We start from the raw sequence: 450772 nt of genomic DNA on the forward strand, positions 1-450772 counted from the left end.
AACCGCCAGTTGACCAGCGCCCACGGCACGCCGCCCTGGCCGAAGGCCCATCTGGCGACGAGGGAGCCGACGATGGTGGCAAACAGCGCAACCGTCGCCCAGAACAGCGCGTCGGCGGCGTTGGTCAGCACGATGCTGGCGGCGCGCAGCGGCAGGATCATCATCAGAAGCGCGCTGAAGAAATAGACGGCGGCTAGCGGAATGAAGGAGCCGGCATCGGCGATGCCGTCGAGGCGTTTCACGCCGAAAGCGCCGTAGGGATAGCCGTGCCTGGCGACCGCCAGCGAAAGCGCCATGAGCAGAGCGGTGAGCACCGCGACCAACGCGAAAGTGGTAAGGGCCTTGCTCATGCCGTTCCTGCTCCTGCTCTCCGGGCCATGACCGGGGACGAATCAAACAGGGACGATCTTAATCGAATGCGCTCGTAAAATTACCCGCAAGCTTCAAGGCAGCGGTAGGTGCCAGCCAGAGCCTCAGGGCTTCTGCGTCGCCGTGACCAGCTCGGCCTTGCGCCGCGCCGTCTCCAGCCCGACCGCGATGAAGCGGCGGGCATGGCGGGCGAGCTCCATATTGTCTGTCCACAGATTGCGCCAGATGGCCGTCTTCTTCGACAGGTTCTCGTCGACGATCTCCGAGGAGAAGGATTCGAAACTGAGGTCGTCGCTATAGCCAATGGCGGTCAGCGCATCGAAGATCGCGGTGAAGTCGATGCTGCCGGTGCCGAGGAAGCCGCGATGGCTCTCGCCGATATGAACATAGCCGATTTTGCCGGCGGCGCTGCGGATGGCCAGTCCGGCATCGGCCTCCTCGATGTTCATGTGGAAGGAATCGAGGTGCAGGAAGATGTTGTCGGAACCGCTGTCCTCAATGAAGGCCAGCCCCTGCGCGGCGGTGTTGAGCAGATTGCTCTCGAAGCGATTGACGATTTCGATGTTGAGCGTGACGCCGGCGGCCTTGGCCGTCTCCGCCACTTTGGCCAGCGTTGCGGCGCTGCGGTTCCACTGGTCGCGCGTCGGCGCCTCGGTCTGCAGGCCGTGGCTGGTCGAGAGTATGCCGCCGACCTTCTGGCCGCCGAGATCGCGGGTGAGCGCGATGGTGCGGTTGAGGATGTCGACGCCGCGCGCGGCGCTAGCCTTGTCGGCACTCGATATATCGCCGTCGGCCGGCAGGCCGATGCTGATCGCGACGCCAAGGCTGAGATCGGCGATGCGCCGGGCAAGCCGACTGATATCGACATTGGCCGGATCGAGATAGGAGAACTCGATCAGGTCGAAGCCGGCTTCCTTCGTGTTGGCGAGCGTGCGCTCGAGGTCCGCCTGCGCCGAGCTCGCCGACCAGACGAAAGAATGGATTCCAATGCGCGCCATGATCGTCTCCATCTGCTCAAATCTTGCGAGCCGCAGTTTGGCTTCTGTCGCTCTCGGCGCCGATTGCGAGATCTCGCCAGCGATCACGATAGCCGGCTAACCCGGCAAAGTGCGCGGCATCAACGGGCTCCGGCGTTTCGGCGGCCATGCCTCGACCGGCGCTCTCGAAGGCGAGAGCGGCGGCGCCCGTGGCGCTGCCTTCCAGCGTGGCGCCCTGCAGGAAGGGCTGGCCGGGCCGTAGCTGCGCCAGCAGGCTGGCGAGCAGGCCGCCCGCGTTCAGCCCGCCATCGACGATGACGGTGTCTTTGGAATGGATCAGGTCGAGCGACAGATCGACCATCAGCGCCACATAGAGCAGCGCCACCGCAGCGCGTTCTTCTCTGTCGGGCGCGCCGCCGATCACTTCGCCGACGCGATCAGGCATCGGACCGCCCGGCGCGAAGCTGGGCAGGGCCATTATGCCGGCGTCGATCACCCGCTGTATCGAAGCCGGCGATATGGCGCCTTGCCAGCCGGCGCTGATCACCGCGAATTCGCGCCCACCCATGAAGCGGATGGTCGGCACCGGACCGCCGTCGACATCGACATTGACCAGCATGTCGCGGTCACGGTCGAGCACGTCCAGCGGACAATCGGGGTTGAGCACGACCACCCAGGTGCCGGTCGAGACCACGGTGAGCGATCCAAGCTGCTGCCGGCGATAGGCATGGAGCGCGGCATTCGAGTCATGGACGCCGTTGTGGATGGCGACCGGCCTGCCGGCCTTGCCGAAATGCTGCTCGCCGATGACAGCGCCGGCGCGTGCGAAAGCAGGCATGCGGCCGAGCCAGCTCTCGGCGTCGACCAGCGAGGAGAAGTCGCGCCGGCGCGGCGCCCACAGATGCGAATGGCAGCCGAGATAGGACACTTCCGAGACGGCGCGGCCGCCGAAACGCCAGCTCCAATATTGCGGATAGCCGAGGATCGATGTCGCCGAGGCGAAGGCGCCCGGCTCGACCTCGTTCAGCCACAGCATGTGGCGGCCATAGTTGAAGCCGAGCGGCAAGCGCGGCGAGAAGGTCTCGGAGAAATCCGGGATGCGGCGATCGATGCGCGCCGCGACCTCGGCAGGCGGCTCCTGCTCGTAGTCGAGGATCGGGTGCGTGAGCGCCGTATCATCGACCAAGGCGAAGGTGCAGCCATGGCCGGACACCATCAGCCCTTCGATGCCGTGACTGTCGACCGCTTCGTTAACGGCAGCGAGCGCCCAGTCATGCAGTGCCGCATCGTCGAGCACGCTGAAGCCGTCCCTGTGTGTCCAGATCGGCCTCGTGCGGCGCCCGTCGAGAATGCGCCCGTCTTCCCCGAAGACGAACAGCTTCGAATTGGTCTTGCCGAAATCAAGCACCGCCACTTTCACTGGACGGCCCCCGAGGCGGAGGCGATCCGCACCATGACGCCTGCATCTTCCAGCATACGCGCATCGGCGTCGGACAGGCCGTCATCGGTTACCAGCGTGCCGATGCGCGACAGCGGCAGCGCGACATTGCGGGCATGGATCGACAGCTTGCGGCTGTCGGCCAGCACCACGATCTGGTCGGCGCACAGGCTCAAATCGACGATCGAGCGGACCAACAGCGGATGCGATTCCAGCACGCCTTCCTGGCTGAGCCCCTGGGCGCCGACGAAGAACTTCGCGGCGTAGAAAGGTGCGGCCTGGGCGAGCGAGTGGATGATGCCGGGCTCGCGGTGAAGATCGCCGCCGGCGATGGTCAGGCTGCAGTTGCCATGGTCGCTGAGATAGGCAGCGAGCGGCATGGAATTGGTGAACAGGCGGATGTTGCGGTCGGCGAGCCTGACGCCGAGATGAAAGCAGGTCGAGCCGCCATGGACGATGACCGCGTCGCCGTCGCGCACCATGGTCGCGGCAAGGGCGGCGATCCGCCGCTTGGCCTCGACGGCGAGGTCGCGGTTCTCGTCATAGGGCCTGGCATAGGCGATGCCGGCCTGGGCTACACCGTCGAGCGCCGAGATGCCACCATAGACCTTGCGCGCCTCGCCAGCCCCGTCGATCTTGTCGATATCGCGCCGGACCGTCGCCGCCGAAACGCCAAGCCGCTCCTGCAGCTCGCGCACCGAGGCGAACGGGCGATCCCGCAAGATCTCGACGATCTGACGCTGGCGGCCGGAGTCGCTCAACTTTTCCTCCCGATGTCGCTTGGCGTAACTTACTCAAGCCCGATGGGAGAGCAAAGTCATTTCTGACGAAAGAAGATCATGATTGACGTAGATCGCTCGTATCTGCGATACCGACGTCGGCTCCCTTGCAGGAATTTCGAGCGGAAAGCACGACGCGGCCGGCAGTTGCGAAGGACAGCGACATGGCGCCATTGGCCATAGGCATCGACATCGGCACTTCCGGCGCGCGCGCCGTCGCCATGCGCCCGGATTTTTCCATCGCCGCGCGCGCCGCCGTTCCACTCGACCGCTTTGGCGCCAACAGCCGCGACCCTGTCGTCTGGTGGGCGGCGGTCGAGGCAACGCTGAAGGAATTGCTCTCCGCCATCGATCGCGCGGCGGTGCGTTCGATCGCCGTCGACGGCACGTCGGGCACCGTGCTGCCAGTCGACGCGGTCGGACGGCCGCTGGCCGAGCCGCTGATGTACAACGACAAGGTTCCGGTCGACACCATACTCGCCGTGATCGCCCGCGAGGCGCCGGAAGCAAGCGCCGCGCACGGCGCGACCTCGGGCCTCGCCAAGGCACTCTCTTTCCAGCGCCTGCCCGGCGTCGCCTGGATGCTGCACCAGGCAGACTGGATTGCCGGACAATTCTCGGGCCGCTTCGATGTCAGCGACGAGAACAACAGCCTGAAGACCGGCTACGATGTCGAGGCCGGCCGCTGGCCGGACTGGATCGACGCCACCGGCATGCGCATGGAGCTGCTGCCCGAAATCGTCAGACCGGGCAGCGTGACCGGCAGGCTCACCGCCGACGCAGCCGAGCGGTTTGGCCTTGCGCGCGACATCGCGGTGGTCGCCGGGACGACGGATGGCTGCGCCTCATTCCTGGCCACCGGCGCGACAGTCGCCGGCGAGGGCGTGACGGCGCTCGGATCGTCGCTGACCATCAAGATCCTGTCCGACCGGCCGATCTCGGCGCCGCGCTACGGTATCTACAGCCACCGGCTCGGCGACGCCTGGCTGGCCGGCGGCGCGTCGAATTCCGGCGGCAAGGTGCTCGCCCGTCATTTTTCGGTGGCGCGCATCATCGAGCTGAGTGCCGCGATCGATCCGGCGACCGAGACCGGCCTCGACTACTATCCGCTCGGCACGGCCGGAGAACGCTTTCCGATTGCCGATCCAACGCTGCCGCCGCGGCTGACGCCCCGGCCGGCTTCCGACGCCGATTACCTGAAGGCGATGCTGGAAGGCATCGCCTCTATCGAAGCACTGGGCTATCGGCGGCTTGCCGAGCTCGGATCGCCGAAGCTGACATCGGTGCGCAGTGTCGGCGGCGGCGCCGCCAACGCCGCCTGGACCGCGATCCGGCAGCGTAAGCTCGGCGTCGATTTCGTGCCGGCGCTGTCTGACGAGGCAGCCGCCGGCACGGCGCGGCTGGCGCTCAGGGGCGCAAACGAGGCGGGGCTGCTGTGAACGCGAAATTGGCCAGACATCTCGATGGGATTGAAGCGCTTGCCGAGCGCTACGACGTTTTCCTGCTCGACCAGTTCGGCGTGTTGCATGACGGGCAGCAGCCTTATGCCGGCGCGGTGGAAGCCCTGTCGGCGCTGAAGCGCGCCGGCAAGACAGTGGTGCTCATTTCGAACTCTGGCAAGCGGGCGGAGCCGAACGAGCGCCGCCTGAAGAAGCTCGGCTTCGAAGAGGCTAGCTGGGATCACTTCGTCTCCTCCGGCGAGGTGGCGTGGCGCGCCTTCCGCGACATGGCGGCCTCGGGCGCGCTGAGGGGCGGAACGAAATGCCTGCTGATCAGCCGCGACGGCGACCGCTCGGCGATCGATGGCCTGCCGCTGGCCCTGACCGATAACAGCGACGATGCGGAGCTGGTGCTGATTTCAGCCAGCGAAGGCGACCGCTACGATCTCGACCACTATCGCGCTCTACTCGGTCCGGCTGCGGCGCGGCAGGTGCCGTGCTTCTGCACCAATCCGGACAGGATCATGCTGACGGCGGTCGGACCGCGCTTCGGCGCCGGCGAACTCGCCGATCTCTACGAAAGCCTCGGCGGCAGCGTCACCCGCATCGGCAAGCCCTATCCGGCGATCTACGAGGCGGCGCTGGCGCTGGCCGGCAATCCGGATCGCGGCAGCGTGGTCTGTGTCGGCGACAGCATCGAGCACGACATCGCCGGCGGCGCCGGCGCAGGCGTCGCAACAGCGCTGGTGCGGTCGGGGATATTGGCCAATTTCACTGACCTCAGCGCGCTTTTCGACCGCCAAGGCGCGTACCCCGACTATACGCTGGACGCGTTCCACTGGCGCTGATCGGCCGGCTCACCCGATCCGGTTTCCATCTTTTGGATCGAACAGATGCAGCGCCGCCGGATCGGCCGACAGCCGCACAATGTCGCCCGGCCTAACGTTGCTGCGCCCCATGACGAAGACGCAGACCTGCTGGTTGGCGAGCCTGACATAGAACTGCGTCGACAGGCCAAGCGGCTCGACCACCTCGACCTCCGCCTTGAGCGCGCCATCGTCGACCAGCCTGATGTGTTCCGGGCGCAGCCCGATGGTGAGCGCATCGCTATCCTCCAGAGGCAGCCCGTCCGGCAGCCTGAGCTTCTGGCCGTCGGCGAGCACGGCATCGAGCTTGCCGGCCTTGGCGACCTTCGCCGGCAAGAAATTCATGCCGGGCGAGCCGATGAAGCCGGCAACGAAGGTGTTGACCGGCCGGTCGTACAGCTCCAGCGGGTGGCCGACCTGCTGCACATAGCCGTCATGCATGACGACGATGCGGTCTGCCATGGTCATCGCCTCGACCTGGTCGTGCGTGACATAGACCGAGGTGGTCTTGAGCTGCTGGTGCAGCGCCTTGATCTCGGCGCGCATGTGGACGCGCAATTTGGCGTCGAGGTTCGACAGCGGCTCGTCGAACAGGAAGACCTTCGGGTCGCGCACGATGGCGCGGCCCATGGCGACGCGCTGGCGCTGGCCGCCAGAGAGCTGGCGCGGCAGGCGGCCGAGGAAACTGTCGAGGCCGAGGCGCTTGGCGGCCGCGCCCACCCTGCCGTCGATCGTCGCCTTTTCGGCCTTCTTCAACAACAGGCTGAAGCCCATGTTCGACGAGACATCCATATGCGGGTAGAGCGCGTAGGACTGGAACACCATGGCGATGTCGCGGTCCTTTGGCGCGACATCGTTGACCAGCCGCTCGCCAATGCGGATCTCGCCACCAGAGACTTCCTCCAGCCCGGCGATCATGCGCAGCAAGGTCGACTTGCCGCAGCCGGACGGGCCGACCAACACGACGAATTCGCCATCGGCGATCTCGAGATCGACGCCGTGCAGGATGCGTAGCGAGCCATAGTCCTTCTCGACATGTTGCAGCGTGACGGAAGCCATTGATTACCCTTTGACCGCGCCGGCGGTGAGGCCGGTGACGAGATAGCGTTGCAGGAAGGCGAAGAAGATGCAGACCGGGATCAGCGCCAGCACCGAGGCCGCCATCATCTGCCCCCAGTCGACGGCGAACTTGCCGATGAAGGTGAGCAGGCCGACGGCGAAGGTCTTCTGGTCGTCGCTGGAGATCAGCATCAGCGCGAACAGCAATTCGCTCCAGGCGGCGGTGAAGACGAAACCGAGGGTGGCGCCCATGCCGGGCAACGTCAGCGGCACGATCACCCTGCGCATCGCCTGAGCGCGCGTGCAGCCGTCGATCATCGCCGCTTCTTCCAGATCCTTCGGGATGCCGTCGAAGAAGGACTGCATGAGGAAGGTGGCGAAGGCAGTGTTGAAGGCGGTGTAGATGATGATCAGCCCGGTCAGGCTGTTGGTCAGGCCTAGATCGCCCATGATGCGGTAGATCGGCGGGATGACCATGACCAGCGGGAAGGTCTGGGTTAGCAGCAGGAGAATGGCCAGTGTCGCCTTACCGCGAAAGGTGAAGCGCGACATGGCGTAGCCGGCGAGCGTGGCGATCACCGTCACCAAAGCCGCCGTCGATACCGAGACGATGACGCTGTTGAGGAAATAACGCGGGAAGTCGGAGGCTTCGAGCACGGTGACGAAGTTCTGGAATGTCGTTTGCGACGGCCAGAGGGTGATGCCTTCGGAGTATAGCAGGCGTTCCGGCGTCACCGAGATCTTCAGCGTCCAGAAGATCGGAAACAGCGCGAAGACCATGTAGGCGGCGATGGCGCCGTAAAGACCGATGCCGCCGGCGATGCGCGAGGAGGTGGAGCGACCGGCGATCATCAGACGTGCCTCACCAAGGTACGGCGGACGGCGATCAGCCCCACCGCATAGGCGATCAGCAACACTAGGAGCAGCACGGCGACCGCCGAGGCATAGCCCTTGTCCAGCGACTTGAATGCGCTGACATAAATGTAGACCGGCACCGTGCTGGTCGAGCCCGCCGGCCCCCTTCGGTCATGACGAAGATCAGGTCGGCGAAAGTGGCGATCCAGATGGTGCGCAGCATGACGGTGATCACAATGGTCGGCGCCAGGAACGGCAACGTGACCTTGGTAAAACGTTGCCAGGGCGAGGCGCCATCTATGGCGGCGGCCTCATGCAGTTCCGACGGGATCGACTTCAGCGCGGCCAGCAGCGTGATGGCGAAAAAGGGAATGCCGAACCAGATGTTGGCGATGATCGGCCCCCACATGGCGGTGGCGGGATCGGACAGTATGTTGGTCGGCTCGGCCTTCAGCCCGAGTGCGAACAACCAGTGCGGCAACGGCCCGATGATCGGGTTGAACAGCCAGGCCCAGGTGAGGCCGGAGAGGAAGGACGGCACCGCCCAGGGCAGGAACACCACCGCCTGCACCACCTTGCGGCCGACGAACGGCTTGTCGAGCAGAAGCGCCAGGCCGAGCCCGAGGAAGAACTGGAAGAACAGGCTGGCGACGGTCCACCACAGCGTGTTGATCAGCGCCTGGCCAAGGACGGCGTCCGAGAGCATAGTTTGATACTGGCCGAGCCCGACATATTCCGACTTGAAGGCCGAGAATTTGCGGAACGAATAGCTGATGCCGATGATCAGCGGCACCAGAAGCACAACGACAAGCAGGACGATAGCCGGCGAAAGATAGAGCCAGGGCTCGATCGCGGTCTTGTTCAGCCCTCTCTTGCGCGGCCGGGCGGCGGATCGGATTTCGGACACTGCGTAGGTCATACGTTTTGGCTCTACGGTGGTGAATGGGTGCCGGCGGGCAAAACAGCGTCCTTCTCCCCGTTCACGGGGAGAAGATGCCGGCAGGCAGATGAGGGGCGGCGCGAACCTTTCGGGAGTGGGCGCTGCCCCTCATCCGGCCCTTCGGGTCACCTTCTCCCCGTGAAACGGGGAGAAGGAAAAAGCCTGCGCCTACTTCTTATTTTTAGCCAGCCAGTCCTGCTGCTCCTTGGTCAGGAACGCGGCCCACGCGTCGGCCGCCTCCTTGGCCGTCTTCTGGCCGAGCAGCACTTCCTGGAAGTTCTTGATCGCCACCTGGTCGACGAAGTTGCCGAGGTTTTCCAGATGCGTCGGCGGCGTCACCATTTCATATTTGGAGCTGTCGCTGAGCTCGGTGAACCAGCCCTTGAACTGCTCGGTCTTGAAATGGGCATCCTGGTCGGCGCCATTGTGGATCGGGACGACGCCGACTTCCTTGGCCCATTCCAGATTGTCCTTGGGCGAGAGCAGCGTCGCCATCAGCTTCCAGGCATCGTCTTTATGCTGCGAATTGGCGAACATTGCCCAGCCGGCATAGCCCAGCGTCGGATAGGACTTGCCGCTCGGTCCGACCGGCAGCGGCGCCACGGCGAAATCGTCGGCACTCATCTTGTCAGCGATGCCGAGCAGCGCGTCCGGATCCTGATTGAGCATGGCGCATGTGCCGGAATAGAAGCCGGTGACGGTCTCGTTGAAACCCCAGCTCACGGCGTCCTTCGGCGCCAGGCCGTTCTTGTACATGTCGGCCAGCATCTGCAGGCCCTTGACCGAGCCTTCGTCGTTGATGGTCGAGGTGCCGTCCTCGTTGAAGTAGCCGCCCTTGCCGGCGGCGATGTTCATGAACATGTGCATGCCGTTGAAGGCGCCCGGGCCGCCGCGCAGGCAGTAGCCATATTTGCCGGGGATGGCCGAGATCTTCTTGGAGTCCTCGACGAACTCGTCGAGCGTCGCCGGCGGGCCGTCGAGGCCGGCCTGCTTGAACAGCTTTTTGTTCCAGAACAGCGCGTTCACATAGTAGCCGTAGGGGATCATGAACTGCGTGTTGTTGACGGTCGAGCCGAACTGTTTGGCGCGGTCGCCGAGCGTCTTGGCGTCGTCCCACTTGGCCATGTAGGGACCGAGGTCCTCGAGCTGGCCGTTGTTGGCATAGAGGCCCATCCAGCGTTCCGGCATCTCGACAACGTCGGGCGTGTCGCCGGCCTGCACCATGGTCAGGAACTTCTCGAAGGCCTGGCCCCAGGGCAGCGAGACGAGCTCGACCTTGACGCCTGGATTGGCCGCCTCGAATTCGGCGATCTGCTTCTTCAGGAATTCGGTGCGCGGCGGGCTGGTGATGACCTCGACCATCTTGATCGTGCTGTCGGCCAGGGCGCCGCTGGCGGAAATCGCCAGGCCGGCGACGGCGGCAAGCATCAGCGTCAGTCTCTTCATGTTCAGGACTCCCATTTTGAACGCTCGGTTATTTTCTTGCTTTGTCGAAGGCCTGGGCGATGTCGGCCCAGAGATCCTCGACGCTTTCCAATCCGACATTGAAGCGGATGGTTCGGGGGCTGACGCCGAAGCGCGCCATCGAATTCAGGCCCGGCGTCTGCTCGAGCGAGGCCTTGGCCGGCACAACCAGGCTTTCATGACCGCCCCAGCTGACGCCGATGCGGAAGAATTTCAGCGCATCGACGAAAGCGGGAATGTCGACATCCTCCGTCACCTCGAAGGAGAACAGCCCGGCATAGCCGGCAAGCGTCTTCTTGCCGGGATGGTTGGAATAGGCGGGATGATTAACCCGCTCGACCTTGCCATGCGCCTTTAGCCGCTCGGCGAGGATGAGCCCGCTCTTCATGTGGTGCGGCAGCCTGAGCGGCAGCGTGCGCAGGCCGCGCAGGAGCAGCCAGCCTTCGAAGGGTGACAGTTTGCCGCCGAGCGAGGAATAGGTCTGCTCGTTGATGTGCCTGATATGCGCGGCGGAGCCCGCCACCACGCCGGCAACAGTGTCGCTGTGGCCGCCGAGATATTTCGAGGCTGAATGCAGCACAAGATCGACGCCGTGCGCGATCGGCTTCTGGAACACGGGCGTCGCCCAGGAATTGTCGATGGTGGTGACGATGCCTTGCTCCTTCGCGAGCCGCGTCAGATGGGCGATGTCCTGCAGCTCGAACATCATCGAGGTCGGGCTTTCCAGGTAAAGCAACTTGGCGCCCGGCAGCGCCGCCGCCACCGCATCCGGGTCGGAGCCGTCGACATAGTCGACCTTGATTTGCAAGCGTGGGAACAGCCGCTCGAACAGCCGGTAGGCATCGCCATAGCAGTTGCGCACGGCGACGATGCGCTCGCCGGCGCCGACGAAGGCGAGCACCGTGGCGCTGATCGCGGCCATGCCGCTGGAGAAGCCGCGCGCGGCTTCGGCACCTTCGAGGGCGGCGACGCGCGCTTCGAACTCCATCACCGTCGGATTGTCGCCGCGCGAATAGATCGGCTGGCGGCGCCGGCCAGCAAAGGTGTCGGCCATCTCGGCATAATTGGCGAAGGTGAACAGCGAGGTCTGGTAGATAGGCGGCACCACCGCGCCGCCGGGGAACGGATCGTCATGGGCCAGAAGCGTAGCCGCCTCGGCCAGATAGTCGCTGTTGGAAAGGCCCGGGTCGAAACCGGTGGGGTGCTCATTCATTTGCGGTCCGAAAGCTTGAGGTTGGCGGCGCCGCGCTTCAGATCGTCCTCGACGGTGGCGATGAGCTTCAGCGCCTCGGCCCGAGCTCCTTCCGGGTCGTGCGCGGCAATGCGTTCGTAGATAGTCCGGTGATAGGGGAAGCTGGCGTGGCCGAAATCGCGCACGCCGAGCGGGTGTTCCCAGAAGCGGTGGAACAGCTCGTGCATGGCGGCAATGATCTGCTCGAACAGCGGATTGCCGGAAGCGCGGTAGATCGCCTGATGAAACTCCCAGTCCTCGTCCGATGACATGCCGGCGCGGGTCTGGAAAGCCTCCTCCATAAGGTCGAGCTTGCGTTCGATCTCGGCGAGCTCGGCCTTGCCGGCGCGGACGGCGCAAAGGGCGGCGGCCTCGGCCTCCAGCGCGCGGCGGATTTCCAGCGTGCGCATCAGGCCGGCGAAATCATTGCCGCCGGCCAGCGTCAGCGGCATGTGCAGCATATCGGGAGAGACGGCCGCCTTGAGATAGGTGCCTGAGCCCTGCCGCCGCTCGACGAGGCCGAGCCCCTCCCAGCGCGTCAGCGCCTCACGCACGGTGTTGCGGCTGACCTTGAGCCGCTCGGCCAGGATGCGCTCGGTCGGCAACTTCTCACCGGGACCCAGGGATTCCTGCCTGACGAAACCGGCCAAGGCCTTCAGCACCGCGTCGTCGCGGGCCGTCGTCTGGATGGGAGGCAAAAGATCGGTCAAGCCAGAGCCTAAAGTGGTTCAATGGTCCAACCAATTCTGCACAGAGCGAAAGGCGAGTCAACAGCCCGAAACGAGACAGGGCCGAACGGCGCGCAGATGCGATATACGTTCAGAACGATCCTGGCCGGATATTCCCCGGCCCAATCGGTGGAACTCAACCCCGCGGTTCCCATGAAAGAAATCCGTGGCGCCCAACTTCATCATCTGCCTCGAGGACAGACGGCACTTCAAATTGCTGAAGCGGCATATCGCCGTGCATTACGGCCTCTCGCCCGATCAATATCGGGCGAAGTGGAACCCTGCCTTCCAACCATCCGATGGTGGCACCGAACTATTCCGCAAACCGTTCGAGGCTCGCCAAGTCCATGGGGCTGGGACGCAAGCCTAACGGCTCGGCGCAGTAGGTCGCCCTCGCGAGAAGCGTTCGACGCTCGAGGCGGGATCGCCGTGCCGAATCGGCGGTCCGGTCATGGACCGATCCTTGATTGGTCGGCCTCGCGCGAACGCTCCTCAGCCGGCCTCGACCATCGTTTGCGACTGCAGGGCGACGTGGCCGACCTCGGTAAGCGCGTAGATCCCGCGCTCCGTTCTGGCAAACCAGCCATAGTAATTGTGCAGCAATATGTTGGCCGCGCGCAGCGAAACGGCTTTCAGGTCACGCGGTCGCTTCGGGCCGTCGGCCATGGCGGCGGCGCAGGCCAGCGCCTCCTGCCGGTAGGCGGTCATAATCGGCGCGCGCGTGCTGCCTCCGGCCGTGGGGTCGCCGCGCCGGCGCCGATGCTCCTCCATCAGGCGCGAACGCCGCCGGGGATCACGCCTCGGGGGCACGGCGGCGGGACTGAGCAGCAACTCGACCTCACCCTTACTGCCAACCCCCAGCAGCCCGAAGCCGAGGCGGCGGCACAGCGCGCGGAAGCGGCGGTCGTGCTCGCGCCCCTTGCCGCGCGCCGACATGAGCGCGGCGAGCCAGACCTCGTCGCAGGCTGCCGCGCGGTCGACGGCCTGGAGCACGAGTTCCAGATTGAACTGCAGTTTCAGTTCGCAGATGACCACCACGGGCGGCTCGCCATCGCGCAGCCCGACCACGTCGCAGCCGCCGACTTCGCCCTTGACGGTAAAGTCCAGGCTCTCGAGAAACCGCTTCACCGGGACGTATAGGGACGTTTCCTGCATGCGAGAGGCATAGCCGATTCGGACCGGGCGCGGACAGCGCCGCCAAAGGGCGCGTCTCGACAGGCGGATTGGCAGCTGCAAAACCGGTCCGCGATGCTTGAGGCCCCTTCGACAGGCCGTCCAGCGCAGAGAGATTTGCTGAATTACTGCCTGGCGAACGCGCCCGTGTAGGTTTGGCCGGCAAGCGTATAGGTGGCGGCCAGCGTCCCGTCGGGCTGCATGATGAAGGTGGCGTCCGCGCCGTTCGGCAGGCGCGCAAGCTTCAATGTGTTGCCTGAAATCTTCCCGGCGCCATCGGCGACGCCCGGCTTGTTGTCGGCCAGAACTCCCCACGCATAGGTGACCGTCACCTGCCCGCGAGGAGCAATCGTGAGCACGGCCAGCTTGCCTTCATACATCCCGTCCAGCCGTCCGGCCCATATGCCGGAGAATGCGGCATATTTTGCCGGAACGCCCTTGTCGGGGGGCGTCGCCACCACGGATGGGTCCAGGACTGCCGAATCCTGAGCAGGAGGAACCGCGGCCAGGGCAGGTTGTGCAGGAGGTGGCGGTGGCGGCGATGCTTCAGGCGCCGATTGGCACGCGGCGAGCGTGAGCGACGCGAATCCAAGCATCAGGAAAAGACTGTTTGGTGGAGCCAATCGGAATCGAACCGACGACCTCTTGAATGCCATTCAAGCGCTCTCCCAACTGAGCTATGGCCCCACTCCCGGCAGTCAGCCGGCGCCGTTTCCGGCGAAGAGATCCGGCGCGGTTTTGAGGTCCGCGCCGTCAAGTGCAGGCGGCTTCTAACCCCGCCTTCGGTCAAGATCAAGCCTTCAACGACCGCTTTTTCGTCACAGGCCAACAAAGGCCGGCAAATGATCGCAGCGGGGCCCGATCAGACCTCGTCGTCGTCGTCGCCGACGCCGATCATGTCAGCAACGTCGTCGTCCTCTTCCTCTTCATCGGCAAGGAAGGTGTCGTCCTCATCGTCGCCGAGGTCCACATCGTCCTCGTCGTCTCCGAGATCGGGAAGATCGTCGCCGCCCTTGGCCTCGTCATCAGCCTCTTCGAGCGAGACGACCTCGGCGCCCTCTTCGTCCTCGGCGTCCACTTCCTTGTCGGCGACATCCTCGTCCTCCTCGAGAGCGGTGATCTTGCCTTCGTCGAAATAGGAGCGCGGATAGCTCTTGCCGGTGTAGGGCGAGACGATCGGGTCCTTGTTCAGGTCATAGAATTTCCGACCCGTTTCCGGGTCTATGCGTTTGGTGCCAAGTTCAGCTTTTGCCACAGCAAGCCTCGTAGATAGAAGAGTGGTCCCCTTAACGGCAGTTTACGGCGCTGTCAAAGCCAAAAGCCGGCTTCAGGCAGGCGTTGCAAAAGCCCGCAATCGAAGGCTTCTCGCAAGGGGATGACCATTTCCGTCCGCCGTGATACGAGACCGCCGCAACAAAAGAAAAGTGCCGGCGCGCCGGCGTTCCATCAAGGGAAAACCATGTCTCACGCTGCCGCTCCGAAACCGGCCACGGCCCGCAAATCTCCAGCCCTTTCCGGCGCCGCGCGGGTGCCGGGCGACAAGTCGATCTCGCACCGGTCCTTCATGTTCGGCGGTCTGGCCTCCGGCGAGACCCGCATCACCGGCCTGCTCGAAGGCGAGGACGTGATGCGCACGGGCGCCGCGATGAAGGCGATGGGCGCGCATATCGAGAAGCGCGGCGCCGAGTGGGTGATCCGCGGCACCGGCAACGGGGCGCTGCTCGAACCGGAAGGTCCGCTCGACTTCGGCAATGCCGGCACTGGCTCGCGGCTGACCATGGGTTTGGTCGGCACCTATGACATGGAAACGACCTTCATCGGCGATGCATCGCTATCCGGCCGGCCGATGGGCCGCGTGCTGGAGCCGCTGCGGCAGATGGGCGTGCAGGTGCTGAAGGCGACGCCTGGCGACCGCATGCCAATCACGCTGCGCGGCCCCAAGCACGCCGCCCCCATCACCTACCGGGTGCCGATGGCCTCGGCGCAGGTGAAGTCTGCGGTGCTGCTTGCGGGCTTGAACACGCCGGGCATCACCACGGTGATCGAGCCGGTGATGACGCGCGACCATACCGAAAAGATGCTGAAGGGCTTTGGCGCCAATCTGACGGTCGAAACCGACGAGCGCGGCGTACGCCACATCTTCATCGAGGGCCAGGGCAAGCTCAGCGGGCAGACGATCGCCGTTCCGGGCGATCCGTCCTCGGCCGGCTTCCCGCTGGTCGCGGCGCTCATCGTGCCGGGCTCGGACATCGTGATCGAGAACGTGCTGATGAACCCGACCCGCACCGGCCTGCTTTTGACGCTGCAGGAGATGGGCGGCCGGATCGACATCCTCAACCCGCGCAACGCCGGCGGCGAGGACGTCGCCGACCTGCGCGTGCGCTCATCCGAATTGAAGGGTGTCGTCGTCCCGCCGGAGCGGGCACCCTCGATGATCGACGAGTATCCGGTGCTGGCGGTTGCCGCGAGCTTCGCCGAGGGCGAGACGCTGATGCAGGGGCTGGAGGAATTGCGGGTCAAGGAATCCGACCGCCTGTCTGCCGTGGCCAACGGGCTGAGGCTCAACGGCGTCGACTGCACGGAGGGCGAAGCAACGCTTGCGGTACGCGGCAGGCCCGGCGGCAAGGGGCTGGGCAGACACCCCAACGGGCCGGACACGACGGTAAAGACGCATCTCGACCACCGCATCGCCATGAGTTTTCTGGTGATGGGCCTGGCGACCGAGAAGCCGGTGACCATCGACGACGCCAACATGATCGCGACGAGCTTTCCGGAATTCATGGGACTGATGAAGGGGCTGGGCGCGGAGATCGGGTGATGTTGCGGGACTGGCCGCTCTTGGCAGGCTGCATTGGAGCTGCGCTGGTCCCGTATCTGATCGAACGCCTCGCTTTCAAAGAGCGGTTTGGCATTTTCGCTCTTCTTTTCTGGCTTCTGGTTCTTCAGTTCCTGGCCATCTATTTGTCGGTCGGTCCTGCCAGGTTTCTCGAAGACAATGGATGGGTCTTTCTTGCGGGACTTCTCAAAGGGATCGGGGCCATGGCCTTCATGACAATCGGCGTCATACCGCTCATTGCACTGCCACTGTCGATCTCGATCGCCCTGGCGGTGCTGGCGTTCCGCCTGTTCAGGCAAGTCAGATGACCGACACCTTCACCATTGCCATCGACGGGCCTGCAGGCGCCGGCAAGGGCACGCTTGCGCGCCGGCTCGCCGACCACTACCGGCTGAACCTGCTCGACACCGGCCTCACCTATCGCGCGGTTGCCCACAAACTGCTTCAGCTTGGCCTGCCGCTCGACAACGTCTCGGCGGCCGAAACCGCGGCGCGGCAGGTGGACCTTTCGAAACTCGACCGCGCCGTGCTGTCGGCGCATGCGGTGGGCGAGGCGGCCTCGAAGGTTGCGGTCATTCCCACGGTGCGGCGCATCCTCGTCGAAAAGCAGCGCGACTTCGCCAAAACGCCGCCGGGCGCGGTGCTTGACGGGCGCGATATCGGCACCGTCGTGTGTCCCGACGCCGACATCAAGCTCTACGTGACGGCGAGCGCCGAGGTGCGGGCCAGGCGCCGGCTGGCGGAGATCGAGAGCATCGGCGGCAGCGCCGATTTCGCCACCATCCTGGCCGACATCGAGCGCCGCGACGAGCGCGACATGGGCCGGGCCGACTCGCCGCTCAAGCCGGCTGCCGACGCGCACTTGCTTGATACGTCTGAAATGGCTATAGAGGCCGCGTTTCTGGCGGCTATGGCGATCATCGACGACGTCCTGGCCAAGAGAAGCAGAGCCTGAGCCAGGTTTTTCCTCGTGTTTCCGTTGCCGGAGGCGAAGAAAATACCCATATCGGGCACAAACCAGCCTGCCAGCATTCTTCATGCGCCGGACTTGCCGCCAAATGCGGCCAAGGGCTTTTAGCCCGGAACGCCGGCAGGCTCACGCAACGCTAACCAACGGCGCCCACTCCGCGAAAGACGCGGAGTATTCCAGGAGAAACAATGTCAGCTGCTAATCCGTCTCGCGACGATTTCGCGAGCATGCTCGAAGAATCATTCACCGCCGGCCATTCCGGCGAGGGCCAGGTTGTCCGGGGCACGATCACCGCGATCGAAAAGGACATGGCCATCATCGATGTCGGCCTCAAGGTCGAAGGCCGCGTGCCGCTGAAGGAGTTCGGCGCCAAGGGCAAGGACTCCTCCCTCAAGGTCGGCGACACCGTCGAAGTCTATGTCGAGCGCATCGAGAACGCGCTTGGCGAAGCCATGCTGTCGCGCGAGAAGGCTCGCCGCGAGGAGAGCTGGGTGCGCCTCGAGGAGAAGTTCACCAAGGGTGAGCGCGTCGAAGGCGTCATCTTCAACCAGGTCAAGGGCGGCTTCACCGTCGACCTCGACGGCGCCGTGGCGTTCCTGCCGCGCAGCCAGGTCGATATCCGCCCGATCCGCGACGTCTCGCCGCTGATGCACAACCCGCAGCCCTTCGAGATCCTCAAGATGGATCGCCGCCGCGGCAACATCGTGGTGTCGCGCCGCACCGTGCTCGAGGAGAGCCGCGCCGAACAGCGTTCGGAAATCGTGCAGAACCTCGAAGAGGGCCAGGTGGTCGAGGGCGTGGTCAAGAACATCACCGACTACGGTGCGTTCGTCGACCTCGGCGGCATCGACGGCCTGCTGCATGTCACCGACATGGCATGGCGCCGCGTCAACCATCCGACCGAGATCCTCAACATCGGCCAGACGGTCAAGGTGCAGATCATCCGCATCAACCAGGAAACCCACCGCATCTCACTCGGCATGAAGCAGCTCGAGAGCGATCCGTGGTCGGAGATCGGCACCAAGTTCCCGATCGGCAAGAAGATCAAGGGCACCGTCACCAACATCACCGACTACGGCGCGTTCGTCGAGCTGGAGCCGGGCATCGAGGGCCTCATCCACGTTTCGGAAATGTCGTGGACGAAGAAGAACGTGCACCCCGGCAAGATCCTGTCGACGACCCAGGAAGTCGACGTGGTGGTGCTCGAGGTCGATCCGGCCAAGCGCCGCATCTCGCTCGGCCTCAAGCAGACGCTGGAGAACCCGTGGGAAGCCTTCGCGCGCACCCATCCGGTCGGCAGCCAGGTCGAGGGCGAGGTCAAGAACAAGACCGAGTTCGGCCTGTTCATCGGCCTGGAAGGCGACGTCGACGGCATGGTCCACCTCTCCGACCTCGACTGGACCCGTCCGGGCGAGCAGGTGATCGAGGAGTACAATCGCGGCGACGTGGTCAAGGCGCAGGTGCTCGACGTCGACATCGAGAAGGAGCGCATCTCGCTCGGCATCAAGCAGCTGGCGCGTGACACGGTCGGTGAAGCGGCGACTTCGGGCGAACTGCGCAAGAACGCCGTCGTCACCTGCGAGGTCATCGGCGTCAAGGACGGCGGGCTGGAAGTGCGGCTGGTCGACAGCGGCATCGAGACCTTCATCAAGCGCTCCGACCTTTCCCGCGACCGCGACGAGCAGCGCCCCGAGCGCTTCACCGTCGGCCAGAAGGTCGACGCCCGTGTCATCGCTTTCGACAAGAAGACCCGCAAGCTGCAGGTCTCGATCAAGGCGCTGGAAATCGCCGAGGAGAAGGAAGCGGTCGCCCAGTACGGCTCGACCGACTCCGGCGCCTCGCTGGGCGACATCCTGGGCGCGGCGCTGAAGAAGCAGGGCAACTAGAGCATTCCAGGAAAACCGCGCGGCGGTTTTCCGTCCGGAATTGCTTGAGCCTCTTCGCCCAACCTCAAAGAAAACCCCGCCGGAGCGATCCGGCGGGGTTTTTCTTTGGCGGGATGTCCAGAACGGTCCATCGTTTCATGGAAACGCCGACCCGCTCCGGCTTTGTTTTGGGCTATTGCGAACGGAAGACCGTTTCACACTTTTCCTGGAATTGCTCCGGAAAATCAGGCCCGACCGTAGAGCGGCACCAGCGTGCCGCTCATCGCCAGATTGGCGGGCGAGGCGAGATAGGCGATAGCCTCGGCGGCGGCTTCGAGGCTCACCCATTTGGTGAAGTCGGCGTCCGGCATGTCGGTCCGGTTGGCCGGCGTGTCGAGCGTCGAAGGCGCCACCGCGTTGACCAGTATGCCCTTGTGCTTCAGCTCCTCGGCCATCGCCACCGTCATCGCCGCGACCGCCGCCTTGCTGGCGGCATAAGCGACCATGCCAGAACCGCGCCTTGGATCGAGCCCGGCGCGCGCCGTGACGTTGACGATGCGCCCCGCCGTGCCCGAAGTCAGCATCGAGCGGATCGCGGCACGGCAACAGAGAAACGTCGTGCGGGCGTTGGTGTCCATCATCTCGGCGAAGGAGGCCGATTCGATCTTCTCCACCGGCGCCATGGCAAAGCCGCCGGCGAGGTGGATCGACCCCCAGAGGTCGGGAAGCTGGTGGTAGAAGGCCTCGACCTTGGCGGAATCCGACAGGTCGACATTGTGCGCCAGCCTGACGCGGTCATGGGCGGCAAAGGGAAAGTGCGGAGGCGCCGCGGCATGGGCATTGGGGACATGGCAGATCGCGCCCTGATCCAAGAGCTTGCCGACAACCGCGCCACCCAGCGCCCCCGTGCCGCCGGTCACCACGATATGCCTGCCGTCCAGTGTTTCCGTCATATTCGACTGCTCCAGTCCATTTCACGCTTGCGCCACGCCGGCGCCGAACCTCGCGCCTTTCGCGCCGTCACTCAACTGAAATTTCGTTGACGCTAATTCACCGTTTCAGTTCGCCGGCCAACCGTCGAGGATCGCATCCCAGAGCAGGCGATCGCCCGTCGCCGGACGCTCGGCCTTGTGCGTCAGCTTGTGCAGCCAGAAACGATCATGGACCGCGCGATGCGCTGCCTCGTCGAGCGGCTCGAAAAGCAGCCATTGCAGCTCGTGCGGCCGGTCGGCGCCGACCTGCGGCCTGGCTAGGAACTCGCGCCGAAGCCGCCGATGCAAGAGAAGCGCTGCCTCGAAATGGTAGGGGAACATGAAGTAGTCATGAAGCCCGTCATGGGCCTTCCAGTAGTCGGCGAGGCCGCAAAGAACGGTCTCGACCAGCGGGTGGCCCTTGCGGGCATGAATGAACCAGGTTTCCACGAGCCGGGGATGGCGACCGGTCTCGCGCAGAATGTAGAAATCCTCGCCTTCGATCTCCGGCGGCACGGGCTGCCGCAGCAGGATCGTGGCATCGAGCCATGTCCCGCCGTGCCGGGCCAGCAGGTCCAGCCGGACGAAGTTGGAAAAATGCTGGCTGCTCATCAGCCCGCGCCGGCGCTTGTCCCAGACATGGCCGGGAAGGTCGGTATGATCCTCGACGGTCCTGTCGTCGAGGACGATGAGTTCGCGTTCGCCCCTGTGGCGGGCCACTGAGCGCAGGCACGCCCTGACCACCGGCGGCGCCGCGTCGGCGCCTTGCGCCCAATATTGCCAGATCGGACCAAGGTCGCCAGGCGTGCTGGCGGAGCACCACCGCGAATGATCGACGGCGATGTGCCGCACCCGATGCAGCCTCTTGCGGGACCAGGTCATGCACAGCTTGGCGGCGCGTTTGCGCAGCGGCCAGGGCAAGATCGGCGAGGACGCCGCCCGGCGCAGCGGCGCAAGATAAGGGAACCTGAGCGGATCACGGAACGGCGCTGCTTCGCTGAAGAACGAGCCCGCCGCGCCATCGTCTGTTGCCACGGTGCTCAATCCACCGTGATTTCGATGACCCGCGGCTTGCCCGCCGCCCGGGCGCGCTTCAGCACATCCGCCAGGCCGTCGGCGCAGGCAAGCCGCTCGGCAGCGATGCCATAGGCCTCGGCCAGCTTGCAGAAATCCGGCGGCGCCGGCGAGACGCCGACCGGCTCGACGCCGACATCGAGCATCGAGGTCTCGATTTCGCGATAGCCGCGATTGTTCCAGACGACGAAGATGACCGGGGCATCGGCATCGAGCGCGGCACCCAGCTCCGGCAGAGTGAACTGGAAGCCGCCATCGCCGGTCAGGCAGACGACCGGCGCCTCCGGCACGGCAAGGGCCGCGCCGATCGCCGCGGGCGGACCGTAGCCCAGCGCGCCGAAGCCGGTCGCGGCGTTGAACCAGCCGCCGGGTCGATCGTGGTCGTAGTAGAGGTTGGCGGCATAGACCGGCTGCGTCGAGTCGCCGACGATGATGGCGCCGGGCAGCGCATCGCGGATCGCCTCCACGGCGCGCATCTGCGCCACATAGTCCGGCCTCAGCTCGGCGAACGCGGCCTCTCGTGCCGCGGCCGCCCAGGCATTGCCGTCTTGCGCGGCGACGGGATCTGAGCCGAGCTCCGCCAGCAGGGCACCAAGCGCCTCAGCGCAATCGGCCCGGATACCGACCGTCACCGGACGGCGCGCGAGCTGGTCGGCGCCGATGTCGATGCGGATCAGATTGGCGGGCAGGACAAAGCCGCCATCGCCATAGCCGTCATAGTCGGTCGCGCCGAATTCGGTGCCGGCGGCGATGACAAGATCGGCCTCCGCCATCAGCGCGCGCACCGCCTTCAGGCTGGGGCTGGCCGGCACGCAGAGCGGATGGCCATGCAGCAGGCCGCGCGCGTTGGTCGTTTCGACGACCGGCGCGCCGAGCCTCTCGGCCAGAAGCCGCAAGGGCGCCTCGGCCCATTTTGCGCCGCCGCCGGCCAGGATCAGCGGGCGGCTCGCGGTCTTGCAAAGACTTGCTGCCTGCGCGATTGCGGCAGCGTCGGGAGCCGGCGGCGCCGCATTGCTCAATGAGGCGACAATGCCGTCGGCCGGCTTGACCATGACATCGGTCGGGATCTCGACATGGACCGGGCCGGGACGCGACGACGCGAGCAGCGCGAAGGCACGGGCCAGCACGCCGGGCAGCTCCTTGGCCTCGGTAATGCGCTCAGAAGACAGCGCCACCTTCTCCATCATGCCGCGCTGGTCGGGCAGTTCGTGCAGGAAGCCGAAGCCCTTGCCAAGCGTGTCGGTAGCATTGACGCCCGAGATAACCAGCATCGGAACCGAATCGGCGCGCGCCTGACCCATGGCGGTGATGGTGTTGGTGAGCCCCGGACCGGTGATGACGAAGGCGACGCCAGGCCTGCCGCTGGCGCGGGCATAGCCGTCGGCCATGAAGCCGGCGCCCTGCTCATGGCGCGGCGTGATATGGCGGATGCTCGAACGCGCCAGGCCGCGATAGAGCTCGACCGTGTGGACGCCGGGGATGCCGAAAACGGTGTCGACGCCATGCGCCTCGAGCAGGGTGATGAGGGCCTCGCCGATGGTGGTCATCGTTCTCCTCTTTCTGGCGCAAGGCCGAGTTCGGCCTCGACAGCCTTGATGCCAATCGCTGCCAATTCGCCGGGCTCGAACATATCGCCCGCCAGACAGCCTTCGATCCAGAGCCCGTCGATGATCGCGTTGATCGCGATGGCATGGTGGCGCAGTTGGCTTGCGTCCGGTTTGCGCTGTTCTGCAGCGAGCACCTCGGCCACAACCGCTTCCACCTCGTTGCGAAAGCCAAGATAGCCTTCGCGGTGGGCATGGGCCAAGGTCGGATCCGCATTGGCGCGGCCGATGAAGGTTGCCCAAAGCGAAAACACCCGCGCGTCGACGATCGGCGTGTTGAGGTTGGCGGTGACGAAAGCCGCAAGACGTTGGCGCGGAGAGGCATCTTCCATGACCAATGCTGCTTTGGCCTGCTCGGTCATGCGGCCGACCAGCGCCGCATATGCCTCCTGCAGCAATTCTTCCTTGCCGGGGAAATAATGCCGGATCAGCCCGGCGGTGACGCCGGCACGCAAGGCGATGGCGCGCAAGGTGGCACCTTGCAGACCATGTTCCGCCACGCTATCCAGAGTCGCTTCGATCAGATCCTGCCGCCGCCGGTCCTCGCCCTCGCGACGGAACTTGCGGCGGGATGGCGCATTCATCGGCGCAGGATCGGCCGCGTCAGGCATGTCGGCCCACCTTCGCAGGCGATGCAAAGCGCATCCGCCTCGAAGATTTCAACCGTGCAGCCGGCGGCTTCCATCGCGGCTTTGGTCTTGGGAAAGCCTGCAACGGCGATGACTTTGAGCGGGCTGGTCGGCAGTACGTTTAGGCTGAGGCCGTTGGAAGCGGCGAACTCTCCGGCGTCGCCTTCGACCAGCCGGATGCCTCGCGCCTTCAGCATCTGATAGAACGGGGCCGGCAAGAGCGGGGAATAGACCAGTGCGAGGTCGTCGGCCAGCGGGCTGATCACCGACATCAGATGCAGGCACGCCTCTTCGCCCTGCCACAGCGGCAGGTCAAAACCGTAGACGGAAATGCCCAGCGGCGTCAGCAGGTTTGAAACCTGCTGGATGCCTTCCTGATTGGAGCGGACACCGCGCCCGATCGCCAGCGTGCGGCCATCAACCCATACACAGTCACCGCCTTCGACCTGGCCAGGAGCCTCGACGCGGCCCAGGATCGGAATGCCCAGTCTTCTGTAGGTCTCTTCATGCAGCGAGGGCTCGCTGGCGCGCAATGGCTTGCCCATGTACAGGATCAGCGCGCCGCGGTCGGTCATCAGCGATGGGTCGTGCGTGAACACCGAATCCGACAGGCCGTCGTCCGTGTCCTCTATCCATTCGATTTCGGCGCCGGAAGCCGCCACCAGTTCAGCAAGGGCCACGTGCTGCGAGGCTGCTTTCGCCGGGTTGAAGCCGGGGCCATAGTGCCAGGCAGCCCTGTCGGCGTCGCGCATGGCGTTGGCTGCCGACCGCATCAGCACGCGCCGTAGCGGCGCCGCCATGGACTGTGATCCGAAAGCGCTCATCAATGCCCTTTTAAGATGAAAAAAGCCGAGAAAATTTCATGGAGGGCTATTTATACACTTGCGCAACAAGGCCGCAAGTGCCGTAATGAGCGGGATTGACGGGCTCGCGCTGTCGGGTCCATGCTGAAGTCTGGAGCGGGACAGTGCAGCGTATGTTGATTAGCCGGATGGACGTTCGACGACCTGCCATCGCCCCTGCAGAGGCCACATGGTGAGCGCGGTGGAAGCTGCCGCAGTGCGATCCGGCGAGGCGCAGAGCGGCGCCGCCGAAGCCATTCATGTCGAGAACCTGCACAAGAAATTCGGCGAACTGCACGTGCTGAAGGGTGTGTCGCTGTCGGCGCGCGACGGCGAGGTGATCGCCATCATCGGCGGATCGGGCTCCGGCAAGTCGACGCTCTTGCGCTGCATCAACTGCCTGGAAAACCCGACCAGCGGCATCATCCGCGTCAACGGCGAGGAGATCAAGCTGAAGGCCGACAGCCACGGCCACACGGTTCCCGCCGACCGCAAGCAGATCGAGCGCATCCGCTCCAGGCTGGGCATGGTGTTCCAGAACTTCAACCTGTGGAGCCACATGACGCTGATCGAGAACGTCATCGAGGTTCCGGTGCATGTGCTGGGCGTCAGGCGCGAGGAGGCGGTCGCCCAGGCCGAGAAGCTGCTGGCGCGTGTGGGCCTCGCCGAGAAGCGCGACGTCTATCCGGCCTATCTGTCCGGCGGCCAGCAGCAGCGCGCGGCGATCGCCCGGGCGCTGGCGATCAATCCGCGCGTCATGCTGTTCGACGAGCCGACCTCGGCGCTCGATCCGGAACTGGTCGGCGAGGTGCTGAAGGTGATCGGCGACCTGGCGCGCGAGGGACGGACAATGGTTCTGGTCACGCATGAAATGAAGTTTGCCCGCGAGGTCGCGACGCATGTCGTATACCTCTGCAACGGGCTGGTCGAGGAGGAAGGACCGCCGGAACAGCTGTTCGGCGCGCCCAAATCCGAAAGGCTCAAGCAATTCCTCCGCAACGTCGGCTAGGGGCCGGTGTCAAGCGGAGCGAAAAACCGGGAACAACAACAAACTGGGAGTTCTGAAATGAAGACTGTTCTCAAGACCTTCGCCGCGGCGCTGCTGTTCGGCGTTGCCGCGATGGGTGCGGCCAAGGCGGATCAGGTCAAGATCGGCGTCGCCGCCGAGCCTTATCCGCCGTTCGCCTCGCCGGATGCTTCCGGCAAGTGGGTCGGCTGGGAGGTCGACTTCATCGACGCCGTCTGCGCCGAGGAGAAGCTCGACTGCGTCATCACGCCCGTCGCCTGGGACGGCATCATTCCAGCGCTGACCACCAAGAAGATCGACCTCATCGTCGCCTCGATGTCGATCACCGAGGAACGCAAGAAGACGATCGACTTCTCCGACAAGTACTACAACACGCCGACCGCGATCATCGGCCCGAAGGACCAGAAATTCGGGGCCACGCCGGACGATCTCAAGGGCAAGGTGGTCGGCGTACAGGTGTCGACGGTGCATGCCGTCTACGCCAAGAAGCACTTCACCGGAGCGGCCGAGGTCAAGGAATACCAGACCCAGGACGAAGCCAACCAGGATCTCGCCGCCGGCCGCGTCGATGCGGTGCAGGCCGACTCCATCGCGCTGGGCGAATTCCTCAAGACGGATCAGGGCAAGGCCTGCTGCGACCTGAAGGGCATGGTGGCTCAGGATGACGAAGTGCTCGGGCCGGGCGTTGGCGCCGGCGTGCGCAAGGAAGACACCGACCTGAAAGACAAGATCAACGCCGGCATCAAGGCGATCCGCGCCAACGGCAAGTATGACGAGATCTCGAAAAAGTACTTCGATTTCGACATCTACGGCGGCACCCCGCAGTCGAACTGACGCATCCCGCATGAGCGAATGACCTCACGGCCCGCCTGCCGGGCCGTGAGGTTCCGCCGAACCTGCCATGATGCTTAGCGCCGGCGTGGACCGCCAGCGGTCATGGCTCCAGCAATCCGGGGGCGAAGCTGATCGACGCATTTCTTCCGGCCTCGGCGGCCGGCATCATGGAGCTGCTCTCGCCCACACCGCCGGGCTGGGGCGGAACCCTGCTGGTCGGCTTGCTGCATTCGATCGAGATCGCCCTCGGCGCCACATGCCTCGGGCTTCTGATCGGCACCGGCGGGGCCTATGGCAAGCTCTATGGCGGTCCGGTGGTGCGCGACCTGCTGGCGGTCTACACCACCGTGGTGCGCGCCGTGCCGGAGCTGGTGCTGATCCTGCTGCTCTATTACGCCGGGACCGACCTGATCAACCAGCTGCTGACCGCGATGGGCTACCAGCACGTCGACATCAGCGGGCTGGCGGCCGGCATTTTCGTGCTCGGCTTCGTGCAGGGAGCCTATTCGACCGAGGTCATCCGCGGCGCCATCCTATCCATCCCGCAGGGGCAGATCGAAGCTGCCCGCGCCTATGGCATGCCGCCAAGCCTGCTGCTCAGACGCATCACCTTGCCGGCGATGCTGCCTTTCGCCATTCCCGGCCTTGCCAATCTCTGGCTGATCGCCACCAAGGACACCGCGCTGCTGGCCGTCGTCGGCTTCTTCGAACTGACCCTTGCCACGCGGCAGGCCGCCGGCGTCACCAAGGCCTATCTGACTTTCTACGTCGCGGCGGGCGCGCTCTACCTTTTGCTGTCGCTGTTCTCCAACCTGATCATCGGCCGCGTCGAGGTGTGGTCGCGGCGCGGCATGCCTTCGGTCAAGGAGGCGCGCTGATGGCCAACGAAGCCGTCGTCGTCAACGCCGTCGCGCGCGCCTCGCTGTGGCTGCAGCCGCATCGCATTGTGCTGATCCTGATCGCGCTGGGGCTGGTCCTCGGCGCCGCCTTCTTCATGCGCTGGGACTGGCTGCCGCAATATTGGGAAATGGGTCTCATGGGCATCTGGCGGGCGCTGTGGATCCTGGCCGTCACCTGCTCGCTGGGCTTCCTGCTCGCGGTGCCGCTCGGGCTGGCGCAGGCCGGTGGCCCGTTCTGGTTCGCCATGCCGGCCAAGGTCTTCTGCACCATCATCCGGGGGACGCCGCTGCTCCTGCAGCTCTGGCTGCTCTATTACGGCTTGGGTTCGCTGTTTCCGCAATATCCATGGATCCGCGACTCCTGGATGTGGCCATATCTCAGGCAGGCCTGGCCCTATGGCGTGCTGGCGCTGACCCTGTCCTTCGCCGGCTACGAGGGCGAGGTGATGCGCGGCGCCTTCGCCGGCGTGCCGAAGGGGCAACTGGAAGCGGCACGCGCTTTCGGCATGAGCCGCTGGAAGATCTTCCGCCGCATCTGGCTGCCGCAGGCCTTCTACCGGGCGCTACCGACGCTGACCGGCGAAACGGTGCTGCAGCTGAAGTCGACGCCGCTGGTGGCAACGATCAGCGTCATCGACATCTTCGCCGTATCGTCAAAGGTACGGCAGGACACCTACCTCACCTACGAACCCTTGCTGCTGCTGGCGTTGATCTATATGGCCATCACCGGCATCCTCGTCTTCGCCTTCAGCCGAATCGAGGCGCGGATCCCGGTCAAGATCGGTTAGAAGTGAGTAGCGAATAGCGAGTAGCGAATAGGACACGAGGCGGCCAACAGCCCACCATTCCCATTCGCTATTCCCTACTCGCTACTCGCTGCTCACTAGGAACCCATCACCATGCAACTCAGTCTCGATCAGGCAACAGGGCTGTGCCGGATGGCGGCGCTTGGCGCCGGCGCCAACGAGGAAAACGCACAGTCGCTCGCCGCTTCCATCGTCGCGGCCGAGGCGGAAGGGCTCACCAGCGTCGGGCTGACGCATTTCATCGACTATCTGGAGGCGATCGAAGCCGGCCGCATCGACGGCAATGCCGATCCGGTCATCACCAGGCCGGCGCTCGCCGTCTATCTGTCCGACGCGCGCGGCGGCCTCGCCCATACCGGCTTCGACCGCACGATCGAGGATCTCGCCAAGGCGGCAAAACTCTTTGGCGTCGCCATCTTCTCGCAGAGGAACGCCTATACTTGCGGCGCGCTCGGCTATTTCACCGGGCGGCTGGCGGCGCAGGGGCTGGTGTCCTTCGCCGCCACCAACGGGCCGGCGGTGCTGGCCGGCTCCGGCTCGGTCAAGCCGGTCTACTGCACCAATCCGATGTCGTTTGCCGCGCCCGCCGCCGACGGGTCGCCGCTGGTCATCGACCAGTCGTCCAGCGCCACCGCCTTCGTCAACATCCGCAGGGCGGCCGAGGACGGCAGGAAAATTCCCGAGGGCTGGGCGCTGGACGCCAGCGGCAATCCGACCACCGACCCGGCGGCTGCCATGAAAGGCGCCATGCTCGCCTTTGGCGGCCAGCGCGGCGCCAACATCGCGCTGATGGTCGAGGTGCTGGCGGCGGGCCTTTCCGGTGCCAACTGGTCGCTTGACGCGCCCTGGTTCACCGGCGGCCCGGACAGCCCGGGAACCGGGCTTTTCGTGCTCGCCGTCGAGCCCAAGCTGCTCGACCCCGATTTCGGGCAGCGCATGCGTGACCAGCTCGACCGCCTGCGCCGCCGCTATGGCGTGCATGTGCCGGGACGTGCTCGGGCCGAGGCGGCGGAGAAGGCCGTGGCGCGCGGCATCACCGCGCCCAAGGCGGTGATCCAGCGCATCTCCGAATTCGCCGAGCGCTATTCCTCCCGCTGACTTCGCGGCCCGAGCCCCGCGGTCTACCTGAGCCCGGCATTTAGGCGCGGCTTTTCGCACCCGACTGAACCTTTTTGCTCGTCGCGGCGACCCATCTCCAGCATCTCACACCGCGAGCCGCAGGGGTGGCTTTGTCGCGGCTTGCGGTTGGCGGCGCCGTGCCGGGCGTTCAGGGCTGGGGCGGGCGTGCTTGTTCACGCCGAACTTGATGCCGTCTCAGGTCAGGCCGTCTCGTCAGACCCTGTTTCGGTGCGCGCGACGCCCGGAAAACCCCGCTTCGGCGGGGTTTTCTGCGTTTCACGCCTGACGCGATAAAACATTCTTCTTTTGGTCAACTTTTGTTTATTTGACTGCATTCCCGCAATCGGGCGTTTGCGGGATCGTCGCAACAAAGGAGACCTTGATGTCCGCGAGTACCGATATGTCGAGCAAGAGACTTTTCATCCCGGCCCTCGGTGGCTTCTACGCGGCCTTGAACAACACGGCTGAAACCGTCCTGCGCGCAGTAGCGGGCATCTTCCTCGCCATCCACGGCTCGCAGAAGATTACGGACCCGTTCGGCGCCACCGAGATGGTCGAAGGGCTCGGCTTCTATCCGGGCGCCTTCTGGTCGCCGCTGCTTGCCTGCACCGAATTCTTCGGCGGCATCCTGATCGCCATCGGCCTGTTGACCCGTCCGGCCGCGTTTGCCGGCCTCATCGTGCTCCTGGTCACGGTGTGGTTCCACTGGATGAGCATGGGTCAGGGTTTCTCCGGCGCGGAAAAGTCACTCATCTGGGCGGCGATCCTGCTCTTCTTCGTCATCCGCGGCGGCAACAGCCAATCGGTCGACGCCCGGATCGGCAGGGCGTTCTGACGAGGGCAGAAACAAGCCTCGTGATTGGTTCCGCATGCCCTTTGCCTTTGGCGCGAAACCGACTATGAAACGGCTTCAGCCAAGAGCCAGTGCCACTTGGAAAGCGCGCCGGAGCCAGCCATGACCGAAATCCTGCAGATCCCAAAGCTCGTCGTCGTCTTCGGCGGCTCCGGCTTTGTCGGCCGTCATGTCGTGCGGGCGCTGGCCAAGCGCGGCTACCGCATCCGGGTCGCCTGCCGCCGCCCCGATCTTGCCGGCCATCTGCAGCCGCTCGGCAATGTCGGCCAGATCCAGCCGGTACAGGCCAATGTGCGCGTGCGCTGGTCGATCGACCGCGCCGTGCAGGAAGCCGACCATGTCGTCAACCTGGTCGCCATACTGCATGAGAGCGGGCGGCAGAAGTTCGGCGCCGTGCACGACTTCGGCGCCCGCGCCGTGGCCGAGGCTGCGCGCTCGGTCGGCGCCGGCCTCACCCACATCTCGGCGCTGGGCGCCGATCTCAATTCGCAGTCGGTCTACGCGCGCACCAAGGCGCTCGGCGAGAAGGCCGTGCTGGAGACGATCAGCGACGCCGTGATCTTCCGGCCCTCGATCAATTTCGGCCCGGACGACGGCTTCTTCAACCGCTTCGCCAACATGGCGCGCCTTTCGCCGGTGCTGCCACTGCTCGGCGGCGGCCAGACCAAGTTCCAGCCGGTCTATGTCGGCGACGTCGCCGAAGCCATCGCGCGCTCGGTCGACGGCAAGGTCGAAGGCGGCCGCATCTACGAGCTCGGCGGGCCGCAGGTGCTCACCTTCAAGGAATGCATGGAAGAACTGCTCACCGTGATCGACCGCAAGCGGATCCTGGTGCCGGTGCCGTGGTGGGTGGCGAACCTGCAAGCCTCGATCCTCGGCCTGCTGCCCAACCCGCTGCTGACCAAGGACCAGGTGCTGCAGCTGCGCGCGCACAACATTGTGTCCGACCAGGCCGCCCGGGAAAGCCGGACGCTTGCCGGCCTTGGCCTGCAGCCGCAGTCGATCGGAACCATATTGCCGAGCTATCTCTGGCGCTTCCGCGCCGCCGGCCAGTTCCAGCGCAAACCCGCGGCCTGACCGCGAAACCAGCCAAGCGGCTATGAACCGCGTACGGTGACCTGCATCGGCAGGCCGCCTTGCGGCTGCGTCGTCAGCTTCTGCACCGGCCATGGGTGGGTTTCGGGCGTGCTGTCGAAGCGGAAGCGCGACAACAGGATGGCAAGCGCGATGATCGCCTCCTGCATGGCGAAGCTGGCGCCGATGCAGACGCGCGGGCCGGCGCCGAAGGGTAGATACTGGAAGCGGTCGATGCGGTCGCGGTTTCCCGGATGGAAGCGTTCCGGCATGAAGGCATCCGGCCTGTCCCACAGCTTGCGGTGGCGGTGGACGACCCAGGGCATCACCAGTACGGCGGCATATTTCGGTATATGCAGGTCGTTCCAGGTTTCCGGCTCGATCGGCTCGCGGTTGATCGACGGCGCCGGCGGATAGAGCCTGAGCGCCTCCTCGAAGGCAGCGCGGGTGAGCGGCATGGCGTCCAGCCATTTTGTTGGATCGGGCTCCCGCGACAGCACGTCGTCGATCTCGCGCTCAATCTTGTCGCGCTCCCATGGCGCCTCGGCCAGGCAATAGAGCGTCCAGCCGAGCGCGCGGGCCGTCGTCTCGTGGCCGGCGCCGATGAAGGTGATGATGTTGTCCTCGACTTCCGAGCGCGTCAACCCGTCCGGCCCTTCGGCCTTGAGCAGAAGTGTGAGGAAGTCCTGCGGCACATGATCGGGGTCCCGCTTCAATCGCTCCTCGCGCATCTTCACCGTGCCGGCGACGATGTCGCGGAAATAGGCCATGGTCTTGCGGCCGCGGATGCGGGTGAGCCGCGGCAGCCATAGCGGAGCGCGCAGGAGGTCGAGCGGATCGACCCGGCCCATGGTCTCGAACAGGCGGTCGATCTCCTTGGCGAAGCCGCCGGGTTCGCCGGCGATCTCGCCGGAAAACAGCGTCTCGGCAAGGATGTCGAAGGTGAGCAGCGTCATGTCGTGCGCGATGTCGGTGGTGCCGCCCGCCTCGTAGCGGGCGACGAACTCCAGCGTGCGCTTCAGCATCGGCTGGGCGAAACCGAAGATGTGGCGCGGCGTGAACACCGGCGCCATCGCCTTGCGCGAGCGCTTCCACACCTCGCCTTCGGCGGTGAGCAGGCCGTCGCGCAGGATCGGGCGCAGGATCATCTGGCGCACCGTCGCCATCTTGTAATTCCTGGCATTGTCGACCAGCACATGGCGGATGAGGCCGGGATCGTTGGCGATGACCAGCGGCCCGCCGATGCCGTTCACCGAGATCCATGGCTGGTTGTAGGTCGGCTCGCCCCACAGTTCGAGCGGATTGCGATAGACGATGCGCATCATCTCCAGCGTCGACGGCGGCGAGGTACGCGGCTTCGGCGCCGGCGGCACGAAGGGGGCGGGCTGGGTGTCCATGGCTTGCTCCGCTTGTCCCTTCGAATGTAGTGGTTGCCTGGGCCGGCGTCCATGCAGCCGAAGGGCCGGACCCTGACCGCCCTCCCTTCGGCAATGTCCGCTCCCGGGAATCTGACGGTCCGCTCGCCGCGGCTTCTTGCCGCCTGCCGCCGCATGCCTTAGGGGCAGTCACCGACAGATACCCAGCGCAGGAGCCCCGCCTTGAAACACCGGCTGAACATCATCATCGGCAGCACGCGACCCGGCCGCGCCGGCCCGATCTTCGCTGAATGGCTGGACGGCTTCGCGCGCGAGCACGGGAAATTCGAACCCGTGCTGACCGACATCGCTGCGTTCGAGCTGCCGATGCTGGACGAGCCGCATCATCCGAGACTCGCCAGATACGAGAAGGAGCACACGAAGGCATGGTCGAAGGCGATCGACGCCGCCGACGCTTTCGTCTTCGTAGCGCCGGAGTACAATTATTTCGTGGCTCCCGCGATCGTCAACGCGATCGACTATCTGCTCAAGGAGTGGCGCTACAAGCCGGCCGCCATCTTCAGCTATGGCGGCGTCTCCGGTGGCCTGCGCGCGGCGCAAGCGGTCAAGCCGCTTCTGACCGCGGTCGGAGTGATGCCGATCCCGGAGGGTGTGGCGCTGGCGGCCTACAAGACGCTGCTCGACAAGAACAGCGCTTTCCAGCCCGGCGAGCCGGTCCTCAACGGCGCCAGGACCATGTTGGACGAATTGTTCCGCTGGAGCGAGGCGCTGAGGCCGCTGCGAGCCGGCTAGGCCGGTCGGTATACGCTCCGGGCTTGTTCGCGCCATAAAGAGATGAAATGCTCCCGCAAATGACCGGGCCGGGGCGGTTTGGACTTTGCGTCTTCTTCTTGCGCTATTGCTGATCCTTTGGACAAGCGCCGCCGCCCTGGCGGAGCGGCGCGTGGCGCTGGTCATTGCCGACAACGACTACCGACTGATCCGGCCGCTTGCGAACCCCGTCAATGACGGCGAGGCGATGGAAGCGTCGCTGAAGAAGCTCGGCTTCGAGGTCGTGCTCGAGACCAACCGGGACCTGCGCCGCACGCGCCGCGCGCTCGACGATTTCCGTGAGGACGCCAAGGGCGCCGACGTGGCGCTGGTCTATTTCTCCGGCCATGGCGTCGAGATTTCCGGCGATAACCGGCTGCTGCCCGTCGATGCCGACGCCTCCTCGCTCGCCGCGCTGGACAAGACCAGCCTGCCGCTGGAAGAGGTGCGCGAAGCGGTCGCCGCCACGGCCAAGGTCGGCCTGATCGTGCTCGACGCCTGCCGCAGCGATCCCTTCGCCGGCGCGAGCGGCGAGGGCCGCGGCGCGACGTCGCTGGCCAAGGATGCCGCCGACAAGATCAGGCCGGGTCTCGGCCGCGTCGGGCGGGCGGAGAACATCCTGTTCGCCTTTGCCGCGGCGCCCGGCGAGACGGCCGCTGACGGATCCGGCCAGAACTCGCCCTTCACCGCGGCGCTGACCAAGTACCTCGGCACCGACGGACTCGAAATCCGCTCGGTGCTGACGCTGGTGCAGCAGGAGGTCTACGATCTCAGTCGCGGCAAACAGCTCCCCTATGTCGAAAGCGGCCTGCCGCAGTTGTTCTTCGCCGCCACGACCAAGGAACAGCTGCCGGAACGTGAGCGGCTGCTGCTGGCCATGGCCGACGTGACGCCGGAAATGCGCGGCGAGGTCGAGCAGATCGCCAGCGACGCCGACATGCCGCTGGCGCCGCTCTACGGCGCGCTGATCAGCACCGACACCAGCCATCTTTCGGGCGAGAGCCTGAACGCCAGGCTGCGCGAGGCGGCGGATGCCTTCGTCAAGGTGCGCGGCGAGATGAAGACGCTGGCCTCGGACGACCCGCAGGTGACGGCGCTGCGCCGGCAGGCCGAGGAGCAGCTCTCGCTCGGCGCCTTCGACGCGGCGCGTGAAAAACTCGCGGCGGCGGCCGAGATCGACAGCACCTCGCGCAAGGCGCTAAAAGCCAATTTCGTCAGCCGCACACTGTCGGAAGCCGCAACACGCTATCTGTCGGCGGGCGCGGCGCGCGCCGACCTCGACTACGCCGCGGCGATCAGGGACTACGAGGAGGTGCTGTCGCTCTATGGCGAGGCCGGGCAGTCGGCGCTCAAGCTCGACGATGCCGACCGCCAGATCCGCACGCTGGACGAGCTCGGCAAGCTCTACATCACGGTCGGCAACACCGCCGCCGCCGGCCGCGCCTACGAGGCGCTGCTGGCCAATCTCGAGCAGCGCGTGCGGCAGGAGACCGACCCCAGCGTGCGGCGCGACCTCGCCGTCAGCCACACCAAGCTCGGCAATATCAGGATGACGCAAGGCGACCTGCCGGCGGCCCTGGACAATTACCAGACGGCGCGGACGATGCTTTCCGAGCTGACCGCGGCCGATCCCGGCCGGCTGGAATGGTTCGGCGACCTTGCCATGAACGACGACAAGATCGGCAATGTGCTGATGACGCAAGGCAACCTGGCCGGCGCCGCGCAGGCCTACCAGGAAAGCCTGTCGATCAAGAAGGAGCTCGCCGGCCATGGGCCAGAGCGCGACGACCTGCAGCGCGAGCTGACCATTTCCTATGACGAGATCGCCGGCCTTGCCCGTGCCGCCGGCCGGCTGGACGATGCGCAGGCCGCCTATGAGGAAAGCCTGAGGATCCGGCTGGCGCTGGCCGCGAAGCAGCCCGACAATGCCGAGCGGCAGCGCGACGTCTCGGTCAGCCATGACACGATCGGCGATCTCAAGCGCGAGCGCGACGATCCCGCCGGCGCGCTCGCTGCCTACCGGGACAGCCTGGACATCGTCGAAAGGCTGGCAAGCCGCGACCCGGACAACACCGAGCTGCAGCGCGATCTGTCGGTCGGCAACACCAAGGTCGGCAACGCGCTGAACGACCAGGAGAACTGGCCGGCCGCCCTTTCGGCCTACCGACAAGCGTTGTCTCAGGCCCAGGCGCTGGCCGACAGCGATCCGGACAACACGGACTGGCAGCGTGACCTCTCGGTCAGCCTGGAGAAAGTCGCGGGCGTGCTCGCCATCCAGGGCGATCGCAAGGGCGCGCTCAAGCTCTATCTCGACAGTTTCACCATCGTCGACAGGCTGGCCAGGCTCGATCCGGCCAATTCCGACTGGCAGCGCGACCTGTCGATAACACTGTCCGAGATCGGCATGCTGAAGGCCAAGCAGCGCGACATCAAGGGCGCGCGGAAGGCCTTCGAGGACAGCCTGGACATCCGCCAGGAGCTTGCCCAGTCCGACCCCGAAAACGCCACCTGGCAGCGCGACCTGGTGGTCGCGATGATCGATTATTCTCAGGTCGCGAGGAACCCGAGGGCCGTGCTTTCCGAGGCGCTCGAGCGGACGCTGGAGCTCGACCGCAGCGGCCGGCTGGCGCCGCGATACAAGTTCATGATCAAGTTTCTTCAGGATCGGCTGGCCAGGACAAAATAGCCTGCGGCGCGGCCGCTTCCGGACAGCCGGCTTTCCCGCCTGGAAATGCCGGCAAACCTTGGAAAAACCGGCATTTGCGCCTATATCTAGGACATCAAAACGGCGCGATTCGGAGCCAGTTTCCAGCGCTGGACCAGCAGCCATCAATCAGACAGGTTTTCATGAGCGATCAGACTGAAAGCGCCAATGGCGCGGAAGCCGAGTACGGCGCCGATTCCATCAAGGTTTTGAAGGGGTTGGATGCCGTGCGCAAGCGGCCGGGCATGTATATTGGCGACACCGACGACGGCTCGGGCCTGCATCACATGGTCTATGAGGTGGTCGACAACGCCATCGACGAGGCGCTGGCCGGCCATGCCGACCTGGTCTCGGTGACGCTCAACCCTGACGGTTCGGTCACGGTCATCGACAATGGCCGCGGCATTCCGACCGACATCCACCCCAGCGAAGGCGTCTCGGCGGCCGAAGTGATCATGACGCAGCTGCATGCCGGCGGCAAATTCGATCAGAACTCCTACAAGGTGTCGGGCGGCCTGCACGGCGTCGGCGTCTCGGTGGTCAACGCGCTCTCGGCTTGGCTCAAGCTCAAGATCCGCCGCAATGGCGAGATCTTCGAAATGGGCTTCACGCACGGCAATGCCGACGCGCCGCTCAAGGTCACCGGCGGCTACGAGCAGGACAAGCGCCCCGGCACCTATGAGGGCCGCAGTGGCAGCGAGATCACCTTCTTCCCGTCGGCCGAGACCTTCACCATGGTCGAGTTCGACTATGGAACGTTGGAGCACCGGCTGCGCGAACTCGCCTTCCTCAATTCCGGTGTACGCATCGTGCTGACCGACGCCCGCCATGCCGACCTGGTCCGTCACGAGTTGCACTATGACGGGGGCCTGGAAGAGTTCGTCAAATATCTCGACCGGGTCAAGAAGCCGCTGATTCAGACGCCGATCGCGATCCGGGCCGAGCGCGACGGCATCACCGTCGAGGTGGCGATGTGGTGGAACGACAGCTACCACGAGAATGTGCTGGCCTTCACCAACAACATCCCGCAGCGCGACGGCGGTACGCATCTGGCCGGCTTCCGCGCCGCGCTGACCCGGCAGATCACCGGCTATGGCGATGCTTCCGGCCAGACCAAGAAGGAAAAGGTGTCACTGACCGGCGACGACTGCCGCGAGGGTCTGACGGCAGTGCTGTCGGTCAAGGTCCCGGATCCGAAATTCTCCTCGCAGACCAAGGACAAGCTGGTCTCCTCCGAGGTCCGCCCGGTGGTGGAAAGCCTCGTCAACGAGGCGCTCGGCACCTGGCTGGAAGAGCATCCGACCGAAGGCAGAGTGGTGGTCGAGAAGGTGATCCAGGCGGCGGCGGCCCGCGAGGCGGCGCGCAAGGCGCGCGACATCACCCGCAAGAGCACGCTCGGCGTCACCTCGCTGCCCGGCAAGCTCGCCGACTGCCAGGAGCGCGATCCGGCGAAGTCCGAAATCTTCATCGTCGAGGGAGACTCAGCCGGCGGCTCGGCCAAGGGCGGCCGTTCGCGCCAGAACCAGGCCATCCTGCCGCTGCGCGGCAAGATCCTCAACGTCGAGCGCGCTCGTTTCGACCGCATGCTGAGCTCCGACATGATCGGCACCCTGATCACCGCGCTCGGCACCTCCATCGGCAAGGACGAGTTCAACGCAGACAAGCTGCGCTACCACAAGATCATCCTGATGACCGACGCCGACGTCGACGGCGCGCACATCCGCACGCTGCTGCTCACCTTCTTCTTCCGTCAGATGCCGGAGCTGATCGAGCGCGGCCATCTCTACATCGCCCAGCCGCCGCTCTACAAAGTGACGCGGGGAAAAAGCTCGCAATACCTCAAGGACGAAAGCGCCTATGAGGAATATCTGATCGATTCCGGGCTGGAGGAAGCGTCGCTGACGTTGGGCTCCGGCGAGGTGCGGACCGGCCAGGACCTGCACAGCGCCATCGACGACGCGCTGGCTGTGCGCCAGCTGATCAACGGGTTGCACACGCGCTACAACCGCAGCGTCGTCGAACAGGCGGCGATCGCCGGCGCTCTCAACGCCGATGTCCTTGCCGATCTCGGCCGCGCCAACGCCATGGCCGAGCGCGTCGCCAAGCGCCTCGACCTGATCGCCGAGGATACCGAGCGTGGCTGGACCGGCCGCCTGTCGACCTCCAATGACGGCGTCGGCGGCTATGTGTTCGAGCGCACGGTGCGCGGCGTGAAGGAGTTCGTGCAGCTCGACGCCGGGCTGATCAATTCGGCCGATGCGCGCCAGCTCGACCGCTATGCCTCGCGCCTGGCCGAAATCTACAGCGAGCCGCCCGTGCTGCGCCGCAAGGAGGTCTCCGAGACCATTGCGGGACCGCTGGCGCTGCTCAACGCGGTGTTCGCGACCGGCCGCAAGGGCCTGACCATGCAGCGCTACAAGGGCCTTGGCGAGATGAACGCCGAGCAGCTTTGGGAAACCACGCTGGACCCGAACGTGCGCTCGCTACTGCAAGTCAAGGTCACCGACGCCACCGACGCCGACTCGCTGTTCTCGCGGCTGATGGGCGATGAGGTGGAGCCGCGGCGTGAGTTCATCCAGGACAATGCGCTGTCGGTCGCCAATCTGGACATCTGAAGCCGGCTTATGACAGCGCCTCGGTGGAGCAAGTTGCTCGCCGAGGTGCCGAGCAACTAACGGGTCGACTTCTCGATCGCGCTCAAAGCGGATAGCCCGGCCGGTTTGCCAGCCCTATCCTGCATCGACGCCGAACATCTCCCTGGCCTGCTCGGCCGTATAGTAGCCGAGCCTGACATCCTCGGCGACCAGCTTCGGGTCACGCTCGCCCGGATCGCCATAGCCGCCGCCGCCCGGGGTGCCGACGCGCACGCGGTCGCCGGCCTTGAGGGAAATGTCCTGCTCCTTGGACAGATGCGGCGGCACATGCGCCTCGCCGCCGCGGAACACCGTCACCGTATTGGGCGCGCCATCCTTGCCGCCGAGCGCGCCTTGCGGGCCGAAGCGGCCATGGTCCATGACGAAGGAGGCGCGGGCATCGCCGCGCAGGATCTCGACCTCGTAGGCCAGACCGAAGCCGCCGCGCTGCTTGCCGGCGCCGCCCGAACCTTCGCGCAGCGCATAGTGGCGGTAAAGCACCGGAAAAGCCTGCTCCATGATCTCGACCGGCGGCGACTTGGAGATGCCGATGGTCGAGCAGCCATTGGTCAGGCCATCATGGCCGGCATTACCGCCATAGCCGCCGCCGGAGATCTGGTACATGACATAGTCGCGGCCGCGCGCCGGATCGTTGCCGCCGAGCGCGAAATTGCCGCTGGAGCCGGCCGGGGCGGCCGTCACCTTGTCCGGCAGCGCCTGGACCATGGCCGCAAAGACGGCCTCTGCGATGCGCTGCGAGACCTCCGCCGCGCAGCCCGAGACCGGACGCGGATAGCGGGCGTCGAGGAAGGTCCCTTCCGGCCGCTTGACGTCAAGCGGCTCGAAGGCGCCGGCGCTGATCGGCACATCCGGGAAGATATGCCGCATGGCGAGATAGACCGACGACAGCGTCGTCGCCAGCACACTGTTCATCGGCCCGGCGCAGGGTTTCGAGGAGCCGGCGAAGTCGAAGGTGAGCGTGTCGCCCTTTTTCTCGACGGCGAGCGCAATCGTCAGCGGCTCGTTCACCACGCCGTCGGAATCGACGAAGGCCTTGGAGCGGTAGACGCCGTCCGGAATGGCGGCGATGTTGGCGCGCATCTGGTCGGCGGCGCGGCGGCGCAGCTCGGCGATCGCCTCGATAACCGTTTCATTACCGTAACGATCCAGGATTCCGTTGAGCCTGTCCTGTCCGATCAGCAGTGCCGCGGCCTGGGCGCGGATGTCGCCGATGCGCTGGTCGGCGACGCGGATGTTGGAGCAGATGATGGCGTAAATCTCCGGATCGAGCACGCCCTTCTTGAACAGTTTCACAGGCGGCAGCCGCAACCCCTCCTGCTCGACGGCGGTGGCCGAAGCGGAAAAGCCGCCCGGCACCGAACCGCCAATGTCCGGCCAGTGGCCGGTGTTGGAGAGCCAGCAAAAGATCTTTTCGCCGCGGTAGACCGGCATGACGAAGCGCACATCCATCAGATGGGTGCCGCCGAGATAGGGATCGTTGACGATGTAGATGTCGCCCGGCTCGGGCGCCAGGCAGCGGCCATCGGCGATCATCTCGATCACGGTTTTCGTCGAATACTGCATGACGCCGACGAACACCGGCAGGCCCTGGCTGCCCTGCGCGATCAGCGAACCGTCAACCGCCGAATAGATGCCGTCGGAGCGGTCATTGGCCTCGGCGATGACGGGCGAGAACGCCGCGCGGGAAAACGTCAGATCCATCTCGTCGCAAACCTGCTGCAGTGCCGCCTGCAGGACCGAAAGCGTGATGGTGTCGAGCGTGCTCATCTCAGGCCTCGCCGATGTCGATGATGATGTTGCCGTCGGCATCCGCGCGTGCCGTGTCGCCGGGCTCGAGCACGGTGGTGGCGTCCATCTGTTCGAGGATCGCCGGTCCTTCGATGACGGCATCGAGCGGCAGTTTTTCGCGGGCATAGACAGGCGTGTCGTGCCAGGTGCCGTGATACCAGACCGGCCTGGTCTCGCGCCGGGCTTCCTCTAGCGTCGCCGCGCGCCCAGCCGGGTCGATCAGCCGCGAGAGATCGATCGCCGGGCGCACACCGGTGACCGAGGTGTTGAGGTTGACGAGGTTGGCGCGGATCTCCGGCAACTCGACCTTGAAGCGGGCGAAATAGGCCTTTTCGAACAGAAGCTGCAGCGTCGCGCGGGTCACGGTAGACAATGGCAGCGGCACGTTGATGATGTGCGTCTGGCCGACGAACTGCATGTCGGCGGAGTGTGTGACGCCGATCATGTCCGGCTTCACCGCTTCCTTGGCAATCAGCTCCTCGCCTTCGCTCCGGTGCCGTTCCAACACCTCGTGAAGCAAGGCTTCATCGAGCAGCGCCACCGGCTGGTTGATCGTGTTGACGAAGTCATGCCGGAGATCGGCGACGACGCAGCCGAGCGCGTTGGTGATGCCTGGCCGCGCCGGGACCAGCACCTTTGGCAGCCCAAGCTCACGGGCGAGTGCCGTCGCGTGCAGAGGCCCGGCGCCGCCGAAGGCGAATAGCGCGAAATCGCGCGGGTCGTGGCCGCGCGCCACCGAGACCATGCGGATGGCGCCGGCCATCTTGATGTTGCCGAGCCTCAGGATTGCGCCTGCCGCCTCGACGCCCGAGAGGCCGGTGCGCTTGCCGATCCTGTCTTCGAATATGCCGGTGACGCGCTCGACGGTGACCGGATTGTCGACGGCGAGCAGTTTCTTCGGCGCCAGCCGCCCCAGCACAAGATTGGCGTCGGTGATGGTCGGCTCGGTGCCGCCGCGCCCGTAGCAGATCGGGCCCGGATTGGCGCCGGCGCTTTCCGGGCCGATCTGGATCAGGCCGGCCGCGTCGACACGCGCGATCGAGCCGCCGCCGGCGCCGACCGTATGCACCGCCACCATCGGCACATGGATCGGCATCGCATATTCTATCTCGATCTCGTTCGACACCGCGGGCTCGGCATTGCGAATCAGCGCCACGTCGGTCGAGGTGCCTCCCATGTCGTAGGTGACGAGGTTCTCGAAGCCGGCGCGCTTGCCCGTATAGGCGGCCGCGATGACGCCCGAGGCCGGGCCGGACATCACCGTCTTTGCCGATTCCCGGGTGACGAAGCGGGCCGAGATCATGCCGCCATTGCCGTTCATGATCAGGAAGTCGCGGGCATAGCCCTTCGCGGCGAGTTCCTTGCGAAGCCGCTCGACATAGCGCTCCAGGATCGGCTGCACCGAGGCGTTGACCGAAGCGGTCACGCCACGCTCGAATTCGCGCGCTTCCGACAGCAGCGCATGGCCGGTTGTGATGTAGCCGTTCGGCCAGATCCCCCTTGCGATCTCGGCCGCGCGCTGCTCATGCGCAGGATTGGCGTAGGAGTGCAGGAAGTGGATGACGAGTGACTCGCAGCCGGCGTCCAGCAGCCTCTGCACCGCATCACGCATGCCTGCCTCGTCGAGCGGGACGCGAACCGCCCCTGATGCCTCGACGCGCTCCGCGACTTCGAGCCTGAGATCGCGCGGAATGACCGGCACAAATGTCCCCGTCATGCCGTAGGGCTGCGGCCTCGTGCGCCGGCCAAGCTCGATGACGTCGCGAAAGCCGAGCGTGGTGATCATGCCGGTCCTGGCCAGCCGGCGTTCTAGCACCGCGTTGGTGGTGGTGGTCGTGCCATGCACGATGAGGTCGATGCCGTCGACAGCAAAGCCTGTCGCGCCGAGCGCCGAAACGACGCCGAAAGCCTGGTTCTCGACTGTAGTCGGGGTCTTGGCGATATGCACCTTGCCGGCATCCTTGCCGTCGATCAGGATGAGATCGGTGAAGGTGCCGCCGACATCGATGCCGGCGACGACGCTGCCCAGGGAATCCCGCGGTTGCGCCGAAAAATTCTCTTTCATTGTCGAAACCCGAAATGCGCGGACTACGGATATGCCTCGGTTTGGAAAGGCGTTTTACGCTACCATCTTGACGCAAATATCATTTGTATACTAATAAATTCCGGACACAAGAGCTTACCGCTTGGCAGTGTGCGAGGAGCACGCCGGAACCTGACCGTTCGGGCGCGCAGGAGAAGGTTTGGCGCCAGCGCCATAAGCCTGGGCCAGAAGGTTGGGTTTGATGAACACGACACCCGCGTTGAACGCCGCCGGCGCCAAGCCGCTGCAGTTCCCGATTCCGGCCAATGTCTATGCCGAAACCGTCGTATCGGTGAAGCATTACACCGACCGTCTGTTCTCGTTCCGCATCACCCGGCCGCAGTCGCTGCGCTTTCGCTCCGGCGAGTTCGTCATGATCGGCCTGCCCAATGCCGAGAAGCCGATCTTCCGCGCCTATTCGGTCGCCAGCCCGTCCTGGGACGACGAGCTGGAATTCTTCTCGATCAAGGTGCCGGATGGTCCGCTGACCTCCGAGTTGCAAAAGATCCAGGTCGGCGACACCGTCATCATGCGCCAGAAGTCAACCGGCACGCTGGTGCTCGACGCGCTGACGCCCGCCAAGCGCGTGTTCATGATCTCGACCGGCACCGGCATCGCGCCCTTTGCCAGCCTGCTGCGCGATCCCGACACCTATGAGAAGTTCGACCAGGTCATCCTGACCCATACCTGCCGCGACAATGCCGAGCTCACCTATGGCCAGGAACTGGTGGCGGCACTCGAGAGCGATCCGCTGATCGGCGAGCTGACCGGCGGCCGCGTCACCCTCTACAATTCCACCACGCGCGAAGAGTCGGCGCGCATGGGCCGCATCACCGCGCTGATCGGCTCGGGCAAGTTCTACACCGACCTCGGCATCGACAAGCTCAATCCCGAGACCGACCGCATCATGATCTGCGGCTCGATGCACATGCTGAAGGACGTCAAGGAACTGGCCGAAAGCCTCGGCTTCCAGGAAGGTTCGCTCAGCCATCCCGCCAGCTTCGTCGTCGAGCGCGCCTTCGTCGGCTGAGCCGTAGCCGGGAGGCTTCAGCTCCCGCTCAAATCCGTTTTGACCATGCGGTCAAAAATCAGCTGATTTCGCGGCCTTTTTCCGCTATGAGCCTTTTGAGGACTCGTGGAGCACTGCTTCACGGGCTATCTTCGTGCGTGTCGCCCAAAGCTGTCGAGTGGTCTTGGGGAACGACGCGCACGAAGCATTAAGCGCAAGCCGCTGAATGGAAGGGCAGGAGATGAGCAGCACAATCCGCGACGCCGACCTCGGCGCGTCCAAGGTCACCTCGCTGCCGGCGCGCGCCGCCGCCAACACGCCCGTGCCGCAAGGCCATATTGCGCGCAATCCCGGCATGCGGCTCGATCTCGGCTTCCTGGAATCGGTGCGCAGCGTCAACCGTTCGGCGCTGGAGCGCCGCGTCGCGACGCTGACCAAGCGACGCTCGATCAAGGCCGACAACCAGGCGGCCTGGCTGCTGCGCGCCGTCGCCTGCATGGACCTGACGACGCTGAACTCCAATGACACCGACGAGCGGGTGCGCCGGCTCTGCGCCAAGGCGATCAACCCGTTCCGCCGCGATATCGTCGAGGGGCTGGGCATAGAAGGCGAAACCATCCGGCCGGCCGCGGTCTGCGTCTACCATCCCTTCGTCGCCACGGCCGTCGATGCGGTGCGCGGCACCGGCATCCATGTCGCTGCCGTGTCCACCGCCTTTCCGCACGGCCTGGCGCCATTGTCGACGCGCCTGCAGGAGATCGAGGCCTCGGTCCGCGACGGCGCCGACGAGATCGACGTCGTCATCCCGCGCGGCCTGGTCTATGGCGCAAAATGGCAGGAGCTGTTCAACGAGATCGTCGCCATGCGCGAGGCCTGCGGCGACGCGCATCTCAAGGTCATCCTTGGCACCGGCGACCTCGCCACGCTGCGCAACGTCATGCTGGCCTCGATGGTGGCGATGATGGCGGGCGCCGACTTCATCAAGACCTCGACCGGCAAGGAGAGCGTCAACGCCACGCTTCCCGTCGGCCTCGCCATGGTGCGCGCCATCCGCGCCTATTTCGAGGAGACCGGCTACCTCATCGGCTTCAAGCCGGCCGGCGGCATTTCCACCGCCAAGGTCTCGCTCGACTGGCTGGTGCTGATGAAGGAAGAGCTTGGGCGACCGTGGCTGGAGCCGGAGCTGTTCCGCTTCGGTGCGTCCAGCCTACTCACCGACATCGAGCGTCAGCTCGAGCATCATTTGACCGGGCACTATTCGGCCAACCATCGCCACGCGATGGCCTAGCCCGCGAAGTCGCCCGCCAAGAACCAAAAACCTTCTGCGGTAGGAGCGCCCCATGAACATTCTCGAACGCTATCACGCCATGGAGTACGGCCCGGCGCCGGAGGCGCGCAACGAGGCGGATGCCTGGCTCGCTGGCCGCGACTTCTCCAAGGCGCTGTTCATCGGCGGCGAGTGGAAGGCAGCCGCCGGCGGCAAGACCTTCGAGACCAGCGAGCCGTCCTCCGGCAAGCTGCTCGCCAAGCTTTCGGATGCCGGCGCCGCCGACATCGATGCGGCGGTCGCGGCCGCCACGAAGGCGCTGCCGAAATGGAGCGCCAGCTCAGGCTATCAACGCGCCAAGGTGCTCTACGCCATCGGCCGCGCCATGCAGCGCCACCAGCGCCTGTTCGCGGTGCTGGAATCAATCGACAACGGCAAGCCGATCCGCGAGAGCCGCGACATCGACGTGCCGCTGGCCATCCGCCATTTCATCCACCATGCCGGCTGGGCGCAGGCGCTGGACAGGGATTTTCCCGATCACAAGGGTGTTGGCGTCGTCGGCCAGATCATTCCCTGGAATTTCCCGCTGCTGATGCTGGCCTGGAAGATCGCCCCGGCGCTCGCCGCCGGCTGCACGGTGGTGTTGAAGCCGGCAGAATTCACGCCGCTGACCGCTGTCCTGTTCGCGGAGATCTGCGAGCGTGCTGGAGTTCCCAAGGGCGTCGTCAACATCGTCCAGGGCGGGCCGGAAGCGGGTGCGGCGATCGTCAACCATCCCGGCATCCAGAAGATCGCCTTCACCGGCTCCTCCGAGGTCGGCAAGATCATCCGCAAGGCGACCGCCGGATCGGGCAAGAAACTGTCGCTGGAGCTCGGCGGCAAGTCGGCCTTCCTCGTGTTCGAGGACGCCGATCTCGACAGCGCCGTCGAGGGCCTGGTCGACGGCATCTGGTTCAACCAGGGTCAGGTCTGTTGCGCCGGCTCGCGCCTGCTGGTGCAGGAAGGCGTCGCCGATGCCTTCATCGCCAAGGTCAAGGTGAGGATGAGCCGGCTGCGTCTCGGCAGCCCACTCGACAAGAACACCGATATCGGGCCGCTGGTCGACCGCAGCCAGCTCGACCGGGTCAAGGGGCTGGTCGCCGAAGGAGCAAAACAGGGAGCCGTCTGCTGGCAGCCGGACGCGGCCTTGCCGTCTTCCGGCTACTACCACCTGCCGACGCTCGCCACCGGTGTTTCGCCGGCTAATATACTTGCCCAGGAAGAAGTCTTCGGCCCGGTGCTGGCAGTCATGAGCTTCCGCAACACCGAGGAAGCGATCGATCTCGCCAACAACACACGCTATGGGCTTGCCGCTTCGGTCTGGAGCGAGAACATCAACCTTGCGCTGCATGTCGCGCCACAGCTGAAGGCCGGCGTCGTCTGGGTCAACGGCACCAACATGTTCGACGCCGCCTGTGGCTTCGGCGGCTACCGCGAAAGCGGTTTTGGCCGCGAGGGCGGACGCGAGGGCATGTATGAATATCTGGCGGCGAAGCTGCCGCTCGGCCCGGTCATCAAGGCAGCGGCTGCCGCTTCAGCTCAGCCTGTTGAACAGGCCGATGGCACCGTCATCGACCGCACGGCAAAGCTGTTCATCGGCGGCAAGCAGGTCCGGCCGGACGGCAACTATTCGCTCGCCATCGCAACCTCCAAGGGCAGGCTTGCCGGCGAAGTGGGTCTCGGCAACCGCAAGGACATCCGCGATGCGGTTTCCGCTGCCCGCGCATGCAAGGCGTGGCCGGAGGCGACCGCATTCAATCGCAGCCAGGTGCTTTACTATCTGGCTGAAAACCTGTCCGGCCGCGCCGACGAGTTCGCCGCCCGTCTGGTCCAGCTGACCGGCGTGACGGCGAAGGCCGCGCGCGAGGAGGTCGAGCAGTCGATCGAACGATTGTTCCTCTATGCCGGCCTGACCGACAAGTTCGAGGGCCGCGTGCACCAGCCGCCGGCGCGCGCCGTCACGCTTGCCCTGCACGAGCCGGTCGGCGTCGTCGGCGTCGTGGCGCCCGACAATCAGCCGCTGCTCGGCTTCATCTCGCTGGTGGCGCCGGCGCTCGCCATGGGCAACACCGTGGTGGCCGTGCCTTCCGAGCGGCATCCGCTGCTCGCCACCGATCTCTATCAGGTAATCGAGTATTCCGACATTCCGGCTGGCGCCATCAACATCGTCACCGGCCGCAGCGCCGAGCTCGCCGGCGTGCTGGCCAAGCATGACGATGTCGACGGGCTCTGGGTATTCGCCGATGCCGAGACCTGCGCCAAGGCGGAGGCCGACTCCATCGGCAACCTCAAGCGCGTCTGGAGCGGCAATGGCCGCGGCCTCGACTGGGCATCGGACGACGCCGCCGGCGAGGCGTTCCTGCGCCGTGCCATCGAGGTAAAGAACGTCTGGGTGCCCTACGGCGATTGACACCTGACCGGTGCGGCGTTTGTCGCAGCCTTCGGGCTTGACGGGTTCGGAAATGTTCTTTACCGAGAAAAAACAATTGGCCTCCAGCAGACAGCGGCTCAGGCGGAACCATAGTGTCCGCCTGGCACATTGCGTCCCGCCTGGCTGCCGCTAAAACGCTCGCGAGAACCTGGAGAGAAAGAATGGCGGATCTGGCAGGCAAGGTGGTTGTTGTCACCGCGGCGGCGCAAGGCATCGGCCGGGCGAGCGCACTGGCTTTCGCCAAGGCCGGCGCCATGGTCCATGCCACCGACATCAACGAGGCGCTGCTCGCCGAACTCGCCAGGACGTCAGGCATCAAGACCCGCAAACTGGACGTGCTCGACGACGCGGCGGTCAACGCCGCGATCGCCGAGATCGGCCCGGTCGACGTGCTGTTCAACTGCGCCGGCTTCGTCCATGCGGGCTCGATCCTCGAGATGAAGGACGCCGACCTCGACTTCGCCTTCAACCTCAATGTGCGCGCGATGATCCGCACCATCCGCGCCGTGCTGCCGGGCATGCTGGAGCGCGGCGACGGATCGATCATCAACATGTCTTCGGTCGCCGGCGCCGGCAAGGGCGTGCCCAACCGTTTCGCCTATGGTGTCACCAAGGCCGCCGTCATCGGCCTGACTAAGGCGATCGCTGCCGACTATGTCGCCAAGGGCATTCGCTGCAATGCCATCTGCCCGGGCACGGTCGAGAGCCCATCGCTGCAGGACCGCATGCATGCGCAGGGGGATTACGAAGCGGCCCGCGCCGCCTTCATCGCCCGCCAGCCGATGGGACGCCTCGGCACGCCCGAGGAAATCGCCGATCTCGCCGTCTATCTGGCCGGCGCCACCTATACGTCAGGGCAGGCCTACAATATCGACGGCGGCTGGTCGATCTGACCTCGGTCCGGAACGGTCCGGATCGGTCCGGATCGAGAAGTCTGAAAATCCCGCGCGCCGGCTGCCAGAAGCGGCGTCCGTGCTTGCCCGGGACCGGCGCGATGGGTACGGTCCGCCCGGTTTCCGCAAGGGAGCCGTCGCCTCGGCGGAGAGTTTGCAAACGGCCACGGGCCGCAAGTAGGAGAAAAATCCAGATGAAACTGCTGCGCTATGGCGAGGTGGGGAGCGAACGTCCCGGCCTGCTCGATGCGGATGGGACGATCCGCGACCTCTCGGCCCATGTCGCCGACATTGGCGGCACGGCGCTTCATCCGGAATCGCTGGATAAGCTGTCGAAGCTCGATGCGAAATCGCTGCCGGCGGTTTCCGGCAAGCCGCGCATAGGCGCCTGCGTTGCCGGCACCGGCAAGTTCATCTGCATCGGCCTCAACTATTCCGATCATGCCGCCGAGACCGGCGCCACAGTGCCGCCGGAGCCGATCATCTTCATGAAGGCGAGCTCGGCGATTGTCGGGCCAGACGACGATGTGCTGATCCCGCGCGGCTCAGTCAAGACCGACTGGGAGGTCGAGCTCGGCGTCGTCATCGGCAAGACCGCGAAATATGTCTCGGAAGCCGAGGCTCTGGATTATGTTGCCGGCTACTGCGTCTCGCACGACGTGTCAGAGCGCGCCTTCCAGGCCGAGCGCCAGGGCCAGTGGACCAAGGGCAAGAGCTGCGACACGTTCGGCCCGATCGGCCCCTGGCTGGTCACCAAGGACGAGGTGGCCGACCCGCAGAACATCAAGATGTGGCTAACCGTCAACGGCAAGACGATGCAGAACGGCTCGACCAAGACCATGGTCTACGGCGTCGCCTATCTGGTCTCCTATCTCAGCCAGTTCATGTCGCTGCATCCGGGCGACATCATCTCCACCGGCACGCCGCCCGGCGTCGGGCTCGGCATGAAGCCGCCGGTGTTTTTGAAGGCCGGCGACGTGGTCGAACTCGGCATTGAGGGCATGGGCCAGCAGAAGCAGACGTTCAAGGCGGACGCGTAAGGCGCGACCTTGCCTTCTCCCCTTGCGGGAGAAGGTGGCCGCAAAGCGGCCGGATGAGGGGTGTGACGGATCTCGGCGCTGCCAAGCGCCCGGGATGCCTTCAATCCTAGAGGGCGCACTCCGCTGGAACACCCCTCATCCGTCTCGGCGCTACGCGCCGATCCACCTTCTCCCACAAGGGGAGAAGGCGAGGTCGCGCCTACTTCAACACTCTCCCATCCGCTCCAAACCGATACGTCTTCGCCGGATCCGGCGTCGCATAGAGCGTCGAGCCCGGCTCGGCGTTGTAGACCCCGAAGATGCGCACGGTGAGCAGCCCGGCCTTCTCGCAGTCGAGATAGAGGTTGGTGTCGGCGCCGAGATGCTCGGCGTGCACCACCGTGCCCTTCCAGGCGCCTGATGTCGTGTCGACGGTCAGGTGCTCGGGCCGTACGCCGACGGTCTTCGCCGTCTCGCCGAGCCTGGCGCCGTCGATGAAGTTCATCTTCGGCGAACCGATGAAGCCGGCGACGAATTCATTCGCCGGCGAATTGTAGAGCTCCATCGGGCCGCCGATCTGCTCGATGCGGCCGGCGTTGAGCACTACGATCTTGTCGGCCAGCGTCATCGCCTCGACCTGGTCGTGGGTGACGTAGATCATCGTCGCCTTCAGACGGCGATGCAGCTGCGCGATCTCCAGCCTGGTGTTGACGCGAAGCGCTGCATCGAGGTTCGACAACGGCTCGTCGAAGAGGAACAGCTTAGGCTCGCGCACCACGGCGCGGCCGATGGCGACGCGCTGGCGCTGGCCGCCCGAAAGTTCGGCCGGACGCCGCTCAAGATAGGGCTCCAGAGACAGCATCGAGGACGCGACGCCGATGCGGCGGTCGATCTCGGCCGCCGGGGTGCCGGCCTGCTTGAGGCCGAGGCTCATATTGTTCTTCACCGTCAGATGCGGATAGAGCGCATAGGTCTGGAACACCATGGCGATGCCGCGCTTGGCGGGCGGCGTGACGGAGACGTCCTGGCCGTCGATCACAACCCGGCCCGAGGTCGAATCCTCAAGCCCAGCAATGACCCTCAGCAGCGTCGACTTTCCGCAGCCGGAAGGGCCGACGAAGACGACGAACTCACCGTCATTGACCTCTAGGTCGATGCCTTTCAGCACCTCGACCGGCCCGAAAGCCTTTTTCACTTTCTCGATGTTCAGCGAACCCACGGCGGACCTCCAAATTTATGCGTGGGCGCCAAGGCACCCCCTCTGTCCTGCCGGACATCTCCCCCTCAAGGGGGGAGATTGGCAGCTTCGTCCAAGGCATCCGCCTTGCAACGTTGGTGATTGGCGAAAGTAGATGCGATAGTCGATCTCCCCCCTTGAGGGGGAGATGGCCGGCAGGCCAAAGGGGGGCGCCGTAGAGTGCAACCTCTGACGATAGTTCCCTTGTCACAACCGCACCACCTTACCGCTGCGCACGCTTTCGTCGGCGGCGAGGCAGACGGCGAGCGACTTGACCGCGTCGTCCATATGCCGGGTGAGGTCGATGTCCTCGCGGATGGCCTTGAGCAGGAAGGCCTGCTCGAGGTCGCAGAGCTCCTGATGGCCGGGCTCGCCTTCCATGGACAGCAACTCGTCCTGTTTCGCGAATCTGCCGTCCGCCCCGGTCGCCGCGCTGTGCAAGCGGATGGTCGAGGTCTTGGTGTGGGTGTCGATGTCGTCGGATTTGATGCCTTCCTTCATGACGATCGACACGCAGCCCTTGGGCGAGATGACGTCCTTCACGAAGAAGGCGGTCTCCGAGATCATCGGACCCCAGCCGGCCTCATACCAGCCGACCGAGCCGTCCTCGAACAGCACCTGCAGGTGGCCGTAATTGTACATCGAAGGCGCGACCTCCTCGGTCAGCCTGACCCCCATGCCGCGCACCTCGACCGGATTGGCATCGGTGATCTGCAGCATGACGTCGAGATAGTGCACCCCGCAGTCGACGATCGGCGACGTCGTCTGCATCAGCTGCTTGTGCGTGCCCCAGGTGTGGCCTGACGATTGCTGGTTGAGGTTCATGCGGAACACGTAAGGACCGCCGAGCTTGCGCGCCTCGGCGATCAGCCTGACCCAGGACGGATGGTGGCGCAGGATGTAGCCGATCACCAGCTTCCTGCCGTTGGCCTTGGCGGCGGCGACGACGCGTTTGGCGTCGGCCACCGTGGTTGCCAGCGGCTTTTCGACAAAGACATGGCAGCCGGCCTCGAACGCCCGCACCGCATAGTCGGCATGACTGTCGGAATAGGTGGCGATCGCGGCAACATCAGGCTTCTCCTCACGCAACGCGTTCTCGAAGGAACGCCTGATGCCGTAGCCCGAGAGCCCTTCCGGCAGCGGCACGTCGGAGCGGTTGACGAGCGCGGCGATCTCGAAGCCCGGATTGGTGTGATAGGCCAGCGCATGGCTGCGGCCCATATTGCCGAGCCCTGCGACGACAACGCGAAGAGGTTTTTGCGAACTCACTTCACGGCTCCCGAGGTGATGCCGCGGATCAGCTGCCGCGAGAAGATGACGTAGAGGATCAGCACCGGCAGGATCGCCAACGACAGCGCCGCCAGGATCGCGTTCCAGTTGGTGACGAACTGGCCGAGGAAGAGCTGGGCGCCGAGCGTCACCGTCTTGGTCTCCTCCGACGGCGCGAGGATCAGCGGGAACCACAGGTCGTTCCAGATCGGGATCATGGTGAAGACGGCAACCGTCGCCATGGACGGGCGCACCAGCGGCAGCACCAGCCGGAAGAAGATCGTGTATTCCGACAGACCGTCGATGCGCCCCGCATTCTTCAGATCGTCGGACACCTGCTTCATGAACTCCGACAGAATGAAGATGGCGAGCGGCAGGCCTTGCGCGGTGTAGACCAGGATCAGCGCTGTCAGCGTGTTGACCAACCCGCTTGCCACCATCAGTTGCAGGATGGCGACCGTGCCAAGGCGGATCGGGATCATGATGCCGAGCGCCAGGTAGAGCCCCATCATCGTGTTGCCGCGGAAGCGGTATTCCGACAGCGCGAAGCCGGCCATGGCGCCGAACAGCAGCACGAAGAACAGCGAGGCGACGGTGACGACGAGGCTGTTCTGGAAATAGTGGATGAAGTCACCCTGGCCGATCACCGTGGTATAGCCGATCAGGTCGAAGGTCTTCGGCGTCGGCGGCGTCAGCGGCGCGCCGAAGATCGCGGCGCGCGACTTGAACGAATTGACGATGACCAGGATGACCGGAAACAGCGCGATCGCCGTATAGGTCAACAGGACGGCGTGGGCGCCGATGGTGCGGGGAAGCGAATGGGTTGCAGTGCTCATGGCGCGCCTCAGAACTGATACCGACGCAGGCGCGTCTGGATGAGGAACAGGTAGACGCAGACGCCGCCGAGGATGATCAGGAACATCATCGTGGCGATCGCGGCGCCCATGTTGGGGTCGCCGACCTGCAGCTGGAAGCCGAAGAAGGCGCGGTAGAGGAAGGTGCCGAGGATGTCGGTCGAATAGTTCGGCCCGGCGAGCGCCCCTTGCGCGGTGTAGATCAGGTCGAACGCATTGAAATTGCCGACGAAGGTGAGGATCGAGATGATGCCGATCGAGGGCAGGATCAGCGGCAGCTTGATCTTCCAGAACTGCGCCATGCCGGTGACGCCATCGCATTCGGCGGCCTCGATCACCTCGTCCGGGATCGACAGCAGCGCGGCATAGATCAGCATCATCGGGATGCCGACGAACTGCCAGACCGAGACAAGACTGAGCGCGGTCAACGCATATTGCTCCTTGCCCAGCCAAGGCGTGAACAGGCTCTTCAGGCCGACGAAATCGAGCAAATGCGGCGCCACGCCCCACAGCGGCGACAGGATCAGCTTCCAGGCGAAGCCGACAATGACGAAGGACAGGATGGTCGGCACGAAGATCGCCGTGCGGTAGAAGGCGGCGAACCGCAGCCTTGGGCTGGAGAGCAGTGCGGCCAGCAGCACGCCGATCGGGTTCTGCACCAGCATGTGGATGATGAAGAACCAGACATTGTTCCTCAGCGCATTCCAGAAGCCCACTGACCAGTTAGGGTCGCCGAACAGCGTGCGGAAATTGGCGAGTCCGACGAAGACCTGGGACTGCTCGATGTTGCGGAACAGCGACAGCTGCAGCGTGCCGGCAAGCGGCAGGATCATGATCGCCGTGTAGACGAGCACGGCCGGCGCCAGGAAGACGGCGATGTGCCAGCGGATCGGTCTTTTCGGTCGTGTTTCTGCGGCCATGAGTTCGGTCCCCGCCGTTCAACGTCTTGGCGAAATGGTTGACGGCAGCGCTGCCCCTCACCCTTACCCTCTCCCCGTGAAGGAGAGGGGGGCGCCGGCGGTGCGGCAAGTCCCTTCTCCCCGTCACTATACGGGGAGAAGGTGCCGGCAGGCGGATGAGGGGCGGCGCCGTCGTTTGCGGTCGATGCTATTGAAAACCGCAGGGCCATTCACTCGGAACGACCCTGCTTGCTGCCCGAGGCTTTACTTCGCCGGCTTGTACCAGCTGTCGAGGCCGTCCTGCAGCTTCTTGGCGGCCGCTTCCGGCGTGTCGGTGCCGTTGATGACATTGGCCGATCCAACCCAGGTCTCGTTCTCGAGGTTCGGCGTGCCGCGCCCCAAAATCTGGTAGGTCGAGCGGATCGTGGACTTGCACTTGCCGCGCCAGGAGACGAATTCCTGCGCCAGCGGGTCTTCCATCTTCACCGGCGTGCTGTTCAGGCTGAAGAAGCCCGGAAGCGCGTTGGCGTAAATGGTGGCGAAGTCCGGCGAGGCGACCCAGGACAGGAACTTCTTGGCCGCATCGGCGTTCTTCGACGCTGCGTTCAGACCCATGCCGATATCGGTGTGGTCGGAGATGTAGCAGGTGTCGCCGGCCTTCTGCACCGGCGGCGGGAAGGCCCCCATCTTGAACTGCGCCTGGGTGTTGAACAGCGCGATTTCCCACGAGCCGGCCGGGTAGATGGCGGCGCGGCCGAGCGTGAACAGGTTCTGGCTGTCCGGATAGGTCTGGGCCTCGAATCCATCGCCGAGATAGGGCTTCCACTTGGCCAGTTCCTTGTAGGGCTCGACCCAGTCGGCGTCGGTCAGCTTCTGCTCGCCCTTGATCAGTGCCTGGCGGCCTTCCTCGCCCTTCCAGTAGTTCGGGCCGATGTTCTGGTAGCCCATGGTCGCGGCTTCCCAGAGGTCCTTGGTGCCCATCGCCATCGGGATGTAGGTGCCGTCGGCCTTTATCTTGTCGAGCGCGGCGTAGAACTCCTCATTGGTGGTCGGCACCTTGATGCCGAGCTTGTCGAAGGCGTCCTTGTTGTAGATGAAGCCGTGGATGACCGAAGCCATCGGCACGCAGAACGTCGCCTTGCCGTCGTCGGTCTGCCAGGCAGACTTGGCCACGGGAGAGAAATTCTCCATGCCCGGCAGCGCCGACAGATCGGCGAGATTGCCCTTCTGGTAGAGCACCAGCGACTTGTCGAACGGGCGGCAGGTGATCAGGTCGCCCGCCGAGCCAGCGGTGAGCTTGGCGCCGAGCGCGGCGTCATATTCGGTCGGCGCCGACGGCGCGAACACCACCTTGATGCCCGGGTTCTTGGCTTCGAAGGCCGGGATCAGCTTGTCCTTCCAGATGGTCAGGTCGTCGCCGCGCCAGCTTTCGATGTTGAGCGTAACGTCATCGGCATAGGCCACCCCGGCGGAGCCGAGGATGCTTGTGCCGAGCAGAAGGGCCGTCAGTAGTTTGGTCGTCATTTTCAGTCTCCCTGTTGACCTTTTTCAGGTTCGGTTTTGATGAGAACAGAGGCTAGCGCCCCTTGCTCCCCTCGATCGCGGAAAGGGCCGGCCGGAGCTTGCGGCCGGTCCCTTCCAGTATCTTCTCGGCCGCATCGGCGTTGGCAGCACCCGCGGCGAGCAGAATGGCGGTCTTAACAACGCCGCCGCTCTTTTCGAGCAGGCGCGCAGCATCGTCCCTGCCGCACCCGCCGATGGCGGCGACGATGCGGGCCGCGCGGTCGCGCAGCTTGATGTTGTCGGCGGTGAGGTTGACCATGTAGCCGTCATGGACATGGCCGAGATGAATGGCGGCCAAGGTCGATAGCATGTTGAGGGCGATCTTCTGGGCGGTGCCGGCGCCCATGCGCGTCGAGCCGGCAATCAGTTCGGGCGGCGTCTCGAGCACGATCGCGACATCGGCCAACCGGAACAACGGCACGTCCCTGTTGTTGGCGATGGCAATGGTCGCGGCGCCCCGGCTCCGCGCGTCCTCGAGTGCGGCGACCGCATAGGGCGTCGAGCCGCTGGCGGAGATGGCGATCAGGCAGTCGCCCTCGCCGATTCCGGCGGCGGCGACCGCGGCCGAGGCCTCATCGGTGTCGTCCTCGGGTCCGCCGGCGAGCGTATGGAAGGCCTCGTCGCCGCCGGCGATCAGGATGGCGATGCGGTCGCGCCCGATACCGAAGGTGCCGGGAAGCTCCAGCGCGTCGGCAACCGCCATCAGGCCCGAACTGCCGGCCGCCGCATAGGCGAGCCTGCCGCCGTCCTTCAGGCGCTCCGCGACGATTTCGGCTGCAGCGGCTATGGCGGGAATGGCGCCGCGCACGGCCTTCGCGGCCTCGATCTGTGCATCGGCAAGAAAGGAAAGGATGGCGTCCGGAGCCTGGATATCCAGCCCCTCGGCATTCTGGTGATGCGCTTCGGTGCGCTTCTCGGCCATCCGATGTCCTCCAACTGACAAAACAATACCAAAAAAATACCACTTGTCCACATCGATTAACGAAATTCGTTGCCTCAAAATCGTCTTGCCGGCAAAATATCGTGGTTTTTCAATAAAATACGCCTTAATCTTTTTGAAAGCGAAATTAACTCTTGGCTATTGGTATTTTATTGGTATTATCCGTCCGGAGGAGAAATCGCGTGAATTTCGTACTTGGCATCGATGGCGGCGGCACCAGCTGCAGGGCGGCCCTTGCGACCGCTGACGGCGTCGTGCTTGGCCGCGCCAAAAGCGGCGCCGCCAACATCCGCACCGACCTCACCGGCGCCAGGACCAACATCGTCGAGGCGGCAAGGCAGGCCTTCGTCGCCGCCGGCAAGGATCCGGAACTCATCCCGCAAACGCCCGCCATTCTCGGCCTCGCCGGCGCCAATGTCGGCACTTACAGGCAGCAACTCGAAGCGATCCTGCCGTTCAGCGCCAGCCGCGTCGAGACCGACGCCGAGATCGCGCTGGAGGGTGCGGTCGGGCCCAGCGACGGCGCCATGGCCATCCTCGGCACCGGCACCGCCTATATGGCGCGCAAGGCGGGCAAGTCACGCGCCATCGGCGGCTGGGGTTTTCAAGTCGGCGACCAGGGCAGCGGCGCCCGCATCGGCCGCGACCTGCTGGAGCAGTCGCTGCTCGCCTATGACGGCATCCGTCCTGCCTCGCCCCTCACCGAGGCGATGCTCGCCGTCTTCCGCAACAACCCGGAGGACGTCGTCGAGTTCACCACCAATGCCAAGCCCGGCGACTTCGGCGGTTTCGCGCCAAAGGTGTTCGACCATGCCGCCAAGGGCGATCTTGTCGCCAACTGGATCCTCGACAAGGCGGTTGCCGATGTCGAAGCCTCGCTCGGGGCGCTCGACCTTGCCGACGACACACCGCTCTGCCTGCTCGGTGGGCTGGCGCCGCTCTACGCGCCGCGGCTTTCGGCGCGTTACCAGACGCTGCTGAAGCCGGCGCTCGACGATGCGCTGGGCGGCGCCGTTCAGATGGCGGTGCGCATCTTTGCCTCTGGTTCGGGGGCCGCCCGATGAGCGCCGCCGACCAGATCTTCGCCATGCTGAAGGAATCGTCACAAAGCGGCGCGCCGCTCTACCTGCAGCTGAGGAAGAGCATCGAGGAAGCGGTCAATCGCGGCCTGATCGGGCCAGGCGACGCGCTGCCGTCGGAGCGCGACATCGCCAGCAAGGCCGATATCTCGCGCGTCACCGTGCGCAAGGCGGTGCAAGACCTGGTCAAGGGCGGCATTCTAGTCCAGCGCCACGGCTCCGGCACCTTCGTGGCGCCGCGCATGGAGCGCGTCGAGCAGTCGTTGTCGAGGCTCACCTCCTTCACCGAGGACATGGCGCGCCGCGGTATGGTGGTGCGCTCGGCCTGGCTCGACCGTGGCCTTTATGCGCCCTCGCCTGACGAGATGATGGTCCTCGGCCTGTCGTCGAACGAGCTGGTAGCGCGGGTGGCGCGCCTGCGCATCGCCAACGACACGCCGCTGGCGATCGAGCGCGCCGCGCTCTCGGCCAGCGTGCTGCCCGATCCCGAGGCGATCGGCACTTCGCTCTATGCCGCACTGGAAATGACCGGCAACCGGCCAGTGCGGGCGGTGCAGCGCATTTCCGCCGCGAATCTCGGCGATGGCGATGCGCGGCTGCTGGAAGTGCCGCCCGGGATTGCCGGCCTGCATATCGAACGTATTTCCTATCTTGCGAGCGGCAAGGTGATCGAATTCACCCGCTCGATTTACAGGGGCGACGCTTACGATTTCGTCGCCGAACTCCGGCTGACCGGGCCGGGAGAGGAGAGCCGGCCATGAGCGCGACCATCACCCATATGCGGCGCGAGATCGAAGAGATCCCGGAAGCAACCGCCCGCCTGCTCGACGGTTCGGCGGCGGTGCTGACCGAGGCCGGGCGCGGTATCCGCGAGCGCGATCCGAGTTTCGTCGTCACCGTCGCGCGCGGCTCATCCGACCATGCCGCCACCTTCATGAAATACGCCGTCGAGCTGACCGCCGGCCTTGCCGTCGCCTCGGTCGGCCCGTCCATCGCCTCGATCTATGGCGCCAGGCTGAGGCTCGCCGGCTCCGCCTGCCTGGCGATCTCGCAATCGGGCAAGAGTCCCGACATCGTCGCCATGGCGGAGACGGCCAGGGCCGGCGGCGCGCTCACCGTCGCCATCACCAACACCGCCGATTCGCCGCTGGCGCGCGCCTCGGACTTTGCCATCGACATCCTCGCCGGACCGGAGCGCAGCGTCGCCGCGACCAAGACCTTCGTCAATTCGGCCGTCGCTGGCCTGGCGCTGATGGCGCATTGCACCGGCGACGAGGCGCTGCTTGCGGCATTGGCGCACCTGCCCGAGCATTTCGAGAAGGCAATCGCCTGCGACTGGATGGCGCTGGCCGGCCCACTGGAGACGCCGCGGTCGCTGTTCATCCTCGGTCGCGGCCCGTCGGCGGCGATGGCCAACGAGGCGGCGCTGAAATTCAAGGAGACCTGCGGCATGCATGCCGAAGCCTACAGCGCGGCCGAGGTCATGCACGGACCGCTGGCGCTGGTCGGGCCGGGCTTTCCGGTGCTGGCGCTCGCCGCCCGCGACGCTTCCGAACCGTCGGTCGCCGAGGCGGCCGACAATCTGGCCGGCAAGGGCGCGGCCGTCTTCGTGACATCCGGCAAGGCGACCAAGGCACGGGCCCTGCCCTATGTGGCGACCGGCCATCCGCTGACCGATCCGCTGGCGTTGATCGTGTCGTTCTATGGCTTCGTCGAGGCCTTTGCCCGCCATCGCGGCCTCGACCCCGATACGCCGCGCAATTTGCGCAAGGTGACGGAAACCGTATGAGCGACCGTTTCGCCCTCACTGGCGCCCGCATCTTCGACGGCGCCGACTGGCACGACAATGCCGCCCTCGTGGTGAGCGGCGGCCTGGTCGAGGCCATCCTCCCCGCCGGCGCCATTCCGGCCGGTGTCGATCGCATCGAGACCGACGGCCTGCTGGCGCCGGGCTTCGTCGACCTGCAGGTCAATGGCGGCGGCGGCGTCATGCTCAACGACCATCCCGACGTCACCTCGATCGAGACCATTTGCCGGGCGCACGCCCCGTTCGGCACCACGGCGCTTTTGCCGACGCTGATCACCGATACGCCAGCGATCACGGCGGCTGCCGTCGCGGCCGGCGCCGCGGCGGCGCGGCAGAAGGTGCCGGGCTTCCTCGGCCTGCATCTCGAGGGCCCGCATCTGTCGGTCGCCCGCAAGGGCGCGCATGACCCGGCGCTGATCCGGCCGATGACGGACGTGGACCAGGCGGCGCTGATCGCGGCGCGGAAAGACCTGCCCGTGCTGCTGACCACGATCGCGCCCGAATCGGTCGAGCCGGCGCGCGTCACGGCCCTGGCAATGGCCGGCCTCATCGTCAGCCTCGGCCATTCCGACACCACCTATGTCACGGCGAGCGCTTTCGCGGCCGCCGGCGCAACGGTGGTGACCCATCTCTTCAACGCCATGAGCCAGATCGGCAACCGCGAGCCAGGACTGGCCGGTGCCGCCATCGCCACAGGCGGCCTGTCGGCCGGCATCATTGCCGACGGCATCCATGTCGATCCCGCCACCATGGCGATCGCGCTGCGCGCCAAGAAGGGGCCGGGGAAAATCGTGCTGGTCACCGACGCCATGGCGACGATCGGCACCGACATGACATCGTTCACGCTGAACGGCCGCACCATCTACCGCAAGGACGGCAGCCTCAGACTGGCCGACGGCACGCTGGCCGGGGCCGATCTCGACATGATCTCGGCCGTGCGCTTCATGCACCGCGGCGTCGGGCTTGAGCTTGGCGAGGCACTGCGCATGGCTTCGCTCTATCCGGCCGAGGCGATCGGCCAGGCGCACCGGCTTGGCCGCTTCGCCAACGGCACCGCCGCCGACATCGTGGCACTATCGGAGGATCTGGACGTGAAGAGCGTCTGGATCGGCGGGAAGAAGTTGTTCGGGGCGTAGGCCATCGATCCCACCGTCAATTGGGAAACCAACGTTCGCAATTGGCCGGAACCCTTCGCGCATCGTCATCCTCGGGCTTGACCCGAGGATCCATGCCGTGACCTGTGACGTAAAGTGTAACGGTGCAGAATTCTGTAAACGTTGCAACGCCTTGGCGTCTCGGCATGGATCCTAGGGTCTACGCCGCGTCGCTTCGCACCTTGCTTCGCCCTAGGATGACGAAGCTATTAGCCGGCTCGAACCGCTGCGTAGAGATCCTTGTAGGTCTCGCGCAAAACGTTCTTCTGCACCTTGCCCATGGTGTTGCGGGGCAACTCGTCGACGAAGATCACCTGCTTCGGATGTTTGTATCGGGCGAGCCGGCCCGCAATGGCGTCAAGGACGTCGGCCGCGCCGATGGCCGAGCCCGGCTTGCGCACCACGACCGCGGTGACACCCTCGCCGAAGTCCGGATGAGCGACGCCGATCACCGCGCTTTCGCTAACGCCGGCAAGCGCATCGATCTCGCCTTCGATCTCCTTGGGGTAGATGTTGTAGCCGCCGGAAATGATCAGGTCCTTGCCGCGCCCGACGATATGCACATAGCCGTCCCGGTCGATGAGGCCGAGATCGCCGGTGATGAAGAAGCCGTCGGGACGGAATTCGGCCGTGGTCTTTTCCGGCATCCGCCAGTAGCCGGCAAAGACGTTCGGGCCCTTCACCTCGATTATGCCGACCTTGCCCTGAGCAAGCGACCCGCTGCCGTCTGGATCGGCGATGCGCAGCGAAACACCCGGCAAAGGAAAGCCGACCGTGCCGGCGCGCCGCTCGCCATCATAGGGGTTGGACGTGTTCATATTGGTCTCGGTCATGCCGTAGCGCTCGAGGATGGCGTGGCCGGTGCGCTCGCGCCAGGCGGCATGCGTCTCGGCCAGCAACGGCGCAGACCCGGAAATGAACAGGCGGATGTTCTTGGCCGCCTGGGCGTCCAGGCCCTCCTGCTGCAGAAGCCTGACATAAAAGGTCGGCACGCCCATCAATGCCGTGGCGCGCGGCAGCAGCGCGATGATGCGGGCCGGGTCGAATTTTGCTTCGAACAGCATCGAGGCGCCGGCCATCAGGATGACGTTGGTGGCCACGAAGAGGCCATGCGTGTGGAAGATCGGCAGCGCATGGATTAGGACGTCATCGGACGTGAAGCGCCAGTACTCGACCAGCACATGTGCGTTCGACGCAAGGTTCTCGTGGCTGAGCATGGCGCCCTTCGAGCGGCCGGTCGTGCCCGATGTGTAGAGGATCGCGGCAAGGTCGTCCGGTCCGCGCGCCACGTCGTTGAAATCCGCCTGATATCCGGAAGCGCTTTCCGGCAGCGAACCGTCGCCGTGCTGGCCAAGCGTCGCCAGCGCCGCGCCGGACGCTTGCGCCAGCGGGGCGATATCGGCCGCCCTTGCCGGGTCGCAGACCACCAGCCGTGGTTCGGCATCGCCAAAGAAATAGCGGAGTTCCGGCGGCGTGTAGGCGGTGTTGAGCGGCAGGAAGACGGCGCCGGCGCGCAGGCAAGCGAGGTAGAGCAGCACCGCTTCCGGGCTCTTCTCGACCTGCACGGCGACGCGGTCGCCCGGCGCCACGCCGGATTGCACCAGCGCATGCGCCAGCTGCGCCGATCGCGCCAGCATGTCGCCATAGGTGAGAGATCGCCCATCATCCGTCCGCATAAGCAGCCGCTGCGGCGCCGTGACGCGGGCGCGAAAAGCGTCGAACAGGTGATTGCTCATTGTTGCTCCCGCGAATGGCGCGGCGAATCCTGAATTCGCATCGTTTCGGTCAGAGCGAATATCAGATTTGAGGCTGAACGAGCAGCTATTTGCGCCCGCGGTGCGCCTTGGCGGCACTCACCTTCGGATCATCGTCCCGGCTGAAGCGCGCCATGCACCTGGCCGCCGTCAGCCGGTAATGGTTGAGCAGGGCCTCGACCGCGCCATCGGCGTCGCCATCGAGCGTGCGTTCGGCGATCTGGCGGTGCTCGGCAAGATCGTCGCGCTCGTCTCCCAGGCCGTGCTGCGACATCAGCCGGTAGCGGGAAGCCTGGTCGGAAAGTTGGTCGCAGAAACCGACCAGCCAGTGTGACCGGCAGCCCGCAATCAGCGCGCGATGGAAGGCCCGATGCAGCTTCTCCCAGTCGGGATTGTTCGACGAGGGATCCTCCGGCATGCGGCGCTGGGCGCGCGCCAGGCGGTGCAGGGCCAGCACCAGCTGCTCCTCCCACTCGCCGGTGCGGTGTTCGATCGATTCGCGCAGCGCGCGCTCCTCAAGCCAGCAGCGGGTGCGCGTCAGTTCCTCCAGCTCCTCGGCGCTGACCGGCATGAGGAAGAAGCCGCGCTGGTCGTGGCGGCCAAGCAGACCTTCGGAGGCGAGACGGTTGAGAGCCTCGCGCACGGGCGAAGCGCCGGCACCATATCGCGAAACCACCCATTCGACCCGAAGCTTGCTTTCGGTCTCCAGCACACCGCGCAGGAGATCGTCCCGAAGCTGATGATAGACCGTGCTGGCGAGGGTGCTCTTGGGTCCGGCACCTTCATCGCCCGGATCGGCGGTTCCGTATGTCAATATGGCTCCTGTTGCCTGCCTTGGCCTGTTGTTGGTTCTTGTTGCGAAGCAGTCTCAATCCCATACACGTACTATACCGTGCCACACTTCGCAGCCTCAAGCGGAAGATGATGGTATTCGACTTAAAGAGGATAGAGCGCACTGGCCCGCCGAAGTAACGGTCGGCTAAAGAATCTTGAGTTTCCTGCATCGCTTGGGGCGCTGAACAGCGAAGCTACTCATTTCGGCCATCAGTCAGACTGGGTATCCCGCCGCGATACGGTCAACGGCCAGGATCAGGCGGCGGTTCGGTCCGCCGCGGTCCTGATCGCCTCGATATTGGCCCGATAGGCTTCGACGCTGCCGCCCTTGAAGATGGCGGCGCCCGCCACCAGCACGTCGGCGCCCGCCGCCGTGACCAGCGGCGCCGTCTCCGGCGACACGCCGCCGTCGATCTCGATCTGGATCGGACGGTTGCCGATCAGCGCCTTCACCCGCTTCACCTTGTCGACCATGGCCGGAATGAACGCCTGACCGCCGAAGCCCGGGTTGACGGTCATGATCAGGATCAGGTCGAGCAGGTCGAGTACATATTCGACAGCGCTTTCGGGTGTCGCCGGGTTAAGCGACACGCCGGCCTTCTTGCCGAGGTTCCTGATCGTCTGCAGCGAGCGGTCGAGATGCGGTCCGGCCTCGGCATGCACGGTCATGCCGTCGCAGCCGGCCTCGGCGAAGGCGGCCAGATATGGATCGGCCGGCGCGATCATCAGGTGGCAATCGAAGAAGGCCTTGCTGCGGTTGCGGATCGCCTTTACCACCGGCGGGCCGAAGGTGATGTTGGGGACGAAATGGCCGTCCATGACGTCGAGATGGATCCAGTCGGCGCCGGCTGCCGCGACGGCCTCGACCTCGTCGCCGAGCTTCGAGAAATCCGACGCCAGCACCGATGGCGCGATCAGGGTTTTCTTGGCCATGTCCGCTTCCCGTTCTTCAAGTCCGCTCCGCCCTAGCGCATCGGCCGGAAAATCGGAACCGTTTTTCGAAAGGGACAATGCCTGATTATGTGTTGGAGCGCAGCCAGCGCCCAAAAAGGAGCTACGTCGCTCCCGATCGGGATGACGTTTCGTCATCCCGCAAAGGAGAGAGGCGTCGCCGCCTCTCTCCTGGTTTGCAGCAGGATTCAGTTCACCTGAAGTCGTGACCTGGCCTGTCCCGGCAGGAACGACGGGCCTCTGCCTTGCTTCAACTTCTGCAGCCCAAGCGTCTTCGAAGCCGGCCTGGGCACGCAATGTCCGCGCACCGTCATTTCGGTCGGCCGGCAGCCCGTGGTGATGATTGCGTCCCTCACACATGCCTTGCCGACCAGATGGTAGCCGCGTTTGCAGTCGATGATGATGGAAGGCTTGCGCACGCATTCGCCATTGATGCGCTGTTCGTCACGCCGGCATTTCCCGGCGATCACGGCATTCTTCACGCATTTCAGGCCGACCTGATGATAGCCGGGCAGGCAGTGGATGCTGACGCCGATGCACCTGCCGTCGACCAGCTTCTCGGTGCTCTTGCATGCGGCCACCAGCGGCCTGTCGACACATTTGCCGCGCAGCAAGCTTTGGCTGGGCAGGCATTTGCGGCCGGGATCCACAACGACCGGCGGCAGCCTGGGCTTGCCGAAGTCGGGGCGCGTGCTTGAGACAAGATCGTCGACCTTGGGCTCGACAGTGCGTTTTATGCAGGTGAAATCCTCCGCATCCGCGTCGATGGTGGCAATGGATCCATTCGGCTTGATCTCCTGCAAGGTGCACTGGATCGAGCGGGTCCTGCTTATGCTGAGATCGTGCGCGGCGCTGGCCTTGAACACACCGCCTTCGTTGAAGGCGACCGCGGTCCCGGTGAAGAAGGCGCCGTTCGAGCAACCGATCCGGTAGTGCAACGCGCCGGGAGCATCGCGGCTCGCTTCGAACGCGACCTGACCTTTGCGCGGGCAAAGTTTCCTCGATCCGGCGCTGTCGGAAACGGTCACTTCGCCTTGCCAGTCGGCCTTTGCCGGCGGGTTGTCGGGATCGGCCTGAGGTCCATCGGTGAAGCCGCCGCCGCCCGCGCCAGTGCAATGGACGGTGATGTCTTTCCAGCCGTCGAAGGGCTCGAACGGGCCGTTGCCGACTATTTCGGTCTTGTACTGGAAGTACGCGGTCGCTCCGACATTCTCCCATTTCTCATAAGTGGCGAAATAGCCGTTCTTGCCCGCGTCGAAGGACGCCCAGACCTGCTTGAATTCCGATGTGATCGGCCCATTGTCCTTCTGCCGCCAGATGCGCATCGATACCGGCCCGGCCTTGTTGGCCTGCGCGCGGCTGGTCACCTTGAGCGCCGGGCACACTGTGCCGGGTGTCGAGCCGGGCTGGTTCGAGCGGTAGGTGGTCAGGAACAGTTTGACGTTCTTTGTCTCGAATTCGCCGAAATCGACGGCGATGTCCTGAGCCGCCGGTTTGACGACGGGATCGCAAACGACCTGGACGTCGAACGAACCGTGTTCGGCATAATGCGATTCGTAGATCGGATAGGGCCAGCTGCCGCCGGTCGTCTCGGTGGCAGCATTGTGCATGTCGAGCGCCTTGTCGGTCAGCGCCGAAAAGGTTGCGTGGAAGGTGTGCGTGAACGAATAGGACTTCGTCGGCCCATCGGGCTGGAGGTGCTGGTTGCACTTGGCGATAATCTGATCGCCATAGGGCACCGACGCGATGTCCGCATTCGAAGACAGCGCCATGATCGAGGGATCGAAGGAGAAGTTCGCCTGGTGATCATAGTCGCGGCTGACCGGCGATGCGCTCCAGATCGGCGGAAACGCCCCGCACTGGCTGGGGCCGCATACGCCGAGCGATACACCGACCTGCTGCACGTAGCCTGGCCAGCGTGTGTCGATCTTCATGTGGCCCCAGAACTGGACCGTGCCGCTTTTCAGCCTGTCCCATTTCTGTTTGTCGCTCGAAACGACATGGAGCGTGGTGTTGACGCTCTGCGTGTCGAACGACATCGACTTGATGTTGGCCTGCGCGGCGGAAGCGGAGGTGCTGACTAGTCCGGCTGCGAACAGGGCAACAGTCGCAACCGTATTGCGAAAGGCATGGCTGACTGAAGACATCTCTCTCTCCTGATGTGTTCCTTCAGCGATTGGTCGCCGCTCGCGGCATCAAGGTTCACGCGGGCGATCCCGCCAACGAAAAACCCGCCGGATTGCTCCGGCGGGGTTCTGGTTTTCCTATCGCTAGATCACGGCTTGGAGTTCTGGATGTTCGCACCCGCCGGATCCTGCTGCACCTGCGGCGTACGTCTCGGCACCAGCTGCTGCAGGATGTTCGGATTGAGCAGCAGGTTCGGGTTGACCTCCACGCCCGGCTTGCGGATCGGGACGCAGTTTGGATATTTTCCGGTCGTCCCGGTCGGGCAGCGCCGCAGGATGATGATCGGCTGGCACTGGCCGTTGATCAGCTGCGAACCCGGAGCGCATTCCTGCCGGACCCTACGGCAGGCACCGTCACGGACCTCGGTGCCACGCGGGCAGACACATTCGCCACGCTTGTTGTGGACCTGGCCGCGAATGGTGCACTGCTCCAGTTCAGGCTTCTTCTGCCGGCAGGCGCCGTCGCGGATTTCCGTACCCCTCGGGCAGACACAGTTGCCGTTGGCGTCGTGGATCTGGCCGCGGATCGTGCACTGCTCCGGCTTTGGCCGGATCGGCCGGCAGGCGCCGTTGCGCACCTCGGTCCCCTTCGGGCAGACGCAATCGCCATCGGCGTTGCGGACCTGGCCGGGGATCCGGCACTGCTCCGGTTTCGGCCGGATCGGCCGGCAGGCACCATTGCGCACCTCGGTCCCCTTCGGGCAGACGCAATCGCCGTCCGCGTCGTGGACCTGGCCGCGAATGGTGCACTGCTCGGGCTGCTGCTTGTCCCGCACGCAGGCATTCGCGATCCTGTCGAGATGCGTGCCCTTGGGGCAGTAGCAGCTGTCGCCATCCGCCGACGGCACCGAGCCGGGTATAGTGCAGCCCTGCGTCATCTTCACGCAGGCGCCGTTCTCGAGCTCGGTTCCGCGCGGACAGACACAGCGCCCGTCCTCGGTGCGGATCTGGCCCTTGAGCAGGACGCAAGGCTTTGGCTTTGGCTTCGGCTCGATGATGACGCCGTCGCCCGTGCACTGGCCGTTGCGGTAGGTGGTGCCTTCCGGGCAGACGCAGCGGCCGGCATCGTTCATGACGAAGCCCGCCGAGCACTGCTTCTTCACCTCGTTCCTGATGGTGAAGGGATGGCACGCATAAGCCTTGCCGCGATTGCCCTGGATGTTGGCCTGATCGCCGGAAAGCACGTCGCCGCCGCCCTGCACCCGCGTATCCGGAGACAGGACGCCAACGCAGTTCTGACCGTTGACCGTGCCCTGCAGATTGGCCAGGCGGCCGTCATCGGGGATGACCACGGTGACATTGTGCACGTGGCTTTCCCCGGCGCCGAGCGTCAGGTTGGTTATGCAGGACAAAGGCAGCGTCGTCGGTTCCGGCGAGCAGCCGAAGGGCGGCTCGATCGACGTGATCTCGACGCCTTCCAGCCTGCCCAGTCCTTCCACGCCGATCGCATCGCCGATCCGGACCGGACCGGAGAAGGCGCTCGGCCCATCGTTCGTGATGGTGATTTCGAACGAGCAGGGCTGGCCGGGCCGGCATTCGCTGTCGCCGGTCTTCTCGACGCGGATGGTCGGAGCCCCGCCGCCCTTGGCGCAAGCCTGGCCGATCGGATAGACGATGTCGTCTCCCGGCGCCGGCCCGTAGGAGCCGCGCGCGCAGTTCTCGAACTCGCCATTGGCCGAGACGGTCACGTCGAAGTGCCTGGAGGTTCCGGGCGTCATCACGGCGCCGGGAATCTGGCAAGACAGCGTGTTGGCCGGAACCGGTCCGCAGGCCCATTCAGCGCCGTCGGGAGTGACGGTCTGGATCTGGACCGGTGCGCCACCGGCCACCAGCGTGGCGGCATCGTTGACCCGCACCGGACCGGTGGGGGCCGCCGTGCCGGCATTGCTGACGGTGATGCGGCAGGAAACCACCGCGGCACCGGCCAGCGAGCCGTTGCACACCTTGGTGATGCGCAGGCCGGGCTTGCCGCCATTGGGATGGCGGAAGCGTTCCTTGGCGCAGGCCTTGTTGTTGGTGAGGTCGACCTCACCGGGTATGGCCTTCACCGCCGCGCAGTTCTCAACGCTGTCCGACTGGTAGTTTGCCGGCATCACCGCCTTGACGACGATCGACGTCGAGGCGCCAGGCATCAGCACGATGCCGGGATTGTCGCAACGGAACTGGCCGGGGCCGTTCGGTCCACAGCTCCAGGGCGGAGACGGGCCGAAGGTCGAGGAGGCAGGCGCGCCGCCGGGATAGCTGTCGATGACCGTCAGCGGTCCGTTATAGGGGACGCTGCCGTTGTTGATGAGGTCGATGACGAAGTAGCAGATGCCGTCAGCCGTGCAGACCGGGATGCGGGCACGCTTCTTCAGGATCAGGTCGACCTTCTTCTCGACCGGCGGCCGGCACTCAGGGTCGCGATCGCCACGCCGGCAGATCGGGATCGAGGCGCAGCCGCGATCGTTCTGCTGGCTGCCGAACAGCGGCTTGCCGCTGGCCTGGTAGTCGTAGATGGCGCAGTTGCGCAGCACGCGTCCCTGCCAGCCCGGCGCCGGCTTGAAGCCGAGCTTGAGGTCGACAAAGGCGCCCGGGTTGAGCGTGGTCACCGGATGGGTGCAGGTCATCGGCGTGACGCCGGGCACGCAGACCCAGGGCGGGTTCGGGCCGGAATCCAGCACCGAGCCGGCTGGCAACGTCACCTCGTCGAGCACGATCTTGCCGTGATAGGGCGCGCCGCCGACATTGCTGACCCTGATGGTGAAGTCGCAGCCGCCGGCCATCGTGCAACGCGTGACATCGGCGCGCTTCTCGACCTTGAGGTCCGGCTCCTTGTCGGGCGGGCATCTGAGGTCGCGCGGGATGACGATGTCGATAGTCTGCGTGCAGCACAGGCCCCAGCCCTCCTCCGGACCGGCATAGGTCTCGATGCCGGTGACAATAAGGTGGATGACATCACCGGGCGATGCGCCGACGATCTTCCAGTTGAGCACGCCGCCGCCCGCCGGCACCAGTTGCGTGTCGGGGATGATGGTGATGCCGGGCGTGGTCGTCGAGACCTGCACCCACTTGCCACCCATCTCCTGGCCGACAGGCATGTGGTAGATGAAGGCGCCGCCGCCGGGCACGCAATCGACCGTGCCGCGCTCCACCTTGAAGCATTCCTTGCCGGGAGGTGGTGGTGGCGGATTACATTTGGTCAAGTCGATGCGGATCGAGGTCTTCTCGCCAGTGAGGAAATCGCCGTCATCCGGCTTGCCCGGATCCTGCGACGGGATGATGGTCCCCGGGCCGCCTCCCATCGACACCTTGATCGTGCCCTGGTTGTCGACCATGGCCGGCGCGGGGAACGCCGCGTGGTCGATCTTGGCCACGATCTGGAAGGTGATGGTGCGTTCGTTCGCGGCGCCCATGCCGTCGAGATCGCTGGCGGAAATCCGGAAATCGGAAACCGTCGCGGTGTCGTTCGGGTCCGCCGAGGTGCTGATCACCGCACCGGGCAGTGCACCGCCCGCCGCATCGGTGCCATCGCCGGACACATGCGCGCTGACGATCTGCAGGCCATGCGGAGGCTGGTCCTTGAAGTCGAGCCTGGTGTTCTTTAGCGCATTGGCAAGCACGGGATTGGCAAAGGCTTGCGCATTGCCGCGCAGGCCGAACGTCAAGGTGTAGAAGACGTAGTCGCAGCTTCTCTGGCCGCCCTTCTTGGTGAAGAACGGCACGATGCGCCCCGGCTCGGGATTGACGACACGGGGATTGTCGAGCTCAAGCCTGGGTTCCGGGCCTGCGGCCTCGACGATCTTGGCCGGGATGGGGTCCTCGGCGAAGGCCGGCAATGCCGGCAGCATGGCGACCGCGATACCGGCCGCCATCAGCCAGCGCGCGCCGCGCCTGGCATATGACAGGGTTTCATGATCGTCTCCATGACGGTGGGTTTGCTGCTGCTGGGAGCAAGCGGGGAAAGCGCGGAAATGGTCATCTTTCCCTCCCTCACGGTTCGCAGCTGACGGCTGGGGTTCTGAGCGGCAGGGTCATTTTGCAGCAAGGGTAGTAGCCGCCCTTGTCGCGGTCTGACTGCCTGTAGAAGCAGAGCCCGACATCGACCGTGTCGCCCGGATAATGGCCGGTGATGCCGATCGTGTATGGCGTGCCCGGCGCATGCGACATGGGTGAGGTCACCCCGACGCCTGGCGTCTTGGACAGAGCCTTGATCGAATCGCCGCCGAAGCCGGCATGGTCATGGAGATAGAGATCGGCCTCGAGGCCCGAGGGCGTGCAGAAGTACTGGACATCCTCGACATCGAGACAGGGAGGCAGATTGCCGGGCGGTGGGAAGTCCGGCGGATAGAATGGCGGCAGGTAACCGCCTGGAATTTCCTCATAGTAGCCGGCACGGCCCTCGCAGGGACGCCAGACCCTGACGTCGCCGACATGGCCTTCCACTTCCGGGTCCTCGAAATAGCTGTCGAAGTCGACGAACCAGGAGCCGAAGGGCGGCAGGTTGGCCGGCTTGACCAGCGGGGTCGGCGTGAACTGGACGCCATGCACGGCAAAAGGCCCGCCAGCGGCGAGCTGCTCGGCAAGCGCCGGATTGTCACGCAACTTGTCGCCGGTGTTGACCAGCGTGTCGGTGCAGACACTGGTGTCGAGATTGCCCTCGGCGTCATAGCCATATTGCAGATCGACGCCACCGGCCGACTGGCGGTTGCCTTGCGGGAAGCCGATCGCATATTCCTGCGGCACTTCCACCCAGACCGATTCCGTCGCCGGATCGTCGGGATTCTCGCGCCAGTAGCGGATGACCTCGCCCTTGCCGGAATCGGCGAAGCGGCTGTAATCGTAGCGGTTTTCGACCGGGCCGCGCTGGGCCAGATACATGAAGCCCGTGTTGTCGAAAGCGATGCCGGTGACGGCGTAGTCCTTGTCGGCCTCGACCGTCAGCTCCCAGCGCGGATCGCCGGCGAAGCGGCCGTCGCGGGCAATGCCCACCGACCAGACCTCCGCCTTTTCGCCGACCGTATAGTAGACCCGGCCGCCGTGATAGGCGACCGCCCAGACACGGCGCTCGTCCTGGGTGTAGCCCCATGTGTCGGGGTCTTCGCTGTCGAAGGCGCCGCCCTGGATGTCCATGACGGCGCCGTCGTCGGCGACCGGGTCGAGCCCGTGCGCCGGGCGTCCGGCGACGCCATGGTCGAACGTGTCGATCAGCGTGCCGTTGGCGTCGATGCGATGGATCAGGCCAGTGTCGAGATCGGAGGCGAAGAACTGGCGATGGATGGGGTCGAAGGAAAGGTTGCCGATGCCGGGCCCGCTGTTGGTGTCGATATCGGCGAATTTCGAAACGGCGCCGGTAATGCCGTCGATCTTCCAGATCGTGCCCGGCCCGCCGCCATTCTCGGTGCCGAACTGGCCCTCCATGAAGGCAGAACCGGCAGCGCCGCGGCGCTCTCGCTCGGGCCGTCCGTCATTGTCGGCGTCGGGCGTGACGATCTCGATGCCGTGCAGTGAGGTCGCTGCGGTATAGAGGTTCGGGATGCCCGACGGCACGCCATCACGCACGCCGTCGTCATAGGTAAGGCCGAAGACCTCGCCGATCTGGCCGGCCGTCACCTCGAAGGGCGGCGGCGTGTAGACGAGCTGGCCCGAGGCCGGGCCGCCGAGATGCGAGACGTCGAAGACGCGCAAGGAGGCGCGGCTGATGTCGATGAAGGTTTCGTCGACCGGATCGACGCCGGGCGGAAGGCCCCCTCTTCGGAATCGGAAGAGTCGAAATTGGGGATGACAGTGCCGGGGAAGCCGGTCACCGCCATCGAGCCAGGATAGATGATCTGGGTTTCCTGCGCGCCGGCGGGACTGCCGAGCCACAGGCTGGCGCTGAGCGCAAGAGCAAGAAGTCCGCCGGTTGCCTTTGCCGCGCGGCGCAAACGGCCGGCACGAGCGTGCGCAAGAGCGCCTTGGTCGCAGGACATAGAACTCCCCCCGAAGTCTATGGAAGAACCATCCGGCATTACCGCGCGAATCAGGGCAAGGCGCGGCGTTCCGGCACGTTCTTCCCTGATCGAATTGTCTGCTTTCCTCATGTTCACGATACGCCGGCTCTTACGCAGGGTCAACGGAATCAGCGGAAAGCCCGGCGCATCGACCCCGTCCCGAAGACGGTGGTCGCGCCGAGCTTCTGTTGTTCCCGGAGACCATGGAGCCTCTGGGTTTCTGGTCATTGGGTTTTCCTTTCCCGGGCCGCACCATGCGGCGCCTGAGCGTCAGTCGTGGGCTGACGCGGAAAGGTTCATGGGGGAAAGGCGGCGAACTGGGACAACCCGTCGCCGGAGTGCGTCACCAGATCCAGTCGCCCTTGCCGAGCGCCGTTGCGGCCTCGACGATGCGGGTGAAGCTGGCGCGCGCCCGGCCTACCGTGCGCCGGGCCCTCAGGTAGCCATGCACAAGTCCCGGTTCCTCGAACCAGTATGCATGTCCGCCGGCCGCGACGACGCGGTCGCGATAGGCCTCGCCGTCGGAAGACAGCGGGTCGCATTCGGCGGTGATCAGCACGGTCGGTGGCAGGTAGGCGAAATTGGCGTCGGCGAGCGGCGACAAGGTGATGTCGCCGGTGCGATCCTCGCCGCCGGTGCGGATGTCCATGTAGAAATCGAGGTCGCGCACCGTCAGCATCGGCGCCTCGGCATGCGCGAAATAGGACCCCGTCGAACGGTCGCCGCCGAGGCCCGGATAGACCAGGACCTGGCCGACCGGCTTTTTGACATGGCCGCGCGTAGCGTGGCTGACGGCGGCGCAAAGGTTGCCGCCCGCGCTGTCGCCGCAGAGCAGGACGGGACGGTCGTAAGTGGCGGCCGCCCATTCGAAGGCGGCCATGACATCGTCGAAGGCGGCCGGATGCAGATGCTCAGGCGCCAGCCGGTAGTCGACCGAAACCACCTCGAAGCCGGTGCGGGCGCAGAGCTCGGCGCAGACATCGTCATGGCTGTCCAGCCCGCCGAGGATGAAGCCGCCGCCATGGACGTAGAGCACCATCGCCGCCGTGAGCGGTTTTGCGTTGCGATAGAGGCGGATCGGGATGTCTTGCGCGGGCGCCGGGATGGCCGTGGTCTCGACCGTCACGCCTTGCGGATAGCCGGCAAAGAATTCCCGGCACATGCGGTCATAGATCGCGCGCTGCTGGGCAACCGTGTAGTCGATCGCATACGGCGGGTAGTAGGCGTTGGTCTTCTCGATGAAGGCCCAGGTCTCGGCGTCGATGAGGGTTTTGTAGTTGGTCATGGTTGCTGCATCGATTGGAGAGGTCGAGCCCAGGCACCCCCCTCTGGCCTGCCGGCCATCTCCCCCTCAAGGGGGGAGATCGGCAGTTTTGGCCATGCCGCCTTTTCTGCAGCGTCTGAGACTGGTGAAAGCCTTCGCGACATCCGATCTCCCCCTTGAGGGGGAGATGCCCGGCAGGGCAGAGGGGGATGGGAAGGAACGCCATCGGCTGCGAGACTATCTGCCCTTCCACACCGGATCGCGCTTCTCGGCAAACGCCCGGAACCCTTCCATATTGTCCTCCGACCCGTAGAGCAAATCGACGGTCGCCAATTGCCGGCGCGTGACCTTGTTCATCGCGTCCTGGAAGGTCAGCGCCTCGGCCACGCGCGCGGTCTCCTTGATCGCGGCGAAGACCAGCGGCGGGCCGCTGGCGAGCAGCCGGGCGATCTCCCATACGCGGTCCTCGAGCTTCTCCTTGGGCAGCACCTCGTTGACCAGGCCCCAGCGATGCGCCTCGGCGACATCCATCCAGCGGCCGGTGAGCAGGAGGTCCATGGCGACATGGTAGGGAATGCGCTTCGGCAGCTTGATCGTCGCGGCATCGGCAAGCGTGCCGGCGCGGATCTCGGGCAGCGCGAAGGAGGAATGGTCGGCGGCGTAGATGAGATCGCAGGACAGCGCCAGCTCGAAGCCGCCGCCGACCGCCATGCCGTTGACGCAGGCGATGACCGGCTTGTTGAGGTCGCGCAATTCCTGCAGGCCGGCGAAGCCGCCGACGCCGTAATCGCCGTCGACCGCGTCACCGCCGGCCGCCGCCTTGAGGTCCCAACCGGCGCAGAAGAACCTGTCGCCGGCGGTCTTGACGATGGCGACGCGCAGCTCGGGATCGTCGCGGAACGCCTTGAACGTCTCGCCCATCAGCCGCGACGTCTTCAGGTCGATGGCGTTGGCCTTCGGCCGGTCGAGCGTGACCTCGAGGATAGTGCCCTCGCGGCGGGTGGTGATGACGTCAGCCATTCTTCTTTTCTCCAAGCACCAGCAGCGCGTCGGCGATCCAGGCGCCCTTGCCTTCGGCGCAGACGATCAGCGGATTGATGTCGAGCTCCTCGATCTCGCCGGCATTCTGCTGCACGAAGCCGGCAATGCCGGCGATCGCGTCGATAGCGGCGGCGACATCAGCCTTTGGCCGGCCGCGATAGCCTTCGAGCAGCGGGTAGAGCTTCAGTCCACGCAGCGCCGCCTCGATGTCGTCGCGCGTCGCCGGCAGCATCAGGGTGACGCTGTCGCGCAGGAGCTCGACCAGCACGCCGCCGGTGCCGAGCGTCATCACCGCGCCGAACATCGGGTCGCGGGTGAAGCCGACGATCAGCTCGGCGACGCCGTCGCGCACCATGCGCTCGGCATAGAGGCCGGTGCCGAGCGGCAGGAGGTCATGCGCGGCGGTGCTCACGGATTCGGCATCCTTGAGGTTGAGGATCACCGCGCCGACTTCCGACTTGTGGGTGACGCCCAGCGCCTTCAGCGCCACCGGGAAGCCTAGCGCCATCGACGAAATCACCGCCTCAACCGCATTGGCGGCGCGCTCGCCCTTCGGCACCGGTAGCCCGGCCTTGATCAGCCGCGCCTTGGCCTCGGCCTCGTCGGGCGTGACATGGCCGGCGTCGGCCGCGCCCGCGGCGCTGGTGTCGACCGGCTGCGCCTCGGGCTCGCGCCAGGCCCAGCCGATGAAGGCGGCCGCCTGAGCGGCATCCATGGCTTCCGAGATGCCGAACAGCGGCACCATGCCGCGCGCCATCAGTCCGGCGGTATATTCCTCCGGCAGGTTTTCCGGCAGCGAGGACACGATCGCGCCTTGCGCGCTGTTGGTCTTCAGCGCCGCCTCGAAAGCGCGCAGCGTCGCCCACCAGTCGGTGTCGGAGCAGCGGTCGGGACGCGGGAAGTCGAGCACCAGCATGTTGAGGTCGAAGCCGCCCGACACCATCGCGGTGAAGGTGGCCGTCATAGCCGGCTCGTTGTTCCAGATGAAGGTGTGGTAGTCGAGCGGATTGGCGACCGCGACCAGCGGCCCCAGCGTCGACTTGACATGGGCGCGATGCTTGTCGGTCAGAGGCGGGAAATGCACCCAGCGCCCCTCCGCGCTATCGGCCATCACCGAGGCCTCGCCGCCCGAGCAGCTCATCGACGACAGCTTGTAGCCGGGCAGCGGCCCGGTGATGTGCAGGAGCTTGAGCGCCTCGATGAAGGCTGGAATGGAATCGACGCGGGCGATGCCGAGCCGCCTCAGGAAGGCGCCGGAAGCGGCGTCCGAGCCGGCCAGCGAGGCGGTGTGCGACACCGTCGCCTGCCGCGCCTGTTCGGAGCGGCCGACCTTCATGGCGATGATCGGCTTCCTCAGCTCGCGCGCCCTGGCCGCAAGCCGCTCGAAGCCGGCGACCGAATCGAAGGCCTCGATGTGCAGGCCGAGCGAGGTGACGCGCTCATCCTCGATCAGGCCGAGGGCCATTTCCGAGAGGCCGGTCTGCGCCTGATTGCCGGCGGTCATCAGGAAGGCGATCGGCAGGCCGCGCTTCTGCATCGTCATGTTGATGGCGATGTTGGACGACTGGGTGATGATGGCGACGCCCTTGCCGCTGTCGGGCAGCCTGATGCCGCCATGCTGGTCGGGCCACAGAAGCGCGCCATCGGCATAGTTGATGAGACCATAGCAGTTCGGACCGATGATCGGCATCTGGCCGGCGGCGGCGACGAGCTCGGCCTGCAGCCGTTCGCCGTTCTCGTCATAGGCTTCGGTCTCGAGGAAGCCGGCGGCGAAGCAGACGGCGCCGCCGGCGCCGCGCTCTGCCAGAGCCTTGACCACCTCGATGGAAAGATGCCGGTTGACGCCGACGAAAGCGGCATCGGGCGCGCCGGGCAATTCGGCGACGGAGCGGTAGGCCTTGCGGCCGGCAACCTCGTCCTTGGTCGGGTGCACCGGCCAGATTTCGCCGGCAAAGCCCATCTTGATCGATTGCGCGACGACGGCGGCGGCCTGCGCGCCGCCAAACACGGCGATCGATTTCGGGCGCAGGAGACGTTCGAGTTTATGCATGGCCATCTTTTCGTTTGAACATGATCTTCTCCAAAAGCCGGATCCCGGCTTTGGGCATCATGCTCTAAGCCCCGAACGGACGCAGCAGCGCCCGCGAAATAATATGTCGCTGAATCTCCGAAGTGCCTTCCCAGATGCGCTCGACGCGGGCGTCGCGCCAGATGCGCTCCAGCGGCAGATCGTCCATCAGCCCCATGCCGCCATGGATTTGGATCGCCTCGTCGGCGACGAAAGCCAGCATCTCTGTAGCCTTCAGCTTGGCCATGGCCATGTCCTGGTCGGTGACGGTGCCCTGATCGTACTTCCAGCCGGCTTCGAACACCATCAGGTCGGCGGCTTTCAACTCCGTCGCCATGTCGGCGAGCTTGAACGACACGCCCTGGAACTTGCCGATCTGCTGGCCGAACTGCTGGCGCTGGGCGGCGTACTCGATGGCGTGGCCAAGCGCACGCTCGGCGCGGCCGAGGCAGGTGGCGCCGACCTGCAGGCGAGTGGCGCCGAGCCAGGAATTGGCAACCTCGAAACCCTTGTGCACCTCGCCCAGGACCTGGCTCGCCGGCAGCCGGCAATCATCGAATTCGAGGATGGCGTTGGTGTAGCCGCGATGCGAGACGTTGCGGTAGCCGTCGCGCACGGCAAAGCCCCTGGTGCCCTTGTCGACGAAGAAGGCGGTGATCTTCTTGCGTTTGCCGCGCGGCGAATCCTCTTCGCCTGAAGCCATGAAACAAATCGCAAAGTCGGCGATGTCGGCATGGCTGATGAAGTGTTTGGTGCCGTTCAGCACCCAGTCGTCGCCATCCTGCACGGCGGTGGCCTTCATGCCGCGCAGGTCGGAGCCGGCGCCGGGCTCGGTCATTGCCAGGCAGTCCCACTTCTCGCCGCGGATGCAGGGGAAGAGATATTTCTCGCGCTGCTCCGGCGTGCCGGCGAGCAGGATGTTGGAAGGACGCGCTACGCAGGTCCAGTGCAGCGCGTAGTTGGCGCGGCCGAGCTCCTTCTCGTAGAGCAGCCAACTCACCGTATCGAGGCCGGCGCCGCCGACATCGGCCGGCATGTTGGCGGCGTAGAGCCCGGCCTCGATCGCCTTGGCCTTCAGCTCGTCGATCAGCTCGCGGCGCAGCACGCCGGTGCGCTCCACCTCGCGCTCATGCGGATAAAGCTCGTTCTCGACGAAGGCGCGCGTCGTCTCGACGATGAGCTTTTGTTCCTCGGAAAGACCGAAATCCATCGCCTCAGCCCTTCTTCTTGCTCTTCTTCGACTTTTCGGCCTTTGCCGGCTTCACGGCCTTCTTCACCGGCTTGGCAGCCTTGGCCTTCTCGGCCGCCTTGGAGACCGGCTTCTTCGCCGCCAGCTTGGCGAGCTGCCTGGTATAGTCCTTGTGCAGCGCGCCGGCGCCCCAGCCCTTGCCCTTGTTCTGCTTCGACAGCGCCTCCATGATCGCGACCAGATTGTCGTCGCGGATCTTTTCCAGCTCGCGGATCGACAGGCCGTGCGCCTGCTCGTCCGACTGGGTGGCGATGAGATCGACCAACTCATCGTTGAACTCCGGCACGTCCATCAACTTGGTCCACGGCCATTTCAGGCAAGGGCCGAACTGCGCCATGAAGTGGCGCATGCCGGCCTCACCGCCGGCGACGCGGTAGACCTGGAACATGCCCATCTGCGCCCAGCGCAGGCCGAAGGAATAGCGCATGATGTCGTCGAGTTCCTCGACGGTGCAGATGCCATCCTTGACCAGCCACAGCGCCTCGCGCCAGGCGGCTTCGAGCAGGCGGTCGCCGACGAAGGCCTCGATCTCCTTGCGCACCACCACCGGCTTCATGCCGATCGAGGCGTAAAGTTCCTTGGCGACCTCGATCGCCTCCGGGAAGGTCTGCTCGCCGCCGACGATCTCGACCAGCGGCAGGAGATAGACCGGGTTGAACGGATGGCCGACGACCAGCCGCTCCGGGTGCTTCTTCATCGCCACCTGCATGTCGGTCGGCTTGATGCCGGAGGTCGACGAGCCGACGATGGCATTGGCCGGCGCATGGGCGTCGATCTCGGCCAGCACCCTGTGCTTGAGGTCGAGCCGCTCGGGTACGCTTTCCTGGATGAAATCGGCGTCGGCGACCGCCTCGGCGATGGTCTTGGCGAAGGTCAGCTTGCCTTCCTTGGGCAGGCCGCCGGGCAGCATCTGCTTATAGGCGCGGCGGGCGCCCTTCATCACCTCGCCGACCTTGCGCGACGCCTCGGGATCGGGATCGAAAATCGAAACATCGATGCCGTTCAAGAGCAGCCGCGCCACCCAGCCGGCGCCGATGACGCCGCCGCCGATGGCGGCTGCCTTGTTGATGATGCTCATGCGGAAGCTCCGGTTCTGGTCTTGGCTGTTTCGGGATCGGTAAGCGGCACACGCTCACCGGCGCGGATCACGGCCGGGTCGTAGGCCTTGCGGGCGAAGACTTCGAGCACGAAGGGCCGGAAGAACTCGATCGGCAGCGTGTCGTAATCGGGGTCGAAGCTCGACTGGTCCCAGCGCTCGCAGAACCGGTCGCAGTCGTCGAAATAGGGATGGCCGGCGAAGCGGTCACGGGCGTGGCGGTTGCCGCCAAGATGATGCGCGTAATAGAGGCGCTGGAAATCGCCGTGCTTCTCCACCACCCAGGTGCACTGTTCGCGCACGAAGGGCTTCAGGATCGCGGCCGCGTATTCGTCGTGATTGTAGGGCGCGTAGATATCGCCGATGTCGTGCAGCAACGCGCAGGCGATCCAGTCAGTGTCGGCGCCATCGCGCCAGGCCCGCGTCGCCGCCTGCAGCGAATGGCCGAGCCGGGTGATCTTGTAGCCGGAGAGGCCCTCGTCAAGCTGCACCAGCGCGTCGAGCAGCCGCTCGCCGGTTTTCGCAGCGTAGTCGACCTCATGGGCGGTCAGGAATTCGTAGTCTTCCCTGTCGCCATCCTTCATCGCGGTGAATTTGACGGTCGCCATGGTCAGCCCCCGCCTTATGCTGCGATCGGCGCCCGCTTGGTGAGGTTGAGCTTCTTGCGCACTTCCTCCGGCCCGAGGATCCTGGCGCCGAGATTGGTGACGATGCTGGCGGCACGATCGACGAGCTGCGCGTTGGTCGCCAGCACGCCCTTGTCCAGCCAAAGATTGTCCTCAAGACCGACGCGGACATTGCCCCCGGCGAGCACCGCGGCCGCCGCATAGGCCATCTGGTTGCGGCCGATCGAGAAGGCCGACCAGTTCCAGGTCGACGGCACGTTGTTGACCATGGCCATGAAGGTATTGAGGTCATCCGGCGCGCCCCACGGCACACCCATGCACAGCTGCACCAGCGCGTCCGGCTTCAGCACCTGCTCCTCGACCAGCTGCTTGGCGAACCACAGATGGCCGGTGTCGAAGGCCTCGATCTCGGGCTTGACGCCAAGCGCCGTCATCATGCCGCCCATGGCGCGCAGCATGCCGGGCGTGTTGGTCATCACATAGTCTGCCTCGGCGAAGTTCATCGTGCCGCAATCCAGCGTGCAGATCTCCGGCAGGCACTGGCGCACATGTTCCATGCGGTTGGTGGCGCCGCCCATGTCGGTGCCCTTCTCTTTCAGCGGCAGCGGCGCCTCCGGCGAGCCGAACACCATGTCGCCGCCCATGCCGGCGGTGAGGTTGAGCACCACGTCGACATTGGCCTCGCGGATGCGCTCGGTCACCTCGCGATAGAGATGGATGTCGCGCCTGGGCTTGCCGGTCTCGGGATCGCGGACATGGCAGTGGACGATCGCCGCACCCGCCTTGGCGGCGTCGATCGCCGAATCGGCGATCTGCTTGGGGGAGCGCGGCACATGCGGACTGCGGTCCTGCGAGCCGCCGGACCCGGTCACGGCACAGGTAATGAAGACCTCACGGTTCATTGCGAGCGGCATTGGACTTCCTCCCAATCAAGACAGACCCAACAATGACCGACTTGCCGGAAACTGTTTTGCGCTTTACGAAGCTGACATGACTAAAAGCGAAAAGCCGACGATCTTTCGCGCCGAACACGAAACGCTCAAGGTGACGCTCCTGGTGTTCTCCGGCTCGTCGATCATGTGCGTGGCCTCGGCCGTCGACCCGCTGCGCGCCGCCAACCGCATCTCGGGCGACACGCTGTTCGACTTCAAGCTGGTCTCGGTGACGGGTGAGGCGCCGGTTACGACATGTGGCCTGCCGGTGGCGGTCAGCGGCCGCTTCGATGCCGCCGAGCCGACCGATGTGTTGGTCGTCGTCGCCGGCTTCGGCACGCAGAATTATGCCACGGCGGCGCTGCTTGCGGGGTTGCGCAGGGCGGCACGTGCGGCCCGCGCCTGCGGCGGCGTCGAGGCCGGCACCTGGCTGGTGGCGCGGGCCGGTCTGCTCGAAGGGCGAAGCGCCACCACGCATTGGGAGGACATGGAGGATTTTTCCGCCGCCTTCCCGGGCGTCGACGTGCGTCCGGACCGCTATGTCATCGACGGGCCTGTCTTCACGTCCGGCGGCGCCTCGCCGACCTTCGATCTGATGCTGCATCTGGTGCGGACCAGGCTCGGCATGGCCGTGGCGCTCGATGTGGCGAGCGTGTTCATCTACGACCAGGCGCGCGCCGCGACCGATGCGCAGCCGCTGGTCTCGCTCGGGCGGCTCGACGGCTACGACCCAAGGCTGGCGCAGGCGATCCGGCTGATGGAATCGCATGTCGACCAGCCGCTGACCATCGACGCCGTGGCCAAGCGCGCCGGCGTGACGGCGCGGACGCTGGAAAGCATCTTCCGCAAGTCGATCGGCGAGACGCCCGGCGCCTATTATCTGCGGCTGCGCCTCAGCGCCGCCCGGCGCCTGGTGGTCGACACGCGGATCGCCATGGCCGACATTGCCGGGCGGACGGGATTCTCCTCCGCGGCGGCATTTTCCAGGGCATTTTCGAGGGCTTTCGGCGAAGCGCCGGTGAGGCTCCGCCGGGGATAGGCTACGCGGCGGTCTGCCGGGTGCTGGCGCTGTCGATCTCGGAGCGCATCTGCCTTGCAATATGGGTCTCGAAGCGGCTGGCGACCGCGCGATCCCATTCGGTCGCGCCGCGTGAACCGGCCTTGCCGTGCGGCAATGCCATCAGCCGGTCGATGATCGAGCCAGCCTCGCCAGATGAGAGCAGGGCGTCGATTTCGCGTTCGTGCTGCATATCGTTTCGCCTCCTTCTTCCTGATTCCCGCCACGAGCCGACACTATAGGAAATCCGTGACGGCTGTTTGAAGGCAAGAGAGAGGCTATTGAGGGGCGGCGCGGGGCAAAACCTTGTCGTCGGTTTCAGCCCCGCGCAAAGCCGTTTTATCTTAGCGGCTGCTTGAGTTAGGGCCGGCGCCCTGCCTCACACATAGCGGTTGACGATGTTTTCCAGCAGCTCCTGGCGGCCGGAGCGCGGCTGCGGCTCGATCTTCTTCTTGACCACCCGCTCGGCGATCTCCTCCAGCGTGCGCTTGCCCGACAGCATCGCCTTGCCTTCGGCGGTGTTCCAGCCGGCATAGCGCTCGGCCAGCGGGGCCGACAGCGCCTTGTCCTCGATCATCCTGGCCGCCGCCTTGAGGCCGCGCGCGCAGGCATCCATGCCGCCGATATGGCCGATCAGCAGGTCCTGCGGGTCGAGCGACTGGCGCCGCAGCTTGGCATCGAAGTTGGTGCCGCCGGTCTTGAAGCCGCCGCCCTGCAGGACCTGGTAGTAGGCGAGCGCCATTTCCGGCACGTTGTTGGGGAACTGGTCGGTGTCCCAGCCCGACTGGTAGTCGTTGCGGTTCATGTCGATCGAACCGAAGACGCCGAGGGCATTGGCGAGCGCCAATTCATGCTCGAAGGAATGGCCGGCGAGGATGGCGTGGCCCTGCTCGATGTTGAGCTTCACTTCCTTCTCCAGCCCAAAGCGCTTGAGGAAGCCGTAGACGGTGGCGACGTCGTAATCGTACTGGTGCTTCGTCGGCTCCTGGGGCTTCGGCTCGATCAGGATGGTGCCCTTGAACCCGATCTTGTGCTTGTAGTCGACGACCAGGCTGAGGAAGCGCCCGGCCTGCTCCTGCTCGCGGCCAAGGTCGGTGTTGAGCAGCGTCTCGTAGCCCTCGCGGCCGCCCCACAGCACGTAGTTCTCGCCCTTCAGGCGCTTGGTGACGTCGATGCAGCTCTTCACCGTCGCCGCCGCATAGGCGAAGACATCCGGATCGGGATTGGTGGCCGCGCCGGACATGAAGCGGCGGTGCGAGAACAGGTTCGCCGTGCCCCACAGCAGCTTGACGCCGGTCTTCTTCATCTTGGCGGCAAAATAGTCGGCGATCTCGTCGAGGCGCGCGGCGCTCTCGGAAAAGTCCTTGCCCTCGGGCCGGACGTCGGCGTCGTGGAAGCAGAAATAGGGCGCGCCGAGCAGCGAGAACATCTCGAAGGCGACGTCGGCCTTGAGCTTCGCCAGCTCCATCGTGTCGATGCCGCCGGGCTTGGCGAACCAGGGACGATCGAAGGTCTGGCCGCCGAACGGGTCGCCGCCGGGCCAGGCGAAGGAATGCCAGTAGGCGACGGCAAAGCGCAGATGGTCTTCCAGCCGCTTGCCGGCGACCAACTCGTCCGGGTTGTAGAACCGGTAGGCGAGCGGATTGGTCGAATCCGGTCCCTCGTACTTGATCGTCTGGATGTCGCCGAAAAATCCGCTGCTCATGATCGTCCTTCCTCTCGCAGGTTCCTGTCCGCCATTACCTCAGGCGTAATTGGTTTCATGCCGGCGCTGGTCGAAAAGGGTCATGTCGAAACGATCCAACGAAGGATGAAGACCATGACCGACCTCAACACGATCGCCCGGAACTACATCACCGCCTGGAACGAGAGCGATGCGGGCCGCCGCAAGGCTCTGCTCGAAGCGGCCTTCACCAGCGACGTCAGCTACCGCGATCCGATCATGCAGGGCGACGGCCACGCAGGCATCGCCGCGCTGATCGACGGCGTGCAGCAACGCTTCGCCGGGTTCCGCTTCTCGCTGAAGGGCCAGCCGGACGGGTTTGCCGATCAGATCCGCTTCTCGTGGAATCTCGGCCCGGAGGGCACCGAGTCGGTCATCGAAGGCACCGACATCGCCGTCATCGAGAACGGCCGCCTGAAGAGCGTCACCGGGTTTTTGGACAAGGTGCCGGCGCAGTGAGGCTTTGCTGTTGAGGTGGGCGCCAAGCACCCCCCTCTGGCCTGCCGGCCATCTCCCCCTCAAGGGGGGAGATTGGCTGGCTTTTCCGCCTTCGCCAATCACTGACCTTGCAAGACTGGCATAGCCGTCGACGCTGCTGATCTCCCCCCTTGAGGGGGAGATGCCCGGCAGGGCAGAGGGGGGTGCCTCGCGCCCGCTCACGCGGTTGCCGCCCTGATCGCCGGATAAAGCGCCCTGTAGCGCTGGTAGGCGTCGGCGAAGGCCCCGCCAAGCCCGGCGTCCGGATCGATCGTGGCGTCGGTCGCCGGCGCGGTGCACACGGCAAGCGGATCGGCGCCGGTCGCGGCGATCAGGCCGAGCCGGGCCGCGCCGAACGCGGCGCCGAAATCGCCATCGGCCGGGATGTCCACCGGCACCTGCAAGGCCGTGGCAATCGCCTTCAGCCAGTAGCGCGAGCGCGACCCGCCGCCGATCGCCGTGACCCGGGTCAGCGTCGTGCCGGCCGTCTTCAGCGCTTCGAGACTGTCGCGGAAGGCAAAGGCGACGCCTTCGAGCACGGCCTGCGTCAGCACGGCGCGGCCGGTTTCATGCGCCAGGCCGGTGAACGAGCCACGAATGGCGGAATCATTGTACGGCGTGCGCTCGCCTGAGAGATAGGGCAGGAAGGACACACCGGTCGGCGCCTTGAGCGTATCGCCGAGCTCGGCGGTCAATTCGCCGGCGCTTTTGCCGGTGATCTCCGACAGCCAGTTGAGCGAATCGGTGGCCGACAGGATAACGCCCATCTGGTGCCAGGTGTCGGGCAGCGCGTGGCAGAAGGTGTGCACCGCGCTTGCCGGATTGGGCAGGTAGGCGGCGTTGGCGGCGAACAGCACGCCGGAGGTGCCGAGCGACACAAAGGGGTGGCCGGCGCCGACCGTGCCCATGCCGCAGGCCGAGGCCGCATTGTCGCCGGCGCCGCCGGCGATCGGAATGCCTGCTGCAACGCCCCATTTGGCGGCAAGCTCGGCGCGCAAGGCGCCGGCCTTCGCCGTGCCCTCGACCAGCGACGGCATGTGCTTCTCGTCGAGTGAGGTGGCTGCCAGCAGATCAGCGGACCAGCGCCGCCTGCCGACGTCGAGCCAGGAGGTGCCGGCGGAGTCGGACATTTCCGAAATGTGCTCGCCCGTCAGCCAGAGCCGCAGGAAATCCTTGGGCAGCAGCACCTTCGCCACGTCGGCGAAGATCTTGGGCTCGTTGTTCTTCACCCAAGCGAGCTTCGGCGCGGTGAAGCCCGGAAAGACGATGTTGCCGGTGAGCTTGCGGAAGCGCGGATCGGCGTCGAGCGCGGCGGCCTCGACATGGCTGCGCGTGTCGTTCCACAGGATGCAGGGGCGCAGCACCTGGTCGCCGGCGTCGAGCAGGGTTGCGCCATGCATCTGGCCGGACAGGCCGATGCCCTTGACGGCCGCGAGTTCCTTCGGATGTGCGGCCTTGAGTTCGGCAATCGCTTTTTCGCAGGCCGCGATCCAGTGCGCGGGATCCTGCTCGGACCATCCCGGATGCGGCCGCGAGACATCGAGCGAGCCGTGACCGGAGCCGATGGCGGTCTGCCCGGCATCGATCAAAAGCGCCTTGACGCCCGACGTGCCCAGATCGAGGCCGAGATACATGATGTCCTCCCAATGCCTTTAATTTTTTCGGATCTCGAAAAAATCTGGCTTGGCCAGTTCTTATGCCAAGATCCGCTTCGGGTCAATTCTCGGACAAATCGGCGGCGCGCCGCGAAAACAGCGCCGACAGCGGACTGTCCGGCCGCGCAAAGGCGCGCTCGCCCGTCAGCGCCCGCGCCAGCGGTCCATCGCCGGCGCGCAGGGCAGCCTCGATCAGCGTCAGGTCGATGACGTCGCGCTGCGCATGGCTGCCGCCGAAGCGGTTCGCGATCGAGCGTATGGGCCGGATCAGGCGCGCCGCCTCGGTGTAGTCAGCTTCGCCGAACGCCTTGATCGCCAGCGTCAGCGGATGGCCGACATCCCGGGTAAAAGCGGCGTTGTCGTCGCTGGCATGCATCGCCTCGCGCTGCGCCTCCAGCAAGGTCCTGGCCGGCGCCTCCAGCCCAGCGCCGACGAAAGCCATCATCGCATGGGCATCGTTGAAGGCATAGTTGCCGGCAGCAGCCTTGGGCGCCCAATTGGCGGCGAGAGCGGTCCAGCGATCGCCGACATCGACGCCGCCGAGATGCAGCCGCCACAGGATCGCCGAAGCATCCACCATGTTGAGCGCCAGTGTCGAGCGCGTGCCGTAGATCGGCCCGTCATAGAGCGCCAGGACTTCCTCGGTCTCGCCGAGATCGTAGTGGAACAGCGCAAGGTGCCACCAATTGTGCACTTTGAGGAAGCTGTCTTTCGTCCATGCGTCCGGGTTGGCGCGCATCCAGGCGATGCCGTCCTTTTGCCGGCTCTGCATTTCCATAACATGCGCGACCGCGTGCTGCGCCCAGCCGTCGCGCGGCTCGATCTCAATCGCCGTCCGGCCGAAGCCCTCAGCGCGAGCATAGTCGCCCATCTCCTCCAGCCCGAAGGCCTGCATGCCGAGAATGGCGTGGTAGCCCGGCATGCCCCTCTGCCAGGACGGCAGCGCGCGACCGATACGATCGCGCAGCATGCGCGCATTGCCGGTGAAGAAGTCGATCTGATGCCCGGTCTGCAGGGCCACCGCATCGAGCGGAAAATCGATGGCGATGTCCTCGAGCAGGCGCGAGGCGTCGTGCCAACGGCCCGCGGCGAGATGGCCGAGCGCCGCGATATGCGCCTGCTCGCGCGCCGTCGCCGCAAGCGGCAGCGCCGCTTCGTGACAGGCCCTGGCCACGGCCGTCGCCTCAGGCTCAGTGGCAAGCGCAAAGAGATAGCCCTTGAACACATGGGCCATGACGAAGCCGGGATCTTCGGCGATGGCGCGGTCGATGGTAGCGACCGGATCGCCGATAAAGCATTGCAGCTCGCGGACAGCCCTCTCATAGGGCGAAAATCCCGCCTCCGTCGCGCCGGAAAATGTCAGGCCGAATGCGTTCTTCAGCGCCATTGAGTGCCCTGCTACCGTCCTGATCGAACTGGACGTGATCCTAAAACATCGACACTCGGCTCGCCAACCGGCGAGGGGCGGCTTGCACCGTTTGGCTGGACCTGACTCAATTGCCCGAGCGCATCGCCATGGTGGCGATGCCGGCGCCGACCAGCAGCGTGCCGCCGGTGCGGTTGAAGATGCGAATCGCCTTCGGGTTGCGCACGACGTTGCGCGCCCGGGCCGCGATCAGTGCGTAGCCGAAGGCATTGGCGAAGGCGAGCGCCAGGAAGGTCGTCTCGAAGATCAGCATCTGCGGCCAGAAATCGGCGTGCCGGTCGAGGAACTGAGGCAGGAAGGCGACGAAGAAGGTGATGCTCTTCGGGTTGAGCGCGGTGACCAGCCAGGCATGCGCCATCATCTTGGCGGCGGACACCGCGTCGGTGCGCGGCTCGGCTTTCAGCGCCCCGCCGGCGCGGAACAGTTTGACGCCGAGATAGATCAGATAGCAGGCGCCGATCACCTTCAGCACGGTGAACACGGTGGCCGATGCCGCCAGCAGTGCGCCGATGCCGAGCATCGACAGCGTCATGGCGGTGAAGTCGCCGAGCGCGACGCCGACCGCCATCGGCAGCGCGGTGCGCCAGCCCTGGCCGAGCGCATAGGAGACGACCAGAAGGATCGTCGGACCCGGGATGACGAGAAGGATGGTGGAGGCGGCGGCGAAGGCGGCCCAGTTCTCGAAGGACATTTCCTCACTCCTTGAGCACAAAGAAAAGGATAAATCCTCGGGTCGGCCGGAATGTAAAGAGGCATCTTCGAAATGTTTGGGCGGCTGGTTCGGCCCTGCCGGCGGCGGCGACGGCCCTTAGGACCAAAGTCGGGTCCTTCACGCTTTTTCAACCATGATCGATGAAAATGCCTGCTATCCGGCCGGACCGTGCTTCCCGCCGACAGTGTAGGGTTTGGTGCATGCGCGAGTTGCCGCAAAGTTTGACGCCGCCTTCGAACGGCGATGCTATCGAAACCGGAATACAGCTTTCCCGCCGCAGCATGATCTCGGGCTTCGGCGCCGCGGCGCTGCTCGGCATCGCCGGCTGCAGCACCACCGAGACGCTCGACCTGCCGCAATTGCAGATCGACGACACCACCACCGGCTCGGTGCATCCCCTGCGCCCAGCGATCAGCGTCGACAAGAACATCACAGGCCCCGACGTCATGTATGCGTCGCTGACCGATGGGGGTTTCGAGGTGCCGGCGGTGCCCTACCTGAAGGTCAAGCCGGAGTTCCGCCGCCAGATCGTCGTCGACAAGACCGGCGAGGCGCCCGGCACCATCGTGGTGCACCTGCAGGAGCGCATGCTTTATCTGGTGCAACCCGGCGGCGACGCCATCCGCTACGGTGTCGGCATCGGCAAGGACGGCTTCCGCTGGTCGGGCCGCGCCAACATCCAGTACGGCAAGGAATGGCCGGTCTGGACGCCGCCGCCGGAAATGATCCAGCGCAAGCCGGAACTGGTGAAATGGCAGGGCGGCCAGCCCGGCGGCCTCACCAACCCGCTTGGCGCGCGGGCGCTCTACATCTTCCAGAACGGCAAGGACACCGGCTACCGCATCCACGGCTCGCCGGAATGGTGGAGCATCGGCCAGGCGATGTCGTCGGGCTGCGTTCGGCTGATCAACCAGGACATCATTGATCTTTACAGCCGCGTGTCGAAGAAGAACCCGGTGGTCGTGGTCTGATCCTCGGCCGCTGCCGGCGGCCGCTTTGGCGACTTGTCCAAGTGCGGTCTTTTCTCCCGTTGCGTCATCCAGCAAGACAGGCGAAGGTGCCCTGAAACCATCGCCCCGGGAGAGATCAAGCATGGCCGGAACTTTCGTCATCGCGCAGGGCGGCGGCCCGACCGCCGTCATCAATCAGACGGTCGTCGGCGCCGCGCTGGAGATCCGCAAGCGCCATCCCGGCGCCCGGGTGCTGGGCTCGATCCACGGCGTGCGCGGCATCCGCGATGGCAACTATGCCGACCTCTCGGCCATCCCTGAGGAGCAGCTCAGGCTGATCGCGGCGACGCCGAGCGCGGCGCTCGGCTCGACCCGCGACAAGCCCGACGCCGCCTATTGCGAGGTGATCCTCAACGGGCTGAAGAAGATCGGCGCCGACGCCTTCATCTATATCGGCGGCAACGACACGTCGGGCACGCAGCAGATCCTGACCGACGCAGCCGGCGGCACAATCGCCTTCGTGCACGCGCCGAAGACTATCGACAACGACCTCGAGGAGAACGACCACACGCCGGGCTTCATCTCGGCGGCCGAGTTCGTCGCCGGCGCCTTCCTCTCGGTCGACCTCGATTTCCGCGCCCTGCCCGGCATCTATGTCGGCATCGTCATGGGCCGGCACGCCGGCTTCCTGACCGCGGCCGCCGCCGCCTGGCTGCTCGATCCGGACAGCGGCCCGCATCTGGTTTACGTGCCGGAGCGCGCCTTCTCGGCGAAACGCTTCATCGACGACGTGCGGGCCACGCTCGACCGCCACAAGCGCTGCATCGTCGCCGTGTCGGAGGGCGTCAGCACAGCCGACGGCAAGGCGCTGGTCGAGAGCCTGGTGCCGCCAGAGAAGCTCGAACGCGACCAGCACGGCAACGTCAAGCTGTCGGGCAGCGACCTGACGGCGGCGTTGGAACGGGCGCTGGCCGAAGGCCTGCCGGGCAAGCGGGCGCGGGTCGATGCGCTGGGCTACATGCCGCGCGGCTACATCGGCGCGATCAATGCCGTCGACGCCAAAGAGGCCTTCGACGCCGGCGCCTTCGCAGTCGAGGTCGCCGGGCAGGGCGGCGGCTCGGTGGCGCTGCAGCATGACGGTTCCAAAACCGTGCTGAAGAAGGTGCCGCTGAAGAATGTCGCAGGCAAGACGCGCCACATGCCCGACGATTTCATGCAGCCCGACGCCAACAAGCTCTCGGATGCCGGCATGGCCTACCTCAAGCGGCTGGTGCCGGAGAAATACAAGGTCGGGAAGCCCTTCGTCTGATGGGCGACCTGGTAGTCGGCGACTGGTTCGGCAAGGCCATCGTCGACGCCAGGACATCGATGCTGACCGAGCCGTTCGTGCACGATTTCGTGCGCGCCAACATCTGGCATTTCAAAGGCCGGGACGCCGACCTTCTGGTCGACACCGGCATGGGCATCCTGCCGCTGGCGCCCGAGATCGACACGCCAGCAGGCAAGCCGCTGATCGTCGTCGCCACGCATATCCATCTCGACCATGTCGGCTCGCTGCATGAGTTCCCGCTGCGGGCCGGGCCGAAGATGAGCGCCGCGCAGTTCGAGAGAAGCCGTCGGCCGGGCAGGCCCTGCGCGTCCCGTCGCTCGGCCTTGGCCTCACCGACATCACGCCCGATGTCCGCGAGGAGTTGAACCTGGCCGACAATCAGCGCGGCGCCTTGGTCGAGCGCGTCAATCCGGACAAGGCGGCTTCGGCGGCCGGCCTCGAGCCGGGCGATGTCATCGTCGCCGTCGACCGGACCCCGGTGAAGAGCGCCAGGCAGGCGAACCAGGCGATCGCCGAGGCAGGCAAGTCCGGCCGCAAGTCGGTGCTGCTGCTCGTCGACCGCGGCGACGCGCAGATCTTCGTCGCCGTGCCTTTCGCCGCAGGCTGAGGCCTGGCGCCGGCGACAGGCCAGACACAAGGCCCGCCGCCGGCATTTTTTCTGTTGCCCGCCGGGCCATCTTCGAGAACATTGCGCTGGGCCGGCAAACGGCCCCACGCAAAGGGATGTGCTGATGGTCACCCGTGGTTTCGTTTCCGGACGGCGTCCCCCACGGACCATGACACGCGCATCCCGCCGGGCCAGTATCTCGAGCAGGGCTTCCCGGTGCTGTCGGCCGGGCCGACGCCGCATGTGCGCACCGAGGACTGGTCGTTCACCCTCAAGCACGGCCCTCGCCCGATCAAGAAATGGAACTGGGCCGAGTTCAGCGCGCTGCCGCTGACCAGGATGACGCGCGACATCCATTGCGTGACCGCCTGGACCAAGTTCGACACCGCCTGGCAAGGCGTGCTGGTCGACGACATCCTCGCCGATGCCGGCATCGCGCCGCCGACCGCCTACACGCTGGCGCTCTCGTTCGACGGCTACACCACCAATGTGCCGGCCAAGGATCTGCTCGACGGCAAGGCGATGGTGGCGCTGCTCTACGAGGGCAAGCCGATCACGCCGGACCATGGCGGACCGGCGCGGCTTCTTGTGCCGCATCTCTATTTCTGGAAGTCGGCGAAATGGCTGAACGGGCTGCAGTTCACCGAGCGCGACGAGCCGGGCTTCTGGGAATTGCGCGGCTACCATATCTATGGCGACCCGTGGCGCGAACAGCGCTATTCGGGCGATCCATGAGCGAGGCCTCGGCCGCGCAATCGCCCTGGCAGACGGCGAGGATCGTGCGCATCGAGAAACGCACGCCGCGTGTCACGAGCTTCTTCTTCAAGCTGTCGCGGCCTTTCCTCCACCTGGCCGGACAGCATGTCGACGTCAGGCTGACGGCGCCGGACGGCTATCAGGCGCGCCGCTCCTACTCCATTGCCTCGGCGCCGGAGAGCGCCGGCACGGTCGAGCTGGCGATCGAGAGGCTCGAGGATGGCGAGGTGTCGCCCTTCTTCCACGAGGTTGCGGCGGTCGGCGACGAGATCGAATTGCGCGGGCCGCTCGGCGGCCATTTCATCTGGTCGGCCGGTGATGGCGGGCCGATCCTGCTGGTGGGCGGCGGCTCAGGCGTGGTGCCGCTGATGGCGATGGTGCGTCACCGCAGCGTGCGGAAATCGGCCGCGCCGGTCGCTCTGGTGTTTTCGGCGCGGGTCTGGGACGAGGTGATCTTCCGCGACGAGTTGATCGGCCTCGACGACCGGCGCGACGGCTTCGACTTGGTGCTGACGCTGACGCGCGAGCCGGCCCAGCGAGCCTCGGACTATTCCAGGCGCATCGACGCCGCGATGATGGTGCAGGCCATGGAGCGGCTGCCCAAGCCACCGATTCTCGCCTTCGTCTGCGGCTCGAATGCCTTCGTCTCGGCCGCCGCCCAGGCGCTCATCGATGCCGACGTGCCGGCTGGCTTGATCCGCACGGAACGCTACGGCGTTTGAGCAGGCCGCGAGGAGGTCGTTGTCAGGAAACCGGCGAGAACTTTGCCGAGACGAGCTGGAAGGGCAGCGCGCCATAGGTGGCGACGGCGGTCTCGTCGTCCCAGGTGCGGAACTGGCGGGATGGCCGCGCCTCGATCACCAGCGTGCGCCCCGCCGTCGGGTCGAGCGCCACCTTGCCGCGAAAGCGCAGCACCCGTTCCCCGCCGGCGCGGCTGATCGCCAGGGCGCGCAAACGGGCGACATGCCGGCCATCGCCGTTGATCTCCATCTCGATGCGGCGGCGCACCGGCGGCACGGCGATCCGGACCGTCACCTCCAGCATGATCTCGCCGCCCGGGTCGGGACAGTCGATTGCCTGCGACATCACGAAAGGCGATGATTGCCTCTTCGCCCTACCGGCCACCCGCCTGCCGCGCCAGACGACGTCCGGTTCGTCCTGGCGCAACCGGCCGCTCTTGCGCTTCAGCCGCAACTGCTTGGCAAAGCCGCGCGACAGCCAGGTAAGCCCGCCGAAATCGGTGCGCGGCTTGGCCTGCAGCACTGAGGACAGCCGCGACAGGCCGGAGCGGTCGGCCATGCCGATCGTGCTGGCGAGCACCGTTTCAGGCACCGGAATGCCGATCTCGAGCGCGAGATAGGAGAGCGCCACCGCAGCGGCGACGGCGAGGCCGCGCCTGGCGATCACGTCGAGGAACACATCCCAGTCGGCGTCGCCGCCGCGGATGGCCACCGCGCAATCGACGAGCCAGTCGCTGTGGGTGTGGGCATCGAGCCCACCATGCGCGATGGCGAGCGCGATGCGGTCGGCGGGCGACGGCACGAAGACGCCGACACCGCTGAATTCCGCCGCGATCGCCCGCCGCCAGATCGCCAGGTCATCCTCGGCGCTTTGCTGCGATCCGTCATAGGCGAGCTGGTGCAGGTCGATGTCGCCGAAATTGCCCTTGAAGAAATTCATCGAGCGCAGCGATGCCAGCCGTGTCCTAAGATAGGACGGGCTGACGCCACTGGCGATCTGCCAGTCGCGATCGCGCAGCACGTCGAAGGCAACCCGCATGTGCTGAGGGCGCACCAATATGTCGATGTCGTGCGCCACGCGGCCACGCTGCGCGGAGGCATTCACGGCGATGCGGCTGGCGCCCTTGATCAGCATGACCGGCGCGCCCGCCTCCACCATTGCCTTCAGCGCCGGCTCGGCTTCGCGCATGGCCAGGCGCGACTTGGTCCACAGCATCTTCTGCAGCCCGACAAGACGCGGATAGGCGGGATGGGCGGCGAGCTTGCGGCCGAAGCGGTCGGAAATCGCGGCGAGCAGCCGGTGCTCCCGGAAGGAGACGAGGTCGATATCGTTTTCGTCCAGCCAGCGCGCCGCGTGCGGGCTGGCCGCGTCCTCGTCGGGCAGGAGCGCGGCCTTGAGCAACTGGTCGAGCTTGCCGGTCGGCCAGGACCAGCCATAGTCGGGAAAGCGACGGCCGATGGAACGTATCCTGGCCATCAGCCGGAGCCCGGTCTGTTCTGCGCGCGGCGCAGCATGGCGGCGCGGACCACCTCCAGATAGCCGCGGTCGCGCGCGTCGCGCCCATAGGACAGGCTGCCGGGCCTGATGCGCCTGAGCGCCAGCACCTCGTCCAGCATGTCGAGCACGAAGCCCGCCTCGCGCGCCCTGGCGATCCAGTCGATCATCTCGCCGCGGCCACCCGGCGGATCGACGATCGGCCCGACCGCCTCGGCTACCTCGCGGCGGATCACCATCGTCGTGCGAAACCAGCCGGGCGTCGTGCCCGCCTCCGGCAGATCGGGCCGGTCCTGGCGGAAATTGCGGGCATGGGCGAAAACGCCCGCCGTTCGCGGAGATCGTTCAAGATGCGCGAGCTGCAATTCGATCTTGGTCGGCAGCCACAGGTCATCAGCGTCGAGCGTCGCGATAAACGGCGTCGACAGCGCCGCCATGCCCCTGGTCGTCGCGTTGCCGGGGCCGGCGTTGTCCTGGCGCAGCAGCCTGACGGGGATGTCCGCAATGGCGATCGCCGCCTCGAGATCATCGGTCGAACCGTCGTCGACGACCACGACGGCGTCGGCGGCGATCGTCTGTGCGGCCACCGAGCGCAGCGTATCGGCAATGGTGGCGGCCGCGTTGAAGGCCGGAATGACGACGCCGTAGCCAGCCATCACATGAACCGCCAATCCGCGAGATCCTTGACCTCAAAGATCTTGTCGATCGCACACAGCGACGGGTCGGCCCGGCGCCGCTTCATCGATTTGTGGAGCGCGCGCATGAACTCGCGACGGGGAATATCAGGCTCCCTGGTCATGTTGCCGGGATGGCGCCTGTAATAGAGCCCCACCGTATCGGGCATGACATAGTTCGGGCCGCTCTCGAAAGTGCGCAGCAGGTAGTCGGTGTCTTCGGCCTGGCTGAAATCGGTGTCGAAGTCACCGATCCGATCGACAAGCCGGCGCGTGAATATCCCGGCCGACAGATGGATTCCGCGCACGGTCACGCAGTGGCTGTCGGCCGCCGGCTCCAGCGTCTCGTCGTCCAGATTGTCGGCCAGGGTCATCAGCGAATAGGTCAGATCGAGACCGGGATCGGTTTCGAAAAGCGCCAAATCGTCCTTGAAGCGGCCGGCCGGCGAGATGTCGTCCGAATCGAGGAAGGAGACAAAGCCGGTCTGTGGCAGGAGCTGCCGGAGGCCGGCGTTGCGCGCCTTGGTGACGCCCATATTGGGCTGCTGGAAAAGGCGGATGCAGGATGCTTCGCTCATCATCGAGCGCACCACCTCAACCGAGCCGTCGATCGAGCCGTCGTCGATGACGATGATGTCGAGATCGGCACCGTCGCGCTGCCTGAGCAGCGAGCGCAGCGCAGCGCCGACATACTTCTCGCGGTTATGGACTGGCATAATCACGCTCAGCTTCATGCGGAGCCTCGCGCGAGAAACCCGGAAACCGTGGCAGCGATTTCCTCCGGGCGCGTCCCCAGCGCCAGACGGTAGCATGGCAAAAGGCGGGTAAGATCGCTGAAAAAGCGAAAGCCGCCTTCGCGCTCGCCAGGCATCTGAGCGATGCCGGACGGCGCCAACGCAATCATGGCGTCCTTGCGCGACAAGGGCATGACCGAGCTTGTCCCACCACCGCCGATATGTGGCACCACCAGCGCTGCGATGTCCAGACTTGCCGGCAGCGGCCGGGGCGCGACGTCATCGATGCGGAACGGATGCTTGCCCTGCCAGTTCAGCGGACCATAGGATTTCAGCCGCTGCCTGAGGCCAAGCCGTTCGAAACCCTCGGGATCCTGCTTGAGGGTGGAAAACAGCGGATACGCCCTTACCCCTCATCCGTCCTGTCGATAAGCACATAGTCGTCGCCGACGCTGTCCAGGCCGTTGAGCAGGCCGGCGACGACGGTTCCCGATTTTCCTGCTCCACCGGCGCCGGCAAGCAGGATGCCCTTGCCGCCGATGCCCAGCGTGCCGGCATGCGCAAGCCGCATGCCGCGCGCCGCATAGTCCCAATGCAGAAAGGCGCGCAGCGGCGCGCCCGGCTCCCAGGGCGGAAAGCCGTCGGCGGAGCGCATCAATTGCGCGCCGACACGGCGCTTGGGATCGTATACCTGCCAAAAGTCGAGGTCGTGGAAGTAGCAGCCGCGCAGCCCGGCGTCGGCAAGCCGGGAGGCAAAGGCGTGCGGGGCGAACTGCGCCTCGCCCCATTTCGCCGGAGCGGCGATGTTACCGATGCCTGGATGGGCGATGAGGATGCGGCATACGCCCGACGCTTGCCGATCACCGCCGGCCGGAACAAGGCCGCGGTCGATGGCATCCGCGAAGGGGCCGGGCGTGAGATGGACAGCCATGTCCAACCGGGGCAAACGGACATCCCGCGTGACGGAATAGCTGGCGGCCGCACTCTCGGCCATGGCCAAAACCTGGCGCGCATAGTCCGGCAAGCTTCCGAGGGTGACCTGCGACATGGCCTGTTCCCGCGCACCGTCGCCAATGCGATCGGCCGCTCCCGGATGTCTCACGACGCGTGCTTGACCGCGGGCCAGCCCAAGGGTTCCTCGACCTCATGGATCGGATCGACCATGATGAGATCGGCAAGATCGTCGTGGACGTCAACCTTCAGGGGTTCGCGGGACGCGGCAAGCTCGGCCGGCAGCCCGCTCGGCAGCGGCTGCGCCGACGCATCCGGGGCTGGCGCCAGCAGGCCGAAATCGATGAGCTGCGCGATGAAGCTTTCGAGTTCGACCAATCCTATCGTCGCCGTTCCCGCGGCCAGTCCGACCAGCACCGGGGCCGGCACGCCCAACGACAGCGCTTGCCAGATACGGCTGCCCGTATCGGAGAAACCGAAATACCTTCCGCTCGCGAGATCAAGCACGACGGCTTCGCCGTCGAAGGATTCAAAAACGATATCCTTGCTCGCAACAGCGTAGACATCCGCTGCCCGCATTGTTCTTGCCCCACTTCATAGCTCAAGCAACCGCGGTACCGCGGTGCTCCCCCGAGGAACGCCTGTAAACACTCGGTTCCAGCTTGGCAAGACGATGAACACAGCGAGACGCCTGCCACTTTTGGGGTTCTATAGGGTGGATCAGGCCTCGATTTCCAGCGCCGTCATCGGCCTCGAGCAGCAGGCGAGAATGAAGCCGTCGGCGATCTCGTGATCGAGGATGCCGCCATTGTGACTCATCTCGACCTCGCCGGACACCTTCTTCACCTTGCAGGTGCCGCACAGGCCGAATTCGCAGGCGGCCGGGATCCTGACGCCAGAGGCGCGCGCCGTCTGCAGCACGGTTTGCCCGGCGATGCATTCGGCATCGACATCGGAAAGTGAAAAGCGAACCGGCGTCGCGGCCTCGACGGGCATCTCGATGCCGCCGTCGGTCGGCAGCGCGAACGGCGCCGGCACTTCCTCCACCACCGGCGCGGCAAAGCTTTCCTGGTGGTATTTGGCCATGTCGAAGCCGGCGGCCTCCAGCATCTGCCGGACGGCGCGCATGAACGGGTCGGGGCCGCAGCAGAAGATTTCCCGCTCGCGGTAGTCAGGTGCCAGAAGCGGAAGCCTTATGGCGTCGATCCGCCCCATGTGACCGAACCAGCCCTCGCGGATGGAGCGTTCCTCGATCATGAAGCCGAGCGACAGGCCGGGCATGCGACTGCCCAGCAATTCAAGCTCCTTGCGGAAGATGATCTCTTCCGCCCTGCGCGCGCAGTTGACGAAACCGACATCGGTCCAGGGCGCGCAGTCGTTCAGCCAGCGCAGCATCGACATCATCGGCGTGACGCCGGAGCCGGCAGAGATGAACAGGTACTTGGCCGCCGGATGGCTGTGCAGCGAGAAATCGCCGGCCGGGCCATAGGCCTTCACATGGGCGCCGGGCTTGAGATTGTCGAACATCCAGCGCGTGCCGATGCTGCCGGCCTGCGCCTTCACCGTCACCGCGATCGAGAACGGCCGCGACGGCGACGAGGACATCGTGTAGGTGCGCATCAGCGGTCCGTCGGCGACCGGCAGTTCCAGCGTCACGAACTGGCCGGGCTTGTAGCGGAACCAGGTCTGGTTGTCGGAGCGGAAGGTGAAGGTCTTGACGTCCGGCGCCTCGTCGCTGACGCCGATCACCTCCAGCACCTGCAGCCGGTCGTTCCAGGGCGCCATCTCGTCGAGATGGCGATAGAGGCCGAGATCGGTCATCGCGTTCATCCCTTGGTCCTTTTCATTCTGCACATGTCGTGATGCCAAAACCGCTCAACACTTTTGGGCGCCATGTGCTAGGCAACACTGCGCAGCGTCGGCTGGCCGCCTTCGGCAAGGCGCGGGCCCATGAAGGAGGCGTACCATTCGACGAACTGGATGACGCCGCCCTCATGCTGCTCCGAATAGGGGCCGGGTTCATAGGCCGGCGACAGGATGCCGAAAGCATTTTCCTCGACGATGCGGCGATCCTGGTCGTTGGTCTCGGTCCAGACATGGGTGAGTTCGGCAAGATCGTAGTCGACGCCTTCCACCGCATCCTTGTGGACCAGCCATTTCGTCGTCACCGCGGTTTCGGTGGCGCTGATCGGCAGCACCCGGAAGGTGACGGCATGGTCGATCAGGATATGGTTCCAGGTCGTCGGATAGTGGTAATGCATCAGCGTGCCGATGCGGTCCGCCGAGACGCTCGTGGATAGGTTCTTCCTCACCGCGCGCTTGCCGCTCATCGTGTAGCTGACGGCATCGCGCAAGAGCGGGGCGCGGGTGGCGCGATACTGACCGGCGGGGTCTATGCGGAACTTGCTCGGCAGGCCCGCCGCCTCGCATTTCGCCCAATGCGCCTGCATCTCGGGATCGCTTTCGGCACCATGCACGCCGGTCACCGTCGGCGCCTCGGGAAAGGTCTTGCAGAGTTCGGGATGATTGCCGGCGCAGTGGTAGCACTCGCGGTTGTTTTCCCAGACCAGCTTCCAGTTGCCCTTCTCGACGATGGTCGATTCGAAAGCGACCTTCGCCTCAGTCAATCGATGCGGCAGGAGATAGGGTTCGATCATGGCGCGCATCGGCGCAAAATCGGCGGGCTCCTTCGCCAGGCAGATGAAGATGTAGCCGCCGACGCTCTCGCAGGCGACCGGCTTCAGGCCGAACTGGCTCTTGTCGAAGCCATCCGCCATCTGGCGGGCGAACAGCAGCCTGCCGTCGAGTTCGTAGGTCCATTGATGATAAGGGCAGACGAGCTTCGCCGCGGTGCCCTTCTCGGCGTTGCAGACGCGGCTGCCGCGATGGCGGCAGGAATTATGGAAGGCGTTGATCCTGCCTTGCTGGTCGCGGACCAGGACCACCGGATAATCGCCGATCTGCGCGGTGATGTAGCTGCCCGGCTTCGGCAGTTCGCAATCGTGCCCGATGAACAGCCAGTCGCGATACCAGATTAGTTCCATGTCGAGCTTGAAGTAATCCGGGTCGGTGTAGAAAGGCTGTTCGAGCGAAAAGCCCTGCCTGCGGTTATGCAGGTGCCTCAGCATGTCGTTGCGCGCATCCATGTCCTGTCCCTCGCGTCGGTCGCATCAAGGACTGAACTGGTGGTGATGGAGAGGAACGGCGGCCACCGGCAGGGCCAGGCGCGCGCCATCCGCCTCTTGACCGCCCACCGCGATCAGTCGAGCCTAGAAATCTCGGGCTGGTTTCCGGGCTCTGGAGTGCCCTTGCGGGCGGGCGCGACACCTTCCCAGGCCAGATGGCCCAGTGGTCTCCCGTCGCGACTTGAACTCCACCACCGTTGCGGGGGCAGCGCCGGAATTTGACCGGCTTCCCAATTCTCCGTCCCGTCGTCACGGGTCGGCACCTGAGATGGCCTGATCTAATCACTAAGGCCGGCGGACCGTCGGTACGAAAACGACATCGCATCCGTGCGGGCGCGACACGCGTTTCGGGTTCGCGGCACGCTGGCGCCGAATTGCCGTCCTCGGGGGCGATCCGAATCGCGCGCTGGAAACGCCTTCATATCGACCGCTGACCGGGTCTGAATTGGTTAACAGTATAGAAAAGTGACCATTAGGAGATTCTAAAATCGAACCGAACGGTTCGTTTCTGTTGACAATGCGTGCAGGACCGTGTGAACGCAGATCTTCCAAATCGTCAACTGGGTCGATGGGCCATTCGGATAACATATTGATATTGCTTTACAATACAATACGTGTGGGAGGCCGTTGCACAATTTCAAGGTGCAGAGTCATGGTCCAGGCGAAACAACTTCGTGATTGGAAACCGGGAAGGGGCTCTCCCACATCGGGGCTGTCCGAACGACGCGCTTTCCTCCCAAGACACGCCGCTAGACGGACGGAAAAATATACTGGAGTACTAAAAATGAAAAAGATTGTTCTTACTGCCGCCGCCCTTCTGGCCATTTCCGGCAGCGCCTTTGCTGGTGGCAGCGACCACTACGGTTCGAACGGTGCCAATCAGCCCGCCGCTGCCGTCGACAGCTCGTACACGGCTTCGGTCAAGAAGTCGGAACCGGCCGCTCAGACGCCGGCACAGGGCTCGGACCGCAACCTGTTCGGCAACAACTAACACACGATCCCTGACCGCGGTGGGCGATGCCCGCCGCTCGGGATCCTCAGAAATTCAGGAACACTAAGATGAAGAAAATCATCCTTGCCACCGCAGCCCTCCTGGCCATCTCGGGCGGCGCTTTCGCAGCCGGCAGCGACCACTTCGGTTCCGACGGTGCCAACCAGCCGGCCACCGCGGTCGACAGCTCGTACACGGCTTCGATCAAGCAGTCGCAGCCGGCCGCCGAGAAGCCCGCCGACCAGGGCAGCGACCGCAACCTCTTCGGCAACAACTAGGCCGATCCGGACCACGCTCCAACGGAAGATGGACGCGGCGGACAGTCTCGCCGCTCCGATGCAGATTCAGGAGTACCAGAAATGAAGAAGATTGCTCTTACCGCCGCCGCTCTTTTGATCGCCGCCGGCAGCGCCTATGCCCGCAATGACAATGTTGGCGGGACTGACATTAATCAGCGGCCGGCCGCCGCCGGCGTCGACACCACCCAGACGTCTTCGACGCGCGACACCAGCTCGCCGGTCTACAAGCTGCTAAACTCGTCGGGCGACGTTGAGAAGTCCGCCCCTCAGGGCAGCGATCGCAACCTGTTCGGCCGCTAACAGCCGGACAGAGCCGCCCATTCCGGTTCTACCGGCTGGCTGAGTACCAGAGCGGCGGGCAGTGCCCGCCGCTCTTGTTTTGTCCAACGTGAAGTTCAGGCCGCCTTCGCTGCCGCCATGTGCAGCGTGAAGGAGTGGCCGTCCGCATCGAAGATGTGCAGATCGCCGGCATCGGCGTTGAGCCGCAGCACAGCACCTCGCTTGACCTCGACATTGCCCGGCAGTTTCGTCACCAGCGGCAGGTCGGCGCGGCCGATGTCGACATAGACGAGCTGGACCTCGCCAAGCTGCTCGACATAGTCCACCGTTCCCTCGAACAGATACTCCGTGCCGGTAGCGATCGCCAGGTCTTCCGGCCGCACGCCGAAACTTACCGCCGCGCCATTCGCCGAGGCAGGGGTCGCGATCGGAACCGTCGCCTTGCGGCCGCCGACATGGCTGATGATGCTCGGATCGCCGGCCTTTTCGATCTTCGCCGGCAGAATGTTCATGGCCGGCGAGCCGATGAATTGGGCGACGAACAGATTGCCGGGCCGCTTATAGAGCTCCATCGGCGTGCCGACCTGCTCGATGCGGCCTTCCTTCAGCACCACGATCCGATCGGCCAGCGTCATCGCCTCGACCTGATCGTGGGTAACGTAGATCATCGTGGTGTTCGGCATTGATTCCTTCAGCTTGGCGATCTCGATGCGGGTGGCGACGCGAAGTGCCGCGTCGAGATTGGACAGCGGCTCGTCGAACAGGAACACTTTCGGATTGCGCACGATGGCGCGGCCAATGGCAACGCGCTGGCGCTGGCCACCCGACATCGCCTTGGGCAGCCGGTCGAGATATTTGGTCAACTGCAGGATCTCGGCCGCCTGCCGCACCCGCTTGTCGATCTCGGCCTTGCTTTCCTTGCCGATCTTCATCGAGAAGGCCATGTTGTCGTAGACGGTCATGTGCGGATAGAGCGCGTAGGACTGGAACACCATGGCGATGCCGCGTTTCGACGGCGGCACGTCGTTGACGACCTCGCCAGCGATCTTGAGCTCGCCCGAGGTGATCTCCTCCAGCCCGGCGATGGACCTCAGCAAGGTCGACTTGCCGCAACCGGACGGGCCGACGAAGACGATGAACTCGCCCGACTTAATGTCGAGGTCGATGCCATGCAGGATGTTGAGATTGCCGTATGATTTCTTCACTTGCCTCAGCGTGACATCGGCCATGATTTCCTCCCAATGACGTCCGTTTCAAAAACTCAGTCGATGCGGCCGAACCAGGCGCCGTAGCCGCCAAGGCGGATGGAGCCGGCGCCAGCTTGGCTCGAAAAACCGTGCCCCGGCAAGGGCTGAAGCGAGCCGCCGCCGAGATCGACCTCGGCCGGCTTGCTGCCCAGGTTGAAGACGCAGACGACGCGCTCATTGCCCTCGCGGCGGGTGAAGGCGACGGTGTCGCCCGCGCTTTCGATGAAGTCGATATCGCCCTTGGCCAGCGCCGGATGCTGGCGGCGGAAGGCGAGGAAGCGCCGGTAGTGCTCGAGCAGCGAGCTTGGGTCGCCCTGCTGCACGCTCACAGCCTGCGAAAGATGCTTGCCGGGCACCGGCAGCCAGGGCTTGGCCGCCGAGAAGCCGCCATTCTTGGCGGCGGCATCCCACACCATCGGCGTGCGGCAGCCATCGCGGCCCTTGAATTCGGGCCAGAAGCGGATGCCGTAGGGATCCTGCAGGTCCTCGAACATGAGTTCCGCCTCGCCGAGGCCGAGTTCCTCGCCCTGATAGAGGCAGACCGAGCCGCGCAGCGACATCAGCAGCGCCGAGATAACCTTGAGATAGGCGGTCGGATCGGCCTCGCTGGCGGCCCAGCGCGAGGCCGGCCGCATCACGTCGTGATTTGAGAAAGCCCAGCACGACCAGCCGTCGCTGGCGACCTTGCCGAAGGCCTCCAGCACCGCGCGCACCTTGGCGGCGCTGATCTTCTCGGGTGCGAGGAAGTCGAAGGAATAGCACATGTGGACGCGCTTGCCGCCGGCGGTGTAGGCGGCCACCACTTCCAGGCCGCGCTGCGAATCGCCGACTTCGCCGACCGCTGCCTGCGCCGGATATTCGTCGAGCAGGGCGCGGAAGCGTTCGAGGAAGCCGAGGTTCTCCGGCCGGCTCTTGTCGTAGATATGGTCCTGGTAGTTGTAGGGGTTGACGGCCGGAGCCGTCTGGTCGTTGCGCTCCTCGGGCGGCAGCGGCGGATTGTTCTCCAGCCCCTGGCTGTGGAAATAGAAATTGATGGTGTCGAGGCGGAAGCCGTCGACACCGCGCTCCAGCCAGAAACGGGTGACGTCGAGCAGCGCGTCCTGGACCTCCGCGTTGTGGAAGTTGAGGTCGGGCTGCTCGGCGAGGAAATTGTGCAGGTAGTATTGCTGGCGGCTGGTGTCCCATTGCCAGGCCGAGCCGCCGAAGATCGACAGCCAGTTATTGGGCGGCGTGCCGTCCGGCCTGGCGTCGGCCCACACATACCAGTCGGCCTTCGGATTGCTGCGGCTCGAACGGCTTTCCTTGAACCAGGGATGGATGTCGGCGGTATGTGACAGCACCTCGTCGATCATCACCTTGAGGCCAAGCCGATGCGCCTCCGCCACCAGCGTATCGAAATCGGCGAGCGTGCCGAACATCGGGTCGACGTCGCAATAGTCCGATACGTCGTAACCGAAGTCCTTCATCGGCGACTTGAAGAAGGGCGATATCCAGATGGCATCGACGCCGAGCGAGGCGATGTAGGGCAAGCGCCGGACAATGCCCTTCAGGTCACCGATGCCGTCGCCATTTGAGTCCTGGTAGCTGCGCGGATAGATCTGGTAGATCACCGCGCCCCGCCACCAGTCGCGATCGACGGCGGGGTCGGGCCTCGACGTCGCCTTCAAAGCCGATTGCATTGTCTCAACCTCCTTTCACCGAGCCGGCAAGCAGCCCGCGTACGAAATAGCGCTGCAGCGAGAAGAACACGATCAGCGGCACGATGATGGTCACGAATGCCGATGTCGTGAGGATCTCCCAGTCACCGCCGCGCGAGCCGAGCAGCGCGTTCAGCTTGGCGGTCAGCACGATCTGGTCGGCCTCTGTACCGAGGAAAACCATCGCCACCAAGAGATCGTTCCACACCCACAGGAACTGGAAGATGGCGAAGGAGGCGAGCACGGGGAACGACAGCGGCAGCACGATCTTGACGAAGATCTCGAAATCGCTGGCGCCGTCGATGCGCGCCGATTCCATGATCTCGCGCGGCAGCCCGGCAATGTAGCTCCTGAGCAGATAGATGGCGAAGGGCAGGCCGAAGCCGGTATGCGCCAGCCAGATGCCAAGATAGGTCTTGGACGGCACGCCGAAGAACGAGCCGACGCCGTTGTAGAGCTTGAGCAGCGGTATCAACGACATCTGCAGCGGCACGACGAGCAGGCCGATGATGACCGCGATCAAAAGCGCTCGGCCGGGAAAGCGCATCCAGGCCAGCGCGTAGGCCGCGAAGGCCGCGATCAGGATCGGGATGACGGTGGCCGGAATGGTCACCGTCAGCGAGTTCATGAAGGAGCGGCCGATGCCTTCCGAGAACAGCACCGTCTTGTAGTTGTCCGTGGTGAACTTCGGCGGCGCCGACGACGCGAAATAGACGCGCTGGCCGCGGTCGCCCTCGAAGGCCTTGGGCGAGGCAAGCACGAAGCTGCCGTCGGCATTGACCTGCAGGGTCACGCCGTCGCCGAGATCGGCGGTCGAGCCGGCCGGATATTGCGTCGGCGCGGCCGACTTGACGCCGAAGGCGCTGATATCGCGCTTGGCGCCGTCGCCGAAGATGTTGCCCTCGATGACGAACTTGCCGTCCTTCTCGACCTGCGCCGAGGCGGCGGGCAGCCGCCCGGCTTCGGTCTGGCTGGAGCTGGCGAACGAGTTCCACCAGCCGGAAGCGATGATCTGGTCCTTGTCGCGCAGCGAGGAGACGAGGATGCCTAGCGTCGGCACGGTCCAGATGGCGACGAAGATCAGCACCGCGATGTGGACGCCGAAACGGCTGGCAAAGGACTTTCCGGTCGATGCGGCCATTTCAGTGTCCTCCCGTCTCTTTGTTGGCCTGGCGGATGTTCCAGACCATGATCGGGATGACCGCGATCATGATTATGATGGCTATCGTTGCGCCGCGGCCGAAATCGCCGCCACCGCGGAACATCCAGTCGAACATCAGATTGGCCAGCACCTGGCTGTTCCATTGACCGTTGGTCATGGTCAGCACGATGTCGAAGACCTTCAGCACCAGGATGGTGATAGTGGTCCAGACCACGGCGATGGTGCCCCATATCTGCGGCACCATGATCTTCCAGAAGATCTGGAACGGGTTGGCGCCGTCGATCACCGCGGCCTCGATCGTCTCCTCGGGAATGCCGCGCAGCGCCGACGACAGGATCACCATGGCAAAGCCGGTCTGGATCCAGATCAGGATGACCATCAGGAAGAAATTGTTCCAGAACGGCAGCGATATCCAGACCTGCGGCTGCCCGCCGAAAAACTGGATGATGGCGTTGAGCAGGCCGATCTGGACCTGGCCTTCGCCGCGATACTCATAAATGAATTTCCAGATCACGCTGGCGCCGACGAAGGAAATCGCCAGCGGCAGGAAGATCAGGCTCTTGGCGATGGTGCCCCACCAGATTTTGTCGGTCAGCACGGCGATGATCAGACCGAGGAAAGTGCAGGCCGCCGGCACTACGGCCAGCCAGACGATGTTGTTGAGGATCGAGTTGCGGAACTCGCGGTCGCCGAACGCCCATTCGTAGTTGGCGAGGCCGACGAAGCTCGCGCCGCCGCGATCGAGGAACGACAGTCTGAGCGTCTCGACGACGGGGTAGATCAGATAGATGGTCAGGATGATCATCGCTGGACCGACGAACAGCCAGGGACGGATCAACCCCTGCCGGCGCAGGTTGTCGACGGCGGCAGTGCCGCTGACGCCGCGCGAGGGAAAGATGGTGTCGAGCGCCTTGTTGGCGCCCCAGAAATAGGCGACGCAGCCGCCGACTCCGACGATGATGACGAATATGGCCGAGAAAATCTGAGCCGCCATGGGTCCCTCTCCCCTGCGCAAGATCCGCCAGGACTGAAATGATCGTGGCGATCGTGCGCTGTTCTCGTTGTTGGGGCGCGAACGGGACATGAAAGCGGAATATCCGCCCTCCCCGGCGCGCCGCATGCCGGAATGTCTACGCTTTCACGACAGGGCTTTCACGACTGGTACCTGGTTCACCCCGATCCGACCGGGATGAGATACTGTGATGGGCCAGCTGGATCCGGGCGCGAAAGGCCCGGATCCGCTTGGGAGGAGGAAGCAAGAGCTTCCGGCTAGGCGAACGACCGGCTACTTGATCGCGTCCCAGCTCTTCTGGATGTCGGTGGCGACATCCTGGGCGGACTTGCCGCCGACGAGGTCGATCATGCCGGTCCAGAAGGAGCCGGCGCCGATCTTGCCCGGCATCAGATCGGAACCGTCGAAGCGGAAGGTCGAGGCGTTGGCGAGGATCTCGCCCTGCTTCTTCAGCGCGTCGCTGGCATAGGCGTCCTTGTTGACCCCCTTGAACGGCGTCACGAAACCGCCCTGGGCCATCCAGATCTCGTGCGCCAGCGGCATCTTCAGGAATTCGATGAAGGCGCGAGCCGCCTTCGAATCCTTGGTGATCATGGCCAGCGTGCCGGCGCCGAGCACCGGGGTGCCGAGCTCGGGCTTCGAGGCATAGGGCGGGAAGTAGAAGAAGTCGGCATCCTGGCCGAGCTTCGTGCCCTCGGGGAAGAAGGTCGGGATGAACGAGGCCTGATGGTGCAGGTAGCACTTCGGCGGCACCGCGAAGAGGCCCTTCGGGCTGTCGCGGAAGTCGGTCGCCGCTACCGCCTTGGCGCCGCCGTCGACCATCTTGTCGTCGGTCGCGATCTTGCCGAAGATGTCAATGGCGTTGACCACCGCCGGATCGTTGAACGGGATCTCGTTCTTTACCCACTTGTCGTAGACATCGGGGGTCTGCGTGCGCAGCATGATGTCCTCGACCCAGTCGGTCGCCGGCCAGCCGGTGGCGCCGCCGGAGCCGAGACCGATGCACCACGGCTTGCCGCCGTCGGCGATGATCTTCTTCTCAAGCTCGGCGAGTTCTTCCTGCGTCTTCGGGACCTTGTAGCCGGCTTCCTCGAAATTGTCCGGCGAATACCAGACCAGCGACTTCACATCGGCCTTGTAGGGGAAGGCGAAGAAGCCCGGCTTGCCGTCCTTGTCCTTGAAGGTGCCGAGATCGACCCAGGACTGGCCGGCGCCGTAATTGTCCTTGACCCATTTGGCGGTGTCGTCGCCAAGCGGCGTCAAAAGGCCCTTGGAAGCCAGGTCCTGGATCAGGCCCGGCTGCGGCAGCACGGCGATGTTGGGCGGGCTGCCGGCCTGGGTGTCGATGACGATCTGCTGTTCGTAATTCTCCGACGAGGAGTACTTGATCTCGACGCCGGTGGCTTCCTGGAAATATTCGAGAACGGTGCGCACAAGGCCTTCGTCCTCGCCGCGCCATGGCCCGAAGATGGTCAGCGTCTCGCCCTTGAGGTCGACCTTCTTGAGGTCCTCGTAGTTCTGCCAGTTGAAGCGCGGGTCCTCGCCCGGCTTGAACTTCAGTTCGGCTTGCGCCGGCAGGCTCAAGGCCAGCGTCGCGAACGCGGCGCCCAGCAGAAGCATTTTCTTCATCGATATTCCTCCCAGTGGTCACAAACAATCGGACGGAATTTCCATTCCGCCAATCGAACGGAACCTCCATTCCGTCCGCCGACGCCGCAGGACTGTGACTCAGTCAGAAAGGAACCGCAACCTTTCGAAGAGTCTTCCAAAGCGCTTTGGTCGTTTTGATCTCGCCATTGAATCAACCGGAAGTCAAGAGGGGGCAGAAAGCTAATCGATTTAATTTCTGCAAATAGGTGCGCAGAAAGTGCACTGCAGCACGTTTTTTTGGCGCTGCAGCAGTAAATTTTGCTTCAAACCCATCTGAACGATGCTTATGGTCGGCGCGTTCGACGTCACCAGCGTTGGTTGTCGTTTTGACTCAAATTTAAAGCGCTTTGAGGCTTGGAGGCCTCCGGTGAATCTTAAACAGCTCGCTCACATGCTGGCGCTGTCGCAGACCACGGTGAGCCGGGCACTGAACGGCTATCCCGAGGTCAACGAGGAAACGCGGCGGCGGGTGATGGACGCGGCCAAGCGACATGGCTACCGCCCCAATCCGAGCGCGCGCCGACTGGCGACCGGCAAGACCGGGATGATCGGCTATGTGCTGCCGACCGGCGCCGCCGTCGACATCGATCCGCACTTCGTCGAGTTCCTGTCCGGCCTCGGCGACTATGCCCGCTCGCACGAGCTCGACCTGGTGCTGTCGCCGGCGGACGCCGACGACCAGGAGACCACCTACCGGCGCATCGTCGCCAACCGGCAGGTCGACGCGGTCTACATCTCCTCGCCGCGGCCGGCCGATCGGCGGGTGGCGCTGCTCAACACGCTCGGCATCCCCTTCATCGTCCATGGCCGCAGCGAGGGCTTCGACTTCGACTATGCCTTCCTCGACATCGACAACGAGGGCGCCTTCCACGAGGCGGCGCGGCTGCTGGTCCAGCTCGGCCACAGGCGGCTGGCGCTGATCAACGGCGACGACCGTGAGACCTTCGCCATCCATCGCGAGCGCGGCATGCGCCGGGCACTCACCACGACTGGCCTCGTGCTTGGCGAGCGCCATATCTGTTCGCTCACCATGACCGAGGAGAACGGCTACCGCGCCGCCAGGCGCCTGCTCGAACAGAGCGAGCCGCCGACGGCGATCGCCTGCTCCAGCCTGATCATGTCGCTCGGCGTGGTGCGCGCGGTGCGCGATCTCGGCCTGACCATTCCGGGCGACCTGTCCTTGATCGCGCATGACGATGTCTTTCCGTGGCTGAAGCCGGAGAATTTCCCCGTGCCGCTGTCGACGACGCGCTCGTCGATCCGGCTCGCCGGCGCCCGCGTCGCAGAGCGCCTGGCGGCGCGCATATCAGGACTCGAGGAGGGCGCCCGCGGCGAGGTCTGGCCGGTCGATCTGGTGGTGCGGGGGTCGGTGGCGGGCGCGCCGGGTTAGGATCAAAACTCAATCGCTCGCAGCGACGGAGTCCGAACTGCCGCTATGCGCCTGATATCGGTCAACGAGCCGAACTTCGTTGGGGCGCAGCAGCGGGCATGACCGGCGCCAACCACCTCGGCCACAATCATATTGATATCAAACGGCAAGAACCGAAACAGCGGCCGCAACTCGCCGCATCGCTGCGCGAACTTCCAGCCGGATGATGTCGCCTTACGGCTGCGCGCGCCCGTCCGCGCGAGCGTTCGCCTCAGCAAGCCTCGCCAGCGCCTGCTCGACCTTCTCTCCCGCGGCGTCCGTCAGTTCGATATGATGCACGACCTGATGCGTCAGCAGCGCGAGCCTAGCAGCACGATATGTGGCGCTATGCTTGGCAGTCTCGATGTCAAAGGTCGCTATCATCGGGCTGCCGCCCTCAGTGGGTGGTTGGTCCGATCGATCTTCATCAGGCGCGCTCTTGCATCAAGGACACGCCGTCGCGCCGACGTGATCCGGCAGCAAAGCGCCAAGTTGATACCGACGCCGCACTCTTCGTTGAGCATCTCCTCAGCACGCTCAAGGGCGAGTTCCGCCCGGTTCACGCGTTGCCTCGCGATTGCAAGTTCCAAGTTCTGAAAGTCAAACATTCCACATCCTTGGTTGCGGTCCCTTCGATGGCTAAACAGCCGCTGATCGCATTCGTTCCGACGATGCGACAATAGGGCCGGCGCTCCTGCGCCGAAGGCATTTGGCGAAAGAAGGCCTGGACTGGTCGGTCGGGTCAAACTCCTGAGGGGCGCCGACAAGCTTCGCCACGTGCCGCTCGAGGAACTTCGTAAGGAGACGCTTCGGCCTTTACATTGACGGGCTCAATAGCAGCTATCTGCCGCCGCAAGTGTTTCGGCGCGATGAGGTTCGTCCAGTACGCCAATCCGTCGAACCGACGCATAGAACCGTGCATAGTTGCCCGAACACAAGTCGAACAGGCGGAGAAATGCGGTCACCCGATCACTGTAAACGGAAGTCGCGGCGAGCTTTGCGTTGTTGATTGGGGAGGCGAACCAGGCATCGTATCCCCGGTATCGACCCCAGCGCCTGTCGCGCATGTGTCGGTAGCGCGTCCGCAGCCGTTCAATCGCGGCCATCTTTGCGGCCCGCTTCTGCTCCGAGGTGCCGGAGTTGCCATAGATTTGTCCTAGCTCGTCCCGGGTTTGGGAGACAAGCGTAAGAAATTCAGCTTTGCGCCTCTCAGCGGCTTCGTAACGGCGCAATTGCGCAGTAGCGCCAGCGGCGCGCAGCCATTTTTTTACCCCGGTTGTTTCGACGGCGACAGCGAACGCCTCGTTGAATGCGGAATCGCCGTGCACGTAGACGCGCTGGTGGGCCAGTTCATGGAAAACCAGCGCAGCAAGATATGTCTCATCCTGGCTGAGCATCGTGCTTAACAGCGGGTCACTTGACCAGCCAAGCGTGGAATAGGCAGTGATGCCGGTCACAAAGACGTCCATGCCCTGTCCTTGAAGTTCGACGGCGGTTTCAGTCGCAGACTTCTTGGAGAAATATCCTCGATAGGGGACGCAGCCGAAAACGGGAAAACACCATGTTCGTGGCGTCAGCGAGAATTCCGGCGCGGCAAAGACGGCATAGGTCACCGAGTCCCGACCGATGTCGACATAGCTGCGGTAGCTGCTGTTATCGGGCAGCGCCAGTTCATCAGTTGCAAACTGTCGTATGGCGCTCGCCGATACCATTCGGGCGCGCAATGCCTTCGGCGTCGAAGGGTCCTCGATCAGTTTTCCGACATCCCTGCGCGCCGTCATGATCTGCAGATGACCCTGCACGGATTGCGCGTAGTAGGAAACACTGATGCAACCGGTCAAGCCGGACACCACGATCATAACGGCAACCAATCGATAGAATGTGCGCATCACGATTTGCCCATTCCGATAGGGCAATTGTCGCGATTGGCCCGTGGTGGCCGAAGCTGAAGCATCGTGGGACTCTCACAATACGACCCCGCAGTGCAGCGGCGCGAGGGAACTGAAATCTGATCATAGTGCCCTCTCGGGCCCGCCGAGACTGTCATGGACGGAGGCCAGCCATTCGCGGCTATCGAGCTATCGCGGACCCCAGAAACGGTCAGTTTGCTTCCAGTCCCATCTCGGTCATTCTGTAACTGCTGTCGAATGACCGTTAATGACTTCCACTGCCACCAATCCAGGCCATTGGCGACAAGTTTGTTGATTGGGCACCCGATCCATCTCGACTGAAGCTCATTCCTTCTTCACAGCTTCCGCCGCCTTGGTGTCCAGCAGGCCGTAGCCGAAGTCATTGTCCCTGCCCTTCGGGCCGAGATCCCTTGCGGTATCGGCCAGCGCCTTCTCGATTTCGTCGGCCGAACGGTCGGGCGCGACATGGATCAGGTTGGCGATGGCCCCGCTGACGATCGCGGCGGCAAAGGACGTGCCGGTGACGACGTCGGAGCCGGCGCCGCTCGGCGCCACCATCTCGACGCCGGGGGCCGAGATGAAGACATAGGCGCCGCGATTGGCCTGCGGCATCAACCCGTCCTTGGCATCGGTGGCGGTCACGGCGATGACACCGACAAAGGCCGCCGGGTAACCATAGGGAGCTTTCGGCCCGTTGTTGCCGGCGGCGGCGACCAGCACGATGCCCAGCGAGCGAGCGTTGCGGCAAGCAATGCCGAGCAGGTCATTCTTCGGGCCGACGAAGCTCATGTTGATGATGCGCACGTCCTGCTCCGCCGCCCAGTCGAGCGCCGAAAGGATGACGTCCATGGTCGACTTGCCACCCTCGAAGGCACGGGCATGGTAGATCTTTGCCCCCGGCGCCATGCCTTTGAGCGCGCCGACGCCGGCGATCAGGCCATCGATCGAGGTGCCATGGTCGCGCTTTTCGACCGGCACGTTGGGCATGGCGTCGAACTGGTCGGCGATGACGCCCGACAGCGCCGGGTTGGTGTCGTCGATTCCGGTGTCGATGACGGCGACGCGCACATTCTCGCCGCTCGCCGCCTTGGCGTCGAGCGCGATGCGATCGAAGGCATAGTTGACGATACCGGCCGCCTGCTGCAGCGAATAGACATGGTTGGGCTCACGCCGTCTTGTGCGGCCGTCGGCGGCAAGCTGCGCCAGCACGACGCCGACCGGACGGCCGTCGGGAATGCCGAAGCGCGCCAGCGTGGTGCCGAGCAGGCGCGACTGGCGCTCGGAGCGCACTTCGAGGCCGAAGGAAGCAGCGATCTGCTGTACGGTAGCGGCATCGCCGTCGACCGTCACCAGCACCTCGTCGGGCACGAAATCACCGACGATGGCGCGCTGCGGCTCGGTGGCGATGAGGTCGGTCGGCGAAATGATCGGGCCGCCAAGTGCCGGCGCCTGCACGGGCGGCGCGGGCGGAGCCGGCGGCGGCAGAGTACTGGCCGGATCGCGGCGCGGGTCGGGCGTCGGCAGCGGCGCCGCACCGCCGGGAGGATTGGGAAACAGGTCGACGATCAGCGCCGGCAGAAAGACGGCGGCGCCGCCGACAGACCCGGTGCCGGACGTCCCGCCATCCTTGGCGCAGTCGGCGCCGGCGGCGTTTGTCCGGTCGGCACAATCGGTTTGCGCCGGCGGCTGGTCCTTGCCCTGCGCAAAAACGGGCGCGGCGGCGATTGTCGTCGCCGCCAGCAGAAATCCAGCGAATGCGATGACTGCTCTAGCCGCCATCAACCGGTTTCCTTCCCTCAATCACAGCATCCGCGAAGGGCTGGGCGGCAATAAGGCCAAGCAGCTTGTCGTAGTCGGCGCTCGTCTTGGCCGGCAAGGCAATATGGAAGACGCCAGCGGCGGTCGGCCCGCCTGATATCTTCAGCCCATTCTGATCAAGGAAGGCGGCGATGTCGGACATCTTCGCCTCCGGCTTGAACTTGACGAGAGCGAACGGCAGCTTCGCCAGCTCGTCCCCGGTGCCGGCGACCTCGAAATCATTGCCCTTGCCACCGGGCTGCTCGAAGGATTGCACCACCACCAGCGCCAGCAACGCCGCTGCGGCCGCCCAGGCGACAGTGGCCGGCACAGCCAAGAAGCGATTGAGGGCCTGCGTGAGCCATGACGGGCTGGCCGGCGCACGCGCCGGACCGGCCTCGGCGTCGAGCGTCCGGGCAAATCGGCTCAGCGCGTCGGCCGGCGGGCGGATCGCCTCGTTGGCGGCAGCGGTGCCGGAGAATTCGGCCTCGGCCTCGCCGAGCGCGGCAAGCGCCGCCGGGTCGCTCGCAAGCCATTCCTCGACGGCTTCGAGCTCGGCGCCTTCCAGCGAGCCGTTCAGGTAGAACGGCAGCAGCGTTTCCATCTCGTCGCGGCGCGACATCTTTTCAGCGGCGCTCATGGCCACCCCCTGTCGTAACCGGCGGCCTTGAGGGCCTCACCGAGTTTCTTGCGGGCGTAGAACATTCTGGTCTTGACCGTGGCGACGGGAATGCCGAGCACCTCGCCAATCTCGGTCACCGACTGTCCGTGATAATAGGCAAGGTCGATCACCGTGCGATGTTCTTCCGGCAAGGCGTCGATGAAGCGCCGCAGGGCGGCGCCCTTGTCTTCCTTCATGGTGACGACTTCCGGCGTGTCGGCGCTGTCGGGGACCTGGGCCGCGTCATCGTCGTCGATCCAGTCCTCCTTCTTCTTGCGCAGCGAGGACAGCGCCTTGAAGCGGGCGATGCCGAGCAGCCATGTCGAGACTTCCGAGCGTCCTTCGAAGCTGGGCGCCTGGCGCCACAGCTCGAGGAACACCTCGTTCGCGATATCGTCGGCCATCATTTCCGATCCCGTCTGGCGCACCACGAAACGGTAGACCCGCGCGTGGTGACGCATGAACAGGAGCCGCACGGCAGCCCGGTCGCCCTTCGCGACCCGGTCGACAAGCGCCCGATCGGTCTCCATCGCCGCTGTCATGGCCGGTCGAGCCGCCTGGCTCCTCGTAGCTCTGTCGCCGATCGGTCCAAAAAGGTTCATCCTTCCGCCAAGGAATTTTCGGGAGGCTAACCGAAGAGCGCGAGCGTTGCCAGAGTATCTGTCCAGCCGATAGATGGGTAACAGTTTGAACCGGATACATAGGTAACAGTTCTCCCCCTATTTGTCCGCTGCAGCGCCAAGCGGATTGGTTAGCGCGGCGCTGCAGCGGACAAGCGTCATACGCCTTGTGTCGATGATGCCGAGCTGGTGTGCATGGAAGGAAAGAGCCCATTGACCATCCTCGGTTTGGGCGGCCGCGACAGCTTCACCAACCAGTGCCTGCGAGACATAGACGAAGCCGCCGTTCCACCTGATCTCGCCATTGTGGCGTACATGACGGACCGCGGCCTCGGCCGGATAATCAGGCTCGGGCGGCATCGTCGGCATGGCGCGCCGGGAGGATCTGTAATGCTGGGCTGGAGTGTCCATGCCTAGCGCCTCATGGGGACGTTCTTCATTGTAGCTGCGCCGGAAGGCCTCGAAGGCGTGGCCCTGGGCCGCCCTGTCGGCCTCCGGTGCCTCGGCCAGCGGCAACAGGGTCAGATGAAAGCGCTCGTGGCGCCCGTTCTGCTGGGGTTTGCCGGGCGCGATCCGCTCCAGGGCGATGCCGAGTTTGATGAAGCGCACCGCAAGCGGTGTCAGCCCGGTGACACCGGCCGACGCGAAGGGCGGGCCATTGTCGCTTCGGAACCGGTCCGGCAGGCCATGCTCCTCAAACAGCCGCTCGAATACCGGCCAGGCCTCGGCATCCGCCGTCGAGCCGGTCGCTTCGAGCGCCAGCAAGTAGCGGCTCGACGCATCCATCACCGTCAACGGTTCGCAACGCCACCCGTCACGGGTCCGGAACCAGCCCTTGTGATCGCCGGTCCACACCGCGTTCGGCCCTTGCGGCTCCGGCCAAGGTCCATTGCCGCAGGCCCGCAGCCGGGTCCGCTTGCGGGCGCTGACAAGCCCATGCCGTGCAAGGATAGCGCCTGCCGTCGAGGCCGACGGCCAGATCAAGTCGGGAGCCGCGCGCTTGAGCCGCGCCACGATCTTCTTGGGCCCCCACAGCGGATGCGTCTCCTTCGCCGCCACGATCCGCTCGACAAGATCAAGGGCTGTCGCACGGCCATGATTGAGCGGCGCTCGCGGCCGATCGTGCAAACCTTCCGGGCCAAACTCCCGGTAGCGACCCAGCCATTTATAGCCGATCTTGCGCGAAATTCCGTAGGCCGCACAAAGCTCGCTCATCGTCTCTTCGCCAGAAAGGCAATCCACTACAAAACGAAGCCGCTCGTCCATGATGCCAGTCTCTCGCCAAACCATCGCCGGGTCCTCCGGCGAGGGAGAAAACTGTCACCTATGCAATCGGTCCATTCTGTTACCTATCTATCGGGTTCGGACACCCTTACCCTCTCCCCGTATAGTGACGGGGAGAGGAGGCGCCAACGCCGCGTTTCACTCCAAAAACGCCTTCGCCCTCATCGTCGCCGGAACTGGCACGCCGAGGCGCTTCAGCACCGTCGGCGCCAGCTGCAACTGGTCCAGCAGCGTGTCTGGCTCGGGACCCTTGCCCGGACCGAAATAGTACAGGGCGAAATCCTGCATCTCGTCGTCGTGGCCGCCATGATGGCCGCGGTCGGTCTGGCCATGGTCGGCGGTGACGATCACTTCGTAGCCGGCTTGCCGCCAGACCGGCAGGAAGGCGGCGAGCATCGCGTCCATCGCATAGACGGCATGGTCCATCTCGTGGCAGTCATGGCCGAAGCGATGGCCCATCGAATCCAGCGTGCAGGTGTGCAAGATGCCGTAATCGATGCCGTGGCGCCTGGTCAGCATGGTCAGCGTCGCGAACAGGTCGACATCGCTCGGCGTCATCTGGTTCCTGGCGTTGTAGCCGGTCATGGTGTGGAAGCGGCCATGCGTGATCGACCCGCCCGGCTCGTCGAATTCCATGTCCTCGATGAGGTCGAACGGACAGGAGCGGAAGAATTCCGACCAATAGGAATGGGTGACGGCACCCGTCTTGCCGCTGGCCTTGCTGACCTCGGAGAAGATGTCCGGCTGCTGGACCCTGAACCGGTTCTCGTTGGAGAGGATGCCATGCACCTGCGGCGCAACCCCGGTGTGGATCGAGGCATAGCAGCAGGCCGAGGTCGACGGCAGCACCGAGCGCATCTTCCAGACCCGCGCCTCGCCCGACTGAACCCAGCCCTCGAGATTGCCCATCAGCCGGCGCCAGTTCCGGTAGGGCACGCCGTCAAGGATGATGAGCAGAAGCTTCGTCGCGAGCGCCACGGGTGGCTCCATGCGGTCTTGCGGGAGACGGCGTCTGGGGCGTCCCAGACGCGCGAGGAGCGTCCTAGTTGCCCGCGCTCGCCATGCGCCGGCCCTTGATCGCCTTCTCCAGCCAGCCGATCTCCATTTCGGGGACGGAGGATAGCAAAAGATCGGTGTAGGCGTCGAAGGGCGGCGACAGCACCTTGCTTTTGGCGCCGTAGCGCACCACCTCGCCGCGATACATCACCGCGATCGAATCGGCGATCGACTTCACCGTGGCGAGGTCGTGGGTGATGAACAGATAGGCGACGCCCTCTTCCTTCTGCAGTCCGAGCAGAAGCTCGAGGATACCATGGGCCACCAGCGGGTCGAGCGCCGACGTCACCTCGTCGCAGATGATCAGCTTCGGCTTGGCGGCGAGCGAGCGGGCGATGCAGACGCGCTGCTTCTGGCCGCCGGAGAGCTCCGCCGGGTAGCGGTCGACGAAGCCCTTGCCCATCTCGATCTTGTCGAGCAGCTCGGCGACGCGCCGGTCGCGCTCGCTGCCGCGTATGCCGAAATAGAATTCGAGCGGCCGGCCGATGATGGTGCCGACGGTCTGGCGCGGATTCATCGCCACGTCGGCCATCTGATAGATCATCTGCAGCTGGCGCAGGTCCTCTTTCGGCCGATCGGCGAGCTTGTTGCCGAGCGTGCGGCCATCGAAGACGACGCCGCCCTGCTCGGGCGGCAACAGACCGGTGATGGCGCGCGCCAGCGTCGACTTGCCCGAGCCGGATTCGCCGACGACGGCCAGCGTCTGGCCGGGAAAAATGTCGACCGAAACGTTCTTCAACACCTTGATATGGCTGCGGCCATAGGCGGCGGTCACGTTCTTCACCGACAGCACCGGCGTCGTGCCGGGCTGTTGCTCCTGGTGCGCGATCTCGTGCACCGACACCAGCGCGTTGGTGTATTCCTGGCGCGGTTCCTTGATGATCTGGCGGGTGCCGCCCCATTCGACCAGCCGGCCGTGGCGCAACACCATGATCTCGTCCGACACCTGGGCGACGACGGCAAGGTCGTGGGTGATGTAGAGTGCCGCGACATGCGTGTCGCGGATGGCGTCCTTGATCGCCGCCAGCACGTCGATCTGCGTCGTCACGTCGAGCGCGGTGGTCGGCTCGTCGAAGACGATCAGGTCCGGCTCGGAGCACAGCGCCATCGCCGTCATGACGCGCTGCAGCTGGCCACCGGAGACCTGGTGGGGAAAGCGTTCGCCAATGGTTTCCGGGTTGGGCAGGCTGAGCTTCTTGAACAGCGCGACGGCGCGCTTCTCTGCCTCGGCCCGCGTTGCCGTGCCGTGCAGAAGGGCGGCTTCGACTACCTGGTCCATCAGCCGGTGCGCCGGATTGAAGGCGGCGGCAGCCGACTGCGCGACGTAGCAGACCTCGCGGCCGCGCAACCTGCGGAAGCCTTCCTTGCCGCCCTTCAGGATATCACGACCGTTGAGGATGACCTCGCCGCCGGTGATGCGCACGCCGCCGCGGCCATAGCCCATCGACGACAGGCCGATGGTCGACTTGCCGGCGCCGGACTCGCCGATCAGGCCGAGCACCTTGCCTTTCTCCAGCGTCAGCGATACGTCGTGCACCAGGGTAATGGTCTTAGGCTGCTCGCCGGGCGGATAGACGGTCGCTTCGATGCGCAGGTTGCGGATGTCGAGCAGCAGGCCAGACTTTGCTTTGGTGTCAGCCATCAGCCGCGCCCTCCCTTCAGGCTTGCCGTGCGGTTGAGCACCCAGTCGGCGACAAGGTTGACCGAGATGGCAAGCGCCGCGATCGCCGCTGCCGGGATCAGCGCCGCCGCGATGCCGAAGACGATGCCGTCCTTGTTTTCCTTCACCATGCCGCCCCAGTCGGCATCCGGCGGCTGGACGCCGAGACCGAGGAAGGAGAGCGTCGACAGGAACAGCACCGCATAGATGAAACGCAGGCCGAGTTCCGAGACCAGCGGCGACAGCGCATTGGGCAGGATCTCGCGAAAGATGATCCAGCCGCTGCCTTCGCCGCGTAATTTGGCGGCCTCGACATAGTCCATGACGTTGATGTCGACGGCGACGGCGCGCGACAGGCGATAGACGCGGGTGGAGTCGAGAACCCCCATCACCAGGATCAGCGTCACCAGGTTGGTGGGCAGCACCGAAAGCACGACAAGGCCCATGATCAGCGTCGGGATCGACATCAGCAGGTCGACGAGGCGCGACAGCAGCGTGTCGTACCAGCCGCCGAACACCGCCGCCGAGAAGCCAAGTATGGCGCCGAGCGAGAAGGACAGCGCTGTCGCCAGCACGGCTATGAAGAGGGTGATGCGGGCGCCGTAGATCATGCGCGAGAGAAGATCGCGGCCGAGATTGTCGGTGCCCAGCCAATGCGCCGACGACATCGGTTCCCAGACGTCGCCGACGATCTCGGCATTGCCATGCGGCGCGATCCAGGGCGCGAGGATCGCCGCCAGCACGAACAACGCCGTCAGCACCAGGCCGATCAGCGAGGGGATGGGAATGCGTCTCAGGGTCTGCATGCCCGCCCCCTCACTTCGGATGTCTGAGCCGCGGATTGGCGACAATCGCCGCAATGTCCGCGATAATGTTGAGGCTGATGTAGACGGCGGCGAAGATGAGGCCGACCGCCTGTACGACAGGCACGTCGCGCTTGGTGACATGGTCGACCAGGTACTGACCCATGCCGGGATAGACGAAGATCACCTCGACCACCACGACGCCGACAACTAGGTAGGCGAGGTTAAGCATGACGACGTTGATGATCGGCGCGATGGCGTTCGGGAAGGCATGCTTGCGGATGACGGCGAAAGCCGACAGACCCTTCAGCTCGGCCGTCTCGACATAGGCCGACTGCATGACGTTGAGGATCGCCGCACGCGTCATGCGCATCATGTGGGCCAGCACCACCAGCGTCAGCGCCGCGGCCGGCAACGCAATCGCCTGCATGCGCTCGCCGAAGGACATGCCCTCATAGACGGTGGAAATGGCCGGGAACCATTGGTGCTGCACGGCGAAGTAAAAGACGAGCAGATAGCCGATGAAGAACTCCGGGAACGAGGTCGAGGCGAGCGCCACGCCGGAGATCAGCTTGTCGACCCAACCATTGCGATAGCGCACCGCGATCAGGCCGAGGATGATCGCCAGCGGCACGGCGACGATCGCCGCCCAGAAGGCAAGGAACAGCGTGTTCCACAGCCGGTCCTTGATCGACGTCGCGATGTCCTGCCCGCTCGACATGGCGGTGCCGAGATCGCCGGTGAGCACGCCGCCCAGCCAGTGGAAGTAGCGGAGATAGGCAGGCTGGTTCAGCCCGAGCTGCTCGCGCAGATTGGCGAGCGACTCCGGCGTCGCCGATTGTCCGAGAATGGCTTGCGCGACGTCGCCGGGCAGGATCTGGGTGCCGGCGAAGATCAGGACCGAAACGGCCAACAAAAGGAGGATGCCCAGCGCAACGCGCTGGGCCACCAGTTTCACGATGGGTGAGGACATCTCCGCAAGGCCAGGCTCAAGCTTCGAGCCAGCATTTCGCCAAAGCGTAACCGTTCATCAGTTCCTGATGCGGATCGTCGACCCAGCCGCCGACCTTAGCACCCGTGGCGTCGATGAACTGATTGAACATCGGCAGGATCAGGCCGCCTTCGTCGCGCACCATGACGGCCATGTCATGGTACATCGCCTTGCGCTTGGCTTCGTCGAGCTCGGCGCGCGCGGCCAGCACCATCTTGTCGAAGTCCGGACGCTTGAAGCGCGTGTCGTTCCAGTCGGCCGTCGACAGATAGGCGGTCGAGTACATCTGGTCCTGGGTCGAGCGTCCGCCCCAGTAGGAGGCGCAGAAGGGCTGCTTGTTCCAGACCTCGTTCCAGTAGCCGTCGCCCGGCTCGCGCTTGATCTCGAGCTTGATGCCGGCCTTGGCCGCGCTCTGCTGGTAGAGCTGCGCTGCATCGACGGCGCCGGGGAAAGCCACATCGGAGGTCCTGAGCAGGACCGAACCATCGTGGCCGGACTTCTTGTAGTGGAACTTGGCCTTGTCCGGATCGTACTTGCGCTGCTCGATCTCGGTGAACAGCGGGTAGGACGCGTTGATCGGGAAGTCGTTGCCGAGCGAGCCGTAGCCGCGCAGCACCTTGTTCAGCATCTCCTCGCGGTCGATCGCCAGCTTCAGCGCCATCCTGAGGTCGTTGTTGTCGAACGGCGCCGTGTTGCAATGCATGATGAACACGTAGTGGCCGGGGCCCGCATGGTTGCGGATGGTGACGCCGGGCACGCGCTTGATCAGGTCGACGATCTTCGGCTCGACGCGGTTGATCATGTTGACCTGGCCACCCTGCAGGGCCGCGGTGCGCGCCGTCGCGTCGTTGATGACGACCACTTCGATCTGGTCGGCATGACCCATCTTGTCGCCCTGCCAGTAATTGGCGAAGCGCTCGCCGACATGGCGCACGCCGGGCTCGTTGGTCACGATCTTGTACGGGCCGGCGCCGATGCCGGCATCGGGCTTGTCCTTGCCGCCGTTCGGCTGGACGATGAGGTGATAGTCGCTGAGCAGGTAGGGAAGGTCGGCATTGGCCTCCTTCAGCGTCAGCACCACTTCCTTGCCGCTGGCCTTGATGCTCTCAATGCCCTTCATGTAGCCGAGCGCGCCGGACTTCGACTTCTCGTCCGAATGGCGCTCGAGCGTGGCGGCGACGTCCTCGGCGGTCACGGTCTTGCCGTTGTGGAATTCGACGCCGTCGCGGATCTTCAGCGTCCAGACCTTGGCATCGTCGGACGAGCCGATCTCCTCGGCGATGCGGTTCTCGAGCTTGCCCTCGGGCGACAGCTCGACGATCATTTCGCCCCAGCACTTGCCGAAGGCGAACGGCACCTGCGTCATCATCAGCGCCGGATCGAGGCTGTTGGTGGATTCACCGCCGACGAGGCCGGCCTTCAGCGTGCCACCTTTGACCGGGCCGGCAGCGCGCGCGGCGCTCGACAGCAGCGAGTTGGCGAAGGGCGCGGTGATGCCGAGCGCGGCGGCGCGGCCGAGAAAGTCGCGACGGCTGAGCTTGCCGGCGGCGACACGACGGCTGAGGTAGTCCAGTTCGTTAGACATGATTTAGTTCCTCACTCTGTGGTTCGACCTGATGGTCGTTTTCTTGTTTCTTGTGAGGGGAATAATGACCGCAACGGAAAGCTGTAAGCAAGACCGAATGCGACATGCCGTGGCGTAAATGGCGCGTCGCAATTGGATCAATCCTGCCAGCCCTCAGACGAGAGCGCGCGGAACGTTCTGTTCGAAGTCGCGTTCGAAGACGAGGTTTTCGCCCTCATAGGCCTCGATTCTGGCGCTGAGCACGAAGTTTTGGGCGTCAGAGCGCATCTCGGTGAAGGTTTCGGTGCGAACCGACCATCCATTTCGCGACAAGGTCTGCGTCCAATGGGTTTTTCCCGAGGCTGACGACGGATCGTCGGGATGGATCGCCCATGTCTCGCGAGCGATGCTGCCATGGGCCAGGTCGTGCTCGAGATCGCGCACCGCGCCGAAATCATCGACGATGGAAAGCGTGACGACCCCGGTCTTCTCGTCGCGGTCGACATGACGCTCGGAATTGGCGGCACGGATCATTTTAGTCGCCCAGGGTGAGGCTGCCTCCGGAGAAGGGAAGCTTACCTCGTCGCCTATTGCCACCGGGCGTCTCGGCAGCTTCAGCGTCGCCTTCGAAAGGTCGAGCCGGACCGGCTCCGGCGACGGCCAGATCATCGGCCAGTAGGCGTTCGAAACGGCAACCCGCAACCGGTGTCCCGCCGGCACCCGGTAGGCGCACTGGTCGAGCACGACACGGGCCGAGACACTCTCGCCCGGCACAATCGCCTCAGGGAATTCATGCGACTTGCGGTGCGTCAGGTTGAGCACGCCGTAGGAGATCAGTTCCGAGGCGCCATCGGGATGGACGTCACAGAGCCTGACAGCGATGTTGGCCTGGGGCCGGTCCGAGGCGACCCTGACCAGGAGCTCCGGCGCGCCGACAATGTCGATCGCCCGATCAAGCACCGGCCGGTCGAAACACACCGACAGCGCATCGTCGGGGCGCTGGTCGCCCGGCAGTTCCGGCCCGAAGGTGAAGGGGAAATATTCGCCGCCGGCAAGGCCGCAGCTTTGCGGCGTGGCGACGATGGCAGGCTTGGCGCCTTCCGCAATCAGTTCGATCGCTTCTACCTTGACGTTGGACGACGGCCATTCCTGCTCCGCCACCCAGCGGCCTGGCCGCTCAGGGTGCCAGCGCGACGGGCGCACGCTGTCCATCACATAGGCGCGATAGGCTGGGTCGGTGTCGACGCCGGTCTCGGCGCCCTTCAGCCAGCGGTCCCACCAGCGCAGTGCCTCCTGCAGGAAACCGATGGCTGGGTTGGGCGCGGCGTAATGCGGGTATTTGTGGATCCAGGGGCCGACGATACCCTTGACCGGCGCCCTTATGTTAGCGACGAGGTGCGAGATGGTGTTGCGGTAGCCGTCATGCCAGCCGCCGATCGACAGCACGGCAGCTTTGACTGCGGAAAAATCCTCGCAGATAGAGCCGCGCTTCCAGTAGGCGTCGCGGTGCTGGTGGCTGAGCCACAGCGGCGCCAGAAACGGTTGGTTCTCCAATCGGGTCTGCCAAAGGGCACGCCACCGGTTGTTGCCGACGAAATGCGGGTCCGGCGGCCGCGACGAATAGGACAGCATCGTCGAGGCCCAGCCGAAATTTTCGATCAGCAGGCAGCCGCCCTTGTAATGGATGTCGTCGGCATAGCGGTCGACGGTCGAGCAAAGGCTGATCACCGCCTTCAGCGCCGGCGGCTGCTTGGCCGCCACCTGCAGGCAGTTGAAGCCGCCCCAGGAAATGCCCATCATGCCGACATTGCCGTTGCACCACGGCTGCGACGCGGCCCAGGCAATGACGTCGCAAGCGTCCTGCAATTCCTGCTCGGAATATTCGTCGTCCATCAGCCCTTCGGAATCGCCGTTGCCGCGCATGTCGACACGGATCGAGGCATAGCCGTGGCCGGCGAAATAAGGATGCGTCAGTTGATCGCGAAAGATCGTGCCGTCGCGCTTGCGGTAGGGCAGGTGCTCGAGAATGGCCGGCACTGGATCGTTGCCCGCATCCTCAGGCATCCATATCCGCGCCGACAGCCGGCAGCCGTCCGGCATGACGATGCCCATTACCGGAAATTCGACGACTTTGCGGGGGAACTCGGTGACGATTTTCATGGGCGAGCACATGATGGAGCCGGCGCCGCCGCGTCATGGGCCAGCCGGCGAAATCGGCTGGTCAATCCGCGTCAGTTCAACGGAATGTCGTTGTCTGCCTTGCTTTCCTGATAGGCGCCGGACAGCTCGTCGTAGCGTGCGGAAATCTTGCCGATGCGCGCTTCCAGCCGCTGGCGCTCGGCCTCCGGCAGCGCCCGCGCCAGCCGGCGGATGGAAAAGCTCTTCCAATAGGCGTTCTCGGCATTGTAGCCGCCGGGATCGAGGGTGAAGACCTCCTTCAGTATCTTGAGGTCGTGCGGAATGGCGAAGCTGTCGCGCGAATCTTCGTGGCTGAAGAGGTAGTAGAAATTGTCGAAGCCGGTCCAGGTGATGGCCGACAGGCAGAGCGAGCAGGGTTCGTGCGTGGCGAGAAAGATCGCGTCGCTGGTGTCGACGCGCTCGGCCTTCGGCATTTCGTAAAACCGCTTCAGGCAATGCACTTCGCCGTGCCAAAGCGGGTTTTCGATCTCGTTGTTGGTCTCGGCCAGCACCAGCGAGCGGTCATCCTTCCTCAGGATCGCGGCGCCGAACAGCTTGTTGCCATGCGCAACGCCCTCGGCCGTCTTCGGCACGATGTCGTGCTCGATGACGTCAAGCAGGCGGTCGATCAGTGAAATGTCGGTCATGACGGGTAATCTCGGGCGTTCAGGGAAGGTGGATCTCGTAAGAGTGCGAGAAATGGCACTCCTCGAGGTTGGAGCCGTCGCCGCCGCGGTCGACGATCAGGAAGTCCTGCGCCTCGCCGATCGGCGTCAGCACGCCGTGCCAGAGGTTGCGGCGGTAGTTGATGCCCTGGCCGGGCATGGTGATGAAGGCGTGCGGCTCGCCTGGGCCATCCTTGCCGTCATGACAGACGACGACCAGGAATGGCCTTGGAGACAGCGGAATGAACGCCTGGCTGCCGAAGGGATGGCGCTCGACCATGGTCAGCTTGAGCGGCATCTCATAGGGCGTGCCGCGCACCATGGAGATCAGCACGCGCGCATTGGGCCCAGTCGCCTCCGCGGTGGCGAGATCATGGTAGCGCTCGGCCTTGCCGCCGTTGATCGGGTAGTGATTGGCGCCGCCCATGTCGATGACGTCGCCGAACGGGGCGAAGTTTTCGCGCGTCAGCGGCCGGGCAACGATGCGGGTCACCGCGCCCGCCCCGCTATGCCGGCGCCGCCGAGCTTGGCGTGCCGATTGACGTCCTTGTAGAGCAAATAGCGGAAATTGCCCGGGCCGCCGGCATAGCAGGCCTGCGGGCAAAACGCGCGCAGCCACATGAAGTCGCCGGCCTCGACCTCCACCCAGTCCTGGTTGAGGCGGTAGACCGCTTTGCCTTCGAGCACATAGAGCCCATGCTCCATCACATGCGTCTCGGCGAAGGGGATGACCGCGCCCGGCTCCAGGGTGACGATGGTGACATGCATGTCATGGCGCAGGTCGGCGGGGTCGACGAAGCGCGTCGTCGCCCAGCGGCCTTCCGTGCCGGGCATCGGGCTCGGCGCGATGTCCTGCTCGTTGGCGAAGAAGGCCGGCGGCGTGTCGAGGCCATCCACCGCCTCATAGGCCTTGCGCACCCAGTGGAAGCGGACGGCGGCAGCGCTTTCGTTGCGCACCGTCCAGCCACTGGCCGGCGGCAGGAAGGCAAAGCCGCCTGGGCGAAGCGCATGCTTCTCGCCGGCAAGCGAAACACTGAGCTCGCCCTCGACGACGAACAGCACGCCCTCGGCGCCGGCATCCGGCTCCGGCCGCTCGCTGCCGCCACCGGGCTCGACCTCGACGATGTATTGCGAGAAGGTCTCGGCGAAGCCCGACAGCGGCCGCGCGATGATCCAGACCCTGGTCTTGTCCCAGAACGGCAGCGCGCTGGTGACGATGTCCTGCATCACGCCCTTGGGGATGACGGCGTAGGCCTCGGTGAAGACGGCGCGACCGGTGAGCAGTTCGCTCTGGCCGGGATGGCCGCCATGCGGTGCGTAGTAGGTGCGCTCGGGCGTCTTGATCATGTCCATAGTCCTGATCCTCAGAGCAAATCCAGTGTGTGACGGTCTTTCGTCCGGAGTTGCGTAAAACCAAACACTTAGAGCGGCAGCATGTCTTTCAGCCGAAGCAGCGCGATGCGCTCGACCTGTTTGCAGGCGGTTTCGAACTCGGTGGCGCGGCTGTTGCCGATGCGCCGCTCGAACTCCGCCAGGATATGGTCCTTGCTCTTGCCCTTGACCGCGATGATGAAGGGGAAGCCGAAAGTGGTGACGTAGGCGGCGTTGAGCTTGGAGAACAGCTCGCGTTCCTTGTCGGTCAGCGCGTCGAGCCCGGCGGAGGCCTGCTCCCTGGCCGATTCCGCCGTCAGCCGCCTGGCCTTCGCCAGCTTGCCGGCAAGGTCGGGATGGGCGTTGAGCACGGACAGCCGCTCAGCCTCGGTTGCGGCGCGGAAGACGCGGCAGAGCGCATTGTGCACGCCGCTGGCGCTGTCATGCGCCGGGCCGAGTTCCAGCTCATAGGCGCGCTCGGCGACCCATGGCGAATGCTCGAACACGCTGCCGAAGGCATGGACGAAGGCCTCGAACTCCATCCTCGACGGACGCAGCGCCGGCGCCTGGTAAGGATGCGTCTCGCGCCAGTGGCTGGCGATGTCGATGCGCCGCGCCAGCCAGACCCGGTCGTGCGATTTCACATAATCAACGAAGCGCTTGAGCGCCGCGACGCGACCCGGCCGGCCGACCAGCCGGCAATGCAGTCCGATGTTCATCATACGCGGCCGGCCGGCCTTGCCCTCGGCATAGAGCGTGTCGAAACTGTCCTTCAGATAAGCGAAGAACTGGTCGCCGGAGTTGAAGCCTTGAGGCGTGGCGAAGCGCATGTCATTGGCGTCGAGCGTGTAGGGGATGACGAGCTGCGGTTTGTCCACCCCGCCGCGATCGAACCAGTAGGGCAACTCGTCGTCATAGGTATCGGAGACGTAGTCGAAGCCGCCCTCCTCGGCGACCAGCCGCACCGTATTGATCGAGGTGCGGCCGGTGTACCAGCCGGTCGGCCGAGCGCCGGTCACCTCGTAATGCAGCCGGATCGCCTCTTCGAGGTCTCGCTTCTCGTCCTCGGGCGAATGATCGCGGTAGTCGATCCATTTCAGCCCGTGCGAGGCGATCTCCCAGCCGGCCTGCTGCATGGCCGCCACCTGGTCGGGCGAGCGCGCCAGCGCCGTGGCGACGCCGTAGCAGGTCACCGGCACTAGAGCTTCAGTGAACAGGCGGTGGAGCCTCCAGAAGCCGGCGCGGGCGCCATATTCGTAGATCGATTCCATATTCCAGTGGCGCTGGCCGAGCCAGGGGGCAGCGCCGACGATCTCCGACAGGAAGGCTTCCGAAGCCTTGTCGCCGTGCAGCACGCAGTTCTCGCCGCCTTCCTCGTAATTGACGACGAACTGCACCGCGACATGCGCGCCGCCAGGCCATTTCGGGTCCGGCGGATTGGCCCCGTAACCGCGCATGTCCCGTTCGTAACGCATCGTCACTCCTGCCCGACTGTTGAGATGAAGATATCGAAAGGAGTGCTCGTGCATTCCCCCGAAAATTTTTGAAAGTGCTTTTTGTCGTGCTCCGCTCGACCGGGACTTATGCATCGCCTTTAATTGGCGCACAATTGACCAGAAGACGTTCGACTGTACCGGCCAATCGGTCGTACTGGAAATGGGAGACGGCAGTGGCAGAAACGTCGAAAGCCGATGGCGGGCGCCTGACGACCCATGTGCTGGATACTGCCACCGGCAGGCCGGCCAAGGGCCTGTCGATCGAGCTTTTCCGTATCGAGCGCCAGGCGCGCACGCATCTGAAGACGGTGGTCACCAATGATGACGGCCGCTGCGATGCGCCGCTGCTTGTCGGCGCGGACTTCCGCACCGGCGAATACGAGCTGGTGTTCGCCGCCGGCGACTATCTGCGCGGGCAAGGGACGAGCCTGCCCGAGCCGGCCTTCCTCGACATCGTGCCGATCCGCTTCGGCATGGCGGAAGAACGCCACTACCATGTGCCGCTGCTGATCTCGCCCTATGGCTATTCGACCTATCGGGGGAGCTGAGACATGGCCAAGGTCAAGACCCGAAACGAAATCCGCTTCATTCTCAATGGCGAGGATGTCGCGCTGGTCGATGTCGCGCCCGATGCGACACTGCTCGACTGGCTGCGGCTCAATCGGACGCTGCGCGGCACCAAGGAAGGCTGCGCCGAGGGCGACTGTGGCGCCTGCACGGTGCTGGTCGGAAGGCTTTCGGCCGGCAAGCTGATCTATGAAGGCGTCAACGCCTGCATCCGCTTCCTCGGCTCGCTCGACGGCACGCACGTCGTGACCGTGGAGCATTTGCGCGGCGACGGCGAAAAATTGCATCCGGTGCAGCAGGCGATGGTCGACTTCCACGGCTCGCAATGCGGCTTCTGCACGCCAGGCTTCGTCATGTCGCTCTACGCGCTGTGGATGCGCTCGCCCGACCCGTCGGACGCGGCGATCGAGAAGGCGCTGCAGGGCAATCTCTGCCGCTGCACCGGCTATGAGGCGATCATGCGCGCGGCGCGTGCCATCTCCAGCTACGGCAAGGCGGCGAAGGACCCGCTGGCGGCGGAGCGCAAGGCGATCACGGCAAGGCTCGCGGCGATGAAGGACGGCGCGCGCGTCGAGATCGGCTCGGGCAAGGCGCGGCTGATCGTGCCGGCCAATGCGGACGATCTGGCCAAGCTGCTCGACAAGGAGCCGAGTGCGACACTGGTCGCCGGCTCCACCGATGTCGGCCTCTGGGTGACCAAGCATATGCGCGAGATCGCGCCGGCGGTCTTCATCGGCAATCTCGACGGGCTGTGCGCGATATCCGAGGACAAGGGCGTGATCTCGATCGGCGCCGGCGTTACCTACTCGGACGCCTTCGCGATGCTGTCGAAGCGGATACCGGCGCTCGGTCCGCTGTTCGACCGTATCGGCGGCGAGCAGGTGCGCAACATGGGCACGATCGGCGGCAACATCGCCAATGGCTCGCCGATCGGCGACACGCCGCCGCCGCTGATCGCGCTCGGCGCGCGGCTGACGCTGCGGCGCGGCAACAAGCGGCGCACCATCCCGCTCGAGACCTTCTTCATCGCCTACGGCAAGCAGGACCGGCGGCCGGGCGAATTCGTCGAGGCCGTGCATGTGCCGGTGCCGGCCAAGGCGACAAAGTTTGCCGTCTACAAGATCACCAAGCGCCGCGACGAGGACATCACCGCCGCCCTCGGCGCGTTCCATCTCGCCCTGACCAAGGACGGCACCGTCACCGACATCCGCATCGCCTATGGCGGCATGGCGGCGACGCCGAAGCGGGCTTTTGCCGTCGAGAAGGCGCTGCTCGGCAAGGCCTGGACGGAGGAAACCGTGGAGACCGCGATGGCCGAATACGCCAGCGATTTCACGCCGCTGACCGACATGCGGGCAAGCGCCGAATATCGGGCGCTGGCGGCGAAGAACCTTCTGCTGCGCTTCTTTGTCGAGACCACCGGCACCAGGGCGCCGCTCCAGGTCTCACGCTACGAGGCCGCCTGATGACCAAGCACGTCCCCAACCTGAAGGCGCAGAAGATCAAGGGCGGCGTCGCCAGCGATCAGCGCCACGATTCGGCGCACAAGCATGTCAGCGGCACGGCGGTCTATATCGACGACATGCCGGAGCCGGCCGGCACCCTGCATGGCTGCCTCGGCCTTTCGGCGGCAACGCATGCCACCATCACCAGGATGGACCTTTCGGCGGTGCGCGCGGCGCCCGGCGTCGTCGACGTGCTGACGGCAAAGGATGTGCCCGGCGAGAACGACATCTCGCCGACCGGCCGCCATGACGAACCGGTGCTGGCGGACGGCAAGGTCGAGTTCTACGGCCAGCCGATCTTCTGCGTCATCGCCGAGACGCGCGAACAGGCGCGCCGCGCCACCCGGCTGGCCAAGGTCGAATACAAGCAATTGCCCTTCGTCACCGACATCGGCGAGCTAAACCCAAGGAAGGACAAGCTCGTCACGCCACCGCTGACGCTAAGGCGCGGCGACGCGGCGGCGGCGATCAAGGCGGCGCCGCGCAAGCTCAACGGAAAGATGCGCGTCGGCGGCCAGGAGCATCGGAAGGCCACATCGCCATGGCCATCCCCGGCGAAGACGAGGACGTCAGCATCTATTCCTCGACCCAGCATCCGAGCGAAGTCCAGCATATGGTGAGCCACGCGCTGGGGGTGCCGAGCAACGCCATCACGGTGGAAATCCGCCGCATGGGCGGCGGCTTCGGCGGCAAGGAAACACAGGGCAACCAGTTTGCCGCGCTCGCCGCAATCGCAGCGAAACGGCACCACCGGGCGGTGAAAATCAGGCCCGACCGCGACGACGACATGATCGCCACCGGCAAGCGCCACGACTTCCTCATCGACTACGAGGTCGGCTTCGACGATGATGGCAACATACTCGGCGTCGACTTCATGTTCGCGGCGCGCTGCGGCTTCTCCTCGGACCTGTCGGGCCCGGTGACCGACCGCGCGCTGTTCCACTGCGACAACACCTATTTCTGGCCGGCGGTGCATGCGCAGTCGGCGCCGCTTTACACCAACACGGTGTCGAACACCGCTTTCCGCGGTTTCGGCGGGCCGCAAGGCATGGTCGGCGCTGAGCGCGTCATCGACGAGGTCGCCTTTGCCCTCGGCAAGGATCCGCTCGAGATCCGCAAGAAGAATTTCTACGGCACCAGTGACCGCAACATCACGCCTTACCACCAGACGGTCGAGGACAACATCATCCACCGCATCATCGCCGAGCTGGAGGCGAGCTCGAACTATGAGCGGCGCCGGCGCGAGATCAGCGCCTTCAACGCCAACAGCCGCTTCATCAAACGCGGCCTAGCGCTGACGCCGGTCAAGTTCGGCATCTCGTTTACCGCCACACACTACAATCAGGCGGGCGCGCTGGTGCATGTCTACACCGACGGCTCGGTGCATCTGAACCATGGCGGCACCGAGATGGGGCAAGGGCTCTACCTCAAGGTGGCGCAAGTGGTGGCGGAAGAGTTCCAGATCGACCTCGACCAGGTGAAGATCACCGCCACCACCACGGGCAAGGTGCCGAACACGTCGGCGACCGCGGCGTCGTCCGGCTCCGACCTCAACGGCATGGCGGCGCAGAACGGCGCCCGCCAGATCAAGGACCGGCTGACCAACTTCGCCGCCGAAAAATACCAGGTGCCGCGCGACCAGGTGCTGTTCCTGCCCAACCGCGTGCGCATCGGCAATCAGGAGATCGCCTTCGCCGACCTCGTCAAGCAGGCCTATATGGCGCGCATCCAGCTCTCGGCTGCGGGCTTCTACAAGACGCCGAAGATTCACTGGAACCGCGACAAGGGTGAAGGCCGGCCATTCTATTACTTCGCCTATGGCGCCTCGTGCTCGGAGGTGTCGGTCGACACGCTGACCGGCGAATATGTGGTCGAGCGCACCGACATCCTGCACGAGACCGGCCGCTCGCTGAACCGCGCCATCGACCTCGGCCAGATCGAGGGCGGCTTCATCCAGGGCATCGGCTGGCTGACCACCGAGGAACTTTGGTGGGACGAAAAAGGGCGGCTGCGCACCCATGCGCCGTCGACCTACAAGATCCCGCTGGCGTCGGACCGGCCGAAGATCTTCAACGTCACGCTGGCCGACTGGCCGGAGGCGTACGAGCCGACCGTGCATCGCTCCAAGGCGGTCGGCGAACCGCCCTTCCCGCTCGGCATGTCGGTGCTGCACGCGCTGTCGGACGCGGTGGCGAGCGTCGCCGACCACAGGATCTGCCCGCGCCTCGACGCGCCGGCGACGCCAGAGCGGGTGCTGATGGCGATCGAACGGCTGAAAGCCGCAAGACCGGCTTGAACTGGGCCAAAGGTGCAATTCGGGGCGAAAAACTCTATATTTCCGTATCGGGAATGCAGACGATGAACTCGACAGTGCAAAGCCTGAAGGATTTTCTCGGCCAAGCCGGCCGGGCCGCGCTGGTCGAGGTCGCGGCAACCAAGGGCTCGACGCCGCGCGAGACCGGCGCCTTCATGCTGGTCTCGGCCTCGGCGATTTACGGCACGATCGGCGGCGGCCAGCTCGAATATATGGCGATCGACAAGGCGCGGCAGCTGCTGGGCGGGCGGACGCCATCGCGATCTGCCACCGATGAGGCTCGGATCGAGGTGGACGAAGTCTGCGCCACGCTCGACGTTCCGCTCGGGCCCGAGATCGGCCAGTGCTGCGGCGGGCGCGTCGAGGTGCTGATCCGCCCGGTCGATGGGGCACTCGAACAAGAGCTGATCGCCAAAGCCGAGGTCGAGGAGGCGCACCTACCATATGTCTATGTCTTCGGCGGCGGTCATGTCGGCCAGGCGCTGGCGTCGGCGTTGGCGCTGCTGCCCATCCATGCCGTCGTCGTCGAGACGCGCGCCGAAGCGCTCGAAGGGATGCCGGAAACGGTCGAGACGAGGCTGACGCCGATGCCTGAGGCCATCGTGCGCGAGGCACATGCCGGAGCCGCCTTTGCGATCCTCACCCACGACCATGCGCTCGATTTCCTGATCGTCGCCGAGGCGCTGAAGCGCGGCGACGCCGCCTATGTCGGCATGATCGGCTCCAGGACCAAGAAGGCGACGTTCAAGAGCTGGTTCCTGAAGTCGACCGATGGCAGCGAGGCGGAATTCAACCGCCTGGTCTCGCCGATCGGCGGCAATGCGGTGAAGGACAAGCGGCCGCCGGTGATCGCGGCACTTGCCGCCGCTGAGATCATGACGGCGCTGGTCTCGCATGCCACTGAGGCGACTGCCTCAAGCACGTCCGAGAAGGCGATGGCCGACTGAGGTCAGTCGCCAGGCGCCGGCGGCGACGCTGCTGGGATATGACCTCCGCTCACAGCTGCTCGTCGCTTTCTTCATTTCCCAAATCGTTCCGGAAAGTGTTTTCTGCGCGCCTCACAGGCACGAGGCGGACCCCTGATGGACGTATTGAGAATTGCGGCGTTTTCGGATGGCGACACCGGCGGCAACCCGGCCGGTGTGGTGATCGGCGATGCTTTACCAAATGCCATCGAAATGCAGCGCGTCGCGGCCGAGGTCGGCTTTTCGGAAACAGCCTTTGCGGCGCCGGAAGGCGATGGCTGGCGGGTCCGCTATTTCTCTCCGGAAAGCGAAGTGCCGTTCTGCGGCCATGCCACGATTGCGCTTGGTGCTGCGCTGGTGCGGCAGTTCGGCGACGGGATTTTTGCGCTGACCCTCAATCAGGCGAAAATCACCGTCGAGGGGTTTCGTGACGGCGCCAACATCGTCGCGGCGTTGCAGTCTCCCCCGACGCGCAGCAGATCGGCCCCGCCAGAGCTTGTCACCGAAACGCTGGCGCTGTTCGGCTACAGGACAGAGGATCTCGATCTGGCCATTCCGCCGGCTTTGATCCATGGCGGCGCCGATCATCTGGTGCTGGCGCTGAAGTCACGCGAGGCGCTGGCTGCAATGGCCTATAACCTGAAGCGCGGGCAGGCGCTGATGCGGCGCGAAGGGCTGGTGACGATCCTGCTCGCCTTTGCCGAGACACCCAGACTCTTCCACACGCGCAACCCGTTCGCGTCGGGCGGCGTCTACGAGGATCCCGCGACAGGAGCTTCGTCCGCCGCCTTCGCCGGCTATCTGCGCAACCTCGGCTGGCCGCATGGCGGCGCGATCGACATCGTGCAGGGCGAGGACATGGGCATGCGCTCAAGGCTGCATGCCGACATTCCGTCTCAGCCAGGCAGCTCGATCAGGGTATCCGGGACGGCTCGCCTGATGGACGCCGGCTAAGCAGCTGATGCCGGCCCTTTCAGGCCGAGGTGCTCGCGCAAGGTGCGGCCTTCGTATTCCGTACGGAACAGGCCGCGCCGCTGCAGCTCCGGCACGACCAGGGCGCAGAAGGCGTCGAGCTCGCCGGGGAACCAGGACGGCATGACGTTGAAGCCGTCGGCGGCGCCGCCTTCGAAGCGCGCCTGCAATTCGTCGGCGATCTGCGCCGGCGTGCCGACGATCCGCCAATGACCGCGGGCGCCGGCGAAATGGCGGGCAAGCTGGCGGATGGAAAGGCCGTCGCGGCGCGACTGCTCGACGACCAGCGCCTGCCGGCTCTTCATGCCCTCACTCTCCGGCAGTTCCGGCAGCGGCCCGTCGATCGGATAGCGCCAGAGGTCGGAAATGCTGAGATAGCTGGAGAGCAGCGCCACGCCGACCTCGTCCGGGATCAGCTCCTGCAATTCCTCATGCTTTGCCCGGGCTTCCGGCTCGGTCGCCGCGACGACCGGCGCGACGCCGGGCATGATCTTGACGTCGCCCGACGTGCGCCCATAGGCAGCGAGCCGGCCCTTGACGTCGTCATAGAAGGCCTTCGCCTCCTCAAACGTCTGGGCCGCGCTGAACACGACATCGGCGGTCCTGGCAGCGAGGTCCTTGCCGTCCTCCGAGGCTCCGGCCTGCACCATGACCGGCGCGCCCTGCGGCGAACGCGGCAGGTCGAGCGCGTCCCTGACGGAAAAGCTCTGGCCGTCATGATTGAGGCCGCCACTGCCGGCGCCACGCCACAGACCTGCGACCACAGCGGCGAATTCCCGGGCGCGTTCATAGCGGTCGGCATGCGAACGCAGGCCCATCGAGCCGAAATTGGCGGCTTCGATATTGCTTGCCGAAGTGACCAGGTTCCAGCCGGCGCGGCCGCCGCTCAGCTGGTCGAGCGAGGCAAAGGTGCGCGCCAGCCCGTAGGGCTCGTTGTAGCTGGTCGAAGCTGTCGAGACGAGGCCGATGCGCCCGGTCTGCACGGCGATCGCCGAAAGCAGGCTGATCGGCTCGAAACCGATCGAGCGCGAGGTCTGGCTGGCGATGCCGACATTGGCCTCGCGCAGGCCGGCGGCATCCTCGCAGAAGATCATGTCGAGCTTCGCCGCTTCGGCCGTGCGGGCGAGTTGTATGTAGTGGCCGATGTCGATGCCCGCGGTGACATGCGCCTTTGGATGGCGCCAGGCGGCGATGTGGTGGCCTGTCGCCCACAGGAACAGGCCGAGCTTCATCTGCCGCGGGCTCATGGTTTGCCTCCCGCCTCGAGTCCGAGATGCTGGCGCAACGTCGCTTCGGCACGTGCGGATTGAGCCAGGCCGCGACGCTGCAACTCCGGCAGCACGCGATCGGCAAAGGCCTCAAGTGAAGGAAGATCAGCCGGCAAAGCAAAATTGAGGCCGTCGCAGCCGTTCGAGTCGAACCCCGCTTCGAGCCTTTCGGCGGCCACGGTCACAAACACCTTAAGTGTTTCCGGCTTGCGCCCAGCAGCAAGCGCCCGTCGTTTCAGGTCGTCGCCGGCCACACCCGCCGACGGTTGCTCGTCCAGCAGGACGACGTGGGCGACGCGGGTGGCGAAGTCGAGGTCGGCCTCGGACAGGCCGGACATGACCAGCACCGGCGTGCCCTGCGGCGAGCGCGCCACGTTGAGCGGCCCGCGCACCGAAAAGAACTCGCCCTTGTGGTCAAGCAGGTGCATCTTCTGCGGATCGTGGAAGCGGCCGCCGGACTTGTCGAACAGCAGCGCATCGGCGTCCCAGCCCCTCCACAGGCCTTGCACGATGCCGATGAATTCTTCGGCGCGGCGGCGGAAATCACCTTCGGAAAACCCTTCCGGCCGGCTGAAATTGGCGGCCTGGCGCGGATCCTGGACCATCGTCGCGTTCCAGCCGATACGGCCGTGGCTGATGATGTCGAGGGAAGCAAAGCGACGCGCCAGATTGTAGGGCTGGTGCGCGAGCGTCGAGGCCCCGGCGACGAGCCCGATCCTTTCGGTCAGCGTCGCGAGCGCCGCCAGCAGCGTCGTTGCCTCGAACGGGCTGGTTGATCGAGCGCCGTTGGCTGCGGTATCGGAAACGACGACCATGTCGACCCCTGCCGCCTCCGCTTTCCGCACGAAGCCGGCTATGCGGCGGAAGTCCAGGCCGGCCTGTCCGTCGGTGGCAGCAATGTCGAGCGAAATGGCGAGATGCATGACGCGAACCTAAGTCCGCCTTCGCGCAAGGCAAGTCCGTCGGGTCGGCCAGCGGGCCGTCACTTGCCGGCCAGCCCCTACTTGCCGGCAAGAATATCCTTGATCAGCCGCTGGCAGCGCTCGGCCATGAAATCGAGCAGCAGCCGCACTTTCGGGTCCTGCAGCTTCTTGTGCGGGTAGACGGCGGCGAACTGCACCGGCGTCGGCGGTGTCTTGGCCAGGATCACCTTCAGCCGTTGGTCGCGGATGAAAGGCTCGACCTCGAAGCGCGGCTTGTTGATGATGCCACGACCCGACAGCGCCCAGCCGGTCAGCACATCGCCGTCATCGGTGTCGTACGGCCCGTGCACCTCGAATTTCTGCGGGCCGGCCGGCGTCTGCAGCGTCCACACATATTCGCGCGCGCCGGCATAGCGCAGCATCAGGCAATCGTGCTTCTTGCCGATCAATTCCTGCGGCTCGGCCGGCTCGCCGCGCGCCTCCAGATATTTCGGCGCCGCCACCAGCACCCGCTCGCATTCCATGATGCCGCGCATCCTGAGGCTGGAATCCTCGATGATGCCCAGCCGGAAGGCGACGTCGATGCCTTCCTTCATGATGTCGACATTGTGATCCGAAAGCCTGAGCCGCACCTCGATATCAGGGTATTTGTCGTGGAAGTCCGGAATGCCGGAGGCCACCAGCCGCCGCCCGAGGCCGAGCGGCGCCGTCACCTTGATCGTGCCGCGCGGCTGGCCGGACAATGCCGAGACGGCGGCCTCCGCCTCGGTGATCGCCTCCAGCACCTGCTTGGCGCCGGTGTAGAACACCGTGCCGTGCTCGGTCGGCATCAACTGCCTGGTCGTACGATTGAACAGGCGAACGCCGAGGTGCTTCTCCAGCTCCTTGATGCGGTTGGAAGCGACAGCCGGCGAGATGCGCATGTCGCGCCCCGCCGCCGACAGATTGCCGAGCTCGACGACACGGACGAAGACGGCGATGTTGTCGAGATAGGCCATGCGTGGCTCTCATGCGGCTGCGCCAAGGTCTGGAAACCCGCCGCTTCGGCTCGGCCTGACCTGAATCTCACACCTTATACAACCCTAGTATTTTTTATTTTTTTTTGAAAGTCATCGCGCACCTCGCCTCTTTTCGTTTTGGCGCCAGACCGTAAAGTCGTGCCATCGGCAGGGACGACTTCCCAAGGGCAACACGATGCTGGATTTCGCGATTTTCTGGGACTGGCTGAGCTTCGCCGTCCGCTGGCTGCATGTCATCACCGGCATCGCCTGGATCGGCTCGTCCTTCTATTTCGTCGCGCTCGACCTCGGGCTGCGCCAGCGCCCCGGCCTGCCAGTCGGCGCCTTCGGCGAGGAATGGCAGGTGCATGGCGGCGGCTTCTACCACATCCAGAAATATCTGGTGGCGCCGGCCGAGATGCCGGAGCACCTGACCTGGTTCAAATGGGAGTCCTATGCCACCTGGCTGTCGGGCTTCGCCATGCTGTGCGTGGTCTACTATGCCGGCGCCGACCTGTTCCTGATCGATCCCAATGTGCTGCCGATGTCGGTGCCGGTCGGCATCCTGCTGTCGCTGGCGACGATCGGTGTCGGCTGGGTGGTCTACGACCTGCTTTGCCGCTCGGCGCTGGGCAAGAGCGACACAGGGCTGATGCTGGTGCTTTATGGCGTGCTGGTGTTCATCGCCTGGGGATTGACGCATCTCTTCACCGGCCGCGCCGCCTTCCTGCATCTCGGTGCCATCACCGCCACGATCATGTCGGCCAACGTCTTCATGGTCATCATCCCCAACCAGAAGATCGTCGTCGCCGACCTGATCGCCGGCCGCAAGCCGGACCCGAAATACGGCAAGATCGCCAAACAGCGCTCGCTGCACAACAACTACCTGACGCTGCCGGTGCTGTTCCTGATGCTGTCGAACCACTATCCGCTGGCGTTCGGCACCGAGTTCAACTGGGTGATCGCCTCACTGGTGTTCATCATCGGCGTGCTTATCCGACACTATTTCAACACCGTCCATGCCCGCAAGGGCAACCCGACCTGGACGTGGCTCGGCGCCGCCGTGCTGTTCGTCATCATCATCTGGCTGTCGACCGTGCCGAAGGTCCTGACCGGCGAGCCCAAGGCTTCCGCCGCGGCCGAGACCTTTATCGCCTCGGCGCATTTCCAGGCCGTGCGCGACACGGTGCTTGGCCGCTGCTCGATGTGCCATGCCGAGGAGCCGGTCTATGAGGGCATTTACCATGCCCCGAAGGGCGTGATGCTCGACACCGACGCGCGCATCGCCGAGCATGCGCGCGAGATCTACCTGCAGGCCGGACGCAGCCACGCCATGCCGCCAGCCAATGTCACCCAGATCAGCGACAAGGAGCGGGCGCTGCTGGTCGCCTGGTTCGAAGGCCAGGGAAAGTAGCATGACCTCCACCCTTCTGCGCGGCCGCACGCTGACCTTCCTGCGCTGGCCGGAAACGATCGACGACCATTCCGCCTGGCGCTACGAGGAGGATGGCGGCCTGCTGATCAGCGACGGCCGGATCGTCGCCTCAGGCGCCTATGCCGATATCGAGAAGCAGGCCGGCGACGGGGCAAGACGGATCGACCATCGCCCGCATCTCATCCTGCCGGGCTTCATCGACGCGCATGTGCATTTCCCGCAGATGCAGATCATCGCCTCCTACGGCGCCGAGTTGCTCGACTGGCTAAACAAATACACCTTTCCCGAGGAGACGAAATTCCGCGACGCCCAGCACGGCCGCCGCATCGCGAGACTGTTCCTCGACGAGATGGTGCGGCATGGCACGACGACGGTCGCCGCCTATTGCTCGGTGCACAAGGCGTCGGCCGAGGCCTTCTTCGCCGAGTCGCATGACCGCAACATGCTCAACATCGCCGGCAAGGTGATGATGGACCGCAACGCGCCGGACGGCCTGCTCGACACGTCGCAATCGGGCTATGACGACAGCAAGGCGCTGATTGCGGAATGGCACGGCAAGGGCCGCCAGCTCTATGCCATCACCCCTCGCTTCGCCATCACCTCCACGCCCGAGCAGATGGAGATGGCCGGTACGCTCTGCCGCGAGCATCCCGATCTCCACATGCAGACGCATCTCTCGGAAAACCATGCCGAGATCGCCTTCACGCAGGAGCTCTATCCCTGGTCGCGCGACTATACCGACGTCTATGAGCGGTACGGGCTCTTGGGGCAAAAGAGCCTGTTCGGCCACTGCATCCATCTCTCCGAACGCGAGGCGGATGCGCTGTCGAGCACCGGCTCGGTGGCGGTGTTCTGCCCGACCTCGAACCTGTTCCTCGGCTCCGGCCTGTTCGACTATCAGCGCTACCGCAGGCGTGACAGGGCCCTCAGAATCGCGGCCGCCACCGACGTCGGCGGCGGCACCAACTACTCGATGCTGCGCACCATGGACGAGGGCTACAAGGTGATCGCGCTGAACGGGGAGAAGCTCAACCCGTTCCAGTCCTTCTGGCAATTGACGCGCGGCAATGCCGAGGCGCTGTCGGTCGCCGACAAGGTCGGCACACTCGAGGCTGGCACCGATGCCGACATCGTCGTGCTCGACGCGCGCGTCACGCCGGCGATGCGGCTGAGGATGGAAACGGTCGGCACGCTGGCCGAGGAACTGTTTCTCCTGCAGACGCTGGGCGACGACCGCGCCGTGCGCGAGGTCTATGTCGCTGGCCGGCCGGCCAAGAGCACTATCGCGATCTAGCATTCCGGCTTGACCCCACGGCAAGCATCGGCCAAAGCGTGCGGCGACATTGACAGGGGAACGACATGGCCGTTGCCGACGACATCGCTCTGATCAAGAAACAGGAGGCCACGCTGGTCTTCCCCGGCTTCGACGAGGCCGTCGCCTTCGAGGTCGGCGCGGCGATCCGCAAGCGCGCGCTGGCCGAGAACCTGCCGATCATCGTCGACATCAGGACCTTCGACCGGCCGCTGTTCTACGCCGCGATGCCGGGTTCGAACGCCTCCAATCCCGACTGGGCCCGGCGCAAGATCAATGTGGTGAAGCGGTTCCTGAAAAGCACCTACCGCATGGTGCTGGAGCAGCAGCGCCCCGACCGCACCTTCAAGGTCGGCGAGGGGCTGAATGTCGCCGACTATGTGCTGGCCGGCGGCGGCTTTCCGGTCACCGTCAAAGGCGTGGGCGTGATCGGAGTGATTGCCGTTTCGGGCCTGCCGGAGCGTGAGGATCACGGCATGGTGGTCGACGCGCTGTGCGCGCATCTGGGCGCCGACCGCAAACAATTGGCCCTGGCGCCGGAAGCACAATGACAGACCCAAAATCCTTCCTGACGTCGATCTTCAACGCCGCGGTCGCCGCCGCCGATCCGGAAAAGACGATCCGCGACCATCTGCCGGCAAGGCCGAAGGGCCGCACCATCGTCATCGGCGCCGGCAAGGGCTCGGCGCAGATGGCAGCGGCCTTCGAAAAGGTTTGGGACGGCCCGATCGAGGGACTGGTCGTCACTCGCTACGGCTATGGCGCGAAGTGCGAGCGCATCGAGATCATCGAGGCGGCGCATCCGGTGCCGGATGCGGCCGGTCTCGAGGCCTCGCGCCGGCTGCTGGAGAAGGTGCGCGGGCTGACGCCGGACGATCTTGTCGTGGCGCTGATCTCCGGCGGCGGCTCGGCGCTGCTGCCCTCGCCCGCTCCGGGCCTGGCCCTGGCCGACGAGATCGCCGTCAACGAGGCGCTGCTTGCCTCCGGCGCGCCGATCGCGGCGATGAACACGATCCGCAAGCATGTCTCCACCATCAAGGGCGGCCGGCTGGCGGCGGCGGCGCATCCGGCCAAAGTGGTGTCGCTGGTCGTCTCCGACATCCCCGGCGACAATCCCGCCCTCGTCGCCTCAGGCCCGACGGTCCCCGACACCGGCAGCCGCGAGGATGCGCTGGCGTCGATATCAGCCTGTGGCATGAAGCTGCCGGCAGCAGTCATGGCGCACATCAATTCGCCGACCGCCGATGCGCCGCGTCCGGACGATCCGGTCTTCGCCGGCAACGAAGTGCATCTGATCGCGTCGGCCGGCGTTTCGCTGGAAGCCGCCGCCGCCGAGGCGAAGCGGCAGGGAATTGAAGCCGTCATCCTGTCCGATTCCATCGAGGGCGAGGCGCGCGAGGTCGGCGGCGTCCACGCCGCCATCGCGCGCGAGGTAGCGACGCGCGACCGCCCGTTCGCCAAGCCGGTGCTGATCCTGTCGGGCGGCGAGACGACGGTGACGCTACGGGCAAAAGGCAAGGGCGGCCGCAATTCGGAATTCCTGCTCGCCTTTGCGATTGCCATTGGCGGCCTGGACGGCATTCACGCGCTGGCGGCGGACACCGACGGCATCGACGGCTCGGAGGACAATGCTGGCGCCTTCGCCGACGGCTCGACGGTGGCGCGCATGCGCGCCGCCGGCATCGACGCCAAGGCGATGCTCGCCGGCAACAATGCCTGGACGGCCTTCAATGCGATCGGCGATCTTTTTGTGCCGGGGCCGACGGGCACGAACGTCAATGATTTAAGGGCGATTCTCGTCCGTTAACGCGCGCCGCATTGCCCTTGCGCAAGCGTCGGCGCTGCCCCTCATCCGCCTGCCGGCACCTTCTCCCCGTATAGTGACGGGGAGAAGGCAGCTGGCTACGAAGGGGCAATGAGGGGCGGCGCGAACCTGTCGATTTCAACCAAAGTTGAATGAGGGCATCCGAAGAGGCGCACCGAAGCATAATTGATCAAACCGCCATCAGCCGTTTCACCTCTCTCATATCCTTGAGGAATCGTTCCCGCTCGGCTTCCTTGTCTTCCTGCTCCCGGATGCGCAGGATGAAGGATGGGTGGATGGTAATGAAGACGCGCAGGCCGTCTTCGCGCTCGATCACCTCGCCGCGCATCTTCGTCACCGGCACCGCCTTGCCGAGCAGCGCCTGCGCCGCGGTCGCGCCGAGCGCCACCACCAGATTTGGCTGGATGAGATCGAGTTCCCTGTCCAGCCACCAACGGCAGGCCTGGATCTCACCGGCATTCGGCTTGGAGTGGATGCGGCGCTTGCCGCGCGGCTCGAACTTGAAATGCTTCACCGCATTGGTGACGTAGGTTTTGCGCCGCTCGATCTCGGCATCGTTCAGCGTGGCGTCGAGGATCCTTCCTGCCGGGCCGACGAATGGTTTGCCGGCCACATCCTCCTGGTCGCCCGGCTGTTCGCCGACGAAGACCACCTCGGCATTCTCAGGTCCCTCGCCGAACACCGTCTGGGTGGCGTCGCGCCACAGCGGGCAGCGGCGACAGGGCTTCGCCGCAGCGCGCAGTTCGGCTATCGAAGCATCCTCGCCAAGGACCGGTTTGGCATCGTCCAACCCGCGCCTGACTGGTGCCTTCGCCTGGTTCGTGGCGGCCATCCCATGCCTCATCCATTCCAGGGTGAAATGGACGGGGCGGGCGATGGTTCCGCTCACACCTCGTGCAGATACAGGTGGTAGTCCAGCTCGCTGACAGTGCGGGCGACGCGCAGATATTCGGCCTGCTTGATCGCGACGAATGTCCGGTGCAGATCGGGGCCGAGCGCCTCTTTCAGGAAATCGGACGCCCGCGCCGCCTCGATCGCGGCGCGCCAGTCCACCGGCATGATGGTGCGCGTTACGGCCGCTTCGTAGCCGTTGCCGGTGGTTTCCGGACCGGGGTCGAGCCCTTCCTCGATGCCTTTCACAATCCCGGCGAGCACGGTCGCGGCCACGAGATAAGGGTTTGCGTCGACACCCGACGGACGGTGCTCGATGCGGCGGTTCCTGGCGTCGCCAGCCGGCACGCGCAGCGCCACCGAACGGTTGTTGACGCCCCAGGTCGGCGCCACCGGCGCGTAGGATTGCGAAACGAAGCGCCGCCATGAATTGGCATGCGGCGCAAACACCAGCATGGATTCCGCCATGGTCTGGATCAGGCCGCCGAGACCCTGCAGCAGCGGCGGCGACCAGCTCTCGCCACCGGCTTCGGCAAACACATTTTTTCCGGCATCATCTTGCAGCGAAACATGGAAATGCATGCCAGAGCCAGCGTATTTCTCGATCGGCTTGGCCATGAAGCAGGCGGTGACACCGTGGCGGCGCGCCTGCGCCCTGACCAGCCGCTTCAGCATGACGAGGTCGTCAGCTGCCCGCATCACATCCTTGCGGTAGTTGAGCGTCAGCTCGTACTGGCCGGGCGCATATTCGGAAATCACCGTCTCGGCCGGGATGCCTTGTGCGCTGGCGGCGGCATAGATGTCGGAAAACAGCGGCTCCATGCCGTGCAGATGGTCAACCGAATAGACCTCGGTCTTGGCCGAGCGGCGCCCGTCGAGCACGGCATGCGCCGGCTGCACCTTGCCGTCGGCATCGCGCTCATTGGCAAGAAGAAAAAATTCGAGCTCGAAGGCGCCGGCCGGACGCAGCCCCTTGGCCGCCAGGCGCTCGACCTGCCGCTTGAGCGCCAGGCGGGGATCGGACGACATCGGCTGGCCGTCGAGATGGTGCATCGCCATCAGCACCTGGCCGCGCGGCGGGTTGGTGCCATACAGCGGCACCAGCGTGCCGGGGATTGGCCATGCCCTCAGATCGCCATCACCGGTGTCCCAGACCAGGCCGGTCTCGTGCACGTCCTCGCCGGTGATGTCGAGGCCGAGAATCGAGATCGGCAGGTGCCGGCCGGCCTCGAAAATGCCCATCAGCTCGTGCCGGCGCACGATCTTGCCACGGCCGATGCCGTTGGCGTCGGTGAGCACGATGTCGAAGGCCTCGATTTCGGGGTGGGCATCGAGAAAGGCTTTCGCCTCGCGGGGCGTCGAGCCCGAAGGTGAGGTCATGATCGAACTCTGCTTTGGCCTGGCCGCCAATCTTCCGCTGCTTGTCTCATGCCGCAAGCCTTGCCGCAACCGTCGCGAAAGCGGTGATCAGCCTGTTGACCTGAGCCGCCGTCGTGGCCGGCGAGATCAGCATCATATTGTGGAAGGGCGCGATCAGAACGCCCCGGTTGGCCAGCGCGACGTGGATGGCGGCCTCCAGCTCCGGCGCGTGCGCCGCCTCCGCCTCGCCGCCGTTGCGCAGCGGGCCCGGGGCACAGATGAACTCGACCCGGGCGCCGACGCGGGCGACATGCCAGGGCAGACGGTAGCGGTCGATGACGGCCGTCAGCCCGGCATCCAGCCGCCGCGCCAGCCGGTCCATGCGGGCATAGGCTTCCTCGGTCATCACCTCCTCGAGCGCCGCGCGCATGGTGGCGAACTGCAGCGGATTGGCCGACAGCGTCGTGCCCATGCCGGAATAGCCAGGCGCCTTCACCCTGTTGTAGGCGGCGTAGCGGCTGGCGACCTCGTCGCTCAGGCCCCAGACGCTCGCCGGCACGCCGCCGGCCAGCGGCTTGCCAAGCACGAAGAGGTCGGGCTCCAGCCCGTGCTTCCTCGTGTAGCCGCCGGGGCCGGTGGAGATGGTGTGCGTCTCATCGATCAGGAGCAGCGTGCCGGCGGCACGGGTGAGGCGCCGCAGCGCGTCGTGGAAGCCCGGTTCCGGCAGCACCATGCAGGAGTTGGTCAGCACCGGCTCGGTGATGACGCAGGCGACATCCCTGTCCGCAAGCGCCGCTTCGAGCGCGGCGATGTCGTTGAATTCGACGATCTTCGTTGCCCGGGTGAGATCGCGGAATTCGCCGGCGAGCCCCGGCCGGTTCACCGGTTTGCCGTCGATCAGCCGCACCATCGTCTCGTCGACCGAGCCGTGGTAGCAGCCGTTGAAGACCAGGATCTTCTCCCGGTTGGTGACGGCGCGGGCAACGCGTAGCGCGAAACGGTTGGCGTCGGTCGCGGTGGTGGCAATCTGCCAGAAGGGCAGGCCGAAGCGCTGCTGGAGCAGCGGGCCGATGGCCAACGCATCCTCGCTGGGCAGCATATAGGTCAGGCCGCGCCCGGACTGCCGGCGGATGGCGCGGGCGACCGGCGGCGGCGAATGGCCGAACATCGAACCGGTGTCGCCGAGGCAGAAATCGTCCAGCCGGTTGCCGTCGATGTCGGTGATGGTGGCGTTCTTGGCGCTGTCGACCAGGATCGGGAACGGCGTCGGCCAATCGTTCATCCAGTGCATCGGCACGCCGCCGAAAAAGCCGGGCAGGCCATTGCCGGCCTTGGCCAGCGATTTCGGCCGCGCCTTGCGGAAAACCTCCGCCTCCGTCTCGCGCAGCACGGCAATGCGCTCGCGGCTGATGCCGCCGATCGACGTCTTTGAATGGCTGGTTGAATGCATGAAGTCCCTCTCGCGCGCACTGTAGACAATCGCCGTCTCAAACCGCAATTGGCCGCCGGCTTGCCCTGCATTGGTTCAGCGGCAGCCGGCTGGCGCTTGACCTCGAGGCAAAGCCCGGCATCAATACGGGCCTGGCTTGTGGTTTTGGGGGAGAAAAAATGCGTGCGATGATTTGCACTGCGACATTGCTTCTGTCGGCTGGCGGGGCTCTTGCGAGCGGCGGCATCTGGTGCTCCGCCGAGGATGCTGCGGCGATATTCCAGGTCGAAGCCGGCGTCACCAGGGGCATGGGAGGGCCGACGTTCAATTTTCGCGGTGATCTCGAAATTCTCGGCAGACCTGCCGGCGACAGCCTGCGCAAGACCGTCTTCGAGGATTCGAACCTGACGCAATACTGGCTCGACGGCGAGGAATTGCGGCTGAACATCTATCACGAGCACGAAGTCGCTGAACGTATCAACTCGGTCGAACTGACGATCCTGACCAAGACCAGCGACGAGGGCGTCTATGACGGGCGCTATACGCTCGCCATCTACGACGCCGCGGCGGATACGGACCAGGACGGCAAGCCGGTTGAAGTCAAAGGCAAAGTATCCTGCGGGGCAGAATAGTCGAGCCTACGCCGTGATGTCGATGACGCCGCAGTCGCCGGCGGCGCTGCCGAAGACGATACGGCGCTCTTCCCCGTCCCACATCATCGCGGTGATGGCGCCCTTGCCGGGGCGGCGCAGCAGCACTTCCTTGGCGTCGGCGAAGCGCACCGCCATCACCATGCCGTCGTCATAGCCGATCGCCACCACATCCTGGCTCGGATGGCAGGCGACCGTGGTGACCATGGCGTTGCCGCGCGTGCCGAGCTCCAGCGGCGCCTTGCCCATCGGGCCGTCCTTGCCGGTAAACGGCCAGACGATCGCCGCCGGCGCGCCCGAGCTCGCCAGCCATTTGCCCTTGGGCGCCCATGACAGGCTTTTGACCTTTGCCGGATAGCCGCTCATGCGCATGTGCTTGCCATCGGCGAGCTTCCAGCCATGCAGCGCGTTCTCCTGCATCGTGGTGACGAGGAAGGCGCCGTCCGGCGAGAAGGCGATGCCGGTATGGGCGCCGGCCCATTCGAGCTCGACCGGCTTGCCCTCGGCGGCGGGGAAATGCAGCGTCGCGCCATTGTAGCGGGCGACACCGAAACGCATGCCCTTGGGCGAGAAGGCCAGCCCCTCGACCGAGCGCGGATGGGCGAACTCCTTGGTCTTGCCGTCGGCGAAGCGCACGAAGGCGGTCTTGCCGGATGCATAGGCGATCGCGCCCTGCGGCCCGGCGGTGACGCTGGTGATCCATTTTTTGCCGGCGCTCGCCAGTTCCTGGACGTTGCCGCCCGCGGTGATCGAAAAGACCTTGCCATCCTCGCCGCCGGTGATCAGCCGATCGTTGGCCGCGTCATGGAAGGCGGCAAGCAGCCCATCATTGGCCTGCGCGGTCTTTTGCCCGTTGTCGAAGCGGTGGATTGTGCCATCGGCGAGCGCGAAATGCGGCACATCGCCGAGGAAGACGGCGGCGACGCAATGGCCTTCGAGATCAAGCGGGGCGACTGTGGGCATGGCTATCTTTGTCTGGTGAAAGTGCAGAAGGCGGCTTACTCGACGTTTGTACGTCCGGCAACCATGAGGGGGATAATCGCCAGCGATGGCGCCGCCCCTCATTGTCCTGCCGGACATTTCTCCCCGTATAGTGACGGGGAGAAAGAGGGTTGTCGCGGATGATTTCGCCAATCTTCAGCGCTACAGAATAGGCGTCGACATTGCGGCCAGCCTTCTTCTCCCCGTCACTATACGGGGAGAAGGTGCCGGCAGGCGGATGAGGGGCGGCGCCAACGGTTGGAAATTGTCGCTACAGAATGCTTGGCAGTGCTTTGATGACCCTAAGCAGCCTGTCCTCCTCCCGAACGTTCAAGCCGCCTGGCAGGCCTCGAAGCTCTTGCGCAGCCGCTCGGCGTCGAGTTCGCGGCCGATGAAGACCAGCCGGCTCTCATGCTTCTCGCCATCCTTCCAGGCGCGTTGGTGGTCGCCCTCGATGATCATGTGCACCCCCTGGATGACATAGCGCTCATCGTCGCCCTTGAGCGCGATGATGCCCTTCAGTCGCAGGATGTTCGGACCTTCCATCTGGGTGATCTTCTCGATCCACGGGAAGAACTTCTTCGGGTCCATCTCGCCGCCGCGCAGCGACACCGACTGCACCGTCACGTCATGGATGTCGGAAGCATGCGCGTGGTCGTGATGGTGATCGTGGTCATGGTGATCATGGTCGTGATCGTGGTGGTCGTGATCGTGGTCGTGCGCTTCGAGGAAATGTGGGTCGTTCTCCAGCGCGCGGGCAAGGTCGAAGGCGCCGCGATCGAGCACCTCGGCCAGCGCCACCCCGGCACGCTGGGTGCGATGGATCCGGGCCGCCGGGTTGATGGCGCGGATCGTCGCTTCGACCTTGGCGAGTTCGTCCGGCGTGACGAGGTCGGTCTTGTTGAGCACGACGACGTCGGCGAAGGCGATCTGGTCCTCGGCCTCCTTGGAATCCTTCAACCTGAGCGGCAGGTGCTTGGCGTCTACCAGCGCCACCACCGCGTCGAGCTTGGTCTTGGAACGCACGTCGTCGTCCATGAAGAAGGTCTGCGCAACTGGCACGGGGTCGGCCAAGCCGGTAGTCTCGACGACGATGGCGTCGAAGCGGCCGGGACGGCGCATCAGGCCTTCGACGACGCGGATCAGGTCGCCGCGTACCGTGCAGCAGACGCAGCCATTGTTCATCTCGTAGATTTCCTCGTCGGATTCCACGATCAGGTCGTTGTCGATGCCGATCTCGCCGAACTCGTTGACGATGACGGCATAGCGCTTGCCGTGGTTCTCCGACAGGATGCGGTTGAGCAGCGTCGTCTTGCCGGCGCCGAGATAGCCGGTCAGCACGGTTACGGGAATCTGCGTCTGCGCTTGGCTCATGTCTTGCCTCAAAAGTCTTCTCGCCTCGGAATTCCGGGCTTCGAAAAGGGGAGTGTCGGCTCCATATAGGATGTGTGCCACGCTTTTGCACGCGGCAAACCGATGGGCCAGCCAGGCAGGCCAGAAAGGCGCCAGATGTCCGACAAGCGAGCTTCCTTGCCAATCTCCCGGCGCCGGGCGCTCGGCCTGATTGCCGTCACCGCCGGCGGCGGCAGCTTTGTGCCGTCCACCGCGCCTGCCGCGCAGGTTTCGCCCTATGCCGGGCTTGCCCTTTTCGATGCCGGCGCCGGCGTCTGCGCCATCACGCCAGAGGCGACCGAGGGGCCGTTCTATTTCGACCCGAAGCTCGAACGCGCCGACATCACCGAGGGAAAGAGCGGTGTCGGTCTGACTGTCACGCTGCAGGTGGTCGATGCCGCCTGCCGCCCGCTTGCAGGGGGGCGCGTCGACATCTGGCATTGCGACGCGCAAGGCCACTATTCCGGCTATCCGGGCCAGGGCGATGGCGAGGATGTCGACACGTCGGGCCAGATCTTCCTGCGCGGCTGGCAGAAGACGGACGAAAGCGGCATCGTGTCCTTCGCCACCATCTATCCCGGCTGGTATCGCGGCCGAACCACCCATATCCACTTCAAAGTCTTCCCGGACGATCGCTCGGTGATGACCGGCCAGTTGTTCTTCCCCGACGCGCTCAGCGACCAGATCTTTTCGACCGTTTCGCCCTATGCCGAGCGCGCCGGCAAGCGCGACACATCGAACGCGCAGGACGGCATCGCGAGACGCTCGGGACCGCTGTCGCAGGCCGCCTTGCGCGAGGCGGCGGACTCCTACCAGGCGCTCCTGGTCGTCGCGGTGAAGTCCGTCTGAGGCTGGTTTGCACGCCTCGACGCGCCCGCCGGAAAGCCTTCCTCCAGGGGAAAAGTCGTTTGTCATCTAACTGAAATAAACATCTGGCATCACCACGGCGGACGTCGCAATGCTTGCCGGCAAAGCTGTTCTGCAAGCCGGATTCTTTTCGATCGTCGATTGCCAACCGGCAGGCAGCCTCTATGCTGTCGCCACCGGTTCGGCCGAAGAGGGATGACCATGGCCAAGGCGGACAAGACAGCGACAATGAGCCGGCTGCATTCGGCGGCGCGACTGGCGCGAACGGCGCTCGCCGCCCGGCTTTTGGCGCATGGTTTCTATGCCGGCCAGGACCAGATCATGCTGGCGCTCGACCGCGAGGACGGCCAGACGCCGGGCAACCTCGCCGGCCGTCTCGGCGTGCGCCCGCCGACCATCACCAAGACCATCAATCGGCTGCAGGCGCAAGGTTTTCTCGAAAAGCGCGCCTCCAACGCCGATGCCCGACAGGCGCATATCTTCCTCACCGATACCGGCCGCGAGACCATCCGCGCCATCGAGAAGTCGGTGAAGAAGACCGAAAAGCAGGCGCTGAAGGGCCTCGACAAGAAGGACCAGAAGGCGCTGTTCAAGCTGCTCGCCCGGGTCGAGGCCAACCTTTCCAACGAAGATCTGGTGCTCATCGACGACGACGCCGAACTCGATGATTAACGAGCGACGCGTCAGCGTCGTCTCGCAGCGACGCGTAGGCGCGACGCGAAGCGTCGTCGCGGTGCAGTGCGCCAGCGTTGCCCTTCAAGTAGCGCCCTAGCATCGGCGGCTTAGCGGAAAGGGCCACGACGCTGCGCGTCGCGCTTACGGAACAATGCCAACGTGGGTGGGTTGAGCGACGACGCTGCGCGTCGCGCTTACGGAACAATGCCAACGTGGATGTGTGGAGCGACGACGCTGCGTGTCCCGCTTCGCACCAGCATCGACCAACGCCCGGGCGTAAGCCCGAACGCCTTCTTGAAATGACGGTTGAAATGGCTCTGGTCGCTGAAGCCGGCGGCAACGGCGATTTCGGCCAGCGGCTCGCCAGCCTCGATCATCCGTCGTGCCCGCTGCAGCCGGCGCATTACAAGGAAGCGGTGCGGGCTGGTGGCGTAAGTGGCGCGGAAATGGCGCGAGAGCGCGTAGCGGTCGAGGCCGGTAACGGCTTCCAGCTCACCTGACCGCACCGGCCGCCCGGCATTCTCTTCGAGATAGTCGCGCGCAAGCGCTGCTGCGCGCCATGCAGTCATTCCCATCGGCTTCGCCGGCTGTCCGGCATGTCGGCCCAGATTCCGCGCCAGCTGCGCGATGAAATCGGCGACGAACAGCTCGTCCAACTCTTCCTGCAGCGGCGCCAGCGCCGACAGCAGCGTGCCGCGCAGCGCCGGGTCGCTCACCACGGCGTCCGCGACGAAAGGCAGCGGCTCACCATCCAGGCAGTCAATGAGCAGCGACGGTTCCAGATAGAGGATGCGATAACGCAGTCCTTCCTCCGTGCCGGCGCCGCCATCGTGCAGTTCGTCGGGATGCAGCACGATCACCTGGCCGGGCAGGCTGTGCCGCAGCGCGCCGCGATAGTGGAAGCGCTGGACGCCATCGAGCGTCACGCCAATGGCGTAGGTGTCGTGGCGGTGCAGTTCGAAGGCGTTGCCGTGGAAGCGCGCCTCGATGCGTTCGATGCCAGTGCCGCCCGGCGCCGACACGATACGGTCCCCGGGAGCGACCTCGCCCGAGCACGAACGTTCAAGACCCTGCACAGGCTCTGCGGCTAGATCGTGCGCCATAGCTTCAACCAGGCCTGTCATAGGCCGCCTCCCGGAGACTTGAATCTTGGTGTTCGATACGAAATTTGCAATCGTGCTCAGGGACGATCTCGCCGTCTGGCAGAAGCTCAATGTCACCGCGTTTCTCACCAGCGGCATCGTCGCTCAGTTTCCGGAGATCATCGGCGAGCCCTACCGCGACCGTGCCGGCAACATCTACAACCCGCTGTCGATCCAGCCGGTCATCGTGCTGTCGGCGGACGGGCCGACGCTGAACGCGATTCATCGCCGGGCGCTGGAGCGCGGGGTGACGGCATCGGCCTATGTCGAGGAGATGTTCTCGACCGGGCACGACGCCGCCAACCGCGCCGCCTTCGCCGAATTCGCGCCCGAAGACGCCAGGGTCGTCGGCATCGCGCTCCGTGCCGAGAAGAAGCTCGTCGACAAGATCACCAAGGGCGCCCGCATGCAGTCATGATTCAGGCCGGCAGCGCTGGTCCACGGCAGCGCCTCGACTGAGCCTGTCCGGGACGCTTGTTGGGCCAGTCGCTTTTGGCTTGCCGGCCAGCGGCGATTGCCGCAAAAGGGTGGCGTCTACCTTTCCCCGGCCCGACTTTGAGCATTCCCAAAAATCAAGACGACAGCGCAACGCCGCCAGCGGCGATGCTTTTGATGCTGTGCGTGTACGTCTGCTTCACCTTTCTCGACACCAGCAGCAAATATCTGGTGCTGGCCGGCGTCTCGGCGCTGATCGTCGCCTGGGCTCGCTTCATCGTTCATGTGCTGCTTGTCGGCGTCTTCCTGCGCGGCTGGCGCGCGCCGTCGCGTTTTCGCGCCAGGAACCTGCCCGCGCACATCCTGCGCGGCGCCTTCCTGTTCGGCTCGACCATGTGCAACATCTTCGCGCTGCGAACCTTGCAACTGGCCGAGACGACATCGATCTACTTCTTCGGGCCGATGGTGATCACCGCGCTTGCCGGTCCGCTGCTTGGCGAATGGGCGGGCTGGCGGCGCTGGCTGGCGATCCTGACCGGCTTCGTCGGCGTGCTGATCATCACGCGGCCCGGCGTCGGCGTGTTCGGCATCGGCCATCTCTTCGCGCTCGGCTCGATGCTGTCGAACAGCTTCTATGTCATCATGACCCGCCGCATGTCGGCGAGCGAGACTTCCGAAAGTCTGATCCTGTTTTCGGCGCTGGCGCCGGCGGTGCTGCTCCTGCCCACGCTGCCGTTGTCGCATGCCTTGCCGCATGACGCGTGGCACTGGTTCATCCTCCTGATGCTCGGCGTGTTCGGCGCCACCGGCCATTGGCTGCTGGTGCAGGCTTATCGCCTGGCGACCACCACGGCGCTCGCCCCCTACCCCTATTCGCAGATGGTGTGGATGATCATCTCCGGCTGGGTCATCTTCAACCAGTTCCCTGACCGCTGGACGCTGCTGGGCGCAGCCATCATCGTCGCCAGCGGCCTTTACATCATCCATCGCGAACACCGGCTTCGCCTGCGCAACAGCGCCACGCTGGACGCAGAGGCCGAAGCCCTGGCAAAAAAACTTTGATTTGCCCCGGATCGATGGCATAAGAGCCGCCTTTAAACAGTTTAAATCGGTTCGAGGAGCGAAGGGGCTGGCACAGAAGATCAAGCTTTCGACGATCGCAGATGCGCTCGGTGTGTCCACGGCCACGGTGTCGCTGGCGCTGCGCGACAGTCCGCTGGTGGCGGGCAGCACACGCGACCGCATCAAGGAACATGCCCGCGCCATCGGCTATATCTACAATCGCCGCGCCGCCAGCCTGCGCACCTCGCGCTCCGGCATTGTCGGCGTCGTCGTGCACGACATCATGAACCCGTTCTTCGCCGAGATCCTGCGCTCGATCGAGAGCGAACTCGACCGCAGCCGGCAGACCTTCATCCTGTCCAACCACTACGACCAGCTCGAAAAGCAGCGCACCTTCATCGACACGCTGCTGCAGCTCGGCGCCGACGGCGTCATCATGTCGCCGGCCATCGGCACGCCAGCCGAGGACATCGTCATGGCCGAGGACAACGGCCTGCCGGCGGTGCTGATCGCGCGCAGCGTCGCCGGGGCCGACGTGCCGGTCTTCCGCGGCGACGACGCCTACGGCACGGCGCTGGCCACCAATCACCTGATCTCGCTCGGCCACAAGCGCATCGCCATGATCGGCGGCACCGATCAGACGTCGACCGGCCGCGACCGCTACCAGGGTTATCTCAACGCCATGGAGGCGGCGGGGCTGGAGGTCAAGCCGTCCTGGCGCATCGCCGGCCCGCGCACCAAACAGGCCGGGTTCGAGGCCGCCGGACAGTTTTTGGCGCTGAAGGACAAGCCGACCGCGGCCTGCTGCTGGAATGACCTCGTCGCCATCGGGCTGATGAACGGCATCGCGCGCGCCGGCCTGGTGCCGGGCGTCGACATCTCGGTCACCGGCTATGACGATCTGGAGGAGGCGGCAATCGCGACACCGGCATTGACCACGGTCTGGAATGGCCAGCGCGAGGTCGGCCGGCGTGCCGCCAGCGCGCTGCTCGACAAGCTCAATGGGCAGACGGTGCGGCCGTCGCAGGAACTGATCAAGCCGGAACTGCATGTGCGCCAGTCGACCGGCAAGCCGGTGGAGCGTGGATGACGAAGGCTGAACAGTTGCAGACCGTCGCCGTTCTGGTGCCGGGGCATTTCAACGACCACGCGGTTGAGCGCATCGACCGCACCTTCAAACGGGTCAGGATCGAACGCGCCGATGCGGCGCTGGTCACCGACGAAATGCGCCGTACGGTGCGCGCCATTGCTTCCTTCGCCGGCATCGATGCGGCGATGATGGATGCATTGCCCAACCTCGAACTCATCGCCTCTTTCGGCGTCGGCTATGATTCTGTCGATGCCGGCCATGCGGCGACGAAAAACATCATGGTCACAAACACGCCGGACGTGCTGACCGAGGAGGTCGCAGACACCACGATCGGCCTTTTGATCAACACCGTGCGCGAGCTGTATGCCGCCGAGAAATGGCTGCGCGACGGCAACTGGGTGAAGAAAGGCAGCTACCCGCTGAGCCGGCTGACCTTGCGCGGCCGAAGTGTCGGCATTTTCGGCATGGGCCGTATTGGGCAGGCCATTGCCCGGCGTCTGGAGGCCTTTGGATTGTCGGTCGCCTATCACAACCGGCGCCGCGTCGAAGGTCTTTCCTACCAGTACCATCCGACGCTGAAGGGCCTTGCCGACGCGGTCGATACGCTGATTTGCGTGGTACCGGGCGGCGCTTCCACGGAGAAGGCGATCAACGCCGAGATCCTGTCGGCGCTCGGCCCAAACGGCGTCTTCGTCAACATCGGCCGGGGTAGCACGGTGGACGAGACGGCGCTTGCCGCAGCGCTCGCCAGCGGCACGATCGCCGCCGCCGGCCTCGATGTCTTTGCCGACGAGCCGAACGTGCCCAAGGCGTTGCTGGTAGCGCCCAACACTTCACTGCTGCCGCATGTCGGCTCGGCCTCGCACCACACGCGCCGCGCCATGGCCGATCTCTGTGTCGACAATCTCGTATCCTGGTTCAGCGAGCGCCGGCCGCTGACGCCGGTGCCGGAGACGGCGCAGGTCAGGCCGCGCGGCTGACCCGCCCCGCCACACTTGTTAACGCCCGATTAACCCTTTTGAAATCATTCTGCATACTTCGTTATGCATAGGCAAAAGCCGCGGCGCGGTTCGGGCCTTGTACATGAAGGCAGGTTTGAAGCGCGCCGGCGCGCCTCAAATGCACGGAGAGATCGGGTGAAGCTTATTCCTGCGTTGATGGCGGCGGCCGCGGTGGCCGGTGGCGTCCAGCTCTTTCACGGCGGCAGCGGCGAAAGCATCGCCAGTGAAACAGCCTCCTCCAGCAGCTACCGGCTGACCGCCAATGGCGACGAGGCGGCCTGCGCTGTCCGGCGCGGCGCCAATATGTCGGACGGCCTGTCGCTGCTGACCGTCGCCCCGAACTGCCGCAAGCTGCTGCCCGGCATCGAGCGGGCGAAATTCTGGCGCGAAGAGGCTGACGGCACGGTCGCCTTCAGCGCGAACGGCATCGATCCGATCGTCACTTTCAGCGTGGCCGATGGCGACGGCTACGAGTCCTACGCCCCGGTCACGCCGCTTCTGGCGCTGAGCCACGATTGAGGTTCGGCGGGCCTACTCCGCCGCCGCGCGGACCCCGGCTTTCGCCGCCGCATGCAGGCGCACCGCGTCGCCGAAAGCGCGGAAGATCCTGGCCGAGTTGTCGTCCGACTTGACCCAATATTCGGGATGCCACTGAACGCCGACCGCAAACGCGCGGGCATCCTTCACCGAAACCGCTTCGATCGTGCCGTCGGTGGCCAAGGCCTCGACCTGCAGCCTCGAGCCCAGCCGATCGATCCCCTGGCGGTGCAGCGAGTTGACCTTGATCTCGCCGGCGCCAAACACGCCGGCGAGGCAGCTGCCGGGCTTGATCGAAATCGTCTGATGGATGGCAAAGCGCTCGTTCTGATCGTCGCTCACCGCGGCGCGGTGGTCGAGCGACCCCTCACGCTCCTGGATCTCGGTGCCCAGCGTGCCGCCCAACGCGACATTCAGCTCCTGGATGCCGCGGCAGATGGCAAGCAGCGGCACGCCGCGCTCGATCGCCTTGCGGATCAGCGGCAGCGTAGTGGAATCGCGCGCCGGATCATACGGACCGTTCCGCTCGCTGGCGTCACCACCGTAGAGCGAGGGATGTACATTGGACTTCGAGCCGGTGACCATGACGCCGTCGACCGACGAGAGCAGCTCGTCGAAGTCGAGCCGGTCGCCGAAGGACGGCACCAGCAGCGGGAACACGCCGGCGCCGGCAAGCGCGGCTTCAAGATATTGCTGCGGGGCGGCATGCCAGGTGTAGTTGTCGAACTGGCGGACGTCGGTCGAGATGGCGACGAGCGGCTGCTGCATTTTGGATCCGGTTTCCGTTGAGGGCTAAGGAGCTATTCTGCCTACAAAATAGGCGATCCCAAGGCGCTTTTCCATGACAAGTTTTGGCAGGTCGCATAGGCCAGGCGGCAGGCCGTTAGACTATAGTTGCAGGTCGTGCGCCGAGAGCGCGCATTTCCCGCCAATGCCGCCGTTAAGCGCGGCCGCCGCGCTGGACTCGACCTGTTGCCCGTGTATTGTTTCGTCCGGGCCGAGCCGGGATATCGAGGATGTTCCCGAATGCCGGCCTGTTGATCCAAAAGGGAGGAACTGCATGGATCGTCGTTCATTCATCCGCAAGGCCGGCGTAACCGGCGTTGGCGCCGCGGCGGCGGCCGCGACGCTTGCCGCTCCGGCAATCGCCCAGTCCAACCCGAAGGTGACGTGGCGGCTTGCGTCGTCCTTCCCGAAGTCGCTCGACACGATCTATGGCGGCGCCGAGGTGTTCTCAAAGATGCTGTCGGAAGCGACCGACGGCAATTTCCAGGTGCAGGTCTTCGCCGCCGGCGAGCTGGTGCCCGGCCTGCAGGCGGCTGACGCCACCGCCGCCGGCACCGTCGAGGCCTGCCACACGGTGGCATACTACTACTGGGGCAAGGACCCGACCTGGGCGCTGGGCGCGGCGGTGCCGTTCTCGCTCAACGCGCGCGGCATCAATGCCTGGCACTATCACGGCGGCGGCATCGACCTGTTCAACGAATTCCTCGCCACGCAAGGGCTTTTCGGCCTGCCGGGCGGCAATACCGGCGTGCAGATGGGCGGCTGGTTCCGCAAGCAGATCAACACGGTCGCCGACCTCTCCGGCCTGAAGATGCGCATCGGCGGCTTTGCCGGCAAGGTCGTGGCCAAGCTCGGCGTGGTGCCGCAGCAGATCGCCGGCGGCGATATCTATCCGGCGCTGGAGAAAGGCACCATCGACGCCGCCGAATGGGTCGGTCCGTATGACGACGAGAAGCTCGGCTTCTACAAGGTCGCGCCCTATTACTACTATCCCGGCTGGTGGGAAGGCGGCCCGACCGTCCACCTGATGTTCAATAAGGCCAAGTACGAAGAGCTGCCGGCAGCCTACAAATCGCTGGTGCGGACCGCCGCGCAGGCAACCGACGCCAACATGCTGCAGAAATACGACTATCTCAATCCGGCGGCGGTGAAGCGGCTGGTGGCCAGCGGCGCCAAGTTGCAACCGTTCAGCCAGGAGATCATGGCGGCCTGCTTCGAGAAGGCCAACGAGGTCTATGCCGAGATGGAAGCCTCGAACGCGCCGTTCAAGAAGATCTGGGAGTCGATCAAGGGTTTCCGCAAGGAGCACTATCTCTGGGCCCAGGTGGCCGAGTACAATTACGATACCTTCATGATGGTCCAGCAGCGCCAGGGCAAGCTGTAGGAAGTGATTGGCCCCTTCTCCCCGTCACTTATACGGGGAGAAGGTCCCGGCAGGGGGATGAGGCAGCGCCGGCTTCGGCGAATGAATCGCCTCGGGCTTAAGTGGCAGGCTGAAGACCCAATCTCGTGCCTTGTCTATCTGGGCATTGGCGCCGCCCCTCACCTTGCCTGCCGGCAACCTCTCCCCGTATAGGGACGGGGGCGCTGCGATCGACGGTTTCGCCAATTGCCAACGTTGCAAGCTGAAGGGCTGCGCTTCAGCCTCGGCCTGGCACCACCAGCACCTTGACCTCGCCGGGCGCGGGCGGGTTGGCGATCACCGCGGGCGCCTCTTCGAGCGTCACCTGTCTCGAGATCAGCCTGTCGACCTCGATCGCGCCGGTGGCGATGAGCTCGGCGGCGCGGCCATGAGTGTAGGGATTGAGGAAAGAGCCCAGGACCTTCAATTCCCGAAACAGCAAGTCGAAGGGCTCGAACGCCACCTGCATGCCTTGCGGCACCACGCCGACGATGACGACGGTGCCGCCGGCCTTCGCCAGCCGCATCGACTGTTCGACCGTATCGCGCACGCCGGCGCATTCGAACACCACGTCGACGCCGCCCGGCACCAGCCCGTCCGGTCCGGCAATTGCATCGATTACGTCGCCGGCGCCTGGATCGACTGAGGCCGTCGCGCCGAGCTCCTCGGCGAGCGCGCGGCGCGAGGCCTGGCGTGTCGACAGCACGACGGTCTTCGCCCCGGCAAGCCTTGCCAATTGCACGGTGAGCAGGCCGATGACGCCGCCACCCAGCACGACGACCGAGCCGCCCGGCTTGATCGCGGCGAGGTCGACGCCATGCAGGCAGCACGCCAACGGCTCGCAGAATGCGCCATGCGTCGGCTTGAGGCTCGGCGGCAGCCGGAAGGCCTGCTTCTGCGGCATCACGACATAGTCGGCGAAGCCGCCGTCGCGATGGATGCCGATGGCATTGAGATTGCGGCAAAGGTTGACCCGCCCGGCATGGCAATATGGGCATCGGCCGCAGGCGATGTTGGGGTCGCCGGTGACGCGGTCGCCGACGGAGAAGCCGGTCACCGACGACCCGATCGCCTCGATGATGCCCGAAAACTCATGCCCGGGCGTCACCGGCGGCTTGCAAGGAAACTCGCCATGGAAGAGATGGCGATCGGTGCCGCAGACGCCGCAGGCCTCGATCCGCACCAGCAGATCGTCCGCACCGGCCGACGGCTTGTCGACCTCGCGCAGCGCGATGCTGCCGACGGCCTCGAGGCGAACCGCTTTCACAACTGTCGAGCCTCCCACATCAATTGAAGTTCGGCGGCTGCGACAGGTCAGGCGACGGCGCCGCCGGCTTGGCGGGCAGCGGGTCGCCGAAGCTCGGTGGCTGGGACAGGTCGGTGGCCGGCGCCGCCGGTGCCGCGCCGCCATTGGCCGGCGCCCCGGCGCCATCCGCCGGCGGCGTGCCGAGCGGCGACAGACCCGGCAGTTCCGGCACCTTGAGCTCGATGGTGCCGGGATCGACCACGGCGCCCTTGTAGTGCATCACCATTTGCGGGAAAGCGATGGTGAGCCCGATCATGATCACCTGGATGCCGACAAAGGGCACCGCGCCCCAATAGATCTGGCCGGTGGTGACCGGCGCGATCTGCTTGCCGGTGATGCGGTCGAGATAGGGCACGCGGGCGGCGACCGAGCGCAGGTAGAACAGCGCGAAGCCGAAGGGCGGATGCATGAAGGAAGTCTGCATGTTGACGCCGAGCAGCACGCCGAACCAGATCAGGTCGATGCCGAGCTTGTCGGCGGCGGGCGCGAGCAGCGGCACGATGATGAAGGCGAGCTCGAAGAAATCAAGGAAGAAGGCCAGCACGAAGACCAGCGCGTTGACGCCGATCAGGAAGCCGACCTCGCCGCCGGGCAGCGAGATCAAGAGATGCTCGACCCATTTTTGACCGTTGACGCCGTAGAAGGTCAGCGAGAAGACGCGCGCGCCGATCAGGATGAACAGCACGAAGGAGGACAGCCTGGTCGTCGAGGCCAGCGCCTGCTTGATGACGTCCAGCGACAGCCGCCCCTTTGCCGCCGCCATGATCAATGCGCCGACGGAGCCCATGGCACCGCCTTCGGTCGGGGTGGCGATGCCGAGGAAGATGGTGCCGAGCACCAGGAAGATCAGCGCCAACGGCGGGATCAGCACGATGATCACCTGCTGCGCCAGCCGGGACATCATGTTGATGTTCAGGCCCTTGTCGGCAATCGCCACGATATAGATCAGGATCACGCCGACGCAGGCGCCGAGAATGTCGGCATTGTCGCCATGTGCCGGCGCCAGATAGCGGTAGGCCGCGTAGGACAAAGCGACCGCAACCGCCAGCGCCACGATCAGCGACACCACGCCATGACCGAGCGTGCGGGCTTCGAGCGGCAGGGCCGGCATGGATTTCGGCCGGACGATCGACATGATCAGGATGTAAAGCATGTAGATGCCGGTAAGCACGAGGCCCGGGATCAGCGCGCCGGCATACATGTCGCCGACCGAGCGTCCCAACTGGTCGGCGAGCACGATCAGCACCAGCGACGGCGGGATGATCTGCGCCAGCGTGCCGGAAGCGGCGATGACGCCGGAGGCGACGCGACGGTCGTAGCCATAGCGCAGCATGATCGGCAGGGAGATCAGGCCCATGGCAATGACGGAAGCCGCCACGACACCGGTGGTGGCGGCAAGCAGCGCGCCGACGAAGATGACGGCATAGGCAAGGCCGCCGCGGATCGGCCCGAACAATTGGCCGATCGTATCGAGCAGGTCTTCCGCCATGCCGGATCGTTCCAGCACGATACCCATGAAGGTGAAAAACGGTATTGCCAGCAGCGTGTCGTTCGACATCACCCGGTTGCCGTAGAAGTTTTCCGGCAGTGCATACAGAAGTGGCCAGTCGAGTGTTATCGCCCCGCCCGAATGAGACGACAGCAATACGCCGATGCCGAAAAACAGCAGCCCGTTGGCGGCGAGCGAGAAGGCGACGGGGTAACCGATCAAAAGGAAGATGATCAGCGAGGCGAACATGATCGGCGCCATGTTCTGGGCGATGAACTCGATCATGGGCGCACCTCGCCGGCGAGCGCCTTGGCTTCTTCGGCGAGTGCTTTTGCCTCCAGCTCGGCCTGCTCATGCGCCGATATGAAGGGATTGGGATCGTCCATGTCGCCGCGCATGATGGCGATCTTCTTGATGATCTCGGAGATGCCCTGCAGCGCCAGCAGGAAGAAGCCGGCGAGCAGGATGGCCTTGGCCGGCCAGACGATCAGGCCGCCGGCATTGGTCGACATTTCGCCGCTGCGGAAGGACAGCGACACATAGGGCACGAAATAGATCACCATCAGGGTGACGAACGGCATCAGGAACAGCGTGTGGCCGAGCAGGTCGATCCAGTGCTGCACGCGGCGCGAGAACATGCCGTAGACGATGTCGATGCGGATATGGTCGTTCTGCTTCAGCGTGTAGGCGGCGGCCAGCATGAAGGCGGCGCCGAACAGGTACCATTGCAGTTCCAGCCAAGCATTGGAGGAGATATCGAACACCTTGCGGACGACGGCGTTGCCGGCGCTGACCAGGATCGCCAGCAGGATCAGCCACGACACCCATCTGCCGATGAACTCATTCACACGGTCGATCGTTCTGGATAGAGCGAGCAGCCCTGCCATGCATTCCTCCCTCCAAGCATCGGCTCGAAAATCGGTGTCGATTTTCGGAAAGCAAGATGCGTAATTCAAAATGTCGGAGGCGCGCCGGCTCCCCTAATTTTCCGTCGCGCCGCAGTGGCCCAACGGTATGCCGTGCGTGGCACGGCGGGTCAACATGGCAGAGACGCGGTCAACACGGTTGTGAGGCGGGGACGCCGATAATCCGCCGGCAAACGGGGAACAATGCAACCAAAGTCTGATAGGGTCAGGCGATCTTCTGCTGATCTCGGCCGGCACCGATCAGCACCAGCATGGCGACGAGGAACAGATACATCCAGGCATCGCGCCATTCGAGCGGGAAATAGCCGGCCCACAGCGATTCGGCCATGCCGAAGGCGGCGGCGCCAAGGGCGGCGCGCGGCGGCGAGAGGTAGCCGCCGACCGCCGTCACAAACAGGACCTTCAAGCCGTAGACCAGCCCGGTCCCGAAGCTGATGTTGCCGTAGTAGATGCCGGCAAGCACACCGGCGAGCGCGGCGCAGAAGCCGCCGAACAGCACTGCGTGGCGAAACACCGCGCGCACGTCGACGCCGCACATCGCCGCCGCCTTGGGGTCGTCGGAGACGGCGCGCCAGCGCCGGCCGAAGCTCGAGCGGGCAAAGGCCCAGGCAGCAAGGATGATGGCCGCCAGCACGGCGGCGCAGTCGAGCAATTGGATCAGCGTCAGCGTCGCCTTGAAGCCGTCGTGCTCGGCGAAGATCACCGGCACGGCCAGCATCGGCGGCAGCCAGAGATCGTGGGTGTCGGCGGCGATGCGGCTGGCCTCTGACAGGAACAGCAATATGCCCAGCGTCGTCACCACTATGGCGTTGGGCGAACGGTCGGCCAGCGGTTCGAAGACGCTGCGCGACAGGACATGGCTGATCAGCGCCGCGTAGAGGAAGGCCGCCAGCACGCCGAGCGCGACGGCGGCGTAGAGCGTCAGCCACAGCGCCTGATAGCCGAAGGCGGCGGTCAGGATCATGGCGTGGCCGCAAAAGGCGAACACGGCGCCATAGGCCAGGTTGGTGCGATGCAGGATGCCATTGGTCAGCACATAGCCGAAGGCGAGAAGCGCATAGAGCGCGCCCGAATGCAGCCCATTCAGAATCTGCTGGAAGAAATAGAGCATGCACAAACCTCGGAGCATGTCGCCCAAAAGTGCTTGGCGGTTTTGGGGCGACGACATGCTCGAAACAGAGGCCGCGGCAACTCGCGACCTGTGCGGAAGGTTGCATTCGGAATCTAACTTGTCAAACGCGATTTATCGGTTAGATTTCTGGCATGACGGTATCCTGGACCCCGCACCGCTTCACCGGCGGCATTCTGGCGCTCGACACCGCGAACACCGTCGTGCTGCGCAACGACCCGGAAAAGACCTTCGACCGTTTCGACAATCCGGCGGAGATCGCGCGCTTCGCCGAGGCGGCGAGCTGTTTCCGCGCCAGCGAGCTTGGCGGCCGAAGGCTGGAGGCGCCGGCACCGGCGGCGATCGCGCCGGTGGTGCTGTCGATCCGCGAGACGACCGACCGCCTGTTCCGCAACGCCGTGGCCAAGGGCACTATCGCCACCGGCGACCTGCCCGGTTTCCTGGCAGCCTGCGCCGACGGCCTGGCGGAGGGCCGTACCGAAATCGGCGGGCCGGGCCGGCCGTTCGGCGATCCGGCGACGCCGATCGCCTTCGAGGCGGCGCTGGCCGTCTCGGCGCTGTCGCTGCTGCGCGGCGATACGGTGGCGAGGCTCAGGATCTGTCCCAACTGCAGCTGGCTGTTCGTCGACCGCAGCCGCAATTCCAGCCGCCTCTGGTGCGACATGGCAGTGTGCGGCAACCGGCAGAAGGCAAACCGCTATTACCGCCGCCGCACGGCGGCCAGGGAGGCTACCAATGTTTAGGAAAAATTCGCGCTCGATGGTTCTCGGCGCCGCGCTGCTGGCGGTGGCGGCGCTCGGCGCCTGCCGTGATTCCGGCAAGGAGCAGCTGTTCGCCATTTCCGGCAAGCTGTTCGAGTTCAATTACCGGCTGGGCATCGCCACCTATGTCGTCACCCTCAATCCGCTCCGGCCGATGGGAGAAGGCCAGGTCGCGGTGGTCAGCTTCCAGAACCCGGCCGGGGGCGATCCGATCATCGTCAACCAGAAGATCTGGCCAAAGCTGCCGCATATAACGCTGACCAGCCCGCCACTCACCTGCGTGGTCAAGGACAAGCCCTACTCAATCTCGATCCGCATCGAGGACGCCAATGGCACGCTGCTGCAAAGCTTCGAGACGACGCTGACCTCGTCGATGGATCAGTCGGTGCTGCCCGACCGCCCGTTGGTGGTCGGCCCGGTCTACGAGCTCAACAAGGACATGGTCGGTCATGTCGACGGCAAGCTGCCGGGCGAGCCGAAGCCCGACTGCTCGAAGGCTACCTGACGTTCAGGTCGCTGGAATTTTCGTGCCCGGCCTGAACCGCCCTAAGTGCCGTCGCATGCGTCAACGGCCGCCGATTGGACCGTTTGTTGCGCGTCGTCTGGCACCTGCGATTTCGTTTGACCTCTCCGGCAAGGGGAGAAAGAGTGCGGCGTCCCACTCCGACGTAGGCTGCGCGATTCCGTGCGCCTCCGCGAAGGAAATGCCTGATGACGCTGCATGACGTCGCGCTCGACGACAAGTTCGACCTTGGCAAGGAGCGCATCTTCCTTTCCGGCGCGCAGGCCGTCATCCGCATGCTCCTTATGCAGCGCGAGCGCGACCGCAGCGCGGGCCTGAACACCGCCGGCTTCGTCTCCGGCTATCGCGGATCGCCGCTCGGCGGCCTCGACATGCAGCTGTGGAGAGCCAAGAAGCAGCTGGCGCAGTCCGACATCGTCTTCCAGCCCGGCCTCAACGAAGAGCTGGCCGCCACAGCCTGCTGGGGCACCCAGCAGGCCGAATTGCTCGGCGAAGGCACGCATGACGGCGTCTTTTCGGTCTGGTACGGCAAGGGGCCGGGGGTCGATCGCTCCGGCGACGTGTTCCGCCACGCCAATCTCGCCGGCTCGTCGAAGCATGGCGGCGTGCTTGCCCTGATGGGCGACGACCATATGGCCGAATCGTCGACCAACGCGCATGCTACCGAATTCCTGTTCGTCGACACGATGGTGCCGATCCTCAACCCGGCCGGCGTGCAGGAGATCATCGACTACGGGCTCTACGGCTTTGCCATGTCGCGCTTCGCCGGCACCTGGGCGGCGATCAAATGCGTCAAGGACAACATCGAATCGACCGCTTCCGTCGATGCCTCGCTCGAGCGGCTCAAGATCGTCGTGCCGCCCTTCGACATGCCGCCCGGCGGCCTCAATATCCGCCACGAGATCGACATGCTCGGCCAGGAGGAGCGGCTGCACGAGTACAAGCGCAACGCCGCATCCGCCTTCATCCACGCCAACGGGCTGAACCGCATCGTCTATTCGGGCGGACGCAACCCGAAGCTCGGCGTCATCACCATCGGCAAGAGCTACCTCGACGTGCGCCAGGCGCTGGAGGATATCGGCATCGACGAGGCGGCCGCCAACCGCATCGGCATCCGCCTGTTCAAGGTCGGCTGCCCGTGGCCGCTCGACCTGCAGCATGTCGCCGACTTCGCCCGCGGCCTCGACACCATCGTCGTCGTCGAGGAGAAGCGCTCGCTGATCGAGGTGCAGTTGCGCGAAAGCCTCTACGGCACCGCCAGCCAGCCGGTCATCGTCGGCAAAAAGGACGAGCGCGGCGACTGGCTGTTCCCGGCCAAGGGCGCGCTCGACCCGAACGAGATCGCGATCGCGCTCGGCGAGCGGATCCTGCGCACCATCGGTCCGTCGGAGGAGATCGCGGCGCGGGTGGCGAAATTGCGCCAGTTCCAGGCCATGCTCGCCGACACCGTCGATATCGGCTCGCGTACGCCCTTCTTCTGCTCGGGCTGCCCGCACAATTCCTCGACCAAGGTACCGGACGGATCGCTGGCGGCGGCCGGCATCGGCTGCCATTTCATGGCGCTATGGATGGACCGCAACACGGTCGGCTTCACCGCCATGGGCGGCGAGGGCGCACAATGGGTCGGCCAGGCGCCGTTCTCGAAACGCGGCCACATCTTCCAGAATCTCGGCGACGGCACCTACAATCACTCCGGCGCGCTGGCGATCCGCTTCGCGCTGTCGAGCGATGCCAACATCACCTACAAGATCCTCTACAACGACGCCGTCGCCATGACCGGCGGCCAGCCGCATGAAGGCGGATTGACCGTCGACATGATCGCCAGGCAGGTGCGGGCCGAAGGCGTCGAGCGCATCGCGATCGTCACCGACGAGCCGGACAAATACGCCGGCAAGGCCGACTTCCCGGCTGGCGCCACCATCCATCACCGCGACGACCTCGACCTCGTCCAGCGCGAATTGCGCGGGGTCAAGGGCATCTCCGTGCTCATCTACGACCAGACCTGCGCCGCCGAGAAGCGCCGCCGGCGCAAGCGCGGCACCTTCCCCGACCCCGACAAACGCGTCTTCATCAACGAGCTGGTTTGCGAGGGGTGCGGCGATTGCGGCGTGCAATCCAACTGCGTGTCGATCCAGCCGGTCGAGACCGAATTCGGCCGCAAGCGGCGCATCGACCAGTCGAGCTGCAACAAGGATTTTTCCTGCGTCAACGGCTTCTGCCCGTCCTTCGTTACCGTGCACGGCGCCAAGATCAGGAAGGCCGAAGGCATCGCCGGCAGGACCGACCCGCTCGACGGCGTGCCCGCACCGGCCGAGTTTTCGCTCGGCGCGCAAGGCTGGGCCGGGATCATCGACGGCGTCGGCGGCACTGGCGTCGTCACCATCGGCGCGGTGCTCGGCATGGCGGCGCATCTCGAAGGCAAGGGCTGCGGCATGATCGACATGGCCGGCCTTGCCCAGAAGGGCGGCTCGGTGTTCACCCATGTGCGTATCGCGCCCACGCCGGACGAAATCCACGCCATCCGCGTTTCGGCCGGCAAAGCCGACCTGGTGCTCGGCTGCGACCTCGTCGTATCCGGCGCGCAGAAGGTGCTGGCCGCAGTGCGCGAGAAGCACACCATCTTCCTTGCCAACACCGCCGAGATCATGCCCGGCGAATTCACCCGTTCGGCCGATTTCTCGCTGCCCGTCGAGCGGCTGAAAAAGGCGATCCGCACTGCTGCCGGCGACGGCAGGGCGCATTTCTTCGATGCCACCCGGACCGCCACCCAATTGTTCGGCAATTCGCTCGGCGCCAACATGTTCATGCTCGGCTTCGCCTTCCAGCATGGCGGGCTGCCGCTGTCGGCCGAGGCGGTCGAGAAGGCTATTGAGCTGAATGGCGAGGCGGTTGCTATGAACGTCGCCGCGTTTCGCTGGGGCCGTCGCGCCGCGCATCAGCCGGATTTCGTGCGCGGCCTCGTCGGCCAGCCGGGCAAGGCGGCCATCGCGCCCGCCGAGACGCTGGACGAGATCATCGCCCGTCGCGTCATTTTCCTGACCGGCTACCAGAACGCAGCCTACGGCAAGCGCTATGCCGAGAGGCTCGCCACGCTGCGCTCTGCGGAGGCCAAGGCGGTGCCGGGCTCGACGGTGGTGACCGAAGCTGCCGCCCGCAACCTGTTCAAGCTGATGGCGATCAAGGACGAATACGAGGTGGCGCGCCTCTATACCGATGGTTCCTTCGCGGCCGAGCTGTCCAAGCAGTTCCAGAGCTACGAGAAATTGGAATTCCATCTGGCGCCGCCGATCCTCGGCCGGCGCGGCAATGACGGCAAACCGAAAAAGTCGAGCTTCGGGCCGTGGATGCTGAAAGGGTTGCGCTTGCTCTCGGCGCTGAAAGGCCTGCGCGGCACGGCTTTCGACCTCTTCAGCCTTACCGCCGAGCGGCGCAGGGAGCGGCAGCTTCTGGCGCAATACGAAGCCGATCTGGAGTTGATCGCGTCAGCACTTTCGCCTGGCGGGATCGAGGCGGCCGCAGCGCTTGCCTCGGTGCCGACACTGATCCGCGGCTACGGCCATGTCCGGCAGGCCAGCGCCGAAAAGGCCGCCGGCGAGCGTTCGAGACTGGTAGAACGCCTTGTGAAAGCGACGGAAAGGCCCGAACTCCAGGCCGCCGAATGACCCGAGAAGCGCCCGAAAATCAGGCGTTTCAGCCCAGGCTAAAGGTTTTTTAATGGGACTATGGCAAGGCTGGGGCTCAATGGGCGCCAGTAATGGGCAGAACAAAAACCGATAACATCCCCGTGGATGTTTATATCCAGTTTGTGCGCTCGTTGTTCGACAACGCGCACATGCTGGTCATCGGCGCGAGCTGCCACGCCATCGTCAGCCTCATGGTCTACTGGCGCAACGGCCAGTCGGTTTTTCTCATCCTTGCCGCGGCGCTGCTTGGTATCGGCGTTTGGCGTTACTTCAGCCTGCGGCGCTTCCATCGCTCGGGCGGCGAGATCCGCGACGCCGCGGATGCGACGCGGTGGGAGCGCGAATATATACTGAAAGGCAGCCTGCAGGGGCTGCTGCTGGGGCTGTTTTGCTTCATTTCCATCTACGTCTACTCGGATTCCTATGCCGAGATCGGAGCGCTTGCCATAACGCTCGGCTCGCTGGTGACAGTCGTTGGCCGGAACTACGGCTCGCCGCGCATGGTCATGATCTTCGCGGTGACCTTCGTCGGACCGATCGCCGCAGCCCTCATCCTCAGGGTCGACATCCCCTATGTCGTGCTCGGGCTGCTAATCATCCCCTTCATGTTCATCATCAAGGGCAGCGCCGACCACGTCCGCAACGTGCTGTTCTCGGCCGTCGTCGGACACAAGCAGGCGCGGCAGCTGGCGCAGCGCTTCAACCGGGCCCTCAACACCATGTCGCATGGCCTGGTCATGCTTGGCCCCGACGGCAAGGTGGTGGTTGGCAACGCCGAAGCCGCCCATCTGATGTCGCTCAAATCGCCGGACCAACTGCTCGGGCGCTCGATCCATTCGCTGCTCATGCGCGGCGTTGCCGGCGGCATGCTGGCGCCGAAGGACTGCCGCTATGTCGAGGCACAGCTGACGCGCGCGCTGCGCGAGGGTCGCGACCGCAAGGTTCTGGTGTCGTTCTCCAATGGCCAGCACTTCGAATTCTCGGCGCGCGAGGGCAGCCAGGACCTTGGCGTCATCACCTTCGAGGACGTCACCGCCCGTGTCGAGGCGGAGGAGAAGATCCGCTTCATGGCGCGCTACGACAACCTTACTGGCCTGCCTAACCGCGCCTATTTCCACGAGCTGGTCGGGGAACTGATGGCCTCCGGCGACCGGGATCGCCTGTGCGGCCTGGCGGTGGTCGACCTCGACGATTTCAAGAGCGTCAACGACACGCTCGGCCATCCCGTCGGCGACGGCCTGATCTATGCCGTCGCGGAACGTCTGGCGGCCATTGCCGGGCAAGGCATCACCGTAAGCCGTTTCGGCGGTGACGAATTCATGATCTTCTTCGACCGCATAGAGGACGAAAGCCACCTGAGCGGCCTACTCGACCTGATCTTCGCCGACCTGCAGGGCGAGGTCGACGTCGCCGGTCACGGGCTGCGCATCCAGGCCAGCGCCGGCGCGGTGCTGTCCAAGGTCGAGGACACCGACGTCGACGCCATGATCGTCAAGGCCGACCTGGCGCTCTACAAGGCCAAGGAGCTCGGCAAGAACAACTGGCGGCTGTTCGAAGCATCGATGGACGCCGCCTTCCGTAACCGCCAGCTGATGAAGGCGGACCTGCGCAGCGCCGTGGAAAGCAAGGGGTTGCGCGTGGTCTATCAGCCGATCGTATCGATGAGCACTATGCGCATCGCCAGCTGCGAGGCCCTGTGCCGCTGGGACCATCCCGATCTCGGGCCGATTTCGCCCAGCATCTTCATCCCGCTGGCCGAGGAGATGGGCATCATCTCCGAGATCAGCACCTTCGTGCTGCAAGCGGCCTGCGCCGAATGCGCCAAATGGCCGGACCAGACCAGCGTCTCGGTCAACCTCTCCGCCAAGGATTTCCGTAACCACGACGTCATCCAGAAGGTCCGCGATGCGCTGGCCGCATCCGGGCTCGCGGCCGGCCGCCTCGAGATCGAGGTCACCGAGACCGCGCTGCTCGACGACAAGTCGCTGACGCGCCAGTACATCGAGGAGCTGAAGCAGCTCGGCGTACGCATCGCGCTCGACGATTTCGGCACCGGCTATTCCAGCCTGAGCTATCTCCACAAGCTGCCGCTCGACAAGATCAAGATCGACCGTTCGTTCCTGATGGACGTCACCCAGAACCCGCGTTCGCTCGACCTCTTGAAGGGGGTCGTCGACCTGACCCGGATCCTCGGCCTTACTGTCACGGTCGAAGGCGTGGAGACCTTCGAGCAGCTCAAGATCCTGCTGCACTCGGTGAAGCCTGACCTGGTCCAGGGCTTCCTCTTCGGCGCCGCGCTGAGCGCGTCGGGCATTGAGACCATGTCCAACGTGACCTGGCCTTTCGCCGCCGAATTGCGGCCCGCCGCGAAGCTCGCCGCCACCTGAATATCCGTCAAAAAACCCCGTTTGCCCGCCCTTGGGGTTTAACCATTTGTTAACGTTAATTTAGAGTAAACGAAAAAGCTCGGAATTTCGCTTCTGGTTCCTTCACCTGTTCGCTATTGTCCTTTTGCGGTGGCACGAGGGCAAAAAAAGTGGAAGCTCAGTTAGTGGGTACGCCCCTGGCGGCGTCTAAAGCCAGGGGTCAGCATCGTCCCTCGGTGTTTTCAGATCACATCATGGAAGTTCTGGATCACATCGAATATCGCCTTTGCGACGGTGCCGAAGACCTTGAGGCGATCTATCGGCTTCGGTACAATTCCTACCTTCATGCAGGCATGGTGAAGTCCGATGCTTCCCGCATGGTGAAGGACAGGTTCGACGATCTTCCGAATTCCTATCGCTTTGGCGTGTTCTTCGATGGCGCACTCGTCAGCACCATCAGAATTCACTACGCCAACGCGAAGTATCCTGTCTCACCCAGCACCGACGTGTTCGGCGATGTGCTGGCCCGGCGCCTGGCGGCCGGCGAAACCTTCGTCGATCCGAGCCGGTTCGCCGCCGATCTCGAGTGGTCGAGCAGCCTGCGCGTGCTGCCCTATGTGACGCTGAGGCTTGCGGTCGTTGCCTGCAGCCATTTCAAGCCGACCTTTTGCCTGACGGCCATCAAGGAAGAGCATTCCGCCTTCTATCATCGCATCTTCCGATCCGAGCAGGCGGTGCCTCCGCGGAACTATCCGGGACTTACCGTCCCCGTGCATCTGTTCCAGTCGAAGTGCTCCGACAACATGCAGGCGACGCTGGACCGCTTCCCGTTCTTCAATTCCACGACGTTCGAACAGCGCATGCTTTTCCAGCGCCCCAAGCGGGGCGAGTTGGCGCCGCTGACCATCCTGCCCACCGCCAAATACTTCGAAGCGGCCTGAGCTTCGCAGCTTCTTCTCGGCTGTTGCCGTACCGAAGCCCGCGACATTTTGTTGGACGACATGCGTCGGCCGGAGCCTTCCGGGCGCGCCCGCGTTGTAAGGAGCGACAGGCACCGCCTGCAGATTGTATCGCCTGGAGCGGCGATCACCACTTTTGGAAAGGACCCCGACATGACCATTTCCGCGCTTACGCTGACCCCGTTGATCTCGCTGATCGCCGGCGTGCTGATCCTGGTCATGCCCAGGCTGCTGAACTACATCGTCGCGCTCTATCTGATCATCGCCGGCCTGCTCGGATTGTTCCCGCATCTCGCCGGCTGACGGGCCTGCCAAGCCGCCGCCTTCAACTTTCCTTTGAGGCTGTTGTGCCGGGCGATGCGGCAATAGCGCCATTGCTCTGCGTCCAGCTTTTCGCTATGTGCCTCCAAGATGTCTTCGAAGGGGTATTCCTATGGCTGATCACACGCCGACCGGTCCTGTCGAACTGGGCGCGAAGATGGACTATGCCGAGCATGACCGCACCTATGCGGGCTTCCTGGCGCTGGCCAAATACGGTTCGCTCTTTTGCCTCGCCGTGATGATTTCGATGGCTTTCGGCTTCTTCGTGGGCGGCTTCTTCTCGGCGGTCATCCTCTGGGCCGTGATCCTGGCCGCCGGCTTCTTCATTCTCCGGTAGACTTTCCAAACCCTTTGCCTCGGACGTCGCCGGAGGCCCCGGCCGGCGTCCCGCGCAGACAGGTTCCAGCCGAAAGGATCATGCGGTGGGGCAGACGGTTTTCATCCCTCGTGAGCTTGACGCCAACGAGCAGCGCGTTGCTGCCTCGCCGGACACGGTGAAGCGACTGGCCGGCCTCGGCTTCGAGGTGGTGGTCGAAAAAGGCGCGGGCACCGGCTCGCGCATCCCCGACGAGGAATTCGCCAAGGCGGGCGCCGCGATCGGCAAGGCCGCCGATGCCTCGAAGGCCGATGTCGTGCTCAAGGTGCGCCGACCGACCGACACCGAGCTCAAGGGCTACAAGCAGGGCGCCGCCGTCATCGCCATCATGGATCCCTACGGCAACGACGCGGCCGTCGCCGCCATGGCCAAGGCCGGCATCACCGCTTTCTCGATGGAGTTCATGCCGCGCATCACCCGCGCGCAGGTGATGGATGTGCTGTCCTCGCAGGCCAATCTCGCCGGCTACCAGGCGGTGATCGATGCGGCTGCCGAATATGACCGGGCGCTGCCGATGATGATGACGGCGGCCGGCACCGTGCCGGCGGCCAAGGCCTTCATCATGGGCGTCGGCGTCGCCGGCCTGCAGGCCATCGCCACCGCGCGCCGGCTTGGCGCCGTGGTCACCGCCACCGACGTGCGTCCGGCGGTGAAGGAGCAGGTGCAGTCGCTCGGCGCGAAATTCCTGGCCGTCGAGGACGAGGAGTTCAAGGCGGCCGAGACGGCGGGCGGCTATGCCAAGGAAATGTCGAAGGAATACCAGGCCAAGCAGGCGGCACTGACCGCCGAGCACATCGCCAAGCAGGATATCGTCATCACCACGGCGCTGATTCCCGGACGTCCGGCGCCGAAGCTGGTGTCGGCGGCGATGGTCGCCGCAATGAAGCCGGGCTCGGTGATCGTCGACCTTGCGGTCGAGCGCGGCGGCAATGTCGAGGGCGCGGAAGCCGGCAAGGTCGTGACCACGGCCAATGGCGTCAAGATTGTCGGCCATCTCAACGTGCCGGGCCGGGTCGCTGCGTCGGCCTCCCTGCTCTATGCCAAAAACCTGTTCGCATTCCTCGAGACGCTGGTCGACAAGGAGAGCAAGACGCTTGCCATCAAGCGCGACGACGAACTGGTCAAGGCGACCATGCTGACCGATGCTGGCCAAGTGGTGCACCCCAACTTCGCCAAGGCCGACCAGCAGCCGCGCGTTGAACCGGCGGCAATCCCGGCGACGACCATGGCCGCCGACGCCGCGCCGAAAGCCGCGCCCAAAAAGGCGGCTGACAAGAAAAGCACAAGCAAGCCCGCTGCCAAGTCGAAGGGGATCGCGTGATGGACGCCTTGCAGAAAGCCCTCGACCAGCTCGATCAGGCAACCGCCGCGGTCAGGCTCGCGGTGCACGATCTGGCCACCGCCCCAGCCGCCGAGGCAGCGGGCGACGCCGCTCATGCGCTCTCCGGCGGCGCCATCGACCCCTTCGTCTTCCGCTTCGCCATCTTCGTGCTGGCGATCTTCGTCGGCTACTACGTCGTCTGGTCGGTCACGCCGGCCCTGCACACGCCGCTGATGGCCGTCACCAACGCCATCTCGTCGGTGATCGTCGTCGGTGCGCTGCTTGCCGTCGGCATCTCGGCCTCTGGCCTTGCCACCGGCTTTGGCTTCGTCGCGCTGATGCTGGTTTCCGTCAACATCTTCGGCGGCTTCCTCGTCACCCAGCGCATGCTGGCCATGTACAAGAAGAAGGACAAGTGACGTGAACGCCAACTTCGCTTCGTTCCTTTATCTTGTCTCGGGCATCCTGTTCATCCTGGCGCTGCGCGGCCTGTCGCACCCGACCACCAGCCGCCAGGGCAACCTCTACGGCATGATCGGCATGGGCATCGCCATCGCCACGACGCTGGCGCTGGCGGTGCCGTCGGCCGGCGGCTTCGGCCTGATCGTGCTGGGGCTCGCCATCGGCGGTGGCGTCGGTGCGGTCACCGCGCGCCGCATCGCCATGACCTCGATGCCGCAGCTGGTCGCCGCCTTCCACTCGCTTGTCGGCCTCGCCGCCGTGATGGTGGCGTCCGCCGCCATCTACGCGCCGGAAAGCTTCGGCATCGGCACGGTCGCCGACATCCATGCCCAGGCGCTGATTGAGATGAGCCTCGGCGTCGCCATCGGCGCCATCACCTTCACCGGCTCGGTCATCGCCTTCCTGAAGCTCGACGGCCGCATGTCGGGCAAGCCGATCATGATCGGCGGCCGCCATCTCATCAACATCGCGCTCGGCATCGCCCTGGTCGTGCTGATCGTGCTGCTCGTCACCACCGAGTCCAAGCTGGTCTTCTGGCTGATCGTCGCCGCCTCGCTGGTGCTCGGCGTGCTCTTGATCATCCCGATCGGCGGCGCCGACATGCCGGTGGTGGTGTCGATGCTGAACTCCTATTCGGGCTGGGCTGCGGCGGCGCTCGGCTTCACGCTTGGCAACCTGGCGCTGATCATCACCGGCGCGCTGGTCGGCTCGTCGGGCGCGATCCTGTCCTACATCATGTGCAAGGGCATGAACCGCTCGTTCATCTCGGTCATCCTCGGCGGCTTCGGCGGCGAGACGGCGGCGGCGGCCGACGACGGCATCGAGCGCACCGTCAAGCAGGGTTCAGCCGACGATGCCGCCTATCTGATGATGAACGCGCAGAAGGTCATCATCGTGCCCGGTTACGGCATGGCGGTCGCGCAGGCGCAGCACGCGCTGCGCGAAATGGCCGACAAGCTCAAAGCCAATGGGGTCGAGGTCAAATACGCCATCCATCCGGTGGCAGGCCGCATGCCCGGCCACATGAACGTGCTGCTCGCCGAAGCCAACGTGCCCTATGACGAGGTGTTCGAGCTCGAGGATATCAACTCCGAATTCGCGCAGGCCGACGTCGCCTATGTCATCGGCGCCAACGACGTCACCAACCCGTCCGCGCGCGACGACAAGGCCTCCCCATCTACGGCATGCCGATCCTCGACGTCGACAAGGCCCGCACCTGCCTGTTCGTCAAGCGCTCGCTCGGCTCCGGCTATGCCGGCATCGACAACACGCTGTTCTACAAGGACGGCACCATGATGCTGCTCGGCGACGCCAAGAAGATGACCGAGGAAATCGTCAAGGCGTTTGATCATTGATCCGGACGGATCTCAGGACCCAGAAAAAAGCCCGGCTTCGCGCCGGGCTTTTTCGTATCCAGGAACCGCCGCTGCCGGTTAGGCCAGCTTGGCCAGCAGGCGCATGAAGGTCGCGGCTTCCCTGGTCGACAGCGGCGCCAGCGTCTCCTCGGTGATGGTACGTGCATGCGGGAACAGCCGCTCGACCGCCTCGCGGCCCTCCGCCGTCAGGTTGACAAGCAAGCGGCGCTTGTCGACATCGTGCTTCGAGACATCCACCAGCCCGCGCGCCTTCAGCCGGTCGATGACGCCTTTCACCGTCGCCGCGTCCATGGCGATAAAGGTGCCGAGCTGGTTCTGCGAGGTCTCGCCGATGTCGTAGAGCTTGGCGAGCGCAGCGAATTGCGGCGGCGTCAGGTCGGCGATATGCGCGGCGAAGATCGCGACATGGCGCTGATGCGCCTTGCGCAGGATGAAGCCGACCTGGTCTTGCAGGTGATAGCCGTTTTCGTCGGGTTCTTCGGCCTCGACCAGTCGCAGCAGATTGTCCTCGGTGCTCATCTCAGCCCGTCCCACGCCTTGATGTCCTTGGCCGCCAGGCCGCCCATGCGGTCGTGCACGCGCGGGCCACAGGTCATGGCAAGGCAGAACAGGATCTCGTCGGGACGCGGCCCGTCGCTGATGCCGACTTCCATGGCGTCGAAATGGCTGCGCACATAGGCGGCGTTGATGTGGCCGAGCGGCACGTCGAGCCGCGAACCAAAGGCGCCGACCTTCTTGGCCGACGGCACGATCGCCTTGGCGTCGCCGAGCCGCTCGCGCATGGCGTAGCCGCCCGGCACGTGCCAGAGCGCGCCGTGCTCCAGCTCACCGGCGGAGCCGACGATGGCGCCCTTGCCGTAGCCGTCGATCTGCCTCACGTCACCGCCGAGCGCCGCAATCAGCCGATCTGCCAGCATCAAGCCGAGCGGCTTCAGGTCGTCCATTGCGCCCTGCAGCTCTTCGACGTAGCGGCCGGCAAAGGGGTTCTTCACCACGGCGAGAGCGGCGGCGCGACGGCGTGGCGCTGCCGCCACCGGACCGCCATCATGAAAAATCTCTTCGGTCAGGACCGCGATCTTGCGGATCGGGAATTCAGGCATGGGCAGTTTCCTTCGCTTTGTGCTTGTTGGGCGCGGCAAGCGCCACCGAACCACTGATGCGGGTCTCGCCGGCAAGGAACAGCGCCGAGGCCGATATCAGGCCGCGCCGGCGAAAATCTTCTGCGACGGCAAGCCCGTTGTCCAGCGCCCGCGCCACTTCGCCCGGCGAAAGCGTCCCGACGCCCTGCGTCACCAGCCGGTCGCCGAGATCGCTGTCAGGCACAATATCGCGAGCATGCACGCGCTCGATCGCACGGTGACCGGGCAGGTCGACGGCATTGGCGATGAGGGTCGCCGCGGCATCGGCTTCGGCGCCGGTGCGCGCCAGTACGGTGACAGCGTCGGCAATTCCCAGCGAAAACGAGCGGCCGCGCCAGCCGCTGGTCGCGACACCGCGTACGCCATCTTCGGCATGAATGGCGATGCGGTCGGCAAGGCCATGCCCGGTGCCGGCTATGGCCAGGGTCATCGACTGCCCCGAGCCGAGATGGAGGGCGCTGTCGCCGCCATTGTTGACATAGGCGCGATCGAGCCTTCGCCCGGCAAGCAGTGCACCAAGCATTTCGTCGGCTACCGAGCCGGCGACGGCCGCCATCGGCGTGATGAACATTTGCGCCAGCGGCGCCACCGCCGCCTCCATGCGGCGCGCGGTCGGCCCGGCAAAGGCGCGAGGGCGCAAGGCGGCCGGGCGGCGCAGCTCCGGAAGCTCCTCAACCAGTTCCGCCAGGATGGTCTGGAACCGCGCGACGGCCTGACTGTAAGCAGCGCGGCATTCGCCCTCCTCGCCAAAGGTCTCGACGACAAGGTCGATCGGCCCATGGTTGAGGTGAAGCCGCCTGCCGTCGGCGAGCCAATGCGCCTGCGGGCCGGTCATCATCCGGCCCCGTTCGCAGCGGCACGCCGCAGCTGCGCCAGCGGCGGCCATGGGTTGTTGACGGCGGCGCCGGCGCCACGGCGCGGATTGAGGTACTCGCCGCCCCTGGCGAGGATGTCCTCGACGCTGCGGATCTCTGCCTCGTAGCCGCCCAGCCTGACATAGTCGTCGCGGCGCAAGGTGAATTCGATCGGCGCCACCAGCGCCGGCGTCGGCACATAGCCGAAGGCACCTTCAGGCACGCGGGTGACGTCGACCATCAGCGTGATGCCGCCGCCCGGCCAGACATAGACCGGCGCGCCGCCCACTGTAACGTAGGTCCTCAGGCCCTGCACCGAGCGGGTGAGGTTGACCGGGTTCTCGGTGACGCCGGCGCGCAGCGAGCCGCCGGCGCCGCCGATGAACAGGACGGTGCAGAGTGCCGGCTCGCAATTGTCCTCGATCAGGCCGACAGATTTCTGCAGCCGCTCGGGGAACGGCTTTTCGACCGGCTTCAACTGATCGTCGAGCTCGTAGTAGGCGAACTGCTCGCCTGTGGTCGAGACCATCAGCAGCGACAGGCCCGGCCGCGCGCCCTTCTTGGCATTCCATTCACCGAGAATCGACAGCGGATCGGAGATGGTGGTGCCGCCCCAGCCGAGGCCTGGCTCCGACACCTTGAAATAGCGACCGGGCGTCGAGCGACGGCCGATGATCTTGATCCCGGTATCCTGCCAGCCCAGCACCTTGCCGGCCTGATGCTCCGAGACGACGCCGGTGATGTGGTCGTCGACTACCACCACCTCGTCGACAAGGCCGCGCCATTGCGTGGCGAACATGCCGATGGTGGCCGAGCCGCAGCCGACGCGCATGCGGTGCTCGACCTTGCCGTCGATGACCGGCGGTTTGCCGGCTTCAACGATGACCGTCGCGCCGCCATCGATGGTGAGTTCCACCGGCTTGCGGTTGCACAGGTTGAGCAGCGCATCGCAGGTGGCGCGGCCTTCGGTCTTGGAGCCGCCGGTCAGATGATGGACGCCGCCGAGCGACAGCATCTGCGAGCCGTATTCGCCGGTCGTGACGTGGCCGATCGCCTCGCCTTCCGACCGCACTGTTGCCGTCTCGTCGCCGATATGGCGATCGGTGTCGATCTTCACCTTGACCCCGCAGTAGGAGAAGATGCCCTCGGTGACGACGGTGACGAGATCGACGCCGTCGACCTCCTGGCTGACGATGAAGGGCGCCGGCTTGTAGTCCGGATAGGTGGTGCCGGCGCCGATGGCGCTGACGAAGCGCCGGCCGGTGTTGACCAGCTCGCCGTTCCAGGCTTCGCCTTCGGCGACGAACGGCACGACAGCGCCGCCGGTCTCGGCTGCGTGGTCGAGGATGGTCAGCGGATCCATGCGCACGATACGGCCGCCGACATTGCCGTAGCGGTCGCAGGCGCCGGTGCGGCCGTCGGCGATGTAGCACATGACCGGACAGGCATCGCAGCGGATCTTCTCCGCCACCTGCTTCTCGCCGGGATCGTGGGTTTCGAAACGTTCGGCAAGCTCGCTCATCGGCGCGCCTCCTTGTCGCGGATCGCCGCAAGGATGCGGCTCGGCGTCGCCGGCACCTTGGTGACGAGCACGCCGGTGGCGTGGCGGACGGCGTTGAGGATCGCCGGCGCGGTCGGGATCAGCACGTGTTCGCCCAGCCCCTTGGCGCCGAAGGGTCCTTCCGGGTCCGGAACCTCGACCAGTATGTGCTCGACCGGCGGCACGTCGCCGATGGTCGGGATGAGGTAGTCGTGCAGGTTCTCGGTGCGGCCGGGGATGTATTCCTCCATCAGCGCCATGCCGATGCCCTGCGCGATGCCGCCCTCGATCTGGCCCTCGACCAGCACCGGATTGATCGCCTTGCCGACGTCGTGCGCGGCGGTGATCCTGATCAGCCTTACGGTGCCCAGCTTGAGATCGACCTCCAGCTCGGCGATCTGCGCGCCATAGCCATAGACGGCATAAGGCTTGCCCTGCCCCTTGGCGTCAAGGGGCAGCGTCGGCGGGTCGTAGGTCTCTTCCGCAACGAACACCAATCCGTCGGCATTGGCTTTCAGCTCAGACAGGTCGACACGCCGTGTGGCGTCGCCTTCGCGGATGAAGATGCTGAAGCCGTCGAGCGCGATGGTCGCCCGGTCAGAGACATTGGCAAAGCGCAGGATTTTCTCACGCAATGCCCTGCCTGCCTTTTCGGCCGCCTTGCCGGTCACAAAAGTCTGGCGCGAGGCGGACGTCTTACCGGCGTCGGGCGTGATCGCGGTATCGGCGCACTTCAGGCGAAATTTTTGCAATGGCAGGCCGAGCGCATCGGCGCAGATCTGGCTGATGACGGTGTTCGATCCCTGGCCGATGTCGACGGCACCCTGATGCAGCACGACCTCGCCCGCGGCCGCGATGCCGACCTTGATGGTCGAGGGATTGGGCAGCGAGGTGTTGCCGCAGCCATACCAGCAGGAGGCGACGCCGACGCCCCGCTTTCTGTCCTCGCTGGCGGCGTTGAACGCCTCGGCCTCGGCGAGCGCGCGGGCCCAATGCGGGCGAAGCGCTTCCAGGCATTCGCCGATGCCGACGCCCGACTCGAGGCGCTGCCCGGTGACCGTTTCGGAGCCGTTACGAAGACAGTTTTTCAAGCGAAAATCAAGCCGATCCAGCCCAAGCTTGCCGGCAAGTTCGTCGTAGAGCGTCTCCTGCATGATCGTCGCCTGCGGCACGCCGAAGCCGCGGAAGGCGCCGGAGATCGGGCCGTTGGTGTGGATGGCCCGGCCTTCGGCGCGGTAGTTCGGCGTCAGGTAGGGGCCGGAGGCATGCACCGGCACGCGATTGGCGACGGTCGGACCCCAACTGGCATAGGCGCCGGTGTTGAAATCGCCGGAAAAGACCATGCCGGTGACGCGGCCACCGGCATCGGCGCCGATCGTCGCCTGCATCTCGGCGGGATGGCGCTTGGTGGTCGAAATCATCGATTCATTGCGGGTGTATGCAAGGGCCGCCGGGCGGCCCGTCCTCATCGCCACCAGGCCGATCAGCGGCTGCAGCGAGACGTCGAGTTTCGAGCCGAAGCCGCCGCCGGTGGCGGTCGGCACGATGCGCACCTTGTCGACGGCAAGACCGAGCACCTTTGCCGTGTCGTCGCGGTCCATATAGGGCGCCTGCGTGCAGGCGACGACGACCAGCGTGTCGCCGTCCATGTAGGCATAGCCGGCTTCCGGCTCGATATAGGCATGCTCGACATAGGAGGTTTCGATGGCGCCGGACACGGTGACGGCGGCGCCGGCAAGCGCTGCGTCAGGATCGCCGCGTTCGACGAAGCCTGAGGTGAGCAGGTTCGCCGGACGGTGCCGGTGCAGCAGCGCCGCGCTATCGGCCTTCGCGTCCGAGGGCTGCAGGACATGCGGCAGCTCGGTCCATGAAACCGGAAAATCCGTCAGATCGAGATCGAGGATCGCTTCGCGCTCGCCCGCCACCAGCGCAACCGCCTCGCCGCGAAAGCGCGCTTCGCCTTCCGCGAGCGCCGGCTGGTCGGCAAAGGGACCGATGACACCGAAGCAGTTGTGGCCCGGAATGTCGGCGGCGGTGAAAACGCCGGCGATGCCCGCATGGGCGCCCGCCCAGGCTTCGAGATCGCCGAATGCGCAGCGGGCATGGTAGTGGGGCGAGCGGACCACCAGCACGGCAAGCGCGTCGGCCGGGAAAGAGTCGCCGCCAAACTTCTCGTCGCCGGTAACCTTCGGCACTCCGTCGAGGCGGATCGGCGAGGCGCCGACGGCGCGGCCAACCTCTGGCATGCGAGGATCAAGGCTGTCGACGCGCCGCGATGCGTCCATGACGGCGGCGATGATCTTCCGGTAACCGGTGCAGCGGCACAGCACACCGCCCAGTGCGTCTTGCGTCTCGGCCTCGCTCGGCTGGGGATTGCGCTCGAGAAGCGCTGTCGCCGCCACCAGCAGGCCCGGCGTGCAGATGCCGCATTGCGCCGCGCCGTGATCGAGGAAGGAAGCCTGCAACGCCGACAGCCTGCCATTGGCAAGGCCTTCGACAGTGGTGACGGTCGCGCCCGACACGGAGGCGGCCGGCACCAGGCAGGCGCAGACCGGGTCACCGTCGACCAGCACGGTGCAGGCGCCGCAGTCGCCGGCGTCGCAGCCGACCTTGGTGCCGGTCAGCCGCAATTCGTCGCGCAGCACTTGGGAAAGGCGACGTACCGGAGGTACGGAGACGCTGACCGCAGCGCCATTGACCTCGAAGGCGATATCGCTGTGTTCCATGCTCATGCCGGACTGGACTTCGCTCATCTGAGGCTGAACCTGGCTCATGCAGCCACCTGGTCGCCAGCAGTGTGGCCGATAGCGGCAAGCACGGCGCGGGCGACGAGCTCGCGCGCCGCATCCTGTCGGTATTGGGCGCTGCCGCGCACGTCGGCGATCGGCGACAGTTCATCGATCGGCGCGGCGAGCACGACCCGACAGAGGGCTTCGTTGGCCGGCAGGCCGAGCAACGCCGCCTCGACGCCCGTGAGCCGCCTGGCGACCGCCGAGCAGGCGCCGACGGCGATGGCCGCTTCAGCGACGGCGCCATCGTCGACGACAAGGCGCGCCGCCGCCATGGCGATGGAGATGACCAGATAGCGTCGGGCGCCGAGCTTCACGAAGGCAGATGTGCCGCCAGCCGCCGGTTTCGGGACGCGAATGGCGGTGACCATCTCGCCCGATGCCAGGGCGGTGCGGCGATTGCCGAGAACGAACTCGCCGAGCGGCAGACGGCGCAACGCCTTCGCCGAGCGCAGTTCGACCTCGGCGTCGAGCACCAGAAGCGCCGGCACGCCGTCGGCGGCGGGCGAGGCGTTGCAGAGATTGCCGGCGATCGAGGCGACATTCTGGATCTGCACGGAACCGACGTCGCGCGCCGCCGCCTTCAACGCGTCGAAGGCGCCCGGCAATTGATGGCGGACCAGATCGGTCCAGGTTGTGCGCGCGCCGATCAGCCAGTGCGTTTCGCTCTCCACGATACCGCGCAGGGCCGTCAGGCCGTTGATGTCGAGAATGTTTTCGCGAAACGGCTTGTTGCCTTGCGCCGGATAGAAATCGGTGCCGCCCGCCAGGATGCGCCAGCGATCCTCGCCAAGCAAGGCGAGCGCCTCGTCGACCGTGGTGGGTTTCGCGTAACGGATCACGCTTTGCCTTCCAGAAAAGGGGCCTTTGCGAGGGACCTGCCGGCGTCCCGCTGGCAAAAATTCATTCGTATGCAAATGATATCAAGTCGGCAGGAATTGTCAAAGCCGGAGTTTCCGGCCTCCGCATCGGCGAGTGGTTCCACGCGATTGTTACGCCGCTGGAGGTTGACGTCGCCGGCCATCTGGTCAAGTTTCTGCGTCCGGTCGCGACAGCGGCATTTTACTTGAGCCCACGCTGAGGAGGAGGCCTATGGCCGACGAAGCGCTTGTTGTCATCGACCTGCAAAACGACTTCTGCCCCGGTGGCGCGCTGGCGGTGGCCGGCGGCGACGAGATCGTGCCACTGGTCAACGACCTGATCCGGCGAACCGAGCACGTCGTACTGACGCAGGACTGGCACCCTGCCGGCCATTCGAGCTTTGCCTCCAGCCATCCCGGCAAACAGGCTTTCGAGACGATCGACATGGCTTATGGGCCGCAGACGCTCTGGCCGGATCACTGCATACAGGGCAGTCTCGGCTCTGATTTCCATTCGGGTCTTGCCTGGACCAAAGCTGAGCTGGTGATCCGCAAGGGTTTCCGCCCGGCGATCGACAGCTATTCGGCCTTCTTCGAGAACGACCACACGACCCAGACCGGCCTGGCCGGCTATCTGCGCGAACGCGGCATCGACACCGTGACGCTGGTCGGGCTGGCGACCGACTTCTGCGTCGCCTTTTCGGCGCTGGACGCCGTCAAGCAGGGCTTCAAGACAACGGTGCGGCTAGACGCCTGCCGCGGCATCGACCTCAACGGCTCGGTCGAGGCGATGCTGAAGCGGATGCGCGAGGCCGGCGTGGTGCTCGAAGACCATTTGTCGGACTGACCAGACGGTGAGGCGTCGGGGGGCTTCATACAATTGGCGTGGACACTGGCAGCAGGCCTACCAGCCCTGGCTGTCCTTCTGTTTCCGCAATTCGCCTTCGCAGCGGCGGACCACGAACTGCCCGGCGCGGCGATGTCGCTCTGGTGGGTGCTGCCATTTGCCGGCCTGCTGTTGTCGATCGCCACCGGACCGCTGCTCTTTCACCACGTCTGGGAGCATCACTACGGCAAGATCACCGCGGGCTGGGCAATGCTCGTGGTGGTGCCGCTGGCGATCGCCTTCGGCATCCCTTCGGCCATACAAGCGGTGCTGCACACGCTGCTCACCGAATACATGTCCTTCATCATCCTGTTGTTCGCGCTCTACACGATTTCCGGCGGCATCCTGCTTGCCGGCAACATCCACGGCACGCCGCTGGTCAATGCCGGGCTTCTGCTTGCCGGCGCGCTGCTTGCCTCGGTGATCGGAACGACCGGCGCCTCGATGATCCTGATCCGGCCGATCCTGCGCGCCAATGACAACCGGCCGTTCAACGCGCATGTCGTGATCTTCTTCATCTTCCTGGTCTCCAACATCGGCGGCTCGCTGACGCCGCTCGGCGACCCGCCGCTGTTCGTCGGCTTCCTGCGCGGTGTCGATTTCTTCTGGACGACCGCCAATCTCTGGCGCGAGACGCTATTCACCGGCGGACTAGTGCTCCTGGTCTTTCTGGGCATCGACACCATGCTGCACCGGCGCGAGGGCGGCATGCCGAAGATCATGGACCCGACGCCGGACAAGGAGGTCCGCCTGCGCGGCCTGCCCAACATTCCGCTGCTGGCCGGGGTGATCGGCGCGATCCTGATGTCGGCGACCTGGAAGCCGGGCGCCGGTCTTTCCATCCTCGGCGTCGGCCTCGAACTGCAGAACCTCGTGCGCGACGCCATCATCCTGGCGCTGGCGTTCGCCTCGCTCGCCGTCTCGCGCAAGAGCCATCGCGAGGCGAACGGCTTCACCTGGGGACCGATCGCCGAGGTGGCGAAATTGTTTGCCGGCATCTTCATCGCAATCGTGCCGGTGATCGCCATCCTGAGGGCCGGCCCCGGCGGCGCGCTGGCGCCGCTGGTCGCGCTGGTGACATCGCCTTCCGGCCAGCCGAACAACTTGGCCTATTTCTGGCTGACCGGGGCGCTGTCGTCCTTCCTCGACAATGCGCCGACCTATCTGGTTTTCTTCGAGCTTGCCGGCGGCGACCCGCAGCGCCTGATGGGCGAATTCGCATCCACCCTCGCCGCGATCTCGGCCGGCGCGGTGTTCATGGGCGCCAACACCTATATCGGCAATGCGCCGAACTTCATGGTCTTTGCGATCGCCAGGCATCGCGGCGTGAAGATGCCGGGGTTCTTCGGCTACATGGCGTGGTCGGGTCTGGTGCTGATCCCCGCTTTCCTGATCGCCGGCTTCCTGTTTTTCGGCTGAGCCGAAAAGCCAACCGGCGCTTCTGCGTATGCGGGGCCAGCGGTTTCTGCTATTGTCGGGGAGGGTGCGGGGTTACGTCGGGGGCGACATTGACCATCGAGAAGCTGCCCTATCTGTCAGCCGAATTCCTGGATGGCCTGGCGATTTCGACGTCCGATGTGGTCGACGAAATCGAGCGGCAGATCATCGGTCAGCGGCGGGGCGAAGTATGGTGTGCGCCCAAGGCGGTGGTGCTGCCAGGCGACGACCGCTACATCATGGCGACTCTCGGAGTAGCTACCGAACCTCGGGTACTGGCGACCAAGTCGCTGGTGGTCAATCCCCGTAATTCCGAGCGGGGACTTGCAACGCTTAACTCGCTGATCACCCTTCTCGACGCTGAGACCGGACTGCCGCTAGCTGTGGTCGACGGCAATTGGGTGACCGCGAAGCGCACGGCTGGTCTAAGCGCCGTGGCGGCCCGGCGTCTGGCGCGGGCCGACCCGGCATGCGTCGCGTTCATCGGATGCGGGGTTCAGGCGCGCGGTCATCTCGAAGTTCTGGCCGACCTTTTCCGTTGCAGGAGATTCGAGCCTTTGCCCGGAGCAAAGGCAGTCGTGAAGCACTCTGCCGGATCGCTGAAACACGTGGTCTCAGAGCAGTCCCGAGCGATACTGCCAAGGCGGCGGTCGAACCCGCCGACATCGTGGTGACGACAGTCACGTTGATACCCGAGCCCGTTCCATTTTTGGATGCCCGATGGCTGAAGGCAGGAGTCTTCGCGACGATGACCGACCTGGCCCTGCCTTGGCTACCCGAAACCATGGCCATCTTCGATCGCATCGTCATAGACGATTTGGTGCAAGAGGCGCAGATGAGCAAACCCATGGTGAGACCCGAACTCGTCGCCGGCGACTTGACCGGTTTGGTCAGCGGCGACGTGCCGGGTCGTCAAAGCGCGAGTGAGCGAACGGCGTTCGCGTTCCGCGGCATGGCGGTCGGCGATCTCGCTATTGCCGGCCTGGCATTTGTGCGCGCGAAAGCGATCGGTGCGCTGGACGATTAGAGGCTTCAACCGACGCCGACATACCGCCTGACCGCCGACGGATCCGCGCGCAATTGCTCGACATCAACCGTCTCGCGGTTGCGGCCGTTCTCGATAAAGCAGACGCGGTCGGCGACCGACAGAACCGCATCGACGCGCTGCTCGACAAGAATGGTGGAGACGCCGCGCTCGCGCAGCTTGGCCACCGTCTCGCGGATCTTGGCGATCATCGACGGCATCAGACCTTCGGTCGGCTCGTCAAGCAGCAGCACCTGCGGTTCGAGGCAGAGCGCACGCGCCATGGCCAGCATCTGCTGCTCGCCGCCGGACAGCGTGCCGGAGCGCTGCCTGAGACGCTGGCGCAGCAATGGAAAAAGGTCGAGGACATTTTCCCGCACGGCCTTGCCCTTGCCGCGCGTCATCAGGCCGATTTCGATGTTTTCCGTCACCGTCATCTCGGCGAACAATCGCCTGCCCTGCGGCACATAGGCGACGCCGGCCTTCGGCACGTCGTGCGCCGCCAGGCCGGTGAGCTCCGTGCCGTCGAGTCTGATCGAGCCGGCCGCCGCCGGAACCAGGCCCATGATCGCCTTCAGCGTGGTCGTCTTGCCGGCGCCGTTGCGGCCGAACAGGCAAAGCACCTCGCCCTTGTTGAGAACAAGGTCGAGCCCGTAGAGGACCTGGACCTCGCCGTAGAAGCAGTCGAGCCCGGAGATGGCCAGCGCCTTGGAGCCTGCCTCAGTCATGGCCGGCCCCGAGATAGGCGTCCTGCACCTGGCGATTCCCGCGCACCTGTTCCGGCGTGCCTTCGGCGAGGATACGACCGGCGTTGAAGACGGTGATGCGGTCGGCGAGCTGCATGACGACCGGCATGTTGTGCTCGATCAGGAGCACGGTGGCGCTTTTGGCGATCTCGCGCACGAGCTCGATGAAATTGTCGATCTCGCTGTCGGCCAACCCTTGCGTCGGTTCGTCGAGGATCAAGAGGCGCGGCTTCAGCGCCAGACCCATCGCCACTTCGAGCAGCCGCTGGTGGCCATAGGATAGCTGGCCCGCCGGCATATGGGCGCGACCGGCAAGGCCGGTGCGCTCGAGCGCGGCCATCACGCCGGCCCTGACCGCGCCCTTGGAACGTCCGTCGGTCAGCGTACGCTGCACCGGCAAAGCGACATTGTCGTAGGCGGAGAGATTGGCGAAGACGCTGGTAATCTGGAAGGTGTAGGCGACGCCGAGGCGAACCCGTCTGTGGGCCGGCAGGCTGGTGATATCGGCGCCATCAAAGACGATCATCCCGGATGAAGGAGGGATGCGGCCGCTGACCAGGCTGACGAAGGTAGTCTTGCCGGCGCCGTTGGGACCGATGACGGCGCGGATCTCGCCCGGCATCAGCGCGAAGTCGACATTGTCGACGGCGCGCAGGCCACCGAAATTGCGGGACAGGCCCTTGGTTGTCAGAAGCGGCATCATGGCAGCCACCCGAGCCAGCGCTGGCGGATGCTGCCCATGATCCCCTTCGGGAAGAACAGCACCAGCAGGATGAGCGCGACGCCGACGATCAGCAGATAGGCCGAGGTGAAGCCGCTGGTGATGTCGGTGACATAGTACATGAACAGCGTGCCGATGAGGGGGCCAAGCGCGGTGGCGGCGCCGCCGAGCAGCACCCAGAGCAGCGGCAGGATGGAATACTGCACCGAGGCGAAGCTGGAGCCGACATAGCCGAACAGAAGCGCATAGGCGGCGCCCGAGGCCGCGCAGATGGTGCCGGAGACGACGACGGCGGCGAGCTTGTTGGAGAAGGTGTCGTAGCCGAGCATTTTCGTCCGTTCCTCGTTCTCGCGGACGGCGACCAGCACGCGGCCATAGCGGGAGCGGATGACGGCAAGCGTCGCCAGCAGGACGATGGAGAACAGGGCCAGCGCGCTCATGTAGCGCACGGTCGGGTTGGTGAGGTCGAGCGTCGTGCCGCCGAGGGTCAGCACCCGCGCCGCTTGCTGCACGACCAGGCCCTGGTCGCCGCCGGTCCAGACGGCGAAATAGAGGATGAGCAGCGAAAACACCTGCGCGAACATCATGGTGACGATCATGAACGCCACACCCGAAGTGCGCAGCGCCAGCACGCCGATCGCCAGGGCCAGCAGCGCGCCGCAGGCGATGCCGGCGAGGAAGGCGGCCGGCACGCTCCAGCCGAGATGATAGACGCTTAAGCCCGCGCCGTAGAGGCCGGCGGCGAAGAACATGGCATGGCCGAGGCTGAGCAGGCCGACATAGCCGAACAGCAGATTGTAGCCCATGGCGAAGACCGCCAGCACCATGATGCGGGCAATGAGGCCGTGGTGATAGTCCGGCAGGGCGAAGCTCAGCGCGAAGAGCAGGGCGATGACGCCGAGATGCAGCGCATAGGCCCTTGCCGGCGAAGCTTCCGTCATCGCGACGCCGTCCCGAACAGGCCTTGCGGCCGGAACACCAGCACCATGGCAACGACAAGCGTGGCGATGATCTTGGCCAGCGTCGGCGAGAAGAACATCGAGATGATGCCATCCGACAGGCCGATCAGCACGGCGGCGACGAGGGTGCCGCGCAGCGAGCCGAGGCCGCCGATGATGACGACGATGAAGGAGAGCAGCAGCGGATCCTGCCCCATCAGATAATGCGCCTGGCTGATCGGCACGATCAGCACCGCGGCTATTGCCGCCAGCATGGCGCCGAACGCGAAGACGCCGCCATAGACCCGGTCGACCGGAATGCCGAAGGCCTGCGCGGTCTCGCTGTCATACTGGGTGGCGCGCATCAAGAGCCCAACCTTGGTCCGTGTCAGCACCAGCCAGGTCGCGACGAGCAGCAGCGCGGAGGCCGCGACCACCGACAGCTTGTAGCCGGAGTAGCCGAACCAAGGCAGCAGGATGCGGTAGCTGAAGGGTGGCTCGACCGGGAGCGCCTCGGGGCCGTAGAAGCTCAGCGCCAATTGCTGGATGATGTAGAGCATGCCGATGGTGGCGACGATGGTGGCTTCCGGATTGTAATTGAGCCGGCGCAGCACCAGCCGCTCCGCGAGCAACGCAACCGCGCCGACGATGAGCGGTGCAATTGCCAGCGCGGCGACGAAGCCGAGTGCCGGATGGCCCGAGATCGCAGTCGAGATCGCCCAGGCCAGCACCGCGCCGAGCATGAAGAACTCGCCATGGGCGACGTTGACGACGCGCATCACGCCGAACACCAGCGACAGGCCAAGCGCTGTCAACGCCAGCACGGCGGAGGTGACGAGGCCTTCGAGGGCGGCGAGGAGGAGATGGGGTCCGAAGTGCATTGTTTATTTGCCAGCGGATGCGCCAGGCACCCCCTCTGCCCTGCCGGGCATCTCCCCCTCAAGCGGGGAGATTGGCAGGACCTGCGACGGCGCTTTTCTACCATCGTTGGTAATTGGCGAAACCCGCCGTGAAATCCGATCTCCCCGCTTGAGGGGAAGATGGCCGGCAGGACAGAGGGGGGTGGCTTGGCGCTCACGCTGCTGGAGCTAAGTTCACAGCGCCTGCGTCGTGTAATCCCCTTCCGGCTCGTAGAGGCCGTCCTCGATCTTGGTCTTGTGGACGACCTTGAGCTTGCCACTCTCGACCTTGGAGATGTTCTGGATGCCGAAGCACTGGTGGATCTTGCCATTGAAGGTCTTTGGCCCCTGCGGATGCTCCGGCCCTTCGGCGAATTCCTTCAGCGCCTCGGTCGCCTCGACCAGCTTGGCGCGATCCTCAGGCCCTTTGTAGCCGGCATCCTCCATCGCCTTCTTGACGACATAGAGCGTTTCCCAGCAGCCGAACATGTGCGAGGCGGTAGAGACGTCCTTGGGATCGCCGACGGCGGCGCCATTGTCGTCGATGCCGACAGCGGCGCGATAGGCCTTCTGGGCGGCGGAATCGTCGGCTTGCGCATAGCGCGGCGAACCTTCCCAGAAATGGCTACCGTCGAGGAATTCGAGGCCGGGGCTGTTGATGTCGGTGGCCTCGAGCGAATCCATGAAGCCGAACAGTTGTGGCCGCGACGAGCCGTAGAACTCGCCGAGCTCCTTGACGAAGGTGAGCACGGCCGGGCCGACCATGACATGGTAGATCACCTCGGTCTCGGCCGGAATCTGCGGGAAGTACTTGGTGAATGACGACTCCGTCGGCGGAATGGCGATCTGGGCGATGACGTCGGCGCCCTGTGCCTTCAGCGCCGGCGGCAGATAGTCGCGATGGTCGTAGCCGAAGGCGAAGTCGGGGAAGATCTGCGTCACCTTCTTGCCGGCATTGGCGGCGATCCACGGCGCCATCGACTGGATCTGGCTCTTCACATCGGTGATGCCGGGCTGGAAGACATAGCGGTTGAGCTTGGTCGAGGCGACGTGGTGGCCTTCGCTGACGACGAAATAGGGGATCTTGTTTTCGCCGGCGGCCGGCGCCGAACCGATCACGACATGCGAGAACAGGGTGCCGAAGACGATGTCGGTCTTGTGCTGGGTGGCGAACTTGCCGACCACTTCGGCGCCGCGGGCGGGATCGGTGCCGTCATCCTCGATGACCAGCTCGACCTGGCGGCCATTGATGCCGCCGGCATCGTTGATCGCCTTGACCGCGGCGGCGCTCGTCTTCTCGTACCAGCGGCCATAGGCGGCGCCGATGCCAGTGCGGTGCGACTGGAAGCCGATCTTGATCGGCGCCGAGCTCTGCGCCTGGCTGTAGCGGACGAAGCCCGGCGCGACGGCGAGGCCGGCGCCGGCGGCGAGGCCCTTCAGCGCAGTGCGGCGCGAAAGAGTGGTCTTGGAAAGATCGAAAAACCCATTCTTGTCAGACACGGCAGTTCCCCTGTTTTTTGAGTTTTGACCAATGGCTGTAACGAGGCAAAAATTGCATGTGTACAAACTAAATCACCAAAGCCTCGACCTGGCAAGCGAACTTCCCGGTCGGCACGGAGGCCGCCTTTTTTACCCGGCGGTCGGCGTGGCAAGCAGCCAAAGGCCAAAGACCGTGTAGGCAATCATCAGCACGGTAAGCGGTAGCTGGCTGAGCGCCGCGCGCGCCGCGACCGGATGCAGCCGCCAGGCCAGGCCATGGGCGACAAGGACGGCCAGCACATGGCCAAGGACGATGACGCCGGCCTCGAGATTCCAGAGCCACCAGGCCGAGTCGGCGCCGGCGATCACGCCGGCCTCGACCTCCATGCCGGCGGTACCGAACAGATTCCAGCCGAGCGCGAACGGATCGGACATAGCAGCCAGCGCATACTGGCCGTCGACCAGCAGCGCCGTCAGGTAGTGGGCGAAATGGTAGGCGAGCGCGATCGGCACGATCGACCAGACCAGCAGGCCGGCAGCTTGGCGCAGCGAATGGCCGCTGCCGGCAAGGCGCTGGCCGATATGGACGGCAAGCACGAACACCGCTGCCAGCAGGACGAAGGTCAAGACAAGGCCAGAGCTGCCGATGCCGATCAGCGCGGTGCGACCGGGAAACTCCAGCGGATTGACGCCGAACAGGCCGAGCCAGAAGAAGGTTTTCGACAGTCCGTCGAAGGAGACCGACGACAGCGCCAGCAGCAGGAAGGCCATGCCGCTTGTCGGCAGCGACTCGGCGGAGAGCAGCTTCGCGCCTGGCCAGCAGAGACTGAGCCTGCGCTTGCCGTCGCGCTCCACAACAGCAAAGCGCGCGACCATGCTGAAGAACACGCTCAGGAACTCGCCGCGCCGGCTCCAGTCGCGATGGCCGAAGACAAGCATCAGCACGAAGCTCAGCAGCCAGTAGAGGCCGGCGGCGTATGCCAGCCGGGCCGGGTCGTCGGGCGCCGGGTCGATCAGCTCGAACCAGGCGAAGGCGAAGAACAGCGCGACGGCCGGCCAGCTGCCGAGCCATGCGGGCAGGCGCTCTTCTTCGCCGTCGCGGCCAATCAGGCGGCTGACGACGCGCCACGGCCCGTACCAGGGGTCGAGCCACGACCAGAGGTCGCCGAGGAGCCCATGCAGCAGGGCCAGGCCGACCCAGAGCAGCGTCCATATGACGAGCGGCAGCGGGTTGGACAATGGATCGCGGCTGCCGAACAGGCCGGCGGCAAGGAGGATTGCGAAGCCGGCAAAAGATATCAGGCTGACGATCGCGCGCGTGCCGTCGCCAAAGGCAAAGAGCGGCAGGCGGCGGCGCCAGAAGCGGTCGAGGGCATCGGGCGGCAGCAGCGCCAGGACGAGAAAGCTGGCGGCAACGGCAAGCGCGCCGCCGGCGACATAGTAGCCGGTGGGGAGGAGAAGGACATGGCCACGGTCGGAGGCGTGGGCGAAGGCGGAAGTGGGGAGGAACGGTGTGAAGGCGGCTGCGAGAGCCAATCGCGAAGGTTGGCGCCCTACGGGGGGCGCGAAGGAACTCGGCCTATCCAACTCTGCCGTCTCGCATGGCGGTACGGGAAGCACCCGCCACCCTCACACCTTGACCAGTTGCCTCACCCGGTCCTTCTCGCCGAATATCCTCAGATACCGCTTGATCTCCTTCTCATCCCGGTGGCCTTGGCGGATTGTCGGAGCTGACCGCAGTCGTCGCTGACCTTGCAGACCAGCGATATGGCGTCGAGCCGGTTGGTCTCGGTCGGCGCGCAGCCCTCGAAATCGTTGGTGAGGTTGGTGCCCCAGCCGAAGGACATGCGCACCTTGCCGCGGAAGTGGCGGTAGGTCTCCTCGATCGTCTCGACCTCGAGCCCGTCGGAGAAGATCAACAGCTTCTGCCTGGGGTCCTTGCCCTTCTCGCGCCACCAGGACAGGATCTTCTCGCCACCCTCGATCGGCGGCGCGCTGTCGGGACGGAACCCGGTCCAGTCGGCGATCCAGTCCGGCGCATCGCGCAGGAAGGCAGCCGTGCCGAAGGTGTCGGGCAGCACGATCAGCAAATTGCCGCCATAATAGCGCTGCCAGTCCTGCAGCACCTTGTAGGGCGACTGCTTGAGCTCGCCTTCAGAATTGGCAAGGGCGGCAAACACCATCGGCAGTTCATGCGCGTTGGTGCCGAGCGCTTCCAGGTCGTTGTCCATCGCGAGCAGCACGTTGGAGGTGCCGGTGAAGGCCTCGCCGATGCCTTCCTTGAGCGCCTCGACGCACCAGCGCTGCCACAGGAAGGAGTGGCGGCGACGGGTACCGAAATCGGAAATGCGGATGCCCGGCAGTGCCTTCAGCCGCTCGGTCTTGGCCCACATCTTGGCCTTGGCGCGGGCATAGAGCACGTCGAGCGCGAAGGGGCCGAAGGCGCGCATGGCCGCGCGGGAACGGAGCTCATTGATGATAGCCAGCGCCGGGATCTCCCACAGCGTCGTGTACATCCAGGGGCCAGCGAAGGAGAGCTGGTACTGGCCGTCGCGCTTGGACAGCTCGTATTCGGGCAACTGGAAATCCTCCAGCCAGGCGAGGAACTCCGGCTCAAAGATCTGCTTGCGGCCATAGAAGGTGTTGCCGCCCAGCCAGATCATCTCCTTCTTGGAGAAGCGCAGGGTGCGGGCATGGTCGAGCTGGTCGCGCAACTCCTGCTCGTCGATCTCGTCGGCGAGGCGAACCGAGGTGGTGCGGTTGATCAGCGAGAAGGTGGCGTCGACCTTGGGGTACATGCCCCAGATCATCTGAAGCATCAGCAGCTTGTAGAAATCGGTATCGAGCAGGCTGCGGACGATCGGGTCCAGCTTCCAGGTATGGTTGTAGACGCGCCGCGCAATATCGGTCTTTGCCATGTCGTCCTACCGCCTTCGCTGCTCACTCTAGCGTTTGTCTGCGCAATCCCGGACGGAAAAGCGCTACGCACTTTCCAGGGATTGCCTTAGCCAAAGCCTCTTAGCATTGAATTTTCGGGAACGCCTCCCGCTTTGCGGGCTGGCCCGACAAAAAGGAAGCCGTCACGGTCCAGCCGTCAGGCCCCCGTCCTGGCGCCGATCACCCTCAGTGCCGGGCGTTTCCTGCGGCTGCCGATGCGCCCCGCGACCGGCGCGTCGGCGCGGCTGTCAGCCTGTTCCTTCTCGGCAAACAGCCAGTCGATGAACAGCTGGACGATCGGCGCCGACTTCATCTCGTTTCGGCACACGACGTAGAAATCGTCGACCGCCGGCACCGACAGGCTGAACGGCGCAACCAGCAGGCCCCTGGCCAGCAGCCCGCTTGCGGTCACCGTATCGCCGAGCGCCACGCCATGGCCGTGAACGGCGGCCTCGATCGCCACGCGCGCGTCACCGAGATGGTGGCGGCGGCCGCGCTCCAGATCGAGCGCATCCGCGGCGGCCAGCCAGGTGTGCCATTCACGGCCGTCGTCGCCATGCAGGAAGACATGATCGGCGAGATCGCGCACGGTGCGGATCGGGCGGTTGTTGATCAGCGTCGGGCTGACCACCGGGAACAGTTCGAGGCCGGACCACTTGCGCATCCAGCAGTCGCTCCAGCTGCCGTCGCCATAGTGCACGCAGACATCGATGTGCGGGGCGCGGATGTCCCTGGCGTCGTTGGAGGGAAGCAAGGTGAGCTGGATGTCCGGATATTGCGCGGTGAACGAGCCCAGCCGCGGCGCCATCCACAGCAGCAGCAGCGCCGGAACGCAGGATATGGAGAGCTTGCCGGCACTGGCAGGCCTCGTCATGCGCTGGGTGGCGGCGGCAATGCCGTCGAAGGCAGTCGATACCGCCGGCAAAAGCTCGGCGCCGTGCGGCGTCAACCTCACCCGCTGGCCAGCGCGCTCCAGCAGCTTGACGCCAAGCGACTGCTCGAGCGCCTTGATCTGGTGGCTGACGGCGCCGTGTGTGACATTCAGCTCCGCCGCCGCCTTGGTCAGCGAGGCGTGGCGCGCCGTCGCCTCGAAGGCGCGCAGCGGATTCAAGGGGGGCAGACGCTTGGCCATGGTGCACCTGTGCACTGTGAGATTTTCTCACAAGAAACACCCTAACAATATCAATTGATTTTTCAATGGAGCTGCCGGAGACTTTGTGCCGGAGCATCTTCAAGACGTGAAAATCTGCAGGCAGCCAGGGCGGGACCGCGGTCCGGCTGAATGGCGGTCAGCATCATAGGCGTTGCCGAAGCTTTCATTGCCAGCCAGACGGAGGAGACCGACATGGGTTACGATCGCGGCAAGCTCGAAGCGTTGCGTCGCAAGTATGGCGAGGGCCATGGCGGCGAGATGTTCGATCCGAAGTTCCGCAAGGTCGCCGACAAGATCTTCTCCAAGTCAGGCACGAGACTGGCGCCCTATTCCGGCATCCCGACCTTCCTTGCCGCGCCCTACCGCCAGGTGACCGCCGACAATCCGGATTTCGGCGACCTGCAGGTGGCGATGATCGGCGTGCCGATGGACCTCGGCGTCACCAACCGGCCGGGCTCGCGCTTCGGGCCGCGGGCGCTGCGCGCCATCGAACGCATCGGCCCCTACAACCATGTGCTGGAATGCGCGCCGACGCACGAACTTCGCGTCGCCGACATCGGCGACGTGCCGTTCCAGAGCCGCTACCGGCTGGAGACCAGCCATGAGGACATCGAGCGCCGCGCCAACCAGATCGTCGATGCCGGCGTCATCCCGCTGTCGGTCGGCGGCGATCACTCGATCAGCCATCCGATCCTGAAGGCGGTCGGCAAGAAGGCGCCGGTCGGCATGATCCATATCGACGCCCACTGCGATACCAGTGGCCTGTTCGACCTGACTAAATTCCACCACGGCGGACCGTTCCGCAACGCGGTGCTGGACGGCGTGCTCGATCCGTCGCGCACCATCCAGATCGGCATTCGCGGCGCGGCCGAATATCTGTGGGAGTTCTCCTATGAGTCCGGCATGACCGTCGTGCACGCCGAGGAGGTGACCGGCCTCGGCATTCCCGCCATCATCGAGAAGGCGCGCAAGGTCGTTGGCGACGGGCCGACCTACGTCTCCTTCGACGTCGACAGCGTCGATCCGGCCTTCGCGCCGGGCACCGGCACGCCGGAAGTCGGCGGGCTGACGACGCGCGAGGTGCTCGAACTGCTGCGCGGCCTCAAGGGCCTCAACATCGTCGGCGGCGACGTCGTCGAGGTGGCGCCGCAGTACGACGCGACCACCAACACCGCCCATGTCGGCGCCCAGGTCCTGTTCGAGATCCTGAGCCTGATGGTGTTCAGCCCGGCCATCAAGAAAGGCTGAGGCGACGCCAAGCCAATACGGCCGCCGCGCTGGAGCCGGCGGCCGGACTCAACAACAAGCTTCCAGCAGGGGAACTAAAATGACACTTCGCAACACGCTGAAATCCGCCACCACGGCAATGTTGATGCTCGGCGCCGCCGGCCTGTCCTCCCAGGCCGCCAGGGCCGATGCCATCGACGACATCACCAAGGCCGGCACCGTCAATGTCGGCATCTTCTCCGACTTTCCGCCCTTCTCCTCGGCCAGCGCCGACATGAGCATCAAGGGCTACGACATCGACGTGGCGCAGGCGATCGCCGACTCCCTGAAGGTGAAGCTGAACCTGGTCAGCGTCACCGGCCAGAACCGCATTCCCTATCTCACCGACAAACGCGTCGACTTCCTGATGAGCGTCGGCTACTCGAAAGAACGCGCCGAGGTGATCGATTTCGCCGCCGCCTACGCGCCCTACTATATCGCCGTCATCGGCCCGGCCGCGCTGTCGGTCAAAGGCAAGGAAGACCTTGCCGACAAGTCGATCGCCGTCAATCGCGGCACGCTGGAGGACACCTCGCTGACCGAAGCGGCGCCGGCTTCCGCCGACATCCGCCGCTTCGACAACTACAACTCCGTCATCCAGGCCTTCATCTCCGGCCAGACCCAGCTGATGGTTGTGGGCAACGATGTCGGCGCCCAGGTGCTGGCCAAGCAGGATGCGTTGCAGCCGGAGCAGAAGTTCCAGCTGCTGACCTCGCCCTCGCATATCGGCCTCAACAAGAACGAGGACCGACTGAAGAAGGCGATCAACGACGCGGTCGCCAAGATGCTGGCCGAAGGCAAGCTGGACGAGAGCTCGAAGGCCTGGCTGAAGACGCCGCTCAACCCCGACAACCTCAAGGACTGATCGCGAGCCCATCCCGATCGAATCGGGATGGGCTCAATCTTTGTTTGAGCATGATCTTTCTGAACCGAGGGTTCGGGATCATGCTTTGGAGCAACAGGGCGTTTTGCCATGGGCTACAGCCTCGACTTCGGCTGGCTTACGGGTGCGGCGGGCGCGATCGCGCGCGGCGCGGCGACGACGATCCTGCTGATCGCCGTCACCACGCTGGCGGGAACGTTCCTCAGCATCCTGGGGGCCGCCGGCAAAAGAAGCGGCCCAAAGCCGCTGCGGCTGGCGATCGCGACCTATGTCGAGGTAATGCGCAACACGCCGTTCCTGGTGCAGCTGTTCTTCATCTTCTTCGGCCTGCCCAGCCTCGGCATTAGACTCGATCCGATCCTGGCCGCCATGCTGGCGATGACGCTCAACATGGCGGCCTATACGATCGAGATCGTCGGCGCCGGACTGGACGCGGTGCCGCGCGGGCAGACGGAAGCCGCACTGGCGCTTGGGCTCAGGCCGCGCCTGGTGTTCGTCAAGATCGTGCTGCCGCAGGCGCTGAAGGTGATCTACCCGGCGCTGACCAGCCAGATCGTCATCATGATGCTGGAGTCGGCCGTCGTGTCGCAGATCGCGGTGCGGGAACTGACTTACGAGGCCGACATGCTGCAGGCGCGCACCTTCCGCGCCTTCGAGACCTATTTCGTGGTGACGCTGGTCTATCTCGGCCTGTCGATGGGGCTGCGCCGGTTGCTGGTCGGCGGCGGACGCCGCGTCCTGGGGGCCGGCGTGTCATGATCGAGTTCACTTTCTGGGACATATTGCGCAACCTGCTGCTCGCCGCGCGCTGGACGGTGCTGTTGTCGCTCGCCGCCTTCGTCGGCGGCGCGCTGGTCGGCCTGGCCGTACTGTTCTTGCGCATCGCCAAGACCAAATGGACCCGGCGGATTGCCTCCGGCTACATCGCGCTGTTCCAGGGAACGCCGCTCTTGATGCAACTCTTCCTGATGTTCTTTGGTCTGCCGATGCTCGGGCTGCGCATCGAGCCATGGACGGCGGCGGCGCTCGGCCTCACCTTCTTCGCCAGCGCCTATCTGGCCGAGATCTGGCGAAGCGGCGTCGACGCGCTGCCGCGCGGCCAGTGGGACGCCGGCGCCAGCCTCGGGCTGCACTACCTGCAGGAACTCAGGCTGATCATCCTGCCGCAGGCGTTCTCGATCACCCGCGCGCCGACCGTCGGCTTCCTGGTGCAGCTGATCAAGTCGACGGCGCTGACCTCGATCATCGGCTTCGAGGAACTGGTCAGGACCTCCAACGCCATCAACAACGCGACCTTCGAACCGTTCACCGTCTACGGACTGGTGGCGCTGATCTTCTTCGTCATGTGCTTTCCACTGACGCAATACGCGCGCGCGCTCGAGCAACGAGCGGCGGCACACTGATCCGCCTGACGGCGGAGAAACGCAACCAAGGGAACCCGCCGGACAACCGGCACAACAGAGGAGAATTGAAATGAACAGACTGATCGCAACACCCATCACCCGGCGCGGCGTGCTTGGCGCCGGCTTCGCCGCCGCCGGCGTGCTCGCCATGCCCGCGGTGCTGCGGGCGCAGGACAAGTCGCTGAAGGTCGGCGTCTATGGCGGCTACTTCAAGAAATCGTTCGACGAGCATGTCTTCCCGGAATTCACCAAGGCAACCGGCATCGCGGTGGAATCGGTCGCCGAACCGACCGGCGAGGCCTGGCTGGTGCAGCTCGAACAGGCGGCCAAGGCCGGGCAGGCGCCGGCCGACCTTTCGATGATGTCGCAGACCTCGACGCTGAAGGGCCAGTCGACCGAATTGTGGACGCCGCTCGACACCTCGAAGGTCAAGCATTACGACCAGCTGCTGCCCCGCTTCATCAACAAATATCCGGACGGCCGCGTCGCCGGCATCGGTGCCGTCGCCTGGTGGATCACGCTGGTCACCAACACCGACGTCTACAAGGACGCGCCGACGTCGTGGGCGGCACTCTGGGACAAGGCCAACGAGGACAAACTCGGCCTGCTGGCGCTCGCCTCCAACTCGTTCCTGCTCGAAGTGACGGCCAAGACCTTCATGGGCGGCACCAACGCGCTCGACACCGAGGACGGGCTGAACAAGGCGTTCGAGAAACTGGCCGAGGTCAAGCCGAACGTGCGCCTCTGGTATCGCGACGAGGCGCAGTTCGAGCAAGCGCTGAAGTCGGGCGAGATCCCGATGGGCCAGTACTACCACGACGTCACCGGGCTTGCGGCCGCCGACGGCTTCCATGTCCGTTCGACCTTCCCGAAGGAAGGCGGCATCCAGGATTCCGGCAACTGGGTGCTGTCGCGCGCCTCGACCAAGGTCGAGGAGGCGCACGCCTTCATCGACTTCATGAGCCAGCCTTCGATGCAGGGCGTCATGTCGCGCAAGGTCGGCACCACGCCGACGCTGAAGAAGGAGGTGCTCGACCTCAAGCCGGAAGAGTTCGCCGCTGTGTCGTCGGACATCGAGCCGATCATCCCGCGCTACGACCTCTATACGTCGAAGGCCGACTGGATCAACCAGAAGTGGACCGAGTTGATCGTCGGCTGAGCACTGGCATGAAACCGGCCGCCGGACATCTGCCCGGCGGCCCTTGCGGTGCAATATCCTGAGAGAGGGGTGAGCATGTCCGGATTGAACATCAACGCCATCACCAAGAAATTCGGCAATTTCGCCGCCGTCGACAATGTGCAGCTCAACGTGCCGCATGGCACTTTCGTGTGCCTGCTCGGCCCGTCGGGCTGCGGCAAGACCACGCTGCTGCGCATGATCGCCGGGCTGGAGGAACCGACCAGCGGCGCCATCGTGCTCGACGGCGAGGACATCACGCCGCTGCCGACGCACAAGCGCAATCTCGGCATGGTGTTCCAGTCGCTGGCGCTGTTTCCGCATCTGTCGGTCGGCGACAACATCTCTTATGCGCTGCGCATCCGTGGCGCCTCCAGGGAAGAGCAGAAGAAGCGGGTCGACGAGTTGCTGACGCTGATCCATCTGGCGGGCTTCGCAGACCGGCCCGTTGCCAAGCTTTCGGGCGGCCAGCGCCAGCGCGTGGCGATTGCCCGCGCGCTCGCCCTGTCGCCGAAACTGTTCCTGCTCGACGAGCCGCTGTCGGCGCTAGACGCCAAATTACGCGAGGCGATGCAGGTGGAACTGCGCCAGCTGCAGCAGCGGCTCGGTATCACCACCATCGTCGTCACCCACGACCAGCGCGAGGCGATGACCATGGCCGATCTGGTCGTCGTCATGGGCCACGGCAAGATATTGCAGGCGGCGCCGCCAATCGAGATCTACCGCAAGCCGGCCGACGCCTTCGTCGCCGACTTCATCGGCATCACCAACCTGTTGCCGGTCGAGGTCGACAGCGCCGGGCGCACCACCATCCTCGGCACCGCCATTCCGGGCCTCGCCATGCCGGCGGGGTTGCGCAAAGCTTCTGTGTCGATCCGTCCCGAGGACGTGCATCTTGGCGACCCTGGCGGTGCCGGCCTCACCGGCGAGGTGAGCTTCGTGCGCGACCTCGGCGGCACAATCGAGACCTTCATCGAGGTGGGCGGAACCAGCATCGTCGCGGTGACGACGCCGCGCGAGCGGCACGACGCGCCGGTTGGCGCCAAGGTCGGCGTCGTGCTGCCGCCGGAAAGCTGCGTGGTGCTCGGCTCATGAGACGCGAAGCTCCCAAGTCGGTAGCCGACTACACGCCGCTCTTCTTTCCGGGCCTGATGCTCATCATCTTCTTTGTCGTGCCATTCTCGACGATGATCGCGGTGAGCTTCTTCAAGCGCAATCCGTCCGGCTTCTACACACCGGATTTCGTCATCGACAATTACGCGCGCTTCCTGTCGGTCTTCTTCGGCGGCGTGCTCGGCTTTTCGCTGATGCTGGCGGTGCTGGTCGCCGTCTGCTGCGTGGCGATTGGCTTCCCTTTCACCTACCTCCTAACCAGGCGGCCGCGCCGCGTGCAGACGCTGTGGCTGGTCGGCCTGCTGTCGGTGCTGTCGCTGTCGGAAGTCATCATCGGCTTTGCCTGGTCGACGCTGTTCTCGCACACGGCGGGCATCACCAACCTGTTCGTGGCGATCGGGCTGATGGACAAGCCGGTGGCGCTGCTGCCGACTTTCGGCGCGGTGCTGACCGGCATGGTCTACCAGGCGCTGCCCTACACGATCCTGGTGCTCTATCCAGCGCTCGTCCGGCTCGACCCGACCCTGCTGGAGGCGGCGCGCACGCTCGGCGCCTCGCCGGTCAAGGCCTTCTTCAACGTCGTCGCGCCGGCGCTCCGCAACACCATCGTGGCGACGCTGATCATGGTCTTCGTCTTCGCGCTCGGCTCCTATCTGTTGCCGCAGATCCTCGGGCGGCCGCAACACTGGACGCTTTCGGTGCTGATCACCGACCAGGCGATCTACCAGTCCAACATGCCCTTCGCGGCGGCGATGGCGGTGTTCCTGGTACTGATCTCGCTGGCGCTTGTCGGCATGACACTGCTCGTCGGACGCAGGGAGAACGCGCTATGACCGCAACCTGGCTTCGCCGTCTCTACTTCACCGTCATCGCGCTGTTCCTGGCGGCGCCCCTCATCGTCGTTGCCGGTGTCTCGGTCAATTCGCGCCAGGAGCTGACCTTCCCGCCGGTCGGCTTCTCGGCTGCCTGGTACGCGCAGATCTTCACCGATCCGGAATGGCGGCTGGCGCTGATCCATTCGGTGACGCTCGCCGTCTGCTCGGCGGCGATCGCGGTGGCCATCGCGCTGCCGCTTGCCTGGTTCCTGTGGCGGCGCATCGCGCCATGGGCGAACATCTTCCAGGTGTTGGGGCTGGCGCCCTTCATCCTGCCGCCGGTCATCACGGCGCTCGGCTTCTTGAGCTTCTGGGCGACGGTCGGGCTTTTCGGCCAGTTCTTCACCGCCATCATCAGCCACGCGATCTTCTTCGTGACGCTGCCGCTGGTGACGCTGTCACTGGGCTTCGCCTCGATCGACCGCTCGCTGGTCGAGGCGGCGGCGACGATGGGCGCCGACGACCGCAAGGTGCTGAAGACGGTGGTGCTGCCGCTGATCCTGCCCTATCTCGTCTCCGGCTACGCCTTCGCCTTCGTGCTGTCGCTCAACGAGTATATCGTTGCCTACATGACGATCGGCTTCACCACCGAGACATTGCCGATCAAGATCTTCAACGCGCTGCGCTACGGCTACACGCCGACGATGGCCGCGGTGTCCGTGTTCTTCGTCGCGGTGGCGTCGCTGGTGTTCGGCTCGATCGCCAGGTTCGGCGACATCCGCAGGCTGCTCGGCGCCATGTCTTCCGACGGCAACTGAATACCCGTGAAACGCAACGGCCATCGATCCCGGTGGCCGTTCCTCAATGCCCGTAGGACAGCGCCGGCGTGATGCGGTCGCGCCGCAGCCAGCGCGCCAGCAGAAGTGCGGCCACCACCGCCAGTCCAGACGACAGGCCGATCCAGATGCCGACGCCGTTGAAGCCGAAATCGAAGGCGAGCAGCACGCCAAGCGGCAGGCCGACGCCCCAATATCCGATCGCGGCATAGATCATCGGCACCTTGGTGTCGTGCAGGCCGCGCAGCATGCCGGCCGTCACCGCCTGCGCGCCGTCGAAGATCTGGAATAGCGCGGCGAAGACCAGGAAGGAGACGGCAAGCGCGATCACCCTGGCATTGGCCGGATCGGTCAGATCGATGAAGGCGCTGATCAGGAGGTGCGGCCACAGGATCATCACCAGCCCCATCAGCGCCATGAAGGAAACGCCGATGACAAAGGCCGTCCAGCCGGCGCGGGAAACGCCTTCCGGATTGCCGGCGCCATGAGCCAGGCCGACGCGCACCGTGACGGCCTGGTTGAGGCCGAGCGGCACCATGAAGGAGATCGAGGCGATCTGGATCGCGATGGCGTGCGCGGCCAGTGAGTCCGCATCGATCAGACCCATCAGCAGGGCCGCGGCGTTGAAGATCGTCACCTCGAAAGCGAGGATGCCGGCGATCGGCAGGCCGAGCCTGAGCAGACCCTTGAAGCGCGGCCAGTCGGAGCGCCAGAAGCGGCCGAACAGGTGGTAGCGGCGGAATTTCTGCTCGAGCATCACCACCGCCGCCAAACCGGCGAACATCAGCGTGCTGGACAGCGACGTGGCGAGGCCAGAGCCGGAAATGCCCATCGCCGCGACGCCGAGATTGCCGAACATGAACACCCAGTTGAAGAAGGCGTTGCAGGCGACGGCGACGAAGACGATGACCAGCGCCCAGCCCGGCCGCTCCAGCGCCGAGATGAAGGAACGCAGCACGATATAGCCGTAGAAGGGCAGCACCGCCCATTCCAGCCAGCGCAGATAGATGCCGGCCTGATGCGCCAGCCTGGGCTCCTGGCCCATGGCCAGAAGCACGCTCTCGCCGTGCCAGAGGAAGACCCAGATCGGGATCGAGATCAGGATCGCCAGCCACAGGCCCTGGCGCACGGTGCGGCGCAGGTCGCGCACCGAATGGCGGCGGCGACCGAGCTCGGTCGCCATCATCGGCGAGGTCGCCAGCATCAGGCCGAGACCGAAGATCAGCGGCATGAAATAGAGGTTGGCGCCGAGCGCGCCGGCTGCCAGCGTGTCCGGCCCCAGCCGGCCCATCATCATGACGTCGGTCGCGGTCATGGCGGTTTGGCCGAGATTGGTCAGCACCATCGGCCAGGCAAGCGCCAGCGTCGCCCTGATTTCCTGACGCCAAAGATTTTCCGGCGCGCGAGCGCCGGCTTCGATCGCAGACATTTTCCGCTCTTCAGACCACGGCGCGTCGGGACAGAGCCCGGAAGCCGCACACAAACGGCGCAATATGGCGCCGTTTGCGTCGTCTATTGAACGAAATGCGACATGAAGGCAAGGGAGGACGGGCGGCGAACCATTGAGCCAGCGGCGCCGGCGCCTCGTTCACTTGCCGCACGGAGCCTGCTACGGGTTTCCGGGACGGGAGGAATGGATGACGTTCAGACAAAGGAAAAATACCGCCGCGATCCCGCGCACCGTGCCCTCCTTCGAGCATATCGTCACCGAAGCGAGCGACAGTTTCCTATGGCGTCTGGACGACTATCCGTGGGAACGCAATGTCTGGAACTTCCATCCGGAATACGAAATCCATTTGCTCAGGAAATCGTCGGGCGTGGCGCTGGTGGGCGATCATATCGGCGAGTTCGGGCCGGGTTACCTGGCGATCGTCGGCGGTGGCCTGCCGCATGACTGGGTGACCGCCGTGCAGCCCGGCGAGCTGATCGAAGGGCGCGATATCGTGCTGCAGTTCGATCCGCAGCGGCTGCGCGGCTCGGCGGGCCTGCTGCCGGAGCTGCGCGAGTTGGAGCCGTTCCTGGAGCGGTCGCTGCGCGGCATGGTCTTCCACGGACAGACGGCAATCGACGGCGCCGCGCTGCTGGAACGGATGGGCACGGTGCACGGGCTGCCACGGCTCTGCCTGTTCCTCGAGCTGGTCGACCTCTTGGCCAGCACCGATGAATACGAGCTGTTGTCGTCGCCCGATTTCTCGCCGCTGCTCGACGCCCAATCGCTCGACATCATCCAGCGCACGCTGACCTATCTGTTCCAGCACTTCGCCGAGGACCTGAAGCTGCCGGATGTGGCGGAGCTGGCCGGGATGAGCGAAAGCACATTCTCGCGCTTCTTCCAGAAGAACACAGGCAACAGCTTCAGCGACCACCTGGCCAAGCTCAGGCTCTGGCAAGCCTGCAAGCTGCTTTCCGACACCGAGATCCCGATCACCGATATCTGCTTCCAGGTCGGCTACATGAACATCTCCAACTTTAACCGCGCCTTCCTGCGCAAGCACAAGATGACGCCGTCATCCTACCGCAAGCTGTCGCGGCATCGGCTGGCGATGCGGGCCTGATCCGGTCGAGAACCGACTCCCAAAACAGCACTGATACTCGTGTGCCAAGTCTGTCCCGCCTTGGTGGTTTTTTGCGCCGCACAATGCATAAAAGTACAGGTTTGCTGCAACGGGGCTTCTAGCGTGCCCCTTTGCAACTCCTCATTTTGGCGACGGGTGGCAAGTTGCTCGGGCGACGGTGAGGGTCGCTTAGCCCGAGGACAGCCGCTTCCCGCGACGATTCCTGGAGGAGAAAAACCAATGAAATCAACTCGGCTCGCTGCCAGCCTGGGCGCAGCTTTCGTGCTTACCGCATCCGCTTCAACGATGGCGCTGGCACAGGCGCCGGTCTGCTCGGCGCCGGTCAAGGTGCTGGCGCAGCCGCGCGACGGACTGACGCTGCTGGAGGACTCCAAGGACGAGTTCAAGAAGCTCTCCGGCGCCGGCTTCCAGATCGACTACCTCAACGAGAACGACCGCCGGGCAAAGTCGCGCGCCGATGCGTCCACCGTCGGCAACTACAACGTCTACTATGTCGACGAAGCCAATGTCGCGCTGTTCGCGTCGTCCGGCTGGATCGCGCCGCTCGCCGATTATTATCCGGCCGAATACGACTTCGCCGACTTCGATCCGGGCCGGCAGAAGGTCGCCACCTATGACGGCAAGGTCTGGTTCGCGCCGCTGACCGGCGGCGGCGACCTGATGGTCTATCGCAAGGACATTCTGGAGGCCGCCGGCATCCAGCCGCCGAAGACACTGGACGATCTGCTCGCCGACGTGCCGAAGCTGACCAATGCCGACAAAGGCATGTACGGCATCGCGCTGCGCGGCGCGCGCGGCTCGGGCGCCAATGTCTGGCGCTGGATGCCCTACTTCAAGGCCTATGGCGGCAAGTGGTTCGACGGCGACAAGCCGGCTTTCAATTCGGACGCCGCGGTCAAGGCGACCGAGACCTACCTCAAGCTGTTCAAGGATTCGGCGCCCGGCACGCAGACCGGCAGCTGGGATGAATCGACCGGCGCCTTCCTCTCCGGCCAGGTCGCTATCCTCGTCGAATCGACGCCGCTGTCGGGCATGGCGGTCGATCCGAAAACCTCGCAGGTGGTCGGCAAGGTCGGCTTCCTGCCGCCGCCCGCGCCACTGCCTGGCGGCGGCTACGGCCATGGCCTCGCCATCGCGACGAAGGCCAATCCGGACGACGCCTCGAAGAAGTGCGCCGGCTTGTTCGTCGCCTGGGCGACATCGAAGGAGAACGAGAAGCGCCGGCTCGACGCGCACCAGTTCGGCGAGCTCAACCGCACCAGCATCCTGTCCAGCAAGGAATTCGCCGACATCTACGGCGCCGATCTCGGCCAGGCGCTGGCCGAAACCGGCAAGGTGACGGCGGTGAACTTCTGGCAGGATCCGCGCTGGCCGGATCTCGGCGACCGCTGGGGCATCATCCTCGAAGAGCTGGTCACCGGCACGCGAACCGACATCAAGGGCAGCCTCAACGAGCTCGAGGCCTACGCCAACGAGCTGGTGAAGAAGAAGTAGTCCTCCCGTCCGCGGCGCGCGGTCCACGGCATTCGCCGAAATGCCGGACCTGCGCGCCGCGGGTTCTTCAGACCCGCCAACACCCGAAAGGCCCGCGAGGATAGGCCATGCGCCGACGCTCTTCCCTGCCCGTCACATTTCTTGTCCCGACGCTCGCCATCCTGCTGGTGCTGTCGATGGTGCCGACGCTCTACGCCATCGTCATCGCCCTGCAGAACCGCGAGCTGAGTTCGCCGGGCTATTCCTGGGTGTGGTTCTCGAATTTCGCCGAGCTTTTCCTCGACCGCCGCTTCCTCAACGCCGTCTGGGTCTCGGTCAAATGGGAGATCGTCACCGTCGTGGCGACCATGGTGGTTGCGATCGGGCTCGGCGTGCTGATGTTCGAAGTGGCGTCGCCGCGGCTGCGCAACATCTATTGCCTGCTGTTCATCATCCCGGTGCTTTTGCCGCGTGTCTCGGCGGCCTTCGTGTGGAAGTTCGCCTACCATCCGCTCTATGGCATCGCCACCTATCCCTACCGGCTGGTCACCGGCGGACTGATCTTCGATCCGCTCTCCAAGGCCTCGACCGCGCTGTTCGCAGTCGCCTCGGTCGATGTCTGGCAATGGGGGCTGTTCTTCGCCGTCATCATACTGAAGTTGCTTGAAACCTTGCCGCCGCAGCCGATCGAGGCGGCGCGGCTCGACCATGCCAAGCGCTGGCAGATCCACACCTATGTGACGCTGCCGATGCTCAAGGCGCCGCTGATCAGCCTGATGTTCGTCAAGATGATCGAGTCGCTGCGCTCCTTCGACCTGATCTATGTGATGACGCGCGGCGGGCCGGGCGTCGCGACCGAGACGCTCGATATGTATGCCTTCTCGCAAGGCTTCATCGAGTCCGGCAAAGTCTCCTACGCCTCGGCGATGGCCGTGCTGATGATGATCGCCACGGTCATCACCTTCACGCTGCTGTGGAAGCGGGTGCAGGCATGAAGCAATATCGGATAAGACCGGGCCGCCTGATCGCCAAGGCCATCCTGGCGCTGGCCGGATTCCTCGCCGTGTTTCCGCTCGTCTGGACGGCGCTCAATGCGCTGAAGAACAATGTCGACATCATCACGCGGGTGCCGCGCCTGGTGTTCACGCCGACGCTTGCCAACATCGCCTACATTCTCGGCCGCGACAGCGTCTTGACCGGGCTCTACAACTCGGTCGTGGCCTGCGGTGCGGCGGTGCTGATCGGCATCGTGCTCGCCCTGCCGGCGGCCTATGCGGTGGCGCGCTATCCCAACCGCTTCGCCGGCGACATCCAGTTCTTCGTCTTGTCGCTGCGCTTCCTGCCGCCGGTGGCGGTGGCGATTCCGCTGATGGTGATCTGGCTGCAGGTCGGGTTCTACGACACGCTGCCGGCATTGATCGTCACCTATTCGCAGCTCACCATCTCGGTGATCATGTGGCTCGCCATTCCGGCCTTCCAAAGCGTGCCGAAGGAGATCGAAGAAGCGGCCTTCGTCGACGGCTACGGCGCCTATTCGGTGTTCTGGCGCATCGCGCTGCCGGTCGCCGCGCGCTCGCTCGCCGGCGCCATCGCGTTCAGCTTCGTGCTGGTCTGGAACGAGTTCCTGATCGCGCTGATGCTGTCCAGCTCCAACGCCAAGACGCTGCCGATCGTCGCTTCGGAACTGTCGCAGCAAGGCATGAACGTGCCGTGGGGCATCCTCAACGCCTCGGTCGTGTTGCTGTCGCTGCCGCCGCTGCTGTTCCTCGGCGTGCTCAGCGGCTTCCTGAATTCCGTTTTCCGGCAAAAGAAGACTTGATGCGAGGATTACCCGATGCAGGCACTGGTACTTGAGAAAAAGGGCGAACTGTCGCTGCGCGAGATCGCGCTGCCGCTCGACGTCGGACCGGACGACGTCAGGATCGCCATTCACACCGTCGGCGTCTGCGGCAGCGACGTGCATTACTACACGCACGGCGCCATCGGCAGCTACATCGTGCGCCAGCCCATGGTGCTCGGCCATGAGGCGTCAGGCACGATCGTCGAGGTCGGCGCCAACGTCGCGAGCCTGAAGGTCGGCGACCGCGTCTGCATGGAGCCCGGCGTGCCGAACCTGTCGTCGCGCGCGACGAAGCTCGGCATCTACAATGTCGATCCGGACGTGCGTTTCTGGGCGACGCCGCCGGTGCATGGCGTGCTTGCGCCTTTCGCAGTGCATCCGGCGGCCTTCACCTACAGGCTGCCGGACAATGTCTCCTTCGCCGAAGGCGCCATGGTCGAGCCCTTCGCCATCGGCATGCAGGCAGCGGCGCGGGCGCGCATCGTGCCCGGCGATGTCGCCGTTGTCGTCGGCTGCGGTCCGATCGGCATCATGATCGCGCTTGCCGCATTGGCCGGCGGTTGCTCGAAGGTGCTGATCTCCGATTTCTCGGCGCCCAAGCTGAAGATCGCCGCGCAGTATCAAGGCATCATGCCGGTCAATATCGGCGAGCAGTCGCTGGTCGACGCCGTCGCGGCCGCGACCGGCGGTTGGGGCGCCGACATCGTATTCGAAGCCAGCGGCAACCCGAAGGCCTTCGCCAATTTGTTCGACATCGTGCGGCCAGGCGGCGCGGTGGTGCTGGTCGGACTGCCGGTGGAACCGGTCAGCCTCGACGTGCCGGCGGCGATCTCGAAGGAGGCGCGCATCGAGACGGTGTTCCGCTACGCCAACATCTTCGACCGCGCCCTGCAGTTGATCGCTTCCGGCAAGGTCGACCTCAAGCCGCTGATCACCGGCACCTATGATTTCTTAGACAGCATCAAGGCGTTCGAGCGGGCGGCGGCAGGCAAACCGCAGGACGTCAAGCTGCAGATCCTGCTTACCGGCGAGAAGGGCTGATCATGTCCGCAATCGTCTGCTCCCATGTCGACAAGGCCTATGGCGCAACCACCGTCATCCGCGACCTCAACCTCAGCATTGAGGAGCATGAATTCGTCGTGTTCCTGGGGCCGTCCGGCTGCGGCAAGTCCACGCTGCTCAGGATGCTCGCCGGGCTGGAGGACATCACTGGCGGCGAGGTGTCGATCGGCGGCAAGGTGGTCAACGACCTCGAGCCCGGCGACCGCGGCATCGCCATGGTGTTCCAGAACTACGCGCTCTATCCGCACATGACGATCTTCGACAACATCGCCTTCGGGCTCAGGCGACAGAAAGTGGCGGCGGCCGAGATCAGGAAACGGGTCGAGGCGGTTGCCAGCACGCTTGGGCTGGAACCCTATCTCGGCCGCAAGCCGACCGAGCTCTCCGGCGGCCAGCAGCAGCGCGTGGCAATCGCACGCGCGATGATCAAGACGCCCAAGGTGTTCCTGTTCGACGAGCCCCTGTCCAACCTCGATGCCAAGCTGCGCAATCACATGCGCATCGAGATCGCAAGGCTGCACCAGTCGTTGAAGACGACGACGGTCTACGTCACCCACGACCAGCTCGAGGCGATGACGCTGGCCGACCGCATCGTGCTGCTCAAGGACGGCGTCATCGAGCAGGTCGGCTCGCCAGCCGAGATCTATCGCCGGCCGGACAATCTGTTCGTGGCCGGCTTCATCGGCACGCCGAACATGAATTTCGTCGAGGTGGCGATCGGCCGGGCCGGAAATGGCTGGACGCTGACCGGCGCCGGAACGGTACTTTCAATAGACGGCTCGGGTTTCCATCTCCAGCACGGTGATCGCGCCATGCTCGGCATCCGGCCTCCCGACCTGAAGACGGCCGGCGCCGATGGCCGGAGCCTCTTGCAGGGCACCGCCGATCTCATCGAATTCCATGGTAACGACGCGCTGGTGACGTTCGGCTCTGGCGGCAGGGAGATCAGCGCGCTGGTGCCGGCCCGCGAATGCCCGGCCTTGCGCACGCCGGTCCGCTACACATTCGACGAGGAAAGCATCCACCTCTTCGACGCGACTTCGGGCGCATCGCTACGCAAGCCGGAACGAAACGGCAGCCTGCTCAGCTGATCGCGTCGAGCGCCTGCCGCTGCCGGTGCATCTCCAGGAAGATGCGGTAGTCGCGGTCGAATCGGGCGCCGGCCGCCGGATTGGCGGCGCGCTTCCTGCCGCCCTGCTGCATGGCGACGCAGGCCGCGTTGAGATCCGGGTAGAGCCCGGCGGCGGTGGCAGCCACCATGCCGGTGCCGAGCAAGACCGCCTCGTCGGCCAGCGGCTCGATGACCGTGCAGCCGGTCGCGTCGGCGTAGAGCTCCATCAGCAGCGGGTTCTTGGTGTGGCCACCGGTAACGTGCAGAGTGTCGATCAGGTAGCCGTTCTCGTTCAGCGCCTCCAGCACGTGACGCACGCCGAGCGCGATGCCGACGGCGGTGCGCCAGTAGAGCTTGCACAGGCTGTCGAAGGAAGAGTCGAGCGTCAGCCCGCTGACGACACCGACGGCGTGCGGGTCGGCCAGCGGCGAGCGGTTGCCATGGAAATCCGGCAGCACGTGCAGTCTCGCCGCCAATGCCTCGCCCTCGGCGGCGCGCAGTTCGGCGACTCGGCTGGCGATCTTCGCATGCATCGCTGTATTCGGCTCGCCACCGGCGCCATGCCAGCGGATGATGTGGTCGAGCAACGCGCCGGTCGCCGACTGGCCGCCTTCCGACAGCCAGAGCGTCGGCAGCGCCGCGCCATAATATGGCCCCCACACGCCGGCGAAGGGCTGCGGGTCGGGCGACATCGCCATGACGCAGGAAGAGGTGCCGGCGATCAGCGCCAGATGCCGGCTGATGTTCTTTTCGTCGCCGGCAAAGCCACCGAGGACGCCGAGCGCGCCGGCATAGGCGTCGATGACGCCGGCGCCGACCCGGCATTTTTCGGTCAGGCCCAGCTCTGCCGCCGCTTGCGCCGTCAACGGGCCGATATCGGCGCCAACCGGACTGGCCTTTTCCGGCAAATTGCCGTGCTCGAACAGGTCGCCGAGGCCAACGGCCTCGAAGAAGTCGCGCCGCCAGCTTGTCTTCTCATGCGCCAGATAGGTCCACTTGGCGGTCAGCGTGCATTGCGAGCGAGCCAGCGAGCCGGTCGCCTTCCAGGTCAGGAAATCAGTGAGGTCGAACAGATAGCCGGCTTCGTTCCATGTTCCGGGCAAATGGCGCTTCAGCCACATGAGCTTGGGCGTCGCCATTTCCGGCGACATGACGCCGCCGATATAATCGAGGACGGCGTGGCCGCTCGCCGTGCATTCGTCGGCTTCGGCGATGGCGCGATGGTCGAGCCAGACGATGGTGTCCCAGCGCTTTTCGCCGGTGACCGAAACACTGAGTTGTTCGCTATCCCTGCCTCGCACCACGAGCGAGCAGGTGGCGTCGAAGGAAATGCCGACGACATCATCGGCCGCGACCCCGGCCTTGGCGACGGCGGCGCGCACGGCCTTGCAGACGGCCGACCAGATATCGCGCGAATCATGCTCGGCGTGATCGGCCTTGGGCTGATGCATGGCGATCGGATGATCGGCGCGCCCGAGCAGGGTGCCACGGGAGTCGAGAATGCCCGCGCGGGCGCTCCCGGTGCCGACATCGACCGCGCAAACGAAACTGTTGGTCAAGATGCTTTTACTCTCGCTCCCAGGCCTGCAATCAGATCGGGCAATTGCAGCATGTCAGCGAATATAAAGTCCGGTTCACTCGACGCAAGCCGCGCTTTCAAGGCGGGGTTGTCGGCATGCGAGCCGCCGGTGAAGGCAAAGACCCGCATCCCCGCCGCGCGGGCCGCGGCGACGCCGGCCGGACTGTCCTCGATGACCAGGCATTTGCGCGGTTTTGCCCGCATGCTGGCGGCGGCATGGAGGAAAAGGTCCGGCGCCGGCTTGCCGCGCTTGACCATGGCGGCGCTGAACAAATGCGGCTCCATCAGCCCGAGCAGCCCGGTGACCTCGAGCGCGTAGCGGATGCGCTCCAGCGTGCCGGAGGACGCGACACAAAAAGGCAGGCCAAGTTTCGGTAGCACCTCCTTGATGCCGGGGATCGGCTTCAATTCCTCACGGAACTTGCGCATCAGGTCGACGCGCATCGTGGTGAGGTGCTGGTCGCTGATCTCGAGCCCAAACTCGCTGCCGAGGATCTCGCGCACGCTCTTCATGCTCTTGCCGAGGAAGTGCTCGTAGGCGGCATCCTCCGAGACCATGCCGCCGGCGAGCGCGATCATGCCGAGCAGTGCCGAGACCGACAGCGCCTCGCTGTCGACCAGCACGCCGTCACAGTCGAAGATGACCAGTTCAGGCGTCATCCTGGCTGCTTCCGGCGGCTTCAGAGCTGGCCGGCGAGATAGCGCGTCAGCGTCTCGCGCGCGCCGTTTGCCCACAAGACGTCGAGCGCATGGGCAAAGGCCTCGGCGAAGGCGGCGGAACGGCCGACATCGCCATAGATGTCCTCCATGGCAAGCCAGGCGCCGGGGGCGTCTTTCGCCGCCCTGGCGGTCGCCCGCAGGCGGTCCCAGCTCGGATCGTTCGGTTCGATGACGGCGCCGCTGTCGGTGGTGCCGAAGCAGTAGCGGCACCACAGCGCGGACTCCAGCGCGAGGCCGGCGACGCCCTTGCCCGCCGTCAGCCGGTCGGCGATGGTCGGAATGATGAATTTCGGCTGCCGGTTGGAGCCGTCGAGGCAGAGCCGGCGGATGGTGTCGCCGATCTTTGGATTGGAGAAGCGGCGCTCGATGAGCTGGTAGTAATCCTCCAGCACCGTATCCGGCACCGGCGGCACGGTCGGGATGATCTCGTCGCGTTCCAGCTTGGCGAGGAAACCGCGAACCAGGGGCTCCTGCATCGCCTCATGCACGAAATGGATGTCCATCAGCCCGGCCGGATAGGCGATCGTGGCATGGCCGCCATTGAGGATGCGGATCTTCATCAATTCGTAGGGCGCGACGTCCTTGACGAACTGCACGCCGACCTTTTCCAGCGGCGGCCGTCCGGCGGTGAAATGATCCTCCAGCACCCATTGCCGGAACGGCTCGCAGAACACCGGCCAGTTGTCCTCCAGCCCGAAATCGCTGGCGAGGATGCCGCGCTCGCGGTCGGTGGTGGCCGGCGTGATGCGGTCGACCATGCCATTTGGAAAGGCGACGTTGTCCTTCACCCAGGTGGCGAGAGCCTCGTCGATCAGCCGCGCCAGGCCGATGACGCCGTCGGAGGTGACGTGGCCGTTATGGGGGATGTTGTCGCAGGACATGACGGTGAACGGCACGATGCCGTCGGCGCGACGGCGCACCAGCCCGGCAAGGATGAGGCCGAACACGGTCTTCGGCGTGGCACCTGCTTGCGCGTCGGCGACGATGTCGGGGTGGGTCGGATTGAACTCGCCGGAAGCCGGATCGATGAAATAGCCGCCTTCGGTGATGGTCAGCGAGACGATCCGGATCGCCGGGTCGGCGAGCTGTTCGATGATCGCGGCGGCTTCGCCCGGCATCAGGAAATCGATCATGCCGCCGGTGACGCGGGCGCTCATATGGCCGGAGTCCTGCTCGACCACCGTGGTTAGCCAGTCCTGCTCCTCGAGCTTGGCGCGGCCGATCTTCTCGCCCGCGAAGACGCCGGCGCCGATCAGCGCCCAATCATGGCCAAGGCCCGCGTTGAACAGGTCGTCGAGATAGACGGCCTGGTGCGAGCGATGAAAGTTGCCGACGCCGAAATGTACGATGCCGGCCTTAAGCCCGGCGCGGTCATAGTTCGGACCGGAGACGTTCGGGGGAGCTTGGCAAGGTTTGAGGAAGAGAGTTTAACGGTCATCTGCTTTACCCTTTGGCCGATACATGGCCTGACAATTCCCCCGATCCCTCGAGAGAAGGAGCGGCGGTGAGGGGCGGCATCTGCCTGCCAGCATTCTGCTGCCCCTCGCCTGCCCCGGCGGCGGCCTCTCCCCGGAGGCAGGGAGAGGCGCCTTCCCCCTCAACTCATCCCCGTCAACTCATCCATTGGCCGCCATCGACATTGTAGGTCTGGGCGACGATGTATTCGGCCTCTTCGCTGGCCAGGAACACGGCCATGCCGGCGAGGTCTTCCGGCCTGCCCATGCGCCCATATGGCACGCCCTCACCAACCAGCCGCTTCTTCTCGCCCTTCGGCCGGTTCTCGTATCTGGCGAACAGCGCATCGACCTGGTCCCACATGTCGCTGTCGACGACGCCGGGAGCGATGCCGTTGACGTTGATGCGGTGCTTGATCAGGTCGAGCCCGGCCGACTGGGTGAGCGAGATGACGGCGGCCTTGGTGGCGCAGTAGACCGCGACCAGCGGCTCGCCACGGCGGCCGGCCTGGCTTGCCATGTTGATGATCCGGCCGCCCTTGCCCCCGGCGATCATCGAACGGGCAGCCGCCTGCAGCATGAACAGCGTGCCGGCGACGTTGACCGAAAACAGCTTGTCGTAGCTCGCCCTGGTTATCTCGACGATCGGCGCGAGGTCGAAGATGGCGGCGTTGTTGATCAATATGTCGAGGCCGCCGGTCCTGGTCTCCACCGCTTTCACCGCCGCCTCGATGGAGGCCTGATCGGTGACGTCGAGCTTGACGGCGTAGGCCTTGTCGCCGATAGCGGCCGCCGTCCTTTCGGCGGCCGCCAGATCGATGTCGGCAACCGCCACTGTCGCACCCTCGCGCGCGTAGGCTTCGGCGAACGCCTTGCCGATGCCGCGCGCCGACCCGGTGATCAGCGCCGATTTGCCTTTGAGCCTCACCGGGCCATCGCCTTGCCGTCGGGCCCGAAGCGATGCAGCTTGGTCTGGTCCGGCGTCAGATAGATGGTGTCGCCATGATGGACGCCGAGCTCGCCGTCGGCGCGCACCGTCAAGGTGCCGACGCCGTCGGCCTGGACATGCAGGAAGGTGTCGGAGCCGAGATGCTCGGCGACGCCGACGGTCGCCTTCCAGTCGCCCGCCGTGGTCGAGATGTTCATGTGCTCGGGCCGGATGCCGATGGTCTTGGCGCTGTATTTCGCCGCCGGCGCGCCTTCGATCAGGTTCATCTTCGGCGAACCGATGAAGCCGGCGACGAACAGGTTCTTCGGCGTCTTGTAGAGCTCCATCGGCGAGCCGACCTGCTCGACATTGCCGGCGTTGAGCACGACGATCTTGTCGGCCATGGTCATGGCCTCGACCTGGTCGTGGGTGACGTAGATCATCGTCGTCTTGAGCTGATGATGCAGTTCGCTGATCTCCAGGCGCATGGTGCCGCGAAGTGCGGCGTCGAGGTTGGACAGCGGCTCGTCGAACAGGAACGCCGAAGGCTGGCGCACGATGGCGCGGCCAATGGCGACGCGCTGGCGCTGGCCGCCGGAGAGCTGGCCCGGACGACGCTCGAGGTAGTTGGTGAGGTTGAGCACCCGCGCGGCGTCCTTGACCTTCCTGTCGATGGTCGCCTGGTCCTCGCCCGCCATCTTCAGCGGGAAGGCGATGTTCTTGGCGACCGTCATGTGCGGATAGAGCGCATAGGACTGGAACACCATGGCCAGCTTGCGCTTGGCCGGCGCCTCGCCGGTGACGTCGCGGCCGTCGATGTTTATGGTGCCGCCGCTGGTGTCCTCCAGCCCGGCGATCAGCCTGAGCAGCGTGGACTTGCCGCAGCCCGACGGACCGACGAACACGACGAACTCGCCATCCTCGATGACCAGGTCGATGTTCGGAATGATCGTCGTCGACCCAAAGGATTTGGAGACGTTCTTGAGCGTGATGTTTCCCATGGTTTCCTCCCCGAGGGATTATTGTCCGTCGTCCGCCGCTTGCGGCGCCCTACTACTTCACCGCGCCGAATGTCAGGCCGCGCACCAGCTGCTTCTGGCTGAACCAGCCCATGATCAGGATCGGCGCGATCGCCAGCGTCGAGGCCGCCGACAGTTTGGCCCAGAACAGGCCTTGCGGGCTGGAGAAGGAGCTGATGAAGGCGGTCAGCGGCGCGGCCTCGGTGGTGGTCAGCCGGATCGTCCAGAAGGCTTCGTTCCAGGCCAGGATGATGTTCAAGAGCATGGTCGAGGCAATGCCCGGCACCGCCATCGGGGTGAGCACATAGACGATCTCGTTCCATAGCGAGGCGCCGTCCATGCGCGCCGCCTCCAGGATCTCGCCCGGGATTTCGCGGAAATAGGTGTAGAGCATCCAGACCACGATCGGCAGGTTGATCAGCATCAGCATGACCATCAGACCGACGCGGCTGTCGAGCAAGCCGGTGTCGCGGAAGATCAGGTAGATCGGGAACAGCACCGCGACCGCCGGCATCATCTTGGTGGACAGCATCCACATCAGGATGTCCTTGGTGCGCTTGGTCGGCGAGAAGGCCATCGACCAGGCCGCCGGGATGGCGATGATGAGCGCCAGGATGGTCGAGCCAACCGACAGGATCACCGAATTCAGGAAGAACTTGAAATAGCCGCTCTGCGCCTGGACCTCGGAATAGCTCTCGAACGTCCCCGAAGGGATCAGGGCGAAGCCCTGGATCGCCTCCTGCTCCGATTTGAACGAAGTGATGATCGTGTAAAGGATCGGGAAGAAGATCAGCAGGGCGACGATCCAGGCCGCCACCGTGGCGATCGTCTTGTGCTGGGTGGTGACTGCGCGTGCCATCTTATCCTCCCTTACTTATCGAGGTTCTTGCCGACTGCGCGCATGGCGAAGAAGGCGACGATATTGGCGAGAATGACGGCGATCACGCCACCGGCGGATGCCTGGCCGATTTTGAATTCGAGCAGCGCCTTCTGATAGACGAGGAAGGGCAGGTTGGTGGAGGCGTAGCCGGGGCCGCCATTGGTTGTGACCAGGATCTCGGCGTAGACCGAGAGCAGGAAGATCGTCTGGATCAGGATGACGACGGTGATGGCGCGCGACATGTGCGGCAGCGTCAGATAGATGAAGCGGCTAAGGAAGCCGGCGCCGTCCATCTCGGCCGCCTCCTTCTGCTCGCCGTCGAGCGACTGCAGCGAGGTCAACAGGATCAGCGTGGCGAAGGGCAGCCACTGCCAGGCGACGATGATGATAACGGCGGTCAGCGGATGCTGGCCGAACCAGTCGATCGGCTGGCCGCCGAAGAAGCGCGCAATATCGGCGAAGACGCCGTATTGCGGGTGCATGATCATGTTCTTCCAGACCAGCGCCGCTACCGGCGGCATGACGAAGAACGGCGAGATGACGAGGATGCGGACGATGCCTTGTCCCCACATCGGCTGGTCGATGAGCATCGCCAGGAGGATGCCGCCGACCACCGTGATCACCAGCACGCTGACGACGATGGTCAGCGTGTTGAGAATGGCCGCAAAGAATGCCGGGTTGGAGTAGAACAGCTTGTAGTTGGAGAACCAGACAAAACCGTCGCGGATCGGGTTCAGCGGATTGTATTGCAGGAACGAGAACCAGAGCGTGAAGGCCAGCGGCACGATCATCCAGACGAACAGTAGGATCACCGATGGCGCCATCATGAAGCGGGCAAGCGAACGGGTCTGCTGAGTAGCCATGACGGTCACCCTCCAAATGTCAGCCGGATTTTAGAGTTGCGTCACAATTTTCTTGATTGTGAAGGTGGCCGCCCGAACTGGGTTTCGGGCGGCCAATGCCGGTCATGATGCGCTACCGGCGTTCGGCACCGGGAGGAGCCTTACTTGATGTAGCCGCCCTCGGTCATCGCCGCGGTGGCTGCGTCCTGGGCCTGCTTCAGCGCGTCGTCGACGCTCGACTGGCCGGCGAGGGCCGCCGAGAACAGCTGGCCGACGGTGGTGCCGAGACCCTGGAACTCAGGAATGGCGACGAACTGCACGCCGACATAGGGCACCGGCTTGACCGTCGGATGCGTCGGGTCGGCCGCGTTGATGGAGTCCAGCGTCATCTTGGCGAAGGGCGCCGCCTTCTGGTACTCGGCGTTGTTGTAGAGCGAGGTGCGCGTTCCCGGCGGAACGTTGGCCCAGCCTTCCTTCGCCGCGACCAGATCGAGATAGCCCTTCGAGGTTGCCCAGGAGACGAACTTCTCGGCCGCTTCCGCCTTCTGCGTGCCGGCGGGAATTGCCAGCGACCATGCCCACAGCCAGTTGCCGCGCTTGCCCAGGCCATTGTCGGGCGCCAGCGCATAGCCGACCTTGTCGGCGACGGTGGAGTTCTTCGGGTCTGAGACGAAGGAGGCGGCGACGGTGGCGTCGATCCACATGCCGCACTTGCCCTGCTGGAACAGCGCCAGGTTCTCGTTGAAGCCGTTGGACGAGGCGCCCTCAGGACCGTCGGCCTTCATCAGGTCGACATAGAACTGCAGCGTGTTCTTCCATTCGGGCTGGTCGAACTGCGGCTTCCAGTTCTCGTCGAACCAGCGGGCGCCGAAGGAGTTCGACATGGCGGTCAGGAAGGCCATGTTCTCGCCCCAGCCGGCCTTGCCGCGCAGGCAGACGCCGTTCACGCCGTTGGCGCGGTCGGTCATCTTGTCGGCGGCCTGCTTGATGAAGTCCCAGGTCGGCGCATCGGGCATGGTCAGCCCGGCCTTCTCCATCAGGTCCTTGCGGTACATGACGAAGGAGCTCTCGCCGTAGAAGGGCGCGGCATAGAGCTTGCCGTCGACCGATAGGCCGCCAGCGATAGCCGGGATGATGTCCTTTACGTCATAGTCGTCGCCGAGCTTGTCGAGCGGCAGCAGCCAGCTCTGCTTGGCCCAGATCGGAACCTCATAGGTGCCGATGGTCATGACGTCGTACTGGCCGCCCTTGGTGGCGATGTCGGTGGTGACGCGCTCGCGCAGCACGTTTTCTTCGAGCGTGACCCAGTTCAACTGGATGTCGGGGTTCTTCTTGGTGAAGTCGTCGGTCAGCTTCTGCATGCGGACCATATCGCCATTGTTGACGGTGGCGATGGTGATGGATTCGGCATGCGCGGCGAACGCAAGGGCGCTAGCCGACAACAGGCCCAAAGTGAGCGTGCGAAGTTTCATCAAATTCCTCCCATAAACCAAAGTGAGCATTTGCCTTGGCTGTGAGCAATTACTCACTTAGCGTGAATTATGTCAAGCCGGATTCGATGCTGCAGCGCAGCACAAATGACCCATGCACCGCTGCGCGAAAGCTCACAGGCGGATGCGTTGAGAGGAGCCGGCAGAGTTTACCAGCGACGGTTTTTGGAGATCAGCCTATTGGCAGGCGATCTCGGCCAGGATCCAGTCGCGGAAGGCGCGGATTTTCGGCACGTTGCGGCGCGCCGACGGATAGACCAGCCAATAGGCATGGCCATCGTCGCCGACCAGATCGAAAGGCTGGATCAGCCGCCCGTCGGCAAGTTCGTTCTTGAACAGGGCCCTGGTGACGATCGCCACGCCCTGGCCGGCCATCGCGGCATTGGCCTCATAGGCTTGCGCGCCCATGCTGGTGCCGGGGCGATTGGCGAGCTCTTCGGCCGGGAGACCGGCGAGTGCGAACCACTCCTGCCACCAGATGTCGCCCGGATCGAGGATCGGGAGCTTGAGCAGGTCGGCCGGCTCCTTGACACCGCCGATACTTGCCGCAAGCTTGGGGCTGAGCACCGGGGTGAAATCGGCCCTGAACAGCATATGCGTTTCCACGCCCGGCCATTTGCCGCCGCCGGAACGGATGGCGATGTCGATATCTTCTCGGGCGAAATCGACGACACGGTTCGAGGTGTCGACACGCACGGCGAGCGAGGGATGCGCGACTTGGAAGGAGCCCAGATGCTGGGCCAGCCAATTCGAAGCGAAGGTGAGCAGGGTGGAGACGCAAAGCACGCCGTCGGCCCCCGCACGCGCGGCCGAATAGGCGCCGCTCAGCAGCGCAAAAGCCTCGCTGACGGCCGGCGCCAGGCGCTGACCGGGTTCGGTCAGTTCGATCTGCTTCGGCAGGCGGAGGAACAGCGGCGCGCCGATACGCTCTTCGAGCAGCTTGATCTGATAGCTGGCGGCCGCCTGCGTCATGCCAAGCTCTTCGGCGGCCTTGGTGAAGGAGAGGTGCCTGGCTACGGCCTCGAACACGCGGATCGCTTGCAGCGGCGGGAGCTGGGCAAACTGTCGGGCGGTGAGATCGGGCATAAGGCCTCTTTATGGGTCATGATCGACGTTTGATTGGAAGCATCTGCCAATCATCCCGATATTTGGGGTCGACGATCAACACAGTTCAAGCATAGCAAGGCTGACGATCATGACCACGATCCAGGAAAGACTTGTTTCTACCCCTGCGAATGGCTGGTTTTCCGTGCTGGCAAGGGAATTTTCGCGGTTGGCGCGCCGCAGGCGCAGCTATGTCGACGTCAGGGAATTGTCGCCCCATCTGCAGCGTGACATGGGTTTTCTTGATGGCAACGATCCCTGCGGACGCCACAAATAGACATCGCGATTTTATCGCCAATCAACTGGCCAGCAGCGCGGACGCCGTCCGCTCGTCGGTGATGAGGCCGTTGACCAGACGCCGGTTCACGGCGGCAAGGATGCCGGGCAATTTGCGCTCACCCATGGCGAGCGCGATGACCAGCGACCTTTCGCGCGACGGCAGCGCCGCTGAGGACACGCGGTCATTGGTTATGCCCTCGATCATGCGGCCCTCGCGGTCGAACACCCAGCCGACGATCTCGGCGATGCCGCCCGCTTTCTGCAGCGACTTCAACTCGCCCTCGGAAATGAAGCCGTCCTCATAGAGCGGGGCCTTGGGGCCGAGATCGCCGATGCCGACGAAAGTGACGTCGGCTTCCGCCGCCAGCGCCAGCGTCGGCTGGATCATCGGCTGGCTGAGCAGCATGTCCCGCTCTTCCGGCGAGGAGGCGATGACCGGCAGCGGCATCGGGAAGGAGCGTGCCTTGACTCGATCGGCCATGGTAAAGATGACGTTGTAGAAGGCGGCCGAGCCATCCGGCGAGATGTTGCCAGTTAGCGACACCACCTTGTGCTGCGGGCATTCCATCGGCGGCAGCTGCTCGATCGCCGCCTTCAGCGTGCGCCCGGTGCCGATCGCCATGACCAGGGGTTCCGGGGAACGCAGCCGCCGCTCGATTTCCGCCGCCGCCGCCTCGGCGACGCCGATCGTCGTCGAGGACGAGGTGGGATCGCTCGGCACCACTTCGACCAGATCGAGCGCGAAGCGCGATTTGAGCCGCGCCGCGAGGTCGAGGCAATTGGCGATCGGGTGGTCGACACGCACCTTGATCAGCCCTTCCGAGACCGCCAGCGACACCAGCCGCTGCGCCGTCTGGCGGGAAATGCCAAGCGTCAAGGCGATCTGGTCCTGCGTGTTGCCGGCAACATAATACAGCCAGCCGGCGCGCGCCGCGTCGTCCAACCGGTTGCTGCCGCTGTCCTGCCGCGAATTCACTTCTGCCTCCCAAACCCGCCCAACAGGGCGCGGGTACCACTAGCTTACAGGGAATGTGCCAACGCGCAATTGCCTATCGACAGGGCAATTGCCTGCACTCCCGATGCGACCTGGAATGGGGACGGCGGCAAAGGAAGGCCTGCTTGACGGTTTATCTCGGCACGCAAACCGATTATGGGGATCGGCAAAGGAGCCTTGCATGACGCCGAAAGCGGTTTTCTGGGATATGGACGGGACGCTGGTCGACAGCGAGCCGTTGCACGAGGCGGCCCTGGTGGCGGCGCTGCGCAGCGTCGGCATCGCGCCGCCGATCAATCTGCACGAGCGTGTGCTGGGCGTCGCCGCCTGGCCGGTCTACGAAATGCTGCGCGACGAATTCGGGCTCGACCTGCCCTTCGACGACTGGATCGTGCGCAAATACGATCACTATCTGCCGCTGGCCGAGACGCTGAAGCCGCGTCCGGGCGCGATCGAGATCTTCAACGAATTGCGCGAACGCGGCGTGCAGCAGGCGGTTGTCTCCAATTCCGACCGGCTGATCGTCGATGCCAATCTGCGTGCCGTCGGCCTGATCTACCCCGGCATGAAGACGATCAGCCGCAACGACGTGCGCGAAGGCAAGCCGTATCCCGAGCCGTTCCTGCGCGCCGCTCATCTGGCCGAGGTCGATCCGGCGCAATCCGTCGCGGTCGACGACAGCCTGACCGGCGCCATGGCCGGCCTTGCGGCGGGCATGCGGACGATGTTCTGGCCGGAAGCGCCGATGGCTGGGCCGCCGGGGGCCGTGGTGATCAACAGCGCTGATGAATTGCGGACGCAATTAGGGCTCTAAGCGAACTCGCAAACATCGGCACCGCCCTTCATCCGCCTGCCGGCGCTTGTCCCCGTGAACGGGGAGAAGGGAGAATGGCGGCTCAGTTCCGGTAGACCGGTTCCTGCTCGTCGAGGATCGCCTTCAGCTCGGCGAGATGGCGTTCGGCCTGGCCGGGATAGTCGTTGGCTTCAGCCGCGGTCTTCTCGGCGATGGCGTCAGACAGGGTGCGCAGCGGACGGCCGGTCCACAGCGCCTTGATGTAGGTCTCGGCGGCGCGCTCGAAATAGAACATGCGGTTGAAGGTGTCGGCGACAGTGTCGCCGATGACCAGCACGCCGTGATTGCCCATGACCATGACCTTCACCTTGGGATCGGTCAGAAGCTGCGAGCAGCGCTCGCCCTCCTCCTCGAAGGCCAGCCCGCCATAGTTGGCGTCGACGACATGGCGGTTGAAGAAGGTGGCCGAGTTCTGGTCGATCGGCGGCAGGGTCGAGTCGGCCAGCGAGGCGAGCACGGTGGCGTGAATCGAGTGCACATGCATGACGCAGCGCGCGTGCGGCACGTTGCGATGGATGGCGCCGTGCAGGCCCCAGGCCGTCGGATCGGGCGCATTGGGGCCGGAAAGCGTATCGGGATCGTTGGCGTCGATCAGCAGCAGGTCGCTCGCCTTGATGCGCGAGAAATGCACCTGGTTGGGGTTCATCAGGAATTTGGTGCCGTCCTCGTTGACGGCCAGCGAGAAATGGTTGGCCACCGCCTCATGCATGTTGAGCCGCGCCGTCCAGCGGAAGGCGCAGGCGAGGTCGACGCGCTCCTCATAGAAGGGCAGATTGCTCAGCGGTTCCTTCTGCAGGCGGGCGATGCTCATCGAAAATCCTCCGGTTTTGGTGACAATGCCGCGCCCAATGGCGGCCAGCAACGGGAAAGTGCTGGCGCAAACACCGTTCAGGCGGCCGGGCGCGCCGATTGCAACCCGCCATGCTCGACGATGAAGTCGATCACCTCCCGCAAGCCCTTGCCGCGCGACAGGTCGGTGAAGCCGAACGGCCGCTTGCCGCGCATACGGGCGGCGTCGCTTTCCATCACGTCGAGGTTGACGTTCACATAGGGCGCCAGATCGCTCTTGTTGATGATCAGGAAATCGGAGCGGGTGATGGCCGGCCCGCCCTTTCTCGGGATCTCCTCGCCCTGGCAGACCGAGATGACATAGAGGGTGAGATCAGCAAGGTCCGGTGAAAAGGTGGCCGCGAGATTGTCGCCGCCGGACTCGATGAAGATGATGTCGAGGTCCGGAAATTTGCGGTTCAGTTCGGCGATCGCCTGCAGATTGATCGAGGCGTCCTCGCGGATAGCGGTGTGTGGGCACCCCCCCGTCTCGACGCCGACGATGCGCTCCTCCGGCAGCGCCTGCAGCCGGGCCAGCATCATGGCGTCTTCCCTGGTGTAGATGTCGTTGGTGACGACGGCGATGGAGAAGTCGTCGCGCAGCGCCTTGCAGAGCTTTTCGGTGAGCGTCGTCTTGCCGGAACCGACGGGACCGCCGATGCCGATGCGAAGGGGACCGTTGGCCTGGGTCATGCGGAAAACTCCGTGATGGCGAGGATTGCGAAGCCTGCCCCGATCAGCAGGCAGAGCGGCGAATAGTAGCTGACGTCGAGCCGCGCGAAAGGCTGTTCGGGCGCCAGCCGGCGCCACCATGGCGTGAAGCCGGCAATGCCGCGCCCGAGGAAAACCAGCGCGATGAGCAACGAGGTGGCGGCGAGGCCCGCCTTGGGAAAGGGCGAGGCAAAGACGCCCTCAAGCGCCAGCGGCCAAAGCGTCGCCAGGCCAAGACAGGCGGCAACGGCAAAGCTGGCGCCAGGCGACGGCATCTCGTCGACGCCGCGGAAGCCGACGACGGCACGGGCGCAGGATTTGGCATCCGTGCCCGGCCAGATGCCGCCAATGCCCCAATAGACATGCAGCGCGGTGATGATGAGCAGGACAAGGGAAAGCGCGAAGGCGAGCACGATCATGAGCGGAACAACCGGGAATATTGGGTTTCGTGACGCATCGCCATGACGTCGGAAACGAAGGCGCAGCCACCGAGATCGTCGAGCGTGGAGGCGGCGGCGCGGGCGGCGGTGGTAAGCGCAAGCGGCTCAAAGCCGGCTAACAATGCGGTGGCATCGACCTGGCCGACGACGCCGAGCCGGATCGCCGCCTGAACGAGGTTCGAGAAGAAGGTTTGCAGGAAGGCAGAGAGCGCGTCCGGCAGGCCAATGCCATTGCCGCCGGCGACGGCGCCGACCGCGACGCAGTAGGGGCAATCGGCCGGCAGGCGCCCCAGCACCGGGCTTGGCCAGGCCGAGGCAGCCTTGAGGAAGGCAGCGCCCTGCAGCATGGTCTCGGCATGGCGCTCGCGCGAACCTGCCAAGGCCTCGGCGAGAGCGGCGATCTCGCCGAGGTCGCCACTGTCGCGGGCGCACCGCCAGCTTTCGGCAAACAGCACGGCGTCGTTCCAGCCCGAACCCATCTCGACCAGCGTGTCCAGCCAGGCGGCAAGGCTTTGCCTGTCGGCGACCAGACCGTCCTGCACGGCGCGCTCGAGGCCATGGCTATAGGAGAAGCTGCCGACCGGAAAGGCCGGCGACAGCCACGCCATCAGCCGCAGCGGGGCGATGCCGGGCTCAGTCATGGTGGTGATGGTCGTCGTCATCATACGAATGGGAATGACTGTGCGCGTGGCTGTGAGTATGCTCGCCCTGCGCATGGGCATGCGCTTCGGCATGGCTGTGCGCGTGGCCATGATCATGGCCGCCATGGCCGGAATAGGCGCCGCGCACCGGCTTGAACGGCTCGGAGACCTCGCGCACCGTTGCGCCCAATCCCTCCAGCATCGCCTTGATGACATGGTCGCGCAGGATGAGGATGCGCTCCGCCTCGATCGCGGCGGCGAGGTGACGGTTGCCGATATGCCAGGCGAGTTCGGTGAGATGCACGGAGTCGCGGGCGCGGATGTCGTAGACGTCCTCGGGTGCCGCGACGATTTCGAGCTGGCGGCCGTCCTCCAGCACCAGCCGGTCGCCATTGTCGAGCGCCACCGGCTCCGGCAGGTCGACCAGCACCTTGTCACCGCTCTCCGTCTCGATGGCGCGGCGGCGCAGATGCCGCTCGTCATGGGCAAGCACGGCCCTGGCGTAGGGCGCGATCGCTCCGGCCTTGTCCGCTGCGAGAACGGAGATCGCGCGCGGGAATTTGGTGAAGTCGGTGTTGATGTTCAGTTTCATCTCATGGCTCCGCCATTAGCTTGCGCCCGCGCGCGGGGGGGACGCGACAGCACGCGCTCGAAATAGGCGTCGACGCGCTCGGACTCGATCGGAAACCGGCCGGCGCGAGCCCAGCCACCCATGTCGCCGAGCAGCACATCGACCGCGGAAAATCGGTCGCCGAGCGCGAAAGGCTTGTCGCCAAGCCGCCGGTCGAGCGCCTTGACCTCCGCAGCGAAATCGTGGGCGGCGGCGGGGCCGACATCGACGCGGACTTCCTTCGGCAGAATGAAGCGGTGGCGCAGCTTATTCCACAGCGGCGCCTCGAATTCCGACTGGGCGAAATGCATCCAGGAATCCATCTCGGCGCGGCCGGCGAGACCCGGATTGGCGCCCATGCCTTTGTCGGCATGCTTTTCGGCAAGATAGACGCAGATCGCCGCGGAATCGGTGACCTTCAGATCGCCGTCGATCAGGATCGGCACCTTGCCGGAGGGGTTGAGCGCGTAAGCTTCGGGCGAGCGCAGCTTGACCTCGACGAATTCATAGGGCTGCCCGAGCTCCTCGAGCATCCACAGGACGCGGCTGACCCGGGACCCGCGCGATCCGACGGCCTTGTACATGGCTCTAAACCTGCCTTTCCAACGAAGCGTAGCTCATCCAGTCCATCCGCCCAATGGCGCTCAGACGATGGTGTCGAAGAGCCGCAGGATGAACGATACCTGATAGATCAGCGTGACGGCGACGAAGGCGATGTGGAAGCGGCGGTCGCGCACCATGATGGCCGCGATGCAGAGCCCGACGAAGACCGGTGTGCGGATCAGATATTCGTGGCCGTAGCGGGCGAAATGCTCCTCCCCCTTGAGCAGCGTGTCGATCACGTCGAGCAGATAGGTGGTGCCCAGCAGGCCGAAGAACCAGGCGCGGCGCGAATAGAAATAGTCCTCGTAGCTGGTGTAATCGAGCATCGAATCCGGAAACAGCAGCGCGCAGAGCAGGAACAGCGTGACGGCATAGAAGATGATGAAAAGATATTTGCCGAAGGTCTAGGTCTCCAGCGCGTAGAGGCCGAACTCCCACCACCAGAAATGCACCAGCAGCAATAGCATGGAGCCGACCCAGGCCAGATGCACCGGATAGAGCCGGTACTGCCCGGGATGCTGGACGAGGCGGGCGACTCCCGACAGAAGCCGGGTCACGCCAAGGCCGATCACCATGCCCATGACGATGCGGATATGCGGGAAGACGTCGTGCGGAGAGGCTATTTCGGTGGGCATGCCTGATCACGTTGCCACTTGTCGTGAGCCGCATATTGCGGCGTACCTTTAAGAGCCGCCAACGGACTTTGTTGCTAGCAGTAGCCGGAGTGAGAAAAGGTCATCTCAGCGATCTTGCCCTTTTCATCCACGCAATAGTTGGCAGCCATGATGTTAATGCAACCCTCGACGCGTCGAAGCCACATGGTGCGCACCTCGCATTGACCTCCAGCTTTGGATTGTCGCAGAACCGGTGGATTGCTCGCTAGCCTAAAAGCCGAACTGCCGGCAAACCATGTTTCGAAGGCTGCCGCGTTTGAACCTGTCGGAAACTTGCGCTCTGCTTCCAATTTCAAAGTCGCATATTCGGCGCGGAAGGCCCACCGGCTCTTTCAGATATCCGCAACCGCCCAGACAGCCGAGGACAACAAAGGCTAGCACGAGGGATTTGCGGGTTTGGCGATTGCCAAGAAGCGCTGATCTTTTCAAAACAGGAAATACCGCTGCGCCATCGGCAGCACGGTCGCCGGCTCGCAGGTCAGCAACTCGCCGTCGGCGCGCACCTCGTAGGTTTCCGGATCGACCTCGACGTGAGGCGTGGCGTCGTTGAGCACCATGGAGTGCTTGCCGATGCCGCCGCGCGTGTTCTCGACCGCGACCATCGCCTTGTCGACGCCGAGCCTGCCTTGCAGGCCGGCATCGAGCGCGGCCTTCGAGACGAAGGTCACCGAGGAGTTGGTGAGCGCCTTGCCGTAGGCGCCGAACATCGGCCGGTAGTGCATCGGCTGCGGTGTCGGGATCGAGGCGTTGGGGTCGCCCATCGGGGCGGCGGCGATCGAGCCGCCGACCAGCACCATCTCCGGCTTGACGCCGAAGAAGGCCGGGTTCCACAGCACCAGATCGGCGCGTTTTCCGACCGCCACCGAGCCGATCTCCTTCGACAGGCCATGCGCGATGGCCGGATTGACGGTGTATTTGGCGATGTAGCGGCGGACGCGGAAATTGTCGTTGTCGCCGGTCTCCTCAGGCAGCGCGCCGCGCTGGCGCTTCATCTTGTCTGCCGTCTGCCAGCAGCGGATCGCCACCTCGCCGACGCGGCCCATGGCCTGGCTGTCGGAGGAGATGATCGAGAAGGCGCCGGTGTCGTGCAGGATGTCTTCGGCCGCGATGGTTTCCTTGCGGATGCGGCTTTCGGCGAAGGCGATGTCCTCGGGGATCGATGGCGACAAATGATGGCAGACCATCAGCATGTCGAGATGCTCGGCCAGCGTGTTCACCGTGTAAGGCCTTGTCGGATTGGTCGAGGACGGGATGACGTTGGGCAGGCCGCAGACCTTGATGATGTCGGGCGCATGGCCGCCGCCGGCGCCCTCGGTGTGGAAGGCGTGAATGGTGCGGCCCTTGATCGCCGCGACGGTGTTCTCGACGAAGCCGGACTCGTTCAGCGTGTCGGTGTGGATCATCACCTGCACGTCATAGGCGTCGGCGACCGACAGGCAGCAGTCGATCGCGGCCGGCGTCGTGCCCCAGTCCTCGTGCAGCTTCAGCGAACAGGCGCCGGCAAGCACCATCTCTTCCAGCCCTGCCGGCAGCGAGGCATTTCCCTTGCCGGACAGGCCGATGTTCATCGGGAAGGCGTCGAAGGACTGGATCATCCGCGCCATGTGCCACGGGCCCGGCGTGCAGGTGGTGGCCAAGGTGCCATGCGCCGGACCGGTGCCGCCGCCGAGCATGGTGGTGATGCCGCTCATCAGCGCTTCCTCGATCTGCTGCGGGCAGATGAAGTGGATATGCGCGTCGAAGCCGCCGGCGGTGAGGATCTTGCCCTCGCCGGCGATGATTTCGGTGCCGGGGCCGATGATGATGGTGACGCCGTCCTGCATGTCCGGATTGCCGGCCTTGCCGATCGCCGCGATGCGGCCGTCCCTGAGGCCGATGTCGGCCTTGAAGATGCCGGCGGAGGCGTCGATCACCAAGGCGTTGGTGATGACGGTGTCGACGGCGCCTTGCGCGCGCGCCACCTGGCTCTGGCCCATGCCATCGCGGATCACCTTGCCGCCGCCGAATTTCACCTCCTCGCCGTGGAGGGTGAAATCCTTCTCGACCTCGATGATCAGCTCGGTGTCGGCAAGCCGCACCTTGTCGCCGACTGTCGGGCCGTACATCTGCGCATAGGCGGCGCGGGTAATTCTAGCCATCAGCACTTGCTCCCGAAAAGCGGCCCGATCGAAGGCGGGCTCCACATTGGCGCCACCCTATGGTCACGCAATGACCCGCTGGGCGACACCTTGTGTTCCCATTTGGCGGTTGAGGTGGGCGAGTCACCCCGAAACGACCGTTTGCCAAATCGATGGAAGGAAAATCCATGCGCAAAACGACACTTCTGGCGGCCGCCGCTGCCGCGATGCTGGCGAGTGCCGCCAGCGCCCAGCAGCAGCCTGCACCGCAGCCCGCGCCGACCGCTCCCACGGCGCCCAGCGCGCAGCCGGCCGTGCCGACGATCCAGAGCGTCAATATCGTCGACATCACCGAACTGCCCAAGGACACCCAGACGCAGGTCAACCAGGTGATCGCCGAGCGCGGTGAAGCCGGCCTGCAGAAACTGCGCAGCTCGATCGACGCGACGCCCAAGGTGAAGTCGGCGCTGGAAGCCAAGGGGCTCACCTCGGCGCAAGTGATCGCGGCCAGCATGAACACCGATGGTGCGCTGACCCTTATCACCAAGAAGGCGAGCTGACGCCGTGTCGTGGCGGGCCGGCACCTGGCCCGCCCATGGCATTAGAGAGGGAACCTTCGCCGGGCGGGAGTCGTTTCGTTCTTTTCGCGCTGCACCGCGTCCCGAAACGATCCCCCTCAGGAGCGAGCGATGGCGATCAACCCCTGTCCCGCTACAAGGCTGCAAAGTGCTGCCGCCATGGCGCTGCTGCTGGCAACGGCGCCCGTTGCCGGACTGAAGGCGCAAGGGCTCGAAAACAAGGAGACGGTCGACCGGATCGTCGGCTCCGAGGTCAAGCAAGAAGAGACCAAGACCACCGACGAGGCCGGCAAAGTCGCCACCGCGATCGACCGGACGCGCGAGAACATCGGCGCGGTGCGAAAGACCTCCAAGCTCGACAAGGTCGATATCGTGTTCCTCACCGACGCCGCGCGCAGCGAAGGCGGTCCGCCGCCGGTGATCGAGAGCAAGATCGAGCAGCATCGGGACGACATCGCGGAGCTGCGCAAGGAGATCGAAGCCAACGCGCTGCTGTTCAACGCCATCGATTCGCGGCGCGTGCAGGCAGAGGACGTCGTCGCCGTCGCCTTCGACGATCCGGGTAAGGTCGTCATTTATGCGGCGGCCAAGCCGCCGGGCTGAGCCGGAAGCGCGGAATGGACCGACAGCTCCAGGCGCCATCGACCTCACAGCTTGCCCATCACCTTCTGCTGAAAACCGTAGACCTCGCGCTTGCCGCCGAGCGGCACCAGCGTGACGTCGCGCTCCTGCCCCGGCTCGAAGCGGATCGCCGTGCCGGCGGCAATGTCGAGGCGCATGCCCCTGGCGGCCTCGCGGTCGAATTTCAGCCCTTCATTGGTTTCGAAGAAATGATAGTGGCTTCCGACCTGGATCGGCCGGTCGCCGCTGTTGGCGACTTTCAGCGTCAGCGTCGGCAGGCCCTTGTTGAGCTCGATATCGCCTTTGGCGGTGATGACTTCGCCGGGGATCATCGCCAACCCCACAGGACGCCGAATACGAGGCCGACGGCAACCGCCGCGCAAGCCGCGCCGGCGGCGCGGGCAAGGCTACGAAAGCGTGACCCGAGGCCGAGCGCGGGGGCGATGCCGGTGGCATGAAGCAGCGCGGTGGCGACGGCAAAACCTGCGATGTATTCCAGCCCGCCCGCGTTTTCGGGCACTTCAGTGCCATGGGCGTGGCCATGGAACAGCGCGAACAGGCCGATGATGGCGACACCGGCCGAGACAGGCAGGTCAACCGCAAGTGCCACCAGCAGGCCAAGCGCCACGACCGAGGCAAGAATGCCCGGCTCGACGAAGGGTACGGGCACCTGCATCATGCCGAGCGCGCCGCCCATCAGCATGACGCCGATGAAGGCCAGTGGCCACGCCCATATCGCCTTGCCGCCCTTGAGCGCCGCCCAGAGACCGACCGCGATCATCACCGTCATGTGGTCGAGGCCGGACAGCGGATGCATGAAGCCGGCGGCGAAGGACGAGGTCGTGCCGACTCCGACATGGGCATAGGCGGGCATCGCCGCCGCCAGCAGCATGACGGCAGTCAGCGTGGTGCGTTTCGTCGAAGCTGAGATCATCGATATATGCCTTCTCTTATGCCTTCTCTGGGGACGGTCAGGCGGCCACGCGGGGGCCGCAGCCCTCGGCCTTGAGCACGCGTTTGGTGGAAGCCGGGTATTTCTTCAGCATGGCCGCCGGCCGGATCGGCCGCGCCGTAAAATTGCCGCCGCAGTTCGGGCAGACGCCGCCGAGCACGTTTCCGGCGCAATCGGCGCAGAATGTGCATTCGAAGGTGCAGATCAATGCGTCCGTCGCCTCCGGCGGCAGGTCCCTGTCGCAGCATTCGCAGTTGGGGCGCAGCTCCAGCATCTTTTCCTCCTCAGCGTATCGGCTCGTGCACGGTCACCAGCTTGGTGCCGTCGGGAAACGTCGCCTCCACCTGCACGTCGTGGATCATCTCGGCGATGCCGTCCATCACCTGCGCGCGGGTGACGACATGGGCGCCGGCCTCCATCAGCTCGGCGACCGGGCGGCCGTCGCGGGCGCCTTCGACGACGAAGTCGGTGATTAAAGCGATCGCCTCCGGGTGGTTGAGCTTGACGCCGCGCTCCAGCCGCTTGCGCGCCACGATCGCCGCCATGGCGATGAGCAGCTTGTCCTTTTCCCTCGGCGTCAGGTTCATGCGTCTTCCCGGATTGGCGTATTCAGCTTCAGAGTGACCATAATTTGGGCAGGCCCGCCCGTCCGTTGAGCAATTCGACAAGCGGAACCAGCCGCTTGCGGAGCCGGTAGCCGTCCTCGGCGAACAGCCTCGCAAGAAGCTTGCCAGATTGGTTGACGGTCCAGACGCTGGCGCCGCCGGCATCGCCGATGATGGCGCGCGCCGGATCGAGGAAAGCCTCCGCCTGCGGCGAGACCATCAGCAGCGTCGCGACCGCGGCGGCGCCGCCGGCGACGGCGGGCCGGCCGAGCGCGGCTGCGATATCGGGTCCGATGCGGAAATCCTCGGCGTGAATGAGGGCGTCGTCCTGGCGGACACGCCAGCGGTCGTGGAAATTTCCCTGTGTCGTCCTTTCGCCCATGGCCAGGCGACCGAAGACGGTGGCCTCCAGCAGCAGCGCCTCGGCGTCGGCGGCAAGCTCTACGTCGAGGCTGCGGGCGAAAGCCGCCCGGTCGAAGACGATGGTTTCCTGCGGCAGCCAGGCGAGGCGGCCCGCTTCGCCAACATCGAGCTTCACCCGGATTTCGGCGCGGTCGGATGCGGCGCGATAGACCTTCTCGCAGGCCTGGGTGGTGATCGAGGCCGAAGCGCCGGCGCCGACTTGCACCTCCCAGGCGAGGCGGTCGCCGCCGGTCAGGCCGCCGGCGGTGTTGATCAGCACCGCCTCGAGCGGGTCGGCGGCGGTGGCCGGCATACGGATCTTGGCCGATCCATCCTGATAGAGGCGCTCAAGACGCGTACGGCCGCCCTTGTTGCCGCAGAAAAGCCTGGCTCGCCCCGCAACACGTTGCGCAGCCGGTGCTGAAGTCGAAACAGGGTTCATCATGTTCATGCCGCCAACGTTAAGCACTCCGGCGGCTTTGTCGATATATAGCTTGTTGCTTGACAGCGTTTCGGTTTCTATAGAGGGAGCCACCTTGGAATGGTCATGCAACGCCAGGCGGGGCATGAAGCGACGTCGACGAAGCGAATCCGGGGATAAAGGGGCGCTGGACAGTTGGCGTCGGGAAACGACAAAGTGGGGAAGAGACCGAATGGCTGATCAGCTGGCGACGGAAATCATCGCGAAGATCAAGGCTCATGCCGAGCCGGGCGGCGAAGAGATCACCACCAACACCGAACTGACCGCGCTGGGCATCCATTCACTGGAATTGACCGAGATCATCTTCGATCTCGAGGAACAGTACGGCATCGAGATCGAGATGAACACGGTCGATGCCTGGAGCAATCTGAAGAATGTCGGCGACATGGTCGAGGCGGTTCGCGCGCTGATCGCGAAAAAAGCCTGACCGCATGCTGAAACGCGTCGTCATCACCGGCATCGGCGGGCTTTGCGGCCTTGGCACCAATGCCGCCGCCATGTGGAGCGAAATGCGCGCCGGCCGCTCGGCCATCGGTCCGATCGATAATCCGCTGCTGCACGACCTGAAGGTCAAGATCGGCTGCGAGATCAAGGAACTGCCGGAGCACGGCATCGACCGCAAGCAGCTCGTGTCGATGGACCGTTTCAGCCTCCTGGCGGTGATCGCGGCGCGGGAAGCCATGCAGCAATCGGGATTGGCCACGCATGCGGACAACACCTACCGGATGGGTGCGGTCGTCGGCGTCGGCGTCTGCGGCTTTGAGGCGATCGAGGAGAACTATCGCGCCATCCTGATCGAAAAGAAGAACCGCGCCGGCATCTTCACCGTGCCGAAAGTGATGCCGGGCGCAGCCGCCGGCCAGGTCAGCATGAATCTCGGCCTGCGCGGACCGGTCTTCGGCGCCACCTCGGCCTGCTCCTCGGCCAACCACGCAATCGCTGCGGCCGTCGACCAGATCCGGCTCGGCCGCGCCGACGTCATGGTCGCCGGCGGCACTGAAGGACCACTGGTGTGGGGCGTGCTGAAGGGCTGGGAAGCGCTGCGCGTGCTGTCGCCCGAGACCTGCCGGCCGTTCTCGGCCGACCGCCAGGGACTGGTGCTTGGCGAAGGCGCCGGCATGGCGGTGCTGGAAAGCTATGACCACGCGATGGCGCGCGGCGCCACCATCCTTGCCGAAATCGCCGGCGCCGGCCTCTCCGCCGACGCCTCCGACATCGTCGCGCCGACCATCGAGGGACCGGAAGCGGCGATGCGCTTCTGCCTTGTCGACGCCGGCCTCAATCCGGAGGATGTCGACTATCTCAACGCGCACGGCACCGGCACCAAGGCCAACGACCAGATCGAGACGGCGGCGATCAAGCGCGTCTTCGGCGAGCATGTGCGCACGCTCTCGGTCTCCTCGACCAAGTCGATGCATGCGCATTGCCTCGGCGCCTCCGGCGGGCTGGAAATGATCGCCTGCGTGATGGCGATCCGCGACGGCATCGTGCCGCCGACCGCGAATTTCCGCGAGGCCGACCCGGATTGCGATCTCGACGTGACGCCGAATGTCGCGCGCGAACGCAAGGTGCGCACAGCGCTCAGCAACAGTTTCGCCTTTGGCGGCACCAATGCGGTGCTGGCGTTCAAGGCGGTCTGATAGCGTCGATCCCTGCCGGCTCATTTTTCGTTGACGGTCCGCCCCGCGCAACCGTGGCCGGCATATTGATCGAGGCGGACCCCGCGCCTAATTTTTGGCGACCCGCCACGACCCCGCCGTTCAGCGTGCATTCCCGTCCAGGAGCCTTCGATGACCGACCTGTCCGCCTTTCCGATCGCCAAGCGCTGGCCGGCCAAGTACCCCGAGCGCATCCAGCTCTATTCATGGCCGACGCCCAATGGCGTGAAAGTATCGATCGCGCTGGAGGAGATCGGCCTGCCCTACGAGCCGCATCCGGTGAATATTGGCAAGAACGAGAGCTGGACGCCGGAATTCCTGTCGCTCAACCCCAACGGCAAGATACCGGCGATGATCGATCCGAACGGCCCGGGCGGAGAGCCGATTGGCCTGTTCGAATCCGGCGCCATCCTGCTCTATCTCGCCGACAAGACCGGCAAGCTGATTCCCGCCGATCCCATCCGTCGCTACGAGACGATCCAGTGGGTGTTCTTCCAGATGGCGGCAATCGGGCCGATGTTCGGTCAGGTCGGCTTCTTCAACAAATTCGCTGGACGCGAGATCGCCGACAAGAGGCCGCTGGAGCGCTATCGCGACGAATCGCGGCGGCTGATCGGCGTGCTCGAAACCAGGCTCAAGGGCCGCAGCTGGATCATGGACGACGACTACACCATCGCCGACATCTCGATGCTCGGCTGGGTACGCAATTTGATCGGCTTCTACGAGGCGCGCGAGCTCGTCGGCTTCGACGATTTTCCGATCGTTGCGGCATGGCTGGAGCGCGGATTGGGGCGCCCGGCGGTGCAAAAGGGACTCACCATCCCGGCAAGGGGCTGATCCAGCTCGCCTGGAAGCGATCTCTCCGCCTACTTCGCCTTGGCTTTCGCGCCACCCTTGCCAATCACCGAAGCCGCGAGCCGCGCTGTGGCGGCCACCGCGCCGGTTGCAATGCTTGCCACGGTGCGGATCGGGCCCGACTTGGCGGCCGCCGGCTTGTGCGACTTCGGCGCCTTCACGGCGGCCTTGTGCACCGCGCCCGGCACCACCTTCTTGGGCGCCGCCTTGCCGAAGGCTGGCTTGGCATCCTTCGAGCGCTCGGCGATTGCCGGGCCGGCGCCGGTTTTCGCTTGGGTGGCCTTGCGCGGAGCTGCCTTGCCCTTGACGGGTTTTCTTGTGCTGGTAGCCATCGGACGAGTCCTTCAAACGACACAATCAGGATGTCGGCATAACGACCGGAAAGTCTTAAGGTTCCGCTCGGAAATTGCTGCAAATTGAACGAGTTCGCCTTAGCCCGGTTCGCCGATGACGAGATCGGCGACCCGCCGCCGGGCCAGCACGCGATCGATGTTGGGCATGTCGTTGGAGGCGATCCAGGCGCGGGCGTCCTCGTCGGAGCGACCATGGCCGCGCCAGCGCTCCATCAGGCGGCGCTCGAGCTCGCCCCGCGGCACGTCGACGAAGATGGTGAAATCGAACAGAGGCGCCAGACGGGACCAAGGCTCCTCGTCGAGCAGCAGATAATTGCCCTCGACCAGGATGAACTTGGTGTCGGCGCCAATGATTTCGGCCGCGGCGCGCGACAGTTCCATGCTGCGGTCGAACACCGGAATGGCAATGTCCGGCTCGCCCGAACGGATGCGCTTCAGCAGCGTCTCGAAGCCGCCGAAATCGAAGGTTTCCGGGGCGCCCTTGCGCCAGCGCAGGCCACGGCGGTTGAGCACGATATCGTCAAAGTGGAAGCCATCCATCGGCACGACTTCGGAAGCGCCTTCCGGCAGCAGGTCATGCAGCCTGCCGGACAGGGTCGACTTGCCGGCGCCCGGAGGTCCGGCGATGGCGACGATGAAGCGCTTGGCCTTGCCGGCGCGCTTGAAGATGGCGGCTGTGATATGGGCGATCTCGGACATCGGCGCCTTTCCGGTAGCGATTTTCGGCCACATCTTGGCGGCAGTCGGCGGAAATTTCAAACCCGCGCGGGATGCCCGGCGCTCAGGCCGGAACCGAGCGGCCAAGGCGCAGGAAATCCCCGTCGAAGGCGATCTCCCGAACCGTGCCGTCGGCACCGGCGATGCGCATGTGATCGCGCGCGGTCTCAAAGTCGCGCGGCGGCTCGCCGTCAGAGAAAGGCACGGCGCCGATGACGTGGCGGAAGGAAACGCTGCGGCCTTCGGCAAGCGCAAAGGCGGTGGCGACGCCTTCGCGCTTCAGCCAGTTGTCGCCGAGCGAGGCGGCATGGCCGACCGCGGCGCGGCCGTCCTCGATGCCGAGCACGCCGAGATGGCGGCCACTCCACGGCGCATAGTCGCGGCCGCCATTGCTGAACCACAGCATGGTGATGGGCAGTTCGGCCGCGTTTTTCAGCACCAGAACAAGATCCTGCTCGGCATGGCGCGCCAAAGCCGTCCAGCCCGGCCCGCCATGATCGGCCTCGACCAGCGTCAGGAAATCCTCGCGCCTGTCCTCCATGCGGTAGTCGGTGAGATCGGCGGTGCCGCCAGCGGCGGTGGGAAAATGCCGGAGATCGGCGGAGCGTGCAGGATAGGCGAGCAAGAAACGGCCGCGCGCCGGGTCGGGCTCCAGCGGGTCGGCCGGACTCGCCGCGTAGCGTTTCGGCGAGAAGGCGAGAGACCCGCCACCGCGCATCACCGTCATTGGATGGTGGGCGACGGAAATGGCGCCGGCGCCGCCGAAAAAGACATGCTCCTGATAGAGGAAGGGGTGGTTGTCACGCAGCGTCAGCACCTTGTCGACGCTGGCACCCATGACCTTGCGGCGCAGCCGGAAGCTGGCGCGCCAGCCATCGCTGATGGCGCTATCTTCAACCAGGTCCCAGGCGCTGTTGGCCGGCCAGCCATGCAGCGGCGCCTCCTCGACATCGGCGCGCGAAAACGGCGCGCAGAGGAAATCGCCAGAGAGCCGTACCGTGCCTTCCGGCAGGTCTTGCGGCAGGCTCTCGCGCGGCGCGCCGACCCAGGGCGCGCGATGCAGAGGCTGCAGGCGGCGGCCGTCGGCCTCGACCGTCATGTCGGCGATGTGGCCGACCGCAAGGTCGAGCGTGACCGAAATGCCCTTTGCCTTGATCGTGACCGTATCCATGCCTGTCACCCTCGCGAATCTTTGGCGCCAGCAAAGCCCGCGTGGTGTGCGAAGTGCAAGCGCTGCGAAAGGCATTTTGCATCAGAATGGAAGTCGGCGCCGCCCCTCATTGCCCTGCCGGGCATTTCTCCCCGTATAGTGACGGGGAGAAATGGGCTGGCCGCAGCGCCGGTGCCCTCCTGCAGCGTTGCTGATTGGCGAAACCGGCGATGAGAGCGCCCCTCTCCCCGTCACTATACCGGGAGAGAATGCCGGCAGGCAGGTGAGGGGCGGCGCCAACGTTAGAAAGGGTGCGGTAGGTTGAGACGCTACAAACGGGCCGCCCCTACTGCCTTTTATACTCCCTGACCGGCGACTTGGTGCCATCCGTATAGGTCACCTGCACCGACATCGACTTCACGCTGTCGGCGACCTTGAAATAGGGCTGGTAGTCGTAGGGGATGGCGTAGGGGTCCTTCTTGTCGCAGGGCGGCATCTTGATTTCCTTGTCGGGGGCGGCGCCGTCCAGGCCGTAATGCACCTCCTTGATGGCGCAGCGGTAGGACAGCATTTGCGTGAAATAGACCAGGCCGTTGTTGCCGCCGGCGTCGAAGGCGATCCACGAGGTCCAGAACTGGTCGAGGATCTGCTTGTCGCCTTGCTGCAGCGCCGAGTCCGGATCGAATCTTATGGCGAACGGGCCGGTCTCGCGGCCCCTGATGTCGAGATATTTGATGCCGATCGTGGTGGCCGTGGTGCTGTCCGGCAATTCGAAGCTCGAATTGGGCATCGGCTTGCCCGTCCGCTGGTCGTTCATCGCCATCAGCCCGGTGTCGGTGAACGGGCCGGTCTCGCCGAGGCGCCAGGAAATGCCGGTCGCCGCCTCGGGCAGCGAAATGGTGATCGTCCAGCCGGCATTGGAGCGCATCGGCGTCAATGTCGGGGCGAAGCGCTGCGGATCGAGCACGTCGCCGACGGCGGCCAGCCGGCTGCGGCTGCGCTCCAGCCAGTCGGCGAGCTCCCTCTGGTCGACGAAATATTTGAGCAGCCCGCCATCCTTCTCGTAGGAGACGAACTTGGTCAGCGCCTCGGCCTCGCTGCGCTTGTCGGACAGCGACTGGCTACCGAGGCGATCCTCGGAAAACTCCTGCGCCAGGAGGAAATAGGCAGGCGCATAGTCGGGATGGGCCGCTATGAAGGTGTTCAGCTTGTCGAGACGCTGGGCATCGTCGAACTGCTCGAGATGGACGAGCTTGATCGCCGACGCCTTGGCCTTGTCGGCCAACTGGCCGAACACCTCGCGGGCGCCGGCCTTACCGTCCTGGACCCGAAGCAAGGTGGCGAAGCGCGTATAAGGGTCGATGGCGTCGACATCGAAGTTGGCGAAGGCGAGATAGGACCGCCTGGCGTTGAGCATGTCGCCCGACAATTCGTAGACGCGGGCATTGTGATAGTACTCATCGGGACGCTTGGGGTCGGCGATCGCGCCGCCCTGCGCGGCGAGCGCGGCAAAGCCCTTGGCGATGGTGTCGATGGAAGCGGCAATCTGCTCGGTCGTCGCCTGCAGCTTCTCGGCCTGCGCGGCCGCCTGCTGCTGGCCGGCGGCCAGCGTGTCGGTGGTCTGCTTGACCGCCTCGACCGCCTTCTGGGTTTCGGCGCCCTGCTCGGTCTGCTGTTTCTGTGCCGAGGCGATCTCCTCGGCCTTCTGCGCGACGGTGTCGGTCGATTGCTTGACCGCCTCGACCGCCTTCTGGGTTTCGGCGCCCTGCTCGGTCTGCTGTTTTTCGGCGGCGGCTATCTCCTGCGTCTTCTGCGCCACCGTGTCGGTCGATTTCTTGACCTCCTCGACCGTCTTTTGCGTCTCGGTGACCGTCCTTTCGATCCTGGCGACCTTTTCGGAGACGATGCCCAGCGACTGCTGCAGCTCGGCCACCGCCGGCACCAGAGTGGCGATGATGCCGTTCTGCGAATTCGTTTCCTGCTGCACGGTGTAGACGCCGCCGGCGATCGCCGCCGCACTTGTGGCGAAGATCAGCGCCGGCATGGCCTTGGTCGCCAGCACAAGCCTCAGCACGATGGCGATGGCGATGATCGCGGCCGCAACGGAAGCGACGAGCGCGATATAGGCGGCGAACGGCCCGAGCGGGTTGAGCACGTCCGACACCGCGCCGCTGACGAAAGCGACGCTGCCGGCCCATTTGCCGGTGCGGCTGAGCGATGCCCGGATAAGAGATGGTGCGGCGGCGCCGATGTCACCTGTCATGTCGATCCCCCAAACCAAATCCGCGCGCATGGTAGCAGCGCGGCCCCGCCGGGAAAACAGGACAGCAAGCGGGCGTTTTCGGGGCGGTGGGGTGTGGGAGGTGTCTACCGACGAAGTGATAGCTACGAGCGGCAAGGTATAGCGCCGCTCGCGCAGGAATCGCCAATTTGCCGATGTTGGCGCCGCCCCTCATTGCCCTGCCGGGCATTTCTCCCCGTATAGTGACGGGGAGAAAGGGGCTGGCCGCAGCATTGGCGCCCTTCTTGCAACGTTGGTGATTGGCGAAACCGGCGATGACAGCGCCCCTCGCCCCGTCACTATACGGGGAGAGGGTGCCGGCAGGCAGGTGAGGGGCAGCGCCGGCTTTGGTGTCGTTCCGAGCCCGTCGCCACCCTTAAGCTGTTGAGACAGCTTTGAGACCCCCGTTAACCAGTTGGACGCAGCAATCGGCTTAGGCTAGGGTCCGGCCCTCTCAGCAACAGCCGGATTCGACTTGCGCCTGTCCGACCCTTTCCCGCTCCTCCAGAAGATCTTGATGGCGTTCGCGCTGCTGGCGATGGTCGCCGGCTGCACCACCGTCGCGCCGCCCGACAGTGTATTGGGGGTGCCGGCGCAGCCGCAGCGCTATGCGGCGATCGTCGTCGATGCGCGCAGCGGCAAGCAGCTGTTCGAGGTCAATTCGACGGCGCAGCGCTATCCGGCCTCGCTGACCAAGATGATGACGCTCTATCTGCTGTTCGAGGCGCTGGAGAGCGGCCGGGTGAGCAAGGAGACGCAGATCCCGGTTTCGGACAATGCCTCCCGGCAGCCGCCGACCAAGCTGCGCTTCAGGCGCGGCGAGACGATCGACGTCGATTCCGCCATCCGGGCCATCGTGGTCAAATCGGCCAATGACGTGGCGGTGGCGGTCGGCGAATATCTCGGCGGCTCGCAGGACCAGTTCGCCGCCATGATGACCACCAAGGCGCGAAGCCTCGGCATGACGAGCACCTCCTTCCGCAACGCTTCGGGCTTGCCCGACGGCAGCCAGATGACGACGGCGCGCGACATGGCGGTGCTGGGCATGGCGCTACGCAACCGCTTCCCGCAGCATTTCCACTATTTCTCCGAGAGCGACTTCATGTTCCGCGGCCGGCTGGTGCGCGGCCACAACGACATGCTCGGCCGGGTGCGCGGCGTCGACGGCATCAAGACCGGCTACATCAGGGCCTCCGGCTACAACATCGTCACTTCCTACAATGCCGACGGCCGCCAGCTGATCGTGGTGGTGATGGGCGCCGAAAGCGCGCGCCAGCGCAACGACCATGTCGAGGCACTGATCCAGCGCAGCCTTTCGCCGATGGCGGCGGATGCCAAGACAAGGCTGATGTATGCCGGGCAGCAGCCGACGGGGTCGGCGCTTCCCGGTTTGCCAGAACCGTAAAAGCTTCGAAACGCCGGCCCGAGGCACCCCCCTCTGGCCTGCCGGCCATCTCCCCCTCAAGGGGGAGATTGGATGTCGCGTCGGGTTTCGCCAACCTCCAACGTCAATGAGGGGCGCGGCGCCAAGGCTGCCGATCTCCCCCTTGAGGGGGAGATGTCCGGCAGGACAGAGGGGGGGCGCGAAGGATCACCACCGATCTCAACCTTGCGCCGCCGCATTCCGCGACCAAGTCACAGCCCGCACCACCCCCATCACAACAACTTGTTCGGTCACACCAGTTACACAGTCGCGATGGATATGCCGCGCCGGCTTGGCGTATCGTATCGCAGAAGCCGAAACAGGAGCACTGACCATGGCCGGCGACCCGAAGGCGCAGAAGACGGAAGACGACGAAACCCACTCGGCCGGCGAATATCTCGAGGCCTCCACCTTGCCGGAAGACCTGCACGAAGCGGCCGACGAGATCCTCGAAGCGCCGGAGGTGCCGGATTCCGAGCCCGCCCCGGCCGGACCTGCCGCATCGCGGGTAAAACCGAAGAAAAAACCGTCGGCGATCAGCGGCCGGAAATTCCGCAAGCGCGACCTGGTGCGCATCGACGATTTGCGGCCGAGCCTTTCCGACCGCATCCGCGCCGACCATCCCGACCTGCCGCGCGGCGCCCGCATCAGCCGCGAGGAGCTCGCCCGCTACCGCATGCGCTACATGGAAGAACTGCTGCAGCAGGAGCACGGCGAATTCTCCGAGCTCGACCGCCAGGTGGTCGAATCGATCGCCAGGCAGGACACGATCTCGGAAAACTCGGAAGAGGAGTTCGAGGAGCACCGCTCGTTCGCCGACCGCGTCTCCGACTCGATGGCCGAGTTCGGCGGCAGCTGGTGGTTCCTGATCTCGTTCGCCAGCGTGCTCTTGATCTGGATCGGCATCAACCTGTTCGAGGGCATGGCGGGCGCCTTCGACCCCTACCCGTTCATCCTGCTCAACCTGATGCTGTCCTGCATCGCCGCTATCCAGGCGCCGGTGATCATGATGAGCCAGAAGCGGCAGGAAGCGAAGGACCGGCTGCGCTCCTTCAACGACTACCGGGTGAACCTGAAGGCCGAGCTGGAAGTGCGGCACCTGCACGAAAAGCTCGACTACCTGATCTCGCGCCAATGGCAGCGGCTGGCGGAAATGCAGCAGATGCAGCTCGATGCCATGCACGAGCTGACAGGGGCGAAGAAGGTGAAGCGGACGGCGGGCGGGGTGCGGCGGCGGGCGGCGAGGAGCGAGGCGGCGGGGTGAGGCGTCGGAGCAGCAAGGTTGCTAACGACGCAGATACGGCGCAGCCTTGACCGCCACATACGCCCTCGGGAAGCCTAACCGCTCCTGTGGCGTCAAATGCCTTGCCACCCCAATTGGCCGTTGAAGCCTTCGCGTGCTTCCGCTAAGAAGCCGTGGCTGGCTGGTTCACCGGCTGGTTCGTTTTACCGGGAAGCACCCGTAGCTCAGCTGGATAGAGCGCTGCCCTCCGAAGGCAGAGGTCACAGGTTCGAATCCTGTCGGGTGCGCCAATTTCAAGTAAGTATCCATAGCTTTCGCACCGATCGCGCGAGAACGCCGCGTCAGAGATAGGTGGAGGCCAGGCCACCGTCGACCGGCAGGTTGACGCCATTGATCCAGCGCGCCGCGTCCGAGCACAGGAAGACGACGGCCGGGGCGATCTCGTCTGCAAAGGCAGGGCGCTTCATTCTGCCACTGTCAACCTCGACCCGATCCTGACCAAGCATGGTGATGAAGTCGCCGAGGATTGGCGTAAAGACCGGGCCGGGCGCAACAGAATTCATGCGGATGTCACGCGAGAGGAAGAGCTGCTGCGCCCGCATGAACGTCCAGACGATCAGGGCTTCCTTGAAATATTGATAGCAGGTGTCATGCGAAACCGGATTCGCAGCCAACCAATCATGACCAGACTGGAAGGTCCCGGTCGTTGCCAGGTCCTTGTGCCGGGCGAGGCGTTCCGGCCATGCGGCGCCCAAAATCGAGGCGAAGTTGACGATTGCCGCGCCCGGCGAAAGCCTGCCGACCACAGTCTCGGTCAGGTGACGCAGGCCGAGATAGTTGACGCGGGCGACCGTATCCTTGTCGGCGGTGCCCGGCACGCCTGCCGCGTTGACCAGCCCATCGAATTGCGCGGGCAAGAACGAAACGGCCTCGTCGATCGTATCCGGCTTCGAGAGATCGGCCTTCACGAAGCCATCCAGGGTAACCGTGGGATCATTGCGGTCGATGCCGATTACCCTGGCGCCATGGAAGCGGGCGAGACGGGCGACCTCGGCTCCGATCCCCGAAGACGCGCCCGTAATGACCAGAAGCTTGTTGGAGAGATTCATGGTTCGATCTTTCGTGGATTGGTCAAAATGGATAGAGCGTTGCTTGTTCCTTGACGGAAATCCACATCCACTGCGTGAATTCCTCCCAGATCGCCGGGCCTGAGACGCGGCTGCCATTGCCCGAGCGCCGCCGGCCGCCGAAAGGTGCGTGCGGCCCGGCGTTGACGGTCTGATCGTTGATGTGCAGATGGCCGACCTCCAGTCTTTCGCCAACCGACCGGGCGCGGTCGACGGAGGCCGAAATGACGCCGGCGGCGAGGCCATATTCGGAGCTGTTGACGAGAGAGATCGCTGCCTCTTCGTCGCGGAACGGGGCAATGCAGGCGACGGGCCCGAAGATCTCTTCCTCGAACGCACGCATCCCCCGCTCGATGCCGAACAGAACCGTTGCCGGATAGAAGCGGCCGCTTGCCTTGCCTCCGGCGAGCAGCTTTGCGCCCTTGGCGACGGCATCGTCGACGATGCCCTGGATTCTGTCGACCTGGGCATCGGAAATGATGGGGCCAAGCGCCACCTGGTCGGTCGAGGGATCGCCGGCAACCAGGTGTCCGGCCCTGGCGGCAAGGCGCGAAGCAATCGCATCGGCATGCTTCTCGTCGACAAGGATGAGACCGGTCGACATGCAGATCTGGCCCTGATGCAGGAAGCAGCCCCAGGCGGCATTCGACGCCGCGATGTCCGGATCGGCATCATCGAGGATGATCAGGGCGTTCTTGCCGCCGAGCTCAAGCTGAACCTTCTTCAGATGCTTGCCGGCCAGTTCGCCGACCCGGCTCCCGGCGGCCGCCGACCCCGTGAACGAGACCATTGCGATGTTCGCATCCGTGCAGAGGGCCTCGCCGGCGTCAATTCCGCCGGGGACGACATGGAGGACACCTGCGGGCAGGCCCGCTTCCTCGAACAGGCGTGCAATGATGATGCCACCGGAAATCGGCGTGCGCGGGTCCGGTTTGTGGACGACGGCGTTGCCTGTCGCCAAAGCGGCGGCAATCGCGCGGACAGAGAGGACAAGCGGAAAATTGAACGGCGAGATAATTCCGACCACGCCGTGCGGCACCCGCCGCGCATGGTTCTGGCGTCCAGCATCCATGGTGGGAAGGGCGATGCCATTCGGCTCGACAGCGGCAGCCGCGGCGTGGCGGATGAAGGCTGCCCCGTGATCGATCTCGATTTGCGCCTTCGCCCGGATGGAGCCGGATTCGCGCATTATCCAGCCGACCAGCTCTTCGCCATTGGCTTCCAGGATATCGGCCGCCTTGTTCAATATGGCCGCGCGCTCGGAGGGACGTTTCGCCGCCCAGGCCGGCTGCGCCAGATAAGCCCCAACCGCGGCTTGCCCGATGTCTGCCGCGCCGCCGACGCCCACCGAGGCCACCAACATGGCGGTCGCGGGATTGCGCACCTCGGCGACGCCGGCAGCCGTCTCACGCCAGCCACCCAGAAATGCCTTGCCGGTCCAGCGCGCCTCGTCGATGAAGCTCCTGCTTTGGATGTTCACTCGTTGATCCTCCCTTGCAAACATTCGCAATTGCTCTGCTGCGCGCGCGGGGCATCTGGTCCTGCCGCTGCCAGCGCCCGCAGCACGTGAATCTTGCCGGAGGCTGTTCGCGGCAACGCCTCAAGCGCACAGAATGTCTTTGGTACTTTGTAGGCTCAAGCGCTTGGTGCAGTGGCTAACGAGCGCGGTGGCATCGAGGATGCAGCCTGGCCCCATCACCAAGACGGGGCCGACTTCACCCATTACACCGCGACCTCGGCACTGTGTGGCTCCTCCCTTGCCATCATTCGCTATGTCAAATAGCATTATTGCTATGCCGCATAGCATAGTATTGCTATCTGTCATAGTCTTTTTTGAGATTCCGGAAAGCCAAGCGGCGCAGAGCGGCGCGCTCGACAGATTGGTTGGTTGCGATCTGCGCCGGGCATCATCGTTGCAGTCTCCGACCGCATTGCCGTGCCGAGGCGCGGGGTGTCCGGCGAGCGCAAGATCTCCGAGACCAACCATGACGAGGTCGTCAAGCTGATGGTCGGCGTTGGAGGAATTACAGGAAAAGTACGCGGCGGTTTTCCGTCCGGAATTGCATCAAAACAAGTACTTAGCGCGAAAACGCCTCTAGCGAACAACGCCCCGGCAGGCCCAGGCGACATTGGCGAACGAGCGCGGGCCGTCGGGCCGGCCGGCCTGATAGGCATCGCGGACGGCGGCTTCGATGCGCGTCCGCTCTGCGGCGTCGACCGTGGACATGTATTTGCCGAGCGGCCCCTCGCCGGCGCCGATCGGCGCCCAGTAGTCGTCGAAATCCGCATAGTCCATGCGGATCATCAGCTCGGTCTCGGTGACGTCGGCAAGACCCTGCTCGACAAAGGTCCGCTTCATCTCGCCCGGCTGCATCATCGGCTGGAAGCAATAGCGGCTGCGCATCTGGCGGCCGCTTTCGCTGAGCGCGGCAACCGTGTCGATCATCATGCGCATGCCGGGCATGCCGCCGAGATGGTCCCACACCACCGCCGCGATCACGCCGCCGGGCCGCGTCACGCGGCGCATCTCGGCCACCGCCTTGCCGGTTTCCGGCACGAAGTGGAGCACGAGCAGGGCAAGGGCGCGGTCGAATGCGTCGTCCGCGAACGGCAAGGCGGTAGCGTCCGCTTGGCTGAAGGTGATGCGCGAATCGGTGTTGCGTGCCTTGGCCGCCTCGATGAAGACGGGCGAGAAGTCGATGGCCTGGATTTCGGCGAGGCCGGCGGATTTCGCCAGCTCGAAGGTCAGGCTGCCGGTGCCGCAGCCGACGTCGAGGATCTTCTCGCCGCCGGCCAGGCCGGCGAAGTCGATGAATTTGGGCGCCAGCCTGCGGCTCCAGCGTCCCATCAGCTGCTCGTAGCCGGATGCCTGGTGCACGGTGAAGCTCGACGTCATCTCGCTCTCCCTTCGCTGGCCTCAGGCTAGTCCTCGACGGGATCGATGCCAAGTGGTGGTAAGACGACCTCGTCGTTCGAGCGGCCGGACGACTCAGACTTTCGAGAACAATGCCTGCACTGTCTCGATCGGCATCAGCATCACTCGCTCGCCCAGCGGAGACAGAATGAAGCCGTGCCGCTGATAGAAGCCGACGGCGTCATCGTCTATCGCATGCGCCACCACGGCGCGAACCCCGGCGATCTCCGACACGGCCAAGCAGCGACGCAGCGCATCGGCAAGCAGGTCCCCGCCAAGCCCAAGTCCCTGGAATGCCTGATCGACCGCCAGGCGGCCGATCAGCAGCAGCGGGACCTGCTCGGGCATACCCCGCCTCAGCTTCGCGCTTGGCAGCGCGATCCGTTCTTCCATCGCCGTCGAGATCGCATAGTAGCCGATGACGCGATTATTCATGTTCGCGTCACAGATCACATAGGTCCGGGCGGACAGGCCCTCGCCGGCAAGAGCGCGATTGCGCAACCAGTCATCGAGCGTGGGATGCCTGCCGTTACGAAACGGGGACACATCGTGGCCGACGGTCAGCCGTTCCGGAGGGCTGACCCGCAACCCCGGCCCTCCACCAGCAGGCATCAGCGCTCCCAGGCGGGCTTGCGCGTCATGCGCGCGCGAAGTTCCTCGTTCGGTTTGTCGGGGGCGTCGAGCAGATCGAGCAATTTCTGATGCGCGTCGGCATCGAGAAAGAAGGCGCGCTGGTCGAGAATGGTTTCTTCAGCCTGCCTGCGGGCGCTGTCCAGCATGAATTCCGACAGTTTCTGCCCGCGCAAACCCGCGGCGCGGCTGAGAATGGCCTTCGTCCCCGCCGAAGCGCGGATCTGAATCACATCATCCTTTCGCGCCGCATCGCGATCGCGGCCGGCATGATTGGACTGCGGCATCGAAATCCTCCTGCATCAGGATCAGATATCTAGCAATTGTCATGACAATGTCAATACAGGCTCGCAGGATCTCACCCCGTAGCGTCCCGGACCCCGAGCCTGCCCACGCTCTCCCGCTCCACCAGCGGGCATTCCAGCTTGGTGATGGGATAGCGGCCGCGGCCCGGCGTGGGCGGCGCTTCCAACTGCTCGATCGCCCATTGGCCCATCGCCATATGCGGCAGGATCGATGTCGTCAGCGGCGGGAACAGATGGCGGGCGATCTCCTCGTCGTCATAGCCGACGACGGAAATATCCTCGGGGATATGCAGGCCGGCCTCCTTCAGCGCCTCGTAGCAGCCGATCGCGGTGCGGTCGTTCTGGCAGAAGATGGCGGTCGGGCGCTCCTTCAGGGCGAGCAATTTGACGGTCGCGGCATAGCCGGCGCTGGCCGACCAGTCGCCCTCGACCACCAGCTCCGGATCGAAAGGAATGTCGGCGGTGGCGAGCGCGCGGCGATAGCCTTTCAGCCTATCTTGAGCCGCTTGCATCCAGGGCTCGCCGGTGATGGTGGCGATACGGCGGTGGCCGTGGCCGATGAGATGCCTTGTCGCGCTCTGGCCGCCGGCGATCTCGGAGGGCACTACCGCCGGGAAGGCATAGTCGGCGGTGTAGCAGTTGAGCAGGATGACCGGGATGTCGAGGCTATAGAGGAACTCGGGCGCCGCGATCTCGCGGGTGAAGATGGTCATGTAGATCAGCGCCGAGATGCCGCGCCTGGTCAGCGCCTGGATGGCGCGCGGCTCCATGACGGCGTCGCCCATGGTCTGCGCGACAAGCAGCACGTTGCCGGCATTCCAAGAGGCCTGGCGCGCGCCCTCGATGGCGACCACCGCCTCGGGGCTGGTGGCGAGCTGGTCGACGGCGAAGCCGATGACGCCGTCCAGCCCCTCGAAGGGCGTCACCGGCGGCCGCAGGGCGGAAAACACCGGCGGCGAGTAACCCAGCGACCGCGCCGCTTCGATCACCCGGTCGCGGGTCTGCTGCGAGAGCCGTATGCCGGGCGAATTGTTGAGTACGAACGACACCGTCGCCTGCGAGCAGCCGGCGGCCCTGGCGATGTCGGTCATGGTGACGCGGCCTTTGGGCCTGGCGGCGCGTCGCCTGGACGCCTCCGGGGGATCGCGCAATTCCGTCGGTTCGCTCATGGTCGTTTTCCCAACCCCGGCCGGTTGTTAAGCAAAGGCCGGCAGCAACGGCAAGATGGCTTTCGTGGAAGCTCATTTATCGAAATGCAGCTGATTATAACTATTATCACACGCGACGCGTTCCGCGCCAGCCGCGCCGCACGCCGACGAAACGACCGGACAAGGTCAGCAAAGCTGACGATTTTCCTTAGAATTTCCGCGCGATGGCCCGCTTTGCCGCTGGCGCTCTTATTCCTCCCTTGCGCTCTGCTTTGGCTGCCAGATCTCCCGCCCGGGCGGGATCGGCCATCCTCGATAACTAATACTATTTACTAATAGCCGTAAGCGTTCTACTGTCAACTCGTCGTTACCGGACCCGGGCTTCCGGCTGGTGGCGTAAAGGCGTGCGATGCGGTGCGCCATCGGGCCGGCAAGCCGCCGGAAGAGGGTCGCCGCACACTCACGAAAATGTCAGACAAATCGGACTATTTACGAACTGCGAATGAGTGTCTAGTGTCTCGGTCGCGGCTGGATTGGCGCCATTCTCAGGTTGCCGGATCTGGGGCCAAACCCTTGAGGAGAGGGGCGCCCGCGCCGCAAGCGACACATTCTGTCTGTGTTTCAAAAGGGAGGTTGAACATGAAATCTGTGATCCGAACTGCGTCCATCGCCGCCGCGGCCCTGGCGCTCGGCCTGTCGGCAAGCGCGATCGCGCGCGCCGACGACAAGCCGACGCTGGCCTTCGTCGTCAACGGCGCATCCGACTTCTGGAAGGCGGCGGAAGCCGGCGTGAAGAAGGCGCAAGGCGAGCTTCCGGACTACAATCTGGAGCTGAAATATCCGGAGCAGTCGTCCGTCGCCATCCAGCAGCGGCTGATGGACGACCTGGTGACCGCCGGCGTCAAGGGCATCATGGTCTCCGCCGTCGACCCCAAGACCTCGACCGACGGGCTGAACAAGATCGCGTCCCAGACGGCACTGTTCACCACCGATTCGGACGCCCCGCAGACCAAGCGCGTCGCCTATATCGGCTCGTCCAACGTCGATGCCGGCAAGCAGGCCGCCGAGATCGCCAAGAAGGCGATGCCGGACGGCGGCAAGTGCCTGGGCTTCGTCGGCCTGCTCGGCGCCGACAATGCCAAAGAACGCATCGAAGGCATGAAGGACGGGCTCAAGGGCAGCAAGATCGAGCTGGTCGACGTTCGCGGCGACGACATCGATCAGGCGCGCGCCAAGAAGAATGTCGAGGACGCGCTGGTCGCCAGCCCCGACATCACCTGCATGGTCGGCTTCTACTCCTACAACACGCCGCGTATCTATGAAGCCCTGCGCGACGCCGGCAAGCTCGGCCAGATCACCGTCGTCGGCTTCGACGACGATCCGATCACGCTGGGCGGCGTCAAGGAAGGCACCGTTGCCGCCACCGTGGTGCAGCAGCCGTTCGAGTGGGCCTATCAGGGCATGAAGCTGATGGCCGCCTATCTCAAGGGCGACAAGTCGGGCATCCCGGAGGGCGGCCTGATCATCGTGCCGACAAAGATCATCGGCAAGGACGATGTCGACGCCTACGCCGCGAACCTCAAGGCGATGGCCGGCAAGTAGGACGACGCACGTTTCGCCGGCTCAGGGATCTGCCTTGAGTCGGCGATCATATTGACGGGCCCGCGAAGGCCCGTCAGTCTGAGGCCAAACGCCCACCGGCTGCTGTCAGGCGTGATGAATTATTCCGACGTATCCATCGCTCAATCCACGATTGCTCCGTTCCTGAGCCTGGACGGCGTGCGCAAAACCTATCCCGGCGTGGTGGCGCTGGACGGCTTCTCAATGGAGGTGCGGCCGGGCGAGGTGATCGGCCTGGTCGGCGAGAACGGCGCCGGCAAATCGACGCTGATGAAGATCCTCGGCGGCGTGACGCGGCCGGACAGCGGAACCATCATCGTCGACGGCGTCGCGCATGAGGGACTCACGGTCGAAGCCAGCATCGGTTCGGGCATCGCCTTTGTGCACCAGGAACTCAATCTGTTCGAGAATCTCGACGTCGCCGCCAATATCTTCTTCGGCCGCGAGCCGCTGCGGGCCGGGCCGCTGAAGCTGGTCGACCGCGGCAGGCTGCGCGACATGGTGGCGCCGCTGCTCAAGCGCGTCGGCGCCAATTTCTCAGCCGACGCGCCGGTCGCCTCGCTGTCGCTTGCCCAGCAGCAGATGGTCGAGATCGCCAAGGCGCTGTCGATCAAGGCGCGGCTGGTGATCCTCGACGAGCCGACCTCCAGCCTGCCGATCGCCGAGACCGACAAGCTGCTCGACGTCATCAAGGCGCTGAAGGTGGAAGGCATCAGCGTCATCTTCATCTCGCACCGGCTGCACGAGGTCGAGCGGGTCGCCGACCGCGTCGTCGTGCTGCGCGACGGCATGCTGGCCGGCACGCTGGCGAAAAGCCAGATCGACCACGACCAGATGGTCAAGCTGATGATCGGCCGCATGCTGAAGGAACGCGAGCGGGTTTCGGATTCCGCGCATGCGCCGGGCGGCGTCGCGCTCTCGGTCCGGGCTGTGCGCACCAGCGCCTATCCGGAGCGTCCCGTCGACCTCGAGGTCCGCCATGGCGAAATCCTCGGACTAGCCGGTCTGGTCGGCTCTGGCCGCACCGAGCTGGCGCGCGTGCTGTTCGGCATCGACGAATGCTTTGGCGGCAGCGTTACGCTCGACGGCAAGACGCTGAAGCTCGGCTCGGCCGCCGAGGCTGTCGCGAGCGGCATCTTCCTGGTGCCGGAGGATCGCAAGCTGACCGGTATCCTGCTCGACCTATCGATTGCCCAGAACATCTCGCTGCCCAACCTGCCGGCGCATGCGAAGCGCTCGCTGGTCTCGACGAGCGCGGAAGTTGCCACCGCGGAGAAGCAGAAGAGCAATCTCGGCATCAAGGCGCCGTCGGTCGCGACCCGCACCGGCACGCTGTCGGGCGGCAACCAGCAGAAGGTGGTGCTGGCCAAATGGCTGGCGATGAACCCCAAGGTGATGATCCTCGACGAGCCGACGCGCGGCATCGACATCGGCGCCAAGGCCGAGATCTACGGGCTGATGCGGGCGCTTGCCGATGCCGGCGTCGCGGTGCTGATGATCTCAAGCGACATGGAAGAGGTGATCGGGGTGTCGGACCGCATCGCGGTCATGCATGAGGGGCGGATATCCGGCATTCTCGACAAGGATCATTTCAGCCAGGAGAACGTGCTTCTGCTGGCTGTGGGCAAGACGCCGAAATAGTTTTGTTTGCCACAGGGTCCGGCCGCAAAACCGTGGACCCTGCCGTCAAGGGGAGGACAACGATGAGCAAGAAGGATCTCGGCCTGCTGGTCCTTATCTTGGTGGTCGGCGCCGTCGTGACGGCCATCAATCCGCGCTTCCTGTTGCCGATCAACCTCGCCAACACCTCCAACCTGATCGGGCTGTTCGGCATCCTTTCGATCGGCCAGGCCTTCGTCATCATCACAGGCGGCATCGAACTGTCGGTCGGCTCGCTTGTCGCGCTGCTCGGCACGCTGTTCATCGACTTCATCGCCGTGCGCGAGCTGGACTGGCCGCTGGCCTTCGTGCTGATCATCGCGCTCGGCGCCATCATCGGCCTGGTGCATGGCTGGCTGATCACGCGGCTGAAGCTGCAGCCCTTCGTGGTGACGCTGTGCGGCTTGCTCATCTACCGCGGCGTGGCGCGCTTCTACACCGCCGACGGCACGGCGGGCTTCGCCTTCGGCCAGAATTTCCCGGACCTCGAATTCCTCACCGCCGGACGCAGCTGGGGCGTGCCGAACAGCTTCATCGCGCTGATCATCATCGCCATCGTCATGTGGGTGGTGCTGCACCGCTCGGTATTCGGGCGCTATCTCTACGCCATCGGCAAGAACGAGGAAGCGGCGAAATATTCGGGCATTCGCACGGGCCGCATCGTCATGGCGGCCTACGTCATCTGCGGCGTGCTGACGGCGCTGTCGGCGATCTACTTCGCCATGTACACGCGCTCGATCTCGCCGGCGAGCCACGGCCAGTTCTACGAGCTCTATGCCATTGCCGCGGCCGTACTCGGCGGCTTCTCGCTGCGCGGCGGCGAAGGCTCGCTGATCGGCGTCATCCTCGGCACGGTGCTGCTGCAGGAGCTGCAGAACCTCGTCAACCTGCTTGGCATCCCGTCCTCGCTGAACTTCGCGGTGATGGGCGGGGTGATCCTGATCGGCGTGCTCGTCGACCAGCAATGGGGCGTGTTCCGGGCGCGGCGGCAGATGATCGACGCCACGCGCAGGAACGTCGCCGGCGCGCCGGCGGAGTAGCTTCCCTCGTTCGAGCTCGGCAGGCAGCGGGCAGTTTCAACTTCGCGGGCTGCCACCCTTTTTCGGACGTTGGCGCTGCCCCTGGCCTGCCTGCCGGCATCCTCTTCCCGTATAGTGACGGGGAGAGGGGCGCTCTCTTCGATGATTTCGCCAATTTCGAATGTTGCTAGATAGGCGCCGAGGCTGCGGTCGGTGTCCAGCCGATAGATGGGTAACAGTTTGAACCGGATACATAGGTAACAGTTCTCCCCCTGTTTGTCCGCTGCAGCGCCAAGCGGATTGGTTAGCGCGGCGCTGCAGCGGACAAGCGTCATACGCCTTGTGTCGATGATGCCGAGCTGGTGTGCATGGAAGGAAAGAGCCCATTGACCATCCTCGGTTTGGGCGGCCGCGACAGCTTCACCAACCAGTGCCTGCGAGACATAGACGAAGCCGCCGTTCCACCTGATCTCGCCATTGTGGCGTACATGACGGACCGCGGCCTCGGCCGGATAATCAGGCTCGGGCGGCATCGTCGGCATGGCGCGCCGGGAGGATCTGTAATGCTGGGCTGGAGTGTCCATGCCTAGCGCCTCATGGGGACGTTCTTCATTGTAGCTGCGCCGGAAGGCCTCGAAGGCGTGGCCCTGGGCCGCCCTGTCGGCCTCCGGTGCCTCGGCCAGCGGCAACAGGGTCAGATGAAAGCGCTCGTGGCGCCCGTTCTGCTGGGGTTTGCCGGGCGCGATCCGCTCCAGGGCGATGCCGAGTTTGATGAAGCGCACCGCAAGCGGTGTCAGCCCGGTGACACCGGCCGACGCGAAGGGCGGGCCATTGTCGCTTCGGAACCGGTCCGGCAGGCCATGCTCCTCAAACAGCCGCTCGAATACCGGCCAGGCCTCGGCATCCGCCGTCGAGCCGGTCGCTTCGAGCGCCAGCAAGTAGCGGCTCGACGCATCCATCACCGTCAACGGTTCGCAACGCCACCCGTCACGGGTCCGGAACCAGCCCTTGTGATCGCCGGTCCACACCGCGTTCGGCCCTTGCGGCTCCGGCCAAGGTCCATTGCCGCAGGCCCGCAGCCGGGTCCGCTTGCGGGCGCTGACAAGCCCATGCCGTGCAAGGATAGCGCCTGCCGTCGAGGCCGACGGCCAGATCAAGTCGGGAGCCGCGCGCTTGAGCCGCGCCACGATCTTCTTGGGCCCCCACAGCGGATGCGTCTCCTTCGCCGCCACGATCCGCTCGACAAGATCAAGGGCTGTCGCACGGCCATGATTGAGCGGCGCTCGCGGCCGATCGTGCAAACCTTCCGGGCCAAACTCCCGGTAGCGACCCAGCCATTTATAGCCGATCTTGCGCGAAATTCCGTAGGCCGCACAAAGCTCGCTCATCGTCTCTTCGCCAGAAAGGCAATCCACTACAAAACGAAGCCGCTCGTCCATGATGCCAGTCTCTCGCCAAACCATCGCCGGGTCCTCCGGCGAGGGAGAAAACTGTCACCTATGCAATCGGTCCATTCTGTTACCTATCTATCGGGTTCGGACACCGCCACCTTCTCCCCGTCACTATACGGGGAGAAATGCCCGGCAGGGCAATGAAGGGCGGCGCCGACATCAACAAGTCTCGGCTCAACCTCCCACATGCAAGCCGGCATCACCTGAATCAATTCACCTCAGATCATGCTGGACAGATCCGAAAACGCCATCGCCTTGCGCAGCACCTCGGCGAAGCGCTCGCCGGCGATGTCCTTGGCGCCGCTGTTGTCGATCGAGGTGACGTCCGGTCCGGAGAGCGCGATGCTGGCGCTGCGCGCCAGGCGCGCCAGCACCTCGCCGCGCGATTCACGGCCGCGCGCCGCCAGCCGCTCGGCGAGGATTTCCGGCGCCGCGGTGATCTCGACCACCGCCAGATTGGCGTAACGCTCGCGCAGCGCCGGAATAACAGACCGCGAGACGTTGGCGACCGCGACATGGCCGTTGGCGACCGCCCAGTCGACATCGGCGGGCAGGCCGTAGCGCAGGCCGTGGGCATCCCAACACAGGGCGAAAGCGCCGTCGGCTTCAGCCTCGGCGAAGGCGGCGTCGGCCAGCGTGTCGTGGTCCTCGCTCGCCGCATCGCTCGGACGGGTGATGACACGGCGCACGAATTCCAGCCGGGTCTCTTCGGCGAAGCGGGCCTTCGCATAGCCTATCACCGTGTCCTTGCCGGCGCCGCTCGGACCGACCACGGCGACGAAGACGCCGTTGCGGATCGGGAACCTCTCGGCCGACAGTTCGCGTTCGAGCAAGGCCGAGACCATCATGCTACCCGGCGCCCCTGCCGCCAGACGGTGCGCACGACCGGCACATGATCGTCGACGCGCACGCGCACCAGATCGGCGCGCCGGCCCGGCTCGATGACGCCGCGATCGTCGAGCCCGACCGCCTCCGCCGGGTTCCTCGAGACCATGGCAACCGCCTGCGGCAGCGAGATTCCCTCGACCACGTCGCCGAGGAAGAAGGCCGACTGGATCAGGCTGAAGGGGATGTAGTCGGACGACAATATGTCGAGCAGGCCATCGCCGGCCAGCGTACGGGCCGAGACGTTGCCGGAATGCGAGGCGCCGCGCATGACGTTGGGCGCCCCCATCAGCACGCCGAGGCCGGCCGCCTTCGAGGCCCGGGCCGCCTCCTCCGTAGTCGGGAACTCGGCGACGCGCACGCCTTGCTCGATCGCTTCCTCGACGTGGCCGGCGGTGGCGTCGTCATGGCTGGCGAGCACGATGCCGCGCTCGTGGCAGGCGGCGGAGAGGAAGACGCGGTTCGGACCGGAATTCATGGCCGATTCCGCCATGCGCTTTTCGCAGAACTTCCGGAAGTCGCGATCGGAGAGCTTCAGCTTGCGCTGGTAGTAATAGGCATAGGTTTCGAGATTGACGAACTGGCGCTGTCCTGGCGCATGGTCCATCAGCGACGCCAGCTTCACCCGCTCGTCGGTCTCGAAATTGGCGAAGGCCTTCAGGCAGTCCGGCGCCGACACCTCGCAGCGCAGATGGATGAAGTGGTCGGCCCTGAGCCGCTCCTGCTCGACGCTGTCCTCGATGGCGTCGGCAAGCTTGCGAATGTCGGCGGATGTGACGTCGGCGTCCTCGTCCATGCCGACACGCAAGGCATCGAGCACGGTGGTGATGCCGGCGGTCGCCACTTGCGCGTCATGAGCAAGCACGGCGGCGATCGGATTCCAGCGCACCTTCGGGCGCGGCGCGTAATGGCCTTCGAGGTGGTCGGTGTGCAGCTCGACCAGGCCGGGAATGATGTAGTCGCCGCCCATGTCCTCGCCGGCGCGGGCAGCACCCGGATCGATGGCGGCGATCAGGCCGTCGCGCAGCACCAGCGAGCCCTCGACGATCTCGTCGGCAAGCACGATGCGGGCATTGGTGAGAACGGTCTCGGCGGTCATTTCAGGCAGTCCTTGGTAATCAGGCAGTTTGGTCTCAAGCAGTTTTTGCCTCAGGCAGTTTTCCGGGCCGAGCGGCGTCCCAGCGCGTGGTGGGACAGCACCATGAACGGGGCGCCCGGTTCGGTTTCGACGAACAGCGTCAGCGCATCGACCAACACCGGCCGCAGCAGCACTTCCGTGAACAGGCTGTCGATTGCTGCGCGCAGACGAGGGCTTTCCTGTGACGCGACGCGGCCGGACAGCGTCATATGAAAGCGGAAGGTCTCGAAGACGTAAGGGTAGCCCCATTGGCACAGGTTGCGGAACTCGTCCGGCTTCAGCGAATCGGGGCTGCGGCGCTCGATCTCGGCCTCGGTCAGCGGCGCGCGGAAGCGGTCGAAGGCGAGCACGACATCGCCGGCGAAGCGGTTGAGCGCCGGCACTGGCGCTTCCGGCACCAGCGCGAAGAAGCCGTCGATCTGGCCGACGACCAGGCGCGGGATGATGACCGGCTGGGTCCCTTCGACAAAGCTGTCGAGCGCGGCGCGCAGAGAAGCCTCAGTCTCGTTCCCGGCCAGCCGGAATGGCGCCTTCAGCGTGGCATGGAAACCGTAACGGCGCGCCGAAGCGGTGTGGAAGGCAACTTCGGCCGCCGACAGCTCACCCACGGCCTCGACCGGCCGAGTGGCGGCGCCGAACGGGTCGCGTCCCAGCCAATTGGCGGCGATCCGCGCCAGCGGCTCGTCCTGGCTTGGGGTGAAATAGATGGCGTAGCGCATAAGAAGTCCTCGTCAGACCCGTTGCCATAGGTGATTTCCATGACGGATTGACGAAGCTTACGATGGTTTTCGATTGCAAATCGGCCAGGTAGGTCCTTAGCCGACGATTTTTCCGTGCTGGACCAATGGCTTCAACCGACCGCGAACCGGAAGCGATTCCGCTTGGCTGCAAAATGCTCAGTCAGGCCTTCATCAGCCATTCGTGCTCGGGCGCGTTGTGAAACTTCCAGGTGCGCTTCGGCCCGGCCATGACATTGAGATAGTAGAGATCGTAGCCATGGCAGGCGGCGCATGGGTGGTAGCCCTTCGGCACCAGCACCACATCGCCGTCCTCGATCGCCATCGCCTCGTCCAGCTCGCGCTCGCCATTCCTGCCGGCGTCGGTATAGACGCGCTGGAAGGCAAAGCCCTGCGGCGGGTTGAGGCGATGGTAGTAGGTTTCCTCGAGATAGGACTCCGCGGGGAGATTGTCCTGGTCATGCTTGTGCGGCGGATAGCTGGAGGTGTGACCGCCCGGCGTGATGACCTCGACCACCAGCAGCGAGTCGGCCGGCTTGCCTTCGGGCAGGATGTTGGTGACGTAGCGCGTGTTGGTGCCCTTGCCGCGCACTTCCTGGCCGAGATCCCGCGGAGCGATGACGCGGGCCGGCAGGCCGCCGCCCAGTCCGGGCGCCGAGCAGACGGCGAGTTCCAGCTCGGTGTCGGCGGTCACCGACCAGTTGGATCCCTCCGGCACATAGACCGACCAGGGCTTGCCCTCGAAGGGCGACATGCGCTCGCCGAGCAGGCCGAGATCCTTGCCGGCGGCGGACGCCTTGCCCTTGCCGGAGACGAAGACCAGGCAGACCTCGCGGTCGGCCGTTTCACCCGAAGCCGCCTCGCCGGACTTGAGCCGATGAAGGTCAAAGCCGACATAGGTCCAGCCGGCGCTTTGCGGCGTGACGTGGGCGACGCGGCCGTGGCCCTTGTCGGCCTTGACGAGCAGTTTGGACATTTTTGTCTCCTCAATCATTCCTTCGGTTCGGCCGGAGGCTTGGCCTCTTCAGCCGGCTTGTAGAGATAGAAGAACTGCCAGACGGCATAGCCGGCGAAGCCGAGCGCGATGACGCCCCAGAAAGGCGTGCCGGAAGCGAACTCGATCACCGACCAGGCCAGGCAGACAGCCACCACGGCGATGCGCCGCCACAGCGGCCGGAAGAACGGGTGCTCATAGTCTTTCATCGCGCCAATCCCCGGATTTAGCCAAAGCGCATCAGATAGACCGAGCGCCCTGACTAATCCACCGTTCAGGCCGGAAAACCCTGCGTCTCGACCGTGTAACCGGCGGCCGTCATCACCCGCATCAGTTCCTTGTAGCCGACCTGCGCCATCCTGAGCGGTGGATTTGCCTTCGGGTCCTGCTCGGCCTCGACCACGAACCAGCCTTCATAGCCATGGTCGGCAAACCGCTGCACGATGGCGCCGAAATCCAACGAACCGTCGCCCGGAACGGTGAAGGCGCCGAGCGCCACGGCATCGAGGAAGGACTGTTTCGTGCGGTCGAGCTTGTCGATCACGCCCATGCGCACATCCTTCACATGGACGTGGTTGATGCGCTTGTGGTGGTTGTCGATGGCGCGCAGCACGTCGCCGCCGGCAAAGGCGAGATGACCGGCGTCGAGCAGCAGCGGAATGCCCTCGCCGGAATGGCGCATGAAGGCATCGAGCTCCGGCTCGGTCTCGACGACCGCCGCCATGTGATGGTGGTAGGAAAGCGGCATGCCCTGCTCGGCGCACCATTCGCCGAATTCGGTCAGGCGCCTGCCATAGGCCTTCATCTCGTCACCGGAGAGTTTCGGCTTGGTGGAAAGCGGCTTCGAACGGTCGCCCTGGATGGAGCGGCCGACCTCGCCATAAACGATGCAGGGCGCGTTGACGGCCTTGAACAGGTCGATCATCGGCTGGATGCGGTCCTTGTTCCTGGCCATCTCCTCATCAACCAGCGTGCCGGAGAACCAGCCGCCGCACAGCGTGACGTCCGCCTCTTTCAGGATCGGCAGCATCACCTTCGGATCGTTGGGGAAGCGGCGGCCCATCTCCATGCCGGTGAAGCCGGCCGAGCGCGACTGGCGCAGACACTCCTCCAGCGACACGTCATCGCTCAGTTCCACGAGATCGTCGTTCCACCACGCGATGGGGGACATGCCCAGTTTGGCTTTCAAGTCGTCACTCCAATGTCGGTTCGTTGCGAGGCAGACGCGGCTCAGCCCTGACGGCTGCCCACGGCTTCCTCATATTTCTTGCGCGCCGCATTCACCTGTGGCCGCGACGAGACCTCCGGCACGGCGACATCCCACCAGTGGCCGCCGGCTTCGGTCGACACCAGCGGATCGGTGTCGATGACCAGCACGGTGGTCTTGTCATTGCCCTTGGCCCTGGCGAGCGCCGTCTCCAGTTCGGCAATCGACGCCACCTTCTCGGCCGTCGCGCCGAGGCTTGCCGCATGGGCGGCGAAGTCGACATCGGGCATCACCTCGTGGCGGGCGTCCTTCAGGAGATTGTTGAAGTTGGCGCCGCCGGTCGCCATCTGCAGCCGGTTGATGCAGCCATAACCGCGGTTGTCGAGCAGCACGATGGTGAGCTTGAGGCCGAGCATCACCGAGGTCGCTATCTCGGAATTGAGCATCAGGTAGGAGCCGTCGCCGACCATGACGACGACCTCCTGGTCGGGCTTCGCCATCTTGACGCCGATCCCGCCGGCTATCTCGTAGCCCATGGTCGAGAAGCCGTATTCGGCATGGTAGGAACCGGGCGCGCCGGCCTGCCAGAGCTTGTGCAACTCGCCGGGCAGACCGCCTGCCGCATGCAGCAAGGTGACGCCTGAGCCCATGGCGCGCTGCACGGCGCCGATCACTTGCGCGTCGGACGGATAGGCGGCATTGGTCGAGGCCGTCACCTTGGCGGCGGCAGCCTGCCACTCCGTCTTGCCCTTCAGGGCATTGTCGGTCCAGGCGGCCGGCGCCTTCCAGCCCTTGAGCGCAGCGGACAGTTCCGCCAGCCCTTCGGCCGCGTCGGCGACCAGCGGCAGCGCCCAGTGCTTGCCGGCATCGAAGACCTGCGTGTTCAGCCCAATGATAGTGCGGCCGGCATTCTTGAACAGCGCCCAGGAGCCGGTGGTGAAATCCTGCAGCCTGGTGCCGACGGCGAGCACGACATCGGCCTCTTCCGCCAGCCGGTTGGCGGCGGAGGTGCCGGTGACGCCGACCGCGGCCATGTTGAGCGGATGATCATCAGACAGCGAGGATTTGCCGCCTTGCGTCTCGCAGACCGGGATGCCGGCGCCCTGCACCAGCTTGGCCAGTTCGCCCGAGGCCTGCGAATAGAGGACGCCGCCGCCGGCAATCACCAACGGCTTCTTCGCGCTCTTCAGCGCCGCGACGGCGGCGGCCAGTTCGTTGCGGTCCGGACGAACCCGGCGCGGCGTCCAGAGGCGCTCGGCAAACAGGCTTTCGGGATAATCGTAGGCCTCGGCCTGCACGTCCTGGCAAAGTGAGAGCGTCACCGGGCCGCATTCGGCCGGGTCAGTCAGCACCTGCATGGCGCGGTTGAGCGCCGGGATGATCTGCTCCGGTCGCGTGATGCGGTCGAAATAGCGCGACACGGCGCGGAAGCAGTCGTTGACGCTCGCCGTGCCGTCGGAAAAATCCTCGGCCTGCTGCAGCACCGGATCGGGCAAGCGGTTGGCGAAGACATCACCCGGCAAAAACAGGACAGGCAACCGGTTTACGTGTGCCAGGGCTGCCGCCGTCACCATGTTCAGCGCACCGGGACCGATCGAGCTGGTCGCGGCCATGAAGCGGCGGCGGAAATTGGCCTTGGCATAGGCGATCGCCGCATGCGCCATCGCCTGCTCGTTGTGGGCACGGAAGGTCGGCAATCCGTCGCGCACCTGGTAGAGCGCCTCGCCGATCCCGGCGACGTTGCCATGACCGAAGATCGCCCAGACGCCGCCGAAGATCGGTACTTTCTGGCCGTCGATCTCGGTCATCTGGCGCGACAGGAAGCGGGTCACGGCCTGCGCCATCGTCAGGCGAACGGTCTTCGTCATTTGTCGTTTCCTCCGGCTTTCGTTAGCGCCGTTTTCTCATGCTGCCTTGCGGCCGCGCGCGGCAAGCCACGCCTCGGTCAACTGTTCGAAGCGAGCAGCCATGTCGGCCACCGCCTCCTCATCCGACATCTTGCCGGCCAGCCATTGTTCGGCGGCGTTGATGAAGATGGTGCGACCGACGGCAAAGCCCTTGACGATCGGTGCCTTGGCGGTAGCGGCAAACGCCGCGACCAGCTCGTCCTGCGGCGCCTCCAGCCCGAGCAGCACGACACCGCGGCACCATGGATCGTTCTTGACGATCACCGCCTCGATCTTGGCCCAGGCGCTTGCGGATGCCTGCGGCTCGAGCTTCCACCAGTCGGGCTTGATGCCCAGCGCGTAGAGTTCCTCCAGCGCGCGCGGAATGGTGGTGTCGTCGAGCTTGCCGTGCTTGCCGGCGATGATCTCGACGAGAAGCTCCCTGCCCACTTTCCGCGCGGCCTCGAACAGGCTGCGCAGCTTCTGCTGCTGCTCTAGCTTCAGCGCCTCGGGGTCGTCCGGGTGGTAGAAGCACAGGCATTTGATGCAGTGCTCGACCGGCCAGTCGATTAGCTGCGAGCCGATGTCTTGCGAGAATTCGAAGCGCAGCGGTCGCGAGCCCGGCAGCTCGACCGGACGGCCAAGCCAGGCGAAGGGATGGCGGGCGAATTCGAACATGGCGTCGCGGCCGTATTTCTCGTCGAGCAGCATGCCGTAACCGGCGCGGCCGGCGGCGACCCTGGCCGCCGCCTTGACGGTCAGCACCTTGAAATCCTCGATGCGCGCGACATCGGCACCGGCCTTGGCGGCGACGTCCTCGAGCTGGATTCGATGGTCACAGGCGAGCGCCATCAGCGAGGGAACATCGCGCCGGCGCGTCGTCGCCCAATGGATGTGGTTGATGGCCTCGTCCTTGCGCAGCGCCAGATGCTTGCTGCCGTGCTTGAGGAAGTACTGCAATTCCTCGAAGGTCGGATATTCCGGCGCGCAGAGCAGGCGCGACACCGCGAAGGCGCCGCAGGCATTGGCCCAGGTCGCAGCCGTGGCAAAACTTTCACCGCCGAGCCAGCCGCGCAGGAAGCCCGACATGAAGGCATCGCCAGCGCCGAGCACGTTGTAGACCTCGATCGGGAAGCCCTTGCCGACGACGCCGTCCTCGAGGTCGTCGCTGATCGGCCCGTCATAGACGATGCAGCCCATGGCGCCGCGCTTGAGCACGATGGTGGCCGAGGACAAGGAGCGGATGGTCTTCAGCGCGCTCAGGCAATCGTCGGCGCCCGAGGCGATCATGATCTCCTCCTCGGTGCCGACGATCAGGTCGCAATCCGGCAGCACCGTCTTCAGCTGGGCCGAGACGCGGTCCGACTTGACGTAACGCTCGAAGCCCTCGGCATGGCCGGCGAGGCCCCAGAGGTTGGGACGGTAGTCGATGTCGAAGACCACCTTGCCGCCCTTGGCCTTCATGATGCGGATCGCCTTGCGCTGCGCGGCATCGCTGTTAGGCCGCGAGAAATGCGTGCCGGTGACGACGATCGCGCGGGCAGAGGCAATAAACGCCTCGTCGATATCCTCCTCAGCCAGCGCCATGTCGGCGCAGTCGGAGCGGTAGAAGATCATCGGCGAGACGCCTTCGTCCTCGACCGAGAGCAGCACCAGCGCGGTCAGCCGCTCCTTGTCGGTCTTCAGCCCATCGACCGAGACGCCTTCACGCTTGAGCTGCTCGCGGATGAAGCGGCCCATCTGCTCGTCGCCGACGCGGGTGAGCAGCGCCGAGCGCAGGCCGAGCCTGGCGGTGCCGACGGAGATGTTGGCCGGGCAGCCGCCGACCGATTTGGCGAAGGAGGTGATGTCCTCCAGCCGTGAGCCGATCTGCTGGCCATAGAGATCGACCGAGGCGCGACCGATGGTGATGACGTCGAGCGCTTTCGCTTCCACGGCTTCGCCCATTCGAACCTCCCATCGGCCTTATTGTCTTGAGCAACCCCGTTTTGGGGTACACGCGCGAGCGGCAGCGTGACGCCTGAATTATGAAATAATAATTCCAATCTGTAGTCAAGATGGAATGAGCATTCCCTAGCCGAAAAAGACTGCAGGCCAAGCCGTTCAGCCCTTGCGCTTGCGGCCCGTGTCGCGCCGCTTCTCGCCGACTGCGACGGTCAGCGCCATGGCCAGCGCCATGGTCGCCGACAGCGAGCGGAAGCCGGCGAAATCGGCCTCGGCGACCTCGAACCAGACCTCGGCGAACTGGGCCAGCGGCGAGAACGACGAGTCGGTGATGGCGACGATCGGCACGCCCTGTTCGGAAATGGAACGCGTCTCTTCGATGGTCGCCGGCGCGTAAGGAGAAAAGCTGATGGCGATGACGGCGTCCCTCGGCGTGGCAAAGCCGATCATCTCCGCGTTCAGCCCGGCGGCCGACTCGATCAGCTGGTTGCGGATCTTGAGCTTGCCCAGCGCATAGGCGATGTAGGAGGCGACCGGGTAGGAGCGGCGCTTGGCCAGCACATAAATGGTCTCGGCCTTGGCCAGCAGCGCGATGGCCTCCTCGAAATGCGGTTCGTTCAGCGTGCGCGAAATGTCACTCAGCGAGGTACTGGCGGCGGCGACGAAACCGTCGAAGATCGCCCGGTGGCCGGCGCCTTCCTCGGCCTTGGCGCGCAAGGCGGCCAGCCGCTCGTCATAGGAGGAATTGCGTTCGCGCAGGCGCTCGCGGAACACAAGCTGCAGGCTGGTGAAGCCGTCGAAGCCAAGCTGCTGGGCGAAGCGGATCAGCGTCGAGGGCTGGACGCCGGCGGAGGCGGCGATGCTGGCAGCGGTGCCGAAGGCGATGTCGTCGGGATTGTCGAGCGCATAGGCGGCGATCTGCGCGATGCGCTTGGGCAGGCTCTGGCGCCGCTCCAGGATCGTCGCGCGCAGCGTCTCGAAATCGCGGGGAACCCGTTCGTCCATTGTCGCTCCGCCCACGGCCATACCGATAGTTCCCTCTCCTGCCTCATCATAGCGACTTCACGCAAGAACGCCATAAAAAATGATTTGGACATTCCATTCCAAGCGGAAATGGATTAATTCATCCACGCGAAATTCTTCCCCAGAACGGTTCCTGGAAACGCAGAACCGTTCTAGCTGTTTGTTGACGCAATTCCGGACGGAAAGCCGTTTCTTACTTTTCCTGGAATTGCTCTGGCGCGGAGACATCCAAATGGTCGGAGTGGGCCTCATCGGCACGGGTTTCATGGGCAAGTGCCATGCCATCGCCTGGAGCTCTGTCGCCACCGTGTTTCCCGACGTGGCCAAGCCGAAGCTGGTGCATCTCGGCGAGGTCAATGACGAGCTTGCCAAACGCAAGGCCGGTGAATTCGGCTTCGCGAAAGGCTCCGGCGACTGGCGCGCCGTGGTCGACGACCCGGAGGTCGAGATCGTCTCGCTGACCACGCCCAACCAGTACCATCCGGAAATGGCCATCGCCATCCTCGAAGCCGGCAAGCATCTCTGGTGCGAGAAGCCGATGGCGCCAGGCTTCACGGAAGCCGAGGCGATGGCAGAGGCGGCCGGGAAATCCGGCAAGGTGGCGGCGCTCGGCTACAATTACATCCAGAACCCTGCCATCCGCCATATCGGCGCGCTGCTCGAGGAGAAGATTATCGGCGAGATCAACCATCTACGCATCGAGATGGACGAGGACTTCATGGCCGACCCCGAGGCGGCGTTCTTCTGGAAGCACGAGGCGGCGTCGGGCTACGGCGCGCTCGACGATTTCGCCGTGCATCCGCTGTCGCTGATCAAGGTGCTGTTCGGCCGCGTTGGCCGCGTCATGTGCGACATGGCCAAGCCTTATGCCGACCGCAAGGTCGCATCCGGGGGGCGCCGCGCGGTCGAGACCTACGACATCGCCAGCGTGCTGATGCATCTCGAGAACGGCATAGCCGGCACGCTGCTGGTCAACCGCTCGGCCTGGGGCCGCAAGGGCCGCATCGCCATCCAGATCTTCGGCTCGAAGGGCTCGATCCTCTACGACCAGGAGAGGTTCAATGAGTTCCAGCTCTACCTGACGGCCGACAGGCCGACCGAGCAGGGCTACCGCACGATCCTGGTGGCGCCGCACCACAAACCTTACGACGCCTTCGTGCCGGCGCCGGGCCACGGCCTCGGCTTCAATGACCTCAAGATCATCGAGTGCCGCGAGCTCCTGCTGCGGCTTGCCGGCAAGCCGGCGAGGATCATCGACTTCGACGAGGGGCTGGAGATCGAGCGCACCGTGCATGCGATGGCGCGCTCGTTCCAGGAACAGCGCTGGGTGGACGTGCGGTAATTTCACGTCGTTCGCCGACGCGAAGAAAGGTTGCTGGCTTTCCCGCGAACCTTCGTAAACGTTTGCGATTGGACGCAGCTTTCCGACTTCGTCATCCTTGGGCGTAGCGACGCGAAGCGGAGTGAAGACCCAAGGATCCATGCCGTTACCTCGGCCGAAGGATGCAGCGGCGCAGAATTCTGCACCGTCGCAACGCTTCAACGTCACGGCATGGATCCCATGGTCTGCGCCGCGTCGCTTCGCTCCTTGCTCCGCCATAGGATGACGACCTGATGGGCGTTTCGGCCAATCTCCGAAGGTTCCGAGATACCAAGGTAAGCACAACGCGACAGGTCGGAATTTCCGCGGTACGTATCTTGAGATCCCTCTCAGGCGCTCGCAGCCGATTCGTTGATCTCCCAGCCGTCCACCCAGACCTGCCGCAGCCGGTCGCCTTCGCCCTTGAACCATAGGCCCGCCAGCCGGCAGTCCTCGATGCGGTCGCTGCGGAAGTTGCGGATGGCCTGGCGCAACTCGCACCAGGCGACGATGTTGGCGGTCTCGGCGTAGTAGATGAGCGCGACAGGCCGGATGATGCGCTTCGTGTTGCGGCCCGCTTCATCGCGATATGAAAGGTCGAGCTTCTCCTCGTCGCGAATGGCACGGCGCACCAAGGCAAGATCGACCGCCGAAGCCGAAGGCGCTGCAAAACCCCAGGCGTGCAGAGCATTGGCGTCGAGCGCATGGCGCAAGGGCGGCGGCACCGCGCCGGCGATCTTGGCGCTTACGCGCTTGGCGGCCTGCTTGAGCTCGTCGTCGCCGGTGCGCTCGAGCAGGGCCAGCGACAGCACGATCGCCTCCATCTCCTCGATCGAGAACATCAGTGGCGGCAGGTCGAAGCCTGGACGCAGGACGTAGCCAATGCCGCGCCCGCCCTCGATCGGAACGCGCATCGCCTGAAGTGCCGCGATATCGCGATAGATCGAGCGCACTGTCACTTCCAGCTGTTCGGCAATCATGGCCGCCGTCACCGGCTGCCTAGCCAGCCGCAGGATCTGGATGATCTCGAACAGGCGCGAGGCCTTGCGCATTTCCTTACCAGCTCCGAACGCAACTGACACATCCCCGTCAGTTGCGATGAACTATAGGGCCGCTTACCGGCTTGAAAATCAATAGATTCATTGGCGCCTTGCGGGGCGCGGCGACAGGCAACTGACATGGGCTATGCGGAAAATCTCTGGCTCTTCTTCATCCTGCTGTTCGGGATCATCGCCGTGCCTGGCATGGACATGCTGTTCGTGCTGGCCAATGCGCTGACCGGCGGCAGCAACAGAGGCCTTGCCGCGACCGGCGGCATCATGCTGGGCGGCATTGTGCACACGCTGAACGGCGCGATCGGCGTCGGCCTGCTCATGCATTTCGTACCGATCCTGTTCACGCCGCTGCTGGTCGCCGGCGCCGCCTACATGGCCTATATCGGCATCACGCTGATGCGCAGCTCCATCACCATCGGCCAGGACGGGCCTTCCGGCAGCCGTTCCGCCTGGAAGGCGTTTCGCCAGGGGCTGATGACCTGCCTGATCAATCCGAAGGCCTACCTCTTCATCCTCGCCGTCTATCCGCAGTTCCTGAAGCCGGATTACGGCCCGATCTGGATGCAGGCGACCGTCATGGGGCTGATGACGATCGCCACGCAGGCCGCCATCTATGGCGGGCTCGCGGTTACCGCCGGCCGCAGCCGTGAGCTACTGGTCGCCAACCCGCAGGCGACCGTCCTTGCCGGTCGGGCGGCGGGGCTGCTGCTGTTCGCGGTCTCGGTGTTCACCGCCTGGGAGGGATTGAGGGCGGCGTGAGCCTCAAGGGCCCACGCCGAGTTCCTTCCAGCATCCCGCATCCGTCTCGGCGCTGCGCGTCCGATCCACCTTCTCCCAGAGGGGAGTAGGAAGTCAGGCCGCGCCCTGCCGGGTCGCCAGCATTTCGCGTTTCACGGACCGGCGCCATTCGACCGCGCCGGCAAGCCCGTGCAGCACCGTCTCGGTGGTCGCCCAGTCGATGCAGCCATCGGTGATGCTCTGGCCGTAGGTGAGCGGCTTGCCCGGCACCACGTCCTGGCGGCCGGCGACGAGGTTGCTCTCGATCATGACGCCGATGATGCGCTCGTCGCCGGTCGCCACCTGGCCGGCCACGTCGGCCGCCACCTTGGGCTGGTTCTCCGGCCTCTTGCTGCTGTTGGCGTGGCTGACATCGATCATCAGACGCGGCGCGACCCCGATGCGTCCGAGTTCCGCAGCGGACGCGGCGACGCTCGCCGCGTCGTAGTTGGGCTGGATCCCGCCGCGCAGGATGACGTGGCAGTCCTCGTTGCCGGTGGTCGCCGCGATCGCGCTCCGCCCGCCCTTGGTCACCGCCATGAAATGATGCGGCTGCGCGGCCGATTTCACCGCCTCGGCGGCGATCCGAAGATTACCGTCGGTGCCGTTCTTGAAGCCGACCGGGCAGGAGAGGCCCGACGCCAGCTCGCGATGGATCTGGCTTTCGGTTGTGCGCGCGCCGATGGCGCCCCAGGCGACGAGGTCGGCGATGTATTGCGGCGTGGTCATATCGAGGAACTCGGTCGCCGCCGGCAGGCCGAGATTGTTGACGGCGGCGAGCACGTTGCGCGCCATACGCAACCCCTTGTCGATGTTGAAGCTGCCGTCGAGGTCGGGATCGTTGATCAGACCCTTCCAACCGACCGTGGTGCGCGGCTTCTCGAAATAGACGCGCATGACGATCTCGAGCCGGTCGGCAAGGGCTTCGCGCAGCGCCGCCAGACGGCTGGCGTAGTCCATCGCGGCGACCGGATCGTGGATCGAACAGGGGCCGACGATGACCAAAAGCCGGTCGTCGGCACCCGTCAGGATCGAATGGATGGCGTTGCGCGACGCGGTAACGGTGCGCGTCGCCGTCAGCGTGCGCGGTATCTCGCGCATCACCTCTTCCGGCGTGCTCAGTTCCTTGAGGTCGGTGACCCGAAGGTCGTCTGTGGTGGTCAACACGGCTTTCTGCTCCTGGTTAGGAGACCTGCCGGCTGAAACAAAAAAGCCGCCAGGTCTGGCGGCTTGTCGGACTGTTTTGCTGCAATCTTCAGATCGAGCGCAATCCTCCCGCCGCCAGCGAGCTACCGTAGCTAAAGTACCAAAACGAGGCCGTCAGGTGGATCATGCGGCTCATATAGTCGAAGCCGAAGCGTTTGTCACGTGTCGTGTTGTAGCGGGCCAATTGGCGAAACCATTGATGACGGCGCCCCTCTCCCCGTCACTATACGGAGAGAGGATGCCGGAAGGCAGGTGAGGGGCGGCGCCTACGGCAGAAAGACAAGGCCAGGCGGAGATATCGGCCTTCAACCTGAGTTTGGACCCATAGCTGTCAAAGTCGGCGCTGCCCCTCATTGCCCTGCCGGGCATTTCTCCCCGTATAGTGACGAAAGGGCTGGCCGCAGCGCCGGCCCTTACTCGCCGATCACGCCGGCGACGTTCTGGTCATAGTCGACCAGCGAGCCGGTCATGACGCCGGCCTGCGGGCTCAGCATATAGGTGATCAGCCGGGCAAGCTGCGCGGGCTTGACCAATTGGCCCATCGGCTGCGCGGCCTCGGCCTTTTCCAGCCAGTCGTCCGGCGCGTCGTGCCACTTCTTCTGCACGATCGCCTCGCCCTCTGTGTCCATCCAGCCGGGCAGCACGGCGTTGCAGCGGATGCGGTTCCTCCGATAGGAGCTGGCGACATTCTTGGTCAGCGTCATCAGCGCGCCCTTGCTGGTCGAATAGGGCGTCAGGAAGGACTGTCCGGCATGCGCCGACATCGACAGCACGTTGACGATCGAGCCCGGCGCCTTACGCGCCAGAAGATGCGCGACCAGGCCCTGCATCAGGAAGAAGGGGCCGCGTACATTGGTGTCGAAAATCTGGTCGAAGACGTCCTCTGTCGTTTCGATAAGCGAGCCGCGCGCCGAGGTGGCGGCGGCGTTGACCAGCGCGTTCAGCGTGCCGAAATGCGCGATCGCCGTGTCGACAGCGCGCTTGCAGTCGGCGACCCTGGCGACGTCGGCGCTGATGAAGATGGCGTCGACGCCGCCCTTCTTCAGCGCCGCGACGGCCTTGTCGCCCTTCTCCTGCGAGCGGCCGACCAGCGCCAGCGCGCGGCAGCCCTCGTCGGCCAGCGCCTCGGCGACGGCGAAGCCGATACCTTGCGCGCCGCCGGTGACGATGGCGCGCGTTTCCGAATTGCGACCGGCCAAACCGCTCATCGCTGTTCTCCTGTGTTCGAATTCAAAAAGCTCAGTCGACGCGAACAGTCTTGCCGGTCTTCGCCGACTTCAGCGCGGCGTCCGCAAGCTTCAGCGCCACAAGGCCGTCCGTTCCGCTTGGCGCCGCCTTCTTGCCCTTGGTTGCCGCGCCGATGAAGGCGGCGATCTCGTTGGCGTAGGCGTCGAGGTAGCGGGTCATGAAGAAGTCGTGCAGCGGCGGGCGGGTGTAGCCCTTGTCGTTGGCGAGCTCGATCGACACCGGCCGCTGGTTCTCGGCGGCGACCATGCCCTTCGAGCCGTGCACCTCGATGCGCTGGTCGTAGCCATAGGTGGCGCGACGCGAGTTGGAGATGACGGCCTGCTTGCCCGACGCGGTTTCCAGGATGACGCTGACCGAGTCGAAATCGCCGGCCTCGCCGATCTTCTTGTCGACCAGCACCGAGGCATGGGCGCTGACCGCCACCGGCTCCTCGCCGAGCAGGAAGCGCGCCATGTCGAAATCGTGGATGGTCATATCGCGGAAGATGCCGCCCGAGCGGGCGATGTACTCGAGCGGCGGCGCGCCCGGATCGCGCGAGGTGATGGTGACCATCTCGACCGCGCCAATGGCGCCGTCATCGATCGCCTTGCGCACGGCGGCGAAATGCGGGTCGAAGCGGCGGTTGAAGCCTACCATCAGCGTGGCGCCGGCCTTCTCGACCACGGCCAGGCATTTTTCCACGCGCTTGAAGTCGAGGTCGATCGGCTTCTCGCAGAAGATCGCCTTGCCGGCCTTGGCAAAGCGCTCGATGAGGTCGGCATGGGTGTCGGTGGGCGTGCAGATGATGACGGCGTCGATGTCCTTGGCCTTCTCGATGGCCTCGATGCTGCGCACTTCGGCGCCATAGGCCGAGGCCAGATCGCTCGCCGCCTTCTCGAAAGCATCGGCAACGGCAACCAGTTTTGCGTCGGGATTGGAGCCGACGGCGCGGGCATGGACCTTGCCGATGCGGCCGGCGCCGAGAAGAGCGAAGCGGATAGTCATGAATTGTCCTTTGAGGTGGTTCTAAAACATGTCCGCGCCTCTAGGCGCGGACGATCTGGTTGGTCCCGTCGTGACGCCCGTCAGGCCGCCTGGAGCTCCGCCTGCCCGGTCTTGGCGCCGGTGATGTAGGCGACGATGTCGTTGCCGTCGGTGTCCTGCTTGCGCAAATTGGCGACGATCTTGCCGCGCCGGAAGACGACGATGCGGTCGACCAGGTCGAACACCTGGCGCATGTTGTGGCTGATCAGGATCAGCGGTTCGCCATTCTCCTTCAGCGTGCGGATGATGTTTTCGACCTGCGCCGTCTCCTGCACGCCAAGGGCCGCCGTCGGCTCGTCCATGATGATCAGCTTGGAGGCGAAGGTCGCTGTGCGGGCGATCGCCACGCACTGGCGCTGGCCGCCCGACATGTGGCGGATGGTGCTCGAGAGGTTCGGGATCTTCACCGCGGTGCGGACCAATGCCGCCTCGGTCGCCTTGCGCATGAATTTGCGGTCGAGGATCGAGAAGGGGCCGAGATTGAACAACACCTTCTCGCGGCCGAGGAAGAGGTTGGACGGCACGTCGAGATCGTCGGCGAGCGCGAGGTTCTGGAACACGGTCTCGATGCCGGCCTCGCGCGCCTCGATCGGCCCGGCGAAGTTCACTTCCTTGCCGTCGAACCAGACCTTGCCGTCGGTTCGCTGCTCGACGCCGGTGATCTGGCGCACGAAGGTCGACTTGCCGGCGCCGTTGTCGCCCATGATGGCGACATGCTCGCCCTTGCGCAGTTCGAAGTTCGCGCCTTCGAGAGCATGCACGCCGCCATAGCGCTTGGTCAGGTTTTCGGTCTTGAGGACGATGTCCGACATGGTCAAGCTCCTATCGCGCGGCGACGCTGGCGCCATTGATCGAGAACCACCGCGCCGACGATGATCACGCCCTTGACCATCTCCTGGTAGTAGGCGTCGAGGCGCAGGAAGGTAAAGCCGGAAATGATGACGCCGAAGATCAGCGAGCCGATGACGGTGCCGATGATCGAGCCGCGGCCGCCCGACAGCGAGACGCCGCCGATGACCGCCATGGCGATCGCATCGAGCTCGTACATCACGCCCATGCCGGCCTGGGCGGTGAGGTTCTTGGAGGACAGCACCACCGCGGCAACGGAAGCGAGAATGCCGGCGATGACATAGACCAGCACCTTGTGGTTGGCGATCTTGATGCCGGACATGCGTGCGGCGTCCTCATTGGAGCCGATGGCGTAACAGTGCTTGCCGTATCTGGTGTAGCTCAAGATGAGCTGGAACAGGATCGCCAGCGAAATGAAGATGATAACCGGCATCAGGCCCTTGCCGATGGCGGCGAAACTGTCGGTCGGAAACGAGATCGGTTGACCCTTCGACCACCATTTGGCGATGCCGCGCGCGGTGACCATCATGCCGAGCGTGGCGATGAAGGGCGGGATGCGCGTATAGGCGATCAGCGCACCGTTGATCAGGCCGGCGATAAGACCGCAAGAGATGGCGACGAGCAGCGGGACGATCACGGGCAGGTCGGTCCAGCCCTGCGCCAGGAACATCGCCTTGGGGTTCGGGTTGCCATTGACCGTCGCTACCTGGGCAAAGCTCATGGCGATCATCGCCGTCGCGCCGACGATCGAGCCCGAGGACAGGTCGATGCCGCCGCTGATGATCACCTGCGTCACGCCGATAGCGATGATGCCGACGATCGAAACCTGCAGGATGATGATCTGCAGGCGGGCCTCGTTGAAGATCCGGCCAACGTCGCTGCGGGTGTTGAACAGGAAGCTGTCACCAAGAAAGATCCGGCCGATCAACTCGAAGACGACAACGAGAATTACCAGCGCCAGGAAAACGTTGAACTCGGCCGGCCATGCGCGTTTCTTCGCATCGTAGGTCAGCCCGCCGACGCCATGAGATGTCTGTGCCACGTGTTTTCCTCCGTCGGCCGCGTTCGCCCTCCCGCCGGTTCGGGCGGTGAGGGAAAATGGGGAGCGGCGCCGTTGTTATGATTTGATGCGCCGCTCCGTTTAGCCTAGCGCAGCCTCAGTTCTTCTTCAGGAACTTGTCGATGTTGGCCGGCGTGACGAGTTGGAACGGGATATAGACCTTGTGTTCCACCTTCTCGCCCTTGGCGAGCTTCAGCGCGGCGTCCAGCGCGCCGGCGCCCTGGCCAGCGGCGTCCTGGAACACCGTCACGTCGAGATCGCCCGCCTGCATTGCGGCAAGCGCGTCCTGGGTGGCGTCGACGCCGCCGACGACCACCGACTTCATGTCGATGTTGGCGGCCTTCATCGCCTGAATGGCGCCGATGGCGCTTTCGTCGTTGTTGGCGATGACGCCATCGAAGGGCTTGCCGGCCGACAACCAGTTGGTCATCAGGTTCTGGGCCTCGTCACGCTTCCAGTTCGAGGTCTGCTTGTCGATGATCTTGATGAAGCTGCAGTCCGGCGTAGCAATGACTTCCTCGATGTCCTTGGTGCGCTGCACCGCGGCCTGGTTGGAAAGCTCGCCCATGATCACGTAGACATTGGCTTCCTTCTTGCCCGCTTCCTTGAACAGGCGGCAGGCTTCCTGGGTTTCCAACGTGCCGGATTCAGCCTCGTTCGAGGCGACGAAGGCTTGGTTGTCCGGCAGCGTATCGACGTTGACCGGCTCGCGGTTGACATAGACCAGCGGGATCTTGGCCGCGGCAGCCGCGTCCGACATCGCCTGGGTGGCCGAGGTATCGACCGGGTTGACGATGATGGCGTCGACGCCCGAGGCGGCGAAGTTCTTGATCTGGTCAAGCTGCTTGGCGACGTCGTTCTGCGCGTCTTCGACCTGCAGTTCGACACCGCTCATGCCCTTGGCCTGCGCGATCATGCCGTTGCGCAGAACGGTCAGGAAGTTGTCGTCGAAAAGCGCCATCGAAACGCCGATCTTGGCGGCGAAGGCGGACGAACTCATAAGCGCCGACAGTGCGACGCCCAAAAGCAGTTTCTTCATTGTATTTCTCCTCCACATTGGTGTCCGGCTGCACCGATCTTTTGCCCGGAATCCCCGATCTCCCGAGGAATCTCTCCCGCTTTCTATTCCGGTTCCGGAGGGCGCCCTTTGCATGATGGAACGCCAAGTCCTCTGTTTGAAACAGATGTTCCGGAACGAAAGAACCAAAATACCCAGTTCGTGAAATATTTATTCCATTTCAGGCGGCGGCGTCAAGGGCGAATCGGAAGCCCGGCGCCGGATTTTCGGACTGGCCTGATAGATTCTATCATTTCGCCTGGCCGGCGCGCCGGCACGTGGATGCCGTGCGGCTAGATGTTTTCCGGCAGATAGATGTCGAATGGCAGGAAGGTCTGGCCAGGCGCGTTGGCGGCGCCGGCCTCGATGGCATGGGCCATCAGATCGACAAGCTCGCGGCAGAGCGCGGCGAGTGGCGTGGAGATCACCATGGTGAGGATGTTGTCGGCGAGTGCCGCGCGCGATTCTGCGTTGATCTCGTTGCAGACGACGACCGGCATATGCGCGGGCCGCGCTGCTCGCAGCGCCGAGACCGCGCCTTCCATGCCACCGCCGGCGACATAGCAGCCGGCGAGGTCCGGATGCCGGGCAAGGAGATCGATCATCGCATCGTGGGTCACCTGGTTCGCTTCCAGGTTGACCAGAGTCTCCATTACGATGAATTCCGGGGCATGCTCGCGGAAGAAGGAGCGGAAGCCGATCTCGCGCAGTTCATGGCCATGGAAGCGGTGGCTGCCGACGAAGAGGGCGACCTTGCCCGGCTTCCTGGCCGCCTTGGCGATCATCCAGGCCGCGGTGCGACCGACCTTGCGGTTGTCGAGGCCGACATAGCCCTCGCGGATGCCGGCGGCGAAGTCGGACAGCAAGGAGAACACCGGTACATTCCTGGCCTTCAGGGCCTCCACCGTCGCCGTCAGCGTCGGGTGGTCCGGACCGACGACGGCCACGGCCCTCGATTTCGCGGCCAGCCTGCGTGTCTGGGCGGCGATCTCGTCGGCGGCCAGCGACGCGGCGAAATCGATCGTCGCGACGCCGCGAAAGCGCTGCGATTGCGAGACTGCAAGTTCCAGCTCCCGCGCGAAATCGCCGTAGAAAATATCATTGCCTCGCAACAGCAGAAAGCCCAGGCGGTATTCCGGCAATTCCTGGCGCATGCGCTGCCTGATCAGTCCCGCGGCGTGATAGCCGATCTCGGTCGCAGCCTCATAGACGCGGCGCGCCGTTTCCTCCTTTACCGGCAGGCGGTTGTTCAAGACGCGATCAACGGTGGCAACGCTGACACCGGAGACGCGTGCCAGATCGGTAATGGTCGGCCGCTTTGCCATGAGCACTCCCTCGCTTGCCGACTCAGTTTACCTCGTCCTGATATGAAATGATAGAAACTATCTTTCTGATATTGAGACTATCATGGCTTGGAGCTATTTTGCATTTCGACGCCGACCGTGCACCCGCCCCACCGCTTTACGCGAGGGCCGAGCCGCAAGGTGCTGATGGAGGAAGCGATGACGGCAATGATGGACGCGGCGCCATCCCGGCGCGACTACAGCCTGGTTGGCCGCGACGCCAGGCTGGCGGTGGAGAATGGTCTCTCGGCGGCCGAGTGGTACCACACCGACATCCCGCGCAAGCAGATGAAGGAATTGATGCAGCGCTCGGACCAGCCGGCGATCCGCGACACCGTCATCTGGCTCGGCGCCTTGGTCCTCAGCGCCGCCGGCGGCGCCTGGTTCTGGGGCACGTGGTGGTGCGTGCCGTTCTTCTTCGTCTACGGCACGCTTTACGGCTCCTCGACCGATTCACGCTGGCACGAATGCGGCCACGGCACCGCCTTTCGCACGCAGTGGATGAACGACGCCATCTACCAAATCGCCTGCTTCATGATCATGCGCAACCCGGTGACCTGGCGCTGGAGCCACACGCGCCACCACACCGACACCATCATCGTCGGCCGCGATCCGGAAATCGCCGTGATGCGGCCGCCGGACCTGATCCGCACGGCACTGGCCTTCGTCGGCGTCCTCGACGCCTGGCGCGCGATGAGCGACATGCTGCGCAACGCGGCCGGCAACATCAGCGCGGCGGAAAAGACCTTCATTCCCGAGCAGGAGCAGCCGAAGGCGATCCGCATCGCCCGCATCTGGGCGGCGATCTATGCCGCCACGATCGCGTCGGCGTTCTATTTCGACTCGTTCCTGCCGCTGATGCTGGTCGGGCTGCCCAGGCTCTACGGCGCCTGGCATCACGTCATGACCGGCCTGTTGCAGCATGGCGGCCTTGCCGACAACGTCATCGACCACCGCCTCAACAGCCGCACCGTCTACATGAATCCGATCAGCAGGTTCATCTACTGGAACATGAACTACCATGTGGAGCACCACATGTTTCCGATGGTGCCCTACCACGCGCTGCCCAGGCTGCACGAGTTGATCAAGCATGACCTGCCGGCGCCGACGCCGTCGATCCTGGCCGGCTACCGCGAGATGATCCCGGCCTTCCTGCGCCAGCTTCGCTACGAGGATTACTTCATCAAGCGGGAGCTGCCGCCGACGGCCCGCCCCTATCGCGAGGATCTGCACAGCGATCATCCCACGGCTGCAGCGGCCGAATGATCGGCCGAGGCGCGCCGAACAATCCAATTCGCCGGAGGACGACATGAGTGACTGGGTCGAGGCCTGTGCGGCCGGAGACATCGACGAGGAAGACGTTATGCGGTTCGATCATGGCGGCCGTACCTTCGCCATCTATCGCAGCCCGGATGACGAGTATTTCGCGACAGATGGGCTGTGCACGCATGAGAAAGTGCATCTGGCGGGCGGACTGGTGATGGACGACATCATCGAGTGCCCGAAGCACAATGGCCGCTTCAACTACAAGACCGGCGACGCCAGGGGCGCCCCGGTCTGCGTCAACCTCAAGACCTATCCGGTCAAGGTCGACGCCGGCAAAGTCCTCATTCAGATCGGGTGATCGCGATGTCCGGGGGAATGGTCATCATCGGCGCCGGCGAATGCGGCGGGCGCGCCGCGCTCGCCTTGCGCGATCTCGGCTTCGAGGGCGCGGTGACGCTGATCGGCGACGAGCCGCATCTGCCCTATGAACGGCCGCCGCTGTCGAAGGAGGCGATGACCGGCGAAGTGCCGGCGATCAAGGCGATCACCAGCGAGGAGCTTCTGGCCGAACGCTCGATCCGGCACATCCGTTCGGTCCGCGCCGTGGCGATCGACCGCGCCGCGCATGCGGTTCGACTGTCGGACGGTTCTTCGCTTCCCTACGACAAGCTGTTGCTGGCGACCGGCTCGCTACCGCGCAAGCTGCCGATGCCGGGGCTGGGCGAACGCTGTGTCTATCTTCGGACCTTCAACGACGCTCTGGCCATCCGCGCGCATCTCAATCCAAAAAGCCGCATCGCCATCGTCGGTGGCGGCTTCATCGGGCTGGAGCTTGCCGCTTCGTCGCGCAAGCTCGGCGCCACGGTCACCGTCATCGAAGCGCAGCCGCGCATCCTGATGCGCGGCGTGCCGGCCGAGATCGCCGCGGCAATCCACGCGGCGCATGAGGCGGAAGGCGTGATCATCCTCGCCGGCCAGGGCATAGAAGCAATCGCCGATGACGGCAAAGAGGTGCGCATCACGCTTACCGGCGGACGACAAATCGCCGCCGACCTCGCGGTGATCGGCATCGGCGCCGTGCCGGTGACCGGGCTTGCCGCGGAAGCAGGGCTTACGATCGACAACGGCATCGCCGTCGATGCCGAGCTGCGCACCGCCGACCCGGACATCTTCGCCGCCGGCGACTGCTGCTCGTTCCCGCTTGCCGTCTATGGCGGCCGCCGCGTGCGGCTGGAAGCCTGGCGCAACGCCCAGGAGCAGGGCGCGCTGGCGGCGAAAAACATGCTCGGCGCCGGCGAGGCGCATGCGTCGGTGCCGTGGTTTTGGTCGGATCAGTATGGGCTGACCCTGCAGATCGCCGGGCTTTCCGACGAGGGCAAGAGCATGGTGCGCCGCGACCTCGACGACGGCGCCTTCATCCTGTTCCACCTGGCGGACGACGGACGGCTGGTGGCGGCGAGCGGCATCGGTCCGGGCAATGCGGTGGCGCGCGATATCCGCCTGGCGGAAATGCTGATCGCCAAGCGCGCGGCGCCGGCGCCGGCGGCGCTCGGCTCGCAAACGGTCAAGCTCAAATCGCTGCTGGCGGCGTGAGGCTTCGGAAGGTGCCGGCATCTCGTGCGGCATGAGGGGGATCAAGAAATGGCACGCAACAGACCGACGGTCGCCGACCTGCAAGCGCTGAAGGGCAAGCGTCAGTTGTCCAAGCTGCGCGTCTTCTCGCTGGAAGAAGCGGAAGCCGCCGAAAGCGCTGGCATCGACATCATCTCGGTCACCTATGACCTGATCTTCGACCCGCGTTTCCGCGACGCCGCGCCGACCTGCTTCGCCATTCCCGGCGACGAACAGGCCAAGATGGGCGCCACCACCGACGATATCCTGCGCACAGCGGTGAAGCTGCGCGCGGCGAGCGCCGATGCGATGTACTGCTCGGCCAGTTTGCAGACGATCCGCCGGCTGCGCGACGAGCACATCCCGGTCTGCGGCCATGTCGGCCTGGTCCCGGCGCATGCGACCTGGACCGGCGGCTTCAAGGCGGTCGGCAAGACCGCCGAGAGCGCCGCTTTCGTCTGGAAGCAGGTCAAGGACCTCGAGGCGGCCGGCGCCTTCGCCGCCGAAATCGAGGTGGTGCCGGCCGAGGTCGCCAGCGCGATCTCGCGGCGCACGCCGCTGATCATGATCTCGATGGGTGCCGGCGCCGGCTGCGATGCCCAGTATCTGTTCTCGGAAGACGTGCTCGGCACCAATCGCGGCCGCTATCCGCGCCACGCCAAGCGCTACCGCGATCTCGCGGCGGAGTTCGACCGCATTCAGAGCGAGCGCATCGCCGCGTTCCGCGAATATGCCGCCGACATCCAGTCGGGCGCCTATCCGGAACCGCGCCACATGGTCGAGGCGGACGCGCTGGAATTGCGCAAGTTCGAGGCGTTCCTCGACGCGGAAGGCTAAACAGCCCGAACCCGAGGCGGCTAGAACAGCGCCTTCAGTTCGTCCAGCTTGTCGTTGACCAGCCAGCCGTAATAATTTTCCTCGGGCAGCTTTTCCGGCTCGCCGGCGGCGCGACGCTTGTCGTTCTCGGCCTTCAAAGCAGAGGCGCGCTGCTCGGGATTGCCGACATTGTAGAGCGTCGCCGTGAGGCCGGGATTGTCGGAGATGTCGAAGCCGGCAATGTTCTTATAGGCATCGATCGACGTCCTGATCGTCGCCGCGACATAGGCCAGCGTCAGGTCCGGATCCATGATGGTCTTGTAGACCGTGTTCGGATCGCCGACGTCGAGCTTCGGCAGTCCGGAAACCTTGTGCACGAGATCGCTCATCTGCAGCGCGGTCAGCGGATTGAGCTGGCCGAGGCCGAAGGTCTGGCCGGCATAATAGGGCTGGAAAAAGGTGGCGCCGAAACGGTCGTTGGGGAAGCTCGTCCCCCCGATGCTCTTGCCGCGGAACGAATGGTTCCAGACCTGCTCGCGGCATTCCCACAGATCGTAGCTGTCGGTCATGCCGGCGCATTTCTTGAATTCGGGGCGCTGGACGAAATCGCTGATGTCCTCGCCGTCATAGGCGAAGGAGAGCTTGCTCGACAGATAGGAGATCGCCTTGACGTAATAGGTCTGCAGCCGGTCGTAGGCGTCGACATTGTAGGTATGCTCGCCGACGATGGCGCCGACGATGTGCATCGGGTCGATGCCATAGGCGCCAGCCTCCTTCCTGATCTTGGCGCGCAGATCGGCGTCGCTCTTCAGCAGCGCGTAGACCTTGCGGTATTTGGCCTGGAAGGTCGTGTTGGTGGCTTGCGTCCGCCGGCTGGAGGCGCCCGGTATGTCGGGCTGGACGGCGTTGCGGTTTCCCGGCGGCACCAGGGTCTGCGCGTTGGCCACGGCCACAGCCGCCGCCATAGCCAGGCCGAGAAGGAGAAGAAGCCGTCTTTTCATACGCCGCCGCCCGTCAAGGCGCCCTGCCGGAACGATCCGGCAAGGCGCCTTAAGTGTTTTCTTCCATGCGTGCCCCAAACCGCTCGACAGTTTGGGCATGCCCGAGTCGCCGGGCAAACTAGGTAAAGCAGGTGGGAGAGTCGAGAGAAGCCCGCCTCCCGCCAAGGCGAAAGCCGGCCAGATGCTTCCATTTGGCCACACCCCGCCCGCCGTGCCGGACAAGCCTTGCCGGCCCGCCCGAAGCCAGAACCCTGCCCGGCATCGGGTTCCTTGCTGATGCATATCGTTGTCCCAAAACCGCTGCGCACTTTTGGGCGACATGCATTTACAGGATGAATCTGGACAAATCCGTGTTCCTCGAGAGGTCGCCGACATGCTTTTGCACATAGGCGGAGTCGATGGTGACGGTCGTACCGTTGCGGTCCGGCGCGTCGTAAGAGATCTCGTCCAGCACCCGCTCCATCACCGTCTGCAGGCGTCTTGCGCCGATATTCTCGACGCTGGCGTTGAGATCGACGGCAATGCCGGCCAGCGAATCGATGGCGTCGTCGGTGAAGGCCAGTTCGACCCCTTCCGTCTTCATCAGCGCGACGTACTGCTTGATCAGGCTCGCCTCGGTCTCGGTGAGGATGCGGACGAAGTCCTCCTTCTCCAGCGCGCGCAGCTCGACGCGGATCGGCAGGCGGCCCTGCAGTTCCGGCAACAGATCGGACGGCTTCGACACATGGAAGGCGCCCGACGCGATGAACAGGATATGGTCGGTCTTCACCGGGCCGTACTTCGTCGCCACCGTCGTGCCTTCGACCAGCGGCAGCAGGTCGCGCTGCACGCCTTCGCGCGAAGGCCCGCCCGAAATGTCGCTCCTGGCCGCGATCTTGTCGATCTCATCGAGGAAGACGATGCCGTCATTTTCAGTGGCGTCGAGAGCGCGGCGGATCACCTCGTCCTGGTCGAGTAGTTTGTCGGACTCGTCATTGACCAGCAGCGCGTAGGAATCGCGCACCGTGGTCTTGCGGCTCTTGGTCTTGCGGCCGCCCATCGCCTTCGACAGCATGTCGTTGATGTTGAGCACGCCGATATTGCCGCCCGGCATTCCTGGGATCTCGAAGCCCGGCATGCCGCCGGTGCCGGTGTCGGCGACTTCGATCTCGATCTCCTTGTCGTCGAGCTCGCCGTCGCGCAGCTTCTTGCGGAAGGAGTCGCGCGTCGACGGGCTCGCCGTCTTGCCGACCAGGGCCTCCAGCACGCGTTCTTCGGCATTGATCTGGGCGCGCGCCGCGACGTCCTCGCGCATCTTCTCGCGCGCCAGGCCGATGGCAACCTCGACCAGGTCGCGCACGATCTGCTCAACATCGCGGCCGACATAGCCGACCTCGGTGAACTTGGTCGCCTCGACCTTGACGAATGGCGCGCCGGCGAGGCGGGCCAGGCGCCGCGAGATCTCGGTCTTGCCGACGCCGGTCGGGCCAATCATCAGGATGTTCTTCGGCATCACCTCCTCGCGCATCTGGCCTTGCAGCTGCTGGCGGCGCCAGCGGTTGCGGAGCGCAATGGCCACGGCGCGCTTGGCGTCCTTCTGGCCGATGATGAAGCGGTCGAGTTCCGAAACGATTTCGCGGGGAGAGAAGGTGCTCATGTCACTAAATTCCACTTTGCCACTGCTTGATGGACTCGAACGGATGCAGCAGCATGATCACGTTGAGCGTCAGATTGTCCCGGATGATGTAGCCCGTACCGAGCTCGAAGATGAGGGCCAGGGCAACGACCACCCATATAGGAAGCTTTCGCGCCATCACAAATCCCAGCACCATGGCCAACGTGTCCGATACCGAGTTGATGATGCTGTCGCCGTAATAGTCGAGCGAAATCGTGCCGGCGCGGTAACGCTCGATGATGAAGGGGCTGTTCTCCAGAAGCTCCCAGCCACCCTCGATGAGGACGGCGAAGGCGAGCCTCAGCCCGATCGGCGAACGCGGAAAGAGGAACCGCGCCAGCGCATAGAACAGGAAGCCATGGATGATGTGCGATGGCGTGTACCAGTCCGAGATGTGCTGGGAGTTCTCCGAGCTTTGCACCACCCCGTGCCACAGCTTGACATAGCCGCAGGTGCAGATCGGCGGATGGCCCATGCCGTAAAGCGCGCCGGCCTGGAAGATCAGCAAAGCCAGCATGAGCAGAAGCCCCATGCGCCAGCTGTCCTCATAGGCCGAAAGCGTCTTGTCCTCGCCGGATGCGTTCATCTGGTTCAGTCCCCCTCTTCCGTGTCGCCTTGCGCCGCGTCGACGGCCATCAGCACGACATCCCCGTATTGCGACTGCCTGCGGCCGATCGGCCTGAAACCCGCCTTCTCATAGGCGCGGATGGCGCGCGCGTTCCGCGGATGCGGATCGATGATGACGCGCGGCGCCCCTTCCTCGAAAAGCTGCTCGACGAACTGCCGCACGATCGCCGTGCCGTGGCCGACGCCGACCAGCTGCGCCAGGCCGATCGACAGGTCGATACCCAGCGTGCCGAACGGCTGGTCGGCATAGGGATGATCGTCCTCCAGATGCGGATCGTAGCTCTGCAGGTAGGCGATCGGCCGGCCGTCGAGTTCGACGATCAGCGGCTCGACCGAAACCGAGTCGATGTGCTCGCGGATTTCGGCGATCTCTTGTTCCGGATCGTCCCACCATTCGGCGACATGCGGCTCGGCCAGCCAGCCGGCGATCATCGGCAGGTCTTTTTCGGTCACCGGCCGAAAATCGTAAACGTGCTCTTGTTGGACCATGATCTTATCCGAAAACCGGGTCCCACTTTTCGGGATCATGGTCGATTGCCTCAGGCGGCATCGAGCGTTTCGACAACGAAGTTGCTGTTGGTATAGACGCAGATGTCGGCCGCGATCTGCATCGCCTTGCGGGCGATCTCCTCGGCGTCCTTGTCGGTGTCCATCAGCGCGCGGGCGGCAGCCAGCGCGTAGTTGCCGCCGGAGCCGATGGCCATGACGCCATGTTCGGGCTCGAGCACGTCGCCGGTGCCGGTCAGCGCCAGCGAAACCGACTTGTCGGCGACCAGCATCATGGCTTCCAGCCGGCGCAGGTAGCGGTCGGTGCGCCAGTCCTTGGCGAGCTCGACGCAGGCGCGCGTCAGTTGGTCGGGATATTGCTCGAGCTTGGCTTCGAGCCGCTCCAGAAGGGTGAAGGCATCGGCGGTGGCGCCGGCGAAACCGGCAATGACTTTGCCGCCCGTGCCGATGCGGCGCACCTTCCTGGCATTGCCCTTCATGATGGTCTGGCCAAGGCTGACCTGGCCGTCGCCGGCGATCACAACCTTGCTGCCCTTGCGCACTGTCACGATCGTCGTGGCATGCATGGTCAGTTCATTCGACATTTTCTGCTCCGATTCGCGCCATCCCAATAAGGCGATTGGCGCGGTACGAGGGACTTTGATCGGCCATATGTATGCATGGGGTGGGCGATTGCAAACGACATGCCGGCCCGCCCGATACCCCATGGGAATGGCAACTGGCAATCGCCGGATCATGCTGCTAGAAGGCTCTCGATTTCAAGCATATGGGCGTTTGCGGCCTGTGCGCTCCCGCACGCCATGAACCTCCTGGACAAGGATAGATCATGCCGACGCGTTCCGCCGAAGCCAGCCGCAAGACCAAGGAAACCGACATCTCGGTGTCGGTCCATGTCGACGGCACCGGCAAGTCCGACATTGCGACGGGCGTCGGCTTCTTCGACCACATGCTCGACCAGCTGTCACGTCATTCGCTGATCGACATGACGGTGAAGGCAAAGGGCGACCTGCACATCGACGACCACCACACGGTCGAGGATACCGGCATAGCGCTCGGCCAGGCGCTGGCCAAGGCGCTCGGCGAGCGGCGCGGCATCATGCGCTATGCCTCGATCGACCTCGCCATGGACGAGACACTGACCAGAGCGGCGATCGACGTCTCGGGCCGCCCGTTCCTGGTCTGGAACGTAACCTTTTCGTCGCCCAAGATCGGCACGTTCGACACCGAGCTGGTGCGCGAATTCTTCCAGGCGCTGGCGCAGAACGCGGGCGTCACGCTGCACGTGACCAATCACTACGGCGCCAACAACCATCACATCGCCGAGACCTGCTTCAAGGCGGTGGCGCGGGCGCTTCGTTCCGCGCTCGAGCGCGACCCGCGCCAGCCGGACGCCGTACCTTCCACCAAAGGTTCTTTGAAGGGGTAGGCGATGGCCATCTATGTCGTGATGGAGCCGCCGGCGGGCCGCGCAAAGGCCGATGAGACGACCTTCGTGCGCGACGGCTTCACCTGGCTCGGGTTCCTATTCTCACCGCTGTGGCTCGCCTGGCACCGGCTGTGGATCGAGGCGGCGCTGACCTTCGTCGTCATGGCCATCCTGTCGATGCTCGGCGAGAAGCTGGGACTTGCCTGGGCGGGCTCGGCCCTGTCGCTGCTGGTCTCGCTCTATATCGGCCTCGAAGGACAGGGGCTGCGCATCGCGGCGCTACGCCGCCGCGGCTGGCACGAATGGGGCGTCGTCGAAGCCGACAGGCTGGACGGCGCCGAGACGCGTCATGCTTTGGAGGCCGACGTGCCGCCAGACGAGCAGCCGCCCGCCCCGCGCATCGTGCCCGACGCCAATCTGGCACGGCCGACGCAGACCGGCATGGCTCTGGGGCTGACCCATACGCCGGGAAGGCCCTGACATGCGGGTCGCGATCATTGACTACGGGTCGGGCAATCTGCGCTCGGCCACCAAGGCTTTCGAGCGCGCGGCGCGCGAGGCGGGCATTGCCGCGACAATCGAGCTCACCGCCGACGCTGAACGGGTCCGCACCGCCGACCGCATCGTGCTGCCCGGCGTCGGCGCCTATGCCGACTGCGCGGCCGGCCTCAAGGCTGTCGCCGGCATGTGGGAAACGGTGGAGGACGTGGCTGTTCGCAAGGGACGGCCGTTCCTCGGCATCTGCGTCGGCATGCAGCTGATGTCGGAACGCGGGCTTGAAAAGACCGTCGCCACGGGCTTCGGCTGGATCGCTGGCGACGTCAAGGAGATCACGCCCGCCGATCCGGCGCTGAAAATCCCGCAGATCGGCTGGAACACGATCGAGCTTCGACGCGATCACCCGGTATTTTCTGGCATCGCGACCGGAGCCGACGGGTTGCACGCCTATTTCGTCCATTCCTATCATCTCGAGGCCAGGAAGCCGGACGAGGTGCTGGCCGTCGCCGACTATGGCGGGCCGGTGACGGCCGCTGTTGCGCGCGACAATCTCGTCGGCACGCAGTTCCATCCCGAAAAAAGCCAGGCGCTGGGCCTGGCGCTGATCGCCAATTTCCTGCGCTGGAGACCCTAGATGAACAAGAAGGGCTACTGGATCGCGCTGATCGACGTCCACGACCCCGATGTCTACAAGCAGTACATCGAGGCCAATGCCAGGGCCTTCGCCAAGTATGGCGCGAAGTTCCCCGTCCGGGCCGGGCGCTACACCAACCCGGAAGGGCCGACGGGCAATCGCCACGTCGTGGTCGAGTTCGAGTCGTACGAAACAGCGGTTGCCTGCTACGAATCGCCTGAATACCAGGAGGCCTCGAAATTCAGGCTCGCCGCCTCGACCGGCCATTTCGTGATCGTCGAAGGGGCCTGACCATGATCCTGTTTCCCGCCATCGATCTCAAGGACGGCAAATGCGTGCGCCTGAAGCATGGCGACATGGCGACGGCGACGATCTACAACGATGACCCCGCAGCCCAAGCCAGGGCCTTCGAGGAGCAGGGCTTCGAGTGGCTGCACGTCGTCGACCTCAACGGCGCCTTCAAGGGCCAGAGCGTCAACAGCGCGGCGGTCGGCGCCATCCTCAAGGCGACGAAGAATCCGGTGCAGCTCGGCGGCGGCATCCGCACACTGGAGCAGATCGAGGATTGGCTCGACCGGGGGCTGGCGCGCGTCATCCTCGGCACGGTGGCGGTGCGTGACCCAGACCTCGTCAAGCAGGCCTGCAAGGCCTTCCCGGGCAAGATCGCCGTCGGCATCGACGCCAAGGACGGCAAGGTCGCGGTCGAGGGCTGGGCCGAAGCGTCCAGCCTCGGCGTCGTCGAGCTGGCCAAGAAATTCGAAGGCGCGGGCGTGGCCGCCATCATCTACACCGACATCGACCGCGACGGCGTGCTGACCGGCATCAACTGGGACGCCACCATCGACCTTGCCGAAGCGGTGTCCATCCCGGTGATCGCCTCGGGCGGCCTGGCCTCGATCGCTGATATCGTGCGCATGACCATGCCGGACGCGCAGCGGCTCGAAGGGGCGATCTCCGGCCGGGCGCTCTATGACGGCCGCATCGACCCGGCGGAGGCGCTGGCGGTCCTGCGCGGCGAGGAGATGGAGGCAAGGCCGTGAAGGTGTCGATCATCCTGGCGTCCTATGACAGCGGCCACTATCACGGCGGCTGCGGCCAGGGTCCGGATGCGCTGATGGCCGGCGGCCTTGCCGAGGCGCTCAAGCTTGCCGGCCACGACATCGACGTCCACGACATCGGCAGGGTCAGCGACGACGAGCAAGCGCGCGAGATCGCGACCGGCTTCGCCGTCTGCAACGCCGTGTCGGGCGAGGTTCGCATCGCGCTCGACAACGAGCGGTTTCCCATCGTGCTCGCCGGCAACTGCCTGACCAGCGCCGGCGCCGTGGCCGGCGAAGGCGCCGACGCCATCATCTGGGCCGACCAGCATGGCGACATCAACACGCCGGACACTTCCACATCCGGATTCCTCGACGGCATGGCGCTAGCGACGGTGCTTGGCCTTTGCTGGCGGCCGATGACGGCGCAGATTCCCGGCTTCAAGCCGATCGACCCGGCCCGCTCGGTGCTCGTCAATGCACGCGACCTCGACACGGCGGAAAGGGAGGAACTGGAAAAACTGCCGGTCATCCGCTCCGAATGCCCGGACTGGACGGGGGCGGCGGAGAGGCTGAAGAAGGCCGGCGCCGAACGGATCCATATGCATATCGACCTCGACGTTCACGACCCGGAAGAATTGCAGGCCAACCGCTTCGCCACGCCCGGCGGTCCTGGACCCGAGCAGGTGCGGCAGGCGATGTGCGGCATGGCCGGCGCACTGCCAATCGCCGGCCTCACCATCTCGGCCTATGATCCGGCCTTCGATGCCAAGGGCGAGGTGCCGCCGCTGGTCGGCGAATTGCTGGTCGAGCTGCTCGCGACGATGGAGAGAAGCTGATGCTGAAGGCCCGCGTCATTCCTTGCCTCGACGTCAAGAACGGCCGTGTCGTCAAGGGCGTCAACTTCGTCGACCTCGTCGATGCCGGCGATCCGGTCGAGGCGGCCAAGGCCTATGACGCGGCCGGCGCCGACGAGCTCTGCTTCCTCGACATCACCGCCTCGTCCGACAACCGCGAGACGATCTTCGACGTCGTCGCCCGCACCGCCGAGCAATGTTTCATGCCGCTCACCGTCGGCGGCGGCGTGCGCCAGGTGGCCGACATAAGAAAGCTGCTTCTGGCCGGCGCCGACAAGGTGTCGATCAACACGGCGGCGGTGAAAGACCCGGATTTCGTCGCCGAAGCGGCCGACAAGTTCGGCAACCAGTGCATCGTCGTGGCCATCGACGCCAAGAAGGTCTCGGGCGCCGGCGAGGCCGACCGCTGGGAGATCTTCACCCATGGCGGCCGCGAGAAGACCGGCATCGACGCCGTCGAGTTCGCGCGCAAGATGGTCGATCGCGGCGCCGGGGAGATCCTGCTGACATCGATGGACCGCGACGGCACCAAGGCAGGCTACGACATCGCGCTGACGCGCGCCATCGCCGATGCCGTGCGCGCGCCGGTCATCGCCTCGGGTGGCGTCGGCACGCTCGACCACATGGTGGAAGGCATTCGTGACGGCCATGCGGGTGCCGTGCTTGCCGCCTCGATCTTCCACTTCGGCACTTACACCATCGCCGAAGCGAAGGCGCATATGGCCAGGGCCGGGCTGCCGATGCGGCTGGACTCGCCGGTTCAACGGGCTTAAACGGCGAAAATGACTGAGTTTTCGCTGTCCGATCTGGAAAGAACCATCCGGGAACGCGCCCATTCCGGCGATCCGGACTCGTGGACGGCGAAACTGTTTGCCAAGGGCATCGACAAGGCGGCGCAGAAGCTTGGCGAGGAAGCCGTCGAGACGGTGATCGCAGCCATCCGCGGCGACAGGCAGGGCCTCGTTTCGGAAAGCGCCGATCTTATATATCATTGGCTGGTCGTTCTCGGCATCGCCGGCGTGCCGCTGGGCGAGGTGCTGAAGGAGCTAGAGGGCCGCACCGGCCGCTCGGGCGTTGCCGAAAAGGCGTCGCGGCCCAAGGGCTGACCGCGAGGGAGGGCAGGAAACTCGATGGATCAGCTTGCTCCTACCGAGAAATACTCCCCCTATCGTTTCTTCTCTGCCGAGCAATGGTCGCAGTTCCGCGCCGACACCCCGCTGACGCTGACCGAGGACGAGATCGACCGCTTGCGGTCGCTGAACGACCCGGTCGATCTCGAAGAGGTCAAGCGCATCTACCTCTCGCTTTCCCGCTTGCTCTCGGCGCATGTCGAGGCAAGTCAGCTCTTGTTCCGGCAGCGCCAGGCCTTCTTCAACGCGCAGGACGTGGTCAAGACGCCGTTCATCATCGGCATCGCCGGCTCGGTCGCGGTCGGCAAATCGACCACGGCGCGCGTCTTGAAGGAATTGCTGGCGCGCTGGCCATCGAGCCCGAAGGTCGATCTCATCACCACCGACGGTTTCCTTCTGCCCAACGAGATCCTGCGCCGCGACAATCTGATGGAGCGCAAGGGCTTTCCAGACAGCTACGATGTCGGCGCGCTGCTCCGGTTCCTGTCCGGCATCAAGTCGGCGCAGCGCAATGTCCGCGCGCCGGTCTATTCGCACCTGACCTACGACGTCATTCCTGGCGAATTCGTCACCATCGACAGGCCGGACATATTGATCTTCGAAGGCATCAACGTGCTGCAGCCGGGCAAATTGCCGAGGGACGGCAAGATCGTGCCTTTCCTGTCCGACTTCTTCGACTTCGCCATCTACATCGATGCCGACGAGAAGCTGATCCACCAGTGGTACATCCAGCGCTTCATGCGGCTGCGCGAAACCGCCTTCCGCAATCCGGACTCCTTCTTCCACCGCTATTCGCAGCTGTCGGAGGATGCGGCGCGCGCCATCGCCGAAGGACTGTGGACCAACATCAACCTGAAGAACCTGCGCGAGAACATCCTGCCGACGCGGGCGCGGGCCGATCTCATCCTGCGCAAGGGCGCCAACCACCTGGTCGAGGAAGTGGCCCTGCGGAAGCTGTGATCCGCCTCGCTGCGAGCGTGCTCGCTGTTCTTCTTGCCAGGCTCCGAAAGTCAGGCGGATTCCAGAGGATCAGTAGACCGGCCGTCCAGGAAGCCTAATCGTTTCACCCGTCCTGACTTTCCGCAGGCCCACCAGATGGCGAGCGCCGCCGGAATGGCGACGATCCCATCCATCGCGTAGTGCCATCCGAGGTGGATCGAGCCGAAGAAGATCAAAGCGCCGAAGGCCAGCATGGCGTGACCGAACCTGCGATCGATGGAGTATGCGGTAACCACAAACAGCGCCGCCTGCGCGTTGTGCATGCTGGGCATGGCGGAAATGCCGCCGGGCAGGTCGACCTGGCCGGTATAGACCTGCCAGAGGAAATCCCTGGTCAAGTTTGACGACAGCGGATAGCTGGCGGCGACGTCGTCAAGGTAACTCATGAGACCGGCATAGGGCGAGGGTGTTCCCGGCACGACGTCCGCGAAGTAGCAAGGCCCGGCCGAGGAAAAGATGGTCGCCATGACCAGGCCGATCAGGATCCAGGAGGCGACGGTCGCCCGCCAGTAGCGGACGCGGACCGCTTCCGGGACCCGCGGGCTGGCGAGCAGGCCCGCCCAGAACAGGAAGACCATCGGCACCCACAAGGTATAGGTGATGTCGAACACAAGGGTGATCCATGGCATGCCGACCATCGGCTGGAGGATTTGCCAAGGTTGATAGCCGCCCAGGAGAGCCGAATCCCAGCGGGAGAAGGTTTCGTCCCATTGGAAGGGAGCGACAACCGGTATCATCGTCTTGTTATAGAGGAAGGCCGCCATGAAGAGCGCCAATATGGCGCTGGCGTAGAAATACCGCGCAAGCATGCTCGACAGCAGCAAGGCTTTCAGGCTCGCCGCCGCGAAGCTGACCGGGGACTGGTGACGGCCCTGCACGAGCGCGCGGAAACAGATCCAAACGACAATGGCTGAGCTCAGCAACAGAAAGGAGTGCCAGAGGCGGCCTGCATACTCCAGTACATGTTGCAGGATCGAATCACCCCTGATCGTCGCGACCAGCATGGTGACAAGGACGAACGCGGCGATCGTCCCGTAAAGCGCCGCATTGCGGCGGTTCTCTTGCAAGAGCCACACCGGAAACCGGGCGGACCGCAAGAAATGCTGCCCTATTTCGGTAGAAGACATGGAGAGGACGATACCCCGAGCAATCGTTGCCCTCGGTATCGCATGACGTCTTTTAAAGAATAGTAAGTTCGAAATTGAAAATACCGCTTCAGGAATGGCCGCGTCTTTTCAGAAACTTCAAATTTTATGGATCTGCAGGTGAGGAACCATCCTTGCCGGCGATCCCGAGGGAACTCATCTTGGCATCTTGCGAATAGACGGCCGAAACCATGGCTGGCCGCGACGGCGCATCCTCGCCAGCGTCAAGAAGCCGTGACGACCGCCTCTGGCCGATTGACGGTGGCGGTCTGCATATCCAGCGCCGGCCGGGGATCGGCGGGGATCAGTTTGCGCGCGATGGCATAGACGACGAGCGTCACGGCGGCGCTTACATAGCCGTCGATCGCATAGTGCCAGGCGAGGTAAACCGAGCTTACCGCGACAAACACGACATAGAGGAACGCCAGCGCACCAAGACGGCGGTCGTACTCGCGCAGGAACAGCGCGTTGAGCATTGCCAGGCCGACATGCACGCTGGGAAACGCCGATATGCCCGAGGCGAAACCCGCCTGCCTGGCCTCGTGCAGCGACCAGAGATACTGCTGATAGGTAACAGCGGAATTGCGCGATGCGGCCCCATGGGCCAGGAACGCCAGCTGTTCGCCGAATCGGGCCACGTCGCCCGTCACCGCGCCATAAAATGCCGGACCAGCCGACAGGAACAGGGCGGCCAGCACATTGCCGACGATGATCCAGACCGCCATGAAGCAGGCCAAATAACGCGTTCGAACCGATGCCGCCATGGGCGACGTCGCGACAAAGAACAGGGCGCCGAAATTCAGCAGGAACCAGAAAACGTTGTAATTCCACTCGACTACGGTGCGAACCAGATCATTTTCAGCTACCGCGTAAAGCCAGCGCCACGGATCAGCGCCAAAATGCAGGAAGGCGTCGATGTTGGCTTGCGCCACGTCGAATGGAAACCCGCCCTGCCAGACCGGCATGCCGTTTTTCACCGAGGTGAATGTGCCCTGGAAGATCATGAGCGCCATGAGAAGGCACAAGCCGGAGGCCGAATACGCCAACCGCGAGGTGGAAAAGATCCGTCCTGCCGCAAGGCGACGCCGGGAATCAAAGCGGCGTACAATGACAAGCAGGTCGATAAGGATGGCAAAAGTGGGCAGTATAAGACAGTTCAGAAAGGTCCATCGCCCGAAATATATCGAATATGCCGCCAGGTCGGTGGCGCCTATCGCGTTAAGAAACACCAGGCCGGCCAAAGTATAGATCACAATGCACAGATAGAGGGCCGAATCCCTGCGAACGATCTGGGCCGCTCCCCTCAATATCATCGGCAGTCTATGGAAGGCCAAACTGATATCTGTCATCGTCCCGACCCCGACGGCAATGCCTTGGCGTCTCTAGAGCGGTTCAGCGCCTATGGAATCGCTGACCCGCCCTAGGGTATTTGTTGTGACGCAATTCCGGACGGAAAGCCGCTGCGCACTTTTCCTGGAATTGCGCCAGGGATTTGTCGAGACGCAATTCCGGACGGAAAACCGCTGCGCACTTTTCCTGGAATTGCTCTAGGAGAAAAATCTGTAGATTCGGTTAGCGCGCGGGCATCGTCACTCGCCGCAACGTCAGATTGATCCGGCCGCCATTCTTCAGCAGGGCCGAGGTCGACGGGTAGATGCGGTCGACGCCGTGGAAGCAGAGGCGGCCTTCGCCGCCAAGCACGACGACGTCACCGCTTTTCAGCCGAAATGATTTGGTGCCGCCATCGCGCGTCGTCTGGCCGACCCTAAACTGGCAATCGTCGCCCAGCGACACCGAGACAACGGGGGCGGAAAAGTCCTGCTCGTCGCGATCCTGATGCAGGCCCATCTTGGCGTCGCTCGAATAGAAATTGACGAGGCAGGCTTCGGGCGGATGCGGATAGGCCGCCACCTCACGCCACAATTGCAGCAGCTCATCGGGAATCGGCGGCCATGGCAAGCCCGACACCGGGTGGGTCGGCTGGTAGCGATAGCCGCGCTCCTTGTCAGTGACCCAGCCGAGCGGGCCGCAATTGGTCATGCGCACGCTCATTTCCTTGCCGGTGCGCGGCATGGCCGGCACGAACAAGGGCGCGGCCTGCACCACCTTCCTGATCTCTTCGACCAGCGCTTCCTGCGCCGGGCGCGGCAGGTAGCCGGGCATATGGCGGACACCCTTGGGCAAAACGAGCATGGATTTCCGTTCGATCCGGTTAGCGCGCCCGAGCATGCCACCAATGGGGAAGGACGGCGACCCGAAAGCGGCTGTCGCGGTTTCTGCGCCGGCTTAACCTCAGTCGTTGTCCACCCGGGCGCGCAGCTTCTTCACCGTGGAACGCCCGGCCTTGGTCTTGAGACGTCGCTCGACGGCGCCTTTCGAAGGCTTCGTCTTCTTGCGCGGCGGCGGCGGCGGCTCGGCCGCCTTGGCGACCAGCGCGGTCAGCCGCGCCCGCGCATCGGCCCGGTTCTGCTCCTGGGTGCGGAAGCGCCCGGCCTCGATGACGACGACGCCGTCCTTGGTGGCGCGCTGGCCGGCAAGCCTCAGGGTACGTTCGCGCACGCGCTCGGACAGACCCGCCGCATTCGCCGCATCGAAGCGCAGCTGCACGGCGGTGGCCACCTTGTTGACGTTCTGACCGCCAGGGCCCGAGGAGCGGATGAAATCCTCGTGCAAATCGGCCGGGTGGATGACCGCTTCGTCGGCGATGATGATCTTGTCGTCGGCATTCATGCGCGCAGTCATGACGCGGCAGCGCAAAAAAGAAAAGGCCCGGCGGAAGCCGGGCCTTTGACGGCGGCAATGTGCCCGACGTTACTCGGCTGCCTCCTGCAGGCGCGGCGCGGCGCCCATGACGGTCGCGTCGACATGCTCCTCGAACTTCTCGAAATTGGCGGCGAACATGCCTACCAGCCTGGCCGCCTGCCGGTCATAGGCCGGCTTGTCGGCCCAGGTCGAGCGGGGATCGAGGATGGCGCGGTCAACGCCGGCAACCGCCACCGGCACCGCAAAGCCGAAATTGGCATCGGTGCGGAAATCGGCGGTCTTCAGCGAACCGTCGAGGGCGGCGGCGAGCAGCGCCCGCGTCACCTTGATCGGCATGCGGCGGCCAGTGCCGTAGGCGCCGCCGGTCCAGCCGGTGTTGACCAGCCAGCAGTCGGCGCCGTGGCGGGCGATCAGCTCGCGCAGCAGGTTGCCGTATTCGGACGGGTGGCGCGGCATGAAGGGCGCACCGAAGCAGGTCGAGAAGGTCGCTTCCGGTTCGGTGACGCCTTTTTCGGTGCCGGCGACCTTGGCCGTATAGCCGGAGAGGAAATGATACATGGCCTGCGCCGGGGTCAGCCTGGCGATCGGCGGCATCACGCCGAAAGCGTCGGCAGTCAGCATGATGATGTTGCTGGGATGGCTGGCGCGGCCGGTCTTCGAGGCATTGGGGATGTAGTCGAGCGGATAGGCGCAGCGCGTGTTTTCGGTCAGGCTGCCATCGTTGAAATCCGGCACGCGGTCGGCGCCGAGCACGACATTTTCCAGCACCGTTCCGAAGCGCTGCGTGGTGGCGAAGATTTCCGGCTCGGCCTCGGCCGAAAGCCTGATCGTCTTGGCATAGCAGCCGCCTTCGAAATTGAAGATGCCGTGCGGGCCCCAGCCATGTTCGTCGTCGCCGATCAGCGTGCGCGAGGGGTCGGCCGACAGCGTCGTCTTGCCGGTTCCGGAGAGGCCGAAGAACACGGCCGCGTCGCCGGCCGGACCTTCATTGGCCGAGCAGTGCATCGGCATCACGCCCTTCGCCGGCAACAGGTAGTTGAGCGCGGTGAACACCGACTTCTTCATCTCGCCGGCGTAGGAGGTGCCGCCGATCAGCACGATCATGCGCGTCAGATCGACAGCGATCACCGTCTCGGTGCGGGTGCCGTGGCGGGCCGGATTGGCGCGGAAGGACGGCAGGTCGATGATCGTCATCGCCGGCACGAAATGCTCAAGCTGCGACGGTTCGGGCCTGATCAGGAGATTGCGGATGAACAGCGAATGCCAGGCGAATTCGGTGATGACCCTGGTCGGCAGCTGCAGGTCGGTGTCGGCGCCACCGACCAGATCCTGGACGTAGAGGTCCTTGTGCGCGGCATGAGCACGGAAATCGGCAAGCAGCGCATCGAACTGGGCCGGCGACATCGCCTTGTTGTTGTCCCACCAGACATGCGGCTCGGTGGCGTCGTCGCGGACGACGAATTTGTCCCTGGGCGAGCGCCCCGTATGCTGGCCGGTCTCGGCGACCAGGGCGCCATCCGCGGTCAGCCTGGCCTCGCCGCGGCGCATCGCCTCCTCGTAGAGCGCGGCGGCGCCGAAATTATAGCGCACCGTGCCCGTGGTCTTAAGGCCGATCGCGTCTATCGCGCAGGCGGGGTTGCGTGTGCCGGCTTCCGACATCAAATGCTCCTCTCTGGATTTGCCGCGTCTGACCGGTGGATTTCCGGAGCCCGGTAGGGGCTGAGTGGCTCAGAACCAGAAAAGGCAAATGATATCAAATCATTAATCGATTTAAAAAATTTGAAAGTTGTTTAAATCGTTTATATGTGCAAAAAATCACAGTGGTTGCCCAAAGGATTGGCAAACGTTGTTCGTCCAATCCGCGTTGGGGTGCGAATGCGGCCGCCGGCACGCTGTGCGTGACACTGCGCGGAGCCTATGCCACATTTTGTACCTAATTTGTCCTGCAAAAGCCCCTTCTCGACGAAAGAAGGGACAGCTCATGAGGGAGCCGCTTGAAATGGCAACAATCGCGCTTGTCGATGACGACCGCAACATTCTGACATCGGTGTCGATCGCCCTCGAATCCGAGGGCTATCGCGTCGAAACCTACACGGATGGTGCGTCTGCGCTGGAAGGCCTGGCGGCTCGGCCGCCGAATCTCGCCATCCTCGATATCAAGATGCCGCGCATGGACGGCATGGAACTCTTGCGCCGGATGCGCCAGAAATCCGACCTTCCGGTCATCTTCCTGACCTCGAAGGACGACGAGATCGACGAGCTTTTCGGGCTCAAGATGGGCGCCGACGACTTCATCCGCAAACCGTTCTCGCAGCGCCTTCTGGTCGAGCGGGTGCGCGCGGTGCTGCGGCGCACGAGCGCGCGCGAGGCGGCCGCCAAGCAGCCCAGCCAGCAGGCCCGCTCGCTGGAGCGCGGCCAGTTGGTCATGGACCAGGAGCGGCATACCTGCACCTGGAAGGGCGAGCCGGTGACGCTGACCGTCACCGAATTCCTGATCCTGCATTCGCTGGCGCAGCGGCCCGGCGTGGTAAAAAGCCGTGATGCGCTGATGGATTCGGCCTATGATGAGCAGGTCTATGTCGACGACCGCACCATCGACAGCCACATCAAACGGCTGCGCAAGAAGTTCAAGGCCGTCGATGATGACTTCGAGATGATCGAAACCCTTTACGGAGTCGGGTATAGGTTCCGCGAGGCGTGAATAGGGAATGGGCAGTAGGCAGTGGGGATTAGTCGCTAGTCAGTCCTGAATGGCACCCCCGCGGGCACTCATAGATCGCCCCGGTCCCAGCCAAGCATTTGTCTACTGCCTACTGCCTAACCCCTACTCACTAAACAGGACCTGCTATTCGATGGCAGTCGACGTAGAGCGGAACAGAAGGGCGGGCGCGGTCAGGCGGCCGTCCAGGATGCTGCCGTCATTCCTGTCGAGGATCACGGTGCCTATGCGCCGTTTCCTCGGCCATCACATCTTCTCCAGCCTGACCCGCCGCATCCTGTTCCTCAACCTTGCCGGCCTGGCGGTGCTGGTCACCGGCATCCTCTACCTCAACACCTTCCGCGACGGGCTGATCGACGCCCGCGTCGAAAGCCTGATGACGCAGGGCGAGATCATCGCCGGCGCGATCGCGGCCTCGGCGACGGTGGAGACCGATTCGATCAGCATCGATCCGGAAAAGCTGCTGGAGCTGCAGGCAGGCGAGAGCCTTGGCCCTGGCTCCGACCAGCTCGACAATCTCGACTTCCCGATCAATCCCGAACGCGTCGCCCCGGTGCTGCGGCGGTTGATCTCGCCGACGCGCACACGCGCCCGCATCTATGACCGCGACGCCAATCTGCTGCTCGATTCGCGCCATCTCTATTCGCGTGGCCAGATCCTGCGCTACGACCTGCCGCCGGTCGACGATGAGCAGCCGGGCCTTGTCGAGCGTGTCGAAAAGTTCGTCTTCGATTTCTTCCGCAACAAGGACCTGCCGGTCTATCGCGAACAGCCGGGCGGCAACGGCGCGGCGTTTCCGGAAGTGGTCAAGGCGCTGACCGGCAGCCCCTCGACCATCGTGCGCATCAGCGAGCAGGGCGAGCAGATCGTCTCCGTCGCGGTGCCGATCCAGCGTTTCCGTGCCGTGCTCGGCGTCCTGATGCTGTCGACGGAAGGCGGCGACATCGACAAGATCGTCGCCGCCGAGCGCAAGGCGATCCTGCGCGTCTTCGGCATCGCGGCGCTTGTCACCGCCATCCTGTCGATGCTGCTCGCCTCCACGATCGCCAATCCGCTGCGCCGGCTGTCGGCTGCCGCGGTCAGGGTGCGGCGCGGGGTGAAGAGCCGCGAGGAGATCCCCGATTTCTCCGACCGCCAGGACGAGATCGGCAATCTGTCGATCGCCGTCCGCGATATGACCAACGCGCTCTATGCCCGCATCGAAGCGATCGAGAGCTTCGCCGCCGACGTCTCGCATGAGCTGAAGAACCCGTTGACGTCGCTGCGCAGCGCCGTGGAAACGCTGCCCTTGGCGAAGAACGAGAATTCGCGCGCGCGGCTGATGGAGATCATCCAGCACGATGTCCGCCGCCTCGACCGGCTGATCACCGACATTTCCGACGCGTCGCGCCTCGATGCCGAGCTCGCGCGCGAGGATGCGGGAACGGTCGACCTGAAGACCTTCGTCACCGATCTTATCGCGGTTTCGCGCGAAACGACGCGCAACAAGAAGGCGGTCGAGATCGAGCTCAAGGTGGCCAAGCTGCCGCAAGGCGTCAAAGGCTATGTCGTCGTCGGCCATGATCTGAGGATCGGCCAGGTGATCACCAACCTGATCGAGAATGCCCGCTCCTTCGTTCCCGATGAGCATGGCCACATCACCGTCTCGCTGGCGCGCGCCGGCAAGCTCAACATCATCACCGTCGACGACAACGGACCGGGCATCCGGGCCGACAACATCGACCGCATCTTCGAGCGCTTCTACACCGACCGTCCGGCCGGCGAAGCCTTCGGCCAGAATTCGGGCCTCGGTCTGTCGATCAGCCGCCAGATCGTCGAGGCGCATGGCGGCACGCTGACGGCCGAGAACATCCCCGGCACCAAGCCCGGCGAGATCAAGGGCGCGCGCTTCGTGGTAACGCTACCGGCCGAAGGTTGATCGCTGACGCAGTCATGCCAGAACCTGCCGCAAAGCCTGAAAACATCCACGGAACCGCGATCCTGATCGGCGAGCGCGGCGTCCTTATCACCGGAGCGTCCGGCGCCGGCAAGACAACTCTGGCGCTGACGCTGATCGACCATTGCCGCGCGCGCGGGCTGTTTTCGCGGCTGATCGGCGACGACAGGCTCCTTGCCACGGCCCATGCCGGGCGGCTGGTCTGCCGCGTGCCGGCGACGATTGCCGGCCTCGCCGAGGTGCCGGGGTTCATTCCACGCCCGCTGCCGTTCGAGCCGGGCGGGGTGATCGACCTCAATGTGCGGCTGGTGCCGCAGGCCGAGATGGCCCGTTTCCAGGAAGAAATCCGTGAGCCGGTCGCGGGCTGCCCGGTGCCGCGCGTGGACCTTGCCGAGCGCAACGCCGCCACCGCGTTGCCGGCCGTCATGGCGCGGCTCTCCATCGCGCCTTTTCTGTGATCCGCTTCCGCTTTTTTGCTGCAATGCGTCAAAATGGCCAGGGCTTGCGCAATTTTGGGCTTGTCAACGCGCCGCGCGTCGACAAGATAGCGCTCCCGCCGCCTGCAATGGCTGGCGAGCATAAAATGCGCCTGTGAAGCGGCGATGACGGGAGCCACCAAAGAATGATCGGACTCGTGCTCGTGACGCACGGTCAGCTGGCCACGGAGTTCCGACATGCCGTGGAACATGTCGTCGGGCCACAAGACAATTTCGAAACCGTGGCGATCGGCGCCGATGACGATATGGAGCAGCGCCGCCGCGACATCGTCGACGCGGTGGCGCGCGTCGACAGCGGAGCCGGCGTGATCGTGCTCACCGACATGTTCGGCGGCACGCCCTCCAACCTTGCCATTTCGGTGATGGAATCCGGCCGCACCGAGGTCATCGCCGGCATGAACCTGCCGATGCTGATCAAGCTTTCCTCGATCCGCAAGGGCGACAACATGGCCGCCGCGCTCGACGAGGCGCAGGCCGCCGGGCGCAAATACATCAACGTTGCCAGCCAGCTCCTGAGCAGCAAATGAACGCGCTGTCGCCGGAACAAGACCACGTCGCGCGGGATTTTCCGATCGTCAACCAGCGCGGCCTGCATGCGCGCGCCTCGGCGAAATTCGTCCAGGTCGCCAGCGGCTTCGACGCCGCCATCCATGTCGAGAAGGACGGTGTCAAGGTCGGCGGCACCTCGATCATGGGCCTGATGATGCTGGCGGCAAGCCCAGGCTATTCGATCCGCGTCACCGCCAGCGGACCGCAAGCCCTGCAGGCGCTCGACGCACTGGAGCAGCTGGTGGCCTCACGCTTCGGCGAGGAATGCTGACGGCGTCTTTGCCCGGGGTATGCCGACAGCGCTTGGAGCCATTCAGCGTTTGATGGGGATCGCCGATCCGCTCGGGTTCTCGCTCGGGTTCTTGTTCCGACGCAATTCCGGACGGAAAACCGCTTGGCGCTTTCCTGGAATTGTTACCGCAAAGACATGCACGAATAAAGATTTCTTTATATCCCATTGTCGTTTGAATGCCGATCTGCTAGTCAGGCCGGCAATTCGCGCCCTTCCACGCGCCGTCCGGCGCCGGCGCGTGCCACAGACAAATCACACCGGAGCACTGCCATGACGGGTAGCAAGGACTATGTGGTCGCCGACATTTCGCTTGCCGGCTGGGGCCGCAAGGAGATCGAGATCGCCGAAACCGAAATGCCGGGCCTGATGGCCTGCCGCGACGAATTCGGCGACAAGAAGCCGCTCAAGGGCGCGCGCATCACCGGCTCGCTGCACATGACGATCCAGACCGCGGTTCTGATCGAAACGCTGAAGGCGCTGGGCGCCGACATCCGCTGGGCCTCGTGCAACATCTTCTCGACCCAGGACCATGCCGCCGCCGCGATCGCCGAGGCCGGCATCCCGGTGTTCGCCATCAAGGGCGAAACGCTCGAGGACTATTGGGAATACACCGACAAGATCTTCCAGTGGGCCGATGGCGGCACCTCCAACATGATCCTCGACGATGGCGGCGACGCCACCATGTACATCCTGATCGGCGCCCGCGCCGAGGCCGGCGAGGACGTGCTGTCCAATCCGGGCAGCGAGGAGGAAGAGATCCTGTTCGCCCAGATCAAGAAGCGCCTGAAGGCATCGCCCGGCTTCTTCACCAAGCAGAAGGAAGCGATCCGCGGCGTCACCGAGGAGACGACCACCGGCGTCAACCGGCTCTACCAACTGCAGAAGAAGGGCCTGCTGCCGTTCCCGGCGATCAACGTCAATGACTCGGTGACCAAGTCGAAATTCGACAACAAGTACGGCTGCAAGGAATCGCTGGTCGACGGCATCCGCCGCGGCACCGACACGATGATGGCCGGCAAGGTCGCCGTGGTCTGCGGCTATGGCGACGTCGGCAAGGGCTCGTCGGCCTCGCTGAAGGGCGCCGGCGCCCGCGTCAAGGTCACCGAGGTCGACCCGATCTGCGCGCTGCAGGCGGCGATGGACGGTTTCGAGGTGGTCACGCTGGAAGACGCGGCACCCACCGCCGACATCGTCATCACCACCACCGGCAACAAGGATGTCGTCACCCTTGACCACATGCGGTCGATGAAAGACATGGTGATCGTCGGCAATATCGGCCACTTCGACAACGAGATCCAGGTGGCGTCGCTGCGCAATCTGAAATGGACCAACGTAAAGCCGCAGGTCGACATGATCACCTTCCCGGACGGCAAGCGGATGATCCTTTTGTCCGAGGGTCGCCTGCTCAACCTCGGCAACGCCACCGGCCATCCGAGCTTCGTCATGTCGGCGTCCTTCACCAACCAGGTGCTGGCGCAGATCGAGCTCTACAGCAAGCACGGCCAGTACCAGAACCAGGTCTACGTGCTGCCGAAGCACCTGGACGAGAAGGTCGCGCGCCTGCATCTTGGCAAGCTCGGCGCGCGCCTGACCGAACTGTCCGGCGAACAGGCCGCCTATATCGGCGTGACGCCGCAAGGGCCGTTTAAGCCGGAACACTACCGCTATTAACCAAAACAGAAATTGCCACTAGATATTGAGGCCGGGCGATTGACATTTCGCCCGGCTTTATTTTTGCGCGGAATGATTCTTCACGCCGATTCCAGCAGGCGTTATTGTTGTGATTCGCGGTCCGGGGGACGAGGGCCGGGATACGCAATCTGGGCGGTCTTGCATTCAGGCGGCGAAGAGGACCAAGACATGCCGGGGGAAAACCCGCCTCGCGCGGGACAGGCCGTTTCCGGCGGCCATAGCGATTCGGTGACATCGGGCTCCGCCGTCAGGGGCGGGCATCTGTTGTGGCGTGGCGGTGCCCGCGCGGCGACGCTTCTCGCCGGCTCGGCGCTTTGCAGCCCGTTGCTTGGCCTTGCGGCTCATGCCGAAACCGTCGCGCAATCGGCCGGGCTGTCGGTCAGCACGGTCGAGGTGATGCAGCTCGCCATGTTCGCCGGGGTCATGGGGGCCGCCCTTGTCTCGGCCATCTTCCTGATCCGCGAAAGAGCCCGCACTTCGGCGCAGAACGCCGAACTCAGGACCCGAATCGCCGACGTCAACGCGGCGCTGCAGCGTTCCGAGGCGCTGCTCAATCTGCGCGACCAGCGCGTCGTGGTATGGGCTTCCGAGAACAAGAAGCCGGAGCTCATCGGAACATTGCCGCTGGAGAGCGGCGCACCCGAGGACCGGGCCGCTTTCCTTGCATTCGGCCGCTGGCTGATGCCGCGTTCGGCCGCGGCACTCGAACATGCCGTGGCGGCCCTGCGCGAAAAGGCAAGGGCCTTCGATCTGGTCATCGAGACACAGGCCGGAGTGCCGCTCGAGGTGCAAGGGCGCAAGAGCGCGGCGCATGTGCTGGTGCGCTTCGTGTCGCTGTCGGAAACGCTGCGCAGCCAGGCGCGGCTGAAGATCGAGAACCAGCGGCTCAGCGCCGACTACGAGACAATGCTCGGCCTGCTCGACGCCCTGAAGATGCCGACATGGCTGCGCTCCGCCGACGGCCGGCTGAAATGGGTCAACCGCGCCTATGCCGAGGCGGTCGAGGCGCAAAATGCAGAAGCGGCGGTGCGCGAGGCCAAGGAATTCCTGGGCGGACAGGCGCGCGAGCAGATCGCCGAGCAGCACAAGGCGCGCCCGGTGTTCGAACAGACGCTGTCCACGGTGATCGAAGGCGATCGCCGGATGTTCTCAGTGACGGATTTCGCCGGCACGGACGGCTCGGCTGGACTTGCCTGCGACACCAGCGCCACCGAAACCATCCGCGGCGAATATGAGCGCACGGTGCGCAGCCACGCCGACACGCTCGATCAGCTCAACACCGCCGTTGCCATCTTCGACGCCAATGAGAAGCTGCGCTTCTTCAACCAGGCATTCCAGAAACTGTGGAACCTCGACAGCGGCTTCCTGCACAGCGCCCCGGACAATGCCTTGCTGCTCGACCGGCTGCGCAGCGAGGGCAAGATCGCCGAACAGCCGGAGTGGCGGCGCTGGAAGGAAGGCCTGCTCGGCGCCTATCGCGCAGTCGAATCGCAGGAGCACTGGTGGCACCTGCCCGACGGCAAGACCATCCGCGTGGTGGCCAACCCGCAGCCCAAGGGCGGCGTCACCTGGGTGTTCGAGAACCTGACCGAGAAGATGGACCTCGAAAGCCGCTACCAGACGGCGGTGCGCGTGCAGGGCGAGACGCTGGACAATCTTGCCGAGGGTGTCGCGGTGTTCGGTCCGGACGGACGGCTTCGGCTGTCGAACCCGGCTTTCGTCGCGCTGTGGGGTCTAAACCAGGACGTGGTCAAGCCCAATGTGCATGTCTCGGCGATCCGCGACCTCTGTGACCGGCGTGCCAAGGACAGCCCTTGGGGCGGCTTCGTCGCCGCCATCACCGGATTCGACGACGAACGCCGCGACCGCCACGGCCAGAGCGAGCTCGTCGACGGCACGGTGCTCAGCCACGCGGTGATCCATTTGCCCAACGGGCAAGTGATGATGACCTTCGTCGACGTCACCGACAGCGTCAATGTCGAGCGGGCGCTGAAGGACAAGAACGAGGCGCTGGAGCGGTCCGACCAGCTGAAGAACGAGTTCGTGCAGCACGTTTCCTACGAGCTGCGCTCGCCGCTGACCAACATCATCGGCTTCACCGAGCTGCTGTCGCTGCCGTCGACCGGGCCGTTGACGCCGAAGCAGCGCGAATATGTCGAGCATGTCGGCTCGTCCTCCTCGGTGCTGCTCACCATCGTCAACGACATACTGGATCTCGCCACCGTCGATGCCGGCATCATGCAGCTCGACATCTCCGAGGTCAGCGTCGACCGGACCATCGCGGCGGCCGCCGAGCTTGTGGCCGACCGGCTGGAGGAGCATTCGATCACGCTCAAGGTCGAAGCCGCGGCGGCGCCGAGGAGCTTCCATGGCGACGAGACCCGCATCCGCCAGATTCTCTACAATCTGTTGAGCAACGCCGCGAACTACGCGCCGGAAGCAAGCACCGTCACCCTCGCCTGCCGCCAACTCGCCGACGGCGTGGAATTCTCCGTCCATGACGACGGGCCCGGCATGCCGCCGGACGTGCTGGATTCGGTGTTCCGCCGCTTCGAGCCGCGGACCAATGGCGGGCGCCGGCGTGGTGCCGGGCTCGGCCTGTCGATCGTCAAAAGCTTCGTCGAGCTGCATGGCGGCAGCGTCCGCATCGAGACCGGCAAGGACAAGGGCACCACCGTCATCTGCACCTTCCCGGCCGCGCCCTCGGGCATTCGCGCCGCGGCCGAGTAGCGGACCTCATGGCAGGGCTGGAACGTTTTCTCGCCGACGAAGCCGCCACGGCAAGGCTGGGTGAAGACCTGGCGATGGCGCTGCGCCCGGGCGACGTGTTGGCGCTCAAAGGCGATCTCGGCGCCGGCAAGTCGACACTGGCGCGGTCGCTCATCCGGGCCCTGGCCGACGATGCCGGCCTCGACGTGCCAAGCCCGACTTTCACGCTGGTGCAGACCTACGACACGCGCTTTCCGGTGCATCATTTCGATCTCTACCGCCTTTCGGCAGCCGCTGAACTCGACGAACTCGGCTTCGACGACGCGCTGGCGCAAGGGGCGGCCCTGGTCGAATGGCCAGAACGCGCCGAGACCGCCCTGCCGGACGGCACGCTCTGGGTCGAGCTCGCGCATCAGGGCGACGGCCGCCTGGCGAAACTGTCGGGACAAGGGGCGGCCTTCGATCGCGCGGCGCGCTCGCTGGCGATGCGCGATTTCCTGGCCACGGCCGGCTGGGGCGAAGCCGGCAGGCGCTTCTTCGTCGGCGACGCCTCAGCCCGTTCCTATGAGATCGTCTCGCTTGCCGGCCTCGCGCCGCGCGTGCTGATGAACTCGCCGCGACTGGTGCTCGGTCCGCCGGTGCGCGACGGCAAGCCCTATGCGGTGATCGCCCACACCGCGCAATCGGTCACCGCCTTCGTCGCCCTCGACCGCGCCTTGCTGGCGGCGGGCGTCAGCGTGCCGGAGATCCATGCCGAGGATCTCGAGCAGGGCTTTTTGCTCCTTGAACATCTCGGTGCGGAAGGGTTCCTGAACAGCGATGGCGAGCCGATCGCCGAGCGCTATGCCGCGGCGGCCGAGCTGCTGGCGATGATGCATGGCAAGGCCTGGCCCGACAGGATGGAAGCCGCGCCGGGCGTCTTTCATGACGTGCCGCCCTTCGACCGCGAGGCGATGCTGATCGAGGCCGACCTGCTGGTTGACTGGTATGTGCCGATGCTGACCGGCAAGCCGGCGAGCAATGCCCTGCTGGCCGGCTACCACACCGAATGGAACAAGGTGCTCGACCGGCTCAAGGGCAGCCAATACACGCTGATGCTGCGCGACTTCCATTCGCCGAACATCATCTGGCGCGGCGACAGAACCGGCCACGACCGGCTCGGCGTCGTCGATGTCCAGGATGCGCTGATCGGCCCCGCCGCCTATGACGTCGCCTCGCTCGCCATGGACGCTCGCGTGACCATCTCGCCCGCGATCGAGAAGCGGACGCTCGATGCCTATGTCGCGGCGCGCCATGCCGCCGGCGCCTTCGATGAAGCAGCGTTCCGGGAGGCCTACGCCATCATGGCGGCGCAGCGCAATTCGAAGATCCTCGGCATTTTCGTGCGGCTGGAGAAGCGTGACGGCAAGCCCTTCTACCTCAAGCACCTGCCGCGCATCCGCGACTATCTCAGAAGAGCGCTGGCGCACCCGGCACTTGCCGGGCTACACGACTTCTACGCCGCCCATGGCCTGCTGGAAGAACGAACGCCGTGACCGCAAATCCCAGGACCGCAATGGTGCTCGCCGCCGGGCTCGGAAAGCGCATGCGTCCGATCACCGACACGATACCGAAGCCGCTGGTGGAGATCGCCGGCAAGACCTTGCTCGACTGGGGGCTGGACAGCCTTGCAAGTGCCGGTGTCGATAAGGCCGTAGTCAACGTCCACTATCTTCCGGACCAGATCATCGCCCATATCGCCGACCGCGGTGCGCCGAGGATCGCCATTTCCGACGAGCGCGAGATGCTGCTGGACTCGGCCGGCGGCATCGTCAAGGCGCTGCCCCTGCTGGGGAAAGAGCCGTTCTACATCATCAACGCCGACACGTTCTGGATCGACAGCGGCCAGCCCAGCCTCGAGCGTCTTTCCCTTGCATGGGACGCTGCCAGAATGGATATTCTGCTGATGCTTACCGATCTCGATTCCGCCACCGGACATTGCGTCGGCACCGATTTCCTGGTGGCGCCGGACGGCGCCTTGCAGCGCTCGAAAGGCGATCCGGCCGGCCTGATCTATGCCGGGGCCGCGATTGTCCATCCGCGTATCTTCAAGGACGCGCCGACGGGCCCGCATTCGCTCAACGCCTATTTCGACAAGGCGATCACGGCCGGACGGCTGTTCGGCATGCAGATGCAGGGCCGCTGGATCACGGTCGGCACGCCCGACGCCATTCCGCCCGCCGAGGCAGCGGTCGCCGGCGCACTCGCGAAAGCGATATGAGCGGCTCGCGCCGCGTTTTCTCAATCCCGTCCGGAGCGCCGTTCCTGCCGACGCTGGCGGAAGCGTTGCTGCACGGTCGGCTGGTGCCCGGCTTCCGTTTCAACGGCGATCCGCTGGCGCTCGCCGACGCCACCATCTATGTGCCGACGCGGCGCGCGGCGCGCGCGCTGCGCGGCGCCTTCGTCGATATTCTGGGGGTTCGCTCGGCCATCCTGCCGACGGTCAGGCCGCTCGGCGAATTCGATGAGGACGAGGCGGCCTTCGACGCCGAAGCGGCGCCGGCCATCGAGCTCGCGCCGCCGATTGCCGCGCAGGAGCGGCTGCTTCTCCTGGCGCCGCTGGTGCGCGCGTGGAAGGCAAGCCTGCCGTCGCATGTCGCGGCGCGGTTCAACGAGGAATTCGTGGTGCCGGCTTCGGCGGCCGATGCTGTCTGGCTGGCGCGCGACCTTGCCCGGCTGATGGACGAAATCGAGACCGAAGGCACGGATTGGGCGAAGCTCGCCGGGCTGGTCAGCGGCAATCTCGCCGGCTGGTGGCAGGTGACGCTCGATTTCCTCGGCATCGTCACCGACAACTGGCCGAAGCTGCTCGCCGAACGCGGCCTCTCCAATCCGGCCGCGCACCGGAGCGCGCTGATCCGGCTGGAGGCCGCGCGGCTGAAACGCAACCGGCCGGCCGGGCCGGTGATCGCCGCAGGCTCGACCGGCTCCATCCCCGCGACCGCCGAGCTGCTCGGCGTGATCGCCGGCTTGCCCAATGGCGCCGTCGTGCTGCCCGGCCTCGACAAGGGACTGGACGAGGCCTCCTTCGCCGCCATTTCGGCGCCCGGCGCACGGCCGGCCACGCTCGGCCACCCGCAATTCGGCCTGGCGAAGCTGATCGGCGGTATCGGCGTGCCGCGCGCGGATGTCGAGGAGATCGTCCCGGCGGACCGGGCGCTGGCAATCCGCGCGGCCCTAGTCGGCGAGGCGCTACGGCCGGCCGAAACCACCGAATTGTGGACCGAGACGCGCCCCGGCTTCGAGGCCGAGGACATCCGGCAGGCCCTGGCCGGCGTGACGCTGGTGGAGGCTGCCAACGAGCGCGACGAGGCGGTCGCGATCGCGATCGCGCTGAAGCGCGCCGTCGAGCAGCCGGGCCAGCGCGCCGCACTTGTCACCGGTGATCGCGCGCTGGCGCGGCGCGTCTCTGTCGAGTTGCTGCGCTTCGGCGTCGCCGCCGACGATTCCGGTGGCACGCCGCTCACCAACACGCCAGCGGCCACGCTGCTGAGGCTGGCGCTGCAAGCCGTGTTCCGTCCCGGCGATCCGGTCGCCCTGCTCTCGCTGCTCAAGCACCCGCTACTGGGCCTCGGTCTCGATCGGACGAGCGTGCGCCCTGCGGCGGAGATCGTCGAACTGGTGGCACTGCGCGGCGGTACCGGGCGGCCGGACGCGGCCTCGCTGGCATCGCTTTTCGAGGCCCGCCTTTCGGGTCTCGGCGACAGCCGCCCGCCCTTCTGGTTCGCGCGGCTGACGGTGCGCGGGATCGAGCAGGCGCGGGATATGCTTGCCCGGCTTGCCGAGGCCCTGGCCCCGCTCACAGCCTTTCGCGGCGAACAGGACGCCGATCTTGCCGCGTTGACGCGGGCCAGCGTTATTGCGCTGGAGAACCTTGGCCGGGCAGCCGATGGCGGCCCAGCGGAACTTTATGCCGGCGACGCCGGTGAGAAGCTCGCCGAACTGCTGCGCGGCCTGGTCGCCGCTTCGGTGCCGTTCGCCTTCGCTGCGGCCGAATGGCCCGATGTGATGGACGCGCTAATCGCACCGGAAACGGTGAAGCCGGCGCAAGGTACCGACCGCAACATCGCCATCTGGGGCGCGCTGGAGGCGCGGCTGCAGAGCGTCGACACGCTCGTCATCGGCGGGCTCAACGAAGGTGTATGGCCGCGCAAGCCGGAGAGCGACCGCTTCATGTCGCGGCTGATGAAGACCGGCATCGACCTCGAGCCGCCGGAGCGGCGCATCGGCCTTGCCGCGCATGACTTCCAGATGGCGATGGGCGCGAAGAAAGTGGTGCTGACGCGCGCGGCCCGTTCCGGCGACGCGCCGGCGGTGCCGTCGCGCTGGCTGCAGCGCATGCTGACCTTCATCGGCAAGGAGCACGCGGCGGCGCCGATGCGGCGCGGCGCGGCGCTGCTCTCCTGGGCGCGCGCGCTCGATGCCGGCGAGCGGCTGGACTTCGCGCCAAGGCCGCAGCCGAGGCCGCCGCTCGCCACCCGGCCGCAGCATTTCTCGGTGACCGAGATCGAGACCCTGCGCCGCGATCCCTATGCAGTCTACGCCCGACGCATCCTCGGCCTGGTGCCGCTCGATCCGGTCATTCGCGATCCGGGCGCCGCCGAGCGCGGCACGCTGTTCCACGCCATCCTGCACCTGTTTTCGCGGCGGGTCGCCGATCCGCGCGCGCCGGACGCCTTGCAAAGCCTGGTCGAGGCAGGCCGGGCCTGCTTCGCCGAAGCGGCGCTTCCAGCCGACATCGAGGCGGTGTGGTGGCCGCGTTTCGAAAAGCTCGCCGCGAACATCATCCAGTGGGAGCGGCAGCGTGCACCCGATGTCACAAGTCGGCACGCCGAGGAACGTGCCGAAAGAACCGTCGTCGGCCGTACTGGAGTTACCCTGTCCGGGCGTGCCGACCGGATCGACCTCCTCGCCGGAGGCATGGCCGATATCCTCGACTACAAGACGGGCTCCTCGCCCTCGAAAGCACAGGCCCATACATTGCTTTCGCCGCAGCTCGCGCTCGAAGGCGCATTGCTGCGGCGAGGCGCCTTCAAGGAACTCGGCATTCGCGAACCCTCCCAGCTTGCCTTCGTGCGGCTGAAGGCGAATGGCGATGTCGATCCGGAATCGATCCTCGAGTACAATCGGAAGCTCCGAACCGCCAACGAGCTTTCCGAGGACGCCTGGGCGCGGCTGGAGAAGCTGCTCTTCCACTATGCCGACCCGACGACCGGCTATCTGTCGCGCGCGCTGCCGTTCCGCGAGGGCGAGGTCGATGGCGACTACGACCATCTCGCCCGCGTGCTCGAATGGTCGGCCGGCGGCGAGAGCGACGACGAGGCGGGGAGGCATGAAGAAGGCCTACCCGATCCCGAGCGATACCGCCGCCAGCCAGGCGCGCGCTTCCGACCCGCTGAATTCGGCCTGGGTCTCTGCCAATGCGGGGTCCGGCAAGACGCATGTGCTGGCGCAGCGCGTCATCCGGCTGCTGCTCAGCGGCACCGACCCGTCGAAGATCCTTTGCCTGACCTACACGCGCGCCGCCGCCGCCAACATGTCGAACCGGGTGTTCTCGACGCTGTCGGAATGGACGTCGCTGGGCGATGCCGAGTTGGCGAGCCGGATCGTGGCGCTGGATGGCCGTGGCGCCGATGCCGGCACGATGCGCCGCGCGCGCCGGTTGTTCGCCGAGGCGCTGGAGACGCCGGGCGGGCTGAAGATCCAGACCATCCACGCCTTCTGCGAGTCGGTGCTGCACCAGTTCCCGCTGGAAGCCAACATTCCCGCGCATTTCGAGATGCTCGACACGCAGATGGAAGCGTCGCTGTTCGGCGATGCCCGCCGCGACATGATCTCGGGCGCCAGCGCCGGCGCCGAAGGACTGGCCGAGGCCTTCGCCCTGGTGCTGGAGCGCGGCGGCGAGGCCGGTCTCGACGCGCTGCTGGCCGAGATCGTGAACAAACGCGACGGGCTGCGCGCCTTCATCGCGGGGCTGGGCGACGACTTCCGGTCGCTGCTCGCCGAATTCCGCTTCAGGCCCGGCCTGACGGCAGAGGACATCGCCTCTTCGCTCTGGCCATTGCCCGGTTTCCTGCCAGACTATTTCGCCGGCTTCGCGCGTGCCGCCGAAGCAGCCGATGCGCGCATGGTGCTGAACAACATCCTGCCTTATGCAAGGCTGGCCTTTGCCGAAGCCGATCAGATCCGCAGGCTGGAGCTGCTCGGCAAGGCTTTCCTGAAGGCCGATGGCGCCGCCTACGAGCCGGCAAAAGCCTTCAAAAAAGTGCTGCTCGACCGGCTGCCGGACCTACCGGAGCGCTACATCGAGGCTGCCAGGGCAATCCTGGAAGTGTCGGACCGGCTGGCGCTGTTCAGGATGCTCGAAGGCACCGCGGCGGCGCTGACGGTCGCCCGCTGGCTGATTGCACGCTATGAGCATCTGAAACGGAGCCGCGGCTTTCTCGACTTCAACGACCTGATCACCCGCACCGTCGCCCTTTTGTCGCGCCCCGATGCCGGTGCGTGGGTGCAGTTCAAGCTCGACCAGGGCATCGACCACATCCTGCTCGACGAGGCGCAGGACACCAGTCCAGACCAATGGGAGGCGGTGAAGAAGCTGACGGAAGAGTTCTTTGCCGGGCTAGGACAGCGTGAAGCCGTCCATCGCACGATGTTTGCCGTCGGCGACGAGAAGCAGTCGATCTATTCCTTCCAGGGTGCCGCGCCCGATTCCTTTGCCGAGAGCAGGCAACTATTTGCCGGACGCGTGCGCGACGCAGGATTCTCCTTCGCCGATCTCAAGCTGACCTGGTCGTTCCGCTCCAGCGACGACGTGCTGGCCGCCGTCGACCGTGTCTTTGCCGATCCCGGAATCAGGCGCGGGATCAGCCATGACCCTGATGCGCTGAGCCACAAGGCGATCCGAACCGATGCGCCGGGCTATGTCGAGGTCTGGCCGTCGATCGGCGCGGAAATGGTCGACGAGCCGGACGACTGGACCCAGGCCGTCGACCATGCCCATGCGCCAGCTGTGCGCGTTGCCGAGAATGTTGCGACCACCATTGCCGGTTGGATCGGCAACGGTGAAATCATCGAAGGCCGCGGCAAGCGGTTGGGGCCTGGCGACGTGCTCGTGCTGGTGCGCAAGCGCGACAGCTTCGTGCATGCATTGACCCGCGCCTTGAAACGCCGCGACATTCCGGTCGCCGGCGCCGACCGGCTGAGCCTACCCGGCCACATTGCGGTGAAGGACCTGATCGCGCTCGGCCATTTCCTCATCCAGCCGCAGGACGACCTATCGCTGGCGGCCGTGCTTCGCAGCCCTGTCTTCGACGTGTCCGAGGAGCGGCTCTTTTCGCTGGCTAACGGACGCCCTTCCGGCCAATCGCTGGTCGCCTCACTGAGGCAGCAGGCCGGAGAGGATCCGGCGCTGGCCCCGGTGGTGGCGCAACTCGACGCCTGGGCGAACGAGGCGGCGTTCAAGCCGCTGTTCGAATTCTATGCCGCCGCACTCGCCCGCGACGGCCTGCGCAAGAAGATGATCGCCCGGCTCGGACCGGAAGCCGGCGATATCATCGACGAATTCCTGAGCTTCTGCCTGGCCGAGGAGCGCACCGGCCTGCCGGGACTGGAGGCCTTCCTGGCGACGCTGGAAAGCAGCGGACCCGAGATCAAGCGCGAGATGGACCAGACCCGCGACGAGGTCCGCGTCATGACCGTGCACGCCGCCAAGGGCCTGGAGGCGCCGGTCGTCTTCCTGGTCGATGGCGGCTCGGCGCCGTTCAGCGACCAGCATTTGCCGCGCCTGATGCCGTTCCAGGGCTCGGGCCAGCATTTCGACGGCAAGGGTTATCTCTGGCGCTCGGCCGGCGACGTCGCCAACGGCTTTTCGAAGGCCGCCGCCGCGCATGCCCGCGAACTCGCCGACGACGAATACCGCCGACTGCTCTATGTCGGCATGACGCGCGCCGAGGACCGGCTGGTCGTCTGCGGATACCATGGCAAGCGGGCGCCGAGCACCGGCACCTGGCATTCGATCGTCAGCCGGGCGCTGCTCGGCGCGCCGGAAAGCATGGAGCGCCGCCACCCGGCGGCGGCGGAGGTCGTCGTGCACCGCTTCCATATGACCAAATTGCCGCCGGTGGCGTTGGCGGCGGCCGAGGCGGAGAGCCCGATCGAGCATGTCGTGCCACTGCCGGAAAGCCTGTTCCGCCCGTTGCCCCCGTATGAGGAGCTGCCACGGCCGCTGTCGCCCTCCGGCGCCTCGGCGCTGATCGACGAGGCGAAGGAGACGGTGACCGACACGCGCTCGCCGGTGCTGGACGCCGAGGCCGAGCCAGGCTTCGCCGTCCTGCGCGGGCTGGCGCTGCACAAATTGCTGCAGATGTTGCCTTCGATCGCCGAAGGCGGGCGCAAGGACGCCGCCGAGCGCTATCTGGCGCGCGCCGGCGCGGCATGGTCGGAAGCCGAGCGCGTGAAAGCGTTGAACGCGGTGCTTGCGATCCTCGCCGATCCCCTATTCGCCCCCCTGTTCTCGCCCGCATCCCGCGCCGAAATCGCGGTGATGGGCAGCCTCGAGGTGAAGGGAAAGCTGCGCTCGATCTCCGGCAAGATCGACCGGCTGGCGGTCTCTGAGCACAGCGTGTCGATCGTCGACTACAAGACCAACCGGCCGGCGCCGACGACGCTGGAGGAGGTGCCGCCGGCCTATGTGCTGCAGCTTGCGCTCTACCGCGCGCTGCTGCAGCCGCTCTATCCCGGCCGCGATGTCCAGGCCGCGCTGCTGTTCACCGAAGCGCCAAGGCTGATCGAACTGCCGGCCAGCGCGATGGATGATGCCCTTGCCCGACTCACGGGAGCGTGACACAAGCACTGCTTGAATTAGATCTCTGTCACCACCACATTTGGTGCAACCCGAGTTCTTGAAAGGATTTCCGCATGACCACCGTCAAGGTCGACAAGAGCAATTTCCAGGCCGATGTGCTCAACGCCAAGGAGCCGGTCGTGGTGGATTTCTGGGCCGAATGGTGCGGCCCCTGCAAGATGATCGCTCCGGCGCTGGAAGACATCGCCAAGGAGCTTGGCTCGAAGGTGAAGATCGCCAAGCTCAATATCGACGAGAATCCCGAGCTTGCCGCGCAGTTCGGCGTGCGCTCGATCCCGACGCTGATGATCTTCAAGGGCGGCGAAGTGGCCGACATGAAGGTGGGCGCGGCGCCGAAGACCGCGCTGTCGCACTGGATCAACGGCAGCCTCGCGTGAGCCAATCGAGAAGTTTGCAGGACAAGCCCGGCCATCGCGCCGGGCTTTTTCTTTGGCGCCATCCCTCAGCGCCCTCTGGCCCTCGCGCGCGCTGCCTCCATGTCTTCTGCTTGGGACGGACAGGAGAACATCATGACCGGAACAGCCAAGGCCACCGTCTTCATCGACAATGAGCGCGTCATCGTCACCGAATATCGCTTCCAGCCCGGCGACAATACCGGCTGGCACCGTCATGGCCATGACTATGTCATCGTGCCGCTGATGGACGGAAAGGTGAAGCTGCTGACCAAGGACGGCGAATCCTTCGCCGAGATGAAGAAGGGAGCGCCCTATTTCCGCAAGGAAGGCGTCGAGCACGACGTCATCAGCGACAATGACAGCGAGTACGCCTTCATCGAGATCGAACTGAAGTAGTCCGCAGACAGCGTGCGGCAGTCACCAGTCGGCGATGCGGTCGCCGCCGGTGAATTGCGCGCTCTTTCCGGTGTATTCGAACAGCTCGATCTTCACGCCGTTGGGATCGCGGATCCAGGCCTGAAAGGTGTCGTCGCAGGCATGCTTCTTCGACGTGACCTCGACGCCCTTCGACCTGATATGAGCGATCGCGGCGTCGATATCCTCCACTTCGAGGCAGAAGTGGTTGATCTGGTTCTGGTCGCTGTAGCTGGCCTCGCCTTTCTGGAACACCTCGACATGGCTGCGGCCGCCGCAATTGAGGTAGAAGCCGAAGACCTTGCCGTCGCGCAGGAAATTGAACTGGGTGTCCATGCCGAGGACGTCGCGGTAGAAGCCTCGCGTCGCTTCCAGCTCATGCGCGAAGATGCAGACGTGGGCGAGTTGCTTGACCTTGATCACGACGGGCTCCTTGCGCTGGTCAGATAGGACGCCCCATGCTTGCGAGAAATCCGACGTCAGGTGGGCGGCGTGCCATTTTCGGCCAGCACCGCGCCGGCAAGGTAAAGCGAGCCGCCGATCAGGATGCGCGGCGGCGGACCGTCCCAGGTATCGCGCAGTAGCATCAACGCGCTGGCAACTGAACTGACGGGCTCGGCTGACAGGCCGGCCTCGCCGGCGCGCAGCGCCAGCTCGTCATTGGGCACGCCAGCGTCGCTGAGGCTCACCGGCACCGTATAGACGTGCCGGGCGAGGCCCTTGAAGGCCCGGAAATAGCCGCTCTGGTCCTTGGTGTTGATCATGCCGGAGATCAGAAACAGCGGCCGCGGGTGCTTCTCTTCCTGCTCGGCCAGCGCTTCGGCGATAACAAGGCCGGCGCCGGGATTGTGGCCGCCGTCGAGCCAGATATCGGCGCCCTTCGGCGCCAGCTCCGTCAGTCGGCCCTGGGTCAGCTTCTGCATGCGACCGGGCCAGGCGACGCTGCCCATCGCCTTTTCGGTGGCGCGGTGGCTGATCTCGAAGCCCGCCGCCTTGATCGCGGCAATCGCCGCTGCCGCGTTGGCGAACTGGTGGCGTCCGGGCAGGCGCGGCGGCGGCAGGTCCATCAGGCCGTCCTCGTCCTGGTAGACCATGCGCCCATTTTCCTCGAAAGCGAGGAAATCCTGGCCGTAGACGAAGGTCGGGCAGTCGAGCCGCTCGGCGGTGTCGATCAGCACCTGCAGCGCCGTCTCGCTTTCCTGCGCGCCGATGACGACCGGGCAGCCGGGCTTGATGATGCCGGCCTTCTCGGCGGCGATCAGTTCGACCCGGTCGCCGAGATAGGCTTCATGGTCCATCGACACCGGCATGATCACCGACACCGCCGGCCTGGCGATGACATTGGTGGCGTCGAAGCGGCCGCCAAGGCCGACCTCGATGATTGCGGCTTCGGCCGGATGCTCCGCGAACAGCAGGAAGGTGACGGCGGTGAGGATTTCGAAGACCGTGATCTTCTGGCCTTCATTGGCGGCCGCAACGCGGGCGATGGCTTCGGCAAAGACCTGATCATCGACCAGCCTGCCGCCGCCTTCGGCGGCGAGACGGTAGCGCTCGTGCCAGTTCACCAGATGCGGCGACGTGTGCACGTGAACGAGATGACCGGCCGCTTCGAGCAGCGCCCGCGAGAAGGCGGCGCAGGAACCCTTGCCGTTGGTGCCGGCAATGTGGATTGCCGGCGGGATCAACTCCTGCGGATTGCCGAGACGTTCGAGCAGCCGCGTGATGCGGTCGAGCGAAAGGTCGAAGCCCTTCGGGTGAAGCGCCATCAGGCTTTCGATTTCGCGGTCGGCGGCAAGCGTTGTCATGGACGAATCCTAGCGCATGACCCCGAAACCGGAAATCGGTTTCGGAAAGGATCATGCGCAAATCAAAAAGCTACAGCACCGGACGGTGCGCGCAATCGCGCCTCGCGGCGTTCAGTGTCGCGTCACGCCTGCGGTCGCGCTTCCGGCTGGGCGAGCGCCGGCGGCAGGATCTCGGGCTCGAGCGGCTTGTCTGCCTGCGGCATCTTGAGCAGCATCTTCAGAAGCCGCGCGATGGTCTGGCGCATCTCCAGCCTCGACACCACCATGTCGACCATGCCGTGCTCCATCAGATATTCGGAGCGCTGGAAGCCGTCGGGCAGTTTTTCGCGGATGGTCTGCTCGATGACGCGCGGCCCGGCGAAGCCGATCAGCGCACCGGGCTCGGCGATGTGGACGTCGCCCAGCATGGCATAGGAGGCGGTGACGCCGCCGGTCGTCGGGTTGGTCAGCACGACGATATAGGGCAGGCCGGCTTCCTTCAGTCGGTCGACGCCGACCGTGGTGCGCGGCAATTGCATCAGTGAAAGGATGCCTTCCTGCATGCGGGCGCCGCCGGAGGCCGCGAACAGGATCAGCGGCCGCCTGCGCTGCAGGGCAACCTCGAACGCATGGACGATGGCGTCGCCGGCGGCCATGCCGAGCGAGCCGCCCATGAAGGCGAAGTCCTGCACGGTCACCACCACCGGCAGGCCTTCGATGCTGCCCAGCGCATTGACGATCGCATCCTCCAGCCCGGTCTTGGCCTTGGCGTCCTTCAGCCGGTCGGTGTAGCGCTTCTCGTCGCGGAATTTCAGCGGGTCCTGCACGACCTTGGGATTTTCCAGCGTCTCGTATTTGCCGTCGTCGAAGAAATACTTCAGCCGCTCCTTGGCCGAGATCTTCATGTGATGGCCGGAGGACGGGATGACGAACTGGTTGGATTCGAGATCCTTATGGAACACCATCTCGCCGGTCTCGGGATCCTTGATCCAGAGATTCTCGGGCATGTCGGTGCGCCGGCCGAGCATCGAATTGATCTTCGGGCGAACGTAATTGGTGATCCAGTTCATCGCTTCGGCTCCCGTCCTGACGAGGAAGAGGTAGGAAAACTATTCGGCGGCGGCAAGGCGGGCCGAGCGGACGCCCTGGGCAAGGCCGCTGACCAAAGTAGCCACCGCCTCGGCCGGATCGGCGGTCTTTTCGCCCTTCGGCCCCAGCACGTTGGCGACCGCGTTGACGATGGCGGTGCCGACGACGACGCCGTCGGCCGAGGCGCCGATGGTGCGCGCCTGCTCGGCGGTCTTGACGCCGAAGCCGACGCAGACCGGCAGCTCGGTGTGACCCTTGATGCGCTTGACCGCCGCCGCCACCTTGGCGGTGTCGGCGAGCGCGGAGCCGGTGATGCCGGTCATCGAGACGTAATAGACGAAGCCGGAGGTGTTCTCCAACACCTTGGGCAGGCGCCTGTCGTCGGTGGTCGGCGTCGCCAGGCGGATGAAGTTGATGCCGGCTTTCAGCGCCGGGATGCAGAGTTCCTCGTCCATTTCCGGCGGCAGGTCGACGACGATCAGCCCGTCGATGCCGCTCGCCTTGGCGTCGGTGAGGAAGCGCTCGACGCCGTAGATGTAGATCGGGTTGTAGTAGCCCATCAGCACGATCGGCGTCTCATTGTCGCTCGCGCGGAATTCCGACGCCATCCTCAGCGTCTTGACCAGCGTCTGGCCGCCCTTGAGGGCTCTCAGGCCCGCCGCCTGGATGGCCGGACCGTCGGCCATTGGATCGGAAAACGGCATGCCGAGCTCGATGACGTCGCTGCCTGCTCCGGGCAGCGCCTTCATGATGGCGAGGGAAGTGTCGTAGTCGGGGTCGCCGCCCATGAAATAGGTGACGAGCGCCGGGCGGCCCTCGGCTTTCAACTTGGCCATGCGGCGGTCGATGCGGGTCGTCATGTTCAGATCTCCATGCCCAGCATGTTGGCCACCGTGTGCACGTCCTTGTCGCCGCGGCCGGACAGGTTGACGATGACGATCTGGTCCTTGTCCATGGCCGGCACAATCTTCATCGCATGGGCGATGGCATGGGCCGATTCCAACGCCGGGATGATGCCTTCGACGCGCGTCGTCAGTTGGAAGGCTTCCAACGCCTCGTCGTCGAGGATCGGCACATATTCGACGCGGCCAGAGTCGCGCAGCCAGGAATGCTCCGGCCCGACGCCCGGATAGTCGAGACCGGCCGAGATCGAATGGCCGTCCATGATCTGGCCATCCGAATTTTGCAGAAGATAGGTGCGGTTGCCATGCAGCACGCCGGGCGCGCCGGCGTTCATCGAGGCGCAATGCTCGACGCCGTCGAGGCCGCGCCCGCCGGCCTCGATGCCGATGATGCGGACGTCCTTGTCGTCGAGGAAAGGGTGGAACAGGCCGATGGCGTTGGAGCCACCGCCGACGGCGGCGATGATCGTGTCGGGCAGCCGGCCTTCCTGTTCAAGGATCTGGGCGCGGGCTTCCGTGCCGATCACGGACTGGAAGTCGCGCACCAGCTCCGGATAGGGATGCGGGCCGGCCGCGGTGCCGATCAGGTAATAGGTGTCCTCGACATTGGTCACCCAATCACGCAGCGCCTCATTCATGGCGTCCTTCAGCGTGCCGTGGCCGGCGGTGACCGGCCGCACCTCGGCGCCGAGCAGCTTCATGCGAAAGACGTTGGGGCTCTGGCGGGCGACGTCGGTGGCGCCCATGTAGACGACGCACGGATAGCCGAAGCGCGCCGCGACTGTGGCGGAGGCAACGCCATGCTGGCCGGCGCCAGTCTCGGCAATGATGCGCTTCTTGCCCATGCGCTTGGCAAGCAGGATCTGGCCGAGGCAATTGTTGATCTTGTGCGAGCCGGTGTGGTTCAAATCCTCGCGCTTGAAATAGACCTTGGCGCCGCCGAGATGTTTCGTGAGGCCTTCGGCGAAATAGAGCTTTGACGGCCGCCCGGCATAGTAGGTCGACAGGGCGGTTAGCTCGGCCTTGAACTCCGGATCATTCTTGGCCTCGTTCCAGTGTCGTTCGAGGTCGAGGATCAGCGGCATCAGCGTCTCAGCGACGAAGCGGCCGCCGAAGATGCCGAACATGCCCTGCTCGTCGGGCCCGGTGCGGAAGGAATTGGGCATAGCCGGCTTGTTCATCGCCGATCTCCTGGTTCAAGAATTGCTCAGGCGGCGCGGTCGTCGCGCGCGGCCCTGACGGCCCGGAAAAACTGCTCGATCAGCGCCGGTTCCTTGACGCCCGGGGCGCTCTCCACCCCCGACGAAATGTCGATACCGGGCGGATTGGCTGATCTCAGGGCATCGCCGATGTTGGCGGCGTTGAGCCCACCGGAAAGCATGTAATCGACGCCGGCGTCAAGGCCGGCAAGGATATGCCAGTCGAAGGCGACGCCGTTGCCGCCCGGCAATTCGGAACCTTTCGGCGGCTTGGCGTCGAACAGGAAGCGGTCGGCGATGCCGACGAACGGTTTTATCCGCTCCAGATCGGCCCCTTCGCTGATCGACAATGCCTTCATCACCGGCAGGCCATAGCGGGCTTTCACCTCGGCCACCCGCTCGGGCGTTTCGGTGCCATGCAGCTGCAGCATATCAGGCTGCATCCTGGCGACGATCTCATCCAGGAACGCATCACCGGCGTCGACGGTCACGGCAACCGCCAGGGCCTTGCCGCGCGCCGCCTCGCGCAGACGGCCAGCGTCGGCGGGCTCGATATAGCGAGGGCTCTTGGCGAAAAAGATGAAGCCGACATGGCTGGCGCCGCCAGCCAGCGCCGCGGCCATTGCCTCGTCGGTCTTCAACCCGCAGATCTTGATGTCGAGCGCCATGGCGCGGGGATTGGCACGAAACGGCCGAAGAGTCGAGAAAAAGCATGCTGTTGCCGCCACCGCGGAAAGCACTACCTTTCAAAGAGGGACAACAGGCGGGAGCAGACAATCATGGCCGACCAGACCGTTGCCGAACTCAGGCAGAAGATCGCGCAAGCGCGCGAGGTGATCTCGCATCTGATGGACAAGGCCGCCTTCAACGGCGCCGAGGCGCACCGCGCGCTGGATTATTTCGGTGGTGACGCCTTCGACCGCAATTTCCTGCCGTGGCCACAACATGGCGCCGAGGGGTTGCGACCGGAGGAACTGAACGCGGCGAATGATGACTGAGCGGCCGGCCCAAGGCCGCCCGCAGCGTCAATCGAACACGATGGCCTGCAGGGCGCCGCCATTGCGCTTCAGCCAGTCCTTGCAGCGGTCGGTGTCGGGGCAGAGCTTTTCGCACAGTTTCCAGAATTTCGGGCCGTGGTTCATCTCTTTCAGATGCGCCACCTCATGCGCGACGAGGTAGTTTATCACCGGCGCCGGCGCCATCATGATGCGCCAGGAGAAGGATAGATTGCCTTCCGAGGTGCACGAGCCCCAGCGGCTGGAGGTGTCCTTGAAGCGGATCGCCTTGGCGCGCTTGCCGAGCGCTTCGGTGTGTTTGACCACCAGCTTCTCGATCTCGCGCTTGGCCTCGCGCTTCAGATAATCGGCGATGCGGCGCGGCAGGTGCACGCGCTCGCCATGCACGATGAGCAGCGGGCCGCGCTCGTCGCGCGAGATGGTGACGGTGCCACGCTTGGACGGATCATGGACGATGCGATGCGCCACGCCGCGCACCGGAATCTTGATGCCCGGCCGCACCTGCGGCCTTGTCGGCACCTTGGCCAGCCGCTGCTCCAGCCAATCCTGATGACGATCCAGGAATTTCTCCACCTCGCCGCGGCGCAGGCCCGGCGGCACGGTGATGCGCAGGCCCTGGCCGCCGGAATCGATGCGCAGCGTCAACCGGCGCGCCCTGTGGTTCTCGACGATCTTGAGCGGCAGCGTGCGACCGGCGACTTTATGCTCGCGCTCGACGACAGGCGCTGGCTTGGGTTTCGTCAGATTGCGGAAGAACCCGATGGTCATGGCAGAACGATACGCGATTCGAGGAAAACGGATAGAACAAAAAAGAAACGGCGCCGCTCGCGCGACGCCGCCTATCGTGCCGAGACCTGTCGCGGGGTCTCAGTCGTCAAGCAGGTTCGAGCCCTTGCCGCGCTTCGAAGTCGTCGACCCGGTGGTCGTCGTCGGAGCGGTCGGCTTGTTGCGCTGAGCCATGAAACGGTCAAACTCGTCCTGGTCCTTGGCGCGGCGCAGCTCGCGGGCATATTCATCGAACTCCGTCAGCATCTCGTCAAGCTTGCGGCGTTCCTCGGCCAGGCGGTCGAGCTCCTTCTCGCGCCAGTCGTCGAAGGCGACGTTGCCGGTGCGCGACGAGCCGTGGCCCCAGCGCGCGGCCTTGTCGGAGCCGCGGCGGCAGCCGGCGAAGATGCCGTCGGTAGCGCGGTTCACGTCACGCTTGAAGCCGTCGAGCCGGTCGCCCCAGATGATGTAGGCGAGCATGGCGAAGCCGAGCGGCCAGAACACCATGAAGCCGATCACCATCAGTGCGATGGTCGCCGGCGTCCAGGCCGGACGGATCAATGCAGTTGTGTTCATTTTCTCCCAGTCCTTCCGTTGGAGACAGCCAATTCCGGCTGCGTGGAATCGAAATGGGAAGGGCAAAACAGCGATTCAAGACGAGCGCACCCAAAAGCGGACAAGAGGCTGAAATGATTGTCTCATTTTGAGTTCTTCGAGGAAAAGCACAACCATGCCGGCGACCAGGCCCCAAAATGCCGCGCCAACGCCGAACAGCGTCAGGCCCGAAGCGGTGACGGCGAAGGTGACGATCGCGGCCATGCGGTGGCCCTCGTCCTTGAGCGCGATCGAAAGCGCATTGGTCAGCGGCGCGATCAGCGCAAGACCCGCCACCAGCACGATCAGGCTCTGCGGCAATACTGCGAAGATCGCCACCAGCGAGGCGCCGAAGACGGCGAAGACGAAATAGGCGAGTGCGTAGAAAGGCCCGGTCTTCCAGCGTTCGGCGGGGTCGGGATGGACGTCCGGCCCGGTGCAGATCGCCGCCGAAATGGCCGCCAGGTTGGAGGTGGCGCCGCCAAATGGCGCCGACAGCAGGGAAAAGAAGCCGGTAACGCCGATCAGCGGGCCGGGCTCGGGATGATAGCCGGCGGCTCTGAGCACGGCGAGGCCGGAGAGGTTCTGCGAAGCCATGGTGACAAGGTAGAGCGGCAGCGCGAGCCCGATGATGGCGCTCGCCGTGAAATGCGGCGCGATCAGCGTCAGCGTCGACAGTTCCGGCACCGGCAGGCCGCCGACACGGCCGGTCAGGAAGGCGGCCAGCCCGCCGCCGATCAGCACCGCCAGCACCGACAGCGCCGGGTTGAACAGCCGGATGACGAAGAAGGCCGCGATCAGCGGCAGGATCAGCCAGGGGTCGCCGGGAATGGCCTTGAAGGCATTGGTGGCGAAGCCGACGAGGATGCCGGCCAGCATGCCGGAAGCAACGGACGGCGGAATCCTGGCAATCAGCTGGGTCAGCGGCTTGAACAGGCCGGTGGCGACCAAAAGGACGGCAGTTACGATGAAGGCGCCGACCGCCTCGCCCACGGAAAAGCCGCTCGATGCCGCGACCAGCGCCAGACCGGGCGTCGACCAGGCGGTGATAATGGGCATCTTCGTGCGCCAGGACAGCCACAGGCACTCGACGGCCATCGCCAGGCAGATCGCCGTCACCCCGCTCGCGGTTTCGGTCTGGGTCGCGCCGACCGCCTTGGCGGCGGCGATGACGACGGCCAGCGTGCCGCCGAAACCGATGATCGCCGCAACGAAAGCGGATATCGGAATGGAGATGCGCATGCTCACGGGCCTCGCTGCACCACATCGCCCACCACCCGCACCAGCATGTCGAGATCCTGCGGCCGTGACAGGCGGTGGTCGCCGTCAGGAATGAGCGAAAGCGTCACGTCGTCGGCCGGCAGGAGCGCCGCGAGCTTCAGCGCATGGCTGGACGGCACTTCCGGATCGGCGAGGCCCTGCAGGATGTGCACCGGGCAATGGGTATCGATCGGCCCGTCCATCACCAGGTTCCGCCTGCCGTCCTCGATCAGAGCACGGGTGTAGATATAGGGCTCGGCCGAATAGTCCGACGGTTCGGCGAAGAACCCTTTCTCGGACAGATCGTGTTTCTGCGCCTCGGTCAGCACCGGCTCGATCAACTCGGCGGTAAAATCCGGCGCCGGCGCCAAAAGCACCAGGCCGGCGACGTTGGCGTCACCCGTCTTGCGCAGCTCCTGCACCATGCGCAGCGCAATCCAGGCGCCCATCGAGGAGCCGACCAGGATCTGGCTGCCCTGCGTGAAACGGCGAAACACAGCAAGGCTTTCGGCCAGCCATTTCGAGATGGTGCCGTCGGCGAAGGCGCCGCCGGACTCGCCATGTCCGGAATAATCGTGGCGCAAGAAGGCCCGGCCATCTTTTGCCGCCCATCCGGCCAGCGTCTCGGCCTTGGTGCCCAGCATGTCCGATTTGTAGCCGCCGAGCCAGACGATGCCGGGCGCGGCACCTTGCGCCTGCCTGACGGCGATGCTGGTTCCCTCGACATCCAGATACACGGGAGCGTTGGCGGTCATGGCTGGCGGTAGGTCCTGTTCCTCACGCCGGTCTTTTGGCACGGCGGGGCGTTCGACGAAAAGTGCTCAGTAACTTTCTTTGCTTGGTGCAGGCGCGGGATCAGGTGATTTCTTGAGAAGCCTGTGCTATTGACTTGCGCCGCGCGCTCACCACATTGGCGCGTCCCGACGATCCGAACTTTTGAACCCTGAACGAAACGGCCCAAGGAGACCACGACCATTCGCAGACCTTTCAAAGCAGCGGCGCCCACCAAGGATGGGCCGCGCTCCAACCGTGACATCCGGGTTCCCCGGGTCCAGCTTATCGACGCCGAAGGCCAGAACCGTGGCGAAGTTTCCATCAACGACGCATTGCTGCTCGCCGAAGAAGCCGGGCTCGACCTCGTCGAGATATCGCCCAACGCACAGCCGCCCGTCGTAAAAATCCTCGATCTCGGCAAGCTGAAATACGCCAACCAGAAGAAGGCGGCCGAGGCGCGCAAGAACCAGAAGGTCATCGAGATCAAGGAGATCAAGATGCGCCCGAACATCGACAGCCATGACTACGAGACCAAGATGAAGGCGGTGCGCCGCTTCTTCGAGGAAGGCGACAAGGTCAAGCTTACGCTGCGCTTCCGCGGCCGCGAGATGGCGCATATGGAACTCGGCATGCAGCTTCTGAACAAGGTCCGCGAGGAGGTGGCGCCGATCGCCAAGGTCGAGGCGGAACCAAAGCTCGAAGGCCGCCAGATGATGATGGTGCTGGCGCCCCGTTAAACGGGGCGGGCACCTTCTTCCAGTCCGATCCGTGCCGCATGACTGCCCAAGCCTTCGCTTCGATCACGGCTTCGAGAAAGCAGAATTGACCAGCCTTCACCGCAGCGTGCCCTAAAATCCGCCTGAATTGCGGAGCAGGGCGTCCCGACGATCGGCGGGGCGCCAGTTTTCAATCCGATCGCCGGCAATCTCGACGATCGGATGTATCATGGTCGATGACGTCAAATTCCCTGACACCACCCATGCAAAATATGGGTTGGGCAATTACCAGCAAATACGCAGAATGGTGATTGCGGTGCTGATCGTGGTGCTGTTCGCAGCGCTGTTGTTCGGCCAGTCGACCTTTCCGCCCGATACCTGGGTGCATGAGTCGATCGAGATGTTGGGTGTGCTGCTGATCTTCCTCGGCGTCGTCGGCCGCCTGTGGTCGACGCTCTATATCGGCGGACGCAAATCCTCCGAAGTGGTTACCGGCGGCCCCTACTCGATCACCCGCAACCCGCTCTATGTGTTCTCGACGGTCGCCGCCGCCGGCGTCGGGGCGCAGATCGGCTCGTTCACCGGGATCATCCTCTTCGCGGCCCTATGCGCCGGCGCCTTCCACATCGTCATCCTGCGCGAGGAGAAGTTCCTCAAGGAGGCGCTCGGCGCACCCTACCAGACCTATGTCGCGCGCGTGCCGCGCTTCTTTCCCAACCTCTCGCTCTACGATGAAGGCGATACCGGCAGCTTCAAGCCGCGCCTGCTGCTCACCACGCTGCTCGACGGGCTGGTGTTCCTGGTCGCCCTGCCGGCCTTCGAGCTGATTGACGGCGCGCAGCAGTCGGGTGTGCTGCCGGTGCTTTTCCGCCTTCCCTGAAGGACAGAGCGTCGCACAGCCTGAGGTGTTGCGCCCGGGCCCGCTTTGATCTATAGGACTGCCGTTCCGCGTATCGGCCCGGAAATCATCTCTGATTTACGGAACGCACGATACGCAGAGCAAAAAACAAAAACCGCCCGGCAGGGCATGCCGTGGCGGTTTCATTTGCTTTTCGGGCTTTGGTCGGCCCGAAGCGAACAAGAAGCGCGATGGTGCGCCCACAATACGGAGTAGCAAAATGCCCAAGATGAAGACCAAATCGGCCGCCAAGAAGCGGTTCAAGATTACTGCCACCGGCAAGGTGCTGTCGGCTGCCGCCGGCAAGCGCCACGGCATGATCAAGCGTTCCAACAAGTTCATTCGCGATGCCCGCGGCACGATGGTTCTGGCTGAACCGGACGGCAAGAAGGTCATCAAGAATTTTCTGCCGAACGGCCTCTGAGCATTCGGCCTGGACAACGTTTTAAGGAGATCATGACATGGCACGCGTAAAGAGAGGCGTCACCGCTCACGCCAAGCACAAGAAGGTCCTGAAAGCCGCCAAGGGTTTCTACGGCCGCCGGAAGAACACCATCCGCATCGCCAAGCAGGCGGTGGAAAAGTCGCTGCAGTACGCCTATCGTGACCGCAAGAACCGCAAGCGTTCGTTCCGCGCGCTGTGGATCCAGCGCATCAACGCCGCGACCCACGAGCACGGCCTGACCTATGGCCGCTTCATCGACGGCCTCAACAAGGCCGGCATCGAGATCGACCGCAAGGTCCTGTCGGACATGGCCATCCACGAGCCGCAGGCTTTCGCCGCGCTGGTGGCCAAGGCCAAGGTCGCGCTCGAATACCTCAAGAACACCACGCCGAACGCTTTTGAAAGCGCTGTAGCCTAACCAGCGCCTTCCCAAGCTTATTCGACACTTGATTTGGGAAACCCGCGCTGGCAGGGCTGGCGCGGGTTTTTCTTTGGCTCAATCAGGTCTGGAACATGAGTGACATGGAAACTCTCGAAAATTCCCTGATGGCCGACATTGCGTCGGCCGCCGACGAGCAGGCGATCGAGGCGGTGCGTGTCTCGGCGCTGGGCAAGAAGGGCTCGGTCTCCGAAATGCTGAAGACGCTTGGCGCGATGAGCGCCGAGGAGCGGCAGGTGAAAGGCCCGGCGATCAACGGGCTGAAGAACCGCGTCACCGAGGCGCTCACGGCGCGCAAGGCGGAACTGAAGGACGTGGCGATCGCTGCCCGGCTGGCCGCCGAGACAGTCGACGTGACGCTGCCGGTGCGCCAGTCGCCGGCCGAGCGCGGCCGCATCCATCCGATCAGCCAGGTCATCGACGAGATCGCGGCGATCTTCGGCGACCTCGGCTTCGCCATCGCCGAAGGTCCCGATGTCGAGACCGACTATTACAATTTCACCGCGCTGAACTTCCCGGAAGGCCATCCGGCGCGCGAGATGCACGACACCTTCTTCTTCCAGCCGGACGAGAAGGGCGAGCGCAAGCTGTTGCGCACGCACACCTCGCCGGTGCAGATCCGCACCATGGAGCGGCAGAAGCCGCCAATCCGCATCGTCATTCCCGGCAAGACCTACCGGCAGGATTCGGACGCCACGCACTCGCCGATGTTCCATCAGGTCGAGGGTTTGGTGATCGACAGATCAGCCAACGTCGCCAACATGAAGTGGGTGCTGGAGGAGTTCTGCAAGGCGTTCTTCGAGGTGCCTAACGTCAAGATGCGCTTCCGGCCGTCCTTCTTCCCGTTCACCGAGCCGAGCCTCGAGGTCGACATCCAGTGCGACCGTTCGCGGCCCGGCGAGGTGCGCTTCGGCGAAGGCTCCGACTGGATGGAGATACTGGGCTGCGGCATGGTGCATCCCAACGTGCTGCGCCATGGCGGACTCGATCCCAACGAATACCAGGGCTTTGCCTGGGGCTTGGGCATCGACCGCATCGCCATGCTGAAATACGGCATGCCGGACCTGCGCGCCTTCTTCGACGCCGATGTGCGCTGGCTGTCGCATTACGGCTTCCGGCCGCTCGACATGCCGACGCTGTTCGGAGGCCTCTCCGCATGACAGCGCCGCACACCGGCGGCTGCCGCTGCGGCGCGGTGCGGTTCGAGGCGTCAGCCGAGCCGCACCACATCAGCTATTGCCATTGCGGCGATTGCCGGCGGGCGAGCGGCGCGCCGGTGTCGGCCTTTGTCGGCTTCATGGCCGACCAGGTGGCGCTCGACGGCAAGGCGCTGAAGAAGTTCGAGAACGGCCCGGTGACGCGATCCTTCTGTGGCATTTGCGGCTCGCCAATCGCCTATGTGGACGGGCGGCTCAACGGCCACATCTATTTCACGCTCGGTGCCATGGACATGCCGGCCTATTTCAAGCCGACGCACCATGCCCATGTGCGCGAGCAGCTTCCCTTCCTGCACATGCCGGACGACTTGCCGAGACACCTGAAGACCAGCGTGCCCAGACCCAACGGAACACAGCTATGAAATTCACCCTCTCCTGGCTCAAGGACCATCTCGAGACCGACGCGTCGCTGACCGAGATCGTCGAACGGCTGACCGCGATCGGCCTCGAGGTCGAACATGTCGACGACAAGGCGGGCCTGAAGCCCTTCGTCATCGCTAAAGTGCTGACGGCAGTGCAGCATCCCGACGCCGACCGGCTGCGCGTGTTGACGGTCGACACCGGCGACGGCAAGCCGCCGGTGCAAGTGGTTTGCGGCGCGCCGAACGCCCGCGCCGGCCTGATCGGCGCCTTCGCCGCGCCCGGCACCTATGTTCCCGGCATCGACGTGACGCTCTCGGTCGGCAAGATCCGCGGCGTCGAGAGCCACGGCATGATGTGCTCCGAGCGCGAGCTGGAGATTTCCGACGAGCACAATGGCATCATCGACTTGCCGGCGGATGCGCCGCTCGGCACCAGCTTCGCCGCCTATGCCCATCTCGACGACCCGGTGATCGAGATCAATCTGACGCCGAACCGGCCGGATGCGACCAGCGTCTACGGCATCGCACGCGACCTCGCGGCGAGCGGGCTCGGCCGGCTCGTCGGCGGCGGGATCATGCCACATGCCGGTACCGGCATGTGTCCAGTCAAGGTCAAGATCGAGGCTCCGGAGCTCTGCCCCGGCTTCGCGCTCACGTTGGTCAGAGGCGTGAGGAACGGCCCGTCGCCAAAATGGCTGCAGCAGAGGCTGCTCGCCATCGGGCTTAGGCCCATCAGCGCTCTGGTCGACATCACCAACTACGTCACCTTCGACCGCGGCAGGCCGCTGCATGTGTTCGATGCCGCAAAGGTCGCCGGCAACTTGACCGTACGCCGGGCAAAGGACGGCGAACAGGTACTGGCGCTCGACGGCCGCGAATACACGCTGACGCCCGAGATGTGCGTGATCGCCGACGAGGACGGCGTCGAATCCATCGCCGGCATCATGGGCGGCGAGCATTCCGGCTGCGATGAGAACACCACCGACGTGCTGATCGAGTCGGCGCTTTGGGACCCGATTACCACGGCGCGCACCGGCCGCACGCTCGGCATCATCTCCGATGCGCGCTACCGCTTCGAACGCGGTGTCGACCCCGAATTCATGGTGCCAGGCCTCGAACTGGCGACAAAGCTGGTGCTCGACTTCTGCGGCGGTATGCCGACGGAGATCGAGGTTGCCGGCTATGCCGGCCACAGGGCGAAGGTGGTTTCCTTCCCGTTGTCGGAGGTCAGGCGGCTGACCGGCATCGAGGTGCCAAGAGAGGAAGCGCTCGCTATCCTGACCCGCCTGGGCTTCGAGCCGCGCAGTTCGGGCGACGACGTAGAGGTGAAGGTGCCGTCCTGGCGGCCGGATGTCGACGGCAAGGCCGACCTGGTCGAGGAGGTGATGCGCATCCACGGCGTCGACAACATCGCGCCGCAGCCGCTTGGCGCGCATGACGCGGTCAACGGCAGGATCCTGACGACACTGCAGATCCGCACCCGCGCGGCGAAGCGAGCGCTGGCCGTGCGCGGCATGATGGAGGCCGTGACCTGGTCCTTCATTCCGGCAAAGCATGCCGAGCTGTTCGGCGGCGGCCAGACGGCGCTGAAGCTCGCCAACCCGATCGCCGCCGACATGTCGGACATGCGGCCTTCGCTGCTGCCTGGGCTCATTTCGGCGGCACAACGCAATGCCGACCGGGGCATCGGCGACGTGGCGCTGTTCGAAGTCTCCGGCACCTATGAAGGCGATTTGCCCGACCAGCAGCGGCGCGTCGCCGCCGGCGTGCGGCGCGGCACGGCCAAACTCGACGGCTCCGGCCGCAGCTGGGCCGGCAATTCCGGGCCAGTCGGCGTGTTCGACGCCAAGGCGGACGCGATCGCCGCGCTCGAAGCCTGCGGCGCGCCGGTCGACCGGCTGCAGATCGAGCCCGGCGGCCCGGCCTGGTACCACCCCGGCCGCTCCGGCACGATCAAGCTCGGGCCGAAGACGGTGCTCGGCACGTTCGGCGAGTTCCATCCGAAGACGCTGGAAGCGCTCGATGTCTCCGGGCCGCTCTGCGGCTTCGAGGTATATGTCGATGCGGTGCCGGAGCCAAAAGCCAAGCCGACACGGACCAAGCCGAAGCTGGAGCTCTCCGCCTTCCAGGCGGTGAAGCGCGATTTCGCCTTCGTCGTCGACAGGACGGTCGAGGCCGGCACGCTGGTGCGCGCCGCACTCGCTGCCGACAAGAAGCTGGTCACCGGCGTCTCGGTCTTCGACATCTTCGAGGGCGCGTCACTGGGCGCGGCCAAGAAGTCGATCGCCATCGAGGTGTCGATCCAGCCGCTCGAGAAGACGCTGACCGACGAGGATTTCGAGGCGCTGGCCAAACGCATCGTCGAGAACGTCAACAAGCAGACGGGCGGCGTGCTGAGGACTTGAGGGGATTGCCGTCAGATGGCGAATCGTCCTCCAAAGGGCGATGGACCATCTGCGCTATTCCGGCCTTCCTTTTGAAGAACAGCGCGCGGCGTTCCTCGGCATCATCGCGACCGACCCGCTCATTGGCGAAACACTGGCGCGGGTGCGTGATCTCGCGCTGCCGGACTGGCTGATGGTGTCGGGCGCGCTCTACAACAGCGTCTGGAACCATCTGACCGGCAAGCCGCCGGGCTACGGCATCAAGGATGTCGACCTGTTCTATTTCGACGATGCCGACCTTTCCTACGAGGCCGAGGATGCGGTGATCCGCCGGGCGGCGCTGCACTTCGCAGGGCTGGCGCTGCCGGTCGAGGTGCGCAACCAGGCGCGGGTGCATCTGTGGTATCCGGAGAAGTTCGGGCAGGAATGCCCGCGCTATGCGAGCGCAAGCGAGTCCGTCAGCTATTTTGCTTCGAAGACGCACGCGGTTGGAGTGCGGTACGATGCACAGGGGCGCCTCGATCTTGTGGCGCCGTTCGGGCTCGACGATATTTTTTCCTTCCGCATCACGCCTAATCGGGCGCTGGACAATCAGCGGACGCATGAGGTGAAGGGGGCGCGGGCGCGGGAGTATTGGCCGGAGATTCGTATGGTGGCCTGGTAAGATAGGTGTGTGCGAGGCGCCCCCCTCTGCCCTGCCGGGCATCTCCCCCACAAGGGGGAGATCAGCAGCTTTGACGCCGCGCCTTTCCTTCAAACGTTCGTAATTGGCGAAAGCGGCGGTGACAGCCAATCTCCCCCTTGAGGGGGAGATGTCCGGCAGGACAGAGGGGGTGCCTCGCACCAGCACCTCAACAAAAGGGGCGCCGAAGCGTCCCTTTCCATTCAGCATTCTGCGTACTCACCCATTCACCAGCGCCATCAGCTCCTCGGTATAGCGCTTGCCGACCACCTTATCCGGCGACAGCGCGTCGCCGATGGCAGCCACCTCCGCAGCACTCAATTCGACCCCGGCTGCTGCCGTGTTCTGCTCCAGATGGCGGATTTTCCGCGCGCCGGGGATCGGCACGATGAAATCGCCCTGGTGCAGCACCCAGGCGAGCGCCAGTTGTGCCGATGTCACGCCCTTCTCCGCCGCCATCTTTTCCAGTGTGGCAACAACCTTGGCGTTGGCTGCCATGGCTTCGGCCTGGAAGCGCGGCAGGCCGAGGCGCCAGTCGCCGGCGCCGAGGACATCGGGCTTGGCGATCGTGCCGGTGAGCAGGCCGCGTCCCAGCGGGCTGTAGGGCACAAAGCCGATGCCGAGCTCGCGGCAGACGGCGAACACCTCATCCTCGGGGTCGCGGCTCCACAGCGAATATTCGCTCTGCACCGCCGATATCGGGTGCACGGCATGCGCCCGGCGGATGGTCGTCGCACTCGCCTCCGAGAGGCCGAGGGCGCGGACCTTGCCCTCGCGCACCAGCTCGGCCATGGCGCCGACTGTGTCCTCGATCGGCACGTTGGGGTCGACACGGTGCTGGTAATAGAGGTCGATCACATCGGTATTCAAGCGCTTGAGCGAGGCCTCGGCCACTGCCTTGACATGTTGGGGGCGGCTGTCGACGCCGGCCATGCGGTCGGTGCCGCTGCCCTCCTCCAGGATCTTGAAGCCGAATTTGGTGGCGATCGTCACCTTGTCACGCACCGGCTTCAACGCCTTGCCGAGCAGGATCTCGTTCTCGTAGGGGCCATAGACCTCGGCCGTGTCGAAGAAGGTGACGCCGATCTCGATGGCGCGGCGCAGCGTGGCGATCGCCTCGGCTTCCGGCTGGCCGCCATAGCCGAAGCTCATGCCCATGCAGCCGAGGCCGACGGGGAAGACTTCGAGTTCAGTTCCAAGCTTGCGGGTTTGCATGGCGCATCTCCTTGTTGCGATGGGGGAGAAATAGTGCCTTGCACGCCGTTCGATAATCATGTCTCTTTCGCACAACTTGTTCCAAAAGATAGATCAATGAACCGAACGAACCTTTCCCAGCTCGCGGTGCTCGCCACGGTCGCCCAATGCGCCAGCTTCCGCGGCGCCGCGCGCGAGCTCGGCATTGCGCCGTCGGCAGTCAGCCACGCGGTGTCGAGCCTGGAGGCCCGGCTCGGCGTGCGGCTCCTGGCCCGCAGCACGCGCAGCGTGGCGCCGACAGAGGAGGGCGCGCAGTTGCTCGAACGGCTGCGGCCAGCATTGTCCGAGATCGACCTTGCGCTGGAGACGGCGGTAGAGGCGCGCGACCGACCGGCCGGCAACCTGCGGCTGACCGTGCCGCGCACGGCAGCGCACCTGACGCTGACGCCGAGGCTCGGCGCCTTCGCCGTCGCCTATCCCGACATCGTGCTGGAAATTGTCATCGAGGACCGCTTCACCGATGTCGTCGAGGGCGGCTTCGACGCCGGCGTCAGGCTCGGCGAGAGCCTGCAGCGCGACATGATCGCGGTGCGCATCGGCCCGGATCTTCGCGGTGCCGTGGTCGGCGCGCCGTCCTATTTCGCGACCAGCCCCAAGCCGAGCCACCCGCGCGAGCTTGCCGACCACCGCTGCATCCGCTTCCGCTTTTCCAGCGGCATCCTCTATCGCTGGGAGTTCGAGAAGGACGGCGAGGAGATCGAGATCGCTGCGCAAGGGCCGCTAATCCTCGACGAGGACCATCTGATCGCCCAGGCGGCGGTCGGCGGCGCCGGGCTCGCCTTCGTCTTCGAGGACTATGTCCGCACCCCGCTCGCAACCGGCAGGCTGATCCGCGTGCTGGATGACTGGTGCCCATCCTTCGACGGCTTCTTCGTCTATTATCCGAGCCGTCGGCAGATGCGGCCGGCGCTCAGGGCTTTCGTGGATTTCTTCAAGGTGAGCGGGTAGGCGCGCTGCAGGCCCGCGGCGAAACCATCGCTCCAAGGTTGGTCGCCAACCTTATTGGCCGCCGCCGGCGCCCGGAATTGTGTGGAGAGTGGGGCATAGGGTAGCCTGGAAGAAAGCTGACCTCAGCGGCGTTTTTCGGCCATGGAATCGTCAATCACCAACACCTCCACCCGCTACGGCTGGGCAACGATCATCCTGCACTGGCTGATCGGGTTGATCTTCATCGGCCAGTTCGTGCTCGGCTTCGCGATGATGCGGATCGAAAGCCAGCGCACCGCCTTCGAGCTGATCCAGCTGCACAAATCCTTCGGCTTCCTGCTGCTTGGCTTGATCATCCTGCGCGTCGCGTGGCGGCTCGGCAATGCGGTGCCACCCTTGCCGTCATCGGTCGGCACCCTGGAGCGGCGGGCAGCACCACTCGCGCATATTCTGCTCTATGCCTTCCAGATCGCGCTGCCTCTGTCCGGCTGGGCGCTGGTGTCGGTCTCGACGCTGGAAATCCCCAGCATGCCATTCAATCTGTTCGTGATGCCCAACCTGCCGCTGGCCGTATCCGACGCGGCGGAGAGCTTCTGGACGGCGGCGCACTGGTATCTTGCCTATGCCGGCATCGCGCTTGTCGCGCTGCACATACTGGCGGCATTGCGCCACCATTTCTGGCTGCGCGATAGCGTGCTTGCGCGCATGATCACGCCTTCGTCAGGTGAGGAATAGAACGGCATCGTCATTCGTTGGTGAGGCGAGAAGGCAGCAATGCGCTGCCTCAGCAAAAGGACCATCCCCATGCATGCGCGGATCCTCGGATACGCGGCCGTTGCTGCTTGCCTTGCCATGCCTGTTTACGCGGCAGTGGCGCTCAGCGACGCCGCCGGCAGCTACACGATCAGCCCGGCCGCATCGAGCATCCGTTTCACCATCGGCAAGGCCGGCGGCGGCGGGTTCGACGGCGCCTTCGCCCGCTTCAAGGGCAGCATCCGCATCGATGACGCCAATGTCGAACGCTCGCAGGTCAACCTCACCATCTATCCCGAGAGCGTCGGCACCGGCCAGAACCGCATCGATGCCTTCCTGCGCTCCGACGCGGTGTTCGACAGCGCCAACAGCCCGGAAATCCAGTTCCGCTCGACCAGCGTGACCCGTACCGGCGACACGACGGCCTTGGTCACCGGCCGGCTGACGGCGCGCGGCAAGACGTTTCCGGAAAAATTCACCGCCGAGCTCAGCAGCCTCAAGGCCGGCACGATCAAATTCCACGTCACCGGCAGGGTGCTGAGGTCGCGCTACGGCATGGATGTCGGCACGCCGATCTATTCCAACGTCGTCAACTTCGACATGACGCTGACGGGCAAGAGGGGCTAGTTCCAAGCTCGCCCCCCTCGGGTTCGTCATCCCAGGGCGAAGCAAGGAGCGAAGCGACGCGCGCAGACCCGGGGATCCATTCCGTGATGCTAAGGCGTTGCAACGGTTACAGAATTCTGCACCGTTGCACCTTACGTCACAGGTCACGGAATGGATCCTCGGGTCAAGCCCGAGGATGACGAAGACGCTTTGTGACCCGCGTCTGCGATTGGCTTTTCCCCTGAATTGGGGCACACCTCCATGATGCAATTCGACATGGAGAAGCGTGATGTTCCGATGGGGTGTTCTGTCGACGGCCAAGATCGGCCGCGAGCAGCTGTTGCCGGCGATCGTCGAGGCGGAGAACGGCGTCCTGTCGGCGATCGCCAGCCGCGATCTGGCGAAAGCCCGGGCGCTCGCCGACCGTTTCGGCGCGCCGCATGCTTTCGGCTCCTATGAGGAACTGCTCGCGTCGAAGGACATCGACGGCGTCTACATCCCGCTGCCGACCTCGCAGCATGTCGCATGGACGGCGAAGGCGATCGTAGCGGGAAAACATGTGCTGGTCGAGAAGCCGCTGGCGCTCGACGCCAAGGACATCGCGCCGCTGATCCAACTGCGCGATGAGAAGAAAGTGCTGGTGTGCGAGGCCTTCATGGTCATCTACCACCCGCAATGGATCAAGGTGCGCGACCTCATCGCCAGCGGCGCCATCGGCCGGCTGCGCCATGTGCAGGGCGCGTTCTCCTATTACAATGTCGACCCCAAGAACATGCGCAACCAGCTCGACCTCGGCGGCGGCGCGCTGCCCGACATCGGCGTCTACCCGACGGTGTCGACACGCTTTTCGACCGGCAAGGAGCCGCAGCGCGTGCAGGCGACGATCGAGCGCGACAAGACCTTCGGCACCGACATCTATTCCTCGATCCGCGCCGATTTCGGCGACTTCGAACTGTCCTTCTACCTGTCGACGCAGATGGCGGCGCGGCAGGTGATGGTGTTCCACGGCGAGAAGGGTTTCATCGAGGTGTTCTCGCCGTTCAATGCCGGGCTCTACGACCACCATCGGGTCGAGTTGCACAACCAGAACCACACCGAGGCGCAGGTGTTCCGCTTCCCCGGCACGCAGCAGTACCGGCTGGAGGTCGAGACCTTCGCCAGGGCGGCGCAGGGCGGCAAGGAGCGCGTCTTCACGCTGGAGGAATCGGTGCTCAACCAGAAGGTCATCGATGCCATCTTCCGCGCCGGCGGCAAGGACGGCTGGGAAGCCGTCTGACCTCTGCATTAAGAAAGCCGGCTAATCCTGGGAGGAGAAATGGCTGACGCGGACGTGATCATTGTCGGCGCGGGGCTGGCCGGCCTCGTCGCCGCGGCCGAGCTGGCCGAGGCCGGCAAGAAGATCATCATCGTCGACCAGGAACCGGAGCAGTCGCTGGGCGGCCAGGCCTTCTGGTCGTTCGGCGGTTTGTTTCTGGTCGATTCGCCGGAGCAGCGGCGCATGCGCATCCGCGATTCGCACGATCTCGCGCTGGAAGACTGGATGGGCACCGCGGCTTTCGACCGCGCGGAAGATTTCTGGCCGCGCAAATGGGCCGAGGCCTATGTCGGCTTTGCCGCCGGCGAAAAGCGTTCCTGGCTGATCGAACGCGGGCTGAAATTCTTTCCCGTCGTCGGCTGGGCGGAACGCGGCGGCGGCAATGCCATCGGCCACGGCAATTCGGTGCCGCGCTTCCACGTCACCTGGGGCACCGGCCCCGGCGTACTCGAACCTTTTGTCCTGCGTGTGCGGGAAGCGGAGAAACGCGGGCTGGTCCAGTTCAAATTCCGCCATCGTGTCAATGAGCTGACGCGAACGGGCACGACCGTCGATGGCGTGCGCGGCGACATCCTCGAGCCAAGCAGCGTCGAGCGCGGCCGCAAGAGCGCGCGCGACATCGCCGGCGATTTCGAACTGCACGCGCAAGCGGTGATCGTCGCCTCCGGAGGCATCGGCGCCAATCACGAGCTGGTGCGCAAGAACTGGCCGCATCGGCTGGGTACCGCGCCCAAGCGGATGATCACCGGCGTGCCCGACCATGTCGATGGCCGCATGCTGGCGATCACGGAGGCGGCCGGCGGCTCGATCATCAACCGCGACCGCATGTGGCACTATGTCGAGGGCATCAGGAACTGGGCGCCGATCTGGACCGACCACGCGATCCGCATCCTGCCCGGCCCGTCGTCGCTGTGGCTCGACGCGCGCGGCAAGCGCCTGCCGGTGCCGCTCTATCCGGGCTTCGACACGCTGGGCACGCTCAGCCACATTATGCGCACCGGCTTCGACTATTCCTGGTTCATCCTGACGAAGAAAATCATCCAGAAGGAGTTCGCGCTGTCCGGCTCCGAGCAGAACCCGGACCTGACGGGCAAGAGCTGGCGCCAGGTGCTGGGCCGCGCGACGTCAGGCATTCCCGGCCCGGTCAAAGCCTTCATGGAGAAGGGCGAGGATTTCATCGTCGAGGCCGACCTTTCGACGCTGGTCAAGCGCATGAATGCGCTGGCTGGCGGCGAGCCGCTGCTCGATGTCGCCGAGGTCGAGCGCGAAATCCGCGCCCGCGACCGGCAGCTCGACAATCCGTTCTCGAAAGACATGCAAATCACGGCACTGCGCGGCGCCCGCGCCTATATCGGCGACAAGCTGATCCGCACCACCAAGCCGCACAAGATGCTCGATCCGGCGAACGGCCCGCTGATCGCGGTGCGGCTCAACATCCTCACCCGCAAGACGCTGGGCGGCCTGCAGACCGATCTGGACAGCCGCGTGCTCGATGCCGGGGGCCAGCCGGTCCCCGGCCTCTATGCGGTCGGCGAAGCCGCCGGCTTCGGCGGCGGCGGCGTGCATGGCTATGCCGCGCTGGAAGGCACATTTCTCGGCGGCTGCATCTTCTCCGGCCGCAGCGCCGGGCGGGCGGCGGCCAAGGCGGTCGCCTGAGGGAAGACCGGCCCCCGCAGGCGCGGACGCCGTACCAGGGTCAACCTGCGGACTAGGCTCCTACGCCGCCGAGCGCCAGATGCAAGGTCTCAGCGAAGCGATCGGGATAGTGCCCAAAACCCATATGGTCGCCGGGAAAGGCGGCGCGCTTGACACCGAGCCTGTCGGCCAGCGCCTTGCCCATGCCGTCGATCGGCTGGCCGACGGACTCTTCGCCGATACCGACTACGACAGCGGCGCCACGCAGCGCCTCGACGTCGGGACGGTACAGCGAGAGCGGCATGACGCCATGCGCCAGCCAGTATTCGAAATTGCTGCTGACGCGCGCAAAAGTCTCGGCCTCTTCGGGTGTCGGTTCAAACGGCGGCGGCGCATCCTGGGTCTCAGCATCGTTCGGCCCTGCTTCACCTTGATCCGGCCCTTCGGACAGGCCGTTCTCGCTGAAGAATTTCCGCATCGCCGCCCCGACGCCTTGGCTGCGATAGGTATCGTGCAGGTCGCGCATGCCGGCCAACGCATGCGACGGGTCGTCAAGCAACATCATGCTGGGCGGTTCGTGCGCCACCAGCGCCCGCACTTGGCCAGGATGGCGGGCGGCGAGATTGAGCCCGATCTGGGCGCCGCCGCTGGTACCGAACACATAGGCAGGCCCGGCGCCGAGCGCCTCGATCAGCCGCGCGGCATCGTCGCCATGGACATCGAGGTTCTGTTCCTCAGGCTGCTCGTCGAAGGTGCTGCGCGAATTGCCGCGCGGGTCGTAGGCGACCACCGTGTATCGGTCGGCGAGACGGCCAGCCAACCCGGCGAAAACACCGGCGTCCTGCGGTCCGCCGGGGATGATCAGCAGCACGGGGCCGGAGCCGGGCGTCTCGTAATACAGGCTGGCGCCCGGCACTTTCAGCGTCGACGATTGGAGGGTCATTCCATCTCTCCCGTTGCTTCTCAAGATTCGGTCTGGCGCGCCGGTCATTTGCCGGCGACAACCATGCGGTTGCCCTCGCTGTCGCGGAACTCGGCAACGGTGCGGCCAGGCTGCCACGGAGCTTCCTGAGGCTCGGTGATGATTTCGACGTCGCGCGCCCTCAACGCGGCGATTGTCGTTTCGACATCGCCATCGACCAGAACCAGCACTGGTTCGACCCCCGGCGCCTCATCGGCGCGTCTGATAAAATGCAGGTTGGTGACGGCGTCGGGAAATGCCAGCTCGATCCAGCGCCAGCCGCCGTCGCCCATCGGTTGGTCGGCTGCCACCTGGCAGGCGAAATGGTCGGTGTAGAACGCCTTGGCGCGGTCCTGATCGAATACCGGAAGTTCGGCAAACTGGATATGCATGATGTCTCTCCTCATCGCGGAGGCCGCCGCGCGGCCTCGACGGATGAAGGACGACGCAGATGCGCAAAAAGATTCGGAAACCCTGAGAATCTTTTCGATGCTGCGGAACGTCTTCTGTGTGCAAACCCAGAAAAGGAGATGACAATGGGCTACAGTCTCATCCGCTACGGCGTGAAGGATGAAAGCATCGCCGAAAACCGTATGCTGGTTGCAAAGGTGTTCGAGGCGCTCGACGAAACGAAGCCGCTATCCGTGCGCTACCTCGTTCTGGAGCTGGAGAATGGCGAGTTCGTGCATCTTGTCGGGTATGACAAGGACAGCGCCGCCCTGACCGGGCTCGACTCCTTCAAGACTTTCGGCGCCGACCACGCCGAGCGGCGGTCCGGCCCTCTCGCCAGATCGGCGGCAAAAATCGTCGGCAACTATCGTATGCTGGACAATGCCGTTGAGGCCATGCCGGCCTGACCTCAGTGCCGGCGCGGCCTTGGCGCCGTGCCGCAGCCTGCTCGGGAATGAACGCAATGATGTCATCGAAATTCGACCGGGCGGCGCTGGACGCGATGCTGCCCGGCCTGCGTCCGAAGCTGCACCGCTACGCAGCCCGCATGGCCGGCTCCGTCATCGACGGCGAGGACATCGTGCAGGAGACGGTGCTGAAGGCGCTGCAGGCGATCGACGGCAACGCCGCAGTCGACCGTCCGGAGCAATGGCTGTTTCGCATCGCCCACAATGCGGCGCAGGACCATCTGCGCCGCCGCCAGCGGGAGCGTTCCCGCTTAAGCGAGGCCGATATGACCGGAGTGGAAGACCTCTCCGCCAGCGCGGAGGCGAGGCTTGCGGCTGCCACCAGCCTGCGCACTTTCATGCAGCTCACTCTGCCGCAGCGCAGCGCCGTTATCCTGGTCGACGTGCTCGGCCTCAGCCTTTCCGAAACCTGCGAAGCGACGGGCGCGACGCTGGCCGCCACCAAGGCGGCGCTGCATCGCGGGCGGGCCGAGTTGAGGGCGTTGGCAGCAGCGCCGGAAGAAGCCGTCATGCCGGCGCTCGATGCCGACGACGAGCGGCGACTGCGCCACTACGTCGACCTGTTCAACGCGCGCGACTTCGACGCCGTCAGGGCGCTGATCGCCGAGGATATCCAGCTCGAAGTCGTCAACCGCACGCGTCTCAGAGGCAAGAAGCAAGCCTCGACCTATTTCGGCAATTACGACCGCGTCAGCGATTGGGTGCTCTCGCTCGGTTTTGTCGACGGCCGGCCGGCGATCCTGATCCGCGATCCGCGGACTCCGGACGGCGCGGTCCGCGGCTTCATGCTGGTCGAGTGGCGCGGCGAAGAGGTCGCGGCTATCCGCGATTTCCGCTACGCGCCCTACTGCCTGGCGGATGCGGATATCCGTCTGATCGACTGAACGGAAGCGAGGCGCCATCACTGCCCGAACAGGTCGGTGGGCATGCCGGATCGGGCCACTAGGCCGTACCGGGAAGGCAACGCAGGCGGGGCGGCCCCTAGGCCGTCCCGTCGAACTGGCTGGCTCCGACGCGGCGGCATCCACCTCGCGCCGACACCCGTCGGTCACTGATCGACGACCAGCCGTAGCGCCCGCGATGCCGGCTGCAGCTGGACCTGCCTGCCCCAGTCGAAGGCGATGAAATCCTGCTCGATGCCGTCGGCGAAGATGACGCCGCCGTCGTTCATCCGCGATGTGATCAGAAGCGGGTTCTCGGTGATCTTGCCGGCACGCAAATTGGTGGTCGTGGCGACGCTCGGAAACGGCTCGCGCACCCAGAAGCCCACCGCGTGCTCTTCGCGGCCGAGCGACAGGTCGAGATGCGTCGCTTCCATGATCGAGCGCGCCCAGCCTGTCGCGCCGGTGCCGGAGGCGACGATGAGGCCGCTGGAGGAATGGTTTTCCGCCTCGCCCCCGGCCTCGATCCGGTAACGGGCCGACTGGTGGCTACGGTGGCCTACGAAGATCTCGTTGAGCGCGAGGAGCGTTTCGCCTCCGTCGAGCTCGGCCTGAACCATGGTTCGCGCTTCGATGCCGACATTGCCGGCTATGCTGGCGGCGAGCAGCTTGCCCAGCCGGCCGACGCCGATGCGCACCAGCACACCGTCATAGAGATCCGGCGCCGGATTGACGCCGAGCACGGGCTGGCCGTCGAGGTACTTGGCGACATTGGCGACCAGCCCATCCTGTCCCACCGGCACGACAACGTCGTCGGCCGCGAACAGGAAACGGTCGAGGTGGGCGCGCTTGACCAAGGTCTGGCGCCAATCCGCCGGCACCGAGGCCCGTGCCGCGCCCAGCACGGCATGGAAGTTGTCGTGCCGGACCTCGACATCCTCGAGACGCTGGCCGCGCGTCTGCAGGAAGAAGCGTGCCTGGTCGCGCGTCGCGTGGCGCGCGACCAGAAGCTCGTAGTCGGTCTCTCGCGTCACGAAGACCGCGCGGGGTCGGTTCGCCGCCATGGTTCGCCCCCTCAGCGGGCCTCGATCACCGCCGGGCTCTTGCGGAATTCGCCGAGCACGGTGGCGAGCAGGTCCGGCGTCACGTTGACGTGCTCGATCTTCTCCAGCTTGCCGGCGAGCTGCTGGGCGGCGAGGCCGAGCAGGATCGCGGGCGGCAGGTCGCGGTAGATGGCGATGCGCTGCCGTTCGGCCTCGGCCTTGGCGCCCTCGACGGTGCGGATGCGCTCCGCCTCGGCGGCCGCCTCGACCTGCTGCGCCTCCGCCGCGCCGGTGGCGCGGTTGCGGACGTTTTCGGCCTCCTCGGCGATCAACAGCTTCTCGCGCCGGGCCAGTTCCGTCCTGGTCGCCATTTCATTTTCGGCGATGGCACGCTCCTTTTCGACGGCGAGCGCCCGACGCTCGAAGGTCGCCTCGTCGGCCTTCTGCTGCAGGGCCTCGAAGGTCGGTGTCTGCAAGGCCCGCTCGAGCTCGCTCGTCGGGGTGAGGTTGGTGAGCCGCACGGTGACCGCGGCGACGCCGATGTCGATCAGCGCCGGGTCGGCGGCGACAACCGCCTGCAGCCGCTCGCGCAACGGGGCGGGGCCGGCGTCGAGAAGCGCGCGGACCGGCGCCTGTCCGAGATATTGCTGCACCGCCTGGTTGGCGATGCCGGCGATGCGCGCCTGTATCTTCTCGATCGGCTCGCCCTGCGGCTTGCCGGTCCTCAGATTGATGCTGAAATCGACGCGCTCCGCCAGCCGCCCGGGATCAACGACATGCCAGCCGATCGTGCCCTGCACGGCCACGGTCTGGAAATCCTGGCTGCGGCCCTTGACGAACAGTGTCATCTCGCGGTCGTCCATCGGCACTTCGGCAATGCTGGCGGTTTCCGGCGCGAACCAGAACACCAGGCCGCGGCCGCTCTGCTTCACGCGACCATCGCGATAGCGGATGACGTGGCTGCTTGCCTCGCTGCGGAGCTGGGCGATGAAGCCGAAGTTGCGGATGGTGGCCATGGTAGTCTCTCCCTCAATCGGTTACGGACGCTGGAAACGGTAAAGTTCTGCCGGTCGGTAGGCGGTGCCCGCCTCATAGGCGCCGGTCGCCGCCAACCAGCCCTTGTCGAGCAGCCGCCGGCGAAAGGCCGGCTTGTTGAGCGCGGTACCCAGAATTGCCTCGTGCACATCCTGGAGCTGCCGCAGCGTGAACAGTTCCGGCAGCAGCGCGAAGGCGACGTCGGAATAATCGAGCTTGCCGCGCAGCCTGAGCATCGCCATCGCCAGGATGTCGGCGTGGTCGAAGGCGAGCGTGAGCTTTTCGTTGTCCGGCGACAGCACGTTGACCGGACCGCCGGCCTCGCCGGCCCAGGGCACATGGATCGCGGCGGGCAGCAAAGTTGGCATCGCCCGCGCGGCCGCGTCGAAGGCCGTCTCGGTCAGCAGAACGAGATAGGCAACGCTGATGATGCGCATGCGCGGGTCACGATCGACCGCGCCGAAGGTGTAGAGCTGTTCGAGGCGAGCACCCTCAATTGCGGTCTTGTCGCGCAGCACCCGCGCGGCAGCGGCATCGAGGGACTCGTCAATGCCGACAAAGCTGCCCGGCAACGCCCAGCGGCCCGCATGCGGATGCTGGTCGCGTTTGAGCAGCAGGACCGTGGGACGGCCGTCGCGCAGCCCCAGCAGGACGAGGTCGACCGCCACCGACGGCCGCTGGAATGCGTTGGGGTCGTAATCCTTGAGGAAATCGGTCTCGGTCATCAACGTGTCTCATGCCTATTACGCAAGTTACATATATCTATCTTGAATATATGTCAACTGACACGCAGGAGTTCGAGAGACGGTCAAGAAAGGTGAGCGCAGATCGTCCATGCCCCTGTCTTGTGCGCTGATCGCCGTTAACTCGATGTCAGGCTGTTCGGGGTGCTGTTGGAACGCCACGCAGATCCGCGCGTTTGCAAGTAAAGCTGTGCGGTCAAGACGGAGCTCGCGCAATGGCCTCCATCCGGTACATCGTGACGGACGTGGATAGATCGGTCGAGTTCTATCGCGACAGACTCGAGTTCTCGGTGAACATGCACAATCCCGGCAAGTTCGCAGCGCTTGTTCGTGATGACCTGACGCTCTATTTGAGCGCCCCGGGAGCGGGCAGCGGAGGCACTGCCGGCGGCAATCCGGAGCCTGGCGGCTGGAACCGGTTCATGATTGTCACGAAGGACTTGGATGGGCTCATCAGCCGGTTGGATGCCGATGGGGCCGAATTCAGGGGCGAAATCAGCGAGGCGGGAGCCGGTCGAGCCAGGCTTCTGAAAGACCCATCGGGCAACCTGATTGAACTGTTTGAATTCAAGTAATCAATGCCGCTGACCGCCTGCTCTGCGCGCAACATCCCGAACTCAGAATACAAATGCTAAGCGCTCCGCCTGACGACATCCCCAGCGGCAGGCAGTTGCTCTTAGCGGTCCTCTTTAAGTTGTTAACAATTCGTGCAACCTGACGCATATAGTGTTGATCTGCAGCAAGCTGGGAAGCGAGCCGTTACCTTGCGCGATACGCCCGCCGAGACAATCGATCTGCAGCTTGTCATTCACAATGACGATCAGACCCCATGGGAGTTTGTCGTCAATCTCGTTCGCTCGGTCTTCGATCGATCGGAGGCAGAGGCCGAGGCCTTGACCGCGACGGTGGCGCAGCAGGGAAAGGCAGTGTGCGGCAGCTACCCTTTCGCGGTGGCGAAGGCGATGCTGGACACCGCGCAGCAGCGCATCAAGGCTGCCGGTCACCCGCTTCGCATCACCGCCGCTCCCGGCGAAACTGAAGGCGCGGCCACGGCCGGCCATGCCGCACAGGCTCCGCGCAACAAAAAGTTCAAGTATGCCCATGAAGCGATCGCCTGGCATTTCGACGGACTGGCGCATGACGAGATCATCGCGACCTCCCGCCAGTTTCCCGGCCACATGCGCGCCGACGTGCAGGTGGCGCTCGACAAGCTGTTCTCGGCCTCGCCGGTTCGCTTCTTCGGTCTCTACGAGCAACATCGCTACGAGACGCTGACCTTTGCCGCGTTGACGAAGGAAGGTCAGTTCGCCGTCACCATCTCGGCAGCGCAGTACCAGGACGTCGATATCGGCGAGAGCGATCCGATCAAGTGCCTCAACAATGGCTTGTGGCTCAATCGGGATGGAGACCTGCACTACGCGGTCGTGCTGTCCTTTCACCGTGAGTATGGTCACGAGGCCGGAACCTGCGTCGAGATCGCGGTGCCGGCCGGCGAGGATGGCGTTGCCCTTGTGGACCGTTGCTTCTCCCAACTGGAGGCCGCGATCAATGCTGCGCGATCCTACCGCGGCAAGGTTCTCTCGCTCGAGTCGGAAGGTGACTATCGCGGCCGCTCCAAGGGAGTGATGGTCCATCGCTTGCCGCAGGTGCAGCGCGACGCGATCATCCTGCCGGAACGGACTTTGAAGCTTCTCGACCGCAACGTGATCCGGTTCATCGAGAGCCGGGAGGCGCTGCGACGGCTTGGGCAATCGACGCGCAAGGGCATCTTGCTTTACGGCCCGCCGGGCACCGGCAAGACGCACACCATACGTCACCTCGCCGCCAATCTCCCTGGCCACACGACACTGATCATAACGGCCGACCAGATGGGCCTGTTGTCGCAATACATGACCCTGGCGCGCCTGCTACAGCCGGCTACGGTCGTGATCGAGGACGTGGACCTGATTGCCCGCGACCGCGAGAGCATGGGAGGTCCATGCGAGGAAGCGCTCCTCAACACCCTGCTCAACGAGATGGACGGTTTGAAGGACAATGCCGACATCCTGTTCATCCTGACCACCAACCGGCCCGAGCAACTTGAAGGCGCTCTCACCGGGCGGCCGGGACGTATCGACCAAGCCATCGAGGTGCCGCTGCCGGACGACGACTGCCGGGAGAAGCTGGTGCGCCTCTATGGCGGCGGGCTGAAACTTTCCGATAAGATCGTGAGCGAAGCTGTGGCGCGGACGAAGGGGGTCAGCGCGGCGTTCATCAAGGAGCTCATGCGCCGTACCGCGCAGACCAGCATCATGCGTGGCGACGGAGAGGTGGTGACCCCCGAGGATCTGGCCGAGGCCCTGGACGACATGCTGTTCACCGGCGGCCGGCTCAACGTCAGGCTGCTTGGCGGCGCAACCGACGGGCCATCGAGTTGCTGAGCCAGTGGCCGAATAGGGGCAGGTGACGGCGACCTGTTCGCTGCAAGCGGCGTAATGCGGTTGCCGTCATGCGGCCGGAACGGCTGCCGCTTCGAATCTCCTCCGGATCCCGGATTCAGTTTCCGCTGCCGACATAACGACCGTCCGACGCCCATCCGCCACGCCATCCACGATGACGTGGCCGATGCCGCGCGAGCACGGCTCGACGCGCGCGTCGACGTGATAAATATCCCGGAGCAGATCGGATGTGATGATGTCCGGCGACGGCCCGCATGCGACCAGCCGGCCATCCGCGATGACCATCGCCTGATCGCTGAAGCGCAGGGCGTGATTGAGGTCGTGCAGGGCGATCAGCACGACCATGCCTCGCGCCCGGGCAAGTTCCCGCATGAGGCCGAGCACCTCCACCTGCCGCGACAAATCGAGTGCCGATGTCGGTTCGTCCATCAGCAGGATTTCCGGCTCGCGCACCAGCGTCTGCGCCAGGCTGGCGAGCTGCCGCTGGCCGCCGGAAAGCTCGCCCACATTGCGGAAAGCGATGTCGGCGATGCCGAGCGCCGCCAGAGTCTCGTCGATGCAAGCCAGATCATCGTCGCCCACAGACCAGCCCATTCCCTGCTTGCGGGCGAGCAGCGCCGACTCATAGACGGTGAGCACCGCATTGGCGGAGGTGTCCTGCGGCATGTAGCAGATGGCATTCCGCCCCGGGACGCACCGTCGACATGCACCTGGCCCGGTCCGTGCAGAAGCCCGGAGATGCGCCTGAAGAGCGTCGACTTGCCGGCCGCGTTCGGGCCGATCACGGCCACGATGTCGCCGCCCTCGAACGCAGGTGTGGTCACATCCCGAAGCCGAAGACTCTTGCCGTAGCGCGCGCCGAGCGCGTCGAGCTGGATCGTCACCATGAGCGCCTCGCGCTGGACAGGATGAGCGAGATGAAGAACGGAATGCCGATGAGCGAGGTGACAATGCCGATCGGGAAGACTGTCCCGGGGATGAGCGACTTGCTGACCACGGAGCTCGCCGACAGGATCAGCGCGCCCGACAGGGCCGACGCGGGCAGGAAGAAGCGCTGGTCCTCCCCGATGACCATCCGTGCGATATGCGGACCAACGAGGCCGATGAAGCCGATGGTGCCGACGAAGGCGACGGGGATGGCGGCGAGAAGAGTCACCAGCATCAGCGTCTCCAGCCGCAAGCGACCGACCTTGACGCCAAAGCTGGCTGCCTTGTCTTCGCCCAGCCGCAGCGCCGTCAGCGCCCAGGCGCGCCGCGCGAAAATGGGCAAAACTGCGAGGAGAATGAATGTAGTGACGGCGAGCTTGGGCCAGGTGGCCTTGGTGAGGCTACCCATGGTCCAGAAGACGACTGCCGCCAGCGCTTCCGCCGATGCGAAAAACTGGACGAGCGCGAGCAGCGCGTTGAAGGTGAAGACCAGCGCGATGCCGAGCAGCACGATGGTCTCCACGCTGACGCCGCGCTTGACGCTCAGCATGTGAATGAGGAACGCCGCCAGCATCGCCATCACGAAGGCGTTGATCGGCACGACATATTCGACCGCGGCGGGGATGAGCCTCACGCCGAAGGCCAGTGCAAGTGCTGCGCCGAAACTCGCGGCGGCTGATATACCGAGCGTGAAGGGGCTCGCCAGCGGGTTGTTGAGGATTGTCTGCATCTGCGCGCCGGCCACGGCGAGCGCCGCTCCCACGACGATGGCCATCAGCGCCACCGGCATGCGGATTTCCCAGAGCACCACGCGCACCTGCTGCGGCACCGTATCAGGAGCAAGAAGCGCCCGCACGACCTCACCGAGCCCATAGCGAGCTGGACCGACCGCAAGGTCGACGCAGAGGCTCAAGAGCAGGGCGGCGCAAAGGCCGGCGAGAATGATCTGCCGTCGCCAGACGAGGGCGCGATAACGCCCTCGTCCCTCGGTGCGATCGACCGCGGCGCCGGCGGCCGTCGTCTCAATCGACATCGGTCAGCGAGACCCAGTGGCCCGGCCTGTAGGCGACCGGCAGGAACTTCTCGTGCAGCACCCTGAAGGTCGCTTCGGGGTCGAGGTCGGCGAAAAGATCCGGATGCAGCCACTTCGCCATTTGCTGGATGGCGACGAACTGATAGGGGCTGTTGTAGAACTGATGCCAGATGGCATGCACCTGACCGTTCTCGACGGCCTTCACGCCAGTCAGCGCCGGCCGTTCGGTCAGCGCCTTCAGCTTGCGCAGCGCCTCGGCCTCGTCGCGGCCGGGGCCGACACCGACCCAGGCGCCGCCCGGCACATAGGCTTCCCACCAGCCGCCAGTGACGATGATCTGATCCGGGTTCGAGGCGATGATCTGTTCGGGATTGAGCGTGCCGAACGTGCCCGGAATGATGTCCATAGCGATGTTGTCGCCGCCCGCCATCTCGACGAACTTGCCGAAATTGTCATCGCCGAAGCTCATGCAGCAGTCTTCCGAATAGCCACCGGCACGCTCGATAAAGACCTTGGGCCTTGCCGGCTTGGCTTTCTCAATCACGTCGGTGACGCGGGCGATCTCGGCGGCGCGAAAGGCGATGAACTCCTCGGCGCGCTCCTCTTTGCCGAACAGCTTGCCGAAGAGGCGCATGCTGGGCTCGGTGTTGATGAAGGGGCGCTCGCGGAAATCGACATAGACGAGCGGAATGCCGGCGGAGGCGAGCTTCTCGATATACTTGGCGTCCTCGGTCGCCTGCTTCGACTCGATGTTCATCAGGATGACATCTGGCTTAAGCGAGACGGCCTGCTCGACATCGAAGGTGCCGTCCTTGAAGCCACCGAAGGTGGGAATCTCTGCCATCCTGGGGAATTTCTCGAGGTAGGCGGCGTAGTTGTCTGGATCCGCCTGGCTGAAATCCTCGCGCCAGCCGACGATGCGCTTGAACGGGTCCTCGGCGTCGAGCGCCGCGACGAGATAGACCTGCCGGCCTTCGCCCAGGATGACCCTCTCGACCGGAACGTTCACCTCGATCTCTCGGCCGGTGACGTCAGTCACTTTCACCATCTCCGCCCTTGCGGCCAGCGTCAGCAGGGCAACGATAGCGGCCGCCATCATCCCCGTCGCGATCCTTCCAAAAGTCATCACGCCCTCTCTTAGGTGGATTGTCAGAGGCGGCTTATAAAAGATGACTTCAAATCTCAAGAAATATCTTTTAGAGCCATTCCAGACTGGGCACCACGACAAGGGTTTGGAATGGTGGGCGAGGCCAATTATTCGCTGCGGGACGAAATACGTGATTACTGGTCGGCGCGTGCGGAGACCTTCGACGTCTCAGTGGGGCATGAGATCTTCTCCGAGCGGGAGCGCAGAGCCTGGCACAGGCTGATCCTCAAGCACCTGGGCGCCGGGAACCGCCGGCGCGCGCTCGATCTCGCCTGCGGCACCGGGGTTGTATCCCATCTCATGTACGACTTGGGCTACGCCGTGACAGGACTGGACTGGTCAGAGGCCATGCTTTCCAAGGCGCGTGCGAAGGCAACGCAAAGGGAAAGCGGCATCCGGTTCCTGCTCGGCGACGCGGAGCGCACGCTCGAAGAAAAGGACTGCTACGACGTCCTCGTCACCCGTCATCTCGTCTGGACGTTGGTCGATCCGCGAGCGGCGTTCGCCGAATGGTTCTCGCTGCTCAAGCCCGGCGGACGGTTGCTGATAGTTGATGGTGACTTCGTATCCGAGACCTGGGCAGCCCGTCTGCGTAGGATCTTGGAGAGACTGCCCGGCTCAACGGTCGAGGCGGCCGGCGCTCTGGACCAGGCGATGATGGACCGCCATCGCAGCATCCTGTCGCGGCTCCACTTTTCGCGCGGCGCCAAAGCGGACGAGGTCTGCGCGCTTCTTGCGGAGGCTGGCTTCGAGGTGCCTGTGGTCGACATCCGGCTCGGCGCGATTCATCGCGCACAGGCGCGGCACCTGAACTTCCTCAAGGCGCTGGAACGCTCGATGCAGCATCGCTATGCAATCTGCGCGACCAAGCCGGCGCGAGCTTTCAGGTCCCGTCTCTAACCATGAAACGTCGAAATTGCGGTGTTCGCAACGTTGCGAGGGCATCGAAAAATCGATCGATCTCGCTGTCTGTCTAATCCTGACAGCAGTCCTTCCGCTCGCTCCCAGTCCGTATGGGACCGCCTAGCGCTACATCACCGGCGGCAACAACAGCCACTTGTTCCCTTCCCGCCCACGGCGCGCGGGTTGGACGGTCTCATATGACGGTTCTCATCCAGCCCAGGAAGGATTCTATAACCGCGGATCGGGCACTGTGGTGCATCCAGACGACATAAAAGCTGTAGCCCGGCAAGGACATTGGATGCGCCTTGACGAGAGAGCCGTTTTCCAGTTCGCGGCCGACCACAATATCACTGCAGATCGCAATGCCTTGCCCGGCGACAACCGCGTCGATCGCATGCAGTTCCTCGCGAAAGCTCAAATCCCAGGCTTTGTCCGGGATTGACTCCGGATCGATTGATCGGGCCATCGCCAGCCACCGGGACCAGGTGGGAGCATCCGGATCCCGGTTCATCCAGTCAAAGTGGATCAAAGGATAACGCAGGAGATCGGCGGCGCGCTCGATCAGCCGCCCATCGCTTGCCAACAATTGGGGACTGCAAATCGGAAAGAAGGAATCGCGGCATATCTCCTGCGCGGCAAAGTGCAAAGGCGGGCGACGCGTATAGCGGATCGCTACATCCGCGGCGCCGGCGCGCAGATCGAGTACCGCGTCCGTTCCGATGATCTCCAGTGGTATTGCCGGGTTGGCCTCTCGCCATTTCGGCAGCCGGGGCACGAGCCATCGACTCGCGAAAGCGTTCGGGCTCGTTACCCGCAATGGCGCCTGAAAATCGGGCTCGGCGACCGCGGCAAGCGAGCCGGCGAGAAGATCAAAGCCGTTGCGCAGGATCGGAAACAGCCGCACTCCCGCGCTCGTCAGCACGAGCGGGCGCGGCCGGCGCTGAAACAGCTTGCGACCGCATATCTCTTCCAGCAAGCGGACCTGGTGGCTGATCGCCGTCGGCGTCACGCCGAGCTCCACCGCCGCGGCCTTGAAGCTGCCGTGCCGGGCGGCGGCCTCAAAGGCGTGCAATGCGCGCAGCGGCGGGCGGTTTGTCATGCGCGGCAGCCTAGATGAATTCTTCTCATCCAGCAGCCGAGAATTTCGCTTTTGCAGAAGGTTGGACCGTGTGAGACCGTAACGTTGTTCGAACGGCGGGAGAACAGCGATGGAGATCCCACGAAAGGCCGACGCGCCATTGGGCCGATCCCATTCCCAGACTGTGGCGGTCGAACAACTGCGCCGAGGTCTGCGAGGCGAATTGGTATTGCCGACGGACACTGCCTACGACCAGGCGCGCAAGGTCTGGAACGGGGCGATCGACAAACGCCCCGCCGCAATCGTCTTTTGCGCCGATGCCGGTGACGTCGTCCATGCCGTGACCTACGCCAGGTTGCAGGGCTTCGTCGTGGCGGTGCGCAGCGGCGGCCATAACGTCGCCGGCCTGTCCGTGTGCGACGATGGCATGGTGATCGATCTATCCCGCATGAAGAAAATTGTCGTCGATCCCGAGCGCTGCATCGTCAGGGCCGAGGCCGGCCTGAATCTCGGCGAGTTCGACGCCGCCACACAGGCGTACGGTCTTGCGACAACCATGGGCGTCAACGGCGACACCGGTATTGCCGGCCTGACGCTCGGCGGAGGCTTCGGCAAGCTCGGGCGCAAGCACGGCCTGAGTTGCGATAATCTGATCGCGGCCGAAATCGTCACGGCCGACGGGCGGCTGTTGCGAACAAGCGCCCACGAGCATCCAGAACTGTTCTGGGCCTTGCGCGGCGGCGGTGGCAATTTCGGCATAGTGACGGCGTTCGAATACCGGCTGCACCCGCTTGGCCCGGCCCTTCTCGTGGGCTCGGTGCTTCACGCCTATGATCATGCGCGCGAGGTCATGCGGTTTTACGACAAATTCTCCCGTGGCGCCCCGGACGAGTTGAGCGTCGACGCCGCGCTCGTCACACTGCCGTCGGGCGACCGTGGCTTCAGCATCTCGGCGTGCTATGTCGGCGCACCCGAGGCGGGCAAACCGGTCATCGAACCGATGATGACATTCGGGTCCCCCGTCGAAAGCCGCCTGCAGGCCGTTCCCTATCTTCAGATTCAATCGGCGGCCGACAGCCTTTTTCCACGCGGACGACGCTATTACTGGAAGGCGCAGTTCCTGCACGAGATCAGCGATGCAGCGATCGATGCGCTGCTCGACAGTTACGCGAAGGCTCCCAATCACTGGTCCCTGCTGGTTTTCCAGCAGGTCGGCGGCGCGATCGCCCGGGTGCCCGCGTCGCACTCGCCCTACGCCAATCGCGATGCGGCCTTCGACTGCTTCCCGATCGCCATCTGGGACGATCCGGCCGATGACGAGGCAAACATGCGCTGGGCGCGCGACCTATGGAACGCGGTCAGACCATTCTCCACCGGCGGCGTCTATGCCAACAATCTTGGTGATGAGGGTGACGAGCGCGTGCGTGATGCCTACGGCGAAAATTATGCGCGCCTGGCAGCAGTCAAGAAGCAATACGACCCGACCAATTTCTTCCGACTGAACCAGAATATCAGGCCTGAATAGTTCGGACTATTCGGGAGGAGCCGTGCGCAGCCGTTGGACGATCCTTGCTGTCCTGTTTATCGGCCGCGCCGCAATGGCGTTTCAATTCCAGAGCGTCGGCGCCGTCGCGCCCCTTGTCAGCGATAGCCTCGGTGCGAGCCTGGCCGACATCGGCATCCTGATCGGCCTCTATCTTGCACCGGGGGTCGCATTGGCCCTGCCCGGCGCGACCATCGGCCAGCGCTATGGCGACAGGGCGACCGTGCTCGCCGGCCTCCTGATGATGCTGGCGGGTGAAACGCTGATGACGTCGTCTGCGCCCTGGAGCCTGCAGATCAGCGGCCGACTGATCGGCGGCACTGGCGGCGTTCTGCTGAACGTCCTGATGACCAAGATGGTCGCCGACTGGTTTGCCGGCCGGGAAATCGCAACGGCCATGGCCATCTACATCAACTCATGGCCAGCGGGCATCGCGATCGCTCTGATGCTGCTGCCAGCAATCGGGACGACCTTCGGGATAAGCGCTGTGGGCATCGCCGTTGCGATACTGATTGTCGTCGCCATCGGCCTGATTGCCTTCATCTATCAAGCTCCGCAGGCGCCGCCCGCCGGGTGCAGGCGGTGGCTCTGTTCCTAACCGCCGCGACAGGCGAGTTCGCCTGGTGGCTGCTCGCCAGTGTGCTGCTCGGCCTCGGCACTGCGATGGTCTATCCGAGCTTGATCGCTGCGGTGTCAGATGCATCGCATCCCTCCTGGCGCGCCCGCTCACTCAGCGTCTACCGTTTCTGGCGCGATCTTGGCTATGCGATCGGCGCGCTCTCGGCCGCCGACTTCTTCGGTCTGGCTGCGGCGATTACCGCGGTTGCTGCGCTGACCTTCCTGTCAGGCGTCGTCGTGGCGCTCTTGATGAACGAACGCCGCGCGTGAGCGCCGGGCGCCGCCTGGAACTCAAGCAAACCGCTTAACCCCCAACCGGATCGCGTTGCCTTGTCGGCGTAACTGCGTTTACTTGCCGGTATGAACGGAGGGGGCATTTTGGACTTGATGTTGCGGGGCGGCGCGATCTCCCTCAACCTGCTCTTGGCCCTTCAGTTTGTCAGACTACGGCCGGTGCGCGCGGGGACACTGAGCGGCCTCCTGCTCACTCTCGGAGTCGCCAGCTACGTTTTGCTGTCCGCACCGGGCATGCCCGGGATGCTGGGCGATGCTCACTGGATACCCTTGCTGCTAGCCGTCCTCAATCCCGTCTTCCTGTGGTGGTTCGCAATCGGCCTCTTCCGCGACGACTTTGTCTGGTCGCCCGCTTACGCGCTACCCGGCGTCGTTCTGGTCGCGATCCTGCTGCTTGGCCACGGCAACAGCCCAATGCTTGCTGGCGTCCAGACCGTCCTGCATCAGGTGGTGCTCGTGGCTCTGCTTGCACATATCGTGTGGATGGCCGTTCAGGATTTTCGTAATGATCTCGTCAATTCCCGGCGCCGTTTCCGCATCGCGCTCGCCATCGTCCTGCCGCTGGCGGCCGTCCTCATTGCGGCCGGCGAGATCTATGCGATGTTCGCGCCGCTTCCCAGCTGGACGACGCTCGCGCAGGCCGTGATGCTGTTTGCGCTCTCCTTCGTCTTCACCGCATGGCTGGTACCCCTGCGTCTGGATTTGTTCGAGGCGCCCTCCCGGCCGGCCGTCAGCGTCAGCGAGCTCTCGCCCGCCGAGCGCATCGAACTGGAGCGTCTGAAGCGTGCCGTCGCAGACGGGGTGTGCCTGGAGGCCGAGCTATCGCTCGGCCAATTGGCTGGGCGCCTTGGCGTGCCCGAACATCGCCTTCGTCGGCTGATCAATGCCGGGCTCGGTTTCAGAAGCTTCTCGGCGTTCATCAATGAGCATCGCGTCGATGAGGCCCGGCGGCGGCTTGCCGACCCGGACCGCGTGCGCGAGCAGATCGTGTCGATCGCTTTTGGCGTCGGCTACGCGTCGCTCGCGCCATTCAACCGGGCATTTCGCGATCGCACGGGCACGACGCCGTCGCAGTTTCGAAAAGATGCGCTGGGCAAGCTCATCGATTCCGAAAATCTCTGATCGAAATCCAGTTTTTCCTATCGGCTTCTCCTGGTGCGAAGCCGCGGCGAACGCCCTCCGGTAGTCCTGGCTGTCCAACACCGGAGGCTTGCCCAATGCTTGACGCCCTAACCGTCGCGCCGCTCATGCGCTTCGTAGCCGACATTTATCCGGTGATCCTGCAGAGCGATCTCTATCGCTACCTGATCGGCGCCGGCGGGACGTTTCTCTTGATCAACGTGCTCCTTTCGGCGCGGCTTGCATCACGCAAGATTCGCCAAGAGACACCGCAAGCGCGGCAAATCATCCGCGAAATTCTCACGTCGCTCCGGACCGTCGTGATTTTCTCCCTGGTCGGGTTGACGATCGCCATTCTGGCCAATCTTGGCTGGCTCCCGGTCTATGAAGACCCAGGACAATACGGGTGGGCCTATTTCGCCATCAATGTCGTCGCGCTGATCGTCGCGCACGATGCGTGGTTCTACTGGACCCACTGGTTCATGCATCGCCCAAAACTGTTCCGGTGGTTCCACCGCCTCCACCACCGTTCGTACAATCCGACACCGTGGACCGCCTATGCCTTCGACGCCAGCGAAGCCTTCGTCAATGCGGTGTTCCTTCTGCTCTTCATGGCCATCATGCCGACCAGTGTGCTCGCCGCGTTCATCTTCACCGCGCACATGATGCTCAGAAACGCCATTGGCCACAGCGGATACGAGATATTTCCCGCCAACCGGGAGGGCCGCCCTCTGTTCGATTGGATGGCCACGGTCACACATCACGACCTGCACCATGCGCGGCCCCGCGCTAATTTCGGACTCTATTTCACCTGGTGGGACAAGCTCATGGGAACGGAAGACCCAACTTATTACGATGAATTCCAGCGTGCGGTCACACGCTGCGCGCTGCGCACCCGGCGACCTGCGAACTGAAGGGACAGGACCGTGGGCTTCTATCAGAATGTCCTGCTGCCGCGCCTGGTGCACCGCTCAATGACCAACCGTGAACTGCTGCCTTACAGGCACAGCGTGCTCTCGGCCGCGGAAGGACGCGTGCTCGAGATCGGCATTGGCTCAGGCCTGAATCTGCCACTCTATCCTGCCGCCGTGCACGACGTGATCGGCCTTGATCCGTCACCGCGGCTATTGGCGATGGCCCGGCATACCGCCAGGCATTGTACTTGCGCAGCAAATCTCATCGAGGCCTCGGCGGAGGAAATTCCGTTGGACAGTCACTCCATCGATACCGTTGTCACAACCTGGACGCTCTGCTCGATCCACGGCGCCGGCCAGGCGCTTGGCGAAATGCGGCGGGTACTCAAGCCAGGCGGGCAACTCCTGTTCGTGGAACACGGCCTCTCGCCGGAAGCGTCGGTTCAACGCTGGCAGGATCGCCTGACGCCGTTCTGGAAGCGCATCGGCGGCGGCTGCCATCTCAACCGACCGATCCGCACCCTGATCGAAAGCGCGGGCTTCAAGATCGGGCATCTTCAAACAGGCTATGCGAAAGGGCCAAGGCCGATGGTCTTCATGTACGAAGGCCGCGCCGTACCGTAAACCGAACCCACGTTGCGACATGGCAGCCGATCTGCAAGGTCCGCACCGTCCAGTGCGGACCTTTCATTCATCCATGAGTCACCGACCAAACAGGTCGGCGTATCGCTGCAGGTAGAGCGGCCAGCCCTGATCGGCCGCAACACCATCGCGCACGCCTTCCCAACCCGCGCCGTGGCGCTCGAGCTTGCGGTGCTCCAACTCGACGCGCGTGCGGTTGGCGGCCTCTGCGGTGAACCGCACTTCCCACTCGCTGGTCTTGTTGAGATCGGTCTCCAGCCGCCATTGCGGCGTGATGTTCCAGCTAAGCAGCAGCCGGTGCGGCGGCTCGTAGGCCAGTACGTTCGCCCAGCGACACTCGCTGCCGTCTGCGCTGCGATCATAGATGTTTCCACCGACGCGCGGCTCGAACACCGTTTCGACGATGGGTACACGGAGCAGATTGTGCTCCTTGGGTTTGAACTTGCCAAAGTCCTCGGTGAAGACTTTGAAGGCGCGCTCGATCGGTGCCTCGACCACGATCGAATGCCTGACGATTGTATCTGCTGCTTGCGTACTCATCATCACTCCTTTGGCTGCTGCTCCACGGCTTCCTTGTAGGCCGCGAGCGTTTTTATCCAGAACCGGTCCAGGTCGGCGCGCAAAGCCGCCAACCCATCGGGATCGACGCGATAGATGCGGTGCTTGCCGGCGGGTGTGTCGACCACGAGCCTGGCATCCTTCAGTACCTTCAGATGCTGCGAAACCGCGGACCGGGTGACCGGCAGAGCGCTTGCCAACTCGGTCACCGAACTCGGGTGTTCGACCAGCATCTCGAAGATCGCGCGCCTCGTCGTGTCGCCGAGAGCCGTCCAGCCGCTGTTTAAGTTAGTTTCCACTAACGTGTTAGTATCGGCTCACGCGTTAAATGTCAACTGGATCCTCATAGAGTTTCCAGCCAGTCTCGATTTCGAAACCAACTCGGAACGCTGGATTGGCGGTCTCGGCTCGATGAACATCCTTGGTGGCGCTGCCGCTCCGACTGTTCGGTCCCGACGGCTACGGCGGCGTCGGCCGGTCACTACCGCCCGTCAGTTCAGTTCGGCCTTCGCCTCATTTGGCTTTGCCGCGATGACGGGCTGGCGTAGGGACGTCCCACCAATGTGAATGAGTGTGGCTGTCGGCGCACTCGGCATTAGCGCGTTTGGCACTATCGCGGCTGCGCAACCGCGCTCCGAATGCGGCATCTCCACCGATGTCTCGTAGCGGCTCGTATCCTGAGAAGGTTTGCGCTTCCGCAGACAAAATCGCAGACAAACTAGTCGTGCTAGTCTGCGGCGCCCTGCTAAGTGCTTGAAATAATGGCGCGCCCGAAGAGATTCGAACTCCTGACCCCCAGATTCGTAGTCTGGTGCTCTATCCAGCTGAGCTACGGGCGCGCATCAGGCCATGCTTGGCATAGCCCCGCGATCCGATCGTGACGACCGGCCGCGACGAGACGTGTTCCCTAACGACTGAATTTCCGAAAAGCAAGCCGATCCGGCAAAAGTTTTGTCGCAGGCACTTTTTGTCCGGACTAGGCAGGTCGGCGCAAACTTCCGCGCGCCTGGTCGAGCCGCACCGGCTGGTCGGGGATGGTGACGGCGAAGACGGTGCGGCCGCCGATCGATTCGACCAGCTCGACCGTGCCGCCATGGGCGCGGATCAGCTCGTAGGCGATGGCCAGACCAAGGCCGGTGCCGCCGCTGCGCGCCGAGCCGCGGAAGGCGGCGAACAGGTTCTCGCGCGCTTTCGGCGGCAGGCCGGGGCCGGTGTCGGTGACGACGATGCGGCTGACGCTGCCCAGGCGCTCGGCCGAGACGGCCAGCCTGCGCACCACAGCGCTTTCGGTGTCGGCCGCCATCGCCTGCACGGCGTTGCGGCAGAGATTGGTGAGCACGCGGAACAGCTGGTCGGAATCGGCATCGACCTCGAAGGCGTGCTCGACGCCGTTGACGAATTCGATGCCCTCCTCGATGTCGAGCAGGCCGTGCACGTCCTCGACCAGCTGGCGCAGCCGGACGCGGCGGCGCGACGGCGGCGGCTCCTGCGTGCGGCCATAAGCGAGCACGCCCTCCGAATAGGACACCGCGCGGTCGAGCGCGCGCAGCAGCTTCGGCGCGAAGGACTGCACGGTCGGGTCCTTGACCAGCCGCAGGCGGTCGGACATCAGCTGCGCGGAGGCCAGGATGTTGCGCATGTCGTGGTTGATCTTCGACACCGCCAGCCCGAGATCGGCGAGGTGCTTCTGCTCGGAGAGCATCTTCTGCAGCCGTTCCTGCATCTGCGACAACTCGCGCTCGGCGACGCCGATCTCGTCGGCGCGAGCGGCGGGACGGATGATGCGCCCGGGATCGTCGGGCGCCTCCGAGAAGGTCAGCATCGAGCGCGTCATGGCGCGGATCGGGCCGATCATGATCAAGTCGATCGCGGCATAGACCAGCATGGCGGTGAACAGCGAGATCAGCAGCGAGACGAAGGCGACGTTGCGCGAATAGACCAACATGGCGCTGCGCAAGGCGTAGTCGGGCATGATCAGCTCGAATTCCTTGTCGCTCTCGCCGACCGGGCCGAACACGCGCAGCATGCGCTTGCCGCCGAAGAACAGCGTGTCGAGCGCCCCGGTCATGCCGTCGATCATGCCGACCTTGGAAATGTCGATATGCTCGTCGACCTGCGGCGGCATCTCGGACACCACCAAAAGCCGCGAGACGCCGCCGTCGCGCACGGCGATCGCCTTGGCGCCGATCGCCATCAAAACGTCGTTCTGGGCAGTGCGCGAGAGCGAGTTGGGCTCGCCCTGCACCAGGACGATCGAGACCGCGGCCGCTGTGCCCAGGCGCTCCTTCAGCCAGCTCACCCGATAGCTGGCGATCCAGGGCAGGAAAATCAGGATTTCGGCCAAAAGCACGAAGACGATGGTGAGCAGAAGAAGCTTGGTCGACAGGCCGCGCGACAGGGGCACCGTGCGGGCAGCGGTAATCGCCGCGCCGGCCCTGTCGTCCGTGGCTTGGGCTTCAGTCATGCTTCAGGTCTTCACAAACACTTGATAGCGAAGATTAGGCGATTGCGGCTTTTTTGCCAATTTCATCCTTGCGGGATAAAAAACATCCACCGCGCGATCGCGACAAAGGGCGCAGCCAGCGCCGGATTGACTTCCAAAACCCTTCTTTCTATAAGCCCGCTCACGCTCGGGCCATTCGTCCCGGCGCGGTTTCGATCGCGCCTAAACCGGCCCGGCAAAGCTCCTGTTACAGAGTGACAGAATCAAGAAGGGCCGCACCCCGCGGTATTAAAACAAATGAAGCGTACCTACCAACCGTCCAAACTCGTCCGCAAGCGCCGGCACGGTTTCCGTGCCCGCATGGCCACCAAGGGTGGTCGCGGCGTCGTTGCCGCCCGCCGCAACCGCGGCCGCAAGCGGCTCAGCGCCTGAACGAAAGACGAGATCGTTGCCCGCAACCGGCAAGCCAGTGGGACAAAATCCCAAGCGGCTTCTGAAGCGCGCGGATTTCCTGGCTGTCCGCGGCGGCGAAAAGCGCCGCGGGCGGCTTTTCCTCGTCGAGGTTCTCGACCGCGGCGACACGCTTTTGCCGCGCGTCGGCTATACCGTCACCAAGAAGGTCGGCAATGCCGTCGTGCGCAACCGCGTCCGGCGGCGGCTGAGAGAAGCCGTGCGCACGCATGCGGCCGATGACATGGCGCCGGGCAATGACTATGTCATCGTCGGGCGCGAAGATGTGCTCGCCATTCCGTTCGGCCAGTTGAAAGCCGAACTTTCCCGCCGACTGCGCGGAACACGATAGGCCAAGGGCTTCGATGGAAAACAACCGCAATTTCTTCATCACCATCGCGCTGTCGGTGCTGATCCTGACGCTGTGGCAGGTGTTCTACATGAACCCGCGCGTCGAGCAGCAGCGCGAGGCGGCCCGCATCGAGGAGCAGCGGCAGGCCGAACAGAAGAAGACCGCCGAGGCGGCCAATCCGGGCGCCGCCGGCACGCCGGCCCCCGCCCCCGGCGCCATTCCGAGCGCTCCCGGCGGCGAGGCCGTGACGGCGGCGGGCCGCGCGCAGGCGCTGGCGGCGACCAGCCGCGTCAAGATCGACACGCCGAGCCTGGAGGGCTCGATCAACCTGACCGGTGCGCGGCTCGACGACCTCAAGCTCAAGCACTACACCGAGACCGTCGACAAGAACTCGCCCGAGATCGAGTTGCTCAATCCGTCGGCGCTGCCCAACGGCTATTTCGCCGAGATCGGCTTCGTCGGCAACGACAAGACCGGCGCGGTGCCGGGCGCCGATACGGTGTGGACGGTCGACGGCAACGCGACGCTGACGCCGTCGACGCCGGTGACGCTGACCTATTCGAACGACAAGGGCCTGACCTTCAAGCGCACCGTCTCGGTCGACAACGACTATATGTTCACGGTCTCCGACACGGTGCAGAATTCGGGCGCCGCCGCCGTCTCGCTGTTCAACTACGGCCGCGTCACCCGCTTCGACAAGCCGGCCGTCGCCAGCACCTATGTGCTGCATGAGGGTCTGATCGGCTATACCGGGACGGAAGGCTTGCAGGAGCACAAATACGCCTCCATCGAGAAGGACAAGCAGGCCCAGCCCGGCAAGTCGACCGACGGCTGGCTCGGCATCACCGACAAATACTGGGCGGTGACGCTGGTGCCGACCGAGAAGCAGCCGTTCCAGCCGCGCTACGCCTATTTCGAGGATGGCCGCCACCGCTACCAGTCCGACTTCCTGACCGACGCGATCAATGTCGATGCCGGCCAGTCGGCGACCGTCGAGACCGAGGTCTTCGCCGGCGCCAAGGAAGTCGCCAAGATTAACGCCTATGCCGAGGACCGCCACATCAAGCGGTTCGACCTCTTGATCGACTGGGGCTGGTTCCACTTCATCACCAAGCCGATGTTCTGGCTGATCGACACGCTTTACAAATTCTTCGGCAATTTCGGCCTGGCCATCCTCGCCACCACCGTCATCGTCAAGGCCATCTTCTTCCCGCTCGCCAACAAGTCCTATGCGTCGATGGCGAACATGAAGAAGGTGCAGCCGAAGATGCTCGAGATCCGCGAGAAATACGCGGACGACAAGATGAAGCAGCAGCAGGCGATGATGGAGCTCTACAAGACCGAGAAGATCAATCCGCTGGCCGGCTGCTGGCCGGTGGCGCTGCAGATCCCGGTCTTCTTCTCGCTCTACAAGGTGCTCTACATCACCATCGAGATGCGGCACGCGCCGTTCTTCGGCTGGATCCAGGACCTTGCCGCGCCGGATCCGACCTCGATCTTCAACCTGTTCGGCCTGATCCCGATCACGCTGCCGCACATGCTTATGATCGGCGTCTGGCCGCTGCTGATGGGCGTCACCATGTTCCTGCAGATGCGCATGAACCCGACGCCGCCGGATCCGACGCAGGCCGCGATCTTCACCTGGATGCCGATCATCTTCACCTTCATGATGGCGGGCTTCCCGGCGGGCCTGGTCATCTACTGGGCCTGGAACAACCTGCTGTCGATCCTGCAGCAGGGCGTGATCATGAAGCGCCAGGGCGCCAAGATCGAATTGTGGGACAATCTGGCGGCGCTGTTCCGCAAGAAACCCTCGCCGGCGGAATAGCCGGCAGCCCGATCAATAGTCTTCGAAAAACCCGGCTCGTCCGGGTTTTTTGTTGTCGCCCGGAAACTCGGGCCAGGTATTCATCGTGGCTTTTTCAGTCCTCCCCAAAAGGCCGTGACGGCTTCCGGTGCTGCGACGCCGGTGTTTGGGAGGTCGTCCGGCAGGCCGGGGTCCCGCGCTGCTTCGCGGGACCCCGGCTTCACCACAGGTAGACCGCGCCGCCGCACACCCCTATAAGCTCCGTCTCGTCGCAAGGGTGGACGGAGCCAGCCCATGACCGGACCCAATCCCAACATCAAGCACCCGATCCCGATGCATCCGCGCGTCGGCTTCCTGAAAGGGCTGGTCACCGCGCCCAACATCGAGATCGGCGACTTCACCTATTACGACGACCCGGACGGGCCGGACAAATTCGCCGAACGCTGCGTGCTGCACCACTATCCGTTCATCGGCGACAGACTGATCATCGGCAAGTTCTGCGCCATCGCCGAAGGCGCGCGCTTCATCATGAACGGCGCCAACCATGCGATGTCGGGCTTCTCGACCTATCCGTTCAACATCTTCGGCCATGGCTGGGAGGAAGGCTTCGACCCGAAGACATGGTCGAAGGAGATCCGCGGCGACACGGTGGTCGGCAACGATGTGTGGATCGGCATGGATGCGGTGATCATGCCCGGGGTGACAATCGGCCATGGCGCCATCGTCGCGGCGAAATCGGTTGTCACGCACGACGTGCCGGCCTATGCGATCGTTGCCGGCAACGCGGCCAAGGTGGTGAAGATGCGCTTCGACGACAAGACGGTCCGGCGGCTGCTGATGGCAGCCTGGTGGGACTGGCCGGTGGACAAGATCAGCCGCAACCTCAACGCCATCAGGGGCGCCGACATTGCCCGCCTGGAGGCAGCCGTCTGATGGACAAGACCGTGATCGGCACCGACCTGTTCACCCGAGGCTGGGTCTTCATCCGCGGCGTGCCGGCGATGAAGTTCCTGCCGCCGGAAGGACCGCCGGAGATCGCCTTCGCCGGCCGCTCGAATGTCGGCAAGTCGTCGCTGATCAACGCGCTGGTCGGCCAGAAGGGGCTGGCTCGCACCTCGAACACGCCGGGGCGCACGCAGGAGCTCAACTATTTCGTGCCGGACGGCTTTTCCGGCGAAGGCGCCGACCTGCCGCCGATGGCGCTGGTCGACATGCCGGGCTACGGCTATGCCAGCGCGCCGAAGGAAAAGGTCGACGACTGGACGAAGCTGGTTTTCGACTATCTCAAGGGCCGCGTCACACTGAAGCGCGTCTATGTGCTGATCGATGCCCGCCACGGCATCAAGGCCAAGGACGAGGAGGTGCTGTCGCTGCTCGACAAGGCGGCGGTGTCCTACCAGATCGTGCTGACCAAGACCGACAAGATCAAGGCGGCCGGCGTGCCGCGGCTGATCGAGGAGACGCTGGCCAAGATCAAGAAGCGGCCGGCCGCCTTCCCGTTCGTCCTGGCGACGTCGTCGGAAAAGAGCGACGGGCTGGAGGAACTGCGAGCCGCGATCGTGCTCGCCGCCAACGGCGGCTGACGCACCCCCCGCGAAAGCGCGTCCGGTCAAACAAGACCGGCGTATCGCCCGGCCCCATCCCCGATCCTCGTCAATCCGTCTCGTCGCGCTCCGGCGCGTGGTCCCGCCGGCCGGCCAGGATTTCACGCTTGCCGACGTGGTTGGGCGTGCCGACCAGGCCCTCCTTCTCCATGCGTTCGACCAGCGATGCGGCGCGATTGTAGCCGATGCCGAGGCGGCGCTGGATGTAGGAGGTCGAGCATTTCTTGTCGCGCTTGACCACTTTGATGGCTTCCTCGTAGAGGGCGTCGCCATCCTCTTCGGCCATCGCGCCCTTGTCGAAGACGGGACCCGCGTCGGCCGCCTCTTCTTCCGCCTCCTCGTCGGCGGTGACCGTTTCGAGATATTCCGGACGCCCCTGCGCCTTCAGATGCGCCACGACGTGCTCGACCTCCATGTCGGAGACGAAGGGGCCATGCACGCGGACAATGCGCCCACCACCGGCCATATGCAGCATGTCGCCCTGGCCGAGCAACTGCTCGGCGCCCTGCTCGCCCAGGATGGTGCGGCTGTCGATCTTCGACGTCACCTGGAAAGAGATGCGGGTGGGGAAATTGGCCTTGATGGTGCCGGTGATGACGTCGACCGAGGGGCGCTGCGTGGCCATGATCAAGTGGATGCCGGCGGCGCGCGCCATCTGCGCCAGCCGCTGGATGGCGCCCTCGATCTCCTTGCCGGCCACCATCATCAGGTCGGCCATCTCGTCGACGATGATGACGATGTAGGGCATCGGCGCCAGGTCGATTTCCCGTTCCTCGAACAGCGGCTCGCCGGTGCCCTTCTCGAAGCCGACCTGCGCCTGCATGACAACGACCTCGCCATTGTCGCGGGCGGTGGCGGCGCGCTGGTTGTAGCCGTCGATGTTGCGCACGCCGAGGCGCGCCATCTTGCGATAGCGGTCCTCCATCTCGCGCACTGCCCATTTCAGCGCCGTGACGGCCTTCTTGGAATCGGTGACGACGGGCGTGAGCAGATGCGGGATGCCGTCATAGACGGACAGTTCCAGCATTTTTGGGTCGACCATTATGAGGCGGCATTCCTCCGGCTTCATCCGGTAGAGCAACGACAGGATCATGGTGTTGATGGCGACCGATTTGCCGGAGCCGGTGGTGCCCGCGACCAGCAGATGGGGCATCTTGGCCAGGTCGGCGATGACCGGCTCGCCGCCGATCGTCTTGCCGAGGCCGAGCGCCAGTCTGCAGGACGTGTTGCGGAAGCCGGCCGATTCGATCAGTTCGCGGAAATAGACCGTCTCGCGCGTCTCGTTAGGCAGTTCGATGCCGATGACGTTGCGGCCGGGCACGACGGCGACGCGCGCCGAGATCGCCGACATGGAGCGGGCGATGTCGTCGGCCAGGCCGATGACGCGGCTGGACTTCACGCCAGGCGCCGGCTCGAACTCGTAGAGAGTGACGACCGGACCCGGCCGGACATGGATGATCTCGCCCTTGACGCCGAAATCCTCCAGCACGCTTTCGAGCAGGTCGGCGTTCTGTTCCATCCGCTCCTGCGACATGTAGAAGCCCTGGCCCTCCGGCGGCATTTGCAGCAGTTCCTCGGACGGAAGCTCGTAGCCGGACGGGGCGGTCGACGGCACCACCTTGCCGGCGGCGGGCAGAGACGGCGCGCGCTTCGCGGTCCGGGCGCCTTTTGGAACGGAACTCGGCGCGGCGGGCTCCGCCGCAGGCGCCCGAGGCTCGGTGTCCAGCGGAGCGGGCCGGGCGGCGGGCGTGCCGGCCAGCGCTGTCGTTGGGGCAGGGCTTGGCGCCGGCCCGTTCGAACGCCATTCGATGACGCGGTAGAACGAAATTGCCTCGCCCGGGGAGGCGGAGCCGGACTGGGTCGGTCGCGCCGGAGGTTGCACGGGCGCCGAGGCGGGCGGTGGCGACGATTCGTTCAGGCGAGCCCGCGCCAGGCGCTCGGCGAGCAGGGGCATGCTGAACTCGAAAAAGGCATCATCGGAAAGATAGGACCAGCGGAATTTCGGCGGCTGCGCCTTTTGCGCCGGAGTGGCGACCGCCCGCGGCGGCGCGGCAACGGCCTGCGTCGGCTTGACGATGGCCTGCGGCGATCTGGCCGAAGCAGTGGAGACCAGGGCGGAAATTTTCCCGGCCGGAGTGGCCGGCTGGGGGGCCGACGGCGCGGGGCGGAAGGAATCGCCGCGGGAAGGCATCGCCTTGGCCGGCGCTTCATCATCCGGCTGCGCTGCAGGCCGCTTGTCGGAATCCGGCGTGCGGGTAAAGCGCACATTGGGCGCGAGAAAGAAATATTGCTGCCAGGCCGGGCGGCCGAACTCGCCACCCTCAGAATCCAACGAGGCGGCGGCATTCGATTCGCCCTCAACGGAGGCTCGCAGCGTGACGACCTGCCCCGTTTGCCGCTGCGGCGGCGCGGCCGCGCCTTGCTGCCGGGCATCTTCCGGATGACTGTCAACGTTGTCGCCATGGGCGGAAGCGCCGGAAGGATTGGCACGGGAGAAACGCATGGATGTCACACTCGAGATTCGTCGAACAAACGTGTCCCGAGACATAGGAACCGATGGTTAACAAGCCCTTCCGGAGGGCTCGGCAAAAGGGGCGATCGACGGTCGATTTAAGCGGGAGGAAGGACGTGCCCCGCGGACATCGGGGCTGGTTACGAATCTGCGTCGCGACGTCAAGGCACGTCGCGATCCTTCGCAATCGCTCCGCGCGCTTCAGGTTTTCACGCCGACTGCGCCGCCTGCTCCTCGGCCGCGAGCCTTTCGGTGCCGTAGGCCTTCAGGAACATGCTGACGCCCGACCTGACGACATGGTCGATCTCATCCTGGCTGGGGCCTTGGTGCGGTAGGAGAATATGCACTGGCGGAAAAATCCGGCCAGGCAAAGTTCAGTGAACTGATAGGCCGCAAGATCGACATCGTCGATCTGCAGCAGGCCGCGTTCGATGGCGGCATTGAGGAAGGCCATGACCTTGTCATGGCCGCGTTTCGGGCCGCGCTCGTAAAACCGCGCGCCCATGTCGGGTATCCTGTCCGCCGCGCCGATCACCGTGCGCTGCGCCTGGATGACCTTGGCCGAGGTGATCTTGAGCGACAGCACCTTGCCGAACTTGACCAGCGTCTCGCGCAGGTCGCCGGAGCGGTCGAGCATATCGTACATGTTCTTGAAGATTGTGCCGCGCTCTTCCTCGATCAGCGCCTCGAACAGCTCTTCCTTGTTGGCGAAGTAGACATAGATGGTGCCTTTGGAGACACCGGCCTCTCGGGTTATGTCATTCATCGAGGCGGCCTCGAAGCCCTTGTCGATGAAGACACGGCGCGCGCCCTCGATAATCTGGCTGCGCTTGACCGGATCCTGCCCAGCCGCCGGGCGGCCTCGACGCAGGCTGTCCAGCACGTCGCACTGGTCCGTGCCGGGGTCGGACACTGTTTCGGCCATAAAAGTCACACCTCGCAGAATAATTCGAACCAACCGGTTCGATTGCCTCTTGATATGGGCCTGTTTTAGCGCTAAGTCAATCTCCGTATCGAACCGAACGGTTCAGTATAACAGAATTTCCTCATATAGACCTGCTGAGAGATATCATGTCCTCGAACGCGCCCGCCACCGCCGAAGTCCGCACGTTTCCCAACGCCAAGGTCCAACCATCGACCGAAGCGCCGGAAGCGTTTCCGCAGCCCGCCACCGTGACCCCTGCCGAGGCGCCCGCCAAGAAGAAGCGTTCGGTGCGCTCGCTGCTTCTGCCCATCATCGGGCTTGGGCTGCTCGGCGCCGCCGGCTGGTACGGCTACGACTACTGGACCGACGGCCGCTTCATGATCTCAACCGACGACGCCTATGTCCAGGCCGACATGTCGTTCGTGTCGCCGAAGATTTCCGGCTATGTCGACAAGGTCCTGGTGAGCGAGAACCAACAGGTCAAGGCCGGCGATCCGCTGCTGACCATCGACGACGGCGACTACAAGATAGCTGTTGCCCAGGCCGAGGCGCAGATCGCCACTTTGGCGAAGACGCTCGACCGCATCGACGCGCAGACCAAGGCAGCCCAGGCCTCGCTGCAGCAGGCGCAGGCGCAGAAGGTGGCCGACCAGGCCGCGGCCGACAATGCGGCGCGCGCCCAGGACCGCGCGGCGCAGCTGCTCAGGACCCATGTCGGCACGCAGGCGCAGCTCGACGACGCGCAGACAGCGCTCGACCAGGCCAAGGCGGCGCTCGTCGGCGCCGATGCGCAGATCGCCGCTGCCCAAGCCAATATTGGGGTGCTCGAGGCGCAGCGCGCGGAGTCGGCAAGCACCCTGGCTTCGCTGCAGCTCGGCCGCGACAAGGCCGCGCGCGATCTGTCCTTCACGGTCCTCAAGGCGCCCTATGACGGCGTCGTCGGCAACCGCTCGGTCGAGCAGGGCGACCTCGTCAGCCCCGGCCAGAAGCTCGCCGTCGTCGTGCCGATGGACAAGCTCTACATCGTCGGCAACTTCAAGGAGACGCAGCTCGGCCATCTGGTGGCCGGCGAGAAGGTCCGCATCACGGTCGACGCGATCGACGGCCAGAGTTTCGAAGGCACGGTCTCGTCGCTGGCGCCGGCTTCGGGTGCGGTGTTCTCGCTGCTGCCGCCGGAAAACGCCACCGGCAACTTCACCAAGGTGGTGCAGCGCGTTCCGGTCCGCATCGACGTGCCAGCCGACGTCCTGAAGACCGGCAAGCTGCGCGCCGGCCTGAGCGTCATCGTCGCCGCCGACAGCCGTACCGCGCCGGCCGCGACGGCCAACTAGGCACTTTTGGGGGGCGGCCCGGCGGCTTGTCGAGCGCCGGGCCGCCCAGCCAGCCCAAGTATTTGTTTTGACGCAATTCCGAACGGAAAGCCGCCGCGCGCCTTTCCCGGAATTGCTGCAGGGAGGCCATGACATGGCAACCGCAACCGTCACCGCAGGATCGATACCGGCACGGCTGGCGGCACCCGCCCTGCCGGCCGACCATATGCCGGTTCGCCGCGTCATCGCCTTCCTGGCGATGGTGTTCGGCATGTTCATGGCGATCCTGGACATCCAGATCGTCTCGGCCTCGCTGGCCGAGATCCAGGCGGGCTTGAGCGCCAGCTCGGACGAGATCCCGTGGGTGCAGACGGCCTATCTGATCGCCGAGGTGGTGATGATCCCGCTGTCCGGTTTCCTCAGCCGGATGCTGTCGACGCGGGTCCTGTTCACGATCGCTGCCGCCGGCTTCACCGCGGCCAGCGCGCTGGCCGCGACCGCCACCAACATCGACCAGATGATCGTCTACCGCGCCATCCAGGGCTTCATCGGCGGCGGCATGATCCCCAGCGTCTTCGCGGCCGCCTTCACCATCTTCCCGCCGTCGCGCCGCGCCGTCGTCTCGCCGATGATCGGCCTAGTGGCGACGCTGGCGCCGACGATCGGCCCGACGGTCGGCGGCTATATCAGCCACGCGATGTCCTGGCACTGGCTGTTCCTGATCAATGTCGTGCCCGGCATATTGGTGGCGACGGCGGCCTGGACGCTGATCGATTTCGACAAGCCGAACCTCAAGCTGTTCTCGAAGTTCGACTGGTGGGGCCTCGCCGGCATGGCTGCCTTCCTCGGCTGCATGGAGTATGTGCTGGAGGAAGGCCCGAACAACGACTGGCTGCAGGACCAGGCGGTGTTCATCTGCGCCGCCGTCATGAGCATCGGCGCGGTGCTGTTCTTCTGGCGCGCCTTCACCGCCGAGGAGCCGATCGTCGACCTGCGCGCCTTCACCAACGTCAACTTCGCCTTCGGCTCGCTGTTCTCCTTTGTCGTCGGCATCGGCCTCTACGGGCTCACCTATCTTTATCCGGTGTTCCTCGGCCGCATCCGCGGCTACGATTCGATGATGATCGGCGAAGCGCTGTTCGTCAGCGGCCTGGCGATGTTCTTCACAGCGCCCGTTGCCGGCATCCTGTCGAACAAGATCGATCTCAGGCTGATGATGATGATCGGCTTCTTCGGCTTCGCCACCGGCACATGGTGGATGACGCATCTCACCGCCGACTGGGATTTCTACGAGCTGCTCATCCCGCAGATCCTGCGCGGCTGCTCGATGATGCTGTGCATGGTACCGATCAACAACATCGCGCTCGGCACGTTGCCGCCGGAGCGGCTGAAGAATGCGTCGGGTCTGTTCAACCTGACCCGCAACCTCGGCGGCGCCGTCGGCCTTGCCGTCATCAACACGGTGCTGATCGACCGCAACGCCTTCCACTATGCCAGGCTCGCCGAGCACGTGCAGTGGGGCAGCGCCGAAGCGCAGCAGAAGTTGCAGAACATGACCATGAACTTCGAGCAGACCGCCGGTCTCGACGCCACCAAGGCGGCGATCTCCAAGCTGTCCGGCATGGTCCAGCAGCAGGCATCGCTGCTGTCCTTCATGGACGTGTTCTACATGCTGACGGTGCTGTTCGCTACGCTCGGTCTGTTCGTCCTGTTCATCCGCAAGCCGGCCGACCAGGCCGGCGGTAGTGGCGGAGGCCATTGAGGCGCGCCGGAACCCCCGCCTGGCGCCCCTCGTGCATGACCCCGGAAATCGGCGACGATTCCGGGGTCATGCTTTAAGTCCACCTGTTTGGCGGCGACGGCGTCGGTGGCGATCGTGCCCTGGATGAGAGCCATCCGACCTGGTTTCTGCTGAAGTGGTTTCAGCTAAAGTTCCGGCATGAACGTCCTGATTCTCGGCGCGACCGGCTTCATCGGGTCCGCCGTCACAAGAAGACTTGCGGGGGAAGGCCACCAGGTCACGGGGCTTGGACGCGAGCCGGCGCGCGCGGCGCTGAGGATGCCGCAGGTCCGCTGGCTGAAGGCCGATCTCGCCGGCATGACGCGGAGCGTGGACTGGCAGACCGCGCTGTATGGCCAGCGGGCCGTGGTCAATTGCGCCGGCGCCCTGCAGGACGGGCTCGCCGATGACCTGACGGCCACCCAGGAAAAAGCGATGCTCGCTCTCTATGAGGCCGCGCGCGACCGGGAATTGCTGATCGTCCAGATCTCGGCGGACACAGCGGGAACCGGCCCCGACCTGCCCTTTCTCGACACCAAGAGGCGGGCCGACGGGGCGCTCGCGGCAAGCGGGGTGCGCCATGTCATCCTGCGGCCGGCGCTGGTGCTCGGCCGCAATGCGCATGGCGGCTCCGCCTTGTTGAGGGCGCTCGCTGCCTTCCCGTTGGCGATCCCTTTGGCTTACGCCGACAGCCCGGTCACGACGGTCGCGCTCGACGACGTCGCCGGCGCAGTCAGCGCCGCGATCGGCGGCGTCTTGCCCTCCGGCTCGGACCTCTCGCTCGCCGGCGATGAAGGCCTGACGCTGAAGGACCTTGTGCTTTTGCATCGCAACTGGCTCGGCTTGCCCCCGGCTCCTGTGTTTGCCGTTCCGCCGATGGCCGCATGGCCGGTGACGTGGCTGGCCGATCTCGCCGGCCGGCTCGGCTGGCGCTCGCCGCTCCGCTCGACCGCACTTGCGGTGATGGCGGGCGGTGTCGAAGTGCGGCGGCAGCCAGGGTCAGACCAGCGCCTTTCGTCGGCGGCCGAGACGCTCGCCGCCGCCCCTTCGGGCGTGCAGGATCTATGGTTCGCCCGCCTCTATCTGCTGAAGGCGCCGATCATCGTCGCGCTGGCGCTGTTCTGGCTGGTATCCGGCCTCACGCCGTTCCTGGCATTCGAGGCGGCGCGCAGCCATTTCGCAAGTTTCCTGCCTGGCCATGCCGCGGGCGCGATGGTGGCGGTGACGTGTCTTGCCGACATCGCACTGGGCCTTGCGGTGCTCTTCCGGCCCTGGGCGCGGCGCGCCCTGATCGGCATGCTGGTGCTGACGCTCGCCTACCTGCTTGCCGCTACATTCGCGGAGCCCGCGCTCTGGCTCGATCCGCTCGGCCCCCTCGTCAAAGTGGTGCCGTCGATCCTGCTGGCGCTCACGGCCCTTGCCATTCTGGACGAACGCTGATGGCGCTGGAAGACGTGCTACGGCTTGTCCATGTGCTCGGCTCGACGGTGCTGTTCGGAACCGGCATCGGCATCGCCTTCTTCATGGCGATGGCCGTCAGGACCCGCGACCCCCGCATCATTGCCCATGTCGCCGGCATCGTGGTGGTCGCCGATACCATCTTCACGGCGACTGCCGTGATGCTGCAGCCGCTGACCGGGTACGGGTTGGCGCGCGTCGTCGGCTGGCCGCTCAACGAAGGCTGGATCCTGCTGTCACTGGCGCTTTATGTGATCATCGGCCTGTTCTGGCTGCCGGTGGTCTGGATCCAGATCCGCTTGCGCGACATGGCCAAACACGCTGCGGCGGAAGCGACCGCCCTGCCACCAGGCTTCGACCGGCTCTACCGCGTCTGGTTCGCGTTCGGCTTTCCGGCTTTCTTCGCCGTGGTCGCCATCTTCTGGCTGATGCTGACCAAGCCCAGCATCACGCTTCTCGGCCTGAACTAAAGCGCCACTTAGGCGGCGGCCGGCTTGAAGCTCAGCGCCACGCCGTTGATGCAATGGCGCAGACCGGTCGGCGGCGGGCCGTCGTCGAAGACATGGCCGAGATGGCCGCCGCAGCGGCGGCAATGCACCTCGGTGCGGGTCATGCCGAGCGACCGGTCTGCGGTCGTGCCGATGGCCTTGGGAATTTCCTGCCAGAAGCTCGGCCAACCGGTGCCGGAATCGAATTTGGTCTCCGAGGGATAGACCGGCAGGTCGCAGCCGGCGCAGGCGAAGATGCCCTTGCGGTGCTCGTCGAGCAGCGGGCTGGTGCCTGGATATTCGGTGCCTTCCTTGCGCAGCACATTGTAGGCCGCGTCGGACAGGATGGCGCGCCATTCGGCGTCGGTCTTGGTCACTTCGAAGGTCTCGGCGGCGCGGGCATTTGGCGCGCCACCAATGCGCAGCAAGGCAGCCGTGCCGGCTAGGACCGCGGCGGCCGCGGCGCCGCTCAGGAGAAGATCGCGACGGTTCATGGGACAATTCCTCCAATGCCGGTTTGCCAGATTTTCGCGCCGGGCGAAAATCAAAAGCGGTTGACGCCCCCAACGAAAACTCCGCGCCGGCTCCACTTCACGTGGACGGCGCGGAGCAAGCGATCAGTCGCACGGCCTACAGGAGAGGAGCCGCGCAACCGGGGAAGGCCTTTGCCATGTCTTCGCTGGCAGCGGCGTCTTTGTTACATCTTCGGCAGCAGCACCTTGTCGATGACGTGGATGACGCCGTTGGACTGCCGGACGTCGGCGATCGTGACATTGGCGACATTGCCGTTCTCGTCGGTCACGGTGACCTTGCCCTTGTCGGCCTTGAGCGTCAGTTCGCAGCCGCCGGCGGTCTTGACCTTGTGCGCGCCGCCATCGGCCTTGGCCATCTTGGCGACGTCAGCAGCCATCGCCTTGGCGGCGATGACGTGGCAGGTCAGGATCTTGGTGAGCTTGTCCTTGTTCTCGGGCTTGAGCAGCATCTCGACGGTGCCGGTGGGCAGCGCGGCGAAGGCCTCGTTGGTCGGCGCGAAGACGGTGAACGGGCCGGCGCCCTGCAGCGTGTCGACCAGGCCGGCGGCCTTGACGGCGGCGACCAGCGTGGTGTGGTCCTTCGAATTGACGGCATTCTCGATGATGTTCTTCTTGGCATACATCGGCGCGCCGCCGACCATCGGATTGGCGGCATAGGCGGCGGCACCGAGCGTGGAAAGACCAATAGTACCGGCGAGCAAAAGGGTGGCGAATTTACGCATGATTTCTATCTCCTCTGGATATCGTTGCCCGTCTTTGGGAACACCAGGAGATACGGGGCAGACTTGCGCGAGTTTCGCCCGGCTCTCAAAAATTTTTATCTGACCTTGCGCGGGACGAAATTACGCTGATGAGCGCGCATCCAGAAAGAAACTTTTCTCGTTCTAACCTCATGCAGGATAGATTTCGATTATTCTTTCAGGGAGGGCGCTCAATCCTCGAAGAGACTAGATGCCCTTCAGGTCGCCCGCGGCGACAACCGGCCCGGTCGGCTGGCCGGTCGGCGAGCCGCCGATGGGCTCGACGCTGACGGCGAGCACGGCGCCTTGCGCGAGCTTCTGCTCAACAGCAGGGGTGACGGCCATGTGCGTCGTCTGGCCGGCGGGAATGACGCCCATCGAAACCGGCGCGTTCTTGCCCTCGATCATCCACAGCTCGAAGTCCTTGCCGGCGGCACGCTCGCCGGAGACAAGGGAGAGACCGACATCGCGGCGCGCAGCGTCGTAGACGACGAGGTATTTGACGTCGCTGCCATCGGCCGCCAGCGATGCGACAAGCCGCTGCCGCGGCTCGACGACAGGCGGGTTGATGTATGGCAGGGCGATGGCGATCGCGAGCGCCGCGACGGCGGCGGCGGCGAGGCCGCGCCAGAAGGTGAGGCTCGACCAGAGGCCGGCGCGGGACTCTTGGGCGAACAGCCGGCGATCGATCGCCTCCTTGACCCTGATCGGAGGCTCGGTCTCCGGATAGGCGGCGGCCATCGGCGAAAGGTGAACCTCCCAGCGGTCGACAAGGCGCGCGAAAGCGGCGTCCGCCTCGATGCGGCGGGACGCGATCTGGCGTTCGTCCGCGGCCAGGACGCCAAGAACGTATTCGGCGGCGAACAGGTCGTCGCCTCCACGTTCCGGTCCGTTTTCCTCTGCCAGCGTCATCTTTCCAGGCATTCCCTGAGTTTCAACAGGCTGCGCCGCAGCCAGGTCCGCATCGTGTTCAGCGGCACGCCATGGCGCTCCGCCAGCTCGGCATAGCTTTCGCCGTTCAGATAGGCGCCCCGGACGGCCGCCGCCCGGTCCTTCTCCAACTCGTCGAGGCAATGGTAGATGCGCACGGATTCACCGCCCGCCACGGCCATGGCCTCCGGTCCCGGCGCCGGATCGGCCACGTTGAGCGCGGCGTCGATATAGGCGGCCGGCTCGCGCCGCGCCCGAATGCGATCGATCGCATGATTGCGCGCAATAGCCACCAGCCAGGAAATCGGGCTTAGATCGGAGACCGCGAAACGATCCGCCTTCGTCCAGATCTTGACGAAGACCTCCTGCAGCGCTTCTTCCGCATCTCCCCTGTCCTTCAATACACGAAGGCAGACACCGAAAAGTTTCGCGCTGGTCTGCCGGTAGAGCAGATCAAACGCTGCCCGGTCCTTCATTGAAGTCCGGACGATCAGCTGGCTGATGTCCTGCGGCGCCATGGCGGCAAATTAGAGGATTGCCATACATTTGCAACGGCGCAGGCAATACTGTCCCCCTCAAAGCTTGCGATGATCTTTGCTCACGATGGGTTCGCGCGCCGTTGCCAAGCAAATCGGCTGCCGCTAGCCTCCGGGCCGGCGGAGGACAGCGGCGATGTCGGTCGAACGGGTGCTGTGGGAAGAGGATGCGACCGGCCTGGCCGGCCTGGTGCGCAAGGGCGAGCTCTCGCCGCAGGAGCTTGTCGACGCGGCGATCGCGCGCGCCGAGGCGACGCGCCCCGACATCAACGCCATCGCCGAGCCGCTCTATGATGCGGCGCGGGCGCGCGCCAAGAGCGTCGACCGCGCGCTGCCGCTCGCCGGCGTGCCCTTCGCGCTGAAGGATCTCGGCATCGGCCTCAGGGGCGTGCCGATCCATGGCGGCAGCCGCATCCCGGCTTTCACCGCCGACTACAATTCGGTGATGGTCGAGCGCCATCTCGCCGCCGGCCTGATCCCGATCGCCACCACCACCTCGCCCGAGCACGGGCTGAGGCTGATGACGGAATCGGCGGCCTTCGGCATCACCCGCAATCCGTGGAATATGGGCTATACCACAGGCGGCTCGTCCGGGGGCGCCGCGGCACTGGTGGCAGCCGGCGTGGTGCCGGCGGCGCACGCTTCCGACGGCGGCGGCTCGATCCGGGTGCCCTCGGCCTGCAGCGGGCTGGTCGGCTTGAAGACCTCGCGCGGCCGCGTGCCGCTGACGCCGCTCACCAGCGAAAGCTGGTACGGCATGGTTGTCGACCACGCGGTCGCCCGCTCGGTGCGGGATTCGGCGCTGCTGCTCGACCTGACGCATGGGCCGGATCCGCTGTCGCCCTATGGCGCGCCGGCGCCGAAAGGCAGCTTCGCCGCCGCCGCGGCGCGCGATCCCGGCAAGCTCAGGCTCGCCGTCTACCGCAAGTCGCCGCTCGGCCTGCCGATTTCGGCCGAGACGCTGCAAGCGCTGGACACGGCTATCGCGTTGGCGCGCGAGGGCGGTCATACGGTCGACGAGATCGACCTGCCCTATATCGGGCGCGATTTCATGGCCGACTTCTGCAAGACGGTGACCTCGGCGGTGGCCGGCACGATGCGCGCCGAGGCGCTGCGCGTCGGCCGCTCCGTTGCCGGCGACATCGAGCGCGCCACGCGTGTCTTGAGCCGCTTCGGCGATATCATCCCGGCCGGCGAACTCTATGAGATCCTGCAGCGGCTCAATGCCACGTCGCGCCGGCTGATCGCCGAGACAGCCCAGTACGATGCGGTGCTGATGCCGATCATCGCACACCCGCCGCTGGCCTGCGGCGCCATGGACCCGAAGGGCGCCGACGAGTTCATCGAGAACCTGCTGGACAAGCTGCATTTGACCAGGCTGCTCAGGGCCAAGTCGTTCCTCGGGCAGCTGATGGACAAGAGCCTGTGGTTCACCCATTGGCCGGCGATCCAGAATGTCACCGGCCAGCCGTCGATCGCGCTGCCGGTCCATGTCACCGAGGCAGGCCTGCCGCTCGGCATCCAGGCGGCGGGGCGCCCGGGCGACGAGGAGACGCTTTTGTCCTTCGCCGCGCAGATGGAGAAGATTTCGGGCTGGCTGGAGCGGCGGGCGCCGCTCAAGGTGCCGGGCTAGAGAACGGAAGCACGATTTCACGATTGTGACAGCAAAGCCGTTTGCGGCCTGCGGCAATTCCCGCTAAGACGCGCGCCATCCTTGCCACTTGGGAACGCACCGATGACGGATATCGCCGCCACCGCCGAAATGCAGGCCGCGCTGCTTTCGCGCGCGCTGCCCTACATGCAGCGCTACGAGAACAAGACGGTCGTGGTGAAATATGGCGGCCATGCCATGGGCGACAGCGAGCTCGGCAAGGCGTTCGCCCGCGACATCGCATTGCTGAAACAGTCCGGCGTCAATCCGATCGTCGTGCATGGCGGTGGACCGCAGATCGGCGCCATGCTCAACAAGATGGGCATCGAATCCAAGTTCGAGGGGGGCTTGCGCGTCACCGACCAGAAGACGGTCGAGATCGTCGAGATGGTGCTGGCCGGCTCGATCAACAAGGAGATCGTGGCGCTGATCAATGCCGAAGGCGAATGGGCGATCGGGCTGTGCGGCAAGGACGGCAACATGGTGTTCGCCGAAAAGGCGCGCAAGACCATGATCGATCCGGACTCCAACATCGAGCGGGTGCTCGATCTCGGTTTCGTCGGCGAGCCGGTCGAGGTCGACCGCACGCTGCTCGACCTGCTCGCCCGCTCCGAAATGATCCCGGTGCTGGCGCCGGTGGCGCCCGGCCGCGACGGCCACACCTACAACATCAATGCCGACACCTTCGCCGGGGCGATTGCCGGCGCTTGCAGGGCCTCGCGGCTCTTGTTCCTTACCGACGTGCCCGGCGTGCTCGACAGGAACAAGAAGCTGATCGACGAGCTGACGGTCTCAGAGGCCAAGGCGCTGATCAGGGATGGCACCGTGTCGGGCGGCATGATCCCGAAGGTCGAGACCTGCATCGAGGCGATCGAGCGCGGCGTCGAGGGCGTCGTCATCCTCAACGGCAAGACGCCGCATTCGGTGCTGCTGGAGCTGTTCACCGAGCACGGCGCCGGCACCCTGATCGTGCCCTGACGCGGCAAGTTCGCCGTTTCCGAGAAACGGCCAATCGCTATAATCAGCCGGCTAATTTTTTCTGCTCAAGCGATCCCATAGCCGAAGCCGTCGGCCTTGGCGCCGGACGCTGAAAAATCATCGATTCCTCCTCGGCGTCCTGCGGCGCGCCCCAGAATTCGGCGAGGCTCGGTCCGTCCGTCACGCGGCGGTCGCGGACCAGGAACCCCCAGACTTCGCGAAACCAGACGCGGCGGCCCATCTTCGTGTACCACCGCATCGAATGGCGCTGCTCGGGATCGCGATGGAACAGGACGCGCGCCAGCGCCTTCGGCCGCGACTGCACGGCGAGCTCGATCAGCTTGACGCTGAAGAACAGCATCCACGGCTGCAGCCGCGTCATCTTCAGCACCTGGTGCTTGTAGTCCCAAAGCCGGACATCGGTCTGGATCACCCTGCGATCCCGGGCGATGCGGAAGAACGGCGTCCAACGGTGCGGCGTGACATAGAGCGCCTGGATCTGGTCCGGATCGTAGGCGATGAGCTGGCGGAAGCCGCGCCACAGATCGTGAAAGCCCTCGTCCTCGAATCCGGCCACCCACGTCGCCATCGATAAGATGCCGTGCCGCCTGAGCAGCCGGATCGCCTCGCGGTCGGACGCGGTGCTGCCGCCCTTGCGGATCAATGACAACGTCTCCTCGTCGGTGTTCTCCATGCCGAGCAGCCAGCGGATGACACCGGCCTTGCGATAGAGATGCAGGATATCGGCGTCGCGCACGATGTCGTCGGCGCGGGTCGAGCCGACGATCAGCACCGGCACGCTCTCGGCGATCATGGCCTCGAGAAAGGCCCGCCAGGCTCTCTTCGAGGACGTCGGGTTCTCGTCGGCGAGATTGATCAGCTCGACGCCATGCTCACGGTGCAGCCAGGCGATCTCGCGCGCGAATTTCACGGGATCGCGATGGCGCCAGCGGGTCCAGAAGCCGCGCTGGCCGCAGTAGTTGCACAGATGCGGACAGCCGCGTGAGAATTGCATGACCACGGCGCGCTTGCCGCCCCAATAGCTGTAGCGTCTGACATCGATCAGCTCCCAGCCGACACGATAAGCATCGAGATTGACGATCGTGCCTGCGGGGCGCGTGGCGAAAGGACGGTCGAGGTCGTCGCGATAGGCGATGCCGGCCACATCGGCGAGCGGCCGGCGCCGGTCCAACGCCTCGACCAGCGACACGATGGTCGCCTCGCCTTCGCCGCGCACGATGAAATCGAAGGCATCGGTCGCGGCCAGTATGTCGTGCCAATGGTAGGTCGGAAACACACCGCCATAGATCACCAGCGTCCGCGGCGAGCGTACCTTGACCATCCTGGCGATCCGCAACGCGGTCGGATGTGCCGACGTCGAACCGGAATGGCCGATCAGGATGCAGTCGGGATCGCCGCGCAGCGCGTCGTCAACCAGCGTCGGAAGCGGCATTGGCCCGAATTCGGCATCGACGAGCCGCACCTCATGGCCTGCGTCGAGCAGCGGACCGCCGAGCGCCAAAAGGCCGAGCGGCGGCAAATGGTCGTCCGGCACGCGGCTGCCGATGGCGGTGTGCGGCGGGTTGATCAGCACGATTTTCATGGCGGACCCTTTGCGGTGGCGATCCGCTGGTCCTAACCGTCGATCTGGATGGCGAGTTGGCTTGCTTCAGCAGTTTCGGTGCAGCTTTTCCGCAGGAATGGCGCGCCGGCCGCTACCGCCTGAGATGCGCGAGCGGCACGTGGCCTGGTCCCTTGATGTTCTGCAGCACGAGCTGGGTGTGCACGTCGCGCACGCCGGAGAGCCGCATCAGCCGGTGCATGACGAAGGCGTTGAGGTCGTCGACCGAGGGCACCATCACATGCAGCAGGAAATCATGGTCGCCGGTCATCGTCCAGCAGGAGGACACCTCGTCCATGCGCTGCACGGCGGCGATGAAGCTTTCCGGCGAGCCGTCGCTGTGGCTGGTGAGCCGCACCTGGATGAACACCTCGACCATCAGGCCCACGGCGCGGCGGCTGAGGACGGCGGCGAAACCCTTGATGATGCCGGCGCTCTGAAGCGCCTCGAAACGCCGCGCGCACGGCGTGGTCGACAGGCCGATCTCCTGCGCCAGCTCCGATACGGGCTTGCGTCCGTCGCGCTGCAGGATATCGAGCATCTTGATCTCGAAATCGTCAAACTGAGGCATTTTCACTCTCCAACAGCCTTTCGATAGCGTCTTTTACCTCGAATTGCGCAAGCAGGCCATGATCAAAGCGGAATTGCCTCGCGGTCTCGGGCTAAGCTTCGGAAATAATTGACCCAGTCATGATTTCGCGAGGAGAACAGCCATGACGATCAGCGTTGCCGATTACGCCCGCGACTGCGCGGCGCAGGGGCTGCGCGGCGACTATTCGGTCTGCCGTGCCGATTTCACCGTGGCGCAGGGCTACGACTACAGCGCCGACGAGCAGGCGGTGTGGCGCACGCTGTGCGACCGCCAGACCAAGCTGACGCAGAAGCTCGCGCACCGCTCCTATCTCGACGGCGTCGCGGCACTCGGCCTACTCGACCGGATCCCGGATTTCGGCGTGATCAGCGAGAAGCTGCGCAAGCTGACCGGCTGGGAGATCGTCGCCGTGCCGGGCCTCATCCCGGCCGCGCCCTTCTTCGACCATCTCGCCAACCGCCGCTTCCCGGTCACCAACTGGCTGCGGACGAAGGAGGAGCTCGACTACATCGTCGAGCCCGACATGTTCCACGATTTCTTCGGCCATGTGCCGATCCTGACGCAGCCGGTCTTCGCTGACTTCATGCAGATGTATGGCCAGAAGGCGGAGGACTTGATCGCGCTTGGCGGCGACGAGATGATCACCCGCCTCTACTGGTACAGCGCTGAATATGGGCTGATCCGGGAACCCGGCCAGCCGGTGAAGGCTTTCGGCGCCGGACTGATGTCGTCGTTCACCGAATTGCAGTTCGCCATCGAGGGCAAGGACGCCCACCACGTGCCGTTCGACCTCGAGACGGTGATGCGCACCGGCTACGAGATCGACAAGTTCCAGCGCGCCTATTTCGTGCTGCCGTCCTTCGACGTGTTGCGCGATGCCTTCGGTAGCGCCGATCTCGCCGGCATCGTCGCCCGCCATAAGGGCAAGCCGGCGCTCGACCCGGCGACGGTCTAGTGCATGTCGCCCAAAGCGCGCAGCGGTTTGGGCGACATGCATCAAGATAAGTGCTTGTAGCGCGGCGCCTGAATCCGTTTCAGCGCGTCGCGCTTTGAAGTCGGCGTCGCCCAGCCGACCTAGGGAGCGGTTCAGTCGCCAATGAGGCGGTTGGACCGCTCCGAGTATTTGCGGCCACTTGTCATCAGCAAGCTGCCACTTGGGTCAGCAAGCTGCCGGGATCAGCCGGCATCCGCCGCCTCGGCCTTCAGCCGGGCAAGCTGCTCGCGCTGCAGGTCGAGCGCGGCGGTGATAAAGCGCTGGACGGCGGCCAGTTCGGCGTCGCTGAAGCTTGCGATCAGCCTTTCCCCGTCCCGCGCGATCGCGCCATAATAGCGCGCCGACAGCTCGCGGGTCAGATCGGTCGCCTCGATCACCACCTTGCGCCTGTCTTCCAAGCTGCGTGTGCGCGTCAGCAAGCCGCGCGCCTCGAGCCGGTCGATCAGAGCGGTGACGGCGGCCGGCGTCAGCCCGGTCGCCACCGCCACCGCGCCCGCCGATTGCGGGCCGCCATAAAGCAGGCCGAGGCATTGGCGCTCCGCCGCATTCAGCCCGAGCCTCGCTCCAACCGCTTCGTCATAGGCCTGGGTCGCATCCTGCCAGCGCATGATGGCCTGGCTGATGGTGGCCGTCATATCGGTTCGATTCGTGCTTGACGATTTTATTTCGATCATCTAACTATCAAATTGTCTAACATTAAGACGTACAGTAGCAATATGCGACCACAGCTTGCGCAAGGCAAGGCCCGGTCGCCGACAAGGAGCAGAAAATGAGCATGATTCAGCAGCGGACTCCCCTCTCGCACGAAGAGGAGTTCAAATACGCCAAGCTGGCGATGGAATGGTACGGCTGGGGTTCGCCGATCGGCCTCGGCATTCTGCTGGTCGCGTTGGCGGCAGCAGCGGTGCTGGTGCGCATCGCCGTCTACGGGCTTTAAGCCCGGCGGCGGAACAATTCCCCCAAAGGCGCGCCAGGGCGGCGCCGGCGGCCTGTCGGGTTGCCGGCGCCGCCTGCTTCTTCCGAATGATTGATTTCCTCCCGGACGGAAAACCGCGACGCACTTTTCCTGGAATTGCCTAGACGGCGATGATCTTGCTCAGATGATCGCCAAGCCGGCAGGCCAACGCGGTGATGGTCGTGGTGGGATTGCATTCGCCCGAGGTGCAGAACACCGAGGAGCCGCCGACATAGAGATTGTCCATGCCGTGCACCTTCGAATTGGCATCGACCACGCTCTTGGTCACATCGGTGCCCATGCGCGTGCCGCCCATATGGTGGTGGCCGGCCGTCTCCTCATTCGTCGGATAGTCCCCGCCATTGAGGATCCAGTCGGCGATGCGCACCCGGCCAAGGTTCTTCTCGGCCAGCGTCTTGCCGAACAGCCTGAGGCCTTCGAGAATTGTGCGGCGTTCCAGCGGGGACTTCTTCCAGTGCAGTTCGATGCGCGGCACGCCGGCGTGGTCGACATCGGTCTTCGACAGCGCGATCCGGTTCGAGGCCAGCGGCGCCTGTTCCCACGCGACATAGAGCTGGGCGGCGCAACGCAGGCGCTGGCTGAGCTTGGCGGACATCCATTCGGCCATGTCGGGTGCCGTGCAGGCGAGGTCGGCGATCAATCGCTTGACACTGGGATAGGGCGACTCGATGAGCCTGATGCCGAAATTCAGGATCTGCAGCCGCTCCATGGCGGTGAGCGTCGGCGAGAAGAAGGCCTCGTTGACGGCATCGACCTCGAACTCGCCATAGTCCGCCAGGATGGCGTTGCCGCCCTCGAAGGTCGGATGCTCCATCCAGTAGCGGCCGAGGGCTTCCGCGTTCGGCACCACGCCGCCATTCGAGCGCTGGTTCGACCACAGGAGCAGCCGCGAATTCTCCAGCCCGCCGGTGCACACGATGAAGTAGTCGGCGCTGAAGACGCCGGCGTCCTGGCCGTTCGACCACAGCCGGGCGCCGCTCACCCGCCTGCCGTCGCCTGCAAGTTCGGTGGCATAGGTGTTGAGCACCACGGCGATGTTCTTGCTCTTGTCCAGCTCGTCAGCGAACTTCTCGCCGAAGCGCACTGCACCGCTCTTGATCAGCTGCACCCAACGGATGTCGTCCGAGATTGGCACATCCGGTCGGAAGTCGGGCAGCTCGAGGATGTCGTGGACTTCCGCCAGATAGGGCTCGATGTCGGCGCGGCTGATCGGCCAGCCGGTGTCCGGCGCCCAGGCCTTGGGCTCGAAATCCTGGCTGTCGAGCACCCGGCACCAGCCGGCCCAGTGATTGGAGGAGCCGCCCATGAAGCGCAGCCGCGTGATGTCGAGATCGAAATAGGGATCGCCCACAGTGGTGCCGCGGTAGAAATCCTGCGATTCGTCGCTGAATTCGCGCGATCCGGCCTCCAGCACGACCACAGGAATGCCTGCAGCGCCGAGCTTTCTGGCGATCGTGGTGCCCGCCGGGCCGGAGCCGAGGATGCAGGCCTTGGCGGCGAAATTCGCCGCACGGAAGGCTTCGTAGCTGTCGAAGATCACGCGAGATCGCTCCGCTTCAGGATCCAGCCATTGACCTCGACGATCTCGTCCGGATCGACGACGGGCTGGTTGCGGAACAATGACAGGGCCGGCAGCGCGATCAGCGCCTGCACGATTGCGCGGCGCGACATTCTCTTGACGAAGAAGCTCATGATACGTCTTTCGATGGGGACCTCGATCCACGCATGACGTTCCCCGAACGGCACACGCCGGCCAGGACAGGCCAGTTTCGTGCCAACCCTAGCCGATACCTTGCCACAACCGGGTAAACGTCGTGGTTGCATGCGAACATGGTTAGGAATTCCTCGCAGGCGCGTGCCGGTGCGAGCGTGCGCTCCGATTGATCTCAGGCGGCTTCCGAGACATCGCGATCGAGGATCGACAGGTTGCGGCCGCGATGCTTCGCCTCGTAGAGCCGCTGGTCGGCGGCGCGCATAAGCTCGGAGACGTTGACGCCTTCGCCACATATGGTGCCGCCGATGGAGACGGTGAGCGGCACGGTGCGCTCGTCGACCGGACGGAAGCGGATCAGCTCGACCTCGCGGCGAATACGCTCGGCGACGCGCTTGGCCTCCTGCGCGGTGGCGCCGACCAGGAAGGCGGCGAATTCCTCGCCACCGATCCGGCCGAGCACGTCGCCACTGCGCACGCCGCGCTCGATGGCGCTGGCGATCAGCAGCAGCGCTTCGTCGCCGGTCAGATGGCCGTAGCTGTCATTGATCATCTTGAAGTGATCGGCGTCGATGATGAGCAGCGCGCCGCGATCGGATTTGCGCCGGGAGCCGTCGAGTGCGGCAAAGAAGCTTTCGCGGTTGAGCATGCCGGTCATGTCGTCGCGGCTCGCCTTTTCCGACAGGCGCCGGTGCGCGGCGGCAAGCTGGGCATGCGCGCGGGCGAGATCGCGATGCGCGCTCTTCAATCTGTCGCCCTGCCAGAAGGTTGTTGCGCTGGCGATCCAGGCAAGCACCAGCGGGAAGACCGTCGACGTCAGCCATATGGCGCGGTTGACCGAGAGACCCAATGCGGGGACGATTATAAGCGTCAACAGAAGCGAGACGGCTACCGAAGCGCAAGCAACGGCGGCGGACTTCAGAAATAGGCGATTCATCGCTGACTCCCCACAGAACCGCCTCTGTGCCAGCAAGCGCTGAAGGTGACCTTTCGGCGATGGCTAAAATTTGAAACGACGCGCCATTTCATCGAAAGCGACGCGCATAAGTTGTGGATAAATCCCAGCCAGAGATTTTGTTTCGTGCCATAAGGAGCGCATGACGACGCAGCCAGACCCCGCCCGCTTCGCCCACGTCACCGACTGGGTGTTCGATCTCGACAACACGCTCTATCCGCACCATTCGAACCTGTTCGCGCAGATCGACGTGAAGATGACTGCCTATGTGGGCGAGCTCCTGACGTTGCCGCGCGACGAGGCGCGCAAGCTGCAGAAGGAACTCTACCAGCAGTATGGAACGACGCTGAACGGCCTGATGACGCGTCACGGCATCGACCCGGACGACTTCCTCGAAAAGGTGCACGACATCGACTATTCCTGGCTGGTGCCGGATCCAGTGCTCGGGGCCGCGATCCGCCAGCTTCCCGGCCGCAAGTTCATCTTCACCAATGGCGACCGCAGGCATGCCGAGCGCACCGCGCGACAGCTCGGCATCCTCGACCACTTCGACGACATTTTCGATATCGTTGCGGCGGGGCTCAACCCCAAGCCGGCGCGCCAGACCTATGAACGGTTCGCCGAGCTGCATTCCGTCACCGGTCACAATGCGGTGATGTTCGAGGATCTGGCCCGCAATCTCTCGGTGCCGAAATCGCTGGGCATGACCACGGTACTGGTGGTGCCACGCAATTTCGAGCCGACCTTTTCGGAGATCTGGGAACGCGACCCGGCCAATGAGGACGATGTCGATTTCGTCACCGACGACCTTGCCGGCTTCCTGACGGCAATCGTCGAAGTCAGGACCTGACGCCGTCATCCGATCGACGGTGCATGCCGCCCGAGCGCGTGCGCGGCTGGCTCCGGTCAGTCGAAGTCCGGGATTGTGCCGGGCGGCAGCCCCAACCGCCCATTCAGATCCCTCAGGAAGCGGCACCAGGCAGGTGGGTCTCCCTCATCCTTCCCATTGCCATTGCCGTCGGATGAAAATCCGTTGCCGAAGCCATTGCCGCAATTGGCGTTGCCGTTGAAGCTGCCGCCATTGCCGTTGCCATTGAAGCTGCCGGCGTTGCCATTGCCGTTGAAATTGCCGGCGTTCCCGTTGCCGTTGAAGCTGCCGGAATTGCCGTTGCCGTTGAAGCTGCCGCCTTTGCCGTTACCGCTCGAGGTATCGCTGTTGGCCAGGCCATCGGCAAATCCGATATGGCCGCGGCCAAAGGGAAAGTCGGCGATCCTGTCCGCTATCGAGGCGACAGCGACGACGTTGGCGACGCACAGCATGCCGAGCGCGAGGCCGCTTCCCGTTAACAGCCTCGCCCCGACCCGACGGTTGCCGTGCCGGACGCAAACTGATGGTCGCGCCGCGGCCATCAGCGGTTTCCCCGGCCATTGAAATTGCCGTTGAAGGCCCCAACGTTGCCGTTGCCGTTGAAGGAGCCGCCGTTGAAGTTGCCGTTGAAGGCGCCGACGTTGCCGGTGCCGTCATACTCGCCGGTGTTGCCGTTGCCGTTGAAGGCGCCGACATTGTGATTTCCGCTGGTCGACGATGTGTTGGCGTTGCCGTTGAAGGCGCCGACGTTGCCGGTGCCGCTATTGAAGGCGCCGACGTTGCCGGTGCCGCTGTTCTTGTAACCGACATTGCCGCCCGCGAACCCGAGCGGATTCATGCCGCGGACATCTGAACCGATGGACTGGCCGTAGTGGCCGATGCTTTGCTGGACGCGTGACATGCTGAAGGCCTGGGCGCCTGTCGTGCGGTTGTCGGCGGCCTTCGCGGCGGTCGCGCTTAGCAGGCCAAGGCATAGTGCCGATACGACGCTCGGTTTCATGTGCGAACTCCTTCCGTACCCCACTGCCTCAAAAGGACTGGGATCGCCGGCGATCTGTCGCGACAGCCTCGCGCGGGGGACGGGCGCGTGGCCCGGCGATCCCAGAAGCTTCAGCGCCTTTCGACGCTACTGGTTGGCGTTGCCGTTACCGTTGCCGTTGCCCATGCCCCAGTTGCCGTTGCCGTTGACATTGCCATTGCCGATGCCCCAGTTCCCGTTGCCATTCAGGTTGCCGTTGCCGAGGCCGAAATTGCCGTTGCCGTTGCCGTTGCCGTTGGCGGCGCCGGCATTGAGGTTGCCGTTGTAGTTGCCGTTGAAGGCGCCCGCATTGGCATTGCCGTTGCCATTGCCGTTGCCGAAGCCGAAATTGCCATTGCCGTTGAAGTTGCCGTTGAAGGCGCCGGTATTGGCGTTGCCGTTGCCGTTGCCGTTGCCGACGCCAACGTTGCCGTTGCCATTGCCGTTGCCGCTACCGATCGACAATGCGGACGCCGAACCTGTCAGAGCCGACAGGACCGCCGCGGCCAGAATGATCTTCCTCATGACGTTCTCCTTGGTTTGCGTTGAACTTCCCGACCGCAACAAAGATGGCCGAGACGACGCAAGAAGAATGCGCGCAGAAAAGGCGCCTCGACATTCGGGCTGATCGGCATGTTCTGTCAGTTTTTCAGCCGATGTCCTTGTCGGGAAAAGCCGGTGGAATCGGGAAAAAACTGACAGGCATAAGGGCGTATGCCGGCGTATATTGCGCTGAGAGGCAGAAATTCGGGGCCTCTTCTCACAGCCCGGTGAACAGCAAGTCCTCTAGACACCGGCAAGAGAACAGAAGGGGCGATGCGGACTGGTATCGACACACGCGAGAACGACACTTCGAAGCCGCGGCGCCAGGGATTGGCGCGGCGCTTGATTGCCGTGCAGGAAGAACAGTGCCGGCGCCTGTCGCGCGAGCTTCACGACGATCTCGGCCAGCTGCTGGCCAGTGTCGCGCTCGAACTGCACGGCATCCGCGCAGGATCCCTGGAACAGGGCGAGCGTCTCACGCGGGCTGTCATGCTGGTCGATCAACTGAGCGCCAGGGTTCACGCCGCCGCCTGGAGCCTGCGGCCCGCCGACCTGGATCACCTGGGGCTTCGCGCCTCCGTCGAGGATCTCGCCGCCATGCTATGTGCCCAACTCGAAATCCCTTGCGACATGGACCTCGAAGCACTTTCGTGCCCACTCGCCCCCGAAGTGTCCCTGACCCTATACCGTATCGCGCAAGAGGCGCTTACCAACATCGGCAAGCACGCTCAGCCGCGCCGCGCGAGTGTGACGGCACATATTGGCGACCGCCGGCTGCGCCTTACGATCGAAGACGATGGCTGCGGGTTCGATGCCGATGCCACGCCCGGCTCCCGCGCCCTGGGGCTTGCGGGAATGAGAGAGCGCCTCGCGCTGGTCGGAGGCGAGCTGTCGATTGAAACCGCCAGGGGCAAGGGGACCACCCTCTATGCCGATGTGCCCTTGACGGACTGAGGGCTTCCCTGGACCGCGAGGCGCGCACGATTGTCTACGGCAATGTGATCCGCACCAGACATTTGTCCGCATGCGATTCTGAACGAAAAACCTCGGCAGCAGCTCGAGGTTCGCGATGGGCTACGTGAAGCGCGCCACATCCGAGACCTTTAGCTGCGGCTTACAATCGGCGCGAGGGTTCGACGAGATGTACGACCCACTGCTCCCGCTCAGGGTCTGCAGGGATAGACGCGCTCCTCCCGTCAGCCGGGACGAGCCGTCATTCGAACCATCAAGGGCAAGGGACCTCTCCACGTGATGTACCTTTGGCGGACTGATGGAGGTTAAAGGTGTCGCGTAGGCGGATATTTGTGGTCGATGACCACCCTATCGTCCTGTCGGGTATCGGGGCGATGATCGATGGTCAGAAGGATATGACGATCGTCGGACTGGCAGCGAACGCGGCCGAGGCCCTCGAAACCATCGGCAAGGCTGAGCCCGACGTTGCGGTCATCGATATCTCGCTCCCCGGCATCAATGGGGTCATGCTTATCGAGCGCCTCCTCGAACGGTTCCCCGACCTCAAGTGCATCGCACTGACGGCGCACGAAGATCCCGGCTGCCTGCGCCAAGTGCTCGCCGCCGGCGGCCGGGGGTTCGTGGTCAAACGGTCGACGACCACCGACCTGCTGCAAGCCATCAGATGCGTGCTGGCCGGCGACAATTACGTCGACCCGGCGCTGGCCGCGCGAATGCTCAGCCCGCGCAACTGCGCGCAGGGCGATGCGGGAAATCTGAGCGAGCGGGAACGGTCCGTGATCCAGCTGGTTGCACTCGGCTACAGCAACAAGGAGATATCCTCGCGGCTCAATCTAAGCATAAAGACCATCGAGACCTACAGAACCAGGGCAACCGACAAGCTCGAACTCCACTCCCGGGCGGCGATAGTGCGCTTCGCGCACTCGGTCGGATGGCTGGCCGAACTGCAATAGCAAAAGCGCCACGCACAGCGAGAAAACGGGCAGCGGGGATCGCCCCTCTAGTACTGACATTCGCTTGCAAGCCGACGAACGCGCTGCTCGGGCCTTTTGCTTGTCGCAGATTGCTGCCGGAAGACCGTGGGCGCTTTTTGCGGAATCCGCCTACAATTTGTAGAAGCGGCTGATGATGTCCCAGGCCTCGTCGGCGGTGTCGACGAAATCGATGATGTCCTGGTCGCCGGGCGTGATGGTGCCTTGCTCGGCGAGGAAATCGAGATCGATCGCACGCTGCCAGAAGGCCTTGCCGAACAGGATCACCGGTACGCGCTCCATGCGGCCGGTCTGGATCAACGTCAGCGTCTCGAAGAATTCGTCCATCGTGCCGAAGCCGCCCGGGAACACCGCGACGGCCTTGGCGCGCATGACGAAATGCATCTTGCGGATGGCGAAATAGTGAAAGTTGAAGCAAAGTTCCGGCGTCACGTAGGCGTTTGGCGCCTGCTCGTGCGGCAGCACGATGTTGAGGCCGATGGAAGGCGCGCCGACGTCGTCGGCGCCGCGATTTCCCGCTTCCATGACACCAGGCCCGCCACCGGTGACGACGACGAACTCACGATAGTAGGAACTGGCCGAATGCTGCGAGCAGAGACGGGCGAATTTGCGCGCCTCCTCGTAGTAGCGGCTGTTCAGCTCGAGGTTCTGCTTCTGCGTCTCGTTCTTCGCCGCCCAGGCCTCGCCGCCGGGCTCCGGAATACGGGCGCCGCCGAACAGGATCACCGTCGACTGGATGCCGCGCTCGGCGAGGATCATCTCCGGCTTCAGCAGCTCGAGCTGCAGCCTGACCGCGCGCAATTCGCGGCGCGTCATGAAGTCAGGATCGTTCCAGGCCAGCCTGTAGGTGTCGGCGCGTGTCTGCGGCGTGTCCGGCACGCTCTTTGCCCGCTCCAGATCCTCATCCGAATGCGGCAGCGGCGTCCATCCCGCCTTTTCCATGGGAGTCATCAAATCCACCCGTCCATTTTCTCCACTTGCGCCGTCCCGTGACGCAGTCGCGATTGACCCCTATCCGACCTTCACATAAGCAGGTTCCGCAAAAGTGTCCCGCGGTTTTGCGACAAGAACCTGCGATAGGCAAAGACTGAGGCAGGCAATTTCGCGAAGCGAACGAAGCCTGCTTGGGTCGGCGCGACTTTGAAACAGGTTAAGGCGCTGTCCCTTAACAGCTTGGTAACGGAGCGAATTGATGTCAAAGCCCGATCTGGCGAGCCTCGAAAAGACCATCGAGAAGGCTTTTGACGAGCGCGACGCGATTTCGACCGCGACCCGCGGCGAGACGCGCGATGCCATCGAGGCGGCGCTCGACCTGCTCGACCGCGGCGCTGCCCGCGTCGCCGAGCGCCAGGCCGACGGCAAGTGGCATGTCAACCAGTGGCTGAAGAAGGCGGTGCTGCTTTCCTTCCGGCTGAACCCGATGGAGATCATCAAGGGCGGTCCGGGCCAGGCGGTGTGGTGGGACAAGGTGCCGTCGAAGTTCGACGGCTGGAGCGCGGTCGATTTCGAGAAGGCCGGCTTCCGCGCCGTGCCGTCGTCGATCGTGCGCCGCTCGGCCTACGTCGCGCCGGGCGCCGTGCTGATGCCGTCCTTCGTCAATGTCGGCGCCTATGTCGATTCGGGCACCATGGTCGACACCTGGGTCGGGGTCGGCTCCTGCGCCCAGATCGGCAAGAACGTGCATCTGTCGGGCGGCGTCGGCATCGGCGGCGTGCTGGAGCCGATGCAGGCCGGTCCGACCATCATCGAGGACAATTGCTTCATCGGCGCGCGCTCGGAAGTGGTCGAGGGCTGTATCGTGCGCGAGGGCTCGGTGCTCGGCATGGGCGTGTTCATCGGCCAGTCGACCAAGATCGTCGACCGCGCCACCGGCGAGGTCTTCTATGGCGAAGTGCCGGCCAATTCGGTTGTCGTCGCCGGCTCGATGCCGGGTAAGCCGCTGCCCAACGGCGAACCCGGCCCAAGCCTCTACTGCGCAGTCATCGTCAAGCGGGTCGACGCCAAGACCCGCTCCAAGACCTCGATCAACGAACTGCTTCGCGATTGATCTTTTCGGGAAACGGACGCACCCTCCGCCGGCGCGACAATCCGTCGCGCTGGTTCAACACGGAGGGGCGTCATGGACTGGAAGTATCTTCTGACAAGCTTCGAGGGTCGCATCAACCGCGCCAAGTTCTGGGCTGGCATCGGTGTATTCATTGTCATCGCCATCATTGCCTTCATTCTCGACGCGATCCTCGGCACGCGTTTCACTACGGCCAGCGGCGGCCAGATCGGCATCATCGGCGTCCTCGTCTCGCTGGCGTCGATCTATTTCGCGATTGCCCTCTATGCCAAACGCTGGCACGACCGTAACAAGTCGGGCTGGTGGACGCTGATCGGCCTTATACCTATCATCGGCGGCATCTGGTTGCTGGTCGAACTCGGCATCCTTGAAGGCACCAGGGGCGCCAATCAGTATGGACCGGATCCGCTTGCCTGAAAAATCCGACCTTACCTGGCTTTTCTTCAAAACCTCGGGCCGCGTCAGCCGCGCGGCCTATTTTCTCGGCGGATTGCTGGTCGCCATCGTCCAGGCATTTCCTCTGTATCGCTTCACGCTGGTGCCAGAAGGCTCGCCCGAGAGCAACATGTGGTCGTTCATCTTCTTCATCGCCTTCATCGGCTCGCTATGGTCGAACATCGTTCTGGCGGTGAAGCGGCTGCACGATCTCGACAAGCCCGGGATCGCGGCGCTGGTGCTGTTCGTGCCGGTCGTCTCGATCGTCGCCTTCCTCGTGCTTTGCCTGTTTCCGGGGCAGCCCGGCCCCAACCGCTATGGCAGGCGCACCAACGCGCCAGCCGATTCCTGAGCGACGATCCTCGCCATGCGCTACCGCACGCTTGATCCGAAGCTGATCATCGAGACCGCCGAGCGGCTGGAGGAGCGCGTCGCCGAGCGGTTTCCCGATGCCGGCCTGCGCGGCGTCGCCGCCGAGCTGGTGTCGCTGTCGCGCGACCTGGCAAAGGGCGCCAAGGCGCTGGAAGCGCCGCTCTGGTGGCTGCGCGGCCTCATCGCCGCCGCCGTCATTGCCGGTGCGCTGGTGTTCGTCTTCGTCGGCACCATCCTGCCGCTCGACCGGCTTTCGCGGACCAGCGACGCCCTGCAGTCGGTGCAAGGCATCGAAGCCTCGCTCAACATGATCATCCTCGCCGTGATCGGCTTCTTGGCGCTGATCAGAACCGAGGAGCGCATCAAGCGCAAGCAGGTGTTTCGCCAGCTGCACGGCCTGCGTTCGCTGATCCATGTCATCGACATGCACCAGCTGACCAAGGACCCGGCGACGCTGTCGGCGAATTTCAAGCCGACCTCGCATTCGCCGGCCCGCATCACCAATGCCGCCGACCTCGCCCGCTACCTCGACTATTGCTCGGAGATGCTGTCGATCACCGGCAAGATCGCGGCGCTGTTCGCCCAGTCCGTCAATGACGCCGTGGTCATCGACGGCGTCAACGACGTCGAGAACCTGGCGTCCAACCTGTCGCGCAAGATCTGGCAGAAAATCACCCTGATCGACGATCAGGTGTGACCGCTTCCGGAGGCAGCCGGGGCGAGCCGCGCTTTTGCTGCTCGGCCTCGCGCACCAGGGCCGCGACCCGTGCCGTCAAGGGTGTCGGAACGCCCGCCTTTTCGGCGAGAGCGAGCACCGCGCCTTGCAATTCGCCGATCTCCGTCGGCCGTCCACGCTGCAGATCGTCCCACATGGACGAGCGCGCCTCGGGGTCGATGGCCAGCATGCGCCGCGCCAGCCGCCGGAACAGCCAGTCGGGCAGTTTGAGCGCCCAGGGCAGCAGCGCCGGGCGCAGGCCGGCAATGCGCGCCGGCCGAATTCGGCAAGCCTTCAACGTCGCCAGCGCCTCATCGATCTGGACGGCCAGGATCAGCCGCCAGCGGCGGTCGGCCAACTCGGTTGCCAACGGCAGTCCGGACAGCGCCACCAAAGCGTTGTTGAGGTTCATCAGCAGCTTGCCCCACAGCACCGCCGTCATGTCGGCATGCGTTTCGACCGCGAGCCCCTCGACATCGAGAAGGTCGGCAAGGCCCGCCACGCCGTCCTCGAGCATCACCTTGCCCTCGCTGGCGCGATGCACGTGAAACGGCGCCTCATCCGGGGACTGCACGACATTGAACGGCACCATGCCGGCAAGCACCCGTCGCCCGGCAAGCCTTGCCCGCAGTTTCTCGGCATTGTCGACGCCGTTCTGCAGGCTGACCACCACCGCTTCCGGGCTGGCATGCGCCGCAACGAGCGCCGCCATCTCCTCGGTGGCGCCGCTCTTGACCGTCACCAGGACGATGTCTGCGCCGCCCAGGGCCTCAGCCGGATCGGCGGTGACGGAAAGCGCCGCGGGCGCGATGCGGCGGTCGCGGCAATCGAGGTCGCTGACCCGCAAGCCATCCTTGCGCAACGCCGCCTCGACGCGCGGGCGCGCCAGCAAAGCCACCTTGCGTCCGGCAAGCGCAAGGCAGCCGCCGACATAGCAGCCGATACTGCCGGCGCCGGCAATGGCGATGGTCTTTTCTTCCCTGGCCATGCGATAGTCTCACCTTGGTCTGCGACTATACGACGTGAAAACCATAATGTCGGCGCCATGGCCGGCCATGACGTCTGGTCGTGACAGGCCTTTCGCTTTCGATTATCGCTTTGTCCATGAAATTGCCCACCGACCCCGCCGCAAATCTTGCCGCCCTGATCCGCTGCCCCTCGGTGACGCCCGCCGAAGGCGGCGCGCTCGCCGCGCTTGAGACAATGCTGAAGCCGCTCGGCTTCGCCGTCGAGCGTCCGGTGTTCTCGGAAGACGGCACGCCGGACATCGAGAACCTTTATGCAAGGCGCTCCGGCAACGGACCGCATCTGATGTTCGCCGGCCATACCGACGTCGTGCCGGTTGGCGACGCGGCGGCCTGGACGCACCCGCCCTTCGCCGCCGAGGTCGCCAATGGCGAAATGTATGGCCGCGGCGCCGTCGACATGAAGGGCGGCATCGCCTGCTTCATCGCCGCGGTGGCGCGCCATGTCGAGAAGGCGGGCGGGCCGAAGGGCTCGGTCTCGCTGCTGATCACCGGCGACGAAGAGGGGCCGGCGATCAACGGCACGGTGAAGCTGCTCGAATGGGCGGCGGGCAAAGGCGAGAAATGGGATGCCGCGATCGTCGGCGAGCCGACCAATCCGGACACGCTCGGCGACATGATCAAGATCGGCCGGCGCGGCTCAATCTCCGGCAGCGTGACCGTCAACGGGCGCCAGGGCCACGCCGCCTATCCGCAGCTTGCAGACAATCCGGTGCGCGGGCTGGTCAGCCTGGTCGACGCCTTGCTCCATCCGGTGTTCGACAAGGGGACGAAGGATTTCCAGCCGACCAATCTGGAGGTCACCTCGATCGACGTCGGCAATCCGGCCACCAACGTCATCCCGGCCAAGGCGACGGCCACCTTCAACATCCGCTTCAACGACACGTGGACGGCCGAGACCATCCAGGCCGAGATCCACAACCGCCTCGACCAGGCGGCCGGGCGCAAGAAGTACCGGCCAGGCAAGAAGGCCCCGGTCGACTACGAGCTCGTCTGGCGCAACCGGCCGAGCCACGTCTTCCTGACCCGCGACGAGCGGCTGATCGACACGCTGAGCAGTTCGGTCAAGGCGACGGTCGGCAGGAAGCCGGCGCTCTCCACCTCCGGCGGCACGTCGGACGCACGCTTCATCAAGGACTATTGCCCGGTGGTCGAGTTCGGACTGGTCGGCCAGACCATGCATATGGTCGACGAACGCGTCGCGCTTGCCGACCTCGAGACGCTGACCGGGATCTATCAGCGCTTCATCGAAGACTGGTTCGGGCAGGACCGTGCTGTCGGCTGACGAAACCTACGCGTCGCTGGCCGGCGCCTGGCGGCTGATGCTCGGCAAGGTCGACGGGCTGCGCCTGCTCGACCTGTCGGCGGACGGCTTCTGGAATTCCTTCTTCGCCATCGTCGTGGCGGCGCCGGCGCTGATCGTCGGCTGGGTCGGCATCGCCAACGAGATCGGCGATCCGAACGCCTTCGCCGGACGCTTCAGCATGCTGCTCAGGCTGGCGACGGTCGACATTGGCTCCTGGGTGCTGCCGCTGGTCGGCCTGGCGCTGGTCGCGCCGCGCGTCGGCATCGGCGGCCGGTTCGTCCACTATGTCGTCGCCAGCAACTGGGCGTCGGCGATCATCGCCTGGCTGATGCTGCCGTCGGCGCTGATCCGGCTTTTCCTGCCCTCGACCAACGAGGTCCCGGGGTTGGTGTCGCTGCTCCTGTTCGCAGTCTCGATGATACTGACCTGGCGCATGACCAATGCCGTGATCGGCAGGGGGGCCGCCGTCGGCACCGCGGTCTTCGCCGGCATGTTCGTGGCCTCGCTGGTCGTGCTGTTCGGGCTGCAGGCGCTGCTCGGCATCACCATACCCACCAGGGTAGAGGGCTAGGATCCTTCCGGATAGTCGACGCCAATGAGGAACAGGCCGTCGGGCGGCGCCACCTGGCCGCAGGCGGCGCGGTCTTGCGCGTCGAGCGCCGCCTTGAGATCGGCAGCGGTCCATGAGCCGTCGCCGACGCGCCTCAGTGAGCCAACCATCGAGCGCACCTGGTTGTGCAGGAAGGAGCGCGCGGAGGTTCGCACCTCGATCAGGTCGCCGGAGCGGCTGACATCCAGCCGGTCGAGCGTGCGAACCGGGCTTTCGGCCTGGCACTGTGTCGAGCGGAAGGTGGTGAAGTCATGGCGGCCGAGCAGAACTTTCGCCGCGTCGTGCATGGCCTCGGCGTCGAGCCGTTTCGGCACCCACCAGACCTTGCCCTTTTCCAGCGCCGCCGGCGCACGGCGGTTGAGGATGCGGTAGAGGTAGTGCCGGCCGGTGGCGGAGAAGCGGGCGTCGAAATCGTCGGCAACGATACCCGCCTCCAAGACGGCGATGCGCGCGCCAGCCGCCTGCAGATGGGCGTTGACGGCGTCGCGCACCTTGTCGCCCGACCAGGCCCTGGCGAGGTCAACATGCGCCACCTGGGCGGTGGCATGCACGCCGGCATCAGTGCGGCCTGCGGCGCGCAGCCTGACCTGCTCGCCGCAGAATTTCTCGATCGCCAGTTCGATCGCCTGCTGCACCGAAGGCTGATCCGCCTGGTGCTGCCAGCCGGCGAATTGGCTGCCGTCATATTCGATATCGAGGCGAAAACGCGGCATGGAGGCCTTTGCTTGCCGCCTAGGCGGCAAGCGCGGTGAAGGCCGAAGCGTAGACCAGCTTGCCGCCCTCGGGTGCAGCGCCCCAGGCCAGTGCCTGCAGCGCCTCGCCCTGATACTCGCTCTCGAATTTTTCGGCGCGCGCATGGCTGTAGCCGAAGCGACCGTAGTAGGCAGGGTCGCCGAGCACCACGGCAAGCCGCTCGTCGGCTTCCTTGAGGCGGACATGCGCCTCGCGGATCAGGGCGCCGCCGATACCGGTGCCATGGAAGGACGGCTCGACCGCCAGCGGCGCCAGCGCCACCGCGGCAAACTGCCTGCCGCCGTTCTGCACAAAAAGCCTGGAGAACAGGATATGGCCGACCACCTGGCCGTCCTCTTCCGCCACCAGTTCGACGACGGCATCGCCGCCGGTGACCAGCGCGTCGACCAGGCCGGCCTCCGCCTGCTGGCCGAAGGCATGCTCTTCGACGAGGCGGATCGCCTCGCGATCCCGCGGCGTCGCCGCGCGTATCGACATCATGCTCATGAGAGTTTCGTTCCTTTTCCGATCTTGGCCCCGCGCAAAAACTCCTGCGCGGCGGCGGGCTTTCCGCCCGCCCGTTGAACTTCGACCAGCCGGACCGAGCCTGACCCGCAGGCGACCGTCAGCCGGTCATCGAGAATTCCTCCCGACTCGCCGACGCCATCCGAGAGCGTCGAACGAAGCAGTTTCAGCCGCTCCATGCGGCCGCCAATTTCGACCTCGCACCACGCGCCCGGAAAGGGCGAGAGGCCGCGAATGTGATTGTGGACTTCGCCGGCAGGCCGCGTCCAATCTACGCGTGTCTCCGATTTATCGATCTTTCGGGCGTAGGTCACCCCCGCTGTCGCCTGTTGGGTAAATGTCAGACAATTTATCCCCAACTGCGCGAGCGCTTCGGCCATCAGCGAAGCGCCTATCGCCATGAGGCGGTCATGCAGTTCGCCGGCGGTCATATCGGGTTCGATGGCGCATTTTTCAAGCAACGCCACCGGGCCGGTGTCCAGACCTTCTTCCATGCGCATCACCATCATGCCGGTTTCGGCATCGCCGGCCATGATGGCGCGCTGGATGGGAGCGGCACCGCGCCAGCGCGGCAGAAGCGAGGCATGACCGTTCAGGCAGCCGAGCCGGGGCGCGTCCAAAATGGCTTTCGGCAGCAGCAATCCATAGGCCACGACCACCGCAACATCGGCCCGCAAATCGGCAAAAGCCCGCTGCTCGGCCTCGCCCTTGAGCGAGGCCGGGGTGCGCACCTCTATGCCCAGCCGCTCTGCCTCGCGCTGCGCCGGCGACGGCGTCAACTCAAGCCCGCGCCGGCCGGCGGCGCGTGGCGGCTGGGTGTAGACGGCGACGATCTCGTGACCCGCTTCGGCAATCGCGCGCAGCGTCGGCACGGAAAATTCCGGCGTGCCCATGAAGATGACGCGAAGCGACATTTTGTCGTGCAATCCTATTTTCGTGCTGGCTTAGGCGCCCACTTCAAAAGGGTTTACAAGCTTCAGGTCAAGCCCGTCGAAATCGCGCACGTCGCGCGTTGCGAGCGTGGCGTCGTGGGCCAGACATATGGCGGCAATCATGGCGTCAGAGAGGCTGATGGGACGCCCCACTGCCTCCCGTGCAGCACGCAGCTTCCCAGCAAGCGCAGGGATCGAACCGGAGAAATCGACGACACGGCCGTCAAACTGCTGCGAAATCAATTGGTCGAGTTGACGAACATAGCGTTCCGACCCGGTCCTGTTCAAAACCCGTTCCGCGCCGAAGAACAGTTCCATTACAACCGGGCCGCATAGATGGAGTGCAAGCAGATCCTGTCTGCGAAACCACCCGACCACATTCTCGTCGGGCTTAGGCTTGCTGGTCTCGGAAATGACGTTGGTGTCGAGGACGATCACTCGAAATCCTCTGGCGGGCGGCCGAAGTCTCGTTTCCGCTCCGCTTCGATTTCATCCATGGTTTCGACAAATTCGTCGCTGGCTTCGGCGTCGAACACCGAGCGAATGGAATCCCACGCCGAAAGACCGGGCGCCGACCGGGCTTCCTTCTCAGCGATGATGCCCTTGCGCAGGAGATCGATGGCCTTGCCCGACAGGCTTTGGCCGCCGATGCGGGCCGCCTGCTCGATTTCACGTTTCAAAGGTTCGGGAATACCCCTGATCAGCATGTCACCCATCAGCGTGCCTCAGATTGATATCAATGATATCAATATCTGCACCCAGACTCAAGAAACGGTACCCCCTAGCCCACCAGCTTGCCCGGCGCCTTGTCCCTGGCGAGCTTCCTGAATTTCTTCACGACCATGTCGCGCTTCAGCTTCGAGATGTGGTCGATGAACAGCACGCCGTTGAGATGGTCGATCTCATGCTGCAGGCAGGTCGCCATCAACCCTTCGGCCTGCATCTCCTGCAGCTTGCCGTCGCGGTCGAGATACTTCACCCGCACCGCGGCGGGACGCTCGACCTCGGCATAGTAATCCGGAATCGACAGGCAGCCTTCCTCATAGACGGAACGCTGGTCGGAGCTTTCGAGGATTTCCGGATTGATGAAGACATGTGGCGCCGGCGTCTCGTCCTCCTTGGCAAGGTCGATGACCAGCATGCGCAGCGGCTCGCCGATCTGGATGGCCGCCAGGCCGATGCCCGGCGCGTCATACATGGTGTCCAGCATGTCGCCAGCCAGCTTGCGCAAGGGCGCGTCGACGCGCTCGACCGGTTTGGACACCTGGCGCAGGACGGGATCAGGTAGAATGACAAGTGGCTTGATCGACATGGCGTCTCACCTAAGACGTCATGCGAAAAGCGTCAACCGGGGCAGCTTTGACCTGTTCACGTTTTGATCTGTGCCGGGGGGCCGAATCATCTATGCTGCCCTTATGAACGACCTGAGCTCCATCCTTTCCGAACCCGTGGCCCGGCTCGGCGCCAGCACGCTCACGCTCGGCCATATGCTGGCCTTCGGAGCGATCCTGTTCCTCGGCCTCTTCGTTGCGCTGGTCATCGCGCTGTGGCGCTCGGCCAAGGCACGCACGATCGCCGCGGCGGAGGCCGCCGACCATGCACGCGACGCCGAGGCGCGGATGGCTGGCATCCTGCAGGCCCAGGCCGAGATGCAGGGGCGCATGGGTGCTATCGCCGAAGTGTTCGGGGCGCGGCAGGCCGAGCTCACCCAGTCGATCGGCCAGCGTCTCGACGCCATGACCGGCCGCATCGGCCAGACCATGACCGAGCAGACCAAATCGACGCATGAGAGCCTGGCCAAGCTGCAGGAACGGCTGGCGGTGATCGATACCGCGCAAGGCAACATCCAGTCGCTCGCCGGCCAGGTCGTGCAGCTGCAGGCGATCCTCTCCAACAAGCAGACGCGCGGCGCCTTCGGCCAGTCGCGCATGGAGACGATCGTCGCCGATGGCCTGCCGCATGGTGCCTATGAATTCCAGGCGACCTTGTCGAACGGCAGCCGGCCGGACTGCCTGGTGCGTATGCCGAACGGCGCACCGTCGCTCGCCATCGACGCCAAATTCCCGCTGGAGGCCTGGAACGCCATCCGCGCCGCCGAAGGCGCGGAGATGCAGAAGACCGCGGCGCAGGCCTTCCGGCGCGATATCGAGGTGCATATCCGCGATATCGCCGACAAATACCTGCTCCAGGGCGAAACGCAGGACACCGCCTTCATGTTCGTGCCCTCGGAATCGGTATTCGCCGAGATTCACGAGAATTTCGAGGCGGTGGTGCAGAAGGCGCACCGGGCCCGCGTCGTCATCGTCTCGCCGTCGCTGTTGATGCTGTCGATCCAGGTCATCCAGGCAATCCTGAAGGATGCCCGCATGCGCGAGCAGGCGCATCTGATCCAGGGCGAGGTGATCCGGCTGATGGAGGATGTGGGGCGTGTCGACGAGCGGGTACGCCGGCTGCAGACGCATTTTACCCAGTCGGCCAAGGACATCGACGACATTCTGGTCTCGACGTCTAAAGTGACCAAGCGCGGCCAGAAGATCGAGGCGCTGGAGTTTGGCGAAGGCGAAGCGGAGGCGCCGCGCGGCGGCAGCAGGGTCGAGGCCGGCGCCAGAGTGGCGGATTCCAAGACCGGCCAGTTGAGGCTGAGGGTTGTCGAGGACGGCGACTGAGGCGGCGCTACTGCTCCTCGATGGTCGTCATGCCCTGGAATTCCGGCAACCATTGCAGTGCGGAGCGGTGCCAGACCTGCTTTCTCGGAATCAGTTCCTCGCGCTGACGCGACGTACCGGCCCTGATGCCATAAATCTTCGGCCCATCGCCGACCGAGGTCGCATAGAGATGGGAGCCGCAGTCGCCGCAAAAGCCCTGCGCGCGCTTGGCGCCAGAGGATCCGGTCTTGATGTAGACCTTCGGCGAGCCGCTGGTGATCCGATAGTTGCTTTCCGGGGCTGGAACCGTCACGCGGAAGGCTGTGCCAGTCAATTGCTGGCAGTCCGTGCAGTGGCAGATCGAGGTCTTTTCGGGGTCGACCTCGGCTTCGTAGGTGATGGCGCCGCAATGGCACCCGCCGTCGATTTTCATCCTAGCTTCTCCCTGGATAGTCTTGGAGATTCTAGCGCGGCAACCGGACCATGCAATGACTTGGCTAAATCGGCTGGTCGCCGGACGCGGCGTCGATCAGCTTGCGGCGTTGCTCCCACGTTCCGGTCGTCTGCGGCTTGACGAACAGCCGCGTGATCTCCGGCATCTCGGTTTTCAGCCGCGCCTCCAGCCGCTCGACGCAGACTTCGATCTCGGGCGCCGTCAGATGGTCCTCGAACTCGACGCTCAGGCCGGCGACGATCTCTTGCGGTCCCATATGGACGGTGACAACGCCGTTCGCCCGCCGCACCGCTGGATCCTGCTGCACGATGGCCAGCACCCTCTTCTGCACCTCCGGCAATGCCGGCTCGCCTATGAGCAAGCCCTTGCTCTCGCGCGCCAGGAAGATCGCGGTCGAGCCGAGGATCAGCGCGATGCCGATCGAGGCGGCGCCGTCGAGCTCGGGCATGGCAAAGACTTCCGCCGCCAATATGCCGGCAAAGGCGACGACCAGGCCGAGCAGCGCCGCGCTGTCCTCGAACAGCACCGTATAGACGCTTGGATCCTTGCTGAGCCGCACCGCCTCGAACCAGCCCAGCCTGCCCTTCTCACGGCGGAACGCCATCAGCGCCACATACCAGGAACTGCCCTCGAACAGGAAGGAAAGGCCGAGCACGACATAGTTGACCATGACATTGGCGACCGGCTCCGGCGCCATGATGTGCACCACGCCTTCGTAGAACGACACGCCGGCGCCAAGCGCGAAGACGAGGAGGGCGACGATGAAGCTCCAGAAATAGAGCTCGCGGCCATGGCCGAGCGGATGGCTGCGATCGGGCGGGCGGGCGGCGCGATGCATGCCGTAGAGCAGCAGCCCGCCATTGCCGGTGTCGACCAGCGAATGCACGCCTTCCGAAAGCATCGCCGAACTGCCGGTGAAGGCCGCGGCGGCGAATTTGGTCAACGCGATCGCCAGATTACCGGCAAGCGCCGCGTAGATGACCTTTTTCGATCCGCCATGCCCAGCCATGCCGCGCTGTCCCGGTTGACGCCTGGAGCTTAATGCATGTGGCCCAAAACTGCGCAGCGGTTTTGGGGAGAGCATCAAGACAAAGACTTAAAGCGCGACGCCCGATTCCGTTTCGTCGTGGTGCGCATTAACGCTCGGCCGTCGAAGGTCCACAGGCGATTCACCGGCGAAAACCGGTTGACAGCGGCTAGGCCGCCACGCGCGTCCGACAATGTCCTCTTGCAGTCCGGCTTTTCTCTTGTTTCACTTCATCGCCCACAATCGGAGGAACGAATCATGGCTAAAGGTGCGATGAAGGCGGGCAAGGAAGCCCGTAAGCCGAAGAAGGACGCGAAGAAGCCCGCCGCGGCCCCGGCCCTTAAGGCGCCGCCGGTGAAGGCGACGCGGCTCAAGGACAAATAGGCCTCGGCTGATCCGTCACGGCGCGGATTTACAACCGGCGGCATGGATCATGCTGCCGGTGTTTTGTTGATTGGGCCGAGGACTGCCTATATCAGTGTGGCGAGGACGACCTCGCTTCTCTCCCAAAACCCGGCCGGGACGACCCGTGCTCCCAGTGCTGCTCCGCGCGTCGGCACAGTTGGACCGCAACGCGCCTTGTGGGCAGCACGCAGCGAATGGAGCGTCCCGATGTCGTGGATTTACCTGTTTTTCGCCGGCCTGTTCGAGATCGGCTGGGCGATCGGCCTGAAATACACTGACGGTTTCTCTAAGCTGGTGCCGACGGTGCTGACCGTCGCCTCGATGATCGTCAGCCTCGGCCTGCTCGGCCTGGCGCTGAAGGCGCTGCCCGTCGGCACCGCCTATGCGGTGTGGACCGGCATCGGCACCGTCGGCACCGCGCTGCTCGGCATCTGGCTGCTCGGCGAGCCGGCGACCGTGGTTCGGCTCGCCTGCATCGGCCTCATCGTCTGCGGCATCGTCGGCTTGAAGCTGGTGGCCTGACGTTTGCCGCACGGCAAACGCGTTCGGGGCCGCCCTTGGCGACCCTGAACCTGCTCTTCGAACGAAACCGCTGTTAGCGGGCCGAGAAGCCCGGAGGCGTCCGGCCGACACGCGCCTTGCGCGCGGCATAGCGCGCATCGCGCTTGGCCTTGCGTTCGGCCTCGTCGGCGAGCAAGCGGGAAATGCGCTCGTTCTCTTCGGCTTCCCGGATCTTGGCCTCCGCCGCAGCCGCCTCTTCGGCGGCAATGCGCGCTGCCTCGGCAGCTGCCTCGCGCGCGGCCTTCTCAGCCGCTTCGCGGGCCAGCTTTTCCTGCTTCAGCCTGGCCTTTTCGGCTTCGCGTATCGCGCGCGCCTCAAGGATTGCCTTGCGTTCGGCTTGTCGCGCCAGCACTGCAGGATCGTCCGCCGCCGGCTTTGACTTGAAGCGCTCCAGAAGCGCCTTCTTTGCCTCGTTCGCGGCATTGCGCCGCTCGAAAATGTCTTTTTCCCTGTAGATAGCCAAGTCCACTTCCCTGAAGTCAATTCGCGACGCTTACATACGCGCGAAAACCGATAGTTCAAGCGCCAAAACGGTATGCCAGCCATGAAATTCTGGGCTGTTGCAACTGGGAGACGTCACAATCCCGCGCGAAAACCGACATGCAGTGTTCACAGTCCGCGCCTCTGGCGGCGCGGCGGGCGGGTAGCTATCTCCAGCGCGACGCACAAACATCGAAACAAAGTCATCAGGATGGCACGGCATGGAACTCGGTCTCTACACTTTCGCTGACGTCAGCCCGGAACCCGGGCCGGGCGCCATCGGCCCGCATGAGCGGTTGCGCAATCTGATCGAGGAGATCGAACTGGCCGACCAGGTCGGCCTCGACGTGTTCGGACTGGGCGAGCACCACCGCCCCGACTACGCCGCCTCGGCGCCGGTCGTGGCGCTTGCCGCAGCGGCCGAGCGCACCAGGCGCATCAAGCTGACCAGCGCTGTCACCGTGCTCTCCTCCGACGATCCGGTGCGCGTCTTCCAGCAGTTCGCGACGCTCGACCTGCTGTCCGGCGGCCGCGCCGAGATCATGGCCGGACGCGGCTCCTTCATCGAATCCTTCCCGCTGTTCGGCTTCAACCTCGAAGACTATGACGAGCTGTTCGCCGAGAAGCTCGACCTGCTGCTCGCCATCCGCGATCACGTCAAGGTGACGTGGCAAGGACGCCTGCGCGCGCCGATCAACGGCCGTGGCGTCTATCCGCGCCCCTTCCAGGAGAAACTGCCGGTCTGGATCGCCATCGGTGGCACCCCGCAGTCCGCCGCCCGCGCGGGCGCGCTCGGCCTGCCGCTGGCGCTCGCCATCATCGGCGGCGAGCCGGCGCGCTTTGCGCCGCTGTTCGAGGTCTATCGTCAGGCCGCCAGACGGGCCGGCAACGATCCGGCAAGCCTCGCCACCAGCCTCAACGTGCACGGCTTCATCGCCGAAACCACCGAGCAGGCGGCGGACGATTTCTACGCGCCGCAAGCCGAGGTGATGAACCGCATCGGCCGCGAGCGCGGCTGGGGTCCGACCTCGCGGGCGCATTTCGACCAGTCGCGCGGGCCGAACGGCGCCTTGTTCGTCGGCAATCCCGAACAGGTGGCGGAGAAAATCGTCGCCCAGCACCGGATCTTCAACAATGACCGCTTCCTGCTGCAGATGGCGATCGGCACCATGCCGCACGCCAAGATCATGAAGGCGATCGAGCTCTACGGCACCAGGGTGGCGCCGATCGTCCGCAGGGAGACCGCGAAGATCGCGCCCGCCGAGCCCGTCGCCTGATCGGGTCGCGTGACCTGATCCCATCCGGGCCAAGGGGTCATTGCCGGCTAACGGAACCTTGCAGCTACGCGGGCGTTTTCGCAGGGAAGCCGCGTGTCGCGGTGTGCCCGAGGAAAGCGATGAAGGCCGAACCGACCGCTTCGGGTAGCGCCGGTGCCGCAGGGAGTCCGGACCCGCGCGAGGCCGCGCGAGCGGACACGCATTTGATGCGGTCCCTGCTCATCGGCATCTTCATTCTGATGACCGTCTATGCGCTCTATTTCGGGCGCGCCTTCTTCATGCCGGTGATCCTCGCCTTCCTGCTGGCGCTGACGCTCACGCCGATCGTGCGCTTCCTGCGCCAGCGCGGCGTGCCCGATGCGCTGTCTGCAACGCTGCTTGTGCTCATGTCGGTGATTTTCGTCGCCGGCGCCGGCTATCTGCTCAGCGGCCCGGTCATTGACCTCATCAACAAGGCCCCCTCGATCGGCCTGCAGCTGACCGAGCGCCTGGCACAGCTCAGGCAGCCGTTCGAAAAGATCATGCAGATCTCGCATCAGCTGGAAGGGTTGACCGAGACCTCGCAGGAGCCCGACGTCCAGAAGGTCGTGCTGGCGCAATCCGGCATGTTGTCTTCCGCCGCCGGCAACATCCTGTCGGCGGGCACCGGCATCACCATCGTCTTCGTGCTGTCGCTGTTCCTGCTCGCCTCGGGCACGATGTTCTACGAGAAGATCATCCAGTCGTTCGCCAGCCTCAGCGAGAAGAAGCGGGCCTTGCGGGTCGTCTACGACGTCGAGCGCGAGATCTCGCATTACCTGCTTACCGTTACCATCATCAATGCCGGCCTCGGCACGGTAATTGGCCTGGGCCTGTGGGGGCTCGGCATGCCCAACCCAATGGTCTGGGGCGCGGCCGCCGCCTTGCTCAACTTCCTGCCCTATGTCGGGGCGCTGATGACGATCCTGCTGGTCACGGTGATCGCGCTGATCAGCTTCGACTCGATCTCCTATGCGCTGCTGGCGCCGGCCTTCGTGCTTCTGTGCGACCTGGTAGAGGGCCAGTTCGTGACACCGATGGTGGTCGGCAGACGCCTGGAGATCAACGCGGTGGCGGTCTTCATCGCCATTGCCTTCTGGTCGTGGCTGTGGGGCTTCGTCGGCGCGCTGATGGCGGTACCGCTGCTGGTCGTCATCAAGGTCTTCTGCGACCACTTCGAAGGGCTGAGCCATGTCGGCAATTTCCTGGCGGCACAGCACAGCGTCGTCGTCGAGGAGGATACGGCCGAGGAGAACGGCAAGGTCCGGACCTGACCCAGCCCGGCAATTGTTGGCCGCGCTGTTTGTCGGACCCGGAGCGAGTGCCTATATCGAGCCGGTCAAGCCGGACCTCCTTCATGACCAACGCCTCCTTCGACCTGGATGCCTATTTCGCCCGTATCGGCTATCGCGGTCCGACCGAGGTGTCGCTGGCGACGCTGAAAGCGCTGCACCGGCAGCATCCGCAGGCGATCCCGTTCGAGAACCTCGATCCGTTTCTCGGGCATCCGGTCAAGCTCGATCCCGCCTCGCTGCAGGACAAGGTGTTGGCGCGCGGCCGCGGCGGCTATTGCTATGAGCACAATCTGATCCTCTTGCATGCGCTGACGGCGCTCGGCTTCGAGGTGAGCGGCCTTGCCGCGCGGGTCCTGTGGGGCCAGACCGACGACGCCGTTACCGCGCGCAGCCACATGCTGCTGCGTGTCGAGCTCGACGGCCGCACCCATCTTGCCGATGTCGGCTTCGGCGGGCTGACGCTGACGGCGCCGCTGCTGCTCGAAGCCGGACCCGAGCAGCAGACCCCGCATGAAACCTTCCGCCTCGTGGAGACGGACGATCACTTCCGCCTGCAGGTGGAACTCGGCGGCGCCTGGCGCAACGTCTACCGCTTCGACATGCAGCGCAGCTACGAGGTCGACTATGCGGTCAGCAGCCACTTCCTGTCGACGCATCCGAGCTCGCATTTCCTGTCCTCGGTGATCGCGGCGCGCGCCCTGCCCGACCGGCGCTACGCGCTGCGCAACAACCGGCTGTCGACGCATCATGTCGGCGGCCGCACCGAGCAGCGGGAGATCGCGACGGCGGCCGAACTTGCCGACGTGCTGGAAAACCAGATCGACATCGTCATCCCGGACCGGCCTGCCTTCGAGGCCAGGCTGCGGGAAAAGAGCATCGTGGAGCGCTGAGAAATGACAGCCCTTTCCGTCCTTGACCTGTCGCCGATCGCCGAAGGCAGCGATGCCTCGCGCTCGCTGGCGAACTCGCTCGACCTCGCCCGCCATGCCGAACGCCTCGGCTACAGGCGTTACTGGCTGGCCGAGCATCACAACATGCCGGGCATAGCCAGTGCCGCGACTTCGGTGGTCATCGCCCATGTCGCCGGGGGCACAAAAACGATCCGCGTCGGCGCCGGCGGCATCATGCTGCCCAACCATGCGCCGCTGGTCATCGCCGAGCAGTTCGGCACGCTGGCGGCGTTGTTTCCCGGCCGCATCGACCTCGGGCTAGGCCGCGCGCCGGGCACCGACATGATGACCGCCAGGGCGCTGCGCCGCAATCTCGAGGCCAGCGATAATTTCCCGCAGGACGTCGTCGAGCTGATGGGCTATTTCCAGCCGGCCGAGGAGGGTCAACGCATCCGCGCCGTGCCCGGCGAAGGCCAAAAGGTGCCGGTCTGGATCCTCGGCTCCAGCCTGTACGGCGCGCAACTCGCCGCCCTGCTCGGCCTTCCTTACGCCTTCGCCTCGCATTTCGCGCCGGCCGAGCTAGACCATGCACTTGAGGTCTACCGCTCGCGCTTCCAGCCGTCGGCCGAACTCGACAGGCCGTATGTCATGCTTGGCCTCAACGTCTTCGCCGCGCCGACCGACGCCGAGGCACGGCATTTGTTCACTTCGCTGCAGCAGGCCTTCGTCAATCTGCGCACCGGCCGGCCCGGCCGGTTGCCGCCGCCGGTCGAGGGCTACGAGCAGACGCTGGACCCGATGGCGAAGACCATGCTGGGCCAGGCGCTGTCCTGCGCCGTCGTCGGGTCGCCGGAGACGGTGAGGCTCGGCATCGATGCCTTCGTACGCCGCACTGGCGCCGACGAGCTGATGGTGACGGCGCAGATCTTCGACCATGCGGCCAGGGTGCGCTCGTTCGAGATCCTTGCCTACGTCCACAAGTCGCTGTCGCGGGCGGCCTGAGGCCATTCACTGGTTTTGCCGCTTTTGCAGGGCAGCGGCTTTTGCTATGGGCGGACCACGCTTTCCCGGCAGCGAGCACGCCTGTGACCAACGACCTCGACGCGCGAACGCGCTTTGCCATCGACCTTGCGCGCCGCGCCGGCGAGCTCGGCCTGAAATATTTCCGCGACCTCGAAAACCTGACCGTCGAGAGCAAGGGCCATCAGGACCTGGTCTCGGACGGCGACCGCGAAGTCGAGCTGTTCATCCGCGCCGCCATTGCCGACGCCTATCCGCGGGACGGCATCGTCGGCGAGGAACATGCGCCGGTCGTCGGAACGACCGGCTTTGTCTGGGTGATCGACCCGATCGACGGCACCGCCAATTTCGTGCGCGGGATTCCGGCCTGGTGCGTGGTGATCGCCTGCGCCCGCGAGGGCGGGACCGTCGTCGGCGTGATCCACGAGCCCTCGACCGGCGAGACCTTCCACTGCCATCGTGATGGCGGCGCCTTCGTCAACGGCCGGCCGATCAAGGCGAGCGATGCCGCGAGCCTCACCGAAGGATCGGTGGGAACCGGCCTGTCCAACCGGGCCGATACCGGGCATGTCGCCGTGCTCATCCGCCAGATCATGGCTGAAGGCGGCGTCTTCTACCGCAACGCGTCGGGCGCGCTGATGCTGGCTTATGCCGCGTCCGGCCGGCTGCTCGGCTATATCGAGGAACACATGAACGCCTGGGATTGCCTGGCCGGCATGCTGCTTGTCGAGGAAGCCGGAGGCACGGTGCTGAAGCCCGATCCGAAAACCGTCATCAGCCAGGGAACGCTGGTGATCGCCGGCGGAACGGCGATTTTTTCCCGAAGCTGCGGGCGCTTTCCCAGCAGGCGTTCGGGCTCTGATTGTGGCGGCTGCGACGTTTTTGCCCGCGGCGGATTGTGCAAGTCCGTCCGTGTCCGGCGGCAAATCGGCTGCGATATGCGCGATTTAGGCATTTTTCCCGTCATCTGGCGGGATCGTGGACGCCTTGCGCAGAATGCTTGCGCCCCGTGCAGCCTGTTCTTATATACGCGCCAAGCCGTTCGGCGCCGGAACGCCGGTTGCCGGAACGGGATTTCTTGTGAACAGGGGCTTTCGTTGGAACGCCTGATCAGGGTCCTGAGAGCCTGCTTAGCGGAGAGACTAGAACAATGGCAAAAGTAATCGGTATCGACCTCGGAACCACCAACTCCTGTATTGCCATCATGGACGGCAAGGAGCCCAAGGTTATCGAGAATGCGGAGGGCGCGCGCACGACCCCTTCGATCGTCGCCATCTCGAGCGACGGCGAACGCCTCGTCGGCCAGCCGGCCAAGCGCCAGGCGGTCACCAATCCTGAGAACACCATCTTCGCGGTGAAGCGCCTGATCGGCCGCCGCTATGACGATCCGGTGACGGAGAAGGACAAGAAGCTTGTCCCCTACAAGATCGTCAAGGGCGACAATGGCGATGCCTGGGTCGAGGCCGGCGGCAAGAAGCAGTCGCCCAGCCAGATCTCGGCCATGATCCTGCAGAAGATGAAGGAAACGGCGGAAGCCTATCTCGGCGAGAAGGTCGAGAAGGCGGTCATCACCGTTCCGGCCTATTTCAACGACGCCCAGCGCCAGGCGACCAAGGACGCCGGCAAGATCGCCGGCCTCGAAGTGCTGCGCATCATCAACGAGCCGACGGCCGCGGCCCTTGCCTACGGCCTCGACAAGAAGGACGGCAAGACCATCGCCGTCTATGACCTTGGCGGCGGCACCTTCGACATTTCGGTGCTCGAGATCGGCGACGGCGTCTTCGAGGTGAAGTCGACCAATGGCGACACCTTCCTCGGCGGCGAGGATTTCGACATGCGCCTGGTCGAGTACCTGGCGGCCGAGTTCAAGAAGGAGCAGGGCATCGACCTGAAGGCCGACAAGCTCGCCCTGCAGCGTCTCAAGGAAGCGGCCGAGAAGGCCAAGATCGAGCTGTCGTCAACGACGCAGACCGAGATCAACCTGCCCTTCATCACCGCCGACGCCACCGGGCCGAAGCACCTGACGCTGAAGCTGACCAGGGCGAAGTTCGAAAGCCTGGTCGAGGATCTCGTCCAGCGCACGATCGACCCCTGCAAGGCGGCGCTCAAGGATGCCGGCCTGAAGGCTGGCGAGATCGACGAGGTCGTCCTGGTCGGCGGCATGACCCGCATGCCCAAGATCCAGGAGATCGTGAAGCAGTTCTTCGGCAAGGACCCGCACAAGGGCGTCAACCCGGATGAGGTCGTCGCGCTTGGCGCCGCCATCCAGGCCGGCGTGCTGCAGGGCGACGTCAAGGACGTGCTCCTGCTCGACGTGACGCCGCTGTCGCTCGGCATCGAAACGCTGGGCGGCGTGTTCACCCGCCTGATCGAGCGCAACACCACGATCCCGACCAAGAAGAGCCAGGTGTTCTCGACCGCCGAGGACAGTCAGTCGGCGGTGACGATCCGCGTCTTCCAGGGCGAGCGCGAGATGGCGGCAGACAACAAGCTGCTCGGCCAGTTCGACCTTGTCGGCATCCCGCCGGCACCGCGCGGCGTGCCGCAGATCGAGGTCACCTTCGACATCGACGCCAACGGCATCGTCAACGTCTCGGCCAAGGACAAGGGCACCGGCAAGGAGCACCAGATCCGCATCCAGGCTTCCGGCGGCCTTTCGGACGCCGACATCGAGAAGATGGTCAAGGACGCCGAGGCCAATGCCGAAGCCGACAAGAAGCGGCGCGCCGTGGTCGAGGCCCGCAACCAGGCCGAGGCGCTGGTGCATTCCTCGGAGAAGTCGCTGAAGGAATATGGCGATAAGGTCTCGGAAGCCGACCGTACGGCGATCGCCGATGCGATCGCGGCGCTGAAGGCCGCCACCGAAGGCGACGACGCGGCCGAGATCGAGGCCAAGACGCAGGCGCTCGCCGAAGCTTCGATGAAGCTCGGCCAGGCCATGTACGAAGCCTCGCAGAAGGAAGCGGCCGAGGCCGACGCCAAAGCGGACGCCGCCAAGGATTCGGACGTGGTCGACGCCGATTTCGAGGAAATCGACGAGGACGACGACAAGAAGAAGTCGGCCTGAGCCGCCTGACGGCAAATAATGCGAAAAGCCCGGCGCAAGGCCGGGCTTTTTTGCAACCCTTCATGAAAAAGTGCGGGCAAGGCCGCGCCAGCACTGGCATCCGGACGCCATCGCACCTAAATCGGAACGACGTGCCGGCAAACGACGCAACAGTGCATCAAGACATTGAGCATCCGGACTGCGGGAAAAAATGAAAGCTGATTTCTACGAGACGCTGGGCGTGCAAAAGGGCGCCGACGACAAGGAGCTCAAGAGCGCTTTCCGCAAGCTCGCCATGCAGTTTCATCCCGACCGCAATCCCGGCGATCACGCCTGCGAGCACAAGTTCAAGGAAATCAACGAAGCCTACGAGACGCTGAAGGACCCGCAGAAGCGCGCGGCCTATGATCGTTTCGGCCACGCCGCCTTCGAACATGGCGGCATGAATGGCGCCGCGCAGGGCTTCGGCGCCGGCGGCTTCGCCGACATCTTCGAGGATATTTTCGGCGACATGATGGGCGGCCGCCAGCGCCGCTCGTCGGGCGGCCGCGAGCGTGGCGCGGACCTGCGCTACAATATGGAGATTTCGCTGGAGGAGGCGTTTTCCGGCAAGACCGCGCAAATCCGCGTGCCGGCCTCGATCTCCTGCTCTGAATGTTCGGGCAGCGGCGCCAAGCCCGGCACCCAGCCGGCCACCTGCTCGATGTGCAACGGCCACGGCAAGGTGCGCGCCACGCAAGGCTTCTTCTCGATCGAGCGCACCTGCCCGCAGTGCCAGGGCCGCGGCCAGACGATCAAGGACCCGTGCCCGAAATGCGCCGGCCAGGGCCGCGTCACTGAGGAACGTTCGCTGTCGGTCAACATCCCGGCCGGCATCGAGGACGGCACCCGCATCCGGCTGGCCAATGAGGGCGAGGCCGGCCTGCGCGGCGGCCCGTCGGGCGACCTCTACATTTTCCTCGCGGTCAAGCCGCACGAGTTCTTCCAGCGCGACGGCGCCGACCTCTACTGCAAGGTGCCGATCTCGATGACGACAGCGGCTCTCGGTGGGTCCTTCGAGGTGACGACGCTCGACGGCACGCAGACCAAGGTGAAGGTGCCGGAAGGCACGCAGAACGGCCGCCAGTTCCGGTTGAAGGGCAAGGGCATGCCGGTGCTGCGCCAGCCCAATGTCGGCGACCTCTACATCCAGACCGCGGTCGAGACGCCGCAGAACCTGTCGCGCCGGCAGCGTGAGCTCCTGGAAGAGTTCGAGCAGCTGTCCTCGCAGGACAATTCGCCCCAGTCGAGCGGCTTCTTCGCCCGCATGAAGGACTTTTTCGAATCCTTCAGCGACCGCTGAGAGGTTGAAGGGCATGTCCCGGGGATTGCTTCCCGAGCGTCATCAACACCTTATGCCAGGTTGACGCCTTGCCTTGTCCCACCTAGCTGCTAATTAGCGGGTCGGGGAGCGTTGAGGAGAGCTCGCATGGCACGTGGTCCCGGGTTGCGCAAGTCGCTGGCGGAGAAGTTCGACGACGAGCTGAAGTTCTTCAGGGGCTGGATCGACAAGCCGAAGACGGTCGGCTCGATCGTTCCCACCAGTTCCATCACCGCCCGCAAGATGGCCTCGATCGTCAATCCGAAATCCGGCCTGCCGGTGCTTGAGGTCGGCCCCGGCACCGGCGTCATCACCCGCGCCATCCTGGCGCAGGGGATAAAGCCGGAAAATCTCTACGCGGTCGAATACTCGACCGATTTCGTGCGCCACCTGCGTCGGCTTTATCCGGGCGTCAACGTCATCGAAGGCGACGCCTTCAATCTCAACGCGACGCTCGGCGACAAGCGCGACATGGTGTTCGATTCGGTTGTCTCCGGCGTGCCGCTGCTGAACTTCCCGGTCGCCCAGCGCATCGCCTATATCGAAAGCCTGCTCGACCGCATCCCCGCCGGCCGGCCGATCGTTCAGCTGACCTATGGTCCGCTGTCGCCGATCCCGCCCGGCCGCGGCGACTACACGGTCAAGCATTTCGATTTCATCATCCGCAACATCCCGCCGACGCAGCTGTGGATCTACCGGCGCGAGGCGCATTAGAGGAGAAGGAATAGGGGAGTACGGCAGTGGGGCAGCAGGGGAGTGAACGGCTCGATACCGTACTGCCTTACTGCCTTACTGCCCTACTCTCTTCCTCCCTCATCCAAACGTTGATTTGAGCGGCCCCTTTCTGTACCTGTCCGGGAACAAGGGTGGCCAATGCCAATGATCCCAAAAATCCTCGTCTTCGCAGGCTCGATCCGGTGGGGCGCCTTCAGCGGCAGGACCGCGGACGTGGCGCAGAAAGAGCTTGCCATGCAGGGCGCCGAGGTGACCCGCATCTCGCTTGGCGACTATCCGCTGCCGATCATGGACGAGGACTTGGAAAAGGAGAAAGGCATTCCCGAGAATGCCATGCGGATCGGCCGGCTGATCGCCAACCACGATGGACTGTTGATCGCCACGCCGGAATATAACGGCTCGCTGCCACCTCTGCTCAAGAACAGCATCGACTGGGTGAGCCGGATACGCCGCGACGGCGGCCGCTCGTTCAGGCCGTTTGCAGGCAAGCCCGCCGGCCTCTGCTCCTCCTCCGACGGCAAGTTTGCCGGCATACGCTGCATCAATCACCTGCGCGCCGTGCTGGTGCGCTGCCAGGTCGAGGTGGTCACGCCGGAATGCTCGGTCTCTGGCGCCAGCGACGCCTTCGACGAGAATGGACATTTCCGCGACGACAGACTACGCCAATCGATGGAGCGCCTATGCCGCACACTGATCGAAACCTCGCGCATGCTGTCCAGCCGGATCGAAGCATGATCCCGGAGCATGCCGACACCATGCGCGACAGGCTGATCGTCGGTCTCGACGTGCCGACGGTGAAGGACGCCGAGAAAGCGGTGCGCGAGCTCGACGGCACGGTCTCCTTCTACAAGATCGGCTATCAGCTGGCCTTCGCCGGCGGACTCGACTTCGCTCGCGAGCTTGCCAGCGGCGGCATCAGGATCTTCCTCGACATGAAGCTGCTCGACATCGACAACACGGTGGCCAAGGGGGTCGAGAACATCGTCAGGATGGGCATGACGATGCTCACCATCCACTCCTATCCCAAGGCGATGCGGGCTGCTGTCGAAGCGGCCCGGGGCAGCGATCTCTGCCTGCTCGCGGTCAGCGTGCTGACCTCGATGGACGAGCAGGACATGATCGACGCCGGCTACGAATACGACCCGCACACGCTGGTGCTGAGGCGCTCAGAGCAAGCGCTGCATGCCGGCATGGGCGGCGTCGTCTGTTCCGCCGAGGAGGCGGAAGCCGTGCGCCGGATCGTCGGGCCGAACATGGCCGTGGTCACGCCGGGAATACGCCCCAAGGGCAGCGACCATGGCGACCAGAAACGGGTGGTGACCCCGGCGCAGGCGATTCGCAACGGCTCCAGCCATCTTGTCGTTGGCCGCCCGATCGTCGGCGCCGCCGACAGGCGCGCTGCCGCCGAGGCCATCCTGGCCGAAATGCGGTCCGCATAAGTCCCAAACTCGGAGAAACGATATGGCAAAGGGATACTGGGTCGCCCGCGTCGATGTGCGCGACGCCGAGGGCTACAAGGACTATGTCGCCGCCGCGAAGCCGGCCTTCGAGCGGTTCGGCGCGAAATTCCTGGAGCGCGGCGGCGAGCACGAGAAGGCCGAGGGGCCGGGCCGCGCGCGCAACGTCATCATCGAGTTTCCGTCGCTTGCCGCGGCGCATGAATGCTACCATTCGCCGGAATACCAGCGCGCCGTCGCCATCCGCCAGAAGGTGGCCGACGGCGAGATCGTGCTGGTCGAGGGCATCTAGCCCCCTGCTTGACCATGACCTTGTCCGAAAACCGGCTCCCACTTTTCGGGGTCATGGTCGAAGCCGGGTCCTCGCGGTTTCGGCCATCGCATCGGCGAGACCGAGGCCCCATTGCGCGCGGCAATAGTCACGGAAATCGAAGCAGGGCAGGCCGGGACAGACCTCGAACTCGATGAGATGGACGGTGTCGTCGGCCTCCACCCTGAGGTCGACGGAGAAGACATCGCGCAAGCCGAGCCCGGTCATCAGGCCCCCGGCGATCCGGCGGATTATCGCATCGGCTGCCGGTTGGCTCGCGGTGACGGGCTCGAGCACCGGCTCGGCATAGGTTCCGGCGGCCTTCGCGATCCCGCCGGTATCGCCATAGAGCGCCAGGCTGTCGGCCATGGTCTGGAAATCGCCACCGGACTCGACGAAGGCGATGCCGAGCGCCTCGACGCCGGTCTCCGGCTTCAGGCCGAGGAAGCTGGCGCGCACGTTGCGGCCGGCGACATAGGGCTGGACGACGACGTCGTCGCGATAGTGGGCGAAGACGCGCCGGCTAAGCTCCAGCGCATGACCGAGATCAGCCACACGCGAATCCGGCCAGATGCCGATCTTGGCACCGAGGCGGTTCGGCTTGACGAACCAGCCGGCTTCCGAGGCTGGCGGCTCGACCAGCCATTCCCCGTTCCGCGCCAGACCTGCCTGCGGCGCCGGCAAGCCAAGCGCGCCGAGCACGGCGCCGGAGCGGAACTTGTCCTGGCAGAGCGCGAATAAGGAATCGTCGGCGCCGATGGTCTTCAGCCCATTGAGCCTTGCCAGCGCGGGCGCCGCGCCGCCCCGGAAATAGGCGATGCCGTCGGTCAGCGTCCAGACCAGCGTGGCATCCCGATCAGCGCGGGCAAGCACGCCGGCGGCTTCATCCAGCTCGACCGACGCAAAGGCGAGGCCGCGCGCTTCGCAAGCAGCGGCCAGCACCTCGAATTCCGGCGCAAGGTCGGTCGACTGTGCCAGGTAGGACGATATCTCGGTGGCGCGCTCCGCCGGGTAGCCGTCGGCGACCAGCCGGTCGAAACAGGCTTTCTCCGGCTCGTGGACGAGGATCAGTCTCGGCTGGTTGCGCGGCATCGATTGGAAAGGCTCTTGGCGGTCCGGCCTCTACCATCGCACGGCTGACGCCATTGGCTCTCGCGAAACCGACGAAGGCAGGCGGTTGCGTGACAGAACGGGGCCGAACCGCAAAGCGAACCGGTGACCCGGTCGCTTCAGGCGATCAGCACGCGCGGCTCGAAGCGGCCTTTGACCTCGAAATCGAGCAGGAAGGTCATGCCGGCCTGCGGGTCGAGCTGGCGCTGCTTTTCGTCCTTGCCCTTCCACGCCGAGGTCACCACCAGCCTGTCGGCCTTCGCGCCAACAAAGGCCGGGCAGGAGGGCTGCGTCACCGGCATCGGGATTTCGCGCAGCAGCGTGCCGTCCGGAGCATAGGCCTTGACCGCCCTGCCGCCCCAGACGGCGTTCCACAGCACGCCGTCGCGGTCGATGACGGAACCGTCGACATAGCCCTTGGACGAACGGTGATCGACGAACACTTTTGGTTCACCTATGGGCAGCCCGGCCGCGGGATCGCAGGCGACGCGCATCAAGAGCCCGGTCGAGGTGTCGGTGTAGTAGGCGATCTTTCCGTCCGCGGAAAAGCAGATTGAGTTCGACACGGTGATGTCGGAAAACAGCCGGCGCAATTCGCCCTTGAAGAACCAGTAGATCGAGCCGGCGCCCTTGCCCTCGTCCTTGCCCATAGTTCCGACCCAGAAGGCGCCGCAGGGGTGGACGCGCGAATCGTTGGAGCGGGTGAGCGGATTGTCGGCCTCAATCGCGGTGTGCAGCGTCAGCTTGCCGGTCGCGACATCGCGGACATGGAGGCCGGTTTCGGTGGCGATCAGCTGGCGCTGTTCATCGATGATGGCCAGCGCGCTGGCCATCAGGCCGAGATCATGCACCTTCAGCACGCCGGAGCCAACGCCCTGCTCCAACAGCAGGCCATTGACGATGTCGAACCAGAACAGCGCATCGCTGCCGCGGTCATAGCTCGGGCCTTCGCCAAGCTGGCAGATGCGGTCCGAGAAAACCGACACGGTGTCGCTCATTATGCATCTCCAAAGGCGGCGTCCCAGGCGACAACGGCGGCCTGAGCCCGCGCGGCCACCTCCTCGACGCCCATGCCGGGCTTGAACAGGCTGGAGCCGAGGCCGAAGACGCTGACGCCGGCCGATTTGTAGCCGGCAAAATCTTTCTCGGACACACCGCCAACGGCGCCGATCAGCACATCGGCGGGCAGCACCGCGCGCACGGCCGCAATGCCGCCGGCGCCAAGCACGCTTGCCGGGAAGAATTTCAGCGCCGAGGCGCCGAGCCTTATCGCCAGGAAGGCTTCTGTCGGCGTGAACACGCCGGGCATCGTCACCATGCCATGGGTCCGAGCGCGGTCCATCACCGCGGCATCAATGTTAGGGCTGACCAGCAGCCGGCCGCCGGCTGCGTGCAGGGCGTCGACATCGGCCGCCGTCAGCACAGTTCCGGCGCCGACCAGGGCTGCCTTTGGCAACGCCTGCACAAGGCCGGCGATCGAGACGCAGGGTTCCGGCGAATTGAGCGGCACCTCGATCGCCTCGATACCGGCATCGAAGATCGCCTGGCCGATCGCCACCGCCTCGCCCGGTTTCAGCCCGCGCAGGATGGCGACGAGGCCGCGCTTGAGTTTCGGAAACGGTGCTGTCTGGGTCACGCGGCGGCTCCAATCATGCCGTTCTCGCGTGCCGCCTCGACGAGCCCGGCACGCACTGCTTCATCGGCGTCAACAGTTCTGAGGGCAAGGTCCGCGATGCCCAGCGCGGCGGCATACAGCACACCCAGCGCGCCGGAGGCGACCAGCACGACAGGTGCATCGCCAGCGCCATAACGGCGTTTCGCCGAAGCGATCTCGCCGCCGAGCAGCAGCCCGGACAGGCACGCCGCCGCATCGTCGGCCTGCAGATCCTGCAGCAGGCCGGCGGCGCGGATGGCAAACAGCTTCGAGGTGACGTCACCGCCCTCGCCCAGGGCCCGTTCACACCATTGACGGAAGAAGGCATTGTCCGCGACCACCGCTGCCGGATGCTCGCCCAGCGAATGGCGCAGGATCGAATGCGCGGCCAGCACCGAAAACAGCTCGCCCGTCGGCCAGGTGCCGAAGCCGGCAACGGCGCCGTCCTCCACGACCACCCATTTCGAATGGGTGCCGGGCATGCAGACGAGGTGGCGGCCCTTTGCCGGCAAACCGGCGCCGGCGAGCTGGGTCTCCTCGCCGCGCATCACGTCGGGCGCATCGGCCGATCGCTGGGCAAGGCCCGGCACGATGCGAATGTCGCGGCTTTGGCCGGGAACACGGGCGGCGCCGGCGAGGATGGCGCCGAGAGGCGAGGGCACGGTGACATAGGGCGCTTCCAGCCAGCCCTGACGGGACCCGGCCATGCCGCAGATGATGACCGGCAGCGTCTCAGGCGCCCCCATGGCGGCCAGGTGGCCCTCAAGAACCTTCGAGAAACCTTTCTCGCGCGCGGTGATCAGCCCATCGTCGCCGCGACGCTCGGCAAGCACCTTGCCTGCGTCGTCGAGCAGCCAGGCCCTGAGCCTGGTCGTACCCCAATCGAGCGCGGCGACCGCAGGGGCCGCGCTCACAGGAAGCCTCCGTCGACGATCAGCATCTGCGCGGTCAGCATGCGCGAGGCATCCGAGGCCAGGAACAGCACCGTGCCGACGATGTCCTCGGGCTGCATGACATCCTTGATGCATTGCTTGGCGACATGGGCGGCGAGCCCATGTTCGGTGACCCAGAGCTCCTTCTGGCGTTCGGTGATCACCCAGCCCGGCGCAATCGCGTTGACCCGGATGCGGTCGGCGCCGAGCTTGCCGGCAAGGCCCTTGGTGAGGCCGAGTATGCCGGCCTTGGCGGCGGTGTAGGCCGGCATGTCGGGGTGGTTGATGAGATAGGAGGTCGAGGTGAAGTTGATGATCGAGCCGCCACCGGCCCGCTTCATGCCCGGCGCCACGGCCTGCGCGGTGAAGAAATGCGGGCGCAGGTTGACGGCAAGGTTGTTGTCCCAAAACTCGACGGTGACGTCCTCGACCGCGTGGCGGTCGTCAAGCGCGGCGTTGTTGACCAGGACGGTGACGTCGCCATGCGCTTCAGCCGCCCTGGCGGCCGAGGCGCGCAGCGCCTCGATGTCGCGCAGATCGGTCTTGAGGTAGAGTGGCCGCCGGCCTTGCTCCTTCTCGATGCGGTCGGCAAGCGCGATGCTCGGACGGTCGGCGATGTCGATGAAGGCGACCTTCGCGCCTTGCCGGACAAAGCCCTCGGTCAGCGCCGCGCCAATGCCGGAACCGCCGCCGGTGATCAGCACCGAAGCGCCTTCGAGATCGGCAAAACGTGCCGATGGCATCATCTTTTTTCTCCCTGGCCAGGTCGGCGCGCATCCTATCCAGACAAGGCGCGCGGGCAAGGGATAAACGTCAGATTTTCAAGCTTATGTCTGACAAAAAGGCAAATCACGCCGGCACGGATGAAGGGGCTGGCCGAATCCGTACAGGAACGGCGGTCAGATTGCCTTGGCGTGGAGGGCGCCGCGATAGGAATCGCGCAGATAGCCGAGCGTGGCGTCGGCATCGATCGGCTTGCCGAACAGATAGCCCTGCCCGCCGGCGCAGCCGAACTGGACCAGGCGGTCGGCCTGCGCCTCCTCCTCTATGCCTTCGGCCACGACATCCATGCCGAGCCCCTCGCACATGGCGAGGATGGCGCGGATGATGTGCTCGGACGGGCGGTCGTCGAGGATCGAGGAGACGAAGGCGCGGTCGATCTTGAGCTTGTCGAAATGGAATTCGCGCAGCCGCCCGAGCGAGGACTGGCCGGTGCCGAAATCGTCGAGCGAGACGCGGATGCCGACGCGGCGCAGATCCGCCACGATCTTCTCGGCCGAGGCCGGATCGTTCATCAGGCCGGTCTCGGTGATTTCGATCTCCAGCCGGTGCGGATCGAAGCCGGTGCGGTCGAGGATCGCCAGTATGTGCAGGCCGGTGTTCTGGTCGACGAGCTGCGACGGCGACAGGTTGAAGGACAGGAACAGGTCCTTCGGCCAGCTGCGCGCCGCCTCGGTGGCCTTGCGCAGCACCAGCTGCGACAGCGGACCAATGATGCCGCGTTCCTCGGCGATCGGGATGAACACATTTGGCGGCACGGAACCGAGGTCGCGGTCGGTCCAGCGCGCAAGTGTCTCGAAGCCGATGGTGCGGCGGGTGTTCAAGTCAACGATGGGCTGGAAATGCGGCTCCACCTCGCCGGCCGAGACGGCGCGGCGCAGCGCCTGCTCGATGCGGGTGACGCGCTTGGCCGCCTCTTCCATCTCGCGCGTGTAGACGACGACCCGGCCGCGACCGGAACGCTTGGCGTGGTAGAGAGCGGTTTCGGCCTTGTTGAGCAGAATGTCGGTAGTCTCGTCGCCGGAGTAGAAAAGCGAACAGCCGACGGAGGCCGACAGCCTGGCGGTGCGCTCGCCGACGTCATAAGGCGCCGACAGGATCTCGATCAGCATGCGCGCCTTTTCGGACGCCGCCTCTTCGCTGAACACCATCGGATAGAGGAAGGCGAACTCGTCGGCGCCGATGCGGCAAACGGTGGAATAGCTGTCCATCGAGGCGCGCAGCCGCATTGCCACCTGGATCAGGATGTCGTCGCCGGCCTTGTGGCCGAACAGGTCGTTGATCGGCTTGAAGCCGTCGAGGTCGAGGATGCCGACGGTGAAGGGCGCCGGGTCCTCGGAACGATCGCTGATCAGGCGGTCGACCTTGTCGAAGAAGCGGCGGTGATTGCCAAGCCCGGTCAGCGGATCGGTGAAGGCCAGATCCGTGTTTTCCCTGCCTGCCAGCCCGGTGGCAAACGTCGTTTGCATCGGTGTTCCTTGTTGCACGTCGGAATTTGCGGTGAGACTGGCAGGAAACCCTTTAGGAAACGTATCGAGAAATCGATTTTCTGGACGCCGGGTGGCCTGCTTAGTCGCCCTGGCGGACGCGGTAGATTTCGATCGGAGCTCCGCGGGTTCCCGCCACCGGCTCCAGCCATTCCGGCACGCTGCCGTCCACCAGGCCGGCAAGAAAGCCCTTGGGTGCCGTTTCGGCGAGAAGCTGGCTTTCAGTGCTGCCGCGGCAGACGGCCACCAAGCCGACATGGTGGCTTTCGACGATCCTTCGCGCATCCGCCGGGGACCCCAGGAAAGCATCGAGCGCCAGCAGATTTCCGGCGATGTTGCGATGGTAGGGACCGGCGAACACACGGTGCGCGGAATAGGCGAGGATAGGCGAGCCGAGATTGGAGATCGCCAGAACAGTGGTGCCGGGCAGCCGGGCGAGCGATGCAAACGAGGCCTTGTTCTCGCAATTCGTGTCGGCGACTTCGTCATTGGCCTTGCCGATCTCGAAGGCCGATGACACCGCCGTGGCGGTGCCGGCCCAGAGCGCGTTCACCGACAGCAGCCAGGCCGCCGCCATGCGAAGCGAGGTGCGTGGCGAAGGGCTGGCCTCGACCCGCTCGCGCCATCTGGCGATCCATGCCGAAAGCGGGATGACGGCAAAGGCAACCGAGAAAGTCGAGCCACGCACCTGCCAGGCGCTGACGATGAAGGCCACGACAAGCAGCACGCCGACGAGGGTGTCCTGCCGGCGCCAGCCGCCCTGGCGCAGGCGAAGAGCCAGGAGCACCATCCCCATCAGCGGAGTGGCATAGCGAGCAGCCACCCGGGCGGGGTTGTAGACGAGAAGCACGAACAGCGACTGAGCTTCGTCCACGTGATCGAGCCACAATTCCTTGAGGCGTGGATCGAGATTGGCATAAGGAGCCGCCAGGCACTGCGGAAACAACAACAGGACGACCGCGGCGAGTGCCGCGGCGAGCAGGCCGACCGATACGATACGCCGAAGGCGCGTGCGGCCGGCGGCGTCTATCGACGCGACCACCGCAAGACCGGCCCCGGCAAGCGCGGCGATGGCGAATTGCACGATCGAGAAGGCGTCGCATTGCGCCTGGCCCCAGGCGGATGCGGGGATCGTGGTGACAAAGACGAGAGCCGAAACACCGGCAAAGCCGGCGCCGAAATCCCTCGCGATCCGGCCTTCGCCGCTCCTGTCGACGATAAAGAGCAGTGCAACAGCGGCGCCGATGGTCGCGACATAGGGGGCGGTTTCCATGCCGACCGCCAACGTCAGGGCGGCGCAAAGGCCGGAAAACAATGCCGCGGACCGACTTGTCGGCGCCTCAAGCAACAGGCTGAGGCTAGCCATGGTCAGCGTGAGCTGGACATTGTGATGATCGATGGCACCCGGGGAAAAGATGCCTATGAAATGCAGCGCCGCAGCGCCGACGACCACCGCGGGCAGCACCGCCCGCTCGCCGGCAAAGCTGCGCGCGGCCCGGGTGAGGTAGAATACGGCGGCCCCGAAGAGCAGCGTCGGCCACGCAACCAGTGCGACATTCTCCGCGACGGCGGCGCTGCCCGTCAGTGCCGAGGCTGCAAGGATGATGGCGGCGAGCGGTGCGTCGACCAGCCGCGACCAATGCATGACAAAGCCGCCTTCCGGCCCCATCCGGTACTGGTGCAGGTCGAACCAGCCCTGGCCGGAGAGAAGATCGCGAACCTCGACCATTCGCAGCATGCTGTCATTGTCACCGCCGTTGTTGGTCAGTTCCGGAAATCCGGAATAGGCGTTGACCAGGAGCACCACCAGCATAGTGAGCAGCGCCGCCAGAAGGTCCATTCGCCAGGCGGCTCGGGCGGCTTTCCCGGAAGGAATCGCGGCATGGACGGCGGACATGGATCGACTTTCGGGTGGTTGCTCGGTGCCGCAGGCTAGCGCCGCTCGCTTCACAAAGCGTAAAGCTCGATGCAGATGCGCTAGCCGCGTGCCGGAAACACCCAAGCCGACGACACGATATAGCTCAGCGCGCTTGCCGCGACCGTGGTCAACGCCGACATGGCGACGGGCGACAGGCCAAAACGCGTTACCGCGACATGCGAGACAAGGCCGGAAAAGGCAGCGCATGCGGCCTGCAGCGCAAGATAGCGCGGCAGCGCGGTGGCATGATCATGCTCTGCGCCGAAGGTCCAGCCGCGTTGCGCGGAATAGGCGACGATGAAGGCGATCGCGTAGGCAACGGCACTGCCTGCGAACGGCGAGAGGCCAAGCGAAACCAGCAGCCACGAAAGCACGAACAGGAGCAGGGCGGCGCCGACACCGACCACCAGGAAGCGGAACAGGCGCGTCTTCTGGATAAGGTCCGGCAACGCGTCGATCACCGGTTTTCGCCCGCCGGCAGATCACTGGACTGGCCGGCTCTCAACCGCTTGACCGGAATTTCCAGGACGCCGAGCAGGAATGCCGAGAAGAAGGCCTGGAACGAAATCACAATCAGGCTGAGGCCGAGTACGACGATGCGCGGGATTTCGGAATCGTCCAGCGGGCCGAAGCCGAGATTCGCCCAGCGCAGCACGGCATAGGCGCAAAACGAGAAGCCGCCGGCAAAGCAGATGCCGGCATTGGCGGCGAGGCGGTCGGTGGAGATTGTCCTGGTCAGCCAGTCGGAGCCCCGGCTGCGCGGCAGGATGCCGGTGACCTCGGCATAGTAGCGCGAAATGACGCCGAAGGTGATGAGCTGCACGCCAGTGACGATCATGAAGCAGGCGGCGACGAAGGTGTTCAGGTCGAGCGACAGATTGTTGATCACCCTGAGCGGCCCGAACACCAGCAGAGCCGCAAACAGCGTGCCCAGGCCACCTAGCACCATGCCGGGGATGAAGAACATCCAGCGCGGATTGTAGACCAGCAGGAATTTGAGATGCCGCCAGCCGTCGCGCCAGGTCCTGAGATGCGGCGGGCGGCTGCGGCCGTCCGGCTTGAGCGTGGTCGGCACCTCCTCGATACGCAGCCCGGCAAGCGCGCCGCGCACCACCATCTCGCTGGCAAACTCCATGCCGGTGGTCTGCAGATCGAGCTTTCTGATGGCCTCGGCATTGAAGCCGCGCAGGCCGCAGTGGAAATCGCCGGTCGTGATGCGGAAGAACAGGCGGCCGATGAAGCTCAGCACCGGATTGCCGAGGTAGCGATGCAGCGGCGGCATGGCGCCGGCTTCGATGCCGCCCCGGAAACGATTGCCCATGACCAGGTCGGCGCCGTCGCGCAGGCGTGCCACGAACGCGTCCAGCGCGCTGAAATCATAGCTGTCGTCTGCGTCGCCCATGATGATGAAGCGGCCCCTGGCGGCGGTGATGCCGCCAAGAAGGGCAGCGCCGTAGCCCTTTTGCGGCACCGACACGACGCGGGCGCCGATAGCTGTCGCGATGTCCTGGGAGCCGTCGGTGCTGCCATTGTCGGCGATCAGCACCTCGCCGGCTATACCGGCCTTGTTGAGGAAGGCCTTTGCCTTGCCGATGCAAACGGCCAGCGTCTCGGCCTCATTGAGGCATGGCATCAGGATGGTGAGCTCGAGCTGCTTGGTCTGGGCGGCGCGGATTGTTGTGACGGCGTTCATGGTTCTTGTTCCATCAAGGACCGGTCCGGCGTCTGCAGGGCCGGGCTCATTCGAACCACCCTTGCATGGCAAGGCTTAAGAAAACGATGACGCGGGTTCTCGCCTTGTCTGCAATCCGGCTGGGTTTGCGCCTTGCTGATGCAATCTTCAAAATGTCGCGATTGGCAGACCTCGCCGATTTCCTTATATCGGCGACAGAGCCGCCGGAGAGCCCATATGCCGCTGAAGATCGCCGTCCAGATGGACCATGTCTCCACCGTGTCGATCGCCGGCGACACGTCCTTCGCGCTTTCGCTCGAGGCGCAACGGCGCGGCCACAAGCTTTTCCATTACACGCCCGACCGGCTGTCGATGCGGGACGGCAAGGTGTTCGCGCGCATCGAGGAGATGCAGGTGCGCGACGAGAAGGGCAATCACTACTCGCTGGGCGAGAAGGTGCGCACCGATCTGTCGGAGATGGACGTCGTGCTTTTGCGGCAGGACCCGCCCTTCGACATGAACTACATCACCACCACGCACATCCTGGAGCGCATCCATCCTGGGACATTGGTGGTCAACGACCCGGCCTGGGTGCGCAACAGCCCGGAAAAGATCTTCGTCACCGAATTTCCCGAACTGATGCCGGAAACGCTGATCACCAAGGATCCGCAGGAGGTGGCCGCCTTCCGCAAGGAGTTCGGCGACATCATCGTCAAACCGCTCTACGGCAATGGCGGCGCCGGCATCTTCCATCTGCACGAGGCCGATCGCAACCTTGCCTCGCTGCTCGAAATGTTCGGCCAGATGTTCCGCGAGCCGTATATCGTGCAGCGCTACCTGAAGGACGTGCGCAAGGGTGACAAACGCATCATCCTCATCGACGGCGAGCCGGTGGGCGCAATCAACCGCGTGCCGGCCGAGCACGATTCGCGCTCCAACATGCATGTCGGCGGCCGCGCCGAAAAGACCGAGCTGACGGAGCGCGAACGCGAGATCTGCGCCCGCATCGGGCCTTCCCTGAGAGAACGCGGCTTCATCCTCGTCGGCATCGATGTCATCGGCGATTATATGACCGAGATCAACGTGACCTCGCCGACCGGCGTGCGCGAGGTCCAGCGCTTCGGCGGCGCCGACATCGCCAGCCTGTTCTGGGACTGCGTCGAGGGCAAAAGGCGGTAACGGCAACCTTGGAACCGCGCCTGATTCCGTGCAACTGCGGCTCGCCGATTCCGCGTCTAGACCACGAAGAAGTCGTCCGCAGTGAGCCAGGTGCCCGGGTCCACGGTGGCGAACTGGACGGCCGCCGCCCCGCCCGCCCCGTCCTGATCGAACAGCAAAGCACCGGTCGCGTCATAGATGATATGGTCGCTGTCATCGATGGCCTCGCTGCCGACCGTGAAGACGGCAGCAAAAAGCGGGCCGGCCGACAGCCCGACGAATGCGGAGCTGTCCAGCCGGAACACATCGTCAAGCGCTTTGAAGTCGACGATACGGTCGTAGTTCGCCGGTCCGAGTGCGTCGAACACGAAGACATCCCGGCCCGCGTCGCCGGCCAGCCAGTCGCGGCCGGCGCCGCCATTGAGGATGTCGTCGCCAGTACCGCCGCGCAGGTCGTCTGAGCCGGCGCCGCCGTCGAGAACGTCGTCGCCCGTATCGCCGCGGATGCCGTCGGTGCCCGCACCGCCGCTTATCGCGTCGTTGCCGGCGTCGCCCTTCAGCCAATCCGTGCCCGCGCCGCCGATGATCGTGTCGGCGCCGGCGCCGCCGAACAGCTGGTCGTGGCCGGCGCCGCCGTCGAGCGTATCGTTGAACGGGGTGCCGTTGATGCGGTCGCCACCGCCCAGCGCGGCGACGAGCACGGCACGATCGTGGCTTCCGTAGCTCACGACATTCGTAATGTCGCTCAGCGCGATGGATTCGGCCGGCGGCGTCACCGTGATCGTAATCGTCGCCACATTGCTGTTGCCCTGGCCGTCCGTCGCGTAAACCGTGAAGCTGTCGGTGCCGACGAAGCCGGCCTCAGGGGTGTAGTCAAACAGATTGCCGCTCAGAAAGTCGGCATGATAGTGCAGGCTCGAGCCGTAGTGACCCTGGTGAAAGGGGTAGTAGTTGCCGTCGAAACTCGTGCTCTGCTCGAGGGCGCCGTGGTCCGGCCCGTCCACGACGATAAAGCTCAGGAGATCGTAGTCGGCATCCGCGGCGCTGAATTTGATGTCGTCGAGAAATTGCCCCTGCGAAACCGACACATTCAGATCGGCGGCGCTGGGCGCATGATTGACGAAGCTGTCGGGCTGCAGCACGCCGCCTTCCAGGATGATCTGATGCTGCCCGTACTGGGTGTTTTCGCCGCCGAAATATTCGTTCGCGCCGATCCATGTCACCGTGATGGTGTCGGGGCTGTCGGCGTTGACCGAGACAATCTGGGCCGACATGAAAGCGGCCTGGTCGGACAAGGTGCGGATAAGATTGCCTTCATTGTCGAAGACTTGCGTCTCCACCGTCGTCCAGGTCTCGGTTCGTCCCTCGTTGGTGAAGCTGGTGATGGTGAAGAAGCCGTCGAAGACATCGACCGAAGCCAGGTCGATCCCACCGAACGGGAAATCCGGCTTTGCTCCTATTGGCCCGATCACATCGCCGTCGGTTTCGGTAATGCTGAAAAGGACCGCGTCAGGGCTCGGATTGGGATTGTCGGTTTCTTCCCATACGGTGAGCTCGCTGCCATTGCTTAAGGTCGGCATCCTGTCTTCCTCGCCTTCGCGCCTGGACGTGCTGTGGATGCCCCCCGATCCCAACGATAGCATCGTACGCGCGTCGGATCGGTGACAAACCAAACTGCGCCTCGCCTTTTTCCGATGTGGTTAATTATGTGTGTCGAGCGGGAATCCGTTGCTCCAGTCGGCGTCGGCATTTGTTCTCGTAATGTTCTTGATCAATCCGAAAATCTGTGGTTGTCTTGGTTGACCCGCTCGCCGCCTGATCGCAGGACCGGCGGGCGGATAGTGGGGGCAGAGCAAGATGGTGGCGCGGGTTCGCACGGTCGCTTTCCAGGGCATCGAGGCCGTGCCGGTCGATGTCCAGGTGATGATCGCGCCGGGCAAGGTCGGCATGCAGATCGTCGGCCTGCCGGACAAGGCGGTGGCGGAAAGCCGCGAGCGGGTGCAGGCGGCGCTGCATGCGTCGGGCCTGTCGATGCCATCGAAGAAGGTGACAGTGAACCTCGCGCCGGCCGACCTGCCCAAGGAAGGCAGCCACTACGACCTGCCGATCGCGCTCGGCCTGATGGCGGCGCTCGGCGCCATCCCGGGCGATATGCTGGCCGGCTATGTCGTGCTCGGCGAATTGTCGCTCGACGGCACGATCGCGGCGGTCGCCGGCGCGCTGCCGGCGGCGATCGGCGCCAATGCCGAGAACAAGGGGCTGATCTGCCCGTTCGGCTGCGGGCCGGAAGCGGCCTGGGCCGGCAAGGACTTCGACATACTCGCACCGCGCAGCCTGATCGCGATCGCCAACCATTTTCGCGGCACGCAGGTGCTGTCGCGGCCCGAGGCCGGCATCCAACTTGCGGCGCGCGACCTGCCCGACCTTGCCGACATCAAGGGCCAGGAGAGTGCCAAGCGGGCGCTGGAAGTGGCGGCGGCCGGCGGTCACAATCTGCTGATGGTCGGACCTCCAGGTTCTGGAAAATCGATGCTGGCGCAGCGGCTGCCGTCGATCCTGCCGCCGCTGGCGCCGAAGGAACTTTTGGAAGTCTCGATGATAGCCTCGGTGGCGGGGGAGCTCGGCGAGGGCAAGCTCACCGACCGGCGGCCGTTCCGCGCCCCGCATCATTCGGCCTCGATGGCGGCGATGGTGGGCGGCGGCTTGCGGGCGCGGCCCGGCGAGGTCTCGCTCGCGCATCACGGCGTCTTGTTCCTCGACGAATTGCCGGAATTCACGCCGCAGACGCTGGATGCGCTGCGCCAGCCGCTGGAGACCGGCGACTGCGTGATCGCGCGCGCCAACCACCGCGTCACCTATCCGGCGCGCATTCAGCTCATCGCGGCGATGAACCCGTGCCGCTGCGGCATGTCGGGCGAGCCCGGCTATCGCTGCCTGCGCGGCGAGCGCTGCCGCACCGATTACCAGGCGCGCATCTCAGGCCCGCTGCTCGACCGCATCGACCTCAGGATCGAGGTGCCGGCGGTCTCCGCCAGCGACCTGATCCGGCCCGACAAGGCCGAGGCCAGCGCTTCGGTGGCGCAGCGCGTGGCGCGCGCCCGCGCGATCCAGCGCGAGCGGCTCGAACGGCTTGGCGCCGCCAGCGCCACGACCAACGCGCATTGCCCGCCCGCGATCATCGAGGCGATCGCAAGGCCGGATAGCGCGGGCCTGACGCTGCTGAAGGACGCCAGCGAGAAGCTCGCCTTTTCGGCGCGGGCCTATCACCGAGTGCTGAAAGTGGCGCGCACGCTGGCCGACCTCGACGCCAGCGAGACCGTTGGGCGCATCCATCTCGCCGAGGCGATTTCCTACCGGATGAGCGCGGAGCGCATGGCGCAGGCCGCGTAGAGCCGCCGGATGCCGCGCGTAGGCAAAACATATAGGCTAGTGCCGAAGTGAACCTTTTGGAGGGATGACGGGCATGTTCAGGAAGGGGATTGCCGTAACCGCCGCCGCGGCCTTGCTGCTGGGCAGTGTCCTGCACGCTTCGGCCGCAGGTCAAGGAGGACCTGGCGCACGGAACCAAGTCGCAAAACAAGGCACTCGAAACCATAAGGTCAAACAGGGCGCACGAAAGCCTGCCGTGAAGCCAGGCCGGAAGAGCAGGAAGCCCGCTGCATCTCAGCTTGCGGTGCCCAACAGCAACAACGGCAACGTTGCGGTGGGCGGGCCCTATGTCGGTTTGAAATACATCGGAAACGTTCCATGACGGGCCGCTGCCGTTCAGGCGATCAGCCAGCGGCTACCGCGCCTTCAGCTCCAGCCGCCGTCTATGCAGCACCGGCTCCGTATATCCGTTCGGCTGGACTGTGCCCTTGAACACTAGGTCGCAGGCGGCCTGGAACGCGATGGAATTGTCGAAGTCGGCCGCCATCGGCCGGTAGAGCGGGTCGCCGACATTCTGCAGGTCGACGATCGCCGCCATGCGCTGCAGCGAATCCCGCACCTGAATTTCCGAGCACACCTTGTGGCGCAGCCAGTTGGCGATGTGCTGCGAAGAGATGCGCAGCGTGGCGCGGTCCTCCATCAGGCCGACGTCGTTGATGTCCGGCACTTTCGAGCAGCCGACGCCCTGGTCGATCCAGCGCACGACATAGCCCAGAATGCCTTGCGAATTGTTGTCGAGCTCGCGCTGGATCTCGTCGGGCGTCCAATTCGGCCGCACCGCCACCGGAACCGAGAGGATATCGTCGAGCCTGGCCTTCGGCCGGCTCTTCAGCGCCGCCTGCACGGCATGCACGTCGACCTTGTGATAATGCGTGGCATGCAATGTCGCCGCCGTCGGCGACGGCACCCAGGCGGTGTTGGCGCCTGCTTTCGGATGGGCGATCTTCTGTTCCAGCATCGCCGCCATCAGGTCGGGCATCGCCCACATGCCCTTGCCGATCTGGGCATGGCCGGCAAGCCCGCACTCCAGTCCGGTGTCGACATTCCAGGCCTCGTAGGCAGAAATCCACGCGGCTTGCTTCATGTCGCCCTTGCGGATCATCGGGCCGGCTTCCATCGAGGTGTGGATCTCGTCGCCGGTGCGGTCGAGGAAGCCGGTGTTGATGAACACGACGCGCTCGCGCGCAGCGCGGATCGCCTCCTTGAGGTTGACGGTGGTGCGCCGCTCCTCGTCCATGATGCCCATCTTGATGGTGTTTTTGGCCATGCCGAGCAGGGCCTCGACGCGGTCGAAGATCTCGACGGCGTAGGCGACTTCCTCCGGCCCGTGCATCTTCGGCTTCACCACATACATTGAGCCGGCGCGGGAATTGGCGCGGCGGCCGTTCGGCCCGACATCGTGCAGCGCGATCAGCGCGGTGATCGCGGCGTCCATGATGCCTTCCGGCACCTCATTGCCGTCGCGGTCGAGAATGGCCGGGTTGGTCATCAGGTGGCCGACGTTCCTGACCAGCATCAGCGAGCGGCCGGGCAGCGTCAGCGCGCCGCCGGAGGGCGCGGTGTAGGTGCGGTCGGGGTTGAGCTTGCGCACGAAGCTCTTGCCGCCCTTGCTGATCTCTTCGGCGAGATCGCCCTTCATCAGGCCGAGCCAGTTGCGGTAGACCACGACCTTGTCCTCGGCATCGACCGCGGCGACCGAATCCTCGCAGTCCTGGATGGTGGTCAGCGCCGATTCCAGGATGACATCGGCGATCCCCGCCGGATCGGTGCGGCCGATCTGGTTGGCGCGGTCGATGCGGATCTCGATATGCAGGCCGTTCCTGACCAGCAGCACGGCTTGCGGGTTGGCGGCATCGCCGCGATAGCCGGCGAATTGCCTGGGATCGGCAAGTGTCGTGACACCGGCGCCCTCGCCCAGCCGCAGCATGCCGTTGACAAACGAAAGCCCGTTGACCCCGGCCCATTTGCCAGAGGTCAGCGGCACCGACTGGTCAAGGAAATCCTTGGCCCAGGCGATGACCTTGGCGCCGCGCGCCGGGTTAAAACCCTTGCCCTTCTCGGCGCCGCCGGTCTCGGGAATGGCGTCGGTGCCGTAGAGCGCGTCGTAGAGCGAACCCCAGCGGGCGTTCGCCGCATTCAGCGCATAGCGCGCATTCATCACCGGCACGACCAGCTGCGGCCCGGCGACGACGGCGATCTCGGGATCGACATTGTCGGTCGAGACGCTGAAGGCCGGCCCTTCCGGCACCAGATAGCCGATCTCCTCCAGAAAGGCCCTGTAGGTGCTCATGTCGAGCGGCGCGCCGTTTTGGCGGTACCAGGCGTCGAGTTTTTCCTGCATGGCGTCGCGCTTGGCGAGCAGCGCCCGGTTCTTCGGCGCGAGGTCGTGGACAATGGCGGAAAAGCCGTTCCAGAATTTTTCCGCGTCAATGCCGGTGCCGGGTGCTGCCTCGGCCGCCACGAAGTCGTGCAGCTCGCGGGCGATCTGCAACCCGGCGGTCTCGATGCGGTCGGTCATCAGGGCTTCTCCAGATGAAAGGCTTTGCGGCCTTTGGCATGTCAGGGGTGAAGGGTCAATTCAGCTTAGGGTGAAGGCGGGGAGAATTGCCGTCGGCGAGGCTGCTGATCTCCCCCTCGAGGGGGAGATGGCCGGCAGGCCAGAGGGGGTTGGTGCGACTGGACGCGACGCTCTTGCTGCAACCGAAGCGTTAGCGCTCTACGCGCGGCGACCCCCTCTGTCGCCTTCGGCGACATCTCCCCCTCAAGGGGAGATTGCCACTAAACCGCGATCCTTGGCCGTCCCGATGCCACCGCCACCACATGCGCCTCGATGAACATGCGCTGGCTTTCGACAGTCGAGACCTTGAGCTCGGTGGCGACGTCGATCTCGGCATTGTCGGTGCCGGCATCTTTCGCGCGCTCGGCGACGATGGCGCGGACATCGGCCTCGGCCGCGGCGAGCGCCGCTGCCTCGTCGGTGAAGTCGCGCACCGTCTGGCCCGAGGCGAGGCGGAACAGCCCTTCCTTCGGCTGGCTGATGCGGGCTTCGGCGGAGACGCGGACCTGGCCGACGACGGCGCCGAGCGCGTTGGCGACGTCGGTATCGTCGGGCACGACGCAGCCATTGCCGACCAGCCGCGGCAGGCCGGCATAATGCAGCGGCGCCGAGGCGCCGAGGCCGATGACCGGACGGTCGAGCGCCACGCTGAGGCGGGCGATGCCGGGATGGGCATCGACGGCGCGCTGCACCAGCGCATGCGCGACGGCGGCGGCGCCATCCAGCCCGTCCTCGGTGAAGGCGGTTTCGAGAATGTATTCGGCCGACCAGCGGGTCAGCGTCACCAGCACACGTTCGGAAATCGCCTCCGGCGTCGCCGCGATGGCCTGGCCGCGGCCGTCGCGCTTGCGGGCGAACAGCTCGGCGCCGAGGCGTGCGGTGGCGGCGTGCCAGTTGGCCTGCTTGCCGAGCACATGGGCGGCATCCGACGGCGTGAAGCCGCAAATGTGCACCAGGCCGCGCGCCACCAGCCGGTTCAGCGTCGCGTTCTGGGCGTTCGAGGTCAGCAGCCTGTCGAGCGCCAGCGGCGTAGCCCCGATCGCCTCGTAGAGTTTTGCCTCCGGCGCGGTGAGGCCGGCGGCAAGCCGGTCCGGCACGCCGGTGCGCACCGCGAAGCGGCCATCCATGCGGCCGGGATTCGGCGCCCGCAGTTGCCGCTCCAGCTCCGATGTCACCGCCTCGCCATGCGCCAGGCCCGCCAGCGCCAGCGGCACCAGGCGGCGCGGCCCGAGCAAGATTTTTGGATTGAGCGCTCCGTCCTCCAGCGCCACTTCGGAATCGCCGCCGAGGCCGAAGGTGCGCATCGCCACGGCCTCGACCATGGTGCGGAAACCGCCGACGGTGGCGCCCTCCGGATCGAGCCGCGGGCGGCCGCTGTCGAGCACGGCGACGTCGGTGGTGGTGCCGCCGATGTCGGAAACCACGGCATCGTCGAGGCCGGTCATGTGACGGGCGCCGACGAGGCTGGCGGCGGGGCCCGACAAAATAGTCTCGATCGGCCGCTGGCGGGCGAAGGCGGCGGAAACCAGCGCGCCGTCGCCGCGCACCACCATCAGCGGTGCTGCAATGCCGCGCGCTTCCAGAAACCCTTCGGTCGCCGCCACCAGCCGGTCGATCATCGAGATCAGCCTGGCGTTGAGCAGCGTGGTGAGCGCGCGGCGCGGGCCGCCGAGCTTGGCCGACAGCTCGTGGCTAGCGGTGACCGGCAGGCCGGTCTTTTCGCGAATCAGGTCGCGGGCAGCCAGCTCATGCGCCGGGTTGCGCGTGGCGAAGTAGGCGCAGACGGCAAAGCCCGAAACCGAGCCGCCGAGCTCAGGCAGGGCTGCTTCGAGGCCGGAGAGGTCGAGCTTGGCCGCATTGCCGTGCACGTCATGCCCGCCGGGGCAGAACACCACCGGGTCGCTGCCGAGCGCCGTCTTCAGCCCGTCGCGGGCAAGGTCGGCCTCGGAAAAGCCGATCATGATCAGCGCGACGCGCCCGCCCTGGCCCTCGACCAGCGCGTTGGTGGCCAAGGTCGTCGACATCGACACCAGCTTGATCGAAGCCGGATCGGTGCCGGCCTTCTCCAGCACCGCGTCGACCGCGCCGGAGATGCCGACAGCGAGGTCGTGCCTGGTGGTCAGCGCCTTGGCCTTGGCCAGCACCTTGCCCTTCGGCCCGCCTTCCTCCGCCCACAGCACGGCGTCGGTATACGTGCCGCCGGTGTCGATGCCGAGGAAGAGCGGGATTGGCTTGGCGGTCATTTTTGCAGGCAGTCCGGGCAAAAGGATTGGTGCCTGCCCTTAGCCGATATGGCGTTGCGGATAAAGCCGGGAGAGATGGGCCAAGGGGGTGGCGCGACGATGAGTTGCCGAACGCTGGCGGGACAGCACCCCCTCTGTCCTGCCGGACATCTCCCCCTCAAGGGGGGAGATCAGATGTCCCCTGCACTTTCGCCAATCGCCAACGCTGCAGGAGGGCGCCGGCACCTAAGCTGCCAATCTCCCCCCTTGAGGGGGAGATGCCCGGCAGGGCAGAGGGGGTGGCTTGGCACCAACCTTGCAGGAATCGTCCAGCGCCGGCGCGGCCCCTCATCCGCCCTTCGGGCACCTTTGTAACTTGTCCCGTGCCGACTCTGCTATTGCAGCAGGTGCGGTGGCGGACGAGAGACCGGAGCATCTTTGGGCCTTGAAGCCCGTGGGAGAGCGAGGGTCTTCGTCCGCCGTTCCATCGACCCCGAACAGTCGCCTGGGCCGCAAGCGAAGCCCGATTAGGCAAGGATGGGATAGGATGGAAATCGTTGTTGGCATCGACGTTTCGAAGGATCGGCTGGATGTGCATGTTTTGCCGTCCGGTGAAGCGTTTTCGGTTGGTAACGACCATGCCGGGGTGGAGGAGCTGGCTCGACGTCTTGCAGCCTTTTCTCCGACGGCAATCGGATTGGAGGCTACGGGAGGCTACGAGCAACTGGCGGTCGCCACTTTGGCGAGCGCCGGCCTTTCGGTTGTCGTGGTCAATCCAGCGCAGATCCGGGCCTATGCCAATGCGCTCGGCAAGCGGGCCAAGACCGATCCGATCGACGCTGCCGTCATCGCAGCCTTCATAGCTGCGACCAAGCCGGAACTGCGGCCGCTGCGCGATGCCGAGACCAGGACGTTGGCCGATCTCGTCACGCGCCGGCGCCAGATCGTGCAGATGATCGTGGCCGAAGAGAACCGCGCCCGCACGGTCAACGCAAGACAGGCGCAAAAGAGCATCAAGCGCCTGCTCGCCGCGCTCAGGCGTGAGTTGGAAAGCCTCGATGCCGACCTGGACGATCATATCCGCAAGTCGCCGCTCTGGCGGGTCCGGGAAAAACTGCTGTCCTCCGTGCCAGGCATCGGTCCCACCGTTGCCCGCACCATGATCGCCGAGATGCCGGAGTTGGGCAGCCTCGACCGGCGCCAGATCGCAGCGCTTGCAGGTCTCGCACCATGGACGAGGCAGTCCGGCACATGGCGTGGCAAGAGCTTCATCGGCGGCGGCAGGAGCCGCGTGCGCGCCGTCCTCTTCATGGCTGCCCTCGTCGCCATACGCCACAATCCGGTCCTCAAGGCCTTTCGCGACCGCCTCGTCGAGGTTGGCAAGCCGAAGATCGTCGCCGTCGTGGCCGTCATGCGAAAGCTGCTGACCATTCTCAACGCCATCATCCGCGACCAAAAACCATGGCAAACAGCTTGACAGCCAAGACAGTCGCTCTCCCCGTGAACGGGGAGAAGGACGCTACCCCACGAACCCCACCCTTTTATGCGAATTGTCACAGAACGGCTTGTTGGCTGAATGGCCGCAGCGGCAGAGGAAAACCCGCGTGGCGCGGTCGATGGTGTGGCCGGTGCCGGTGACGATCTCGGCATTGCCTTCGAGCTTGAGCGGACCGTTGACGGTCGGCGTGATCTTCAGTGGCCCGTCGCGGGCTTCGAGCGCAGGCGTGTCCTTCAGCGGCGGCTCGCCGGTGGCGGCAAAGCCCGCCTTGATATGGCTGTTGTCGCAGAACGGCTTGTTCTGCGACTGGCCGCAGCGGCAGAGCGTGGCGCGATGGAAGGTCTCGTCGCCGAGCACGATCTCGCCATGCACGGCCAGTGGGCCGTTTTCGCGCAGCCGCACGGTGTTGACCACCGGCGGCTTCTCCTGCGGTCCGCCATCCTTGCGATGGTAGGTGATGGCGCCGGACGGGCAGTTCTCCGCCAGCGCCACGACCTTCTCGACGCTGGCCGCCTCGGGGTGGATCCATTCGCCCTTGGCGTTGGGCACGAAGACGTGCGGATTACCGAGCACGCAGTTGCGCGAATGGATGCAGCGCTTGCCGGAAAAGGAGACGTCGACCTTCTCGCTTTCGACCGTGCCTGCCATGGGTGGGGTCTCCTCTTGGGTGGAGACAGGCTAGGGCGAGGGTGGGAAGGGCGTCAAGTTGGCTGGAACGCCAAGTCTCCCCCTTGAGGGGGAGATGGCCGCGAAGCGGCCAGAGGGGTCGTTGCGCGTGAAGCGCCGACCTTGGCTCTCGCAGGAAGGGGCGCTTGCGTTTTACGCGAAGCGACCCCCTCTGTCGCCTTCGGCGACATCTCCCCCACGAGGGGGGAGATTATCGCTCACTCCACCAGGTTGATTTCCTCGGTCTCGCCGCCGCTGCAGGTGTAGCAGCAGTCTTCGCATTTTTCCTTGTTGCCGGGGCCGACGCCCCAATAGGTGCCCTCGTCGCCGTCGACCCATGCGCCGTAGCAGATCGATTCGCCCTCATCGCAGGAGATCGGCAGTTCCTTGGTCTCGCCGTCGTCGAGGTAGAAATCCTTGCCATTGCCCGGCCAGACATAGTCGCGGTCCTGGCTGTAGAGCTCGAGCCGCATGGCATTTGGATGGCCGTTCCTGATCTCGAAAGTGACGTCGCCGGCATGAGCGGCCGGCGCGGCCAGCGTGGCGATGAAGAACGCCGCAGCGATGCGGCGGGCGGTGAAGAAAGTCATGGCAGTCCCCCGAAAAGAATCGGCCCCCATGGCCGATGGCGGGATGATGGCATGGCGCGAGCCAATGCCAAGGGGCGGTGGCGAAATAACGGGCGGAATTTTGGGATTGGCGAAAGCGGCGGTGCCGGCCGATCTCCCCCTTGAGGGGGAGATGGCCGCGAAGCGGTCAGAGGGGGTCCTCGCGCGTGAAGCGCCAGCGTCATCTCTTGTCGCGCACAGCGTCTCTTGTCGCGCACAGCGTCGGCGCTCGACGCGCGGCGACCCCCTCTGTCGCCTTCGGCGACATCTCCCCCTCATGGGGGAGATCGGCGCCCCCCGTCACTCCGCCAGGTCGATCGTCTCGGTGGAATGCTCGACGCAGATGAAGCAGCATGTATCGCAGGGCTGGTCGTTGTCGGGGCCGACGCCGGCGGAGACCTGGTCGTCGCCATTGACCCAGGCGCCCCAGCAGATGTTCTCGCCCGGATTGCAGGAGATAGGCACGGATTTGCGTGCGCCCGGACGGATGAGGAAGACCTTGTCGCCGCCCGGCCAGACCGTGTCGCGGTCGCGGCTGAACAGTTCCAGCGCGACGCCCTGCGACCGCTGGTTCCTGACGAACACCGACATGTCGTCGGCCTGGGCCGGCGTGGCGAGGAGAAGGGCGGCGAGCAGAGCGCGAATCATGGTGGGTCCCGGGGGAGTAGAGCACGGGTGGGGGAGCCGCGCGACCTCCCCTTCTCCCCTTGTGGGGTGAGAAGTGGTCCGCGTTAGCGGACGAAAAAGCCAATTGCTTGGCTTTTCGAGCTTCGAACGCCCTGAGCCTGCGAAGGGCCGGGCGGTGGCCGAGCGAAGCTCGGACGGATGAGGGGTGTTCCAGCTTGGCGTAAACCTCCGCCGGCGGCGAAAGGCGCGACACGGTCGCCAGCGCCTCACTCCGCTGGAACACCCCTCATCCGTCTCTGCGCTGCGCGCCGATCCACCTTCCCCCACAAGGGGGGAAGGGGGAGCTCTACCTATCCACCACCACATGCGGCGCGAATTTGCGGATCGCATCGATCATGTCGTCGCCGCGCACGTCGAGCGAGGAGACCTCCATGTGCACGATGGTCTTGCCGAACGGTAGGATCCGGTTCACCACATTGGCCGGCGCGTATTTGATGGCGTCGGGCGGCTCCTCGGTGAGCTCGAAATTGAGCATGGCCGAACCCTTGCCCGAGGTGAGGCGCACGCTCCGCACCTTCGTCCACGGCACCAGCACGTCGCCGGCGCGGCGGTCTCGAAAACCATGGGAGTCCAGCACGACCTGCACCGAGGTGTCGAAGGCGCCGCGCGCGAGGAAGAAGCCGAGCGCCAGGCAGCCCGCGCTGAGCAGCGCGATGACAAGCACATGCCCGCTTTTCGCCCCGGCCGCGATGCCCTGCACCACGCCGAAAGCGAAGATCGCGCCGATCAGCAGCGGCCCGATCGCCGGCAGGATTTTTCCCGTTGCGCTGTTGTGGAGTTCGAGCGGCGCGGTCATTTTTCCGCCCCTCACCGCTCGGGTTTCAGCAGCGTCCAGATCCAGCCGATGAAGGTGAGGACCAGGAACGGATAGCCGATCGCCGGCAGCGGCGCCGAAGTCGGCAGCAGCGGCGCGCCCCACAGGATCATCAGCGCCGAGACGGTGAACAGCAAGGCGGCGACGAGCCCGGCGAGCCGTGTCCAGAGCGCGAAAGTCGCCGGAGCGCTGACCATGACCAGCCCCGCCGCCCACAGCGCGATGCCGCCGACATAGGAAGGCACGCTGGCCTGCAGCCCCGCCGCGTTGCCGGCCAGAAGCAGGCTTTCGCCGGCGAGGAAGGTCAGGAAGCCGGCCGCGACGAGATCATTGCCGAGCCGCTGGTATTTCATCGTCAGCAGCGCCGCCGCAACGACGACACCCACGCCGTCGATGGTCCACAACGTCTCGCGCAGCGCGTCGCTGGCAACGAAAGTGCCCGCCATGCCCAGCGCGCCGCCGATGGCGAGGCCGATTGCGGCGATGGTGTCCGAGCGCATGTGATGTCTCCCCAAAGCCGGGGAGAGGATACGCCGATGTGGGGGGATGGTGAAGGGACTACATCCGTCGCGCGACGCGAGAGCAATGCTCCTATATGACTCCGCCCGCCGAATAGCTTTTTTCAGACATAATGTACGAATGCGTCTTGGTGAGCTTAGCTTTATCTCCCTCTGCGATTTCCGCACTTCGGAGTACCGACTGCAAAACCAACATCTTCTCGTGTGTGCATTTTAGCGGCACGCTATCGTTTTTTGCGCCAATAACTGACTTGATGCGTTTGTATTTGACCGCTTCTCCTTCCAGCTCTTTATGAAATTCAAGCAGTTCCACCCCACTAGGCAGCAACCGCTCGCCAAGATAGATATAATACTTTGGAAATTCCTCCTTGTTTTCCCTGAGTCGCGGCCACATTCCGGCAACCAATCGAGATAGAGACTCGTCATTCGTCCAAACAAATTCTGTTTCCTCAAGGAACTTAAAAATGGTTTTGGCTAATCCGAACCGAGAAAGAATCCAGATCGCAGCGTAGACCGAGCAGAAATCGTCCTTTGGAAAATAGGTTAGGATCGCCTTCAGTGAACCTGCCTCTGTTCCATCATATTCGATCTTGGCTTCTACGAGGCGTTTTGCAAGAATCAATCGGAAGTAGTCGTCGCAAACCAATCCTCGCTCAAACACGGCCTTAATCCTATCGAAATCGACCTTACGAACACCGCATATCCCTACGTTTCGTAGTGCCGAGTCGCGTAAATTAGGATGGAGTGACATAAAATATTCGAACAGGATATCCGGAATTCTTGCCGAAAACCTATTGTATATACCTATCAGTCTTTTTACTATCTTCTCACCATTTCCCACCTTGAAGTAGCCGCGTTTATATAGTTCCTCGAAAACCTGCGATACCTTTTTAATTTTCGCTTCTATAGACTCGCCCGCCGAGGTCATTGCAAGCAGCCGTGCCTCCAATTGCTCTAAGAAGCGATTGTCCCGCACTCTGAAATGTGAATAGGCCTCTTTGGCAGTCAATATCCGGGTCTTACCGGCATTCAATCTCAGACTGCGTGATTGCAATACCAGATCAGTATCTCGAAGTAACTTCTTCGCGTCTTCGATGGTGTCCACGCCTGCATCGATATCATCCATGAACCGCGCATAATTCTTTTGAGAACGCTGCTCCATAAAGCGATCCAACTCAAATAGGTAGCAGTGAGCAAGCAGCCTTGGTGCGTCGAGATCGATTTGTGGCAAACCTATTTGACGTGGAGGCATGAAATCTGGTCGCCAAGCGAGCGCGGATATTATATGAAGATAGAAATCAAAGAGCGACTCTTGGACCGTCACGAAAGACGTAATCACGTTCCGCAACTGTACAAGATCGATGAAATCGTAGTAATTCGATATATCAGTGACGACTACAAACTTGTTTTCATCACGAAAGTCTAATATTTTTTCTTGAAATTTCTTCCATGATTTGAATGTTCCGTACTCTTGTTCGTCGGTCGGCTTGAAGCTGTGATCTTGCGGCTCAAAAAACGCGTTTTTGGACGGGGACTGTTTCTTGATGTCGCTGTAGAGCCTGTCCGAAAGGCATTGCAGTATGATGGCTGCCTCGACCGAGGTCTGAACCATCAGTCGGCACAATCCGAGAGTTTTTTCGACATGGTAGCGCCGGGGCTGGCTTACACCGAAATTCCCCCTACGGATGGCCGATCGTATTCGCGCAATCACAGCATCGATGCTTGACTGAAGATCGAGATACTCCACAGGGTCCGGGAATACTTGTCTTTTTAGATCGTATCTTGTTTTCTTCCGCCACTTCTCTTCCAGTCGCTTGGCGGTGAGATACCTTAGGATATCTTGAGCTCTCAGGCTGTATTTTGGAGAGTGTTGGGTCACTCAAATTACCCAAGAGAGAAGTCGGCGTATCTAGATTCTACTCTTTAGCCAAAAGCGCAGCCGACGTCTATCTTGTCTCCATTGGCAGAACGCGGCCGCCAACTGATTTCGAAATCCCTCATAAGCGCTGGGACGAACGCCCTTGGGTGAAGTCGGTTGTCTCAGCTAACACGCTTCCCGTCGATGAAGATATTGCGCCTAACAAGTGACGGCCGAGTCCTCGTTTCGATGCGAATTGAGAAGCCCTTTAGGATCAGGCGAATTGCTTCTTCCTCGGTTCGGACGAGGACCTCGTTCTTTTTGAGGTGTTTGATGTTCCGGGCTTCAGGATCCCCGAGAACGAATAGCCCGTCTTTCTGTGCTGGCGGCCATTTCCGGCCATCGGAAGTCAACCGATAGATTCTCATCACCATCCCTGATGTTGTCCGAGGGTCTTTGTCGGCTGCTCGTTCGACGGTCTACACAGACCTCAATCCCCCATCTTCAGCGCCTGGATAAACGCCTCCTGCGGGATATCCACTTTGCCGAACTGCCGCATCCGCTTCTTGCCCTCTTTCTGCTTGTCGAGCAGCTTGCGCTTGCGCGAGACGTCGCCGCCGTAGCATTTGGCGGTGACGTCCTTGCGCAGGGCCGAGACGGTCTCGCGGGCGATGATGCGGCCGCCTATTGCCGCCTGGATCGGGATCTTGAACAGGTGCTGCGGGATCAGCTCCTTCAGCTTCTCGCACATCTGGCGGCCACGCTTTTCAGCCGCCGTGCGGTGCACCAGCATGGACAGCGCGTCGACCGGCTCGTCATTGACCAGGATCGACATCTTGACCAGGTCGCCCTCGCGATAGTCGGTCAGGTGATAGTCGAAGGAGGCGTAGCCCTTGGAGATCGACTTCAGGCGATCGTAGAAGTCGAAGACGACCTCGTTGAGCGGCAGGTCGTAGGTGAGCATGGCGCGCTTGCCGACATAGGAGAGATCGGCCTGAATGCCGCGCCTGTCCTGGCAGAGTTTCAGGATGCCGCCGAGATAGTCGTCAGGCGTCAGGATGGTGGCGCGGATCCACGGTTCCTCGATCGAGGCGATCTTGACCACGTCGGGCATGTCGGCCGGGTTGTGCAGCTCCTTCACCGTGCCGTCGTTGAGGTTCATGCGGTAGACGACGGACGGCGCGGTGGCGATGAGGTCGAGGTTGAACTCGCGTTCCAGCCGCTCCTGGATGATCTCCAGATGCAAGAGGCCGAGGAAGCCGCAACGGAAGCCGAAGCCAAGTGCTGCCGAAGTTTCCATTTCATAGGAGAAGGAGGCGTCGTTGAGGCGCAGCTTGCCGACGGCGGCGCGCAGATCCTCGAAATCGGCGGCGTCGACCGGGAACAGGCCGCAGAACACCACCGGCTGCGCCGGCTTGAAGCCCGGCAGCGCCTTTTGCGTCGGGCGGCGATCCTCGGTGATGGTGTCGCCGACGCGGGTGTCGGCCACTTCCTTGATCGAGCCGGTGAAGAAGCCGAACTCGCCGGGGCCAAGCTCGTCGACATTGATGCGGGCGGGCGTGAAGACGCCGGTGCGCTCGACCAAATATTTGGCGCCGGTGCCCATCATGCGGATGGTCTGGCCCTTCTTCAGCACGCCGTCGATGACGCGGACCAGCACGATGACGCCGAGATAGGCGTCGTACCAGCTATCGACCAGCATCGCCTTCAGCGGGGCCGATAGATCGCCCTCGCGCGGCGGCGGCAGCTGGTGGACGATCGCCTCCAGCACGTCGGGGATGCCCAAGCCGGTCTTGGCCGAGATCAGCACGGCGTTGGAGGCGTCGATGCCGATCACCTCCTCGACCTGCTCGCGGATGCGCTCGGGCTCGGCCGCCGGCAGGTCGACCTTGTTCAGCACCACGACGATCTCGTGGTTGTTGTCGATGGCCTGGTAGACATTGGCCAGCGTCTGCGCCTCGACGCCTTGCGAGGCGTCGACGACCAGCAGCGAGCCCTCGCAGGCGGCCAGCGACCGCGACACCTCATAGGCGAAGTCGACATGGCCGGGCGTGTCGATGAGGTTGAGGATATAGTCCTCGCCATTGTCGGCGCGGTATTTCAGCCGCACCGTCTGCGCCTTGATGGTGATGCCGCGCTCGCGCTCGATGTCCATCGAGTCCAGCACCTGCTCCTTCATGTCACGCGCCTCCAGCCCGCCGGTGAGTTGGATCAGCCGGTCGGCAAGCGTGGATTTGCCATGGTCGATATGGGCGACGATGGAGAAATTGCGGATATGGTCGAGGGGCGTCGTCATGCGGCGCGCTTTAGCAGGGGCGGGGTTGAGGGGCAAGCGGTGGGCTCTTCTCCTTCTCCCCTTGTGGGAGAAGGTGGATCGGCGCGCAGCGCCGAGACGGATGAGGGTGTTCCAGCGGAGTGAGACGTCGGCGTTCCCTGGAACACCCCTCATCCGTCGCCTTCGGCGACACCTTCTCCCACAAGGGGAGAAGGGGAGTCGCGCCAACCCGCCCCGCGCCTAGATAAGTCGCACCTTAAAGATTAATCCACCAGTTTGGAGCATGATCCGCCGCTGCCTCGGCAGGCCTGGTTTGGGGGACCTCAACAATGTTCGGATACACAAGAGATTTCGTGCGCTCGCGGCGCGGCTCGATGATGCCGGTGTTCATCATCATCCTGACGCCGCTGCTGCTCGCCGTCGGCTTCTCGGTCGACTACACCTCGGCGGTCGAGACGAAAAGCAACATGCAGAACGCGCTCGACGCGGCGATCCTGTCGGTCACCACGCTGCCGAAAACCACCCCGCTGGCCGACCGCGAGACGTCGCTGAAGCAGGCCTTCGCCGCCAATGGCGGGCAAGGCACCGCCAAGCTCGACAGCTTTGTTGTGGCCGCAGACGGCACCGCCACCGCCACGGCTTCGGCGCACTACCCGATGCCGACCAATTTCATGCAGATCGCCAGGATCGAAACGGTCGAGGTCGGCGTCGCCTCGGCGGTGCGCAAGCGGCCGGCGCTGGTGCAGACCACGTTCAAGGTCACCAAAGTATCCGGCTACTGGAACAAGACGATGACGCTCTACGGCACCAAGTTCGGCGACACCGTCGCCAAGCCGCTGATGACGATCACCTATGCCTATAACAACTACGGTGACCCGAAGGGCTACGGCACCTCGATCGTCAGCACGATCAACGGCAGCACCACGACCAAGGTGCAGCAGCAGGTCTGCACGACCTCGACGGTGAAGAACTTCAGCAGCCTGCCCAGCGGCGCGATCACGCAAACCAGCGGCAGCAAGAAGTATGTCACGACCTGCGCCGATACGTTCTATCCCAGCAACGGCGCCGGCGCGGTGATCGACGTCAGCCAGATGGACAACCTCTATCTGCAGATGGACGTGCCCTCGGGCAGCCCGAAGGTGCTGAAATCCAACGACCCGACCACCTCGAACCGGCTCTACATCGGCACCAGCACCACGACCATGCCCGAGGTCGCGACCGGCCAGACGGTCGACATCTTCACCGCGGTGCCCTGCGGCCAGCCCGGCTACCAGGCCTGGGAGGATGGTGGCAACCCGGTGCCGGCCGACGTCAGCAATGCCGACTTCTTCTACACCGTCCAGGGCAAATGCGACTTCAACCAGCGGCCGTCCAACACGGTGCTGACGCAGTGATGAGCACTTCCCTTCTCCCCTGTGGGAGAAGGGAAAGAGCAGCGCAATCACAAACCGGTGATGCCTGTAACGAAGCCCGATGCGGTGGCGAAATGGGAGCAAGACCCCGCCGCAACGGAGACTTCCCCATGACCAGACCCAAGACGTCGCTCGGCAGCGCGCTCCTCGCCAGCGCGGCCTTCATCGCGCTGGCCACGACCGCCGGCACGGCCGCCGCCCAGCCGCTGACCGTGGTCGAGCTGTTCACCAGCCAGGGCTGCTCGTCCTGCCCGCCGGCCAATGCCAACCTGATCAAGGTCAAGGACCGGCCGGGCGTGCTGGCGCTGTCGTTCAACGTCACCTACTGGGACTATCTCGGCTGGAAGGACATTTTCGGCCGGCAGGAATTCACGCAGCGCCAGGTGAATTATGAGCCGTCGCTCGGCCATGACGGTCCGTTCACGCCGCAGGTGGTGGTGAATGGCAGCGCCGACGCGGTCGGCGCCGCGCCCGGCGAGATCGAACGGCTGATCTCGACCGGCCCGCAACCCAAGGGTCCGGCGCTCTCGCTCGGCGACGGCAAGGTGAGCATCGGCGCCGGCACGGCGCCCGGCGGGACGGCCGATGTCTGGCTGGTGCGCTACGCACGCGGCGTCGTCGAGGTGCCGGTGGCGCGCGGCGAGAACACCGGCCGCACCCTGCCGCATGCCAATGTCGTGCATTCGCTGCAGCGGCTCGGCCGCTGGAACGGCCAGGCGACGACGTTGCCGCTGCCGGCCGATGGTGGCGGGCTCAGCACCGCGGTGCTGGTGCAGACACCCGGCGGCGGGCCGATCCTGGCCGCCGCGGCGAACTGAGCATCCCTTCTTCGCGCGATGCCGCATGGGGCGGCAGCGCACCATCCGGCCCGCATCGCGCGCCACAACCCAAGGAGAATACCATGACCAAATTCCTGACCGCGCTCGCCCTTGCGCTCGCAACCACGGCGTTCGCCGCCGGCGCCCGCGCCGACGACGCGACCAACGCCATGAAGCCGGCCAATGCAATGGCCACCGACGCCATGAAGCCGAAGACCGACGCGATGAAACCCGCGACGGGTGCGATGAAGCCGGCCAACGCGATGGCGACCGATGCGATGAGCACGCAGGCGATGAAGCCGGCCGATGCCATGAAGCCGGCCACGGGTGCGATGAAGCCGGCCACGGATGCGATGAAGCCGGTGACCGATGCGATGAAACCCGTCGATGCGATGGCTCCAGCGCAATAAGTTGCAGCCGACGCACGCCAAAGTGAGAACCTGGCGGCGGCTGGTTTCGTATATAGTGAACAGCAGCAAGGGAGTTCCAACATGACCGCAATTCGACAGCAGAAGCGATCATCGACCTTCGCCAAAGGCGCGCTCGCCGCGCTCGTCCTGACCGTCGCGGCCGCCGCCTTCTGGCAGACGCCGGCGGTCTCGGCCGAGGACGCGGTGGTGATCCCGCCGCCGGCAATGGACGAGAAGGCGTCGAGCGGCAGCGAGACGGCGGTCTTCGCCGGCGGCTGCTTCTGGGGCGTGCAGGGCGTGTTCCAGCACGTCAAGGGCGTGAGCAAGGCGGTGTCCGGCTACACCGGCGGCAGCAAGGAAAACGCCGTTTACGAGGTCGTCGGCACCGGCAGCACCGGACATGCCGAGTCGGTCGAGATCACCTACGACCCGTCGCAGGTGACCTATGGCCAGCTGCTGCAGGTCTATTTCTCGGTCGCGCACAATCCGACGCAGCTCAACTACCAGGGGCCGGACCACGGCACCCAGTACCGCTCGACGATCTTCGCCGGCAATGACGAGCAGAAGAAGGTGGCCGAGAGCTACATCGCCCAGCTCGACAAGGCCAAGGTGTTTTCTCAGCCGATCGTCACCACGCTGGAGACCGGCAAGACCTTCTATCCGGCCGAGGACTACCACCAGGATTTCCTGACGCTGAACCCGACCTATCCCTACATCGTCTACAACGACCTGCCGAAGGTGGCGAATCTGAAGACGCTGTTCCCCGAGCTCTACAGCGAAACGCCGGTGCTGGTGCTGGCGTCGAACAAAAGCTGAGCGGCAATCTCCCCCTCGAGGGGGAGATGTCGCCGAAGGCGACAGAGGGGGTCCGCGCGCGTGGAGCGCCGACCCCTATCGGCGCCAGGAAGCAGGCTGAGCCCGGTCAGACCGACCCCCTCTGGCCTGCCGGCCATCTCCCCCTCGAGGGGGGAGAAAGACGCCCTCAATCATAGGTCAGATCCGTCGCCTTCCCACCAAAAACCCGGTAGGCATAGAACGAATAGAAGATGATGATCGGCAGCACCACGACGACGCCGACCAGGATCACCACCAGGCTTTCCGGCGCCGAGGCGGCCTGCCAGATGGTCAGCTTGTCGGGCACGACGAAGGGGTAGAACGACCAGGCGAGCCCGGCGAAGCCGAGCGCGAAGATGGCGGCGAGCGTCAGGAACGGCGTCAGCGCATGGCGGTCGGCCGGCTTCGGCAGGTGGAAGGTCTGCCGCCACAGCCACAGGAACAAGAGTGCCGAGAGGATGGGCAGCGGCGAGAGATAGAGTATCTCCGGAAAGAGGAACCATTTGTCGAAGATGCGCGGGCTGGCGAAGGGCGTGGCGAGCGACACCGCGACCATGCCGAGCGCCGCCAGCACCAGCGCGGTACGCAGCCAGCGCACCGCCTTGCGCTGCAACTCGCCCTCGGTCTTGTAGATAAGCCAGGCCGAGCCCATCGCCGCATAGGCGGCCGACAGGCAGAGCGCCACCAGCGCGCCGAAGGCAATGCCGCCGAGGCCGACATCGAGGCCGAGCACATAGACGCCCAGCATGTAGCCCTGCGCCAGCGAGGCGACGGCCGAGCCGAGGAAGAAGATGCGGTTCCAGCGATGCTTGCTGCCGGCCGGCACCTTGGCGCGGAAATCGAAGGCGACGCCACGCAGGATCAGGCCGACCAGGAGCACGAAGACCGGTATGTAGAGCGCGCTGAGTATGGTGCCGTGCGCCAGCGGGAAGGCGACGAGCAGCAGGCCGACGGCCAGCACCAGCCAGGTCTCGTTGGCGTCCCAGAACGGGCCGATGGCCGCGATCATCGTGTCCTGCTCGTGGTCGTCGGCGGCGGCGAACAGGATGCCGATGCCGAGGTCGAAGCCGTCGAGGATGACGTAGATCAGGATGGCGAGGCCCATCAGGCCGGCGAAGATCAGCGGGAGCGCGGTTGGCCAGTCATAGGTCATTTTCTTCTCCTCACGCGCCAGTCTCGATTTCCGAGGTCGGCGCCGCCCCTCATCCCCTGCCGGGACCTTCTCCCCGTATGGTGACGGGGAGAAGGGGGCTGGCCGCAACAACAGCGTACTTCCAACGTCGGCGATTGGCGAAACCGGCGATGGGAGCGCCCCTCTCCCCGTCCCTATACGGGGAGAGGATGCCGGTGTCCGAACCGGATAGATAGGTAACAGAATGGACCGATTGCATAGGTGACAGTTTTCTCCCTCGCCGGAGGACCCGGCGATGGTTTGGCGAGAGACTGGCATCATGGACGAGCGGCTTCGTTTTGTAGTGGATTGCCTTTCTGGCGAAGAGACGATGAGCGAGCTTTGTGCGGCCTACGGAATTTCGCGCAAGATCGGCTATAAATGGCTGGGTCGCTACCGGGAGTTTGGCCCGGAAGGTTTGCACGATCGGCCGCGAGCGCCGCTCAATCATGGCCGTGCGACAGCCCTTGATCTTGTCGAGCGGATCGTGGCGGCGAAGGAGACGCATCCGCTGTGGGGGCCCAAGAAGATCGTGGCGCGGCTCAAGCGCGCGGCTCCCGACTTGATCTGGCCGTCGGCCTCGACGGCAGGCGCTATCCTTGCACGGCATGGGCTTGTCAGCGCCCGCAAGCGGACCCGGCTGCGGGCCTGCGGCAATGGACCTTGGCCGGAGCCGCAAGGGCCGAACGCGGTGTGGACCGGCGATCACAAGGGCTGGTTCCGGACCCGTGACGGGTGGCGTTGCGAACCGTTGACGGTGATGGATGCGTCGAGCCGCTACTTGCTGGCGCTCGAAGCGACCGGCTCGACGGCGGATGCCGAGGCCTGGCCGGTATTCGAGCGGCTGTTTGAGGAGCATGGCCTGCCGGACCGGTTCCGAAGCGACAATGGCCCGCCCTTCGCGTCGGCCGGTGTCACCGGGCTGACACCGCTTGCGGTGCGCTTCATCAAACTCGGCATCGCCCTGGAGCGGATCGCGCCCGGCAAACCCCAGCAGAACGGGCGCCACGAGCGCTTTCATCTGACCCTGTTGCCGCTGGCCGAGGCACCGGAGGCCGACAGGGCGGCCCAGGGCCACGCCTTCGAGGCCTTCCGGCGCAGCTACAATGAAGAACGTCCCCATGAGGCGCTAGGCATGGACACTCCAGCCCAGCATTACAGATCCTCCCGGCGCGCCATGCCGACGATGCCGCCCGAGCCTGATTATCCGGCCGAGGCCGCGGTCCGTCATGTACGCCACAATGGCGAGATCAGGTGGAACGGCGGCTTCGTCTATGTCTCGCAGGCACTGGTTGGTGAAGCTGTCGCGGCCGCCCAAACCGAGGATGGTCAATGGGCTCTTTCCTTCCATGCACACCAGCTCGGCATCATCGACACAAGGCGTATGACGCTTGTCCGCTGCAGCGCCGCGCTAACCAATCCGCTTGGCGCTGCAGCGGACAAATAGGGGGAGAACTGTTACCTATGTATCCGGTTCAAACTGTTACCCATCTATCGGCTGGACACCGGCAGGCAGGTGAGGGGCAGCGCCAGCGTCCGGCGTCGAGTCAAGATTTCTTCGCAGTTCGACCACTGCCCTCACTCCCCTGCCGCCGGCTGCGACATGGCCGCGTTCATAACGCCCGGCAGCGGCGAGGTGTCGCCATCCTTGGCCGCCTTCAGCGCCAGGTGCACCAGCACGCCGAGATAGGCGATCAGCAAAATCACGTAGAGGACGAGATAGACGGCAAGCGTCAGCGCGACATGGCTGCCGGCGACCGGGCCGACGGCATCGGCGGTCTTCAGGACGCCGGTGACCAGCCAGGGCTGGCGGCCGATCTCGGTGGTGTACCAGCCGGCCAGCGTCGCCACCCAGCCGGAGATCGTCATCGGCACCATCAGCAGCGCCAGCGGCTTCGGCAGGCTGTGGCGGCGCTTGAGGAAGAAGGCCGCCGACCAGGAGACGATCAGCATCAGGATGCCGGTGCCGACCATGATGCGAAAACCCCAGAACACCGGGAAGACCGGCGGGTGGTTGCCGGGATAGTCGTTGAGCCCCGGCACGACGCCGCTGGTGCTGTGCCTCAGCACGACGCTGGCGCCGTCGGGGATGGCGATCTCGAATTTGTTTTCCCTGGCCGCCTCGTCGGGCCAGGCAAAGAGCACCAGCGGCACGTTGGAGCCGGTGTTCCAGTTGGCCTCCATGGCGGCGATCTTCTGCGGCTGGTGCTCGAGCGTGTTCAGGCCGTGCTGGTCGCCGGCGAAGATCTGGACCGGGATCAGGATGGCGGCGGTGAAGACGCCGGTGCGCAGCGCCTTCCACATCGATTCCGAGCGGTCGCCGGTGAGATAGCGCAGCGCCGACAGGCCGGCGATGAGGAAGGATACGGTCAGCCCCGAGGCGAGCAGCATGTGGACGAGCCGGTAAGGCATCGAAGGGTTGAAGACGATCGCCCACCAGTCGACGGCATGCGCCTTGCCGTCGCGCATCTCGAAGCCGGCCGGCGTCTGCATCCAGGAATTGAGCGCGATGATCCAGAAGGCGGAAACCGTGGTGCCGCCGGCGACCAGTACGGTGGCCAGCGTGTGGATGCGGTTGGACACGCGGCGGAAGCCGAACAGCATGATGCCGAGGAAGGCCGCCTCGAGGAAGAAGGCGGTGAGGATCTCATAGGCCAGCAACGGGCCGGCGATGTTGCCGACGGTCTCCATGTAGCCCGGCCAGTTGGTGCCGAACTGGAAGCTCATGGTGACGCCCGAGACCACGCCCATGGCGAAGGACAAAGCGAACACCTTCACCCAGGTGAAATAGGCGCGCATCCAGGCGGAATCGCCGGTCCTGTTGTAACGCAGCTTGAAGAACAGCAGCACCCAGCCAAGTGCAATGGTGATTGCCGGAAACAGGATATGGAACGAAATATTCGCGCCGAACTGGATGCGCGACAGGATGAGCGGGTCCATGGGCGACTCCGGCTGCTGCTTATGGCTCACAGAATAGGGCGCTGACGCGGTCCGGTCAAAGCGGCGTGGCGCCACGCGGGGCGCGTTGTCGCAGCAGTTCGGGCGAAAGCGTCAGCGCCCGATCGGGGAATGATTGTCCAGAATTGTCAGCAGCGGCATTGACTTCCCGCCGCGGGCACCGACATTCAGCGCAATAAAAATCCACAACCGCCTTTCAAGCAGCCGTTTTCAGCCATGCCATCCATTATTTCGATTGCCGGGGTGACCAAGACCTACGCCACCGGTTTCAAGGCCTTGAAGGAAATCAACCTCGACATCGAGCGCGGCGAGATCTTCGCGCTGCTCGGGCCGAATGGTGCCGGCAAGACGACGCTGATCTCGATCGTCTGCGGCATCGTCAACCGCTCTTCCGGCACGGTCATGGTCGACGGCCACGACATTGCGCGCGACTACCGCGCCGCACGCAGCCTGATCGGGCTGGTGCCGCAGGAACTGACCATCGACGCCTTCGAGACCGTCTGGGCGACGGTCAACTACAGCCGCGGCCTGTTCGGCAGGCCGGCCAACCATGCCTTTGTCGAGAAGGTGCTGCGCGACCTTTCGCTGTGGGAGAAGAAGGACGCCAAGGCGATCACGCTGTCAGGCGGCATGAAGCGCCGGCTGATGATCGCCAAGGCGCTTTCACACGAGCCGCGCGTGCTGTTCCTCGACGAGCCAACGGCCGGCGTCGACGTCGAACTACGCCAGGACATGTGGGCGATGGTGCGCCGGCTGCGCGAGGACGGCGTGACCATCATCCTCACAACGCATTACATCGAGGAAGCCGAGGCGATGGCCGACCGCGTCGGCGTCATCAACCGCGGCGAGATCGTGCTGGTCGACGACAAGGCCGAGCTGATGCGCAAGCTCGGTCGCAAGCGGCTGCTGCTGGAGCTGCGCAGTCCGCTCGGCGCGATACCGGAGAGCTTCTCGCGCTACGCGCTGGAACTGTCGCCCGACGGCGGACAATTGACCTACACCTACGACAACCAGAGCGACCGGCCGGGCGTCGCCTCGCTGATCCGCGACATCGAGGCGGCCGGCATTCAGTTCCGCGACATCGAGACGGAGAACAGCTCGCTGGAGGAGATCTTCGTCAATCTGTTGAGGCAAGAGCCATGAACCTTCGTGCGGTATGGGCGATCTACCGGGTGGAGATGGCGCGCGCGCTGCGCACCGTGCTGCAGAGCATCATCTCGCCGGTGCTGTCGACCTCGCTCTATTTCGTCGTCTTCGGCTCAGCCATCGGCTCGCGCATCACCGAGATCGACGGCATCAGTTACGGCGCCTTCATCGTGCCGGGGCTGATCATGCTGTCGCTGCTGACGCAGTCGATCTCGAATGCCTCCTTCGCCATCTATTTCCCGAAATTCGTCGGCTCGATCTACGAGCTGCTTTCGGCGCCAGTGTCCTATCTGGAGATCGTCATCGCCTATGTCGGGGGTGCGGCGACCAAGTCGATCGTGCTCGGCCTGATCATCCTGGCCACCGCCTCGCTGTTCGTGCCGCTGCATATCGAGCACCCGTTCTGGATGCTCGCCTTCCTGGTGCTGACGGCGGTGACCTTCAGCCTGTTCGGCTTCATCATCGGCATCTGGGCGAAGAGCTTCGAGCAGCTGCAGCTTGTGCCGCTGCTGATCATCACGCCGCTGACCTTCCTCGGCGGCAGCTTCTATTCGATCAACATGCTGCCCGGCATCTGGCGCACGGTGACGCTGTTCAACCCGGTCGTCTATCTGATCAGCGGGTTCCGCTGGAGCTTCTACGGCAAGTCGGACGTCTCGGTCGGCATCAGCCTCGGCATGACCGTGGTGTTCCTGGGCGTCTGCATCGCGATCGTCGCCTGGATATTCAGGACCGGGTATCGATTGAGGAACTGACCGGCAGGTCAGATCGCCTTCACCAGCCGCAGCAGCCCCAGCATCTCGACAAGCGTCCCCCTGCGGAAGGCGACATAGGTCGGCTGTTCCTGGCCGTGGAAACGGCGCTTGAAGGCCGCCTGGCCCTGCAAATTGAACTTCGAGCGATTGATCCAGGCGGAGCCGTAGGCGCGCTGGAAGGTGCTGCGCCAGAAGCTCGATTCGGCAAAGCCGCTGGCCTCGATGTCGACCAGCGGCGACAGACCCAGCGTGACGACGGACTTGCCCTCCTCGCGAAAGCGGTCGACGGCGAATTTGGTCAGGCCGATCTCGGCATGCGGCGTGGCGTCGATATGCTTGCGCTTGAAGGCGGTGGTGTAGCCGATGACCTTGCCGTCGCGAAACAGCGGATCGAAATCGAGCAGGGCGACCAGCTCGCCCTCCGGCCCATGCAGCACGAAGCGGCGCATGTCGGCGCCGAGATGGTCGGCGAAGGGCCGGTTGAGGAAACCCATCTCCCAGCGCTTGACGATGCGCTCGCCGCGCCAGTTCTCCGACAGCCTGGCGATCTCGTCGAGGAAGATGTTGCGCCTGTCCTCCTCGAAGGAAAAACCCTTCTTCGACAGCCAGCGTTCGGAATAGCGCACCGTCTCGTTGCGCTTGCCGGAGAAATCGTGCGCGGGCAGGTGCAGCCTGGTGTCGATGCCGAGGCGATTGATGCGGTAGCCGAGACCGGCCAGCACCCGCGCGGTATCGGCGCCGATCTGCACGAACCAGGGATCGCCTGCGGCCTCGACGAAGCGCTTGATATAGGCCGGCCGCTCGGCCGGATGGACCACCGGATCGCCGAGCGCGAAATGGTGCTTCATCTTGGTGCCGAAGGCGATGTAGCCGTCGCCATCGCTGAAATAGGACAGTTTCTGCTGCACGGCCGTGGAATAGGCGAGCGAGAAATCGCCATGCCGGCGCACCAGCGCCAGGCGCTCGAGATGCGTCAGGTCGCGCCGCGGAACCTTGGGTGCTGCGCCTTCGAGAAACCTGTCAATGTGGATCCGCAGGGAGGGCATGAGGTTCCGCGTGCCGATAGATGGAGACCCGTCGACCCGCAGGGCCCGAATCAGTCGCCTTGGCACGGTCAATCATACCGCGCAGGCGCCATATAGGATGCAATCGGCACCGACAGAAGGGGAAATCTCGGCCAAAGGGTGGCGAGTGGGCAGCGCGCCATGCGCCCTAATCGGCCGGATCGGCTTGCATCCTGTGGTAGCAGGCTTTGACTTTTCATGTGATGTTATATATCATGTTATCGTTTTGACTGAACGAGCTGGATCATGGACGACATCATACGGTCGCTTGGCTTTCTGTGCCTGGGCAGCAGGTTCAAGCGCATCGGCGAGCAGTTGCAGGCGGATACGCAGCGCGTGCTCGACGAGCTGGAGGTCCGGGTCCAGTCGAGCCAGTATCCACTGCTCGCCGCGCTCGACAGGCTGGGGCCGCTGCCGGTCGGCGAGCTGGCGCAGTCGGTCGGGATCGCGCAGCCGGGCGTCACGCGCAGCGTGGCGCTGCTGGCCGAACTGGGACTGGTCGAGGTCAGCCCGTCGAACGACGACCAGCGGCGCCGAATCGTCTCCCTCAGCCGCAACGGCCGACGGCTGGTCGATGTGGCGAAGCGCGAAGTCTGGCCTCGCATCGAGGGCGCCGTCCAGGATCTGTGCGCCGATCTATCCGGGCCACTGCTCGAGCAACTGGCCGCCATCGAGGACGGCCTCGACGCAGCGCCGCTGCATCGTCGCATCAAGGAAGCCGAAGGCGCCGTGCCATGAAACACGTGCTCGACCGTCCCATCTGGAGCGCTCTCGCGACGCGGCATCAGGCCTTCGCGCAAGGCGACAACCTCGCCAGGCGATACATGCCGTCAATCGTTCCGTTCTCCGCGACGGCCGTGGACGACAAGGAAAGCCTTGAGGCGCTGGCCAAGCTTATTCCACCACGCGAAAGCTCCTTCGTGGTCCAGGCGGACGCAATCGTCCTGCCCGCGGCGCTCTGTGCGATTTCAACCGCGTCCCTGGTCCAGATGATTGCCGAGCATCCGGTGCAGGCCGTGTCGGACGAGCGCATCCGGCGGTTGACGCAGGACGATGCCGCCGAGATGCTCGCTCTGGCGGCGCTCACCAGGCCCGGCCCGTTCACGCTGGAGGCGTTGAGCCTCGGCGATTTCTGGGGGGTCAAGATCGACGGCAGGCTGGCGGCGATGGCCGGCGAGCGCATGAAGCAGCCGGGCTATACCGAGCTCAGCGGCGTGTGCTCGCATCCGGATTTCCGCGGCGGCGGCCTTGCCAGGCGGCTGTCCCTGTTCGTTGCAAACCGGATCATGACGCGGGGCGAAATCCCCTATCTCCACGCTTATGCCAGCAATGTCGCGGCCACGGGACTGTACGAGTCCATCGGCTTCCGGCTGAGAAGCATGATGAACATGGCCGTGGTTCAGCGCACCGGATAGGGCGCACCAGCGGCCGTTCTCGCGGACCTAGAGCGTTTCACGGAAACGGCAAACTGCTCCGTCTCTTTGTTTTTTGTTTTGAGGCAATTCCGGACGGAAAACCGCTCACACTTTTCCTGGAATTGCTCTAGGCCGACTTTGGCTCAAGCCGCCGGAAGCCGACGGCTTCCATCAGCATGTCCTCTTCGACCATGCCGGCATTGTGCAGGGCAAGCAGGTTCAGGGCGATTTCCCGGGCTTCGGTCGAATCGGGATGCGCCTGGCGCCGCCGGCAGGCCTCGTCAAAGACGCGCTGCAGCCTGGCGATATCGGCAGGCTTCAGCAGGCCACGGTCATAAACAGACTTTGGCATGGCAGTCTCCTGACAAGGACCTAGGGCGCCACGCATAAATTGCCAATCTTTCCCGAAGCTTGACTGGTTCGCGAAATGAAAAGGAGGGATCTCGGGGCGCCGAGATCCCTTCTTTGATCATGCAATGGGTCGAGATGACCGCAGGTCAGACGGCGATCTTGCCGCCGCCCTTTTTGGTGATGGCGACCACTGAAGGCCGCGTCGGCATGTCGGGCTTGAAGTCGGGCCAGCGGGTCGCCAGGTCCTCATAGTAGGAGGGGCGGCCGAAGGCTTCCCAATCCTCGCCGCCGTCGCCCGGATGCTGGACGGCGACGAAGGCGGTCTGATCGTCCGGCGCGAACAGCGGGCCGCACATCTCGGCGCCGATCGGCACGCGGAAGAACAGCTTTGAGGTCGCCCGCGCGGCGCCCTCGGTGTCGACCGCCCACAGGCCGTCAGTACGGCCGGTGGCCTTCGGGCCCTGGCCGTCGGTGGCGACCCACAAGCGGCCGGCCGAATCGACGGCGCAATTGTCCGGCATGCCGAACCAGCCATTGGCGGTGGTCGCGGTCGAGAAGGTGGCGCCGACGTCGGCCACCGAAGGATCGCCGCATTTCAGCATCACTTCCCACTTACCCTTGGCGGCAGTGAAGTCGCCGCCGTCCTCGACGATCTCGATGATATGCCCGAAGGCGTTCGCCGCGCGCGGATTGGCGGCGTCGACCTGTTCGGGCTTGCGCTTGGAATTGTTGGTCAGCATGACATAGACCTTGCCGTTGGCGCCGTTCGGCTGGATGTCCTCGGGACGGTCCATCTTGGTGGCGCCGAGCAGGTCGGCGGCGCGGCGCGTCTCGATCAGCACGTCGGCCTGGCCGGTAAAGCCATTCTCAGCGGTGAGCGGCCCCTGGCCGAACACGATCGGCATCCATTCGACGGTGCCATCCTCGGCGAATTTGGCGA

At 64.9% G+C, this 450772-nt stretch carries 418 protein-coding genes, 3 tRNA genes, 18 pseudogenes and 1 riboswitch (2 of these 440 cut by a window edge); of the genes and pseudogenes, 198 read left to right on the forward strand and 241 right to left on the reverse strand.

The features are described 5' to 3' along the window. The 4 genes from EJ073_RS17600 to EJ073_RS17615 all read right to left on the reverse strand — a co-directional run. Window positions 1-350, reverse strand: partial view of a hypothetical protein gene (locus EJ073_RS17600; protein WP_126056870.1) — the 5' portion only. It extends 136 nt beyond the left edge of the window; the window shows 350 of its 486 coding nt (coding positions 1-350); it begins with the start codon at window positions 348-350; the stop codon falls past the left edge of the window. Window positions 351-473: 123 nt separating this feature from the next. Then, entirely contained in the window at window positions 474-1367 is an 894-nt protein-coding gene (locus tag EJ073_RS17605) for a sugar phosphate isomerase/epimerase (RefSeq protein WP_126056871.1), read from the reverse strand. Between the two features lie 16 nt (window positions 1368-1383). Continuing rightward, window positions 1384-2766, reverse strand: coding sequence for a carbohydrate kinase (locus EJ073_RS17610; protein WP_126056872.1), 1383 nt, complete (start codon window positions 2764-2766; stop codon window positions 1384-1386). After that, window positions 2763-3545: a DeoR/GlpR family DNA-binding transcription regulator gene (locus EJ073_RS17615; RefSeq protein WP_126056873.1), complete on the reverse strand. Its 783-nt coding sequence runs from the start codon at window positions 3543-3545 to the stop codon at window positions 2763-2765. Before EJ073_RS17615 ends, EJ073_RS17610 begins: the two co-directional genes overlap by 4 nt. A gap of 182 nt (window positions 3546-3727) precedes the next feature. Between EJ073_RS17615 and EJ073_RS17620 the strand changes: the two genes are divergently transcribed. Both EJ073_RS17620 and EJ073_RS17625 read left to right on the forward strand, forming a co-directional pair. Next, on the forward strand, window positions 3728-5002 hold the full coding sequence (locus EJ073_RS17620; RefSeq protein ID WP_126056874.1) for an FGGY-family carbohydrate kinase: 1275 nt from the start codon (window positions 3728-3730) through the stop codon (window positions 5000-5002). Next, window positions 4999-5850 carry a TIGR01459 family HAD-type hydrolase gene (locus EJ073_RS17625; protein WP_126056875.1) on the forward strand — a complete coding sequence of 284 codons (852 nt, stop codon included), beginning with the start codon at window positions 4999-5001 and terminating at the stop codon, window positions 5848-5850. Before EJ073_RS17620 ends, EJ073_RS17625 begins: the two co-directional genes overlap by 4 nt. A 9-nt stretch (window positions 5851-5859) precedes the next feature. Here the strand turns inward: EJ073_RS17625 and ugpC (EJ073_RS17630) are convergent, their stop codons facing one another. The 6 genes and pseudogenes from ugpC (EJ073_RS17630) to EJ073_RS17655 all read right to left on the reverse strand — a co-directional run bounded on the left by ugpC (EJ073_RS17630) (window position 5860) and on the right by EJ073_RS17655 (window position 12127). Further along, on the reverse strand, window positions 5860-6927 hold the full coding sequence (gene ugpC / locus EJ073_RS17630; protein ID WP_126056876.1) for a sn-glycerol-3-phosphate ABC transporter ATP-binding protein UgpC: 1068 nt from the start codon (window positions 6925-6927) through the stop codon (window positions 5860-5862). Between the two features lie 3 nt (window positions 6928-6930). Beyond that, entirely contained in the window at window positions 6931-7779 is an 849-nt protein-coding gene (locus tag EJ073_RS17635) for a carbohydrate ABC transporter permease (protein WP_126056877.1), read from the reverse strand. Beyond that, window positions 7779-8701, reverse strand: a pseudogene (locus EJ073_RS17640) (sugar ABC transporter permease). Before EJ073_RS17640 ends, EJ073_RS17635 begins: the two are co-directional and overlap by 1 nt. 189 nt (window positions 8702-8890) lie before the next feature. Next, window positions 8891-10168, reverse strand: coding sequence for a sugar ABC transporter substrate-binding protein (locus tag EJ073_RS17645; RefSeq protein ID WP_126056878.1), 1278 nt, complete (start codon window positions 10166-10168; stop codon window positions 8891-8893). A 28-nt stretch (window positions 10169-10196) separates the two neighbouring features. Beyond that, window positions 10197-11399: a PLP-dependent transferase gene (locus EJ073_RS17650; protein WP_126056879.1), complete on the reverse strand. Its 1203-nt coding sequence runs from the start codon at window positions 11397-11399 to the stop codon at window positions 10197-10199. Then, window positions 11396-12127, reverse strand: coding sequence for a FadR/GntR family transcriptional regulator (locus EJ073_RS17655; RefSeq protein WP_126056880.1), 732 nt, complete (start codon window positions 12125-12127; stop codon window positions 11396-11398). Before EJ073_RS17655 ends, EJ073_RS17650 begins: the two co-directional genes overlap by 4 nt. A gap of 175 nt (window positions 12128-12302) precedes the next feature. Here EJ073_RS17655 and EJ073_RS17660 point away from each other — a divergent pair. Beyond that, window positions 12303-12531: pseudogene (locus tag EJ073_RS17660) on the forward strand (MucR family transcriptional regulator); the annotation flags it as partial. Between the two features lie 106 nt (window positions 12532-12637). Here the strand turns inward: EJ073_RS17660 and EJ073_RS17665 are convergent. The 4 genes from EJ073_RS17665 to EJ073_RS17680 form a co-directional block, all read right to left on the reverse strand. Beyond that, a complete protein-coding gene (locus EJ073_RS17665; RefSeq protein ID WP_126056881.1) occupies window positions 12638-13300 on the reverse strand; it encodes a DUF2161 family putative PD-(D/E)XK-type phosphodiesterase in 663 nt (220 codons plus the stop codon). A gap of 143 nt (window positions 13301-13443) precedes the next feature. Continuing rightward, window positions 13444-13779 carry a hypothetical protein gene (locus EJ073_RS17670; protein WP_245455277.1) on the reverse strand — a complete coding sequence of 112 codons (336 nt, stop codon included), beginning with the start codon at window positions 13777-13779 and terminating at the stop codon, window positions 13444-13446. 150 nt (window positions 13780-13929) lie between these two features. Then, window positions 13930-14005, reverse strand: a tRNA-Ala gene (locus EJ073_RS17675). 175 nt (window positions 14006-14180) lie between these two features. Beyond that, on the reverse strand, window positions 14181-14573 hold the full coding sequence (locus tag EJ073_RS17680) for a TIGR02300 family protein (protein WP_126056882.1): 393 nt from the start codon (window positions 14571-14573) through the stop codon (window positions 14181-14183). Window positions 14574-14777: 204 nt separating this feature from the next. On the opposite strand from EJ073_RS17680, the gene aroA reads away from it, so the two are divergent. The 4 genes from aroA to rpsA all read left to right on the forward strand — a co-directional run bounded on the left by aroA (window position 14778) and on the right by rpsA (window position 19010). Then, window positions 14778-16136, forward strand: a complete 1359-nt coding sequence (gene aroA, locus EJ073_RS17685; RefSeq protein WP_126056883.1) for a 3-phosphoshikimate 1-carboxyvinyltransferase — start codon at window positions 14778-14780, stop codon at window positions 16134-16136. Then, on the forward strand, window positions 16136-16462 hold the full coding sequence (locus EJ073_RS17690; RefSeq protein WP_126056884.1) for a hypothetical protein: 327 nt from the start codon (window positions 16136-16138) through the stop codon (window positions 16460-16462). The genes aroA and EJ073_RS17690 overlap by 1 nt, the downstream gene beginning before the upstream one ends. Further along, window positions 16459-17109 carry a (d)CMP kinase gene (gene cmk / locus EJ073_RS17695; RefSeq protein WP_126056885.1) on the forward strand — a complete coding sequence of 217 codons (651 nt, stop codon included), beginning with the start codon at window positions 16459-16461 and terminating at the stop codon, window positions 17107-17109. The genes EJ073_RS17690 and cmk overlap by 4 nt, the downstream gene beginning before the upstream one ends. A 203-nt stretch (window positions 17110-17312) precedes the next feature. Further along, window positions 17313-19010, forward strand: a complete 1698-nt coding sequence (rpsA, locus tag EJ073_RS17700; RefSeq protein WP_126056886.1) for a 30S ribosomal protein S1 — start codon at window positions 17313-17315, stop codon at window positions 19008-19010. A 224-nt stretch (window positions 19011-19234) separates the two neighbouring features. On the opposite strand, the gene EJ073_RS17705 is transcribed toward rpsA, so the two are convergent. The 5 genes from EJ073_RS17705 to EJ073_RS17725 form a co-directional block, all read right to left on the reverse strand. Further along, complete coding sequence (locus EJ073_RS17705) at window positions 19235-19942, reverse strand: SDR family NAD(P)-dependent oxidoreductase (protein ID WP_126056887.1); 708 nt, start codon at window positions 19940-19942, stop codon at window positions 19235-19237. A gap of 105 nt (window positions 19943-20047) precedes the next feature. After that, entirely contained in the window at window positions 20048-20995 is a 948-nt protein-coding gene (locus tag EJ073_RS17710; RefSeq protein ID WP_126056888.1) for a capsular polysaccharide synthesis protein, read from the reverse strand. Window positions 20996-21000: 5 nt separating this feature from the next. Then, window positions 21001-22581, reverse strand: a complete 1581-nt coding sequence (locus tag EJ073_RS17715) for a 5-guanidino-2-oxopentanoate decarboxylase (RefSeq protein ID WP_126056889.1) — start codon at window positions 22579-22581, stop codon at window positions 21001-21003. Then, window positions 22578-23249: a TetR family transcriptional regulator C-terminal domain-containing protein gene (locus tag EJ073_RS17720; RefSeq protein WP_126056890.1), complete on the reverse strand. Its 672-nt coding sequence runs from the start codon at window positions 23247-23249 to the stop codon at window positions 22578-22580. The genes EJ073_RS17715 and EJ073_RS17720 overlap by 4 nt, the downstream gene beginning before the upstream one ends. Continuing rightward, window positions 23219-24091, reverse strand: a complete 873-nt coding sequence (locus EJ073_RS17725) for a dimethylarginine dimethylaminohydrolase family protein (protein ID WP_126056891.1) — start codon at window positions 24089-24091, stop codon at window positions 23219-23221. Before EJ073_RS17725 ends, EJ073_RS17720 begins: the two co-directional genes overlap by 31 nt. 208 nt (window positions 24092-24299) lie before the next feature. Here EJ073_RS17725 and EJ073_RS17730 point away from each other — a divergent pair, with 208 nt between their 5' ends. From EJ073_RS17730 to EJ073_RS17760, 7 genes are all read left to right on the forward strand, one after another. Next, the gene (locus EJ073_RS17730) at window positions 24300-25118 is read left to right on the forward strand and encodes an ABC transporter ATP-binding protein (protein ID WP_245455278.1); all 819 of its coding nucleotides are present in this window, start codon (window positions 24300-24302) and stop codon (window positions 25116-25118) included. A gap of 57 nt (window positions 25119-25175) precedes the next feature. Then, entirely contained in the window at window positions 25176-25970 is a 795-nt protein-coding gene (locus EJ073_RS17735; protein ID WP_126056892.1) for a transporter substrate-binding domain-containing protein, read from the forward strand. A gap of 167 nt (window positions 25971-26137) precedes the next feature. Further along, entirely contained in the window at window positions 26138-26848 is a 711-nt protein-coding gene (locus EJ073_RS17740; protein WP_245455279.1) for an ABC transporter permease, read from the forward strand. Then, window positions 26848-27657: an ABC transporter permease gene (locus EJ073_RS17745; RefSeq protein ID WP_126056893.1), complete on the forward strand. Its 810-nt coding sequence runs from the start codon at window positions 26848-26850 to the stop codon at window positions 27655-27657. Before EJ073_RS17740 ends, EJ073_RS17745 begins: the two co-directional genes overlap by 1 nt. Window positions 27658-27768: 111 nt before the next feature. Further along, window positions 27769-28773, forward strand: coding sequence for an Ldh family oxidoreductase (locus EJ073_RS17750; RefSeq protein ID WP_126056894.1), 1005 nt, complete (start codon window positions 27769-27771; stop codon window positions 28771-28773). A gap of 403 nt (window positions 28774-29176) precedes the next feature. Then, window positions 29177-29629, forward strand: coding sequence for a DoxX family protein (locus EJ073_RS17755; RefSeq protein ID WP_126056895.1), 453 nt, complete (start codon window positions 29177-29179; stop codon window positions 29627-29629). Window positions 29630-29749: 120 nt separating this feature from the next. Continuing rightward, a complete protein-coding gene (locus EJ073_RS17760) occupies window positions 29750-30724 on the forward strand; it encodes a complex I NDUFA9 subunit family protein (protein ID WP_126056896.1) in 975 nt (324 codons plus the stop codon). A 20-nt stretch (window positions 30725-30744) separates the two neighbouring features. On the opposite strand, the gene EJ073_RS17765 is transcribed toward EJ073_RS17760, so the two are convergent. Beyond that, a complete protein-coding gene (locus EJ073_RS17765) occupies window positions 30745-32118 on the reverse strand; it encodes a cytochrome P450 (RefSeq protein WP_126056897.1) in 1374 nt (457 codons plus the stop codon). A gap of 201 nt (window positions 32119-32319) precedes the next feature. Here EJ073_RS17765 and EJ073_RS17770 point away from each other — a divergent pair, with 201 nt between their 5' ends. The 3 genes from EJ073_RS17770 to gyrB all read left to right on the forward strand — a co-directional run bounded on the left by EJ073_RS17770 (window position 32320) and on the right by gyrB (window position 38226). Next, the gene (locus EJ073_RS17770; protein ID WP_126056898.1) at window positions 32320-32889 is read left to right on the forward strand and encodes an NADPH-dependent FMN reductase; all 570 of its coding nucleotides are present in this window, start codon (window positions 32320-32322) and stop codon (window positions 32887-32889) included. A 151-nt stretch (window positions 32890-33040) separates the two neighbouring features. After that, on the forward strand, window positions 33041-35593 hold the full coding sequence (locus EJ073_RS17775; protein WP_245455280.1) for a caspase family protein: 2553 nt from the start codon (window positions 33041-33043) through the stop codon (window positions 35591-35593). A 161-nt stretch (window positions 35594-35754) separates the two neighbouring features. Beyond that, window positions 35755-38226: a DNA topoisomerase (ATP-hydrolyzing) subunit B gene (gyrB, locus tag EJ073_RS17780; RefSeq protein WP_126056900.1), complete on the forward strand. Its 2472-nt coding sequence runs from the start codon at window positions 35755-35757 to the stop codon at window positions 38224-38226. Between the two features lie 114 nt (window positions 38227-38340). Here the strand turns inward: gyrB and EJ073_RS17785 are convergent, their stop codons facing one another. Further along, the gene (locus EJ073_RS17785; protein ID WP_126056901.1) at window positions 38341-40032 is read right to left on the reverse strand and encodes a hydantoinase B/oxoprolinase family protein; all 1692 of its coding nucleotides are present in this window, start codon (window positions 40030-40032) and stop codon (window positions 38341-38343) included. Window position 40033: 1 nt separating this feature from the next. Further along, window positions 40034-42118 (reverse strand): hydantoinase/oxoprolinase family protein, encoded by a 2085-nt coding sequence (locus tag EJ073_RS17790; protein ID WP_126056902.1) that lies wholly within the window; start codon window positions 42116-42118, stop codon window positions 40034-40036. 220 nt (window positions 42119-42338) lie between these two features. On the opposite strand from EJ073_RS17790, the gene EJ073_RS17795 reads away from it, so the two are divergent. The 5 genes from EJ073_RS17795 to EJ073_RS17815 all read left to right on the forward strand — a co-directional run bounded on the left by EJ073_RS17795 (window position 42339) and on the right by EJ073_RS17815 (window position 48815). Continuing rightward, window positions 42339-43166, forward strand: a complete 828-nt coding sequence (locus tag EJ073_RS17795; protein ID WP_126056903.1) for a ferredoxin--NADP reductase — start codon at window positions 42339-42341, stop codon at window positions 43164-43166. Window positions 43167-43386: 220 nt separating this feature from the next. Then, a complete protein-coding gene (gene deoC / locus EJ073_RS17800) occupies window positions 43387-44433 on the forward strand; it encodes a deoxyribose-phosphate aldolase (protein WP_126056904.1) in 1047 nt (348 codons plus the stop codon). A gap of 52 nt (window positions 44434-44485) precedes the next feature. After that, a complete protein-coding gene (locus EJ073_RS17805; protein WP_126056905.1) occupies window positions 44486-46861 on the forward strand; it encodes an aldehyde dehydrogenase family protein in 2376 nt (791 codons plus the stop codon). A 182-nt stretch (window positions 46862-47043) separates the two neighbouring features. Continuing rightward, window positions 47044-47775, forward strand: a complete 732-nt coding sequence (locus EJ073_RS17810; protein WP_126056906.1) for an SDR family oxidoreductase — start codon at window positions 47044-47046, stop codon at window positions 47773-47775. 194 nt (window positions 47776-47969) lie between these two features. Then, complete coding sequence (locus EJ073_RS17815) at window positions 47970-48815, forward strand: fumarylacetoacetate hydrolase family protein (RefSeq protein ID WP_126056907.1); 846 nt, start codon at window positions 47970-47972, stop codon at window positions 48813-48815. A 199-nt stretch (window positions 48816-49014) separates the two neighbouring features. Here the strand turns inward: EJ073_RS17815 and EJ073_RS17820 are convergent, their stop codons facing one another. The 6 genes from EJ073_RS17820 to EJ073_RS17850 all read right to left on the reverse strand — a co-directional run bounded on the left by EJ073_RS17820 (window position 49015) and on the right by EJ073_RS17850 (window position 55538). Continuing rightward, window positions 49015-50013: an ABC transporter ATP-binding protein gene (locus EJ073_RS17820; RefSeq protein WP_126056908.1), complete on the reverse strand. Its 999-nt coding sequence runs from the start codon at window positions 50011-50013 to the stop codon at window positions 49015-49017. A 225-nt stretch (window positions 50014-50238) separates the two neighbouring features. Then, the gene (locus tag EJ073_RS17830; RefSeq protein WP_126056909.1) at window positions 50239-51300 is read right to left on the reverse strand and encodes a Gfo/Idh/MocA family oxidoreductase; all 1062 of its coding nucleotides are present in this window, start codon (window positions 51298-51300) and stop codon (window positions 50239-50241) included. Then, on the reverse strand, window positions 51297-52136 hold the full coding sequence (locus tag EJ073_RS17835; RefSeq protein ID WP_126056910.1) for a carbohydrate ABC transporter permease: 840 nt from the start codon (window positions 52134-52136) through the stop codon (window positions 51297-51299). The genes EJ073_RS17830 and EJ073_RS17835 overlap by 4 nt, the downstream gene beginning before the upstream one ends. 8 nt (window positions 52137-52144) lie before the next feature. Continuing rightward, the gene (locus tag EJ073_RS17840) at window positions 52145-53074 is read right to left on the reverse strand and encodes a sugar ABC transporter permease (protein ID WP_126056911.1); all 930 of its coding nucleotides are present in this window, start codon (window positions 53072-53074) and stop codon (window positions 52145-52147) included. A 243-nt stretch (window positions 53075-53317) separates the two neighbouring features. Further along, entirely contained in the window at window positions 53318-54577 is a 1260-nt protein-coding gene (locus EJ073_RS17845) for an ABC transporter substrate-binding protein (RefSeq protein WP_126056912.1), read from the reverse strand. A gap of 52 nt (window positions 54578-54629) precedes the next feature. Beyond that, on the reverse strand, window positions 54630-55538 hold the full coding sequence (locus EJ073_RS17850; RefSeq protein WP_126056913.1) for an N-acetylmuramic acid 6-phosphate etherase: 909 nt from the start codon (window positions 55536-55538) through the stop codon (window positions 54630-54632). A 200-nt stretch (window positions 55539-55738) separates the two neighbouring features. On the opposite strand from EJ073_RS17850, the gene EJ073_RS17855 reads away from it, so the two are divergent. From EJ073_RS17855 to nagA, 4 genes are read left to right on the forward strand one after another with little or no spacing between them, the layout of a single operon-like run. Next, window positions 55739-56620, forward strand: a complete 882-nt coding sequence (locus EJ073_RS17855; RefSeq protein ID WP_126056914.1) for an N-acetylglucosamine kinase — start codon at window positions 55739-55741, stop codon at window positions 56618-56620. Next, window positions 56617-57396, forward strand: coding sequence for a GntR family transcriptional regulator (locus EJ073_RS17860; RefSeq protein ID WP_126056915.1), 780 nt, complete (start codon window positions 56617-56619; stop codon window positions 57394-57396). Before EJ073_RS17855 ends, EJ073_RS17860 begins: the two co-directional genes overlap by 4 nt. Then, window positions 57393-58424, forward strand: coding sequence for an SIS domain-containing protein (locus EJ073_RS17865; RefSeq protein WP_126056916.1), 1032 nt, complete (start codon window positions 57393-57395; stop codon window positions 58422-58424). The genes EJ073_RS17860 and EJ073_RS17865 overlap by 4 nt, the downstream gene beginning before the upstream one ends. Then, complete coding sequence (gene nagA / locus EJ073_RS17870; protein ID WP_126056917.1) at window positions 58421-59578, forward strand: N-acetylglucosamine-6-phosphate deacetylase; 1158 nt, start codon at window positions 58421-58423, stop codon at window positions 59576-59578. The genes EJ073_RS17865 and nagA overlap by 4 nt, the downstream gene beginning before the upstream one ends. A 227-nt stretch (window positions 59579-59805) precedes the next feature. Here nagA and EJ073_RS17875 read toward each other — a convergent pair whose 3' ends face one another. From EJ073_RS17875 to EJ073_RS17940, 13 genes and pseudogenes are all read right to left on the reverse strand, one after another. Continuing rightward, window positions 59806-61332, reverse strand: coding sequence for a malonyl-CoA synthase (locus EJ073_RS17875; protein ID WP_126056918.1), 1527 nt, complete (start codon window positions 61330-61332; stop codon window positions 59806-59808). 85 nt (window positions 61333-61417) lie between these two features. Further along, window positions 61418-62164: a GntR family transcriptional regulator gene (locus tag EJ073_RS17880; RefSeq protein ID WP_126056919.1), complete on the reverse strand. Its 747-nt coding sequence runs from the start codon at window positions 62162-62164 to the stop codon at window positions 61418-61420. Between the two features lie 275 nt (window positions 62165-62439). Beyond that, window positions 62440-63117 carry a ribulose-phosphate 3-epimerase gene (rpe, locus tag EJ073_RS17885; RefSeq protein WP_126056920.1) on the reverse strand — a complete coding sequence of 226 codons (678 nt, stop codon included), beginning with the start codon at window positions 63115-63117 and terminating at the stop codon, window positions 62440-62442. Window positions 63118-63323: 206 nt separating this feature from the next. After that, a complete protein-coding gene (locus EJ073_RS17890) occupies window positions 63324-65282 on the reverse strand; it encodes an EB domain-containing protein (protein ID WP_126056921.1) in 1959 nt (652 codons plus the stop codon). Window positions 65283-65410: 128 nt separating this feature from the next. Further along, window positions 65411-69282: pseudogene (locus EJ073_RS17895) on the reverse strand (hypothetical protein). An 11-nt stretch (window positions 69283-69293) separates the two neighbouring features. Further along, window positions 69294-71272 (reverse strand): annotated as a pseudogene (locus tag EJ073_RS17900) (hypothetical protein). 364 nt (window positions 71273-71636) lie between these two features. Beyond that, window positions 71637-72578 carry an alpha/beta hydrolase gene (locus EJ073_RS17905; RefSeq protein ID WP_126056922.1) on the reverse strand — a complete coding sequence of 314 codons (942 nt, stop codon included), beginning with the start codon at window positions 72576-72578 and terminating at the stop codon, window positions 71637-71639. Window positions 72579-72794: 216 nt separating this feature from the next. Beyond that, window positions 72795-73577, reverse strand: a complete 783-nt coding sequence (locus EJ073_RS17915) for a carnitinyl-CoA dehydratase (protein ID WP_126056924.1) — start codon at window positions 73575-73577, stop codon at window positions 72795-72797. Then, window positions 73570-75648: an acetate--CoA ligase family protein gene (locus tag EJ073_RS17920; RefSeq protein WP_126056925.1), complete on the reverse strand. Its 2079-nt coding sequence runs from the start codon at window positions 75646-75648 to the stop codon at window positions 73570-73572. The genes EJ073_RS17915 and EJ073_RS17920 overlap by 8 nt, the downstream gene beginning before the upstream one ends. Before the next feature lie 64 nt (window positions 75649-75712). Then, the gene (locus EJ073_RS17925; RefSeq protein WP_126056926.1) at window positions 75713-76876 is read right to left on the reverse strand and encodes an acyl-CoA dehydrogenase; all 1164 of its coding nucleotides are present in this window, start codon (window positions 76874-76876) and stop codon (window positions 75713-75715) included. A 4-nt stretch (window positions 76877-76880) separates the two neighbouring features. Beyond that, window positions 76881-77993 carry a carnitine 3-dehydrogenase gene (locus tag EJ073_RS17930; protein ID WP_126056927.1) on the reverse strand — a complete coding sequence of 371 codons (1113 nt, stop codon included), beginning with the start codon at window positions 77991-77993 and terminating at the stop codon, window positions 76881-76883. Continuing rightward, a complete protein-coding gene (locus tag EJ073_RS17935; protein WP_126056928.1) occupies window positions 77990-78619 on the reverse strand; it encodes an HD domain-containing protein in 630 nt (209 codons plus the stop codon). Before EJ073_RS17935 ends, EJ073_RS17930 begins: the two co-directional genes overlap by 4 nt. A gap of 14 nt (window positions 78620-78633) precedes the next feature. Next, complete coding sequence (locus tag EJ073_RS17940; protein WP_126056929.1) at window positions 78634-79551, reverse strand: 3-keto-5-aminohexanoate cleavage protein; 918 nt, start codon at window positions 79549-79551, stop codon at window positions 78634-78636. A 76-nt stretch (window positions 79552-79627) separates the two neighbouring features. Between EJ073_RS17940 and EJ073_RS17945 the strand changes: the two genes are divergently transcribed. Further along, window positions 79628-80608 carry a GlxA family transcriptional regulator gene (locus EJ073_RS17945; RefSeq protein WP_126056930.1) on the forward strand — a complete coding sequence of 327 codons (981 nt, stop codon included), beginning with the start codon at window positions 79628-79630 and terminating at the stop codon, window positions 80606-80608. Between the two features lies 1 nt (window position 80609). Here EJ073_RS17945 and EJ073_RS17950 read toward each other — a convergent pair whose 3' ends face one another. Beyond that, window positions 80610-80819 carry a hypothetical protein gene (locus tag EJ073_RS17950; RefSeq protein ID WP_126056931.1) on the reverse strand — a complete coding sequence of 70 codons (210 nt, stop codon included), beginning with the start codon at window positions 80817-80819 and terminating at the stop codon, window positions 80610-80612. Between the two features lie 186 nt (window positions 80820-81005). Further along, complete coding sequence (gene xylA, locus EJ073_RS17955) at window positions 81006-82331, reverse strand: xylose isomerase (protein WP_126056932.1); 1326 nt, start codon at window positions 82329-82331, stop codon at window positions 81006-81008. A gap of 114 nt (window positions 82332-82445) precedes the next feature. Between xylA and EJ073_RS17960 the strand changes: the two genes are divergently transcribed. Then, complete coding sequence (locus EJ073_RS17960) at window positions 82446-82808, forward strand: nuclear transport factor 2 family protein (protein ID WP_126056933.1); 363 nt, start codon at window positions 82446-82448, stop codon at window positions 82806-82808. Between the two features lie 197 nt (window positions 82809-83005). On the opposite strand, the gene xylB is transcribed toward EJ073_RS17960, so the two are convergent. From xylB to EJ073_RS17980, 3 genes are all read right to left on the reverse strand, one after another. Next, window positions 83006-84460 carry a xylulokinase gene (gene xylB / locus EJ073_RS17970; RefSeq protein ID WP_126056934.1) on the reverse strand — a complete coding sequence of 485 codons (1455 nt, stop codon included), beginning with the start codon at window positions 84458-84460 and terminating at the stop codon, window positions 83006-83008. A gap of 82 nt (window positions 84461-84542) precedes the next feature. Further along, complete coding sequence (locus EJ073_RS17975; protein ID WP_126056935.1) at window positions 84543-85868, reverse strand: tetratricopeptide repeat protein; 1326 nt, start codon at window positions 85866-85868, stop codon at window positions 84543-84545. Window positions 85869-85974: 106 nt separating this feature from the next. Continuing rightward, window positions 85975-86598 (reverse strand): LysE family translocator, encoded by a 624-nt coding sequence (locus EJ073_RS17980; protein ID WP_126056936.1) that lies wholly within the window; start codon window positions 86596-86598, stop codon window positions 85975-85977. A gap of 221 nt (window positions 86599-86819) precedes the next feature. Here EJ073_RS17980 and EJ073_RS17985 point away from each other — a divergent pair, with 221 nt between their 5' ends. The 6 genes and pseudogenes from EJ073_RS17985 (at window position 86820) to EJ073_RS18010 (ending at window position 90984) form a co-directional block, all read left to right on the forward strand. Then, window positions 86820-87590: a L,D-transpeptidase gene (locus EJ073_RS17985; protein ID WP_126056937.1), complete on the forward strand. Its 771-nt coding sequence runs from the start codon at window positions 86820-86822 to the stop codon at window positions 87588-87590. Between the two features lie 121 nt (window positions 87591-87711). Next, on the forward strand, window positions 87712-88878 hold the full coding sequence (locus EJ073_RS17990; protein ID WP_126056938.1) for a diphosphate--fructose-6-phosphate 1-phosphotransferase: 1167 nt from the start codon (window positions 87712-87714) through the stop codon (window positions 88876-88878). Then, window positions 88878-89177, forward strand: a pseudogene (locus EJ073_RS17995) (MBL fold metallo-hydrolase); the annotation flags it as partial. The gene EJ073_RS17990 and the pseudogene EJ073_RS17995, both read left to right, overlap by 1 nt. A gap of 83 nt (window positions 89178-89260) precedes the next feature. Next, a complete protein-coding gene (locus tag EJ073_RS18000) occupies window positions 89261-89506 on the forward strand; it encodes a PDZ domain-containing protein (protein ID WP_348627211.1) in 246 nt (81 codons plus the stop codon). Window positions 89507-89630: 124 nt separating this feature from the next. Continuing rightward, window positions 89631-90241 (forward strand): annotated as a pseudogene (locus EJ073_RS18005) (sulfite oxidase-like oxidoreductase). Beyond that, complete coding sequence (locus EJ073_RS18010; protein WP_126056939.1) at window positions 90238-90984, forward strand: ferredoxin reductase; 747 nt, start codon at window positions 90238-90240, stop codon at window positions 90982-90984. Before EJ073_RS18005 ends, EJ073_RS18010 begins: the two are co-directional and overlap by 4 nt. 22 nt (window positions 90985-91006) lie before the next feature. Here the strand turns inward: EJ073_RS18010 and EJ073_RS18015 are convergent, their stop codons facing one another. From EJ073_RS18015 to EJ073_RS18045, 8 genes are all read right to left on the reverse strand, one after another. Beyond that, the gene (locus EJ073_RS18015; RefSeq protein WP_189347933.1) at window positions 91007-92479 is read right to left on the reverse strand and encodes a nucleotidyltransferase family protein; all 1473 of its coding nucleotides are present in this window, start codon (window positions 92477-92479) and stop codon (window positions 91007-91009) included. Beyond that, window positions 92479-93153 carry a glycosyltransferase family A protein gene (locus tag EJ073_RS18020; protein WP_126056941.1) on the reverse strand — a complete coding sequence of 225 codons (675 nt, stop codon included), beginning with the start codon at window positions 93151-93153 and terminating at the stop codon, window positions 92479-92481. Before EJ073_RS18020 ends, EJ073_RS18015 begins: the two co-directional genes overlap by 1 nt. Continuing rightward, window positions 93153-93905, reverse strand: coding sequence for a glycosyltransferase family A protein (locus EJ073_RS18025; RefSeq protein WP_126056942.1), 753 nt, complete (start codon window positions 93903-93905; stop codon window positions 93153-93155). Before EJ073_RS18025 ends, EJ073_RS18020 begins: the two co-directional genes overlap by 1 nt. Beyond that, window positions 93902-94099: a hypothetical protein gene (locus EJ073_RS32210; RefSeq protein WP_245455282.1), complete on the reverse strand. Its 198-nt coding sequence runs from the start codon at window positions 94097-94099 to the stop codon at window positions 93902-93904. The genes EJ073_RS18025 and EJ073_RS32210 overlap by 4 nt, the downstream gene beginning before the upstream one ends. Window positions 94100-94311: 212 nt before the next feature. After that, complete coding sequence (locus EJ073_RS32215) at window positions 94312-94953, reverse strand: hypothetical protein (RefSeq protein ID WP_245455283.1); 642 nt, start codon at window positions 94951-94953, stop codon at window positions 94312-94314. A gap of 50 nt (window positions 94954-95003) precedes the next feature. Then, complete coding sequence (locus tag EJ073_RS18035; protein ID WP_126056943.1) at window positions 95004-95435, reverse strand: PqqD family protein; 432 nt, start codon at window positions 95433-95435, stop codon at window positions 95004-95006. Window positions 95436-95576: 141 nt separating this feature from the next. After that, a complete protein-coding gene (locus EJ073_RS18040) occupies window positions 95577-96677 on the reverse strand; it encodes a hybrid-cluster NAD(P)-dependent oxidoreductase (RefSeq protein WP_126059264.1) in 1101 nt (366 codons plus the stop codon). Window positions 96678-96754: 77 nt separating this feature from the next. Continuing rightward, window positions 96755-98002 (reverse strand): aromatic ring-hydroxylating dioxygenase subunit alpha, encoded by a 1248-nt coding sequence (locus tag EJ073_RS18045; protein ID WP_126056944.1) that lies wholly within the window; start codon window positions 98000-98002, stop codon window positions 96755-96757. A gap of 117 nt (window positions 98003-98119) precedes the next feature. Further along, window positions 98120-98323, reverse strand: a riboswitch (cobalamin riboswitch). A gap of 502 nt (window positions 98324-98825) precedes the next feature. Between EJ073_RS18045 and EJ073_RS18050 the strand changes: the two genes are divergently transcribed. The 3 genes from EJ073_RS18050 to EJ073_RS18060 all read left to right on the forward strand — a co-directional run bounded on the left by EJ073_RS18050 (window position 98826) and on the right by EJ073_RS18060 (window position 99631). Then, window positions 98826-99032 carry a DUF680 domain-containing protein gene (locus EJ073_RS18050; protein ID WP_126056945.1) on the forward strand — a complete coding sequence of 69 codons (207 nt, stop codon included), beginning with the start codon at window positions 98826-98828 and terminating at the stop codon, window positions 99030-99032. A gap of 68 nt (window positions 99033-99100) precedes the next feature. After that, window positions 99101-99310, forward strand: a complete 210-nt coding sequence (locus EJ073_RS18055) for a DUF680 domain-containing protein (RefSeq protein WP_126056946.1) — start codon at window positions 99101-99103, stop codon at window positions 99308-99310. A gap of 81 nt (window positions 99311-99391) precedes the next feature. Next, window positions 99392-99631, forward strand: coding sequence for a DUF680 domain-containing protein (locus EJ073_RS18060; protein WP_126056947.1), 240 nt, complete (start codon window positions 99392-99394; stop codon window positions 99629-99631). A 95-nt stretch (window positions 99632-99726) separates the two neighbouring features. On the opposite strand, the gene ugpC (EJ073_RS18065) is transcribed toward EJ073_RS18060, so the two are convergent. From ugpC (EJ073_RS18065) to EJ073_RS18085, 5 genes are all read right to left on the reverse strand, one after another. Then, window positions 99727-100839: a sn-glycerol-3-phosphate ABC transporter ATP-binding protein UgpC gene (ugpC, locus tag EJ073_RS18065; protein ID WP_126056948.1), complete on the reverse strand. Its 1113-nt coding sequence runs from the start codon at window positions 100837-100839 to the stop codon at window positions 99727-99729. A gap of 32 nt (window positions 100840-100871) precedes the next feature. Next, window positions 100872-102536 (reverse strand): alpha-glucosidase, encoded by a 1665-nt coding sequence (locus EJ073_RS18070; protein ID WP_126056949.1) that lies wholly within the window; start codon window positions 102534-102536, stop codon window positions 100872-100874. A gap of 4 nt (window positions 102537-102540) precedes the next feature. Beyond that, on the reverse strand, window positions 102541-103695 hold the full coding sequence (locus EJ073_RS18075; protein WP_126056950.1) for a carbohydrate ABC transporter permease: 1155 nt from the start codon (window positions 103693-103695) through the stop codon (window positions 102541-102543). Between the two features lies 1 nt (window position 103696). Beyond that, the gene (locus EJ073_RS18080; RefSeq protein WP_126056951.1) at window positions 103697-104710 is read right to left on the reverse strand and encodes a sugar ABC transporter permease; all 1014 of its coding nucleotides are present in this window, start codon (window positions 104708-104710) and stop codon (window positions 103697-103699) included. 291 nt (window positions 104711-105001) lie between these two features. After that, window positions 105002-106357 carry an ABC transporter substrate-binding protein gene (locus EJ073_RS18085; protein WP_126056952.1) on the reverse strand — a complete coding sequence of 452 codons (1356 nt, stop codon included), beginning with the start codon at window positions 106355-106357 and terminating at the stop codon, window positions 105002-105004. Between the two features lie 388 nt (window positions 106358-106745). Between EJ073_RS18085 and EJ073_RS18090 the strand changes: the two genes are divergently transcribed. Further along, on the forward strand, window positions 106746-107768 hold the full coding sequence (locus EJ073_RS18090; protein WP_126056953.1) for a substrate-binding domain-containing protein: 1023 nt from the start codon (window positions 106746-106748) through the stop codon (window positions 107766-107768). Between the two features lie 213 nt (window positions 107769-107981). On the opposite strand, the gene EJ073_RS18095 is transcribed toward EJ073_RS18090, so the two are convergent. The 17 genes from EJ073_RS18095 to puuE form a co-directional block, all read right to left on the reverse strand. Further along, a complete protein-coding gene (locus EJ073_RS18095; RefSeq protein WP_126056954.1) occupies window positions 107982-108170 on the reverse strand; it encodes a hypothetical protein in 189 nt (62 codons plus the stop codon). After that, complete coding sequence (locus EJ073_RS31870; protein WP_126056955.1) at window positions 108167-108394, reverse strand: hypothetical protein; 228 nt, start codon at window positions 108392-108394, stop codon at window positions 108167-108169. Before EJ073_RS31870 ends, EJ073_RS18095 begins: the two co-directional genes overlap by 4 nt. 222 nt (window positions 108395-108616) lie before the next feature. Next, complete coding sequence (locus EJ073_RS18105) at window positions 108617-109675, reverse strand: aminopeptidase (RefSeq protein ID WP_126056956.1); 1059 nt, start codon at window positions 109673-109675, stop codon at window positions 108617-108619. Window positions 109676-110020: 345 nt separating this feature from the next. Then, window positions 110021-111475 (reverse strand): S8 family serine peptidase, encoded by a 1455-nt coding sequence (locus tag EJ073_RS18110; protein ID WP_126056957.1) that lies wholly within the window; start codon window positions 111473-111475, stop codon window positions 110021-110023. After that, window positions 111465-112133 carry an anti-sigma factor gene (locus EJ073_RS18115; RefSeq protein ID WP_126056958.1) on the reverse strand — a complete coding sequence of 223 codons (669 nt, stop codon included), beginning with the start codon at window positions 112131-112133 and terminating at the stop codon, window positions 111465-111467. The genes EJ073_RS18110 and EJ073_RS18115 overlap by 11 nt, the downstream gene beginning before the upstream one ends. Beyond that, window positions 112130-112696, reverse strand: a complete 567-nt coding sequence (locus EJ073_RS18120; protein ID WP_126056959.1) for a sigma-70 family RNA polymerase sigma factor — start codon at window positions 112694-112696, stop codon at window positions 112130-112132. The genes EJ073_RS18115 and EJ073_RS18120 overlap by 4 nt, the downstream gene beginning before the upstream one ends. Window positions 112697-112873: 177 nt before the next feature. Further along, entirely contained in the window at window positions 112874-114064 is a 1191-nt protein-coding gene (locus EJ073_RS18125; protein WP_126056960.1) for an integrase core domain-containing protein, read from the reverse strand. Window positions 114065-114196: 132 nt separating this feature from the next. Continuing rightward, window positions 114197-115036 (reverse strand): alkaline phosphatase family protein, encoded by an 840-nt coding sequence (locus EJ073_RS18130; RefSeq protein ID WP_126056961.1) that lies wholly within the window; start codon window positions 115034-115036, stop codon window positions 114197-114199. A gap of 64 nt (window positions 115037-115100) precedes the next feature. After that, complete coding sequence (locus tag EJ073_RS18135) at window positions 115101-116756, reverse strand: ABC transporter ATP-binding protein (RefSeq protein WP_126056962.1); 1656 nt, start codon at window positions 116754-116756, stop codon at window positions 115101-115103. Further along, the gene (locus EJ073_RS18140; RefSeq protein WP_126056963.1) at window positions 116756-117580 is read right to left on the reverse strand and encodes an ABC transporter permease; all 825 of its coding nucleotides are present in this window, start codon (window positions 117578-117580) and stop codon (window positions 116756-116758) included. The genes EJ073_RS18135 and EJ073_RS18140 overlap by 1 nt, the downstream gene beginning before the upstream one ends. 10 nt (window positions 117581-117590) lie before the next feature. Further along, window positions 117591-118550, reverse strand: coding sequence for an ABC transporter permease (locus EJ073_RS18145; RefSeq protein WP_126056964.1), 960 nt, complete (start codon window positions 118548-118550; stop codon window positions 117591-117593). Window positions 118551-118566: 16 nt separating this feature from the next. Further along, window positions 118567-120153: an ABC transporter substrate-binding protein gene (locus EJ073_RS18150; RefSeq protein WP_126056965.1), complete on the reverse strand. Its 1587-nt coding sequence runs from the start codon at window positions 120151-120153 to the stop codon at window positions 118567-118569. Window positions 120154-120306: 153 nt separating this feature from the next. After that, window positions 120307-122292, reverse strand: a complete 1986-nt coding sequence (locus EJ073_RS18155) for a CocE/NonD family hydrolase (RefSeq protein WP_126056966.1) — start codon at window positions 122290-122292, stop codon at window positions 120307-120309. A 71-nt stretch (window positions 122293-122363) separates the two neighbouring features. Next, complete coding sequence (locus EJ073_RS18160; RefSeq protein WP_126056967.1) at window positions 122364-122957, reverse strand: nucleoside deaminase; 594 nt, start codon at window positions 122955-122957, stop codon at window positions 122364-122366. 19 nt (window positions 122958-122976) lie between these two features. Further along, complete coding sequence (locus EJ073_RS18165; RefSeq protein WP_126056968.1) at window positions 122977-123468, reverse strand: ureidoglycolate lyase; 492 nt, start codon at window positions 123466-123468, stop codon at window positions 122977-122979. Next, window positions 123465-124328, reverse strand: a complete 864-nt coding sequence (locus tag EJ073_RS18170) for a bifunctional allantoicase/(S)-ureidoglycine aminohydrolase (RefSeq protein ID WP_126056969.1) — start codon at window positions 124326-124328, stop codon at window positions 123465-123467. The genes EJ073_RS18165 and EJ073_RS18170 overlap by 4 nt, the downstream gene beginning before the upstream one ends. Before the next feature lie 68 nt (window positions 124329-124396). Beyond that, the gene (gene puuE / locus EJ073_RS18175) at window positions 124397-125821 is read right to left on the reverse strand and encodes an allantoinase PuuE (RefSeq protein ID WP_126056970.1); all 1425 of its coding nucleotides are present in this window, start codon (window positions 125819-125821) and stop codon (window positions 124397-124399) included. A 194-nt stretch (window positions 125822-126015) separates the two neighbouring features. Between puuE and uraH the strand changes: the two genes are divergently transcribed. The 5 genes and pseudogenes from uraH (at window position 126016) to EJ073_RS18200 (ending at window position 132147) form a co-directional block, all read left to right on the forward strand. Next, entirely contained in the window at window positions 126016-126390 is a 375-nt protein-coding gene (gene uraH / locus EJ073_RS18180; RefSeq protein ID WP_126056971.1) for a hydroxyisourate hydrolase, read from the forward strand. 3 nt (window positions 126391-126393) lie between these two features. After that, the gene (gene xdhA, locus EJ073_RS18185; RefSeq protein WP_126056972.1) at window positions 126394-127875 is read left to right on the forward strand and encodes a xanthine dehydrogenase small subunit; all 1482 of its coding nucleotides are present in this window, start codon (window positions 126394-126396) and stop codon (window positions 127873-127875) included. Beyond that, window positions 127875-130210 (forward strand): annotated as a pseudogene (gene xdhB / locus EJ073_RS18190) (xanthine dehydrogenase molybdopterin binding subunit). The gene xdhA and the pseudogene xdhB overlap by 1 nt, the downstream one beginning before the upstream one ends. Before the next feature lie 62 nt (window positions 130211-130272). Continuing rightward, window positions 130273-131175, forward strand: coding sequence for a xanthine dehydrogenase accessory protein XdhC (gene xdhC / locus EJ073_RS18195; protein ID WP_126056973.1), 903 nt, complete (start codon window positions 130273-130275; stop codon window positions 131173-131175). A gap of 135 nt (window positions 131176-131310) precedes the next feature. Continuing rightward, window positions 131311-132147, forward strand: coding sequence for a PhzF family phenazine biosynthesis protein (locus EJ073_RS18200; RefSeq protein WP_126056974.1), 837 nt, complete (start codon window positions 131311-131313; stop codon window positions 132145-132147). On the opposite strand, the gene EJ073_RS18205 is transcribed toward EJ073_RS18200, so the two are convergent. The 3 genes from EJ073_RS18205 to EJ073_RS18215 form a co-directional block, all read right to left on the reverse strand. Further along, window positions 132144-133412, reverse strand: coding sequence for an LLM class flavin-dependent oxidoreductase (locus EJ073_RS18205; protein ID WP_126056975.1), 1269 nt, complete (start codon window positions 133410-133412; stop codon window positions 132144-132146). The two genes, EJ073_RS18200 and EJ073_RS18205, sit on opposite strands and share 4 nt — an antisense overlap. Then, window positions 133409-134356: an LLM class flavin-dependent oxidoreductase gene (locus EJ073_RS18210; RefSeq protein ID WP_126056976.1), complete on the reverse strand. Its 948-nt coding sequence runs from the start codon at window positions 134354-134356 to the stop codon at window positions 133409-133411. Before EJ073_RS18210 ends, EJ073_RS18205 begins: the two co-directional genes overlap by 4 nt. Before the next feature lie 77 nt (window positions 134357-134433). Next, on the reverse strand, window positions 134434-135354 hold the full coding sequence (locus EJ073_RS18215) for a LysR family transcriptional regulator (RefSeq protein ID WP_126056977.1): 921 nt from the start codon (window positions 135352-135354) through the stop codon (window positions 134434-134436). A 196-nt stretch (window positions 135355-135550) separates the two neighbouring features. Between EJ073_RS18215 and EJ073_RS18220 the strand changes: the two genes are divergently transcribed. The 4 genes from EJ073_RS18220 (at window position 135551) to EJ073_RS18235 (ending at window position 139908) form a co-directional block, all read left to right on the forward strand. Continuing rightward, on the forward strand, window positions 135551-136768 hold the full coding sequence (locus EJ073_RS18220) for a urate hydroxylase PuuD (RefSeq protein WP_126056978.1): 1218 nt from the start codon (window positions 135551-135553) through the stop codon (window positions 136766-136768). Window position 136769: 1 nt separating this feature from the next. Further along, the gene (gene guaD, locus EJ073_RS18225) at window positions 136770-138083 is read left to right on the forward strand and encodes a guanine deaminase (RefSeq protein WP_126056979.1); all 1314 of its coding nucleotides are present in this window, start codon (window positions 136770-136772) and stop codon (window positions 138081-138083) included. Between the two features lie 65 nt (window positions 138084-138148). Next, complete coding sequence (locus EJ073_RS18230; protein ID WP_126056980.1) at window positions 138149-138652, forward strand: heme-degrading domain-containing protein; 504 nt, start codon at window positions 138149-138151, stop codon at window positions 138650-138652. Next, a complete protein-coding gene (locus EJ073_RS18235; protein WP_126056981.1) occupies window positions 138649-139908 on the forward strand; it encodes a glycerate kinase in 1260 nt (419 codons plus the stop codon). Before EJ073_RS18230 ends, EJ073_RS18235 begins: the two co-directional genes overlap by 4 nt. A gap of 187 nt (window positions 139909-140095) precedes the next feature. On the opposite strand, the gene EJ073_RS18240 is transcribed toward EJ073_RS18235, so the two are convergent. The 3 genes from EJ073_RS18240 to EJ073_RS18250 are packed head-to-tail and all read right to left on the reverse strand — an operon-like array spanning window position 140096 to window position 143626. Then, a complete protein-coding gene (locus EJ073_RS18240) occupies window positions 140096-140758 on the reverse strand; it encodes a UdgX family uracil-DNA binding protein (protein WP_126056982.1) in 663 nt (220 codons plus the stop codon). Between the two features lie 53 nt (window positions 140759-140811). Continuing rightward, window positions 140812-142197, reverse strand: a complete 1386-nt coding sequence (locus EJ073_RS18245; RefSeq protein ID WP_126056983.1) for a glutamine synthetase family protein — start codon at window positions 142195-142197, stop codon at window positions 140812-140814. Between the two features lie 46 nt (window positions 142198-142243). After that, complete coding sequence (locus tag EJ073_RS18250; RefSeq protein ID WP_126056984.1) at window positions 142244-143626, reverse strand: aspartate aminotransferase family protein; 1383 nt, start codon at window positions 143624-143626, stop codon at window positions 142244-142246. Window positions 143627-143784: 158 nt separating this feature from the next. Here EJ073_RS18250 and EJ073_RS18255 point away from each other — a divergent pair, with 158 nt between their 5' ends. Further along, window positions 143785-144237, forward strand: a complete 453-nt coding sequence (locus EJ073_RS18255; RefSeq protein ID WP_126056985.1) for a hypothetical protein — start codon at window positions 143785-143787, stop codon at window positions 144235-144237. Between the two features lie 6 nt (window positions 144238-144243). Here the strand turns inward: EJ073_RS18255 and EJ073_RS18260 are convergent, their stop codons facing one another. Together EJ073_RS18260 and EJ073_RS18270 are read right to left on the reverse strand one after the other, a co-directional pair. Continuing rightward, on the reverse strand, window positions 144244-145218 hold the full coding sequence (locus tag EJ073_RS18260) for a WD40 repeat domain-containing protein (RefSeq protein WP_126056986.1): 975 nt from the start codon (window positions 145216-145218) through the stop codon (window positions 144244-144246). Between the two features lie 348 nt (window positions 145219-145566). Continuing rightward, entirely contained in the window at window positions 145567-146610 is a 1044-nt protein-coding gene (locus EJ073_RS18270) for a GTP-binding protein (protein ID WP_126056987.1), read from the reverse strand. A gap of 135 nt (window positions 146611-146745) precedes the next feature. On the opposite strand from EJ073_RS18270, the gene EJ073_RS18275 reads away from it, so the two are divergent. Both EJ073_RS18275 and EJ073_RS18280 read left to right on the forward strand, forming a co-directional pair. Further along, window positions 146746-147477, forward strand: coding sequence for an intradiol ring-cleavage dioxygenase (locus tag EJ073_RS18275; protein ID WP_126056988.1), 732 nt, complete (start codon window positions 146746-146748; stop codon window positions 147475-147477). A 219-nt stretch (window positions 147478-147696) separates the two neighbouring features. Continuing rightward, window positions 147697-148167: a MarR family winged helix-turn-helix transcriptional regulator gene (locus EJ073_RS18280; protein WP_126056989.1), complete on the forward strand. Its 471-nt coding sequence runs from the start codon at window positions 147697-147699 to the stop codon at window positions 148165-148167. A 197-nt stretch (window positions 148168-148364) separates the two neighbouring features. On the opposite strand, the gene EJ073_RS18285 is transcribed toward EJ073_RS18280, so the two are convergent. Further along, window positions 148365-149273 (reverse strand): AraC family transcriptional regulator, encoded by a 909-nt coding sequence (locus EJ073_RS18285; protein ID WP_126059265.1) that lies wholly within the window; start codon window positions 149271-149273, stop codon window positions 148365-148367. A gap of 49 nt (window positions 149274-149322) precedes the next feature. Between EJ073_RS18285 and EJ073_RS18290 the strand changes: the two genes are divergently transcribed. The 5 genes from EJ073_RS18290 to EJ073_RS18310 all read left to right on the forward strand — a co-directional run bounded on the left by EJ073_RS18290 (window position 149323) and on the right by EJ073_RS18310 (window position 153419). After that, a complete protein-coding gene (locus tag EJ073_RS18290; RefSeq protein ID WP_126056990.1) occupies window positions 149323-149730 on the forward strand; it encodes a DUF2000 family protein in 408 nt (135 codons plus the stop codon). A gap of 194 nt (window positions 149731-149924) precedes the next feature. Then, entirely contained in the window at window positions 149925-150809 is an 885-nt protein-coding gene (locus tag EJ073_RS18295; RefSeq protein WP_189347604.1) for a DMT family transporter, read from the forward strand. 112 nt (window positions 150810-150921) lie between these two features. Beyond that, window positions 150922-151899, forward strand: a complete 978-nt coding sequence (locus tag EJ073_RS18300) for a LacI family DNA-binding transcriptional regulator (RefSeq protein WP_245455284.1) — start codon at window positions 150922-150924, stop codon at window positions 151897-151899. After that, window positions 151896-152879: a 2-hydroxyacid dehydrogenase gene (locus EJ073_RS18305; RefSeq protein WP_126056992.1), complete on the forward strand. Its 984-nt coding sequence runs from the start codon at window positions 151896-151898 to the stop codon at window positions 152877-152879. Before EJ073_RS18300 ends, EJ073_RS18305 begins: the two co-directional genes overlap by 4 nt. Before the next feature lie 156 nt (window positions 152880-153035). Then, window positions 153036-153419, forward strand: coding sequence for a hypothetical protein (locus EJ073_RS18310; RefSeq protein ID WP_189347602.1), 384 nt, complete (start codon window positions 153036-153038; stop codon window positions 153417-153419). Between the two features lie 12 nt (window positions 153420-153431). On the opposite strand, the gene EJ073_RS18315 is transcribed toward EJ073_RS18310, so the two are convergent. Continuing rightward, complete coding sequence (locus EJ073_RS18315) at window positions 153432-154205, reverse strand: gamma-glutamyl-gamma-aminobutyrate hydrolase family protein (protein WP_126056993.1); 774 nt, start codon at window positions 154203-154205, stop codon at window positions 153432-153434. 292 nt (window positions 154206-154497) lie between these two features. On the opposite strand from EJ073_RS18315, the gene EJ073_RS18320 reads away from it, so the two are divergent. Next, window positions 154498-155607 (forward strand): TRAP transporter substrate-binding protein, encoded by a 1110-nt coding sequence (locus EJ073_RS18320; RefSeq protein ID WP_126056994.1) that lies wholly within the window; start codon window positions 154498-154500, stop codon window positions 155605-155607. Window positions 155608-155863: 256 nt separating this feature from the next. Here EJ073_RS18320 and EJ073_RS18325 read toward each other — a convergent pair whose 3' ends face one another. From EJ073_RS18325 to EJ073_RS18340, 4 genes are all read right to left on the reverse strand, one after another. Beyond that, window positions 155864-156892 carry a zinc-dependent alcohol dehydrogenase family protein gene (locus EJ073_RS18325; RefSeq protein WP_126056995.1) on the reverse strand — a complete coding sequence of 343 codons (1029 nt, stop codon included), beginning with the start codon at window positions 156890-156892 and terminating at the stop codon, window positions 155864-155866. Window positions 156893-156911: 19 nt separating this feature from the next. Beyond that, complete coding sequence (locus EJ073_RS18330; RefSeq protein WP_126056996.1) at window positions 156912-158705, reverse strand: TRAP transporter large permease subunit; 1794 nt, start codon at window positions 158703-158705, stop codon at window positions 156912-156914. After that, window positions 158702-159307, reverse strand: coding sequence for a TRAP transporter small permease subunit (locus EJ073_RS18335; RefSeq protein WP_126056997.1), 606 nt, complete (start codon window positions 159305-159307; stop codon window positions 158702-158704). Before EJ073_RS18335 ends, EJ073_RS18330 begins: the two co-directional genes overlap by 4 nt. 244 nt (window positions 159308-159551) lie before the next feature. Next, complete coding sequence (locus tag EJ073_RS18340) at window positions 159552-160457, reverse strand: branched-chain amino acid ABC transporter permease (protein ID WP_126056998.1); 906 nt, start codon at window positions 160455-160457, stop codon at window positions 159552-159554. Between the two features lie 152 nt (window positions 160458-160609). Here EJ073_RS18340 and EJ073_RS18345 point away from each other — a divergent pair, with 152 nt between their 5' ends. The 10 genes and pseudogenes from EJ073_RS18345 to EJ073_RS18390 all read left to right on the forward strand — a co-directional run bounded on the left by EJ073_RS18345 (window position 160610) and on the right by EJ073_RS18390 (window position 172602). After that, window positions 160610-161218 (forward strand): CGNR zinc finger domain-containing protein, encoded by a 609-nt coding sequence (locus tag EJ073_RS18345; RefSeq protein ID WP_126056999.1) that lies wholly within the window; start codon window positions 160610-160612, stop codon window positions 161216-161218. Then, window positions 161211-161741 carry a hypothetical protein gene (locus tag EJ073_RS18350; RefSeq protein ID WP_189347339.1) on the forward strand — a complete coding sequence of 177 codons (531 nt, stop codon included), beginning with the start codon at window positions 161211-161213 and terminating at the stop codon, window positions 161739-161741. Before EJ073_RS18345 ends, EJ073_RS18350 begins: the two co-directional genes overlap by 8 nt. A 206-nt stretch (window positions 161742-161947) precedes the next feature. Next, window positions 161948-165421, forward strand: a complete 3474-nt coding sequence (locus EJ073_RS18355; RefSeq protein WP_126057000.1) for an indolepyruvate ferredoxin oxidoreductase family protein — start codon at window positions 161948-161950, stop codon at window positions 165419-165421. A 92-nt stretch (window positions 165422-165513) separates the two neighbouring features. Continuing rightward, window positions 165514-167829: an EAL domain-containing protein gene (locus tag EJ073_RS18360; RefSeq protein WP_126057001.1), complete on the forward strand. Its 2316-nt coding sequence runs from the start codon at window positions 165514-165516 to the stop codon at window positions 167827-167829. Between the two features lie 116 nt (window positions 167830-167945). Continuing rightward, the gene (locus EJ073_RS18365) at window positions 167946-168749 is read left to right on the forward strand and encodes a hypothetical protein (protein WP_245455285.1); all 804 of its coding nucleotides are present in this window, start codon (window positions 167946-167948) and stop codon (window positions 168747-168749) included. Window positions 168750-168920: 171 nt separating this feature from the next. Then, window positions 168921-169070, forward strand: a complete 150-nt coding sequence (locus EJ073_RS18370; protein WP_126057002.1) for a DUF3096 domain-containing protein — start codon at window positions 168921-168923, stop codon at window positions 169068-169070. Window positions 169071-169200: 130 nt separating this feature from the next. Continuing rightward, window positions 169201-169425, forward strand: coding sequence for an aa3-type cytochrome c oxidase subunit IV (locus EJ073_RS18375; protein ID WP_126057003.1), 225 nt, complete (start codon window positions 169201-169203; stop codon window positions 169423-169425). Window positions 169426-169510: 85 nt separating this feature from the next. Then, window positions 169511-170785, forward strand: coding sequence for a Re/Si-specific NAD(P)(+) transhydrogenase subunit alpha (locus EJ073_RS18380; RefSeq protein ID WP_126057004.1), 1275 nt, complete (start codon window positions 169511-169513; stop codon window positions 170783-170785). Further along, window positions 170785-171204, forward strand: coding sequence for a proton-translocating transhydrogenase family protein (locus tag EJ073_RS18385; protein WP_126057005.1), 420 nt, complete (start codon window positions 170785-170787; stop codon window positions 171202-171204). Before EJ073_RS18380 ends, EJ073_RS18385 begins: the two co-directional genes overlap by 1 nt. Before the next feature lies 1 nt (window position 171205). After that, window positions 171206-172602: pseudogene (locus tag EJ073_RS18390) on the forward strand (NAD(P)(+) transhydrogenase (Re/Si-specific) subunit beta). Between the two features lie 78 nt (window positions 172603-172680). Here EJ073_RS18390 and EJ073_RS18395 read toward each other — a convergent pair. The 6 genes from EJ073_RS18395 to EJ073_RS18420 are packed head-to-tail and all read right to left on the reverse strand — an operon-like array spanning window position 172681 to window position 179787. Beyond that, window positions 172681-173142 carry a MarR family transcriptional regulator gene (locus EJ073_RS18395; protein ID WP_126057006.1) on the reverse strand — a complete coding sequence of 154 codons (462 nt, stop codon included), beginning with the start codon at window positions 173140-173142 and terminating at the stop codon, window positions 172681-172683. Beyond that, window positions 173139-173723, reverse strand: a complete 585-nt coding sequence (locus EJ073_RS18400) for an amino acid synthesis family protein (protein ID WP_126057007.1) — start codon at window positions 173721-173723, stop codon at window positions 173139-173141. Before EJ073_RS18400 ends, EJ073_RS18395 begins: the two co-directional genes overlap by 4 nt. Beyond that, a complete protein-coding gene (locus EJ073_RS18405; protein WP_126057008.1) occupies window positions 173716-174597 on the reverse strand; it encodes a UPF0280 family protein in 882 nt (293 codons plus the stop codon). The genes EJ073_RS18400 and EJ073_RS18405 overlap by 8 nt, the downstream gene beginning before the upstream one ends. Further along, a complete protein-coding gene (locus EJ073_RS18410) occupies window positions 174597-176138 on the reverse strand; it encodes a 6-hydroxynicotinate reductase (RefSeq protein ID WP_126057009.1) in 1542 nt (513 codons plus the stop codon). Before EJ073_RS18410 ends, EJ073_RS18405 begins: the two co-directional genes overlap by 1 nt. Continuing rightward, on the reverse strand, window positions 176135-178930 hold the full coding sequence (locus tag EJ073_RS18415) for a molybdopterin-dependent oxidoreductase (protein WP_126057010.1): 2796 nt from the start codon (window positions 178928-178930) through the stop codon (window positions 176135-176137). Before EJ073_RS18415 ends, EJ073_RS18410 begins: the two co-directional genes overlap by 4 nt. Then, window positions 178927-179787, reverse strand: a complete 861-nt coding sequence (locus EJ073_RS18420) for a xanthine dehydrogenase family protein subunit M (RefSeq protein ID WP_126057011.1) — start codon at window positions 179785-179787, stop codon at window positions 178927-178929. Before EJ073_RS18420 ends, EJ073_RS18415 begins: the two co-directional genes overlap by 4 nt. A 250-nt stretch (window positions 179788-180037) precedes the next feature. On the opposite strand from EJ073_RS18420, the gene pncA reads away from it, so the two are divergent. The 3 genes and pseudogenes from pncA to EJ073_RS32950 all read left to right on the forward strand — a co-directional run bounded on the left by pncA (window position 180038) and on the right by EJ073_RS32950 (window position 183155). Further along, a complete protein-coding gene (gene pncA / locus EJ073_RS18425; protein WP_126057012.1) occupies window positions 180038-180652 on the forward strand; it encodes a bifunctional nicotinamidase/pyrazinamidase in 615 nt (204 codons plus the stop codon). Between the two features lie 45 nt (window positions 180653-180697). Then, on the forward strand, window positions 180698-182110 hold the full coding sequence (locus EJ073_RS18430) for a sodium:proton antiporter (protein ID WP_126059270.1): 1413 nt from the start codon (window positions 180698-180700) through the stop codon (window positions 182108-182110). Between the two features lie 158 nt (window positions 182111-182268). Further along, window positions 182269-183155 (forward strand): annotated as a pseudogene (locus EJ073_RS32950) (ornithine cyclodeaminase family protein). Between the two features lie 5 nt (window positions 183156-183160). Here the strand turns inward: EJ073_RS32950 and EJ073_RS18440 are convergent. The 8 genes and pseudogenes from EJ073_RS18440 to gcvA (EJ073_RS18475) all read right to left on the reverse strand — a co-directional run bounded on the left by EJ073_RS18440 (window position 183161) and on the right by gcvA (EJ073_RS18475) (window position 192004). Further along, window positions 183161-183880 (reverse strand): ABC transporter ATP-binding protein, encoded by a 720-nt coding sequence (locus EJ073_RS18440; protein WP_126057013.1) that lies wholly within the window; start codon window positions 183878-183880, stop codon window positions 183161-183163. Further along, window positions 183873-184601: an ABC transporter ATP-binding protein gene (locus tag EJ073_RS18445; RefSeq protein ID WP_126057014.1), complete on the reverse strand. Its 729-nt coding sequence runs from the start codon at window positions 184599-184601 to the stop codon at window positions 183873-183875. Before EJ073_RS18445 ends, EJ073_RS18440 begins: the two co-directional genes overlap by 8 nt. Then, window positions 184598-185560, reverse strand: coding sequence for a branched-chain amino acid ABC transporter permease (locus tag EJ073_RS18450; RefSeq protein ID WP_126057015.1), 963 nt, complete (start codon window positions 185558-185560; stop codon window positions 184598-184600). Before EJ073_RS18450 ends, EJ073_RS18445 begins: the two co-directional genes overlap by 4 nt. Then, window positions 185557-186438 carry a branched-chain amino acid ABC transporter permease gene (locus EJ073_RS18455; protein ID WP_126057016.1) on the reverse strand — a complete coding sequence of 294 codons (882 nt, stop codon included), beginning with the start codon at window positions 186436-186438 and terminating at the stop codon, window positions 185557-185559. The genes EJ073_RS18450 and EJ073_RS18455 overlap by 4 nt, the downstream gene beginning before the upstream one ends. Window positions 186439-186651: 213 nt before the next feature. Next, complete coding sequence (locus tag EJ073_RS18460; protein WP_126057017.1) at window positions 186652-187956, reverse strand: ABC transporter substrate-binding protein; 1305 nt, start codon at window positions 187954-187956, stop codon at window positions 186652-186654. A gap of 129 nt (window positions 187957-188085) precedes the next feature. Continuing rightward, window positions 188086-189471 carry a hypothetical protein gene (locus EJ073_RS18465; RefSeq protein WP_126057018.1) on the reverse strand — a complete coding sequence of 462 codons (1386 nt, stop codon included), beginning with the start codon at window positions 189469-189471 and terminating at the stop codon, window positions 188086-188088. Window positions 189472-189564: 93 nt separating this feature from the next. Beyond that, a pseudogene (locus EJ073_RS18470) lies at window positions 189565-190853 on the reverse strand (nicotinate phosphoribosyltransferase). A gap of 176 nt (window positions 190854-191029) precedes the next feature. Continuing rightward, complete coding sequence (gene gcvA / locus EJ073_RS18475) at window positions 191030-192004, reverse strand: transcriptional regulator GcvA (protein ID WP_126057019.1); 975 nt, start codon at window positions 192002-192004, stop codon at window positions 191030-191032. Window positions 192005-192217: 213 nt separating this feature from the next. Here gcvA (EJ073_RS18475) and speB point away from each other — a divergent pair, with 213 nt between their 5' ends. From speB to EJ073_RS18515, 8 genes are all read left to right on the forward strand, one after another. Then, a complete protein-coding gene (speB, locus tag EJ073_RS18480) occupies window positions 192218-193273 on the forward strand; it encodes an agmatinase (protein WP_126059271.1) in 1056 nt (351 codons plus the stop codon). A gap of 79 nt (window positions 193274-193352) precedes the next feature. Further along, complete coding sequence (locus EJ073_RS18485; protein ID WP_126057020.1) at window positions 193353-194156, forward strand: transporter substrate-binding domain-containing protein; 804 nt, start codon at window positions 193353-193355, stop codon at window positions 194154-194156. 108 nt (window positions 194157-194264) lie between these two features. Continuing rightward, on the forward strand, window positions 194265-194933 hold the full coding sequence (locus EJ073_RS18490) for an amino acid ABC transporter permease (RefSeq protein ID WP_126057021.1): 669 nt from the start codon (window positions 194265-194267) through the stop codon (window positions 194931-194933). After that, the gene (locus tag EJ073_RS18495; RefSeq protein ID WP_126057022.1) at window positions 194930-195577 is read left to right on the forward strand and encodes an amino acid ABC transporter permease; all 648 of its coding nucleotides are present in this window, start codon (window positions 194930-194932) and stop codon (window positions 195575-195577) included. Before EJ073_RS18490 ends, EJ073_RS18495 begins: the two co-directional genes overlap by 4 nt. Window positions 195578-195647: 70 nt before the next feature. Further along, on the forward strand, window positions 195648-196736 hold the full coding sequence (locus tag EJ073_RS18500) for an extracellular solute-binding protein (protein WP_126057023.1): 1089 nt from the start codon (window positions 195648-195650) through the stop codon (window positions 196734-196736). A gap of 75 nt (window positions 196737-196811) precedes the next feature. Continuing rightward, on the forward strand, window positions 196812-197849 hold the full coding sequence (locus EJ073_RS18505) for an ABC transporter ATP-binding protein (RefSeq protein WP_126057024.1): 1038 nt from the start codon (window positions 196812-196814) through the stop codon (window positions 197847-197849). Continuing rightward, on the forward strand, window positions 197846-198700 hold the full coding sequence (locus tag EJ073_RS18510; protein ID WP_126057025.1) for an ABC transporter permease: 855 nt from the start codon (window positions 197846-197848) through the stop codon (window positions 198698-198700). Before EJ073_RS18505 ends, EJ073_RS18510 begins: the two co-directional genes overlap by 4 nt. Next, window positions 198697-199500 (forward strand): ABC transporter permease, encoded by an 804-nt coding sequence (locus EJ073_RS18515; protein WP_126057026.1) that lies wholly within the window; start codon window positions 198697-198699, stop codon window positions 199498-199500. Before EJ073_RS18510 ends, EJ073_RS18515 begins: the two co-directional genes overlap by 4 nt. A 43-nt stretch (window positions 199501-199543) precedes the next feature. Here the strand turns inward: EJ073_RS18515 and EJ073_RS18520 are convergent, their stop codons facing one another. Continuing rightward, the gene (locus EJ073_RS18520; protein WP_126057027.1) at window positions 199544-200947 is read right to left on the reverse strand and encodes an MATE family efflux transporter; all 1404 of its coding nucleotides are present in this window, start codon (window positions 200945-200947) and stop codon (window positions 199544-199546) included. A 208-nt stretch (window positions 200948-201155) separates the two neighbouring features. Here EJ073_RS18520 and EJ073_RS18525 point away from each other — a divergent pair, with 208 nt between their 5' ends. From EJ073_RS18525 to ugpC (EJ073_RS18550), 6 genes are all read left to right on the forward strand, one after another. Further along, complete coding sequence (locus EJ073_RS18525; protein ID WP_126057028.1) at window positions 201156-202073, forward strand: AraC family transcriptional regulator; 918 nt, start codon at window positions 201156-201158, stop codon at window positions 202071-202073. Window positions 202074-202313: 240 nt separating this feature from the next. Next, a complete protein-coding gene (locus tag EJ073_RS18530) occupies window positions 202314-203588 on the forward strand; it encodes an extracellular solute-binding protein (RefSeq protein WP_126057029.1) in 1275 nt (424 codons plus the stop codon). Between the two features lie 107 nt (window positions 203589-203695). Then, window positions 203696-204562, forward strand: a complete 867-nt coding sequence (locus EJ073_RS18535) for a sugar ABC transporter permease (protein WP_126057030.1) — start codon at window positions 203696-203698, stop codon at window positions 204560-204562. Beyond that, a complete protein-coding gene (locus EJ073_RS18540; protein ID WP_189375563.1) occupies window positions 204559-205386 on the forward strand; it encodes a carbohydrate ABC transporter permease in 828 nt (275 codons plus the stop codon). The genes EJ073_RS18535 and EJ073_RS18540 overlap by 4 nt, the downstream gene beginning before the upstream one ends. A 15-nt stretch (window positions 205387-205401) precedes the next feature. Continuing rightward, window positions 205402-206448 carry an NAD(P)-dependent alcohol dehydrogenase gene (locus tag EJ073_RS18545; protein WP_126057032.1) on the forward strand — a complete coding sequence of 349 codons (1047 nt, stop codon included), beginning with the start codon at window positions 205402-205404 and terminating at the stop codon, window positions 206446-206448. 2 nt (window positions 206449-206450) lie between these two features. Continuing rightward, window positions 206451-207560 (forward strand): sn-glycerol-3-phosphate ABC transporter ATP-binding protein UgpC, encoded by a 1110-nt coding sequence (ugpC, locus tag EJ073_RS18550; RefSeq protein ID WP_126057033.1) that lies wholly within the window; start codon window positions 206451-206453, stop codon window positions 207558-207560. Here the strand turns inward: ugpC (EJ073_RS18550) and EJ073_RS18555 are convergent. From EJ073_RS18555 to gcvA (EJ073_RS18595), 9 genes and pseudogenes are all read right to left on the reverse strand, one after another. Continuing rightward, on the reverse strand, window positions 207553-209139 hold the full coding sequence (locus EJ073_RS18555; protein ID WP_126057034.1) for an FGGY-family carbohydrate kinase: 1587 nt from the start codon (window positions 209137-209139) through the stop codon (window positions 207553-207555). The genes ugpC (EJ073_RS18550) and EJ073_RS18555 overlap by 8 nt on opposite strands. Then, a complete protein-coding gene (locus EJ073_RS18560) occupies window positions 209136-209819 on the reverse strand; it encodes an HAD-IA family hydrolase (RefSeq protein WP_126057035.1) in 684 nt (227 codons plus the stop codon). The genes EJ073_RS18555 and EJ073_RS18560 overlap by 4 nt, the downstream gene beginning before the upstream one ends. 20 nt (window positions 209820-209839) lie before the next feature. Next, a pseudogene (locus EJ073_RS18565) lies at window positions 209840-211317 on the reverse strand (mannitol dehydrogenase family protein). 173 nt (window positions 211318-211490) lie between these two features. Then, window positions 211491-212261: an L-iditol 2-dehydrogenase gene (locus EJ073_RS18570; RefSeq protein ID WP_126057036.1), complete on the reverse strand. Its 771-nt coding sequence runs from the start codon at window positions 212259-212261 to the stop codon at window positions 211491-211493. Next, window positions 212258-213262, reverse strand: a complete 1005-nt coding sequence (locus EJ073_RS18575; RefSeq protein ID WP_126057037.1) for an ABC transporter ATP-binding protein — start codon at window positions 213260-213262, stop codon at window positions 212258-212260. Before EJ073_RS18575 ends, EJ073_RS18570 begins: the two co-directional genes overlap by 4 nt. A gap of 52 nt (window positions 213263-213314) precedes the next feature. Next, on the reverse strand, window positions 213315-214139 hold the full coding sequence (locus EJ073_RS18580; RefSeq protein WP_126057038.1) for a carbohydrate ABC transporter permease: 825 nt from the start codon (window positions 214137-214139) through the stop codon (window positions 213315-213317). Between the two features lie 11 nt (window positions 214140-214150). Further along, window positions 214151-215023, reverse strand: a complete 873-nt coding sequence (locus EJ073_RS18585; RefSeq protein WP_126057039.1) for a sugar ABC transporter permease — start codon at window positions 215021-215023, stop codon at window positions 214151-214153. 140 nt (window positions 215024-215163) lie between these two features. After that, complete coding sequence (locus EJ073_RS18590) at window positions 215164-216474, reverse strand: sugar ABC transporter substrate-binding protein (RefSeq protein ID WP_126057040.1); 1311 nt, start codon at window positions 216472-216474, stop codon at window positions 215164-215166. Between the two features lie 195 nt (window positions 216475-216669). After that, window positions 216670-217578, reverse strand: a complete 909-nt coding sequence (gcvA, locus tag EJ073_RS18595; protein WP_126057041.1) for a transcriptional regulator GcvA — start codon at window positions 217576-217578, stop codon at window positions 216670-216672. Between the two features lie 109 nt (window positions 217579-217687). On the opposite strand from gcvA (EJ073_RS18595), the gene EJ073_RS18600 reads away from it, so the two are divergent. Beyond that, on the forward strand, window positions 217688-217873 hold the full coding sequence (locus EJ073_RS18600; protein WP_126057042.1) for a hypothetical protein: 186 nt from the start codon (window positions 217688-217690) through the stop codon (window positions 217871-217873). A gap of 21 nt (window positions 217874-217894) precedes the next feature. On the opposite strand, the gene EJ073_RS18605 is transcribed toward EJ073_RS18600, so the two are convergent. After that, the gene (locus tag EJ073_RS18605) at window positions 217895-218851 is read right to left on the reverse strand and encodes a sugar-binding transcriptional regulator (protein ID WP_126057043.1); all 957 of its coding nucleotides are present in this window, start codon (window positions 218849-218851) and stop codon (window positions 217895-217897) included. A gap of 199 nt (window positions 218852-219050) precedes the next feature. Here EJ073_RS18605 and EJ073_RS18610 point away from each other — a divergent pair, with 199 nt between their 5' ends. Beyond that, window positions 219051-219683: an HAD family phosphatase gene (locus EJ073_RS18610; protein WP_126057044.1), complete on the forward strand. Its 633-nt coding sequence runs from the start codon at window positions 219051-219053 to the stop codon at window positions 219681-219683. Between the two features lie 82 nt (window positions 219684-219765). Here EJ073_RS18610 and EJ073_RS18615 read toward each other — a convergent pair whose 3' ends face one another. From EJ073_RS18615 to ureC, 8 genes and pseudogenes are all read right to left on the reverse strand, one after another. Beyond that, window positions 219766-220533 carry a class II aldolase and adducin N-terminal domain-containing protein gene (locus tag EJ073_RS18615; protein ID WP_126057045.1) on the reverse strand — a complete coding sequence of 256 codons (768 nt, stop codon included), beginning with the start codon at window positions 220531-220533 and terminating at the stop codon, window positions 219766-219768. Between the two features lie 77 nt (window positions 220534-220610). Next, complete coding sequence (gene ureG, locus EJ073_RS18620) at window positions 220611-221243, reverse strand: urease accessory protein UreG (protein ID WP_126057046.1); 633 nt, start codon at window positions 221241-221243, stop codon at window positions 220611-220613. Then, entirely contained in the window at window positions 221240-221680 is a 441-nt protein-coding gene (locus tag EJ073_RS18625; RefSeq protein WP_126057047.1) for a DUF3995 domain-containing protein, read from the reverse strand. Before EJ073_RS18625 ends, ureG begins: the two co-directional genes overlap by 4 nt. Then, complete coding sequence (locus tag EJ073_RS18630) at window positions 221677-222366, reverse strand: urease accessory protein UreF (RefSeq protein WP_189347805.1); 690 nt, start codon at window positions 222364-222366, stop codon at window positions 221677-221679. The genes EJ073_RS18625 and EJ073_RS18630 overlap by 4 nt, the downstream gene beginning before the upstream one ends. After that, window positions 222335-222934 carry an urease accessory protein UreE gene (ureE, locus tag EJ073_RS18635; RefSeq protein ID WP_126057049.1) on the reverse strand — a complete coding sequence of 200 codons (600 nt, stop codon included), beginning with the start codon at window positions 222932-222934 and terminating at the stop codon, window positions 222335-222337. The genes EJ073_RS18630 and ureE overlap by 32 nt, the downstream gene beginning before the upstream one ends. Then, window positions 222931-223536, reverse strand: coding sequence for a glutathione S-transferase family protein (locus EJ073_RS18640; protein WP_126057050.1), 606 nt, complete (start codon window positions 223534-223536; stop codon window positions 222931-222933). Before EJ073_RS18640 ends, ureE begins: the two co-directional genes overlap by 4 nt. A 60-nt stretch (window positions 223537-223596) precedes the next feature. Beyond that, window positions 223597-224190 (reverse strand): annotated as a pseudogene (locus tag EJ073_RS18645) (hypothetical protein). A gap of 464 nt (window positions 224191-224654) precedes the next feature. Beyond that, the gene (gene ureC, locus EJ073_RS18650) at window positions 224655-226370 is read right to left on the reverse strand and encodes an urease subunit alpha (RefSeq protein ID WP_190233866.1); all 1716 of its coding nucleotides are present in this window, start codon (window positions 226368-226370) and stop codon (window positions 224655-224657) included. Window positions 226371-226534: 164 nt separating this feature from the next. On the opposite strand from ureC, the gene EJ073_RS18655 reads away from it, so the two are divergent. Together EJ073_RS18655 and EJ073_RS18660 are read left to right on the forward strand one after the other, a co-directional pair. Continuing rightward, window positions 226535-226906 carry a hypothetical protein gene (locus tag EJ073_RS18655; protein WP_126057052.1) on the forward strand — a complete coding sequence of 124 codons (372 nt, stop codon included), beginning with the start codon at window positions 226535-226537 and terminating at the stop codon, window positions 226904-226906. Window positions 226907-227035: 129 nt separating this feature from the next. Continuing rightward, window positions 227036-227527: a hypothetical protein gene (locus EJ073_RS18660; protein WP_126057053.1), complete on the forward strand. Its 492-nt coding sequence runs from the start codon at window positions 227036-227038 to the stop codon at window positions 227525-227527. A 44-nt stretch (window positions 227528-227571) separates the two neighbouring features. Here EJ073_RS18660 and EJ073_RS18665 read toward each other — a convergent pair whose 3' ends face one another. Genes EJ073_RS18665 through EJ073_RS18685 form a run of 5 tightly spaced genes read right to left on the reverse strand, consistent with a single transcriptional unit; the run spans window position 227572 to window position 229955 of the window. Continuing rightward, window positions 227572-227877, reverse strand: a complete 306-nt coding sequence (locus EJ073_RS18665) for an urease subunit beta (RefSeq protein ID WP_126057054.1) — start codon at window positions 227875-227877, stop codon at window positions 227572-227574. Further along, window positions 227874-228479, reverse strand: coding sequence for a HupE/UreJ family protein (locus EJ073_RS18670; RefSeq protein WP_126057055.1), 606 nt, complete (start codon window positions 228477-228479; stop codon window positions 227874-227876). Before EJ073_RS18670 ends, EJ073_RS18665 begins: the two co-directional genes overlap by 4 nt. A 37-nt stretch (window positions 228480-228516) precedes the next feature. Beyond that, window positions 228517-228771 (reverse strand): DUF1272 domain-containing protein, encoded by a 255-nt coding sequence (locus tag EJ073_RS18675; RefSeq protein WP_126057056.1) that lies wholly within the window; start codon window positions 228769-228771, stop codon window positions 228517-228519. Window positions 228772-228781: 10 nt separating this feature from the next. Next, window positions 228782-229084, reverse strand: a complete 303-nt coding sequence (locus EJ073_RS18680) for an urease subunit gamma (RefSeq protein ID WP_095805092.1) — start codon at window positions 229082-229084, stop codon at window positions 228782-228784. A gap of 28 nt (window positions 229085-229112) precedes the next feature. After that, window positions 229113-229955, reverse strand: coding sequence for an urease accessory protein UreD (locus tag EJ073_RS18685; RefSeq protein ID WP_189347637.1), 843 nt, complete (start codon window positions 229953-229955; stop codon window positions 229113-229115). A 202-nt stretch (window positions 229956-230157) separates the two neighbouring features. On the opposite strand from EJ073_RS18685, the gene EJ073_RS18690 reads away from it, so the two are divergent. The 3 genes from EJ073_RS18690 to EJ073_RS18700 all read left to right on the forward strand — a co-directional run bounded on the left by EJ073_RS18690 (window position 230158) and on the right by EJ073_RS18700 (window position 232480). Further along, a complete protein-coding gene (locus tag EJ073_RS18690) occupies window positions 230158-230412 on the forward strand; it encodes an acyl carrier protein (RefSeq protein WP_126057058.1) in 255 nt (84 codons plus the stop codon). 4 nt (window positions 230413-230416) lie between these two features. Then, window positions 230417-231625: a beta-ketoacyl-[acyl-carrier-protein] synthase family protein gene (locus EJ073_RS18695; protein WP_126057059.1), complete on the forward strand. Its 1209-nt coding sequence runs from the start codon at window positions 230417-230419 to the stop codon at window positions 231623-231625. A gap of 150 nt (window positions 231626-231775) precedes the next feature. After that, window positions 231776-232480: a glutathione S-transferase N-terminal domain-containing protein gene (locus tag EJ073_RS18700; protein ID WP_126057060.1), complete on the forward strand. Its 705-nt coding sequence runs from the start codon at window positions 231776-231778 to the stop codon at window positions 232478-232480. Between the two features lie 29 nt (window positions 232481-232509). On the opposite strand, the gene EJ073_RS18705 is transcribed toward EJ073_RS18700, so the two are convergent. The 4 genes from EJ073_RS18705 to EJ073_RS18720 form a co-directional block, all read right to left on the reverse strand. Continuing rightward, entirely contained in the window at window positions 232510-232830 is a 321-nt protein-coding gene (locus EJ073_RS18705; protein WP_126057061.1) for a hypothetical protein, read from the reverse strand. Between the two features lie 99 nt (window positions 232831-232929). Further along, window positions 232930-233550: a nucleoside triphosphate hydrolase gene (locus tag EJ073_RS18710; protein ID WP_126057062.1), complete on the reverse strand. Its 621-nt coding sequence runs from the start codon at window positions 233548-233550 to the stop codon at window positions 232930-232932. A gap of 82 nt (window positions 233551-233632) precedes the next feature. After that, window positions 233633-234739, reverse strand: coding sequence for a hypothetical protein (locus EJ073_RS18715; protein WP_126057063.1), 1107 nt, complete (start codon window positions 234737-234739; stop codon window positions 233633-233635). A gap of 325 nt (window positions 234740-235064) precedes the next feature. Then, window positions 235065-236981, reverse strand: a complete 1917-nt coding sequence (locus EJ073_RS18720) for a methyl-accepting chemotaxis protein (RefSeq protein WP_126057064.1) — start codon at window positions 236979-236981, stop codon at window positions 235065-235067. 535 nt (window positions 236982-237516) lie between these two features. Here EJ073_RS18720 and EJ073_RS18725 point away from each other — a divergent pair. From EJ073_RS18725 to EJ073_RS18740, 3 genes are all read left to right on the forward strand, one after another. Further along, window positions 237517-238404, forward strand: a complete 888-nt coding sequence (locus EJ073_RS18725; protein ID WP_126057065.1) for a D-alanyl-D-alanine carboxypeptidase family protein — start codon at window positions 237517-237519, stop codon at window positions 238402-238404. A gap of 352 nt (window positions 238405-238756) precedes the next feature. Beyond that, on the forward strand, window positions 238757-239686 hold the full coding sequence (locus tag EJ073_RS18735) for a DUF1003 domain-containing protein (RefSeq protein ID WP_126057066.1): 930 nt from the start codon (window positions 238757-238759) through the stop codon (window positions 239684-239686). A gap of 192 nt (window positions 239687-239878) precedes the next feature. Further along, window positions 239879-239955, forward strand: a tRNA-Arg gene (locus tag EJ073_RS18740). Window positions 239956-240006: 51 nt separating this feature from the next. Here EJ073_RS18740 and EJ073_RS18745 read toward each other — a convergent pair. Continuing rightward, entirely contained in the window at window positions 240007-240891 is an 885-nt protein-coding gene (locus EJ073_RS18745) for a coniferyl-alcohol dehydrogenase (protein ID WP_245455286.1), read from the reverse strand. Further along, entirely contained in the window at window positions 240797-242272 is a 1476-nt protein-coding gene (locus tag EJ073_RS18750; RefSeq protein WP_210211256.1) for a benzaldehyde dehydrogenase, read from the reverse strand. The genes EJ073_RS18745 and EJ073_RS18750 overlap by 95 nt, the downstream gene beginning before the upstream one ends. Window positions 242273-242701: 429 nt before the next feature. On the opposite strand from EJ073_RS18750, the pseudogene EJ073_RS32955 reads away from it, so the two are divergent. Further along, window positions 242702-242806, forward strand: a pseudogene (locus EJ073_RS32955) (sugar ABC transporter ATP-binding protein); the annotation flags it as partial. Window positions 242807-242887: 81 nt separating this feature from the next. Here the strand turns inward: EJ073_RS32955 and EJ073_RS18760 are convergent. The 4 genes from EJ073_RS18760 to EJ073_RS18775 all read right to left on the reverse strand — a co-directional run bounded on the left by EJ073_RS18760 (window position 242888) and on the right by EJ073_RS18775 (window position 245810). After that, window positions 242888-243688, reverse strand: coding sequence for a class I SAM-dependent methyltransferase (locus EJ073_RS18760; protein WP_126057068.1), 801 nt, complete (start codon window positions 243686-243688; stop codon window positions 242888-242890). A 93-nt stretch (window positions 243689-243781) separates the two neighbouring features. Further along, window positions 243782-244318 (reverse strand): GNAT family N-acetyltransferase, encoded by a 537-nt coding sequence (locus EJ073_RS18765; RefSeq protein ID WP_126057069.1) that lies wholly within the window; start codon window positions 244316-244318, stop codon window positions 243782-243784. Then, window positions 244318-244623 carry a DUF1778 domain-containing protein gene (locus EJ073_RS18770; protein ID WP_126057070.1) on the reverse strand — a complete coding sequence of 102 codons (306 nt, stop codon included), beginning with the start codon at window positions 244621-244623 and terminating at the stop codon, window positions 244318-244320. Before EJ073_RS18770 ends, EJ073_RS18765 begins: the two co-directional genes overlap by 1 nt. A 71-nt stretch (window positions 244624-244694) precedes the next feature. Next, window positions 244695-245810, reverse strand: a complete 1116-nt coding sequence (locus tag EJ073_RS18775) for a LacI family DNA-binding transcriptional regulator (RefSeq protein WP_189347671.1) — start codon at window positions 245808-245810, stop codon at window positions 244695-244697. 618 nt (window positions 245811-246428) lie between these two features. Here EJ073_RS18775 and EJ073_RS18780 point away from each other — a divergent pair. The 3 genes from EJ073_RS18780 (at window position 246429) to EJ073_RS18790 (ending at window position 250108) form a co-directional block, all read left to right on the forward strand. Next, complete coding sequence (locus tag EJ073_RS18780) at window positions 246429-247391, forward strand: sugar-binding protein (protein WP_126057071.1); 963 nt, start codon at window positions 246429-246431, stop codon at window positions 247389-247391. Between the two features lie 114 nt (window positions 247392-247505). Then, window positions 247506-249050: a sugar ABC transporter ATP-binding protein gene (locus EJ073_RS18785; RefSeq protein WP_126059274.1), complete on the forward strand. Its 1545-nt coding sequence runs from the start codon at window positions 247506-247508 to the stop codon at window positions 249048-249050. Between the two features lie 62 nt (window positions 249051-249112). After that, entirely contained in the window at window positions 249113-250108 is a 996-nt protein-coding gene (locus EJ073_RS18790; protein WP_126057072.1) for an ABC transporter permease, read from the forward strand. Between the two features lie 290 nt (window positions 250109-250398). On the opposite strand, the pseudogene EJ073_RS18795 reads toward EJ073_RS18790, so the two are convergent. The 10 genes and pseudogenes from EJ073_RS18795 to EJ073_RS18840 all read right to left on the reverse strand — a co-directional run. Then, window positions 250399-251550 (reverse strand): annotated as a pseudogene (locus tag EJ073_RS18795) (integrase core domain-containing protein); the annotation flags it as partial. 206 nt (window positions 251551-251756) lie between these two features. Further along, window positions 251757-252386: a phosphonate metabolism protein/1,5-bisphosphokinase (PRPP-forming) PhnN gene (gene phnN, locus EJ073_RS18800; protein WP_189347775.1), complete on the reverse strand. Its 630-nt coding sequence runs from the start codon at window positions 252384-252386 to the stop codon at window positions 251757-251759. Further along, a complete protein-coding gene (locus EJ073_RS18805; RefSeq protein ID WP_126057073.1) occupies window positions 252383-253522 on the reverse strand; it encodes an alpha-D-ribose 1-methylphosphonate 5-triphosphate diphosphatase in 1140 nt (379 codons plus the stop codon). Before EJ073_RS18805 ends, phnN begins: the two co-directional genes overlap by 4 nt. 50 nt (window positions 253523-253572) lie before the next feature. Beyond that, window positions 253573-254280, reverse strand: a complete 708-nt coding sequence (locus EJ073_RS18810; protein ID WP_126057074.1) for a DUF1045 domain-containing protein — start codon at window positions 254278-254280, stop codon at window positions 253573-253575. Between the two features lie 181 nt (window positions 254281-254461). Then, complete coding sequence (iolB, locus tag EJ073_RS18815) at window positions 254462-255274, reverse strand: 5-deoxy-glucuronate isomerase (RefSeq protein ID WP_126057075.1); 813 nt, start codon at window positions 255272-255274, stop codon at window positions 254462-254464. Between the two features lie 14 nt (window positions 255275-255288). After that, window positions 255289-255501 carry a DUF3329 domain-containing protein gene (locus EJ073_RS18820; protein WP_126057076.1) on the reverse strand — a complete coding sequence of 71 codons (213 nt, stop codon included), beginning with the start codon at window positions 255499-255501 and terminating at the stop codon, window positions 255289-255291. Between the two features lie 65 nt (window positions 255502-255566). Then, window positions 255567-256481, reverse strand: coding sequence for a myo-inosose-2 dehydratase (gene iolE / locus EJ073_RS18825; RefSeq protein ID WP_126057077.1), 915 nt, complete (start codon window positions 256479-256481; stop codon window positions 255567-255569). Window positions 256482-256522: 41 nt separating this feature from the next. After that, complete coding sequence (iolD, locus tag EJ073_RS18830) at window positions 256523-258367, reverse strand: 3D-(3,5/4)-trihydroxycyclohexane-1,2-dione acylhydrolase (decyclizing) (RefSeq protein ID WP_126057078.1); 1845 nt, start codon at window positions 258365-258367, stop codon at window positions 256523-256525. Window positions 258368-258403: 36 nt separating this feature from the next. After that, window positions 258404-260332, reverse strand: a complete 1929-nt coding sequence (gene iolC, locus EJ073_RS18835; RefSeq protein WP_126057079.1) for a 5-dehydro-2-deoxygluconokinase — start codon at window positions 260330-260332, stop codon at window positions 258404-258406. Window positions 260333-260488: 156 nt separating this feature from the next. Next, complete coding sequence (locus EJ073_RS18840) at window positions 260489-261334, reverse strand: MurR/RpiR family transcriptional regulator (RefSeq protein ID WP_189347856.1); 846 nt, start codon at window positions 261332-261334, stop codon at window positions 260489-260491. 250 nt (window positions 261335-261584) lie between these two features. Here EJ073_RS18840 and EJ073_RS18845 point away from each other — a divergent pair, with 250 nt between their 5' ends. Beyond that, a complete protein-coding gene (locus tag EJ073_RS18845) occupies window positions 261585-262694 on the forward strand; it encodes a Gfo/Idh/MocA family oxidoreductase (RefSeq protein ID WP_126057081.1) in 1110 nt (369 codons plus the stop codon). 368 nt (window positions 262695-263062) lie between these two features. On the opposite strand, the gene EJ073_RS18850 is transcribed toward EJ073_RS18845, so the two are convergent. Further along, window positions 263063-263764 (reverse strand): YafY family protein, encoded by a 702-nt coding sequence (locus EJ073_RS18850; protein WP_126057082.1) that lies wholly within the window; start codon window positions 263762-263764, stop codon window positions 263063-263065. Between the two features lie 126 nt (window positions 263765-263890). Here EJ073_RS18850 and EJ073_RS18855 point away from each other — a divergent pair, with 126 nt between their 5' ends. Continuing rightward, a complete protein-coding gene (locus EJ073_RS18855; protein WP_126057083.1) occupies window positions 263891-264526 on the forward strand; it encodes a LysE family translocator in 636 nt (211 codons plus the stop codon). A gap of 93 nt (window positions 264527-264619) precedes the next feature. On the opposite strand, the gene EJ073_RS18860 is transcribed toward EJ073_RS18855, so the two are convergent. The 8 genes from EJ073_RS18860 to EJ073_RS18895 all read right to left on the reverse strand — a co-directional run bounded on the left by EJ073_RS18860 (window position 264620) and on the right by EJ073_RS18895 (window position 272312). Beyond that, complete coding sequence (locus EJ073_RS18860; RefSeq protein ID WP_126057084.1) at window positions 264620-265711, reverse strand: 3-deoxy-7-phosphoheptulonate synthase; 1092 nt, start codon at window positions 265709-265711, stop codon at window positions 264620-264622. An 88-nt stretch (window positions 265712-265799) separates the two neighbouring features. After that, window positions 265800-265934, reverse strand: coding sequence for a hypothetical protein (locus EJ073_RS32780; RefSeq protein WP_281033003.1), 135 nt, complete (start codon window positions 265932-265934; stop codon window positions 265800-265802). Window positions 265935-266163: 229 nt separating this feature from the next. Beyond that, on the reverse strand, window positions 266164-266958 hold the full coding sequence (locus tag EJ073_RS18870; RefSeq protein ID WP_126057086.1) for an SDR family oxidoreductase: 795 nt from the start codon (window positions 266956-266958) through the stop codon (window positions 266164-266166). 31 nt (window positions 266959-266989) lie between these two features. Further along, window positions 266990-267982 (reverse strand): inositol 2-dehydrogenase, encoded by a 993-nt coding sequence (gene iolG / locus EJ073_RS18875; RefSeq protein WP_126057087.1) that lies wholly within the window; start codon window positions 267980-267982, stop codon window positions 266990-266992. An 80-nt stretch (window positions 267983-268062) separates the two neighbouring features. After that, window positions 268063-268833, reverse strand: a complete 771-nt coding sequence (locus EJ073_RS18880; RefSeq protein WP_126057088.1) for an ATP-binding cassette domain-containing protein — start codon at window positions 268831-268833, stop codon at window positions 268063-268065. A gap of 2 nt (window positions 268834-268835) precedes the next feature. Then, the gene (locus EJ073_RS18885; RefSeq protein ID WP_126057089.1) at window positions 268836-269912 is read right to left on the reverse strand and encodes an ABC transporter permease; all 1077 of its coding nucleotides are present in this window, start codon (window positions 269910-269912) and stop codon (window positions 268836-268838) included. Between the two features lie 115 nt (window positions 269913-270027). Then, on the reverse strand, window positions 270028-270969 hold the full coding sequence (locus EJ073_RS18890; RefSeq protein ID WP_126057090.1) for a sugar ABC transporter substrate-binding protein: 942 nt from the start codon (window positions 270967-270969) through the stop codon (window positions 270028-270030). Between the two features lie 311 nt (window positions 270970-271280). After that, window positions 271281-272312, reverse strand: a complete 1032-nt coding sequence (locus EJ073_RS18895) for a LacI family DNA-binding transcriptional regulator (RefSeq protein ID WP_126057091.1) — start codon at window positions 272310-272312, stop codon at window positions 271281-271283. Between the two features lie 177 nt (window positions 272313-272489). Here EJ073_RS18895 and EJ073_RS18900 point away from each other — a divergent pair, with 177 nt between their 5' ends. From EJ073_RS18900 to EJ073_RS18915, 4 genes are read left to right on the forward strand one after another with little or no spacing between them, the layout of a single operon-like run. Further along, the gene (locus EJ073_RS18900) at window positions 272490-273596 is read left to right on the forward strand and encodes a fatty acid desaturase family protein (RefSeq protein WP_245455287.1); all 1107 of its coding nucleotides are present in this window, start codon (window positions 272490-272492) and stop codon (window positions 273594-273596) included. A 43-nt stretch (window positions 273597-273639) separates the two neighbouring features. Continuing rightward, window positions 273640-273954 (forward strand): MocE family 2Fe-2S type ferredoxin, encoded by a 315-nt coding sequence (locus EJ073_RS18905; protein ID WP_126057092.1) that lies wholly within the window; start codon window positions 273640-273642, stop codon window positions 273952-273954. 5 nt (window positions 273955-273959) lie between these two features. Continuing rightward, window positions 273960-275189 (forward strand): FAD-dependent oxidoreductase, encoded by a 1230-nt coding sequence (locus EJ073_RS18910; RefSeq protein ID WP_126057093.1) that lies wholly within the window; start codon window positions 273960-273962, stop codon window positions 275187-275189. Window positions 275190-275237: 48 nt separating this feature from the next. Next, window positions 275238-276044 carry a 3-methyl-2-oxobutanoate hydroxymethyltransferase gene (locus EJ073_RS18915; RefSeq protein ID WP_126057094.1) on the forward strand — a complete coding sequence of 269 codons (807 nt, stop codon included), beginning with the start codon at window positions 275238-275240 and terminating at the stop codon, window positions 276042-276044. Between the two features lie 20 nt (window positions 276045-276064). Here the strand turns inward: EJ073_RS18915 and EJ073_RS18920 are convergent, their stop codons facing one another. The 5 genes from EJ073_RS18920 to hslV form a co-directional block, all read right to left on the reverse strand. Next, a complete protein-coding gene (locus tag EJ073_RS18920; protein ID WP_126057095.1) occupies window positions 276065-277024 on the reverse strand; it encodes a DUF1402 family protein in 960 nt (319 codons plus the stop codon). A 325-nt stretch (window positions 277025-277349) separates the two neighbouring features. Next, window positions 277350-278660 (reverse strand): ATP-dependent protease ATPase subunit HslU, encoded by a 1311-nt coding sequence (hslU, locus tag EJ073_RS18925; protein ID WP_126057096.1) that lies wholly within the window; start codon window positions 278658-278660, stop codon window positions 277350-277352. Between the two features lie 4 nt (window positions 278661-278664). Next, complete coding sequence (locus EJ073_RS18930; RefSeq protein ID WP_126057097.1) at window positions 278665-279264, reverse strand: DUF2585 domain-containing protein; 600 nt, start codon at window positions 279262-279264, stop codon at window positions 278665-278667. Window positions 279265-279269: 5 nt separating this feature from the next. Further along, window positions 279270-279794, reverse strand: coding sequence for a GNAT family N-acetyltransferase (locus EJ073_RS18935; protein WP_126057098.1), 525 nt, complete (start codon window positions 279792-279794; stop codon window positions 279270-279272). A 50-nt stretch (window positions 279795-279844) separates the two neighbouring features. Then, window positions 279845-280396 carry an ATP-dependent protease subunit HslV gene (gene hslV, locus EJ073_RS18940; protein WP_126057099.1) on the reverse strand — a complete coding sequence of 184 codons (552 nt, stop codon included), beginning with the start codon at window positions 280394-280396 and terminating at the stop codon, window positions 279845-279847. A 242-nt stretch (window positions 280397-280638) separates the two neighbouring features. Here hslV and hisB point away from each other — a divergent pair, with 242 nt between their 5' ends. The 9 genes from hisB to coaA are packed head-to-tail and all read left to right on the forward strand — an operon-like array spanning window position 280639 to window position 286354. After that, the gene (gene hisB, locus EJ073_RS18945) at window positions 280639-281238 is read left to right on the forward strand and encodes an imidazoleglycerol-phosphate dehydratase HisB (RefSeq protein WP_126057100.1); all 600 of its coding nucleotides are present in this window, start codon (window positions 280639-280641) and stop codon (window positions 281236-281238) included. 3 nt (window positions 281239-281241) lie between these two features. Then, a complete protein-coding gene (locus EJ073_RS18950) occupies window positions 281242-281718 on the forward strand; it encodes a DUF2628 domain-containing protein (protein ID WP_126057101.1) in 477 nt (158 codons plus the stop codon). A gap of 1 nt (window position 281719) precedes the next feature. Continuing rightward, complete coding sequence (gene hisH / locus EJ073_RS18955) at window positions 281720-282370, forward strand: imidazole glycerol phosphate synthase subunit HisH (protein WP_126057102.1); 651 nt, start codon at window positions 281720-281722, stop codon at window positions 282368-282370. Beyond that, window positions 282371-282661 (forward strand): DUF1330 domain-containing protein, encoded by a 291-nt coding sequence (locus tag EJ073_RS18960; protein ID WP_126057103.1) that lies wholly within the window; start codon window positions 282371-282373, stop codon window positions 282659-282661. A gap of 2 nt (window positions 282662-282663) precedes the next feature. Then, window positions 282664-283410, forward strand: a complete 747-nt coding sequence (hisA, locus tag EJ073_RS18965; protein WP_126057104.1) for a 1-(5-phosphoribosyl)-5-[(5-phosphoribosylamino)methylideneamino]imidazole-4-carboxamide isomerase — start codon at window positions 282664-282666, stop codon at window positions 283408-283410. Further along, complete coding sequence (locus EJ073_RS18970; protein ID WP_126057105.1) at window positions 283407-284246, forward strand: arginase family protein; 840 nt, start codon at window positions 283407-283409, stop codon at window positions 284244-284246. The genes hisA and EJ073_RS18970 overlap by 4 nt, the downstream gene beginning before the upstream one ends. After that, window positions 284243-285037: an imidazole glycerol phosphate synthase subunit HisF gene (gene hisF / locus EJ073_RS18975; RefSeq protein WP_189375385.1), complete on the forward strand. Its 795-nt coding sequence runs from the start codon at window positions 284243-284245 to the stop codon at window positions 285035-285037. Before EJ073_RS18970 ends, hisF begins: the two co-directional genes overlap by 4 nt. 9 nt (window positions 285038-285046) lie before the next feature. After that, window positions 285047-285370 carry a phosphoribosyl-ATP diphosphatase gene (locus EJ073_RS18980; RefSeq protein WP_126057107.1) on the forward strand — a complete coding sequence of 108 codons (324 nt, stop codon included), beginning with the start codon at window positions 285047-285049 and terminating at the stop codon, window positions 285368-285370. 24 nt (window positions 285371-285394) lie between these two features. Beyond that, a complete protein-coding gene (gene coaA / locus EJ073_RS18985; protein ID WP_126057108.1) occupies window positions 285395-286354 on the forward strand; it encodes a type I pantothenate kinase in 960 nt (319 codons plus the stop codon). 50 nt (window positions 286355-286404) lie between these two features. Here coaA and EJ073_RS18990 read toward each other — a convergent pair whose 3' ends face one another. From EJ073_RS18990 to EJ073_RS19010, 5 genes are all read right to left on the reverse strand, one after another. Further along, complete coding sequence (locus EJ073_RS18990) at window positions 286405-287520, reverse strand: phosphatase PAP2 family protein (protein ID WP_126057109.1); 1116 nt, start codon at window positions 287518-287520, stop codon at window positions 286405-286407. Between the two features lie 242 nt (window positions 287521-287762). Then, window positions 287763-288887, reverse strand: coding sequence for a phosphatase PAP2 family protein (locus EJ073_RS18995; protein ID WP_126057110.1), 1125 nt, complete (start codon window positions 288885-288887; stop codon window positions 287763-287765). A 223-nt stretch (window positions 288888-289110) separates the two neighbouring features. Further along, on the reverse strand, window positions 289111-289731 hold the full coding sequence (locus EJ073_RS19000) for an alpha-ketoglutarate-dependent dioxygenase AlkB (protein ID WP_126057111.1): 621 nt from the start codon (window positions 289729-289731) through the stop codon (window positions 289111-289113). Window positions 289732-289830: 99 nt separating this feature from the next. Beyond that, on the reverse strand, window positions 289831-290268 hold the full coding sequence (gene arfB / locus EJ073_RS19005) for an alternative ribosome rescue aminoacyl-tRNA hydrolase ArfB (RefSeq protein WP_126059277.1): 438 nt from the start codon (window positions 290266-290268) through the stop codon (window positions 289831-289833). Between the two features lie 81 nt (window positions 290269-290349). Beyond that, entirely contained in the window at window positions 290350-291960 is a 1611-nt protein-coding gene (locus EJ073_RS19010) for a phosphoenolpyruvate carboxykinase (protein WP_126057112.1), read from the reverse strand. A 340-nt stretch (window positions 291961-292300) separates the two neighbouring features. Between EJ073_RS19010 and EJ073_RS19015 the strand changes: the two genes are divergently transcribed. The 13 genes and pseudogenes from EJ073_RS19015 to EJ073_RS19080 all read left to right on the forward strand — a co-directional run bounded on the left by EJ073_RS19015 (window position 292301) and on the right by EJ073_RS19080 (window position 310391). Further along, window positions 292301-293002 carry a response regulator transcription factor gene (locus tag EJ073_RS19015; protein WP_126057113.1) on the forward strand — a complete coding sequence of 234 codons (702 nt, stop codon included), beginning with the start codon at window positions 292301-292303 and terminating at the stop codon, window positions 293000-293002. Window positions 293003-293153: 151 nt separating this feature from the next. Beyond that, on the forward strand, window positions 293154-294938 hold the full coding sequence (locus EJ073_RS19020) for a sensor histidine kinase (RefSeq protein WP_126057114.1): 1785 nt from the start codon (window positions 293154-293156) through the stop codon (window positions 294936-294938). A 14-nt stretch (window positions 294939-294952) separates the two neighbouring features. Next, entirely contained in the window at window positions 294953-295414 is a 462-nt protein-coding gene (locus EJ073_RS19025; RefSeq protein WP_126057115.1) for an HPr kinase/phosphorylase, read from the forward strand. Between the two features lie 164 nt (window positions 295415-295578). Next, window positions 295579-295980, forward strand: a complete 402-nt coding sequence (locus EJ073_RS19035; RefSeq protein ID WP_126057117.1) for a PTS sugar transporter subunit IIA — start codon at window positions 295579-295581, stop codon at window positions 295978-295980. Continuing rightward, complete coding sequence (locus tag EJ073_RS19040) at window positions 295977-296273, forward strand: HPr family phosphocarrier protein (protein ID WP_126057118.1); 297 nt, start codon at window positions 295977-295979, stop codon at window positions 296271-296273. Before EJ073_RS19035 ends, EJ073_RS19040 begins: the two co-directional genes overlap by 4 nt. Window positions 296274-296564: 291 nt before the next feature. Beyond that, window positions 296565-297965, forward strand: a complete 1401-nt coding sequence (gene ahcY / locus EJ073_RS19045; RefSeq protein WP_126057119.1) for an adenosylhomocysteinase — start codon at window positions 296565-296567, stop codon at window positions 297963-297965. Between the two features lie 189 nt (window positions 297966-298154). Next, entirely contained in the window at window positions 298155-300716 is a 2562-nt protein-coding gene (locus EJ073_RS19050; protein ID WP_126057120.1) for a PAS domain-containing sensor histidine kinase, read from the forward strand. A gap of 8 nt (window positions 300717-300724) precedes the next feature. After that, window positions 300725-302230, forward strand: a complete 1506-nt coding sequence (gene tsaE, locus EJ073_RS19055; RefSeq protein ID WP_126057121.1) for a tRNA (adenosine(37)-N6)-threonylcarbamoyltransferase complex ATPase subunit type 1 TsaE — start codon at window positions 300725-300727, stop codon at window positions 302228-302230. Continuing rightward, window positions 302227-302955: a nucleotidyltransferase family protein gene (locus EJ073_RS19060; protein WP_126057122.1), complete on the forward strand. Its 729-nt coding sequence runs from the start codon at window positions 302227-302229 to the stop codon at window positions 302953-302955. Before tsaE ends, EJ073_RS19060 begins: the two co-directional genes overlap by 4 nt. Then, window positions 302952-306056 (forward strand): annotated as a pseudogene (gene addB / locus EJ073_RS19065) (double-strand break repair protein AddB); the annotation flags it as partial. The gene EJ073_RS19060 and the pseudogene addB, both read left to right, overlap by 4 nt. Before the next feature lie 10 nt (window positions 306057-306066). Beyond that, window positions 306067-309579, forward strand: coding sequence for a double-strand break repair helicase AddA (gene addA / locus EJ073_RS19070; RefSeq protein WP_126057123.1), 3513 nt, complete (start codon window positions 306067-306069; stop codon window positions 309577-309579). Between the two features lie 74 nt (window positions 309580-309653). Next, window positions 309654-309977 carry a thioredoxin gene (trxA, locus tag EJ073_RS19075; RefSeq protein WP_126057124.1) on the forward strand — a complete coding sequence of 108 codons (324 nt, stop codon included), beginning with the start codon at window positions 309654-309656 and terminating at the stop codon, window positions 309975-309977. Between the two features lie 132 nt (window positions 309978-310109). Next, window positions 310110-310391: a cupin domain-containing protein gene (locus tag EJ073_RS19080; protein WP_126057125.1), complete on the forward strand. Its 282-nt coding sequence runs from the start codon at window positions 310110-310112 to the stop codon at window positions 310389-310391. Between the two features lie 21 nt (window positions 310392-310412). Here EJ073_RS19080 and EJ073_RS19085 read toward each other — a convergent pair whose 3' ends face one another. From EJ073_RS19085 to EJ073_RS19110, 6 genes are all read right to left on the reverse strand, one after another. Next, entirely contained in the window at window positions 310413-310832 is a 420-nt protein-coding gene (locus EJ073_RS19085; RefSeq protein WP_126057126.1) for a VOC family protein, read from the reverse strand. Window positions 310833-310888: 56 nt separating this feature from the next. Next, window positions 310889-312214: a folylpolyglutamate synthase/dihydrofolate synthase family protein gene (locus tag EJ073_RS19090; protein ID WP_126057127.1), complete on the reverse strand. Its 1326-nt coding sequence runs from the start codon at window positions 312212-312214 to the stop codon at window positions 310889-310891. 122 nt (window positions 312215-312336) lie between these two features. After that, window positions 312337-313263, reverse strand: a complete 927-nt coding sequence (accD, locus tag EJ073_RS19095) for an acetyl-CoA carboxylase, carboxyltransferase subunit beta (RefSeq protein WP_126057128.1) — start codon at window positions 313261-313263, stop codon at window positions 312337-312339. A 39-nt stretch (window positions 313264-313302) separates the two neighbouring features. Further along, the gene (gene trpA / locus EJ073_RS19100) at window positions 313303-314142 is read right to left on the reverse strand and encodes a tryptophan synthase subunit alpha (RefSeq protein ID WP_126057129.1); all 840 of its coding nucleotides are present in this window, start codon (window positions 314140-314142) and stop codon (window positions 313303-313305) included. Between the two features lie 2 nt (window positions 314143-314144). Continuing rightward, a complete protein-coding gene (gene trpB, locus EJ073_RS19105; protein ID WP_126057130.1) occupies window positions 314145-315365 on the reverse strand; it encodes a tryptophan synthase subunit beta in 1221 nt (406 codons plus the stop codon). A 26-nt stretch (window positions 315366-315391) separates the two neighbouring features. Beyond that, complete coding sequence (locus tag EJ073_RS19110) at window positions 315392-316051, reverse strand: phosphoribosylanthranilate isomerase (protein ID WP_126057131.1); 660 nt, start codon at window positions 316049-316051, stop codon at window positions 315392-315394. Between the two features lie 111 nt (window positions 316052-316162). Between EJ073_RS19110 and EJ073_RS19115 the strand changes: the two genes are divergently transcribed. Continuing rightward, window positions 316163-316381, forward strand: coding sequence for a hypothetical protein (locus EJ073_RS19115; protein ID WP_126057132.1), 219 nt, complete (start codon window positions 316163-316165; stop codon window positions 316379-316381). A 27-nt stretch (window positions 316382-316408) separates the two neighbouring features. On the opposite strand, the gene EJ073_RS19120 is transcribed toward EJ073_RS19115, so the two are convergent. The 4 genes from EJ073_RS19120 to EJ073_RS19135 all read right to left on the reverse strand — a co-directional run bounded on the left by EJ073_RS19120 (window position 316409) and on the right by EJ073_RS19135 (window position 319773). Then, window positions 316409-317167: a M48 family metallopeptidase gene (locus EJ073_RS19120; RefSeq protein WP_126057133.1), complete on the reverse strand. Its 759-nt coding sequence runs from the start codon at window positions 317165-317167 to the stop codon at window positions 316409-316411. Window positions 317168-317266: 99 nt separating this feature from the next. After that, complete coding sequence (locus tag EJ073_RS19125) at window positions 317267-317740, reverse strand: DUF2852 domain-containing protein (protein WP_126057134.1); 474 nt, start codon at window positions 317738-317740, stop codon at window positions 317267-317269. Between the two features lie 75 nt (window positions 317741-317815). Continuing rightward, window positions 317816-319000, reverse strand: a complete 1185-nt coding sequence (locus EJ073_RS19130; protein WP_126057135.1) for a benzoate/H(+) symporter BenE family transporter — start codon at window positions 318998-319000, stop codon at window positions 317816-317818. A gap of 2 nt (window positions 319001-319002) precedes the next feature. Further along, window positions 319003-319773, reverse strand: a complete 771-nt coding sequence (locus EJ073_RS19135; protein WP_126057136.1) for an alpha/beta hydrolase — start codon at window positions 319771-319773, stop codon at window positions 319003-319005. A gap of 219 nt (window positions 319774-319992) precedes the next feature. Here EJ073_RS19135 and infC point away from each other — a divergent pair, with 219 nt between their 5' ends. The 8 genes from infC (at window position 319993) to EJ073_RS19175 (ending at window position 326917) form a co-directional block, all read left to right on the forward strand. Further along, window positions 319993-320529, forward strand: a complete 537-nt coding sequence (gene infC, locus EJ073_RS19140) for a translation initiation factor IF-3 (protein WP_126057137.1) — start codon at window positions 319993-319995, stop codon at window positions 320527-320529. A 208-nt stretch (window positions 320530-320737) separates the two neighbouring features. Continuing rightward, the gene (locus EJ073_RS19145; RefSeq protein WP_126057138.1) at window positions 320738-321388 is read left to right on the forward strand and encodes an isoprenylcysteine carboxylmethyltransferase family protein; all 651 of its coding nucleotides are present in this window, start codon (window positions 320738-320740) and stop codon (window positions 321386-321388) included. A 238-nt stretch (window positions 321389-321626) separates the two neighbouring features. Beyond that, on the forward strand, window positions 321627-321830 hold the full coding sequence (rpmI, locus tag EJ073_RS19150; RefSeq protein ID WP_027166935.1) for a 50S ribosomal protein L35: 204 nt from the start codon (window positions 321627-321629) through the stop codon (window positions 321828-321830). Between the two features lie 37 nt (window positions 321831-321867). Then, entirely contained in the window at window positions 321868-322269 is a 402-nt protein-coding gene (gene rplT, locus EJ073_RS19155) for a 50S ribosomal protein L20 (RefSeq protein WP_042637600.1), read from the forward strand. Window positions 322270-322364: 95 nt separating this feature from the next. Continuing rightward, complete coding sequence (gene pheS / locus EJ073_RS19160) at window positions 322365-323450, forward strand: phenylalanine--tRNA ligase subunit alpha (RefSeq protein ID WP_126057139.1); 1086 nt, start codon at window positions 322365-322367, stop codon at window positions 323448-323450. After that, the gene (locus tag EJ073_RS19165; RefSeq protein ID WP_126057140.1) at window positions 323447-323869 is read left to right on the forward strand and encodes a GFA family protein; all 423 of its coding nucleotides are present in this window, start codon (window positions 323447-323449) and stop codon (window positions 323867-323869) included. The genes pheS and EJ073_RS19165 overlap by 4 nt, the downstream gene beginning before the upstream one ends. Beyond that, window positions 323866-326274 (forward strand): phenylalanine--tRNA ligase subunit beta, encoded by a 2409-nt coding sequence (gene pheT / locus EJ073_RS19170; RefSeq protein WP_126057141.1) that lies wholly within the window; start codon window positions 323866-323868, stop codon window positions 326272-326274. The genes EJ073_RS19165 and pheT overlap by 4 nt, the downstream gene beginning before the upstream one ends. A gap of 40 nt (window positions 326275-326314) precedes the next feature. Beyond that, window positions 326315-326917 (forward strand): nucleotidyltransferase family protein, encoded by a 603-nt coding sequence (locus EJ073_RS19175; protein ID WP_126057142.1) that lies wholly within the window; start codon window positions 326315-326317, stop codon window positions 326915-326917. A gap of 237 nt (window positions 326918-327154) precedes the next feature. Here the strand turns inward: EJ073_RS19175 and EJ073_RS19185 are convergent, their stop codons facing one another. After that, complete coding sequence (locus EJ073_RS19185) at window positions 327155-328150, reverse strand: aldo/keto reductase (protein ID WP_126057143.1); 996 nt, start codon at window positions 328148-328150, stop codon at window positions 327155-327157. A 96-nt stretch (window positions 328151-328246) separates the two neighbouring features. Here EJ073_RS19185 and EJ073_RS19190 point away from each other — a divergent pair, with 96 nt between their 5' ends. From EJ073_RS19190 to EJ073_RS19210, 5 genes are all read left to right on the forward strand, one after another. Next, complete coding sequence (locus EJ073_RS19190) at window positions 328247-329137, forward strand: LysR family transcriptional regulator (protein ID WP_126057144.1); 891 nt, start codon at window positions 328247-328249, stop codon at window positions 329135-329137. Between the two features lie 141 nt (window positions 329138-329278). Beyond that, window positions 329279-329851, forward strand: a complete 573-nt coding sequence (locus EJ073_RS19195; protein WP_126057145.1) for a cytochrome b — start codon at window positions 329279-329281, stop codon at window positions 329849-329851. A 69-nt stretch (window positions 329852-329920) separates the two neighbouring features. Then, complete coding sequence (locus tag EJ073_RS19200; protein WP_126057146.1) at window positions 329921-330496, forward strand: YceI family protein; 576 nt, start codon at window positions 329921-329923, stop codon at window positions 330494-330496. A 268-nt stretch (window positions 330497-330764) separates the two neighbouring features. After that, window positions 330765-331751 carry a Gfo/Idh/MocA family oxidoreductase gene (locus EJ073_RS19205; RefSeq protein ID WP_126057147.1) on the forward strand — a complete coding sequence of 329 codons (987 nt, stop codon included), beginning with the start codon at window positions 330765-330767 and terminating at the stop codon, window positions 331749-331751. 39 nt (window positions 331752-331790) lie between these two features. Next, window positions 331791-333446, forward strand: coding sequence for an FAD-binding dehydrogenase (locus EJ073_RS19210; RefSeq protein ID WP_126057148.1), 1656 nt, complete (start codon window positions 331791-331793; stop codon window positions 333444-333446). A 52-nt stretch (window positions 333447-333498) separates the two neighbouring features. Here the strand turns inward: EJ073_RS19210 and EJ073_RS19215 are convergent, their stop codons facing one another. Then, window positions 333499-334368 carry an alpha/beta hydrolase gene (locus EJ073_RS19215; RefSeq protein WP_126057149.1) on the reverse strand — a complete coding sequence of 290 codons (870 nt, stop codon included), beginning with the start codon at window positions 334366-334368 and terminating at the stop codon, window positions 333499-333501. 44 nt (window positions 334369-334412) lie between these two features. Then, window positions 334413-334778, reverse strand: a complete 366-nt coding sequence (locus EJ073_RS19220; RefSeq protein WP_126057150.1) for a VOC family protein — start codon at window positions 334776-334778, stop codon at window positions 334413-334415. Between the two features lie 144 nt (window positions 334779-334922). On the opposite strand from EJ073_RS19220, the gene EJ073_RS19225 reads away from it, so the two are divergent. Further along, window positions 334923-335243 carry a hypothetical protein gene (locus EJ073_RS19225; RefSeq protein WP_245455288.1) on the forward strand — a complete coding sequence of 107 codons (321 nt, stop codon included), beginning with the start codon at window positions 334923-334925 and terminating at the stop codon, window positions 335241-335243. Window positions 335244-335299: 56 nt separating this feature from the next. Further along, window positions 335300-336187 carry an RNA polymerase sigma factor gene (locus tag EJ073_RS19230; RefSeq protein WP_126057151.1) on the forward strand — a complete coding sequence of 296 codons (888 nt, stop codon included), beginning with the start codon at window positions 335300-335302 and terminating at the stop codon, window positions 336185-336187. Window positions 336188-336351: 164 nt separating this feature from the next. On the opposite strand, the gene EJ073_RS19235 is transcribed toward EJ073_RS19230, so the two are convergent. Genes EJ073_RS19235 through EJ073_RS19245 form a run of 3 tightly spaced genes read right to left on the reverse strand, consistent with a single transcriptional unit; the run spans window position 336352 to window position 338987 of the window. Continuing rightward, window positions 336352-337248, reverse strand: a complete 897-nt coding sequence (locus tag EJ073_RS19235) for an NAD(+)/NADH kinase (RefSeq protein ID WP_126057152.1) — start codon at window positions 337246-337248, stop codon at window positions 336352-336354. A gap of 11 nt (window positions 337249-337259) precedes the next feature. After that, the gene (locus EJ073_RS19240) at window positions 337260-338243 is read right to left on the reverse strand and encodes an SPFH domain-containing protein (protein ID WP_126057153.1); all 984 of its coding nucleotides are present in this window, start codon (window positions 338241-338243) and stop codon (window positions 337260-337262) included. 21 nt (window positions 338244-338264) lie between these two features. Beyond that, on the reverse strand, window positions 338265-338987 hold the full coding sequence (locus tag EJ073_RS19245) for an NUDIX domain-containing protein (RefSeq protein WP_126057154.1): 723 nt from the start codon (window positions 338985-338987) through the stop codon (window positions 338265-338267). A gap of 233 nt (window positions 338988-339220) precedes the next feature. Here EJ073_RS19245 and EJ073_RS19250 point away from each other — a divergent pair, with 233 nt between their 5' ends. Together EJ073_RS19250 and EJ073_RS19255 are read left to right on the forward strand one after the other, a co-directional pair. Then, entirely contained in the window at window positions 339221-339580 is a 360-nt protein-coding gene (locus EJ073_RS19250; RefSeq protein ID WP_126057155.1) for a VOC family protein, read from the forward strand. Window positions 339581-339769: 189 nt separating this feature from the next. Further along, a complete protein-coding gene (locus EJ073_RS19255) occupies window positions 339770-341425 on the forward strand; it encodes an ATP-dependent Clp protease adaptor ClpS (RefSeq protein ID WP_126057156.1) in 1656 nt (551 codons plus the stop codon). A gap of 66 nt (window positions 341426-341491) precedes the next feature. On the opposite strand, the pseudogene EJ073_RS19260 reads toward EJ073_RS19255, so the two are convergent. From EJ073_RS19260 to EJ073_RS19270, 3 genes and pseudogenes are all read right to left on the reverse strand, one after another. After that, window positions 341492-342330, reverse strand: a pseudogene (locus tag EJ073_RS19260) (ABC transporter ATP-binding protein). Further along, on the reverse strand, window positions 342324-343403 hold the full coding sequence (locus EJ073_RS19265) for an iron ABC transporter permease (protein ID WP_126057157.1): 1080 nt from the start codon (window positions 343401-343403) through the stop codon (window positions 342324-342326). The pseudogene EJ073_RS19260 and the gene EJ073_RS19265 overlap by 7 nt, the downstream one beginning before the upstream one ends. After that, window positions 343393-344502, reverse strand: coding sequence for an ABC transporter substrate-binding protein (locus EJ073_RS19270; RefSeq protein WP_126059279.1), 1110 nt, complete (start codon window positions 344500-344502; stop codon window positions 343393-343395). The genes EJ073_RS19265 and EJ073_RS19270 overlap by 11 nt, the downstream gene beginning before the upstream one ends. A gap of 138 nt (window positions 344503-344640) precedes the next feature. On the opposite strand from EJ073_RS19270, the gene EJ073_RS19275 reads away from it, so the two are divergent. After that, on the forward strand, window positions 344641-345450 hold the full coding sequence (locus EJ073_RS19275; RefSeq protein WP_126057158.1) for a class I SAM-dependent methyltransferase: 810 nt from the start codon (window positions 344641-344643) through the stop codon (window positions 345448-345450). Window positions 345451-345646: 196 nt separating this feature from the next. Here EJ073_RS19275 and EJ073_RS19280 read toward each other — a convergent pair whose 3' ends face one another. Beyond that, on the reverse strand, window positions 345647-346552 hold the full coding sequence (locus tag EJ073_RS19280; RefSeq protein ID WP_126057159.1) for a LysR substrate-binding domain-containing protein: 906 nt from the start codon (window positions 346550-346552) through the stop codon (window positions 345647-345649). A gap of 109 nt (window positions 346553-346661) precedes the next feature. Between EJ073_RS19280 and EJ073_RS19285 the strand changes: the two genes are divergently transcribed. The 6 genes and pseudogenes from EJ073_RS19285 (at window position 346662) to EJ073_RS19310 (ending at window position 351643) form a co-directional block, all read left to right on the forward strand. Further along, entirely contained in the window at window positions 346662-348056 is a 1395-nt protein-coding gene (locus EJ073_RS19285; RefSeq protein ID WP_126057160.1) for an FAD-binding oxidoreductase, read from the forward strand. A gap of 73 nt (window positions 348057-348129) precedes the next feature. Beyond that, window positions 348130-348672 carry an MFS transporter gene (locus tag EJ073_RS19290; protein WP_245455749.1) on the forward strand — a complete coding sequence of 181 codons (543 nt, stop codon included), beginning with the start codon at window positions 348130-348132 and terminating at the stop codon, window positions 348670-348672. After that, a pseudogene (locus EJ073_RS19295) lies at window positions 348648-348962 on the forward strand (MFS transporter); the annotation flags it as partial. The gene EJ073_RS19290 and the pseudogene EJ073_RS19295, both read left to right, overlap by 25 nt. Window positions 348963-349079: 117 nt before the next feature. Continuing rightward, window positions 349080-350108, forward strand: a complete 1029-nt coding sequence (locus EJ073_RS19300; RefSeq protein ID WP_245455751.1) for an AraC family transcriptional regulator — start codon at window positions 349080-349082, stop codon at window positions 350106-350108. Window positions 350109-350203: 95 nt separating this feature from the next. Continuing rightward, window positions 350204-351019, forward strand: coding sequence for a sterol desaturase family protein (locus EJ073_RS19305; RefSeq protein ID WP_126057162.1), 816 nt, complete (start codon window positions 350204-350206; stop codon window positions 351017-351019). A 12-nt stretch (window positions 351020-351031) separates the two neighbouring features. Beyond that, on the forward strand, window positions 351032-351643 hold the full coding sequence (locus tag EJ073_RS19310; RefSeq protein ID WP_126057163.1) for a class I SAM-dependent methyltransferase: 612 nt from the start codon (window positions 351032-351034) through the stop codon (window positions 351641-351643). A 78-nt stretch (window positions 351644-351721) separates the two neighbouring features. On the opposite strand, the gene EJ073_RS19315 is transcribed toward EJ073_RS19310, so the two are convergent. The 4 genes from EJ073_RS19315 to EJ073_RS19330 form a co-directional block, all read right to left on the reverse strand. Then, window positions 351722-352201 carry an SRPBCC family protein gene (locus EJ073_RS19315; RefSeq protein WP_126057164.1) on the reverse strand — a complete coding sequence of 160 codons (480 nt, stop codon included), beginning with the start codon at window positions 352199-352201 and terminating at the stop codon, window positions 351722-351724. Between the two features lie 2 nt (window positions 352202-352203). Continuing rightward, window positions 352204-352452 carry a metalloregulator ArsR/SmtB family transcription factor gene (locus EJ073_RS19320; RefSeq protein WP_245455289.1) on the reverse strand — a complete coding sequence of 83 codons (249 nt, stop codon included), beginning with the start codon at window positions 352450-352452 and terminating at the stop codon, window positions 352204-352206. Window positions 352453-352981: 529 nt separating this feature from the next. Next, window positions 352982-353058: transfer RNA gene (locus tag EJ073_RS19325), tRNA-Arg, on the reverse strand. A gap of 137 nt (window positions 353059-353195) precedes the next feature. Continuing rightward, a complete protein-coding gene (locus EJ073_RS19330) occupies window positions 353196-354683 on the reverse strand; it encodes a HAMP domain-containing sensor histidine kinase (protein WP_126057166.1) in 1488 nt (495 codons plus the stop codon). 276 nt (window positions 354684-354959) lie between these two features. Between EJ073_RS19330 and rpmH the strand changes: the two genes are divergently transcribed. The 5 genes from rpmH (at window position 354960) to yihA (ending at window position 358854) form a co-directional block, all read left to right on the forward strand. Further along, the gene (gene rpmH / locus EJ073_RS19340; RefSeq protein ID WP_008833937.1) at window positions 354960-355094 is read left to right on the forward strand and encodes a 50S ribosomal protein L34; all 135 of its coding nucleotides are present in this window, start codon (window positions 354960-354962) and stop codon (window positions 355092-355094) included. Between the two features lie 16 nt (window positions 355095-355110). After that, on the forward strand, window positions 355111-355464 hold the full coding sequence (gene rnpA, locus EJ073_RS19345; protein WP_126057167.1) for a ribonuclease P protein component: 354 nt from the start codon (window positions 355111-355113) through the stop codon (window positions 355462-355464). Window positions 355465-355477: 13 nt separating this feature from the next. After that, the gene (yidC, locus tag EJ073_RS19350) at window positions 355478-357292 is read left to right on the forward strand and encodes a membrane protein insertase YidC (protein ID WP_126057168.1); all 1815 of its coding nucleotides are present in this window, start codon (window positions 355478-355480) and stop codon (window positions 357290-357292) included. A 273-nt stretch (window positions 357293-357565) separates the two neighbouring features. Next, on the forward strand, window positions 357566-358204 hold the full coding sequence (locus tag EJ073_RS19355; RefSeq protein ID WP_126057169.1) for a CatB-related O-acetyltransferase: 639 nt from the start codon (window positions 357566-357568) through the stop codon (window positions 358202-358204). Beyond that, the gene (gene yihA / locus EJ073_RS19360) at window positions 358204-358854 is read left to right on the forward strand and encodes a ribosome biogenesis GTP-binding protein YihA/YsxC (RefSeq protein WP_126057170.1); all 651 of its coding nucleotides are present in this window, start codon (window positions 358204-358206) and stop codon (window positions 358852-358854) included. Before EJ073_RS19355 ends, yihA begins: the two co-directional genes overlap by 1 nt. A gap of 70 nt (window positions 358855-358924) precedes the next feature. Here yihA and EJ073_RS19365 read toward each other — a convergent pair whose 3' ends face one another. Continuing rightward, a complete protein-coding gene (locus tag EJ073_RS19365) occupies window positions 358925-361378 on the reverse strand; it encodes a DNA translocase FtsK (protein WP_126057171.1) in 2454 nt (817 codons plus the stop codon). Between the two features lie 218 nt (window positions 361379-361596). Then, window positions 361597-362312, reverse strand: a pseudogene (locus EJ073_RS19370) (TetR/AcrR family transcriptional regulator). 146 nt (window positions 362313-362458) lie between these two features. Between EJ073_RS19370 and EJ073_RS19375 the strand changes: the two are divergent. The 4 genes from EJ073_RS19375 to EJ073_RS19390 all read left to right on the forward strand — a co-directional run bounded on the left by EJ073_RS19375 (window position 362459) and on the right by EJ073_RS19390 (window position 367330). Continuing rightward, window positions 362459-363643, forward strand: coding sequence for an HlyD family secretion protein (locus EJ073_RS19375; protein WP_126057172.1), 1185 nt, complete (start codon window positions 362459-362461; stop codon window positions 363641-363643). A 133-nt stretch (window positions 363644-363776) separates the two neighbouring features. Continuing rightward, window positions 363777-365384, forward strand: coding sequence for a DHA2 family efflux MFS transporter permease subunit (locus tag EJ073_RS19380; protein ID WP_126057173.1), 1608 nt, complete (start codon window positions 363777-363779; stop codon window positions 365382-365384). A gap of 177 nt (window positions 365385-365561) precedes the next feature. Further along, the gene (locus EJ073_RS19385) at window positions 365562-366842 is read left to right on the forward strand and encodes an SDR family oxidoreductase (protein ID WP_126057174.1); all 1281 of its coding nucleotides are present in this window, start codon (window positions 365562-365564) and stop codon (window positions 366840-366842) included. Then, entirely contained in the window at window positions 366842-367330 is a 489-nt protein-coding gene (locus EJ073_RS19390) for a DUF2269 domain-containing protein (RefSeq protein WP_126057175.1), read from the forward strand. The genes EJ073_RS19385 and EJ073_RS19390 overlap by 1 nt, the downstream gene beginning before the upstream one ends. An 8-nt stretch (window positions 367331-367338) precedes the next feature. Here the strand turns inward: EJ073_RS19390 and msrB are convergent, their stop codons facing one another. The 4 genes from msrB to EJ073_RS19410 form a co-directional block, all read right to left on the reverse strand. Further along, a complete protein-coding gene (gene msrB / locus EJ073_RS19395; RefSeq protein WP_126057176.1) occupies window positions 367339-367842 on the reverse strand; it encodes a peptide-methionine (R)-S-oxide reductase MsrB in 504 nt (167 codons plus the stop codon). A gap of 203 nt (window positions 367843-368045) precedes the next feature. Continuing rightward, the gene (locus EJ073_RS19400; protein ID WP_126057177.1) at window positions 368046-368603 is read right to left on the reverse strand and encodes a fasciclin domain-containing protein; all 558 of its coding nucleotides are present in this window, start codon (window positions 368601-368603) and stop codon (window positions 368046-368048) included. Between the two features lie 225 nt (window positions 368604-368828). Next, window positions 368829-369533, reverse strand: a complete 705-nt coding sequence (locus EJ073_RS19405; RefSeq protein ID WP_126057178.1) for an anti-sigma factor — start codon at window positions 369531-369533, stop codon at window positions 368829-368831. After that, window positions 369530-370069 carry a sigma-70 family RNA polymerase sigma factor gene (locus tag EJ073_RS19410; RefSeq protein ID WP_126057179.1) on the reverse strand — a complete coding sequence of 180 codons (540 nt, stop codon included), beginning with the start codon at window positions 370067-370069 and terminating at the stop codon, window positions 369530-369532. Before EJ073_RS19410 ends, EJ073_RS19405 begins: the two co-directional genes overlap by 4 nt. Before the next feature lie 154 nt (window positions 370070-370223). Between EJ073_RS19410 and EJ073_RS19415 the strand changes: the two genes are divergently transcribed. Together EJ073_RS19415 and argB are read left to right on the forward strand one after the other, a co-directional pair. After that, entirely contained in the window at window positions 370224-371720 is a 1497-nt protein-coding gene (locus EJ073_RS19415; protein ID WP_126057180.1) for an amidase, read from the forward strand. Window positions 371721-371822: 102 nt separating this feature from the next. Further along, window positions 371823-372716 carry an acetylglutamate kinase gene (gene argB, locus EJ073_RS19420; protein WP_126057181.1) on the forward strand — a complete coding sequence of 298 codons (894 nt, stop codon included), beginning with the start codon at window positions 371823-371825 and terminating at the stop codon, window positions 372714-372716. Between the two features lie 43 nt (window positions 372717-372759). Here argB and bchE read toward each other — a convergent pair whose 3' ends face one another. Next, window positions 372760-374319, reverse strand: coding sequence for a magnesium-protoporphyrin IX monomethyl ester anaerobic oxidative cyclase (bchE, locus tag EJ073_RS19425; protein ID WP_126057182.1), 1560 nt, complete (start codon window positions 374317-374319; stop codon window positions 372760-372762). A gap of 112 nt (window positions 374320-374431) precedes the next feature. Beyond that, window positions 374432-374908 carry an Lrp/AsnC family transcriptional regulator gene (locus tag EJ073_RS19430; RefSeq protein WP_126057183.1) on the reverse strand — a complete coding sequence of 159 codons (477 nt, stop codon included), beginning with the start codon at window positions 374906-374908 and terminating at the stop codon, window positions 374432-374434. Window positions 374909-375050: 142 nt separating this feature from the next. Here EJ073_RS19430 and phhA point away from each other — a divergent pair, with 142 nt between their 5' ends. Next, window positions 375051-375884 carry a phenylalanine 4-monooxygenase gene (phhA, locus tag EJ073_RS19435; RefSeq protein ID WP_126057184.1) on the forward strand — a complete coding sequence of 278 codons (834 nt, stop codon included), beginning with the start codon at window positions 375051-375053 and terminating at the stop codon, window positions 375882-375884. A 221-nt stretch (window positions 375885-376105) separates the two neighbouring features. Here phhA and EJ073_RS19440 read toward each other — a convergent pair whose 3' ends face one another. Next, a complete protein-coding gene (locus tag EJ073_RS19440; protein ID WP_126057185.1) occupies window positions 376106-376597 on the reverse strand; it encodes a MarR family transcriptional regulator in 492 nt (163 codons plus the stop codon). 95 nt (window positions 376598-376692) lie between these two features. Between EJ073_RS19440 and EJ073_RS31625 the strand changes: the two genes are divergently transcribed. Next, complete coding sequence (locus EJ073_RS31625) at window positions 376693-376860, forward strand: hypothetical protein (RefSeq protein ID WP_189347290.1); 168 nt, start codon at window positions 376693-376695, stop codon at window positions 376858-376860. 139 nt (window positions 376861-376999) lie between these two features. On the opposite strand, the gene EJ073_RS19445 is transcribed toward EJ073_RS31625, so the two are convergent. The 3 genes from EJ073_RS19445 to EJ073_RS19455 form a co-directional block, all read right to left on the reverse strand. Beyond that, window positions 377000-378439: a GMC family oxidoreductase gene (locus EJ073_RS19445; protein ID WP_126057186.1), complete on the reverse strand. Its 1440-nt coding sequence runs from the start codon at window positions 378437-378439 to the stop codon at window positions 377000-377002. After that, a complete protein-coding gene (locus EJ073_RS19450) occupies window positions 378436-378591 on the reverse strand; it encodes a hypothetical protein (protein WP_126057187.1) in 156 nt (51 codons plus the stop codon). Before EJ073_RS19450 ends, EJ073_RS19445 begins: the two co-directional genes overlap by 4 nt. A 194-nt stretch (window positions 378592-378785) precedes the next feature. Further along, on the reverse strand, window positions 378786-379547 hold the full coding sequence (locus tag EJ073_RS19455; protein WP_126057188.1) for a GGDEF domain-containing protein: 762 nt from the start codon (window positions 379545-379547) through the stop codon (window positions 378786-378788). A 160-nt stretch (window positions 379548-379707) separates the two neighbouring features. Between EJ073_RS19455 and EJ073_RS19460 the strand changes: the two genes are divergently transcribed. After that, a complete protein-coding gene (locus tag EJ073_RS19460) occupies window positions 379708-380415 on the forward strand; it encodes a pyrimidine 5'-nucleotidase (protein WP_126057189.1) in 708 nt (235 codons plus the stop codon). Window positions 380416-380471: 56 nt separating this feature from the next. On the opposite strand, the gene EJ073_RS31630 is transcribed toward EJ073_RS19460, so the two are convergent. The 3 genes from EJ073_RS31630 to EJ073_RS31635 form a co-directional block, all read right to left on the reverse strand. After that, entirely contained in the window at window positions 380472-380975 is a 504-nt protein-coding gene (locus EJ073_RS31630; protein ID WP_189347293.1) for a hypothetical protein, read from the reverse strand. Next, complete coding sequence (locus EJ073_RS19470) at window positions 380975-381433, reverse strand: hypothetical protein (protein ID WP_127399766.1); 459 nt, start codon at window positions 381431-381433, stop codon at window positions 380975-380977. The genes EJ073_RS31630 and EJ073_RS19470 overlap by 1 nt, the downstream gene beginning before the upstream one ends. Before the next feature lie 126 nt (window positions 381434-381559). Further along, complete coding sequence (locus EJ073_RS31635) at window positions 381560-381976, reverse strand: hypothetical protein (RefSeq protein ID WP_189347295.1); 417 nt, start codon at window positions 381974-381976, stop codon at window positions 381560-381562. A gap of 291 nt (window positions 381977-382267) precedes the next feature. On the opposite strand from EJ073_RS31635, the gene EJ073_RS19485 reads away from it, so the two are divergent. Together EJ073_RS19485 and EJ073_RS19490 are read left to right on the forward strand one after the other, a co-directional pair. After that, on the forward strand, window positions 382268-382948 hold the full coding sequence (locus EJ073_RS19485; RefSeq protein ID WP_126057193.1) for a sensor histidine kinase: 681 nt from the start codon (window positions 382268-382270) through the stop codon (window positions 382946-382948). Window positions 382949-383298: 350 nt separating this feature from the next. Next, window positions 383299-383919, forward strand: a complete 621-nt coding sequence (locus EJ073_RS19490) for a response regulator transcription factor (RefSeq protein WP_245455290.1) — start codon at window positions 383299-383301, stop codon at window positions 383917-383919. A 150-nt stretch (window positions 383920-384069) separates the two neighbouring features. On the opposite strand, the gene EJ073_RS19495 is transcribed toward EJ073_RS19490, so the two are convergent. Continuing rightward, window positions 384070-384909, reverse strand: a complete 840-nt coding sequence (locus EJ073_RS19495; protein ID WP_126057194.1) for an LOG family protein — start codon at window positions 384907-384909, stop codon at window positions 384070-384072. A gap of 241 nt (window positions 384910-385150) precedes the next feature. On the opposite strand from EJ073_RS19495, the gene dapD reads away from it, so the two are divergent. From dapD to EJ073_RS19515, 4 genes are all read left to right on the forward strand, one after another. Then, on the forward strand, window positions 385151-386005 hold the full coding sequence (dapD, locus tag EJ073_RS19500; RefSeq protein ID WP_126057195.1) for a 2,3,4,5-tetrahydropyridine-2,6-dicarboxylate N-succinyltransferase: 855 nt from the start codon (window positions 385151-385153) through the stop codon (window positions 386003-386005). Between the two features lie 72 nt (window positions 386006-386077). Next, entirely contained in the window at window positions 386078-386440 is a 363-nt protein-coding gene (locus EJ073_RS19505; RefSeq protein ID WP_126057196.1) for a DUF805 domain-containing protein, read from the forward strand. Continuing rightward, the gene (locus EJ073_RS19510; RefSeq protein ID WP_245455291.1) at window positions 386433-386810 is read left to right on the forward strand and encodes a DUF805 domain-containing protein; all 378 of its coding nucleotides are present in this window, start codon (window positions 386433-386435) and stop codon (window positions 386808-386810) included. The genes EJ073_RS19505 and EJ073_RS19510 overlap by 8 nt, the downstream gene beginning before the upstream one ends. Before the next feature lie 15 nt (window positions 386811-386825). Next, a complete protein-coding gene (locus EJ073_RS19515) occupies window positions 386826-387527 on the forward strand; it encodes a hypothetical protein (RefSeq protein WP_126057198.1) in 702 nt (233 codons plus the stop codon). On the opposite strand, the gene EJ073_RS19520 is transcribed toward EJ073_RS19515, so the two are convergent. Beyond that, window positions 387502-388533 (reverse strand): 2-dehydropantoate 2-reductase, encoded by a 1032-nt coding sequence (locus EJ073_RS19520; RefSeq protein ID WP_126057199.1) that lies wholly within the window; start codon window positions 388531-388533, stop codon window positions 387502-387504. The two genes, EJ073_RS19515 and EJ073_RS19520, sit on opposite strands and share 26 nt — an antisense overlap. Before the next feature lie 116 nt (window positions 388534-388649). Between EJ073_RS19520 and dapE the strand changes: the two genes are divergently transcribed. Continuing rightward, window positions 388650-389855: a succinyl-diaminopimelate desuccinylase gene (dapE, locus tag EJ073_RS19525; protein ID WP_126057200.1), complete on the forward strand. Its 1206-nt coding sequence runs from the start codon at window positions 388650-388652 to the stop codon at window positions 389853-389855. Further along, on the forward strand, window positions 389842-390447 hold the full coding sequence (locus EJ073_RS19530; protein ID WP_126057201.1) for a transporter: 606 nt from the start codon (window positions 389842-389844) through the stop codon (window positions 390445-390447). The genes dapE and EJ073_RS19530 overlap by 14 nt, the downstream gene beginning before the upstream one ends. Here EJ073_RS19530 and truA read toward each other — a convergent pair. From truA to def, 6 genes are all read right to left on the reverse strand, one after another. Continuing rightward, complete coding sequence (gene truA, locus EJ073_RS19535) at window positions 390444-391199, reverse strand: tRNA pseudouridine(38-40) synthase TruA (protein ID WP_126057202.1); 756 nt, start codon at window positions 391197-391199, stop codon at window positions 390444-390446. The two genes, EJ073_RS19530 and truA, sit on opposite strands and share 4 nt — an antisense overlap. Window positions 391200-391218: 19 nt before the next feature. After that, window positions 391219-391725: an N-acetyltransferase gene (locus EJ073_RS19540; RefSeq protein ID WP_126057203.1), complete on the reverse strand. Its 507-nt coding sequence runs from the start codon at window positions 391723-391725 to the stop codon at window positions 391219-391221. Further along, window positions 391722-392657, reverse strand: a complete 936-nt coding sequence (gene fmt / locus EJ073_RS19545) for a methionyl-tRNA formyltransferase (RefSeq protein WP_126057204.1) — start codon at window positions 392655-392657, stop codon at window positions 391722-391724. The genes EJ073_RS19540 and fmt overlap by 4 nt, the downstream gene beginning before the upstream one ends. Before the next feature lie 30 nt (window positions 392658-392687). Beyond that, on the reverse strand, window positions 392688-393113 hold the full coding sequence (locus tag EJ073_RS19550) for a type II toxin-antitoxin system VapC family toxin (protein WP_126057205.1): 426 nt from the start codon (window positions 393111-393113) through the stop codon (window positions 392688-392690). Then, entirely contained in the window at window positions 393110-393391 is a 282-nt protein-coding gene (locus EJ073_RS19555) for a plasmid stabilization protein (protein WP_126057206.1), read from the reverse strand. Before EJ073_RS19555 ends, EJ073_RS19550 begins: the two co-directional genes overlap by 4 nt. 65 nt (window positions 393392-393456) lie before the next feature. Beyond that, window positions 393457-393987: a peptide deformylase gene (gene def / locus EJ073_RS19560; RefSeq protein WP_126057207.1), complete on the reverse strand. Its 531-nt coding sequence runs from the start codon at window positions 393985-393987 to the stop codon at window positions 393457-393459. A 103-nt stretch (window positions 393988-394090) separates the two neighbouring features. On the opposite strand from def, the gene EJ073_RS19565 reads away from it, so the two are divergent. Beyond that, window positions 394091-395341 carry a DNA recombination protein RmuC gene (locus EJ073_RS19565; protein ID WP_126057208.1) on the forward strand — a complete coding sequence of 417 codons (1251 nt, stop codon included), beginning with the start codon at window positions 394091-394093 and terminating at the stop codon, window positions 395339-395341. Between the two features lie 7 nt (window positions 395342-395348). Here EJ073_RS19565 and EJ073_RS19570 read toward each other — a convergent pair whose 3' ends face one another. Further along, complete coding sequence (locus tag EJ073_RS19570) at window positions 395349-395753, reverse strand: GFA family protein (protein WP_126057209.1); 405 nt, start codon at window positions 395751-395753, stop codon at window positions 395349-395351. Between the two features lie 64 nt (window positions 395754-395817). Beyond that, window positions 395818-396783: a cation diffusion facilitator family transporter gene (locus tag EJ073_RS19575; protein ID WP_126057210.1), complete on the reverse strand. Its 966-nt coding sequence runs from the start codon at window positions 396781-396783 to the stop codon at window positions 395818-395820. 36 nt (window positions 396784-396819) lie between these two features. Between EJ073_RS19575 and EJ073_RS31640 the strand changes: the two genes are divergently transcribed. Then, a complete protein-coding gene (locus EJ073_RS31640; protein ID WP_189347582.1) occupies window positions 396820-397185 on the forward strand; it encodes a hypothetical protein in 366 nt (121 codons plus the stop codon). Window positions 397186-397413: 228 nt separating this feature from the next. Beyond that, complete coding sequence (gene sugE / locus EJ073_RS19585) at window positions 397414-397728, forward strand: quaternary ammonium compound efflux SMR transporter SugE (RefSeq protein ID WP_126057211.1); 315 nt, start codon at window positions 397414-397416, stop codon at window positions 397726-397728. A 73-nt stretch (window positions 397729-397801) separates the two neighbouring features. On the opposite strand, the gene EJ073_RS19590 is transcribed toward sugE, so the two are convergent. After that, complete coding sequence (locus EJ073_RS19590) at window positions 397802-398230, reverse strand: DUF6481 family protein (protein WP_126057212.1); 429 nt, start codon at window positions 398228-398230, stop codon at window positions 397802-397804. A 238-nt stretch (window positions 398231-398468) separates the two neighbouring features. On the opposite strand from EJ073_RS19590, the gene EJ073_RS19595 reads away from it, so the two are divergent. The 11 genes from EJ073_RS19595 (at window position 398469) to EJ073_RS19645 (ending at window position 409637) form a co-directional block, all read left to right on the forward strand. Beyond that, entirely contained in the window at window positions 398469-399524 is a 1056-nt protein-coding gene (locus EJ073_RS19595; protein ID WP_126057213.1) for an LLM class flavin-dependent oxidoreductase, read from the forward strand. 119 nt (window positions 399525-399643) lie between these two features. Continuing rightward, window positions 399644-400816 carry an AI-2E family transporter gene (locus tag EJ073_RS19600; RefSeq protein WP_126057214.1) on the forward strand — a complete coding sequence of 391 codons (1173 nt, stop codon included), beginning with the start codon at window positions 399644-399646 and terminating at the stop codon, window positions 400814-400816. Between the two features lie 83 nt (window positions 400817-400899). Next, window positions 400900-401727: an arylamine N-acetyltransferase gene (locus tag EJ073_RS19605; protein ID WP_126057215.1), complete on the forward strand. Its 828-nt coding sequence runs from the start codon at window positions 400900-400902 to the stop codon at window positions 401725-401727. Between the two features lie 3 nt (window positions 401728-401730). Next, entirely contained in the window at window positions 401731-402729 is a 999-nt protein-coding gene (locus EJ073_RS19610) for an LLM class flavin-dependent oxidoreductase (RefSeq protein ID WP_126057216.1), read from the forward strand. Window positions 402730-402812: 83 nt separating this feature from the next. Then, on the forward strand, window positions 402813-403910 hold the full coding sequence (locus tag EJ073_RS19615) for an inositol monophosphatase family protein (protein ID WP_245455292.1): 1098 nt from the start codon (window positions 402813-402815) through the stop codon (window positions 403908-403910). Further along, window positions 403898-405814, forward strand: coding sequence for a molecular chaperone DnaK (dnaK, locus tag EJ073_RS19620; protein ID WP_126057217.1), 1917 nt, complete (start codon window positions 403898-403900; stop codon window positions 405812-405814). Before EJ073_RS19615 ends, dnaK begins: the two co-directional genes overlap by 13 nt. A 190-nt stretch (window positions 405815-406004) precedes the next feature. Beyond that, window positions 406005-407135, forward strand: a complete 1131-nt coding sequence (gene dnaJ / locus EJ073_RS19625; RefSeq protein WP_126057218.1) for a molecular chaperone DnaJ — start codon at window positions 406005-406007, stop codon at window positions 407133-407135. Window positions 407136-407261: 126 nt separating this feature from the next. Then, window positions 407262-407867 (forward strand): phospholipid N-methyltransferase PmtA, encoded by a 606-nt coding sequence (pmtA, locus tag EJ073_RS19630; protein WP_126057219.1) that lies wholly within the window; start codon window positions 407262-407264, stop codon window positions 407865-407867. A 159-nt stretch (window positions 407868-408026) separates the two neighbouring features. Then, window positions 408027-408623, forward strand: coding sequence for an NADPH-dependent FMN reductase (locus EJ073_RS19635; RefSeq protein WP_126057220.1), 597 nt, complete (start codon window positions 408027-408029; stop codon window positions 408621-408623). Continuing rightward, on the forward strand, window positions 408620-409327 hold the full coding sequence (gene pyrF / locus EJ073_RS19640; RefSeq protein WP_126057221.1) for an orotidine-5'-phosphate decarboxylase: 708 nt from the start codon (window positions 408620-408622) through the stop codon (window positions 409325-409327). Before EJ073_RS19635 ends, pyrF begins: the two co-directional genes overlap by 4 nt. Before the next feature lie 22 nt (window positions 409328-409349). Continuing rightward, entirely contained in the window at window positions 409350-409637 is a 288-nt protein-coding gene (locus EJ073_RS19645) for a DUF1330 domain-containing protein (RefSeq protein WP_126057222.1), read from the forward strand. A gap of 51 nt (window positions 409638-409688) precedes the next feature. Here EJ073_RS19645 and EJ073_RS19650 read toward each other — a convergent pair whose 3' ends face one another. The 9 genes from EJ073_RS19650 to EJ073_RS19690 all read right to left on the reverse strand — a co-directional run bounded on the left by EJ073_RS19650 (window position 409689) and on the right by EJ073_RS19690 (window position 419229). Further along, the gene (locus EJ073_RS19650; protein ID WP_126057223.1) at window positions 409689-410747 is read right to left on the reverse strand and encodes a D-alanine:D-lactate ligase-like protein; all 1059 of its coding nucleotides are present in this window, start codon (window positions 410745-410747) and stop codon (window positions 409689-409691) included. A gap of 137 nt (window positions 410748-410884) precedes the next feature. Further along, a complete protein-coding gene (locus EJ073_RS19655; protein WP_126057224.1) occupies window positions 410885-411763 on the reverse strand; it encodes an SMP-30/gluconolactonase/LRE family protein in 879 nt (292 codons plus the stop codon). Continuing rightward, on the reverse strand, window positions 411763-412401 hold the full coding sequence (locus EJ073_RS19660; RefSeq protein WP_126057225.1) for a 2-dehydro-3-deoxy-6-phosphogalactonate aldolase: 639 nt from the start codon (window positions 412399-412401) through the stop codon (window positions 411763-411765). Before EJ073_RS19660 ends, EJ073_RS19655 begins: the two co-directional genes overlap by 1 nt. Then, on the reverse strand, window positions 412398-413333 hold the full coding sequence (locus tag EJ073_RS19665; protein WP_127422230.1) for a 2-dehydro-3-deoxygalactonokinase: 936 nt from the start codon (window positions 413331-413333) through the stop codon (window positions 412398-412400). The genes EJ073_RS19660 and EJ073_RS19665 overlap by 4 nt, the downstream gene beginning before the upstream one ends. Beyond that, the gene (locus EJ073_RS19670) at window positions 413330-414097 is read right to left on the reverse strand and encodes an SDR family oxidoreductase (RefSeq protein WP_126057227.1); all 768 of its coding nucleotides are present in this window, start codon (window positions 414095-414097) and stop codon (window positions 413330-413332) included. Before EJ073_RS19670 ends, EJ073_RS19665 begins: the two co-directional genes overlap by 4 nt. 153 nt (window positions 414098-414250) lie before the next feature. After that, the gene (locus EJ073_RS19675) at window positions 414251-415600 is read right to left on the reverse strand and encodes an EAL domain-containing protein (RefSeq protein ID WP_126057228.1); all 1350 of its coding nucleotides are present in this window, start codon (window positions 415598-415600) and stop codon (window positions 414251-414253) included. Window positions 415601-415700: 100 nt separating this feature from the next. Then, complete coding sequence (locus tag EJ073_RS19680) at window positions 415701-417458, reverse strand: GtrA family protein (RefSeq protein ID WP_245455293.1); 1758 nt, start codon at window positions 417456-417458, stop codon at window positions 415701-415703. A 137-nt stretch (window positions 417459-417595) separates the two neighbouring features. Beyond that, window positions 417596-417997: a GtrA family protein gene (locus EJ073_RS19685; protein ID WP_245455294.1), complete on the reverse strand. Its 402-nt coding sequence runs from the start codon at window positions 417995-417997 to the stop codon at window positions 417596-417598. Next, window positions 417994-419229, reverse strand: coding sequence for a glycosyltransferase (locus tag EJ073_RS19690; protein ID WP_126057229.1), 1236 nt, complete (start codon window positions 419227-419229; stop codon window positions 417994-417996). Before EJ073_RS19690 ends, EJ073_RS19685 begins: the two co-directional genes overlap by 4 nt. 216 nt (window positions 419230-419445) lie before the next feature. Between EJ073_RS19690 and gshB the strand changes: the two genes are divergently transcribed. Continuing rightward, window positions 419446-420387: a glutathione synthase gene (gshB, locus tag EJ073_RS19695; RefSeq protein ID WP_126057230.1), complete on the forward strand. Its 942-nt coding sequence runs from the start codon at window positions 419446-419448 to the stop codon at window positions 420385-420387. Between the two features lie 56 nt (window positions 420388-420443). Here the strand turns inward: gshB and EJ073_RS19700 are convergent, their stop codons facing one another. Beyond that, entirely contained in the window at window positions 420444-421946 is a 1503-nt protein-coding gene (locus EJ073_RS19700; protein ID WP_126057231.1) for an Ig-like domain-containing protein, read from the reverse strand. Between the two features lie 277 nt (window positions 421947-422223). On the opposite strand from EJ073_RS19700, the gene EJ073_RS19705 reads away from it, so the two are divergent. Then, window positions 422224-423756: a YifB family Mg chelatase-like AAA ATPase gene (locus EJ073_RS19705; protein ID WP_126057232.1), complete on the forward strand. Its 1533-nt coding sequence runs from the start codon at window positions 422224-422226 to the stop codon at window positions 423754-423756. A gap of 394 nt (window positions 423757-424150) precedes the next feature. On the opposite strand, the gene EJ073_RS19710 is transcribed toward EJ073_RS19705, so the two are convergent. Beyond that, on the reverse strand, window positions 424151-426313 hold the full coding sequence (locus EJ073_RS19710; protein ID WP_126057233.1) for a malate synthase G: 2163 nt from the start codon (window positions 426311-426313) through the stop codon (window positions 424151-424153). A 260-nt stretch (window positions 426314-426573) separates the two neighbouring features. Then, on the reverse strand, window positions 426574-428595 hold the full coding sequence (locus EJ073_RS19715) for a hydantoinase/oxoprolinase family protein (RefSeq protein WP_126057234.1): 2022 nt from the start codon (window positions 428593-428595) through the stop codon (window positions 426574-426576). Between the two features lie 526 nt (window positions 428596-429121). On the opposite strand from EJ073_RS19715, the gene EJ073_RS19725 reads away from it, so the two are divergent. Then, complete coding sequence (locus EJ073_RS19725; RefSeq protein ID WP_126057235.1) at window positions 429122-430051, forward strand: IS110 family transposase; 930 nt, start codon at window positions 429122-429124, stop codon at window positions 430049-430051. Window positions 430052-430093: 42 nt separating this feature from the next. Here the strand turns inward: EJ073_RS19725 and EJ073_RS19730 are convergent, their stop codons facing one another. From EJ073_RS19730 to lepA, 7 genes are all read right to left on the reverse strand, one after another. Next, on the reverse strand, window positions 430094-430720 hold the full coding sequence (locus tag EJ073_RS19730; RefSeq protein WP_126057236.1) for a CDGSH iron-sulfur domain-containing protein: 627 nt from the start codon (window positions 430718-430720) through the stop codon (window positions 430094-430096). Between the two features lie 236 nt (window positions 430721-430956). Continuing rightward, complete coding sequence (locus EJ073_RS19735) at window positions 430957-431328, reverse strand: hypothetical protein (RefSeq protein WP_126057237.1); 372 nt, start codon at window positions 431326-431328, stop codon at window positions 430957-430959. Between the two features lie 318 nt (window positions 431329-431646). Further along, a complete protein-coding gene (locus EJ073_RS19740; protein ID WP_126057238.1) occupies window positions 431647-431994 on the reverse strand; it encodes a hypothetical protein in 348 nt (115 codons plus the stop codon). Window positions 431995-432319: 325 nt separating this feature from the next. Further along, entirely contained in the window at window positions 432320-432829 is a 510-nt protein-coding gene (locus EJ073_RS19745) for a hypothetical protein (protein ID WP_126057239.1), read from the reverse strand. A gap of 11 nt (window positions 432830-432840) precedes the next feature. Beyond that, window positions 432841-433347, reverse strand: a complete 507-nt coding sequence (locus tag EJ073_RS31645; RefSeq protein ID WP_189347921.1) for a hypothetical protein — start codon at window positions 433345-433347, stop codon at window positions 432841-432843. Window positions 433348-433438: 91 nt separating this feature from the next. Then, complete coding sequence (locus tag EJ073_RS19755) at window positions 433439-435244, reverse strand: RNA-directed DNA polymerase (RefSeq protein ID WP_126057240.1); 1806 nt, start codon at window positions 435242-435244, stop codon at window positions 433439-433441. Window positions 435245-435713: 469 nt separating this feature from the next. Continuing rightward, entirely contained in the window at window positions 435714-437519 is a 1806-nt protein-coding gene (gene lepA / locus EJ073_RS19760) for a translation elongation factor 4 (protein WP_126057241.1), read from the reverse strand. 308 nt (window positions 437520-437827) lie between these two features. Between lepA and EJ073_RS19765 the strand changes: the two genes are divergently transcribed. From EJ073_RS19765 to msrA, 4 genes are all read left to right on the forward strand, one after another. Continuing rightward, on the forward strand, window positions 437828-438892 hold the full coding sequence (locus tag EJ073_RS19765; protein WP_126057242.1) for a TadE/TadG family type IV pilus assembly protein: 1065 nt from the start codon (window positions 437828-437830) through the stop codon (window positions 438890-438892). Between the two features lie 128 nt (window positions 438893-439020). Continuing rightward, window positions 439021-439728: a DUF1223 domain-containing protein gene (locus tag EJ073_RS19770; RefSeq protein ID WP_126057243.1), complete on the forward strand. Its 708-nt coding sequence runs from the start codon at window positions 439021-439023 to the stop codon at window positions 439726-439728. An 83-nt stretch (window positions 439729-439811) separates the two neighbouring features. Continuing rightward, window positions 439812-440138 (forward strand): hypothetical protein, encoded by a 327-nt coding sequence (locus EJ073_RS19775; protein WP_126057244.1) that lies wholly within the window; start codon window positions 439812-439814, stop codon window positions 440136-440138. 81 nt (window positions 440139-440219) lie between these two features. Next, entirely contained in the window at window positions 440220-440954 is a 735-nt protein-coding gene (gene msrA / locus EJ073_RS19780; protein WP_126057245.1) for a peptide-methionine (S)-S-oxide reductase MsrA, read from the forward strand. A 166-nt stretch (window positions 440955-441120) separates the two neighbouring features. Here the strand turns inward: msrA and EJ073_RS19785 are convergent, their stop codons facing one another. Further along, on the reverse strand, window positions 441121-442125 hold the full coding sequence (locus EJ073_RS19785) for a cytochrome d ubiquinol oxidase subunit II (protein WP_126057246.1): 1005 nt from the start codon (window positions 442123-442125) through the stop codon (window positions 441121-441123). A 274-nt stretch (window positions 442126-442399) separates the two neighbouring features. Between EJ073_RS19785 and EJ073_RS19795 the strand changes: the two genes are divergently transcribed. Next, the gene (locus tag EJ073_RS19795; protein WP_126056960.1) at window positions 442400-443590 is read left to right on the forward strand and encodes an integrase core domain-containing protein; all 1191 of its coding nucleotides are present in this window, start codon (window positions 442400-442402) and stop codon (window positions 443588-443590) included. A 131-nt stretch (window positions 443591-443721) separates the two neighbouring features. Here EJ073_RS19795 and EJ073_RS19800 read toward each other — a convergent pair whose 3' ends face one another. Beyond that, a complete protein-coding gene (locus tag EJ073_RS19800) occupies window positions 443722-445083 on the reverse strand; it encodes a cytochrome ubiquinol oxidase subunit I (protein WP_126057248.1) in 1362 nt (453 codons plus the stop codon). Window positions 445084-445317: 234 nt separating this feature from the next. Here EJ073_RS19800 and EJ073_RS19805 point away from each other — a divergent pair, with 234 nt between their 5' ends. Further along, window positions 445318-446244, forward strand: coding sequence for an ABC transporter ATP-binding protein (locus EJ073_RS19805; RefSeq protein ID WP_126057249.1), 927 nt, complete (start codon window positions 445318-445320; stop codon window positions 446242-446244). Beyond that, window positions 446241-447002 (forward strand): ABC transporter permease, encoded by a 762-nt coding sequence (locus tag EJ073_RS19810; protein ID WP_126057250.1) that lies wholly within the window; start codon window positions 446241-446243, stop codon window positions 447000-447002. The genes EJ073_RS19805 and EJ073_RS19810 overlap by 4 nt, the downstream gene beginning before the upstream one ends. An 8-nt stretch (window positions 447003-447010) precedes the next feature. On the opposite strand, the gene EJ073_RS19815 is transcribed toward EJ073_RS19810, so the two are convergent. Further along, window positions 447011-448048, reverse strand: coding sequence for a phosphatidylglycerol lysyltransferase domain-containing protein (locus EJ073_RS19815; protein ID WP_126057251.1), 1038 nt, complete (start codon window positions 448046-448048; stop codon window positions 447011-447013). 264 nt (window positions 448049-448312) lie between these two features. On the opposite strand from EJ073_RS19815, the gene EJ073_RS19820 reads away from it, so the two are divergent. After that, the gene (locus EJ073_RS19820; RefSeq protein ID WP_126057252.1) at window positions 448313-448804 is read left to right on the forward strand and encodes a MarR family transcriptional regulator; all 492 of its coding nucleotides are present in this window, start codon (window positions 448313-448315) and stop codon (window positions 448802-448804) included. Further along, window positions 448801-449481 (forward strand): GNAT family N-acetyltransferase, encoded by a 681-nt coding sequence (locus tag EJ073_RS19825; protein WP_126057253.1) that lies wholly within the window; start codon window positions 448801-448803, stop codon window positions 449479-449481. The genes EJ073_RS19820 and EJ073_RS19825 overlap by 4 nt, the downstream gene beginning before the upstream one ends. Before the next feature lie 127 nt (window positions 449482-449608). Here the strand turns inward: EJ073_RS19825 and EJ073_RS19830 are convergent, their stop codons facing one another. Then, on the reverse strand, window positions 449609-449833 hold the full coding sequence (locus EJ073_RS19830) for a hypothetical protein (RefSeq protein ID WP_126057254.1): 225 nt from the start codon (window positions 449831-449833) through the stop codon (window positions 449609-449611). Between the two features lie 145 nt (window positions 449834-449978). After that, on the reverse strand, window positions 449979-450772 hold the final stretch of the coding sequence (locus EJ073_RS19835) for a PhoX family phosphatase (RefSeq protein ID WP_126057255.1). It continues 1210 nt past the right edge of the window; the window shows 794 of its 2004 coding nt (coding positions 1211-2004); its start codon lies beyond the right edge, outside the window — the gene reads right to left on this strand; the stop codon is at window positions 449979-449981.

Origin of the sequence: Mesorhizobium sp. M4B.F.Ca.ET.058.02.1.1, assembly GCF_003952505.1 — a bacterium.
In the GTDB taxonomy this organism is placed as follows: domain Bacteria; phylum Pseudomonadota; class Alphaproteobacteria; order Rhizobiales; family Rhizobiaceae; genus Mesorhizobium.

What these genes read in the sequence shown, in the direction of transcription:
- EJ073_RS18600 (WP_126057042.1), top strand. Translation starts at nt 217,688, where the DNA reads ATGACCACGATCCAGGAAAGACTTGTTTCTACCCCTGCGAATGGCTGG.
- EJ073_RS17890 (WP_126056921.1), bottom strand. Translation starts at nt 65,282, where the DNA reads ATGTCTTCAGTCAGCCATGCCTTTCGCAATACGGTTGCGACTGTTGCC.
- EJ073_RS19805 (WP_126057249.1), top strand. Translation starts at nt 445,318, where the DNA reads ATGCCATCCATTATTTCGATTGCCGGGGTGACCAAGACCTACGCCACC.
- dapD (WP_126057195.1), top strand. Translation starts at nt 385,151, where the DNA reads ATGTCAAAGCCCGATCTGGCGAGCCTCGAAAAGACCATCGAGAAGGCT.
- pheS (WP_126057139.1), top strand. Translation starts at nt 322,365, where the DNA reads ATGAGTGACATGGAAACTCTCGAAAATTCCCTGATGGCCGACATTGCG.
- EJ073_RS18695 (WP_126057059.1), top strand. Translation starts at nt 230,417, where the DNA reads ATGCTGAAACGCGTCGTCATCACCGGCATCGGCGGGCTTTGCGGCCTT.
- EJ073_RS17705 (WP_126056887.1), bottom strand. Translation starts at nt 19,942, where the DNA reads ATGACGGAAACACTGGACGGCAGGCATATCGTGGTGACCGGCGGCACG.
- EJ073_RS19515 (WP_126057198.1), top strand. Translation starts at nt 386,826, where the DNA reads ATGCGCTACCGCACGCTTGATCCGAAGCTGATCATCGAGACCGCCGAG.
- EJ073_RS19300 (WP_245455751.1), top strand. Translation starts at nt 349,080, where the DNA reads ATGTTGCGGGGCGGCGCGATCTCCCTCAACCTGCTCTTGGCCCTTCAG.
- sugE (WP_126057211.1), top strand. Translation starts at nt 397,414, where the DNA reads ATGTCGTGGATTTACCTGTTTTTCGCCGGCCTGTTCGAGATCGGCTGG.
- EJ073_RS18160 (WP_126056967.1), bottom strand. Translation starts at nt 122,957, where the DNA reads ATGACCGACATTTCACTGATCGACCGCCTGCTTGACGTCATCGAGCAC.
- rpe (WP_126056920.1), bottom strand. Translation starts at nt 63,117, where the DNA reads ATGGCCAAGAAAACCCTGATCGCGCCATCGGTGCTGGCGTCGGATTTC.
- EJ073_RS18930 (WP_126057097.1), bottom strand. Translation starts at nt 279,264, where the DNA reads ATGAACGCATCCGGCGAGGACAAGACGCTTTCGGCCTATGAGGACAGC.
- EJ073_RS19015 (WP_126057113.1), top strand. Translation starts at nt 292,301, where the DNA reads ATGGCAACAATCGCGCTTGTCGATGACGACCGCAACATTCTGACATCG.
- EJ073_RS18505 (WP_126057024.1), top strand. Translation starts at nt 196,812, where the DNA reads ATGTCCGGATTGAACATCAACGCCATCACCAAGAAATTCGGCAATTTC.
- trxA (WP_126057124.1), top strand. Translation starts at nt 309,654, where the DNA reads ATGACCACCGTCAAGGTCGACAAGAGCAATTTCCAGGCCGATGTGCTC.
- EJ073_RS18305 (WP_126056992.1), top strand. Translation starts at nt 151,896, where the DNA reads ATGACGAAGGCTGAACAGTTGCAGACCGTCGCCGTTCTGGTGCCGGGG.
- yihA (WP_126057170.1), top strand. Translation starts at nt 358,204, where the DNA reads ATGGACAAGACCGTGATCGGCACCGACCTGTTCACCCGAGGCTGGGTC.
- speB (WP_126059271.1), top strand. Translation starts at nt 192,218, where the DNA reads ATGGGTTACGATCGCGGCAAGCTCGAAGCGTTGCGTCGCAAGTATGGC.
- EJ073_RS19110 (WP_126057131.1), bottom strand. Translation starts at nt 316,051, where the DNA reads ATGGCGCTCGACATCAAGATCTGCGGGTTGAAGACCGACGAGGCAATG.
- EJ073_RS17645 (WP_126056878.1), bottom strand. Translation starts at nt 10,168, where the DNA reads ATGAAGAGACTGACGCTGATGCTTGCCGCCGTCGCCGGCCTGGCGATT.
- EJ073_RS19830 (WP_126057254.1), bottom strand. Translation starts at nt 449,833, where the DNA reads ATGCCAAAGTCTGTTTATGACCGTGGCCTGCTGAAGCCTGCCGATATC.
- EJ073_RS18205 (WP_126056975.1), bottom strand. Translation starts at nt 133,412, where the DNA reads ATGAGCCCGCGGCAGATGAAGCTCGGCCTGTTCCTGTGGGCGACAGGC.
- EJ073_RS18105 (WP_126056956.1), bottom strand. Translation starts at nt 109,675, where the DNA reads ATGCGCACATTCTATCGATTGGTTGCCGTTATGATCGTGGTGTCCGGC.
- EJ073_RS19645 (WP_126057222.1), top strand. Translation starts at nt 409,350, where the DNA reads ATGGCAAAGGGATACTGGGTCGCCCGCGTCGATGTGCGCGACGCCGAG.
- EJ073_RS18775 (WP_189347671.1), bottom strand. Translation starts at nt 245,810, where the DNA reads ATGAGCGAACCGACGGAATTGCGCGATCCCCCGGAGGCGTCCAGGCGA.
- EJ073_RS18895 (WP_126057091.1), bottom strand. Translation starts at nt 272,312, where the DNA reads ATGGCAAAGCGGCCGACCATTACCGATCTGGCACGCGTCTCCGGTGTC.
- EJ073_RS18155 (WP_126056966.1), bottom strand. Translation starts at nt 122,292, where the DNA reads ATGAAAATCGTCACCGAGTTCCCCCGCAAAGTCGTCGAATTTCCGGTA.
- EJ073_RS19270 (WP_126059279.1), bottom strand. Translation starts at nt 344,502, where the DNA reads ATGATGGCGGCCGCTATCGTTGCCCTGCTGACGCTGGCCGCAAGGGCG.
- EJ073_RS19215 (WP_126057149.1), bottom strand. Translation starts at nt 334,368, where the DNA reads ATGACCCTCCAATCGTCGACGCTGAAAGTGCCGGGCGCCAGCCTGTAT.
- EJ073_RS18915 (WP_126057094.1), top strand. Translation starts at nt 275,238, where the DNA reads ATGGCACGCAACAGACCGACGGTCGCCGACCTGCAAGCGCTGAAGGGC.
- EJ073_RS19460 (WP_126057189.1), top strand. Translation starts at nt 379,708, where the DNA reads ATGACGACGCAGCCAGACCCCGCCCGCTTCGCCCACGTCACCGACTGG.
- EJ073_RS18085 (WP_126056952.1), bottom strand. Translation starts at nt 106,357, where the DNA reads ATGAAGAAAATGCTTCTGCTGGGCGCCGCGTTCGCGACGCTGGCCTTG.
- EJ073_RS19025 (WP_126057115.1), top strand. Translation starts at nt 294,953, where the DNA reads ATGCCAGAACCTGCCGCAAAGCCTGAAAACATCCACGGAACCGCGATC.
- EJ073_RS19000 (WP_126057111.1), bottom strand. Translation starts at nt 289,731, where the DNA reads ATGCTCGTTTTGCCCAAGGGTGTCCGCCATATGCCCGGCTACCTGCCG.
- EJ073_RS18385 (WP_126057005.1), top strand. Translation starts at nt 170,785, where the DNA reads ATGGACGCCTTGCAGAAAGCCCTCGACCAGCTCGATCAGGCAACCGCC.
- EJ073_RS18870 (WP_126057086.1), bottom strand. Translation starts at nt 266,958, where the DNA reads ATGAGCGGTTTGGCCGGTCGCAATTCGGAAACGCGCGCCATCGTCACC.
- EJ073_RS17735 (WP_126056892.1), top strand. Translation starts at nt 25,176, where the DNA reads ATGAAGACTGTTCTCAAGACCTTCGCCGCGGCGCTGCTGTTCGGCGTT.
- hisH (WP_126057102.1), top strand. Translation starts at nt 281,720, where the DNA reads ATGCGGGTCGCGATCATTGACTACGGGTCGGGCAATCTGCGCTCGGCC.
- EJ073_RS18025 (WP_126056942.1), bottom strand. Translation starts at nt 93,905, where the DNA reads ATGAAGCTGAGCGTGATTATGCCAGTCCATAACCGCGAGAAGTATGTC.
- cmk (WP_126056885.1), top strand. Translation starts at nt 16,459, where the DNA reads ATGACCGACACCTTCACCATTGCCATCGACGGGCCTGCAGGCGCCGGC.
- EJ073_RS18230 (WP_126056980.1), top strand. Translation starts at nt 138,149, where the DNA reads ATGGCCGTTGCCGACGACATCGCTCTGATCAAGAAACAGGAGGCCACG.
- EJ073_RS19320 (WP_245455289.1), bottom strand. Translation starts at nt 352,452, where the DNA reads ATGCTGGTCGAACACCCGAGTTCGGTGACCGAGTTGGCAAGCGCTCTG.
- EJ073_RS18440 (WP_126057013.1), bottom strand. Translation starts at nt 183,880, where the DNA reads ATGACTGAGGCAGGCTCCAAGGCGCTGGCCATCTCCGGGCTCGACTGC.
- EJ073_RS19205 (WP_126057147.1), top strand. Translation starts at nt 330,765, where the DNA reads ATGTTCCGATGGGGTGTTCTGTCGACGGCCAAGATCGGCCGCGAGCAG.
- EJ073_RS19290 (WP_245455749.1), top strand. Translation starts at nt 348,130, where the DNA reads ATGGCGTTTCAATTCCAGAGCGTCGGCGCCGTCGCGCCCCTTGTCAGC.
- EJ073_RS18120 (WP_126056959.1), bottom strand. Translation starts at nt 112,696, where the DNA reads ATGACAGCGGCGATGGAGACCGATCGGGCGCTTGTCGACCGGGTCGCG.
- EJ073_RS17815 (WP_126056907.1), top strand. Translation starts at nt 47,970, where the DNA reads ATGAAACTGCTGCGCTATGGCGAGGTGGGGAGCGAACGTCCCGGCCTG.
- EJ073_RS19745 (WP_126057239.1), bottom strand. Translation starts at nt 432,829, where the DNA reads ATGACCGCGCCGCTCGAACTCCACAACAGCGCAACGGGAAAAATCCTG.
- EJ073_RS31625 (WP_189347290.1), top strand. Translation starts at nt 376,693, where the DNA reads ATGAGCATGATTCAGCAGCGGACTCCCCTCTCGCACGAAGAGGAGTTC.
- EJ073_RS32215 (WP_245455283.1), bottom strand. Translation starts at nt 94,953, where the DNA reads ATGTCGCAGGTCACCCTCGGAAGCTTGCCGGACTATGCGCGCCAGGTT.
- EJ073_RS18510 (WP_126057025.1), top strand. Translation starts at nt 197,846, where the DNA reads ATGAGACGCGAAGCTCCCAAGTCGGTAGCCGACTACACGCCGCTCTTC.
- EJ073_RS19415 (WP_126057180.1), top strand. Translation starts at nt 370,224, where the DNA reads ATGTCGGTCGAACGGGTGCTGTGGGAAGAGGATGCGACCGGCCTGGCC.
- EJ073_RS18515 (WP_126057026.1), top strand. Translation starts at nt 198,697, where the DNA reads ATGACCGCAACCTGGCTTCGCCGTCTCTACTTCACCGTCATCGCGCTG.
- hisB (WP_126057100.1), top strand. Translation starts at nt 280,639, where the DNA reads ATGCCGACGCGTTCCGCCGAAGCCAGCCGCAAGACCAAGGAAACCGAC.
- guaD (WP_126056979.1), top strand. Translation starts at nt 136,770, where the DNA reads ATGACCTCCACCCTTCTGCGCGGCCGCACGCTGACCTTCCTGCGCTGG.
- EJ073_RS18235 (WP_126056981.1), top strand. Translation starts at nt 138,649, where the DNA reads ATGACAGACCCAAAATCCTTCCTGACGTCGATCTTCAACGCCGCGGTC.
- EJ073_RS18060 (WP_126056947.1), top strand. Translation starts at nt 99,392, where the DNA reads ATGAAGAAGATTGCTCTTACCGCCGCCGCTCTTTTGATCGCCGCCGGC.
- EJ073_RS18410 (WP_126057009.1), bottom strand. Translation starts at nt 176,138, where the DNA reads ATGAGCGAGCTTGCCGAACGTTTCGAAACCCACGATCCCGGCGAGAAG.
- EJ073_RS17790 (WP_126056902.1), bottom strand. Translation starts at nt 42,118, where the DNA reads ATGAAAGAGAATTTTTCGGCGCAACCGCGGGATTCCCTGGGCAGCGTC.
- EJ073_RS17810 (WP_126056906.1), top strand. Translation starts at nt 47,044, where the DNA reads ATGGCGGATCTGGCAGGCAAGGTGGTTGTTGTCACCGCGGCGGCGCAA.
- EJ073_RS19040 (WP_126057118.1), top strand. Translation starts at nt 295,977, where the DNA reads ATGAACGCGCTGTCGCCGGAACAAGACCACGTCGCGCGGGATTTTCCG.
- EJ073_RS18285 (WP_126059265.1), bottom strand. Translation starts at nt 149,273, where the DNA reads ATGGCGCACGATCTAGCCGCAGAGCCTGTGCAGGGTCTTGAACGTTCG.
- EJ073_RS17785 (WP_126056901.1), bottom strand. Translation starts at nt 40,032, where the DNA reads ATGAGCACGCTCGACACCATCACGCTTTCGGTCCTGCAGGCGGCACTG.
- EJ073_RS18110 (WP_126056957.1), bottom strand. Translation starts at nt 111,475, where the DNA reads ATGGCGGCTAGAGCAGTCATCGCATTCGCTGGATTTCTGCTGGCGGCG.
- aroA (WP_126056883.1), top strand. Translation starts at nt 14,778, where the DNA reads ATGTCTCACGCTGCCGCTCCGAAACCGGCCACGGCCCGCAAATCTCCA.
- rplT (WP_042637600.1), top strand. Translation starts at nt 321,868, where the DNA reads ATGGCACGCGTAAAGAGAGGCGTCACCGCTCACGCCAAGCACAAGAAG.
- EJ073_RS19200 (WP_126057146.1), top strand. Translation starts at nt 329,921, where the DNA reads ATGCATGCGCGGATCCTCGGATACGCGGCCGTTGCTGCTTGCCTTGCC.
- EJ073_RS19355 (WP_126057169.1), top strand. Translation starts at nt 357,566, where the DNA reads ATGACCGGACCCAATCCCAACATCAAGCACCCGATCCCGATGCATCCG.
- EJ073_RS18485 (WP_126057020.1), top strand. Translation starts at nt 193,353, where the DNA reads ATGACACTTCGCAACACGCTGAAATCCGCCACCACGGCAATGTTGATG.
- nagA (WP_126056917.1), top strand. Translation starts at nt 58,421, where the DNA reads ATGAGCGACCGTTTCGCCCTCACTGGCGCCCGCATCTTCGACGGCGCC.
- EJ073_RS18585 (WP_126057039.1), bottom strand. Translation starts at nt 215,023, where the DNA reads ATGGCTACTCAGCAGACCCGTTCGCTTGCCCGCTTCATGATGGCGCCA.
- EJ073_RS17980 (WP_126056936.1), bottom strand. Translation starts at nt 86,598, where the DNA reads ATGTCCTTCGAGAACTGGGCCGCCTTCGCCGCCGCCTCCACCATCCTT.
- xdhA (WP_126056972.1), top strand. Translation starts at nt 126,394, where the DNA reads ATGGCCAAGGTCAAGACCCGAAACGAAATCCGCTTCATTCTCAATGGC.
- EJ073_RS18350 (WP_189347339.1), top strand. Translation starts at nt 161,211, where the DNA reads ATGTTTAGGAAAAATTCGCGCTCGATGGTTCTCGGCGCCGCGCTGCTG.
- EJ073_RS18340 (WP_126056998.1), bottom strand. Translation starts at nt 160,457, where the DNA reads ATGCTCTATTTCTTCCAGCAGATTCTGAATGGGCTGCATTCGGGCGCG.
- EJ073_RS17940 (WP_126056929.1), bottom strand. Translation starts at nt 79,551, where the DNA reads ATGCCGCTCGCAATGAACCGTGAGGTCTTCATTACCTGTGCCGTGACC.
- EJ073_RS18240 (WP_126056982.1), bottom strand. Translation starts at nt 140,758, where the DNA reads ATGGCCGCCACGAACCAGGCGAAGGCACCAGTCAGGCGCGGGTTGGAC.
- EJ073_RS18525 (WP_126057028.1), top strand. Translation starts at nt 201,156, where the DNA reads ATGACGTTCAGACAAAGGAAAAATACCGCCGCGATCCCGCGCACCGTG.
- xdhC (WP_126056973.1), top strand. Translation starts at nt 130,273, where the DNA reads ATGAACTCGACAGTGCAAAGCCTGAAGGATTTTCTCGGCCAAGCCGGC.
- EJ073_RS18540 (WP_189375563.1), top strand. Translation starts at nt 204,559, where the DNA reads ATGAAGCAATATCGGATAAGACCGGGCCGCCTGATCGCCAAGGCCATC.
- EJ073_RS17925 (WP_126056926.1), bottom strand. Translation starts at nt 76,876, where the DNA reads ATGGATTTCGGTCTTTCCGAGGAACAAAAGCTCATCGTCGAGACGACG.
- dnaJ (WP_126057218.1), top strand. Translation starts at nt 406,005, where the DNA reads ATGAAAGCTGATTTCTACGAGACGCTGGGCGTGCAAAAGGGCGCCGAC.
- EJ073_RS18910 (WP_126057093.1), top strand. Translation starts at nt 273,960, where the DNA reads ATGTCCGGGGGAATGGTCATCATCGGCGCCGGCGAATGCGGCGGGCGC.
- EJ073_RS19735 (WP_126057237.1), bottom strand. Translation starts at nt 431,328, where the DNA reads ATGACTTTCTTCACCGCCCGCCGCATCGCTGCGGCGTTCTTCATCGCC.
- pmtA (WP_126057219.1), top strand. Translation starts at nt 407,262, where the DNA reads ATGGCACGTGGTCCCGGGTTGCGCAAGTCGCTGGCGGAGAAGTTCGAC.
- EJ073_RS19770 (WP_126057243.1), top strand. Translation starts at nt 439,021, where the DNA reads ATGACCAGACCCAAGACGTCGCTCGGCAGCGCGCTCCTCGCCAGCGCG.
- EJ073_RS19635 (WP_126057220.1), top strand. Translation starts at nt 408,027, where the DNA reads ATGCCAATGATCCCAAAAATCCTCGTCTTCGCAGGCTCGATCCGGTGG.
- EJ073_RS19650 (WP_126057223.1), bottom strand. Translation starts at nt 410,747, where the DNA reads ATGCCGCGCAACCAGCCGAGACTGATCCTCGTCCACGAGCCGGAGAAA.
- EJ073_RS17795 (WP_126056903.1), top strand. Translation starts at nt 42,339, where the DNA reads ATGAACACGACACCCGCGTTGAACGCCGCCGGCGCCAAGCCGCTGCAG.
- EJ073_RS18665 (WP_126057054.1), bottom strand. Translation starts at nt 227,877, where the DNA reads ATGATCCCCGGCGAAGTCATCACCGCCAAAGGCGATATCGAGCTCAAC.
- EJ073_RS18145 (WP_126056964.1), bottom strand. Translation starts at nt 118,550, where the DNA reads ATGTCCTCACCCATCGTGAAACTGGTGGCCCAGCGCGTTGCGCTGGGC.
- EJ073_RS18720 (WP_126057064.1), bottom strand. Translation starts at nt 236,981, where the DNA reads ATGACAGGTGACATCGGCGCCGCCGCACCATCTCTTATCCGGGCATCG.
- EJ073_RS18170 (WP_126056969.1), bottom strand. Translation starts at nt 124,328, where the DNA reads ATGGACATGATCAAGACGCCCGAGCGCACCTACTACGCACCGCATGGC.
- EJ073_RS18840 (WP_189347856.1), bottom strand. Translation starts at nt 261,334, where the DNA reads ATGGACGAACGGGTTCCCCGCGATTTCGAGACGCTGCGCGCGACGATC.
- EJ073_RS19740 (WP_126057238.1), bottom strand. Translation starts at nt 431,994, where the DNA reads ATGATTCGCGCTCTGCTCGCCGCCCTTCTCCTCGCCACGCCGGCCCAG.
- EJ073_RS18280 (WP_126056989.1), top strand. Translation starts at nt 147,697, where the DNA reads ATGGCCAAGGCGGACAAGACAGCGACAATGAGCCGGCTGCATTCGGCG.
- EJ073_RS18935 (WP_126057098.1), bottom strand. Translation starts at nt 279,794, where the DNA reads ATGGTCCAACAAGAGCACGTTTACGATTTTCGGCCGGTGACCGAAAAA.
- EJ073_RS18710 (WP_126057062.1), bottom strand. Translation starts at nt 233,550, where the DNA reads ATGTCCGAGATCGCCCATATCACAGCCGCCATCTTCAAGCGCGCCGGC.
- gcvA (WP_126057041.1), bottom strand. Translation starts at nt 217,578, where the DNA reads ATGCCCGATCTCACCGCCCGACAGTTTGCCCAGCTCCCGCCGCTGCAA.
- EJ073_RS18215 (WP_126056977.1), bottom strand. Translation starts at nt 135,354, where the DNA reads ATGGCCTATCTCGACAACATCGCCGTCTTCGTCCGTGTCGTCGAGCTC.
- EJ073_RS19305 (WP_126057162.1), top strand. Translation starts at nt 350,204, where the DNA reads ATGCTTGACGCCCTAACCGTCGCGCCGCTCATGCGCTTCGTAGCCGAC.
- EJ073_RS18500 (WP_126057023.1), top strand. Translation starts at nt 195,648, where the DNA reads ATGAACAGACTGATCGCAACACCCATCACCCGGCGCGGCGTGCTTGGC.
- def (WP_126057207.1), bottom strand. Translation starts at nt 393,987, where the DNA reads ATGTCGATCAAGCCACTTGTCATTCTACCTGATCCCGTCCTGCGCCAG.
- iolD (WP_126057078.1), bottom strand. Translation starts at nt 258,367, where the DNA reads ATGACGAAGACCGTTCGCCTGACGATGGCGCAGGCCGTGACCCGCTTC.
- EJ073_RS18855 (WP_126057083.1), top strand. Translation starts at nt 263,891, where the DNA reads ATGGGCTATGCGGAAAATCTCTGGCTCTTCTTCATCCTGCTGTTCGGG.
- ureG (WP_126057046.1), bottom strand. Translation starts at nt 221,243, where the DNA reads ATGACCCAGGCCAACGGTCCCCTTCGCATCGGCATCGGCGGTCCCGTC.
- EJ073_RS19800 (WP_126057248.1), bottom strand. Translation starts at nt 445,083, where the DNA reads ATGGACCCGCTCATCCTGTCGCGCATCCAGTTCGGCGCGAATATTTCG.
- EJ073_RS19785 (WP_126057246.1), bottom strand. Translation starts at nt 442,125, where the DNA reads ATGACCTATGACTGGCCAACCGCGCTCCCGCTGATCTTCGCCGGCCTG.
- trpB (WP_126057130.1), bottom strand. Translation starts at nt 315,365, where the DNA reads ATGAACAAGCCGGCTATGCCCAATTCCTTCCGCACCGGGCCCGACGAG.
- EJ073_RS17730 (WP_245455278.1), top strand. Translation starts at nt 24,300, where the DNA reads ATGGTGAGCGCGGTGGAAGCTGCCGCAGTGCGATCCGGCGAGGCGCAG.
- EJ073_RS19185 (WP_126057143.1), bottom strand. Translation starts at nt 328,150, where the DNA reads ATGCAAACCCGCAAGCTTGGAACTGAACTCGAAGTCTTCCCCGTCGGC.
- pyrF (WP_126057221.1), top strand. Translation starts at nt 408,620, where the DNA reads ATGATCCCGGAGCATGCCGACACCATGCGCGACAGGCTGATCGTCGGT.
- EJ073_RS31635 (WP_189347295.1), bottom strand. Translation starts at nt 381,976, where the DNA reads ATGAGGAAGATCATTCTGGCCGCGGCGGTCCTGTCGGCTCTGACAGGT.
- EJ073_RS18315 (WP_126056993.1), bottom strand. Translation starts at nt 154,205, where the DNA reads ATGCAGCAGCCGCTCGTCGCCATCTCGACCGACGTCCGCCAGTTCGAC.
- EJ073_RS18370 (WP_126057002.1), top strand. Translation starts at nt 168,921, where the DNA reads ATGACCATTTCCGCGCTTACGCTGACCCCGTTGATCTCGCTGATCGCC.
- EJ073_RS19390 (WP_126057175.1), top strand. Translation starts at nt 366,842, where the DNA reads ATGGCGCTGGAAGACGTGCTACGGCTTGTCCATGTGCTCGGCTCGACG.
- EJ073_RS19810 (WP_126057250.1), top strand. Translation starts at nt 446,241, where the DNA reads ATGAACCTTCGTGCGGTATGGGCGATCTACCGGGTGGAGATGGCGCGC.
- EJ073_RS19120 (WP_126057133.1), bottom strand. Translation starts at nt 317,167, where the DNA reads ATGACCATCGGGTTCTTCCGCAATCTGACGAAACCCAAGCCAGCGCCT.
- EJ073_RS32210 (WP_245455282.1), bottom strand. Translation starts at nt 94,099, where the DNA reads ATGCCCTTGTCGCGCAAGGACGCCATGATTGCGTTGGCGCCGTCCGGC.
- EJ073_RS17975 (WP_126056935.1), bottom strand. Translation starts at nt 85,868, where the DNA reads ATGGCGCTGAAGAACGCATTCGGCCTGACATTTTCCGGCGCGACGGAG.
- EJ073_RS18250 (WP_126056984.1), bottom strand. Translation starts at nt 143,626, where the DNA reads ATGCATTCAACCAGCCATTCAAAGACGTCGATCGGCGGCATCAGCCGC.
- EJ073_RS18415 (WP_126057010.1), bottom strand. Translation starts at nt 178,930, where the DNA reads ATGAGCCAGGTTCAGCCTCAGATGAGCGAAGTCCAGTCCGGCATGAGC.
- EJ073_RS18810 (WP_126057074.1), bottom strand. Translation starts at nt 254,280, where the DNA reads ATGCGCTACGCCATCTATTTCACCCCAAGCCAGGACGAGCCGCTGGCG.
- EJ073_RS17865 (WP_126056916.1), top strand. Translation starts at nt 57,393, where the DNA reads ATGAGCGCGACCATCACCCATATGCGGCGCGAGATCGAAGAGATCCCG.
- EJ073_RS17745 (WP_126056893.1), top strand. Translation starts at nt 26,848, where the DNA reads ATGGCCAACGAAGCCGTCGTCGTCAACGCCGTCGCGCGCGCCTCGCTG.
- iolG (WP_126057087.1), bottom strand. Translation starts at nt 267,982, where the DNA reads ATGACTATCCGCTTCGCTCTTCTCGGCGCCGGCCGCATCGGCAAGGTC.
- EJ073_RS19090 (WP_126057127.1), bottom strand. Translation starts at nt 312,214, where the DNA reads ATGACAACGCTTGCCGCCGACCGCGAAATCGAAAGCCTGATGGCGCTT.
- EJ073_RS19705 (WP_126057232.1), top strand. Translation starts at nt 422,224, where the DNA reads ATGGTGGCGCGGGTTCGCACGGTCGCTTTCCAGGGCATCGAGGCCGTG.
- EJ073_RS18255 (WP_126056985.1), top strand. Translation starts at nt 143,785, where the DNA reads ATGCGTGCGATGATTTGCACTGCGACATTGCTTCTGTCGGCTGGCGGG.
- puuE (WP_126056970.1), bottom strand. Translation starts at nt 125,821, where the DNA reads ATGCGTTACGAACGGGACATGCGCGGTTACGGGGCCAATCCGCCGGAC.
- EJ073_RS18035 (WP_126056943.1), bottom strand. Translation starts at nt 95,435, where the DNA reads ATGCGGGCAGCGGATGTCTACGCTGTTGCGAGCAAGGATATCGTTTTT.
- EJ073_RS17740 (WP_245455279.1), top strand. Translation starts at nt 26,138, where the DNA reads ATGGAGCTGCTCTCGCCCACACCGCCGGGCTGGGGCGGAACCCTGCTG.
- EJ073_RS19610 (WP_126057216.1), top strand. Translation starts at nt 401,731, where the DNA reads ATGACAGCCCTTTCCGTCCTTGACCTGTCGCCGATCGCCGAAGGCAGC.
- EJ073_RS17930 (WP_126056927.1), bottom strand. Translation starts at nt 77,993, where the DNA reads ATGAGCATCATCAACAAGGCAGCCGCCATCGGCGGCGGCGTCATCGGC.
- EJ073_RS18260 (WP_126056986.1), bottom strand. Translation starts at nt 145,218, where the DNA reads ATGCCCACAGTCGCCCCGCTTGATCTCGAAGGCCATTGCGTCGCCGCC.
- EJ073_RS18995 (WP_126057110.1), bottom strand. Translation starts at nt 288,887, where the DNA reads ATGACAGATATCAGTTTGGCCTTCCATAGACTGCCGATGATATTGAGG.
- EJ073_RS18690 (WP_126057058.1), top strand. Translation starts at nt 230,158, where the DNA reads ATGGCTGATCAGCTGGCGACGGAAATCATCGCGAAGATCAAGGCTCAT.
- EJ073_RS19815 (WP_126057251.1), bottom strand. Translation starts at nt 448,048, where the DNA reads ATGCCCTCCCTGCGGATCCACATTGACAGGTTTCTCGAAGGCGCAGCA.
- EJ073_RS19125 (WP_126057134.1), bottom strand. Translation starts at nt 317,740, where the DNA reads ATGAACACAACTGCATTGATCCGTCCGGCCTGGACGCCGGCGACCATC.
- EJ073_RS19555 (WP_126057206.1), bottom strand. Translation starts at nt 393,391, where the DNA reads ATGGGTGACATGCTGATCAGGGGTATTCCCGAACCTTTGAAACGTGAA.
- deoC (WP_126056904.1), top strand. Translation starts at nt 43,387, where the DNA reads ATGAGCAGCACAATCCGCGACGCCGACCTCGGCGCGTCCAAGGTCACC.
- EJ073_RS18725 (WP_126057065.1), top strand. Translation starts at nt 237,517, where the DNA reads ATGGCGTTCGCGCTGCTGGCGATGGTCGCCGGCTGCACCACCGTCGCG.
- EJ073_RS17665 (WP_126056881.1), bottom strand. Translation starts at nt 13,300, where the DNA reads ATGCAGGAAACGTCCCTATACGTCCCGGTGAAGCGGTTTCTCGAGAGC.
- EJ073_RS18040 (WP_126059264.1), bottom strand. Translation starts at nt 96,677, where the DNA reads ATGACCGATCTCGGCCTCTATCGCCATCTCGACGAGATGGCGCCCTGG.
- EJ073_RS18850 (WP_126057082.1), bottom strand. Translation starts at nt 263,764, where the DNA reads ATGCGCAAGGCCTCGCGCCTGTTCGAGATCATCCAGATCCTGCGGCTG.
- EJ073_RS18950 (WP_126057101.1), top strand. Translation starts at nt 281,242, where the DNA reads ATGGCCATCTATGTCGTGATGGAGCCGCCGGCGGGCCGCGCAAAGGCC.
- EJ073_RS19670 (WP_126057227.1), bottom strand. Translation starts at nt 414,097, where the DNA reads ATGATGCCATCGGCACGTTTTGCCGATCTCGAAGGCGCTTCGGTGCTG.
- EJ073_RS18125 (WP_126056960.1), bottom strand. Translation starts at nt 114,064, where the DNA reads ATGGTTTGGCGAGAGACTGGCATCATGGACGAGCGGCTTCGTTTTGTA.
- EJ073_RS17850 (WP_126056913.1), bottom strand. Translation starts at nt 55,538, where the DNA reads ATGGCCGAGAAGCGCACCGAAGCGCATCACCAGAATGCCGAGGGGCTG.
- hisA (WP_126057104.1), top strand. Translation starts at nt 282,664, where the DNA reads ATGATCCTGTTTCCCGCCATCGATCTCAAGGACGGCAAATGCGTGCGC.
- EJ073_RS19540 (WP_126057203.1), bottom strand. Translation starts at nt 391,725, where the DNA reads ATGAGCATGATGTCGATACGCGCGGCGACGCCGCGGGATCGCGAGGCG.
- EJ073_RS19385 (WP_126057174.1), top strand. Translation starts at nt 365,562, where the DNA reads ATGAACGTCCTGATTCTCGGCGCGACCGGCTTCATCGGGTCCGCCGTC.
- EJ073_RS17690 (WP_126056884.1), top strand. Translation starts at nt 16,136, where the DNA reads ATGTTGCGGGACTGGCCGCTCTTGGCAGGCTGCATTGGAGCTGCGCTG.
- EJ073_RS19765 (WP_126057242.1), top strand. Translation starts at nt 437,828, where the DNA reads ATGTTCGGATACACAAGAGATTTCGTGCGCTCGCGGCGCGGCTCGATG.
- EJ073_RS19130 (WP_126057135.1), bottom strand. Translation starts at nt 319,000, where the DNA reads ATGCGCATCTCCATTCCGATATCCGCTTTCGTTGCGGCGATCATCGGT.
- EJ073_RS19115 (WP_126057132.1), top strand. Translation starts at nt 316,163, where the DNA reads ATGGCCGACCAGACCGTTGCCGAACTCAGGCAGAAGATCGCGCAAGCG.
- EJ073_RS19135 (WP_126057136.1), bottom strand. Translation starts at nt 319,773, where the DNA reads ATGACCGCCAACGCTCCCGTGTATCTGGATGTCGAGGGAACCAGCATC.
- EJ073_RS17950 (WP_126056931.1), bottom strand. Translation starts at nt 80,819, where the DNA reads ATGCAGCACGAACGCGAAATCGACGCCCTGCTCTCATCTGGCGAGGCT.
- gyrB (WP_126056900.1), top strand. Translation starts at nt 35,755, where the DNA reads ATGAGCGATCAGACTGAAAGCGCCAATGGCGCGGAAGCCGAGTACGGC.
- EJ073_RS19400 (WP_126057177.1), bottom strand. Translation starts at nt 368,603, where the DNA reads ATGCGTAAATTCGCCACCCTTTTGCTCGCCGGTACTATTGGTCTTTCC.
- truA (WP_126057202.1), bottom strand. Translation starts at nt 391,199, where the DNA reads ATGCCGCGTTTTCGCCTCGATATCGAATATGACGGCAGCCAATTCGCC.
- EJ073_RS19680 (WP_245455293.1), bottom strand. Translation starts at nt 417,458, where the DNA reads ATGGACCTTCTGGCGGCGCTGCTCACTATGCTGGTGGTGCTCCTGGTC.
- ahcY (WP_126057119.1), top strand. Translation starts at nt 296,565, where the DNA reads ATGACGGGTAGCAAGGACTATGTGGTCGCCGACATTTCGCTTGCCGGC.
- EJ073_RS17620 (WP_126056874.1), top strand. Translation starts at nt 3,728, where the DNA reads ATGGCGCCATTGGCCATAGGCATCGACATCGGCACTTCCGGCGCGCGC.
- EJ073_RS17635 (WP_126056877.1), bottom strand. Translation starts at nt 7,779, where the DNA reads ATGATCGCCGGTCGCTCCACCTCCTCGCGCATCGCCGGCGGCATCGGT.
- EJ073_RS18330 (WP_126056996.1), bottom strand. Translation starts at nt 158,705, where the DNA reads ATGATCGAGTTCATCGCCCAGAACATGGCGCCGATCATGTTCGCCTCG.
- EJ073_RS19675 (WP_126057228.1), bottom strand. Translation starts at nt 415,600, where the DNA reads ATGCAAACGACGTTTGCCACCGGGCTGGCAGGCAGGGAAAACACGGAT.
- msrA (WP_126057245.1), top strand. Translation starts at nt 440,220, where the DNA reads ATGACCGCAATTCGACAGCAGAAGCGATCATCGACCTTCGCCAAAGGC.
- EJ073_RS17935 (WP_126056928.1), bottom strand. Translation starts at nt 78,619, where the DNA reads ATGGCGACCGTCAAATTCACCGCGATGAAGGATGGCGACAGGGAAGAC.
- EJ073_RS19210 (WP_126057148.1), top strand. Translation starts at nt 331,791, where the DNA reads ATGGCTGACGCGGACGTGATCATTGTCGGCGCGGGGCTGGCCGGCCTC.
- EJ073_RS19565 (WP_126057208.1), top strand. Translation starts at nt 394,091, where the DNA reads ATGAACGACCTGAGCTCCATCCTTTCCGAACCCGTGGCCCGGCTCGGC.
- EJ073_RS19380 (WP_126057173.1), top strand. Translation starts at nt 363,777, where the DNA reads ATGGCAACCGCAACCGTCACCGCAGGATCGATACCGGCACGGCTGGCG.
- EJ073_RS31870 (WP_126056955.1), bottom strand. Translation starts at nt 108,394, where the DNA reads ATGTTTGACTTTCAGAACTTGGAACTTGCAATCGCGAGGCAACGCGTG.
- EJ073_RS19450 (WP_126057187.1), bottom strand. Translation starts at nt 378,591, where the DNA reads ATGAGCTTCTTCGTCAAGAGAATGTCGCGCCGCGCAATCGTGCAGGCG.
- EJ073_RS18560 (WP_126057035.1), bottom strand. Translation starts at nt 209,819, where the DNA reads ATGACGCCTGAACTGGTCATCTTCGACTGTGACGGCGTGCTGGTCGAC.
- phhA (WP_126057184.1), top strand. Translation starts at nt 375,051, where the DNA reads ATGACGATCAGCGTTGCCGATTACGCCCGCGACTGCGCGGCGCAGGGG.
- EJ073_RS19175 (WP_126057142.1), top strand. Translation starts at nt 326,315, where the DNA reads ATGGACCATCTGCGCTATTCCGGCCTTCCTTTTGAAGAACAGCGCGCG.
- EJ073_RS18785 (WP_126059274.1), top strand. Translation starts at nt 247,506, where the DNA reads ATGAATTATTCCGACGTATCCATCGCTCAATCCACGATTGCTCCGTTC.
- xylB (WP_126056934.1), bottom strand. Translation starts at nt 84,460, where the DNA reads ATGTATCTCGGCCTCGATCTGGGCACGTCGGGCGTCAAGGCGCTTTTG.
- EJ073_RS18700 (WP_126057060.1), top strand. Translation starts at nt 231,776, where the DNA reads ATGACCGACCTGTCCGCCTTTCCGATCGCCAAGCGCTGGCCGGCCAAG.
- EJ073_RS19440 (WP_126057185.1), bottom strand. Translation starts at nt 376,597, where the DNA reads ATGATCGAAATAAAATCGTCAAGCACGAATCGAACCGATATGACGGCC.
- EJ073_RS18095 (WP_126056954.1), bottom strand. Translation starts at nt 108,170, where the DNA reads ATGATAGCGACCTTTGACATCGAGACTGCCAAGCATAGCGCCACATAT.
- phnN (WP_189347775.1), bottom strand. Translation starts at nt 252,386, where the DNA reads ATGATGGTCTCGGCCTTGCTCGAACGCGAACTGTCGGCCGAGAGGTTC.
- EJ073_RS18115 (WP_126056958.1), bottom strand. Translation starts at nt 112,133, where the DNA reads ATGAGCGCCGCTGAAAAGATGTCGCGCCGCGACGAGATGGAAACGCTG.
- EJ073_RS18455 (WP_126057016.1), bottom strand. Translation starts at nt 186,438, where the DNA reads ATGCACTTCGGACCCCATCTCCTCCTCGCCGCCCTCGAAGGCCTCGTC.
- EJ073_RS17985 (WP_126056937.1), top strand. Translation starts at nt 86,820, where the DNA reads ATGCGCGAGTTGCCGCAAAGTTTGACGCCGCCTTCGAACGGCGATGCT.
- EJ073_RS18210 (WP_126056976.1), bottom strand. Translation starts at nt 134,356, where the DNA reads ATGCATCTCGCCATTTCGCTCGACATTGCTGCCACCGACGGACAGGCC.
- EJ073_RS17760 (WP_126056896.1), top strand. Translation starts at nt 29,750, where the DNA reads ATGACCGAAATCCTGCAGATCCCAAAGCTCGTCGTCGTCTTCGGCGGC.
- EJ073_RS18295 (WP_189347604.1), top strand. Translation starts at nt 149,925, where the DNA reads ATGCTGTGCGTGTACGTCTGCTTCACCTTTCTCGACACCAGCAGCAAA.
- EJ073_RS18680 (WP_095805092.1), bottom strand. Translation starts at nt 229,084, where the DNA reads ATGAACCTGACGCCGAGGGAAAAGGACAAGCTGCTCATCGCCATGGCG.
- EJ073_RS18900 (WP_245455287.1), top strand. Translation starts at nt 272,490, where the DNA reads ATGACGGCAATGATGGACGCGGCGCCATCCCGGCGCGACTACAGCCTG.
- EJ073_RS18890 (WP_126057090.1), bottom strand. Translation starts at nt 270,969, where the DNA reads ATGAAGAAACTGCTTTTGGGCGTCGCACTGTCGGCGCTTATGAGTTCG.
- EJ073_RS19275 (WP_126057158.1), top strand. Translation starts at nt 344,641, where the DNA reads ATGGTGGGCGAGGCCAATTATTCGCTGCGGGACGAAATACGTGATTAC.
- EJ073_RS19245 (WP_126057154.1), bottom strand. Translation starts at nt 338,987, where the DNA reads ATGACCGAGACCGATTTCCTCAAGGATTACGACCCCAACGCATTCCAG.
- fmt (WP_126057204.1), bottom strand. Translation starts at nt 392,657, where the DNA reads ATGTCGCTTCGCGTCATCTTCATGGGCACGCCGGAATTTTCCGTGCCG.
- coaA (WP_126057108.1), top strand. Translation starts at nt 285,395, where the DNA reads ATGGATCAGCTTGCTCCTACCGAGAAATACTCCCCCTATCGTTTCTTC.
- EJ073_RS19010 (WP_126057112.1), bottom strand. Translation starts at nt 291,960, where the DNA reads ATGTCGGAAGCCGGCACACGCAACCCCGCCTGCGCGATAGACGCGATC.
- EJ073_RS19190 (WP_126057144.1), top strand. Translation starts at nt 328,247, where the DNA reads ATGAACCGAACGAACCTTTCCCAGCTCGCGGTGCTCGCCACGGTCGCC.
- dapE (WP_126057200.1), top strand. Translation starts at nt 388,650, where the DNA reads ATGAAATTGCCCACCGACCCCGCCGCAAATCTTGCCGCCCTGATCCGC.
- EJ073_RS17765 (WP_126056897.1), bottom strand. Translation starts at nt 32,118, where the DNA reads ATGGACACCCAGCCCGCCCCCTTCGTGCCGCCGGCGCCGAAGCCGCGT.
- EJ073_RS18490 (WP_126057021.1), top strand. Translation starts at nt 194,265, where the DNA reads ATGGGCTACAGCCTCGACTTCGGCTGGCTTACGGGTGCGGCGGGCGCG.
- EJ073_RS18780 (WP_126057071.1), top strand. Translation starts at nt 246,429, where the DNA reads ATGAAATCTGTGATCCGAACTGCGTCCATCGCCGCCGCGGCCCTGGCG.
- EJ073_RS19165 (WP_126057140.1), top strand. Translation starts at nt 323,447, where the DNA reads ATGACAGCGCCGCACACCGGCGGCTGCCGCTGCGGCGCGGTGCGGTTC.
- EJ073_RS19655 (WP_126057224.1), bottom strand. Translation starts at nt 411,763, where the DNA reads ATGAGCGACACCGTGTCGGTTTTCTCGGACCGCATCTGCCAGCTTGGC.
- EJ073_RS18055 (WP_126056946.1), top strand. Translation starts at nt 99,101, where the DNA reads ATGAAGAAAATCATCCTTGCCACCGCAGCCCTCCTGGCCATCTCGGGC.
- ugpC (WP_126056948.1), bottom strand. Translation starts at nt 100,839, where the DNA reads ATGGCCGATGTCACGCTGAGGCAAGTGAAGAAATCATACGGCAATCTC.
- EJ073_RS19235 (WP_126057152.1), bottom strand. Translation starts at nt 337,248, where the DNA reads ATGGCGGCGAACCGACCCCGCGCGGTCTTCGTGACGCGAGAGACCGAC.
- EJ073_RS18610 (WP_126057044.1), top strand. Translation starts at nt 219,051, where the DNA reads ATGACGCCGAAAGCGGTTTTCTGGGATATGGACGGGACGCTGGTCGAC.
- EJ073_RS19825 (WP_126057253.1), top strand. Translation starts at nt 448,801, where the DNA reads ATGAAACACGTGCTCGACCGTCCCATCTGGAGCGCTCTCGCGACGCGG.
- EJ073_RS18980 (WP_126057107.1), top strand. Translation starts at nt 285,047, where the DNA reads ATGACTGAGTTTTCGCTGTCCGATCTGGAAAGAACCATCCGGGAACGC.
- EJ073_RS18675 (WP_126057056.1), bottom strand. Translation starts at nt 228,771, where the DNA reads ATGCTGGAGCTGCGCCCCAACTGCGAATGCTGCGACAGGGACCTGCCG.
- argB (WP_126057181.1), top strand. Translation starts at nt 371,823, where the DNA reads ATGACGGATATCGCCGCCACCGCCGAAATGCAGGCCGCGCTGCTTTCG.
- pncA (WP_126057012.1), top strand. Translation starts at nt 180,038, where the DNA reads ATGGCCGACGAAGCGCTTGTTGTCATCGACCTGCAAAACGACTTCTGC.
- EJ073_RS19315 (WP_126057164.1), bottom strand. Translation starts at nt 352,201, where the DNA reads ATGAGTACGCAAGCAGCAGATACAATCGTCAGGCATTCGATCGTGGTC.
- EJ073_RS18625 (WP_126057047.1), bottom strand. Translation starts at nt 221,680, where the DNA reads ATGATCGTGCTCGCCTTCGCGCTTTCCCTTGTCCTGCTCATCATCACC.
- EJ073_RS19250 (WP_126057155.1), top strand. Translation starts at nt 339,221, where the DNA reads ATGGCCTCCATCCGGTACATCGTGACGGACGTGGATAGATCGGTCGAG.
- dnaK (WP_126057217.1), top strand. Translation starts at nt 403,898, where the DNA reads ATGGCAAAAGTAATCGGTATCGACCTCGGAACCACCAACTCCTGTATT.
- EJ073_RS18530 (WP_126057029.1), top strand. Translation starts at nt 202,314, where the DNA reads ATGAAATCAACTCGGCTCGCTGCCAGCCTGGGCGCAGCTTTCGTGCTT.
- ureE (WP_126057049.1), bottom strand. Translation starts at nt 222,934, where the DNA reads ATGAAACTGAACATCAACACCGACTTCACCAAATTCCCGCGCGCGATC.
- addA (WP_126057123.1), top strand. Translation starts at nt 306,067, where the DNA reads ATGAAGAAGGCCTACCCGATCCCGAGCGATACCGCCGCCAGCCAGGCG.
- tsaE (WP_126057121.1), top strand. Translation starts at nt 300,725, where the DNA reads ATGGCAGGGCTGGAACGTTTTCTCGCCGACGAAGCCGCCACGGCAAGG.
- EJ073_RS18135 (WP_126056962.1), bottom strand. Translation starts at nt 116,756, where the DNA reads ATGGCTGACACCAAAGCAAAGTCTGGCCTGCTGCTCGACATCCGCAAC.
- EJ073_RS18355 (WP_126057000.1), top strand. Translation starts at nt 161,948, where the DNA reads ATGACGCTGCATGACGTCGCGCTCGACGACAAGTTCGACCTTGGCAAG.
- EJ073_RS19505 (WP_126057196.1), top strand. Translation starts at nt 386,078, where the DNA reads ATGGACTGGAAGTATCTTCTGACAAGCTTCGAGGGTCGCATCAACCGC.
- EJ073_RS19050 (WP_126057120.1), top strand. Translation starts at nt 298,155, where the DNA reads ATGCCGGGGGAAAACCCGCCTCGCGCGGGACAGGCCGTTTCCGGCGGC.
- lepA (WP_126057241.1), bottom strand. Translation starts at nt 437,519, where the DNA reads ATGACGACGCCCCTCGACCATATCCGCAATTTCTCCATCGTCGCCCAT.
- EJ073_RS19455 (WP_126057188.1), bottom strand. Translation starts at nt 379,547, where the DNA reads ATGAATCGCCTATTTCTGAAGTCCGCCGCCGTTGCTTGCGCTTCGGTA.
- EJ073_RS18655 (WP_126057052.1), top strand. Translation starts at nt 226,535, where the DNA reads ATGCGCAAAACGACACTTCTGGCGGCCGCCGCTGCCGCGATGCTGGCG.
- EJ073_RS18990 (WP_126057109.1), bottom strand. Translation starts at nt 287,520, where the DNA reads ATGTCTTCTACCGAAATAGGGCAGCATTTCTTGCGGTCCGCCCGGTTT.
- EJ073_RS18760 (WP_126057068.1), bottom strand. Translation starts at nt 243,688, where the DNA reads ATGACGTCGAGCTTCACCGTGCACCAGGCATCCGGCTACGAGCAGCTG.
- EJ073_RS31630 (WP_189347293.1), bottom strand. Translation starts at nt 380,975, where the DNA reads ATGGCCGCGGCGCGACCATCAGTTTGCGTCCGGCACGGCAACCGTCGG.
- EJ073_RS17840 (WP_126056911.1), bottom strand. Translation starts at nt 53,074, where the DNA reads ATGGCCGCAGAAACACGACCGAAAAGACCGATCCGCTGGCACATCGCC.
- hslU (WP_126057096.1), bottom strand. Translation starts at nt 278,660, where the DNA reads ATGAGCACCTTCTCTCCCCGCGAAATCGTTTCGGAACTCGACCGCTTC.
- EJ073_RS18630 (WP_189347805.1), bottom strand. Translation starts at nt 222,366, where the DNA reads ATGATGACGACGACCATCACCACCATGACTGAGCCCGGCATCGCCCCG.
- EJ073_RS18905 (WP_126057092.1), top strand. Translation starts at nt 273,640, where the DNA reads ATGAGTGACTGGGTCGAGGCCTGTGCGGCCGGAGACATCGACGAGGAA.
- EJ073_RS19265 (WP_126057157.1), bottom strand. Translation starts at nt 343,403, where the DNA reads ATGTCGATTGAGACGACGGCCGCCGGCGCCGCGGTCGATCGCACCGAG.
- EJ073_RS18670 (WP_126057055.1), bottom strand. Translation starts at nt 228,479, where the DNA reads ATGATCTCAGCTTCGACGAAACGCACCACGCTGACTGCCGTCATGCTG.
- EJ073_RS17835 (WP_126056910.1), bottom strand. Translation starts at nt 52,136, where the DNA reads ATGAGCACTGCAACCCATTCGCTTCCCCGCACCATCGGCGCCCACGCC.
- EJ073_RS17650 (WP_126056879.1), bottom strand. Translation starts at nt 11,399, where the DNA reads ATGAATGAGCACCCCACCGGTTTCGACCCGGGCCTTTCCAACAGCGAC.
- EJ073_RS18360 (WP_126057001.1), top strand. Translation starts at nt 165,514, where the DNA reads ATGGGCAGAACAAAAACCGATAACATCCCCGTGGATGTTTATATCCAG.
- EJ073_RS17860 (WP_126056915.1), top strand. Translation starts at nt 56,617, where the DNA reads ATGAGCGCCGCCGACCAGATCTTCGCCATGCTGAAGGAATCGTCACAA.
- hslV (WP_126057099.1), bottom strand. Translation starts at nt 280,396, where the DNA reads ATGTCGAATGAACTGACCATGCATGCCACGACGATCGTGACAGTGCGC.
- ugpC (WP_126057033.1), top strand. Translation starts at nt 206,451, where the DNA reads ATGTCCGCAATCGTCTGCTCCCATGTCGACAAGGCCTATGGCGCAACC.
- EJ073_RS18275 (WP_126056988.1), top strand. Translation starts at nt 146,746, where the DNA reads ATGTCCGACAAGCGAGCTTCCTTGCCAATCTCCCGGCGCCGGGCGCTC.
- EJ073_RS19725 (WP_126057235.1), top strand. Translation starts at nt 429,122, where the DNA reads ATGGAAATCGTTGTTGGCATCGACGTTTCGAAGGATCGGCTGGATGTG.
- EJ073_RS18920 (WP_126057095.1), bottom strand. Translation starts at nt 277,024, where the DNA reads ATGAAAAGACGGCTTCTTCTCCTTCTCGGCCTGGCTATGGCGGCGGCT.
- EJ073_RS18080 (WP_126056951.1), bottom strand. Translation starts at nt 104,710, where the DNA reads ATGGCGGCTCAGATTTTCTCGGCCATATTCGTCATCATCGTCGGAGTC.
- EJ073_RS19605 (WP_126057215.1), top strand. Translation starts at nt 400,900, where the DNA reads ATGACCAACGCCTCCTTCGACCTGGATGCCTATTTCGCCCGTATCGGC.
- EJ073_RS18820 (WP_126057076.1), bottom strand. Translation starts at nt 255,501, where the DNA reads ATGAAAGACTATGAGCACCCGTTCTTCCGGCCGCTGTGGCGGCGCATC.
- EJ073_RS18590 (WP_126057040.1), bottom strand. Translation starts at nt 216,474, where the DNA reads ATGAAACTTCGCACGCTCACTTTGGGCCTGTTGTCGGCTAGCGCCCTT.
- iolB (WP_126057075.1), bottom strand. Translation starts at nt 255,274, where the DNA reads ATGTCCAAACTGCTCGTCAAGGCCGACAAGGGCCACGGCCGCGTCGCC.
- EJ073_RS18200 (WP_126056974.1), top strand. Translation starts at nt 131,311, where the DNA reads ATGGACGTATTGAGAATTGCGGCGTTTTCGGATGGCGACACCGGCGGC.
- EJ073_RS19145 (WP_126057138.1), top strand. Translation starts at nt 320,738, where the DNA reads ATGGTCGATGACGTCAAATTCCCTGACACCACCCATGCAAAATATGGG.
- yidC (WP_126057168.1), top strand. Translation starts at nt 355,478, where the DNA reads ATGGAAAACAACCGCAATTTCTTCATCACCATCGCGCTGTCGGTGCTG.
- EJ073_RS18880 (WP_126057088.1), bottom strand. Translation starts at nt 268,833, where the DNA reads ATGTCGGACATCGTCCTCAAGACCGAAAACCTGACCAAGCGCTATGGC.
- EJ073_RS19375 (WP_126057172.1), top strand. Translation starts at nt 362,459, where the DNA reads ATGTCCTCGAACGCGCCCGCCACCGCCGAAGTCCGCACGTTTCCCAAC.
- EJ073_RS19330 (WP_126057166.1), bottom strand. Translation starts at nt 354,683, where the DNA reads ATGACTGAAGCCCAAGCCACGGACGACAGGGCCGGCGCGGCGATTACC.
- EJ073_RS17750 (WP_126056894.1), top strand. Translation starts at nt 27,769, where the DNA reads ATGCAACTCAGTCTCGATCAGGCAACAGGGCTGTGCCGGATGGCGGCG.
- EJ073_RS18010 (WP_126056939.1), top strand. Translation starts at nt 90,238, where the DNA reads ATGAGCGAGGCCTCGGCCGCGCAATCGCCCTGGCAGACGGCGAGGATC.
- EJ073_RS17875 (WP_126056918.1), bottom strand. Translation starts at nt 61,332, where the DNA reads ATGAGCAATCACCTGTTCGACGCTTTTCGCGCCCGCGTCACGGCGCCG.
- EJ073_RS31640 (WP_189347582.1), top strand. Translation starts at nt 396,820, where the DNA reads ATGTGGCCCAAAACTGCGCAGCGGTTTTGGGGAGAGCATCAAGACAAA.
- arfB (WP_126059277.1), bottom strand. Translation starts at nt 290,268, where the DNA reads ATGAATGCCGACGACAAGATCATCATCGCCGACGAAGCGGTCATCCAC.
- EJ073_RS18845 (WP_126057081.1), top strand. Translation starts at nt 261,585, where the DNA reads ATGGTCGGAGTGGGCCTCATCGGCACGGGTTTCATGGGCAAGTGCCAT.
- EJ073_RS18335 (WP_126056997.1), bottom strand. Translation starts at nt 159,307, where the DNA reads ATGGCAGGGCTGCTCGCTCTATCCAGAACGATCGACCGTGTGAATGAG.
- EJ073_RS18575 (WP_126057037.1), bottom strand. Translation starts at nt 213,262, where the DNA reads ATGGGAAACATCACGCTCAAGAACGTCTCCAAATCCTTTGGGTCGACG.
- EJ073_RS19715 (WP_126057234.1), bottom strand. Translation starts at nt 428,595, where the DNA reads ATGACCGCCAAGCCAATCCCGCTCTTCCTCGGCATCGACACCGGCGGC.
- EJ073_RS18765 (WP_126057069.1), bottom strand. Translation starts at nt 244,318, where the DNA reads ATGCCTGCTGGTGGAGGGCCGGGGTTGCGGGTCAGCCCTCCGGAACGG.
- EJ073_RS17755 (WP_126056895.1), top strand. Translation starts at nt 29,177, where the DNA reads ATGTCCGCGAGTACCGATATGTCGAGCAAGAGACTTTTCATCCCGGCC.
- EJ073_RS18400 (WP_126057007.1), bottom strand. Translation starts at nt 173,723, where the DNA reads ATGCCTGAATTCCCGATCCGCAAGATCGCGGTCCTGACCGAAGAGATT.
- EJ073_RS18735 (WP_126057066.1), top strand. Translation starts at nt 238,757, where the DNA reads ATGGCCGGCGACCCGAAGGCGCAGAAGACGGAAGACGACGAAACCCAC.
- EJ073_RS18375 (WP_126057003.1), top strand. Translation starts at nt 169,201, where the DNA reads ATGGCTGATCACACGCCGACCGGTCCTGTCGAACTGGGCGCGAAGATG.
- EJ073_RS17715 (WP_126056889.1), bottom strand. Translation starts at nt 22,581, where the DNA reads ATGACCACCATCGGCGAGGCCCTCATCACCCTGCTCGAGGCGCATGGC.
- gcvA (WP_126057019.1), bottom strand. Translation starts at nt 192,004, where the DNA reads ATGGCCAAGCGTCTGCCCCCCTTGAATCCGCTGCGCGCCTTCGAGGCG.
- EJ073_RS18520 (WP_126057027.1), bottom strand. Translation starts at nt 200,947, where the DNA reads ATGTCTGCGATCGAAGCCGGCGCTCGCGCGCCGGAAAATCTTTGGCGT.
- EJ073_RS18580 (WP_126057038.1), bottom strand. Translation starts at nt 214,139, where the DNA reads ATGGCACGCGCAGTCACCACCCAGCACAAGACGATCGCCACGGTGGCG.
- EJ073_RS19485 (WP_126057193.1), top strand. Translation starts at nt 382,268, where the DNA reads ATGCGGACTGGTATCGACACACGCGAGAACGACACTTCGAAGCCGCGG.
- EJ073_RS19730 (WP_126057236.1), bottom strand. Translation starts at nt 430,720, where the DNA reads ATGGCAGGCACGGTCGAAAGCGAGAAGGTCGACGTCTCCTTTTCCGGC.
- EJ073_RS18245 (WP_126056983.1), bottom strand. Translation starts at nt 142,197, where the DNA reads ATGACCTCACCTTCGGGCTCGACGCCCCGCGAGGCGAAAGCCTTTCTC.
- EJ073_RS18685 (WP_189347637.1), bottom strand. Translation starts at nt 229,955, where the DNA reads ATGAACATGATGAACCCTGTTTCGACTTCAGCACCGGCTGCGCAACGT.
- EJ073_RS19775 (WP_126057244.1), top strand. Translation starts at nt 439,812, where the DNA reads ATGACCAAATTCCTGACCGCGCTCGCCCTTGCGCTCGCAACCACGGCG.
- EJ073_RS19405 (WP_126057178.1), bottom strand. Translation starts at nt 369,533, where the DNA reads ATGACGCTGGCAGAGGAAAACGGACCGGAACGTGGAGGCGACGACCTG.
- EJ073_RS18140 (WP_126056963.1), bottom strand. Translation starts at nt 117,580, where the DNA reads ATGCAGACCCTGAGACGCATTCCCATCCCCTCGCTGATCGGCCTGGTG.
- EJ073_RS18405 (WP_126057008.1), bottom strand. Translation starts at nt 174,597, where the DNA reads ATGACCGGCCCGCAGGCGCATTGGCTCGCCGACGGCAGGCGGCTTCAC.
- EJ073_RS18790 (WP_126057072.1), top strand. Translation starts at nt 249,113, where the DNA reads ATGAGCAAGAAGGATCTCGGCCTGCTGGTCCTTATCTTGGTGGTCGGC.
- EJ073_RS18545 (WP_126057032.1), top strand. Translation starts at nt 205,402, where the DNA reads ATGCAGGCACTGGTACTTGAGAAAAAGGGCGAACTGTCGCTGCGCGAG.
- EJ073_RS19820 (WP_126057252.1), top strand. Translation starts at nt 448,313, where the DNA reads ATGGACGACATCATACGGTCGCTTGGCTTTCTGTGCCTGGGCAGCAGG.
- EJ073_RS19600 (WP_126057214.1), top strand. Translation starts at nt 399,644, where the DNA reads ATGAAGGCCGAACCGACCGCTTCGGGTAGCGCCGGTGCCGCAGGGAGT.
- EJ073_RS17845 (WP_126056912.1), bottom strand. Translation starts at nt 54,577, where the DNA reads ATGACGACCAAACTACTGACGGCCCTTCTGCTCGGCACAAGCATCCTC.
- EJ073_RS31645 (WP_189347921.1), bottom strand. Translation starts at nt 433,347, where the DNA reads ATGCGCTCGGACACCATCGCCGCAATCGGCCTCGCCATCGGCGGCGCG.
- EJ073_RS17720 (WP_126056890.1), bottom strand. Translation starts at nt 23,249, where the DNA reads ATGCCTGACGCGGCCGATCCTGCGCCGATGAATGCGCCATCCCGCCGC.
- EJ073_RS19430 (WP_126057183.1), bottom strand. Translation starts at nt 374,908, where the DNA reads ATGCCTCAGTTTGACGATTTCGAGATCAAGATGCTCGATATCCTGCAG.
- EJ073_RS18535 (WP_126057030.1), top strand. Translation starts at nt 203,696, where the DNA reads ATGCGCCGACGCTCTTCCCTGCCCGTCACATTTCTTGTCCCGACGCTC.
- EJ073_RS18715 (WP_126057063.1), bottom strand. Translation starts at nt 234,739, where the DNA reads ATGGATACGGTCACGATCAAGGCAAAGGGCATTTCGGTCACGCTCGAC.
- EJ073_RS19035 (WP_126057117.1), top strand. Translation starts at nt 295,579, where the DNA reads ATGATCGGACTCGTGCTCGTGACGCACGGTCAGCTGGCCACGGAGTTC.
- EJ073_RS17990 (WP_126056938.1), top strand. Translation starts at nt 87,712, where the DNA reads ATGGCCGGAACTTTCGTCATCGCGCAGGGCGGCGGCCCGACCGCCGTC.
- EJ073_RS18705 (WP_126057061.1), bottom strand. Translation starts at nt 232,830, where the DNA reads ATGGCTACCAGCACAAGAAAACCCGTCAAGGGCAAGGCAGCTCCGCGC.
- EJ073_RS19225 (WP_245455288.1), top strand. Translation starts at nt 334,923, where the DNA reads ATGGGCTACAGTCTCATCCGCTACGGCGTGAAGGATGAAAGCATCGCC.
- EJ073_RS18270 (WP_126056987.1), bottom strand. Translation starts at nt 146,610, where the DNA reads ATGAGCCAAGCGCAGACGCAGATTCCCGTAACCGTGCTGACCGGCTAT.
- EJ073_RS19230 (WP_126057151.1), top strand. Translation starts at nt 335,300, where the DNA reads ATGATGTCATCGAAATTCGACCGGGCGGCGCTGGACGCGATGCTGCCC.
- EJ073_RS17605 (WP_126056871.1), bottom strand. Translation starts at nt 1,367, where the DNA reads ATGGCGCGCATTGGAATCCATTCTTTCGTCTGGTCGGCGAGCTCGGCG.
- EJ073_RS17725 (WP_126056891.1), bottom strand. Translation starts at nt 24,091, where the DNA reads ATGAGCGCTTTCGGATCACAGTCCATGGCGGCGCCGCTACGGCGCGTG.
- EJ073_RS18960 (WP_126057103.1), top strand. Translation starts at nt 282,371, where the DNA reads ATGAACAAGAAGGGCTACTGGATCGCGCTGATCGACGTCCACGACCCC.
- EJ073_RS19595 (WP_126057213.1), top strand. Translation starts at nt 398,469, where the DNA reads ATGGAACTCGGTCTCTACACTTTCGCTGACGTCAGCCCGGAACCCGGG.
- EJ073_RS19365 (WP_126057171.1), bottom strand. Translation starts at nt 361,378, where the DNA reads ATGCGTTTCTCCCGTGCCAATCCTTCCGGCGCTTCCGCCCATGGCGAC.
- xylA (WP_126056932.1), bottom strand. Translation starts at nt 82,331, where the DNA reads ATGAGCAGCGGATTTTTCGGCGACATCCAGACGATCAAGTACGAGGGA.
- rpmH (WP_008833937.1), top strand. Translation starts at nt 354,960, where the DNA reads ATGAAGCGTACCTACCAACCGTCCAAACTCGTCCGCAAGCGCCGGCAC.
- EJ073_RS17805 (WP_126056905.1), top strand. Translation starts at nt 44,486, where the DNA reads ATGAACATTCTCGAACGCTATCACGCCATGGAGTACGGCCCGGCGCCG.
- EJ073_RS19495 (WP_126057194.1), bottom strand. Translation starts at nt 384,909, where the DNA reads ATGACTCCCATGGAAAAGGCGGGATGGACGCCGCTGCCGCATTCGGAT.
- EJ073_RS18770 (WP_126057070.1), bottom strand. Translation starts at nt 244,623, where the DNA reads ATGCCGCAGTCCAATCATGCCGGCCGCGATCGCGATGCGGCGCGAAAG.
- EJ073_RS18805 (WP_126057073.1), bottom strand. Translation starts at nt 253,522, where the DNA reads ATGACCGCCGAGACCGTTCTCACCAATGCCCGCATCGTGCTTGCCGAC.
- EJ073_RS17905 (WP_126056922.1), bottom strand. Translation starts at nt 72,578, where the DNA reads ATGACCAACTACAAAACCCTCATCGACGCCGAGACCTGGGCCTTCATC.
- EJ073_RS19710 (WP_126057233.1), bottom strand. Translation starts at nt 426,313, where the DNA reads ATGACCGACCGCATCGAGACCGCCGGGTTGCAGATCGCCCGCGAGCTG.
- EJ073_RS19240 (WP_126057153.1), bottom strand. Translation starts at nt 338,243, where the DNA reads ATGGCCACCATCCGCAACTTCGGCTTCATCGCCCAGCTCCGCAGCGAG.
- EJ073_RS19700 (WP_126057231.1), bottom strand. Translation starts at nt 421,946, where the DNA reads ATGCCGACCTTAAGCAATGGCAGCGAGCTCACCGTATGGGAAGAAACC.
- EJ073_RS18395 (WP_126057006.1), bottom strand. Translation starts at nt 173,142, where the DNA reads ATGAGCACCGAGGACAATCTGCTGCGACTGGTCGAGGCCGAAGAACCC.
- EJ073_RS17945 (WP_126056930.1), top strand. Translation starts at nt 79,628, where the DNA reads ATGACTAAAAGCGAAAAGCCGACGATCTTTCGCGCCGAACACGAAACG.
- rpsA (WP_126056886.1), top strand. Translation starts at nt 17,313, where the DNA reads ATGTCAGCTGCTAATCCGTCTCGCGACGATTTCGCGAGCATGCTCGAA.
- EJ073_RS19020 (WP_126057114.1), top strand. Translation starts at nt 293,154, where the DNA reads ATGGCAGTCGACGTAGAGCGGAACAGAAGGGCGGGCGCGGTCAGGCGG.
- EJ073_RS18615 (WP_126057045.1), bottom strand. Translation starts at nt 220,533, where the DNA reads ATGAGCATCGCCCGCCTGCAGAAGGAACCGCTGAGCAATCTGCCCTTC.
- EJ073_RS19520 (WP_126057199.1), bottom strand. Translation starts at nt 388,533, where the DNA reads ATGGCCAGGGAAGAAAAGACCATCGCCATTGCCGGCGCCGGCAGTATC.
- EJ073_RS18660 (WP_126057053.1), top strand. Translation starts at nt 227,036, where the DNA reads ATGGCGATCAACCCCTGTCCCGCTACAAGGCTGCAAAGTGCTGCCGCC.
- EJ073_RS18070 (WP_126056949.1), bottom strand. Translation starts at nt 102,536, where the DNA reads ATGCAATCGGCTTTGAAGGCGACGTCGAGGCCCGACCCCGCCGTCGAT.
- EJ073_RS18640 (WP_126057050.1), bottom strand. Translation starts at nt 223,536, where the DNA reads ATGTACAAGGCCGTCGGATCGCGCGGGTCCCGGGTCAGCCGCGTCCTG.
- EJ073_RS19220 (WP_126057150.1), bottom strand. Translation starts at nt 334,778, where the DNA reads ATGCATATCCAGTTTGCCGAACTTCCGGTATTCGATCAGGACCGCGCC.
- EJ073_RS17920 (WP_126056925.1), bottom strand. Translation starts at nt 75,648, where the DNA reads ATGCATAAACTCGAACGTCTCCTGCGCCCGAAATCGATCGCCGTGTTT.
- EJ073_RS19690 (WP_126057229.1), bottom strand. Translation starts at nt 419,229, where the DNA reads ATGAACGCCGTCACAACAATCCGCGCCGCCCAGACCAAGCAGCTCGAG.
- EJ073_RS18745 (WP_245455286.1), bottom strand. Translation starts at nt 240,891, where the DNA reads ATGGCAGCCGCGTCTCAGGCCCGGCGATCTGGGAGGAATTCACGCAGT.
- EJ073_RS18020 (WP_126056941.1), bottom strand. Translation starts at nt 93,153, where the DNA reads ATGGCTGGCTACGGCGTCGTCATTCCGGCCTTCAACGCGGCCGCCACC.
- iolC (WP_126057079.1), bottom strand. Translation starts at nt 260,332, where the DNA reads ATGGGCGAAGCCGTGGAAGCGAAAGCGCTCGACGTCATCACCATCGGT.
- bchE (WP_126057182.1), bottom strand. Translation starts at nt 374,319, where the DNA reads ATGAAAATCGTGCTGATCAACCCGCCGCACACCGCCATCGGCAGCCGC.
- accD (WP_126057128.1), bottom strand. Translation starts at nt 313,263, where the DNA reads ATGAACTGGATCACCAATTACGTTCGCCCGAAGATCAATTCGATGCTC.
- msrB (WP_126057176.1), bottom strand. Translation starts at nt 367,842, where the DNA reads ATGAACCGTCGCGATCTTCTCCTGAGCGGCGCCGCGGCCGCCGCGGTC.
- EJ073_RS18220 (WP_126056978.1), top strand. Translation starts at nt 135,551, where the DNA reads ATGCTGGATTTCGCGATTTTCTGGGACTGGCTGAGCTTCGCCGTCCGC.
- EJ073_RS18015 (WP_189347933.1), bottom strand. Translation starts at nt 92,479, where the DNA reads ATGGCCAGGATACGTTCCATCGGCCGTCGCTTTCCCGACTATGGCTGG.
- EJ073_RS19470 (WP_127399766.1), bottom strand. Translation starts at nt 381,433, where the DNA reads ATGAAACCGAGCGTCGTATCGGCACTATGCCTTGGCCTGCTAAGCGCG.
- ugpC (WP_126056876.1), bottom strand. Translation starts at nt 6,927, where the DNA reads ATGGCTTCCGTCACGCTGCAACATGTCGAGAAGGACTATGGCTCGCTA.
- EJ073_RS17915 (WP_126056924.1), bottom strand. Translation starts at nt 73,577, where the DNA reads ATGGCTGACGTCATCACCACCCGCCGCGAGGGCACTATCCTCGAGGTC.
- EJ073_RS18150 (WP_126056965.1), bottom strand. Translation starts at nt 120,153, where the DNA reads ATGTCTAACGAACTGGACTACCTCAGCCGTCGTGTCGCCGCCGGCAAG.
- EJ073_RS17960 (WP_126056933.1), top strand. Translation starts at nt 82,446, where the DNA reads ATGACCGACCTCAACACGATCGCCCGGAACTACATCACCGCCTGGAAC.
- EJ073_RS18445 (WP_126057014.1), bottom strand. Translation starts at nt 184,601, where the DNA reads ATGATGCCGCTTCTGACAACCAAGGGCCTGTCCCGCAATTTCGGTGGC.
- pheT (WP_126057141.1), top strand. Translation starts at nt 323,866, where the DNA reads ATGAAATTCACCCTCTCCTGGCTCAAGGACCATCTCGAGACCGACGCG.
- EJ073_RS19285 (WP_126057160.1), top strand. Translation starts at nt 346,662, where the DNA reads ATGGAGATCCCACGAAAGGCCGACGCGCCATTGGGCCGATCCCATTCC.
- EJ073_RS18345 (WP_126056999.1), top strand. Translation starts at nt 160,610, where the DNA reads ATGACGGTATCCTGGACCCCGCACCGCTTCACCGGCGGCATTCTGGCG.
- trpA (WP_126057129.1), bottom strand. Translation starts at nt 314,142, where the DNA reads ATGACGACCCGCATCGACCGCCGCATGGCCAAGTTGAAAGCCGAGGGC.
- rpmI (WP_027166935.1), top strand. Translation starts at nt 321,627, where the DNA reads ATGCCCAAGATGAAGACCAAATCGGCCGCCAAGAAGCGGTTCAAGATT.
- EJ073_RS19195 (WP_126057145.1), top strand. Translation starts at nt 329,279, where the DNA reads ATGGAATCGTCAATCACCAACACCTCCACCCGCTACGGCTGGGCAACG.
- EJ073_RS19080 (WP_126057125.1), top strand. Translation starts at nt 310,110, where the DNA reads ATGACCGGAACAGCCAAGGCCACCGTCTTCATCGACAATGAGCGCGTC.
- EJ073_RS19280 (WP_126057159.1), bottom strand. Translation starts at nt 346,552, where the DNA reads ATGACAAACCGCCCGCCGCTGCGCGCATTGCACGCCTTTGAGGCCGCC.
- EJ073_RS18495 (WP_126057022.1), top strand. Translation starts at nt 194,930, where the DNA reads ATGATCGAGTTCACTTTCTGGGACATATTGCGCAACCTGCTGCTCGCC.
- EJ073_RS18045 (WP_126056944.1), bottom strand. Translation starts at nt 98,002, where the DNA reads ATGGATGCGCGCAACGACATGCTGAGGCACCTGCATAACCGCAGGCAG.
- EJ073_RS18450 (WP_126057015.1), bottom strand. Translation starts at nt 185,560, where the DNA reads ATGACGGAAGCTTCGCCGGCAAGGGCCTATGCGCTGCATCTCGGCGTC.
- EJ073_RS19570 (WP_126057209.1), bottom strand. Translation starts at nt 395,753, where the DNA reads ATGAAAATCGACGGCGGGTGCCATTGCGGCGCCATCACCTACGAAGCC.
- EJ073_RS19795 (WP_126056960.1), top strand. Translation starts at nt 442,400, where the DNA reads ATGGTTTGGCGAGAGACTGGCATCATGGACGAGCGGCTTCGTTTTGTA.
- gshB (WP_126057230.1), top strand. Translation starts at nt 419,446, where the DNA reads ATGCCGCTGAAGATCGCCGTCCAGATGGACCATGTCTCCACCGTGTCG.
- EJ073_RS18050 (WP_126056945.1), top strand. Translation starts at nt 98,826, where the DNA reads ATGAAAAAGATTGTTCTTACTGCCGCCGCCCTTCTGGCCATTTCCGGC.
- EJ073_RS19410 (WP_126057179.1), bottom strand. Translation starts at nt 370,069, where the DNA reads ATGGCGCCGCAGGACATCAGCCAGCTGATCGTCCGGACTTCAATGAAG.
- EJ073_RS18320 (WP_126056994.1), top strand. Translation starts at nt 154,498, where the DNA reads ATGGATCGTCGTTCATTCATCCGCAAGGCCGGCGTAACCGGCGTTGGC.
- EJ073_RS18075 (WP_126056950.1), bottom strand. Translation starts at nt 103,695, where the DNA reads ATGGCCGCATCGACCGGAAAGTCCTTTGCCAGCCGTTTCGGCGTCCAC.
- EJ073_RS19575 (WP_126057210.1), bottom strand. Translation starts at nt 396,783, where the DNA reads ATGGCTGGGCATGGCGGATCGAAAAAGGTCATCTACGCGGCGCTTGCC.